Annotated in this window: 446 protein-coding genes, 4 tRNA genes, 3 rRNA genes and 4 pseudogenes (2 of these 457 only partly in view); 199 read left to right on the top strand and 258 right to left on the bottom strand. The window is 69.3% G+C overall.

The window, feature by feature from the left end; translation table 11 throughout:
• A protein-coding gene (locus ACR9Y5_RS16475; RefSeq protein ID WP_481298965.1) for a serine hydrolase domain-containing protein crosses the window boundary here: on the top strand, positions 1-797 show its 3' portion. Its footprint begins 274 nt before the window's first position; 797 of the gene's 1,071 nt are visible here — the last part of the coding sequence; its start codon lies off the left edge, out of view; it ends in the stop codon at positions 795-797.
• Positions 798-801: 4 nt separating this feature from the next.
• Here the strand turns inward: ACR9Y5_RS16475 and ACR9Y5_RS16480 are convergent, their stop codons facing one another.
• The 6 genes from ACR9Y5_RS16480 to ACR9Y5_RS16505 all read right to left on the bottom strand — a co-directional run bounded on the left by ACR9Y5_RS16480 (position 802) and on the right by ACR9Y5_RS16505 (position 8,657).
• Positions 802-1,587 (bottom strand): ABC transporter ATP-binding protein, encoded by a 786-nt coding sequence (locus tag ACR9Y5_RS16480; RefSeq protein ID WP_481298966.1) that lies wholly within the window; start codon positions 1,585-1,587, stop codon positions 802-804.
• Complete coding sequence (locus tag ACR9Y5_RS16485) at positions 1,588-3,534, bottom strand: dipeptide/oligopeptide/nickel ABC transporter permease/ATP-binding protein (protein WP_481298967.1); 1,947 nt, start codon at positions 3,532-3,534, stop codon at positions 1,588-1,590.
• A gap of 1 nt (position 3,535) precedes the next feature.
• Positions 3,536-4,495 carry an ABC transporter permease gene (locus ACR9Y5_RS16490; protein WP_481298968.1) on the bottom strand — a complete coding sequence of 320 codons (960 nt, stop codon included), beginning with the start codon at positions 4,493-4,495 and terminating at the stop codon, positions 3,536-3,538.
• Positions 4,496-4,624: 129 nt separating this feature from the next.
• A complete protein-coding gene (locus ACR9Y5_RS16495) occupies positions 4,625-6,196 on the bottom strand; it encodes an ABC transporter substrate-binding protein (protein ID WP_481298969.1) in 1,572 nt (523 codons plus the stop codon).
• A gap of 153 nt (positions 6,197-6,349) precedes the next feature.
• Positions 6,350-7,885 carry a serine hydrolase domain-containing protein gene (locus ACR9Y5_RS16500; RefSeq protein ID WP_481298970.1) on the bottom strand — a complete coding sequence of 512 codons (1,536 nt, stop codon included), beginning with the start codon at positions 7,883-7,885 and terminating at the stop codon, positions 6,350-6,352.
• A 211-nt stretch (positions 7,886-8,096) separates the two neighbouring features.
• Positions 8,097-8,657 carry a CGNR zinc finger domain-containing protein gene (locus ACR9Y5_RS16505; protein ID WP_481298971.1) on the bottom strand — a complete coding sequence of 187 codons (561 nt, stop codon included), beginning with the start codon at positions 8,655-8,657 and terminating at the stop codon, positions 8,097-8,099.
• A gap of 120 nt (positions 8,658-8,777) precedes the next feature.
• Here ACR9Y5_RS16505 and ACR9Y5_RS16510 point away from each other — a divergent pair, with 120 nt between their 5' ends.
• From ACR9Y5_RS16510 to merB, 4 genes are read left to right on the top strand one after another with little or no spacing between them, the layout of a single operon-like run.
• Positions 8,778-9,248 (top strand): hypothetical protein, encoded by a 471-nt coding sequence (locus ACR9Y5_RS16510; RefSeq protein WP_481298972.1) that lies wholly within the window; start codon positions 8,778-8,780, stop codon positions 9,246-9,248.
• Entirely contained in the window at positions 9,245-10,093 is an 849-nt protein-coding gene (locus ACR9Y5_RS16515; protein WP_481298973.1) for an MBL fold metallo-hydrolase, read from the top strand. Before ACR9Y5_RS16510 ends, ACR9Y5_RS16515 begins: the two co-directional genes overlap by 4 nt.
• Positions 10,094-10,103: 10 nt before the next feature.
• Positions 10,104-11,033 (top strand): ketopantoate reductase family protein, encoded by a 930-nt coding sequence (locus ACR9Y5_RS16520; protein ID WP_481298974.1) that lies wholly within the window; start codon positions 10,104-10,106, stop codon positions 11,031-11,033.
• A 25-nt stretch (positions 11,034-11,058) separates the two neighbouring features.
• Positions 11,059-11,721 (top strand): organomercurial lyase, encoded by a 663-nt coding sequence (merB, locus tag ACR9Y5_RS16525; RefSeq protein ID WP_481298975.1) that lies wholly within the window; start codon positions 11,059-11,061, stop codon positions 11,719-11,721.
• 371 nt (positions 11,722-12,092) lie between these two features.
• Here the strand turns inward: merB and ACR9Y5_RS16530 are convergent, their stop codons facing one another.
• From ACR9Y5_RS16530 to ACR9Y5_RS16555, 6 genes are all read right to left on the bottom strand, one after another.
• Positions 12,093-12,476, bottom strand: coding sequence for a nuclear transport factor 2 family protein (locus tag ACR9Y5_RS16530; RefSeq protein WP_481298976.1), 384 nt, complete (start codon positions 12,474-12,476; stop codon positions 12,093-12,095).
• Between the two features lie 77 nt (positions 12,477-12,553).
• Complete coding sequence (locus tag ACR9Y5_RS16535; protein ID WP_481298977.1) at positions 12,554-12,742, bottom strand: hypothetical protein; 189 nt, start codon at positions 12,740-12,742, stop codon at positions 12,554-12,556.
• Positions 12,727-13,368, bottom strand: coding sequence for an MBL fold metallo-hydrolase (locus tag ACR9Y5_RS16540; protein ID WP_481298978.1), 642 nt, complete (start codon positions 13,366-13,368; stop codon positions 12,727-12,729). The genes ACR9Y5_RS16535 and ACR9Y5_RS16540 overlap by 16 nt, the downstream gene beginning before the upstream one ends.
• 47 nt (positions 13,369-13,415) lie before the next feature.
• A complete protein-coding gene (locus ACR9Y5_RS16545) occupies positions 13,416-14,027 on the bottom strand; it encodes a hypothetical protein (protein ID WP_481298979.1) in 612 nt (203 codons plus the stop codon).
• Positions 14,024-14,329, bottom strand: a complete 306-nt coding sequence (locus tag ACR9Y5_RS16550) for a metallophosphoesterase (RefSeq protein WP_481298980.1) — start codon at positions 14,327-14,329, stop codon at positions 14,024-14,026. The genes ACR9Y5_RS16545 and ACR9Y5_RS16550 overlap by 4 nt, the downstream gene beginning before the upstream one ends.
• A 5-nt stretch (positions 14,330-14,334) precedes the next feature.
• Positions 14,335-14,808 carry a MarR family winged helix-turn-helix transcriptional regulator gene (locus tag ACR9Y5_RS16555; RefSeq protein ID WP_481298981.1) on the bottom strand — a complete coding sequence of 158 codons (474 nt, stop codon included), beginning with the start codon at positions 14,806-14,808 and terminating at the stop codon, positions 14,335-14,337.
• Positions 14,809-14,893: 85 nt separating this feature from the next.
• Between ACR9Y5_RS16555 and ACR9Y5_RS16560 the strand changes: the two genes are divergently transcribed.
• The gene (locus ACR9Y5_RS16560) at positions 14,894-15,451 is read left to right on the top strand and encodes an NADPH-dependent FMN reductase (RefSeq protein WP_481298982.1); all 558 of its coding nucleotides are present in this window, start codon (positions 14,894-14,896) and stop codon (positions 15,449-15,451) included.
• A 94-nt stretch (positions 15,452-15,545) separates the two neighbouring features.
• On the opposite strand, the gene ACR9Y5_RS16565 is transcribed toward ACR9Y5_RS16560, so the two are convergent.
• From ACR9Y5_RS16565 to ACR9Y5_RS16575, 3 genes are all read right to left on the bottom strand, one after another.
• Positions 15,546-16,448 carry an alpha/beta hydrolase gene (locus tag ACR9Y5_RS16565; protein ID WP_481298983.1) on the bottom strand — a complete coding sequence of 301 codons (903 nt, stop codon included), beginning with the start codon at positions 16,446-16,448 and terminating at the stop codon, positions 15,546-15,548.
• A 199-nt stretch (positions 16,449-16,647) separates the two neighbouring features.
• Positions 16,648-18,000 carry an APC family permease gene (locus tag ACR9Y5_RS16570; protein WP_481298984.1) on the bottom strand — a complete coding sequence of 451 codons (1,353 nt, stop codon included), beginning with the start codon at positions 17,998-18,000 and terminating at the stop codon, positions 16,648-16,650.
• Entirely contained in the window at positions 17,997-18,884 is an 888-nt protein-coding gene (locus ACR9Y5_RS16575) for a carbon-nitrogen hydrolase family protein (protein ID WP_481299597.1), read from the bottom strand. The genes ACR9Y5_RS16570 and ACR9Y5_RS16575 overlap by 4 nt, the downstream gene beginning before the upstream one ends.
• A 115-nt stretch (positions 18,885-18,999) precedes the next feature.
• Between ACR9Y5_RS16575 and ACR9Y5_RS16580 the strand changes: the two genes are divergently transcribed.
• Positions 19,000-19,593, top strand: a complete 594-nt coding sequence (locus tag ACR9Y5_RS16580) for a TetR/AcrR family transcriptional regulator (protein ID WP_481298985.1) — start codon at positions 19,000-19,002, stop codon at positions 19,591-19,593.
• A gap of 104 nt (positions 19,594-19,697) precedes the next feature.
• On the opposite strand, the gene ACR9Y5_RS16585 is transcribed toward ACR9Y5_RS16580, so the two are convergent.
• The 13 genes from ACR9Y5_RS16585 to ACR9Y5_RS16645 form a co-directional block, all read right to left on the bottom strand.
• Entirely contained in the window at positions 19,698-20,861 is a 1,164-nt protein-coding gene (locus ACR9Y5_RS16585; RefSeq protein ID WP_481298986.1) for a ScyD/ScyE family protein, read from the bottom strand.
• Between the two features lie 258 nt (positions 20,862-21,119).
• On the bottom strand, positions 21,120-22,058 hold the full coding sequence (cysK, locus tag ACR9Y5_RS16590) for a cysteine synthase A (RefSeq protein ID WP_481298987.1): 939 nt from the start codon (positions 22,056-22,058) through the stop codon (positions 21,120-21,122).
• 40 nt (positions 22,059-22,098) lie between these two features.
• Complete coding sequence (locus ACR9Y5_RS16595; protein WP_481298988.1) at positions 22,099-23,046, bottom strand: NAD(P)/FAD-dependent oxidoreductase; 948 nt, start codon at positions 23,044-23,046, stop codon at positions 22,099-22,101.
• Entirely contained in the window at positions 23,039-23,383 is a 345-nt protein-coding gene (gene fdxA, locus ACR9Y5_RS16600; protein ID WP_481298989.1) for a ferredoxin, read from the bottom strand. Before fdxA ends, ACR9Y5_RS16595 begins: the two co-directional genes overlap by 8 nt.
• Positions 23,380-24,768, bottom strand: a complete 1,389-nt coding sequence (locus ACR9Y5_RS16605) for an FAD-dependent oxidoreductase (protein ID WP_481298990.1) — start codon at positions 24,766-24,768, stop codon at positions 23,380-23,382. The genes fdxA and ACR9Y5_RS16605 overlap by 4 nt, the downstream gene beginning before the upstream one ends.
• Positions 24,765-25,643 (bottom strand): uroporphyrinogen-III C-methyltransferase, encoded by an 879-nt coding sequence (cobA, locus tag ACR9Y5_RS16610; RefSeq protein WP_481298991.1) that lies wholly within the window; start codon positions 25,641-25,643, stop codon positions 24,765-24,767. Before cobA ends, ACR9Y5_RS16605 begins: the two co-directional genes overlap by 4 nt.
• A 19-nt stretch (positions 25,644-25,662) precedes the next feature.
• Positions 25,663-26,604: an ABC transporter permease gene (locus ACR9Y5_RS16615; protein WP_481298992.1), complete on the bottom strand. Its 942-nt coding sequence runs from the start codon at positions 26,602-26,604 to the stop codon at positions 25,663-25,665.
• On the bottom strand, positions 26,594-27,346 hold the full coding sequence (locus tag ACR9Y5_RS16620) for an ABC transporter ATP-binding protein (RefSeq protein ID WP_481298993.1): 753 nt from the start codon (positions 27,344-27,346) through the stop codon (positions 26,594-26,596). Before ACR9Y5_RS16620 ends, ACR9Y5_RS16615 begins: the two co-directional genes overlap by 11 nt.
• A 4-nt stretch (positions 27,347-27,350) precedes the next feature.
• The gene (locus ACR9Y5_RS16625) at positions 27,351-28,412 is read right to left on the bottom strand and encodes an ABC transporter substrate-binding protein (protein ID WP_481298994.1); all 1,062 of its coding nucleotides are present in this window, start codon (positions 28,410-28,412) and stop codon (positions 27,351-27,353) included.
• Positions 28,413-28,423: 11 nt separating this feature from the next.
• Positions 28,424-29,770: a sulfate adenylyltransferase subunit 1 gene (locus tag ACR9Y5_RS16630; RefSeq protein ID WP_481298995.1), complete on the bottom strand. Its 1,347-nt coding sequence runs from the start codon at positions 29,768-29,770 to the stop codon at positions 28,424-28,426.
• Positions 29,770-30,717: a sulfate adenylyltransferase subunit CysD gene (gene cysD, locus ACR9Y5_RS16635; RefSeq protein ID WP_481298996.1), complete on the bottom strand. Its 948-nt coding sequence runs from the start codon at positions 30,715-30,717 to the stop codon at positions 29,770-29,772. Before cysD ends, ACR9Y5_RS16630 begins: the two co-directional genes overlap by 1 nt.
• Positions 30,714-31,454 carry a phosphoadenylyl-sulfate reductase gene (locus ACR9Y5_RS16640; protein WP_481298997.1) on the bottom strand — a complete coding sequence of 247 codons (741 nt, stop codon included), beginning with the start codon at positions 31,452-31,454 and terminating at the stop codon, positions 30,714-30,716. Before ACR9Y5_RS16640 ends, cysD begins: the two co-directional genes overlap by 4 nt.
• Complete coding sequence (locus ACR9Y5_RS16645) at positions 31,451-33,166, bottom strand: nitrite/sulfite reductase (RefSeq protein ID WP_481298998.1); 1,716 nt, start codon at positions 33,164-33,166, stop codon at positions 31,451-31,453. Before ACR9Y5_RS16645 ends, ACR9Y5_RS16640 begins: the two co-directional genes overlap by 4 nt.
• A gap of 179 nt (positions 33,167-33,345) precedes the next feature.
• Here ACR9Y5_RS16645 and ACR9Y5_RS16650 point away from each other — a divergent pair, with 179 nt between their 5' ends.
• Positions 33,346-34,119 carry a sirohydrochlorin chelatase gene (locus ACR9Y5_RS16650; RefSeq protein ID WP_481298999.1) on the top strand — a complete coding sequence of 258 codons (774 nt, stop codon included), beginning with the start codon at positions 33,346-33,348 and terminating at the stop codon, positions 34,117-34,119.
• Here the strand turns inward: ACR9Y5_RS16650 and ACR9Y5_RS16655 are convergent.
• Complete coding sequence (locus tag ACR9Y5_RS16655; protein WP_481299000.1) at positions 34,023-34,277, bottom strand: hypothetical protein; 255 nt, start codon at positions 34,275-34,277, stop codon at positions 34,023-34,025. The genes ACR9Y5_RS16650 and ACR9Y5_RS16655 overlap by 97 nt on opposite strands.
• A gap of 160 nt (positions 34,278-34,437) precedes the next feature.
• Here ACR9Y5_RS16655 and ACR9Y5_RS16660 point away from each other — a divergent pair, with 160 nt between their 5' ends.
• Complete coding sequence (locus ACR9Y5_RS16660) at positions 34,438-34,770, top strand: DUF7882 family protein (protein ID WP_481299001.1); 333 nt, start codon at positions 34,438-34,440, stop codon at positions 34,768-34,770.
• Between the two features lie 30 nt (positions 34,771-34,800).
• Here ACR9Y5_RS16660 and ACR9Y5_RS16665 read toward each other — a convergent pair whose 3' ends face one another.
• On the bottom strand, positions 34,801-36,984 hold the full coding sequence (locus ACR9Y5_RS16665; RefSeq protein WP_481299002.1) for a bifunctional polysaccharide deacetylase/glycosyltransferase family 2 protein: 2,184 nt from the start codon (positions 36,982-36,984) through the stop codon (positions 34,801-34,803).
• Positions 36,985-37,563: 579 nt separating this feature from the next.
• The gene (locus ACR9Y5_RS16670) at positions 37,564-37,857 is read right to left on the bottom strand and encodes a putative quinol monooxygenase (RefSeq protein WP_481299003.1); all 294 of its coding nucleotides are present in this window, start codon (positions 37,855-37,857) and stop codon (positions 37,564-37,566) included.
• Positions 37,858-38,061: 204 nt separating this feature from the next.
• Between ACR9Y5_RS16670 and ACR9Y5_RS16675 the strand changes: the two genes are divergently transcribed.
• The gene (locus ACR9Y5_RS16675; RefSeq protein ID WP_481299004.1) at positions 38,062-39,876 is read left to right on the top strand and encodes an alkaline phosphatase family protein; all 1,815 of its coding nucleotides are present in this window, start codon (positions 38,062-38,064) and stop codon (positions 39,874-39,876) included.
• A 32-nt stretch (positions 39,877-39,908) separates the two neighbouring features.
• On the opposite strand, the gene ACR9Y5_RS16680 is transcribed toward ACR9Y5_RS16675, so the two are convergent.
• Entirely contained in the window at positions 39,909-41,081 is a 1,173-nt protein-coding gene (locus ACR9Y5_RS16680; protein ID WP_481299005.1) for a N(5)-(carboxyethyl)ornithine synthase, read from the bottom strand.
• Between the two features lie 114 nt (positions 41,082-41,195).
• Entirely contained in the window at positions 41,196-42,113 is a 918-nt protein-coding gene (locus ACR9Y5_RS16685; protein WP_481299006.1) for a cyclase family protein, read from the bottom strand.
• A 175-nt stretch (positions 42,114-42,288) separates the two neighbouring features.
• Between ACR9Y5_RS16685 and ACR9Y5_RS16690 the strand changes: the two genes are divergently transcribed.
• Positions 42,289-42,963 (top strand): GntR family transcriptional regulator, encoded by a 675-nt coding sequence (locus ACR9Y5_RS16690; RefSeq protein ID WP_481299007.1) that lies wholly within the window; start codon positions 42,289-42,291, stop codon positions 42,961-42,963.
• 9 nt (positions 42,964-42,972) lie between these two features.
• On the opposite strand, the gene ACR9Y5_RS16695 is transcribed toward ACR9Y5_RS16690, so the two are convergent.
• On the bottom strand, positions 42,973-43,851 hold the full coding sequence (locus tag ACR9Y5_RS16695) for a TolB family protein (protein WP_481299008.1): 879 nt from the start codon (positions 43,849-43,851) through the stop codon (positions 42,973-42,975).
• A gap of 105 nt (positions 43,852-43,956) precedes the next feature.
• Here ACR9Y5_RS16695 and ACR9Y5_RS16700 point away from each other — a divergent pair, with 105 nt between their 5' ends.
• Positions 43,957-44,337 (top strand): tautomerase family protein, encoded by a 381-nt coding sequence (locus tag ACR9Y5_RS16700; RefSeq protein WP_481299009.1) that lies wholly within the window; start codon positions 43,957-43,959, stop codon positions 44,335-44,337.
• A gap of 16 nt (positions 44,338-44,353) precedes the next feature.
• On the opposite strand, the gene ACR9Y5_RS16705 is transcribed toward ACR9Y5_RS16700, so the two are convergent.
• The 3 genes from ACR9Y5_RS16705 to ACR9Y5_RS16715 are packed head-to-tail and all read right to left on the bottom strand — an operon-like array spanning position 44,354 to position 47,527.
• A complete protein-coding gene (locus ACR9Y5_RS16705; protein ID WP_481299010.1) occupies positions 44,354-45,169 on the bottom strand; it encodes an SDR family NAD(P)-dependent oxidoreductase in 816 nt (271 codons plus the stop codon).
• On the bottom strand, positions 45,153-46,511 hold the full coding sequence (locus ACR9Y5_RS16710) for a four-carbon acid sugar kinase family protein (RefSeq protein ID WP_481299011.1): 1,359 nt from the start codon (positions 46,509-46,511) through the stop codon (positions 45,153-45,155). Before ACR9Y5_RS16710 ends, ACR9Y5_RS16705 begins: the two co-directional genes overlap by 17 nt.
• A 14-nt stretch (positions 46,512-46,525) precedes the next feature.
• The gene (locus ACR9Y5_RS16715; RefSeq protein ID WP_481299012.1) at positions 46,526-47,527 is read right to left on the bottom strand and encodes an aldo/keto reductase; all 1,002 of its coding nucleotides are present in this window, start codon (positions 47,525-47,527) and stop codon (positions 46,526-46,528) included.
• A 347-nt stretch (positions 47,528-47,874) separates the two neighbouring features.
• Between ACR9Y5_RS16715 and ACR9Y5_RS16720 the strand changes: the two genes are divergently transcribed.
• Genes ACR9Y5_RS16720 through ACR9Y5_RS16730 form a run of 3 tightly spaced genes read left to right on the top strand, consistent with a single transcriptional unit; the run spans position 47,875 to position 50,728 of the window.
• On the top strand, positions 47,875-49,080 hold the full coding sequence (locus ACR9Y5_RS16720; RefSeq protein ID WP_481299013.1) for a Gfo/Idh/MocA family protein: 1,206 nt from the start codon (positions 47,875-47,877) through the stop codon (positions 49,078-49,080).
• A complete protein-coding gene (locus ACR9Y5_RS16725; RefSeq protein WP_481299014.1) occupies positions 49,077-49,802 on the top strand; it encodes a ThuA domain-containing protein in 726 nt (241 codons plus the stop codon). Before ACR9Y5_RS16720 ends, ACR9Y5_RS16725 begins: the two co-directional genes overlap by 4 nt.
• Positions 49,787-50,728 carry an aldo/keto reductase gene (locus ACR9Y5_RS16730; RefSeq protein ID WP_481299015.1) on the top strand — a complete coding sequence of 314 codons (942 nt, stop codon included), beginning with the start codon at positions 49,787-49,789 and terminating at the stop codon, positions 50,726-50,728. The genes ACR9Y5_RS16725 and ACR9Y5_RS16730 overlap by 16 nt, the downstream gene beginning before the upstream one ends.
• A gap of 36 nt (positions 50,729-50,764) precedes the next feature.
• On the opposite strand, the gene ACR9Y5_RS16735 is transcribed toward ACR9Y5_RS16730, so the two are convergent.
• Entirely contained in the window at positions 50,765-51,931 is a 1,167-nt protein-coding gene (locus ACR9Y5_RS16735) for a mandelate racemase/muconate lactonizing enzyme family protein (RefSeq protein ID WP_481299016.1), read from the bottom strand.
• 217 nt (positions 51,932-52,148) lie between these two features.
• Here ACR9Y5_RS16735 and pdxA point away from each other — a divergent pair, with 217 nt between their 5' ends.
• On the top strand, positions 52,149-53,153 hold the full coding sequence (gene pdxA / locus ACR9Y5_RS16740; RefSeq protein WP_481299017.1) for a 4-hydroxythreonine-4-phosphate dehydrogenase PdxA: 1,005 nt from the start codon (positions 52,149-52,151) through the stop codon (positions 53,151-53,153).
• A gap of 99 nt (positions 53,154-53,252) precedes the next feature.
• Positions 53,253-54,062, top strand: a complete 810-nt coding sequence (locus ACR9Y5_RS16745; protein ID WP_481299018.1) for a DeoR/GlpR family DNA-binding transcription regulator — start codon at positions 53,253-53,255, stop codon at positions 54,060-54,062.
• 64 nt (positions 54,063-54,126) lie between these two features.
• Here the strand turns inward: ACR9Y5_RS16745 and ACR9Y5_RS16750 are convergent, their stop codons facing one another.
• The 6 genes from ACR9Y5_RS16750 to ACR9Y5_RS16775 form a co-directional block, all read right to left on the bottom strand.
• Positions 54,127-54,948, bottom strand: a complete 822-nt coding sequence (locus ACR9Y5_RS16750; RefSeq protein WP_481299019.1) for a carbohydrate ABC transporter permease — start codon at positions 54,946-54,948, stop codon at positions 54,127-54,129.
• Entirely contained in the window at positions 54,945-55,748 is an 804-nt protein-coding gene (locus ACR9Y5_RS16755; RefSeq protein WP_481299020.1) for a carbohydrate ABC transporter permease, read from the bottom strand. Before ACR9Y5_RS16755 ends, ACR9Y5_RS16750 begins: the two co-directional genes overlap by 4 nt.
• A 294-nt stretch (positions 55,749-56,042) precedes the next feature.
• A complete protein-coding gene (locus ACR9Y5_RS16760; RefSeq protein ID WP_481299021.1) occupies positions 56,043-57,296 on the bottom strand; it encodes an ABC transporter substrate-binding protein in 1,254 nt (417 codons plus the stop codon).
• Between the two features lie 61 nt (positions 57,297-57,357).
• Entirely contained in the window at positions 57,358-57,759 is a 402-nt protein-coding gene (locus tag ACR9Y5_RS16765; RefSeq protein WP_481299022.1) for a tautomerase family protein, read from the bottom strand.
• A gap of 399 nt (positions 57,760-58,158) precedes the next feature.
• On the bottom strand, positions 58,159-59,388 hold the full coding sequence (locus ACR9Y5_RS16770) for an MFS transporter (protein WP_481299023.1): 1,230 nt from the start codon (positions 59,386-59,388) through the stop codon (positions 58,159-58,161).
• 44 nt (positions 59,389-59,432) lie between these two features.
• Positions 59,433-59,828, bottom strand: a complete 396-nt coding sequence (locus ACR9Y5_RS16775; RefSeq protein ID WP_481299024.1) for a hypothetical protein — start codon at positions 59,826-59,828, stop codon at positions 59,433-59,435.
• A 332-nt stretch (positions 59,829-60,160) separates the two neighbouring features.
• On the opposite strand from ACR9Y5_RS16775, the gene ACR9Y5_RS16780 reads away from it, so the two are divergent.
• Positions 60,161-61,174: a GlxA family transcriptional regulator gene (locus ACR9Y5_RS16780; protein ID WP_481299025.1), complete on the top strand. Its 1,014-nt coding sequence runs from the start codon at positions 60,161-60,163 to the stop codon at positions 61,172-61,174.
• On the opposite strand, the gene ACR9Y5_RS16785 is transcribed toward ACR9Y5_RS16780, so the two are convergent.
• From ACR9Y5_RS16785 to ACR9Y5_RS16835, 11 genes are all read right to left on the bottom strand, one after another.
• On the bottom strand, positions 61,161-62,081 hold the full coding sequence (locus tag ACR9Y5_RS16785; protein WP_481299026.1) for an NADP-dependent oxidoreductase: 921 nt from the start codon (positions 62,079-62,081) through the stop codon (positions 61,161-61,163). The two genes, ACR9Y5_RS16780 and ACR9Y5_RS16785, sit on opposite strands and share 14 nt — an antisense overlap.
• A gap of 47 nt (positions 62,082-62,128) precedes the next feature.
• On the bottom strand, positions 62,129-62,770 hold the full coding sequence (locus ACR9Y5_RS16790) for an HD domain-containing protein (RefSeq protein WP_481299027.1): 642 nt from the start codon (positions 62,768-62,770) through the stop codon (positions 62,129-62,131).
• Between the two features lie 214 nt (positions 62,771-62,984).
• Complete coding sequence (locus ACR9Y5_RS16795; RefSeq protein ID WP_481299028.1) at positions 62,985-63,815, bottom strand: triose-phosphate isomerase family protein; 831 nt, start codon at positions 63,813-63,815, stop codon at positions 62,985-62,987.
• Position 63,816: 1 nt separating this feature from the next.
• On the bottom strand, positions 63,817-64,275 hold the full coding sequence (locus ACR9Y5_RS16800) for a ribose-5-phosphate isomerase (RefSeq protein WP_481299029.1): 459 nt from the start codon (positions 64,273-64,275) through the stop codon (positions 63,817-63,819).
• Positions 64,276-64,332: 57 nt separating this feature from the next.
• Positions 64,333-66,108, bottom strand: a complete 1,776-nt coding sequence (locus ACR9Y5_RS16805) for a dihydroxyacetone kinase family protein (protein WP_481299030.1) — start codon at positions 66,106-66,108, stop codon at positions 64,333-64,335.
• Between the two features lie 29 nt (positions 66,109-66,137).
• Positions 66,138-66,908, bottom strand: coding sequence for an SDR family NAD(P)-dependent oxidoreductase (locus tag ACR9Y5_RS16810; protein WP_481299031.1), 771 nt, complete (start codon positions 66,906-66,908; stop codon positions 66,138-66,140).
• Between the two features lie 40 nt (positions 66,909-66,948).
• A complete protein-coding gene (locus tag ACR9Y5_RS16815; RefSeq protein WP_481299032.1) occupies positions 66,949-67,794 on the bottom strand; it encodes an aldo/keto reductase in 846 nt (281 codons plus the stop codon).
• Positions 67,791-69,548: a GH39 family glycosyl hydrolase gene (locus ACR9Y5_RS16820; protein ID WP_481299033.1), complete on the bottom strand. Its 1,758-nt coding sequence runs from the start codon at positions 69,546-69,548 to the stop codon at positions 67,791-67,793. The genes ACR9Y5_RS16815 and ACR9Y5_RS16820 overlap by 4 nt, the downstream gene beginning before the upstream one ends.
• A 32-nt stretch (positions 69,549-69,580) precedes the next feature.
• Positions 69,581-70,495 carry a carbohydrate ABC transporter permease gene (locus ACR9Y5_RS16825; RefSeq protein ID WP_481299034.1) on the bottom strand — a complete coding sequence of 305 codons (915 nt, stop codon included), beginning with the start codon at positions 70,493-70,495 and terminating at the stop codon, positions 69,581-69,583.
• Positions 70,495-71,442, bottom strand: a complete 948-nt coding sequence (locus tag ACR9Y5_RS16830; RefSeq protein ID WP_481299035.1) for a carbohydrate ABC transporter permease — start codon at positions 71,440-71,442, stop codon at positions 70,495-70,497. Before ACR9Y5_RS16830 ends, ACR9Y5_RS16825 begins: the two co-directional genes overlap by 1 nt.
• Positions 71,442-72,818: an ABC transporter substrate-binding protein gene (locus ACR9Y5_RS16835; protein WP_481299036.1), complete on the bottom strand. Its 1,377-nt coding sequence runs from the start codon at positions 72,816-72,818 to the stop codon at positions 71,442-71,444. The genes ACR9Y5_RS16830 and ACR9Y5_RS16835 overlap by 1 nt, the downstream gene beginning before the upstream one ends.
• Before the next feature lie 175 nt (positions 72,819-72,993).
• On the opposite strand from ACR9Y5_RS16835, the gene ACR9Y5_RS16840 reads away from it, so the two are divergent.
• The 3 genes from ACR9Y5_RS16840 to ACR9Y5_RS16850 all read left to right on the top strand — a co-directional run bounded on the left by ACR9Y5_RS16840 (position 72,994) and on the right by ACR9Y5_RS16850 (position 75,802).
• A complete protein-coding gene (locus ACR9Y5_RS16840) occupies positions 72,994-73,671 on the top strand; it encodes a GntR family transcriptional regulator (RefSeq protein ID WP_481299037.1) in 678 nt (225 codons plus the stop codon).
• 56 nt (positions 73,672-73,727) lie between these two features.
• Entirely contained in the window at positions 73,728-74,657 is a 930-nt protein-coding gene (locus tag ACR9Y5_RS16845; RefSeq protein ID WP_481299038.1) for a sugar phosphate isomerase/epimerase family protein, read from the top strand.
• Between the two features lie 161 nt (positions 74,658-74,818).
• Positions 74,819-75,802 (top strand): aldo/keto reductase, encoded by a 984-nt coding sequence (locus tag ACR9Y5_RS16850; RefSeq protein WP_481299039.1) that lies wholly within the window; start codon positions 74,819-74,821, stop codon positions 75,800-75,802.
• A gap of 60 nt (positions 75,803-75,862) precedes the next feature.
• Here ACR9Y5_RS16850 and ACR9Y5_RS16855 read toward each other — a convergent pair whose 3' ends face one another.
• Entirely contained in the window at positions 75,863-76,675 is an 813-nt protein-coding gene (locus ACR9Y5_RS16855; protein WP_481299040.1) for an NAD(P)H-binding protein, read from the bottom strand.
• 80 nt (positions 76,676-76,755) lie between these two features.
• On the opposite strand from ACR9Y5_RS16855, the gene ACR9Y5_RS16860 reads away from it, so the two are divergent.
• Both ACR9Y5_RS16860 and ACR9Y5_RS16865 read left to right on the top strand, forming a co-directional pair.
• On the top strand, positions 76,756-77,691 hold the full coding sequence (locus ACR9Y5_RS16860; protein ID WP_481299041.1) for an AraC family transcriptional regulator: 936 nt from the start codon (positions 76,756-76,758) through the stop codon (positions 77,689-77,691).
• A gap of 10 nt (positions 77,692-77,701) precedes the next feature.
• Positions 77,702-78,175 (top strand): annotated as a pseudogene (locus ACR9Y5_RS16865) (CoA-transferase); the annotation flags it as partial.
• Between the two features lie 50 nt (positions 78,176-78,225).
• On the opposite strand, the gene ACR9Y5_RS16870 reads toward ACR9Y5_RS16865, so the two are convergent.
• Complete coding sequence (locus tag ACR9Y5_RS16870; RefSeq protein WP_481299042.1) at positions 78,226-79,017, bottom strand: TIM barrel protein; 792 nt, start codon at positions 79,015-79,017, stop codon at positions 78,226-78,228.
• On the bottom strand, positions 79,014-81,821 hold the full coding sequence (locus ACR9Y5_RS16875; RefSeq protein WP_481299043.1) for an alpha-L-rhamnosidase: 2,808 nt from the start codon (positions 81,819-81,821) through the stop codon (positions 79,014-79,016). The genes ACR9Y5_RS16870 and ACR9Y5_RS16875 overlap by 4 nt, the downstream gene beginning before the upstream one ends.
• A gap of 154 nt (positions 81,822-81,975) precedes the next feature.
• Here ACR9Y5_RS16875 and ACR9Y5_RS16880 point away from each other — a divergent pair, with 154 nt between their 5' ends.
• Positions 81,976-82,521, top strand: coding sequence for a TetR/AcrR family transcriptional regulator (locus ACR9Y5_RS16880; protein WP_481299044.1), 546 nt, complete (start codon positions 81,976-81,978; stop codon positions 82,519-82,521).
• A 160-nt stretch (positions 82,522-82,681) separates the two neighbouring features.
• On the opposite strand, the gene ACR9Y5_RS16885 is transcribed toward ACR9Y5_RS16880, so the two are convergent.
• Positions 82,682-83,506 (bottom strand): alpha/beta fold hydrolase, encoded by an 825-nt coding sequence (locus tag ACR9Y5_RS16885; protein WP_481299045.1) that lies wholly within the window; start codon positions 83,504-83,506, stop codon positions 82,682-82,684.
• A gap of 76 nt (positions 83,507-83,582) precedes the next feature.
• Complete coding sequence (locus tag ACR9Y5_RS16890) at positions 83,583-84,380, bottom strand: alpha/beta hydrolase (protein ID WP_481299046.1); 798 nt, start codon at positions 84,378-84,380, stop codon at positions 83,583-83,585.
• Between the two features lie 131 nt (positions 84,381-84,511).
• On the opposite strand from ACR9Y5_RS16890, the gene ACR9Y5_RS16895 reads away from it, so the two are divergent.
• The 4 genes from ACR9Y5_RS16895 to ACR9Y5_RS16910 all read left to right on the top strand — a co-directional run bounded on the left by ACR9Y5_RS16895 (position 84,512) and on the right by ACR9Y5_RS16910 (position 87,666).
• A complete protein-coding gene (locus ACR9Y5_RS16895) occupies positions 84,512-85,099 on the top strand; it encodes a TetR/AcrR family transcriptional regulator (protein ID WP_481299047.1) in 588 nt (195 codons plus the stop codon).
• A 945-nt stretch (positions 85,100-86,044) separates the two neighbouring features.
• Positions 86,045-86,596, top strand: a complete 552-nt coding sequence (locus tag ACR9Y5_RS16900) for a hypothetical protein (protein WP_481299048.1) — start codon at positions 86,045-86,047, stop codon at positions 86,594-86,596.
• A gap of 407 nt (positions 86,597-87,003) precedes the next feature.
• Positions 87,004-87,297, top strand: coding sequence for a hypothetical protein (locus ACR9Y5_RS16905; protein WP_481299049.1), 294 nt, complete (start codon positions 87,004-87,006; stop codon positions 87,295-87,297).
• Between the two features lie 75 nt (positions 87,298-87,372).
• Positions 87,373-87,666 carry a hypothetical protein gene (locus ACR9Y5_RS16910; protein ID WP_481299050.1) on the top strand — a complete coding sequence of 98 codons (294 nt, stop codon included), beginning with the start codon at positions 87,373-87,375 and terminating at the stop codon, positions 87,664-87,666.
• A 136-nt stretch (positions 87,667-87,802) separates the two neighbouring features.
• On the opposite strand, the gene ACR9Y5_RS16915 is transcribed toward ACR9Y5_RS16910, so the two are convergent.
• From ACR9Y5_RS16915 to ACR9Y5_RS16940, 6 genes are all read right to left on the bottom strand, one after another.
• Positions 87,803-88,561, bottom strand: a complete 759-nt coding sequence (locus ACR9Y5_RS16915) for an SDR family NAD(P)-dependent oxidoreductase (RefSeq protein ID WP_481299051.1) — start codon at positions 88,559-88,561, stop codon at positions 87,803-87,805.
• 12 nt (positions 88,562-88,573) lie between these two features.
• A complete protein-coding gene (locus ACR9Y5_RS16920; RefSeq protein ID WP_481299052.1) occupies positions 88,574-89,608 on the bottom strand; it encodes a sugar phosphate isomerase/epimerase family protein in 1,035 nt (344 codons plus the stop codon).
• Positions 89,601-90,332: an SDR family NAD(P)-dependent oxidoreductase gene (locus ACR9Y5_RS16925; protein WP_481299053.1), complete on the bottom strand. Its 732-nt coding sequence runs from the start codon at positions 90,330-90,332 to the stop codon at positions 89,601-89,603. The genes ACR9Y5_RS16920 and ACR9Y5_RS16925 overlap by 8 nt, the downstream gene beginning before the upstream one ends.
• 105 nt (positions 90,333-90,437) lie before the next feature.
• The gene (locus ACR9Y5_RS16930) at positions 90,438-91,154 is read right to left on the bottom strand and encodes a GntR family transcriptional regulator (RefSeq protein ID WP_481299054.1); all 717 of its coding nucleotides are present in this window, start codon (positions 91,152-91,154) and stop codon (positions 90,438-90,440) included.
• A 62-nt stretch (positions 91,155-91,216) separates the two neighbouring features.
• Complete coding sequence (locus ACR9Y5_RS16935; protein ID WP_481299055.1) at positions 91,217-92,182, bottom strand: DUF4862 family protein; 966 nt, start codon at positions 92,180-92,182, stop codon at positions 91,217-91,219.
• On the bottom strand, positions 92,179-93,222 hold the full coding sequence (locus ACR9Y5_RS16940; RefSeq protein WP_481299056.1) for a 2-hydroxyacid dehydrogenase: 1,044 nt from the start codon (positions 93,220-93,222) through the stop codon (positions 92,179-92,181). Before ACR9Y5_RS16940 ends, ACR9Y5_RS16935 begins: the two co-directional genes overlap by 4 nt.
• A 97-nt stretch (positions 93,223-93,319) precedes the next feature.
• Between ACR9Y5_RS16940 and ACR9Y5_RS16945 the strand changes: the two genes are divergently transcribed.
• The 11 genes from ACR9Y5_RS16945 to ACR9Y5_RS16995 all read left to right on the top strand — a co-directional run bounded on the left by ACR9Y5_RS16945 (position 93,320) and on the right by ACR9Y5_RS16995 (position 104,983).
• Positions 93,320-94,234, top strand: coding sequence for a Gfo/Idh/MocA family protein (locus ACR9Y5_RS16945; protein ID WP_481299598.1), 915 nt, complete (start codon positions 93,320-93,322; stop codon positions 94,232-94,234).
• Between the two features lie 223 nt (positions 94,235-94,457).
• Positions 94,458-95,186, top strand: a complete 729-nt coding sequence (locus ACR9Y5_RS16950; protein WP_481299057.1) for an ABC transporter permease — start codon at positions 94,458-94,460, stop codon at positions 95,184-95,186.
• A 106-nt stretch (positions 95,187-95,292) separates the two neighbouring features.
• On the top strand, positions 95,293-96,357 hold the full coding sequence (locus ACR9Y5_RS16955; RefSeq protein ID WP_481299058.1) for an ABC transporter substrate-binding protein: 1,065 nt from the start codon (positions 95,293-95,295) through the stop codon (positions 96,355-96,357).
• A gap of 32 nt (positions 96,358-96,389) precedes the next feature.
• Positions 96,390-96,902 carry a MaoC/PaaZ C-terminal domain-containing protein gene (locus ACR9Y5_RS16960; RefSeq protein WP_481299059.1) on the top strand — a complete coding sequence of 171 codons (513 nt, stop codon included), beginning with the start codon at positions 96,390-96,392 and terminating at the stop codon, positions 96,900-96,902.
• Complete coding sequence (locus ACR9Y5_RS16965; protein ID WP_481299060.1) at positions 96,899-97,750, top strand: ABC transporter ATP-binding protein; 852 nt, start codon at positions 96,899-96,901, stop codon at positions 97,748-97,750. The genes ACR9Y5_RS16960 and ACR9Y5_RS16965 overlap by 4 nt, the downstream gene beginning before the upstream one ends.
• The gene (locus ACR9Y5_RS16970; protein ID WP_481299061.1) at positions 97,747-98,523 is read left to right on the top strand and encodes an SDR family NAD(P)-dependent oxidoreductase; all 777 of its coding nucleotides are present in this window, start codon (positions 97,747-97,749) and stop codon (positions 98,521-98,523) included. Before ACR9Y5_RS16965 ends, ACR9Y5_RS16970 begins: the two co-directional genes overlap by 4 nt.
• 109 nt (positions 98,524-98,632) lie before the next feature.
• Complete coding sequence (locus tag ACR9Y5_RS16975; protein ID WP_481299062.1) at positions 98,633-100,267, top strand: acyl CoA:acetate/3-ketoacid CoA transferase; 1,635 nt, start codon at positions 98,633-98,635, stop codon at positions 100,265-100,267.
• On the top strand, positions 100,264-101,514 hold the full coding sequence (locus tag ACR9Y5_RS16980; RefSeq protein ID WP_481299063.1) for a CaiB/BaiF CoA transferase family protein: 1,251 nt from the start codon (positions 100,264-100,266) through the stop codon (positions 101,512-101,514). Before ACR9Y5_RS16975 ends, ACR9Y5_RS16980 begins: the two co-directional genes overlap by 4 nt.
• 41 nt (positions 101,515-101,555) lie before the next feature.
• Positions 101,556-102,734: a DUF993 family protein gene (locus tag ACR9Y5_RS16985; protein WP_481299064.1), complete on the top strand. Its 1,179-nt coding sequence runs from the start codon at positions 101,556-101,558 to the stop codon at positions 102,732-102,734.
• 27 nt (positions 102,735-102,761) lie between these two features.
• On the top strand, positions 102,762-103,532 hold the full coding sequence (locus ACR9Y5_RS16990; protein ID WP_481299065.1) for an SDR family NAD(P)-dependent oxidoreductase: 771 nt from the start codon (positions 102,762-102,764) through the stop codon (positions 103,530-103,532).
• Positions 103,532-104,983 (top strand): four-carbon acid sugar kinase family protein, encoded by a 1,452-nt coding sequence (locus tag ACR9Y5_RS16995; protein WP_481299066.1) that lies wholly within the window; start codon positions 103,532-103,534, stop codon positions 104,981-104,983. The genes ACR9Y5_RS16990 and ACR9Y5_RS16995 overlap by 1 nt, the downstream gene beginning before the upstream one ends.
• A gap of 148 nt (positions 104,984-105,131) precedes the next feature.
• Here ACR9Y5_RS16995 and ACR9Y5_RS17000 read toward each other — a convergent pair whose 3' ends face one another.
• The 6 genes from ACR9Y5_RS17000 to ACR9Y5_RS17025 all read right to left on the bottom strand — a co-directional run bounded on the left by ACR9Y5_RS17000 (position 105,132) and on the right by ACR9Y5_RS17025 (position 113,268).
• A complete protein-coding gene (locus ACR9Y5_RS17000) occupies positions 105,132-106,391 on the bottom strand; it encodes an alpha-hydroxy acid oxidase (protein ID WP_481299067.1) in 1,260 nt (419 codons plus the stop codon).
• A gap of 11 nt (positions 106,392-106,402) precedes the next feature.
• Complete coding sequence (locus tag ACR9Y5_RS17005; protein WP_481299068.1) at positions 106,403-107,833, bottom strand: rhamnulokinase; 1,431 nt, start codon at positions 107,831-107,833, stop codon at positions 106,403-106,405.
• Complete coding sequence (locus tag ACR9Y5_RS17010; protein ID WP_481299599.1) at positions 107,830-109,866, bottom strand: bifunctional aldolase/short-chain dehydrogenase; 2,037 nt, start codon at positions 109,864-109,866, stop codon at positions 107,830-107,832. The genes ACR9Y5_RS17005 and ACR9Y5_RS17010 overlap by 4 nt, the downstream gene beginning before the upstream one ends.
• Positions 109,867-109,868: 2 nt before the next feature.
• Positions 109,869-111,032: an L-rhamnose isomerase gene (rhaI, locus tag ACR9Y5_RS17015; RefSeq protein WP_481299069.1), complete on the bottom strand. Its 1,164-nt coding sequence runs from the start codon at positions 111,030-111,032 to the stop codon at positions 109,869-109,871.
• Positions 111,033-111,118: 86 nt separating this feature from the next.
• Positions 111,119-112,156 (bottom strand): LacI family DNA-binding transcriptional regulator, encoded by a 1,038-nt coding sequence (locus ACR9Y5_RS17020; RefSeq protein ID WP_481299070.1) that lies wholly within the window; start codon positions 112,154-112,156, stop codon positions 111,119-111,121.
• Positions 112,157-112,290: 134 nt separating this feature from the next.
• Positions 112,291-113,268 (bottom strand): Gfo/Idh/MocA family protein, encoded by a 978-nt coding sequence (locus ACR9Y5_RS17025; RefSeq protein ID WP_481299071.1) that lies wholly within the window; start codon positions 113,266-113,268, stop codon positions 112,291-112,293.
• Between the two features lie 79 nt (positions 113,269-113,347).
• Between ACR9Y5_RS17025 and ACR9Y5_RS17030 the strand changes: the two genes are divergently transcribed.
• A complete protein-coding gene (locus ACR9Y5_RS17030; protein WP_481299072.1) occupies positions 113,348-114,412 on the top strand; it encodes a LacI family DNA-binding transcriptional regulator in 1,065 nt (354 codons plus the stop codon).
• Here ACR9Y5_RS17030 and ACR9Y5_RS17035 read toward each other — a convergent pair.
• The 8 genes from ACR9Y5_RS17035 to ACR9Y5_RS17070 all read right to left on the bottom strand — a co-directional run bounded on the left by ACR9Y5_RS17035 (position 114,391) and on the right by ACR9Y5_RS17070 (position 123,557).
• Entirely contained in the window at positions 114,391-115,239 is an 849-nt protein-coding gene (locus ACR9Y5_RS17035; RefSeq protein WP_481299073.1) for an aldo/keto reductase, read from the bottom strand. The genes ACR9Y5_RS17030 and ACR9Y5_RS17035 overlap by 22 nt on opposite strands.
• A complete protein-coding gene (locus ACR9Y5_RS17040) occupies positions 115,236-117,734 on the bottom strand; it encodes an alpha-L-rhamnosidase (RefSeq protein ID WP_481299074.1) in 2,499 nt (832 codons plus the stop codon). Before ACR9Y5_RS17040 ends, ACR9Y5_RS17035 begins: the two co-directional genes overlap by 4 nt.
• Positions 117,731-118,558: a carbohydrate ABC transporter permease gene (locus ACR9Y5_RS17045; RefSeq protein WP_481299075.1), complete on the bottom strand. Its 828-nt coding sequence runs from the start codon at positions 118,556-118,558 to the stop codon at positions 117,731-117,733. The genes ACR9Y5_RS17040 and ACR9Y5_RS17045 overlap by 4 nt, the downstream gene beginning before the upstream one ends.
• Entirely contained in the window at positions 118,555-119,361 is an 807-nt protein-coding gene (locus tag ACR9Y5_RS17050) for a carbohydrate ABC transporter permease (RefSeq protein ID WP_481299076.1), read from the bottom strand. The genes ACR9Y5_RS17045 and ACR9Y5_RS17050 overlap by 4 nt, the downstream gene beginning before the upstream one ends.
• 168 nt (positions 119,362-119,529) lie before the next feature.
• On the bottom strand, positions 119,530-120,801 hold the full coding sequence (locus ACR9Y5_RS17055) for an ABC transporter substrate-binding protein (RefSeq protein ID WP_481299077.1): 1,272 nt from the start codon (positions 120,799-120,801) through the stop codon (positions 119,530-119,532).
• A 348-nt stretch (positions 120,802-121,149) separates the two neighbouring features.
• Complete coding sequence (locus tag ACR9Y5_RS17060) at positions 121,150-121,353, bottom strand: hypothetical protein (protein WP_481299078.1); 204 nt, start codon at positions 121,351-121,353, stop codon at positions 121,150-121,152.
• Between the two features lie 84 nt (positions 121,354-121,437).
• Positions 121,438-122,412, bottom strand: a complete 975-nt coding sequence (locus ACR9Y5_RS17065) for a glycoside hydrolase family 6 protein (RefSeq protein ID WP_481299079.1) — start codon at positions 122,410-122,412, stop codon at positions 121,438-121,440.
• A 119-nt stretch (positions 122,413-122,531) separates the two neighbouring features.
• Positions 122,532-123,557, bottom strand: coding sequence for a LacI family DNA-binding transcriptional regulator (locus ACR9Y5_RS17070; protein ID WP_481299080.1), 1,026 nt, complete (start codon positions 123,555-123,557; stop codon positions 122,532-122,534).
• Between the two features lie 220 nt (positions 123,558-123,777).
• Here ACR9Y5_RS17070 and ACR9Y5_RS17075 point away from each other — a divergent pair, with 220 nt between their 5' ends.
• The 6 genes from ACR9Y5_RS17075 to ACR9Y5_RS17100 all read left to right on the top strand — a co-directional run bounded on the left by ACR9Y5_RS17075 (position 123,778) and on the right by ACR9Y5_RS17100 (position 129,500).
• A complete protein-coding gene (locus tag ACR9Y5_RS17075) occupies positions 123,778-125,157 on the top strand; it encodes an ABC transporter substrate-binding protein (RefSeq protein ID WP_481299081.1) in 1,380 nt (459 codons plus the stop codon).
• Positions 125,158-125,291: 134 nt separating this feature from the next.
• A complete protein-coding gene (locus ACR9Y5_RS17080) occupies positions 125,292-126,125 on the top strand; it encodes a carbohydrate ABC transporter permease (protein WP_481299082.1) in 834 nt (277 codons plus the stop codon).
• Positions 126,118-126,906, top strand: a complete 789-nt coding sequence (locus ACR9Y5_RS17085) for a carbohydrate ABC transporter permease (RefSeq protein WP_481299083.1) — start codon at positions 126,118-126,120, stop codon at positions 126,904-126,906. Before ACR9Y5_RS17080 ends, ACR9Y5_RS17085 begins: the two co-directional genes overlap by 8 nt.
• 38 nt (positions 126,907-126,944) lie before the next feature.
• Complete coding sequence (locus ACR9Y5_RS17090) at positions 126,945-127,925, top strand: NAD-dependent epimerase/dehydratase family protein (RefSeq protein WP_481299084.1); 981 nt, start codon at positions 126,945-126,947, stop codon at positions 127,923-127,925.
• Positions 127,926-128,084 carry a hypothetical protein gene (locus tag ACR9Y5_RS17095; protein WP_481299085.1) on the top strand — a complete coding sequence of 53 codons (159 nt, stop codon included), beginning with the start codon at positions 127,926-127,928 and terminating at the stop codon, positions 128,082-128,084.
• Between the two features lie 1,131 nt (positions 128,085-129,215).
• Complete coding sequence (locus tag ACR9Y5_RS17100; protein ID WP_481299086.1) at positions 129,216-129,500, top strand: DoxX family protein; 285 nt, start codon at positions 129,216-129,218, stop codon at positions 129,498-129,500.
• 74 nt (positions 129,501-129,574) lie between these two features.
• Here the strand turns inward: ACR9Y5_RS17100 and ACR9Y5_RS17105 are convergent, their stop codons facing one another.
• The 4 genes from ACR9Y5_RS17105 to ACR9Y5_RS17120 all read right to left on the bottom strand — a co-directional run bounded on the left by ACR9Y5_RS17105 (position 129,575) and on the right by ACR9Y5_RS17120 (position 134,918).
• Complete coding sequence (locus tag ACR9Y5_RS17105; RefSeq protein WP_481299087.1) at positions 129,575-131,701, bottom strand: alpha-amylase family protein; 2,127 nt, start codon at positions 131,699-131,701, stop codon at positions 129,575-129,577.
• 15 nt (positions 131,702-131,716) lie between these two features.
• Positions 131,717-132,565 carry a carbohydrate ABC transporter permease gene (locus ACR9Y5_RS17110; protein ID WP_481299088.1) on the bottom strand — a complete coding sequence of 283 codons (849 nt, stop codon included), beginning with the start codon at positions 132,563-132,565 and terminating at the stop codon, positions 131,717-131,719.
• Positions 132,558-133,397 (bottom strand): carbohydrate ABC transporter permease, encoded by an 840-nt coding sequence (locus tag ACR9Y5_RS17115; RefSeq protein WP_481299089.1) that lies wholly within the window; start codon positions 133,395-133,397, stop codon positions 132,558-132,560. The genes ACR9Y5_RS17110 and ACR9Y5_RS17115 overlap by 8 nt, the downstream gene beginning before the upstream one ends.
• A gap of 222 nt (positions 133,398-133,619) precedes the next feature.
• Complete coding sequence (locus tag ACR9Y5_RS17120) at positions 133,620-134,918, bottom strand: ABC transporter substrate-binding protein (RefSeq protein WP_481299090.1); 1,299 nt, start codon at positions 134,916-134,918, stop codon at positions 133,620-133,622.
• A gap of 276 nt (positions 134,919-135,194) precedes the next feature.
• Here ACR9Y5_RS17120 and ACR9Y5_RS17125 point away from each other — a divergent pair, with 276 nt between their 5' ends.
• Together ACR9Y5_RS17125 and ACR9Y5_RS17130 are read left to right on the top strand one after the other, a co-directional pair.
• Positions 135,195-136,418, top strand: a complete 1,224-nt coding sequence (locus tag ACR9Y5_RS17125) for a hypothetical protein (RefSeq protein ID WP_481299091.1) — start codon at positions 135,195-135,197, stop codon at positions 136,416-136,418.
• A gap of 116 nt (positions 136,419-136,534) precedes the next feature.
• Positions 136,535-137,539 carry a LacI family DNA-binding transcriptional regulator gene (locus tag ACR9Y5_RS17130; RefSeq protein WP_481299092.1) on the top strand — a complete coding sequence of 335 codons (1,005 nt, stop codon included), beginning with the start codon at positions 136,535-136,537 and terminating at the stop codon, positions 137,537-137,539.
• A gap of 27 nt (positions 137,540-137,566) precedes the next feature.
• On the opposite strand, the gene ACR9Y5_RS17135 is transcribed toward ACR9Y5_RS17130, so the two are convergent.
• The gene (locus ACR9Y5_RS17135; protein WP_481299093.1) at positions 137,567-137,809 is read right to left on the bottom strand and encodes a sensor histidine kinase; all 243 of its coding nucleotides are present in this window, start codon (positions 137,807-137,809) and stop codon (positions 137,567-137,569) included.
• On the opposite strand from ACR9Y5_RS17135, the gene ACR9Y5_RS17140 reads away from it, so the two are divergent.
• The 4 genes from ACR9Y5_RS17140 (at position 137,725) to ACR9Y5_RS17155 (ending at position 140,956) form a co-directional block, all read left to right on the top strand.
• On the top strand, positions 137,725-138,012 hold the full coding sequence (locus tag ACR9Y5_RS17140; RefSeq protein WP_481299612.1) for a hypothetical protein: 288 nt from the start codon (positions 137,725-137,727) through the stop codon (positions 138,010-138,012). The genes ACR9Y5_RS17135 and ACR9Y5_RS17140 overlap by 85 nt on opposite strands.
• 1 nt (position 138,013) lies before the next feature.
• Positions 138,014-138,874, top strand: a complete 861-nt coding sequence (locus ACR9Y5_RS17145; RefSeq protein ID WP_481299094.1) for an amidohydrolase family protein — start codon at positions 138,014-138,016, stop codon at positions 138,872-138,874.
• Positions 138,875-138,935: 61 nt separating this feature from the next.
• Complete coding sequence (locus ACR9Y5_RS17150; protein WP_481299095.1) at positions 138,936-139,712, top strand: FadR/GntR family transcriptional regulator; 777 nt, start codon at positions 138,936-138,938, stop codon at positions 139,710-139,712.
• Positions 139,706-140,956 (top strand): alpha-hydroxy acid oxidase, encoded by a 1,251-nt coding sequence (locus ACR9Y5_RS17155; RefSeq protein ID WP_481299096.1) that lies wholly within the window; start codon positions 139,706-139,708, stop codon positions 140,954-140,956. The genes ACR9Y5_RS17150 and ACR9Y5_RS17155 overlap by 7 nt, the downstream gene beginning before the upstream one ends.
• A gap of 4 nt (positions 140,957-140,960) precedes the next feature.
• Here the strand turns inward: ACR9Y5_RS17155 and ACR9Y5_RS17160 are convergent, their stop codons facing one another.
• From ACR9Y5_RS17160 to ACR9Y5_RS17205, 10 genes are all read right to left on the bottom strand, one after another.
• Positions 140,961-141,845, bottom strand: coding sequence for an ROK family protein (locus tag ACR9Y5_RS17160; protein WP_481299097.1), 885 nt, complete (start codon positions 141,843-141,845; stop codon positions 140,961-140,963).
• A gap of 11 nt (positions 141,846-141,856) precedes the next feature.
• Positions 141,857-143,635, bottom strand: coding sequence for a class I mannose-6-phosphate isomerase (locus tag ACR9Y5_RS17165; protein ID WP_481299098.1), 1,779 nt, complete (start codon positions 143,633-143,635; stop codon positions 141,857-141,859).
• Between the two features lie 22 nt (positions 143,636-143,657).
• Entirely contained in the window at positions 143,658-144,398 is a 741-nt protein-coding gene (locus tag ACR9Y5_RS17170) for an SDR family NAD(P)-dependent oxidoreductase (RefSeq protein ID WP_481299099.1), read from the bottom strand.
• 45 nt (positions 144,399-144,443) lie between these two features.
• Entirely contained in the window at positions 144,444-145,298 is an 855-nt protein-coding gene (locus ACR9Y5_RS17175; protein WP_481299100.1) for a fumarylacetoacetate hydrolase family protein, read from the bottom strand.
• On the bottom strand, positions 145,295-146,128 hold the full coding sequence (locus tag ACR9Y5_RS17180; RefSeq protein ID WP_481299101.1) for an amidohydrolase family protein: 834 nt from the start codon (positions 146,126-146,128) through the stop codon (positions 145,295-145,297). Before ACR9Y5_RS17180 ends, ACR9Y5_RS17175 begins: the two co-directional genes overlap by 4 nt.
• Positions 146,125-147,060, bottom strand: a complete 936-nt coding sequence (locus tag ACR9Y5_RS17185) for a carbohydrate ABC transporter permease (protein WP_481299102.1) — start codon at positions 147,058-147,060, stop codon at positions 146,125-146,127. The genes ACR9Y5_RS17180 and ACR9Y5_RS17185 overlap by 4 nt, the downstream gene beginning before the upstream one ends.
• A complete protein-coding gene (locus tag ACR9Y5_RS17190; protein ID WP_481299103.1) occupies positions 147,057-147,971 on the bottom strand; it encodes a carbohydrate ABC transporter permease in 915 nt (304 codons plus the stop codon). Before ACR9Y5_RS17190 ends, ACR9Y5_RS17185 begins: the two co-directional genes overlap by 4 nt.
• Positions 147,972-147,991: 20 nt before the next feature.
• Entirely contained in the window at positions 147,992-149,314 is a 1,323-nt protein-coding gene (locus ACR9Y5_RS17195) for an ABC transporter substrate-binding protein (protein ID WP_481299104.1), read from the bottom strand.
• A 100-nt stretch (positions 149,315-149,414) separates the two neighbouring features.
• On the bottom strand, positions 149,415-150,512 hold the full coding sequence (locus ACR9Y5_RS17200; RefSeq protein WP_481299105.1) for an enolase C-terminal domain-like protein: 1,098 nt from the start codon (positions 150,510-150,512) through the stop codon (positions 149,415-149,417).
• Between the two features lie 234 nt (positions 150,513-150,746).
• Positions 150,747-151,508 carry a FadR/GntR family transcriptional regulator gene (locus ACR9Y5_RS17205; protein ID WP_481299106.1) on the bottom strand — a complete coding sequence of 254 codons (762 nt, stop codon included), beginning with the start codon at positions 151,506-151,508 and terminating at the stop codon, positions 150,747-150,749.
• Between the two features lie 175 nt (positions 151,509-151,683).
• Between ACR9Y5_RS17205 and ACR9Y5_RS17210 the strand changes: the two genes are divergently transcribed.
• The 4 genes from ACR9Y5_RS17210 (at position 151,684) to ACR9Y5_RS17225 (ending at position 156,993) form a co-directional block, all read left to right on the top strand.
• Positions 151,684-152,037, top strand: a complete 354-nt coding sequence (locus ACR9Y5_RS17210) for an L-rhamnose mutarotase (RefSeq protein ID WP_481299107.1) — start codon at positions 151,684-151,686, stop codon at positions 152,035-152,037.
• Positions 152,022-153,029: an aldo/keto reductase gene (locus ACR9Y5_RS17215; protein ID WP_481299108.1), complete on the top strand. Its 1,008-nt coding sequence runs from the start codon at positions 152,022-152,024 to the stop codon at positions 153,027-153,029. Before ACR9Y5_RS17210 ends, ACR9Y5_RS17215 begins: the two co-directional genes overlap by 16 nt.
• Before the next feature lie 264 nt (positions 153,030-153,293).
• A complete protein-coding gene (locus ACR9Y5_RS17220; protein WP_481299109.1) occupies positions 153,294-154,034 on the top strand; it encodes a FadR/GntR family transcriptional regulator in 741 nt (246 codons plus the stop codon).
• A gap of 184 nt (positions 154,035-154,218) precedes the next feature.
• Positions 154,219-156,993 (top strand): discoidin domain-containing protein, encoded by a 2,775-nt coding sequence (locus ACR9Y5_RS17225; RefSeq protein ID WP_481299110.1) that lies wholly within the window; start codon positions 154,219-154,221, stop codon positions 156,991-156,993.
• 260 nt (positions 156,994-157,253) lie between these two features.
• Here ACR9Y5_RS17225 and ACR9Y5_RS17230 read toward each other — a convergent pair.
• From ACR9Y5_RS17230 to ACR9Y5_RS17245, 4 genes and pseudogenes are all read right to left on the bottom strand, one after another.
• Positions 157,254-158,215: pseudogene (locus ACR9Y5_RS17230) on the bottom strand (SDR family NAD(P)-dependent oxidoreductase).
• Positions 158,216-158,365: 150 nt separating this feature from the next.
• Positions 158,366-158,439 (bottom strand) — tRNA-Met (locus tag ACR9Y5_RS17235).
• A 43-nt stretch (positions 158,440-158,482) separates the two neighbouring features.
• Positions 158,483-158,554: transfer RNA gene (locus ACR9Y5_RS17240), tRNA-Thr, on the bottom strand.
• A 104-nt stretch (positions 158,555-158,658) separates the two neighbouring features.
• Complete coding sequence (locus ACR9Y5_RS17245) at positions 158,659-159,615, bottom strand: aldo/keto reductase (RefSeq protein WP_481299111.1); 957 nt, start codon at positions 159,613-159,615, stop codon at positions 158,659-158,661.
• A 113-nt stretch (positions 159,616-159,728) separates the two neighbouring features.
• Between ACR9Y5_RS17245 and ACR9Y5_RS17250 the strand changes: the two genes are divergently transcribed.
• The 3 genes from ACR9Y5_RS17250 (at position 159,729) to ACR9Y5_RS17260 (ending at position 163,488) form a co-directional block, all read left to right on the top strand.
• A complete protein-coding gene (locus ACR9Y5_RS17250; RefSeq protein ID WP_481299112.1) occupies positions 159,729-160,571 on the top strand; it encodes a pentapeptide repeat-containing protein in 843 nt (280 codons plus the stop codon).
• 143 nt (positions 160,572-160,714) lie between these two features.
• Positions 160,715-161,743, top strand: coding sequence for a LacI family DNA-binding transcriptional regulator (locus tag ACR9Y5_RS17255; RefSeq protein WP_481299600.1), 1,029 nt, complete (start codon positions 160,715-160,717; stop codon positions 161,741-161,743).
• Between the two features lie 23 nt (positions 161,744-161,766).
• Positions 161,767-163,488 (top strand): glycoside hydrolase family 13 protein, encoded by a 1,722-nt coding sequence (locus ACR9Y5_RS17260; protein ID WP_481299113.1) that lies wholly within the window; start codon positions 161,767-161,769, stop codon positions 163,486-163,488.
• A 10-nt stretch (positions 163,489-163,498) separates the two neighbouring features.
• Here ACR9Y5_RS17260 and ACR9Y5_RS17265 read toward each other — a convergent pair whose 3' ends face one another.
• The 3 genes from ACR9Y5_RS17265 to ACR9Y5_RS17275 form a co-directional block, all read right to left on the bottom strand.
• Positions 163,499-164,311, bottom strand: coding sequence for an inositol monophosphatase family protein (locus ACR9Y5_RS17265; protein ID WP_481299114.1), 813 nt, complete (start codon positions 164,309-164,311; stop codon positions 163,499-163,501).
• A 206-nt stretch (positions 164,312-164,517) separates the two neighbouring features.
• A tRNA-Tyr gene (locus ACR9Y5_RS17270) sits at positions 164,518-164,602 on the bottom strand.
• 110 nt (positions 164,603-164,712) lie between these two features.
• The gene (locus tag ACR9Y5_RS17275) at positions 164,713-165,060 is read right to left on the bottom strand and encodes a helix-turn-helix domain-containing protein (RefSeq protein ID WP_481299115.1); all 348 of its coding nucleotides are present in this window, start codon (positions 165,058-165,060) and stop codon (positions 164,713-164,715) included.
• Between the two features lie 167 nt (positions 165,061-165,227).
• Here ACR9Y5_RS17275 and ACR9Y5_RS17280 point away from each other — a divergent pair, with 167 nt between their 5' ends.
• The gene (locus ACR9Y5_RS17280) at positions 165,228-165,371 is read left to right on the top strand and encodes a hypothetical protein (RefSeq protein WP_481299116.1); all 144 of its coding nucleotides are present in this window, start codon (positions 165,228-165,230) and stop codon (positions 165,369-165,371) included.
• A 19-nt stretch (positions 165,372-165,390) separates the two neighbouring features.
• Entirely contained in the window at positions 165,391-166,107 is a 717-nt protein-coding gene (locus ACR9Y5_RS17285; protein WP_481299117.1) for a nucleotidyltransferase domain-containing protein, read from the top strand.
• A gap of 14 nt (positions 166,108-166,121) precedes the next feature.
• Here the strand turns inward: ACR9Y5_RS17285 and ACR9Y5_RS17290 are convergent, their stop codons facing one another.
• The gene (locus ACR9Y5_RS17290; protein ID WP_481299118.1) at positions 166,122-166,772 is read right to left on the bottom strand and encodes a biliverdin-producing heme oxygenase; all 651 of its coding nucleotides are present in this window, start codon (positions 166,770-166,772) and stop codon (positions 166,122-166,124) included.
• 135 nt (positions 166,773-166,907) lie between these two features.
• Between ACR9Y5_RS17290 and ACR9Y5_RS17295 the strand changes: the two genes are divergently transcribed.
• Positions 166,908-167,396, top strand: a complete 489-nt coding sequence (locus ACR9Y5_RS17295; RefSeq protein ID WP_481299119.1) for a YajQ family cyclic di-GMP-binding protein — start codon at positions 166,908-166,910, stop codon at positions 167,394-167,396.
• A gap of 51 nt (positions 167,397-167,447) precedes the next feature.
• Here the strand turns inward: ACR9Y5_RS17295 and cls are convergent, their stop codons facing one another.
• From cls to ACR9Y5_RS17325, 6 genes are all read right to left on the bottom strand, one after another.
• The gene (gene cls, locus ACR9Y5_RS17300; RefSeq protein ID WP_481299120.1) at positions 167,448-168,917 is read right to left on the bottom strand and encodes a cardiolipin synthase; all 1,470 of its coding nucleotides are present in this window, start codon (positions 168,915-168,917) and stop codon (positions 167,448-167,450) included.
• A gap of 117 nt (positions 168,918-169,034) precedes the next feature.
• On the bottom strand, positions 169,035-170,030 hold the full coding sequence (locus ACR9Y5_RS17305; protein WP_481299121.1) for an alpha/beta hydrolase: 996 nt from the start codon (positions 170,028-170,030) through the stop codon (positions 169,035-169,037).
• A 14-nt stretch (positions 170,031-170,044) separates the two neighbouring features.
• Positions 170,045-171,454: an FAD-dependent oxidoreductase gene (locus ACR9Y5_RS17310; protein ID WP_481299122.1), complete on the bottom strand. Its 1,410-nt coding sequence runs from the start codon at positions 171,452-171,454 to the stop codon at positions 170,045-170,047.
• Between the two features lie 30 nt (positions 171,455-171,484).
• A complete protein-coding gene (locus ACR9Y5_RS17315; protein ID WP_481299123.1) occupies positions 171,485-172,561 on the bottom strand; it encodes a polyprenyl synthetase family protein in 1,077 nt (358 codons plus the stop codon).
• Entirely contained in the window at positions 172,561-173,478 is a 918-nt protein-coding gene (locus ACR9Y5_RS17320; protein WP_481299124.1) for a demethylmenaquinone methyltransferase, read from the bottom strand. Before ACR9Y5_RS17320 ends, ACR9Y5_RS17315 begins: the two co-directional genes overlap by 1 nt.
• Positions 173,479-173,612: 134 nt before the next feature.
• Positions 173,613-173,999: a hypothetical protein gene (locus tag ACR9Y5_RS17325; protein WP_481299125.1), complete on the bottom strand. Its 387-nt coding sequence runs from the start codon at positions 173,997-173,999 to the stop codon at positions 173,613-173,615.
• A gap of 138 nt (positions 174,000-174,137) precedes the next feature.
• Here ACR9Y5_RS17325 and ACR9Y5_RS17330 point away from each other — a divergent pair, with 138 nt between their 5' ends.
• Positions 174,138-174,992, top strand: coding sequence for a PPK2 family polyphosphate kinase (locus ACR9Y5_RS17330; protein ID WP_481299126.1), 855 nt, complete (start codon positions 174,138-174,140; stop codon positions 174,990-174,992).
• A 40-nt stretch (positions 174,993-175,032) separates the two neighbouring features.
• Here the strand turns inward: ACR9Y5_RS17330 and ACR9Y5_RS17335 are convergent, their stop codons facing one another.
• Positions 175,033-176,295, bottom strand: coding sequence for an isochorismate synthase (locus ACR9Y5_RS17335; protein WP_481299127.1), 1,263 nt, complete (start codon positions 176,293-176,295; stop codon positions 175,033-175,035).
• A gap of 152 nt (positions 176,296-176,447) precedes the next feature.
• Here ACR9Y5_RS17335 and ACR9Y5_RS17340 point away from each other — a divergent pair, with 152 nt between their 5' ends.
• Entirely contained in the window at positions 176,448-177,119 is a 672-nt protein-coding gene (locus tag ACR9Y5_RS17340) for a GntR family transcriptional regulator (RefSeq protein ID WP_481299128.1), read from the top strand.
• On the top strand, positions 177,119-177,820 hold the full coding sequence (locus ACR9Y5_RS17345; protein WP_481299129.1) for a GntR family transcriptional regulator: 702 nt from the start codon (positions 177,119-177,121) through the stop codon (positions 177,818-177,820). The genes ACR9Y5_RS17340 and ACR9Y5_RS17345 overlap by 1 nt, the downstream gene beginning before the upstream one ends.
• A 30-nt stretch (positions 177,821-177,850) precedes the next feature.
• Here ACR9Y5_RS17345 and ACR9Y5_RS17350 read toward each other — a convergent pair whose 3' ends face one another.
• The 5 genes from ACR9Y5_RS17350 to ACR9Y5_RS17370 all read right to left on the bottom strand — a co-directional run bounded on the left by ACR9Y5_RS17350 (position 177,851) and on the right by ACR9Y5_RS17370 (position 179,328).
• Positions 177,851-178,045 (bottom strand): Dabb family protein, encoded by a 195-nt coding sequence (locus tag ACR9Y5_RS17350; RefSeq protein ID WP_481299130.1) that lies wholly within the window; start codon positions 178,043-178,045, stop codon positions 177,851-177,853.
• Between the two features lie 100 nt (positions 178,046-178,145).
• Positions 178,146-178,409, bottom strand: coding sequence for a glutaredoxin family protein (locus ACR9Y5_RS17355; RefSeq protein WP_481299131.1), 264 nt, complete (start codon positions 178,407-178,409; stop codon positions 178,146-178,148).
• Between the two features lie 72 nt (positions 178,410-178,481).
• A complete protein-coding gene (locus ACR9Y5_RS17360) occupies positions 178,482-178,580 on the bottom strand; it encodes a 30S ribosomal protein bS22 (protein ID WP_003792170.1) in 99 nt (32 codons plus the stop codon).
• Positions 178,581-178,650: 70 nt separating this feature from the next.
• Entirely contained in the window at positions 178,651-178,863 is a 213-nt protein-coding gene (locus tag ACR9Y5_RS17365; RefSeq protein ID WP_481299132.1) for a helix-turn-helix domain-containing protein, read from the bottom strand.
• A gap of 39 nt (positions 178,864-178,902) precedes the next feature.
• On the bottom strand, positions 178,903-179,328 hold the full coding sequence (locus ACR9Y5_RS17370; RefSeq protein ID WP_481299133.1) for an ArsR/SmtB family transcription factor: 426 nt from the start codon (positions 179,326-179,328) through the stop codon (positions 178,903-178,905).
• Between the two features lie 82 nt (positions 179,329-179,410).
• Here ACR9Y5_RS17370 and ACR9Y5_RS17375 point away from each other — a divergent pair, with 82 nt between their 5' ends.
• The 3 genes from ACR9Y5_RS17375 (at position 179,411) to ACR9Y5_RS17385 (ending at position 182,555) form a co-directional block, all read left to right on the top strand.
• Positions 179,411-180,847 carry a TrkH family potassium uptake protein gene (locus tag ACR9Y5_RS17375; RefSeq protein WP_481299134.1) on the top strand — a complete coding sequence of 479 codons (1,437 nt, stop codon included), beginning with the start codon at positions 179,411-179,413 and terminating at the stop codon, positions 180,845-180,847.
• A complete protein-coding gene (locus tag ACR9Y5_RS17380; protein ID WP_481299135.1) occupies positions 180,840-181,511 on the top strand; it encodes a potassium channel family protein in 672 nt (223 codons plus the stop codon). The genes ACR9Y5_RS17375 and ACR9Y5_RS17380 overlap by 8 nt, the downstream gene beginning before the upstream one ends.
• Before the next feature lie 156 nt (positions 181,512-181,667).
• Complete coding sequence (locus tag ACR9Y5_RS17385; RefSeq protein ID WP_481299136.1) at positions 181,668-182,555, top strand: hypothetical protein; 888 nt, start codon at positions 181,668-181,670, stop codon at positions 182,553-182,555.
• An 85-nt stretch (positions 182,556-182,640) separates the two neighbouring features.
• Here the strand turns inward: ACR9Y5_RS17385 and proC are convergent, their stop codons facing one another.
• On the bottom strand, positions 182,641-183,486 hold the full coding sequence (proC, locus tag ACR9Y5_RS17390; protein ID WP_481299137.1) for a pyrroline-5-carboxylate reductase: 846 nt from the start codon (positions 183,484-183,486) through the stop codon (positions 182,641-182,643).
• 23 nt (positions 183,487-183,509) lie between these two features.
• Between proC and ACR9Y5_RS17395 the strand changes: the two genes are divergently transcribed.
• Both ACR9Y5_RS17395 and ACR9Y5_RS17400 read left to right on the top strand, forming a co-directional pair.
• Positions 183,510-184,472, top strand: a complete 963-nt coding sequence (locus ACR9Y5_RS17395; protein WP_481299138.1) for a cation diffusion facilitator family transporter — start codon at positions 183,510-183,512, stop codon at positions 184,470-184,472.
• Entirely contained in the window at positions 184,469-185,170 is a 702-nt protein-coding gene (locus ACR9Y5_RS17400) for a glutamine amidotransferase (protein WP_481299139.1), read from the top strand. Before ACR9Y5_RS17395 ends, ACR9Y5_RS17400 begins: the two co-directional genes overlap by 4 nt.
• 31 nt (positions 185,171-185,201) lie before the next feature.
• Here ACR9Y5_RS17400 and tadA read toward each other — a convergent pair whose 3' ends face one another.
• Positions 185,202-185,669 (bottom strand): tRNA adenosine(34) deaminase TadA, encoded by a 468-nt coding sequence (tadA, locus tag ACR9Y5_RS17405; protein WP_481299140.1) that lies wholly within the window; start codon positions 185,667-185,669, stop codon positions 185,202-185,204.
• A gap of 52 nt (positions 185,670-185,721) precedes the next feature.
• On the opposite strand from tadA, the gene upp reads away from it, so the two are divergent.
• The 3 genes from upp (at position 185,722) to ACR9Y5_RS17420 (ending at position 188,642) form a co-directional block, all read left to right on the top strand.
• Positions 185,722-186,354 carry a uracil phosphoribosyltransferase gene (gene upp, locus ACR9Y5_RS17410; protein ID WP_481299141.1) on the top strand — a complete coding sequence of 211 codons (633 nt, stop codon included), beginning with the start codon at positions 185,722-185,724 and terminating at the stop codon, positions 186,352-186,354.
• Positions 186,355-186,735: 381 nt separating this feature from the next.
• Positions 186,736-187,497 carry a winged helix-turn-helix domain-containing protein gene (locus tag ACR9Y5_RS17415; protein WP_481299142.1) on the top strand — a complete coding sequence of 254 codons (762 nt, stop codon included), beginning with the start codon at positions 186,736-186,738 and terminating at the stop codon, positions 187,495-187,497.
• 122 nt (positions 187,498-187,619) lie between these two features.
• Positions 187,620-188,642, top strand: a complete 1,023-nt coding sequence (locus tag ACR9Y5_RS17420; protein WP_481299143.1) for an acyltransferase family protein — start codon at positions 187,620-187,622, stop codon at positions 188,640-188,642.
• Between the two features lie 22 nt (positions 188,643-188,664).
• Here ACR9Y5_RS17420 and ACR9Y5_RS17425 read toward each other — a convergent pair whose 3' ends face one another.
• The 5 genes from ACR9Y5_RS17425 to ACR9Y5_RS17445 all read right to left on the bottom strand — a co-directional run bounded on the left by ACR9Y5_RS17425 (position 188,665) and on the right by ACR9Y5_RS17445 (position 192,255).
• Entirely contained in the window at positions 188,665-189,489 is an 825-nt protein-coding gene (locus ACR9Y5_RS17425; protein ID WP_481299144.1) for an ABC transporter permease, read from the bottom strand.
• Positions 189,486-190,499: an ABC transporter ATP-binding protein gene (locus tag ACR9Y5_RS17430; protein WP_481299145.1), complete on the bottom strand. Its 1,014-nt coding sequence runs from the start codon at positions 190,497-190,499 to the stop codon at positions 189,486-189,488. The genes ACR9Y5_RS17425 and ACR9Y5_RS17430 overlap by 4 nt, the downstream gene beginning before the upstream one ends.
• Before the next feature lie 159 nt (positions 190,500-190,658).
• Positions 190,659-191,333 carry a PadR family transcriptional regulator gene (locus ACR9Y5_RS17435; protein ID WP_481299146.1) on the bottom strand — a complete coding sequence of 225 codons (675 nt, stop codon included), beginning with the start codon at positions 191,331-191,333 and terminating at the stop codon, positions 190,659-190,661.
• A 121-nt stretch (positions 191,334-191,454) separates the two neighbouring features.
• A complete protein-coding gene (locus ACR9Y5_RS17440) occupies positions 191,455-191,742 on the bottom strand; it encodes a hypothetical protein (protein WP_481299147.1) in 288 nt (95 codons plus the stop codon).
• 3 nt (positions 191,743-191,745) lie between these two features.
• Positions 191,746-192,255 (bottom strand): class I SAM-dependent methyltransferase, encoded by a 510-nt coding sequence (locus ACR9Y5_RS17445; RefSeq protein WP_481299148.1) that lies wholly within the window; start codon positions 192,253-192,255, stop codon positions 191,746-191,748.
• 328 nt (positions 192,256-192,583) lie between these two features.
• On the opposite strand from ACR9Y5_RS17445, the gene ACR9Y5_RS17450 reads away from it, so the two are divergent.
• The 3 genes from ACR9Y5_RS17450 (at position 192,584) to ACR9Y5_RS17460 (ending at position 196,155) form a co-directional block, all read left to right on the top strand.
• Positions 192,584-193,048 carry a MarR family winged helix-turn-helix transcriptional regulator gene (locus ACR9Y5_RS17450; protein WP_481299149.1) on the top strand — a complete coding sequence of 155 codons (465 nt, stop codon included), beginning with the start codon at positions 192,584-192,586 and terminating at the stop codon, positions 193,046-193,048.
• A 128-nt stretch (positions 193,049-193,176) separates the two neighbouring features.
• Entirely contained in the window at positions 193,177-195,459 is a 2,283-nt protein-coding gene (locus ACR9Y5_RS17455) for a transglycosylase domain-containing protein (protein WP_481299150.1), read from the top strand.
• A gap of 111 nt (positions 195,460-195,570) precedes the next feature.
• Entirely contained in the window at positions 195,571-196,155 is a 585-nt protein-coding gene (locus ACR9Y5_RS17460) for a TetR/AcrR family transcriptional regulator (RefSeq protein ID WP_481299151.1), read from the top strand.
• An 18-nt stretch (positions 196,156-196,173) separates the two neighbouring features.
• Here the strand turns inward: ACR9Y5_RS17460 and ACR9Y5_RS17465 are convergent, their stop codons facing one another.
• The 3 genes from ACR9Y5_RS17465 to ACR9Y5_RS17475 all read right to left on the bottom strand — a co-directional run bounded on the left by ACR9Y5_RS17465 (position 196,174) and on the right by ACR9Y5_RS17475 (position 199,003).
• On the bottom strand, positions 196,174-196,617 hold the full coding sequence (locus ACR9Y5_RS17465; protein WP_481299152.1) for an SRPBCC family protein: 444 nt from the start codon (positions 196,615-196,617) through the stop codon (positions 196,174-196,176).
• 92 nt (positions 196,618-196,709) lie between these two features.
• A complete protein-coding gene (locus tag ACR9Y5_RS17470; RefSeq protein ID WP_481299153.1) occupies positions 196,710-198,410 on the bottom strand; it encodes a glycoside hydrolase family 13 protein in 1,701 nt (566 codons plus the stop codon).
• Between the two features lie 26 nt (positions 198,411-198,436).
• Positions 198,437-199,003: a Gfo/Idh/MocA family protein gene (locus tag ACR9Y5_RS17475; RefSeq protein ID WP_481299154.1), complete on the bottom strand. Its 567-nt coding sequence runs from the start codon at positions 199,001-199,003 to the stop codon at positions 198,437-198,439.
• Positions 199,004-199,031: 28 nt separating this feature from the next.
• On the opposite strand from ACR9Y5_RS17475, the gene ACR9Y5_RS17480 reads away from it, so the two are divergent.
• The 5 genes from ACR9Y5_RS17480 to ACR9Y5_RS17500 are packed head-to-tail and all read left to right on the top strand — an operon-like array spanning position 199,032 to position 204,860.
• On the top strand, positions 199,032-200,735 hold the full coding sequence (locus tag ACR9Y5_RS17480; protein WP_481299155.1) for an FUSC family protein: 1,704 nt from the start codon (positions 199,032-199,034) through the stop codon (positions 200,733-200,735).
• A gap of 52 nt (positions 200,736-200,787) precedes the next feature.
• On the top strand, positions 200,788-201,240 hold the full coding sequence (locus tag ACR9Y5_RS17485) for a MarR family winged helix-turn-helix transcriptional regulator (RefSeq protein ID WP_481299156.1): 453 nt from the start codon (positions 200,788-200,790) through the stop codon (positions 201,238-201,240).
• 24 nt (positions 201,241-201,264) lie between these two features.
• On the top strand, positions 201,265-201,687 hold the full coding sequence (locus tag ACR9Y5_RS17490) for an organic hydroperoxide resistance protein (protein WP_481299157.1): 423 nt from the start codon (positions 201,265-201,267) through the stop codon (positions 201,685-201,687).
• Positions 201,688-201,690: 3 nt separating this feature from the next.
• A complete protein-coding gene (locus tag ACR9Y5_RS17495) occupies positions 201,691-202,668 on the top strand; it encodes a zinc-binding dehydrogenase (RefSeq protein WP_481299158.1) in 978 nt (325 codons plus the stop codon).
• Between the two features lie 53 nt (positions 202,669-202,721).
• The gene (locus ACR9Y5_RS17500) at positions 202,722-204,860 is read left to right on the top strand and encodes a S9 family peptidase (RefSeq protein WP_481299159.1); all 2,139 of its coding nucleotides are present in this window, start codon (positions 202,722-202,724) and stop codon (positions 204,858-204,860) included.
• A 112-nt stretch (positions 204,861-204,972) separates the two neighbouring features.
• Here the strand turns inward: ACR9Y5_RS17500 and ACR9Y5_RS17505 are convergent, their stop codons facing one another.
• Complete coding sequence (locus tag ACR9Y5_RS17505; RefSeq protein ID WP_481299160.1) at positions 204,973-206,658, bottom strand: cell wall-binding repeat-containing protein; 1,686 nt, start codon at positions 206,656-206,658, stop codon at positions 204,973-204,975.
• 113 nt (positions 206,659-206,771) lie between these two features.
• The gene (locus ACR9Y5_RS17510) at positions 206,772-207,596 is read right to left on the bottom strand and encodes an aldo/keto reductase (RefSeq protein ID WP_481299161.1); all 825 of its coding nucleotides are present in this window, start codon (positions 207,594-207,596) and stop codon (positions 206,772-206,774) included.
• A 57-nt stretch (positions 207,597-207,653) separates the two neighbouring features.
• Here ACR9Y5_RS17510 and ACR9Y5_RS17515 point away from each other — a divergent pair, with 57 nt between their 5' ends.
• Together ACR9Y5_RS17515 and ACR9Y5_RS17520 are read left to right on the top strand one after the other, a co-directional pair.
• Positions 207,654-208,196 (top strand): type 1 glutamine amidotransferase domain-containing protein, encoded by a 543-nt coding sequence (locus tag ACR9Y5_RS17515; RefSeq protein WP_481299162.1) that lies wholly within the window; start codon positions 207,654-207,656, stop codon positions 208,194-208,196.
• A gap of 104 nt (positions 208,197-208,300) precedes the next feature.
• A complete protein-coding gene (locus ACR9Y5_RS17520; RefSeq protein ID WP_481299163.1) occupies positions 208,301-208,582 on the top strand; it encodes a Fe-S cluster assembly protein HesB in 282 nt (93 codons plus the stop codon).
• Positions 208,583-208,651: 69 nt separating this feature from the next.
• Here the strand turns inward: ACR9Y5_RS17520 and ACR9Y5_RS17525 are convergent, their stop codons facing one another.
• A complete protein-coding gene (locus ACR9Y5_RS17525; RefSeq protein ID WP_481299164.1) occupies positions 208,652-209,086 on the bottom strand; it encodes a hypothetical protein in 435 nt (144 codons plus the stop codon).
• 145 nt (positions 209,087-209,231) lie between these two features.
• Here ACR9Y5_RS17525 and ACR9Y5_RS17530 point away from each other — a divergent pair, with 145 nt between their 5' ends.
• Together ACR9Y5_RS17530 and ACR9Y5_RS17535 are read left to right on the top strand one after the other, a co-directional pair.
• Positions 209,232-210,380, top strand: a complete 1,149-nt coding sequence (locus ACR9Y5_RS17530; RefSeq protein ID WP_481299165.1) for a zinc-dependent alcohol dehydrogenase — start codon at positions 209,232-209,234, stop codon at positions 210,378-210,380.
• Between the two features lie 27 nt (positions 210,381-210,407).
• Complete coding sequence (locus ACR9Y5_RS17535) at positions 210,408-210,980, top strand: hypothetical protein (RefSeq protein ID WP_481299166.1); 573 nt, start codon at positions 210,408-210,410, stop codon at positions 210,978-210,980.
• Positions 210,981-211,034: 54 nt separating this feature from the next.
• Here the strand turns inward: ACR9Y5_RS17535 and ACR9Y5_RS17540 are convergent, their stop codons facing one another.
• Positions 211,035-211,832, bottom strand: coding sequence for an SDR family NAD(P)-dependent oxidoreductase (locus tag ACR9Y5_RS17540; RefSeq protein WP_481299167.1), 798 nt, complete (start codon positions 211,830-211,832; stop codon positions 211,035-211,037).
• A gap of 101 nt (positions 211,833-211,933) precedes the next feature.
• Between ACR9Y5_RS17540 and ACR9Y5_RS17545 the strand changes: the two genes are divergently transcribed.
• Positions 211,934-212,431, top strand: a complete 498-nt coding sequence (locus ACR9Y5_RS17545) for a MarR family winged helix-turn-helix transcriptional regulator (RefSeq protein WP_481299168.1) — start codon at positions 211,934-211,936, stop codon at positions 212,429-212,431.
• A gap of 191 nt (positions 212,432-212,622) precedes the next feature.
• Here the strand turns inward: ACR9Y5_RS17545 and ACR9Y5_RS17550 are convergent, their stop codons facing one another.
• The 5 genes from ACR9Y5_RS17550 to ACR9Y5_RS17570 all read right to left on the bottom strand — a co-directional run bounded on the left by ACR9Y5_RS17550 (position 212,623) and on the right by ACR9Y5_RS17570 (position 220,039).
• Positions 212,623-214,716, bottom strand: a complete 2,094-nt coding sequence (locus ACR9Y5_RS17550; RefSeq protein WP_481299169.1) for an ABC transporter ATP-binding protein — start codon at positions 214,714-214,716, stop codon at positions 212,623-212,625.
• Between the two features lies 1 nt (position 214,717).
• Complete coding sequence (locus ACR9Y5_RS17555; protein ID WP_481299170.1) at positions 214,718-216,451, bottom strand: ABC transporter ATP-binding protein; 1,734 nt, start codon at positions 216,449-216,451, stop codon at positions 214,718-214,720.
• 106 nt (positions 216,452-216,557) lie between these two features.
• Positions 216,558-217,115: a dihydrofolate reductase family protein gene (locus ACR9Y5_RS17560; RefSeq protein ID WP_481299171.1), complete on the bottom strand. Its 558-nt coding sequence runs from the start codon at positions 217,113-217,115 to the stop codon at positions 216,558-216,560.
• 203 nt (positions 217,116-217,318) lie between these two features.
• The gene (locus ACR9Y5_RS17565; protein ID WP_481299172.1) at positions 217,319-218,950 is read right to left on the bottom strand and encodes a RecQ family ATP-dependent DNA helicase; all 1,632 of its coding nucleotides are present in this window, start codon (positions 218,948-218,950) and stop codon (positions 217,319-217,321) included.
• Positions 218,951-219,028: 78 nt separating this feature from the next.
• The gene (locus ACR9Y5_RS17570; protein ID WP_481299173.1) at positions 219,029-220,039 is read right to left on the bottom strand and encodes an SDR family NAD(P)-dependent oxidoreductase; all 1,011 of its coding nucleotides are present in this window, start codon (positions 220,037-220,039) and stop codon (positions 219,029-219,031) included.
• Positions 220,040-220,218: 179 nt separating this feature from the next.
• Here ACR9Y5_RS17570 and ACR9Y5_RS17575 point away from each other — a divergent pair, with 179 nt between their 5' ends.
• Positions 220,219-220,443 (top strand): hypothetical protein, encoded by a 225-nt coding sequence (locus tag ACR9Y5_RS17575; protein WP_440742865.1) that lies wholly within the window; start codon positions 220,219-220,221, stop codon positions 220,441-220,443.
• Between the two features lie 66 nt (positions 220,444-220,509).
• The gene (locus ACR9Y5_RS17580; RefSeq protein WP_481299174.1) at positions 220,510-220,875 is read left to right on the top strand and encodes a hypothetical protein; all 366 of its coding nucleotides are present in this window, start codon (positions 220,510-220,512) and stop codon (positions 220,873-220,875) included.
• 37 nt (positions 220,876-220,912) lie between these two features.
• Here the strand turns inward: ACR9Y5_RS17580 and ACR9Y5_RS17585 are convergent, their stop codons facing one another.
• Together ACR9Y5_RS17585 and ACR9Y5_RS17590 are read right to left on the bottom strand one after the other, a co-directional pair.
• On the bottom strand, positions 220,913-221,914 hold the full coding sequence (locus ACR9Y5_RS17585; RefSeq protein ID WP_481299175.1) for a zinc-binding dehydrogenase: 1,002 nt from the start codon (positions 221,912-221,914) through the stop codon (positions 220,913-220,915).
• Positions 221,915-221,921: 7 nt separating this feature from the next.
• Positions 221,922-222,215: a GNAT family N-acetyltransferase gene (locus tag ACR9Y5_RS17590; RefSeq protein WP_481299176.1), complete on the bottom strand. Its 294-nt coding sequence runs from the start codon at positions 222,213-222,215 to the stop codon at positions 221,922-221,924.
• A 227-nt stretch (positions 222,216-222,442) separates the two neighbouring features.
• Here ACR9Y5_RS17590 and ACR9Y5_RS17595 point away from each other — a divergent pair, with 227 nt between their 5' ends.
• From ACR9Y5_RS17595 to ACR9Y5_RS17605, 3 genes are all read left to right on the top strand, one after another.
• On the top strand, positions 222,443-223,165 hold the full coding sequence (locus tag ACR9Y5_RS17595) for a dienelactone hydrolase family protein (protein WP_481299177.1): 723 nt from the start codon (positions 222,443-222,445) through the stop codon (positions 223,163-223,165).
• A gap of 16 nt (positions 223,166-223,181) precedes the next feature.
• Positions 223,182-223,568, top strand: coding sequence for an MmcQ/YjbR family DNA-binding protein (locus ACR9Y5_RS17600; RefSeq protein ID WP_481299178.1), 387 nt, complete (start codon positions 223,182-223,184; stop codon positions 223,566-223,568).
• A 28-nt stretch (positions 223,569-223,596) separates the two neighbouring features.
• A tRNA-Arg gene (locus tag ACR9Y5_RS17605) sits at positions 223,597-223,669 on the top strand.
• Positions 223,670-223,863: 194 nt separating this feature from the next.
• On the opposite strand, the gene ACR9Y5_RS17610 is transcribed toward ACR9Y5_RS17605, so the two are convergent.
• Positions 223,864-224,628: a COG4705 family protein gene (locus ACR9Y5_RS17610; RefSeq protein WP_481299179.1), complete on the bottom strand. Its 765-nt coding sequence runs from the start codon at positions 224,626-224,628 to the stop codon at positions 223,864-223,866.
• A 141-nt stretch (positions 224,629-224,769) separates the two neighbouring features.
• Here ACR9Y5_RS17610 and ACR9Y5_RS17615 point away from each other — a divergent pair, with 141 nt between their 5' ends.
• Positions 224,770-226,155 (top strand): GH1 family beta-glucosidase, encoded by a 1,386-nt coding sequence (locus ACR9Y5_RS17615; RefSeq protein WP_481299180.1) that lies wholly within the window; start codon positions 224,770-224,772, stop codon positions 226,153-226,155.
• Between the two features lie 51 nt (positions 226,156-226,206).
• Here the strand turns inward: ACR9Y5_RS17615 and ACR9Y5_RS17620 are convergent, their stop codons facing one another.
• From ACR9Y5_RS17620 to ACR9Y5_RS17640, 5 genes are all read right to left on the bottom strand, one after another.
• Positions 226,207-226,458, bottom strand: coding sequence for a DUF3072 domain-containing protein (locus tag ACR9Y5_RS17620; protein WP_481299181.1), 252 nt, complete (start codon positions 226,456-226,458; stop codon positions 226,207-226,209).
• A gap of 54 nt (positions 226,459-226,512) precedes the next feature.
• A complete protein-coding gene (locus ACR9Y5_RS17625) occupies positions 226,513-227,043 on the bottom strand; it encodes a hypothetical protein (protein ID WP_481299182.1) in 531 nt (176 codons plus the stop codon).
• Positions 227,044-227,074: 31 nt separating this feature from the next.
• Positions 227,075-227,347 carry a hypothetical protein gene (locus ACR9Y5_RS17630; RefSeq protein WP_481299183.1) on the bottom strand — a complete coding sequence of 91 codons (273 nt, stop codon included), beginning with the start codon at positions 227,345-227,347 and terminating at the stop codon, positions 227,075-227,077.
• Positions 227,348-227,455: 108 nt separating this feature from the next.
• Positions 227,456-228,286: a class I SAM-dependent methyltransferase gene (locus ACR9Y5_RS17635; protein WP_481299184.1), complete on the bottom strand. Its 831-nt coding sequence runs from the start codon at positions 228,284-228,286 to the stop codon at positions 227,456-227,458.
• 38 nt (positions 228,287-228,324) lie between these two features.
• On the bottom strand, positions 228,325-229,326 hold the full coding sequence (locus ACR9Y5_RS17640; RefSeq protein ID WP_481299185.1) for an EamA family transporter: 1,002 nt from the start codon (positions 229,324-229,326) through the stop codon (positions 228,325-228,327).
• Between the two features lie 70 nt (positions 229,327-229,396).
• On the opposite strand from ACR9Y5_RS17640, the gene ACR9Y5_RS17645 reads away from it, so the two are divergent.
• The gene (locus ACR9Y5_RS17645; RefSeq protein WP_481299186.1) at positions 229,397-229,951 is read left to right on the top strand and encodes a CGNR zinc finger domain-containing protein; all 555 of its coding nucleotides are present in this window, start codon (positions 229,397-229,399) and stop codon (positions 229,949-229,951) included.
• A gap of 318 nt (positions 229,952-230,269) precedes the next feature.
• On the opposite strand, the gene ACR9Y5_RS17650 is transcribed toward ACR9Y5_RS17645, so the two are convergent.
• Together ACR9Y5_RS17650 and ACR9Y5_RS17655 are read right to left on the bottom strand one after the other, a co-directional pair.
• Positions 230,270-231,589 carry an NtaA/DmoA family FMN-dependent monooxygenase gene (locus ACR9Y5_RS17650; RefSeq protein ID WP_481299187.1) on the bottom strand — a complete coding sequence of 440 codons (1,320 nt, stop codon included), beginning with the start codon at positions 231,587-231,589 and terminating at the stop codon, positions 230,270-230,272.
• Positions 231,590-231,595: 6 nt separating this feature from the next.
• Entirely contained in the window at positions 231,596-233,017 is a 1,422-nt protein-coding gene (locus tag ACR9Y5_RS17655; protein ID WP_481299188.1) for an O-acetylhomoserine aminocarboxypropyltransferase/cysteine synthase family protein, read from the bottom strand.
• A 156-nt stretch (positions 233,018-233,173) separates the two neighbouring features.
• Here ACR9Y5_RS17655 and ACR9Y5_RS17660 point away from each other — a divergent pair, with 156 nt between their 5' ends.
• Positions 233,174-233,557: a DUF805 domain-containing protein gene (locus tag ACR9Y5_RS17660; protein ID WP_481299189.1), complete on the top strand. Its 384-nt coding sequence runs from the start codon at positions 233,174-233,176 to the stop codon at positions 233,555-233,557.
• 67 nt (positions 233,558-233,624) lie between these two features.
• Here the strand turns inward: ACR9Y5_RS17660 and ACR9Y5_RS17665 are convergent, their stop codons facing one another.
• Entirely contained in the window at positions 233,625-234,341 is a 717-nt protein-coding gene (locus ACR9Y5_RS17665; protein WP_481299190.1) for a DUF1345 domain-containing protein, read from the bottom strand.
• Positions 234,342-234,505: 164 nt separating this feature from the next.
• Between ACR9Y5_RS17665 and ACR9Y5_RS17670 the strand changes: the two genes are divergently transcribed.
• Positions 234,506-236,395, top strand: a complete 1,890-nt coding sequence (locus ACR9Y5_RS17670; protein WP_481299191.1) for an FAD-binding monooxygenase — start codon at positions 234,506-234,508, stop codon at positions 236,393-236,395.
• A 25-nt stretch (positions 236,396-236,420) separates the two neighbouring features.
• Complete coding sequence (locus ACR9Y5_RS17675) at positions 236,421-237,347, top strand: MBL fold metallo-hydrolase (protein ID WP_481299192.1); 927 nt, start codon at positions 236,421-236,423, stop codon at positions 237,345-237,347.
• Between the two features lie 93 nt (positions 237,348-237,440).
• On the opposite strand, the gene ACR9Y5_RS17680 is transcribed toward ACR9Y5_RS17675, so the two are convergent.
• Together ACR9Y5_RS17680 and ACR9Y5_RS17685 are read right to left on the bottom strand one after the other, a co-directional pair.
• Complete coding sequence (locus ACR9Y5_RS17680) at positions 237,441-238,109, bottom strand: IclR family transcriptional regulator (protein ID WP_481299601.1); 669 nt, start codon at positions 238,107-238,109, stop codon at positions 237,441-237,443.
• Between the two features lie 106 nt (positions 238,110-238,215).
• The gene (locus ACR9Y5_RS17685; protein ID WP_481299193.1) at positions 238,216-238,683 is read right to left on the bottom strand and encodes a hypothetical protein; all 468 of its coding nucleotides are present in this window, start codon (positions 238,681-238,683) and stop codon (positions 238,216-238,218) included.
• 226 nt (positions 238,684-238,909) lie between these two features.
• On the opposite strand from ACR9Y5_RS17685, the gene ACR9Y5_RS17690 reads away from it, so the two are divergent.
• Positions 238,910-239,935, top strand: a complete 1,026-nt coding sequence (locus ACR9Y5_RS17690; RefSeq protein ID WP_481299194.1) for a glycoside hydrolase family 6 protein — start codon at positions 238,910-238,912, stop codon at positions 239,933-239,935.
• 41 nt (positions 239,936-239,976) lie between these two features.
• Positions 239,977-240,378, top strand: a complete 402-nt coding sequence (locus ACR9Y5_RS17695) for a hypothetical protein (protein WP_481299195.1) — start codon at positions 239,977-239,979, stop codon at positions 240,376-240,378.
• 5 nt (positions 240,379-240,383) lie between these two features.
• On the opposite strand, the gene ACR9Y5_RS17700 is transcribed toward ACR9Y5_RS17695, so the two are convergent.
• The 3 genes from ACR9Y5_RS17700 to ACR9Y5_RS17710 all read right to left on the bottom strand — a co-directional run bounded on the left by ACR9Y5_RS17700 (position 240,384) and on the right by ACR9Y5_RS17710 (position 242,376).
• The gene (locus ACR9Y5_RS17700) at positions 240,384-241,262 is read right to left on the bottom strand and encodes an alpha/beta fold hydrolase (protein WP_481299196.1); all 879 of its coding nucleotides are present in this window, start codon (positions 241,260-241,262) and stop codon (positions 240,384-240,386) included.
• Between the two features lie 96 nt (positions 241,263-241,358).
• Positions 241,359-241,988, bottom strand: coding sequence for an HAD-IA family hydrolase (locus ACR9Y5_RS17705; protein ID WP_481299197.1), 630 nt, complete (start codon positions 241,986-241,988; stop codon positions 241,359-241,361).
• A gap of 172 nt (positions 241,989-242,160) precedes the next feature.
• Positions 242,161-242,376 carry a hypothetical protein gene (locus tag ACR9Y5_RS17710; RefSeq protein ID WP_310133155.1) on the bottom strand — a complete coding sequence of 72 codons (216 nt, stop codon included), beginning with the start codon at positions 242,374-242,376 and terminating at the stop codon, positions 242,161-242,163.
• A gap of 85 nt (positions 242,377-242,461) precedes the next feature.
• On the opposite strand from ACR9Y5_RS17710, the gene ACR9Y5_RS17715 reads away from it, so the two are divergent.
• Positions 242,462-243,412, top strand: a complete 951-nt coding sequence (locus tag ACR9Y5_RS17715) for a GlxA family transcriptional regulator (protein WP_481299198.1) — start codon at positions 242,462-242,464, stop codon at positions 243,410-243,412.
• Here the strand turns inward: ACR9Y5_RS17715 and ACR9Y5_RS17720 are convergent.
• The 5 genes from ACR9Y5_RS17720 to ACR9Y5_RS17740 form a co-directional block, all read right to left on the bottom strand.
• Complete coding sequence (locus ACR9Y5_RS17720) at positions 243,385-243,654, bottom strand: hypothetical protein (RefSeq protein ID WP_481299199.1); 270 nt, start codon at positions 243,652-243,654, stop codon at positions 243,385-243,387. The two genes, ACR9Y5_RS17715 and ACR9Y5_RS17720, sit on opposite strands and share 28 nt — an antisense overlap.
• A 151-nt stretch (positions 243,655-243,805) precedes the next feature.
• Positions 243,806-243,979: a CsbD family protein gene (locus tag ACR9Y5_RS17725; RefSeq protein WP_481299200.1), complete on the bottom strand. Its 174-nt coding sequence runs from the start codon at positions 243,977-243,979 to the stop codon at positions 243,806-243,808.
• A 90-nt stretch (positions 243,980-244,069) separates the two neighbouring features.
• Positions 244,070-244,195: a hypothetical protein gene (locus tag ACR9Y5_RS17730; RefSeq protein ID WP_481299201.1), complete on the bottom strand. Its 126-nt coding sequence runs from the start codon at positions 244,193-244,195 to the stop codon at positions 244,070-244,072.
• A 125-nt stretch (positions 244,196-244,320) separates the two neighbouring features.
• Entirely contained in the window at positions 244,321-244,878 is a 558-nt protein-coding gene (locus ACR9Y5_RS17735; RefSeq protein WP_481299202.1) for a MarR family winged helix-turn-helix transcriptional regulator, read from the bottom strand.
• A 34-nt stretch (positions 244,879-244,912) separates the two neighbouring features.
• Positions 244,913-245,260, bottom strand: a complete 348-nt coding sequence (locus ACR9Y5_RS17740; protein WP_481299203.1) for a DUF7882 family protein — start codon at positions 245,258-245,260, stop codon at positions 244,913-244,915.
• Between the two features lie 90 nt (positions 245,261-245,350).
• Between ACR9Y5_RS17740 and treY the strand changes: the two genes are divergently transcribed.
• Together treY and treZ are read left to right on the top strand one after the other, a co-directional pair.
• Positions 245,351-247,615: a malto-oligosyltrehalose synthase gene (treY, locus tag ACR9Y5_RS17745; protein WP_481299204.1), complete on the top strand. Its 2,265-nt coding sequence runs from the start codon at positions 245,351-245,353 to the stop codon at positions 247,613-247,615.
• Positions 247,612-249,321 carry a malto-oligosyltrehalose trehalohydrolase gene (treZ, locus tag ACR9Y5_RS17750; RefSeq protein WP_481299205.1) on the top strand — a complete coding sequence of 570 codons (1,710 nt, stop codon included), beginning with the start codon at positions 247,612-247,614 and terminating at the stop codon, positions 249,319-249,321. The genes treY and treZ overlap by 4 nt, the downstream gene beginning before the upstream one ends.
• Positions 249,322-249,330: 9 nt before the next feature.
• On the opposite strand, the gene ACR9Y5_RS17755 is transcribed toward treZ, so the two are convergent.
• Positions 249,331-249,507 carry a toxin-antitoxin system HicB family antitoxin gene (locus tag ACR9Y5_RS17755; protein WP_481299206.1) on the bottom strand — a complete coding sequence of 59 codons (177 nt, stop codon included), beginning with the start codon at positions 249,505-249,507 and terminating at the stop codon, positions 249,331-249,333.
• Positions 249,508-249,882: 375 nt separating this feature from the next.
• On the opposite strand from ACR9Y5_RS17755, the gene glgX reads away from it, so the two are divergent.
• Together glgX and ACR9Y5_RS17765 are read left to right on the top strand one after the other, a co-directional pair.
• Complete coding sequence (glgX, locus tag ACR9Y5_RS17760; RefSeq protein WP_481299207.1) at positions 249,883-251,916, top strand: glycogen debranching protein GlgX; 2,034 nt, start codon at positions 249,883-249,885, stop codon at positions 251,914-251,916.
• Positions 251,916-252,773 (top strand): serine/threonine-protein kinase, encoded by an 858-nt coding sequence (locus ACR9Y5_RS17765; RefSeq protein ID WP_481299208.1) that lies wholly within the window; start codon positions 251,916-251,918, stop codon positions 252,771-252,773. The genes glgX and ACR9Y5_RS17765 overlap by 1 nt, the downstream gene beginning before the upstream one ends.
• Positions 252,774-252,899: 126 nt before the next feature.
• On the opposite strand, the gene ACR9Y5_RS17770 is transcribed toward ACR9Y5_RS17765, so the two are convergent.
• Together ACR9Y5_RS17770 and ACR9Y5_RS17775 are read right to left on the bottom strand one after the other, a co-directional pair.
• Positions 252,900-255,260 (bottom strand): ATP-binding cassette domain-containing protein, encoded by a 2,361-nt coding sequence (locus tag ACR9Y5_RS17770; protein WP_481299209.1) that lies wholly within the window; start codon positions 255,258-255,260, stop codon positions 252,900-252,902.
• A 35-nt stretch (positions 255,261-255,295) separates the two neighbouring features.
• A complete protein-coding gene (locus ACR9Y5_RS17775; RefSeq protein ID WP_481299210.1) occupies positions 255,296-255,865 on the bottom strand; it encodes a dihydrofolate reductase family protein in 570 nt (189 codons plus the stop codon).
• 47 nt (positions 255,866-255,912) lie between these two features.
• On the opposite strand from ACR9Y5_RS17775, the gene ACR9Y5_RS17780 reads away from it, so the two are divergent.
• Complete coding sequence (locus tag ACR9Y5_RS17780) at positions 255,913-256,923, top strand: PHP domain-containing protein (RefSeq protein WP_481299211.1); 1,011 nt, start codon at positions 255,913-255,915, stop codon at positions 256,921-256,923.
• A 110-nt stretch (positions 256,924-257,033) separates the two neighbouring features.
• Here ACR9Y5_RS17780 and ACR9Y5_RS17785 read toward each other — a convergent pair whose 3' ends face one another.
• The 3 genes from ACR9Y5_RS17785 to ACR9Y5_RS17795 form a co-directional block, all read right to left on the bottom strand.
• Positions 257,034-257,807: a hypothetical protein gene (locus tag ACR9Y5_RS17785; RefSeq protein WP_481299212.1), complete on the bottom strand. Its 774-nt coding sequence runs from the start codon at positions 257,805-257,807 to the stop codon at positions 257,034-257,036.
• A gap of 70 nt (positions 257,808-257,877) precedes the next feature.
• Positions 257,878-258,372, bottom strand: coding sequence for a MarR family winged helix-turn-helix transcriptional regulator (locus ACR9Y5_RS17790; RefSeq protein WP_481299213.1), 495 nt, complete (start codon positions 258,370-258,372; stop codon positions 257,878-257,880).
• Between the two features lie 23 nt (positions 258,373-258,395).
• Positions 258,396-260,108 carry an MDR family MFS transporter gene (locus tag ACR9Y5_RS17795; protein ID WP_481299602.1) on the bottom strand — a complete coding sequence of 571 codons (1,713 nt, stop codon included), beginning with the start codon at positions 260,106-260,108 and terminating at the stop codon, positions 258,396-258,398.
• 234 nt (positions 260,109-260,342) lie between these two features.
• Here ACR9Y5_RS17795 and ACR9Y5_RS17800 point away from each other — a divergent pair, with 234 nt between their 5' ends.
• The 4 genes from ACR9Y5_RS17800 (at position 260,343) to ACR9Y5_RS17815 (ending at position 264,380) form a co-directional block, all read left to right on the top strand.
• Positions 260,343-261,041 (top strand): phosphatase PAP2 family protein, encoded by a 699-nt coding sequence (locus ACR9Y5_RS17800; protein ID WP_481299214.1) that lies wholly within the window; start codon positions 260,343-260,345, stop codon positions 261,039-261,041.
• Positions 261,042-261,126: 85 nt separating this feature from the next.
• Positions 261,127-261,828 (top strand): M23 family metallopeptidase, encoded by a 702-nt coding sequence (locus ACR9Y5_RS17805; RefSeq protein ID WP_481299215.1) that lies wholly within the window; start codon positions 261,127-261,129, stop codon positions 261,826-261,828.
• A gap of 150 nt (positions 261,829-261,978) precedes the next feature.
• Positions 261,979-263,877: a sigma-70 family RNA polymerase sigma factor gene (locus ACR9Y5_RS17810; protein WP_481299216.1), complete on the top strand. Its 1,899-nt coding sequence runs from the start codon at positions 261,979-261,981 to the stop codon at positions 263,875-263,877.
• A 215-nt stretch (positions 263,878-264,092) separates the two neighbouring features.
• Positions 264,093-264,380 (top strand): hypothetical protein, encoded by a 288-nt coding sequence (locus ACR9Y5_RS17815; RefSeq protein ID WP_481299217.1) that lies wholly within the window; start codon positions 264,093-264,095, stop codon positions 264,378-264,380.
• Here ACR9Y5_RS17815 and ACR9Y5_RS17820 read toward each other — a convergent pair.
• A complete protein-coding gene (locus ACR9Y5_RS17820; protein WP_481299218.1) occupies positions 264,377-265,495 on the bottom strand; it encodes a S1C family serine protease in 1,119 nt (372 codons plus the stop codon). The genes ACR9Y5_RS17815 and ACR9Y5_RS17820 overlap by 4 nt on opposite strands.
• A gap of 184 nt (positions 265,496-265,679) precedes the next feature.
• On the opposite strand from ACR9Y5_RS17820, the gene ACR9Y5_RS17825 reads away from it, so the two are divergent.
• From ACR9Y5_RS17825 to ACR9Y5_RS17835, 3 genes are all read left to right on the top strand, one after another.
• The gene (locus ACR9Y5_RS17825; RefSeq protein WP_481299219.1) at positions 265,680-265,841 is read left to right on the top strand and encodes a hypothetical protein; all 162 of its coding nucleotides are present in this window, start codon (positions 265,680-265,682) and stop codon (positions 265,839-265,841) included.
• Between the two features lie 105 nt (positions 265,842-265,946).
• On the top strand, positions 265,947-266,171 hold the full coding sequence (locus tag ACR9Y5_RS17830; RefSeq protein ID WP_481299220.1) for a hypothetical protein: 225 nt from the start codon (positions 265,947-265,949) through the stop codon (positions 266,169-266,171).
• Positions 266,172-266,209: 38 nt separating this feature from the next.
• A complete protein-coding gene (locus ACR9Y5_RS17835) occupies positions 266,210-268,489 on the top strand; it encodes a helix-turn-helix transcriptional regulator (RefSeq protein WP_481299221.1) in 2,280 nt (759 codons plus the stop codon).
• Positions 268,490-268,553: 64 nt separating this feature from the next.
• Here the strand turns inward: ACR9Y5_RS17835 and ACR9Y5_RS17840 are convergent, their stop codons facing one another.
• A complete protein-coding gene (locus ACR9Y5_RS17840) occupies positions 268,554-269,111 on the bottom strand; it encodes an RNA polymerase sigma factor (protein ID WP_481299222.1) in 558 nt (185 codons plus the stop codon).
• A 100-nt stretch (positions 269,112-269,211) separates the two neighbouring features.
• On the bottom strand, positions 269,212-270,384 hold the full coding sequence (gene wecB, locus ACR9Y5_RS17845) for a non-hydrolyzing UDP-N-acetylglucosamine 2-epimerase (protein ID WP_481299223.1): 1,173 nt from the start codon (positions 270,382-270,384) through the stop codon (positions 269,212-269,214).
• A gap of 115 nt (positions 270,385-270,499) precedes the next feature.
• Between wecB and ACR9Y5_RS17850 the strand changes: the two genes are divergently transcribed.
• Complete coding sequence (locus tag ACR9Y5_RS17850) at positions 270,500-270,784, top strand: GNAT family N-acetyltransferase (protein ID WP_481299224.1); 285 nt, start codon at positions 270,500-270,502, stop codon at positions 270,782-270,784.
• On the opposite strand, the gene ACR9Y5_RS17855 is transcribed toward ACR9Y5_RS17850, so the two are convergent.
• From ACR9Y5_RS17855 to ACR9Y5_RS17870, 4 genes are all read right to left on the bottom strand, one after another.
• Complete coding sequence (locus tag ACR9Y5_RS17855) at positions 270,744-271,115, bottom strand: hypothetical protein (protein WP_481299225.1); 372 nt, start codon at positions 271,113-271,115, stop codon at positions 270,744-270,746. The two genes, ACR9Y5_RS17850 and ACR9Y5_RS17855, sit on opposite strands and share 41 nt — an antisense overlap.
• 70 nt (positions 271,116-271,185) lie before the next feature.
• Positions 271,186-272,235, bottom strand: a complete 1,050-nt coding sequence (gene lplAB / locus ACR9Y5_RS17860) for a lipoate-protein ligase LplAB (protein ID WP_481299226.1) — start codon at positions 272,233-272,235, stop codon at positions 271,186-271,188.
• 33 nt (positions 272,236-272,268) lie between these two features.
• Positions 272,269-272,490, bottom strand: a complete 222-nt coding sequence (locus ACR9Y5_RS17865; RefSeq protein ID WP_481299227.1) for a hypothetical protein — start codon at positions 272,488-272,490, stop codon at positions 272,269-272,271.
• A gap of 79 nt (positions 272,491-272,569) precedes the next feature.
• On the bottom strand, positions 272,570-273,445 hold the full coding sequence (locus tag ACR9Y5_RS17870; RefSeq protein WP_481299228.1) for an alpha/beta fold hydrolase: 876 nt from the start codon (positions 273,443-273,445) through the stop codon (positions 272,570-272,572).
• 84 nt (positions 273,446-273,529) lie between these two features.
• Between ACR9Y5_RS17870 and ACR9Y5_RS17875 the strand changes: the two genes are divergently transcribed.
• The 7 genes from ACR9Y5_RS17875 (at position 273,530) to ACR9Y5_RS17905 (ending at position 279,094) form a co-directional block, all read left to right on the top strand.
• Positions 273,530-273,949, top strand: a complete 420-nt coding sequence (locus tag ACR9Y5_RS17875; protein ID WP_481299229.1) for a MarR family winged helix-turn-helix transcriptional regulator — start codon at positions 273,530-273,532, stop codon at positions 273,947-273,949.
• 5 nt (positions 273,950-273,954) lie between these two features.
• Positions 273,955-275,253, top strand: a complete 1,299-nt coding sequence (locus ACR9Y5_RS17880; RefSeq protein ID WP_481299230.1) for an MFS transporter — start codon at positions 273,955-273,957, stop codon at positions 275,251-275,253.
• 23 nt (positions 275,254-275,276) lie between these two features.
• The gene (gene pip / locus ACR9Y5_RS17885; protein ID WP_481299231.1) at positions 275,277-276,224 is read left to right on the top strand and encodes a prolyl aminopeptidase; all 948 of its coding nucleotides are present in this window, start codon (positions 275,277-275,279) and stop codon (positions 276,222-276,224) included.
• Positions 276,221-276,886, top strand: a complete 666-nt coding sequence (locus ACR9Y5_RS17890; protein ID WP_481299232.1) for a nucleoside/nucleotide kinase family protein — start codon at positions 276,221-276,223, stop codon at positions 276,884-276,886. The genes pip and ACR9Y5_RS17890 overlap by 4 nt, the downstream gene beginning before the upstream one ends.
• Positions 276,887-276,895: 9 nt before the next feature.
• The gene (locus ACR9Y5_RS17895) at positions 276,896-277,153 is read left to right on the top strand and encodes a glutaredoxin family protein (protein WP_481299233.1); all 258 of its coding nucleotides are present in this window, start codon (positions 276,896-276,898) and stop codon (positions 277,151-277,153) included.
• A 76-nt stretch (positions 277,154-277,229) separates the two neighbouring features.
• The gene (locus ACR9Y5_RS17900; RefSeq protein WP_481299234.1) at positions 277,230-278,201 is read left to right on the top strand and encodes an aldo/keto reductase; all 972 of its coding nucleotides are present in this window, start codon (positions 277,230-277,232) and stop codon (positions 278,199-278,201) included.
• Positions 278,202-278,233: 32 nt separating this feature from the next.
• On the top strand, positions 278,234-279,094 hold the full coding sequence (locus ACR9Y5_RS17905; RefSeq protein WP_481299235.1) for an aldo/keto reductase: 861 nt from the start codon (positions 278,234-278,236) through the stop codon (positions 279,092-279,094).
• Between the two features lie 13 nt (positions 279,095-279,107).
• Here ACR9Y5_RS17905 and ACR9Y5_RS17910 read toward each other — a convergent pair whose 3' ends face one another.
• The 5 genes from ACR9Y5_RS17910 to ACR9Y5_RS17930 all read right to left on the bottom strand — a co-directional run bounded on the left by ACR9Y5_RS17910 (position 279,108) and on the right by ACR9Y5_RS17930 (position 283,418).
• Positions 279,108-279,974: a LysR family transcriptional regulator gene (locus ACR9Y5_RS17910; protein WP_481299236.1), complete on the bottom strand. Its 867-nt coding sequence runs from the start codon at positions 279,972-279,974 to the stop codon at positions 279,108-279,110.
• 62 nt (positions 279,975-280,036) lie between these two features.
• Positions 280,037-280,747 carry a winged helix-turn-helix transcriptional regulator gene (locus ACR9Y5_RS17915; RefSeq protein WP_481299237.1) on the bottom strand — a complete coding sequence of 237 codons (711 nt, stop codon included), beginning with the start codon at positions 280,745-280,747 and terminating at the stop codon, positions 280,037-280,039.
• A 9-nt stretch (positions 280,748-280,756) separates the two neighbouring features.
• Complete coding sequence (locus tag ACR9Y5_RS17920) at positions 280,757-281,212, bottom strand: VOC family protein (protein WP_481299238.1); 456 nt, start codon at positions 281,210-281,212, stop codon at positions 280,757-280,759.
• 58 nt (positions 281,213-281,270) lie between these two features.
• Positions 281,271-281,921, bottom strand: a complete 651-nt coding sequence (locus ACR9Y5_RS17925; protein WP_481299239.1) for an MOSC domain-containing protein — start codon at positions 281,919-281,921, stop codon at positions 281,271-281,273.
• Positions 281,922-281,933: 12 nt separating this feature from the next.
• A complete protein-coding gene (locus ACR9Y5_RS17930; protein ID WP_481299240.1) occupies positions 281,934-283,418 on the bottom strand; it encodes a peptide MFS transporter in 1,485 nt (494 codons plus the stop codon).
• 114 nt (positions 283,419-283,532) lie between these two features.
• Between ACR9Y5_RS17930 and ACR9Y5_RS17935 the strand changes: the two genes are divergently transcribed.
• The 4 genes from ACR9Y5_RS17935 to ACR9Y5_RS17950 all read left to right on the top strand — a co-directional run bounded on the left by ACR9Y5_RS17935 (position 283,533) and on the right by ACR9Y5_RS17950 (position 286,694).
• Entirely contained in the window at positions 283,533-283,970 is a 438-nt protein-coding gene (locus ACR9Y5_RS17935; RefSeq protein ID WP_314148117.1) for an Lrp/AsnC family transcriptional regulator, read from the top strand.
• Between the two features lie 51 nt (positions 283,971-284,021).
• Positions 284,022-284,447, top strand: coding sequence for an SRPBCC family protein (locus ACR9Y5_RS17940; RefSeq protein WP_481299241.1), 426 nt, complete (start codon positions 284,022-284,024; stop codon positions 284,445-284,447).
• Between the two features lie 88 nt (positions 284,448-284,535).
• Positions 284,536-285,273 carry a response regulator transcription factor gene (locus ACR9Y5_RS17945; RefSeq protein ID WP_481299242.1) on the top strand — a complete coding sequence of 246 codons (738 nt, stop codon included), beginning with the start codon at positions 284,536-284,538 and terminating at the stop codon, positions 285,271-285,273.
• Complete coding sequence (locus ACR9Y5_RS17950) at positions 285,270-286,694, top strand: sensor histidine kinase (RefSeq protein ID WP_481299243.1); 1,425 nt, start codon at positions 285,270-285,272, stop codon at positions 286,692-286,694. Before ACR9Y5_RS17945 ends, ACR9Y5_RS17950 begins: the two co-directional genes overlap by 4 nt.
• Before the next feature lie 36 nt (positions 286,695-286,730).
• Here the strand turns inward: ACR9Y5_RS17950 and ACR9Y5_RS17955 are convergent, their stop codons facing one another.
• Entirely contained in the window at positions 286,731-287,564 is an 834-nt protein-coding gene (locus ACR9Y5_RS17955; protein ID WP_481299244.1) for an aldo/keto reductase, read from the bottom strand.
• 5 nt (positions 287,565-287,569) lie between these two features.
• Positions 287,570-291,205 carry a proline dehydrogenase family protein gene (locus tag ACR9Y5_RS17960; RefSeq protein WP_481299245.1) on the bottom strand — a complete coding sequence of 1,212 codons (3,636 nt, stop codon included), beginning with the start codon at positions 291,203-291,205 and terminating at the stop codon, positions 287,570-287,572.
• An 83-nt stretch (positions 291,206-291,288) separates the two neighbouring features.
• Between ACR9Y5_RS17960 and ACR9Y5_RS17965 the strand changes: the two genes are divergently transcribed.
• Positions 291,289-292,878 (top strand): phytoene desaturase family protein, encoded by a 1,590-nt coding sequence (locus ACR9Y5_RS17965; protein ID WP_481299246.1) that lies wholly within the window; start codon positions 291,289-291,291, stop codon positions 292,876-292,878.
• Positions 292,879-292,963: 85 nt separating this feature from the next.
• Positions 292,964-293,512, top strand: coding sequence for an SRPBCC domain-containing protein (locus ACR9Y5_RS17970; RefSeq protein ID WP_481299247.1), 549 nt, complete (start codon positions 292,964-292,966; stop codon positions 293,510-293,512).
• 99 nt (positions 293,513-293,611) lie between these two features.
• On the opposite strand, the gene ACR9Y5_RS17975 is transcribed toward ACR9Y5_RS17970, so the two are convergent.
• Positions 293,612-294,577: a DNA-3-methyladenine glycosylase family protein gene (locus ACR9Y5_RS17975; protein WP_481299248.1), complete on the bottom strand. Its 966-nt coding sequence runs from the start codon at positions 294,575-294,577 to the stop codon at positions 293,612-293,614.
• A gap of 97 nt (positions 294,578-294,674) precedes the next feature.
• On the opposite strand from ACR9Y5_RS17975, the gene ACR9Y5_RS17980 reads away from it, so the two are divergent.
• Positions 294,675-296,045, top strand: coding sequence for an FAD-binding oxidoreductase (locus ACR9Y5_RS17980; RefSeq protein WP_481299249.1), 1,371 nt, complete (start codon positions 294,675-294,677; stop codon positions 296,043-296,045).
• Between the two features lie 10 nt (positions 296,046-296,055).
• On the opposite strand, the gene ACR9Y5_RS17985 is transcribed toward ACR9Y5_RS17980, so the two are convergent.
• The 3 genes from ACR9Y5_RS17985 to ACR9Y5_RS17995 all read right to left on the bottom strand — a co-directional run bounded on the left by ACR9Y5_RS17985 (position 296,056) and on the right by ACR9Y5_RS17995 (position 298,870).
• Positions 296,056-296,616, bottom strand: a complete 561-nt coding sequence (locus tag ACR9Y5_RS17985) for an acyl-CoA thioesterase (protein ID WP_481299603.1) — start codon at positions 296,614-296,616, stop codon at positions 296,056-296,058.
• Positions 296,617-296,712: 96 nt separating this feature from the next.
• Positions 296,713-298,521: a 2-succinyl-5-enolpyruvyl-6-hydroxy-3-cyclohexene-1-carboxylic-acid synthase gene (gene menD, locus ACR9Y5_RS17990; RefSeq protein ID WP_481299250.1), complete on the bottom strand. Its 1,809-nt coding sequence runs from the start codon at positions 298,519-298,521 to the stop codon at positions 296,713-296,715.
• Positions 298,514-298,870 carry a PLD nuclease N-terminal domain-containing protein gene (locus tag ACR9Y5_RS17995; protein WP_481299251.1) on the bottom strand — a complete coding sequence of 119 codons (357 nt, stop codon included), beginning with the start codon at positions 298,868-298,870 and terminating at the stop codon, positions 298,514-298,516. Before ACR9Y5_RS17995 ends, menD begins: the two co-directional genes overlap by 8 nt.
• A 42-nt stretch (positions 298,871-298,912) precedes the next feature.
• On the opposite strand from ACR9Y5_RS17995, the gene ACR9Y5_RS18000 reads away from it, so the two are divergent.
• A complete protein-coding gene (locus ACR9Y5_RS18000) occupies positions 298,913-299,230 on the top strand; it encodes a DUF4229 domain-containing protein (RefSeq protein ID WP_481299252.1) in 318 nt (105 codons plus the stop codon).
• On the opposite strand, the gene ACR9Y5_RS18005 is transcribed toward ACR9Y5_RS18000, so the two are convergent.
• From ACR9Y5_RS18005 to ACR9Y5_RS18015, 3 genes are read right to left on the bottom strand one after another with little or no spacing between them, the layout of a single operon-like run.
• On the bottom strand, positions 299,218-300,201 hold the full coding sequence (locus ACR9Y5_RS18005; protein WP_481299253.1) for a 1,4-dihydroxy-2-naphthoate polyprenyltransferase: 984 nt from the start codon (positions 300,199-300,201) through the stop codon (positions 299,218-299,220). The genes ACR9Y5_RS18000 and ACR9Y5_RS18005 overlap by 13 nt on opposite strands.
• A 26-nt stretch (positions 300,202-300,227) precedes the next feature.
• Positions 300,228-301,427, bottom strand: a complete 1,200-nt coding sequence (locus ACR9Y5_RS18010) for an AMP-binding protein (RefSeq protein WP_481299254.1) — start codon at positions 301,425-301,427, stop codon at positions 300,228-300,230.
• 12 nt (positions 301,428-301,439) lie between these two features.
• Positions 301,440-302,351: a 1,4-dihydroxy-2-naphthoyl-CoA synthase gene (locus tag ACR9Y5_RS18015; RefSeq protein WP_481299255.1), complete on the bottom strand. Its 912-nt coding sequence runs from the start codon at positions 302,349-302,351 to the stop codon at positions 301,440-301,442.
• A gap of 55 nt (positions 302,352-302,406) precedes the next feature.
• Here ACR9Y5_RS18015 and ACR9Y5_RS18020 point away from each other — a divergent pair, with 55 nt between their 5' ends.
• A complete protein-coding gene (locus ACR9Y5_RS18020; RefSeq protein WP_481299256.1) occupies positions 302,407-303,399 on the top strand; it encodes an o-succinylbenzoate synthase in 993 nt (330 codons plus the stop codon).
• A 3-nt stretch (positions 303,400-303,402) separates the two neighbouring features.
• On the opposite strand, the gene ACR9Y5_RS18025 is transcribed toward ACR9Y5_RS18020, so the two are convergent.
• The 10 genes from ACR9Y5_RS18025 to ACR9Y5_RS18070 form a co-directional block, all read right to left on the bottom strand.
• Positions 303,403-304,422 (bottom strand): HAD-IIA family hydrolase, encoded by a 1,020-nt coding sequence (locus ACR9Y5_RS18025; protein ID WP_481299257.1) that lies wholly within the window; start codon positions 304,420-304,422, stop codon positions 303,403-303,405.
• Positions 304,397-305,083 (bottom strand): hypothetical protein, encoded by a 687-nt coding sequence (locus ACR9Y5_RS18030; protein ID WP_481299258.1) that lies wholly within the window; start codon positions 305,081-305,083, stop codon positions 304,397-304,399. Before ACR9Y5_RS18030 ends, ACR9Y5_RS18025 begins: the two co-directional genes overlap by 26 nt.
• A gap of 1,085 nt (positions 305,084-306,168) precedes the next feature.
• Positions 306,169-306,285 (bottom strand): 5S ribosomal RNA (gene rrf / locus ACR9Y5_RS18035).
• 133 nt (positions 306,286-306,418) lie between these two features.
• A 23S ribosomal RNA gene (locus ACR9Y5_RS18040) occupies positions 306,419-309,532 on the bottom strand.
• A 419-nt stretch (positions 309,533-309,951) separates the two neighbouring features.
• Positions 309,952-311,475 (bottom strand): 16S ribosomal RNA (locus ACR9Y5_RS18045).
• Together the 16S, 23S and 5S rRNA genes form the textbook arrangement of a ribosomal RNA operon.
• Before the next feature lie 698 nt (positions 311,476-312,173).
• Positions 312,174-313,244: a c-type cytochrome biogenesis protein CcsB gene (ccsB, locus tag ACR9Y5_RS18050; protein ID WP_481299259.1), complete on the bottom strand. Its 1,071-nt coding sequence runs from the start codon at positions 313,242-313,244 to the stop codon at positions 312,174-312,176.
• 9 nt (positions 313,245-313,253) lie between these two features.
• Complete coding sequence (gene resB, locus ACR9Y5_RS18055) at positions 313,254-314,882, bottom strand: cytochrome c biogenesis protein ResB (protein WP_481299260.1); 1,629 nt, start codon at positions 314,880-314,882, stop codon at positions 313,254-313,256.
• A complete protein-coding gene (locus ACR9Y5_RS18060) occupies positions 314,866-315,606 on the bottom strand; it encodes a cytochrome c biogenesis CcdA family protein (RefSeq protein WP_481299261.1) in 741 nt (246 codons plus the stop codon). Before ACR9Y5_RS18060 ends, resB begins: the two co-directional genes overlap by 17 nt.
• A gap of 1 nt (position 315,607) precedes the next feature.
• Positions 315,608-316,219 (bottom strand): TlpA disulfide reductase family protein, encoded by a 612-nt coding sequence (locus ACR9Y5_RS18065; RefSeq protein ID WP_481299604.1) that lies wholly within the window; start codon positions 316,217-316,219, stop codon positions 315,608-315,610.
• 2 nt (positions 316,220-316,221) lie between these two features.
• On the bottom strand, positions 316,222-316,941 hold the full coding sequence (locus tag ACR9Y5_RS18070; protein WP_481299262.1) for a histidine phosphatase family protein: 720 nt from the start codon (positions 316,939-316,941) through the stop codon (positions 316,222-316,224).
• 166 nt (positions 316,942-317,107) lie between these two features.
• Here ACR9Y5_RS18070 and ACR9Y5_RS18075 point away from each other — a divergent pair, with 166 nt between their 5' ends.
• A complete protein-coding gene (locus ACR9Y5_RS18075) occupies positions 317,108-317,869 on the top strand; it encodes a JAB domain-containing protein (protein ID WP_481299263.1) in 762 nt (253 codons plus the stop codon).
• Here the strand turns inward: ACR9Y5_RS18075 and aspS are convergent.
• A complete protein-coding gene (gene aspS / locus ACR9Y5_RS18080; RefSeq protein ID WP_481299264.1) occupies positions 317,799-319,127 on the bottom strand; it encodes an aspartate--tRNA(Asn) ligase in 1,329 nt (442 codons plus the stop codon). The two genes, ACR9Y5_RS18075 and aspS, sit on opposite strands and share 71 nt — an antisense overlap.
• Positions 319,128-319,191: 64 nt before the next feature.
• On the opposite strand from aspS, the gene ACR9Y5_RS18085 reads away from it, so the two are divergent.
• Positions 319,192-320,376, top strand: coding sequence for an acetyl-CoA C-acetyltransferase (locus ACR9Y5_RS18085; protein WP_481299265.1), 1,185 nt, complete (start codon positions 319,192-319,194; stop codon positions 320,374-320,376).
• A gap of 65 nt (positions 320,377-320,441) precedes the next feature.
• Here ACR9Y5_RS18085 and ACR9Y5_RS18090 read toward each other — a convergent pair whose 3' ends face one another.
• Genes ACR9Y5_RS18090 through ACR9Y5_RS18100 form a run of 3 tightly spaced genes read right to left on the bottom strand, consistent with a single transcriptional unit; the run spans position 320,442 to position 324,101 of the window.
• Entirely contained in the window at positions 320,442-321,569 is a 1,128-nt protein-coding gene (locus ACR9Y5_RS18090; protein WP_481299266.1) for a bifunctional 2-methylcitrate synthase/citrate synthase, read from the bottom strand.
• Positions 321,570-321,629: 60 nt separating this feature from the next.
• Complete coding sequence (gene prpB, locus ACR9Y5_RS18095) at positions 321,630-322,529, bottom strand: methylisocitrate lyase (protein ID WP_481299267.1); 900 nt, start codon at positions 322,527-322,529, stop codon at positions 321,630-321,632.
• Positions 322,530-324,101 carry an MmgE/PrpD family protein gene (locus tag ACR9Y5_RS18100; protein ID WP_481299268.1) on the bottom strand — a complete coding sequence of 524 codons (1,572 nt, stop codon included), beginning with the start codon at positions 324,099-324,101 and terminating at the stop codon, positions 322,530-322,532. It abuts the gene before it with no gap.
• Between the two features lie 31 nt (positions 324,102-324,132).
• Here ACR9Y5_RS18100 and ACR9Y5_RS18105 point away from each other — a divergent pair, with 31 nt between their 5' ends.
• Complete coding sequence (locus tag ACR9Y5_RS18105; RefSeq protein ID WP_481299269.1) at positions 324,133-324,771, top strand: LysE family translocator; 639 nt, start codon at positions 324,133-324,135, stop codon at positions 324,769-324,771.
• A gap of 60 nt (positions 324,772-324,831) precedes the next feature.
• Here ACR9Y5_RS18105 and ACR9Y5_RS18110 read toward each other — a convergent pair whose 3' ends face one another.
• Positions 324,832-325,362: a YbhB/YbcL family Raf kinase inhibitor-like protein gene (locus ACR9Y5_RS18110; protein ID WP_481299270.1), complete on the bottom strand. Its 531-nt coding sequence runs from the start codon at positions 325,360-325,362 to the stop codon at positions 324,832-324,834.
• A 9-nt stretch (positions 325,363-325,371) separates the two neighbouring features.
• Positions 325,372-326,145 carry a polyprenol monophosphomannose synthase gene (locus tag ACR9Y5_RS18115; RefSeq protein WP_481299271.1) on the bottom strand — a complete coding sequence of 258 codons (774 nt, stop codon included), beginning with the start codon at positions 326,143-326,145 and terminating at the stop codon, positions 325,372-325,374.
• A 149-nt stretch (positions 326,146-326,294) separates the two neighbouring features.
• Between ACR9Y5_RS18115 and trhO the strand changes: the two genes are divergently transcribed.
• Together trhO and ACR9Y5_RS18125 are read left to right on the top strand one after the other, a co-directional pair.
• The gene (trhO, locus tag ACR9Y5_RS18120; RefSeq protein ID WP_481299272.1) at positions 326,295-327,182 is read left to right on the top strand and encodes an oxygen-dependent tRNA uridine(34) hydroxylase TrhO; all 888 of its coding nucleotides are present in this window, start codon (positions 326,295-326,297) and stop codon (positions 327,180-327,182) included.
• A gap of 102 nt (positions 327,183-327,284) precedes the next feature.
• Positions 327,285-328,871, top strand: a complete 1,587-nt coding sequence (locus tag ACR9Y5_RS18125) for a Na+/H+ antiporter (RefSeq protein WP_481299273.1) — start codon at positions 327,285-327,287, stop codon at positions 328,869-328,871.
• A gap of 22 nt (positions 328,872-328,893) precedes the next feature.
• On the opposite strand, the gene ACR9Y5_RS18130 is transcribed toward ACR9Y5_RS18125, so the two are convergent.
• Positions 328,894-330,336 (bottom strand): LssY C-terminal domain-containing protein, encoded by a 1,443-nt coding sequence (locus ACR9Y5_RS18130; RefSeq protein WP_481299274.1) that lies wholly within the window; start codon positions 330,334-330,336, stop codon positions 328,894-328,896.
• A 45-nt stretch (positions 330,337-330,381) separates the two neighbouring features.
• On the opposite strand from ACR9Y5_RS18130, the gene ACR9Y5_RS18135 reads away from it, so the two are divergent.
• The 3 genes from ACR9Y5_RS18135 (at position 330,382) to ACR9Y5_RS18145 (ending at position 332,702) form a co-directional block, all read left to right on the top strand.
• Positions 330,382-331,158: an isocitrate lyase/PEP mutase family protein gene (locus ACR9Y5_RS18135; protein ID WP_481299275.1), complete on the top strand. Its 777-nt coding sequence runs from the start codon at positions 330,382-330,384 to the stop codon at positions 331,156-331,158.
• Positions 331,159-331,243: 85 nt separating this feature from the next.
• Positions 331,244-332,266, top strand: a complete 1,023-nt coding sequence (locus ACR9Y5_RS18140) for an MDR family oxidoreductase (RefSeq protein WP_481299276.1) — start codon at positions 331,244-331,246, stop codon at positions 332,264-332,266.
• Between the two features lie 37 nt (positions 332,267-332,303).
• Positions 332,304-332,702, top strand: coding sequence for a DUF1304 domain-containing protein (locus ACR9Y5_RS18145; protein ID WP_481299277.1), 399 nt, complete (start codon positions 332,304-332,306; stop codon positions 332,700-332,702).
• Between the two features lie 71 nt (positions 332,703-332,773).
• Here the strand turns inward: ACR9Y5_RS18145 and ACR9Y5_RS18150 are convergent, their stop codons facing one another.
• Positions 332,774-334,051 (bottom strand): FAD-dependent oxidoreductase, encoded by a 1,278-nt coding sequence (locus ACR9Y5_RS18150; protein ID WP_481299278.1) that lies wholly within the window; start codon positions 334,049-334,051, stop codon positions 332,774-332,776.
• Positions 334,052-334,074: 23 nt separating this feature from the next.
• Between ACR9Y5_RS18150 and ACR9Y5_RS18155 the strand changes: the two genes are divergently transcribed.
• Entirely contained in the window at positions 334,075-334,464 is a 390-nt protein-coding gene (locus ACR9Y5_RS18155) for a DUF1304 domain-containing protein (RefSeq protein WP_481299279.1), read from the top strand.
• Between the two features lie 27 nt (positions 334,465-334,491).
• Here ACR9Y5_RS18155 and ACR9Y5_RS18160 read toward each other — a convergent pair whose 3' ends face one another.
• Positions 334,492-334,878, bottom strand: a complete 387-nt coding sequence (locus tag ACR9Y5_RS18160; protein WP_310132954.1) for a hypothetical protein — start codon at positions 334,876-334,878, stop codon at positions 334,492-334,494.
• A gap of 105 nt (positions 334,879-334,983) precedes the next feature.
• Here ACR9Y5_RS18160 and ACR9Y5_RS18165 point away from each other — a divergent pair, with 105 nt between their 5' ends.
• The 6 genes from ACR9Y5_RS18165 to ACR9Y5_RS18190 all read left to right on the top strand — a co-directional run bounded on the left by ACR9Y5_RS18165 (position 334,984) and on the right by ACR9Y5_RS18190 (position 339,935).
• Entirely contained in the window at positions 334,984-336,165 is a 1,182-nt protein-coding gene (locus ACR9Y5_RS18165; RefSeq protein WP_481299280.1) for an ROK family transcriptional regulator, read from the top strand.
• Positions 336,166-336,304: 139 nt separating this feature from the next.
• Positions 336,305-337,093 carry a substrate-binding domain-containing protein gene (locus ACR9Y5_RS18170; RefSeq protein ID WP_481299281.1) on the top strand — a complete coding sequence of 263 codons (789 nt, stop codon included), beginning with the start codon at positions 336,305-336,307 and terminating at the stop codon, positions 337,091-337,093.
• Positions 337,090-337,419 carry a D-xylose-binding protein gene (locus ACR9Y5_RS18175; RefSeq protein ID WP_481299282.1) on the top strand — a complete coding sequence of 110 codons (330 nt, stop codon included), beginning with the start codon at positions 337,090-337,092 and terminating at the stop codon, positions 337,417-337,419. Before ACR9Y5_RS18170 ends, ACR9Y5_RS18175 begins: the two co-directional genes overlap by 4 nt.
• A gap of 128 nt (positions 337,420-337,547) precedes the next feature.
• Positions 337,548-338,378 carry an ATP-binding cassette domain-containing protein gene (locus tag ACR9Y5_RS18180; protein WP_310135038.1) on the top strand — a complete coding sequence of 277 codons (831 nt, stop codon included), beginning with the start codon at positions 337,548-337,550 and terminating at the stop codon, positions 338,376-338,378.
• A gap of 50 nt (positions 338,379-338,428) precedes the next feature.
• The gene (locus tag ACR9Y5_RS18185) at positions 338,429-339,652 is read left to right on the top strand and encodes a sugar ABC transporter permease (RefSeq protein WP_481299605.1); all 1,224 of its coding nucleotides are present in this window, start codon (positions 338,429-338,431) and stop codon (positions 339,650-339,652) included.
• A 46-nt stretch (positions 339,653-339,698) separates the two neighbouring features.
• Positions 339,699-339,935 (top strand): hypothetical protein, encoded by a 237-nt coding sequence (locus tag ACR9Y5_RS18190; protein WP_481299283.1) that lies wholly within the window; start codon positions 339,699-339,701, stop codon positions 339,933-339,935.
• Positions 339,936-340,076: 141 nt separating this feature from the next.
• Here ACR9Y5_RS18190 and hemL read toward each other — a convergent pair whose 3' ends face one another.
• The 12 genes from hemL to hemE all read right to left on the bottom strand — a co-directional run bounded on the left by hemL (position 340,077) and on the right by hemE (position 350,420).
• Positions 340,077-341,396 (bottom strand): glutamate-1-semialdehyde 2,1-aminomutase, encoded by a 1,320-nt coding sequence (gene hemL / locus ACR9Y5_RS18195; protein ID WP_481299284.1) that lies wholly within the window; start codon positions 341,394-341,396, stop codon positions 340,077-340,079.
• A complete protein-coding gene (gene hemB, locus ACR9Y5_RS18200; RefSeq protein WP_481299606.1) occupies positions 341,384-342,310 on the bottom strand; it encodes a porphobilinogen synthase in 927 nt (308 codons plus the stop codon). Before hemB ends, hemL begins: the two co-directional genes overlap by 13 nt.
• 100 nt (positions 342,311-342,410) lie before the next feature.
• On the bottom strand, positions 342,411-342,749 hold the full coding sequence (locus ACR9Y5_RS18205; protein WP_481299285.1) for a hypothetical protein: 339 nt from the start codon (positions 342,747-342,749) through the stop codon (positions 342,411-342,413).
• 153 nt (positions 342,750-342,902) lie between these two features.
• Positions 342,903-343,712, bottom strand: a complete 810-nt coding sequence (locus ACR9Y5_RS18210) for a uroporphyrinogen-III synthase (RefSeq protein ID WP_481299286.1) — start codon at positions 343,710-343,712, stop codon at positions 342,903-342,905.
• Positions 343,709-344,710, bottom strand: a complete 1,002-nt coding sequence (hemC, locus tag ACR9Y5_RS18215) for a hydroxymethylbilane synthase (RefSeq protein ID WP_481299287.1) — start codon at positions 344,708-344,710, stop codon at positions 343,709-343,711. The genes ACR9Y5_RS18210 and hemC overlap by 4 nt, the downstream gene beginning before the upstream one ends.
• Positions 344,707-345,894: a ferrochelatase gene (locus ACR9Y5_RS18220; RefSeq protein ID WP_481299607.1), complete on the bottom strand. Its 1,188-nt coding sequence runs from the start codon at positions 345,892-345,894 to the stop codon at positions 344,707-344,709. The genes hemC and ACR9Y5_RS18220 overlap by 4 nt, the downstream gene beginning before the upstream one ends.
• Before the next feature lie 5 nt (positions 345,895-345,899).
• Positions 345,900-346,631 carry a hydrogen peroxide-dependent heme synthase gene (gene hemQ / locus ACR9Y5_RS18225; RefSeq protein ID WP_481299288.1) on the bottom strand — a complete coding sequence of 244 codons (732 nt, stop codon included), beginning with the start codon at positions 346,629-346,631 and terminating at the stop codon, positions 345,900-345,902.
• Between the two features lie 49 nt (positions 346,632-346,680).
• Positions 346,681-346,896: a DUF3618 domain-containing protein gene (locus ACR9Y5_RS18230; RefSeq protein ID WP_481299289.1), complete on the bottom strand. Its 216-nt coding sequence runs from the start codon at positions 346,894-346,896 to the stop codon at positions 346,681-346,683.
• Complete coding sequence (locus ACR9Y5_RS18235; RefSeq protein WP_481299290.1) at positions 346,886-347,305, bottom strand: phage holin family protein; 420 nt, start codon at positions 347,303-347,305, stop codon at positions 346,886-346,888. Before ACR9Y5_RS18235 ends, ACR9Y5_RS18230 begins: the two co-directional genes overlap by 11 nt.
• 35 nt (positions 347,306-347,340) lie before the next feature.
• Positions 347,341-347,661, bottom strand: coding sequence for a hypothetical protein (locus ACR9Y5_RS18240; RefSeq protein WP_481299291.1), 321 nt, complete (start codon positions 347,659-347,661; stop codon positions 347,341-347,343).
• A gap of 9 nt (positions 347,662-347,670) precedes the next feature.
• A complete protein-coding gene (gene hemG / locus ACR9Y5_RS18245; protein WP_481299292.1) occupies positions 347,671-349,281 on the bottom strand; it encodes a protoporphyrinogen oxidase in 1,611 nt (536 codons plus the stop codon).
• The gene (gene hemE, locus ACR9Y5_RS18250; RefSeq protein WP_481299293.1) at positions 349,278-350,420 is read right to left on the bottom strand and encodes a uroporphyrinogen decarboxylase; all 1,143 of its coding nucleotides are present in this window, start codon (positions 350,418-350,420) and stop codon (positions 349,278-349,280) included. Before hemE ends, hemG begins: the two co-directional genes overlap by 4 nt.
• Before the next feature lie 99 nt (positions 350,421-350,519).
• Here hemE and ACR9Y5_RS18255 point away from each other — a divergent pair, with 99 nt between their 5' ends.
• The 4 genes and pseudogenes from ACR9Y5_RS18255 to ACR9Y5_RS18270 all read left to right on the top strand — a co-directional run bounded on the left by ACR9Y5_RS18255 (position 350,520) and on the right by ACR9Y5_RS18270 (position 356,577).
• On the top strand, positions 350,520-351,827 hold the full coding sequence (locus ACR9Y5_RS18255; protein WP_481299294.1) for a glutamyl-tRNA reductase: 1,308 nt from the start codon (positions 350,520-350,522) through the stop codon (positions 351,825-351,827).
• Between the two features lie 22 nt (positions 351,828-351,849).
• Positions 351,850-352,473: a GNAT family N-acetyltransferase gene (locus ACR9Y5_RS18260; protein WP_481299295.1), complete on the top strand. Its 624-nt coding sequence runs from the start codon at positions 351,850-351,852 to the stop codon at positions 352,471-352,473.
• 73 nt (positions 352,474-352,546) lie between these two features.
• A pseudogene (locus ACR9Y5_RS18265) lies at positions 352,547-353,936 on the top strand (glycine--tRNA ligase).
• A 76-nt stretch (positions 353,937-354,012) separates the two neighbouring features.
• Positions 354,013-356,577, top strand: coding sequence for a bifunctional lysylphosphatidylglycerol flippase/synthetase MprF (locus tag ACR9Y5_RS18270; protein WP_481299296.1), 2,565 nt, complete (start codon positions 354,013-354,015; stop codon positions 356,575-356,577).
• Between the two features lie 9 nt (positions 356,578-356,586).
• Here the strand turns inward: ACR9Y5_RS18270 and ACR9Y5_RS18275 are convergent, their stop codons facing one another.
• Entirely contained in the window at positions 356,587-357,654 is a 1,068-nt protein-coding gene (locus ACR9Y5_RS18275) for a PrsW family glutamic-type intramembrane protease (protein WP_481299297.1), read from the bottom strand.
• A gap of 121 nt (positions 357,655-357,775) precedes the next feature.
• On the opposite strand from ACR9Y5_RS18275, the gene ACR9Y5_RS18280 reads away from it, so the two are divergent.
• The 3 genes from ACR9Y5_RS18280 to ACR9Y5_RS18290 all read left to right on the top strand — a co-directional run bounded on the left by ACR9Y5_RS18280 (position 357,776) and on the right by ACR9Y5_RS18290 (position 361,237).
• A complete protein-coding gene (locus tag ACR9Y5_RS18280) occupies positions 357,776-358,177 on the top strand; it encodes a hypothetical protein (RefSeq protein ID WP_481299298.1) in 402 nt (133 codons plus the stop codon).
• A 16-nt stretch (positions 358,178-358,193) separates the two neighbouring features.
• A complete protein-coding gene (locus ACR9Y5_RS18285; RefSeq protein WP_481299299.1) occupies positions 358,194-360,170 on the top strand; it encodes a M13 family metallopeptidase in 1,977 nt (658 codons plus the stop codon).
• A 158-nt stretch (positions 360,171-360,328) separates the two neighbouring features.
• Positions 360,329-361,237 carry a serine hydrolase gene (locus ACR9Y5_RS18290; RefSeq protein WP_481299300.1) on the top strand — a complete coding sequence of 303 codons (909 nt, stop codon included), beginning with the start codon at positions 360,329-360,331 and terminating at the stop codon, positions 361,235-361,237.
• 37 nt (positions 361,238-361,274) lie between these two features.
• Here the strand turns inward: ACR9Y5_RS18290 and ACR9Y5_RS18295 are convergent, their stop codons facing one another.
• The 5 genes from ACR9Y5_RS18295 to ACR9Y5_RS18315 form a co-directional block, all read right to left on the bottom strand.
• Positions 361,275-361,775 (bottom strand): GbsR/MarR family transcriptional regulator, encoded by a 501-nt coding sequence (locus tag ACR9Y5_RS18295; RefSeq protein ID WP_481299301.1) that lies wholly within the window; start codon positions 361,773-361,775, stop codon positions 361,275-361,277.
• A 107-nt stretch (positions 361,776-361,882) separates the two neighbouring features.
• On the bottom strand, positions 361,883-363,577 hold the full coding sequence (locus tag ACR9Y5_RS18300) for an ABC transporter permease (RefSeq protein WP_481299302.1): 1,695 nt from the start codon (positions 363,575-363,577) through the stop codon (positions 361,883-361,885).
• Positions 363,574-364,527 carry an ABC transporter ATP-binding protein gene (locus tag ACR9Y5_RS18305; RefSeq protein ID WP_481299303.1) on the bottom strand — a complete coding sequence of 318 codons (954 nt, stop codon included), beginning with the start codon at positions 364,525-364,527 and terminating at the stop codon, positions 363,574-363,576. The genes ACR9Y5_RS18300 and ACR9Y5_RS18305 overlap by 4 nt, the downstream gene beginning before the upstream one ends.
• 57 nt (positions 364,528-364,584) lie before the next feature.
• The gene (locus tag ACR9Y5_RS18310) at positions 364,585-365,421 is read right to left on the bottom strand and encodes a hypothetical protein (RefSeq protein WP_481299304.1); all 837 of its coding nucleotides are present in this window, start codon (positions 365,419-365,421) and stop codon (positions 364,585-364,587) included.
• Between the two features lie 180 nt (positions 365,422-365,601).
• Positions 365,602-366,222 (bottom strand): hypothetical protein, encoded by a 621-nt coding sequence (locus tag ACR9Y5_RS18315; protein WP_481299305.1) that lies wholly within the window; start codon positions 366,220-366,222, stop codon positions 365,602-365,604.
• 124 nt (positions 366,223-366,346) lie between these two features.
• Between ACR9Y5_RS18315 and ACR9Y5_RS18320 the strand changes: the two genes are divergently transcribed.
• Positions 366,347-367,690: an MATE family efflux transporter gene (locus tag ACR9Y5_RS18320; RefSeq protein ID WP_481299608.1), complete on the top strand. Its 1,344-nt coding sequence runs from the start codon at positions 366,347-366,349 to the stop codon at positions 367,688-367,690.
• Positions 367,691-367,780: 90 nt separating this feature from the next.
• On the opposite strand, the gene ACR9Y5_RS18325 is transcribed toward ACR9Y5_RS18320, so the two are convergent.
• A complete protein-coding gene (locus ACR9Y5_RS18325; protein ID WP_481299306.1) occupies positions 367,781-368,989 on the bottom strand; it encodes an amidohydrolase in 1,209 nt (402 codons plus the stop codon).
• 807 nt (positions 368,990-369,796) lie between these two features.
• Entirely contained in the window at positions 369,797-370,870 is a 1,074-nt protein-coding gene (locus ACR9Y5_RS18330) for a LacI family DNA-binding transcriptional regulator (protein ID WP_481299307.1), read from the bottom strand.
• 68 nt (positions 370,871-370,938) lie between these two features.
• Between ACR9Y5_RS18330 and ACR9Y5_RS18335 the strand changes: the two genes are divergently transcribed.
• A complete protein-coding gene (locus tag ACR9Y5_RS18335; protein ID WP_481299308.1) occupies positions 370,939-372,204 on the top strand; it encodes an MFS transporter in 1,266 nt (421 codons plus the stop codon).
• 149 nt (positions 372,205-372,353) lie between these two features.
• Here ACR9Y5_RS18335 and ACR9Y5_RS18340 read toward each other — a convergent pair whose 3' ends face one another.
• Positions 372,354-373,400 carry a lactonase family protein gene (locus ACR9Y5_RS18340; RefSeq protein WP_481299309.1) on the bottom strand — a complete coding sequence of 349 codons (1,047 nt, stop codon included), beginning with the start codon at positions 373,398-373,400 and terminating at the stop codon, positions 372,354-372,356.
• A gap of 59 nt (positions 373,401-373,459) precedes the next feature.
• On the opposite strand from ACR9Y5_RS18340, the gene nucS reads away from it, so the two are divergent.
• The 4 genes from nucS (at position 373,460) to ACR9Y5_RS18360 (ending at position 375,849) form a co-directional block, all read left to right on the top strand.
• Complete coding sequence (gene nucS / locus ACR9Y5_RS18345; RefSeq protein WP_481299310.1) at positions 373,460-374,155, top strand: endonuclease NucS; 696 nt, start codon at positions 373,460-373,462, stop codon at positions 374,153-374,155.
• The gene (locus ACR9Y5_RS18350; RefSeq protein ID WP_481299311.1) at positions 374,155-374,580 is read left to right on the top strand and encodes an SseB family protein; all 426 of its coding nucleotides are present in this window, start codon (positions 374,155-374,157) and stop codon (positions 374,578-374,580) included. The genes nucS and ACR9Y5_RS18350 overlap by 1 nt, the downstream gene beginning before the upstream one ends.
• Positions 374,581-374,617: 37 nt before the next feature.
• Positions 374,618-375,295 (top strand): HAD hydrolase-like protein, encoded by a 678-nt coding sequence (locus ACR9Y5_RS18355; RefSeq protein ID WP_481299312.1) that lies wholly within the window; start codon positions 374,618-374,620, stop codon positions 375,293-375,295.
• A 107-nt stretch (positions 375,296-375,402) separates the two neighbouring features.
• Positions 375,403-375,849, top strand: coding sequence for a hypothetical protein (locus tag ACR9Y5_RS18360; RefSeq protein WP_481299313.1), 447 nt, complete (start codon positions 375,403-375,405; stop codon positions 375,847-375,849).
• A 73-nt stretch (positions 375,850-375,922) separates the two neighbouring features.
• On the opposite strand, the gene ACR9Y5_RS18365 is transcribed toward ACR9Y5_RS18360, so the two are convergent.
• Positions 375,923-377,800, bottom strand: a complete 1,878-nt coding sequence (locus tag ACR9Y5_RS18365) for a BglG family transcription antiterminator (protein ID WP_481299314.1) — start codon at positions 377,798-377,800, stop codon at positions 375,923-375,925.
• A 227-nt stretch (positions 377,801-378,027) separates the two neighbouring features.
• Between ACR9Y5_RS18365 and ACR9Y5_RS18370 the strand changes: the two genes are divergently transcribed.
• From ACR9Y5_RS18370 to ACR9Y5_RS18415, 10 genes are all read left to right on the top strand, one after another.
• A complete protein-coding gene (locus tag ACR9Y5_RS18370) occupies positions 378,028-378,336 on the top strand; it encodes a PTS sugar transporter subunit IIB (RefSeq protein WP_481299315.1) in 309 nt (102 codons plus the stop codon).
• A 48-nt stretch (positions 378,337-378,384) separates the two neighbouring features.
• On the top strand, positions 378,385-378,651 hold the full coding sequence (locus tag ACR9Y5_RS18375; protein ID WP_121263210.1) for an HPr family phosphocarrier protein: 267 nt from the start codon (positions 378,385-378,387) through the stop codon (positions 378,649-378,651).
• A 2-nt stretch (positions 378,652-378,653) separates the two neighbouring features.
• Complete coding sequence (ptsP, locus tag ACR9Y5_RS18380) at positions 378,654-380,384, top strand: phosphoenolpyruvate--protein phosphotransferase (RefSeq protein ID WP_481299316.1); 1,731 nt, start codon at positions 378,654-378,656, stop codon at positions 380,382-380,384.
• Positions 380,381-382,009, top strand: a complete 1,629-nt coding sequence (locus tag ACR9Y5_RS18385) for a PTS mannitol transporter subunit IIBC (RefSeq protein ID WP_481299317.1) — start codon at positions 380,381-380,383, stop codon at positions 382,007-382,009. Before ptsP ends, ACR9Y5_RS18385 begins: the two co-directional genes overlap by 4 nt.
• Positions 382,006-382,443 (top strand): PTS mannitol transporter subunit IIA, encoded by a 438-nt coding sequence (locus ACR9Y5_RS18390; RefSeq protein ID WP_481299318.1) that lies wholly within the window; start codon positions 382,006-382,008, stop codon positions 382,441-382,443. The genes ACR9Y5_RS18385 and ACR9Y5_RS18390 overlap by 4 nt, the downstream gene beginning before the upstream one ends.
• A gap of 10 nt (positions 382,444-382,453) precedes the next feature.
• The gene (locus ACR9Y5_RS18395; RefSeq protein ID WP_481299319.1) at positions 382,454-383,626 is read left to right on the top strand and encodes a mannitol-1-phosphate 5-dehydrogenase; all 1,173 of its coding nucleotides are present in this window, start codon (positions 382,454-382,456) and stop codon (positions 383,624-383,626) included.
• 110 nt (positions 383,627-383,736) lie between these two features.
• A complete protein-coding gene (locus ACR9Y5_RS18400) occupies positions 383,737-384,867 on the top strand; it encodes a type III polyketide synthase (protein WP_481299320.1) in 1,131 nt (376 codons plus the stop codon).
• Positions 384,864-385,391, top strand: a complete 528-nt coding sequence (locus tag ACR9Y5_RS18405; protein ID WP_481299321.1) for an isoprenylcysteine carboxyl methyltransferase family protein — start codon at positions 384,864-384,866, stop codon at positions 385,389-385,391. The genes ACR9Y5_RS18400 and ACR9Y5_RS18405 overlap by 4 nt, the downstream gene beginning before the upstream one ends.
• Positions 385,388-386,428: an NAD(P)/FAD-dependent oxidoreductase gene (locus tag ACR9Y5_RS18410; protein ID WP_481299322.1), complete on the top strand. Its 1,041-nt coding sequence runs from the start codon at positions 385,388-385,390 to the stop codon at positions 386,426-386,428. The genes ACR9Y5_RS18405 and ACR9Y5_RS18410 overlap by 4 nt, the downstream gene beginning before the upstream one ends.
• A gap of 148 nt (positions 386,429-386,576) precedes the next feature.
• On the top strand, positions 386,577-386,915 hold the full coding sequence (locus ACR9Y5_RS18415; RefSeq protein ID WP_481299323.1) for a hypothetical protein: 339 nt from the start codon (positions 386,577-386,579) through the stop codon (positions 386,913-386,915).
• A 112-nt stretch (positions 386,916-387,027) separates the two neighbouring features.
• On the opposite strand, the gene ACR9Y5_RS18420 is transcribed toward ACR9Y5_RS18415, so the two are convergent.
• From ACR9Y5_RS18420 to ACR9Y5_RS18430, 3 genes are all read right to left on the bottom strand, one after another.
• Positions 387,028-388,743, bottom strand: a complete 1,716-nt coding sequence (locus tag ACR9Y5_RS18420; protein ID WP_481299324.1) for a chaplin family protein — start codon at positions 388,741-388,743, stop codon at positions 387,028-387,030.
• A 90-nt stretch (positions 388,744-388,833) separates the two neighbouring features.
• Positions 388,834-389,766, bottom strand: coding sequence for a hypothetical protein (locus ACR9Y5_RS18425; protein WP_481299325.1), 933 nt, complete (start codon positions 389,764-389,766; stop codon positions 388,834-388,836).
• A gap of 48 nt (positions 389,767-389,814) precedes the next feature.
• Positions 389,815-391,020 (bottom strand): MFS transporter, encoded by a 1,206-nt coding sequence (locus tag ACR9Y5_RS18430; protein WP_481299326.1) that lies wholly within the window; start codon positions 391,018-391,020, stop codon positions 389,815-389,817.
• Positions 391,021-391,165: 145 nt separating this feature from the next.
• On the opposite strand from ACR9Y5_RS18430, the gene ACR9Y5_RS18435 reads away from it, so the two are divergent.
• Positions 391,166-391,618 carry a MarR family winged helix-turn-helix transcriptional regulator gene (locus ACR9Y5_RS18435; RefSeq protein WP_481299327.1) on the top strand — a complete coding sequence of 151 codons (453 nt, stop codon included), beginning with the start codon at positions 391,166-391,168 and terminating at the stop codon, positions 391,616-391,618.
• A 36-nt stretch (positions 391,619-391,654) separates the two neighbouring features.
• Here the strand turns inward: ACR9Y5_RS18435 and ACR9Y5_RS18440 are convergent, their stop codons facing one another.
• Entirely contained in the window at positions 391,655-392,158 is a 504-nt protein-coding gene (locus ACR9Y5_RS18440) for a hypothetical protein (RefSeq protein ID WP_481299328.1), read from the bottom strand.
• Positions 392,159-392,205: 47 nt separating this feature from the next.
• Between ACR9Y5_RS18440 and ACR9Y5_RS18445 the strand changes: the two genes are divergently transcribed.
• Positions 392,206-392,568, top strand: coding sequence for a nuclear transport factor 2 family protein (locus ACR9Y5_RS18445; RefSeq protein ID WP_481299329.1), 363 nt, complete (start codon positions 392,206-392,208; stop codon positions 392,566-392,568).
• A 12-nt stretch (positions 392,569-392,580) separates the two neighbouring features.
• Here the strand turns inward: ACR9Y5_RS18445 and crcB are convergent, their stop codons facing one another.
• From crcB to ACR9Y5_RS18460, 3 genes are read right to left on the bottom strand one after another with little or no spacing between them, the layout of a single operon-like run.
• Positions 392,581-392,955, bottom strand: a complete 375-nt coding sequence (crcB, locus tag ACR9Y5_RS18450) for a fluoride efflux transporter CrcB (protein WP_481299330.1) — start codon at positions 392,953-392,955, stop codon at positions 392,581-392,583.
• Positions 392,952-393,398: a fluoride efflux transporter FluC gene (locus ACR9Y5_RS18455; protein ID WP_481299331.1), complete on the bottom strand. Its 447-nt coding sequence runs from the start codon at positions 393,396-393,398 to the stop codon at positions 392,952-392,954. The genes crcB and ACR9Y5_RS18455 overlap by 4 nt, the downstream gene beginning before the upstream one ends.
• Positions 393,398-393,922: a universal stress protein gene (locus tag ACR9Y5_RS18460; protein ID WP_481299332.1), complete on the bottom strand. Its 525-nt coding sequence runs from the start codon at positions 393,920-393,922 to the stop codon at positions 393,398-393,400. The genes ACR9Y5_RS18455 and ACR9Y5_RS18460 overlap by 1 nt, the downstream gene beginning before the upstream one ends.
• 85 nt (positions 393,923-394,007) lie before the next feature.
• Here ACR9Y5_RS18460 and ACR9Y5_RS18465 point away from each other — a divergent pair, with 85 nt between their 5' ends.
• From ACR9Y5_RS18465 to ACR9Y5_RS18480, 4 genes are read left to right on the top strand one after another with little or no spacing between them, the layout of a single operon-like run.
• Positions 394,008-394,436 (top strand): phage holin family protein, encoded by a 429-nt coding sequence (locus tag ACR9Y5_RS18465; protein WP_481299333.1) that lies wholly within the window; start codon positions 394,008-394,010, stop codon positions 394,434-394,436.
• On the top strand, positions 394,433-394,711 hold the full coding sequence (locus tag ACR9Y5_RS18470) for a hypothetical protein (RefSeq protein WP_481299334.1): 279 nt from the start codon (positions 394,433-394,435) through the stop codon (positions 394,709-394,711). The genes ACR9Y5_RS18465 and ACR9Y5_RS18470 overlap by 4 nt, the downstream gene beginning before the upstream one ends.
• Entirely contained in the window at positions 394,701-395,741 is a 1,041-nt protein-coding gene (locus ACR9Y5_RS18475) for a YihY/virulence factor BrkB family protein (RefSeq protein ID WP_481299335.1), read from the top strand. Before ACR9Y5_RS18470 ends, ACR9Y5_RS18475 begins: the two co-directional genes overlap by 11 nt.
• 40 nt (positions 395,742-395,781) lie before the next feature.
• Positions 395,782-396,438 (top strand): NUDIX domain-containing protein, encoded by a 657-nt coding sequence (locus ACR9Y5_RS18480; RefSeq protein WP_481299336.1) that lies wholly within the window; start codon positions 395,782-395,784, stop codon positions 396,436-396,438.
• A 21-nt stretch (positions 396,439-396,459) separates the two neighbouring features.
• Here the strand turns inward: ACR9Y5_RS18480 and ACR9Y5_RS18485 are convergent, their stop codons facing one another.
• The 3 genes from ACR9Y5_RS18485 to ACR9Y5_RS18495 form a co-directional block, all read right to left on the bottom strand.
• Positions 396,460-397,482 (bottom strand): hypothetical protein, encoded by a 1,023-nt coding sequence (locus ACR9Y5_RS18485; protein ID WP_481299337.1) that lies wholly within the window; start codon positions 397,480-397,482, stop codon positions 396,460-396,462.
• A 301-nt stretch (positions 397,483-397,783) separates the two neighbouring features.
• The gene (locus ACR9Y5_RS18490) at positions 397,784-399,460 is read right to left on the bottom strand and encodes a sensor histidine kinase (protein WP_481299338.1); all 1,677 of its coding nucleotides are present in this window, start codon (positions 399,458-399,460) and stop codon (positions 397,784-397,786) included.
• A 5-nt stretch (positions 399,461-399,465) separates the two neighbouring features.
• Positions 399,466-400,125, bottom strand: coding sequence for a response regulator (locus ACR9Y5_RS18495; RefSeq protein ID WP_481299339.1), 660 nt, complete (start codon positions 400,123-400,125; stop codon positions 399,466-399,468).
• A gap of 127 nt (positions 400,126-400,252) precedes the next feature.
• Here ACR9Y5_RS18495 and ACR9Y5_RS18500 point away from each other — a divergent pair, with 127 nt between their 5' ends.
• The 4 genes from ACR9Y5_RS18500 to ACR9Y5_RS18515 all read left to right on the top strand — a co-directional run bounded on the left by ACR9Y5_RS18500 (position 400,253) and on the right by ACR9Y5_RS18515 (position 402,578).
• Positions 400,253-400,885: a hypothetical protein gene (locus ACR9Y5_RS18500; RefSeq protein WP_481299340.1), complete on the top strand. Its 633-nt coding sequence runs from the start codon at positions 400,253-400,255 to the stop codon at positions 400,883-400,885.
• 77 nt (positions 400,886-400,962) lie between these two features.
• A complete protein-coding gene (locus ACR9Y5_RS18505; protein ID WP_481299341.1) occupies positions 400,963-401,697 on the top strand; it encodes a YcnI family copper-binding membrane protein in 735 nt (244 codons plus the stop codon).
• A complete protein-coding gene (locus tag ACR9Y5_RS18510; RefSeq protein WP_481299342.1) occupies positions 401,694-402,383 on the top strand; it encodes a copper resistance CopC family protein in 690 nt (229 codons plus the stop codon). Before ACR9Y5_RS18505 ends, ACR9Y5_RS18510 begins: the two co-directional genes overlap by 4 nt.
• A 51-nt stretch (positions 402,384-402,434) precedes the next feature.
• Entirely contained in the window at positions 402,435-402,578 is a 144-nt protein-coding gene (locus ACR9Y5_RS18515; protein ID WP_310132808.1) for a hypothetical protein, read from the top strand.
• On the opposite strand, the gene ACR9Y5_RS18520 is transcribed toward ACR9Y5_RS18515, so the two are convergent.
• Complete coding sequence (locus ACR9Y5_RS18520) at positions 402,575-402,721, bottom strand: hypothetical protein (protein WP_481299343.1); 147 nt, start codon at positions 402,719-402,721, stop codon at positions 402,575-402,577. The two genes, ACR9Y5_RS18515 and ACR9Y5_RS18520, sit on opposite strands and share 4 nt — an antisense overlap.
• A gap of 137 nt (positions 402,722-402,858) precedes the next feature.
• On the opposite strand from ACR9Y5_RS18520, the gene ACR9Y5_RS18525 reads away from it, so the two are divergent.
• Both ACR9Y5_RS18525 and ACR9Y5_RS18530 read left to right on the top strand, forming a co-directional pair.
• Positions 402,859-404,046 carry a MarP family serine protease gene (locus tag ACR9Y5_RS18525; RefSeq protein ID WP_481299344.1) on the top strand — a complete coding sequence of 396 codons (1,188 nt, stop codon included), beginning with the start codon at positions 402,859-402,861 and terminating at the stop codon, positions 404,044-404,046.
• A gap of 41 nt (positions 404,047-404,087) precedes the next feature.
• Positions 404,088-405,107 carry an NADPH:quinone reductase gene (locus ACR9Y5_RS18530; protein ID WP_481299345.1) on the top strand — a complete coding sequence of 340 codons (1,020 nt, stop codon included), beginning with the start codon at positions 404,088-404,090 and terminating at the stop codon, positions 405,105-405,107.
• On the opposite strand, the gene ACR9Y5_RS18535 is transcribed toward ACR9Y5_RS18530, so the two are convergent.
• Entirely contained in the window at positions 405,091-406,347 is a 1,257-nt protein-coding gene (locus tag ACR9Y5_RS18535) for an MFS transporter (protein ID WP_481299346.1), read from the bottom strand. The genes ACR9Y5_RS18530 and ACR9Y5_RS18535 overlap by 17 nt on opposite strands.
• 90 nt (positions 406,348-406,437) lie before the next feature.
• On the opposite strand from ACR9Y5_RS18535, the gene ACR9Y5_RS18540 reads away from it, so the two are divergent.
• The 3 genes from ACR9Y5_RS18540 to ACR9Y5_RS18550 are packed head-to-tail and all read left to right on the top strand — an operon-like array spanning position 406,438 to position 408,057.
• On the top strand, positions 406,438-406,983 hold the full coding sequence (locus ACR9Y5_RS18540) for a TetR/AcrR family transcriptional regulator (protein WP_481299347.1): 546 nt from the start codon (positions 406,438-406,440) through the stop codon (positions 406,981-406,983).
• A gap of 31 nt (positions 406,984-407,014) precedes the next feature.
• Positions 407,015-407,755, top strand: a complete 741-nt coding sequence (locus ACR9Y5_RS18545; protein ID WP_481299348.1) for an AzlC family ABC transporter permease — start codon at positions 407,015-407,017, stop codon at positions 407,753-407,755.
• Positions 407,752-408,057, top strand: coding sequence for an AzlD domain-containing protein (locus ACR9Y5_RS18550; protein ID WP_481299349.1), 306 nt, complete (start codon positions 407,752-407,754; stop codon positions 408,055-408,057). The genes ACR9Y5_RS18545 and ACR9Y5_RS18550 overlap by 4 nt, the downstream gene beginning before the upstream one ends.
• Positions 408,058-408,099: 42 nt before the next feature.
• Here ACR9Y5_RS18550 and ACR9Y5_RS18555 read toward each other — a convergent pair whose 3' ends face one another.
• Positions 408,100-408,453 carry a winged helix-turn-helix transcriptional regulator gene (locus ACR9Y5_RS18555; protein WP_481299350.1) on the bottom strand — a complete coding sequence of 118 codons (354 nt, stop codon included), beginning with the start codon at positions 408,451-408,453 and terminating at the stop codon, positions 408,100-408,102.
• Positions 408,454-408,510: 57 nt separating this feature from the next.
• Between ACR9Y5_RS18555 and ACR9Y5_RS18560 the strand changes: the two genes are divergently transcribed.
• The gene (locus ACR9Y5_RS18560; protein WP_481299351.1) at positions 408,511-409,203 is read left to right on the top strand and encodes an SDR family oxidoreductase; all 693 of its coding nucleotides are present in this window, start codon (positions 408,511-408,513) and stop codon (positions 409,201-409,203) included.
• Between the two features lie 322 nt (positions 409,204-409,525).
• Here the strand turns inward: ACR9Y5_RS18560 and ACR9Y5_RS18565 are convergent, their stop codons facing one another.
• The 4 genes from ACR9Y5_RS18565 to ACR9Y5_RS18580 all read right to left on the bottom strand — a co-directional run bounded on the left by ACR9Y5_RS18565 (position 409,526) and on the right by ACR9Y5_RS18580 (position 414,885).
• Entirely contained in the window at positions 409,526-410,620 is a 1,095-nt protein-coding gene (locus ACR9Y5_RS18565) for a substrate-binding domain-containing protein (RefSeq protein WP_481299352.1), read from the bottom strand.
• 61 nt (positions 410,621-410,681) lie between these two features.
• A complete protein-coding gene (mmsB, locus tag ACR9Y5_RS18570) occupies positions 410,682-412,025 on the bottom strand; it encodes a multiple monosaccharide ABC transporter permease (RefSeq protein ID WP_481299353.1) in 1,344 nt (447 codons plus the stop codon).
• A gap of 2 nt (positions 412,026-412,027) precedes the next feature.
• On the bottom strand, positions 412,028-413,575 hold the full coding sequence (mmsA, locus tag ACR9Y5_RS18575; protein WP_481299354.1) for a multiple monosaccharide ABC transporter ATP-binding protein: 1,548 nt from the start codon (positions 413,573-413,575) through the stop codon (positions 412,028-412,030).
• Positions 413,576-413,694: 119 nt separating this feature from the next.
• On the bottom strand, positions 413,695-414,885 hold the full coding sequence (locus ACR9Y5_RS18580) for an ROK family transcriptional regulator (RefSeq protein ID WP_481299355.1): 1,191 nt from the start codon (positions 414,883-414,885) through the stop codon (positions 413,695-413,697).
• A 288-nt stretch (positions 414,886-415,173) separates the two neighbouring features.
• Between ACR9Y5_RS18580 and ACR9Y5_RS18585 the strand changes: the two genes are divergently transcribed.
• The 7 genes from ACR9Y5_RS18585 to ACR9Y5_RS18615 all read left to right on the top strand — a co-directional run bounded on the left by ACR9Y5_RS18585 (position 415,174) and on the right by ACR9Y5_RS18615 (position 420,213).
• On the top strand, positions 415,174-415,989 hold the full coding sequence (locus ACR9Y5_RS18585; RefSeq protein ID WP_481299356.1) for a shikimate 5-dehydrogenase: 816 nt from the start codon (positions 415,174-415,176) through the stop codon (positions 415,987-415,989).
• A gap of 58 nt (positions 415,990-416,047) precedes the next feature.
• Positions 416,048-416,290, top strand: a complete 243-nt coding sequence (locus tag ACR9Y5_RS18590) for a DUF6458 family protein (RefSeq protein ID WP_481299357.1) — start codon at positions 416,048-416,050, stop codon at positions 416,288-416,290.
• A gap of 22 nt (positions 416,291-416,312) precedes the next feature.
• Positions 416,313-416,750: a MarR family winged helix-turn-helix transcriptional regulator gene (locus ACR9Y5_RS18595; RefSeq protein WP_481299358.1), complete on the top strand. Its 438-nt coding sequence runs from the start codon at positions 416,313-416,315 to the stop codon at positions 416,748-416,750.
• A 52-nt stretch (positions 416,751-416,802) separates the two neighbouring features.
• Positions 416,803-417,201, top strand: coding sequence for a MerR family transcriptional regulator (locus tag ACR9Y5_RS18600; protein WP_481299359.1), 399 nt, complete (start codon positions 416,803-416,805; stop codon positions 417,199-417,201).
• Between the two features lie 133 nt (positions 417,202-417,334).
• Complete coding sequence (locus ACR9Y5_RS18605) at positions 417,335-417,592, top strand: hypothetical protein (protein WP_481299360.1); 258 nt, start codon at positions 417,335-417,337, stop codon at positions 417,590-417,592.
• A 41-nt stretch (positions 417,593-417,633) separates the two neighbouring features.
• Complete coding sequence (locus ACR9Y5_RS18610) at positions 417,634-418,191, top strand: dihydrofolate reductase family protein (RefSeq protein ID WP_481299361.1); 558 nt, start codon at positions 417,634-417,636, stop codon at positions 418,189-418,191.
• Positions 418,192-418,281: 90 nt separating this feature from the next.
• Positions 418,282-420,213 (top strand): PKD domain-containing protein, encoded by a 1,932-nt coding sequence (locus tag ACR9Y5_RS18615; protein ID WP_481299362.1) that lies wholly within the window; start codon positions 418,282-418,284, stop codon positions 420,211-420,213.
• Here ACR9Y5_RS18615 and ACR9Y5_RS18620 read toward each other — a convergent pair.
• Complete coding sequence (locus ACR9Y5_RS18620) at positions 420,203-421,141, bottom strand: hypothetical protein (protein WP_481299363.1); 939 nt, start codon at positions 421,139-421,141, stop codon at positions 420,203-420,205. The two genes, ACR9Y5_RS18615 and ACR9Y5_RS18620, sit on opposite strands and share 11 nt — an antisense overlap.
• Positions 421,142-421,315: 174 nt before the next feature.
• Here ACR9Y5_RS18620 and ACR9Y5_RS18625 point away from each other — a divergent pair, with 174 nt between their 5' ends.
• From ACR9Y5_RS18625 to ACR9Y5_RS18635, 3 genes are read left to right on the top strand one after another with little or no spacing between them, the layout of a single operon-like run.
• The gene (locus tag ACR9Y5_RS18625) at positions 421,316-422,179 is read left to right on the top strand and encodes a hypothetical protein (protein WP_481299364.1); all 864 of its coding nucleotides are present in this window, start codon (positions 421,316-421,318) and stop codon (positions 422,177-422,179) included.
• The gene (locus ACR9Y5_RS18630) at positions 422,176-422,592 is read left to right on the top strand and encodes a phage holin family protein (RefSeq protein WP_481299365.1); all 417 of its coding nucleotides are present in this window, start codon (positions 422,176-422,178) and stop codon (positions 422,590-422,592) included. Before ACR9Y5_RS18625 ends, ACR9Y5_RS18630 begins: the two co-directional genes overlap by 4 nt.
• Positions 422,589-423,167, top strand: a complete 579-nt coding sequence (locus ACR9Y5_RS18635) for a DUF3618 domain-containing protein (RefSeq protein WP_481299366.1) — start codon at positions 422,589-422,591, stop codon at positions 423,165-423,167. Before ACR9Y5_RS18630 ends, ACR9Y5_RS18635 begins: the two co-directional genes overlap by 4 nt.
• A 248-nt stretch (positions 423,168-423,415) precedes the next feature.
• Here ACR9Y5_RS18635 and ACR9Y5_RS18640 read toward each other — a convergent pair whose 3' ends face one another.
• The 3 genes from ACR9Y5_RS18640 to ACR9Y5_RS18650 all read right to left on the bottom strand — a co-directional run bounded on the left by ACR9Y5_RS18640 (position 423,416) and on the right by ACR9Y5_RS18650 (position 426,312).
• Positions 423,416-424,735, bottom strand: a complete 1,320-nt coding sequence (locus ACR9Y5_RS18640; RefSeq protein WP_481299367.1) for a sensor domain-containing protein — start codon at positions 424,733-424,735, stop codon at positions 423,416-423,418.
• Between the two features lie 53 nt (positions 424,736-424,788).
• Complete coding sequence (locus ACR9Y5_RS18645; RefSeq protein ID WP_481299368.1) at positions 424,789-425,550, bottom strand: EAL domain-containing protein; 762 nt, start codon at positions 425,548-425,550, stop codon at positions 424,789-424,791.
• A gap of 69 nt (positions 425,551-425,619) precedes the next feature.
• The gene (locus ACR9Y5_RS18650) at positions 425,620-426,312 is read right to left on the bottom strand and encodes a hypothetical protein (RefSeq protein WP_481299369.1); all 693 of its coding nucleotides are present in this window, start codon (positions 426,310-426,312) and stop codon (positions 425,620-425,622) included.
• 142 nt (positions 426,313-426,454) lie between these two features.
• On the opposite strand from ACR9Y5_RS18650, the gene ACR9Y5_RS18655 reads away from it, so the two are divergent.
• The 5 genes and pseudogenes from ACR9Y5_RS18655 (at position 426,455) to ACR9Y5_RS18675 (ending at position 431,057) form a co-directional block, all read left to right on the top strand.
• Complete coding sequence (locus ACR9Y5_RS18655; RefSeq protein WP_481299370.1) at positions 426,455-427,843, top strand: ferredoxin reductase family protein; 1,389 nt, start codon at positions 426,455-426,457, stop codon at positions 427,841-427,843.
• On the top strand, positions 427,840-428,388 hold the full coding sequence (locus ACR9Y5_RS18660) for an FMN-binding protein (protein ID WP_481299371.1): 549 nt from the start codon (positions 427,840-427,842) through the stop codon (positions 428,386-428,388). The genes ACR9Y5_RS18655 and ACR9Y5_RS18660 overlap by 4 nt, the downstream gene beginning before the upstream one ends.
• Positions 428,389-428,417: 29 nt before the next feature.
• Positions 428,418-429,130, top strand: a pseudogene (locus ACR9Y5_RS18665) (FAD:protein FMN transferase).
• Between the two features lie 50 nt (positions 429,131-429,180).
• Complete coding sequence (locus ACR9Y5_RS18670) at positions 429,181-429,846, top strand: response regulator transcription factor (protein ID WP_481299372.1); 666 nt, start codon at positions 429,181-429,183, stop codon at positions 429,844-429,846.
• A complete protein-coding gene (locus ACR9Y5_RS18675; RefSeq protein WP_481299373.1) occupies positions 429,843-431,057 on the top strand; it encodes a sensor histidine kinase in 1,215 nt (404 codons plus the stop codon). The genes ACR9Y5_RS18670 and ACR9Y5_RS18675 overlap by 4 nt, the downstream gene beginning before the upstream one ends.
• Positions 431,058-431,129: 72 nt before the next feature.
• On the opposite strand, the gene ACR9Y5_RS18680 is transcribed toward ACR9Y5_RS18675, so the two are convergent.
• The 14 genes from ACR9Y5_RS18680 to ACR9Y5_RS18745 form a co-directional block, all read right to left on the bottom strand.
• The gene (locus ACR9Y5_RS18680) at positions 431,130-433,427 is read right to left on the bottom strand and encodes an FUSC family protein (RefSeq protein WP_481299374.1); all 2,298 of its coding nucleotides are present in this window, start codon (positions 433,425-433,427) and stop codon (positions 431,130-431,132) included.
• Between the two features lie 80 nt (positions 433,428-433,507).
• A complete protein-coding gene (locus ACR9Y5_RS18685) occupies positions 433,508-434,407 on the bottom strand; it encodes a class C sortase (protein ID WP_481299375.1) in 900 nt (299 codons plus the stop codon).
• A gap of 142 nt (positions 434,408-434,549) precedes the next feature.
• On the bottom strand, positions 434,550-436,142 hold the full coding sequence (locus ACR9Y5_RS18690) for a SpaH/EbpB family LPXTG-anchored major pilin (RefSeq protein WP_481299376.1): 1,593 nt from the start codon (positions 436,140-436,142) through the stop codon (positions 434,550-434,552).
• A 150-nt stretch (positions 436,143-436,292) separates the two neighbouring features.
• Entirely contained in the window at positions 436,293-437,045 is a 753-nt protein-coding gene (locus tag ACR9Y5_RS18695) for an urease accessory protein UreD (protein WP_481299377.1), read from the bottom strand.
• Positions 437,023-437,775: an urease accessory protein UreG gene (gene ureG / locus ACR9Y5_RS18700; RefSeq protein ID WP_481299609.1), complete on the bottom strand. Its 753-nt coding sequence runs from the start codon at positions 437,773-437,775 to the stop codon at positions 437,023-437,025. The genes ACR9Y5_RS18695 and ureG overlap by 23 nt, the downstream gene beginning before the upstream one ends.
• Before the next feature lie 10 nt (positions 437,776-437,785).
• The gene (locus ACR9Y5_RS18705) at positions 437,786-438,532 is read right to left on the bottom strand and encodes an urease accessory protein UreF (protein WP_481299378.1); all 747 of its coding nucleotides are present in this window, start codon (positions 438,530-438,532) and stop codon (positions 437,786-437,788) included.
• A gap of 1 nt (position 438,533) precedes the next feature.
• Positions 438,534-440,243 carry an urease subunit alpha gene (locus tag ACR9Y5_RS18710; RefSeq protein ID WP_481299379.1) on the bottom strand — a complete coding sequence of 570 codons (1,710 nt, stop codon included), beginning with the start codon at positions 440,241-440,243 and terminating at the stop codon, positions 438,534-438,536.
• Positions 440,240-440,578, bottom strand: coding sequence for an urease subunit beta (locus ACR9Y5_RS18715; protein ID WP_481299380.1), 339 nt, complete (start codon positions 440,576-440,578; stop codon positions 440,240-440,242). The genes ACR9Y5_RS18710 and ACR9Y5_RS18715 overlap by 4 nt, the downstream gene beginning before the upstream one ends.
• Positions 440,575-440,877 (bottom strand): urease subunit gamma, encoded by a 303-nt coding sequence (locus ACR9Y5_RS18720; protein WP_481299381.1) that lies wholly within the window; start codon positions 440,875-440,877, stop codon positions 440,575-440,577. Before ACR9Y5_RS18720 ends, ACR9Y5_RS18715 begins: the two co-directional genes overlap by 4 nt.
• Positions 440,878-440,904: 27 nt before the next feature.
• Positions 440,905-441,930, bottom strand: coding sequence for a bile acid:sodium symporter family protein (locus tag ACR9Y5_RS18725; RefSeq protein WP_481299382.1), 1,026 nt, complete (start codon positions 441,928-441,930; stop codon positions 440,905-440,907).
• Positions 441,927-443,069 (bottom strand): ring-opening amidohydrolase, encoded by a 1,143-nt coding sequence (locus ACR9Y5_RS18730; protein WP_481299383.1) that lies wholly within the window; start codon positions 443,067-443,069, stop codon positions 441,927-441,929. Before ACR9Y5_RS18730 ends, ACR9Y5_RS18725 begins: the two co-directional genes overlap by 4 nt.
• Before the next feature lie 73 nt (positions 443,070-443,142).
• Positions 443,143-444,762, bottom strand: a complete 1,620-nt coding sequence (locus tag ACR9Y5_RS18735) for an ABC transporter permease (protein WP_481299384.1) — start codon at positions 444,760-444,762, stop codon at positions 443,143-443,145.
• The gene (locus tag ACR9Y5_RS18740; RefSeq protein ID WP_481299385.1) at positions 444,759-445,541 is read right to left on the bottom strand and encodes an ABC transporter ATP-binding protein; all 783 of its coding nucleotides are present in this window, start codon (positions 445,539-445,541) and stop codon (positions 444,759-444,761) included. Before ACR9Y5_RS18740 ends, ACR9Y5_RS18735 begins: the two co-directional genes overlap by 4 nt.
• Positions 445,538-446,578, bottom strand: coding sequence for an ABC transporter substrate-binding protein (locus ACR9Y5_RS18745; RefSeq protein WP_481299386.1), 1,041 nt, complete (start codon positions 446,576-446,578; stop codon positions 445,538-445,540). Before ACR9Y5_RS18745 ends, ACR9Y5_RS18740 begins: the two co-directional genes overlap by 4 nt.
• Positions 446,579-446,764: 186 nt before the next feature.
• Between ACR9Y5_RS18745 and ACR9Y5_RS18750 the strand changes: the two genes are divergently transcribed.
• Both ACR9Y5_RS18750 and ACR9Y5_RS18755 read left to right on the top strand, forming a co-directional pair.
• The gene (locus tag ACR9Y5_RS18750) at positions 446,765-447,418 is read left to right on the top strand and encodes a GntR family transcriptional regulator (RefSeq protein ID WP_481299387.1); all 654 of its coding nucleotides are present in this window, start codon (positions 446,765-446,767) and stop codon (positions 447,416-447,418) included.
• Positions 447,415-447,934 carry the beginning of an amidase gene (locus ACR9Y5_RS18755; protein ID WP_481299388.1) on the top strand. It continues 839 nt past the right edge of the window, so only the first 520 of its 1,359 coding nucleotides appear in the window; its start codon is at positions 447,415-447,417; its stop codon lies off the right edge, out of view. The genes ACR9Y5_RS18750 and ACR9Y5_RS18755 overlap by 4 nt, the downstream gene beginning before the upstream one ends.

Below are 447,934 nucleotides of genomic sequence, written 5' to 3' on the forward strand. Positions count from 1 at the left end.
TGGGATGGAGGCTGCCCGCCGACGGAGCCGATCGCCCCCGTGTGAGCCTCCGTCAGCTCGCGAGCCACACGGCCGGCCTCACGGTCTCCGGCTTCGACGGGTACGGAGTGGGCGCCGAGCTCCCCACCACGATCGAGATCCTCGCGGGAGAGCCGCCGGCGCACAACGGGCCGGTCCGGGCCGCCTTCGAGCCCGGCCTGCGGTTCCAGTACTCGGGCGGGGGCACGACGATCGTGCAGCTCCTCATCGAGTCGATCACCGGCCGGGCCGCCGCAGACTATCTCGACGACTACATCCTGCGCGCGTTCGGGATGATTCGCAGCGGATTCCTGCAGCCACTGCCCCCGGACCGCGCCGAGCTCGCCGCGCGCGGCCACGATCTCACCGGCACAGCCCTCGTCGGCGGCTGGCGGACGTATCCGGAGCTGTGCGCGGCCGGCCTGTGGTCGACCCCCGCCGACCTGAGCCGATTCATCCAGACCGTCCAGTCCCGCCTGCACCGGCCGGGCCCCGGACGCGAGGTCGTGCGGGCCATGCTGTCGCCGGTGGCCGCTCTCGGGTCCTCGGGAGGCCCGGCGGGGTTCGACGCCGTCGGCATGGGCTTCTTCCTCAAGACCGAGGGTGGCGCGACGACCTGGTTCGGCCATGACGGCTCGAACGCCGGCTACCGCTGTCACATGCTCGCGAGCGCGCGCGACGATCGGAGCCTCGTCGTCATGACCAACGGGGACGGCGGCGAACGCGTCGTCTCCCACGTGCTGCGGGCCCTCGAGCCGGTCCTCGCCGTGCGGGCGTGACGGCTCAGCGAGCGGCGCCGCCCACGGTCGGCGCCGCGTCGATGAGCCGGCGGGTGTACTCACTCCTCGGCCGTTCGATCACGTCGTCGGTGTCGCCCGATTCGACGACCTCGCCGTTGCGCATGACGCAGACGCGGTGGGCCAGATACCGCACGACCGCGAGATTGTGGGTGATGAAGAGCATCCCGACCTGGGTCTCCTCCTGCACATCCCGGAGCAGGTTCAGCGTGGCGGCCTGGACGGAGACGTCGAGCGCCGCGGTGATCTCGTCGGCGATCAGGATCTCCGGGCGCGCCGCCAGGGCGCGCGCGATCGCGACCCGTTGCCGCTGCCCTCCCGACAGGGCGGAGGGAAGGGCCTGCGCATGGGCAGGATCGAGGCGAACCAGCTCGAGCAGCGAGAGCACCTCCGCGCGCACGGCCGAGCTCCGGCGGATCCCGGCCGCGGCCAGCCCCTCGGCGATGGACGCGCCGACGCTCCTCCGCGGGTCGAGCGATGCGTACGGATCCTGGAAGACCATCTGCAGCTTCCTCCGGCGGCCCCGCATCGCGCGGGTCACCCGGCCCGAGGCCGGGTGGATCGGCTCACCGTCGAGGAGGATGGAACCGCCCGACACAGGCGCGAGCGACACGAGCGCGCGGGCGAGCGAGGACTTGCCCGAACCCGACTCGCCGACGAGCCCGAGCACGGAACCTCCCTCCACACGGAGACTGACCGAGTCCACGGCGTGCGTGGAACGGCTCGCGGCGCCGTACGTGACGCTGAGATCGATGACGTCGAGAGTGCTCATCTACCTCACCTCGAGAATGCTGGCCGACGAGTCGTCGTTCAGGGTTTCAGCCGGGGAACCGGAACCGGAATGGACGTCGTGCTGCGGATGCCAGCACGCCACGCGGCGATCGCGGTCGAATTCCACCAGCGGCGGACGTTCGGCCACGCATCTCGCATCCGCGAACGGGCACCGGGCTGCGAAGGCGCAGCCCGTCGCCGCGTCGCCGGGCTGCGGCGGTCGGCCGTTGATCGTGGCGAGCGGGAGGTTCCGGTCGGTCTTCATATCGGGCACGCTCGAGACGAGTGCGCGCGTGTAGGGATGCGCTTCACCGTGCGCGAGCTCGGAGAGCGGAAGGTCCTCGACGATCCGACCGGCGTACATCACCAGGACCCGGCTCGCGATCTCCGAAATGACGCCGATGTCGTGACTGATGAACAGGACGCCTGCGCCTGTCTCGGCGGCCGCCTTCCTGATCAAGGCGAGGATCTCGCGCTGGACCGTCACATCGAGCGCCGTCGTCGGCTCGTCGGCGACGATCAGCCTGGGCTGTCCCATGAGCCCCATCGCGATCATCGCCCGCTGCCGCATCCCACCGGAGAACTCGCTCGGGTACTGGCGCGCGCGGCGCTCAGGCGACGGGATCCTCACGGCGTTCAGCCTCGTGACCGCTTTGCTCCATGCCTCGCCCCGCCGCATGCCCTGATGGACGGTGGAGACCTCCGCCAGCTGCTTCCCGACACGCACGGCCGGGTTCAACGCCGACATCGGATCCTGGAACACCATCGCCAGCGACGTGCCGAGGAACCGCCGTTCAGCACGCGTCCGCGGATCGCGGATGTCCTCGCCCTCGAGCTCGAGCCGGTCGGCCGAGACGACGGCGTTGGACGGCAGCAGGGCGCTCACGGCGGACGCCATCAGGCTCTTTCCCGAGCCCGATTCGCCGACCACGCCGACGATCTCGCCAGGCGCGACCTCGAAGCTCACGTCGTGAACGGGCCGGTAGCCGGCTCCGAGACCCGGGAAGTCCACCGACAGGTTCTCCACGACCAGCACCGGGACCTCCCTTCGCTCCGGCGTGCTCACCGGAGCCGGGCGCGACTCGCCGGGAACGCCGGAGCTCCTGCGCCCGCGCACGGCAGTGGCGCTCCGGTTGAACGCGCCGGCCCCGAGCTCTCCGAAGAGGATGAAGGCCGTCCCCGTGAGCACGATCGCGAAGCAGGGGGCCAGCGCCGCCCACGGCTGGATGTAGATGTTGTTGAGCCCGTCGCTCAGCATCCGGCCCCAGTCGTAACTGGGACTCTGCACGCCGAAACCGAGGTATGAGAGCGCGGAGAAGGAGAGGAGCGCATAGCCGACGACCGTCGCGGAGTTCACGATCAAGGGCTCCGCGATGTTCGGCACGATGTGGCGGCCGACGAGGCGTGCGGAGTTGACACCGAGCAGCCGGGCCGCCGAGACGTAGTCGGCGCCGGCGACCGCGCTCGCGGTCGTGAAGGTGAGCCGGGCGATGTTCGGAGCCATCGCGATGGACAAGGCGATCACGGCGGGCCACGCGCCGATCCCGAAGATCAGGGAGAGGAACAGCGCCAGCAGCAGTCCGGGAAACGCGACGGCCAGGTTGATGAACCAGACCAGGCCGCGGGAGACCGGCCCCCTCACGACCACCGGGGTGGCGCCGAGGACGATTCCGATGACGGTCGCCAGCAGCGTCGTCACGACGGCGAGGAGCACGGAGATCCGGGCGGCGTAAAGGGTGCGCGAGAGCACGTCCCTGCCGAGCGCATCCGTTCCGAGCCAGTGCGCGCTCGACGGCCCTTGCAGCATGTTCAGGGAGTTGATCTGCGTCGCCGGCTTCTCCAGGAACATCGGCGCGAAGATCATCGTCGCGACGATGACGACCAGCAGCGACACGGCGACGATGCCGAGCGGTGCACGGAGGCCCTTGGCCCAACCGGAGATACGCATGTCAACTTTCTTTGATCGTCGACCGGGGGTCGATGATCGCGATGGTGATGTCTGTGACGAGGACGATGATCAGGACGGCCGCCCCGAAGATCAGGCCGAGTGCGGACACGACCGGGAAGTCCTTCTGGAGGGTCGAGGAGACGAGCTGCGCGCCGATCCCCGGCCACGCGAAGATCTGCTCCACCAGCACGGTGCCGGCGAGGAGGCTGCCGAGGATGAGTCCGCTGACGGTCAGCGTCGACGTCAGCATGTTGGGGAAGGCGTGCCGCAGATACGTCAGGCGCCACGGAAGCCGCTTCGCCCGCGCGGTCCTCATGTACTCCTGACCGAGCACGCGCTGGGTCTCGACACGGACGATGCGCGCGAGCAGGGCCGTCGGCCAGAGCGAGAGGGCGAGCACGGGTAGCACGTAGGAGGCCGGCCCGTCGTGTCCCGCGACAGGCAGAGCCTTGAGGCTGACGGCGAAGACGAATTGGAGGATCACGGCGAGCACGAAGTCCGGCAGCACCGACAGGACGCCCGTCGCCCCGGCGAAGCCGATGTGCAGCGCGCGGCGCTTCCCGTCCCGCGTCAGGATGCCCGTGATCATGCCGACCGGGATCGCCAGGACGACGGCCACGATGAACGCGCTGATAGCGAGGCTGAGGGTGATCGGAAGCTGCTGGGCGATCATGTCGCCGACCGGCAGGCCGGTGATGAGCGACGTACCGAACCGGCCGTGGATGAGATTGTCGAGGTACGAGACGTACTGCTGCCAGACCGGGCGGTCGAGGCCCAGCTGGTCCCTCACGTTGGCCACCGTCGCTGCCGGGACGTTGTTTCCGAGTGCGGTCCGGACGGGGTCGCCGGGGATCGCCTGGACCATCAGGAAGATCGCGGTCACCAGGATGAAGAGCGCAGCGACGAACTGCACGAGACGCCGGGTGAGGAAGCGGGCCCACGGGTGGGTGTGGGGGGCCACCCACCCGTGGTCGCTGCGAGCATCGCCCTGTGGTTCTGCCGTCTCAGCGTCTGCTGGGACGAGGGCTGCTTCCTTGGCCATCGAGGTCAACTCCGTTCATTGCTCGCAGCGGTCTGATTGCTCAGTGTTCTACTTCAGTGTGATCGTCTCGGGAAGCAGCTGGCCGAAGCGGGAGATCTCGAAGGTCGCGTTCTTGCCGAAGTAGGTGAACGGGACCTGACCGGTCGGCGCGACATCGGCGTCCTTGTAGAGCGCCTTCTCCGCCGAGTTCCAGTCGCCGCACCCGCTGGTCCCCGCCTTCGTGAGGGCCTGCTTCGTCAGCGTGTTGAAGGTGGAGTTGTCGATGCCGCCGATGTTGGTGCCCTTCGGCGGCGCGTCGCCCGAGAGGAAGGGGGTGATGGCGCTCGGGGTGGCGAATCCGAGATCGAACAGCAGCACGTCCCAGGAGAATGTCCCCTTGAGGACGTCCGACGACAGCTGGTTGCTCGGCTTGCCGAGCAACTGCACCGTCGCACCGAAGCTGTTCAGCTGCGACGAGACGGTCTCGGCCGCGCTGCTCGCCGTCGGCGTGTCGCTGGAATAGGCGAGCACCAGCGTGAGCGGCTTGCCGTCCTTGGACCACTTGCCGTCGGCGCCCTTGCTCCATCCGGCCGCCTTCAGCGCGGACTCGGCGGCACTCGCGTCATGCGACGGGAGATTCCCCGAGATGTTGTCACCGGAGCAGATCTTGGGATCCGCAAGCATGCCGGTCGCCGGCGCGCCCTGCCCCGCGGTGTCGGCTGCGATCACCTGCTTCATGTCGAGAGCGCTGACGAGCGCGCGCCTGACACCCACATCCCCGGTCGGCTTCGAAGCGGAGTGATCGAAGTAGATCTGATCCGTGAGGTTGTTGTAGCCCGTGGAGTAGAGCTTCGCGGCCTTCAACCGGGAGACATCGGTGCCGGTGACGATCGCACCGTTGAGCTGACCGCTGAGCAGCAGATTCGCCGTGGTGGTCTGATTCGTCACGGTCTTGACCACGACCTTCGCGGGCAGGCCGGCCTTCTTGCCGTCGCCGGTCGAGAGGCCGGGCGTGTAGTCGGAGCGCAGCGTGTAGGTGATGCTGTCGCCCGGCACGACGGACTGGACCTTGTACGGTCCGGTGCCGATGCTCTTGGTCGCGAGCGCAGCGCGGTCCTTGAGGCCGGCCTCGCACACCATCGGCAGGAGGGCCATGTTCTCGAGGAGGAAGGGCTGCGGCGACGTGAGGGTGACCGTGACGGTGTCCCCGCTCGCGGCCGCTGTGGCGCCGGTGGGAACCGTGAACCCGCCGAAACCGCTGCCGCCGTTCGGGTCGCCCACGTAGTTGATGTTGTCTGCGAGCGTGCTCGCATCGAAGGTCGTGCCGTCGGAACACGTGATGTCCTTGCGCACGGTCAGCTTCCAGGTGGTGGGGTCGGTGGCCTCCCACTTGGTGACGATTCCGGGCTTGACCTTGCCGTCGAGCCCGAGCGTGACGACAGGGTTGTAGGCGAGCGATGCGACCTCGTTGTTGGCCTGCTGCGCCGAGCGCTGCGGATCGAGGTTGCCAGGGTCGGTGGAGACTCCGAACGTGAACGTACCGTCGTTGCTCGATGATCCGTCGTTTCCTGAGCACCCGACGAGGCTCAAAGAGACGATGGTTACGACAATGATCGATGCGTCGCGGAATGGGCGTTTCATGCAAGTTCCCTTCATCGGTGAATGAGTGGGGCGAACGGGCCCGGATTGCGACACGCATGATGCGGTGGTGGATCCGAGTGTAGTTATCCGCCGATTGAAGGGCTTGTGCACCTGAACGGAATGGAGAGGTGCTGATTGTTGAGTCCCACAAGCTCACGAAGGCGACTGCACGCGCGCCTTGAGAGCGGGTGAGAAGACCATGCCGTGCGGCCGGCGCGATGAGAGCTGGATGAGCGCGGACGCCCACGTCTGGTTCGCGCGGATCGGCGTGACCGTGAACTCCTGGATCTGCGCGGGCTCCGTCGGGGTCAGGTGGATGCGGCAGAGGAGGCTCCCTCGCTCGCCCTGCATCAGCCACGAGACGTCGGCTGGGGACTCCGCCGCCACGATCGTCGGCCTGGACCCCACCGGCCCGACGTCGGCGAGGAAGGACTCGATCTGGGCTCGCCGCTCGGCGAGCGGACGATCGAAGTCGACGTTCGCAGCGAAGATCTCGTCCGCGACGGCGTCATCCCAGCTGCGGATCAGCTGGTCGGCACGGTCCAGCAGAACGACCGTCTCCGGCCACAGGGTGATCACCGTCGACGGTGCGTCTTCCCGGGCGAGCACGCGCGAGAGCAGGTCGGAGCACACGCGCACCGACTCGCCTCGACCGCTGTTGGTCAGCACCACGCTGCCGTAGCCGGATTCGGGACGCCATGCCATAGCGAGTGCGAAGCCGGGCAGGCCTCCGGTGTGCGAGACCACCATCCCGCCGCGGACGTCCATCCCGACCTTGAGTCCGAGCGCATATCCGTTGTGGACGCTCTCCAGCGATCCGCTCTCGGTGACGGCGAGAGTCGGCGGCACCAGAACCCGGATGCGCTGAAGGTCGCGGCGCGACTGCCGGCTGAGCACACCGTCCGAGTCGTCGAGCGGGCCGGAACGGAACGCGGCGCCGAGCCAGGTCATCCACGTGGCCAGGTCTCGCACCGAACTCGTCAGACCGCACGCGCCGAGCATGCTGTCCGCCGCGCGCCACTCGTACGGCGACCAGCCGCCGTCGGCGCTCCGCCGGAATCCCACGGCGCGATCGACGTCGCCCGGCACTTCGCCGTCCAGGAAGGTGGAGTGGAGCTCGAGCGGGTCGAGCACCCTGTCCCGCAGATAGGCGGCGATCGGCCGTCCGACGGCGCGGCTGACCGCCAGGGCCGAGACGGCATAGCCGAGGTTGGAGTACTCGTACGCCGTCCCGGGCGGGCTGCTGAGGCGCACGCCACGGCTCAGCTGCTCCAGCACTGCAGCCATGGGCACGTCGATCTGCGGGTCGATCCAGGCATTGTCCTCGGTGAGGCCGCCGTGCATGCCCAGCAGCATCTCGAGAGTCGGCACGTCGCCGCCCGAGCGCTGGGAGATGCGGAACTCCGGAACGTGATCGGTGATGGGGTCGGCGAGCGACAGCAGTCCCTCGTCCCGGGCGACGACCGCCGCGCACGCGAAGAAGCTCTTCGACAGCGAGGCGATCGGAAAGACCGTGTCGAGGGTCGGACGCTCGGACGAACCCGCCGTACCGAAGCCGCTGCCATGGCGGAGACCGAGCGCGTCGGTGACCCCGTAGACGATGCCGGGCGCGTACCCCGCCTCGGCGTACTGGCGGGCCAGAGCGTCGAGCTCGTGCTCGAGCGGCACGCTCATCGCTGAGTCAGACACGCTGCCCTCCCGGCGTCACGAAGCGGAGGTTCCGGCTTCACCAAGCAACTTAGCGATGAACGCGCCGCGGCGCTTCGTGCGATCGCACCGATCGGCTCAGCCGGGTCGTGCTCCTGCCACGAGTATCGCCGGTCGCCTTCACCCCCAGTGTCGCGAGAGCGAGACCACGTCGGTGGAGGCGCCGTGGGCGCGACCGCAGCGCACGCGGCCGTTACGGCTCCGTGGTGCGGCGCCGGGCCCGGGAGTTGCGCAGGTTGGCGAGATTGCCGCAGGTGCGCGAGTCGTGCCAGACGGCGCTGGAGTTGCGGGAGCTGTCCCAGAACGCCACCCGGCATTCCGGGTTGCGGCACACCTTCAGCCGCGACCACCGGCCAGTCAGCTGCGCCGCATAGACGGCCCGCAGGACTCGCTGAGCGGTGGGTTCGTTCTCACCATCGCCGCTGCTGACCGTGCCATCCCGGCCAAGGCGGAGTGGTATCGACGCCGTGATCTCGCCACCCGCCGGGTCTGTGGCCGCCGGTTCATGGTCGCGGCGGATCAACGCCGCTCGGAGCGCGTCTCGGAGCCGGCGCAACTCCCCCAGCCCGGGCTGATCGGTCGGAGCACCCAGAGAGGCCAGCCATGCGGCGGCCGTGTCCGGTGCGTCGAGCAGATCCGGTGAAGCCGGACCGTGCTTGGGCACGGCCGCAGTGTTCAGCAGATCCTGTACCGTCGCGAGCTCACCGGGGGCTTCGACGACGCTGAACCGAGTGCCCATCACTTCTCCCGACATGATCGATCAACCTACGCCCATCACTGAGTTTCCAGTTTCTCACAAATTCAGGCGAAAATCCGGAGTGTCTGACGTGACCAAACAATGTACGCTCATGTCAAACGATCGAAAGGCCGACTGATGACGACATACCTGGGCAGCGGTGACCCGAGCACGCACCGCACGGACTACACCCCGGAGTGGCTGGGGAGACTGGCGGACGATGTGACTCTGGAGGCGGCCGTGATGAACGGCGTCGCGACCGGCCCGGAGGCGGTGCGGGCCATCCTCGGCTTCGCCAGGACGCTGTACGACTACCAGGAGTTCAACGTCATCGGCCGGTACGGCGACGACGACTTCGTCGAGGACTACGTGGCGAGTGTGCGCGGGCGGGCGCCGATCGGCAGCGTCGTCGTCATCCGCTACAACGATGCGGGCCTGGTCTCGAACATTGTGATCAACCACCGGCCCCTGTCATCGGTGCTGCTGTGGTCGGGGATCATGGCCGACCACTTCGCCGGCACCGACTACGCGAAGTACTTCCTCCAGCCGGCCGACCTGGACACGGCCCGCACCGCGATCGAGGCGAGCACGACCGAGGCGAGCAGATGAGCGACCTCTCCTACGACCTCCACGTATCCGGCATGATTCCCGCCGCGGCAAAGCCGCTGGCCGACGGCGCGGCCTCCCGATGGTCCCCGCTGTCGCACACCCTGATCCACGGTCCGACCGAGGCGCTGCTGACCGACCCGCCCATCACGGCCGGGCAGGCCGACGAGCTGATCGCCTGGGTGAACGACCACCAGGTGCCGCTGAAGTACATCTACATCACTCACGGGCACGCCGACCACTGGCTGACCACCAACCACCTCCTCGCGGCATTCCCTGACGCACAGGTGCTCACCAGCCAGAAGATCCTCGACCGGATCGCCGGCGAGACCCCCGACGGCGCTGTTCCCGGGCTGTGGAGCGCTCTCTTCGGGGACGCGGTGCCTGCCGCCCCCGTCACCGTCCACGGCGTTGCATTCCCGTCCCAGGGGATCACCCTCGACGGTGTCGAGTTGTTCGCCCACGACGTCGGGCACTCCGACACCGACGACACGTCGATCCTGCACGTCCCCTCCCTGGATCTCGTGGTGGCCGGAGATGTCATCTACAACAACGTCCACCAATACGTCGCAGAGGGTCGCGACGGTGGACTGGAGGCCTGGCACCACGCGATCGACCAGGTCGACGCGCTTCACCCGGCGACCGTGGTCGCGGGCCACAAAGACGCGACCCGCCCGGATGCCGCGTCGAACATCGACGAGACCCGCCGCTACCTCCAAAAGTCGGCGGAGATCATCGCGCACAGCACCGACCGGGCGGGCTTCTACGCCGCGGTCCGGGAGGCATACCCGGATCGGGTGAACCCGTACACGGTCTGGCTCAGCGCGCTGCGCCTGTTCGGGAACTGAGGCCGGGGTCATGCGTGTTCTCGTTGTCGGAGCCGGCGCGGTCGGAGGCTACTTCGGCGCCCGGCTGATCGAATCGGGCGTCGACGTCACGTTCCTCGTGCGTCAAGGACGCCGCGCTCAGCTGGCCGTCGACGGTCTCCGTATCGCCGGGCCGGACGGCACTGTCACGGACGTTCCAGTGTCGACGGTCACCGCCGCCGAACTGCGCGCACCTTACGAGCTGATCCTCCTCGCGATCAAGGGCACGGCCCTCGACGACGCCATGGCCGACATCGCCCCGGCGGTGGGTGAGCAGACGGCGATCCTTCCCCTGCTCAACGGGATGCGGCACCTCGCGATCCTGGAAGACCGGTTCGGTGCCCGGCATGTGCTGGGTGGTGTCGGGCTGGTGGCGAGCGAGCTGGAGCCTTCCGGGCTGATCCGTCAGATCGCACCGGCGGCGAGCATAGCCTTCGGCGAGCTCGACGGCACGATCAGCCCGCGCGTCACAGCGATCGCGGACGTTCTCGCGCCGGCATCCTTCGACTCGCGAGCCTCGGATGTCATCCTGCAGGAGATGTGGGAGAAGTGGTTCTTCATGGCCGCCGGCGGCGCAGCGACCGTGCTCCTCGGCGGTCCCGCCGGCAGCATCCTCGCCGTCGACGCCGGGCCCGGGGTCATCGAGCAGGTCATCGAGGAGGTCGCTGCGGTGGTCGCTGCGGAGGGTCACCCGGTCCGCGAGGCGGCGGGGGCCCAGGTCGCCGGCGCCCTGATGACACCGGGCTCTCCCTTCGCGACATCCCTCTACCGAGACGTCCGCGCCGGGCGGCGCACTGAGGTGGAGCCCATCCTCGGCGACCTCTACCGCCGCGGACTCGACCACGGTCTTGCGACGCCGCTGCTGGGAGCCGCAACCGTCAGGCTGCGCGTCCACGAGGCTGCAGCGGTGGCGGCATTCTGATATGACGATGAGAGGAAGGAAGGTGATGATCGACGTCGAAGAGCTGCGCGTGCGCCTGTACCGGCAGCTCGCGACGGAGGGTCGGGCCGCTGCCAGCGATCAGATCGCAGCCGAGTACGGCATCACGCCCGAGGAGGCCGCCGCTGCCTTCGTGGCCCTGCACCACGACCGTCACCTCGTCCTCGACGAGGGCGGCCGTATCGAGCTGGCTCATCCCTTCGGCACCCGCGACTTCGGGTTCTCCGTCAAGAGCGACACCGTCCTGTGGTGGGGCGGTTGCGCCTGGGACTCCTTCGCCATCCCCCACCTCGTCCCCGGTGCGGCGCCGGCCCTGATCGCCACCACCTGTCCCGGCTGCGGGCGCGCACTCGCGTGGGTCGTCGACACCGACGCGCCTCCGGTCGGGGACGAGGTCGCGCACTTCCTGGTCCCGATGGCGCACGTGTGGGATGACGTGATCCACGCCTGCGAGAACCAGCGCATCTTCTGCAACGAGGACTGCGTCGGCCGGTGGCTGACCGAAACGGGCAACGCCGAGGGAGACGTGTTCTCCCTCAGCACCCTGTGGAACCTCGCCTCCGATTGGTACACCGGCCGGCTCGACCCGGGATACCGCCGCCGCGAACCCCGCGAGGCGGCCGCCTACTTCCGCAGCGCCGGCCTCACGGGCCCGTTCTGGGGCAGCTGACCGTCAGCGCGGGGTCGTCCCGAAAGTCTCGGAGTCTCGGAGTCTCGTGAATCGCACCGATCGTCTGTGCGCGCTGGTGGAGGAACTCCGCGCCGTCGCCCCCGGCCATCGTGACCTCTTCAACCGGCCGGTCATCAACCGACGGGCCGCGCCGTCACGCCGACGGCATCCGGTCGGTCAGCGCGATCCCGGGTTCGCCCAGCCCGCAGGCGGCTGCCGGTGACGTCCGCGGAGGCGTCCGAGGCCGGGCGCATCCGGGGCATTCCGATGTCGCACCGCCCCCGAGAGATGAGATCCGCTGCTCCGCGCGCGACCCGGACGCCCCGTGTTCTGGTACCCGAGCAGTTCTCGTACCCGAGCACCACGACGGCCTAGGCGCCGCTCGCCCCAGCCGCATCGGCGACGAGGTAGGTGCCATCCCCTCGCTCGACGAGGCCATCGTCGTTGAGCCGCAGCACCTCGTTGACGAGATTCCCGGCATGGTTCCGGTAATTGATCACGATCGTGGCGATGCCGGCATAGACGTCGACGACCTCGAAACGCAGGTCGGGGATCTTCTCCAGTCCCACAGCCCAGTACGCGCGGATCGCCTCCTTCCCGCGAAGCACTCCACGTGTCTCCGGCAGGAGTTGCGCGGCGAGCGGCGAGGAGAACTCCGCTTCGTCGGTGAAGTGCGAGAGGACAGCGTCGAGGTCGTGCGCGTTCCATGCGTCCACCCACTGCTGAGCGAACTGTCGAGCGGATGTGATGTCCATGGTCGCCAGGCTATCGGCGGGAGCCGACGAGCGGCGGACGTCGGGGGATGCCCCCTGAGACCACGCGCACCGGCGGGTCACTCGGCGTTCTCATCTCGAATCCAGCTGATGTATCGCTCGAAGGAACGCTGAACGATCGCGGATGCGTCCTCCCGCAGCACGCCGAATGCCCCGTAGAGGCGGTCGTAGGAGAGTGCGGCAGCCGTGTCCGCGATCCTGCAGATGGCGCGCTCTGAGAGGGGGATGTAGTTCACGTAGCTGCGCATCGCGTTGACGGACTCCCCGTCGGCGCCGACCGTGATGGTGTCGCCCGTGAGCAACGCTCCGCGGCCCTCGGCGCCTTCCCCCAGTGCACGATGCTGCTGCCGGCGAAATGGCCTCCGCATTCCACCATGGTGAGGCCTGGAAGGATCTCCACCCGGTCCGCCCAGAGGGTGATCACGTCGTCCGGCCGCCGGATCCACGCCCGATCCTTCTCCGAGACGTACACGGGAGCCCGGCCGAAGGCGTGGCTCCATTGGATCGAGGAGCCGGTCAGGTGGGGATGGCTGGATGCGATCGCCGCTATCCCGCCGAGCGCCCGTACCGCCTCGATGCCTCCTGCATCGATGAAGCCGGGCGGCTCGAACAGCAGATTGCCGCTGCTCGTGCGGACGAGCAGTCCGCGCTGGCCGATGCCGAGCCTCGGCACAGTCGTCACGCTGTAGAGGTCGGGCTCGAGGCGCGCGACGTCGATGCGCATGCCGTGCGCCTCGAGCTCGTCGCGCGTCGTCCAGCGCTGCCCTTCGACGGGGACGTACTGGCGCTCGTCGGAGCAGATCGCACATGCTGCCGGCGGGGACGCGGTGTCGGCGTGCTCGATCGCGCACGACATGCACGTCCAGACGGTCATCGTTTCCTTTCGTTCGCGCTCTGCGGGTCGAGGGACGCGGAGGCGGGCTACCCGAACGTCACGCGAGGCAGATACCCGATCGCGGTGACGATGCCGACGGCGACGGCGACCGCCGTGGCGGCCGCGCTCGTCCAGAGGAAGCGATGGCGCTTCTCCGGGGCGAGCCGCTGCAGGCAGAGGGCGGCCACGAGGAGGCCCTCGATCAGAAACCACGGTTCGTTGCCGAACAGGTCTTGGAGGTCGGCGGCGCGGTGGTCGACCGAGGCCCACAGGGCGACAGGGTAGGTGACCTGCTCGAGCCCGAGCAGGCTGAGGACTCGTTGGACGATGTCGATCACGGCGTGGGACACGCAGCCGACGGCGACGATCCAGCATCCAGCGACCCAGACCGGACGCAGTCGTGAGTGCCAGAGTCTCGTGATCACGAGCGGAGCGGTCGCCCCGACGAGGAGGACGAGGGTGGCGAACGCGTTGATGGAACGGAACGTCTGCCCGGCCCCGGGCGCGAGCACACCGGGAAGCGCCGCCGTCCCACCGAACGCGTAGTACCCGCGGTACAGGGCGTAGAGGAGCGACCAGCATGCGGCGACGGCGGCGACCACGACGCCGGTTCGTTCGGCCGTCGGCCGGCGCCACTGCTGGGTTCTGGCGGCGATCACTGCTGGAGCTCCCGGGCGATGGTCGCGTGGTCGTGGTAGTCGCGCGCAGCGACGATGAGCCCATCGCGCTCCTCCACGACACGGACGTCGCGGGTGACGAACTCGTGCCCGGACGCCGTCACACGCCGATGCGTCAGCACCTCGGCCACCGCCACGTGCGGGTCGGTCGACTCGTGGACGACGCCGGACAGATCGCCACCGAGGGCGACCACGAGATCGACGTCGTCCTGGACAATCGCGTCGAGCGCGGCGCGGAGCGCGAAGACGTTGCCGTGGATGTCGGACAGGGCTGCGATACGCATACCGCTCACCACCCCCGCCCGGGCACGGCGCCCGGGAGCCCGCTCAGCACGTCCCCGCTGATCCGCTCGATCGCCGCGAGATCGCCCGGTTCCAGGCGGTCGAGGAACGCTCGCCGCACTCCGGCAAGATGCGGGGCGGTCGCGGACCTGATGGCCGCCAGCCCGTCCTCCGTCACCACCACATCCACCCCTTTGCCGTGCTCGCACGGCTGCCGCCTGACGAGGCCGCGTTTCTCCATCCGGTCGAGATGGTGCGACATGCGCGAGTACGACCACTGCAAATGGTCGACCAGCTTCTTGGAGCACCAGCGCCGATCCGGCAAGGGCGCGACAGAGGACAGCACGTCGTAGTCCTGCATGGACAGCTCGCTGACCTCGGCGAGCTCCCGTGCGAGCTGCGCTTCCAGGTGTCGGGTCATCAGCCGCATCGCCTGCCATGCGCGCAACTCGTCGTCGCTCAGCCTCTGAGATCCACTCACGCCTCCAGCATACTTGACATGTCAAGTGATGGCGTCCAGACTCGACCCGCCGGGCGCGGACCCGCCACCCACCGAAGGAGCACCAATGACACGACTGGGAATCATCGTCGGAAGCACCCGACCAGGACGACGGGGTTCGGCGATCGCCGAGTGGACGCTGCGCTGCGCCGATGCAGCGGCACCCAGCGCCGACGTCGACCTCATCGACCTCCGCGACGTCGGCCTCCCCTTCCTCGACGAGCCCCACGACGCCTCCACCGGCATCTACACGCAAGCCCACACGGTCGCGTGGAGCGAGCGGATCCGTCGGCTGGATTGCCTGATCATCGTCACGCCGGAGTACAACAACTCCTTCCCCGCTCCCCTGAAGAACGCGCTCGACTACCTGGCGGACGAGTGGCGCGGCAAGCCGGTCGCGCTGATCGCGTACGGGGGACTCTCCGCCGGCAGCCGGGCGGTCCAGGGCCTGCTCCCCGTGATGACCGCCCTCGGCATGCCGGTCTCCGGAACGCTGTGCATCCCTTTCCGCCAGCGCCTCAAGGATGATGCGGTGGTGCTGACCGCACATGACGACCAGTCCGGAACCGAGCTGATTCGCCGGCTCGTCTCCATGGCCGGCGCACTCGCGAGCGTGCGCAGCTGACCTGCAGTCGAGCGCGACCGGCAGGCGGGAGGGACCCGTCGCGGCCGCCGCCGCACGATGCAGGCCCGATGGTCGCTGCGCTCACTGCGGCTGTCTACGCCACCCGCTGCCGCAGGAACCGACCCGCCCGGTCGACCGCTTCGACGGCCTCCGGCGTACCGCTGTTGAGCTGGTAGACGTGCGGGAGCCTGTCGCCCACCTGCAGCTCGACCTCGACACCCGCAGCGGATGCGGCCGCCGCCAGGCGCTGGGCGTCGCTCAGGAGCAGGTCGGCCGTGCCCACCTGGATCAGAAGCGGAGGCAGGCCGTCGAGCGCCGCGAACAACGGAGAGGCCAGGGGCGAACGCGGGTCCGCGCCGTCGAGGTAGTCCGCGGCGAGGCCGCGGAGCAGCGCGGGCGTGGAGATGGGGTCCTGCTCGACCCGTTCCGTCATCGAGTCGCCCGAACTCGTCAGGTCGACGGTGGGCGACATCAGTACGGCGGCTGCGGGCAGCGGCATTCCTGCGTCGCGCGAGGCGACCAGGAGCGACATCGCGAGGCCGCCGCCCGCGGAGTCGCCGGCGACGGCGATCGACGACGGGGCTGCTCGCTGCTCCGAGAGCAGCCAGGAGTACGCGGTTCGCACGTCGTCCAGCGCCGCCGGGAAGGGATGCTCGGGGGCGAGACGATACTCCAGGAAGAGCACGCGCATCCCGCTCGCCCGCCCGATCCGTGCGGCCAGCTCGCCGTCGCTGGCGAGCGACCCGAACTGGAAGCCGCCACCGTGGAGGAAGAGCAGGACGCGTCCCGCGTCCACGCCCGCGGCGTCCAGCCAGTACGCGGTCACTCCCCCCGCGCTGGCGTCGCCGACCCGCACGTCGTCCGGAATGGGATGACGCGCATCGGCCGGCGTGAACCCGGCACGCAGTTCGTCGAGCGTCGGCGGCGGAGCGTCCGCGGACGCGGCCCGCCGCCTCCTCAGCTCGGCGAGCACCGCATCCATCTGCCGGCTCGGCATGATCGCGCCCCTCAGCGCGACGGAGCGGAGGACGCGTCGTCGGTGATGCTCATGGCTGCAGCTCCTCCTCCGTGCCGGTCGTCGGGTGCCGACCGCGCAGGCCCGACACTACGGTCCTGCGCGGGACCCTGGCGTCGGGGGTTCCCGCCAACTGTGGCCGTCGGAACGCCACGACTGAGGGGTATTGCCCAGTGCGGACTCACGCTCGCACAGGAGCCTCGCGTGGGGTGTCGTCGTCGAGCTCCATCTCGGGCGGCTGACGGCGGAAGCCGCGGGTGAGAACCGTCAGGTAGACGACGCCGATGACGAGCCACCCGATCCCGAGGGTGAGCGCGATCGGCCCGAGCTGCGTGAGCAGGTAGATGTCGACGGCCGCGCCGATCAGGGGCAGCACGGCGAACTTCAGCACCGACAGGCGCTCGTTGCGACGCCACAGCCGCACGAAGTGCACGATGACGCAGACGTTCACCATCGTGAACGTGAGGAACGCGCCGAAGTTGATGAACGAGGTCGCGGTGTCGAGCGACAGTCCGAGGCCGAACATCGCGACGACCCCGATCAGGATGAGGTTCAGCAGCGGGGTGTTGAACCTCGCGTTCAGGCGGCCGAAGAAGCGGCGCGGCAGCACGCCGTCGCGCCCCATCACGAACATGAGCCGGCTCGTGCTCGCCTGGATCGCCATCGCCGAGGCGAAGCCGCCCACGATCACCACGATGTTGACGATGTCGGCGAACGCCTTCCCGCCGACCAGCACCGACATGGCGTAGGAGGCCGTCGACGAGTCCTCGAACGTCCCACCCGGGTGCACCAGCTGCATGATGTACGACACGACGACGAAGATGAGGCCGCCGATGATCACCGCGAGGAGGATGCCGCGCGGGATGTTGCGCTCCGGGTCACGGGTCTCCTCGCTCAGCGTGCTGATCGCGTCGAAGCCGAGGAACGAGTACGCCGCGATCGCCGCGCCGCCGGAGACGGCCGCGATCGTGCTGGAGTCGTTCCAGAGCGGGGCGGTCAGCGACGCCGGGTGGTCACCGGCAAGGTGGCCGATGCAGAGCACGACGAAGGCGGCGATGCCGAGTCCGGTGAGCGTCATCAGGGTCTTGTTCACGCGATCCGCCAGCACGATGCCGAGGCCGTTCACGATCGTCGTCACCACGACGTTGATCAGCAGCCAGACCCAGACCGGCACCGCCGGGAACTGCGCGTTGAGGTACACCGACTGGATCAGCCAGGCGACCATCGGGAGGAAGAAGTAGTCGAGCAGGATGGCCCAACCGACCAGGAAGCCGACGTGGGGGGTGATCGTGCGCCGCGCGTACGTGTATGCGGAGCCCGCGGCGGGGAAGATCCGCGCCATCTTGCCGTAGCTCAGCGCGGTCAGCGACATGGCCGCTGCCGCGATGATGTACGCGGTGGGGGTGGTGCCCTTGCTGGCGCCGGCGATCACGCCGAAGGTCAGCATGACGATCGCGGGCGACATGTAGGCGACGCCGAACAGCACGATCGACGAGAGCGAGAGCTTGGCTGTCAGCCTCGTGGGCGCGCTCATGCGTCGACCTCCGCAGCCGACGCCGGAGTCCAGCGACCGGACGAGATCCGACCGTCGTAGAGGGGAAGCTCCAGGGTCGTCTCCTCGCCCTCGTACTGCCGCCAGGGTCTGGTGACCGCTCCGCTTCCGTAGCGTCGCACGGCAGCGACCTCGTCGAGATCGATCACGTCGCTCAGCACCGCCGTCTCCGAGCTCTCCGACTCCACGCGCACGCGGCCCTGAGGGTCGGCGAGCAGGCTGCGGCCCAGACCGTTCGGCGCCGCGGCGTTGACGCTGGCGACGAAGACCTGGTTCACGATCGCATTCGCCTTCGCGATCGTGACCTCCTGAGCGCGGTCGGAGGTCGGGGTCTGAACCAGGTTCAGGATGAGCTCGGCACCCATCCACGCCAGGTGCCGGCTCGACTCGGGGAACCACGCGTCGTAGCAGATCGACAGCCCGACGCGGCCGAAACCGGCCATGTCGAACACGACGAACTCGGAGCCCGCGGCGACCGTCTCGTACGGCCGCCAGGGGAAGACCTTGCGATAGAAGGCGACCCGGCGACCCTGCGGGGAGTACACGGCCGCCGTGTTGTAGATGCGGCCGTCCTCGGCGCGCTCGTAGAAGCTGCCGGGGACGAGCCAGCGGCCCAGGTCGCCGGCGAGCTCGGCGAGGGCACGATCACGCGGTCCGTCGAGAGGCTGCGCCAGCGCCTCGATGCGCTCGGCCGTCTCGTCGGGGGTCACGTCGCCCAGGCCGGTGAGATGAAGCTCGGGATACACGAACAGCTGCGTGTCGCGGTGGATGTGCGTGAGCTGTGCGAGGTGGGCCGCGAAGCCCGTCACGTCGTCTGTGGGGGCCGTCGGCGCTTGCACCAGGGCCAGGGAGAGCGGGCGGGTCATCGTCAACCGGGTTCCGTCGTGGCCGGGAGGCCATTCGAATAAATTAAACGCAATTTATATAAAGAATCGACCGGATGTCAACCCGGGGAGAACGGAGGTGTGCGACGATCGGTGCATGGCACGCCCGAAGGAGCAGACGAGGCGCCGCGAGCAGTTGATCGCCGCAGCCTCCAGCGCCATGCTGGCCCACGGGTCCAGCGACCTGCGGCTGGCCGACATCGCGAACGAAGCCGGCCTGACGTCGGCGTCCGTGCTGTACTACTACCCCGACGTGCGCGAGCTGTACACAGCCGTGTTCGCGCAAGGAAGCGACGAGTACTGCGCCCACCGGGAAGCGCGAGTGGAGGCGGCACCGACCCCGGAGGCGAAGCTCGCCGAGTGCGTCGCGTCGGGAATTCCGTGGCCGGGACGCGCAGCCGAAACCAGCCGCATCCTGTACGAGCTGACGCCGATCGTCCTGCGGAACCGCGCCGCGGCGGCGGAGAACGAGATCCTCATTCAACGGCAGGCTGCGCTGTATGAGCGCGTCCTCCGGGAATGCGAGGCCTCGGGACGCTTCCGCCTCCTGCTGCCGGCCGACGTGCTCGCGCGGAGCTTCATCGCCCTCGAGGACGGCTACGGAGTCGACGTCCTCACCGGCAGCCTGGCCCCCGAGACGGAGCATGAATGGCTCATGGCCTACGCACGGGTCATGGTGTCGGAGCTCTGACCGCTACGTCGCGTCGCGCATGAAGGGCCGAGCATCCCGGACGCACACGTCGCCGTCCCGGTCGGCTGGACGGCCACCCGGGACGGCGACGTGCTACTCGATCCTCACTCCCCCACGTTGATGCGGACGACCTGCCCGCTGTGACCGTTCATTCCGGTGGCCGGCATGATCGACCAGTTCGACACGTAGGCGCTGCCGCCGCGGAAGGCGAAGCCCGACGGGAAGAACAGCTGCCCGACACCGTAGGTGGTGCGCTGGCCGCTCGGGCTGATCTTCACGAGCGCCCCGGTCGGGTCGCCGGTGGGGCTCGGGTTCAGGCCGTTGATCTGGAACTCGGTGACGTAGAAGTTACCGGAACCGTCGAAGCCGCAGCCCTGGATGGTGCTGAAGCCGGTCCACTTCACCCGCGCGGTGCCGTCCGGCCAGACCTGCCAGACGCGGGCGCCACCCGGCGCATACGTGCCGCCGAGCAGCTCCGTCACGTAGAAGGAACCGTCCGGAGCCTTCGCCACGCAGGTGCTCACGCCGTCCGTGATCGACCCGGCAGGAGTGCCCATGAACGCCAGGGTCGAGACGGACCCGTTCTTGTCCACCTTGGCGAGGATGTTCGCGCCGGCGTCCGCGACGTAGTGGGTGTTGCCGACGGTGATCACCGAGTTCGGGTTGGCGTCCGGGAACTGATCCGGAACCAGGTCCTTGTGCGCGGCGGTCCAGGCGTAGTCGGCATCCCCGGTCGAGGCGATCGGCGACCAGGTGCCCGCCGACGGGTCCAGCGCGACCGTGCGGCCGAGCTGCGCCCGCGCGGCATCCACGATCGGGTTGCCCGGCGGCACCGGCGGGATCGGCGCGGTGTTCAGCGCGATCTGCCCGGTCACCCACTTGCCCTGCGCGTCAACGGACACCAGGCCTTCTGCAGCGGAGCCGGACTGGTCGGCTGCCGAGAAGAACCCGGTGATGGGATGCGACAGCACGCCGTTCTTCCACACCCCGAGCTTGCCGGTGAGGCCCGCGAACTGATCCCCTTCCGGTCCGCCGCCCAGTGGCAGCGAGCCGCCGTGCCCCGCCTCGGCGATGAACAGCTGTCCGCCGGTCCCGAACGACAGGCCACGCGGGTTGTCCAACCCCGAGACGACCACCTGCACCGACCCGGCCGGTGGCTTCGGCGCGGTGACGGTGGTGGCCTCCGCGGAGGTGGCTCCGGCGGCGACGAGCGCCGCGACGAGCAGCGCGGGCATCCCCGCGCGTATGGCGATGTTCAGTGATTTCATCGACATGACTCCTTATCTCCATCGATACGGCCACGTCTCCCCCCACAAACAGTCCAGAAGGTAGCACCGGGAGTACGGGCGGTGCTAGCCCTGCCCGTGAAGCCGGAGCAGGCTCTGAGCCGGCGGGAGGCGCTCGCCGCATACCCCCGGGCGCCGTGCGAAACGGCGGGGCGCCCGGGGGCATGGTCCGGCCGGGCGCCGAGGCCGTCGTTCGTGGAGACGTCCTGGCGGTCGGCGGCGGCAGCCCGATGGGGCCGGTCAGTCCCCCAGCCCCTCCCAGAGGGCCGTCGAGATGTACCGCTCTCCGGTGTCGCAGACGACCGCGACGATCGTCTTGCCGGCGTTCTCGGGCCGCGCGGCGACCTGGAGCGCGGCCCAGACGATCGCGCCGGAGGAGATCCCGGCGAGGATGCCCTCCTCGGACGCGAGCTTCTTGGCGGTGGCGATCGAGTCGTCGAACGACACGTCGACGACCTCGTCGTAGACGCTGGTGTCGAGGATCTCCGGGACGAAGTTCGCTCCGATGCCCTGGATCTTGTGCGGCCCCGGCTTGCCGCCGTTGAGGATGGGCGAGTCGACGGGCTCGACGGCGATCACCTGCACGTCGGGCTTGCGCTCCTTGAGCACCTGGCCGACGCCCGTGATCGTGCCGCCGGTGCCGACACCGGCGACGAAGATGTCGACGCCGCCGTCGGTGTCCGCCCAGATCTCCTCCGCCGTGGTGGCGCGGTGGATGGCCGGGTTGGCCTCGTTCTCGAACTGCCGCGCCCAGATGGCGTTGTCGTTCTCGGCGACGATCCTCTGGGCGGCCTCCACGGCGCCGCGCATGCCTTCGGGGCCGGGGGTGAGGACGATCTCGGCGCCGAACGCGCGCAACAGCACGCGGCGCTCCTTGCTCATGGTCTCCGGCATCGTGAGGACGACCTTGTAGCCGCGCGCCGCTCCCACCATGGCCAGGGCGATGCCGGTGTTGCCGGAGGTGCCCTCGACGATGGTGCCGCCCGGGCGCAAGGCCCCCGCCTTCTCGGCCGCGTCGATGATGGCGACGCCGATGCGGTCCTTCACGCTTCCCGCCGGGTTGTAGAACTCCAGCTTCGTCAGAACGGTCGCGCCCACGTCGGCGGCGATCCTGTTGAGCTTGACGAGGGGAGTGCGTCCGACGGCTTCGGTGATGTTCTCGTAGACCTGTGCTGGCATGGTTCCCTTTCAGGTGGGTGGAGGAGCGGGTTTTCGGTGGTCAGGCGAGGATCTCGGCGAGCGGGCTGATCGCGGCTGCATCGTCGAGCTGCAGGTCCTCGACGATGGACGCGGCGGTGCGGGCGCCATTGCCGGCTGCGATGATCATCTGCTGCGGTCCGGGAACGGCGACGTCGCCGGCGGCGTACAGGCCCGGGATGGAGGTCCGGCCGCCGTCATCGATGATCAGAAGACCGTCGGCGGACTGTTGCGGAGCGATGTCGTCGATGAAGTTCAGAGCTGCGTTCCAGGTCGGGCGCACGAAGCCGCCCTCGATCGGGAACGCTCTGCCGTCCTCCAGCAGCACCGAACGGACCGCGCCGCGCTCGCCGTCGAGGTCGGCGATCGCGGTTCGCTCCACGCCGATGCCGAGCGCGCCCAGGACGGACTCCTCCTCGGCGGTGACGGCCTCGGAGGCGTTGGTGAAGACGGTGAGGTCGCTGGTCCAGCGGGCGAGATGGACGGCGCGGCGCGCGAGGTCGAAGGTCTCGCCGATGAGGGCGAGCGGCTTGTCCCGCAGGTCCCAGGCGTCGCACGCGACGCAGCTGAAGATGCTCATGCCGTAGTAGGAGCGGATGCTGGGCAACGCGGGCAACGTCTCGGTCAAGCCGGTGGTCAGGAGGACCACTTGGGCGCGGATCCTGCGATGCTCGCTCGGCGCGCGGCCGGTGATCTCGACCTCGAACTCGTCGCCGTCCTTCCGGAGGGAGGTCACCGTGCGCCGCTCCAGGTGCTCGACATTCTCGTAGGCCGCGAACTCCGCCTTGGCGAGCGAGCGCAGCTCGGTGGGGCGGATGCCGTCGCGGGTGAGGAAGCCGTGGGAGCGCAGTGTGGCCGAGTTGCGCGGCCTGCTGGCGTCCACCAGCACGAGGTCGACGAGCGCACGGGCGAGGTTCAGCGTCGCGGAGAGCCCGGCCGGCCCTCCCCCGATGACGACGACCTCAGGCATGCGCGACCTCCTGCTCCGGGTCACCCTGCGGCGGCAGCGCGGCGATCAGCGGGTGGTCGTAGCGCTGCGGACCCACCTTGGAGGCTCCGCCGGGGTTGCCGAGCTCGTCGAAGAACTCGACGTTGGCGGCGTGATAGTCCGCCCACTCCTCCGGGAGGTCGTCCTCGTAATAGATCGCCTCCACAGGGCAGACCGGCTCGCACGCGCCGCAGTCGACGCACTCCTCCGCGTTGATGTACAGCGAGCGCTCGCCCTCGTAGATGCAGTCGACCGGGCACTCGTCGATGCAGGCGCGGTCCTTCACGTCGACGCACGGCAGCGCGATCACGTAGGTCATCGGACGATCACCTCACGGTGGGAGATCGCGACCTGCTCGTCGCGCGGCACGACCTTCACCCGCTCGCGCACGACGTCGCCGGGGAAGCCGTCGCCGAGGGCGCGCTCGTGAGCGTCGAGCGCCAGCCAGCCCTCCCACGTCGTGTAGCGGACGCCGCGCGACTCCAGGAACTCGAGCACGGCCTCCTCGCCCGGCCGAACCACGTCGGCCAGAGCCCCGTGGTCCTCCAGCAGCTTCTCGATGGTCTCGCCGGCGTCGCCCTTGGTGTGACCGATGAGGCCGACCGGCCCGCGCTTGATCCACCCGGTCGTGTAGAGGCCGGGAACCGGTTCGCCGTCGTCGAGCACGCGGCCGCCGTCGTTCGGGATGACACCGGCGGCCTCGTCGAACGGAACGTCGCGCACCGGGGTGCCGCGGTAGCCGATCGCCCGGTAGACGGCCTGCACGTCGTACTCGAGGAACTCGCCGCTTCCGCGGATCCCGCCCTGCCCGTCGGGCTCGGTGCGCTCGAAGCGGATGCCGGTCACGGCCTCCTCGCCGAGCAGCGCGACCGGCCTGTGCCAGAAGTGCAGGTGGAGGCGGCGGGGCGCCCCGGTAGGCTCGCGGTCACGCCACGACTGCAGGATGCGAGCCAGCACCTTCGCCTGGTTGCCGGCCGCACGCCGCTCCCCCGTCTCCGTGTCGGCTGCGACGCGGTCGAAGTCGTCGTCGTACACCACGATGTCCACGCCGGTGACCTCGCCCAGCTCGCGGAGCTCGATCGGGGTGAACTTGATGTCGTCCGGTCCACGGCGGCCGAAGACGTGCACGTCCTCCACCGGCGACGTACGCAGCCCCTCGTACACGTTGGCGGGGATGTCGGTGGTCAGCAGGTCGGCGGGGTGCTTGGCGAGCACGCGGGCGACATCGAGGGCGACGTTGCCGTTGCCGAGCACGGCGATCCGTTTCGCGTCCAGCGGCCAGTGCCGAGGCACGTCGGGGTGGCCGTCGTACCAGGAGACGAAGTCGGCGGCGCCGAAGCTGCCGGGGAGATCGAGCCCGGGGAGGTGCACGACGGCGTCGCGCTGGGCGCCGGTCGAGAAGATCACCGCGTGGTAGAGGGATTGCAGCTCGTCCACGGTGATGTCGGCGCCGACTTCCACGTTGCCGATCAGGCGCACCGAGCCGTCGGCGAGCATCTCGTGCAGCGAGGTCACGATGCCCTTGATGCGCGGATGGTCGGGGGCGACGCCGTACCGGATCAGGCCGTAGGGCGCGGGCAACGACTCGAACAGGTCGATCCGGGCGTCGATGCCGGCCTCGGCGGCGCGGGTGCGCAGGATGTTGCCGGCGTAGATGCCGGCAGGCCCGGCGCCGACGACGGCCACACGGAACGGTCGGGTCATTGAGGTGCCTCTCTGTACGGTGCAGTGCTGTGGTCTGCTGCGGGCTGTGCTGTGGCGGTCTGCGCTGTGCTTGTCTGCGCTGTGCTTGTCTGCGCTGTGCTTGTCTGCGCTGTCCTTGTCTGCGCTGTGGCGATCTGGGCCTCGGGGATGGGGAGCAGCTCTGGATCGGCCAGCCGCACCACGTCGCCGACGATGATGACCGCGGGCGACTGCACGCCGCGGACCGCGGCCTCGGCGGCGATGGTGCCGAGCGTGCCGACGGTGACGCGCTGGCCGTCTCCATAGCCGTCCTCGACGATGGCGACCGGGCAGTCGGCGCCGCGACGGCCCGCGGCGAGGGTGGCCGCGGTGGAGGCCAGCCCGGAGACGCCCATGAGCAGGACGACCGTGTGCTCGGGTCCCCCGGGCACCTCGTCGATGTCGGTGTGCGCCGAGAGCACGGTGAACCCGGCGGCGATGCCGCGGTGGGTGACCGGTATGCCGGCGATCGACGGAACGGCGATCGCGCTGGTCACGCCGGGCACGACCTCCACCCGCACGCCGGCGGCGCGGCAGAACTCGGCCTCCTCGCCGCCGCGGCCGAACACGAACGGGTCGCCGCCCTTGAGGCGCACCACACGCTTGCCGGCGCGGGCGTGCTCGACCAGGAGCTCGTTGATCCGCGACTGCGGCACCGGGTGGTGATGCGGCCGCTTGCCGACGTCGATGACCTCCACGCCGGGCGCGAGGTCGTCGAGCAGGGCGCGCGGGCCGAGCCGGTCGGCGATCACGACGTCCGCAGCGCTCAGCAGCTGGCGGCCGCGCACGGTGATCAGGTCGGGGTGGCCGGGGCCGCCGCCGACCAGCGCGACGGAGCCTGGTGCTCTGCTGTTCATCGGGTCTCTCCCGTCGTGTTCATCGGGTGGCCCCGGTCAGTCCGCGGCGGCGCAGCAGCCTGCGCTCGACCGGTGCGAAGACGGCGAGCTCGATGACGATCCCGACAGCCAGGATGGTCAGGATCGTCGCCAGCACGCTCGGGAGGTCCGCGAGCTGCCGGCTCTGCTCGAGCAGGGTGCCGAGGCCGAAGCCGAGCGAGCCGGCGATGATCTCGGCGGCCATGAGCGATCGCCACGCGAACGCCCAGCCCTGGCGGAGCCCGGCGACGTAGCCGGGCAGCGCGGCCGGGAAGAGGATGCGGGTCTGCAGCCGGCGCCGGTTCGCTCCCAGCACGACTCCGACGCGGCGCAGCTGCGGTGGCACCTGGTCGATGCCGGCCAGGAGGCCGTTCACGATCGAGGGCACCGCACCGAGCAGCACGACGAAGTACACGGCTGCGTCGGTGAGCCCGAACCAGAGGATCGCGGCCGGCACCCACGCCACCGACGGCAGCACCTGGAGGCCTGAGAGGATCGGGCCGACCGCACGGCGCAGCCAGCGCACCTCAGCCAGCAGCAGCCCGAGCGGGGTGGCGATGAGGATCGCGAGCAGGAAGCCGAAGCCGCCGCGGCCCAGGCTGGTGGCGATCGCCGTGGCCAGGTGGCCGGAGGCCGCGGCGCTGCCGAGCGCGGCGAGCACGTCCGCCGGTCCGGGGTAGAGGTCGGGGCGCGGGTGCGCGATGACGGTGTAGAGCTGCCAGGCGATGACGGCGACGAGCACGAAGGCGGTCGGCGGGACCACCGCCCGGGCGATGCGGCGAGCGCGGCGGGGCGCGGCGTCGCTCGCGGTCTGGAGGGAGTCGAGCCCGGCCTCCAGCGCGTGCAGCTCGGAGGTCGCGGAGCCTGTGCGCGTTGGGCCGGCGGCCGTAGGGCCGGCGATCGCGGCGCCGATGGTCGAGGTGGCGGTGGCGTCAGGCGGCATTGCGGATCAGCTCCTCTCGCAGCCGGCGGGTGATGTCGTCGTCCAGCCGGGCGACCTCCACCGGGTCGGCGCCGGCGCGCACCGTCGCCGGGATCTCCCACTCGGCGGCGACGCGGCCGGGTCGAGAGCTGAGCAGCACGATCCGCTCGCCGAGACGCAGCGCCTCCCGGACGTTGTGGGTGACGAACACGATGGTGCGGCCGGTCTGCCGCCAGATCCGCTCCAGCTCGACATGCAGGAGGTCCCGGGTGATCGCGTCGACCGCGGCGAACGGCTCGTCCATCAGCAGCACGTGCCGGTCCTGCGCGAGGGCGCGCGCGAGGGCGACGCGCTGGCGCATCCCGCCGGAGAGCTCGTGCGGGCGCCGGTCGGCGGCGTGCGCGAGCGACACCAGCGCGAGCAGCTCGTCGACGCGGGCGCGACGCTGATCGCGGGGTACGCCGCCGAGGTCGAGGGCGAGCTCGACGTTGCGCCGGGCGGTCAGCCACGGCAGCAGCGCCGCCTCCTGGAACATCATGGCGACCGGCCCGCTCGGAACCGCGATCTCGCCGAGAGTCGGCTGCTCCAGCCCGGCGATCAGGTTCAGGATGGTCGACTTGCCGCACCCGGACGCCCCGAGCAGGCAGACGAACTCGCCGTCGCCGACGCGGAGGTCGATGCCGTCCAGCACGATGGGCGCGTGCGTGCCGAAGCGCTTGCTCACTCCCGTCAGAGAGACCGCGGGGCTGTCGAGGCCGCTCATGCCGCTACCCCAGACCGCCGGTGGACGCGGCCGGCTGGCCCGCCGCGGTGCGGACGGCGTTCAGCGCGGTCAGGTCGAACAGCCCCTTGAGCGACCCCTTCGTGCCGAGCCCGACCGCGGTGGCGTGCTGGACGAGCGTGGGGAAGGCGGCCGCATCCGGGTCGGTGTCGAAGGCGACGTGGTCGAGGGCGCGCACCAGCACTCCGGTCGCCAGCGTCTTGCCGGTGTCGGCCTCCAGCTGCGCGTTGATGTCGGCGGCGGCGGTCTCCGGGTCTTTCAGCGCGGCGACGGCCTCGGCGTTGCCGTGGACCAGCGCCTTCACCGTCTGCGGGTGCGCCTTCAGGAACGCCGAGGACACCGCGAGGACGGTGGTCGGGAACCGACCGCCGGGCCACAGCGACGCCTCGTCGACGAGGACCTTCGCCTTCCCGTCGATCACGAACCGGGACACCCACGGCTCGGGCACCCACGCGCCGTCGATCTTGCCGGCCTGGAAGGCCGTCAGCGCCTGCGCGTTGTCGGTCGGTGCGATCGTGAGGTCTCCCCCGCCGGCCGTCGAGGTGTGCAGGCCCTTCTTGCTGAGCCAGTAGCGGAGCGCGACATCCTGGGTGTTGCCGAGCTGCGGCGTCGCGATCGTCGTGCCCTTGAGCTGGTCGGCCGACGTGATGCCGTCCTTGACCACCAGTGCTGCGCCGCCGATGGCGACGCCCGAGACGATCGTCAGCGACTGGCCTGCGCTCTTGAGATAGGAGTTGATCGCCGGGCTCGGCCCGATGTAGGCGGCGTCGATCGCGCCGGCGCTGAGCGCCTCGATCTCGGCGGGGCCCGCGGTGAACTGGGTGGTCTTCAGCGTCGTCTTCCCGAGCGCCTTCTGCAGCAGGCCTCTGTGGATGCCGACGAGGGCGGGCGCGTGCGTGACGTTGTCGAAGTAGCCGACCCGGATGGCCGACGCGGCGGAACCGCCGGTCGCGGGCGCGTCGGCCGCGGTGGCGGCGGCGCACCCGGTCAGGGCGGCGGCCGCCGCGGCGAGGATCAGCACGGCTGCGGTGCGGAGCGAGGTGCGCAAGGGCAAGCCTTTCAGGAGACGATGCCGGCGGCGAGGGTCGCGCCGGACTGCGGGTCGATGAGCAGGAAGGCGCCGGTCTGCCGGTTGGCCGCGTACGGCTCGACCGGCAGTGCCTCTGCGAGCTGCAGGGCGACGTGGCCGATGTCGTTGACCTCCAGGGCGTCGGAGGGGATGACCTGCAGCGTCGTCAGGTCGCGCCGACCCGCGATCGCGGTCAGCCGCGCCTGCACGGTGGAGGTGCCCCACTTGAGCAGGAGCCGCGCGCCGGGGACGCCGCGGGAGGCGTCGAGCCAGAACACCTCGGCGTCCAGCGCCGAGCGCGGTTCGGGCAGTGTGCCGGCCGCACCGATGATCGCGCCGCGGGCGAGGTCGAGGTCGTCCGCCAGGCTGACGGCGACCGACTGCGGCGCGACCGCGGACTCCACGCTGCGGCCGGCGACGTCGATGCGGGTCACGACCGAGGTCGCGCCTCCGGGGAGGACGCTGACCCGGTCGCCGACCGCGACGCCGCCCGAGGCGATGCGGCCGGCGGCCGAGCGGTAGTCGCGGTACGCGGCCGCGTCGAGGCCGGGTGCGAGCGCGCCCTGCGGACGCAGCACCACCTGCACGGGGAGCCGGAGGGCGTCGGCCGCGGCCCCGGTCTGGTCGGCGCCGGGCAGCGCCTCCAGCAGTTCGAGGAGGGCGGGGCCGTCGTACCACGGCGTGCGGGCCGAGCGGTCGGCGATGTTGTCGCCGTCGACCGCGCACACCGGGATCACGTGGAGGTCCCGGATGCCGAGCTCCGTCGTCACCGCGACCAGGTCCTCCGTCACCTGCCGCACGCGGTCGGCATCGAACCCGATCAGGTCGATCTTGTTGATCGCCACGATCACATGCGGCACCCGCAGCAGCCTGATGACCGCGAGGTGGCGCCGGGTCTGCTCGAGGACGCCGTTGCGGGCGTCGACCAGCAGCACGACCGCGTCCGCCGTGGTGGCGCCGGTGACCATGTTGCGCGTGTACTGCACGTGGCCTGGGCAGTCCGCGAGGATGAACGAGCGGGCGTCGGTCGCGAAGTAACGGTAGGCCACGTCGATCGTGATGCCCTGTTCGCGCTCGGCGCGCAGTCCGTCGGTGAGCAGGGCGAGGTCCAGCCCGCCTGCGTCGCCGCCGAAGCCGCGTTCACGCGAGGTGCGCTCGACGGCAGCGAGGTGGTCGGCGAGGATCGCTTTGGAGTCGTGCAGCAGCCGGCCGACCAGGGTCGACTTGCCGTCGTCGACCGAGCCGGCGGTGGCGAACCGGAACAGGGTGCCGCGCGTGGCCGCCGGCGCGGCCGGCGCCGCGTGCGCCCGACGGGTGTCGTCGTCGATCAGAGTCATCAGAAGTATCCCTGTCGTTTCCGGTCTTCCATGGCGGCCTCGGAGATGCGGTCGTCGGCACGCGTCGCGCCGCGCTCGCTGAGTGTGGAGGCCGCGACCTCCCGCACCACGGCGGCGACGTCGCCCGCGTCGGACTCGACCGCGCCCGTGCAGCTCATGTCGCCGACGGTGCGGTAGCGCACCAGCCGGCGCTCGACCGTCTCCCCTCGGTCCGCGGGCGAGACCGGGCCGATCGCTCGCCACATCCCGTCGCGCGCGAAGACCTCGCGTTCGTGCGCGTAGTACAGCGGCGGCAGCTCGATGTCCTCGCGCTCGATGTAGCGCCAGACGTCGAGTTCGGTCCAGTTGCTGATCGGGAACGCCCGCACATGCTGGCCCGGTGTGTGCCGGCCGTTGTACAGGCTCCACAGCTCGGGCCGCTGGTTGCGCGGGTCCCACTGGCCGAAGCCGTCACGGAGGGAGAGGATGCGCTCCTTCGCCCTGGCCTTGTCTTCGTCGCGGCGAGCGCCGCCGAAGACGGCGTCGTGCCGTCCGGCCTCGATCGCGTCGAGCAGCGGCACGGTCTGCAACGGGTTGCGGGTGCCGTCGGCGCGCTCGGTGAGCCGGCCGTCGTCGATGTAGTCCTGCACACTGGCCACGGCCAGCGGGATGCCGAACCGCTCGGCGGTCGCGTCGCGGAAGTCGAGGACCTCCGGGAAGTTGTGGCCGGTGTCCACGTGCAGCAGCGAGAACGGGACGCGCGCCGGCCAGAACGCCTTCGCGGCCAGGTGGAGGACGACCACCGAGTCCTTGCCGCCGGAGAACAGCAGCACGGGCCGCTCGAACTCGGCGACGACCTCCCGGATGATGTGGATGGACTCGGCCTCCAGCTGGTCGATCAGGTCGAGCGCGGGAGCGGGCGCGGCGGTGGCGGTCGGCGCGGCGGTGGCGGTCGGTGTGCCGGTCATAGGTGCAGTCCGCATTCCGTCTTGGCGAGCCCGGCCCAGCGGCCGGAGCGCGGGTCCTCGCCCTCGGCCACCGGCTTGGTGCACGGTTCGCAGCCGATCGAGGGATACCCGTTCGAGAGGAGCAGGTTCAGCGGCACCGCGTGGGCCGTCGCGTAGTCGAGGAGCTCGTCGAACGTCCACGCCGCGAGCGGGTTCACCTTGACCAGGCCGTTCTTCTCATCCCAGCTGATGAAAGGCGTCGCGGTGCGCGTTGGCGCCTCCTCGCGGCGCACGCCCGTGAACCAGAGCTCGTAGCCGGTCAGCGCCCGCTGGAGCGGCTCGACCTTGCGGCGTGCGCAGCAGAGGTTCGGGTCGCGGGCGAACAGCTCCGCGCCGAACTCGGCGTCCTGCTCGGCGACGGTCTGCTTCGGCTTCACGTCGACCACGCGCACGTCGAGCGCGCGGGCGACCTCGTCGCGCGTCACGTGGGTCTCCACGAAGTGATAGCCGGTGTCGAGGAACAACACGTCCACGCCGGGCAGCGCGGAGGCGACCACGTGCGGGAGCACCGCGTCGGCCATCGAGCACGCGACGGCGGTGCGCTCGACCGCGAAGTTGTCGGCGACCCAGCGGACGATCTGCTCGGCCGTCGCATCCTCGAGTTCGCGGGCGCCGCGCTCGGCGAGGGCGCGCAGTTCGTCGAGGGGACGCAGTTCGGCCGGCCGCACGGGGAGGCTGCCCAGGTTCGTCGCGGTCACTGCAGCGCCTCCTCATCGGCCCGGTGCGCCCACTGGGCGAACGTCTCCGTCTCGTCGCGGTCGGCCAGGAACCGGGTGACGACGCGTTCGACGTAGTCGGCGATCCCGTCGGCGGTGACCTTGAGCCCGCGCACTGTGCGACCCAGTCCGGCCTCGTCCCGGTCGCGGGAGGCGAGCCCGCCGCCGAGGTGCACCTGGAATCCGGGCACCTGGCCACCGTTCCCGTCCGGGAGCAGCTGGCCCTTCAGTCCGATGTCGGCGGTCTGGATGCGCGCGCACGAGTTCGGGCAGCCGTTGACGTGCAGGCTGAGCGGCGTCGGCAGCTCCAGTCCGGCGAGCCGGTCCTCCAGCTGCTGGACGGCCGCGGCCGCGGTGGCCTTGGTCTCCACGATCGCGAGCTTGCAGTACTCGATGCCGGTGCAGGCGATCGTGCCGCGCCGGAAGACGCTCGGCTTGGCCGAGAGTCCCAGCTCCTCGAGTTCCGCGACGGCCTGCTCGACGCTCGCCTCGGGGATGTCGAGAGCGAGGATCTTCTGGTGCGGGGTCGTCCGCAGGCGGGTGGAGCCGTGCCGCTCCAGCAGGTCGGCGAGCCGCCCGAGAGTCGTGCCGGAGACCCGGCCGACGAACGGGGTGACGCCGATGAAGTAGCGGCCGTCCTTCTGGCGGTGGATGCCGACGTGATCCCCGGTGGTCGTCGGCGCGGCCGGTTCGGGCCCGTCCGCCAGCGGCTCGCCGAGGTATTCGTCCTCCAGCACCTTCCGGAACTTCTCCACGCCCCAGTCGGCGAGCAGGAACTTCAGCCGGGCCTTGTTGCGCAGGCGACGGTAGCCGTAGTCGCGGAAGATCTGCACGACCCCGTGCCAGACCTCCGGCACCCTCTCGGCCGGGACGAACGCGCCGAGACGCTCGGCCAGCCGCGGGGTGGTGGAGAGGCCGCCGCCGACCCACAGGTCGAAGCCGACGCCGAGCTCGGGGTGCTCGACCACGACGAACGAGACGTCGTTGATCTCGTGGACGACATCCTGGCTCGGGTGCCCGCTGATCGCCGTCTTGAACTTGCGCGGCAGATTCGCCAGCTCCGGGTCGCCGAGGAACCGGTCGGCGATCTCCTGGATCAGCGGGGTCGGGTCGATGAGCTCGTCCTCGGCGATGCCCGCGACCGGCGAACCGAGGAACACGCGCGGCACGTCGCCGCACGCCTCCGTCGTGCTCAGGCCCACGGCCTCCAGGCGCCGCCAGATCTCCGGCACATCCTCCACGCGCACCCAGTGCAGCTGGATGTTCTGCCGGTCGGTGAGGTCGGCGGAGTCGCGAGCGAACTCCGTGGAGATACCCGCGATCGTCCGCAGCTGCTCGGTCGTGAGCTGGCCGCCGTCGATGCGGACCCGCAGCATGAAGTACTCGTCCTCGAGCTCGTGCGGCTCCAGGGTCGCGGTCTTGCCGCCATCGATGCCGGGCTTCCGCTGCGTGTACAGGCCCCACCACCGGAACCGGCCGTGCAGGTCGGTCGGGTCGATGGAGGCGAAGCCGCCCTTGGCGTAGATGCTCTCGATGCGCTCACGGACGGCGAGGCCGCCGTCCTCCTGCTTCCACGCCTCGTTGCCGTTCAGCGGGGTCTTGCCGTCGACCGCCCATTGACCGTTCGGCCGGGCGTCCGACCGGCGCGGCCTCGCGGCCGCGGTCCGTGCGGTGTGCTGTTCCGAGATCGTCACCGGGTTTCCTTCCTCCGCTGCGGGGCGGATCGAGAGGGAACCTAGGCCGGATGGGAACCGCGAGGGAAGGGCGGAGGTAATAAATGGACTCAATCCATAAAGGATGAAGGGCTTCTCAGGCATGCTGGACGCGCCTTCGTCCCCGGCCACGGCCGTCTCACGCATCGACTGGAGAGCACATGATCGCCATCGTGACCGTCTCGCACGGGACCTCCGACCCGCTGGGCCAGCAGGCTGTCGCCGCGTTCGCCGAGGCCGTGCACGATGCGGTCGACGCGGACATCGCGGCCCACGCGTTCGTCGATGTGCAGCAACCGGACGTCGCCTCGGCGCTCGGCGACCTGCCTGCGGACGCCACGATCGTCGTGGTGCCGCTGCTGCTGTCCCGCGGCTATCATCTCGGCCACGACATCCCGCAGGCGACGCAGCCCTACGGCCGGCGCGCGATCGTCGCCGGCGCGCTCGGGCCGCACCCGCGCCTCGCCGAGCTCCTGCGGCGCCGGCTGCAGGAGGCCGGCGCGGTCACCGCCGACCGCGTCGTCCTCGCCGCGGCGGGGTCCAGCGATCGGGCCGGCGTGGACGACGGGCTCGAGGCCGGGCTCCTCCTCGGAGTCGCTGCCCACCGGCCCGTTACGGTCGGCTTCCTCAGCGCCGCCCAGCCGAGCCTCGAGCATGCCATCGCCCGCGTCTCAGCCGACGCACCTGCGGGCGCCCGCACGGTCGCAGCGAGCTACCTGCTCGCCCCCGGCTACTTCCACCGGCTCGTCGAGACGTCGACGGCCGACATCGTCACCACGCCGCTGCTCCGCCCCGGGCGGACCCCGGACTGGGAACTCGTGGCCATCGCCCGGGAACGCTATTTCGCCGCGCTGTCCGACTCGGGCGTTCCGGTCCCCTCCCTGTCCGCACCCGACCGTCGCGCCAGGAGCACGACGGAGGCGACGAGACCGTAGACCGCACCGGCCAGCAGAACGACGGCCGACACGGTGACCCCTGTCGTCGCCGACGCCGTCGACAGCGTGAGGCTCACGACAGCGACCACGAGGAGGGCCGAGCTGAGCACGGCGAGCACGACGAGGCCGTTCCTGCTCTCGGTTCCGCTGTCTGGCATGGGATGCCTCCTCTCGTGTTCGCAGGGCGGATGCGGTCGCGAGCCAGGGTAAGCGGTCCATGGGGCGACAGGACAGCGCTGGTTACGGACTGTGACCGACAGAAGGGGCACGCACCGGAACCGGCCCTGCCGCTACGGTGAGCACAGGAGGTGAGCCGGGATGGGTTACCTGGCGTATGACGGCTCGGCGCGAGTCTCGTTCGATGACTGCCTCCTGGCGCACCTGGAAGTGGTGATCATTCACAAACTGCAGCGCCATGAGTCTTTCGCGATGTCGTGGCGTGAGGCACAAGCCAACGGGAGCGGACGCACCACGATCTGGCTCGACTGCGGGGTCCCGCTGCGTTTCCGCTTCGACGGCCCCGAAAGACCCGCCCTCGACCAGGACTGGCTGCACCGGTTGGCGGGATGCGCCAACTCGAGCACGGGCCTCTTGGTGACCGATGAGAACGGCACGCTCTGCGTCGGCGTCACCCACGACCGGGGCATCTGACCCGGCCCGAGGAGCCATCCCGACCGAACGTCACACGTTGTTCACGGAGGGCGCGTAGCGGTCGGGCTCGACGTGCTGATCGGCCTGCGTCCCGGAACGCGCGGCGAGCGACCCGTAACGCTCCATCCGATGCCAGCGCAGGTGCGTCCCCGCGAACGAGGTGAACACCGACTGGATGACCACCAGGTACATCAGCTGACGGTAGACGATCTGCTGGAGTGGAAGAGTCCACAGGGGTGTGAGCTTCTCCTTGTCCAGCCGGAACGCGTACCAAGCCATTCCGAACTGGACGGCCAGGAACGCGAGCCAGAGCGCGGCGATCCTCACCGGATCGAGGAAGATCAGCCCGTAGATCGCGAAGAGGTCCACCACGGGGGCGAAAAGCGGTAGGAGCACCTGGAGCAGCAGGAGGTAGGTCAACCCGCGCCGGCCCAGCTTGCCCGCCTGCCCACGCTGGACCATCGCCCCCCGATGCTTCCACATCGCCTGCAGGGTGCCGTAGCACCAGCGATACCGCTGCCTCCACAGGGCGCCCAGCGACGCGGGAGCCTCGGTCCATGCGCGAGCATCGTCCTGGTAGACGACGCGCCATCCGTCCCGGCACAAGGCCATGGTGAGGTCGGTGTCCTCCGCGAGTGTGTCATCGCTGACCCCGCCGATGCGTTCGAGAGCCGAGCGCCGGAAAGCCCCGATGGCACCGGGGACGGTGGGCATGCACTCGGCGATATCGAAGAGGCGCCTGTCCAGGTTGAACCCGACGACGTATTCGATGTGCTGCCACGCTCCCAGCACGCCCTCACGGTTGATGATCTTCGTGTTGCCGGAGACGGCGCCGACGGACGGGTCGCTCAGCGGCTGAATGAGCGCGTGGACCGTCCCCGGCTCGAAAACCGTGTCCCCGTCGACCATGACGATGATGTCGTGGCGGGCGGCACGCAGACCAGTGTTCAACGCAGCCGGCTTTCCGGCGTTGCGCTGACGGATCAACCGGACCGGCAGGCCGAGCGCCTCCACGAGATCGGCCGTTCCGTCGGTGGAGCCGTCATCGACGACGATCACTTCGACAGGATGCGTCGAAGCGACCAGCGATCTCACGGCCGCTTCGATGCCGGCCGCCTCGTTGTACGCCGGAACGATCACCGAGACCGGGTCGAGGAGCTCGGGACGCGCGCTGACCTTCGGGCGGTGCCTCCCGCGGGACTGCCGACGGTGTCGCGCCGCGGTCCCCACGACCAGTACAGCCCGGATCAGCATGACGATTCCACTGACGACCAAGGCCGCCGTGATCGCGCCGACCAGGAGACCACTCAGGCGGATCCCCCACACGGTCATATCCGCTTCCGCCCGGTCGGCGAACGTCGCCGGTTGCATCGTGTGGTGAAGCCCGACGGATTGACCGACTGTTGTCACCGTGTAGCCCTCGGCGGCCAGACGCGTGAGAGCACCGTCCAGCGCTTTGACGGTCTGGCTTCTGTCACCGCCGCCGTCGTGCAGCAGAACGACCTGGCCCGAGCCGTCCGTCGGCACGATCGCGTTCTCGATCGCCGTGACACCCGGACGGCGCCAGTCCTCCCCGTCCTTCGTCGACAGCACGGTCAGATAGCCCTCCGCAGCGGCAGAACGCATCGCAGACCACATCTTGTCGGTCACCGCCGAATTCTCCGAGCTGTACGGCGGCCGGAGAAGTGACGACGTGCGGCCGGTGGCCTCGATAACCGCCTGCTGGCCGGCCTGGAGTTCGAGCTGCCTGCGCCAGTCGGGAACGAGACTGAGGTCCACGTGGGTCAGCGTGTGAATACCGACCTCGTCGCCCGCCGCGACCACGGCGCGGGCCAGCTCGGGATGTGCGATCACCGCAGTCCCCACCATGAAGAACGTCGCGTGCACGTGATGCTTCGCAAGCACGCGCAGTATCTCGGGGGTCCAGCGAGGATCGGGGCCGTCGTCGAAGGTCAACGCGATCGTGTGCGCGCGCGGCCTCGCCGTTACCGGGGCGGATTCCCGCGCATCCACCACCGGGCCGCCCGTGCTGACGGCACGCGGCACCTGCGCGGCCGAGCCGGAGGCTCCGACCGCGTCGTCTCCGATCCCGGCGAGGTGCTGGGTGTAGCCCTCGACCAGCAGCGCGACGGCGACGGCGAGCAGGACGCCGACGAGCACGATCCAGTGAGCCCGGACGGAGCGCCGCGAGCCTCCCGGGCCACTCCGTGTCACGGGTGCGGGGGCTTTCTCGATTGCCCCGGGGCAGTCGCGCTCTTTCCGGGCGCCGTGGCCATCGGAGACGGCGTGGCCGTCGGACCGGCAGCCGGCGGCGCAGTCGCGGCCGAGTGAACCGGCGCCGGAGTGCTCGGGGCCGCCGGCCGGCCGGGCGGAACCTGGCCGACTGGTCCCGACGGCGTGTGCGCGACTGGTGGCGGCAGCGGTACAGGGACAGGGCTCGGGACCACCGAGACTCTCTGTTGGTTCACCGCGGCCCCGGCCTCACCGTCGACGAACGGAAGCTGAGGCACCCCGATCCGAGGGCCACCGAAGAACGCGCTCACGACCAGCGCCACGTACAGCAGGATCGCGGAGAGGACCACGCCTCCGACGACCCGCGTTCGGCGAAGCTTGCGGCCGGAAGAGTCGACGAAGACAGGAGCGCCGCCATCCCTGGAGGACACGGGCTCGTCAGTCTGTTCGGCCGGAAGCACGCACAAGATTGTAAGTGCCCCGGCCTCGAATATGCCCCCCAATCGGGTGGGGCACGGCTGAGACATCACACACCCTGCCGGACTGCAGGCGCGCGAGGACTCAGAGCGAGACGACGTCCGTGAACCGTGTCAGTGCTGATGGCACGGCCAGATAGGCGCCCAGGCCGGACGCTCCCGGCCCCGCTCGCCAGGCGCGGTAGGCCTCGTCGTGCTCGAGCGACTGCCAGTGCTCGACCGCGACCACGTGGGCGGGGTCGGTGACGTCGGCGATGACGTGCACGCCGAGGCAGCCGTCGAACGCGCGGGTGTCCGCGAGGATGTCGAGCAGTGCGCGCGGCCCGTCCTCGAGGTGGTCGGGCGCGAAGCGCAGGTCGAGGAGCGAAGTGACGGTCATGCGGGCGACGTTAGCACCCGGACGATGCTCGGGACGCAGGTGCGCGGCGGGGGCGCGGACCTGTGCGGTCCCGAAGGTTTCATTCGCCTTGGGATCATCGATGGTTCCCGCGGAATTCACCTTCCGTGCCCACGCTGAGAACGCGCGAGCGGTCCGAGGTCTCATCGAGATGAGCCGCCGCCCGGCCGATGACGGAGGAATGCGATGGAATCCAGAACACGGGCACGTACGGCGGTCGCCGCCATGAGCCTTGCGGCCCTCGCCGCTGCGAGCTTCGCCGGGTCGGGCACGGTGACGAGCGCATCGGCGGCGGTTCCCCCCGGCGGGAATCATTCGCGGCACGTCCTGCTCATCTCCATCGACGGCATGCACCAGAGCGACCTCGACTGGTACATCTCGCAGCACCCGAGCTCGACGCTCGCCGAGCTCACGCACGGTGGGAGCGAATACACCGACGCGCGGACATCGAATCCGTCCGACTCCGACCCCGGCGGGACCGCGCTGATGACCGGCGGCAACCCCAGGACGACGGGCGTCTTCTACGACGTCGAGTACAGCCACACCGTCGATGAGGCCGGAGCCGCGTGCACGCCGGGTAAGCCGGCGACCGGCGGCGACGTCATCTATGACTCGCCCGACGACGCGTTGCCGGCGGTTCCCGACTTCGTCGATCCGGCGAACGGAACGTTCCCGTCCTTCGACGAGAACGGCTCCGTCTACCCGGCAGGCGTGGACAAGGACCCCGCCGCGATCATGAACCTCGAATTCGATCCGAAGTCCTCGCTGAACCCCGCGACCTTCCCCGTCGACCCGGCGACGTGCCAGCCGATCACGCCGTGGGACTACCTGGGCGACAACACGATCTTCCAGGTCATCCACAACGCCGGTATGCGCACGGCTTGGTCGGACAAACACGAGGTGTACGCATCCTTCAACGGTCCAGGATCCAACGGCCAGAGCATCGACGACCTGTTCTCTCCCGAGATCGACTCCCAGGCTGTGATGCCGAACGGCGTGCCGTACCCACAGGACGACGACTGGGCCCACATCGACGCTGCCACCAAACAGTACGACGGGTACAAGGTGCAGGCCGTCGTGAACGAGCTCGACGGTCTCGACCACTCAGGTAAGACCAAAACCGGCGTGCCTGCGATCCTGGGGATGAACTTCCAGACCGTCTCGGTCGCCCAGAAGATCACATCCACGCCGACCACGCTCATCCACAACGTCGACGGCTCCTACACCACCAGCGCACCGCAGGCCGGCGGCTACCAGTGGGCGAACGGCAAGCTCGTCCCCGGGCCGGTCCTCTCCAGCGCCCTGGACTACGTCGACGCACAACTGGGCCGGATGGTCACCACCATCCACAAGGAAGGCCTGACCGGCGACACGACGATCGTGCTCACCGCAAAGCACGGTCAGTCGCCCCAGGACCCGGCCAAGCTGGTGACGGTGAAGGACGGCCCCATCATCGACGCGATCAACGCCGCATGGGCGCAGACCCACGCGAACAACACGAAGCTGATCGTCGCCGGCACCGACGACGACCTCTGGCAGTCCTACCTGTCGGACAACTCCCAGACCGCCGACGACTTCGTCAAGGCGTACCTGTGGAACCACACGGCTCAGGGCATCAATGCCGTTGGTGGGACGGTCACCGTGCAGCACTCCGGGTTGAGCCGGGTATGGGCCGGGAAGGATGCCGCGAGCTTCTTCGGCGTCGCGGTCGATAACGGTCACTACCCCGACGTCTTCGGCGAGGTGCAGGAAGGTGTGATCTACTCGGGCCCGACCAAACTCGCTGAGCACGGCGGAATGAACACCGGCGACCTTCACGTGCTGATGGTCGTCGACGGACCAGGCGTTCCGGCACAGGTGACATCGGCGCCCGTAGAGACCACCCAGGTCGCTCCGACCATCCTGGCCGCCCTCGGCCTCAACCCGTCGTCACTGACCGCGGTTCAGAGGGAAGGCACCGCGGTGCTCCCCGGCCTCACCGGGTCGCGGCACGACCACTGACGCACTCGCATTCATGCGCCGGCGCGAGCGCGTCAGCGGCCGAGGGCATCCCGGTACGGCGGCAGCGGCTCGCGGTTCTGGAAGGTGAGGATCGCCGGGTTCACGATCATCCCGTCCTGGATCTCGATCGCGCGCCGGATGGTCGGGTCGGCCTGCCAGGCGTCGGGGCCGGCCATCACGACCTCCAGGAACGGCGTCAACGCCTCCCCGATCTCCCACGTCGCGGAGTCCCAGAGGTAGGACGGACTGTGGTCGACGGCGTAGTACTGCACATGGTCGCCGACCTCGATGATCGGCTCGGCGAAGCTGGTCGAGCGTGCCCAGCTGAATCCCATGCCCTCGTCGCACGAGACGTCGACGATCAGGCTTCCGGGGGCGAAGGCGGCCAGATCATGCTCCGTGAGGTAGGTGAGTGGCGCGTTCGGATCCTGCAAGGTGCAGTTCACGACGATATCCGCCTGCGCGAGAAAGGGGGCGAGCGGCACCCTCCCGGCGTCGGTGATGACGTGACTGAGGAACGGAGCGTCGTCATCGTGATCGAACTGCACGATGCGTACGGAGTGAATCGGTGAACCGACCGCGGCGACCTCCCGGTTGGTGAGCACCTGCACGTCGTGGATGCCGTGGGCGTTCAGCGCGGTCACCGCGCCGCGCGCAGTCGCTCCGAACCCGATGACGACAGCGTTGAGGCGCCGGCCGTAATCGCCGGTCCGGCCGACCAGCCCCAGCGCATGGACCACCGAGCAGTACCCGGCAAGCTCGTTGTTGACGTGGAAAACGTGCAAAGCGAAGTTGCCGCTGCTCGTCCAGTGGTTCATCGCCTCGAAGGCGATCAGGGTCAGGCGCTTGTCGATGGCTCGCTGGGTGATCGCCCTGTCTTGCACGCAATGCGGCCAGCCCCAGAGCACCTGGCCGTCGCGGAGCTCGTCCAGGTCGGATGGCTGCGGCTTGGGGAGCAGCACGACATCGCTCGACGCGATCACGTCGGCGCGGGAGGCGATGCGTCCGACCAGGGGACGCAATGTGTCGTCGGTCGCGCCGAACCGAGAGCCGTACCCGGTCTCGAGCACGATGCGCTCACGCAGCTCGGCCGGGATGCGGTCGAGGCGCGCCGGATGCAACGGCAACCGCCGCTCATCCGGCTTCGCGGAGGTGGCGAGGACGCCGAGCGTCAACGGAACGGAAAAACGCGAATCGGCCGACATCTTGGCTCCCTCATGGGCGCCACGGTGGCTCCGTGGTCCCAGCTTAAGCCCGCGACTATCGAGAGCGCACTCCCGCGACTGGCCGTTCGCAGCGGGGACAGCTCCGCCGACCTTTCAGAGCACCGCGATGGGGTTGACGGGCGATCCGGTGCCCCCGGAGACGATCAACGGCGCGATGACGAGGAGAAACTCGAACCGGTTCGCACGATCGCAGGCCTCGCTCAGTCTCTCGAGGTCGAGATTGTCTAGGAGGCACATTCCCGCCGCGGCCAGGGCGAGCGCGTGGACGGGCGCGTCCACTCCTGCCACGACAGAGGGCCGCATTTCGCTGTTGCCATCGCTGCCGAGCAGGGCGATCTGCTTGCGAGCCAGCCAGGCGAAGCCTTCAGGGTGGAGGCCGACGGAGGGAGCCCCGAGAGGCTGAGGTCCGACCTCCGCGCGACGCGCCGGTTGTCCCGTCCGAACGAGCACGATGTCGCCGCGCTTCACCTCTACCCCCAGTTCGTCGGCTAGGGTCGCGAGGTTTCCGGCGGAGAGGGCGAATGGCGGTTCGAGCCACGGCTGCGCGAAGACGCGAGGGGCATCCAGGAGGACGCCGCGCGCCGCCACCCCGTCCGCGAGGGTGGTGACCGACGCGAAGCGCGTCCCGCGGAAATCCACGACCGAATGCAGCGGCCTGCCGTTGAAGACGTGCCCTCGGTAGGCGATATGCGCCAGGGAGTCGAGATGGCTGAACCGTCCGTGGACGTCCATTCCGATGAAGTCCGTGTTCACCTCGAGCATCGCGTGCGCATTGCCGACGCCGGTCATGTGGTGCTCCGCCGGTCGCGGGTTGTCCGGGCCGGCGACTGTGTCGACGCGGCGACCGAGGCCGATGGTCTCGCCCGAGACGACGAGTCGTGACGACGCTTCGATGATCGACGCGTCGATGAAGTTGAGCGTTCCGCGTTCGTCGTCGCTCCCCCAACGCCCGCGGTTGTCGAGCAAATCGAACAAGGCGTCGAAATCGTCCGGGCTCATCGGCGCGACCATGTCCCCTCCCATTCGCCTCATATACAATCAATACGATTTCTATATCATTCGCAGCCGGTGAGACCCGTTCTCACGCACGTAGGATTGGGCTGTCGCACGGCTCACAGCACGAAAGGCTCACTTGTCCGACAACGCACGGCGGGAACGGCACGGACATGGAACCGCACCGGCAAAGGTGTATGCAACCCTGCGGTTCCAGATCGTGGAAGGCGAGATCCCGCCGAACACCCGCGTGAACATCGATGCGATGGCACGCGAGCTCGGCGTCTCGCAGACGCCCGTCCGGGAGGCCCTCCAGCGGCTCGAGGGCGACGGGCTCCTCGTCTACCGCGCTTCCAAGGGGTACTCGACCACTCCGATACTCGATCTCCCGGGTCTTCGATCGCTCTTCGAGTTCCGGATGCTCGTCGAGCCCTGGGCGGCCCGATGCGCAGCCGTCGACGCGCTGAGCAATCCCGCGCGCGTCCTCGCCGCCGAAGTGGAGTCGTATCAGCAGAAGGTGAACGTCCATCACGACATCCGGCAGGCGATGCTCGCCCACGACATGCGCTTCCACGGCGCGATCATCGCAGCTTCGGGCAACTCCGTCGTCGAGCAAGCCTACATCCAGACGCACTGCCATCTGCACCTGTTCCGTCTCTATCAGGTCGATGTCGAGGGGACGGCCACGGCGGATGAGCACCGCGAGATCTGGAAGGCGATCCAGGAGTGCCGGCCGGCCGATGCGGAACGCCTCATGGCGAAGCACATCACGACGTCGTTCGGGCGTTATTCGCAAGCGTTCGCGGACCAGGGGCCGGCTGCCCTCGTGGGTATCGAGCAGTACGACCGGCCGCCGATGGTGCCGTAGCCGGGCGTCCTAGCCGACGGGATACTCGACGAAAGCGATGCTGCGGCCGTCAGGAGACCAACTGGGGACGTTCATCGTCCCCTGGCCCCCGAAAACCCGGGCCAGATCCCTGACGTTGCCAGAGGAGTCGAGGAGGCGCACCAGCACGTCGACGTCGGCGGGGTGGCCGAGCGTGCCAGGGGGGAAGCTGACGTACGCGATCGTGTCGTTCGTGGGCGACTGGTGCGGGAACCAGTTGACGCGGTCGTCGTGGGTCAACTGCTCGACACCGGTGCCGTCCGTTGCCACGCGGAACAGCTGCGCGTGCCCCGGGGTGCTCGAGCCCCGCTCCGAGTTGAAGTAGATGCTCGCACCGTCTCTGCTGAACTCGGGTCCGTCATCCGGGAAGTCGTCGTCGGTGATCGCGAACTCCGTGCCGCCGGCCACGGGAATCGTATAGATGTTCAACCGCGGCGATCCGTCCGCGCGAAGCTCCATGCCGGTGTAGACGAGCGTCTTCTCGTCCGGCGACAGGCCGTGGAGGAAGTGCCGGTAGCCTGCTTCACGCTGGTTGGTGATGCGGCGTTGGACGCTCCCATCGACGGCGGCGGCGTAGATGTGGCTGTCGACGGAGGAGACGTAGACCGTGTTGCCGTCAGCGCTCATGACGTGATCGTTGTTGATGGGCGGAATCGCCCCCAGGCCGATCTGCTCGAGCTCCGTGCCTCCGTCCACGGCGATCCGGAAGAGAAGGCCGTCGCCGTTGACGACCAGCCACCTGCCGTCCCGTGTCCAGTTGGGGGCCTCGAAGAGCATCGTGGACGATGTGAAGACGTTCCTGGCCACCCCCGTCTCGACGTCCAGGATGATGAGGTTCGCACGCTGTTCGGCGCTCAGTACCCGTGCCATTTCTTTCCCGCTTTCTCGTGGACGACGTCGTCAGGGGAGGGAACCCTACATGTCTTTGGCAATTCCTATATTATGCCATCACGGACTCCCGACGAAGGACACGCCATGCCTCTTATCCAGATCGACCTCGACCGCGCACTCTTCGAGCAGAAAGGACCTGCCATCGGTGCGGCGATCCACCAGGCTCAGCTCGAGCTGACCGAAATGAACATCCCCGCTACCGACAAGTTCCAGGTCTTCCGCCCGCACGATGCAGGCGAGCTGATCGCGGATCCCACGCATGGAGGCGTCGATCGTCGTGACATCCTCGTCATCCAGATCACAGCAGTCCGCCGGTTCCCCGTGCGACTCAAGCAAGCGCTGTTCGAGAACATCATCAAACACGTCAGTGCGCTGGGCATCCGGTCCGACGACATCTTCGTCGCTCTCGTCGAGAACGGATTCGAAGACTGGAAGCCTGGGTCCCCGAGCACCCCGGCCGGCTGATGGGTCGGGCTGAGTCCTACGCTGCGGCGGTCCCCCCGTCGACGAACAGCAGGTTGCCAGTCACGTAGGCCGAAGCGTCCGACGCCAGGAAGACGGCGGGTCCCGCGAAGTCGTCCGGAGAGCCGAAGCGACCCATCGGAATCGACGCGAAGAGCCGCTCGCGCGTGCCGGGGTCGGCGAGCAGATCTGCCGTCATCGCCGTCTGGATGTATCCCGGAGCGATCGCGTTGACCCTGATCCCGTGCGAGGACCACTCCTTGCTGAGCCCGCGCACGACGCCCATGATGCCCGACTTCGCCGCGTTGTACGCGATCGCGTTGTCGAGTCCGATCACGCTCGCGAGCGACGCGACGAAGATATGACGACCCTGCGTTCCCGAGGCCAGCTGTCGCCGCCCGATCTCCTGGCTGATGAGGAATGGCGAGACCAGGTTCACCTGCAGCACGCGGTTCCAATCCACGATCGGAAAAGCCGCAGCCTTTTGGCGCCTCTGCACCCCGGCGGCATGCGCGACGATGTCGATCGGGCCACCGAGTGCTTCCTCCACCTCGTCCAGCAAGCCGGTGATCGTGTCGTCGGCGACGTCGGCCGCCACGACGTGAGCCGTGCCGCCACCCGCCACGATGATGCGCCGGGTCTCGTCCAGTTGTTCCACGCTCCGGGCCACCAGGGCCACCTCCGCGCCCGCTTGCCCGAACGCGATCGCGATCGCCCGTCCGATCCCTCTACCGGCGCCGGTCACGAGCGCCCGCTCCCCAGAGAGCTCGAACCTGTCCAGCACGCGCTCGTGCACAATCATGGGGCCGGATCGGCCCTCAGTGTTCGTAGCCATCCTTCGGTCCCTTCCGTGTCCCGTCCAGGAGATTGGGCTCTCGGTCATCGTGGGCGCTTCGCCCCAGGAGATCGCGCACCAGCTGTGTCACGGCACTGACGGAGCCGAACCCTCCGGCCTTCGTGACGACGGTGAGACCGGCGTGTGCGCCGCCGTCGACCGTTCCGACCGGGATGCCCTCGCGCAGTGCTCCGCGCAGGCGGACCGATCGGACGTCCAGGGCCGACAGGACGGCGCGGGCCCCGTCTCCGCCGATCAGCAGAACGGCGGAGACGGAGACAGCGTCGACGAGGACGGCGACTCCTCTGGCCAGTTCGCCGGCGACCAGAGCTGTCGACGGCGGATCGGTGCCTGCCTCGGCGACCGGCAGGCGATCACCGGGTGGCACGATCACGAGAACAGGGGGTGCCGGGAGGCCGTCGAGCGTATCGCTCACCCACTCGCCCACCGCGTGTCGGCGAAAGACCGACATCGGTGGATCCAGTCGGCGGACGACGCCGCCTCCGAGAGACCGGACGAGATCGTCGCACTGGACCCGCGCTTGCGGATGCGCGGAGGACAGGACCACCAGGACCCGTCCGTCGCCTTCCACCGTGCGCGCCGATGGCATTGGCCCACCGAGGGACCGCTGCGCCGCCCAAGCGCGGGCGAGAGCGGCCGCAAGCCCCGCCGAGCCCACCGGCACGGCCACGGGGCCGAGCCGTATGATCGCGCGCGCTATCGCATCCAGCTCGGACTCGGAGGCCGCGTCCACGACGACCAGTCGGGCTCCTGCCGAGACGGCCGAACGGATCTGGGGCACGATGTCCGCCGGACCGTTCGCGGTCAGGACCGTGGCACCGTGGAGCAGATCGGAGAGCCGGCTGTTCGTGACGGGCGTGACGGGGTCACGGGTCAGCACGGTGGTGTGCAACGGCTCACCGTAGACGAGCAGGCGCCCTCCGACCAGAGTCCGTCCCATCGCGGGATAGGCGGGACAGACGACGGCGAACGCCGGAGAGAGCCGCGTCGACCAGGCCGAGAGGGCTCCGTGCACCTGAGCCAGGATCGACCCCCGCAGGGTCGAGTCGATCTTCAGGAAAAGCCGCTCGACCCCGGCGCGACGCAGTAGACGCACTCGCGCCCCCGTCGCGCGGCTCGCGTCGGACGGGCCCATCGCCCTGGCGTCCGACACGGTGGCCGTCGCCGTGCCTGGGGCCGCACGTATCACCGAGTCGCCGAGGTCGATGTGCGCGCTCCAGCCGAGGTCCGCGAACATCACGGCGCAGTCGCTCGCGCCGGTCAGATCGTCCGCGACGATGCCGACAGCCGGATTGCCGGTCGGTGATGAGATCTCCTGCATGACGACGGCGGGCGTTACGCCGCGGTTCCGTCGACAGCGTAAGGCTCGATCGCAGCGAGCTCCGCCTCGGTGAGACGCGGCGCTCCGATCGCGGCGACGTTGTTCTCCAGTTGCTGCACACTGCTCGCGCCGATTAGAGCGGACGAGATCGCCGGCTGCCGCAGGATCCACGTCAGCGCGAGCTGGGCGAGGGACTGCCCTCGCTTTTTCGCGATCTCGTCGAGTGCCCGTGCGCGCTCCAGATAGGTCTCATCGACGTTGTCTGCCGTCATCCATCTGCCCTCCGCCGCACGCGAACCGGACGGGATGCCATTCATGTAGCGGTTGGTGAGCAAACCCTGGGCGAGCGGCGAGAAGACGATGCAGCCCACCCCGAGCGCCTCGAGGGTCGCCAGGAGGCCGTCCTCGATCTGTCGCTCGAACATGTTGTAGCGGGGTTGATGGATGAGGAGCGGCACCTTGTGCTCGGCGAGCGCCGCCGCCGCCGCGATCGTCTGCTCCGGCGTGTAGCTCGAGATGCCGACATACAGCGCTTTTCCGCTATGGACCATCTGGGCGAGGGCGCCCATCGTCTCCTCGATCGGCGTCTCGGGGTCGGGCGTGTGCGAGTAGAAGATGTCGACATAGTCGAGGCCGAGCCGGCGCAGACTCGCGTCGAGCGACGCCAGTACGTGCTTCCTCGACCCCTTGCCGCCGTAAGGGCCCTCCCACATCGGGTTCGCAGCTTTGGTCGAGACCACGATCTCGTCGCGGTATGGGCGGAGGAACGTCGCAGCCATGCGACCGAAGTTCTGTTCCGCACTGCCCAGTGGCGGTCCATACCGGTTCGCCAGATCGAAGTGGGTGATACCGAGGTCGAAGGCGCGCTGAACGATCGCCGACTGTGCGTCGAACGAGCGATCGAAGCCGAAGTTGTTCCAGAACCCGAGCGAGATCGCTGGGAGCTTGAGCCCGCTTCGCCCGCTCCGCCGGTACTCCATCGTCTCGTAGCGTTGGTCACTCGCTGTGTACTGCATGGTGGTCTCCTTCTTCTCTGTCGGCCGGCCGTCCATCGATGCGCTGAGGAACGTGCCACGGGTTGGAGTCTTGGAGCGGTGGCGGAAGCTGCGCCTCCGGAAAGCCGTGATACGCGGCGGGGCGCATGAAACGTCCGGTGGTGGCGGTACCGGCAGAGGTCGACCACGCTGGGGTCGTCGCCGGGTACGGGCCGCCGTGGTTTTGCGCGTAGGAAACGCTGATCCTCGCGGCGAAGATGACAGGCAATGTCGATCCCTTGGGCCGATAATCCTATTGTTCTTTGCGTAAGCATATAGGTTTCTTACCTCCAGCGAATAGTATGGAGGCCCGACGCGAGGGAGCGACGATGACGAGCACCGTCAGAAGCACCGTGAGGATCGCGACGATCGGCTACGGGTTCATGGGGGCTGCGCACTCCCAGGCGTGGCGGGTCGCGCCCCGATTCTTCGATCTGCCGTCCGATCCGGAGCAGACGGTCATCGTGGGCCGCAACGCGCAGCGAGTCGGGGAGGCGGCCGCACGGCTCGGCTGGGCGGAAGCGGAGACGGACTGGCGCCGCGTCATCGACCGGTCCGACATCGACATCGTCGACATCTGCTCGTCGGGCGAGACGCACGCAGAGATCGCGATCGCCTCACTTGCGGCCGGCAAGCACGTCCTGTGCGAGAAGCCGCTCGCGAACTCGGTGAGCCAGGCGCAGTCCATGACGGAGGCGGCGGACGCGGCGTGCCGGAACGGGGTGTTCGCGATGGTGGGTTTCAGCTACCGGCGGGTGCCGGCGATCCAGTTCGCGCACCGCCTCGTGGAGGACGGGCGGATCGGCGAGCTTCGGCAGGTTCGCGCGCGCTACCTGCAGGACTGGTTGTCCGATTCGCGCGCGCCCATGACCTGGCGGCTCGACAAGGCCCTGGCCGGTTCAGGATCTCTCGGCGACATCGGTGCGCACGCCGTCGACGCCGTCCAATTCATCAGCGGCCAGCAGCTCGAAGCGGTGGGCGGCGTCCTCCAGACGCTCGTCGCTGAGCGCCCCCTCCTGGCGGAGCCGGTGGGTCTGAGCGGGACCGCCTCCTCCGAGTACGGCACGGTCACCGTCGACGATGTCGCCCTCTTCACCGGTCGGCTCACCGACGGAACGCTCGCCAGCTTCGAGGCGTCGCGGTACGCGACCGGTCACAAGAACGGCCTGGAACTGGAGTTCAGCGGGTCGGAGGGAGCGATCCGGTTCGATCTCGAGCGGATGAACGAGCTCGAGTTCTACGACCGGCACGATGCAGACACACAGCAGGGCTTCCGCCGCATCCTGGTGACCGAGCCCGGCCACCCGTACATGGCCGCGTGGTGGCCGACAGGACACACCATCGGGTACGAACACCCGTTCTCCCATCAGGTGCGAGACCTCCTGGTAGACATCTCGGCGGGCAGGCAACCGCATCCGTCCTTCGCAGACGGTCTCCAGGTGCAGCGGATCCTGGAGGCGGTGCAGGTGAGCGCGAACAGCGGAAGCGCCTGGACGACGACACGACCGACGGAAGACGAGGAGCACTCCAGATGACACGACCGATTGACCCGTTCACCGGTGGCTCCCGCCGAACGGCGCTGGTCGTGCGCGGAGGCTGGGACGGACATCAGCCTGTCGAGACGACGGATCTGTTCATCCCGTTCCTGGAACGCCGCGGCTTCGCCGTCCGCGTCGAAGACTCCCCCGAGCCCTACGCCGATACCGACTACATGGCCGGCGTCGATCTGATCATGCAGACCAACACGATGAACGAGATCGAGCCGGAGGAGTTGGCGGGCTTGACCCGCGCGATCATCCACGGCAGCGGATTCGCCGGCTGGCACGGCGGCATCGCCGACTCCTACCGCAACTCCTCCGACTATCTTCACCTGGTCGGCGGACAGTTCGCAGCCCATCCCGGCAAGGTCGCGGGCGAGCGGATCGGCCAACGCTCGGACAATTTCGTGCCGTACACCGTGAACATGACTCCGGCGGCGGCCACCCACCCGATCACCGCCGGGATCGACGATTTCACGCTCGAGACCGAGCAGTACTGGGTCCTCCACGACGACTACAACGACGTGCTCGCAACCACCACGCAGGCGGTCAGGCACGGCGACCCGTGGAGCCGGCCCGTCACGTCACCTGCGATCTGGACCCGGCGCTGGGGTGCGGGGCGCATCTTCGTCTCGACCCCCGGACACCAGCTCGAGATCGTGGCCCATCCGACGGTGCGCACCATCATCGAGCGAGGACTCCTGTGGGCAGCCCGATGACGGTCTCGTACCGGCAGCTCGGTCACACCGGCCTGAGTGTGTCCGCGCTCTGCGTCGGGACCAGTCCGCTCGCCAGCATGCCCCAGATCTACGGTTACGAGGTCGGGGCCGACCGCGCCATCGAGACTCTTCTCGCCGCCATCGACAGTCCTCTCAACTTCCTCGACACCTCGAACGGCTATGGCGACGGCGAGGGCGAACTCCGTATCGGCGAAGCCTTCCGTCGCCTCGGAGGCAAGCCCGACGACCTCGTCCTCGCGACCAAGCTCGATCCCGACCCGACGACGGGAGACTTCTCCGGCGCCCGCGCGCGGACGTCGTTCGCCGAGAGCTTGGACCGGCTCACGCTCGATCGGATTCAGTTGCTCTACCTGCACGACCCGGAACGGATCGGACTGGAGGCCGCCTTCGAGCCGGGCGGCCCGGTCGAGACCCTCATCGCTCTCAAGCGCGAAGGCGTCGTGGACAATATCGGCGTCGCCGGTGGACCGATCCACCTGTTGCTGAATTTCGTCGCAACCGGGCTCTTCGACGTCGTCCTGACCCACAACCGGTTCACCCTCGTCGACCAGACGGCCGACCCGCTGCTCGACGCTGCATCAGGCCACGGGATGGGGGTCGTCAACGCCGCTCCGTTCGGGGGCGGGATGCTCGTGAAAGGCCCGGCCGCGCAACCGGTGTACGCCTACCGCCGCGACGACGAAGCGATCCGGGCGAAGGCTGCCGCGCTGAGCGAGCTGTGCGCGGAGTACGGCGTCCCCTTGGCGGCTGCGGCCCTGCAGTTCTCGGTGCGGGACAGCCGGGTGAGCTCGACCGCGATCGGGCTGTCGAGCCCCGAGCGCGTCACCCAGACACTCGACCTGCTCGCCATGGACATTCCGGACGAGCTCTGGGACCGGCTGATCGAGCTGGCCCGCGCTCGTTAGGTTCGGCCGACCTCCGCCCGGCGGGGCGACCGGAGGTCACGCGTGGAGGGCCACGAGGTGGTGATAGAACTCCGCTTTGTGTTCGAATCCGATACCCGGCGCTTCCGAGGGCGCCACCCGGCCGTGATCGATGACGGCCTCGTCGGTGAACCCGCCCGTGGGAGCGAACACACCGGGGTAGGACTCGTTCCCGCCCAGTTTGAGCGCTGCGGCGATGTGGAGAGAGAACTGGTGGCCCCCGTGCGGGATGCAGGAACGCGACGACCATCCGTTCTCCCGCAGCATCTCCTGGATGCGCAGATATTCGACCAGGCCGTAGCTCAGAACGGGATCGAACTGAAGAATGTCCAGTTCGGGGCGCAGGCCGCCGTACCGGACGAGGTTGCGCGCATCGGGGAGCGAGAACAGGTTCTCGCCCGTCGCCATCCGATGGGCGTAATGGGAGGCGAGCTCCTTCTGGAGCTCGAAGTCCAGCGGATCCCCCGCCTCCTCGTACCAGAACAGGTCGTACGGCTCCAGCGCCTCGGCGTAGTCGATCGCCGTCGCGAGATCGAACCGGCCGTTGGCGTCCACAGCGACATTGGAACCGGCTCCGGCAACCTCGACGGCGGTGTCCAGGCGTCTCAGATCCTCCGCGAGACTCGCTCCGCCGATCTTCATCTTGACGACGTCGTACCCGAGGTCGAGATACCCACGCAACTCGTCCTTCAGCTCCCGCACGCCTTTGTCGGGGGCGTAATAGCCGCCGGCGGCGTAGACGAAGACGGTGCGATCGGGCGAGCCGTCGCCGTAGTGGTCAGAGAGATAACGGTACAACGGGACATCGGCCACCTTGGCCGCCAGGTCGAAGATCGCCATGTCGAGCACTCCGACTGCGACGGAACGCTCGCCGTGACCTCCCGGCTTCTCGTTCCGCATGACGATCTCCCAGATCCGTTCCGGTGAGAAGTTCGAGCCGTCGTCGGTGAGCAGCGCGGCGGGTTCCGCATCCAGTAGCCGAGGGATGATCCGTCTCCGGAGGATTTCTCCGACGCTGTACCGTCCGTTCGAGTTGAATCCGTAGCCGACGAGCGGCTTGCCGTCCCGCATCACGTCGCTCACGACCGCGATGATCGACGAGTCCATGCCAGAGAAGTCGATGAAGGCGTTGCGCATCTCCGAGCGGATGGGGATGGTTCCCTCGTGTATCGAGACGATCTTCATCGGTTGCCTCTCATTCGAATCTGCCACGGAAACAAAGTTTGGCGAAACAGGCGCTATTATTGAATAGTTGCGCACATCACGCAAGTTCTACAGTGATCGCGGTACCCTGATCGTAGGAAAAGAGTGGTCTAATGCGCACAACGAGCAAAGCCGTTGCGATGATCCAACGGTCGGCGATCACCGTGTCACTCGGCGGTGGAAACGAAAGGACGCACGGATGGCCCACCCTGTCATCGCGGTCACCATGGGAGACGGCGCCGGAGTCGGGCCCGAAATCGTGGTCGCGGCACTCCTCGACCCCGAGATCGCACGATCGTCGCGCCCGGTCGTGATCGGGGACGCCAGACGGCTCCGCGAGGCGGCCGCGATCCTCGGACAACCTGCCGAGATCCACGCAGTGGACTCGATCGCCGAAGCTCGATTCGAGCCGTGGCGGATCAACGTCATCGACCTCGACCTGCTGCCGCCGTCGCTGGCCTGGGGAGAGATCTCCGCGGTCGCGGGGGACGCCGCCTTCCGTTACGTCCAGGTCGCGTGCGAACTGGCCAACGCCGGAGAGATCCAGGCCATCTGTACGGCGCCCCTCAACAAGGAGGCAATGCACCTGGCCGGGCACCTCTACCCCGGGCACACCGAGCTCCTCGCGGAACTCACGGGGGTCGACGAGGTATCGATGATGCTGTCCACTCCCAATCTGAAGGTCATCCACGTCACGACGCACATCGGACTCATCGACGCGGTGGCGCAGGTCGAGCCCGGGCTGGTGGAGCGAACCATCCGTCGCGGATGGCAGGCGCTCGTCTCGACGGGAAACCCCAGCCCCCGGATCGGCGTCTGCGCCATCAACCCGCATGCCGGGGAAGGGGGCTTGTTCGGCTACGGAGAGGAGGCGGCCAAGATCGAACCCGGCGTCGCAGCCGCACGGGTGGCCGGGATCGACGTGGACGGGCCGCTTCCCGCCGACAGCCTCTTCTTCCTCGCGGGCCGTGGAGACTACGACCTCGTGGTCGCGATGTATCACGACCAGGGCCACGGCCCCATCAAGGTCCTCGGCATCGAGGCGGGCGTCAACATCACCGTGGGACTGCCGGTGATCCGGACGTCCGTCGATCACGGCACCGCCTTCGACATCGCCGGCACGGGGATCGTCGACACCCGCAGCATGATCGAAGCCATGCGGCAGGCCATCGAACTGGCGTCCGCACCGCTCGTTCAGGCTTGAGCGGAGACCCCAGCCGGGCCCGCCGCGAACTGGCACGCCGGGGCCGGTGCCATTAGCATGGTCGGAGCCCGCCGGGGTGGCAGAAAACGAGGTAGTTGAGTGGCATCTCGAGAGTCGACCGCCCGTCGTGAGCACATCGTCTCTCTCGCGCAATCGACTGGTGCGGCCAATGTCGAAGAACTGGCGGCCCATTTCGGGGTGAGCCTGTCAACCATCCGACGGGACCTCGCGACGCTGACCGAAAGCGGTCAGCTGGCTCGGACCTACGGCGGTGCCATCGCGCTCACCGGTCAGCAGGAGCTCTCCCTGAACCAACGCATCGGCGAGGCCCATAAGGAGAAGCACGGAATCGCTCGCTGGGCCAGGCAACAGGTGCAATCCGGGGACGTGCTCCTCCTCGACGCCGGGTCGACGGTCGGCGCACTCGCTCACGCGCTCCGGCGATTTACCCAGCTGACCGTCGCGACGGCGAGCCTGAACGTGATCGAGGAGCTGGGGGGTGTGGAAGGCATCACCGTGAATTGTCTCGGCGGACGTCTCAGGACACTCAGTCAGAGCTTCGTCGGCCCATTGACCGAGGGGGCTCTCGAGCATCTCACGTTCGATCGTGCGTTCCTCGGCGCCGACGCGGTCGACCCGGTCCGAGGGATCTGCGAAGCAGACCTGGAGCAGACGAGACTGAAAGAGCTCATCGCACGCCAGGCTCAGCACACCTACGTTCTCGCCGACTCGAGCAAGTTCGGCGTCAGCCCATTCCATGCCTGGACGACGCTGCCCAAACCGTGGACGCTGGTGACGGACGCGAACGTGTCCGACGACCAGCTCGCCGCCTTCGCCGAGCAGAGAATCGACGTCGTCGCAGTGGATACCGACGGGAACACGGTCGCCTCCAGCACACACGCCAGCTGATCGACGATCACTTCTCGCATCCGGCGTTCGTCTCGGACGCCGACCTGGCGGTCCCGGGGCGAGCTCAGCCCTTCACTCCCACCGCGAACCCGGCGAGGATCTTCCGCTGAAGGATGAGATAGGCGACGAGCACGGGCAGCATCCCGATGATCAGCCCGGCGAAGACGACCGGCCAGTTGGAGACATACTCTCCGACGAAACCGTAGATCGCCACCGGCACCGTCTGATTCTGGCTTCCCGAGAGGTACAGCAGCGGAGTCATGAAGTCGTTCCACACCAGGATCACGCTCAGGATGGCGACTGTGCCCGTGACGGGCGCGAGCATCGGGAAGGTGACGTACCGGAACGTCTGGAACCGGCTGGAGCCGTCCAGGCTGGCCGCCTGCTCGTACTCGAGCGGGATCTCTCTGAGGAACGACGTGAACAGGAAGATCGCGAACGGCATCTGGTGCCCGATGTAGAGGATGATCAGCCCCCATGGCCCTCCGAGCAAGCCCAGCGCACTGAACGTCTGATACAGGGGGATAAAGACGAGCTGGAACGGGATGAGCAGGCCGATCATCAGAAAGAAATACAGTCCGCGGGACCAGCGAGAAGTCACCCGTGCGAGCGGAACGCTCGCCAGAGCGGCCAGCACGACGATGAAGATCACGCTGACGACCGTGATGAGGCCGCTGTTGAGCATCGCTCTTCCGAGACCTCCCACCGCCCAGGCCTGAACGAAGTTATCGAACGTCGCGCGCAGTGTCGGGGCGATCGGCGACGTGGCGTCGGATGCACCACGCAGCGAGAGGTTCACCAGGATGTAGACCGGGACGAGGAAAAAGAGCGCAGCAAGGATCATGGCCGCCTCGATGATGCCCGTCCTCCAGGTGTAGCGCTTCATCGGTCGCCTCCTCGTGCCACTGCCCGGTATTGGATGATCGAGATCGGTATCGCGATGATCGCGAGCAGGACCGCCAGCGCTACGCCATAGCCGAACTTTCCGAATACGAATGCGTTCTGGAATATGAGGGTCGACAGCGTCTGGGTGGAGGTTCCAGGGCCACCCTGGGTGAGCACCCAGACGACGTCGAACTGCTTCAGGCCCGCTATCAACGTCAGCAGGAAGTTGATCAGGAGTGCGGGTTTGAGCAGCGGGAGCCGGATGTCGAAGAACTGCCGGACAGGACCGGCACCGTCGATGGCCGCAGCCTCCATCACCTCGTCCGGGATCGCGCCGAGCCCGGCGATGAAGATGACCATCGAATACCCGGAGAACTGCCAGATGATGACGACGATGACGCTGACCAGAGCGATCTTGGAGTCACCGAGCCAGCTCTGCTGAAGGCCCCCCAGGCCGATCGACTGCAGCGTGTAGTTGATGACGCCGGCTGGCGAGTAGATGTATTGCCAGAGGAACGCGGTGATGACAGGGGTGATGACCGCCGGCGCGAAGAAGATGACGCTCAGGATCTTGCCGCTCTTGATGTTGCTCTTCACGCCGAGGGCGAGCAGGAGACCGATGAGATTCTGGAAGACGGTCACAGCGACGGCGAGAATCAGGGTGTGAAGTACCGCGTCGAGCGCGACCCGGTCCTTGAAGATCGTTTCGAAGTTGCTCAAGCCGACGAACGCCTGCGTCGACGAGAGGCCGTCCCAGTTCGTGAACGCCTCGAAGATCCCCCGCGCGGCGGGAATGATCATGACGAAGACATAGAAGACGAGGGCGGGCAACGCGAACCACCACACCGCAAGCCATTTGCGAGGCGACCAAGCAGCCTTCGCTCGTCGGGAGACCGTCGGGGTTCGCGCAGACACGACAGTCGATCTCTGCACCGCGGTCACAGTCGAATCTTGCAAGAGGATTCACCTTCCACATTGCATGAATCCCGGCCCGGGGGCGCCGAGCCGGGTCTGAAAGTGAGCCGGCGGTCCTACCTGTCCCAAGCGGCAGCGATGCGCCTGGGACAGGTAGGACCTCCGGCCTCGTTGCGAGCCTTACTTCCAGGCCGCATCCATGGCTTTCAGGACGTCCTTGGGCGTCACTTGACCACCGAGCATCTCCTGGATGGTGACGACCCACGCGTTGCGCACATCCGGGTTAGGGAAGAGCTGGTCAGGCGCACCGACCGTCTTGCCGGCCTTGATGAACTTCATCGCGAGCTTCGTGCCGTCATCGGGCTGATAGTACTTGTTCAGCAGCGCGGGGGGCTCGCTCGACGCCACTGCGTAGTCGGCGTTGTTCTGCGGGTCCATCAGGAACGCGATGAACTGCTTCGCTTCGGTCGGGTGCGGCGTCTTCGCGTTGATCGAGAACGTCGAGCCCAGCGCCACGTTCATGAGCGTGTCGGACGGGTTGTTGGTCGCGTCGAGCATGACCGCGACGATCTTCGACGGAGCAGCGGCGTTCTGGATGATGGGGTAGTAGTCGGACGGCCCGAACATCGCGATGGCCTTGCCCGTCGCGACCTGGTTCTCGGCGACGTCGACGGTCGTTCCCAGCGGCTGGTTGAAGCACTTGGCGTTGTTCATCTGCTGGACTTTCTCGAAGCTGCTGAGCCAGCCGGAGTCCTGTGCGAACGTCGTCTTGCCTGCGATGCGCTTCGACATGAAGTCGGTCGGGACGAGCGTGGGGGTCCACTGGAAAGACACCATCTGATCCTGCGACAGCGTCTGCGCACCGTACGCGAACGGGATCACGCCCTTCGCGGCTGCGGCCTGACAGAACGGAATCACCTGGCTCCAGGTCTGCGGGAACTTCAGGTTGTACTTCTGAAGGGTGGCCTGGTTGTACATGGTCAGATCGGGCCGCGAGACCAGGGGCGGGTAGTAGACCTTGCCCTTGTAGCCGACGTACGGGTCGAGATCCGAGGGCAGCTTCTTCGCCCACGCCTCATTGGTCAGGTCCAGCAGGAATCCCTGCTTGCCGAGCACCCCGGCAGCGTTCACGGCGCTGACCCCAGGCCACGTCTCTACGAGGTCCGCGGCGTTGCCGGCCGCGAGCTCCTGCGGAAGGGTCGTCGTGATCGCGGCGTCCGAGCTGTAGGTGATGTTGAAGGACACGTTCGGGTGTGCGGACGAGAACTTCTGGGTGGCGAGCGTCAGCGCGGTCCGCTCTTGGGCCGGCGCGAGCATCGACAGCGTGACCTTTCCGCCGGACGCGGCCGGTGCGGACGCGCTGGAACAACCGACCATGCCGAACAGCACGGCGGTAGCAGCGACGGCCACGACCGATTTCATGATGTGTTTCATTGCTTCTCCTCATTGATGCAGCAGGGTTTTCTCGGGTTCATCGCGGCGACGCCTCCGGCGCCTACGACTGTGACTGCGGGTCGTTCCTTGGTGGCTCGTAGTGGTGGGCGAGGTCGGCGAACCAGTCCTCGAATCCGTTGTCCACCAGCGCGATCAGCACATCCTCGCGGCGGATCCCATGCTTCTCGAGCCTCTCGATCACCGTCTTGTAGAACCGCCGCTTGACCGATCCGGAGTGTTTGTGGATCACTGTGACCCGGATCAGCATGAGGCTTCGACGGTCACGCCCACCGAACGACGGATGGAACTTCAGCTCGGCCGGCTCGTGCGGCCGGAAGACCTGATAAACGTCGTCGGGTGCGAGGTCGAGGGCTTCGATCTGGGCTCGATGTATCGCGTCGCTGATCTCCTGCCCCTTCTCCTCGTAAAGGGTCCGATCAAGATCCACTTCGATCAGTGCCACGTTTGCTCCTCGTCGTTGTTCGAGCCGGGCGGCGACGTGCTCGACAGCACGCACCGGGCGTCGAGGTCACGCCTGTCCGCACGCCTTCGACAGGTCGTGGACCGTCGCTCTCGGCAGGCCGGGCCCACCGTCATCGGGCCAGGGAGGGGATGGCTCCTCGCGGGCTCGTTGTCCCATGTGATTCACCTGCCTCGTCGCAGTGCACTCGTGCAGCCTGCGGAATCTCGACCGGTCGCGACAACCGCCTGCTGATCGACAACAGAATGACACGTTTGCGCGGAACACGCAACCGTTTACGCGCGATTAGAGCATGTTCGTCGGGTTAGGGCCGCCCTCCTGCACATAAAGTGCAGAAAACTGTCGATGGTGTCAGCCTCGGCCGTCGCCGGATATGAGCCGTCAGTCGTCGGCCGCAAGCGGTTGCGACCGACGCCGCCCGAGTTCCGATCCTCCCCAGACCGTGAGGCCGACGACCGCGAGGGCCACGCCGAGCCACGAGACACCGGTCCAGCCCGCCTGCCCGTAGAGCGCGCCCGAGAGCCCGGAGCCGATTGCTCCGCCGAAGAACACACTCGCGATGAAGACCGTGTTGATCCGGGAGCGGGCGTCGGGTCGCAGCGCATAGATCTCCTGCTGGCTGAGGATGAGGCTGCCCTGCACGGCGACGTCGAGGAGGAGCGCGGCCAGAGCCAGGACGACCAGGTTGTGTGCGCCGAACCCCGCGAGGGCCATCGCGATGGCCGCGAGGGTGAAGACGACCGCTGTCGCGGGGCGGCCGAGGCCCCTGTCCCCGATTCTGCCGGCGACGGGGGCTGAGGCCGCCCCGGCGGCACCGACGAGTGCGAAGATCGCGATCTGCCACTGCGTGAGGCGGTGGTCGGTGATGAGTTCTGAAGCGATCGATGTCCAGAACGCCGAGAAGGTGGCGAACATGAGGGCTTGGAGCAGCGTCCGGCGCCGCAGTGCCGGCTCGGTGCGGATCAGCTGCCCGATCGACCTGACGAGGCTGCCGTAGTCACCGGTGTGGTCCGGCTTCCGGTCGGGCATCGCGACGGCGAGCACGACCGCGATGATCAGCATGGCCACCGCCGAGAAACCGTACACGGAGCGCCAGCCCCAGGCGTCCGCCGAGAAGCTGGAGACGCTCCGAGCGAGCATGATCCCCAGGAGCAGGCCGCTCATCACCCGTCCCACGTACCGTCCACCGTGTCCGGGCGGCGCCAGGTGGGCGACGAATGGGACCACGATCTGCGCGACCACAGAGGTGAACCCGAGGATGAGCGACGCGACGAGGAACAGTGGCAGGTTGGGCGCCAGGACCGCCAGGGCCGCCGCGATCGCGGTCACGATCAGCACCCGGGAGGCGAGCTTCCGGTTGTTCAGAAGGTCGCCGAGCGGCATGAGCACGACGATCCCCGCGGCGTAGCCCAACTGCGTCACGGTCACGACGATCGACGCTGAGCTCTCGCTGATTCCGAAGCTCCGACCGATCAGGCCGAGCAGCGGCTGGGAATAGAAGATGTTGGCGATTGTCGCGCCCGAGGCGACCGCCAGTGTGAACGTCAGGATGCCGAGCCGGCCTGCGCTCGATCCGAGCGGCGTGCGGGCTGATTCGTCTGCTGTACTCACCTGTTTCCTTCGATCCCTCTCTCTCCTGCTGCGCCGGACGCGTCTCAGGCCGGCTCCCACGCCGACATGACACGATCGACCATGCTGCCGCGCCGGAACCCAGGCTCGAAGTGCTCCAGGATGTCGGCGTTGATGGTGCCGTACGTCGTGCCCGGCCGGTGCTTGAGCCCCTCGTGGAAGGTTGCGAGGAAACCGCGCTTGAAGTCGTCGCGCGGGTACGTCCGCAGGATCTCCTCGATCGCCTCCGGCGCGAGTTCGTCGACGCCGAGGCCGACCGCGTCGGTGAGCACGCCGAGGTTGGTCGCGGCGATTTCGGCGCCCATCCGGCCCGGGATCTCCGGCGTGGTGTGCAGCGCGATCGCCTGCCAGACGGTGTCCGCGGCCGAGGCGGAGTAGCCGCCGGCCAGGAGGAACTCGCGGGCGAGGTCGGCGCCATCCACCTCGAACCGCTGCGGCGTCGGGCAGGGGGCACGAGCAGTCCGCTGTCGTGGAACAGCGACGCGAGGAAGAGCAGTTCCGGGTCGGGTTCGAGCCCGCGCGCGCGGGCGCGCAGCGAGCCGAACAGGAACACGCGGAGCGAGTGGCCGAAGAGCGGAGTGCCGCTCCGGCCTTGCGTGAGCCGTTCCGCCGCCTGGGCGCCCGGGGTGCCCGGGATCTCTACGCCTGCGATAATTCTCGACATGTCCTGCTCCGTCTCGGGTGTGGATGTGGATCGTGCGTCCACCATCCACGGTGCCAGCGGGCGGCCTCCCGTCGCTGCGTGCGGTCGGCCATGAACCACCCGAAAGCGGACCCGGCCGGCCGCTCGGTCGTGATCCTCGTGTACGACGGCGCCAAGCTCCTCGACGTCGCCGGCCCGGCCGACGTCTTCGGCGAGGCGAACCGGCTCGGTGCCGATTACCGGATCGCGCTCGTCTCCCCCGACGGCGCGGATGTGGTCACGTCGGTCGGCATCCGGGTCGCCGTCGACGGCGACGCCGAGCTCGCGGCGAAGGCCGACACCGTCATCGTCGCCGGGGCGGACGCCTATCCGCGCACCCGCGTTCCCCCTCCCCTGGCCGATGCGGCCCGGACGCTGTCGAACGGGACGCGCCGGCTGGCCTCGATCTGCACGGGAGCGTTCATCCTGGCCGAGGCCGGCCTCCTCGACGGAAAGCGCGCGACCACGCACTGGAAGGTCGCGCAGGCGCTGGCCTCCCGCTACCCGCAGACCGCGGTGGATCTCGACGCCATCTACGTGCGCGACGGCGCGACCTACACGTCGGCGGGTGTGAGCGCGGGCATCGATCTCGCGCTGGCGCTGGTCGAGGAGGACTACGGTGCGAACCTCTCGCGCGACGTCGCGCGCGCCCTCGTCGTCTACCTGCAGCGGGCGGGAGGCCAGTCGCAGTTCTCGGCGCCCCTCCAGGGGGCACCACCGCGGACGCCCGCACTCCGGCGGATCGTGGATCTGGTCGTCGCCGACCCGAGGGCGCGCCACACCCAGGCCGAGCTCGCCGAGCACCTGAAGGTGAGCCCGCGGCATCTGAGCCGGCTGTTCCGCGACGAGCTGTCGACAACGCCGACGCGGTACGTGGAGTCGATCCGTTTCGACATCGCCCGATCGTTGCTCGACCAGGGCTACAACGCGACGGAAGCCGCCGAGCGGGCGGGCTTCCCGAGCTACGAGAGTCTGCGCAGAGTGTTCTCCCGCGAACTCGGGATCTCCCCCGCGGCGTACCAGCGCCGTTTCCGCACCTCCCAGCCGGACGGTTCCGCGGTTGGGCCGGCGGTCAGTCCTCGCTGACCCGCACGATCGTCTTGCCCGTGCCGGCGCTGCCGTTGAGGAACGCGACGGCGGCGTCTTCCAGCGAGACCACATCGCCGACGAAGGTACGGAGCCGACCGTCGCGCACGCGCTGAGCGAGCTCATTCAGCTGCCGCCGTTCGGGCTCCACCACGAAGAACACGGCGGTGACGCCGGAACGCTGAACGGACGGAGGCGCGACGATCGTGACGAACGTCCCGCCGTCGCGCACCAGTCCGCCGGAACGGGCGCCGATCTCGCCGCCGATCACATCGAACACGAGGTCGGCGTCCCCCACTGCCTGCGACCAGTCCCCCGTCGTCTCGACGAACCGGTGCACGCCCGCCTCGATCGCGCGCTGACGATGCGCAGGCCGGCCGATTCCGACCACGAAGGCGCCCGCGCCGGCGGCCAGCTGGGCCACCACCGATCCGACCCCACCGGCGACGCCGTTGACGACCACGGTCTGACCGGCCTGGACGCGTCCATGTTCGAACAGCCCTTGCCAGGCGGTGAGGCCCGAGATGGGAAGGCTGGCCGCGGTGACGAAGTCGATGTCGGCGGGGAGCGGTGCGAGGTTCCGCGCCTCCACCGCGACCTGCTCGGCGAGCGAACCGTCGCGCGCCCAGTCGGCGAACCCGAACACGCGCTGACCGACCGTGAGCCCGGTCGTCCCGTAGCCGAGCTGCGTGACGACTCCGGCGAGCTCGTGGCCGGGGATGCTGGGAGTACGGTCGCGGCCGGCGCGGTCGGCCCAGGTCGCCGGCCACTCCAGCTCACCGGGGGTGAAGCCGGCGGCCCGCACCTCGACGACGACGTCGTTCTCGGCTGCGTGCGGCTGGGGCCGCCGCGTCAGAGTCATGCCCGCGACGCCCCGGGCCTTGTCGATTACCGTGATCGCTTTCATGAGCGGCCTTCCTGTTCGTCTGTCTCCGGATGTGCGCGGCGCCACCATCACTCCGGCCACGCGGAGTTCTGGATCACCTCGACGAAGTCCGTCCGGCGGAAGCCGGGCACGAAGTGCTCGAGCACATCGGCGTTCACGGTGCCGAAGGTCGAATCGGGTCGCCCGGCGAAGCCCTCGGTGAATGCAGCCAGGATGCGCTCCTTGAACCGCGGTCGGGGATGCGCTGCCACGACGGCCGCGATCTCGTCCTCGGTGAGCGCATCCAGCCGGAGGCCGAGCACGTCGGTCTCGACTCCCGCGGTCGTGGCCGCGATGACAGGCGCCATGCGCCACGGTACCTCCGGCGTCGTGTGCAGGGCGATGGCCGTCCAGACCTGCTCGGCGTCGGCGGCGCTGAACCCGTGCGAGGCGAGGAAGGCCCGCGCCTGGTCCGCGCCGTCCACTTCGAAGCGCTGCCGGTCGCGGCGATGGGGCGGGACGAGCCCGAGATCGTGGAACAGCGCGGCGACGTAAAGGAGCTCCGGATCCGGCTGCAGCCCGGCACGCGCTGCCTGAAGCGACCCGAACAGGAACACCCGTCGGGAGTGGTCGAAGATGAGCTCCGGAGTGGTGGTGCGGACCAGCTCGGTCGCGTCGGCGACCAGGCTGCTGTCGGGGATCGGGACCCCGGCGATGACTTCGGTGGACATGACTGCTCCTCCTGCGGACGCTGATGGGAGCGCGCCCGCTCGCTATCCAGCGTGCCCGGCAGGCCGGCCGGCGGCTCCTCAGCATCGGCCACGAATGCCCCGAATCCAGACGCACCCCGCCACTCACGCCAGCGTGGCGCTTCCGGCGGCGCACCGGTCACGGATCCCGGCGATCCTGCCCGCGGTGGGGATGGGCAGCAGCCATCGCGTCCGTCTAGGAAGTCTCCCGCGACACGACGGTGCGGTCGCGGCTCGCAGCTGCAGCACGACCCGCTCCTCGTGGAGCGACCTCGTCGATTATCGATCGGAGGTTCTCCGGGTCGTGGGCGAACCTTCCGAGGAAAAGACCGTCGACGCTGTCTCCGATGCGTGTGAGGAGACCGGGACCGGCGCTTCCGCCGTAGATCACGCGCGATGAAGGGCCTCGAACGGTGCGCACGTGATCCCGGAGGACGCCGCACACGGAACGTATGTGCGCTGTCGGTGCCGCGTTGGCCGCTCCGATCGCCCAATAGGGCTCGTAGGCGACAACGATCGGACCATCGTGATCCCGCCTCGGCGCCTCGCCGAGCGCAGCGTCGATCTGGCGCACGCATTCCTGGGCAGCGCCCTCGGGCCCGATCTCGAGCGGTTCCCCGACGCACAGTACAGGCGTCAACCCGTTGCGGAATGCGGCCGCGGTCTTGGCCCGCACGACGGGCTCCGTCTCGCCGAAGAGCCGCCGCCGTTCGGCGTGGCCGACCTCGACCGCTACGGCGCCGATCTCCGCCAGTTCAGCACCGCTCACCTCTCCCGTGAACGCCCCCGAATCGTGTTCGCTGAGATCCTGGGCCCCCACGGCCGCCAGGCCGCCGAGGATGTCCAGCGCGGCGGGGATCGAGATGAACGTCGGCAGCACGAGAAGCTCGGCGTGGCCGCCGACGACGGCGGGGTGACCGGCCGCGAGGCCCGCCACCCTCCGGCACCATTCGACCGTCTGCAGGTGGCTGAAGTACATCTTCAGGCTCACGGCCACCAGCACCGGCGGCGCACTGCCGGTGGGCATCTCAAACCCCTTCGTACCGGCGGATCTCCTGCACTTTCTCGTTCGATGCGCTCGTCTCGTCGAACTCGTACCGGAGCCATTCGTGCACGTTGCGTCGCGCGAGTTCCAACCCGACCACACGCTGACCCATGCACAGGATCTGCGCATCGTTGGAGAGCACCGACCGTTCGACGGAGTAGCTGTCGTGGGCCGTCACCGCCCGGATGCCCTGCACCTTGTTCGCGGCGATCGCCACGCCCAGGCCCGTGCCGCAGATGAGGACCGCACGGTCGGCCTCGCCGCGCGCCACCATCTCCGCCGCGGTCGTCGCAATGGTGGGGTAGTTGGTGTGGCCGGCCGCGTCGACACCGACATCCGTCACGGATTCGACGAGCGGGTCAGCCTCCAAGTCCTTCTTGATCGCTTCCTTGTAGTCGATCCCGGCGTCGTCCGATCCGACGACTACGCGCCAAACAGGCATGCGCTTCTCCTTCTTCTTTGAACGGGCCGAAACCCGTGGGTTGTCCTCGATCTGCGATCAGCCCGCCACAGTTCGTTCCGTACCGCGCGGCTCAGGTGCCCGGACCCGTGCCTTGAGCACGTCGCGCACCCGGCAGACGATCAGTGCCATCGACACGGCACCGGGGTCGCGCACCCCGACGGCCTTGACGCCATGCGTGCGCGCCCGGCCGATCAGCGGCATCAGGTCCGCTGTCGCCTCCGCGGCGAGCGACGCCTGCGACGCAGCGGCGTCCCAGGCATCGACGAGTTCCTCGCCGGCGGCGACGTGCGAAGCCAGGGTCTCCGCGAAGGGGACGAGCACGTCGACGAGCGTCTTGTCGCCGACCTGCGCCTTGCCGTACTCCATGACCGCTCGCTGTGCTGCGCTCACACCCGCCGACACCGAAGACGCGCTCGGGGCGTCCTCGTCCGAGACGCTGCGGCCGAGCGCGCCCAGGATCATCCCCCACAGGGCGCCGGACGTGCCCCCCGCGCGGTCCGACCAGGAATCGGCGGCCGCCCTCAGGAGGGTGCCGCAGCCGGCTCCGGCCTCGGCCGCACGCGCCGCGGCACTGACAGCCGCGCGAGCGCCCCGCTGCATGCCGATGCCGTGGTCTCCGTCACCGGCGACCGCGTCGATCCGCCCGAGCTCATCGGCGTTCTCATCGATCACGTCGCGGACGGCCGAGAGGAGCGCCACGACCACGGGCGCGGCCTCCTTCGACCCCTCGCCCGCCTCCGGGACGCCCTCGTCCGCGTCGCCGCCACCGTCTTCCACCTCTACCGTCCTGCCGCCGGCGTCGATGGTCCCGGTGCGGAACGCCGGAGTGTCGGCCGGAGCGGCCCACAGCCGCTCGAGCTCCTCGTCGAGCCAGAAGAGGGTCAGCGAGACACCCGCCATGTCGAAACTCGTGCAGAATTCACCGACCTGCGGATCCACCACCTCGATGCCCGCCTCCTCGAGGCAGGCGGCGACGCGATCGAACACGACGAAGAGCTCTTCGTGCTTCACCGAGCCCAGGCCGTTCAGAATCGGCACCACCCGGGCACCCTCCACCTCCACACCGTCGGGGACCTCTGCAGGATCGAGCAACCGGTCGACGAACAGCCTCGCGAGGCCTTCGGCCGTGGGAATGTCGGTCTCGTCGATCCCCGGCTCGCCGTGGATCCCCAGCCCGATCGCCATGCGGCCCTCGGGCACGGTGAACAACGGCGCCTCCGCTCCCGGCAGCGTGCAACCGGAGAACGCCACCCCCATCGACCGGGTGCGTTCGTTCGCGCGGTGCGCTACGCGCTCGACCCCGTCGAGGTCGTAACCGGCCGCCGCCGCTCCCCCGACCGACTTGAAGACGGCGAGGTCACCCGCGATGCCACGACGCTTGTGCTTCTCGCCGGGCGGGGCACTGAAGATGTCGTCGGTCACGGTGACCGTACGGCAGTCGACGCCTTCGGTTCGCAGCGCGTCCTGAGCAGCGGTGAAATGCAGCACGTCGCCGGCGTAGTTGCCGTAGGTGAGAAGCACGCCGCGACCCTGCTCGCTCGCGCGGACCACACTCTCCACGTGATGCGCCGAGGGCGATGCGAACAGGTTGCCCATCGCCGCTCCGTGCGCGATCCCCGGCCCGACCAGGCCGCCGAACGCCGGATAGTGACCAGAGCCGCCGCCGATGACCACGGCCACCTCGGCGTCCGCCGACCGCGTCGACCTGGCCACCCCGCCGGGGACCCGGCGAACCCAGCGGGCGTTGGCCCGCACGAACCCGTCGACCATCTCGTCGGCGAAGTCGGCCGGGTCGTTCCACAATCTGGTCATCTGATCGTCTCCCTTCGAAGCCGAGGGCTTCAGTGCATGTAGAGGCCGCCATCGACGTTGAGGGTGTGACCGGTCACGAATCCGGCATCCTCGCTGATGAGGTAGGAGACCGCGGCCGCCACGTCGGTCGGCTCGCCGATCCTGGTCAGCACGCCATCCGACGCCATCCCCGCTTTGCGCTCCTCGGTGAGGGGGCCGCCCATGATGTCGGTGTTGATAGGGCCCGGGGCGATGGCGTTGACGGTGACGCCGAACGGTCCCAGCTCGCGGGCCGCAGCGCGGGTGAGCCCGATGACGCCCGCCTTCGCCGCCGAGTACGCGGCCTTGCTGTACGTGCCACCACCGCGCTGTGCGGAGACGGACGAGAGGCTCACGATCCGACCCAGTCCGTGTCGCACCATCGTCTGGGCTGCACGTCGGGTGACATGATGCACACCCGTCAGGTTGATACCGATGACCCGGTTCCACTCGTCGGAGCTGACCTCGAGGTACGGGTCGGGCGATGAGACCCCCGCGAGGTTGACGAGCGCCACCAGTTGCGGAAGCTCCGACTCGATCAGGTCGAAGGCGGCTCCGACAGCGGCATCGTCGGCGACGTCGGCGCCGACACCGACGGCCTGCACACCGAACGTCTCGGCGATGTTCCGCGCCACCGTCTGCGATTGGGAGTCATCGAGATCGATCACTCCGATGTTCCATCCGCGCTCGGCCAGGTAATTCGCGGTCGCCTGGCCGATTCCTCTCGGCGATGCAGCCCCGGTGAGGACGACGGTGCGCGCTTGCGGATATCGAGAAGTCATGGACGGAGGTTCCTTTCACACTGCTGATGGATGGTGCTCGTCATCGGATCTGGGTGATCTCGAAGGTGTTCGGGTCGCCGCCGATCCGCTCCCCGGTGTCCAGCGAGTCGATCCTCCGCATGTCCTCTTCGCTCAACTCGAAGTCGAGGACGTCCAGATTCGCGGCCATCCGGGAGCGCGTCGACGCCTTCGGTATGGCGATGTACCCGTGCTGGAGGTGCCAGCGCAGGATGACCTGGGCCGGCGCCCGGCCGACAGATGCCGCGACCTCTGCGATCACGGGGTCCGCCAGGTCCTTGCCCTGTCCGAGCGGGCTGTACGACTCGACGGCCACTCCGCGTTCCTGGAGGAGCCGGGTCAGGCCGGGCTGGGCGAAGTACGGGTGCAGCTCGATCTGGTCGACGGCCGGCGTCACACCGGTCTCGGCGATGACCCGGTCGAGATGATGCGGCAGGAAGTTGGACACGCCGATCGCACGGACCAGCCCTTCCTCTCGGGCTTCGATCATGGCCTGCCAGCTGTCCACATAGGCGTCCCGGGCCGGCGACGGCCAATGGATGAGATAGAGATCCACGTAGTCCAGGCCGAGCCGGTCCAGGCTGTCCCGGATCGCGACCCGGGCCGAGGCTCGCCCCTGTTCGCCGTTCCGCAGCTTGGTCGTGACGAACACGTCCTCCCTGGGCAGCCCGCTCGCGGTGAGAGCACGACCGACACCCTGCTCGTTGTTGTAGGCCGCGGCCGTGTCGATGTGCCGGTATCCCACCTCCAGCGCTTCTTCCACACGGGCCCGGACCTCGTCCGGCGGGATCTGAAAGACGCCGAAGCCGAGCTGCGGAATCTCCACGCCCTCTCCGAGGAGCACGGACGGCGCCGTGCCGACGGTCATGAGGCGTCCGCCCGGCGAAGCACGAGCAGGGACACCGAATGGAGGGGGAGGCTGAGGGAGAGCTCGCTGCGTCCCTCCGGCGCGTCCACCTCACGAGCCGGCTCGTACTCTTCGAGACCCATCCTGCTGTGCAGGAGGTCGACGTCCTCCTGCGTGGGGAGCTGCGGGCTGCCGAGCTGCGTCCACACGGTGTGGGCGTTGCTGTGCTGCCCGTCGATCCGGTAGTGCTCGAGTGTGTACCGGCCCGGCTGGAGTCCGCGCAGCGTCACCGCGACCGCCGCCTCCGTGTCGTCGGTGCTGTACTGGTCGTCCGTGCGGCGGTAGACGAGCATGGCGATGTCGCCGTCGTCGGTGCGGGTCGCGAGCGCGTCGACTTCTTCCGGCGGGAGGGCCGGAGCGATGGCGTCGAGCTCGGAGACGTTCCAGGTACTGTCCGAGACCGCGGGGAGCCGGGTGGTGCCGAGCCTGCCGAACATGCGATAGGCGTTCAGGAGCGGCTTCTCCACACCGTTGGCCGTGAGGAAGGAGCGGGTGCCTTCGAACATCCTCTCGCCTTCGAAGTAGAAGCTCCACGTCGTGGCTTCGCGCACCTGCGCCTGCTCCAGCAGGTTGATGTCGAGGATCTTCTTCATGAGGTTCGCCTGGAACACCGGGTAGTACTCGGTGTTCTGGAAGCGGAAGTTCGAGTTGTCGTACACGCCCCAGTGAGCCGGCACACCTGCGTCGCACTCGTCGACGATCGCCGGCAGCTTCGCGAACTGCGGGAACTCAGCCATCACGCGCAAGAGGGTCCGGATCTCGTAGAGCATCTTCGTGGTCTGCGGCGACTGCTTCTCGGGAGCCTCGGCGCCGGTGGGCCCGTAGGTGCGCCACGGGACGAACCGGGACCCCTTGGTGTGGAACGACACGAAGTCGAGCGGAAGCTCCCTCTCGGCGACGTAGCCGAGGAATTCCCGGAGGAACTCGGCGCCGTTGGGCCCGCCGGTGACCGTCGGGCCGCCGACGGAAGCGTCCGGCAGCACGCTGCGCACAGCGCGGGCGGTCGTCTCGTAGAGCTCGTTGAACTCCTGACGCGTTCCACGCCAGTAGTAGATGTCGGGTTCGTTCCACAACTCCCACAGCCATCCGGAGACCTCCTCCTCTCCGTAGCGCTCGACGCAGTGCTTCGCCAGTGCGGCGACGAGATCGCCCCACTTCTCGTAGTCGCTCGGAGGAAAGCTCCAGTGGCCGGCCTCATAGGCGCTGTAGACGGTCGGGCTGTCGATGAGCGGATACTCCTCGTACGCGCGGTCGGGAACGAGGTCGCGCGGGGTGAACCCGAGCTCGACGAGCACGTGATGCCCGGCGCCGACGATGGCGTCGTAGGCCTGGTCCACGATCGTGAAGTCGTAGAACGGCACGCCGTCGCGTTCGTGGTAGACGTTGCCGCTTCCCTGATGGGGAAGACCGAAGCCGCTGCCGCTCACGAAGACGTAGTGCGGGCGGACGTGGAACGGTGTCGGGGACGCCTGCCGGATGGTCTCCAGCAGTCGGCGGCCGGTGGCGGTGTAGGTCCAGTTGATCTCGTCGTACCCGAGGCTCGCCCAGATCGGCTCGATGCGCCGGCCGGGGCCGCCGGCGTCGACGTCGATCGCGGCGCTATGCACGTGGCGGGCCGCCGGGTCGTGCGGTGCGGCGTCCGGGAAGAGCGGCGTGGATTCCACGCCGGGGTTCTTGTCGGGCCGAGGGGTGGTGGTCGGTGTCGTGGTGGTCACGCCGATCCTTTCGTCGGGAGGTGGGGTGAAGGTCACTTGAGCGAGCCGACGGCGAGGCCGCCCTGCCAGTAGCGCTGCAAGCTGAGGAACGCGACGATCAGAGGGATGATCGACACGAGCGAGCCCAGGATGATGATGCTCCACAGCGATGTCGTCCCTGTGCCGCTCGCGGAGTTCGCCAATCCGTCCCAGAGGCCCAGCCCGACCGTCACCGGGAACAGGTTGTCGGAGGACAGCATGGCGAGCGGCAGGAAGTAGTTGTTCCAGGTGCCGACGACCGAGAGCAGCAGCACGGTGACCGCCGCAGGCTTCAGCAGGGGCATCGCGACGGTGAGGAATGTGCGGAGCTCGCCCGCACCATCCACCCGGGCGGCGTCCAGGAGCTCGTCCGGGATGGCGTCCGTGGCGTAGACCATCATGAGGTAGACGCCGAACGGGTTGAGCAGCGACGGCAGGATGACGGCCCAGATGGTGTTCACCATTCCCGCCTGGGAAAGCATGGCGAAGGTGGGGATCACCAGCGCGGTCAGCGGGACCATGACGGAGCCCAGAAGCAGCGCGAGGCTGAAACGCCGGCCGGGGAAGGCGAACTTCGCGAACCCGTAGCCCGCGAGGATCGCGAGGACGGTCGCACCGACGCCGCCGCTGAGCGCGTACAGGAGCGAGTTGCCGAGCCACCGCAGATAGATTCCGCCGTTGTAGGTGAACAGCAGACCGAGGTTGTCGAACAGCGCGAACGTCTTGTCGAACCACAGAGAGCCGCCGCTGCCGGAGAAGAGGCCGTGCGCGTCCTTCGTGCTCGCCACGATCAGCCACCAGAGCGGCAGGAGGAAATAGATCACCAGCGCGACGAGGAACACGTGCGTTCCGAGCCGCCGCTTCGGCTTTGCGCGGGTGCGCACGGACTGCGCGACGGACTCGGCCGTCTTGACTTCGAGGGCCGTCATCAGACGATCCGTCCCTTCTTGCGGGTGGCGAAGAGGAAGATGTAGACGCCCACGAACACGACGAGTCCGAGCGCGAACGAGATCGCCGACGCGTAATTGATCTGCGAGTTCGAGAACGCCAGGTTGTAGGCATACATATTCGGCGTGAAGGACGGCGTGATCACGCCGTTCGACGACGGTGCCAGCACTTGTGGCTCGGTGAAGAACTGCAGCGTGCCGATCAACGCGAACACCAGGATCAGGATGAGCGCGGAGGCGACCAGCGGCACCTTGATCCGCAACGCGATCTGCCACGGACTCGCGCCGTCGATCCTGGCGGCCTCGTAGAGCGAGCTGTCGATGCCCTGCAGAGCCGCGTAGATGATGATCATGTAGTAGCCGCTCCACTGCCAGGTGACCACGTTGAGCAGAGCGCCGAACACCTCACGGCTACCCAGGAGGTTGGGCGCCGTGGCATGGAAGACCGCGAACACCTGTGCAAGCGGGCCGAATCCCGGACTGTAGAGAAAGCCCCACATGAGCGCACCGATCACGGCCGGTATCGCGTAGGGCACGAAGATCATCAGCCGGGAGAACCGTGCGAGCTTGGTCGTGACGGTGTCGAGCACCAGAGCCGCCGCCAGCGAGACGAGCATCTGGATGGGGATCAGCACCAGCGAGAACACCACCACGAAGAGCAGGCCGCCGAGGAAGTCCGGATCGCTGAACGCCTTCACGTAGTTCCCGAGCCCACTGAACGTCGTGCCGGTGGCGAGGCCCTTGGAGAAGAGGCTCAGCCAGAAGGCGTACACCAGGGGGGCGACGAGGAAGGCGAGGAACACCACGCCGAAGGGTGCGACGAAGAGCCAGCCGATGCGCCTGCGCCGGGCCGAGGTGCCGCGCGCGGCCGCCCTCGCCCGGAGGGACGACGGCCGCGTCGCGGCGAACGTGCTTGTTCTGGTCGTCATCACTTGGACGTGACCGTGAAGCCCTGCGCCTTGGCGTACGACGCGATGGTGGACTGCAGCTTGGAGAGGGCCGCCCCGGAGCTTTCGGCGCCGCCGGTGGTCTTCGTGAGCATCGCCGTCACCTGCTGGTAGTAGTAGTCCTGGAAGGGGCTGTAGCTCTGCCCCTTGTAGGCGCCCGCCGTCGGGATCCACACCTCTTTGTTCGCCTTCTGCCCCCCGAAGAACGGGTCTTCGGCATTCACGAACCACGAGGCCTTCTGCGCCTCGACGTGCTGCGGGAAGTGCGCGCCCAAGGTCGTCTGGTCCTCATGGCCGAACAGCTCCAGCGCAACCTCGGCGGCAGCGTGCGGCACCGTCGACTGGGTCGTCACCGCGTAGGTGGAGCCGCCCCAGTTCACCTGGACGGGCGAACCCGAATCCCACTGCGGCAGCATCGCGAGACCCCACGGGCTGTCCGGTCCGCGGGTGAAACCGGCTCCCGTGAGGTGTCCCGGCTCCCAGGAGGGCGCGATGAAGGTGGCGACCTTGCCGGACGCGAGCTCGCTGACGAAGTCGGTCGACGACTGGCCCGTCGTGATCGCTTCACCCTTCTGGACGAGGCCGTCCCAGAAGTCGAGCACCTTCCGGCTCGCTGCGCTGTCGATGTCGACACCGAGGCTCGTCTTCTTGTCGATGTTGTAGTCGAACGGCTTCGCACCGGCCTGAGCGAACAGCGCCTGCGGGAAGGCCGGCGTGTCGTTCGGCCAGTCTCCGATCGCGGGGCCGCCCGCGCTCTTGAGCTTGGCTGCGTCGGCAGCGTATTGCGCCCACGTCTTGGGCACCGTCAGGCCGTACTTCTGGAAGATGTCCTTGCGGTACATCATCGCGACGGGACCACCGTCGTCCGGCACGGCGTAGATCCCACCGTTGCTCGAGATGTCTTTCAGCGTGCCGGCCGAGAAGTCGCTCCTCCACTTGTCGGCGCCGTAGTCGCTGAGGTTCACGAGAGCGTCCTTGATCAGGAAGCTGTTGAGGTGGTCCGTCTCCAGCATGATCACGTCCGGCGCCCCTTTGCCGGCCGCGATGGTCGTGGAGAACTTCTGGTACTCGGCGCTGCCCGCGCCGGCGTTCGTCCAGCAGATCTGCACATCCTTGTGTGCCTTGTCGAATGCGTCGACGGCCACAGGCAGCGTGGGCGACCAGCCCCAGAGCGACACCCGGGTGGCGGACGGATAAACGACCTTGTTGTCGCAGTTGGACGGCTTGTCCGCCTGCGACTGCGGCTTGTCGGTCGCAGCCGAAGTCGCGCCGGCGGACGCGCCGGTCGAGGAACAGCCTGCCAACGCCGACACTGCGGCGGCCAGACCGGCCAACGCGATGAGTGCCTTCTTCTTCACGCGAAAACTCCTTTGTTTTGGGACCGCGCCCGGACAACAGGCGCGACCTAGGCGGGGCCGGCAGCACCGACCGCCGCAAACGTGTGTGTGACGCAATCCTGGCGCGCGCCATGCTTACTGTCAACGGTAAATTGTTTACAATCTTCACAAGCACATTTTGTGAGAGGGTTTCGCCATGACGGTATCGGGGTTGCAGTTGGTTCCCGTGGTGCAGCCTGCGCTCTCGCACAACGTGGTGGATGCGCTGCGCCGGATGATCAGCACCGGCCAGCTCGAGCAGGGGGCCCATCTGAAGGAGACGGAGATCGCGCAAGCCCTCGGCGTCAGCCGAGGACCGGTTCGCGAAGCGTTCATCCAGCTCTCCAACGAGGGCTTCGTCGAGCTGCGGCGTCACCGCGGGGCGTTCGTGGTCGAGCTGACACGTTCGGACATCATCGAGGTGTACACGTTGCGCCTCGCCCTCGAGCGGCTCGCCGTGGAGCGCACGACCGAGCGCATGACGCCCGAGCTGTTGGCCCGGATGGACGCCGTGCTCGACGAGATGAAGCGCGTGGACGCGGGTTACGAGGCGCAGGCGGTGACGCGGCTCGACCTCGAGTTCCACGATCTGCTCTACAAGGCGGCCGATCATCGCCGGCTCGAGAACTCCTGGGAGCACATCCGAAGCCAGGTCGAGTTCTTCCTCAATGCCCGCAACGACTCGTTCCGCGATTTCCTCCAGGTCGGTTACGCGGAGCACGCGGAACTGCGCGACGTCCTGGTGCAGGGCGATCCGGACTCGGCCGCCAAGGCCATCCAGTCGCACCTCGAGGGCGCATACCACCGACTGCTCGCCACGCATCCCGAGCACTAGCCTGCGGCCGGCCGCCCCTCAGCCCGTCGAACGATCCCACCAGCGAACGGAACCACATGCCCACACCCCACACCCCGGAAGCGTGGCCGATCGCGGCCTGCCTGCACGGCTTCCCTCCCGTCGACCAGAACGGCGTCGCCCTTCACGACGCTCCCGCCGAGGTGTGGGATGCGATGTTCGACGAGATCGAGAACGTCGGCTTCTCTCTGATCGAACTCGCCGACAGCCACATCCGGCCCGCGGATCTCGAGCCGTCACGCCGCGACGAGTTCCTCGCGATCGCCGGGTCGCACGGCATCCGGATCCCCTCGGTGCATGTGCAGCGACGAAGCGTCATCATGCCCGGCCATGAGCAGAGCAACCTCGAGTATGCTCACCGCACCGTCGAAGCGGCAGCGGAATGGGGGATGGAGGTCTACTCGACCGGCCTTCATCAGCCCCTCAGCCGCGCCCAGCGGGAGGCCCTCTGGTTCTGGACGGCGCAGGGCCCGAAGGATCCGGAGGACCCCGACGTGTGGAGGCAGGCCGTCTCACGGATCAGGGAACTCGGCCGGCACGCCGCCGATCTCGGCCTCAAGGTGGCCCTGGAACTGTACGAGGACACGTACCTGGGGACGGCGGACAGCGCGGTGCGGTTCGTCGAAGAGGTGGGACTGGAGAACGTGGGCCTCAATCCCGACGTGGCGAATCTGATCCGCCTGCACCGCCCCGTCGAGGACTGGCGCGAGCTCTACGCCAAGACCCTCCCCTGGGCCAACTACTGGCATGTCAAGAACTACACCCGCGACGAAGCCGCCGACGGAAGCTGGGTGAGCTCGGTTCCGTCGACGATGGAGACGGGCCTCATCAACTATCGGCAGGTGTTCGCAGAGGCCCTGCGCGTCGGATTCGACGGGATCATCCTCTGCGAGCAATACGGGGGCGACAGCCTCGGCGTCTGCGCCACCAACCAGAGGTACATCCGGACGCTTCTTCCTGCGATCTGAGGCCGGGCTGTGGCTGTCTCGTCGCACTCGACGAGCTCGAGACCTCGCCACGGCCGCAACCGAGATCGCGCTGGTCCGAACTCACCATCGGCAGGGGGCCGATACGCGGGCCCGCACGCCAATAGAGTTGGACCACACTCCGATGAGCAGAGGAGCCTCGTATGCGAACGGTTCGCCTGGGTAGCAGCGGTCTCGAGATCAGCGGCGTCGTGCTGGGCATGATGTCGTACGGCGACCCCGAACGCGGCAGCCACCCGTGGAGCGTCGGCATCGACGCGGCCCGGCCCTTCGTGCGCCGGGCGTTCGAGGCCGGCGTCACCGCCTTCGACACGGCGAACGTGTACTCCCTCGGTTCCAGCGAGGAGATCACCGGGGCTCTGCTGGCCGAGCTCGGCTCGCGGGAGGACGTCCAGATCTTCACGAAGGTGAACGGCCGGATGCGGGCCGGCCGCAACGGCGCAGGACTCTCGCGCGCCGCCATCATGCACGAGATCGACGCCTCACTCACGCGCCTCGGAACCGACTACGTGGACTTGTACCAGATCCACCGATTCGATCCGGCCGTGCCCATGGAGGAGACCATGGAGGCCCTCCATGATGTCGTCAAAGCCGGCAAGGCCCGCTATATCGGCGCCTCGAGCATGTGGGCGTGGCAGTTCGCCGAGCTGCAACGGGTCGCCGAGGTGAACCACTGGACCCGATTCGTCTCGATGCAGGACCAGTACAACCTACTCGACCGCGAGGAGGAGCGCGAGATGCACCCGTACTGCCGCGCCACCGGCATCGGAGTGCTGCCGTGGAGCCCGCTCGCGCGCGGCCGGCTGACCCGCCCGTGGGACTCCTCCGGCTCCGGCACCCGCGCCGACACCGACGAGTTCGGCAAGACGTTGTATCGCGCGCACGAGGAGTCGAACCGCTCCATCGTCGAGGCCGTCGCCGCGATCGCCTCCGAACGGGATGTGCCGATGGCGCAGGTCGCGCTGGCCTGGGTCGCCGGCCGGGCCGCCGTGACGGCGCCGATCGTCGGCGCGACGAAACCGCACCACATCGACGACGCGGTGGCAGCCCTCCAGCTCGAGCTGACGGACGGCGAGGTGGCCCGGCTGGAGGCGGCGTACACGCCCAGGGAGCCCGAGGGTTTCTGACGACGCCGGGCGCCGGCGGTGCCGTTGATCTCGCTCTCGCTCATGCGGTCTCCTCGGTAGTCACACGAGGCGACCTGCTTCCCGGGCGGCCCACTCGGCGAACGATATCGGCGGACGTCCGAGCACCTGCTGCACGCCGTCGCTGAGGTACGCGTCGGCGCCGGACCGGATCCCGCCCAGCATGGCCATCCGCCACTCGATGTACCCCTCGGGCGTTCCCGCCGCCCGCAGACGCTCGACGTGTGCGTCATCGTCCTCGTCCACGAACGCGACGGGGGTGCCGGATGCGCGTGCCAGCTGCGCGACGGCCTCGTCGAAGGTGAGGGCCTCCGGTCCGGAGAGGTCGATCGTGCGACCCTCGTATCCATCGCTTTCGAACACCTCGGCCGCGACGGCCGCGATGTCCTCGACGTCGATGAAGGGTTCTGCGCCCGAGCCGACAGGGGCCACGATCCGTCCGTCGACGGGGACGAACATCGCCTCGGTGAAGTTCTGCGAGAAGTGGCTCGGGCGCAGGATCGTCCACGGCACTGGACTCTCGCGCAGTGCGCGTTCGGCGGCGGCGACGGCTCCGCCCGGCAGGAACTCGACACCGCGCGCCGAGAGCAGCACGGCGCGCCGGACGCCTGCCTGGTGCGCAACGGCGAGGAAGCGGGTGAGGTCGGGACTCCAGTCAGTGGCGGAACCGGGCCCGACGATGAAGACGCCGTTCACGCCGACCAGCGCGGGAGGCCATGTGCTCTCGTCGCGCCAGTCGAACCGGACAGTGGCGCGCCTGCTGGCGCGACGGACCTCGTGCCCGGCAACCTCGAGGACGTGGGCGAGGCGGCCGCCGACCTTGCCGGTGCCGCCGAGGATCAAGAACGTGTTCATGCCGCAACGATAGGGTTGCTCGCCGGGACGAACAATGCGTGAAAATCCTGTTCCCATTCGCATTCGTCTATTGTGGGCGCATGGACGTGTTGAGTGACCGGCTGGCGCAGGCGCGCGCGCGGGGCGCGGTGTTCTCCGTGCTCCGCCGGGTCGAGCCGTGGGGGCTGGCGTTCAGCGGCACCCGCGCACTGACCGTGCACATCATTGTGAAGGGTGCGGCCTGGTTGGAGCACGCGGGCGCGGATCCCCTGCGACTCGGGCCGCAGGACACCGTGCTTGTCACCGCCGGCGCCCCGTACGCGATCGTGAGCAGCCCGGGCGCGACGGCGGAGCCCATCCGCGAGGCGCGCATCGCCGGCTCGGACACGGGCGGCGGCGTCGGGGCGACGGTCCTGTGCGGCGCGTACATCCTCGAGGGGAGCGTGGGTCGCTCGCTCGTCGACGACCTCCCGCGGGTCGTGGTCGTTCCCAGCGAGCGGCAGGACGATGCACATCGCTCGGTGGTGTCGCTCCTCACGGCGGAGATCGCTCGGGATGGGACCGGCCAGCAGGCGCTCCTGGACCGCCTGCTCGACGTGACCCTGGTATACACGCTGCGCGCCTGGTGGGCGAACGACGCGTCGAGCCGTCCCGGTTGGTACGCGGCGCTCTCCGATCCGAAGCTGCGCGTCCTGCTGGAACGGCTGCACGGGCATCCCGAGGCCCCGTGGACCCTCGCGGAGATGGCCCGGGTGGCGCAGTCGTCGCGGTCGGCCCTGGCCAAGCGCTTCGCCGCGGAGGTGGGGACGCCCCCGGCCCGCTACCTCACCGATCTGCGGATGCAGCGCGCCGAGGACGCTTTGGTTCGGACGAACGAGACCCTCGCCGCCGTCGCGGCCGCGGTCGGCTACCAGAACCCCTTCGCGTTCGCGACCGCGTTCCGTCGCCGGCACGGCCTCTCTCCCGGTCAGTGGCGCCTCCGGGAGCGCCTCACCGAGGGAGACCACGACGCGGGCCCGGTCACGCTGGACGCGTGAGCGCTTGAAGCTCATCAACGCGGGAAAGGAGACGGTCACGGTCCTGCCCGGAGCCAGCTACTTCGACTCGGCCACAAGCTTCGGGATGATCCGCGGCGGCCGCATCGCCACCGCCGTCCTCGGCGCCATGCAGGTCTCGGCCTCCGGCGACATCGCCAACTGGGCGGTGCCCGGCAAGATGGTCAAGGGCATGGGCGGGGCCATGGACCTCGTCAACGGCGCCGAGCGGGTCATCGTGGTCATGGACCACATCGCCAAGGACGGCTCTCCGAAACTCGTCGAGCAGTGCACGCTCCCGCTCACCGGGCGGGGCTGCGTCGACCGCATCATCACCGACCTCGCCGTGATCGACGTCACCGCCGACGGTCTCGTACTCCGCGAACTCGCGCCCGGCGTCTCGGTGGACGAGGTCGCCGCCGCGACCGCTGCGCCGCTCACCATCCCCGCCGATCCGACTCTCGGGACACGCGCGGCTCATGCCTGAGCCACGCGACGGCGTGGAGGGCGGAACGAGTGGGGACTGGCGTCCCTCCCTCATCGTGCGTTAGCGGCCTCCACCAGTGAGCGGATGTACGCGATGGAGTCAGCGAAGTGCGTGGTCGGGACGAATTCGAGTTGAACCGATCCGGAATAGCCGTGCTGCACCAGCGCATCGAGGAAACCGGGCCAGTCGGTGGCGCCGGTGCCGGGCTCTCGGCGGCCAGGCGAATCCGCGAGGTGGACGTATTCCAGCAGGTCCGCTCCTGCTGCCAGTTCGGCCCTCCAGTCTTCGCGCTCAGTGAACGAGTGGTAGGCGTCGAACAACCATCGGAGCCCCGGGTCGTCGACCGCACGGATGATGGCTTGGCAGTCGCTGTTGCGGTCGAGCAGCAGGCCCGGGTGGTCGACACGCGTGTTCACGGACTCCAGAAGGATGGTGACTCCGGAACCTCGAGTCCGATCCACGACGGTCGAGTAGACCTCGGTCAAGGTTCCGAGCTGCTTCGTCCTCGAATGACCCGGAAATCCGAGGCCCGAGTCCACTATGACGAACGGAGCCCCGAGGAGGTTCGCGTTCTCTATGGTGCGGTCGAGGCCGTCCAAGAGTGCGCCGAGGTCCGCGTTGGGCCACGCGACGCCAGTTCGGGGCTCGGCTAAAATCGAGATGACCCGCGTCCCGGTCGCGTCCAGAGCCGATCGGATCGACGGCAGATCTTTGTCGAACGTCGTCCACAGGTCGACCTCGTGGAGGCCGGCCGATGCCGCGGCCTGGATTCGAGACGGCACGTCGTCGAGGTCGGGGAAGTTGAGTTCGAGGTTCGCGGTGAGTGTGAGCACGTCGGTCATCCCCGTTCGAATTCGCGCTGGTTGTACTGCTGGAGGTCGCGATCGATAGCGGTCTGCACCGATCGCGGGAGGATGAAGAACTCCACACTCAGCGAGATCCCCCGCTCCCACCGCGTGCGGGTCCTCAACGCTTCTGCGGCGTGTGGCGCGTGCTTTTCGAAGGCAGTGATGACGGCCCTGTAGGCGGGAGGATCGTCGATGATGTCGGCCAGGTCGCTCTCCCAGGAGAGCGCTCCGACGGTGGCTGCCGGAAGCACGTTGTCGCGCACGACCCATTCGTGAGTTCCCGCAGCGACGGTGAACGCCTCGCCGTTGTCGGGTAGCCGGACGACCGCGGAACTGTTCGCAGGAATCGTCGCCTGAATGCGGATGAACTCGCCTTCGCGGCCCCACTGGATCGCCGCGCGTCCATAGGGAGTCAGCCGCACGGCGGAGGCATGGTCGAAGCTCGCCAGCGGCACGGGTGCGATGCGGATGGTCCGGTATCCGGGTTCGGCGGCGCTCAGACCGGCGACCGAGCCGTAGAGCCAGTCCGCTATGGCCCCGAATGCATAGTGGTTGAACGAGGTGGCGGCCGGGCTGGGGGATCCGTCGGGCAGCAGCGCATCCCACGCCTCCCAGGTCGTCGTCGCGCCGGCCGTGATCGGGTACAGCCAGGAGGGACACTCGGTCTGGGTCAGGAGGCGGTCGGCCGCCTCACGCTGACCGGTTCTGGTGAGCGCATCCGCAATGACCGGGGTGCCCAGGAATCCGGTCCCGATCCGGTATCCGTTGCGGCGGACCAGCTGAGCCAGGCGGGCACCCATTGCCGACTCGAGTTCGCGCGTCCTCGCCAGTCCGAACGCGATCGCCAAGGCGTACGCGGTCTGAGCGTCCGAGCTGAGTCGTCCGTTCGCGGTCACGTACTCCCGGTCGAACGCGACCGCGATCCGGTGAGCCAGGCGCTGATAGCACTCGGCATCCTCCTGGTGCCCGAGCAGGGTCGCAACCTTCGCGACGATCGAGGCCGAACGGTGGAAGTACGCGGTGGCGACGAGCTCTTTGTCAGCCTTCGCCTGGGTCGGGTCATCCTTCGGCGCTGTCGGGTCGAGCCAGTCGCCGAACTGGAAGCCGCCCTTCCAGAGGTACGAGTCACCGGCCCGGGCGGCGACGACATCGACCCAGGCTTTCATGCTCGGGTATTGACGCTCGAGCACCTCGATGTCACCGAAGCGCTCGTACAGCGTCCAGGGGACGCCCACCGAAGAATCACCCCACCCGGCGGTGGGAGCGGTGAACGCCCCTGACGTGTTGGGGACGATGAACGGCACGATTCCGTTCAACGCAGCCTGCTCGCATCGCAGGTCTGCCAGCCAGCTGCTCAAGAAGCCATCGACGTCGAACATCGTCGCTGCGGTCGGCGCGAAGACTTCGATATCACCCGTCCAACCCAGGCGCTCATCCCGCTGTGGGCAGTCGGTCGGTAGCGATACGAAGTTGCCGCGCATGCTCCAGACGATCGACTCGTGAAGCGAGTTCACGAGCGGATCCGATGTCTCCAACCATCCCGTGCGCTTCAGATCACTCGAAACCACGACGGCGGTGATCGCATCAGTCGGCAGTTGTCCAGGCCAGCCCTCGATGCTGGCGTACCGGAATCCACGGAAGGTGAACCGCGGCTCCCACACGACGGGCCGCCCCGCAGAGATGAAAGAGTCGGTAGCCATCGCGCCACGCATGGAGTGGGCGTCGAGTTCACCGTCGACGAGGATCTCCGCGTGGCGCAGCACGATCTTTGTGCCTCTCGGCAGGTCGGCACGCACACGGAGCCTGCCCACGAGATTCTGACCGAAGTCCAGGATCGCCGCACCTGAGGCCGAGGTGATCGCCGCGACCTGAAGCGTGGCGACCTCGCGGACCGGCGGTGCGATCCTGGGCTCCGGTGTCGGTGCGTCGACGATCGCCACCGCAGACCAACCGGCGTCGTCGAAACCAGGGCGCGACCACTCGCCGGGATCGCGGCGAGCGTCGTCGTGTTGACCCGCGTAGAGGCCGGCATCGATCACCTGACCGTCGCCGAAAGCCCGCCATGATTCGTTCGTGGTGACAGTCGCGACCTCGCCGTCCTCATACTCGAGGACGAGCTGCACTGCTGCCGCCGGTTGCTCGCCGTAGAACGGGGCAGCATCGTCACCGAACCCGTATCGCTGCGCGAACCATCCGGCCGCCAGCTCGATGCCGACGGCGTTCGTGCCGACCTCGAGGAGGTGGGTGACTTCCTGCGTCTCGTGGATGAGTCGCCACTGATACGACGTCCATCCGGGCTTGAGCGTGTCGGCATCGACCGCACCTCCATTGATCTCAACCTGGTAGACGCCCTGAGCCGTGGAATAGAGAAGCGCTCGCGCCAGCGGCTTCGAGACGGTGAACTCGGTCCGCAGCAGCGCGGGCTGACCGAGACGGGTCGGCTCGGGGAGCGCCACCATGGACGCCGCCCACTCCCCCTCGGCGAGGAACCCGGCCCGAACGAACCGCTCATCGCTCCACTCGGACACAGAGCCGTCTTCGCCGCCGACCCGCACTCGAACGGTTCGAACTTCTCGAGGGAGCAGCGGCGAGAACGGCCATGCCACTCGCACCGACTCCGGCCCGTCGATGCGTACGAGCCTCCCTCCCGATTCGAGTTCGGCCCACGCCTGCCGCCACGCGGGCTCGCCGGTCTCCGTCACCCAGGAAAGCCGTGGTTCGGGCGTGGCCACGAAGCTCTCGTCGGCTCGGTACCCGATCCGGGAGATCGCGACCCATACGGCTTGCGTGCTTTCCACACGAACTCCCTCCACTGCCAACCAACCATTCGGTTGGGTAATAGTATCGTGATTGATCGCGAACGCAACACACGGAAAGACGGGTGCGATGTCAGGGCGGATCACAAGCAACGCAGCTGAATCGGAACGCGCAGCGAACACGCGCCAGCGCATCTTGGAGGCAGCTCGGACCGAGTTCGCCGCCTCCGGATTCGGCGGCGGCCGAGTCGACCGCATCGCCTCCCTCGCGGGCGTGAACAAGGAGCGGATCTACGCGTACTTCGGCGACAAGAGGGCGCTCTTCGTCGCCACCATCGTTTCGGCTGTGACCGAGGTGGGAACGACCGTCGGTCAGGATGCAGAAAATCTCGTCGCGTTCGCGGGCAGCGTCTTCGACTTCATCGCGGAGCACCCGCAGACGCTCCGGCTCCTGACCTGGGCGCGCCTGGAATCGGACCCGTGGGAGGAGGCGACTGCTCAGCTCGGTGACCTTCCGCTCCCCGAGACGATGATCGCGCGCTGGCAGGACGACGGAGTTGTGTCGGCCGAATGGAACCCGCGCGATCTCTATGTCATCATCTGGGGCCTGTGCGAGGTGTGGCACGTCGCGCCGTTCGACCGAGACGGCGGTGAGCATCGGCGCAAAGCACTCGTCCAATTCATCGTCCAGATCCTGGGAGAGGCGCGAGGTCTTCCAGCGACGAACTCGCCGCGCTCATGAAGCAGACTGGCGGTCAATCCAGGCCCAGGGGTCCGGGGTCGCGAGGTCTCCAACTAAGTGAGAAGGGAATGCGCAGGGTTAGGGTCGCCGGTCGAGTCGGCGAGTCCGGCCCGCAGCCCTTGTAACCGGCCGCTGCGCGCGCAGCGGCCGACCGGCCCCGCTACTTGCCTGCAGCTGCTTCGATCACCTCCGCGACCTGGTGGGCTTTGGAGATCAACGACATGTGCGAGCCGCGGACTAGCGTGACCGTCGAGCCCGCACGCTTGGCCTCCTGCTCCTGTGTCGCCTCGGGAAGCACGAGATCCTGGGTGCCGATCACCGAGTAACTCTTGATGGACTTCCACGCCGGCGTGCCGGAGAGCTCAGAGACGGCGCTGAGGGCGATCGGGCGCTGATTGGCGATGAGCGTCTGCTGTTCCGACGACGGGAGGTCCGCCGCGAGGTCCTTCTGGATGATGCCGGGCTTCAGGTAGGCGTCGGCGGACCCGTCGGGGTACCCGACGACGTCGTAGACGGAGGTGGGGTCAGTGACGTTGAGCGCGGAGGTGGAGCTTCCCACGATCGATCCGATGCTCTCGCCGGCATCCGGCATGAACGCGTCAACGTAGACGAGGGCTTTCACGTCCGGGTCGGAGAGGGCAGCGTTGGTGATGACGGCGCCGCCGTAGGAGTGACCGACGAGCACGACGGGGCCGGTGATGCGCTGGGCGAGGAACGCGGAGAGGGCGCCCGCGTCGCTCTTGAGTCCCCGGAGGGGGTTCGCGGGAACGAGCACGGTGTAGCCGTCGCGTTGCAGGTCCTGACGGACGCCATCCCAGCTCGAGCCGTCCGCCCACGCCCCGTGAACGAGAACGACGGTTGGCTTCGGCGCGTGCTGGGCGGCGCTGGGAGCGGAGCTAGCGAGGGCGGGCGATGCGATGGTGGCGGTGAGGGCGGCGAAGCCGATCCCGATGGCGGCGGCCCGGATTCCGTGGCGACGCTTCATGAGGGTGTCCTTTCGTTGGTGGTGCGTTGGCCTCGGGCTGGCTGGTTCTCCAGCGAGATCGGTGTGTGGTGGTGCGCTAGAGCGACTGGGATGCGAGCCACGTCAGGGATGCGTCCGCGACCGCGTGCCATCCGGAGTCCAGGACGAGGGAGTGCCCGCGGTCCGGGAACACTCGGAAGTCGGTGACCGCCTTCGATTCGGCATACAGCTTGTAGGCGGCGTTAGCGACCACTTCCGGGACGGTGTGGTCCTTGCCGCCGGCGATGATCAGGAGCGGGCCTCGATCGGACTTCTTGGTGTCGACGGCGGCGGGAGAGGTCTTGCTGAAGTTGGCCGCCGAGGCCTCGAAGAGCGGGCGTCCCGGGCCAGGGATGGTCCATTGCGAATACAGCGAATTCGACTCGCTCTCGCTGATCGCATTGCCGAAGCCGTAGCGGAACTGCTTGGCGGTGAGAGAGACGGCGCGTTTCTTGTTGGCCGGGTTCTTCAGCACCGGCAGCCCGGAGCGGATCTGGGCAAACGGCAGCGGCTTCACACCCTTGATCTGACCGGGATCGATCGCGATGGCGGCGCGAGCGTCGCCGGAGGCGAGGAGTTTCTGGGCGATGAGGCCTCCGAAGGAGTGGCCGATCACGATCGGCTTCACCGGGAGCGTCGCGATGATCTCGCGGTATGCGGCTGTGATCTCCTCGATCCCGACGCCTGCGAGCCGCGCAGCGTCGGCGCGGGTTTCAGCGACGGTCGCCTTGTCGCCCGGCCATCCGGGAGCGCTTGGCTCGTAGCCGGCCTCACGGAAGAGGTCCAGCCAGGGCTGCCAGGCGCTCGAGTGGATCCATAGACCGTGGATGAAGACGACGGGGGTGGGGGTGGGCATCGCAGATCTCCTTTTTGGATGTAGACTAACTAGTACCTCTACCGAAGCTTGCCGCACAGAACGTCGTGAGCGCAAGCATGGAGTGATGATTCGTTCCTGAGAGAAGCTGAAGGGCGATTAGGGTGAACGGGATGACAACCACGGCACGCGCCACCCGGGGCGGTCCCGCCACGCGGCAGCGGATCATCGACGCCGCAACCGAGCTGTTCTACGCGAACGGGCTCCGCGCTGTCAGCGCTGATCGGATCATCGAGAAGGCGGGCATCACCAAAGTCACCTTCTATCGGCACTTCCCGACCAAAGACGACCTGATCGTGGCCTACCTCGAGAAGCGCGCGGCATGGGAACGCGACGCGGTTCAGGGTGCTCGCGACGCCGCCGGCGATCCGTTGGGAGCCCTCCGGATGATCGCCAGCGGCATCGGCCAGGAGAGCTGTTCTCCCGGCTTCCGTGGCTGTCCCTTCATCAATGCCGCAGCGGAGTATGCCGACGCCGGACACCCCGTCCGGCTCGTCGTCGACATGCACCGACGATGGTTCAGGGATGCGGCCAAGGAACTCCTCGACGAACTCGGCGTGACAGACTCATCCCGCAAAGCCGACCAGCTCATCATGCTCCGCGACGGCGCAATGGTCGCGGGATACCTCGGTGATGCGACCACGGTCGCCGACGCCCTCTGCGCCGCCGGGTACGCCGTCATCCGCCAACAGAACTCGTGAGCACCGAGCCACGCAGCCGTGCGAGGTTCTCTTGACCTGGAGACGGCGTGAGAGCGAGGATCCGTCGAGAGCATCGGCACGCACGGCTTGTCCCGCCGCGGGATGCGAGGCATAGCCCAACCTGACTTCAATGGCAGCGCACTGAGCGCGGCTGGAGAGCGGCCTCGACGGGCGTCGTACCGCGGGTGCGGCCAGAGCGAGGTTCGAGACCGGCCCTCCATCGTTCACCCTGCTCTTCCGGTGTGATGATCGCGCCGTCCAGCGCGGTCGCCCGGGGCGAGGAAGTCTCGGCATGCCGAGTGCGAGCGCGCAGGCGTCGAGTGCCTGGCGCCGCGGCGCTCAACACGGTCGTCGGAGCGAGTTGAATGTGCGGGTTTTATGCGGGGTGGGTGCTGGTCAGGTTAACCAAAAATCCCCCCGGAACCTTGAGATTCCGGGGCTTGTAGCGAGGGCGGGACTCGAACCCCGACACCACGATGAGGTTCCGGTAGAACTCCTAGGTTCACGTAAGGCGTCATTCACTTGATTTTCATCGAGTTTCGGTTGCGCAGACTCGATTTCAGTCGCGTTGAAATCGTTTCGATGTGCGGGATAAGTGCGGGGAATGAGTCGAATGCATGCACACGGCAGCGCAGACCACTCCCTCACGGCTACTATTCCCCGACCGGCGAGACCCAAGCTCCCGCAGCGCTGAGGAGGTCGCCTTGGTAACGGATTGATTCGGACGATTACGCGAACGCCCTCGATCGGTACGCCTGCGAACCTAACCGAGAGGGAAAGGACACATCGTCGCCAGCACCCCTTCTTGGGCCGCCGAAGCGAAATGCACCCCTGAGAACGTTTTGATAGTTGACGTTTGCTCAGTACCGGTGTTGTCTGCTCCTTGGCGCCTCGACGAAGGAGGTGCCCCTGTGCCTGTGAACGGGGTGTGTGGTGCGAGAGTGGATGAACCGGCAACCGGTCTACATCGTCGGCATTCTGATGGGTCTGTTCTTCGGTGTTGGGACGTTCGTGGTGAACGTCAGCATCGGGATCCAGCGGCTCAGCTGGGCCAGCGTTGTCGCCGCCGTGATCGGCGGTGTTCTGTTCGGTGCTGTCATGGCGCTGCTGGTCGCCCGGCAGCGGCGGAAGTCCGGCGGTACCTCGATGGCGCAAACCGTAACGATAGCCGTCAAGACGGGTGAGGTTCCTCGAGGCGCTTCCCCGGATGAGTGGAAGCCGCTGCTGGAGAGGCGACGCCGGCAAGCGAGACTGCTGCGCTGGTTGGGCCCACTGGAGTTCGGTCTGTTCGCCGCCCTGGCCGTCTACCTCATCGTCACCGACAGCTCACGCGTCGTCTTCTGGGTCGCCGCGCTCGGGTTCTTCCTGGGACTGGCCGTCTGGTACCCGATCAACTCGCGCCGACAGTTGCGGACCATCGAGCGGCTGCAGCAACAGCTCTTCAGCGATCCCTCGGCGGCAGGATCCGCTCCCGCTGGCAGGAGTGGCCCGCTATGAACAAGCTCACGGGCGCCCGCCGCGCGGCCGCCGTTGTGGTCCTCGTTCTGGCCCTCGCCTTCTTCGCCGTCTTCCTCGCACTCACCCTGGTCCCAAGGTGATCCGGCCCGACCGCCGAAGCAGGCGAGGAGAAGTGTCGAAAGCGGTGCGTTTCGCTCGTCGTGCTCCTGGTTCTCGCGCTGGCGTTTCTGACCTACTTCGTGTTGTCGCATCCCTTGGGGCATCCATGAGCCTGTTCTGGGCACGACGGACGGTGTTTCCGGCTGCTGATCTGGGGTGCGACTTGTGACCGGTGCGCCGTCGACAAAGCCGTGGTCGATCACCACCCGCCGCGCAGCGTCCGCTGTCGGCAGCCGTCGGCGAAGGTGGTCTGCGCTGCGAGTCACTGAACGATGCGGACGGACACCATGACCGGACAAGGGGACTTCCCTCCGATGAAACCGGTGGGCGCCGATGACGTGCGGCAGCCGCGGAAACCCTGGTGGGTGGTTGCTAGAGGACGCAGCTACGCCCTGTTCCTGGGCATCCTCTACCCGCTGGTCGCAGTGGTCTTCTTCGTCGACTGGTCCGTCAACGGCAGGTGGTGGATTCTTCCGACCGCCGTGTTGTGGCTCCTTCTCGCCGTGGCGGCATGGGCGAGCTACTTCTGGTACCGGAAGGCCGGAACGCCCGGAACCGAGGAGGACCGCAACGAAGGCTGACCAGTCATCGGCTCGGGCCGAACCCGCCACCGCGGGTACCCGCTCCCGGCCGTCATTTCGGCGTAGCGTGGCGCTGTGACAGCACACGGCCCGGAGACCCCAAAGCAGTCACTGACGATGCAGCGAATCGCACTCAACCGGGCCCGCACTCTCGCGATCACCTTCATCGTTATCGGCGCCATGTGGACACTGCTCGCAACGGCACTCGTCTTTTCGGGCGAAAACTTCCAGTTGCATGTCGGTCAGCTCGCCATCGCCATCGCCTTCCTCGTGCTAGGGATTCTGCGGTTTCGGAGCGCGCGGCAGCAGCTGCGGAAGTTCGAGCAGGAGAACGGTCCCGGCGCAGGCGAGCAGAAACCGGTGCGCTGACTTCAGTGGCAGCGGCTAGTGCGCGTGTCGCCACCACGCGGCGGAAGGACGCGGGCCGCTCGACGTGCGGCCGTCTTGTCGGCATCCCACTTGTCCTAGCGCGATCGAGATCCACCGCGCTGCCCGCCGTGAACGGTCACCAGATGGAGAAGCCGCCGTCTATCACGATGTCCGCCCCGGTGACGAAGCTGCTTGCATCTGACGCGAGGTACACCACTGCCCCGGCGATCTCGTCCGGCTGTGCGATGCGATGGAGGGGTGTCTTCTCGAGCCACGAGTTGAGCCGGTCCGGCATCGACCTGCTCACGGCGGTGAGAGCCGTCTCCGTGTACCCGGGAGAAACCGAGTTCACGCGGATGTTGTCGGCACCCCACTCGCCGGCGAGGGAGCGGGTGTAGTGCACGATCGCCGCCTTCGAGGCGTTGTAGGCGGCCTGCCTCTGCGGGTGGTTGACGATGTGCGCTGACATCGACGCGATGTTGATGATCGAACCGGAGCCCTGCTCCAGCATGACGCGGCCCTCCGCGCGACAGCACCGGAAGGTGCCGCTGAAGTTGGTCTCGATCACCCGGGACCATTCTTCGTCGGTGGTCTCCGCCGTCGGCTTGTTCAGGCCTGTCCCCGCACCGTTGACGGCGATGTCAAGCCGCCCCTGAGCCTTCACGATGGTGGCGACGGCGTCGTCCACCGAGGTGGAGTCGGTGACGTCGACAGGGACGTAGGTGGCGCCCAGCTCCTGCGCTGAGCGCTCACCGACCTGCTCGGTGCGTCCGCCGATGTAGACGGTCGCCCCGTTGCGGATGAGACCGGCGCTGACGGCGTAACCGATGCCGGTGGCGCCGCCGATGACGAACGCGACGCGTCCGTCGAGGGAGAAATCGGGACTCGTGGTCACAGTGCCGCCTTGCTATTCGTTGGTCGTCGAGAGGATGTCGTCGAGAACGCGACGCAGGTAGCGGGCGTTGTCCGCCGAGACGGCCAGGCCGTCTCCGCCGTAATTCTCGGCGAGGAAAGGTCCGCGGTAGCCGCAGGCGATCGCGTAGCGCACCGCCATGCGGTAGTCGATGAGACCGGCCTGCAGGGACGTCGGAGTCGTCAGATAGACGTCCGCGTTCGGGTTCTCCGCCCGCGAGTAGTTCTTGACGTGCCAGTAGTTCGCCAGCGGCAGCGTCTTGACGGCCATAGCCTCCCACGGTTCGATCGGCGCCTGGGCGCGGATCAGATTGCCGAGGTCGGGGTTGAGTCCCACGTTGTCACGGTCGATGTCCGCGATGAACGCCACAGCGGAGTCGCAGTCGCCCAGGTACGTGCCCTCGTACAGCTCCAGCGAGATGAGGATGCCCACATCCCGGGCGTGGGAGGCGAGTTCGCGGTAGAGGCGCACCGCCGTGTCCCACTCGCTGCGGTCGTCCGGATTGGTCGGGCCGTCGACGGTCCAGAACCAGGGGATGGCGGTCTGAGCGGGCAGCAGAGCCTCGTGAAGGCCGAGGCAGATCAGCGGTGCGCCGATGGCGGCGGCAGCGTCGATGGCCCGATGGGTGATCGCGAGATTCTCGGTGGCATCCGCCGGATCGATGATGCTCTTCCTCACCACGGATGTGGCACACACGTCGAGTCCGACGTCCTTGAGGACCTCTACCAGGCTCGCGTTCTCGGCCGGGCTCATCTCGCCGATGGGAAGCCAATTGCTCGGGAGCTCGACGGCGGAGAAGCCCTCTCTCACGATCCGGCCCAGCTGTCGCTCCCAGTACGCGGGACCCGCCTCGCGGACCGAGACCCCGGATGGTGTCTCGGACGGGAACTGAAGCATGGCCGAGCCGATCATCCAGCCGTCTGCGGTGAGCCCGTGCCCGGGCGGCAGCGGCGTGGAGTTCATGATGCCGACCGCGGTCTGCCGGTCGATCGGATCGGTCTCGATTCCCAGGGCCAGCGAATCAGCCAATGCGGGCACCTCCGTTGATGTTGTACGTCGCACCGGTGATGTACCCGGCGTCCGGGCCGATCAGGTACTCGATGAGCGCCGCCACCTCGTCCGTGGTGCCGAGCCGGCCGACGGGGAGACCCGCGGTGAAGGCCGGCCTCCGATCGTCGGTGATCTGGCCGCCCATGATGTCGGTGTCGATGACGGCGGGGGAGACGACGTTGACGGTGACGCCTCTCGGAGCGAGTTCCAGCGCGGCGCCGTGGGTGAGACCCTCGATGGCGGCCTTCGAGGCGGCGTACGCAGTGGCGCTGTAGGTGCCGCCCCCGGTCTGCGCCGCGGTGGAGGAAAGGTTGACGACGCGTCCGAGGCCTCGTTCGACCATGCCGGGCACGAAGCGCTTCATCACAAGGAAGGTGCCGGTCGCGTTGACACGCATCACCCGGTTCCACCGTTCGAGGTCGGTGTCCATGAAACTCGTCGGGTCACTGATGCCGGCCACGTTCACGACCGCGACGACGGGTGCGAGTTCCTTCTCCGCGATGGCAGCGCCGGCGTCGATCTGCTGCTCGTCAGTGACGTCGACGACGGAGGTGGACACCTTCACCCCGAGCTCCCTGAGCTCAGAGGCCAACTCGTCGAGCAGGTGCTCCTGAAGGTCGAACAGGGCCAGGTCCCAGCCGTGCTTCGCCAGGCGCCGGGCGACGCTGCGCCCGATGCCGCGTTCGGAGCCTGCCCCCGTCACGACCGCGGTTCTCGCACTCGGAAAGTCCACGGTTGTCATCTGATGTGCTCCCTCTTCCATGGGTGTCGTCGGTCCGACCGCTGTCGGCGGCGGGGATCCCTGCGCCTACGCGGGATCCATGTCGGCTCGGGCGCGCAACCGCACCTGATGAATGTGTGCCCGCATCGCGTCCTGGACCTGAGCCGGGTCCAGCGTCCGTGCGGCCACCAGGATCGCGTCGTGCTCGTCCAGTGCTTCCAGATCGTCGGAGACGCCCTTCTCGGCGTACTGCCGAACGCGGTGGGACTGCCCGTTCAGGGCGCCGGCCATCAGCTCGATGTACGGGTTGGCGGTGTGATCGAAGATCACGCGATGGAAGTCCAGGTCGGCGTCGATGACCGCCCAGGCCGCGTCCTCGGTCTGCGGCGCGACATCCCGGTTCACATGGAACTTCAGCACCGCCTGCCGCTGTGCTGCCAGAGCACGCTCCAGATCGGCGACGAACGACTGGCCGCCCGCTGTCGTCGCCAGCCCCGCCGCACCGACCTCGAGCAGCTCCCGGGCGTCCATCAGATGCTCCAGCTGCTCGCCCGTCAGTGGCGGCGCGATCCGGAACCCTCGCCGCGGCAGGTGCACGACCAGGCCGGTGGCCTCCAGCCGCGCGAGACCCTCCCGCACTGGGGTGGGAGAGACGTTGAGGATTCGGGAGAGCTCCTCGATCCGCAGGGGCGCTCCTCGCTGCAGCTGCCCCCGGGTGACGAGCTGGAGGATCGAGCGATAGACCCGTTCGCTCAACATCTTGGTATCGCCGAGGTCACCGATTCCTGAGGGACTGATTGACATAGCAGTGGACTCTAACGAACTTTCCGAGTTGTCCCGGGGCACGGGAGTCGATGAGGTCGATGTCATTCCGGTTCCGCTCCTGCCAGCGCCCGGAGGGTGGCGAACCCGGGCGTCAGCCGTTCGAGAAGTGGTTGCTCCACTTTGCGCGCCGACACCTTCGCGCCGACATACGATGCTGCCGCCCCGGCCGCACGGAGCGTGTCGCCCACAGCCCGTGTACTCAGCAGCGAGAGGGGTTCGGATCCCTCACCCGAATCGGAGACCGGGAGGTGGGCGTCGGCCCAGGCGCCCCCGAAAGCGGTGGCGACGGGTGCGACGCCGCTGAACATGACGCCGACGAGCGTTCCAGACGTGGCGAGCGAAGCCACCTGCTCCGCGGGAGTGCGCACGTCCCTGCTCTCGATCGTCGAGCGCGCCCAGTTGACGGTGTGGCCGATCGTGCTTCCGCCCTGTTGCCGCGCCGTGTCGACCGCCCTCACCTCGTCCGGCAGCGGGAGAAAGCCCTTCTGCGGCGCCCGGCCGGGGGCGGGGGCGTCGCAGTGCTCGAGTGAGAGGGCGACTCCCTCCCAGTCCCAGCTCAGGATCTCGACCAGCGACCGGGTGAGGGCCTCGGCCGATTCACCCGTCGTTCCGCCTCGCGCGCCGGGCGCCGACTGGAGCTGGATGCCCACGATCGCGTCGGCACCGAGCGCCGCTCGAACGGTGGCTATTTCGGAGCGTGCCTTCGCGATGTCACTGATCGCCTGGCGGCGTGAGTCGTCGTCCGTCGAGGCCAAGCCGTAGGCGGGATCGGTGAGGAGACGGGACGAGATCCCGGACATCGCGGTGACGACCGACGACCATGAGGGGTCCAGCAGCGCAATCAGGCGGTCGATCCCGCCGGGGTGGAGGCCGTCGTCGAACGGCAGCTCCAGACCGCCGACCAGCGGCTCGGCCGCGAGGGCGTCGAACCACGACCGCTCGTCGTCCGGTGTGGATGCCAGATCTGCGGGAGCGGCCGCGTAGGCGCCGAGGATGTGGCTGCTCATGCGAGAACCTCCGGATTGACGACGTGCCGAGGGGTCCGGCCGTGGGCAACGTCGAGCAGCGCTGAGATCGCACTGCCGGCGACCGCGGAGGCGAACTCGTCCGTCCAGCTCAGCGAGTGCGGTGTCAGCACGACGTTCTCCATCGACACGAGCGGGCTGTGCGGGTCGATCGGCTCCTGCTGGAACACGTCGAGCGCTGCGCCGGCGATCCGTCCGCCTTCGAGCGCGGCGATGAGCGCCTCTTCATCGACTACAGAGCCCCGGGCGATGTTCACGAGCGATGCTGTCGGCTTCATGGCTGCGATCCTCGAAGCCGAGATGAGGCCGGCCGTCCCGGAGCCGCCCGCAACGGTGACGATCAGATAGTCGCTCTCGGCCACCACCTCATCGAGCGGCAGCATCGTGACACCAAGGGACGCCGCCAGTGCGCTCTTGTCGGAACGGTTGTAAGCGATCACGGTGACGCCCAGCGCACGGAAGAGCCGGGCGGTCTCGGCTCCGATGTTTCCGAGACCGACGATCCCGACTGTTCGCGAGCCGATGCCGTGGCCCTGCCAGTGCACGCGGTCGTTCCACCGTCCTGATCGCACCAGGAGGTCTTTGGGACGCAGGTTGTGGGCGAGCGCGAGCACCAACGTGAGCGCAGACTGGGCCATCGGCACCATCACGGCATCCGGCGTGTTGGTGAGGACGATCCCGGCCCGCGTGCACGCCGCCACGTCGATCGCGTCGTAGCCCGCTCCGAACCGGGCGACATGCCGCAACCGGACCGAGGCGTCGAAGCTCGACGACTCCAGCCGCTTCCCCCCCAGCATCAGGAGGGCGTCGTAGCCGGCAAGCTGCTCCGGTACGAGCACGTCGCCGTCGACAGGAATGACGTCCCAATCGAGGCCCGCCTCCGTCAGGCGGTCGAGTCCGATGTCGCCGAAGATCGTCGTGCCATCAGGGTCGGCCTGGTCGCCGGTGACGGCGATCCGGTACGCGGGGTGGTCATTCGATGGCCGACGCTCACTGGGTCGCGCTGAATCGCTGGCAGCCATTGAATCCTCCCCTCGTTGGTCGATCTGAATATATAATACACAGATGACATCCCTCTCACAGAGCGACTTCGATGACGAAGTCCGCGAGCCGGCTCCAATGCTGAGAGTGGGGCTCGTCGGTGCGGGTCAGTGGGCGCGTCGTACACACCTGCCGGCGCTCGCGGCGCACCCGCGGGTGGAGCTCGCGGGAATCTGGGGTCGGGACGGCGAGCGCACCCGACAGCTGGCGGACGAATCGCGCACCGAGGCGTTCGATTCGTTCGAGGCCCTGGTCGGTGCGGTGGACATCGTGGACCTCGCGCTGCCCCCCGCAGTGCAGCCGCGCTTCGCCTGCTACGCCGCATCGGCCGGCCGCCATCTGCTCCTGGAGAAGCCGGTGGGCATGAGCGCGAGCGAGGCCGACGACCTCTCGCGGCTGGTGGCCGATCAGCCGATCACGGCGAGGGTGTTCCTCAGCCGCTTGTTCGATCCGAGTCGCCGCGCGTGGCTCCTGGAGAGCGCCGCTCGGCAGTGGAGCACCGCCGAATTCTTCTGGTCTTCAGCCGGGATGCTCGCTTCGACCCCGGCGCCCGCAGCAATCGGCTGGCGAGAGGACGCCGGCGCCCTGTTCGATGTCGGACCGCACGTCATCTCTCAGCTGGAGCTGCTCCTGGGCGAGGTCACGCGAGTCACAAGCGCTGAGGTCGACGGCTCCGGGGCGGTCGGCTTCTCGTTTGTTCACGACGGCGGAGCGACCAGCGCGGCGCATATCGACCTGCGCGTCGACGTCCCATACACGCAGGAGCGGATCGCGCTCGGATCCCCTCGTGACTCCCTTACCTGGAGCAATGACAGCGCTGTGGACTTCCTCGGTTCGTTCTGTCTGCTCATCGACGACCTTCTCGCCGAGCTGGTCGGCGACCGACCTGCGGATGAGGGCATCACCCGCCTGAGCACCGCGGCCGAAGGCGCCAGGGTCGTTGCTGTGATGGAGGAAATCGGTGCTCGTCTGGGAACTGCCGGCCGGGGATGATCGCGGCCTCCTGAAAATTTTCTTGCATCCGACCGGATCGTGATATTATATACAAACAACGATCTCGAAGGGGCGATTGATGTCACAGTCGACTACGCAAATCCCGGCAACCGCCGAGAGGCGGCTCGCGGCGCCGCAGAGCCCGCGGAGACCCGCCGCGAAGAAACGAGCAGTCACGGCCAATGGCCGCCGGCTCCGCCGGCGCATCTGGTCGGCCGTTCCCGTGCTCACGTTCGTCGCCATCATCCTCATCTGGGCGCTCATCGTCTGGGCGTTCAGCATCCCCCAGTATCTGCTGCCCAGTCCGCTCGCCGTCTTCAACGAGCTGGTCAACTCGTGGGGGCTGATCTGGAGCAACGCTCAGACCACGCTGCTGGAGATCGCGCTCGGCTTCGTCATCGCCATCGTGATCGCGATCCCGCTCGGCCTGCTCATCGCGCTCTCCCGCCCGGCGAAACAAATCCTCTACCCGCCTGTCGTGGTGCTCCAGCTGGTGCCGAAGATCGCGATCGCGCCCCTGTTCATCATCTGGCTCGGTCTCGGCATCGAGTCGAAGGTGTTCCTGACCGTGCTGATGTCCTTCTTCCCCCTCCTCATCTCCAGCATCAGCGGGTTCCAGATTCTCGACTCCCGCCTGCTGTACCTCACGAGGTCGATGGGCGCCAGCCAGTGGGAGACCTTCCGGTACCTCCGGTTCCCCGCGGCGCTGCCCGTCATCTTCGCCGGTCTCAAGACCTCGGCGACCATCGCCGTCACGGCGGCGCTCGTGGCGGAGTTCGTCGGATCGACCAAGGGACTCGGTTACCTGCTGCTGCAGGCCACGAACACGTTGAACGTGCCCCAGGTCTTCGCCGTCCTGGTGGTTCTGACGGTGATCGGCATCGTCCTGAACTACATCGTCGAGTTCGCCGAATGGCTGCTGACCCCCTGGCAGCGCGTCAAATACAACTGAGAACTGATCAGCAAGCCCACGGCTGATCGCAGGCCGTCAAGCGCATCACATCCTGCCCATTTCACCGGTCGGCGTGGGCCGACCATCCGAACAAAGGACCTTCCACATGCGTACATCACGCAAACTGGGCATCGGGGCCGGCATCGTCGCCATCGCCCTCCTGCTCGCCGGCTGCTCGGCCGGAACTCCGGCCTCGAAGTCGGAATCAACGGACTCCGGGGCGCCGAAAAGCCTCACCAAGGTGAGCTTCCAGCTCAACAATCCGCCGAACGGGTCGAATTCGGGCTTCGCGGTGGCGGTTGTCGAGGGCTACTACAAGAAGCTCGGACTGGATGTCACGATCGTCCCGGGAACCGGATCGTCGCTGACCGCGCAGCTCGTGTCGTCGGGACAGGCGACCATCGGATACGCGGATTCGACCGCGACCACGCAGCTCATCGCGCAGAACGCGCCGATGACCGTGCTCTCGACCATCTACCAGTCGAATCCGAATGAGGTCATCGCGCTGAAGGACAGCGGCATCACCTCGATCGCCGACCTGAAAGGCAAGACGGTCGGAACTCCGGTGCCCTCGTCGCAGGCGAGCATGCTCCCGCTCTTCCTCAAGGCGAACAAGCTCACCACCGACAGCGTGAATCTGGTGAACCTTCCCCCGACATCGCTGGTGCAGTCGCTGCTGTCGAAGAAGGTGGATGCGATCCTGGGCTCGCTCGACACCTACCAGGTGCAAGCGAACCAGCAGGGCGCGAAGGATCTCTTCACGGCGACCTTCGCTGCGCACGGTGTGCCGACGGTCAGCACGTCGATCTTCGCGTCCAACGACTTCATCACCAAGAACCCTGAGGTCGTCAAGAAGTTCATCGCCGGGTCGCTGCAAGGCTGGAAGGTCGCATCGACCAACCAGTCGAAGGCGATCACCGACCTGAAGAAGCTGTGGGGTGCGACGGCGAGTCCGACCGCGGACCAGGAGCTGAAGGCGATCATCGGCGGCAACCTGCTGTGCGCCGCCGGCGCGAAGTACGTGGGCCAGGCGACCCCGGCCTCGTGGAAGAAGACCCAGGACCTGCTCTCCCAGGCCGGGCTGCTTCCCAAGGGGGTCGACCCCACGAAGTACTACACCAACAAGTACCTGCCGGCGGATTCCGCCTTGCAGGCCTGCCCCATCAAGTAACGCGAGCACGGAAACTGCGGAAGGACGACGACATGAATCACCTGGGTTACACCTACGACGACCTCCATGTCGGTCTGTCCTTCCGCAGTCCCGGCCGCACCATCACCGATGCCGATCTCGTGGGCTTCGCGGGGCTCACGGGCGACTTCTCCGAGCTTCACACGAGCGATGTCTACGCGGAGGCGAGCCAGTTCGGGCGCCGCGTGGCGCACGGGATGCTCGGCCTCGCGTACGCCCACGGTCTGATGTGGGCGCGCACGGGCGAACTTCGGCAGACCGTCATCGCCTTCCTCGGAATCGGCGACTGGCGGTTCATCGCGCCGATCTTCATCGGCGACACGATCTTCGTGAACTACGTGATCGCGTCGATGAGGGACAGCGCCTCCAAACCGACGCAGGCCATCGTCACGTTCGATGTCGAACTGGTCGACCAGGACTCGCGTCTTCTTCAAAAGGGCCAGAAGTCGATTCTGGTCAGCAAGGTTCCTCTGGCCGCCCTCTCGGCCAGCACGGCGGACGTCACCCCCGAAAGGCACAACTCATGAGCACATCGAACCCCGCTCCGACAATCGAGGCGGGCCAGACCGCGGGATCGTCGATCCGCATCGAAGGTGTCACCAAGACGTTCGGTGAGGACACGACCACCCCGTTCGAGGCACTCCGCGCGGTGGACATCGACATCAAACCGGGCGAGTTCGTGTCGGTCCTCGGCCCGTCGGGCTGCGGCAAGAGCACCCTGATGCTGATGATCGCCGGACTGCTGGAACGCACGAGCGGCGAAATCCGCGTGGGCGAGGACTACGTCGACGCCCCCCTCACCGACGTGGGGATCGCGTTCCAGGACCACCTGCTGCTCGACTTCCGCACGGCGGAAGAGAACGTCATGCTCCAGGCGGTCATCCGCAAGCTCCCGAAGGCGGACGTCAAGTCGCGCTCGGACGAGCTGTTCGAACAGCTCCGGCTCACGCACGCCAAGGGGCGCTATCCGAAGCAGCTCTCAGGCGGCATGCGCCAGCGGGTCTCCCTCATCCGGACCTTGGTGCACGATCCGTCGGTCATCCTGCTCGACGAGCCGTTCGGAGCGCTGGACGCGTTGACCCGGCTCCAGGTGCGCACCGACCTCGAGCGACTCTGGCTCCGCCGGCGCCCCACGGTCGTGTTCATCACGCACTCCGTCGAGGAGGCGGTCGGGCTCTCGGACCGCATCTTCGTCATGAGCCCCAGCCCTGGCGAGGTCGTCGAGGAGATCGTCGTCGACCTGCCCCGGCCCCGTCCGATCGTTCTCGGCGAATCCCCCGAATTCGGGCACTACGTCGATCGCATCTACGCACATTTCCAGCGGATGGGCGTGCTCTCGGGAATCGATGTGCCCACCCAGGGCGCCCAGTCGTGACCGCCCGTTTCGACAACCGCGTCGCCGTCGTCACCGGCGCGGCGCAGGGGATCGGGGCGGGGATCGCCGAGCGACTGGCCGCCGACGGCGCGCGCGTCGTCATCGCCGACCTCAACCTCCCTGAAGCCAGGCAGACTGCCGACCGGATCAACGCCGGCGGCGGTTCGGCGGCAGCCGTGGAGTTCGACGTGGCGGACCCCGAGCACTTCGCCACCCTGAACCAATCCGTGATCGACGAATTCGGAGACCCGTTCGAGTACTTCGTCTGCAACGCAGGCGTGCAGACGTTCGCGCGAGCGGTCGACGTGACGGTCGACGAATGGGATCGAGTGCTCGACATCAACGCCCGCGGGACGCTCCTCTCGATGCAGGCTGCAGCATCCATGCCCGCCGGATCGTCGATGGTAGCCATCGCGTCGATCCAGGGCCGCCTCGGCGGCCCCTACTACCCGCATTACTCCGCTTCGAAGGCCGCGGTCCTGAGCCTCGTGAAGTCGTTCGCGCTCGCCCTGGCGGGTTCCGGCATCCGGGTCAACTCCGTCGCACCCGGCATCGTAGACACCCCCCTCTGGGATGAAGCGGACCGCAAGCTGTCCGCGCTGAAGGGCGAGAAGCCCGGCGTCGCCCGCGTCGAGCGGATCGCCTCCGTGCCGCTCGGCAGGGCCGGGACGCCCGCCGATGTCGCCGCGGCCGTCTCGTTCCTGCTTTCCGACGACGCGTCGTACATCACGGGAGAGTGCATCCACGTCTGCGGTGGGGACGTGATGCTATGAGCCGCGCTGCTGCTGATCTTGACGGCCCAGCCTGCAGCGTCGGGATCGGGCTGGGCCCCCGCCGACCGAGCTCCCTGGCGGGCGCCCAGTCCGTGTCGGAGGCCCCGGCATGAGCACGACTCTCTCGGCCGGACACCCTGCAGGCGGCCGTCGGCGGGAGCTCCTGATGGACGCCCGGACAGCAGCTCAGCTGGTGCCTCTGGGCTCCGTCGTCGCCGTCGGCGGGAGCGGATCGCTGCTTCAGGTTCCGGAAACCGTGCTGGCCGCCATCGGCGAGTGCTTCCGGGAGACGGCGGCGCCCTCGGGTCTCACCGTGGTGCACACCATGGGACTCGGCGACCACACCGGACGAGGCGTCGACCATCTCGCCCAGCGCGGGCTGGTCAGCCGGTTCATCGGATCCCATTTCGTGCTCAGCCCGGCCGAGCAGGCGCTCATCGCGGCGAACGAGGTCGAGGCCATCGGCCTCCCCGCCGGCACGATCTCCCTTCTCTACCGCGAGATCGCGGCTCACCGCCCGGGGCTGTTCACGGACATCGGACTAGGGACGTACGTCGACCCCCGCCAGGACTGGGCGCGCATGAACGAGGTCACGCGTGAGGGCATCAGCGAGCTCGTCACGATCGGCGGTCGCGAATGGCTCTTCTACCCGCGGTTCGGGATCGATGTCGCTCTCATCCGCGCCACGGCCGCCGACGCCGACGGCAATCTGACGATGGACGACGAGGCCGCCTGGAGCGACAACCTCGCCATCGCACAAGCGGCCCACAACTCCGGCGGCATCGTCATCGCCGAAGTCAAGGAATTCGTGCCGGCGGGAACGTTCCCCGCCGGCCGGGTCCGGGTCCCGGGCGTCCTGATCGACGGCGTCGTCGTGACCGACTTCCCCAACCAGACTCCGATCACGGTTTCCGACCCGACCCGCACCGGGCTGTATTCGAACGAGCCGATCGAGATCGACGTCCTCCCTCTCGACCACCGCAAGGTGGTCGCGCGCCGGGCGGCGATGGAGATCGCCGAAGGCCAGCTCGTGAATCTCGGGGTCGGCATGGCGAACGGCATCTCCTACGTCGCGCTCGAGGAAGGGTTCCTCGACGACATCACCCTCACCGTCGAGCAGGGGATCTACGGCGGCCTCCCGGGCCTCGGACTGGACAGCGGCACCGCGATCAACCCGTCGGCCATCATCGACATGCCGAGCCAGTTCGACCTCTACGACGGCGGGGCGCTCGACTTCGCCGGACTGGCCTTCGCCCAGGTGGACCGGTGGGGCAACGTCAACGTCGCACGGGTGGGCAGCGTTCCGATCGGGCCGGGCGGATTCATCGATATCAGCCAGAAGGCGTCCGTCGTGGCGTTCTGCGGGACCTTCCGGGGCGGGGACCTCCGCATCGGGGTGTCGCCCGCCGGGATCTCCATCGACCGTGAGGGCCGCTACGGCAAGTTCGTCGAGCGCGTGGATTACGTCACCTTCAACGCGGAACGCGCCCTCGCCGACGGACGGCGGGCGATCTACGTCACAGAGCGGGCCGTGTTCGTGCTGGGCGAGGACGGCATCGAACTCACCGAGGTGGCGCCCGGCATCGACCTGGAGCGGGACATCCTCTCGCTCCTTCCCTTCGAACCGGTGATCCGGAAGGACCCTGTGCTCATGGACCGAAGACTCTTCGACACCGCCCGGATGGGCGTCACGATCGCGCGCACCGAGCGTGCCGCCGGCGGTCGTCGCGAGGTGCGAGCATGACCGCGGCATTCGAGGGGGTACGAATCCTCGACTTCACCCAGCTCGAGCAGGGACCGTCCGGCACGCAGGTGCTGGCCGACTTCGGCGCCGAGGTGATCAAGATCGAGCGGATCGACGTGGGCGAGATCGGGCGCGGGCAGTTCCCGACCATCGGCGGCTACAGCCCGCATTGGTCCGCGACCAACCGCAACAAGAAGAGCCTGAGCGTCGACCTGAAATCCCCCGAGGGCATGGCCCTCGTGCTCGAACTGGCGCGCGACGCCGATATCGTCGCGAGCAACTTCCGGCCGGGAGTGATGGACCGGCTGGGACTGGGATGGGATGTCCTGTCGCGAATCAACCCGAGGCTGATCGTGGCGTACGCCTCCGGGTACGGACAGACCGGCCCGTACGCGCTCCTGCGCGGACAGGATCTCGCCGCCCAGGCCATCAGCGGTCTGATGGCACTCACCGGAAGCGACGAAAGCGGGCCCACGCCGGTGGGCACCTTCATGATCGACTATGTCGCATCCATGCAGTTCGCCCAGGGCATGATGATCGCGCTCGCCGCCCGCGAGAAGACGGGCCGCGGCCAGGTCGTCGACTCCAGCCTCCTGAACGCGGCGCTCGCGACCCATCTGCAGGAGGGCACGACCTACCTCAACACGGGCCAGCAATACCCGCGGCCGCCAGAGGGTGTCGCCCACGCGCACAACACGGCGCTGTACGGGCGATACCGCACGGCGGACGACCGATGGATCGCGCTGATCGGCGAGTTCTACATCACCGAACCCTGGAAGCGCACCGCCCGTGCGCTCGGGATGCCCGAGGAGGTCGTGAACGACCCCCGGTTCCAGGACACGGCCGGGCTGCGCGAGCACATCATCGAGACCCGCGATCTGGTGGCCGCCGGGATAGCGCGCTTCACGCTGGACGAAGTGACGGCGCGCTTCGAGGTGGAGGACGTGCTCGTGGCGACGATCAAGGAGTACGACGACGTGTTCCTCGACCCGCAGATCCTGCACAACGAGATGGTGCTCACGGCCGAGGTGCCGGGTGTCGGCAGCATGAAGTTCGTCGGGATGCCCGTCAAGCTGTCCGACACCCCCGGCGTGTTCCGCGCGCCCCCGCCCAAAGTGGGGCAGCACAACGACGAACTGCTCGCGGCCCTCGGCCGTAGCGCAGACGAGATCGCCGCGCTGAAGGCTGCCGGCGTGATCGGCTCGGAGTCCGACCGAGAACGCAACGGACAGGGCTCCTCCTGGTGACCCGTACCCCCGTCAACCGACCTCATACCGAAAGCGTTGCCATGACCACTGCGACCACGAGCACACTCCTTCTTCCCACCGCGGCGGGCAGCCTGGAATCCCACGCCATGCACGAGGGCGTCGAGTTCGCCCGCCATCCCGCCCAGTTCACCTCCCGTGCGGTCTATGCGGCCGCCCACGTCGTGGTCGACGCGCGCGCCGAGTACACGCCCGGCATCCGGCCCCCCGTCGACTGGGAGGCGACCATCGCGTTCCGCGAGCACCTGTTCAGCTACGGCATCGGGATCGCGGAGGGCATGGACACGTCCGAGCGCGGACCGGGTGGTCTGGACTGGGGCCAGGCCCAGGAACTCATCCGCCTGGGTGTTGCGGCGGCCAAGAAGGCGGATGCCGCCGTGGTCGCCGGTGCGGGCACCGACCAGCTCGACCCCGCACGCATCCACTCCCTCTCGGCGATCGTCGACGCGTACACTGAGCAGCTCGAATTCGTCGAGGCCCAGGGCAGCGCCGCCGTCATCCGCGCCAGTCATGCCCTCGCGCAGAGCGCGAGGTCGTCCGACGACTACCTCTCGGTGTACCGGGACGTGCTGGGCAAGGCGACGAAGCCCGTCATCGTGCACTGGCTCGGAACCGGCTTCGACCCGAGCCTTCGCGGCTACTGGGGTCGCACCGAGCCGCTGGACGCAATGGAGGTCGTCGTGCAGATGGCGCAGGAGAACGCCGTGCACCTGCAGGGCATCAAGTTCAGCCTGCTCGACGACGAGATGGAGCGGGAATTCCGCCGCCGGGTGCCGGCAGGCGTGAAGGTCTTCACCGGCGACGACTACGGATACACCGACCTGCTGCTCGGAGACGGCGAGCACGTGAGCCACGGGCTTCTCGGAGTGCTCGACCCGATCGCGCCCATCGCTTCGACCGGGTTCGCCGCACTCGACCGGGGCGACGAGGACGAGTTCGCGCGCATCATGAACGCCTCCATCCCGCTGGCCGTGAAGATGTTCGAGGCGCCGGCCGACCGCTACAAGATCGGTGTGGTGTTCGTCGCCTGGCTGTCCGGGCACCAGGACCATTTCCGCATGGTGACCGGTCGCGAGGGCATGAGATCGCTGCAGCACCTCACCGACCTCTTCGTGCTCACCGACGCCCTGGGGCTCTTTCCCGACCCCGATCTTGCGGCGTCCCGCATGCGCACGTTCCTCGCCGCCAACGGCATCGACTAGCACCCCGACCACGACGATTGGCAACTCATGAGTGACACGACAACCGCCACTTCCACCGCTCTGCTCACCGGCGCCGCATCGGCCCGCGGAATCGGGCGGGCGACCGCCGCCAGACTCGCGCAGGCCGGATGGGCCATCGCGATCCTCGACATCGACGAGGCCGCCGCCCGGTCGGCGGCTGACGAGATCGCAGCGACGTACGGTGTGCAGGCCATCGGCGTGGGCGCGGACGTTTCCGACGCCGACTCGGTGAACGAGGCGATCGGTCGTGTGGAGGAGGCGATGCCCCCGATCTCCGGCCTGGTCAACCTCGCCGGCATCAGCTCGCCCACAGAATTCATGTCCGAGACGGTCGAGGCCTGGGATCGGGTGTTCGCCATCAACATGCGCGGAACCTTCATCGTCACGCAGCGGGTGCTCCGCGGCATGATCGAGCGCCGGTACGGGCGCGTGGTGAGCATCTCCTCGATCTCCGCCCAGCGCGGTGGGGGCACCTACTCGAAGGTGGCGTACAGCGCCTCGAAGGCCGCCATCATCGGGTTCACCCGCGCGGTGGCCCGCGAGATGGGCGAGCACAACATCACGGTCAACGCCGTCGCGCCCGGGCCCATCGACACCGACATCATGGGCGGCACTCTCACCGACGAGCGAAAGGCCGAGATGTCGAAGGACATCCTGGTCGGCCGGGTGGGAACGCGCGACGATGTGGCCGCATTGATCGCTTTCCTGCTGGGTGAGGACGCCGGGTTCATCACCGCCGCGACCTATGACATCAACGGCGGCCTGCAGATCTCGTGATGGACGTCCGCACAGAAGAGGTGACCGCGGAGCGTGAGCGCGAACTGCTCCGTGGGTTCCCCGAGGATGTCGAAGTGACAGCAGAGTCCGTCGCTGCGGCCAACGCGCGCGCTCCCCGCACTCTGATCGTGCTCGACGACGATCCGACGGGAACGCAGTCCGTCGCCGACGTGCCCGTGCTCACACGGTGGGAGCCGGACGACATCCGGTGGGCGCTCGCCCTCGGCAGCGGAGCGGTGTACGTGCTGACAAACACCCGCAGCCTCGATCCCGTCGCCGCCGTCGCGCGCAATCGGGAGGTCGTCGCCAACGCGCTCCTCGCGGCGGAGGGGCAGCCGCTCGGGTTCGTGAGCCGGAGCGACTCGACGCTCCGCGGGCACTACCCGCTCGAGCCCGACACTATCGCCGACGTGCTCGAGGAGAAGACCGGCGAACGCATCGACGGCATCGTCATCGTCCCGGCGTTCCCCGATGCCGGCCGCGTGACGATCGGCGGTGTGCATTTCGTTCGCGCCGGGGACGGCGAGCTGGTCCCCATCGCGGAGACGGAGTTCGCGCGGGACGCGACCTTCGGCTTCACGAGTTCGCGCCTCGACGAGTATGTCGAGGAGAAGTCCAACGGCAACTCTCCCGCCGACGAAGTCGTGGTGCTCGACCTCGGGGTAGTCCGCTCCGGAGCGGCAGTGATCGCAGACCTCTTGGAGGGCGTCACCGACCGCACGCCGATCGTCGTCGACATCGTCACCGAGAACGACCTGCGGGCTCTTGCCCTCGGGTTGGCCGAGTCGGAGAGCCGCGGGAAGCGATTCGTCTACCGGGTCGGGCCGCCCTTCGTCCGGGCCCGCATCGGTCAGGCGGAACGCGCTCCGCTCGATCCCGACGAGATCTTTCGGGATGGGCCGCCCCTCGACGGCGGCGGCCTCGTCGTCGTCGGCTCCCACGTCGGGCTGACCAGCCGCCAGCTCACTAGGCTGTTGCAGCAGGAGGACACGGCAACGGTCGTGCAGCTGAACGTGCGCGCGCTTCTCGACGAGGCGACGCGCGGCAGCACCATCGACATCGCGATCCGGCGCGCGAGCGCCGGCCTCGACACCGGCGACGTGGTCCTGCACACGAGCCGGGAAGTCATCAGGTCGGACAACGCGGCAGAGAGCCTGGAAATCGCCCGCGTGATCTCGGCGGCGCTCGTGCGCGTCGTGCGCGGCGTGCTTAAGAATCATCCGCTGCGCTTCGTCATAGCGAAGGGCGGAATCACGTCGTCCGACGTCGCGTCCGAAGGGCTCTCGATTCGGCGAGCGATCGTCCGCGGCCCGCTCCTGCCCGGAATCGTGTCGCTGTGGGAGCCGGCCGAGGGGCCCGCTCAGGGCGTTCCTTACGTGGTCTTCGCCGGGAACGTAGGCGACGACTCCTCTCTCGCGGAGGTGGTCGCTCTGTTGTCCGCTGCAACGTAGCAAGTCACTTCGTCACCGGAAATCCGCGGAAGTCGAGCTCGATCGTCAGGCTGACCCTGGAGGCGATCGCCGACGGCAAGTTCGTGGGCCCGGCGTACGCGAGGGGTGCCGTGAATCGCTCCGGCCGCCCGGCGGCGGAGCGTACTCGTCAGGCCGCGACGCCGGGGCGTTCCTCGCGACGTAGCGGCTGCAGTCGGGCCAGTTGGGTGACGTGCTGGGGTCCGAGCTCGGCGAGCGAGTTGACCTGGAGGAGTTTCATGGTGCGGATGAGCTGGTCGGTGAGGATCTGGATGGTGCGGTCGACTCCTTCGCGGCCGCCGGCCATGAGGCCGTAGAGGTAGGCCCGCCCGATGAGGGTGAACTTCGCGCCGAGGGCGTAGGCGGCGATGATGTCGGCGCCGTTCATGATGCCGGTGTCGATCGCGACCTCGGTGTGGTGGCCGACCTCCCGCACGACCGAGGGCAGGAGGTGGAACGGGATCGGGGCGCGGTCCAGCTGGCGTCCGCCGTGGTTGGAGAGCACGATCCCGTCCACCCCGTGATCCACCAGGGTGCGCGCGTCGTCGAGGTTCTGCACGCCCTTGATCACCAGCTTCCCCGGCCACATCTCCCGGATGATCTTCAGGTCCTCGTAGTCGATCGAAGGGTCCATCGCCGCGTTCAGCAGGTCACCGACGGTGCCGCCGGTGGAGGACAGGGAGGCGAACTCGAGTTTCGGGGTGGTCAGGAAGTCGTACCACCACCACGGCCGCGGGATCGCGTCGATGATCGTGCCCAGGGTCAGCTGCGGAGGAATGGAGAACCCGTTGCGTTTATCCCGCAGCCGGGCGCCCGCGATCGGGGTGTCCACAGTGAAGAACAACGTGTCGAACCCCGCCGCCGCCGCACGCTCCACCAGCCCGTAACTGATCTCACGCTGCCGCATCACGTACAGCTGGAACCAGTTGCGCCCGTCCGGGTTCGCCGCCTTCACCCCCTCGATCGACGTGGTGCCCAGCGTGGAGAGGGTGAACGGGATGCCCGCCGCCCCCGCAGCCCCGGCCCCCGCGGTCTCGCCCTCGGTCTGCATCAACCGGGTGAACCCGGTCGGCGCGATCCCGAACGGCAACGCCGACGGACCACCCCAGATCTCACACGAGGTATCCACACTCGACACATCCCGCAGGATCGAGGGGTGGAACTCCACATCCTGAAACGCCTGCCTAGCCCGCGCGAGCGACAGCTCTCCCTCGGCGGCACCCTCCGTATAGTCGAACGCCGCCTTCGGCGTCCTGCGGCGGGCGATCCGCGCCAAGTCCTCGATCGTCAACGCCGACTCCAGCCGCCGCTTCCTCAGATTCAGCTCGGGCTTCTTGAACTGCATCAACTCCAGCAACTCGGCCGGACGGGGAAACTGGCGGTCAACCATGGGAAGAGCTCCTAGCGAGGGTAGTAACGGACAATCCGGGACGTGCGGGCGACCAGGGCGCGGAGCGTCTCCAGGTCGCCCGAGAGAAGGCCCGCGGCACGCGCCTGGACCAGGACGTTGCCGATGGCGGTCGCTTCAACCGGGCCGGCGAGCACGGGCAGGCCGCTGCGGTCGGCGGTGGCTTGGCAGAGCAGTTCGTTGCGCGCTCCCCCGCCCACCATGTGGACGGCCTCGACCGGCACGCTCGACAGGGATGCCGCCATACGGACGGTCTGGGCGAAGGCGGCCGCCAGGCTCTCGACGATCACGCGGACCATGCCCGCGGGCGAGGCGGGGGCGCGCATCCCGTGCTCGGAGAACCATTCGGCAATGAGCGACGGCATGTCTCCGGGGGCGAGGAAGCGCGGGTCGTCCGCGTCGAAGACCTCGGCCGGGCGCGGCAGCTGGGCCGCCTCCGCCAGCAGCCCGGCGAGGTCGACGTGCAGACCGCGGCGCTGCCACTCGCGGATGGACTCGCTGAGCAGCCACAAGCCCATGACGTTGTGGAGGTAGCGGATGCGGCCGTCGACGCCGCCCTCGTTGGTGAAGTTCGCGGCGCGTCCCTCGTCGGAGATGACGCGCTGCTCGAGCTCCACACCGACGAGGCCCCACGTTCCGCACGAGATGTACGCCGCGCGGGATGCATCCATCGGCACCGCGACCACGGCGGACGCGGTGTCATGCGAGCCGACGGCCGTGACGGTGGGGCCGCCCCCCGCGAAGGGCAGATCCCGCGCCAGTGCCGGGAGCACCCTTCCGACGGACGTCCCGGCATCCACCAGCGGCGCGAAGGCGGTGCGCGGCAGGCCGAGGCGGTCGAGCAGGCCGTCGTTCCAGGCGCCCTCGGCCGTCAGCAGGCCGGTGGTGGAGGCGTTGGTCCGCTCGGCATGCTCGGTCCCCGTGAGCCAGTACGTGATCAGGTCGGGGATGAGGAGAAAGCGGTCGGCGGACGCGAACGACCCGTCGGCCGCATCCACCGCCAGCTGGTACAGCGAGTTGAACGGCAGGAACTGGAGGCCGCCCTCCCGGTACAACTCGGCCGGGTCGACCGCAGCGTGCACCAGCGAGACGCCCCGCTCGGCCCGCTCGTCCCGGTAGTGGTACGGCTCGCCCAGCAGCCGACCGCCGCTGAGAAGGCCGTAGTCGACCGCCCAGGAGTCCACGCCGATAGAGGCGAGTCCTGGATCCGACCGGGCGACGGACCCCAGCCCCTCCAGCACCTGCGCGTACACCCCAGTCACATCCCAGTGCAGGGCCGCTCGGCCCCCCTCCCACACTCGGACGGGTGTGTTGAGAAATCGGGCGGCCTCCGTCAGCTCCAGCGTGTCGGCGCCGACCCGCGCGTGCATGACCCGGCCGCTGGTCGCTCCGAGGTCGACCGCGGCGACGGTACCGGCACTCATCGCAGGAACGCGGCAGCGACTCCGGCGTCGACCGGGATGTGCAGCCCTGTGGTGTGGTCGAGGTCCGCCGAGGTGAGCACCGCGACCGCGTTGGCCACGTTCTCCGGCAGCACCTCCCTCTTGAGCAGAGTTCGCTGGGCGTAGTACTTGCCCAGATCCTCCTCGGGTACGCCGTACACGGCGGCGCGCTTGGCGCCCCAGCCGCCGGCGAAGATGCCCGACCCGCGGACGACCCCGTCGGGGTTGATGCCGTTGACCTTGACCCCGTAGTCGCCGAGCTCGGCCGCGAGCAGCCGCACCTGATGCGCCTGGTCGGCCTTCGTCGCCGAGTAGGCGATGTTGTTCGGGCCGGCGAAGACGGAATTCTTGGACGAGATGTAGACGATGTCGCCGCCGAGGCCCTGCTCGATGAGGACCTTCGCCCCCGCCTTGGACACCAGGAACGAGCCCTTGGCCATGACGTCGTGCTGCAGATCCCAGTCCGCCTCGGTGGTCTCGAGGAGCGGCTTCGAGATGGACAGGCCCGCGTTGTTGACGATCAGGTCGAGGCCGCCGAACTGCAGCAGCGCCTCCTGGATGGCCGCGCGGATGTCGGACTCGCTGGTCACGTTCGCCGCCACACCGATCGCCACATCCGTGCCGCCGAGTTCCGCAGCAGCGGCCTGGGCCTTCTCGAGGTCGAGGTCGGCGATGACGACGCACGCGCCCTCGGCCGCGAGGCGGGTCGCGATGGCCTTGCCGATGCCGGACGCGGCGCCGGTCACGAGCGCGATTCGGCCCCCGTGGGACTTCGGTTTCGGCATGCGCTGGAGCTTGGCCTCCTCCAGCGCCCAGTACTCGATCCGGAACTTCTCCGCCTCGTCGATCGGCGCGTACGACGAGATCGCCTCCGCGCCGCGCATGACATTGATCGCGTTGATGTAGAACTCACCGGCTACGCGCGCGGTCTGCTTGTCCTTGCCGTACGCGAACATGCCGACGCCCGGGATGAGCACGATCGCCGGGTCGGCACCGCGCATCGCTGGGGATTCCGGGGTCGCGTACTTCTCGTAGTAAGCCGTGTACTCGGTCCGGTACTGCTCGTGGAGCTCCTTCAGCCGGGCGATCGACTCCTCGATGGACGCGTCGGCCGGCAGGTCGAGGATGAGCGGCTTCACCTTGGTGCGGAGGAAATGGTCCGGGCAGGATGTGCCCAGAGCGCCCAGCCGGACGTGCTCCTCCGAGGCGAGGAAGTCGAGCACGACGTCCGCGTCGGTGAACGAGCCGACCTGCGGCTTATCCGTCGACGCCAGTCCACGGAGAGTGGGCGCGAGCACTGCGGCCTTCGCCCGGCGCTCCGCCGGCTCCAGCGGCTCGTTCGCCGGGATCCGCGCCCCGAACGGCTCGGGGCGACCGTGCTCGGCGATGTAGTCGGCCGCCGTCTGGATGATCCACAGCGAGTTGGCCTCCGCCTCCTCGCTCGAGTCGCCCCAGGCGGTGATGCCGTGGCCGCCAAGAATGGTGCCGATCGCGTCCGGGTTCGCGGCCTTGATCGCCGCGATGTCCAGGCCGAGCTGGAACCCGGGACGGCGCCACGGCACCCACACAACGCGGCCGCCGAAGACCGTCTTCGTCAGCTCCTCGCCGTCCACCGCGGTCGCGATCGCGATGCCGGAGTCGGGATGCAGGTGGTCGACGTGCGCCGCATCCACCAGGCCGTGCATCGCGGTATCGATCGACGGGGCGGCACCGCCCTTGCCATGCAGCGTGTAGTCGAATGCGGCGACCATCTCGTCTTCGCGCTCGACGCCCGGGTAGACGTTCTTCAGCGCGCGGAGGCGATCGAGACGGAGGACCGCGAGGCCGGACTCCGTCAGCGTGCCAAGGTCTCCCCCGGAGCCCTTGACCCACAGCAGTTCGACCGGCTCACCGGTCACCGGGTCGGTCTCCATGCCCTTGGCAGAGGTGTTCCCGCCGGCATAGTTCGTGTTCTTCGGGTCCGACCCGAGGCGGTTGGATCGGGCGATGAGGGACGGGACGGTCTCGTTGGTCATGGTCACGCGCCCCATCCGGCCTGGGTGCCGCCCACGCGGTCGGCCTCGATCTTCTGCTGGTATCCGCTCGCCTTGTACGCGGCCATCGGGTCCGCCGGGAGTCCGCGCGACTCGCGCCAGGCGGCCAGGTCGGCGCGCACGTCCGTGTTGAACGCATCCATGAACACCGTGTTGGCCGCCAGTACGTCGTTCGCGCGCTGCGCAGCTTCGAGCGCCTCCATGTCCACCAGCAGCGCCTTCGCGGTCGCCTCCTGCACGTTCAGTACCGAGCGGATCTGGCCCGGGATCTTCGCCTCGAGGTTGTGGCACTGGTCGAGCATGAACGCGACCTCCGGGCTGCCGTAGCCGCCTCCCTGGATGACCTCGAAGATGATACGGAACAGCTGGAACGGGTCCGCCGCGCCCACGATCAGGTCGTCGTCGGCGTAGAAGCGGCTGTTGAAGTCGAAGCTCCCCAGCTTTCCGAGGCGGAGCAGCTGCATCACGATGAACTCGATGTTCGTCCCCGGGGCGTGGTGGCCGGTGTCCAGGCAGACGAAGGCGCGGTCGCCGAGCGCGGCGGTCTGCACGTAGCTGGTTCCCCAGTCCGGAACATCGGTGTGATAGAACGCCGGCTCGAAGAACTTGTACTCCAGCACGAGCCGCTGGCCCTCGCCGATGCGCTCGTAGATCTTCTGCAGCGAGTCCGCGAGCCGGTCCTGCCGGGCACGCATGGAGTCCTGCCCCGGGTAGTTGGTGCCGTCGGCGAGCCAGATCTTCAGGTCGCGCGAGCCGGTCTCGTTCATCACGTCGATGCACTCGAAGTGATGGTCGATCGCCTTCTGGCGGATGCGGTCGTCGTGGTGGGTGACCGAGCCGAACTTGTAGTCCTCGTCCTGGAAGGTGTTCGAGTTGATCGTCCCCAGTTCGACGCCGTTGTCCTCGGCATGCTTCTTGAGGTCGGCGTAGTTCTCGACCCGGTCCCATGGGATGTGCAGCGCGACGCTCGGCGCGAGCCCGGTGTGCTTGTGCACCTGCGCGGCGTCCGAGATCTTCTCGAACGGGTCGCGTGCAGTGCCCCGCGTGCCGAACACCTTGAAGCGGGTGCCCGAGTTGCCGAACGCCCAGCTCGGCAGCTCGATCGCCTGCAGCGCCAGCTGGGAGCGGATCTCATCAGTGAGGGTCATCTTGTCGCTTTCTCTCCGGCGTCATCGCCGCATGAATCGTTTCAACCTACCGCGGCCGGGTACGGATGCGCAACCGACCTGGAGCGTCAGGCCAGCGCAGGGGCGCTGAGCGAGGTGGAGCGCCGCACCACGAGTTCGGGGATGAACCGCACCTGCTGGTGCACGTGGGTGACACCCGAGTCGAGGTCCTCGATCTCCCGAAAGAGCAACTCGCCCGCCGCATACCCGATCTCACGTCGCGGCTGGCGGACGGCGGAGAGCGGCACCGCGGCGGTCGACGCGAAGTCGATGTCGTCATACCCGATCAGCGCGATGTCGTCCGGAACGCGCAGGCCTGCGGCGACGCAGCCCTGCAGGAGCCCCAGTGCGAGAAGATCGTTCGCCGCGAAGACCGCCGTCGGGCGCCGCGCCGAGGCCAGGATGCGCTCGGCTGCGTCGCGCCCGCCCCGCGCGTCCATCCGCTCCGCCGCTACCACGACCAGCTCGACCGGCTCCACCTCCTCGGCCACCGCCGTCCGCGCTCCCGCGAGGCGATCGCGGATCTGCTGGAGGTCGGAAGGGCCGCTGACGAAGGCGATTCGCCGATGACCCTCGGCGATGAGATGCGCCATCCCCAGCCTGCCGCCTTCCACGTCGTCGACGGCGACCGAGCACGCCTCGACGTCCGATGCGACGCGGTCGACGAGAACGGCGGGGATTCCCTGTTCGCGCAGCCGGTCCAGCTCTGCACGGGTCTCGCCGATCGGCGCAAGCAGCACACCGCGGACGCGCTGCTGCTCGAAGGCGCTCAGCTGCTCCCGCTCGCGCTCCGGTCGATTCCCACTGTTGCCCAACTGGATGGAGTAGCCACGCTCGATAGCGAACGCCTCCGCACCAACGTAAAGGTCCGTGAAGAAGGGGTTTGCCACATCCATCACGACCATCGCGATGGCCCGGCTGGCTCCGGCACGCAGCTGGCGGGCCGTCTCGTTGCGGGTGAAACCCAGTGTCGCGATGGCGGCCTCGACAGCCTGCCGGGTCGGTTCCGCGACGATTTCGGGTCGATTCAGGACGTTGGAGACCGTGCCCACCGCGACCCCGGCGAGCGCCGCCACGTCTTTGACGCTGGGTCGCTTCGGCGCCATGGCCATCCCTCCTCGATCCGATCGAATGTACCTCATCAGGGCGACGGTTCATCGGACAGACCCCGCGCTGCTGGACGCGAACAGCGTGTCCAGAACGAGTCGCGGTCGCTTCGCCCGTGTCGTCCACGAGTCGTTCATCCCCCCGAATCACTGATCGCCACTGGTACGCCGGAGCGGGCCGCGCGCAGCGCGGCGAAGAGTGCCCGGTGCGTCGAGGCGGCGGCCGGTAGCCCGGTTGGAAAGGAGGAGCTCTCCGCGCCAGTCGAGACCGCGACAGCCACGGCGCGCCAGAACTCGACCTGAGCCGCGTGCCCGTCCTGTGGCCAGCTGGTCGGGAAGCGGGTGAACTCCGTCGGTGTCGCAATCCATCCGCCGCGGGTCAAGGAGACGTGAGCAGCGCCGTCATCCCCGATGATGTCGAGCTGCTGCCGTCGGTGGAGCTGGGGCACGTCCGGCGAGAAGGGTGAGAAATCACCGGAGGAAACGGTCGCCACCGAATCGCCGAACCTGTAGCGCGCGACGACATCAGCGAACGAGACCGTGCGTCCGTAGGCGGACTTCCCCGATCCTGCAGCAAGCACCGTGTCGACCGAAGGCCACCCCGCCGCCCGGGCGACGGCGAACGTGAGGTCGAGCAGGTGAGGGCCCTGGTCTCTCAGATCGACGCACGAGCTGGCGTCGATCGATCGGATGACGCCCAGTCGTCCGTCGCGCACCTCCTCCATCACGCGTCGCCAATGCGGCATCCATCGGTAGTGCGTGTTGACCGCGACGAAGAGCCCGTGGGCGAGGTCGAGGAGGGGCTGCGTGTCGTCCTCCGTGAGTCCGATCGGCTTCTCGATCACGAAGGCTCGCGCTCCGGCGGAGACAGCACGCTCGAGTGGCTCGAGTCGGAACACCGGGGCAGTCGCGATGGCGACGAGATCGGTCCGGTCCGCCGCGACCAAGTCTTCGATCGTCAGGGCGGCGCGCGCCCCCCATCGATCCGCGAGCACCTTCGCCCTCGCGTGTTGGCGATCCCAAACCCCCACCACCCGGCCCACACCCGAGCGCATCAGATCGTCCCCGATCGACGCGGCCCGATCGCCTGCGCCGACGAGGGTGACGCGCATGCCATCCATCGCATGCCTCCTAATCCATTAGTTGTAGGGTGGTAAGGGGCAGGGACGACCCAGACCAACAGACGCCTGGATGGTCATGATCAGCCCGGAGGGATCCATGGTGGCGGACAACATCCGGCCGAGCCGGCCCACCATCCTGGACGTGGCGCGACACGCTCAGGTGTCCCGCGCATCGGTCTCCAAGGTGCTGAGGAACGCCTATGGCGTCAGTGATTCCATGAAGGTTCGGGTCGAGACCGCCATCGACGCGCTCGGCTACCGTCCGTCGATCGTGGCGCGCGGCATGCGCTCGTCGACCAACACATTCGGGGTCATGCTGCCGGACCTCGAGAATCCGTTCTTCTCCCGGATTGTCGCCGGCGCCCTCACAGAACTCACGGGAAGCGGGTTCCAGCTGATCCTGGCGCCCGTCGATCCCGAACACCCCGATGGTAAACAGGCCCTCCAGGCCCTCGACGACCGCCGGGTCGACGGCTTTCTGGCGATCTCTCCGCTCGCATCCACCGACTGGATCGAGAGCCTGGCGCAACGAGTGCCGCTTGTGCAGCTTGGTCAACACAGGGTGTCGCCGTATTTCGACACCATCTCCGGTGACGACGAAACCGGTGCGAGGCTGGTCATGGAGCACCTTATCGGGCGAGGGCACGCCGACATCGTGCATGTCACTAACGTCGACGATTCCGGCAAGCAGATAGACGACAGCGCGCACCTTATCCGTCGTCAGACCTATGAAGCCATCATGACGGAGCACGGGCTCTCCGGTCAGATCCGGATCGTGAACGCAAAATTCACCGAGAGCGCCGCCCATGATGGAATGCTCCGTTTGTTGCAGCAGGAGAACACCCCGACCGCAGTCTTCGCTGGGAACGACGCCGCGGCCATGGGCGTTCTGCGAGCGATCGACGACGTGGGGGCTCGCGGTATGATCGCCGTCGCGGGGTACGATGACACCGTCCTGGGCGGGCATCCGCTCGTCGGCCTGACGAGTGTCGACCAGAGCGGTCAAGAGATGGGTGCTCTAGCGATGCGGATGTTGCGTGAGCGTCTCGCGGGCCGGACGGTGTCGCGGAACGAAGTCCTCGAACCGCGTCTGATCGTCCGCCGCAGTACGGATCAGCCGGGGCCGAACGCATAGCCGATCTCGCGATCTAAGACCTCCAGGTCGCCGGGGTCGATGTCGATCGCCAGCACCGCCGCCGCCTCACCGATGGTCGCCGCGCGGCTCGCACCCACGATAGGGACCAGGGTCGACGATCGTCCGAGGTGCCAGAGCAGGATCAGCTGGCGCAGAGAGATGCCGAGGCTGCGAGCATGCGCCTCGGACTGAGGGAGACGCTCGGCCATCTGCGACTGCAGCCGCACTCCGCCAAGCGACGAGTAAGCCATGTAGAGCAACCCGGCACGCTCGCAGTGCGCGACCATCGCGGCGTCCGACAGGTCGAACGGCGAGAACCGGTTCTGGACCGCGGCGATCTCGGCAATCGAACGTGCCGCCTCCAGCTGTTCGATGGAGACGTTCGATAGGCCGATCGCAGCGATCTCACCCCGTGCTCGCGCCTCGTCGAGCACCGCGAGGCTCTCGGCGACCGGAACCATCGGGTCGGGATGGTGCAAGAAGTAGAGGTCGATGCTGTCCACGCCGAGAGCGATCCGTGCGTCGCGGAGGTGCTCGCGCAGGCGCTCGGGCGAATTGTCGATCGGGAATCCTGAGTCGGCACGGAAGTGCCCCCCCTTGCTCGAGAGAAAGACCGGCACATTCGATCCCGCGACAGCCTGTCCCACGACCCGCTCCGCGTAGTCGGGCTCGTCAGGCGTCGTGTACGCGCGCGCCGTGTCGATGAACGAGATGCCCGACTCCACGGCGAACCGGATCGCGTCGATGCTAGCCGCGTCGTCGGTCGGATCCCGGAAGGCGAACTGCGCTGTGCCGAGGGCGATCCGCGAGAAGCCGTCCGAGATCATCGCGACCCCGATGCCACGGGCGCGGCTAGGCCGGCGTTGCGTCGGACGAGTGCACCGGCGACGGCGTCGGCGACTCGCTGGTCGGCATAGACGAAGAGGTCCGAGAGGGGTCGGTGCGGCAGCCATTCGGTTGAGTTGAGGATCCGAACGGCGAGCTCTGGGTCGAGGGGCGCCACCGCGTCGACAACGCTACGGATGGCGTCGCCGTCGTCGGACAAGTCGGCGAGCGGACTCTGAAGATGGAGAGGACGACCCATAGGCCGCCCCCGCCGAGACGGCACGTCCCAGCTGTGCCGGCCTTCTCCCACCTGGTCGACGACACCCGGCAGCTCGACAACGGCGGTCCCACCCACCGGGACCTCGATGGACACGGTCACCGTCTTATCGTCTCGGCGTCGCCATTCGACCGACCACCGCAGACCGTCCCGTTCATATCGGACGCTCGCCCAGTCCAGGCTCCCGAGGAAAACAGGCGAGACGGTGGCCGTCCGGAATCCGGGGTCGGCGAGTCGCAGACCGCCCACCCTCTGGTGCAGCCACGACGCCGCTGCGCCGAGCGCGTAGTGGTTGAACGACGTCATCTCGCCAGGATTCACCCGGCCATCGGGCAGCATGGCGTCCCACCGTTCCCAGATCGTCGTCGCGCCCATGGTGACCGGGTAGAGCCAGGAGGGGCACTCCCGCTGCATCAACAGCTTCTCCGCGACATCGAAACGTCCACCGATGGCAAGCGCCTCGAGCACTAGGGGGGTGCCGACGAACCCGGTGATGACCCGGTAGGCCGCCCGCCGCAGCACCTCCGCGAGCCGACCGCTCGCGACCCGAACCTCATGCGGCTCGAGCAATCCGAATACGATCGCGAGCGAATAGGCCGTCGCGGATTCGGAGAGCACGCCGACCGACTGCGTGATATAGGCAGCGCGGAATGCATCCCTCACACTGGTGGCCATACGCGCGTATCCCGCCGCCTCGTCGTCACGCCCCAGAATCGATGCAGCCTTCGATATCGTCAGCATCGAGCGATAGAGGTACGCGTTCGCGACCAGGTCCGCGTCGGTCTTCGCCTGCCCCGGTTGCTCCGGAGGCGCGGTCGGGTCGAGCCAGTCGCCGAACTGGAACCAGCCGCGCCACAAGCCGTCGGCATCTCGCAGCGCCGCAACACACTCGACCCAGGCCTTCATGCTGGGCCACTGACGCTCCAGCACGGCCCGGTCACCGAACCGCTCCCACAATGCCCAGGGCACCCCGACGGCAGCATCACCCCAGATGGCGGAAGGCATCCGCGAGGGCGGGAGCACGAACGGGATCACCAGAGGCACAGCGCCACTGGGGAGTTGCTCCAGACTCAGATCCGTCAGCCAGGACTGCAGGAAGGAGGAGCAGTCGAACAGGAAGGTCGCTGTGTCGGCGAACACGTTTATATCACCCGTCCACCCGAGGCGCTCGTCGCGCTGCGGGCAGTCGGTCGGCACCGACAGGAAGTTGCCACGCATGCTCCATACGACGTTCTCATGGAAACGCGACAGCTCCGGGTCGGAGCATTCGAACCAACCTGTCCGCGCCATGGTCGAATGGACGACGATTGCGCGGATGGAATCGGCCGAGACGGAACCGGGCCATCCACGGAGCCCGACGTAACGGAACCCGTGGAAGGTGAATCGAGGCGCCCACTCCTGCTCGCCGCCGCCGGAGATGTACGTGTCCGTGGCGGCGGCGAATCGCAACGGCCGCACGCACAATTCACCGTCCTCCAGGACCTCGGCGTGCCGGAGCACGATCTCGCGCCCCTGCGGAGCGTCGACGCGAATCCGCACATGGCCGACAAGATTCTGGCCGAAGTCGACGATCACCTCCCCGCTCGGCGCCGTCCAGATCCGCTCGGGCGCGAGTTCCTGCTGCGCCCTGATCGGCGGAGCCTCGTCCAGCGACGGGCCCTGCAACGGAGGATGGATGGCAGCGGGCGTCCACCGCCGCAAGTCCGCCCCCGGACGGGACCAGTCCGGAACCGCCCGGCGCGCGTCGTAGACCTCGCCTCGGTAGATGCTCGAGCGAACGATTGGCGAGGCGTGGGAGAGCCATCCGGGTCCGCTCGCCACGACCTCCTCGCGTCCGTCGCGGTAGCGGATGTGCAACTCGAGAGCGACGGTGGGCTGATCACCGTAGACCCGCCGGGCCATCCCAAGGAATCCGTACTCCTCGGTGAACCACCCACCCGCGAGCGTCACCCCGATCGCGTTCTCGCCTTCCTCGAGCAGCGAGGTCACATCGGTCATGGCCACGTTGACGCGTTGCTGGTAGGCAGTCCACCCCGGTTTCAGGAGGTGATCGTCGACCTGCGCGCCGTTGATCTCCACCTGATAGACGCCGTGCGCAGCAGCGCGCAGACTCGCTGACTCCAGCTCGCCGTCCACGACGAAGGCTCGACGGAGCAGTGTCGGCTCCGCCGCTTCCGCGGGGGCGGCTGCCCCGATCGCCGGTGGGTCGAAGTCGTTCATCCCTTGAGGCCTCCCCCGAATCCCTTGATGACCTGGCGCTGGAGTATGAAGTACGCGATGAGGATGGGGAGCATGCTTGCCACGAGGCTCGCGAACACCAGGTTCCACTCCGCGGTGTAGGTGCCGACGAAGGAGTTCAGGGCCAGCGGCAAGGTGAGATTCGGGCTGCCGGTGAGGTAGAGGAGCGGGATGAAGAAGTCGTTCCACACGTGGATGGCGGTGAGGATGACGACCGTTCCAGTGACTGGCTGAACGAGCGGGAACACCACCGACCGCAGGAGCCGGAGCCGGCTCGCACCGTCGAGGATCGCCGCTTCCTCGTAATCGATTGGGAGCTCGCGGAGGAACGTGACATAAAGGAACGTCGCGAACGGCACCTGCGCTCCGGTGTAGAAGACGATCAGCGCAGCCGGTGTCCCCAGCAGACCGAGGTCGTGCATCGTCTGGTAGAGCGGCAGGACGCCGAGCTGCAGCGGGATCAGCAACCCGAGCATGATTGCCAGAAAGACGAACCGCGAGAGCCCCGACGTCACGCGAGCGAGTGGATACGCCGCCAAGAACGCGAGTGCGCAAACGAGCAGGCAACTGGCCGCCGTCACGATCACACTGTTGATCAGGGCCTGCCCGAGCGCCCCCTGTGTCCAGGCCTGAGTGAAGTTCTCGATCGTCGGATGTAGGACGGGCGCGATCGCGGGCGAGGGGTCCGATGGCGCCTTGAGCGCGATGTTTACGAGCAGGTACAGCGGGATAAGGAATATCACCGTGACCAGTATCATGAGTACCTCGACGACACCGGTCGAGAAGCGGTAACGGGACAATCTCACGCCCTTCTCTGCCGCGACAGCAGGGAGTACTGACCCGCCGAGATGGCGGCGACGAATACCGCGAGGACGAGGGCCATGGCGATGCTGTAGCCGAACTCCCCGTACTGGAAGGCGTTCTGGTAGATGAGTGTCGACATAGTCTGCGAGGCTGTGCCCGGTCCGCCGCCAGTCATGATGTAGACCTGGTCGAAGATCTTCAGACCGCCGATGACACTCAAGATCGCGTTCACGGTGATAGCGGGAGCCAGCAGCGGCAACCGCACCGAGATGAGGGTGCGAAACGCGCCCGCGCCGTCGATCGCGGCGGCTTCGAGCACCTCGCCTGGGATCGCCGCCATGCCCGCGAGGAAGATCACCATCGAATACCCTGCGAACTGCCACACAACGACGCAGATGATGGAGAACAGGACGATCGACGGATCGCCGAGCCAGTTCGCGGCGAGGCCCCCGAGCCCCATCGAACGCAACGTGGAGTTGATGGGTCCGGCGGGAGTAAAGATGTACTGCCAGAGAAACGCCGTCGCGATGGGTGCGACGACGGCAGGCGCGAACAGCAGGACCTTCAGCACTCCGCCGCTCTTGATGCCGCTGCTCACGCCGAGCGCCAGCAGCAGGCCCAAGAGGTTCTGGAAGACGGTTATCGCCAACGCGATGACAAGGGTATGCAGAACCGCTCCGCTCGCGGCGGAGTTGCTGAAAATCCGCTCGAAGTTTGCGAGCCCAGTGAACTTCGCGACCGTGGAGAGACCATCCCAATTGGTGAATGCATAGCCCACCCCCCGGGCGCTGGGGATCAGGATCACGAACCCGTAGGCGACAAGGGCGGGGATTGCGAGGACGAGGAGCGATCTCCGGAAGACCGGGTTCCGAGGCCGCATGCGACGTCGATCAGCGAGTGTCATGGGTGTTCTCCCGACGAGGTGGTCGCGGCGCGCCGGACGGAGTGCGCGCCGCGACCGCATGATTCGGATCTATTGCTGGCTGAACGCGGAGTCCATCTGCTGCGCGATCTGCTTCGGCGTCTGCTTGCCGACAAGCAGGTCCTGCATACCGGTCTGCAGAGCGACCTGGATCTGCGGGTTCGGCCAAAGCTGGTCCATGAAGAGCACGGTGTGCCCCGACTTCTGCATATCGAGTACGACTTTGCCCGGCCCGCTGGCATCCGTGTAGTTCGATGCCGGGAACGCCGGGACACCGCGACCGTTCGCGTACAGCGCCGCCCCGTTCGAGCTGGCCATGAAGTTCACCCACGCCTGCGCGGCAGGGAGATTCTTCGACTTCGCGTTGATCGCGAAAGCGAACGAGGCCGTGGCCGGTAGGTAAGTCTTCGATGCGTTGTTTGTCGCCGGAAGCGCGGCGAAGCCCATAGTCGCGGCGGGGTTCATCGCCGAGATGAGCTGACCCACTCGGCCGAGGTAGACGGTGCCGATGGCCTTCCCTTCTGCCACGAGCGACAGGGAATTCTGATACGAGACGCCCGAAGCGTCGTTCTCAAAACACCCGGCGTTCTGCATGTCCTGCGTCATCGAGATCGCCTGGACCCACTTCGAGTCCGCGAACGTCTTCTTGCCGTCGTTCATCTCAGTCACGAAGTTCTTGTCAGCTCCGTAGACCAGCGTGGCCGCCAACGCATACGGGATCATCTGCCCGTTCGGCGGCGTTTGCCCGCCGAGCGCGAAAGCGACGAGGCCCTTAGCCTTGGCGTCCCGGCAGTAGGTCAGGACGTCGCTCCACGTCGTCGGCACGGTGAGCCCGGCCTGCTTCACGAGGTCCGTACGGTACGCGTACCCGACGCCCTGGCGATAAACGGGTGCGGCATAGGTCTTGCCCTTGACGTTGAGGACCTGCTTGTCGGTGGCAGTGAGCCGAGCCACCCAGGGGCCAGTCTGCGCCGCGATGAGACCGCGCTTGCCGATGATCTGGGCTGATGTCGGCGTGCCCGTTCCCGGAGCGACAGGGAAGACATCCGGCGCGTTGTCGGAGGCGAGCTGCGTCGTCAGTGCCGCGTACTGATTGTTGATGGACGCATAGGTGACGTTGATCGTCACCCCCGGATTCTTTTGGGTGAACTGGCTGATCAGAGTCGTGAGGGGAACCCGATCGTCGGGATTAGCGAACATGGACACCGTTCCGCTGACCGGCCCGCTCGAAGCGGGCGTGGTTGCGGGTGCGGACGGGCTCGTGGAGCAAGCTGCGAGCGTCAGGCTGGCCGCAGCCACCCCAGCTACGAGGATGAACCTCATCTTTCTCATGTGATCCTCCTTGATCATGCATGGGCCGGCTTCGCCGGAGGTAGCCTCACTGTAGCGGTTTGGAGATCGATCTACAAGATGAAACGATATACCGGGTATTCGCGCACCGCCGGCCGACATCGACGAGGATGCGCGTGCCGCGATGGGTCGAATGGTGAAGGCCCTAGTAAGCGCGGCGATCCCGGCGAATCGCCCCCTCAACGAGAAAACGGCGGCTGAAGATCAGCCGCCGTTCCCAGTGTTTTCAAGCTATGTAGCGAGGGCGGGACTCGAACCCGCGACACCACGATCATGAGCCGTGTGCTCTAGTCGGCCATGCGGAGTAGACGCAATCCCGTCCTACTTCGCCGGATTCTCGCGGAATTTCTCCCCTCCCACATCACAATGATTCCGCGTCATGGGATTCAGTTGTGGGCAGAACGTGGGCACGCCCGGCCCATCACAGCAGCAGCTAGCGATCGCGCTAGGCGCTTCCATCGCCGAGCGGCGTTCGCGGTCGGTCACGAAGCCGTCGGCGGAGACGGTCATGGAGAAGATCGGCACGATGGCTCCTTCGCGACGGCGGCGGACCCGACCACGATAACCCCTGCCCGGCGCGCGTGAATGGCGATATCCGCCCCGTCAGGATCAGCCTGCGGCCATCCGTCCGAGCACCAGCGCCTCCGCTCCGCTCTCGAACCAGGCGCCGGCAGCGGGTCCGCCGTTGCAGGGACCGTCGCTGGTGCCTGGATGCTTCACCCAGAGGAGGGCGTCGAGCTTGCTCGTCGCCGACTGCGTGATCTGGGGGTTCTGCCCGAGTGCCGCCCCGGGGGGATTGCACCAGGTGCCGGTCCAGCCGTCGCCGTTGCGGGAGACGTCGATCACGAAGTGCTTCCAGCCCACCCGCGACGAGAGCTTGCCGGCGTAGTCGCGCTCGGTCTGGGTGGCGTCGAAGTTGGACACGTTCGTGAAGAAGCCGCGCGCATCCGCGACGCCCGCGGCCTTCAAGTAGGCGGCCTGGGCGTCCGGTGTCAGCCAGCGGGCGTTGCCACCGTCCAGATAGGTGACCAGTCCCGCGCCGGCGAGGATATCGACGGCGGATTTGAGCAGAGGGAGCCGGGTCGCCGCAACGCCCGCGCAGGCGCTGCTCGAAAGCATGGCGAGGGAGTCCGGCTCGATCAGGACGACCGCTCTGCTGCCGGCGAGTGCGGAGGCCACCAACCTGGTCCAGTCGAGGTACTGGTCGTCCGTGAATCCGCCGGCGGAGTACCCGCCGCAGTCGCGATCCGGGATCGCGTACGTGACGAACACCGGTGTGGCGTCCTGGGCCGCGGCCGCACTCAGATGTCGCTGGATCACGCTGAGCAGCAGCGTCGGGCTGTACCAGTCGCCCAGCCACACCGCGGTCGGCTGGCTCGCGATCTGCCCGATCAGGGCCGCGGTCGCGATGTCGCCCTGGGCCATCAGCCGGGTGTACACCTGCTGGGCATCGCTGGACGGGTCGACGTACAGCCGACTTCCGAACGCGGGGTCGTCGGCGTGCGCGGCCGGTGGCGCGGGCGCCCACAGGAGCGCAGCCGCGAGAAGGGCTGCGCCGATCAGGGAACTGATGATTCTGCGCATACTGTGACTATCGGCTCGAATGCGGGGACGGTCAGCCCTCTCCGCAGACGAGTGGCTGCGATGCCAGCGCAGCCGCAGGTGCGACCTCAGAAGCCCGGGTAGCGGCGACGGATCCCGAGTCAGCCCATCCGCGGTGCTGTCGATTCGCGCTCGATGATGGTGAAGTCGACAGAGATCTCGCGCGGCGGGTCGTGCCGCTTGGGCTCGGCGATCCGCTCGGTGAGGAGTTCGACCGAGCGCCGGGCGATGTCCTGCCTTCCCGCGTCGACCGTCGAGAGCGTCGGCAGCGAGAAGGCCGACTCGTCGATGTTGTCGAACCCGATGACCGCGACATCGTCGGGCACCGATCTGCCGCGCTCCTGCAATGCCCGGAGGGCACCCAGTGCGAGCGTGTCGCTGAACGCAACGACGGCGTCGAAGTCCCGGCCCTCGTCGAGGAGAGAACGGATGGCGTCGGCGCCCTCGCCGCGATGCCAGCCTCCCGGGACCGGGACCAGCGAGGGATCGACGGGGAGGCCGGCCTCGTTCAGGGCGGCGCGGTAGCCCTCGAAGCGGAGCGCTCCCGTTCCCGGTTTGCCGTCCGGCGAGACCCCCAGTGCGACGATCCGGCGGCGCCCCTGCCGGAGCATGAGTTCGGTGGATGCCTTCGTCGCCTCGACGTTCTTCATGGTGACGTGGTCGACAGGGCCGTGGAAGATCTGCTCGCCGAGAAGCACCACCGGGGTGCGGGTGTTGAGCAGATGCGCGTCGGACTCCTCGAGGGTCATCGCGCTGTACAGGATTCCGTCGACCAGACGCGACCGCGGCCCGCGCAGTGATTCGAGCTCCCGTTCGCGGTTGTACCCGACCTGCTCGATCGTGACGAACAGCCCCTTGACCGCCGCTTCCTCCATCACGGAGTTCGCCAGTTCGGCGAAATAAGCGTTGCGGAGGTCGGGGATGATGAGCGTGATGACACCCGTGTTGCCGGATTTCAGCCCCCGGGCGGCGATGTTGGGGCGGTAGTCGAGCTGGTCGATCGCGGCCAGGACGCGCTCCTGCGTCGCCGCGCCGACGCCGGGGAGTCCTCGCACCACATTGGAGACCGTCTTGCCGGACACGCCGGCCAGCCTGGCCACGTCGAGGATGGTCACGGAGTTGTTCATGGATTCTCCAAGCGCGTTCTGGTCCGCTCCACGATACAACGTTGAATCTCGACGACACAGTTGACAGCTGCGGACCGCGATCACTAGGTTGTTCAACGTTGTACTTCAACGCTGAATCTCAACGTTGAAAGTAACGCTGGGATAAGGGGATTCATCCCCCGGCCGGCGCCCGCCCGACGGGCACGGTTCAGCAGCGCACACCATTCAACGAGGAGTAGTCGTGTTCAGAGGAAAGAAGCCACGCACGCGGGCCCAGATCATCGCATCGGCGCTCGCCACGGGTTCGCTCGTGCTCGCCGCCCTGGCGGGCTGCAGTTCCGCAGGTGCGTCACAGGCCGGCTCATCGACATCCGGCGCGGTGACGTGGTGGGGCTGGACGCCGCAGCCCACTGCAGCGGCGCAGTACATCGCCGCATTCAACAAGGTCTACCCGCACATCAAGGTCACCTACAAGGAGCTGCCGATCTCCGCGTGGCAGGCCGCCCTGGCTCCCGCGCTGGCGTCCAGCCACGGACCGGATATCTACGACATCCAGCCGGGCGGCTGGCTCAGCCAGTTCGGCCCCGACGCCGTCGACCCGACCCCGCAGATCGAGAAGGTATTGGGGAAGGACTGGAAGTCGAAGCTGTATCCGATCGACTACCAGGGGCTGACCATGAAGAACGGCAAGCTCGCTGCGACGCCGCTCGGATCGACGTTCGGCGGTCCGCTCTGGATCAACGCGGCCCTGTTCAAGAAATACGGGTTGACCCCGCCGACCACGCTCGACGAGTGGGTGAAGGTGTGCCAGGCCTTCGCATCGCACCATGTCGGCTGCTTCGCCGAAGGCGAGCAGGACGCAGGCTTTAACAAGGACATCCTGCAGGCGATCGCCGGCAGCGTGAAGCCCGGCGCCTGGAACGAGGCCTCTACGGGGAAGATCAAGTGGACGGACCCCGCGATCGTGAAGACGCTCTCGATCTGGAAAGAGCTGAACACCGATGGCATCATCCAGACCGGCGCGCTCGGGCAGAGCCAGTATCCGGACATCAACAACGCTTTCATGGCGCAGAAGTACGCGATGGTGATGATGGGCACCTGGTACATGCAGTACAGCACCCCGATCGAGATGAAGCCGGCGATCTCCGCGGCCGGTGTGGCGGACACGACCCCGTTCCCGATGCTCTCCGCCCGGTTCCCGGACGTGGCCGGCTCGGGAAACGACGGCGACCAGCTCTACGGCGACCCCGACTACGGCCTCGCCGTCAACGCCAAGTCGCCGAACAAGGCCGCGGCGCTCACCTTCTCGGTGTGGCTGGGGACCGCGAAGTCGGGGCAGCAGGTCGTGGCGAACGCCCTCAACGACCTCCCGTCGCTGAAGGGCGTCGAGCCCGACTTCTCGAAGATCACTCTCGTCGACCCGACGACCCAGCAGCCGTCGCTGCAGAAACTTGTCGACGAGTCGTTCGCGGCCACACAGCCGCGGCAGCGCTACATCAGCAACGACATGACGACCGCGATCTCGCTCGCCGCGACGACCGTCGCGGCGGGCCAGGCGACACCGCAGCAGGCGGCCGCGACTCTCGAGCAGAGCCAGCAGAGCAGTCCGGGCCTCCAGTGAGCGCGCTGACCAGCTCGGCCGTCGACCGCGATCGGGCCCCCAGGGGCCCGGTCGCGGGACCGCCGCCGGGTCGGACCGGCGGACGGCGACGGAAGCACTCGCTGCCGCTCGGCATCGGTTGGATCCTGCCGGCTATGGTGCTCTCCATCGGCCTGATCTACTACTGCATCGGCTACACGGGCTACATCTCCACCCTCAACTGGAACGGCACCGCACCCGACCCCGCGAGCGTCGGCCTCGGCAACTATGCGCTGGCGCTGCGTGACCCGGTGTTCTGGAAGGCGCTGGGCAACACCGTGGTCTTCTTCATCGGCACCTTCGTGATCCAGACGGCGCTCGGACTCCTGTTCGCGGTCCTGCTGCACTCCAGGATCCGTTTGCGCGCGCTCTACAAGGTGATCATCTTCGTCCCGGTGGTCATCGCCCCCGCCGTCATGGCGCCGGTCTTCCGTGAGATCTACGCACCTGACGGCCAGTTCAACTGGCTGCTGCGCCACATCGGCCTCGGGTCGCTCGCGCAGCCGTGGATAGCGCAGTCGAGCACCGCCCTTCCGGTGATCATGTCGATCACGATCTGGGAGTGGACGGGGCTCACGTTCATCCTCTACTTCGCCGCCATGAGCCAGATCGACGGCGACGTGATCGAAGCGGCCCGGCTGGACGGTGCGGGCAACGCGCGCGTACTCAGTGCCATCATCTGGCCAGGGGTGCGCGGCACGACGCTGGCGCTGGCGATCCTCAGCGCGATCGGCGCCCTGAAGACCTTCGACGTGCCCTATCTGGTCACCGTCGGCGGCCCGAACTACGCCACCGAGTTCCTGGGCACGTTCATCTACCGGGTGAGCATTCCGCAGGGGCAGGTCGGCTACGGTGCCGCGCTGTCGATACTGCTACTGGTCCTCGCGCTCGGCGTGGCGATCGTGCTTCAGGTGACGGGCCGGGAACGGAAGGCGCGTCCCGATGTTTGAGGCTCGGACCGGACGCGGACGGCTGCTGCTGCAGTCGCTGACCACGCTGCTCGTCCTCCCGTTCCTGTTCCCGCTGGTCGCGATGGTGCAGGGGTCGCTCGCCGGTCAGGGATGGGTGAACTTCGAACGGGTCATCCAGGTGCCCGGTTTCTTCCTGTTCTTCCGGAACAGCATCGTGATCGCGGCTGCCGCCATCGCGATCGTGTGGGTGTGCACGATGACCGCCGCCTACGGGTTCTCCAAGCTGCGACTGCCCGGCAGGGAGGTCTACTTCTGGTGCATCCTCGCCTGCCTCACGATGCCCGAGATCGTGCTGCTGACGCCGCTGTTCGCGACCGCCTCGGCCGTGGGCCTGTACAACACGTTGCTTTCGGTGATCCTGCCATTGGCGGCGCTGCAGATCCCGTTCGCGATCCTGCTCGCACGCACCTACCTCACCGGCGTGCCGGACGAGCTGTTCGAGGCGGCCCGGGTCGACGGAGCAGGCTCGTGGCGCGGGTTCGTCTACCTCGTCGTACCTCTGACGCGGCCGATCGCTGCTGCGATCATCATCTTCACCCTCATCGGAGCGTGGAACGACTATCTGTTCCCGCTGGTCTTCCTGCAGGACCCGAGCACCCAGACGATCACGCTCATACCGCAGTTCTTCGTCGGGCAGTTCACCGACGATCAGACCAAGGTCATCGCCGCGGCGGTGCTCACCGCGATTCCCGAGGTCGTGGCGTACCTCTGTCTGCAGCGGCTCTTCGAGCGCGGCCTGGCAGCGGGCGCGGTGAAGTGACCCCGCACCTCCCATCCACCTACGAAGAAGGAAACTACATGCTCGAAGCACTCTTCATCGGCGGGAACGGCATCATCAGTTCCGCCTGCAGCCGGCTCGCGCTGGATCGCGGCATCCGGCTGACCCACCTCAACCGGGCGCGCCAGACGGCGCGGCCGGCGATCCCCGGGGTGGAGACGCTGATGGGCGACTCGACGGATCCGGAGAGCATGAAGCGGGCGGTCGGGAACAGGGAGTTCGACGTCGTCGTGAACTTCCGCGCGTTCACGCCGGACCAGGCGCAGTCCGATGTCGAGATCTTCCGAGGGCGGACCGCGCACTACGTCTTCATCAGCTCGGCCTCCGCCTACCGGAAGCCGGTCACCTCGTTCCCGATCGTGGAGTCGACCCCGCTGCTGAACCCGTTCTGGCAGTACTCGCGCGACAAGATCGCCTGCGAGCGCGTGTACATGGACGCCTACGAGTCGCAGGGGTTCCCGGTGACGATCGTGCGACCGTCGCACACCTACGACCGGACCCTCATCCCGTTGGACGGCGGATGGACGACCGTCGAGCGGATGCGGCGCGGTAAGCCGGTGCTCGTCCACGGCGACGGCACATCCCTGTGGACGCTGACCCACCATAGCGACGTCGCGACGGGCATCATCGGCCTCGCCGGCAATCACCGTTCGGTCGGGGACGCCTTCCATGTCACTGGCGACGAGGTGCTCACCTGGGACATGGTCGCCGACGAACTCGCCGTCGCGGCGGGCAGCAGGGCCGAGATCGTCCATGCGTCGTCGACGCAGATCGGCCGCGCGTTCCCGGAGTGGGCGGACGGCATCCTGGGGGACAAGGCGTATTCGCTGACCTTCGACAACGCCAAGATCAAGGCGATGGTGCCCGACTTCCGGGCCGTCGTCCCGTGGGCCGCCGGAGCGCGCGAGATCGTCGGCTGGTACGACGAGCTCCCCGAGCGACGGAACTTCGACGAGGAACTCGACGCGAGGCTCGACCGCTTCATCGAGGCCGTGCGGTAGGTGCACAACTCGAAGGACCGGGTCGAAGCGTACGTCTGCTCGGCGATCCGCTCCGGAGAGGCTACGCTGGTTGCGGCGCAGCGGGCGATGGCGTCCAACTGGACGACGGCCGTCGCGACGCTTCACCTGCCGCCGATCCCAGCCGGCTACGACGGCTGACCCACCTCAGGATCGACAGAACCCCCGCGTACTCTTCGGAGCCGCGGGGGTTGTTCTTTTCGTCGTCCGCTCCGGCTCGATCATCGGGAGGAGACCTTGCCGCTTACATCCAGCTGAAGGTGAGGCGCCGAGCTGCCTTGAGGAAGGCATCCGCACGGCATCGAGATGCACGGGTTCTGCTTCATCCTGACCGTCCGGGACGAGCGCTGGAGGACCTGCGTCCCGCGAGATAGGACGACCTTCACGACCCCGAGCTCGGTGCCGTCGCGTGGTGATCACTTCTTCAGAAGCGGGTAGCAATGTCCCCTCAACGCCAGGTCCCGTTATCGGCCCCTGTGGGATGGGTGCCGGCTCGAAGGCGGAAAGAAGAAGCTTGACAGCGGGCAATAGGAGTCCGCCCAGAACTCCAGCAAGCACTCCGATCCAGAAGAGCGAGCGTGACACCAGTTGCTCACCGCGAGCTTCGGTGACCATTCCCGACGGTCTGACCGACGACTGGACACCACTTGACCATTCGAGTGGCTCGCGCGAATCGGGCGCTGGCGACACTGGATCTAATTGGTCGCCCTCCCCCAACGAGACATATTGAATATCGACTCTCGCATCCGGCGCAGTGAACGACTCGAAGCCTCCTACTTGGAGCGGCACATCCAGTAACGCCACCGGCGAAGGGCGTGTACCGAAACGAGGAAGATTGAAAACAGCGTGACTACCTGCTCGCGTGGCGAAGCGGCCTCGTGCGATGACCTCCACATTGCCCGTCGCAGTGCGGTCGGTTCCGCTGACCCGCGGCACAAGCACTCCCTCGACGACCAAGAGATCTTCTCCGTAACCCGGAGCTATGGAAATCGCCCAAGGGTCCCCTTTCGCGAGAGTGCAAGACATGTCACCCGGCATGTCGATGTCCCCCGTCACGGCACCTACTGGGCATCCGCCTCGGACCTGGCGTTCGACGCCTGCAGGCGTACATTGTCGTTGGTCTCGCTGAGCCAGAGAGCACCACGGCGTATCGAACAGGTTCGTCGTCGACTAATCCGGAGGCTCTAATTCCTATGGTGTAGCTGTCGCCGCTCGCACCCTCCGTCTCGGTACTCCGCCAGATACTCTCAAGTCTGGTCGAAAAAGTAGGTTGTGCCGAAACAGAAGTCGGCGACATCAGGAATGGGCTGGGTGGAAGATTTCAGCACGCCGAGCGTAAAGATCATCGGCTGGCTCGAGATCCTTGGCGCTTGGGGACTTGTTCTACCGAGGGTTCTCGGAGTCGCTCACTGGCTAAGCGTTGTCTCCGCGCTCGGTCTCGTAGTTCTCATGCTGGGGGCTGTCGTGGTCCACGTTCGGCGGCGTGAGTCGCCGGTCCTTCAGATTGTCCTCGTGTTGCTGGCGGCTGCCACTGCCGCACTTGGTCTTCTCATGTGATGGCGCCAAGCATGCGGCGTCTCGGCACCACTGAATGATCGACCCCGTCCGCCTGAAAGGCCCGCGAGGAGCCTTCAGAACGGTTGAGCCGCGAATTCGACGATCGCATACACACCGATCTTTGGGATCGTCACGATTGTGGCCTCGCCCTCGCTCTGTGTCAGCACCTGAATGGGATCGGACCCTGGAGCGTGGATCGATGCAGAAGCGGGCGGGAAGGTCAGACGAACCCTGAGGGTGACGTCGACAGCCGGGCGCGTCATCCCAACCTCGTTGTCGTAGTCGTAGTTGATGATGTGAACGGCAGCTAAGCCTTCTGGCGCTTGGATGTTGGCGGCACCTCGCGCCAAGCCGTCAAGTCGGAGCTGCGGCTCACCGGGCACGAGCTGGTCCGCGTCGTAGCCGTCGGCCATGATTGTGTTCTCGTGCGACCTTATGGCGTCAAGGTCCGAGCTGCCGTCGCGTCCGCCGAGTTCGCCGACAACTGTCACGTGCCCGCCGCTAGCGAGGTAGCTCTCGATCGCCTCAATCTGTCGGCGCGTGAGCGAGCTACATCCGGGGAGCACGACTCGTTCGTACTGCTGGAGCATGCCGACGTCGGCATCGTCGGCCCGGTGGACGCCGTCGTGGAATACGGCGACGTCGAATGGCCGGCAACTGATAGCGATGGAGTGAGCGGCCTTCTCGAATGGCAGGGCTTGGCTGCCGGTCTCACCCACGTCCGGGTATTTCGGTTTGCGGTCGCCGCCGCCCAGCATCTGCCAGACATTCTCGATGAAGTTGCTGTCGACGGAGTAGACGACGAGAGTGCTGTTGTGCGTGCGTCTGGCGAAGAGGCGCTCGTTGTCGGCGAGGAAGTTCTGCATTTCGACCGTCTCCTCGTGCGGAGCCCAGACGGCATCTTGGATCACGCTGCCCATCCAGGCGCCGTATTGCACGGACATGTTCACCCCCATCGCGGCGGCTTCGTAATGCATGACGCGAAAGCGGTCGATGTCGCGTCCCCGGTTCAGGCGCGGGAGCAGCTCGGGGAGGACGCCGCCGTACGGATTGGTACTGATGCATACAGGCTTGTCACCGCCGAAAGCGGCGATATAGCGCATCCATGCCGGCTGTTCGTAGAGGGTGTGCTCCTGTTCCGGCACAAGAACGTCGACCTCGTGAGCGAGCGGGTCGTGCCATGTCGCGCCGTTGTACAGATTGGATGAGATGAGCACTTCTCGGCCCTGCGACGCTGCATATTCTCGGGCGTACGCAGCCAGTTCGGTGAAGTTCGCTGCCTGGCGCCCCTGGAGGTAGCGGACATAGAGCCGTGCCAGGACGCCCTCATCGCCTTCGGCCTTCAGGTTGACCCGTTCCACTCCGCGCGCGAGCAGCCATTCGCCGTAGTGGAACGTCAGGAGGTCGCCCACACTTTCAGGAACGCGTTGCGCAGGAAGGTCCTCGAGATAGCGGCGGAATCCCTCCACATTGTCGTAGCTGAACGACCCGCCGTAGTTCAGGGCACCGAGCGGGCTGTCGGGCTCATCGAACTGGATGCCGTCCACACCGGCGTCGACGTGGATGCGGACGATGGCCTTGAGGTACTCCCGCCACACCGGATTGTTGATGTCCATGAAGTGACAAACGTGCTCGCGCAACGGCACCTCGAGCCAATCCGCGTGGTGCGGGCGTCCGTGGATGTCACGGGACACGCACTCTTCGAAGAGGTCGGTGACCGGTTCGCCTCGCGAGTTGATGAGGCCGTCGGGGAAGTACTTCTCGAACGGCGCCCAGATCTTCGGGTAGCGATTCTGCGTGAACTCACGCAGGCCCAGCCAGCCGCGCTTGCCGACTCCCCTGAGCTCGTTCATGGCGAGGATCTCGTCCTCCGCGTCGTTCAACTCGACCGGGAACTCCCACCCCTGTGTGGAGAAGATCACACTGAACGCTTTGACTCCTCGCTTGCGGCACTCGTCGAGGAACTCACTGTCCTTGAGGAAACCGTATTGGCGGTAGCGGGCCGGCAACGGCGCGAACGCTTCGTCTTCGAGGTACGCCAGAGAAATCGGTCCACCGCCGAGCGAGGGCCACGTGATGAGAGTCGCTCGGTACTCCTCGAAGTCCTCTGCCATCTTCAGCCGTCGGGGAGGCAGGCTCGGGTGATAGTTGTGGCTGCGAGGAAACCAGCCTTGAGCGTAGACGCCACGTTCGAACGGCACGTTCGTTACTCCTATTCAGCCGCGGGTGGATCCGTCCAGCAGCGACAACCTGAAGTAGCGCATGAACGGTGCGACAAGGATCAATGGGATGAGGAGGGTGATCGTCGCCGCGGCGAGCACCGGCCCCCAGCTCGGAAGCTGGATCGTGCCTTGGAGGGACGACAGCGCGAGTTGGAGGACCCAATTGCTCGGGGTTCGCAGCACGACGAGCGGAAGGAAGAGCGCCTGCCACTGCGTGATGAAGAGCACGATCGCGGAGGTGACCATCAGCGGCCTGGAAAGCGGGATGTAGATGCGCCAGATGATGGTCCAGAGGTTCGCACCATCGATCATCGCCGCCTCTCGGAGGTCCTTGGGTATGCCCCGGTAGAACTGGCGGAACATGAACACGAGGAAGCCGTTGGCGATGGTGGGCAGGATGACCGCGGCGAGGGTGTCGACGAGGTTGAAGTTCTGCATGATCGAGAGGATCGGGATGACGATCGCCTCGAACGGCACCATGAAAGTGATGAGAAGCAGGGCGAAGAGCACCCGGGAGCCAGGGAATTGGAAATAGGCGAACGTGAACCCCGCTAGCAGGTTGACCGCCGTGCCGACGACGAGAGTGATTGCGCACACGATCAAGGTGTTGAGCAGGGCCTGCGGGAACTGTGATCCGGCGGCGAAGAGCTGTCGGTAGCCGTCGATATCGGGAGAGTAAGGGATGAACGCTTTGAAGCTGAACGGGCTCCAGTCCCGGAAGACACCCCCGCCTGACGGGCTCCGCAATGAGGTGACGATCATGAGAACAATCGGGATCACGTAGATCAGGACGACGAGGATGAGCCAGCCGTGAGCAACAGCCTGTGAGGGGCGCCTACGCATCTTCCTGCCTCATCAATCGGAACTGGATCGCCGCGACGATGCCAATGAGAACGAGTAGTACGACCACGATCGCGTTGGCGTTGCCCGGCTGACCGAACCGGAGGACATCCTGCGCGGCCTGATACATCATGAAATTGGTCGCGTTTCCCGGGCCACCGTCCGTGAGGAGTTGCGCCGGGATGAATACGACGAGGCCCGCCGTGGAGAGCACAACGCTGGCCAGAAGCAGTGTCCGGCGAAGAAGCGGCAGGGTGATCGACAGGAATGTGCGGATGGGGCCCGACCCGTCGACTTCTGCCGCCTCGAAGATCTCAGTGCTGAATGTGCGGAGGTTGGAGAGGAATACCAGGGTCCAGAATCCGGAGTTGGACCACACCGCCATCGCCGCCACCACCAGGAGGGCTTGCCCTGTACTTTCGTAGAAGCCCTGTCGCGGTATGCCGAGCGGAACAAGAACGCCGTCCACCGCGCCGGTCGACGGATCGAAGAGCGCCTGCCAGAGGATGACCACCACCGGCGGCGCCAGGGTGAGCGGGATGATCAGCACGAGCTGATAGAGGCTCGAGCCCCGACGAACCGTCTTCAGCGCGAGGGCGGTCGCCACGCTCGCGGCGATGATGGCGATCGTTGTGATGGCCGCATACAGGATGGTCACCAGGAGCGAGTTCAGCGTATCCGGGTCGGTGAAAATCTCGCGGAAGTTCGCAATCGATAGCGTCGTGATCGACCCCGACGATGCCTGAAGCGGTGGCTGCACACTGATCAGCACCGCCCAGAGGAACGGCAGGAGCGTGAAGACGGCCAGAAAAAGCCCCACAGGCAGGATCAGCAAATAGGGAGTCGCTGGGAAGCGAAGTCGCGGCCCGTTGTCCGAAAGACGCGGCGCCCATCGGCGGTCCGCCTTCAGGCGTCGGCCTGACGCCCGCTGAGAAGTGTGAGGAGGTCCCAGAACCTGGCTTGCCATCGAATACAACTCCTGTGTCGTTGGACTGAGCGCACGCGGTCGTGAATCGTCGGGGTGCAGCCCGGAGACCGGCGGGCTACACCCCGACCATCACTGGAACTGCTGGAGCGCGCGGTCCGTGGTCTCCGTCATCTTCTGCACAGCTTGCTCCGGAGTCGCGGCACCGACCCTAACGTCCTTCAGTGCGTCGGAGATCGCAGTGAATTCAGTTGCGTTTGCCGGGCTCACCATCATCTTCTCCGGCCAGTGCTGCTCCTGCCACGAACCGAGCACCTTCACCGACATCGGGAAGTCCTTGTACTTCGGGTCCGTGCTCATAGCGGCGATCTGCGTCTTCAAGATCGGAATGGCGGCGAAGTAGTCGCCGTTGATCAGCGCCGACTGCGCCGCAGGGTTCGTCAGAGCGAAGTTGAGGAACTCGCCGGCTTCCTTGGGGTGTTGCGACTTCGAATTGAGGGCCCAGGCGATCCCTGTCGATTGCACGATCTTCTTCCCGCCTTGGAATGAAGGCTCCGCGGCAGCGTCGCAGGTGAACTTCGCCTGCGCACACACGTTGTATGCACCGATGTGCGTCAGAGCGAACGCGGACTTGCCTGCCTCGAACTGGTCATTGGTCCAAGTGGGATTGGTGATCTGAGAAACGTCGTTGGCGAAGAACGCCTTCCACTTCTCCATCAGCTCGACCCACGGCTTCTGGTCGAGGTAACCCTTCACCTTTAGCCCGTCGGGACTGCTCGCCTCGCCGCCCAGTTGCTGAGCCATCGGAACGTCCGGCCAGGTCTCGTCGGCAGGGAACAGAATGCCCGTCTGTCCCGTGGCAGCGTGTACCTTCGTGGCCGCCGCGAGCACTTGCTCCCAGGTCCACACACCGCTCGTCGTCGCGTTGAGGCCGTCCTTCTTCAGGGTCGGCGGCCCGGTCACACCCGCCTGCTTGAGCAAGTCCTGATTGACGGCCAGGTACATCGTCGAGTTGTCCATCGGGATGGCCAGCAGCTGACCGTCGAAGGTCTCGTTCTTGATGAGATGCGGATCGACCTTCGCCTGCGCAGCACTGTTGATGTAAGGGGTAAGCGACTGTATCCAACCCTGCTTGTACCACTGATACTCATAGCCGACTTCAGTGGTCGCGACGTCGAGAGTCTTGTCGCCCTGGCCCAGCCGGACGATGGACCCTTGTTCCGCGTTCGCCCCGGTGGCCGGCTCGAATTTGACGGTGATGTTCGGATGCGCTTTTTCGAACAGCGCGATGATGTTCTTCTGGGTGGTGACGTTGGCCGGGGCCGAGTCGCCGACCATCGTGATCGTCACCTTGCCCCCACTGTCGGCGCTTCCACTGCCGGACGGGGAGCAGCCGCTCAGCGCGATCAGTGGAGCTGTGGCCGCGATCACGATCGCAATCCTTCTCGTGCGACGTTGCATGAGCGAACTCCTTCTTTGGATGAATGCCAGATTCAGAGCGCTCTGCCGGGCCTCTGACTCCTACATTGGCAGGACGCTAGCACCGCAATCGTTACGTATCAAGAGAATTGAGTAAATACGTATCAAAATGGTCTCAAGTTCGGTAGTCTTCATGGCACTCGAAGGGTTTAGTGACCCTCGCAGGGTCGCGAACTCCCCGGAACGGTACGCGCCGCCACCTTCGCCGCGTTCGACAAGGAGAAACACATGAACGACGATGTTCACGCACTACTGGTGCATCTCATCGAGAAGACCGACGGCATCCTCCCGCTGGATGCTGCTCTCGTAGCCCGCGACTGGATCGCGGGTGGAAAGCGCATGGGCCTTCCGGATGAAGAGTACGACGCGGGCGAACGCGGCATGATCTCCGAGCGCTGGCTTGCATCCACGACCCGGGCCGACAATGTGACGGGTCCAGCTGACGAAGGGATCAGCTCGATCCGTGTCGCTCCCGACAAGACCATCCTTCTGAGCGACGCGATCGCGGCCGCCCCCCAGCTCATCATGGGGGACGCCTATGCAGCCGACCACAACGGTCTCGGGCGCCTCGCCAAGATCTACGATTTTCAGTCGCGAATCCCTTTCCACATCCATCCCCCGAAAGCCATCGCCGAGCGGGTCGGGCGCAACTCCAAGGATGAGGCGTGCTACTTCCCCCCGGGGGTGCCATACGGTCCGCACCCGGAGAGTTTCATGGGGCTGCACCCCGGCCTCACCGTCGATGTCGCCGCCGAACTGCTCGTCGAAGAGTGGGGGCGCTGGAATTCCGATCACGTATTGAGCTACTCACGCGCCTATCTCAACGTCGCGGAAGGGGGATTCTTCGTCCCCTCCGGGACGCTGCATGCTCCAGGCACAGCGCTCACCATCGAACTCCAAGAGGACTCGGACACGCTCGCCATGCTGCAAGGGGTGAACGATGGCAGACCCGTCCGGAAAGACCTGCTGTACAAGGACGTCGCCGACGACGACAAGGCGAACAAGGGGGAAAGGGCGCTTTTGGAGTGGATCGACTGGGCGACCAATCTCGACCCGTTCTTCTACGAGAACCACCACATCACACCCCGGACGATCGCCTCCGGCGATGGGTTCGAGGAAGCCTGGATCCTGTACGGCTCGACGAAGTTTTCCGGCAAGCGACTCACCCTCGCGCCGGGGGCTCGCTACACCTCCACTGAACGCGGTGTATTCAGTCTCCTGGCGTGGAGCGGACGTGGCACCGTCGGTGGTGTCGCGGTCGAGGGTGGCTGTCCGGGTAAGGATGAACTGCTGATCATCCATGATCGGGCGGTCACGGCCCTCGAGTACGTGAACACGGGCCCCGACGACCTAGTCATCATCAAGTTCTTCGGACCGGACATCAACCCGGACTCGCCCTCGATACCACGGTGGGTATCCTCCTTAGGAAGAGCCGACTTCGGACGAGCATGAGTACGTACCAGGAGAGATTCACCAGTGATTAGGAATCAACGGGCAGGGGGGAGCCGGTGAGCTCCAGCAGCGATCACGCAGGGGATGCGAACTGGGATGCTCCTGAACCTGTGAGGGTGACGTCACGTGACATCGCCGCCGCCGCCGGCGTCTCGCAAGCGACGGTCTCGAACGTACTCAACAACCCCGAGCTCGTCGCCCCGGCGACTCGACAGCGCATTGAACGCGTCATCCACGAACGAGGCTTCGTCGTGAACTCTTTCGCTCGGGGTCTTCGAAAGGGCAGCTCCCGTGCTCTCGGCGTTGTCGTCCTCGACCTCGGCAATCCGTTCTGGGCTGAAGTCACGCGCGGCATTGAGGCTGCCGCCAGCGATCTGCACTATTCACTACTGCTGGGTTCTTCCGATGAGCGCGAAGACAAGGAACGCAGACTTCTCGGGCTCTTCGAGGAGCATCGAGTGGAAGGCGTCCTCGTATCGTCCGTCCATGCGGACTCCCCCACCATCCGCAACCTCGCCCGCCGCGGAACCAAGATCGTTCTGCTCGACCAGGCCAGCGCCGACGGCAGCTACAACTCGGTCAAAGAGAACCACTTCCACGGGGCCCAGCTGGTCGCCTCACACTTGATCGAGAATGGTCACCGCCGAATCGCATTCGTGAACGGACCGCACAGCATACCGTGGTGCGCCGAACGCCTCGCGGGCCTTCGCGCCGGCGTCGCCGGATCCGGGTCGGATCCGGACGAGGTCATCATTGAGATCCCGATCGAAGCGATGACTGCTCACAGCGCGGAGCCGGCCACGGACGAACTTCTCAATCTCGCCCAGAAACCCACGGCGATCTTCTGCGTCAACGACCTCGTCGCTCTGGGAATGCTCAAGCAGTTCTCGCAGCGCGGCATTCACGTACCACGCGACTTCTCCCTGGTCGGCTTCGACGACAGCTACTTCGCGTCCCTGTTGTCACCCTCGCTAACCACGATCCGGCAACAGCCCTATGCGCTTGGAAAGCGAGCCGCCGAACTGATGGCTGCGACATCGACAAGCGATCAGGTCACGACAGTGCTCTTCGAGCCCGAACTCGTCGAAAGAGACTCCGTACTTCGCATAAGTGGCGGGTAGGAGCTCATGAACGCTCCCAGGCGCCTACTAGCCTGCCGCCATGACCTGCTGGAACCGTGGCAGCTTCACCTCAAAGCAGCAGCCTGCCCCAGAGTTCTGCACAGTGACATCGCCGTTGTGCGCGCTCACGATGCCCTGCACGATCGCCAGCCCGAGACCGGCACCACCCGAAACGACACCGGAGCGTGGCGACCTTGCAGCTGTGCCGCGCCATCCGGCTTCAAAGACTTTGTCCCGGTGTTCCTCGGGAATTCCACCACCCTCGTCCACGCACAGGAGACACAGCTAACGCGTTCATCGATGCCATCGGGGCGGTTCGGATCCCCGCGTCGAGCCTGCTCGATGCAGCGAGCGCGCGCCTCGCAGACGGCCGCGGCATCGCGGTGACCCGCGACGGCGAGGAAATGACGCTCGAATTGCCGATGCCCGGGGTGGCGGGTCCGACGCTGGTCCGTTTCGACCTGGCAGGCTGAGATGACGGTCGACGCTCACCTGCACCTCTGGGATGTCGAGCGCGTCGCCTACCCGTGGTTGAGCGATGCGCCGGCGCAGCTTAACCGCACTTTCGGCTTCGCCGAGATACGCCCCAACCTGGAGTCGGCTGGCATCGACCGCGTCATCCTCGTCCAGGCAGCGAACTCACTGGAGGACTCCGCCGCGATGTTCGCGGTGGCCGAAGCCACGGCTTCCGCCGCCAGCTCTCCGTCGGTCGCGGGTGTTGTCGCATGGGTCGACCTTATGAACCCTACTGCCGCCGCGCGGCAGCTCGACGAGTGGTCGTTGCGGCCGGAGTTTGTCGGCATCCGCCACCTCATCCACGACGAGCCGGATCCCGACTGGCTGGGCCGGCCGCCCGTCCGTGAGTCGCTCGGTCTGCTCGCCAGGCGGGAATGGTCATTCGACGTTATCGGCGTCCTTCCTCGGCATCTGCGGCGCGCGATCGAACTGGCGGATGCGCTGCCGTCGCTGCAGCTGGTGATCGACCACCTCGGGACACCGCCGGTGGGCTCGCCCGACGGAAAGGTCTGGGCCGGGCTGCTCACCGAGTTGAGCCGCCGCCCGAACGTCTATGTCAAGCTTTCCGGCCTAACGACGCTCGGCGGCGGCTCCGCCTCGGCACGGCTGCGCCCGTTCGCGGAGCATGCGCTCGACACATTCGGTCCGGCACGCACCCTCTACGGTGGCGACTGGCCAGTCTCGACTTTGGCGGGCGATTACGCTGCAACGTGGCGCACGACGACTGCGCTGCTCGCCGGCCTCTCGCTCGACGAGCGCGAAGCCGTGCTGATGGGCTCTGCCGAGAGTGCATACCGACTGCGTAGCGGCTCCCGCTGAGAATCGTCGCCGTCGAAACCCGGATCCAGGCACCGACCCACAGTGGGACGGGCGTGATACTGTGGTCAGACCATATGGTCCGACCACAGGAGGCGCGCTTTTGACCGCGGAGCCGAAAGCATGGGAAACCGTACTGCGGCATATTGAAGCTCAGCTTGTGACCGGCGACCTCCGCCCCGGTGACCACCTGATGCCAGAGCGCTCGCTCGCCGCTGAGCTCGGTGTCGCCCGATCGAGCGTCCGCGAGGCGATCCGCGTGCTCGAAGCGATGGGTCTCGTCCGAACGCACGTGGGCTCGGGCCCGACCTCCGGAGCCATCATCGTCGCGCGCCCCTTCGGCGGGATGCAGGCCCTCATGCGCCTGCAAGTCGCAGCCCACGGGTTCCCGGTCGCCGACGTGCTCAGCACCCGTCTGCTCCTGGAGACCGCGGTCGCCACCGAGCTCGCGGAGCGCTCCGGCCACGTCGACCTCTCCGCAGCCGATCAGCTCCTCGGTGCGATGGACGAGACGACCCTCACCCGAGCGGAGTTCCTCGCGCTCGATGCGCAGTTCCACCTCCAGCTCGCGGAGGAGTCGGGCAACACCGTCGTGGCCGCAATGATGGCCGGGCTGCGCACGTCGATCGAGGATTACGTCCTCGCCGCCGGTTCCGGGCTCTCCGACTGGGACGGCATGGCCGCCCGCCTCCGCGCCGAGCACCGCTCCGTCGTCGCCGCCATCCTCGACGGCGACGCCCCGGCCGCACGCCGCTCCATCCACGACCACATCAGCGGCTACTACCGCGATGCCGCGCTCAGCGCACCTATCCGCGAATCCCGTGAGGAGTCTCCATGGTGACCCGTCAATTCCCCAAGCTCGCCGAACTGCTGGAGCTGATGCAGTTCAAGAAGCCCGAGCTGAATCCGAAGAAGCGGCGGCTGGAGTCGGCGCTGACGATCGAGGATCTGGCGCGGATCGCCAAGCGGCGGACGCCGAAGGCGGCGTTCGACTACACCGAAGGTGCGGCCGAGGGCGAGCTGTCGTTGGTGCGGGCACGGCAAGCGTTCCAGGATGTGGAGTTCCACCCCTCGATCCTGCATGACGTGTCGACCGTGGACACGTCATGCGAGATCTGGGGTGGCCCGTCGGCTCTGCCGTTCGGGATCGCGCCGACCGGTTTCACCCGATTGATGCAGACCGAGGGTGAGACGGCCGGGGCGGGGGCGGCCGGAGCTGCGGGCATCCCCTTCACCCTCTCCACCCTCGGCACCACCTCCATCGAGGGGGTGAAGGCGGCGAACCCGCACGGCAGAAACTGGTTCCAGCTGTACGTGATGCGGCAGAAGGAGATCAGCTACGGGCTGGTGGAGCGGGCCGCCGCTGGCGGGTTCGACACCCTCTTCTTCACGGTCGACACCCCGGTCGCCGGTGCGCGGTTGCGGGACAAGCGCAACGGGTTCTCCATCCCGCCGCAGCTCACCCTCGGCACGATCGTGAATGCCATCCCGCGTCCGTGGTGGTGGTACGACTTCCTGACCACCCCGAAGCTGGAGTTCGCGTCGCTGTCGGCGACCGGCGGAACCGTGGGCGACCTGCTCAACGCGGCGATGGATCCGTCGATCGACTACGACGACCTCGCCGAGATCCGGGCGCTGTGGCCAGGCAAGCTCGTCATCAAGGGCGTCCAGAACCTCGACGACGCCCGCACGCTGGTCGACCACGGGGTGGACGGCATCGTGCTCTCCAACCATGGCGGACGCCAGCTGGACCGCGCCCCGATCCCCTTCCACCTGCTCCCGGATGTGGCCCGGGAGGTGGGACACCACACTGAGGTCGCGATCGACACCGGCATCATGAACGGCGCCGACATCATCGCCGCGTACGCGCTCGGCGCCAAGTTCACGTTGATCGGCCGCGCCTACCTCTACGGGCTTATGGCCGGCGGCCGCGAAGGCGTCGACCGCACCATCCAAATCCTCACCGACCAGATCGTGCGCACCATGAAACTGCTCCAGGTGCAGTCGCTCGCAGAACTCACCCCCGCCCACGTCACCCAGCTCACCCGCCTTCAGCCGTTGCGACGGGAGGAGACACACGTCTGAGGCGTCAGCGTTGCCGAGCGGCGGCACCCCTGGCCCGGGAGGCAGCGCCTAGAAGGGCACCAGCGTCTCCAAGGCTCGACTGCACCACTTCCACGCCCAGGGGTGCCATGAAGCTCGATAGCAGTCCGCCGGTCAACGGCCAGGACTTTGCGATCGATCCGCCGACGATCACCGCATCGGCCGCGAACCGATCGGCGATCGGTGTCAAGACATCGGCTAGCGCCCGCATCGCTTCGACGAAGACGCGGGTTGCGTCAACATCGCCGTACCTCGCCGCGATCGCAATCTCGTGCACGGCCTCGTCTTGGCCGGTCGCCCGGCGGAAGGCTCCTCTGATCCCACGGGTCGAGACTACGTCGTCGATGATTCCGTCTCCATGGGGGAGCGTGTAGATCCATCCCCCTTCAGGCACGCCTTCACCGTCCGTGACGACGATCCGGTCAGAGACGAATGCGGAACCGATGCCTGTCCCGAGCGTGAGGCCGATCACTCGCTTGAAGCGCTGACCGGCGCCGTAGACGCACTCCCCCAGCGCGAACGCCGCCGCGTCGTTTATGAACACGATGCTGGCGACCTCGGGGCGCAATCGAGCGTGCAAAGCGGCGGCCAGATCGAATCCATTGAGCGACTCGAATTTGGCCACACCTCGAAAACGGCCGATCCCTCGTTCATAGTCGAACGGCCCGGGGATGGCCACCGCCCAGTCGCAGGAGGCATCGACCTCCAGCCATTCGGCCGCGTGAGCGAATTGGCTGACGAGCTGCTCCGCCGACGCCGAAGCTGTCACAGACTCTCGCTGCTGCGACAGCACACGCCCACGCCCACGGTCAGATTCGAGCTGGACGAGGGCGGAAGTGACATGGCTGCCGCCGATCTCGAGGACCGGCACAGTGGTCGATATCATTTGGCAGCGACTTCTGTGCCTCGCACCCACGCTTTGATCGTCCCGAGCCGTGAACCCTTTGATCGCTCCGTCGGCTTCAGGATGTAGCGGCCGACCTGCGCCGGGACGATGAAGGTTTCAGCATAGTGAACGATGAACGGGGCGAAGGCGTCGGTTGGACTCTCCACCCAGGCCTCAGCGCCCTCCACCAAGTTGAGCACGTTCACCGTGCCATTCGTGTCGTGCTCGACCGGTCCCGTGAACCAGTGACGTCGAGTTTCGATGAACTCCAATTCGTGCAGTCCCGTGCGCTCTTCAACCCAGCCGTCGCCGGCCGCGATTTCGGTCACCTGGTCGACGAGGTTGGCTTGCGTCCACTCTGTCGTGCGGTCCCATTGGATGTTGCTCAGCGCGTGGTCGAGATGGATCGGACGGGGCTTCCCGTCGAGCCCGAGGCGGTCCCAGTCCCACATCTTGAACGTGAAGATGAACGGCGTCGCCGATATCTCCAGAACCATGGAATCCGCTCCGCTGCAGTGGACGGTCCCCGCAGGAATGAGGAAATGGTCATGCTTGCGCGCCGGGAACTCATTGACGTATTCCGTCGCCGGGAACGAGAGCTCGCCGGCCGCGGCACGTCGAAGATCCTTCTCCATTTCCGCCGCGCTGATTCCCGACTTCAAACCCAGGTAGACCTTAGCGTCGGGTGCGGCGTCGAGCATGTAATAGCTCTCGTCCTGGGTGTAGTGCATGCCGAACATGTTCTGGATGTAGTCCGTCAGCGGGTGCACCTGAAGCGACAGGTTGCCACCCTGCATCGTGTCCAGGAAGTCGAAGCGGATCGGGAACTCTGCACCGAATCGCGCGAACGTGAGCTGGCCGAGCAGCTCGCGCGGATGGGCGAAGACCACGTCTAACGCTGGGATTTCGACAGTTTCGCCGTCGATATCAAGGAGGAGGCTGTTCTCCTCGGGCACGCAATCGAAACACCACGCGTAGTTCGCCGCTTCGCTATCCAGTCCGCACATTCGTTTCATCCATTGACCGCCCCAGACGCCGGGATCGAAGAATGGAACGACGCGGAATGGTTGCTGGGCGGTGGAGCGAAGCCCTTCTCGGAACGTCTCGCCGGTGATCAATTTCGCACCTGCTTCCGACGTGTTTGTGTCGAGCAGGAAATCGATGCGGTCGAGAAGGGTTCGCTTGTGTTGGTCGGCGACACGCCATTCGACGAAGAATCCGCGCTTGTATTTGCGCAAGTTGTCCTCGTCACCGTTGTTTGACCGCCAGTTGGTGGCACCTTTTCTCTGGCGCTGTTGGATCTCCCATCGCGTCAAGTCCGCCAGCACGAGCACCTCGGGGTCCTGCCAGATGAGGGAGGCGCCCCAGCCCACGAGGACGATCGGCCCCACTCTTAGTCCAACCTCGTCTTGCAACGCGTGCACCTTGCCGGCGTCATAGAAAGCGCTAAGCGGGAGATGGTTCATGATCCCGAAAACGCGGTCGTCCGTGAGTGAGCCGCGGATCAGTTCGTCGATCTCTTGACCCGGTCTCGCAGCGGCCCGCTCGATGTCGATCACCCGCGCGGCGGGGTATGCGAGTGCGATCTCCCGCACGACCGCGTCGACGTGCACACCCGGATAAGTATCTATGACGACAACGGGGTTTTCAGCGGTGCCTTCCGCTGCCCTGCCGATGTGGGCCCATGCTTGAGTTTCGACCCAGATGTCGTGTCCTGGTAGCCGGGTGGCGGGGGCCTTGTCGTAAGTGCTTGGTGTGGCGGTTGCGTCGCTCATTGGTTCTTTTGGTTCTGCCGTTTCAGACTGTGCGAGCAGGGAGCCGGAGTCCAAACATTCCGCCGTCGACAGCGAGAGCTGTTCCGGTTGTGAAGGAGGACGACGGCGATGCCAAATAGAGAATCGATGCGGCGACTTCAGCAGCCGTGGCAAGGCGGCCCATCGGCTGGCGCGCCTCGAGCCGCGCACGTTCCTGCGCGGAATCGCTCGAGGCTCCAAGGAGCCTGCCAACCCAGGGCGTGTCGACGGTGCCCGGGCAGACGCAGTTCACACGGATTCGTCCCGCGAAGTCGGCTGCCGTGGCCAGCGTGAGCGCCTGAACCGCTCCCTTGGAGGCGCTGTAAAGGGCGCGCTGCGGCAACCCGGACCAGGCTGCGATGGAACTGACGTTCACGATAGCCGCGTTCGTGGAGTGCTCGAGATACGGCAAGGCCGCGGCAGTGACCCTCGCGATTCCGACGACGTTTACGTCCAGCACCCGGTGCCATTCGGCGTCGTCATTGTCGGCGATAGTGCCGGTGGCGCCGATCCCGGCGCAGTTGACGAGGATGTCGAGTGTTCGGCCTTCGAAGCGGCCCTGTAGCGCCGAAGTGACAGCTGCCCGGTCGGTGACGTCCGCGGTGAGGAAGTCGGTGGCGTCCTCTGGCGCGGCTCTGTCCAGCCCGACGACCGTCGCGCCCACGGCGCGCATCTGTTCGACGACCTCAGCGCCAATTCCACTAGCCGCCCCGGTCACCAGGGCAGTCAATCCGGTCAGATCCATCGATGTCTCCTATTCAGCGGGAAATGGTGTTCTGTCGGGAAGGGCTCACGGCGCTGGGATAAAACGCTGCCGCTGTTCGCCGAGTCCGGTGATCCGCAAGGCCACCTCGTCGCCATCCGCGAGGTAGCGCGGGGGCTGCTGACCGAGGCCGACACCGGCGGGTGTTCCCGTGTTGATCAGGTCGCCGGGCTCGAGCACAGTGAACTGACTGATGTAACGGACGATGTCTGCCACCCCGAAGACCATGTCGCCGGTGGTGCCGTCCTGCGTGCGGACTCCGTTGATGTCGAGTTCAAGCCGGAGGTCGTCGAGCGGTCCCGTCTCATCGAGGGTTACCAGCCACGGGCCTGTCGGGTTGAAGCGTTCGAACGACTTCCCCTTAATCCATTGGCCGACATGCTCGAGCTGCCACTCGCGCTCGGAGATGTCGTGAGAGATGGTGACGCCCGCCACGTAGTCGAGCGGATTTTCATCCATGCCTAGGTATCGGGCGGTCCGCCCGATGACGACGCCGAGTTCGACCTCCCAATCGGTCTTCGTACTGCCGCGAGGGATGAAGACATCGTCGTCGGGTCCGATGACGCTGTGGGCGGCCTTACCGAAGATCAGCGGCTCGGCCGGCACTTCAAGGCCGGACTCCTTCGCATGGTCGCTGTAGTTGACGCCGACACACCACACCTGACCCGGTCGGGCAATGGGCGAACCAAGGCGGGCCTCGTCGGGCAGCACGGGTAGACGGTCGGTCCCTTCCTCGATGCGCGCGCGGACGAGGTCCAGGCCACCGTTGGCGAAGAAGTCGCGATCTAGGTCGTGGGTTATCCCGCTGAGGTCGTAACGGTGCCCGTTGACGAGCACGGCCGGTGCCTCATGGCCGGGTTCCCCGACGCGGAGAAGTTTCACGAGAATGTCCTTTCTAGTGACGGAAGGAGTCCGTAGGTTCGGGAGGCCGTTCGCCAGCGGAGGACCGATCGGTTTTCGGCGGTGGGCACGAGGATGTCCGCCACCTCGTCCCACCGCCGCTCCCCGGGATCGGTAACCGGGAAGTCACTGCCGAGCATCGACCGCTCGACGCCGAATGTGTCGAGCGCCGCCTCGAAAAATGGTCGGCTCTGGTCGTTCCAAGGAACGCCCGAAAGTTTCACAGTTGCCGTCGGTTGGGCCGCGATCTCGCGGATGCCCTCGAGCCACGAGCGCGAGAAGCGGGAGGCGAAACCGGACGCTACCGGGGGGTTTCCCAGGTGGTCGAGCACCACGGAGACCTCCGGGGTGCGGGCGTGCATGGCCGCCAGCTCGTCCAGCTGATCAGCACGGACCGTCGCATCGAACACCAGACCTGCCGCGCCCACCCGGGCCAGTCCAGCGGAGTTAGCGGCAGTGTCGATGCGACCGGGACCAAGGTCCTGGAGGATGTGACGGACGCCGATCACTTTCGGCACCACGCTGTATGCCCCTAGGAGCGTGGATAGATCGGGTGCGCCCAACCGAACGTCGGCGACGATACCGACGAGCTCCGGCCAGTGCTGGCTGAGCACCCATTCGACCTCGGCGAGTGCCTGAGACGGGGCGGCGGCCGCCTGGACGAATATCATCCCTGTCGGGTGGGCCGAGCGGTTGATCTCGTGCGGGTGCACCGGCCGGTTCAGGCTGCGTTCACCCGCCAGCCAGGGGTAGCCGAGGACCCGCGGATCCCAGACGTGGACGTGAGTATCCACCAGCGGCGCGGAGCTCATTCCTTCGTCGCGCCCGCCAGCATCCCGGACACGAGGGCCCTCTGTGAGAACAGGAAAAGGACAAGCACCGGCAGGATCGCGATGATGATCGCCAAGGCAAGCTCGGGGCTCGTGATGTTCAGACCCTTGCCGGCGACCGGGTTGAACGACGGGGTCGAAGAGAGCAGCTGGTTGAGCCCGACCTGGATCGGGAACTGGTCGCTGCTCGGAAGCACGAGGTACGGCAGGAAGAAGTTGTTCCAGTTGTTGACGAAGCTGAAGAACGCGATCAGGCCCACCACCGGCTTCGCCAGCGGCATCGCGATCCGCCAAAACACCTGCCACTCGTTGCAACCGTCGATCCGCGCCGCGGACAGAAGGTCCCGCGGAAGGCTGGTGGCGAAGTAGATGTAGACGAGATAGACGCCGAAGGGGAAGAACGAGAAGGGGAGGATGATCGACCAGATCGTCCCGATCAGTCCGAACAGGTTCAGCTCGAGGAAGGTCGGCAGCACGAGCGCGGCGGACGGCATGATCATCACCACGAGCGTGATGGTCAGCAGCGTCTTGCGGCCCTTGAACTCGGTGAGGGCAAGCGCGTAGCCGGCCGGGACACTGGTGACCAGCGTCAGGATCAGCGACCCGATGGAGTAGATCGCGGAGTTACCGAGCCACTGGAAGATCGCGCCGTTCTGGAAGCTAGTGAGGTGTTGCCAGGCCGCGCCCAACTGCCCGAACGATCCGAAGGAGAGCGGGAAGTCGTGGACGAGTTGGCCCGCGGTCTTGGTCGGCGCGAGGATCAGCCAGATCGCCGGGAGCACGAAGAAGATCAGCAGCAGCGCCAAGATCAGTATGACGATGCCAATTGAGAGGAACCGGGAGACGCGACGGGTCGGTGCTTGAGAGGCAGGCTTCCGAGACGCCGGGGTGCGGTTGCCGAGGGTGGTGGTCATTCGTTGTCCAGTTTGAACAGGCCGGACCGGGTCACCAAGATGGCGGCGACTATCAGGCCGAGGGCGAGCAGGAAGATCGAGATGGCGGCGGCACCATTGAAGTCGCCGTGCTGGAACGCGTACACATACGCGAGCTGGTTGGGAGACCAGGTCGGGCTGACGCGTCCGAGGCTCGCCGTTTGAAGCAGCTGTGGCTCCACGAAGAGCTGGGTGCCAGCGGCGAACGCGAGGATGGACTGGTAGACGATCCACTTGCGGATCATCGGGATCTGGATGTGCCACGCCGACTGCCAGGGGCCCGCGCCGTCGACGCGTGCGGCCTCCAGCACTTCGTCCGGAATGTTGTTGAGCGCGCCGTACATGACGACGATCCAGCCGCCGGCGCCGGTCCAGAATGCGATCAGCACCAGGATGACGGGCAGGTTCTCCGGTTGGAGGACCTGCGCGAAGTTCTGCAGCCCGAGCGCGTGCAGGAGCCCCGAGGCGGGGCTCACTGCAGGATCCAGCATGAACAGCCAGACCAGAACGCTGGCGACTCCGGCGAGCGCGCCCGGGATGTAATACAGGAACCGGAAGATCCCGGCGAGTCCCGGTCGCATCCGGCTGCGCAGAATCACGGCGACGAGTGTCGTCAGGACGATGACGAGGATCAGCCACATCACCAGGTAGGTCAGAATATTCTCGAATGCCGGGATGAACCGGTAGTCGTTGACGACCTTGATGAACTGACCAAGCCCGGTGAACTGGCCCCGGTCATTGGTAAAGGCGAGGTAGATCGCGTACCCGGTCGGGACGATCCCGAAGGCGATCAGCAGGATCGTGTAGCCGGAGACGAAGAGGTAGCCGGCCAGGCCGGCCCGGCGCCGCGATGCGCGACGACGGACCGGCTTGGCGTTTTCGAGCGCTGCCACACGCTCGTTTTCGAGGACTGTCATTTCGTGGTGACCTTGTAACCCACCGACTTGGCTTCGTTGACGATCGCGGTCTGCCAGGCGGGCAGCGTTTCGGTGAGGGTCTTACCGGCCGTCAGCGCTGGCAGAACGACACTGGACCAGCTGGTCGCGTCGCTGAACTTGGTGTTCGACCATCCGGTCCACACCTCATCGGCGGCCTTCTTGAACGGGCCGCTAATGTCGTCGGCGAAGTAGGACGCATTGTCCGGGTTCGCCAGCCACGCCTCAGCACCGGGCACGTAGGCCGGGTAGGTGGGCGCAGACTTCAGGTTGGCGTCCGAGGTGGTCAGCCACTCGGCCAGGTCGGTCGACGCCTTCAGGTTCTTGCTGTGCGAGGAGACCATCCACACACCGCCGCCGACGTTGCCGGTGTAGGCGGTCGACTCACCCTGCCAGGTCATCGGGTTCGCGGCGGCGATCTGCCCCTTAGGGGTCTTGAACGCCGAGTTGAACAGGTACTGGCCATACCAGGACGGACCGTTGGCCATGAGGACCTTGCTACCATCGAAGCCCTGGCTGAAGAAGCCCTGCGTACTGACCGCCTTGACCTTGATCAGGTTGTCCAGCAGCGTCGCCATGCGCGTGCACTCCTTGGCCTGCAGGTCGACACGGAGGGTGCCGTCACTCTGCAACTGCTGCGCTGGGCACTGGCTCGACCAGAAGTAGCTCTCCTGCGAGTTGGTATCACCGACGGCGCCGACGATGTAGCCGGGGTGCTCCTGGGCTACCTTCTCACCGAGGGCCTCGTACTGCTCCCAGGTGGTCGGGACCTGGTAGCCCCACTGGTCCATGAGCGTCTTGTTGTACCAGAGCACCACCTGCGCGATGTCGTTGCGCAGGCAGTAAGTGTGCCCATTGAACTCACACGGCGCCAGGGAGCCCTTGGCGAAGTTGTCGAGGGTGGACTTCTTCACCAGGCCTTCGTCCAGCGGGGCCGCGTAGGGCTTCGCGGACGGGCTGGTCGGCTCGGACGCCCAGGTCACGTCGGTCGGCGAGCCGAAGACGACATCCGGCCAGCCCTTGCCGGTGCGGTCGAACAGCTGCACCTTGGTCTGCAGATACGTGGAGCCGTCAGCGCTGCCGTCGTAGGTCACGATCTTCAGCTTCGCGTCGGGGTGGGACTTCTGGTAGGCCTGCACGGCGGGGAGCCGGGTGGAGTCGGCCCATACCGTGATGGTGGAGCTATTGTCCTGCGCCTCCGGCTTGAAGCTGGAGGAGCCGCCGGATGCGGATTGATCGGCGCTCGCGCAGCCGGTGAGGGCGGCGAGGACGCCTGCGGTTGCGAGGGCGAGGGTTGCCACTGCAGCGTGGCGGGTCCGGCGATAAAGTCGGGGCGACTTCATTGTCTTGCCTTTCTTGGTGCTTTCGGGGAAGGGGTGATTGGGTGGTGTGAGCGCGGACTCAAGCGGCCTCCCCGATGTACGGGTGGAGGGCCGCCGGGTAGTCGAGCCCGATCGGCAAAGCGATGCCGGGCTCGGTAGGCGCATGGACAAGTCCGCCCTCGTCCACATAGCGTTCGCGCACCACATGGGCTGAGGTGACGAGCGACTCGTAGTACGTGGTGTTCGGAATTGCCATGCACAGGTGGTGGTTCGGGATATCGGAGCCGTGTACCTCCGCGCGGAGACGGTAGGCGTCGGCCAGATGAGCGGTGCGCATAGCACCCGTGATGCCCCCACGCAGCGTGGTGCTGGCACGTACACCGAACGTGGCTGCGCCTGCTGCGATGAAGTCTGCAGAGTTCATGTGGGCGCCGTCGGAGGTTTCAGCGACGAGGAGGGGGACGTCCACCGCCTGAGCTAGCCGTGCGTAAGCCGTCACGCTGAATTCCCGCATCGGCTCCTCATACCAGAGGTAGCCAGCGTCCGAGAGAGCCCGCCCAAGATAAATCGAGTCGGGCAGGTCGAAACCTGCCGACCCGTCGTACATCAGTGGAATGTTGTCGCCGACATGCTCGCGAAGTGCGATCGAAAGCTCAGCGTCACGGCGGGCGTCGCCCCACGCGTGCAGCTTGATGCCGCGGTAGCCCAAAGCAAGGCTCTGGTCCGCGACGTCGAGGAACTCCTCGATGCTGGAGAACGTGGAGGTGGACGCGTAGGCGGGGATACTGGTGCGGTACCCGCCGAGCACCTGCCAGGTGGGGCGCCCGGCCATGCGGCCGGCCAGGTCCCAGAGCGCAATGTCAACGAGGCCCAGAGTCGGCAGGGGAAGCTCGTGGATACGGTCGAGCTCCCAGATCCGATGCCAGAGCCACTCGCGCTGCAGCGGATCCTGGCCAATCAGTTCCGGCCGAAACACCCGCTCGACGAGATCATCGAGCATTACAGCTGCGCCAGGACGGGAAAAGAACGCAACGCCTTCCGCTCCCTCGTCTGTCCCGATACGCAGCACAGCTCCATCGCCGGCTGGTGCACTGCCGGCAAGGCCATTACGCCATTTGAACGGCGGATTGGCGGCGGGAACATGAACCCGGATGGATTCGACGTGCGTGATCTTCATGGTGTCTTTCTCATCGTTGGTGGTCGCGCTGCTCAGAAGCTGCAGTAGATCGGGACATAGGGAACCGTCGGCGCCTGCGGCGCTGTGGCACCACCGGCCCGAGTGAGCGCAGAAACGGCCTGGTGCGCCACTGCATCGGTAGCGGCAGCGGCGCCTGGTGCGCGACGGCCAAGACTGCTTCCGGCATGGCTGGATCGCGGAAACTTCAGCATCGAATTTCCTTGTCTCGAGGATTTATGCGCGACTGAGTGTGAAGATCCTGTCGCGGATCTTGCGCTCGAATTGCTCCTGTGTTGTGTCGATGTGCTGGGACATCAGATGGACAGCTCGATCGGCGTCCCCCAACGCGATCGCTTCGGCAATCGCGACGTGTTGACGGCCGGCGACCTCCAGCGACCCTGGCGCGTTTCCGTGAAACAGGAGGATGTCAATTTGTGATGCGTAACGCCGCCAGTCGGCGACGCTCGCCTGAAGGAACACGTTCTGGGCGGCGATAGCTACCGCAGTGTGGAAGGCTTCGTCTGCGCGAGCGAACACCTCCGCCACGTCAGCCGCCCGTTCGGACTCCGCCGCCGCTTCGCGCAGCGCTCGAACGTGTACGGGGGTTGCAAGCGTTGCTGCTCGGCGGGTGGTCTCATTCTCAATGAGCCGTCGGAAATCGAGCAGCATCAGGACTTGGTCCAAGTCAGTCGGCTGGAAGTGGATGAACTCCTCCGCGCCGAAGCTGTTCGGCGGCGCTGCCACGAATATGCCGGCGCCCTTGCGAACACTTAAACGGCCGATCGCGGCGAGAACCTTGACCGCTTCTCGAGTCACATTGCGAGTGGCATCAAAAATCTCGGCCAGACCCTGCTCGGTTGGCAGACGGTCGCCGGGTCGAAGGTTCTGCTCCGCAATGTGATGGAGCAGCCGCTCCGCGAGGAGTTCGTATCCGGGGCGGTAGCGATCGCCCTCACCATCTGCGGCGATTTCGGCCACCTTTGCTTCGCTCGCCACAGCGCCTCCTTTGGTCGGGTGAAGAGCAACCTGCATAAGTATGACACACCACGCGGTAAATGCAATCTATTCGGACTTTTGGGCCGGATTGACGCCGATTTGCACGATTTCGCCCGGATAAGTCCGAGTCTTGGTACACTGAGCGCGCGCCTTGGCCAGAAAAGAGGGAATAGACGTGACACATCAGGCAACCGAGGCTGATGAGCCGTTCGTCTTTCGCACCCGGCTCCGACCCAATCCGGGAGTTAGCGCGGCATACGTGGAGTTTCACCGCGCGATTCCAAAAGAGCTCGATTCCGTGATGCGCGCCGCCGGAGTCCTCAAATGGAGCATCTATCATCGGAGAGACGTTCTGACTCATGTGGTCCAGGCGCAGGATAGATCTCGACTAAACGTCGAACTCGACCAGAACCCAGTCAATGTTGCCTGGCAGCGACAAGTCGCGCCGTACCTCGCGGACGGGGAAGAGCCCGACGCGAACGAGGAACGCGGAACACTGATCTGGGACTTTTCGTGGCCGACTCGATAGCCTCTCGCCTTGCCTTGGGCCCGTTCGGCCTGGGGTGCGCTCCGCTAGGGAACCTCTACAAGGCAATCAGTGACGAAGCGGCGGAACAACTCCTCCATGACGCCTGGGAGGCAGGGGTGCGGTGGTTTGACACTGCGCCTCATTACGGATTGGGTCTTTCGGAGCGACGACTGGGACGATTCCTGGCAACCAAGCCCCGGGATTCATTCGTCATCAGCACCAAGGTGGGTCGTCGCCTGCTACCCAACGAAGAAGTCCCATATGGGCGTGACGATGAGGGATTCGACGTGCCGGCCGCGTACACCCGCGCGTGGGACTTCACCGCGGATGGCGTCAAGCGAACCCTGGAGGCGAGCCTCGAGCGCCTGCAGCTCGACCGCGTCGACGTCCTTCTCCTCCATGACCCCACCGATCGCCTGGACCAGGCGATCGGCGAAGCCGGAACGGCTCTTGTCCGAATGCGTGAGCAGGGCCTGGTGGGAGCAATCGGCGCAGGAACCCGGGACCTCGACGCGCTTGCCCGGATAGTACGCGAGCTCCACGTTGACGTGGTCATGGCCGCGGGGCGATATACGCTCCTGAATCAGGACGCTGATGACGTGCTCCTACCACTGTGTCAAGTTCGAGGCGTCTCGGTCCTGAATGCGGGAGTTTTCAATAGCGGCATCCTCGCCTCGCCCGAACCGACAGAGGCCGGGAGCTACGAATACAGCGCAGCAGCACCCGAACTGTTGGAGCGAACTCGAAAGCTTGCTCAGTTGGCTCGTGCCCACAGGTCGACTCTTCCGGCTGCAGCACTGGCATATAGCGCCTCTCATCCGGCTATCGCCGCCATCACGGTTGGAGCCGCTACTTCGGCGGAGTTATTTGAGGACCTAACTCTTGCCAGTTCCCCTCCGCCGCATGAGTTCTGGTGCGCCGTGGGTGCCGCCGGCCTGCTCCCTTGGGAAAAGCTCACTCCAATCCTGGAATCAACGCACATCCGCGTTTAGCTTCGCCTTCGCTCGGCATGGCTCGCCTTGCCCCGGCTCGGCCCGGCCCGGCTCGGGCTCATAAGAATATGATCTATAGGTCTTCTGGACCCGAGAATTTGTGGCCATACTCCCCATGAACTAATTTCATTCGATATTTGGGCACTTTTTGTTGGATTGAGTTGCATTAATGTCCCGCTGTGGGATACTCGTCACACGGCAGTCAGCCTTACCCAATGGAGGGATCCAACAGTGACAGCGAGAGCGGCAGCGCGGGACGAACCCATGTCGGGGTCGGACGCCGAGCGCTACCGACCCGGATACGAGTTGGCTGCTGAGCAGCTGTTGCAATACATCGCCGCTGAGAATCTTCATCCCGGCGATCGGCTTCCTACCGAGCAGGGCCTCGCCGAGATTCTCGGCACCACGCGGAATGTGGCACGTGAGGCTGTCAAGGTTCTAGCTGCCATCGGCAGGCTGTCGGTCCGGCGCGGGGCGGGCATATTCGTTGCTGCGGGACCTGCGACCTCCGCAGATGACTCGCTCGCTCACTACCAGCCGACGGACATGGAAAACGTCCTTATGCTGTTGGACTACCGGCTCGTCATCGAGACCGAGACCGCACGTCGAGCCGCTTCGACCGCAAACCCCATCGAAGTCAAGGCCATTCGTGAGGCGGCCGCCCACTCAGCGGAAGTCGGCCGAACCGGGGACGCTGAGGCGTTCGGCCACGCAGACGAGGCCTTCCACACTGCTGTGGCCACAGCAGCCCACAACCTGTTCCTTCAGTCGTCGGTCGCTACTGCCCGCCGGTACGCCGCGCAGAGCGACCTTTTGCTGTTCCAGGGTGGCGCTCCCGGATCCCTCGAGAATGCCGGACGGCAGCATGTGGAGATCGCCGCGGCAATCGCCGCAGGCGACCCCGACCAGGCAACACAACTCATGGCCGAGCACGTGGACACCACCCGACACCAATTTGAGCGGCGCATCCGCGACCGGCTCTTCAACCTCCAAAAGCGCACTTAGGCGGGCGCCCCAACGCACCCTGCGGGTGACCCCTAGGGACACCCGCACGGCGAAGCTATGCCCAAACCCTGCCTAGACGCTGCCAAACCCCAAAATATCGGGCTAGACCCGTCTATCGAATCCCGCGACCGCCCGGGCCCGGCGGCCACCATCCCGTCCGACCAACGTTGTATCGGAGTGAATAATGAATACATCATCGCCCCGGCGCCTGCTTGCGGGCGCCGGCGCGGCGGTCGCCCTCGTAGTGGGCGCATTCGCCGGAATCGGCGCGGCAGCCGCGCCGCCCTCCCTACCAGCACTCGTCATCTCCGTGGCCCCCGGAGGGCATGGCCAGGACTGCAGCGACGCCGACCCCTGCTCACTGACCGACGGTCAGGCTCACGCTCGGGCGCTCGCGCGCAGCACCAATCGCGACATCAAAGTGGTCCTCGCCGGCGGAACCTACCGCCTCAACAAGACACTCGCCTTCGACGCCGCCGCCGGCGACAGCGCACCGGCTGGCCACACCGTCAGCTATGTGGCCGCCCCAGGACAGCACCCGGTGCTCTCCGGCGGCAAGCAGATCAGCGGCTGGACGCAGGGCGCCAACGGCATTTGGCAGGCCAACGTCCCCGCCGGAACCGTAACGCGGCAACTGTACGTCAACGGTGTACGCGCGAACGTCGCGTCCGAGGCAGCCCCGGGTGGACTCACCCAGACGGCGACGGGCTACACCACCACCGATTCCACGATCGAGAACTTCGGCAATGTCTCCGACGTGGAATTCGTGTGGAACATCGGTTGGGTTCAGGGCCGCTGCCGCGTCGCCTCAGCGAGTGGCACCACGATCACCATGGACGAGCCCTGCTTCCAGAACATGGTCAATCGGCAGTACCCCGCCAGCACCGGCGACCTGGCCCAGATCCAGAACGCCAAGGAATTGCTGAACGACCCGGGAGAGTGGTACCTCAACGAGGCCACTCACACCGTCTACTACATGCCTCGTGAGGGCGAGAACATGCGGACCGCGGACGTTGAGATCCCGCGCCTCCAGACGCTTGTGTCCGGCACCGGCACGGTCGCCAAGCCGCTGACCAACTTCGCGCTGCAGGGACTGTCCTTCGAATACGGAGGTTGGACTGCCCCCAACGGAACCGACGGGTTCGCCGAAACTCAGGCGAACATGCGCTACACCGGGGTCAACGCGTGGAAGTACCAGGGCACTTGTGAGAAGTTCTCGACCACCGACCCTGGCACCTGCCCCTACGGCGACTGGACCATGACGCCCGGAAACGTGGTGTTCGACCACACCGACGGACTGACTATCAGTGGCGACACCTTCCAGCACCTCGGCGCTGCTGGTCTGCAGCTAGGTCAGGTCGTAAACAACTCCACCATCGTCGGTAACAACTTCACCGACATCTCCTCGAATGGCCTGGAAATCGGCAACGGCGCAGACGCGGCGAACGCCTCCCTGCTCCCCTCCCTCAACCTGATCGCCAACAACTGGGTGCACAACATCGCCGTCGAATACACCGGCGGGATCGGCATCTGGCAGGGCTACACCCGTTACGACACCATCGATCACAACCAGATCGACAGCGTGCCCTACAGCGGGATCAGCTCGAATTGGGGTTGGGGCCGCGTGCCGGACGTGCAGGCCGCGGGCAACAAGATCACCAACAACCTCGTTGAGGACGCCATGCAGCAGCGCGGCGACGGCGGCGGGATCTACGTGCTGGGCCAGGAAGGCAACTCGCTCGCCAACGGACTGCTCATCAGCGGCAACGTAGTCCGCTACGACGCCGGCTATGGCAACGGCATCTACACCGACGGTGGGAGCCAGTACATCACCGAGACGAACAACGCGGTCTACGGCAACGACACTGCGTCCTTCGGCGGTTGCGAGGAGCCCACGGCACCGTACGGCGACTTCAACTTCACCGGCAACTACTACGAGACCCTCACCGACGGGTTCAGCTGCGGCGAACCCACCAACGCCACCATCACCGACAACACCCAGATCGGTTCTGACGGCAGCGGCGTCCCGGCCTCGCTGCTCGCCAACGCCGGCCTCCAGCCGGCCTACGCGCAGCTCGCGGCCCCGCCGACGGGTAAGGCCCCGGTGAATCTGGCGCTGCACATGCCCGCCCAGGCGCAGTACCTGGACGGCAGCACCGCGACGCTTCAGCCTGGCTCTCAGGCGTCCTACGCCACCGACGGAGACGCCACCACCACAACCCAGGCGACGAACCAGTACCTGTGGCAGCTCGTGGTAGACCTTCAGAAGGCCCAGTCGCTCGGTTACGTGACCGTGACAATGCCGCAGTCGAACTTCGCGACAGCCTTCCACGTCGATGTGTCCACCGACGGGACGTCATGGACCACGGCTGGAACCCTGACCGATACCGGCTGGGGCACCATTCCGGTCACCTTCACCTCTCCCGTCACCGCCCGTTACCTACGCATCGTCGCCGACGCGCCTAACCAGGGCGGTCAGCGAGGAAGCCAGATGGCGATCGCCGAGGTCGGCGCCTACGCCACATCCGGCACCAACCTCGCGCTGACCAAGCCCACTCAGGCGCTGTACATCGACGGCACCAAGGCTCTGCTCCAGCCAGGATCCCAGCCGACCTACGCCAACGACGGAGATCCCAGCACCTGGACACAGGCCACCGCCCAGTACCGCTGGATGCAGCAAGTCGACCTGGGCCAGCCGACATCGCTCAGCGAGATCGCAGTGTTGATGCGCGACAGCAACTTCGCATCTCACTGGCACGTCGACGTGTCGCTCGACAACTCCACCTTCTGGACTGTCGGCCGGCACAACGACACCGGCGGCGGCCTCGCTGGCATCCAACTCGACAACCCGGTTCTCGCCAGGTACATCCGCATCATCGCCGACCGGCCCAACGACGGCGGCCAGGTCGGGTCGCAGATGTCCATCAACGAAATCCAGGTCCTCGGGCAACCGCAGTAGCCGACAGCGCTGTCCCTAGGTGGGGCGGAAGATGGTTCCCGAGTGAGCCACCTTCCGCCCCACTGACGCATCCGCGACAGTGGACTCCGCAGCATAAGACCCGCGAGGGGCGCGCCTTCGGCCTTCGGCCCGGCAATCTGCAGACGACACGAGGAATAGGTAAGAGGGACCGGCTCGGGCAAGGTCCCTCCCACCTGTCGGGCCGCGGCGCGACCACTGGGTCCCCGCGCAGCGCCGCTGCATCCGTCGCGGGCCCCGCGCTAGTGCGGGTCGGTGACGTCCCAGATTTGCCCGGACTCCACACGCCCCAAATGGGCGACCAACGCTTCAGCCGAGGCGTCAGGGGTAAGGAGTCTCCCGGCGGCGTGGTTCTGCACGAACCGACCGTGCAGACCATGACCGATACGGTCGGGGTCCTGGGCACGGATCCACTCCTGCATCGCGGTGTCCACGCCGCCCGGCCGGTAGATGTTGATCGTCACCCCGGTGTCGGCGTATTCGGCGGCCATACTCACCGACTGCGCCTCCAACGCCGCCTTGGTCGCTGCGTAGGTACTCCCGCCGATCATCCCCGCGGGATGAGCCACGATCCCGCTGGAGACGTTGACGACGCGCCCCCACCCGCGTTCCACCATGCCCGGCAGCAACGCGCCGGCGGAGGTCTCACCCCAAGTCACGTGCGAGGCGATCGCGAGCCGGGAGTGGTCGTCGATGAGCTGGAAGATCACGCACTTGCGCCCGCCGGTGAGGACGTACTCGGTCGCGTCCAGCTGCCAGCACGCATTCGGCGCCGGATAGACGAACCGGCGAAACGACGCTCTCGGCTTCTTCTTCGGCTCAGCCTTCGCGACACCCTGGTCGCGGAAGATCCGCGACAGGGACGCCGTCGAGGGCACGGGGTCCATCCCCAACGAGCGCATCTTCTCGTGAACACTGATCGACCCATGGTCCAACCCGGAGGCCTCCAACGCGGCGCGGACTCCGACCGCTCGTTGGACCACGTCATCGGTGATCTCGATGGGCTACTGCGCGGCCGCCTCGACCGCGGCTCCAACGCCGCCGCCGGCCCATCCTCCGCAGCCCGTTTCCGGATCGCGTAGAACGTCTCCCGGGAGATCCCGTGCTCGGAACAGAACGTCGTGATCGACCCACGCGGCGCATCCGGCGGCCACTGAACGATCGCGAGACGGACACGAGGATCAACAGGGTCAACACGGCTCATCCCTCAAACATTGGGGGGCAAGTGTCAGGACCAAACCCGGTTGGAACGTCAGAGCTCTATTGATGCAGCTTCATCAGAGATGTCCTGATGGATCACACGAGAAAACGGCGGCTGATCATCAGCCCCCGTTCCCCGTGTTTTCAACCTATGTAGCGAGGGCGGGACTCGAACCCGCGACACCACGATTATGAGCCGTGTGCTCTAACCACCTGAGCTACCCCGCCGTGGCATCTCCTGTCCGGCGACATGTCGCGAGACGGGAGACGGAGCCCCCTGTGGGAATCGGACCCACTACCTCTTCCTTACCAAGGAAGTGCTCTACCAATGAGCTAAGGGGGCGGAGCCGGTGCCGGCACGAGGTCCGGCCGCTTTCGGCAACCGTACGAGGATACCATCTGCGGCGACCTGCTCCGAACCATGACGGACCCGGCCCCGCCCCGTGCTCACGCCGCCTTGGCGGCCTCCGAGGCGCCGTCGAGGGAGTCGAGCTCGTCGTCCGTCAGCCGGAGCTCGACGGAGGCCAGCAGGTCGGGCAGCTGCTCGGTGGTGCGCGCGCTCGCGATCGGGGCGGTGATGGTGGGCTGGGCGGCCAGCCAGGCGAGCGCGACGGATGCCACGGACGCGTCGTGCGCTGCGGCCACGTCGTCGAGCTCAGCCAGCACCGAGCGGCCCGTCTCGTCCAGGTACTTGGCGGCGCCGCCCGCGCGCGGGCTGTCGACGGTCACGCCGTCGCGGTACTTGCCGGTCAGGAAGCCGGCCGCCAGCGCGAAGTACGGCATGACGCCCAGGCCCTCGCGCTCCGCGATCGGGCGGTACGAGGTCTCGTATGCCCGCTCCACGAGGTTGTAGTGCGGCTGCAGCGCGACCGCGCGGTGCAGCCCCTCGCGCTCGGTGATGCGGAACCACTCCTCGATGCGCTCGGGCGAGTAGTTCGAGATGCCGATGTAGCGCACCTTTCCGGCGTCGACGAGGCCGGACAGCGCGGCGACCGTCTCCTCCAGCGGCACGGACTCGTCGTCGAAGTGCGCGTAGTAGAGGTCGATGTACTCGGACTTGAGGCGCTCGAGCGAGGCATCCGCTGCGCGGCGGATGTTGTCGGGTGCGAGGCCCTTGAAGTCGGGGTGCTGGCTGACCTTGGTGGCCAGCACGACCTCGTCGCGGTTGCCGCGGACGTCGAACCACTCGCCCAGGATGCGCTCCGAGTCGCCACCGGTGTTGCCCGGCACCCACGCCGAGTATCCGTCCGCCGTGTCGACGAAGTTGCCCCCGGCGGCCGTGTACGCATCCAGGATGTCGAACGAGGCCTGGCGGTCGGCCGTCCAGCCGAAGACATTGCCTCCCAGCGACAGCGGGAAGACCTCGAGGTCGGACGAGCCGACCGTGCGGCGGGATGCAGTCATATGCGAGTCTCCTTCGTTGAGTCGGTCCTCTCACGCTAACGCCGTCGTCCGAGGGCTATTCCGCCTGAGCCTGAAGATGTGGAAAGGTGACGCGCGGCCCGTACTGTGGACGGGTGACCATCGTCCACGATTCACGCGTCGGACTCCGGGCGGACTGCTCGCAGTGCGTCGGACTGTGCTGCGTTGCGCTGGCCTTCGCGCGGTCCGCAGACTTCGCCATCGACAAACCGGCCGGCGACCCATGCGTCAACCTGGCCGATGACGACCGCTGCCGCATCCACCCCGAGCTGCGCGAGCGAGGCTTCCGCGGGTGCACCGTCTTCGACTGCTTCGGCGCCGGACAGCAGGTGACGCAGCACACGGTGGGCGGCGCGAACTGGCGCGACGACGCGGGCACGAGGGGCGCCATGTTCGGCGTCTTCCCGGTCATGCGGCAACTGCACGAACTGCTCTGGTACCTCGAGGACGCGCTCGCGCTCCCCGCCGCCGCACGGTTGCACCCGGCGCTCCGGCGAGCGCGCGGCGATGTGCGCACCCTCGCGGACGCCGGGCCGGAGGACATCCTGAATGCCGACATCGAGGAACTCCGCGCCCCCGCCGCCCAGCTGCTCCGCGACGCGGCCCGGCTCGCCCGCGAGTCCGGACCGATCGGCGCGGGCCCGCGCCGAGTCGCCCGCACGCGCATCCGCCCCGGCGCCGACCTCGTCGGAGCCGACCTGCGCGGCGCCGACCTCCGCGGCGCCGAGTTGCGCGGCGCACTGCTGATCGCCGCCGACCTCCGCGACGCGGACCTGGCCCGCGCGGAGCTGATCGGCGCCGACTTCCGCGATGCGCGCCTCGACGGAGCGGACCTGCGCGAGGCGATCTACCTCACCCAGGTGCAGGTGAACGCGGCGACCGGCGACGCGCGCACCCGGCTGCCGGAGGCGGTCACGCGGCCGTCGCACTGGCGCTGAGCCCGCGCGGCTCCGTCACAGACTGCAACCGCTTCCACCCCACTCGCTATACTCCCCCTGTGCCCGCGCGTGTCGCGGGCATCGGCGGTCGCAAGCGCTTCCACCGCGGACGGCGCGCAACGTCGAAGGACTCAGGAGGTGGGATGGCCGGCATCGACGACGTCGCCCGTCTCGCCGGCGTCTCCACCGCCACCGTCTCCCGCGCGCTCAGCGGCAACGGACCCGTCTCGCAGACCACCCGTGCGCGCGTGGTGCGTGCGGCCTCCGACCTCGGCTACGTCGTGTCGTCGGACGCGTCGAGCCTCGCATCCGGCCGCACGCGCAACATCGGCGCTGTCGTGCCGCACCTCAACCGCTGGTTCTTCACCTCGGTGATCGAGGGCGCCGAGCGGGTGCTGCTCCGCGAGGGCTACGACCTCACCCTCTACAACCTGGGCGGTGACGGCGGCGAGCGCCGCCGCGTGTTCGACCACCACCTTCTCCGCAACCGCGTGGATGCCGCCTTCACCGTCTCCCTGGAGCTCTCCGACGAGGAGGCGGGCCGCCTGCTCGCGCTCGGCAAGCCTCTGGTCGGTGTCGGCGGACCGCTCGCCGGTGTGAGCACCGTCACGATCGACGACGTGGCCGTCGCCCACCTCGCGACCGATCACCTGGTGTCGCTGGGGCACCGCCGCATCGCCCACATCGGCGCCTCGCACGAGTTCGACCTCGACTTCCATATCCCCACCAGCCGCCGCCTCGGCTACGAGCAGGCGCTGCGCGAAGCGGGCCTGCCCGTCGACGAACAACTGCACCGCGCCGCGGACTTCACCCTCCCCGGCGGCTACGAGGCCGCGAAGCAGCTGCTCGGCACGCCGCATGAGCGTCCGACCGCGATCTTCGCGGCGTCCGATGAGATGGCGATCGGCGCCATCCTGGCCGCCCGCGATCTCGGCCTGTCGGTGCCGCGCGACGTCTCCGTGATCGGGATCGACGACCATCCGTTGTCCGAGTTCTTCGGACTGAGCACCGTGGCGCAGCATCCGGTCCGGCAGGGCGAGCACGCGGCCGAACTGCTCCTCGCGGCCCTGGAGGGCGCCCGCCGGCCCGGGGGCGCACCGGCGCCCGATCCTGTCAGCCACACCGCGCCCGCCGACCTGATCGTCCGTTCCAGCACCGCCGTCCACCCCTGACAACCCACCGATACGAACACGAGGTGACCACCATCGCCGCATCCGCCCCGACCACCGCTTCCGCGCTCAGCCCCTCGGCCCCCGGCCGCGAGTGGTGGCGCTCCGCCGTGATCTACCAGGTGTACCCGCGCTCCTTCGCCGACTCCGACGGCGACGGCATGGGCGACCTCCCCGGCATCACCCGCCGCCTCCCCGCGCTCCGCGATCTCGGAATCGACGCCGTCTGGCTGTCGCCGTTCCAGCGGTCACCGCAGCGCGACGCCGGGTACGACGTCTCCGACTACCGGGATGTGGACCCCCGGTTCGGCACCCTCGACGACTTCGACCGGATGCTGGCGGAGGCGCACGGCCTGGGGTTGCGGGTCATCATCGACATCGTCCCGAACCACTCCTCGAGCGACCACGTCTGGTTCCAGGAAGCCCTGAAGGCCGCGCCCGGGAGCCCGGAGCGCGCCCGCTACATCTTCCGCGACGGCAAAGGCGAGAACGGCGACCTACCGCCGAACAACTGGGAGTCGATCTTCGGCGGCGGCGCCTGGACGCGCGTCACCGAGCCGGACGGCACCCCCGGCCAGTGGTACCTGCACCTCTTCGACAAGTCGCAGCCCGACTTCGACTGGGAGAATCCGTGGGTCTGGGAGCAGTTCCGCGGCATCCTGCGCTTCTGGCTGGACCGCGGCGTCGACGGCTTCCGGGTGGATGTGGCGCACGGCATGGTGAAGGAGGCCGGCCTCCCCGACTACACGCCGCCCGCCAACATGGGCAGCATGGGCGGCATCGCCCTGGAGCCGGAGATCGCGGCGCACGCTCAGAGCGAGCCGCCGACACCCCCGTACTTCGCGCAGGACGGCGTCCACGCGATCTACCGCGACTGGCACACAGTGCTCGAGGAGTACGAGGGCGACCGCGTACTCTGCGGCGAGGCCTGGGTGGAGCCGCTCGACAAGCTGGCCCGTTGGGTGCGCCCCGATGAGATGCAGCAGACGTTCAACTTCGCCTACCTCGAGACCCCGTGGGATGCGGCGGCCCTGCGGAGCGTGATCGACCGTTCGATCGCGGCCTTCAGCAGTGTCGGCGCTCCGAGCACCTGGGTGCTCTCGAACCACGACGTGGTCCGCCATGCCACCCGCCTGGCGCTGGAGGGCGAGAACCTGCAGGGCCACGGCATCGGCCCGAAGACCCGGGGCCTCCCGGACCCGGCGTTCGCGTTGCACCGTGCCCGCGCGGCCACCGCGCTGATGCTCGCACTGCCGGGATCCGCCTACCTCTACCAGGGCGAGGAGCTGGGACTCCCCGAGGCGATCGACCTGCCGGACGACGCCCGGCAGGACCCCACCTGGTTCCGCACCAACGGCGAGCGCTACGGTCGCGACGGCTGCCGCGTCCCCATCCCGTGGGAGGGCGACGAGGCGTCGTACGGCTTCGGGCCGGGTTCGGCCAGCTGGCTGCCGCAGCCCTCCGTGTGGGCCGGGTACACCCGGTCGTCGCAGGAGGGGGTCCCCGGGTCCACGCTCACGATGTACCAGCAGGCGCTGGCGCTCCGCGGTCGCCACGACCTCGCCTTCGGCGCCCCCGAGTGGATCGACCTGGGCGGCGACACTCTCGCCTTCCGGTCGGGTGATGTGAGGGTCGTCGTCAACTTCGGCACGGAGCCCGTCGAGCTGCCCGAGGGAGAGGTCGTCCTGGCGAGCGGCGGGCTGGACGGGCGGATGCTGCCGCGCGACACCACCGTCTGGATCGTCTGACCAGACGGATTCACTCCCACCCGGAGTAGAAGGGCTCGACCCGCGGGTGGAGCTGATCGAACAGGCCCGGCGCGGCCGCCACCAGCAGGCGGCGGTCCGCCGGGCCGCCGCCGATCCCGGCGACGCGTGCCCCGGCCTCCTCCGCGATCAGGGCTCCCGCCGCGTGGTCCCACGGGTTCAGGCCACGCTCGAAGTAGCCGTCGAGGCGCCCCGCCGCGACGGCGCACAGGTCGAGCGACGCGGCGCCGATGCGGCGGATGTCGCGCACCTCGCCGATCAGGTCGGCGACCAGCGACGCCTGGCGGCGGCGCACCTCCCCGTCGTACCCGAAGCCGGTCCCGACGAGCGCGAGCGGCAGGTCCACCCCCTCGGTGACGTGGATGCGCTCCCCGTTGAGGCGCGCGCCTCCCCCGGCCGACGCGGCGAAGACCTCACCTGTGACGGGATTGACGACCGCGCCGGCGAGCGCACGCCACGTCGCAGGGTCGGGGTCGCCCTCGACCACAGCGATGCTGACCGCCCAGGCGGGGATGCCGTAGAAGTAGTTGACCGTGCCGTCGATCGGGTCGACCACCCAGGTGAGTCCGCTCGTGCTGCTGCTGTCGCCCGACTCCTCGCCGAGGAAGCCGTCGCGAGGCCGTGAGGCGGCCAGCGCATCCCGGATCAGCTTCTCGGTCTCCCGGTCCGCCCGCGTCACGATGTCGCTGAGCGACGACTTCGACGCTGCGATCTCGACCCCGTCACGGCGCCGCTGCAGCGCGAAGGCGGCCGCCCGGCGGGCGACGGTGGCGGCGATCTCGAGCAGCTCGGCGTTGGAGGTCATGCCTCCAGCCTGTCAGACCTGCGCAGCCCCGACGAGGCCGCGGGCCGATCGTCGGAGATTTCGCGCCGTCCGTCGGAGATTCCACGCCGATCACGCCGAAACTCCCTCCGCAGAGCGTTGCGTCGGAGATTTCGGCACTCATCTCCGACGATCCGTCGAGCGCACCCCGAGACGAGAAAACCCCCGGCCTGAGCCGGGGGTTTCGATGGTGGCGAGTGAGGGATTCGAACCCCCGAAGTCGTAGACAGCTGATTTACAGTCAGATCCCTTTGGCCGCTTGGGTAACTCGCCGAGGCGCTCCCGACCACCAGTGTTCTCGTGACCGAAGGCGCCAGACAAGAATAGCCGCCGCGCGCCCGCACACGAAATCAGCGGCCGCCCAGGCGGCGCGGGGCCCGCACTCACGCGGCCAGCGCCACCACCGAGGGCTGGTTCGCCGCCGCTGCCGCCGCGGGCGCCAGCTCGGTCGTCGTGACGAGCGGTCGTTCATCGGCGTGCTCGGGAACCAGGCTGAGCACCTGTCCGACGCCGAACTCCGCTGCCACCCGGGTCAGGAGCTCGCCCTCACTGACGCCGAGCACGCGGCAGAGCGCGGCGAGGATCTCCGACGACGCCTCCTTGCGGCCGCGCTCGATCTCCGAGAGGTAGGGGACGGAGACGCGCGAACTGGCGGAGAGCTCGCGCAGCGTCGTCCCCTGCTCCGTCCTGATCCGGCGGAGCACCGAGCCGATCGCGTGCCGCAGAAGCATGCGGACAGCCTATGTCGGATGCGGCCGGACCGCACCGGAATGTTTCGTCCGTTCTGCTCTGGGCATAACACTGCGTCGCGGCGTCGGGCGGGTCCGATCCCCGTACCCGATCGCGACACCCCGGCGTGGCGACGACCGATGTCGGTGGTCCAGCGCACAATCGAGGCATGAGAACGTTGGAGATTTGCGAACGGTGCGACGGCACGGGCGCCGACCCGGCGCAGCACGCCGAGGAGATCACTCTCTGCGTCGAGTGCGGCGGCGACGGCTGCCACGTCTCCTACTACGCCGAGCTCGCCCAGACCGCGTGAGCCCGGCCGGCCGTCGCCGGTGAACTCGGGACAGGCGGAAGCGGCAGAGGTCGCCCTCCGCTTCTGCGACGAGGAGTTCCCCGGCGCGACCACGATCGTGCTGGGCGGCAGCTCGTCCACGGGCCGCCGCACGCCGACGAGCGACGTGGACGTCCTGGTGATCGGTCCACCCGTTCTGTTCGAGAGCGCGAGCGGTGACGACGAGTCCATCGCTCGGGTCGCACACCGTCACGGCGAGCGGATCGATGTCTTCGCGTACACGGTGGATGCGTTCCGCCGCTGGTCCGAGCGCGATTTCGCCTCCCTGCGGCCAGTGCTTCCCTTCCTGCTCACCGAAGGCACGCCGTTGCGCACGGGCGCGGAGTTCGAGCCCTTGCGCACCTGGTGCTCCACCCGGCTCGCCGACGGACCGCGGCAGAGCGCCCACACCCTCGCGCTCCGCCGCTACGCGCTCACCGACCTGGTCGACGACCTGACGGATGCGGTGGATCCCCTGATCATCGCTGCCATCCGCGCCGACCTGGTGCGCGGGCTGGCGGAGCTCGCACTCCTCACCGCCGGCGCGTGGCTCGGCTCCGGGAAATGGCTCGCGCGGCGGCTCCGTGCCGCGGACCCGCGGGCGGCCGCGACCATCGAAGCGTTCGCCGCCGAGTCGTCACCCGCATCCGCCGCGAGCATCGCATCCACTCTGCTCGACCGCCTCGGCGGCCGCATCGACACCGACTTCGTGCGCTGAACCGAACCCCCCGCTCAGGCCGCCGCGCCCTTCGCGGTCGCCAGGTCGTCGAACAGGTCCGTGTTGAAGCGGAAGGCCAGCGCCACCTCGCCGATCACCCGGTCGCGCTCCTCGTCCGTCCACTCGACCGCGTCCAGCTCCTCGCGGTAGGTGTCCTTGAACAGCTTCGGCTTGGCGATGTCTGCGAAGAGGTAGAACCCGACACCGTTCGTCTCGAACCCGTACTGCCGCTGCAGCAGCGTGCGGATGATCTGCCCGCCCGACAGGTCGCCGAGGTAGCGCGTGTAGTGGTGGGCGATGAAGCCACCGGGCCAGGTGCGGCCGACCTCCCGGATGCGCGCGGTGTAGCGCTGCGTCGAGGGCAGCGGTGCGATCCGCTCCCGCCACTCGTCTCCGAGCAGGAACTCGAGGTCGGTCTCGATGGCCGGCAGGCGCGTGAGCTTCGGGCTGATGAACCGGGTCGCGACGGGATCCTGCGCCATCCACTGGGCCGCCTCCTCCAGCGCCGCGTAGATGAAGTAGTGCTGGGACAGCAGCATCACGTAGTCGTCGCGCGACCCGCGGCCGCTCATCAGGTCCTGCATGAAGACGGCGCCCTCGCTCCCCTGGTGGACGCCGCGCGTGCCCTCGCGCAGCGCCTGAGAGAAGGGGATGGGCTGAGCCATTCGGTCTCCAAACTGAGGTGAGCCTCACCTCAGCCTGTCCCACGTCTCCAGGGGACGTCAAGGCACCGGGCGACCCGCTGCGGCAGCCGCTCCCTCGTAGACTGGGGGCAGCTCAACACGGGAAGGACGGACATCATGGCAGACTCCTCGTTCGACGTCGTCAGCAAAGTCGACAAGATGGAGGCGGACAACGCCGTCAACCAGGCCCGCAAGGAGGTGGACCAGCGCTACGACTTCAAGAACGTCGGAGCGTCGGTCGAGTGGAGCGGTGAGAAAGTCCTCCTCAAAGCCAACACCGAGGAGCGCGTGAAGGCCGTGCTCGAGGTACTGGAGTCGAAGTTCATCAAGCGCGGCATCACCCTCAAGTCGCTCGACACCGGGGCGCCGTACGCATCCGGCAAGGAGTTCCGCATCGAAGTCGGACTCAAGAACGGCATCGAGCAGGATGCGGCCAAGAAGATCAACAAGCTGATCCGCGACGAGGCGCCCAAGAGCGTGAAGTCGCAGATCCAGGGCGACGAGCTGCGCGTGAGCTCGAAGAGCCGAGACGATCTGCAGGCCACGATGGCCCTGCTGAAGAGCGCCGACCTCGACGTGGCCGTCCAGTTCGTCAACTTCCGCTGAGGCGGCGGGCGGCGGCCGGCGCCGCCCCCACCGGCCTCCTCGCCCTGGCGCTCAGTTGAGCGCCGAGGTGAGCCGTGCCAGACCGTCGAGGAACGTGGCCTTGCCCGGCTGGTGACGCCATTCCTCCAAAGTGAGCTCACGGCCGGCGTCCCGGTACCCCTGCTCGACCTCGCGCATCCCGGCGACGAACGACCGGCCCCGCACCAGCAACGAGGACTCGGCGTTGAGGCTGAACGAGCGGATGTCCATGTTGCTCGACCCGATGAACGCGATGTCGTCGTCGATGGAGAGGTGCTTGGCGTGCAGGATGTACGGCGCCGGGTACAGGAAGATGCGCACGCCCGCTTCGAGCAGGTCGCTGTAGTACGAGCGCTGCGCGTGATACACCAGGCCCTGGTCGCCGATCTCCGAGACGAAGAGTTGTACATCCAGTCCCCGCTCGCACGCGGTCGTGATCGCGTAGACCATCGCCTCGTCGGGGACGAAGTACGGGCTGGTGATGATGACGCGTTCGGTGGCGCCGTAGATCAGCGACAGGAACATGCGCAGGTTGTTCTCCGTCGGGTAGGCCGGCCCGCTCGGGACGACCTGGCAGACCAGCTCGTCCATGGACGCTGCCCTGGGCAGCGCCGCGGCCGGGACGTGCTCCTGCTCCACGAACTCGCCGGTCTCGATCATCCAGTCCGAGAGGAAGACGGCGTTGACGGATGCCACGACCGGGCCGGTCAGGCGGGTCATCAGCTCCTGCCACTGCAGGCCCCGCTTGATGTTCTTGGGCAGGTCGTAGCTGCGGTCGATGAGGTTCTGCGACCCCATGAAGCCGACCCGGCCGTCCACCACGACCAGTTTGCGGTGATTGCGCAGATCGGGGCGCTGGTATTTGCCCTTGAACGGCATCACCGGCAGCATCCACGCCCACTTCACGCCGATGCGATCCAGTTCGGCGAAGGTCTCCTTGCTCCGCGGGATCTTCTGGGACGGGAGGTGATCGGCGAGGAGGCGGACGGAGACTCCGCGGGCCACGGCGCGCTCCATCGCCGAGAAGAAGCCCCGGGTGGTGTCATCCCACGCCACGATGAAGAACTCCACGTGCACGAAGGAGGTCGCCGTGTCGATCTCCGCCGCCATCGCGTCGATCGACCCCCGGTAGTCGCGCAGCAGCTCGGCGGAGTTCCCGCCGACGGCGGGAAGCGCGGTGAGCGACAGGTTCTGCTCGACGACCCGCTGGAACCACCGCGGCCAGCCCGCGGCCTCCTCCGGCTCCGTCCGGCCGCCGACCCGCTCGGCGATGATGGCGTTGATCCTCCGCTGCTCGTCGCGCCGCTTCCTCGGCAGGCGGAAACTCCCGATCAGCAGGAACAGCAGGATGCCGATGTACGGGATGAGGAAGATCGCCAGCAACCACGCCATCGCGGCGGTCGGCTTGCGCCGCCGCGGGATGATGATGAGCGCTGCGATCTTGATCCCGAAATCGACGAGCGCCGCGATGATCCAGACGAGGTTGGTTCCTGTGGTGTCCATGGCAACGGGCGCCTCCATTCAGGGGCGGACGCGACCTGCGACACGGGGCCTGCCGTCCGACGTGGCCACACCATAGCGGGAGGGCAATTCGTCTGGCGATGCAGGAGATCCCGTTCGTCAGCGCTCGTCGAGGTAGCCCTGCATCCATCGCTCCACCGAGGCGTACGCCGCCTGGCGCACCTCCGGGCGCGAGAGGAACACGTCGTGGAGCGCATCCTGCACCCACGACACGGTGATCGTCGGCCCCAGCCACAGCGCGCGCTCGGCGATGTCCCGGACGACCAGCACCACATCCGACCGCAGCATGTCGGGCGACCAGAACGGCAGCAGCGTGGACCGCGCGGAGAGCAGCGTGAGCACCGGCTCCTGGATGCTGAGGCCGGCGGCGACGCGGGCGTGGCCGGCGAGGATGGCGGTCAGCCAGGCGGGTTGCACGGGGAAGCCGCGCACCGGACGCCAGGCCAGGTCGTAGTCCCATTCGCCGTCCATCGTCCGCGACACCGTCCGGGTGTAGAACCCGAGGTCGACGTTCGGCATGGGCGCGTTCGGCACCAGCTTCGCCCGCAGGTCCACCAGCGGGGTCAGCGCAGCACGCCCGGCGGAGTGCGCCTGGAACTCGAGCCACGGGCTGTTCAGGATGAGGGCGTCGGCGCGCCCCGGATGCCGGTCGGCCCACAGGCTCAACGTCAAGCCGCCGGTGGAGTGCCCGAGCAGGATCAGCCGGCGGCGTCCCGGCGCGTCCTCGCCGTGGCCCATCGCATCCAGCGCGGCCTCGATGTCCTCGTCGTACAGGGCGAGGTCGTCTACGAAGCCGGGAGTCTGCCCCTTACGGAGGCTCCGGCCGTACTTGCGCAGGTCGAGGGCGTGGAAGCGGGCGCCCTGGTCGTGCCAGAAGCGGGCGAGCTCTGTCTGGAAGAAATAGTCCGACCAGCCGTGCACGTACAGCACGTCGGCATCGGCGGCGGGGCCGCGGTGGAGATGCAGTCGTGGGCGCGGCGAGTACCGCACGAGCGTTGCGACGACATCGCCCTCCGAGTCCGTCCCGAGCGGCAGGGTCAGCTGCTCGAACGGCTCACCGAGGATGTCGGATCGCCACTCGCGCGCGTCGCTCATGCCCGGGCGGTCGGCTACTCGGCCTGCCCGGGCGTCTGGCCGGACGAGGGGGAGCCGCTTCCGACCGGTTCGCCGTTGGAGACCTGGACCATCTCGTCCCGGGGCACGACCTTGATGCGCACCCGGCCGCGCTCGGCGCCGAGCGCCTGCTCGTGCGCGTCGAGGTTGTGCCAGCCGTCGAGCGTCGTGTACTCCACACCCCGCTCGCGCAGCAGATTCTCCACAGATTCCTCGGAGGGGTCGGCGGGAGACCACCAGTTTCCCTGATCGTTGATCACATGCTTGATCGTCTCCATCGCATCCGACTTCGTGTGACCGATGAGTCCGACCGGACCCCGCTTGATCCACCCCGTCGCATACACGCCGTACATGCGCTCGTTGTCGCCCTTGCGCAGCACCTGGCCCTCATGATTCGGGATCACGCCGTGCTTGCGGTCGAAGGGGATGCCCGGGAGCGGGGAGCCGAAGTAGCCCACCGCCCGGTAGATGGCGTCGATCTCGAGCTCGCGGATCTCGCCCGTCCCGCGCACGCCGCCCTCGCCGTCCGGGGCGGTGCGCTCGTAGCGGAGGGCGCGGACGTTGCCGTGCTCGTCGCCGACGACCTCGAGGGGCTTGGCGTAGAAGTGCAGGTGGAGACGACGCGACGCGCTGCCCACCTCGCGCGTGCGCCATTGCTGCAGCACGCGGTCGATCACCATCACCTGCTTGTTGCTCTGGACCGCGGCCTTCGACTGCTCGTCGTAGTCGAAGTCCTCGTCGTAGAGGATCATGTCCACGTCGCGCAGCTCGCCGAGCTCGCGCAGCTCCAGCGGAGTGAACTTCACCTGCGCCGGTCCGCGCCGGCCGAACACGTGCACGTCGGTCACGGGCGAGTTCTTGAGGCCCTCGTAGACGTTGTCGGGGATCTCGGTGGGAAGGAGGTCGTCCGCGTGCTTCGCAAGCATGCGCGAGATGTCGAGGGCGACGTTGCCGTTGCCGATCACGGCGACCGACTTCGCCTCGAGCGGCCAGGTGCGCGGCACGTCCGGGTGTCCGTCGAACCAGCTGACGAAGTCCGCGGCACCGTACGAGCCGTGGAGCTCCATCCCCGGGACATCGAGGTCCGCATCCCGGACGGCGCCGGTCGCGAAGATGACGGCGTTGTAGTGGCGCTTCAGGTCGTCGAGGGTGATGTCCCTCCCGAACTGCACGTTGCCGAAGATGCGGATGTCACCGCGGTCGAGCACCTCGCGCAGTGCGCTGATGATGCCCTTGATGCGCGGGTGGTCGGGGGCGACGCCGTAGCGGACGAGTCCGTACGGGGCGGGGAGCTGCTCGAACAGGTCGATGGACACGTCGAAGCCGCGCTCCGCCTTCAAGAGGATGTCGGCAGCATAGATGCCCGCCGGTCCGGCGCCGACGATGGCCAGTCGCAGTTTGGTCATGCGTTGATTCCTTCTGGTGTCGCGTCCGGCTCAGCTCGAACGCTCGACGATGGTGTCCGCGAACCGGACGAGTGCCTTCTTCACCGGTCCGTCCGGCAGGGGCTCCAGGGCCTCCACCGCTTCGCGCGCCCAGCGGTGCGCCTCCTCCAGCGTCTGGCGCGTCACGTCGTGCTCGCGCAGCGCCGCGATCGCGTCCATGGCCTCGGGAGTGACCTCGCCGTCCTCCGCGGAGCCCATGACGTCCCGTTCGAGGCGCTCGAGCAGCGCTGCGGCCTCCGGGTCGGAGGCGGCGCGCTCCCGCAGCCGCAGCACCGGGAGGGTGGCGACGCCTGCGCGCAGGTCGTTGCCGGGGGTCTTGCCCGTCTCCGCGACCCCTTCGCCGGACAGGTCGATGACGTCGTCGATCAGCTGGAACGCGACGCCGATCTTCTCGCCGAACACCACGACGGGCTCTTCGTACGATGTCGGAGCGTTCGAGAAGACGACGCCCATCTGGGCGGCGACGGCGATCAGCGATCCGGTCTTGTCCTGGAGAACGCGGATGTAGTGCTCGACCGGGTCGTCGCCCTCCTGCGGGCCGATGGTCTCGTGGAGCTGCCCGAGACACAGCCGCTCGAAGGTGTCCGCCTGCAGCTGGATGGCACGCTCGCCCAGCGCCGAGACCAGCTTGCTGGCGCGCGCGAAGAGCAGATCACCGGTCAGGACGGCGACCGAGTTGCCCCACACGAACTGAGCGCTGGGGACCCCGCGGCGCATCTGCGAGTCGTCCATGACGTCGTCGTGGTAGAGCGAGGCCAGGTGGGTGATCTCCACCGCCTCCGCGGCCTGCAGCACATCCGCGTTCGTGCCGTCACCCAGCTGTGCGGCGAGCAGCGTGAGCATCGGGCGGACGCGCTTGCCCCCCGCCTCGAGCAGGTAGCGGGCCGTGACGTCGGCGAGGCCGTCGGCGAAACGCATCTCGCGCAGCAGCCCGTCCTCGACGTGGGCGAGGCCGGCATCGACGGCGTTGGCCAGCTCGCGGTCCTCACCGCGGATGAAGATCCGCTCGGTGAATCCGAGCTGACCGGTCAGCGACGCGCGCCGCACGGCCGGGACACTTCGTGGCACTACTCCCCCTCGGACGGGACGGTGGACGCTGATGGTTCGGAACCGGCCGTACCAGTGGATGCCGGCTTCGCGGGCGCAGCCTTCGGCTTCGCGGGCGCAGTCTTCGGCTTCGCGGGCGCTGCCTTCGGCTTCGCGGGCGCTGCCTTCGGCTTCGCGGGCGCAGCCTTCGGCTTCGCGGTGGGCGCCTTCTTCTCCGCCACCGCCGCCGCCGGACGCTCGGGCTTGAAGCCGCGGTGCAGCGCTACGATCCCCGCGGTCAGATTGCGGAACGCCACGCGCTCGAAACCGGCCTCGCGCAGCCACCCGGCGAGAGTGCGCTGGTCGGGCCAGGCCTCGATCGACTCCATCAGGTACTCGTAGGCGGCCGGGTTGGAGCTGGCGACCCGGGCGAGCACGGGCATGCCGTACTTGAGGTAGGCGGAGTAGCCGGCACGGATCGGAGCGAGGGGCGGCTGGGAGAACTCGCACACCACCACGCGGCCGCCCGGCTTCACGACCCGGTAGAACTCGGCGAGCGCCTTCCTGGGGTCCACGATGTTGCGCAGGCCGAACGAGATGGTCACCGCGTCGAACGAGTCGTCGTCGAACGGGAGCGCCGTGGCGTCGGCCTGGACGAACCGGACGAACGGGTTCCCGGCCTGGCGCCGGCGCCCGACCTCGATCATCCCCTCGGAGAAGTCGGCCGCGACGACGGAGGCGCCGTTGCGTGCGAGCGAGGCGCTCGACGTGCCCGTTCCCGCGGCCACGTCGAGGATCGTCTCCCCCGGGTGCGGGTCCACGGCTCGCGTCGTCGCCACGCGCCACAGCGCCGCATTGCCGACCGACAGGACGGCGTTGGTCCGGTCGTAGCGCGTCGACACCTGGTCGAACATGGCGGCGACCTGGGCGGGCTGCTTGCTGAGGTCGGCCTTACTCACTCCACCAGCTTAGGCTGCGGCGTCCGCGGGGTGCATTCCGGGCCCCGAATGCACGCCGAATGATCAGCGTGCGCCGTCGGCGAGCGCCGGGCCGGTGGCATCCCGCGGTTCATCGAGCCGTCCAGCAGCATCGCTCAGTAACGCTGCCCCAGAGCCTTGGCCTTCAGCGCGTCGAACTCCCCCGCACTGATCACGCCCTGGTCGAGCAGGGTCTGCGCCTGCTGGATGTCAGCGGCCGGCGTCGCGGACGCCGTCGGATGCTGGCCCCAGCTGTCGTCCTCCGGGACCGTCGCCCGGCGCGCCATGTTGCGCTCGGCCATCCCGCGCCCACGCGCGATCAGGTACACCAGCAGCGTGATGCCGGGGACGAAGATCAAGAAGATGACCCACAGCGCCTTCCACCAGCCGTTCAGGTTCGGGTCGCGGAACAGGTCCACCAGAACGGTGAACAGGATCATCAAGAAGGCGACGAACGCGAAGATATAGAAGACGTACAGAAACGCATTCCAGAACGAACCCATCTCAGGCCCCTCTCATCGGCCACACGGTAATGCCGTGCCGGTGATCGTGGCTAGCAGGCATTTGCGGAGAGCCGCGGGGCTACCATGCGTGCCAGGAGTCACGGGCCCGGCGAGCGCGCCCGTGGGAGGAGGCCGGACGTGGGCGACGACAGCAACTGGACCGAGGATCCCTACGAGGTGCTGCGGGTACAGCCCGGCTTCCGCCTCTCCGAGCAGGAGACCGATGCATTGCCGGGCTTCGACGGAGGCAAGAAGCAGGGCGAGAAGGACCTCGCCGCGGGCGCGGAGCGCCTGGCCGACCTCCAGGAGAGACTGTTCGCCTGCGGCCGGGAGGGCGAGCCGCGGTCCGTGCTGCTGGTGCTCCAGGCGATGGACACCGCCGGCAAGGGAGGCATCGTCTCCCACGTCATCGGGTCCATGAACCCCGGGGGCGTGCACTACGCCGGATTCGGCAAGCCGACGCCCGAGGAGCTGGCGCACGACTTCCTCTGGCGGGTCTGGCGCGAGGTCCCGGCCGCCGGGCAGGTCGGTGTCTTCGACCGCTCGCACTACGAGGACGTGCTCATCGGCCGGGTCCGCTCCCTCGCGCCGCCGGAGGAGCTGGAACGGCGTTACGGCGCCATCAACGCGTTCGAGAAGGAGCTCGCGCAGTCCGGGACCACCATCGTCAAGGTGATGCTCCACCTGGGCAAGGATGAGCAGAAGAAGCGGCTCGCCTCACGCCTCGACCGGCCCGACAAGCTATGGAAGTTCAACCCCGCCGACGTGGACGAGCGACTGCTCTGGGACTCCTACCAGGAGGCCTACCAGATCGTGCTCGACCGGACGACGAGCGCCTATGCGCCCTGGTTCGTCGTCCCCGCGGATCACAAGTGGTACGCCCGCGCGGCGGTGCAGCGCATCCTCATCCGGGCACTGGACGGGCTGGGCCTCGAGTGGCCCCTGCCGGACTACGACGTCGAAGAGCAGAAGCGCCGCCTCGACGCGTCCTGACCCGACCGCCCGTGCCTGCCGTGCCCGGCGTTCCGGAGGATCAGCCGAAGGCCTCCACGATCGGGCGGAACTTCATCGACGTCTCGGCGAGCTCGCGATCCGGATCCGAGTCGGCGACGATGCCCGCGCCGGCGTAAGCCGTGAGGTCCCCCGTCGGGGTGAGCTGTGCGCACCGGAGTGCGATCGCCCACTCGCCGTCCCCGTCCCCTCCGACCCAGCCGACCGGTCCGGCGTAGCGCCCGCGGTCGAACGGTTCCAGCTCGCGGATGAGCGCGAGCGCCTCGCGGCGCGGCGTCCCGGCGACCGCGGCCGTGGGGTGGAGCGCGGCCGCGAGGTCGAGCGAGCTCGATCCGTCGGTGAGCATGCCCGCGATGTCGGTGGCCAGGTGCCAGAGGTTCGGGAGCTTCAGGGTGAACGGCTCGTCGCTGGCGGCGAGGTCGGCACTGTGCGGGCGAAGGGCGTCCATCACGCTGGTGACCGCGAACCGGTGCTCGCCCTGGTCCTTGGCGCTCGCGACGAGGTCGGCTGCGGCCGCGGCATCCGCTGCGGCATCCGGCCCGCGCGAGATGGTCCCGGCGAGCACGCGCGCGGTCACCGTTCCGTGGTGGACGCGGACCAGCGTCTCCGGCGACGAGCCCACCAGGCCGTCGACGGCGAAGGTCCAGCAGTCGGGATACCCGAGCGCGAGCTCCACGAGGGCACGGCGGAGGTCGGACTCCAGCGGGAGGTGGCCGCGAAGGTCGCGAGCGAGCACGACCTTCGAGAGGTCCTGCTCGCGGATGCGTTCGACCGCGTCCGCGACCGCGGACCGGTAGCCGTCGGATCCGAGCCGACCCGGCAGCAGACTCAGCCGGTATTCGTCGCCGAACGCCGTGGGCCGCGGGAGCCGGTCGTTCTCCGGGCCGCCCGCACGGCGGATGCGCGTGATCCAGCTGCGGCTCCCCCGGCGCCCGATGACGATCTCCGGGACGATCAGGGTGCTGACCGCGGCGCTCTCGTCATCGAACGCGAAGGTCCCGAAAGCGACGAGACCCGTGCCGGGTGTGCGGACGTCGTCCGCGACCGTCGCGGCCGCAGCGGTCGCCCGCCAGGCGGCGGACGCCTGCGCGATCCGGTCCGGCCCCGTGAAGTCGAGCCTGAGCACCTCGCCGATGCCGGCCATCCCCTCACCCTTTCGCAGCCAGAGCAGGGGCGTGCGGGAATCGAGGAAGGGGATGAGCTGGCGGACGTCGTCGAGCGGTGTGGTCTCGGCCTCGAGGACCGTCGCGCCAGTCTCCCACCGAGTCGTCGGTGCGGATGTCACGCGCTCAGCCTACGCCCGGCAGACTGAGCGCCCGTTGGACGCCTCATGGAGACTCGATGTGGATCCTGACGCCGATATCGCCTGAATTGCGGGCTTTCGACACTCTGCACATCAGCACCGCGACCCGAGTACCCGGGATGTAACATTCATCCATGCCCGTGCCCGTGACCGGAGCCGCCAGCCCCCGCCGGCTCATCCGTGACGAAGTCTTCCTCCGCCTCCTCGATGCGATCGTCGGAGGCGACCTCCTCCCTGGCGAACAGCTCTTCGACGCCGAGATCGAGCGCTGGGTCGGTGTGTCCCGCACCCCGGTCCGGGAGGCACTCAACCAGCTGGCCACGATGGGTCTCGTCGAGATCCTCCCCCAGCGGCGCACGCGGGTCACGCCCATCGAGCCGGAACGCGTCCGCCAGCTCGTCTCCACGGTCGGAGTCCTGGTCGCCGGCGTCGTCCGCGACGCCACACCCCTCCTCACCGACGGCGACCGTGCCGCGCTCCGCGAGGCGGCGGAGGAGACCGACCCGGCAACGCTCATCCGCACCGGCCTCAGCACCGAGGGTTTCCTCGGCGTCTTCGTTCGCCGGCTCGACAACGGCACCATCGCGCGCCTCCTGAAACGACACCTCCCGGAGGTCCAGCGGGCGCTGAACGCGACGCCGGGTACGGCCGCCTTCCGCAAGGCCCGCCCGTCGGCCACGGCGCTGATCGACGCGGCCGTCGCCGGCAAGGCCGAGAAGGCCGGCCGCGCCGCGGCGCAGCTGTTCGACTCCGCGCTCGTCGGCGTCGCGGACGAGTTCGCCCCGACCACGAAGGAGCTCCGCTGATGCCGCTGCCCGTGAACGACACCGCGCCCGTCGAGCGGCGCCTGCTGCGCGACGTGGTGTACACGCGGCTCTACGACGGGATCCTCGACGGGACACTGGAGCCCGGCGAGACCCTCCTCGATGAGAAGCTCACGGCGTGGCTCGGCGTCTCGCGCACACCGATCCGCGAAGCGCTGATGAAGCTTGCCGACATCGGGCTCGTCGAGATGGCGCCCAACCGGTACACCCGCGTCGCGCCCATCGACCTGAAGGCCATCGACGAGGCGATCTACACGACCGGACTGCTGCACGAGCACGCCGCACGCACCACCGTGCCGACGCTCTCCAATGTCGCCGTCACGCAGATCGAGAAGGCCTACAAAGACGTCAAGAAGGCGGCGAAGGCGCGGGAGCTCCCCGCACTGGGCCACGCCTTCAACGACTTCTTCCTCGCGCTCGAGCGTGCCGGCAGCAACGAGGTGCTCGTCTCGGTGAGCGAGGGGCTCAGCCCCCAGTTGCTCCGCTACATCTCGGTGTGGGACAGGCCGTTCGGCGTCGACGACCTCCCCGCGGCGCTCGGCGAGGTGCTCGCCGCGATCAAGGAACGCGACGGCGACGCCGCGGGCGACCGGGTGAAGTCCCTCTATGCCCGGACGCTCGCCCAGTTCCTGTCCGACTACCGCCGAAACGACGCCGACATCGAGCGCAAGCCCGTCCTCTGAGACAGGCTCATCGCTCGCGGCGAGCGGCGATCAGACCTCGAAGTCGACCGCCGCACGCCCGGCGACGACGGAGCGGATGAAGCCCGCCACCTCGAGGTGAGCCGGGTGCTCCTGATACGCCGCGATGTCGTCGAAGGAGTCGAAATCGCTGATCAGCACGACATCGAAGTCGTCGCCGGGCGCGGCGGAGACGCCGACCTCCAGCGAGCGCAGCTGCGGTATCACCGGGGGAGCGACTCCAGCCCTCGCTTGATGGTGGCCGCGTGCTCCGCCCGCTCGGCGGGGTCGGCGGTAGCGAGCTTCCACGAGACGACATGGCGGATGGTCATCGGGCCTCCAGGAGAGCGGTGCGCAGGCGAGCGGGGTCGACCCGCCAGTAGGTGTGGACGCGTCCCTCGATCAGCACCACCGGGATCTCCTCCACGTATTTCTCGTGGAGTGCGGCGTCCTGGAGGATGTCCTCCTCAGTCACAGCGACCTCCGGCGCGTCCGCAGGCAGGTCGCCGACGACCGTGCGGATCACCTCCCTGGCGTCATCGCACAGGTGGCAGCCGGGCTTGCCGATGAGGGTGAGGGAGACGGTGGGCACGCCTCCACTCTAGACGGGACAGCAAAAAGCGCCGGGCCGAACGGACCGACGCTTGAGCCGCAGACCGGAGGTCTACTTCTTGTTGCGACGCTGGTGGCGCGTCTTGCGAAGAAGCTTGCGGTGCTTCTTCTTCGCCATACGCTTGCGACGCTTCTTGATAACGGAACCCACGTAGACCTCACAAAGAATCAGGGGTAAGCCGCGGGGCGCGCGGCGACACGAAGTGACAGTCTACCCGACGTCACGCCGAGTCCGCGACGCCGCCTTCTCGGGAGGTGGCCGTCTGCAGCATCTGCTCGACCGCGGACTCGGGCACGCGGAAGGACCGCCCGAAACGGATCGCCGGCAGCTCACCGGCATGGACGAGACGGTAGACGGTCATGCGCGAGACGCGCATCATGTCGGCCACTTCGGCGACCGTCAGGAAGCGCACATCCTTCAGATCGTGTGCCATGGTCCGTCCCTCTCCTGCCCGTCATGGTACTCGGGACGGTCAGTCCTTGCGCCACTTCTTCGGAGTCACGCGCTCGGTGGCCGACGAGACCCGGTGCCGGGTGTCGGCGAGCACCTTGCCGACCGTGCTCGCGAACTCGCGCGTCTCCTCGGCCAGACGGACACTCAGCGCCACATCCTCATCGGATGCCGTGAACGGAATGACCCAGTCCTCGACGGCCTCGAGCGGCCCGGCGTCGAGCCGGTAGTAGCGGTGCTGTCCGAGCTCGCGCACGGAGACGAGACCGGCCTCGCGGAGCACTTTCAGGTGCTTCGACACGGTCGGCTGGGACAGTTCCAGCGTGGCCACGATCTCCGACACGGATATATCGCCTGCGGAATGCGTCGCATCCCCATTGCGGTCGAGCAGCACGCGCAGGATCTCGCGCCGCGTCGGATCGGCGATCACGTCGAAGATGTCGGCCATGTCCCCAGGCTAGCCATTCCCCCGGCGCAGTACCATGTCCGAAGCCCGCCCCTGCACAGGAAGACGACGGGAAGGACCAGACATGAGCACCACCCGGACGGTCCGCGGACGCCCCGCCACCCCCGCAGAACGCGTGCGGGACGTGGTGAACGGCTTCGCGGCGCGGAGCCCGTCGCGGTTCGCCATCCTGGTGTTCGCGCTGCTCGTCCTCGTCTTCACGCTGCTGTTCTCGCTGCCGATCTCGTCTTCCAACGGCCGGTGGACAGGACTCGCCGACTCACTCTTCACCGCCATGTCGGTGATCTGCGTGACCGGCCTCTCGACGGTCGACATGGCCACCCATTGGTCGTACTTCGGTCACCTGCTCGTCTATGTCGGCGTGCAGGTCGGCGCGGTCGGCGTGCTGACGATGGCGTCCATCCTCGGCCTGGTGGTGTCGCGCAAGCTCGGCCTGCGCGCCAAGCTGATGGCCGCCGGCGACAGCAACCCGCTGCGCGTGCACGGGGGCCCGATCGACGAGGGGCAGGCCGTGCGGCTCGGGGATGTCGGCAAGCTGCTGACCACGGTCGCCCTCAGCATGGTGGTCATCGAGGGAGTGGTCGCGCTGCTGCTCTTCCCGCGGATGCTGATCGCGGGGATCGACGTGGGCACGGCCGTCTGGGAGTCGCTGTACTACTCGGCCATGGCCTTCACGAACACGGGCTTCACGCCGAACACCGAGGGCATCCAGGCGTTCGCGACCGACTACTGGTTCCTGGGCGCGCTGATGATCGGCGTGTTCCTCGGGGCGATCGGGTTCCCGGTGATCCTCGCCATCGCCTCCAACCTCCGGCAGCGGCGGCGCCGGTGGTCCATCCATGTGAAGCTGACCCTGCTGACCTCGGTGATCCTGCTGGTGGCCGGCGCCGTCCTCTACATCGTCCTGGAGTACGACAACCCCAAGACCTTCGGGCGCCTGGACGTGGGTCACACCATCTTCCAGTCCCTGTTCCTGTCGACGATGGCCCGCTCCGGGGGCTTCTCGACCATCTCGATCGACGACCTCCACGGTTCGAGCCTGCTGGTCACCGACATGCTGATGTTCATCGGCGGCGGGTCCGCATCCACGGCCGGCGGCATCAAGGTGACGACGCTTGCCGTCCTGTTCCTGGCCGCATTCGCCGAGGCGCGCGGGGTGGAGCCGATGGATGCGTTCCGCCGGCGCATCCCGACCGACGTGCTGCGCGTCTCCGTCGCCATCGCCCTGTGGGGAGCGACGATCGTCGCCGTGTCGACCATCCTGATCACGCAGATCACCAAAGCGCCGCTCGACCACGTGCTCTTCGACGTGATCTCCGGCTTCGCCACCTGCGGTCTGTCGACGGGCCTCACGGAGCGGCTGCCGGACGCGGGGATCTACATCATGGCCGCCACGATGTTCTGCGGGCGCGTTGGTACAGTGACACTCGCTGCGGCCCTCGCCCAGAGGCAGCGGCGGCAGCTGTACCAGAACCCGGAGGAGAGGCCGCTCGTTGGTTGACCGGATCAAGCACAACGCGCCCGTGCTCGTGATCGGCCTCGGCCGGTTCGGCGCGGCGACCGCCGGGCAGCTCGACCGGCTCGGCCGCGAGGTCCTGGCCATCGACACGGACGCCGGGCTCGTGCAGAAATGGGCGGACCGGGTGACGCACGCGGTGCAGGCGGATGCCCGGTCGATGGACACCTTGCGGCAGATCGGTGCGGAGGACTTCTCGATCGGTGTCGTCGCGGTCGGTTCGTCGATCGAGGCCAGCGTGCTCATCACGGCCAACCTGGTCGACCTGAAGGTGCCGCAGATCTGGGCGAAGGCGATCTCGAAGTCGCACGGCAAGATCCTGGAGCGCATCGGCGCCAACCACGTCATCTACCCGGAGGCGGAGGCCGGCGAGCGCACCGCGCACCTGGTGTCCGGGCGGATGCTCGACTTCATCGAGTTCGACGACGACTTCGCCCTGGTCAAGCTGTACCCGCCGAAATCCATCCGCGGGATGCGCCTCGGCGACTCGGGCGTGCGCTCCAAGTTCAACATCACGGTCGTGGGCGTCAAAAGCCCCGGCCGCCCCTTCACCTACGCCACCTCCGACACCGTGGTCTCCGACCACGACCTCGTCATCGTCTCCGGCGCCTCCGGCGACATCGAGCGCTTCGCCTCCCTCGACCCCTGACCTGCTCGTCTCGCGTCTCCCCCTCGCCTCTCCGCCCACCCTCGAGTACACGAAAAGTGCACGCGACTCGCCGTATTCGCGTGCACTTTTCGTGTACTCGACGGTGGGGGCTGTGGATAAGCCGCGGGCGGGGCGCGCGGACGGTTGGGTGGAGGCATGGATGAGATCGGCACGCGCACCCGGGACCTGATGGCGCATGGGACGTCCCGACGTCAGGTCTACGGGACGCGGATGCATCGGCCGTTCCATGGGATGCGGACGGAGACTCCTCCCGAGGACCATCTCGCGCAGTGCCGGGCCGCCAGCGTGGTGCTGCCGCCGTACTCGCTGTTCAGCCACCGATCGGCGGCGATGATCCACGGGCTCCCCCTGCCGATCTGGGCACTGCCCGAGAAAGTCGAAGTCGCCGTCTTCGAGCCGAACCGTCCGCCTCGGCTCCGCGGCGTGCGCGCCCATCAGCTCACCGCGGACGAGCACCGCTGGTCGGTGGTGGAGGGGCTCCGAGTCGTCAGCGCCCACGACACCTGGGCTCAACTGAGCAGCCTGCTGCCCGTCCCCGACCTCGTCGCGATCGGCGACTACCTCATCACCGGCGACGAGCCGTACTCCGGGCTCACACCGCCGGCGACGCGGGCGGACCTGGACGCGGCGGTCCACCGTCACGGCCGTCGCCGGGGCGTCGCCGCCCTCCGTCAGGCGCTCGAACGGGTGCGGTACGGATCACTCTCGCCCCAGGAGTCGCGGCTCCGGGTGGCTCTCGAGGACGCAGGCCTTCCGTCGCCCGAACTGAACCATGTCGTCCACTCACCGGTGGATGGGCGACGCGAGGCCATGATCGACCTGGCGTATCCGGACGCTCACGTCGCGATCGAGTACCTCGGCGATCACCACCGCTCCGACCCGGACGCCTATCGCCATGACATCCGCCGCCGCGAACGCCTTATCGAGCTCGGCTGGGACGTCATCTTCGTCACCGCCGCCGATCCGTTCGACGCGGTCGCCCTCCGCATGCGTCGGGCGCTCCGCCGATCGAGTACACGATAAGTGCACGCGACACGCCGCCGGGGCGTGCACTTTTCGTGTACTCGACGGAGGGCGAAGAGGGAGAGAGAGAGAGAGAGAGCGGGGGTCAGCCGGCGGCTAGTTCTCGGGCTCGGGTCAGGGCGGCGTCCGTGGCTCGGGCGAAGAGGGCCGGGAGGTCGGCGGACTGGAGGACGGCGATCGCGCGCTCGGTGGTGCCGTTCGGGCTGGTGACGCGGCGGCGGAGCTCGGCCGGGTCTTCGCCGGACGAGACGAGCAGGTCGGCGGCGCCGAGGAACGTGCCGTTCACCAGGGTTGCCGCCTGCTCGGGGGTGAAGCCCTTCTGCACGGCGGCCTCCGTCAGGGCCTCGATGAGGAGGAAGACGTACGCGGGACCGGAGCCGGAGATCGTGCTCAGCGCATCCAGCTGCGCCTCCGGCACCTCCACGACCTCGCCGACGGTCTCGAACAGGGCGCGGACGACCGTGAGGTCGTCGGCGTCCGTACGCGTGCCGGCGCTGACGCCGGTCACGGCCTTGCCGACGACGGCCGGCGTGTTCGGCATCGCCCGGACAACGGACACCGAGTCCGGGAGCACGGACTCCATGGTCGAAGCGGTCACACCCGCGGCGACGCTGACGACGACCGTGCCCGGGGCCAGCGAGTCGCGGATCTCCGCCAGCAGGTCGCGCACCATCGCCGGCTTCACAGCGACCACGACGACCCCCGCGCCGTCCACCGCGAGACGGTTGGCGTCGGCGCGGGTCTCCGTCGCATAGGCGGTCACACCCGGGGTTCCGGCAAGCTCGGCAGCGCGCGCCTCCGACCGGTTCGTCACGCGGATGCCGGCGACCTGCACGCCGGGCGCCAGCAGTCCGCTGAGGATCGCGCGGCCCATCGAGCCCGCCCCCAGCATCGCGATGGTCGGGAGGGTCACGTTCTGCGCGTCGTCCATGGCTCCATCCTAGGATTGGGGGCATGAGCGCATCAGGTGGGACCAGGGCCATCGTCGCCGCCTTCGCGGCGAACCTCGGAATCGCGCTGACGAAGTTCATCGCGTGGGCGTTCTCCGGCTCGTCGTCGATGCTGGCGGAGGGCGTGCACTCCCTCGCCGACTCCGGCAACCAGCTGCTGCTCCTGCTGGGCGGCCGCCGCTCACGCCGCAGCGCGGATCGTGAGCACCCCTTCGGCTACGGCCGCGAGCGGTACGTCTACGCCTTCGTCGTGTCGATCATCCTGTTCTCCGTCGGCGGCGTCTTCTCCATCTACGAGGGCATCGAGAAGCTGACCCATCCGCACCCGCTCGAGAACGCGTGGCTGCCCATCCTGGTGCTCGTCATCGCCATCTGCCTGGAGTCGTTCTCACTGCGCACCGCCGTGCACGAGTCGCGCCCGCATAAGAAGGGGATGTCGTGGCCGCAGTTCATCCGGCGCGCCAAGGCCCCCGAACTCCCCGTCGTGCTCCTCGAGGACGTCGCAGCGCTGACCGGCCTCGTCTTCGCGCTGATCGGCGTCGGCATGACGATCATCACCGGCGACAGCGTCTGGGACGGCATCGGGACGCTGCTGATCGGCTCCCTGCTGGTGGCGGTCGCGGTCGTCCTGGGCATCGAGACGAAGAGCCTCCTGGTCGGCGAGGGGGCGAGCGACGCCGACGCCGCGGCGATCGAGCGGGCCATCACGGCGGGCGACGAGGTCGAGCGCATCATCCACATGAAGACGCTGTACCTCGGTCCGGAGGAGCTGATGGTCGCGGCGAAGCTCGCGTTCTCGGGCGAGCACCGGCTCGCCGACGTCGCAGCCGCGATCGACACCGTCGAGCGCCGCATCCGCGAAGCCGTGCCGGCCGCCCGCGTCATCTACATCGAACCCGACGTCTGGATCGACCCGGACGACCGGGCGCCCGCCACCGACACCATCGTCATCAAAGGACTCGAGTGACCCGCACCGCCGTCATCCTGCAGCACGACCCGAGCATCCACCTCGGCAACATCGGTCCGGTGCTCACCGAGCACGGGTACGACCTGCGCGTCGTGGATGCGACGTCCGAGGACGTGTCGTCGATCGACCCGTCAGAGGCGGACCTCGTGGTCGTGCTCGGCGGGGAGATGGGCGCATATCAGACCGACGAGTTCCCCTTCCTGCGGGCCGAGCAGGAGCTGCTGCGCGCGAGGCTCGACGCCGAGCGGCCGACGCTCGGTGTCTGCCTGGGCGCGCAGCTGATGGCGGGCGCGCTGGGCCGGCGGGTCTACCGGGGCGACACCACCCAGATCGGTTACCGCCGCGTCGAACCGACCGAGGCGGGCGCCGCCTCGCCCATCCGGCACTTCGACGGCGTCCCGGTGGTGGAGTGGCACGGCGACACCTTCGAGCTGCCGGAGGAGGCGACACTGCTCGCCTCGTCGAGCGACTACTCCAACGAGGCGTTCGCGATCGGCGGGTACGCGCTCGCGGTGCAGTTCCATCCCGAGGTCACGGACGAGATGCACGAGGCCTGGGTGGCGGACGGGTACAACGAATTGGATGAACTGGCGATCGACCCGGATGCGCTCCGGCGCGACCGCGAGGCGTACAACGCGCGCATGCAGGAGGCGTCGCGTGCGGCGTTCTCCGAGTGGCTGGAGAGCCTTCCCGCCTGAGCGGCGAGCCCGTGCCGGCCGCGCGGCCGCGTCAGCGCTTGGCGCGGAAGAAGTCGAGCAGCAGCTCCCCGCAGTCCTCCGCGAGCACGCCGGCGAACACCTCGACACGATGGGTCAGCCGGCGATCGCGCAGGACGTCGTAGACGGAGCCCCCGGCTCCCGCCTTCTCGTCCCACGCGCCGAACACCACGGTCGGTACGCGAGCGGCGAGCACGGCGCCGGCGCACATCACGCACGGCTCGAGCGTGACGACGAGCGTGCATCCCTCGAGGTGCCAGTCGTCGCGCGAGGCCGCGGCCTCCCTCAGCGCCAGCACCTCCGCGTGGGCGGTCGGATCGTGCCGCAGCTCGCGCTCGTTGCGGCCGGTGCCGATCACCCGGCCCTCCTCGTCGAGCACGAGGGCGGCGACCGGCACGTCCCCGGTGCCGAACGCCAGCCTGGCGTCGGCGATGGCGCGCCGCATCCACTCCTCGTAACGGGTGGGGACGGTGAGGCTCACGGCTGGATGCTCCCGAGGCTGCGGGCGGACGAGTTCGGCTAGCCTTGAGCCTATGCGAGTGCACGTTGCGGACCACCCACTCATCACCCACAAGCTGACCGTGCTCCGCGACAAGCGCACCCCGTCGCCGGTGTTCCGCCAGCTCACGGAGGAGCTCGTCACACTGCTCGCGTACGAGGCGACGCGCGGTGTCCGCGTGGAGCCGGTCGAGATCGAGACCCCCGTGACGTCGACCACCGGCGTCGCGCTGAGCGAGCCGCGTCCGCTCGTCGTCCCCATCCTGCGCGCCGGGCTCGGGATGCTGGAGGGGATGGTGCGCCTGATGCCGACCGCCGAGGTCGGCTTCCTCGGCATGGTCCGCAACGAGGAGACGCTGGAGCCGACCACCTACGCCGAGCGGCTGCCGATGGACCTCTCCGACCGCCAGTGCTTCGTGCTCGACCCGATGCTCGCGACCGGCGGGTCGCTCGGCGCCGCGATCGACTTCCTGTTCCAGCGGAACGCCGTGGATGTGACCGCGATCTGCCTGCTCGCCGCCCCGGAGGGTCTCGCGGCCCTCGAGAAGGCGACCGAGGGCCGCAACGTCACGATCGTGCTGGGTTCGCTCGACGAGCGCCTGAACGAGAACGGCTACATCGTGCCCGGTCTCGGCGACGCCGGGGACCGTCTCTACGGCACGGTCTGACGTCCGCAATATTCCGTAACCATTTGACACCGAGCGTCACGATCGGTTTTACTGTCCAGCATGACTGACAACGCGCGTACCCTGACCTCCTTCGAGGCCCTTGGGAATGCCGGCATGATGATGGCCGGCCGCGACTCGGTCATGTGTTGCCGAATGTGTCGCTAATCTGACGACCCTTCGCCGAGCAGCCGCCCTCCGACGTCACCCCGTCGTGATCGGGCGCACGCTCCCCGGGAGCGCCACACTCACGCTCCTGCGCATCGGCCCCTCTCTGTAGGGCCACAACACGACACTCCCCGCAGAAACCCCGGCACCTCCGCGTACCCGCGGAGTACTCGTCGCACCGGGATGCGGAACATCATCACTAAGGACGCGATCCCCATGTCTCTGGCCACCATCGACACCGCCTACCCCCGCACCTCCTCCGTCTCGCCGGTCAGCCCGGTCCGGGCCGCCGCTCCGGCTCCCGCCGCCCCTGCTTCTGCCGCCGCCGCTCCCGCCGAGTCGGCTCCCCGCATCCGTGCCGTCCCCGAGGGGACCGAGGCCCGCGGATTCGTGCTCTACGTCGGCATCGACGAGGCCAAGGCGATCGCCGACGGCACCGACCTCGGCCGCATCGTCGAGGCGCTGAAGCGCCTGACCGCCGAGATCGCCCCCTCCGCCGAGACCTACGCCGCGGTGGCGCTCGCCCCGGCCGGCGCCGGCGGCCGCGACGTGGATGTCGTCCGCCTCGCCCTGCAGGACCCGTCCGCAGTCGCCAAGCACCGCCAGGCCGTCACGATCGACGAGGACGAGGACCGCGCTGCCTCCGGCGTCGTCGTCGACATCTCGCGCAAGCGCCTCGTGCTCGACAACCAGACGGTCGCGCTCACGTACAAGGAGTTCGAGCTGCTGCAGTACCTCGTCCTGCGCGAGGGCCGCACCATCGAGCGCTCCGAGCTCATCAGCTCGCTGTGGAGCGACGCGGACGAGGACGAGGTGCCGAACGAGCGCACCATCGACGTGCACGTGCGCCGCCTCCGGGCGAAGCTGGCCCGCTACGAGGACATCGTGCGGACCGTCCGCGGCGTCGGCTACCGCTTCGACCGTCACGCCGACGTGTCCATCCGCTACGCGAGCGCCCCCTCCCCCGACCTGTTCTGACCCACCGCCGCCCCGGCGAGCGCATTCGTCGGTTGCCGATCGACGATGCAGTAGGCTCGCCGGCGGGGAGCGCGGAAGCGTCGGGGGGAAAACCCGCACGCGCATCCCGCAGGGGGACCAGCGTGGATCCGAGACGGAACAACTTCGACGTCCTGAGGCTGCTGTTCGCGACGCTGGTGATCTTCTCCCATTCGTTCGCGCTCGTCGGTCAGGCGGAGCCGGTGCTGTGGGGCCGGACGCTCGGCAACCTCGGCGTGCACGGGTTCTTCGTGATCAGCGGTTACCTGATCGTGCAGAGCTTCCTGCGCAGCCGGTCCCTGCTTCAGTACGGCATGAACCGAGTCCTCCGCATCGTTCCCGGGCTGGTGGTGGCGCTCGTCCTGTCCGGCCTCATCGCCATGAGGCTGCACGGCTTCGCCGACAACCCCGTCCCGTACATCTCGAACGGGCCGGTGTGGACGCTGACCTGGGAGGTCGTCTGCTACGCGGCCGTAGCCGTGCTCGGCGTCGTGGGAGCCCTCAACCGGACCGCCTTCCCGGCGGTCTTCGCGGCGGGCTGGGTGCTCTACCTCGCGGGGGTCGGTGACACGTCGGACTTCATGCTGGCGATCGTGCCGATGTTCCTGATGTTCGCGGCGGGTGCGCTCTTCGCCCTGTATCTCACCAAGTTCAGGATCGAGGTGCTGGTCCTCGCGCTGGTCGGTCTCGCTCTGACAGCGGACTTCGGCGTCTTCTCCGCCGTCGTCCGCTTCGTGACGGCGGGGGTGCCGTTCCTCTACGGACCGGACGTGACCCTCGGCGAGATCCACCGCGTCGTCTACCTCATGTCGTTCCCGGTGGTCGTGATCTGGGTGGGGAAACTGGCGCGGCCGTCGCTCCCGGTGCGGAACGACCTGTCGTACGGCACCTACATCTACGGCTGGCCGGTGGCTCAGGTGCTGGTGTTCGTCGCGCTCACGTGGGCGCTCCCGCTGAATCCGTGGCTCCTTTTCGTGGCCACCATGCTGATCACCGTACCTATCGCCTACCTGTCGTGGAGGCTCATCGAGAAGCCGGCGCTCGGACTCAAACGGCGGTTCCGCAGGCGCGCCGCTGCTCCCGAGCCGGATGCCGCCGAGGAGCGGCCGGAGCCGGTCGGCGTCTGACCGGCCGGCTCCGGGGGCGGGGTCAGCGTGTGCGCTGGTACACCCGGAAGGCGCTCGTCGCCCAGGCGGCCATGACGACCGCGAGGGCCAGGAGCAGCGCGGCGTGCAACCAGAGGGTGGCCCAGTCGGGATGCGCGCTCAGGGCCTGGCGCCCGACGATCACGGCCCACTCGAACGGGTTGTAGGCGGCCACGTTCTGCACCCACTCCGGCGACAGCTTCGTGTTCATGATCGCGGAGCTGAGGAACATGAGCGGCAGCGTGATCAGCTGCGAGATCCCGATCAGGGCGGTCTGCTCGCGCGCCAGCAGGGCGACGGCGTTCGACAGGGAGCAGAACACCGCGGTCAGCAGCACGACTCCCAGCAGCAGGAGCAGGATGCCGACCGGTCCGCCGTCGAACCGGGCCCCCGCCCAGAACGCGATCGCCAGCACCACCAGTGACTGCGCGACAGCGAGAACGGATTGGTACACGAGGGTCGAGACGATCATGGCACCACGGTTGGTCGGCGAGGTGAGGAAGCGGTCCATCACCCCGCGATCCATGTCCTGGATGTAGACCGTGCCCGACCACGCGCTGCCGAACAGGGCCAGCATCATGACGACGCCCGGCGTGAGGTACTCGAGGTAGCTCTGACCGACGCCGAAACCGGGGATGTCGATCACCGACTTGAACAGCTGCCCGAACAGCAGCAGCCAGATCACCGGTTGCACCAGGTTCATGACGAGGAAGGCCGGCATCCGCCACGCCGCGCGCAGCTGACGGCCGGTCAGCAGCAGCGTGTGGCGGAAGAAGGTCGGGCCGCCGCGGCGCAGGGTCCGGGACGGGGTGGCGGCGATGGTGGTCATGATGCGTTCTCCAGGACGGACTCGGCGGACTCCTGCGCCCGCGTGAAGGTGCGGCCGGTGTGCCGCAGGTAGACGTCGTCCAGGCTGGGCCGGGCGACCGTTGCGGAGGCGACGGCGACGCCGGCGGCCTCCAGAGCGGCGAGGGCGAGCGGCAGCGTGGCGGCTCCGCTGTCGGCGCGGGCGCGCAGCGTCCGTCCGTCTCCCGCGATCTCGCGCAGGGCATCCACCCGCTCCAGGGCGGCGAGCCCGGCGATCGGTTCGGCGTCGCCGCGGAGTTCGACGATGACCGCGTCGCCGCGGAGGCCGTTCTTCAGCTCCTCGGGTGTACCGCCTGCCACGACGCGGCCGTGGTCGACGATCGCGAGCCGGTCTGCGAGCCGGTCGGCCTCGTCCAGGTAGTGGGTGGTCAGCAGCACGGTCAGCTGCTCGTGGGCCGTCATCCGCTCCAGTTCCAGCCAGAGCTCGGCCCGGGCCTCAGGGTCGAGCCCGGTGGTCGGCTCGTCGAGGAACAGCACCTCGGGCCGGTGCATCAGGCCGATCGCGACGTCCAGTTTGCGGGCCATGCCGCCGGAGTACGTCTTCACCTGCCGTCGGGCGTGCTCCGCGAGACCGAACCGCTCGAGGAGCTCTCGGGCGCGCGCGGTGGCCTCCCGTCCGGTGAGGCCCTGCAGCCGCCCGGCGAGCACCAGGTTCTCGGCGCCCGTGTCGGACGGGTCGGACACCGGCTTCTGCGCGACGAACCCGATGACCCGACGCACGCGCGACGGGTGCCGGGCCACGTCGATTCCGGCGACGTAGGCCGCTCCCGAGTCCGGGCTCGCCAGGGTGGACAGGATCTTCATGGTCGTCGACTTGCCGGCTCCGTTGGGGCCGAGCAGGCCGAAGACGGTCCCTGCCTCGACCTCGAAGCCGAGGTCGTCGAGGGCGCGGACGGGGGGCTTCCCCCTCCCGCCGCTGTAGGTCTTCACGAGGTGGCCGGCGGCGAGCGCCGGCCCGGTTGCGGGTGCCATGGTGGCTTTCCTCTCTTTTTCGATGGCAGCCACCGGCACGGGGATATCCTTGAAGACAGCCCTCGGTGACTGTTGACGCAGGTTCCTCACGGAACGACTGAAGGTCTGGATGGCCGGAGAGTTGCCGCTCTCCGGCCATCGTTCATGCTCGGCCGTGTTTCATGATCGGTACAGGTCGGCCGCCTCCTCCCCCAAGGCACCGGCGGCGATGCGCGCGGACAGTTCCTCCATGCCGAGGCCGTCGGCGAGGAGCCGGTGCAGCTGCTCCCAGCCGTCGTACCCGCCGATCGAGCCGTCACGGATGCGAGCGGCGAGGTCGGCGACGAAGGCGCGCTCCGCCTGCAGGACGGCGACCCGGTAGTGGAACTCGACCATGAACAGCTCGGGCAGGTCTTTCGTCTGCTCCTGCAGCGCTCGGCGCGCGGCGAGGTCGTCGTCGAGGCGGTCGCGGCGCCTCTCCAGCAGGTCGGCAGCCACCTGAGGCGGCAGCATCGGCAGCAGCGACAGCCCGGTCTCGATCGCCGGGTACTCCTTGACCGGCAGCTCGATCAGCTCGCGCAGCCACTCCTCGGCCTCGCGCCGGCCAGACTCGGTGATCTCGTACACGACGCGTTCGGGCCGGTTGCCCTCCCGTTCGGTCTGCGCGACCTCGATGAAGCCGTGCTTCTGCAGCGACTTGATGACCGAGTAGAGCGAGCCGAAGTTCAGCCGGATGCTGTCCTCCTTGCCCCGTTCGCGCATGGTGGTGGTCATCTCGTACGGATACATCGGGCGCTCCCAGAGGCATGCCAGCACGGCGAGTGCCAGCGGATTCGCCACAGCGCGCTTCGTCACGCTCCACCTCCGATCGATTACTCGAAACAGAGTATTCGATCTCGGATAGGCCCGTCCAGTCCTTGTCGCGCTTTTCTGCCACGACGCCCGGCGCACGCGCCGGAAAAGCGAGCCCTCCTGGTCAGCGGGCGGTCGCTCGGTAGAAGATCGCCTGAAGCGGGATCGTCGTCGGGGCCGCGCCGTACTCGGCGGCCAGCCGCCGGGCCACCTCCGCGACCACCGCGTCGAGGTCGGCGGATCGGCGCCGCAGCTGGTCCGCCACGGGGTTCCCCCGGATGAGACCGTCGGCGAATCCCTCCCAGGAGGCGACGGGCGCATCGTAGGGCAGCACGTCGATACGGACGGCCCCGAATCCGGTGGACTGCGCCAGGGCCCGCAGGGCCTGCACGTCGCTCAGGCGGAACGGCACGCTCTAGAACGGCGGCGGATCGTCCGGGAAGGTCTCCACCAGGAGACCGTCGACGATCGCGGCGAACCGGTTCTCGGCATGGCTGTCCCACACCGAGAAGTGGAAGACACCGCCGACCGCCAGGACGCGGCGCGCCTCGCGGAACGCCGTCGGCAGGTGGGGCACGAACATGATCCCGAACTGGCAGGCGACCGCGTCGAACGCCGCGTCGGGGAACGGAAGCGCCTGCGCGTCGGCCACCTCCAGGCGGGTGGATGCGGGGAGCACGCGTCGCGCGAGCTCCAGCATCCCGGCGTTCAGGTCGGTGACCACGAGCTGGGCGTCCGGGTTCTCCGCCGCGATCGCGGCCGATGAGATACCGGTGCCGGCCGCGGCCTCGAGGATGCGTCGCGGCCGCGGCTCGGCCACGGCCGCACCCAGCACGTCGGCATAGTGGCGGAACAGCACCGGTCCGAGACCGGAGTCGTAGTGTGCGGGGATCGAGCCCTGGAAGGCTGTGGCGTCGTCGTCCACGAGGCCGACCTTAGCGCCCAGCGTCCCGCTCGGGAATGCATAGACAACTCGCAGAAAAAATAACGACTTGATAACTAGATGCCGTTACCTCTTCGTTATATAGTTCAAGAGCAATGGTTGTTTGCTGTGGCAGCCATCGCGGAATGTGATTGCAGGACACTCTTGGTGCAAGGGAGAGGGCCGGCCGCTAGCCTCTGCGGCCGGCCCTCAATCTTTGCCCCGGCGTCCTCTCACACCGTCCCCTCCCTCCGGCCCGTGGTGGCACGGATGCTGACCAACGCTCATGATGAGAAGATGCGAATGCATTGAGCAGGTGCGGGAGGGTGCCATGGCCGAGACGGCGATACCGGAATCGACGAGTCGCGCGAGGATCAGCGCGGTGGCCGCCTGGGAGTCGTTGTTCCGCGCGCAGGTCGCCGTGATGCAGACGCTCGCGGCGGAGTTCCCGACGCGCGATATCTCCTTCAACGAGTACGACGTCCTCTTCAACCTGTCGCGCCAGCCGAATCGCGAACTCCGGCTGCGCGACCTGAACAAGCACGTCCTGCTCACGCAGCCGAGCGTCAGCCGGCTCGTCGACCGTCTCGTCGCCCGCGGGCTGGTCGCCAAGGAGCCGGAGCCGTCGGACGCGCGCGGCACCCTCATCCGCTTGACCGACACCGGGTTCGACATGTTCCGGCGTGTCGCCGTCGACCACATGAAGACCATCACAGATCGCGTCGGGGGCCGTCTGACACCCCAGGAGCTCGAGACCCTCGCCGATCTGTGCGACAAGCTGCGCGATCCGTCCTGACCCGATCCCTCCACAGGCCCGAACCACCTTCGCTCTTCCCCCAACCTGAGCGCGGGCCTGCCGGAGCCGAGATCCGCGACGCGTAAGATTGCCGCCACGGACGCATGGTTCTAACGAGGAGAAGACGCATGAGATGGGGATGGGCGCCTGCCCTTGTCGGCTTCGTCGCCTTGAGCGGCCTGGCGGGTGTGCTCGCCGCCGCGGCGGTGACGCCGGCGGTGGCGCTGACGGGTTCGGCGGCCGATTCGACCATCAGCGTCTTCGACGGTCTGCCCGAGTACATCAAGGTCGAGCCGCTGGCTCAGGCGTCCACGATGTACGCGCTCAGCAACGGCCAGCAGGTCCCGATCGCCACGTTCTACTCGCAGAACCGCATCGAGGTCGGCTGGGACGGCATCTCGCAGAACCTCAAAGACGCGGCCATCGCCACGGAGGACCCGCGCTTCTACGAGCACGGCGGGGTCGACGTCACCGGCACCCTCCGCGGTGCGGTTCTGACGGCGCTGCACAAGTCGGTGCAGGGCGGATCGTCCATCACCCAGCAGTACGTGAAGAACATCCTCGTGCAGCGGTGCGAGAACAAGCAGCCGGATCCGACGGCGACCGACGCGGTGCAGAAGAAGCAACTGGGCGCCTACGAGACCTGCTACGACGACGCGACCAAGGTCGACCCCACGCGCAAGCTGAAGGAGATGCGCTACGCGATCGGGCTCGAGAAGGAGTACTCGAAGAACGACATCCTGCAGAGCTACCTGAACATCGCGCTCTTCGGCGGCCGCGTCTACGGCGTGCAGTCGGCGGCGGAGTACTACTTCGGGGTCTCGGCGAAGGACGTCAACATCCAGCAGGCGGCGACGCTCATCGCCATCCTGAACAATCCGGACAACCTGCGCATCGACCGGCCGGACGACAAGGAGAACGGCGCGGCCAACGGCTACAAAGAGACCCTCGACCGGCGCAATTACGTGCTCGACCGGATGCTCGCGAACGGCAAGATCACCAAGGAGGAGCACGACGCGGCGCGTGCCACCAAGGTGGAGCCCAAGATCACCCCCACCCAGAACGGCTGCATGACGGCGCAGCAGTACAACGCCGCGTTCTTCTGCGACTACGTCGAGCGCGTGATCGAGCAGGACCCGATCTTCGGCAAGACGGAGGACGACCGCTCCAACTTCCTGACCCGCGGCGGTCTCAAGATCTACACCACCCTCAACCTCGACCTGCAGAACCAGGCGCAGGCGGCGGTCAGCGCGTACATCCCGCCGACCAGCCCCCGGCTCGACCTCGGCTCGTCCAACGTCGCGGTCGAGGTGGGCACCGGACGCGTCGTGACCATGGTGCAGAACCGGCCGTACGACAACACGGCGGAGCCGGCTCCCGGCACCACGGCGGTGAACTACAACACCGACTACGACTACGGCGGTTCCGAGGGCTTCCAGACCGGGTCCGCCTACAAGGTGTTCGACCTCCTCGAGTGGCTGCAGGAGGGGCACTCGCTCTACCAGACGGTGAGCGGCACGCAGCACCTGTTCCCGCAGAGCCAGTTCCACTCCAGTGACCCGTGCAACGACATCGGTGGGGCGCCCTGGCCTGTGTCCAACGACGAAGGCGAGAGCGTCACCGCCACCACGGTGATGAACGCGACGGCGCAGTCCATCAACACCGTCTTCGCGAAGATGGCGACGCAGCTCGACCTCTGCGGCATCAAGGAGCGCGCACAAGACCTCCTGGTACACGGCGCGGACGAGCAGGCCAACAGGTTCATGGCCAACCCGTCGTCGGTGCTCGGCACCAACTACATCGCCCCGCTCACGATGGCGACGGCGTACGCGGGTCTCGCCAACAACGGCGTCGCCTGCAGCCCGGTCGCCATCGACAAGATCGTGAACGCCGACGGCACCGAGCACGCGGTCCCCAAGTCGCAGTGCTCGACCCACCCGATCGACCCGCAGGTGGCGGCGGCCGCGATCTACGCCCTCCAGGGCGTGCTGCGCGGCGGCGGCACGGCGGCGTCGGCCAACCCGGGCGACGGCATCCCGATCTTCGGCAAGACGGGTACGACCGACAACTCGGTCGAGAACTGGCTGGTCACGTCCTCCACCAAGGTCGCGCAGGCGACCTGGGTGGGCAACGTGCAGGGCGGTGTCGCGCTCCGCAGCCAGAGCTTCCAGGGGGTCGGCGGCGGCAACGTCAAGTTCTCGATCGCCAAGCGCGTCATCACGGCACTCAACGCCGCGTACGGCGGAGCCGCGTTCCCGTCCCCCATCGGCAAGTACACCACGGCGCCCGCGGTGCCCAAGCCGGCTCCGACGGCGCCGAGCGCACCCGGGGCTCCGGCTCCTGCACCGGGCGGCGGAGCCGGACCGGGCGGCGGCAACGGCGGAAACCCGCCTCCGGGCAAGAAGCCCTGAATCCGCGCCCCATCAGCCTGCCCTGCGGTGCAGTCGAGGGCACGTGCGCTAGAGGTCATTGCGGCCGAGATGACTATCCATGGGGTGTGATATTCGGACTAGTGTTATCGCGTGGGACGCACACCAGATCCGAACCGCAAGCCGGAGCTCCTCGGCCGCATCATGGACCATGTCGCGACCGAACCGCTCTCGCGGATGACTTTCCGCAGCCTGGCGACCGCCCTCGGCGTCAGCACCTACTCGTTCGTCTACCACTTCGGATCGCGGCAGGAGATGATCGACGCGATCCTCGAGGAGGGCGTGCGCCAGCAGTCCGAGTCGCTCAGGGGCGTCGATGTGACCGCGTTCGACCGCGACCAGTTCCGCGACTGGTACAAGGACGCGTTCCGCCACTCCCTGCGCGAGAACAACCGCACCGCGCTGCGTCTGCAGTTCGAGGCCGGTGCGCTCGAACCGATCGACCCGGATATCGGCAAGCGCGTCACCACGTCGTTCGTCCACTGGCGTGACACCGTCAAGACGTGGCTCAAGAAGCAGGGCATCGAGAGCCGCCGCGCCGGCGTGCTCGCGCACTGGCTCGTCGACTCGGCGGCCGGCCTGCACTTCGGCTTCCTCATCACCGGCGACCGTACGGGCACCGTCCAGGCGTTCGACCTCTTCCTCACGGCGTTCCTGCGCGAAGCCTTCGGCGACTGAGCCGGGCCGGCGGCGGACTCACACCGACGGCCGCTCCGCGACGGCCTTCACGCCCTCGAGCATCTTCACCCAGTTCTCGCGCGAGTGCTCGGCGGCCTCACGGGTCGGGTTGTTGTCCTGGTCCAGCGTGATCCGTGTGCCGCCGGGGATCTCATCCAGCTCGAAGCGGAGCGTGTGGTAGTTCTCCGGTACGTCCGGCAGGCCGCTGAGCGGGCTGAAGTGCGTCAGTACGATGCGCCACGGCTCCTGCAGGTCCTCGAGCTCGATCACCCGGCCGTGGTCCTCGAACGTCGTGCCCTGCCACTCGCCGCGCCACACGATCGGCGACCCCAGCCGCCAGTCGGAAACCACCTCCGCGCCGAACATGATCTCCGGCCGTGCTCCGTTCGAGGTCAGCACCCGCCACACCGTGCGTCGCGGCGCCTCCACGTCGATCTCCACCCTCGCCACGTACTCGCCCATGCGCGCCTCCCCGTCCGGTGGTGCCGCCCATCCCACACCACGGGACGCCCGTGCGCAAGGCACGGCTGAGCGGTCACCGAACCGAAGCGGGTTCAGCGACGGGCGAGCACGACCGCCTCCCACGGGCGCAGGCGCCCGGACGCGGCCGGGCCGGTCCCGAGGTTGGCGAGCACGACGTCCGCGTCCGCCCATCCCGGAAGCTCCTGGGGATCGAAGTGCGCATCGTCGCCCGTGAGGTTCGCGAGCACCAGCAGCGACTCGTCGCCGAGCGATCGCGTGTACGCGAAGATCTGCGGATGCTCGGGGAGCACCAGCTCGTAGTCGCCGGTCGCCACGACCCGCGACCGATGGCGCAGCGCGATGAGGGCACGGTAGTGCGCGAACACCGAGCCGGGGTCGCCGACCTCCGCCTCCGCGTTGATCTCCACGGCGTTCGGGTTGACCGTGATCCAGGGCGTTCCGGTGGTGAAGCCGGCGTTCGCACCGCCGGTCCACTGCATCGGCGTGCGCGCGTTGTCGCGGCTGGTCCGGCGCAGGGCGACCAGCACCGCCCCGGCGGGCTCGCCCTGGATGTCGACGGCCTCGGCGTAGTGGTTGAGCGTCTCGATGTCGCGGAAGTCGTCGATCGAGACGAACGGCACGTTCGTCATCCCGAGCTCCTCGCCCTGGTAGATGTAGGGCGTCCCACGCATCAGGTGCAGCACGGCGCCCAGCGCCTTGGCGGAGGCGACCCGGTGCGCGCCGTCGTCGCCGAAGCGGCTGACGACACGCGGCTGGTCGTGGTTGTTCCAGTAGAGGCTGTTCCAGCCGACGTCGGCGAGCCCCTCCTGCCACTTCGACAGGTTGCGTTTGAGGTCGAGCACCGACGCGGGACGATAGTCCCACTTGCCGCCCGGGCCGTGGTCGAGGTCGACGTGCTCGAACTGGAACACCATGTCGAGCTCTGCGTTCTGCGGGTCGGTGAACCGGCGCGCCTGTTCGATGTCGACGCCGGGCATCTCGCCGACCGTGAGGTAGCGGTCGCCGCGACCGGTGAACACGCGCTGGTGCATCTCGTGCAGGAACTCGTGGATGCGCGGCCCCTGGCCGAAGTACGGGTAGGCGTCGCCGTAGAGAGCGCCGGCCGGGACGTCGCCGTCGGGCAGCGCGGTGACTTTGGAGATGAAGTTGATGACGTCCATCCGGAAGCCGTCGACCCCGCGGTCGAGCCACCAGTTCATCATGTCGTAGACGGCCTCCCGCACCTCCGGGTTCTCCCAGTTGAGGTCGGGCTGCTTGCGCGAGAACAGGTGCAGGTAGTACTCGCCGGTCTGCGGGTCGAGCTGCCACGCCGGGCCGGAGAAGAAGGAGCCCCAGTTGTTCGGCTCTGCGCCGTGCTCCCCCGGCTGCTTGCCGTCGCGGGGCGGTCGCCACCAGTACCAGTCTCGCTTGGGGTTGTCGGTGGACGACGCCGACTCGATGAACCACGGGTGCTCGTCGGAGGTGTGGTTGACGACGAGGTCCATCACGAGTTTCATCCCGCGGGCGTGCAGACCGTCGAGCAGCTCGTCGAAGTCGGCGAAGGTGCCGAACAGCGGGTCGATCGCGCGGTAGTCGCTGATGTCGTACCCGTTGTCGTCGTGGGGGGACGCGTAGATGGGCGACAGCCAGACCACGTCCACGCCGAGGGTCTTCAGGTAGTCGAGGTGCTGGATGATGCCGCGCAGGTCTCCGATGCCGTCGCCGTCGCTGTCCGCGAAGCTGCGCGGGTAGACCTGGTAGACGACGGCCGACTGCCACCACTTGTCGTTCACGGAGCCACCCTACCGGGCGGGACGGATCAGTCCTGCAGTGCGACGCGGCGGCCGGTGCGCGCGGATTCGCGCGCGGCGAGGGCGACGCGCAGTGCCTCCACCGCGGCCGGCACCGGGGCGCGCGTCGGCGGGTCACCGGTGTCGACGCAGTGCACGAAGTAGCGCGCCTGCTCGGCGAACGCGTCCCCGGCGTCCGGCTCCGCCACATCCGCTCCCGCGTCGCCGATCACCTCGAAACCGGTGCGGAACGGCGCACCGGGAGGAAGATCCGAGACGCTGACCAGCTGAGCGGCTCCCCCGCCGGCATACTCGATCGTGGTCACGACGGGCGCGCCGAAACCAGCGCCCGGCAGCGGCAGGCTCGTCACGGCGACCGCCCGCCCGAGGTGCAGCCCCGCCTGGTCGATATCGTGGATGGCGAAGTCGACGAGCATCCCGCCCGACCGGGTCTCGTCCTCGAGCCACTCGTAGCCGACGGGCCGGTCGGAGATGCGGGAGGCCCGGACGACGCGCGGGCGTCCCACCGAGCCGGCCGCCACGCGCTCCGCGAGGGCCGCGTAGCCCGGGAAGAAGCGGACCACGTGGGCGACCATCAGCAGTCCGCGGTGAGAGGATGTGCCGGTGAGCGGACGGGGAGTGGCGGCGCATGCCGCCGATGCGGCGGCGGCGCTCGTCGTCACCGGCGCGGCGGCGGCCGCCTGCGCGACCGTGTGGTGGGTCGGGATCGCCGTGACCGGCGGCACGGGCTCCGGCCGCGCCGCACAGGTGACGAGCGCGGCGGTGCTCGCGACGGTGGTCGCGCTGAGCCTGGGGCGGCGCACCTTCGCCTCGCGGACGGAGTTCGCCCGGTCGGCCGCGCTGCTGCCGGTGGTCGGGCTCGTCGCGGGCGCGGTCGGTTGGCTGCTCGTCGCGATGCCGCCAGTGGGCGCCGCCCTGTTCGTGGCGGGGATGAGCGTCCCGATCTGGCTGCGCCGCTTCGGGGAGCGGGCCGCGCGGCTCGGCGGGCTGATCGCTCTGCCGCTCACCGCCATGCTGGTCGCTCCCGTGCACCCGGCGCCCGGCGCAGAGCCATGGCGCACCACCGTTCTCGTGCTCCTCGCCGGAGTCGTGGCGACGCTGTGGGTGGGCCTCGCGCGGGAGGTGCTGCTGCTCCTGCCCGGGCGACGGCGCTCCGCACGGGACACGTCGGCCGCCGCATCGGCGTCCCGACCGGCGCCGTCCCGACCGTCGCCGTCCCGACCGTCATCGTCCCGACCCGGCTCCTCCCCACCGGCGCCGTCCCGACCGGCCTCGCGGACGACCCCACCGCCGCTCGACGCTTCCCAACCACCCCCTTCTCAACCACCCCCTTCCCAACCGCCCCCGTCCCGACCGCCCCGGTCCCGCCGCGCCCCGGACGCACCGCGCCGCCGCCTGCCCGCCAGCACGCGCATGGCCCTGCAGATGGCGGTCGCCCTCAGCGCGGCCTTCGTCGTCGGCTGGGTCGCGTTCCCGGACCACGCGATGTGGGTGGTGCTGACGGCGTTCCTCGTCTGTTCGGGCAACCGCGGCCGCGGCGACGTGCTCCACAAGAGTGCTCTGCGCATCCTGGGCGCGCTCGGCGGCACGATCGCGGCCGTCGCCCTCACCACCGTCGCCGCCGCCCATGCGGCCCCGGAGGCGTCGGGATTCGCGGGTGTCGTCGTGATCTTCGTGGCGCTGTTCGTCGGAACCTGGCTGCGGGGTTACAGCTACGCCTTCTGGGCGCTGACCATCACTCTCGTGCTCTCGCTTCTTCAGCAGCTGACGGGCACGGCCACCCTCACCGCGGAGTCAGGCGTGCTCGCCGAGCGAATGCTGGCGATCGTGGTGGGCGCAGCGCTCGGCATCGCGGCGAGCTGGTTCGTGCTGCCCGTGCGCAGCATCGACGTGCTCCGCCGGCGCCTCTCGGAGCTGCTCGCCACCCTCGCCGACGTGGTCGTGGTCGATCCCGGTGATGCGTCGGCGCGCACGGCCGCGCACGAGCAGATCGATACCGCGGTCGACCGCGTCCGGCAGCTCGCACCGGCCCATCGCGCCACCCGACTGGTGCACGCTGCCCGTCCGCGGAGGAGCGAACGGCCGGTGCTGCCGATCGATTGCATCGAGGCGGTGGACCCGCTCCCCTCGGCGCTGGACCGCTACTTCGCGCGACGCGCGGGCCCGGACGCGGATCACGATGCTGATGCGAGCCGCCGAGTCCGGGCCGCCGTCTCCCGCGCCCGCGGGGCCCTCGCGGAACCGGTCGACCCGGCGCGCCTCCACGCCGGGTTGTCCGGTGTGGCCCGCGCGCTGGGAGGCGACTGAAGGTCTGGCCATTTAAGTTGTGCACAATTTAGTTGTGTGAAACGATAACGCCATGCCGGTGACCGATGAAATGGTGTGCTTCTCGCTCTACGCCGCCACGCGTGCCACAACGCAGGCGTACCGAACCCTCCTCGAGCCGTGGGGGCTGACCTACCCGCAGTACCTGGTGCTCATCACCCTCTGGGTGGAGGGCGACCAGACGGTCGGGTCGCTCGGCGATCACCTCCAGCTCGACTCCGGGACCCTGTCCCCACTGCTCCGCCGCATGGAGCAGTCGGGCCTCGTGCGCCGCGAACGCCGCGGCGACGACGAGCGGGTCGTCACGGTGACGATCGGCGAGCGCGGACAGGAGCTGCGCCCGCAGCTCGCCCACATCCCCGCCCGGATCGCCGCCGGGACCGGCCTGCCGGACGCGCAGGCCGCCGAAGCACTGGTCGACACCCTTCACCGGCTCACGGAGACCATGCACGCCGCGGCGCAGCATCCGGCCCCCGCGGCGAACTGAACCGAACCACCCCGAAAGGCACACATGAACGCCCTCTACACCGCAGAAGCCCTCTCCACCGGCGCCGGCCGCGACGGCCGGGTCGCCACCAGCGACGGCTCCTTCGCCCTCGACCTCGCCGTGCCCAAGGAGATGGGCGGCTCGGGGGCGGGGACCAACCCCGAGCAGCTCTTCGCCGCCGGATTCGCCGCATGCTTCCACTCCGCGCTGCAGGCGGTCGCGCGCAGCCGGAAGGTGAAGCTCGACGGCTCCTCGGTCGGCGGCCGCGTCGAGATCGGTCCGAACGGTGAGGGCGGCTATCAGCTGTCCGTGCTGCTGGAGGTCGTCCTCCCGGGCATCGAGGCGGAGCAGGCCCAGGCCCTCGCCGACGCCGCCCACACCGTGTGCCCCTACTCGAATGCGACCCGTGGCAACATCGACGTCACGATCACGGTCTCGGAGGACTGAGCGATGAAGGCACTGACCCACCACGAGTTCGGCGACCCGGCGGAGGTCCTCGCCGTCGAGGAGCGCCCGCTCCCCGAGCCCGGCCCGGGCGAGGTCCGCGTGCGGATGCTGCTCTCGCCTATCCACAACCACGACCTGTGGACGGTCCGCGGCACGTACGGCTTCAAGCCGGAGCTTCCGGCCCAGGCCGGCACCGAGGCGCTCGGCGTAGTGGATGCGCTGGGCGAGGGTGTCGACCAGCTCGCGGTCGGCCAGCGCGTCGTCACCGGCGGCACCTTCGGCGTGTGGGCGGAGTTCTTCGTCACGCGTGCCGCGGGCCTCATCCCCGTCCCTGATGCGCTCCCGGACGAGGCCGCCGCGCAGCTCGTGTCCATGCCGTTCAGCGCGATCAGCCTGCTCGAGTCGCTCGACGTGGCGGAGGGCGACTGGCTGATCCAGAACGCCGCGAACGGAGCCGTCGGCCGCATGGTCGCCCAGCTCGGCGCGGCGCGCGGGATCAACGTGGTCGGGCTGGTCCGCCGGGACGCCGGCGTCGAAGAGCTGCGGGCACAGGGCATCGAGCGCGTGATCGCCACCGATGACGCCGACTGGCGGGAGCAGCTCGCCGCCCTGACCGACGGCGCACCGCTCCGCGTCGGCGTCGACTCTGTCGGCGGCTCCGCGGCCGGCCACGTGCTGTCGACGCTCGCCGTGAACGGCACGCTCGTCGTGTTCGGCGCGATGGCCTCCCCGATCCTGGAGCTCGCCTCGGGGGACATCATCTTCAAGCAGGCCACCGTGAAGGGCTTCTGGGGCAGCGTGGTCAGCCGCGAGATGCCCGCCGACCAGCGTAACCGCCTCTTCCAGGAGCTGTTCGCCCGCATCGAGGACGGCACGCTGACCCTCCCGGTCGCCGGCATCCACGCCCTCGCGGACATCCATGCCGCCGTCGAGGCGAGCGGCCGGCCCGGCCGCGTGGGCAAGGTCCTGCTGCGCCCGTGACCCGGGCCGGGGTGGGCACGGCCGGGGTGGGCACGGGCCGATAGCCTGGGCTCATGCTCACCCCGCCGGTCACGCCGAAGAAGCCCGTCGAACGCACCCACCACGGCGACGTCTACGTCGACGACTACGAGTGGCTCCGGGCGAAAGAGGACCCGGCCGTGATCGCCCACCTCCACGAGGAGAACGCGTACACCAACGCCCGCACCGAGCACCTGGCGCTGCTGCGGGAGCAGATCTTCGACGAGATCAAGGCGCGCACCCGCGAGACCGACCTCAGCGTCCCGGTGCGCGAAGGCGACTGGTGGTACTACACCCGCACGGTCGAGGGGAAGCAGTACGGCATCCACTGCCGCGCGCCGATCGCCTCCCCCGACGACTGGGCGCCGCCGACCCTCGACGACGACGCCCAGCGCAACGGCCTGCCCGGCGAGCAGATCCTGCTCGACGACAACGCCGAGGCGGAGGGCCACAACTTCTACGCACTCGGCAGCTTCGACATCAGCGCGGACGGCACGCGGCTGCTGTGGGCCGTCGACACCGAGGGCGACGAGCGGTACACCCTCCGCGTCCGGTCCTTGGTCGACGACGGCGCGACCTTCCCCGACGAGATCACCGGCACCGCGGGCGGCGCCCTCTTCGATCAGACCGGCGCGTACATCTTCTACACGACGGTCGACGACTCCTGGCGGCCGGACACCGTCTGGCGGCACCGCGTCGGCGACGGCCCCGAGGTGGACGACGCGCAGGTCCTCCACGAGCCGGACGAGCGGTACTGGATCGGCGTCGGCCTGACGCGCAGCCGGCGGTTCCTGGTGATCGAGGCCGGCTCGAACATCACCAGCGAGGCCTGGCTGCTCCGCTCCGACGACCCGACCGGCGAGTTCGCGGTGGTGTGGCCGCGCGCCGAGGGTGTCGAGTACGACGTGGAGCACGCGGTGGTCGGCGGTCACGACCGCCTGCTGATCGTGCACAACCACGAGGCCGTCAACTTCGAACTGGTGAGCGTCTCGGCCGACGACCCGCAGGGGCCGCGGCGTGTCCTGCTCCCCCACGACCCCGCCGTGCGGCTGGAGGGTGTGGATGCGTTCCGCGACTTCGTCAGCGTCGAGTACCGCCGCGAGGGGATGACCCGGGTGGCCGTCGCGCGCGTGCCGGACCCGAGCGGGGAGCATCCCGGCGACGACACCCCCCACGAGCTGCACTTCGACGAGGAGCTCTTCACCGTCGGAGTGAGCGGCAACCCCGAGTGGACGCAGCCGTTCCTGCGCCTCGGCTACGGCAGCTTCGTCACGCCGTCGACGGTCTACGACTACGACGTGCGGACCGGCGAGCTCGCCCTGCGCAAGCAGCAGCCGGTGCTCGGCGCTTTCGACCCGTCCCTGTTCGAGCAGCGGCGGGAGTGGGCGGTCGCTGCCGACGGTGCCCGCGTGCCCATCTCCCTCGTCTATCGCCGCGACCTCGTCACCCCGGGCGAGGCCGCACCCCTGGTGCTGTACGGCTACGGCTCGTACGAGGCCAGCATGGATCCGTCGTTCAGCATCCCGCGCCTCAGCCTCCTCGACCGCGGGGTCGTCTTCGCCATCGCCCACGTGCGCGGAGGCGGAGAGCTCGGCCGGCTCTGGTACGAGAACGGCAAGAAGCTGCACAAGAAGAACACCTTCACCGACTTCGTCGCCGCAGCCCGCCACCTCGTGGACCGCGGGTGGACGGAGCCGTCGCGTCTAGCCGCGCAGGGCGGCAGCGCAGGTGGCCTGCTGATGGGCGCCGTCGCGAACCTGGCGCCGCGGGACTTCGCGGGCATCCTCGCCGAGGTGCCCTTCGTGGATCCGCTGACCAGCATCCTGGACCCGTCGCTGCCGCTCACGGTCATCGAGTGGGACGAGTGGGGCGACCCGCTGCACGACCCGGAGGTGTACGACTACATGAAGTCGTACGCGCCGCTGGAGAACGTGCACGACACGCACTATCCGCGCATCCTCGCCATCACCAGCCTCAACGACACCCGCGTGCTGTACGTCGAACCGGCCAAGTGGGTGGCGAAGCTGCGCGAGGTGGATGCGGACCCGCTGCTGAAGGTCGAGATGGCCGCCGGTCACGGCGGGGTCTCCGGGCGCTACGCCGCCTGGCGGGAGCGGGCGTTCGCGCTCGCGTGGCTGCTCGACGTCGTGGGGGCGCGCCCGTCGGGTGAGTGACCGCGCCGCCGGTCACGCGGGTGTGACTGCGCCGGTTCGGCACGTCCGCGCCGGGTCGACGCGGCGCAGTCGTTACGGAACGCCGCAGTCGGCAGCCGAGAGCGCCCGGCGGTCAGCAGGCGTTGTACCAGGAGCTGGTGTCCAGCACCGCGTCGCCGCCGACGGCGACCAGGCGCGTGACGCCCGTGTCCCGCATGGCGGACAGGGCGCTGACCGGGGCGCACCACCCGGTGGCGAGCAGCAGGGGTCCCGGATGCGCGGCCGCGAGCACCGCCGCCGTCAGAGCGTCGGGGAAGTTGAGACCGCTCGCCAGGTAGGTGACCCCGCTGTGCGGGAGGGTGCGCGCGAGCTCGGCGGCCGTCGCGAAGCGGTCCGAGCCGGCGACGCGGTCAGCCGGGACGCCCAGGCTGGAGGCGATGCCGTCGGTGACGACGTCGGAACCGCCGACCACGGTGGCATGCGTCGTCCCCCACCGATGGAGCGCATCCGTCGTCGCGGCATCGGCGGCACCCAGCCAGCCGTTCACGAGCAGCACCGGGCGACCGGTCTGAGCCGCGGCGGCGGCGGCCGCCAGCGCGTCGGGGAAGGCGTTGCCCGTCACCACGTAGACGTCCGGCGCGCTCGTGCCGAAAGCGTCGTCGATGATCGCGCGGGACACCTCGAAGCGGTCGGCGCCGCCGATCCGGCGGACATCCGGTGAGAACGGCAGCGCACGGATGGCCGCCACGACGTCGTCCGTGATCGCTTGGACGCCGCCCACCACGATCACCTGCTGCGGGTGCAGGCGCACCAGCTCGGCCGCCACGCCCGGGTCGAGCGCGCCCGGGCGCGTGAGGAGGAGCGTGCCGTGCTTCTTGGCCGCCGCCGCGCCGGCGGACAGCGCATCCGGGAAGGCAACGCCGGAGGCGACGTAGGCGACGGGGACGCCGGCTGCGGAATCGGGGAACGCACTCTGGGACACCGCCACCGAGGTGGCGAACCGGTCCGAGGAGGCGACCCGCGTCCATCCGCCGGCGAACGGGAAGTCGATGCCGATCTGGTCCGTCTGCTGCTCGATCGTCACGCTCGGGAGCCGCGTGGTCACGACAGCACGGAGGTCGCGGCCGACGTCGCCCAGCGTCGACGTGTACGTCGCCGAGGTCGCGCCGGGGATCGGCACCGGGTAGCCTCCGGGGTTGCCTCCGCCGAGCCCGTTCCAGCTGGTCCAGCGGTACGTGTCGGCGCCGCCGGTCGGAGCGGCGAGCGACACGGTCAGCGCCGACCCGGCGGTGGCGAAACCACTGGTCACGGGGCCGGTGATCGTCGCCAGCGGCGGACGGGTGGCGGGCACCGCGACGTTGAAGCAGGTGAAGACGGCGGTGTAGGGCGACGCGTTGATGTTGTAGAGGCGGGCGCACACGTTGACGAGGCCCGTGCCGGGAAGGTAGCCGGAGTGGAAGTCGAAGCCCTGATTCGGCCCGGTGCTCGGGTAGACGCGCGGGACGTCCGGCCGCGGATACGCGAAATCGCGGTTCTCGGCGTACCCGATGCTCACCCGGGCGCCACCGGGAGCAGCCGCTGTGAACTCGATGCCGGCCGTCGTGAGGCCGTTCGCCGCGCCGTCGTTGAGGTCCGCGGCCCACCCGGTGAGATGCAGCGTCGGTCTGGTCTCGGTGCCGACGTACGACACCGTCACCGTGTCGATGGACCCGGCCGGCGCGAGCGGAAACACCTGCCAGGCGGCGGCGGGCGCCGCGGGCAGCAGCGCTGCGGCGAGGACGGCGAGCACGGCGGCGGCGGCAGCGAGACGGACCTTCATCGAGAGACTCCCCCAGCGACGTGTCCCCCCGGCTGCCCGGCGTGCACCGTGCACGCCCCGACCCGTCGCTGGAGTGAGCATAGCGGTACGCGGGCTCCGTTCGCACGAACTGCTCAGCCGAGGTCGTCGGGGTCCTTCCCGGTGCGCTCGCCCGTCTCCAGAGCGGCGATCGCCGCCAGGTCGTCGGCGTCGAGCACGAAGCCGAACACGTCGAGGTTCGAGCGGATGCGCTCCGGCGAGGTCGACTTGGGGATGACGACGTTGCCGAGCTGGAGCTGCCAGCGGATGACGACCTGCGCGGGTGTCACGCCGTGCTTGCCGGCGAGCCGGTCGAGCGTCGGGTCGCCCAGGATCCGGCCGCGCGCGAGCGGTGACCACGCCTCGGTCACGATGCCGTGGGCGGCGTCGTAGGCCCGCACCTCCGCCTGCGTGAGCCACGGGTGCAACTCGACCTGGTTCACCGCCGGGATGGTGGCCGTCTCCCGGGCCAGCCGGTCGAGGTGGTGCGTGTGGAAGTTGGCCACGCCGATGGACCGTGCGCGCCCCTCGTCGCGCACACGCTCGAGCGCGCGCCAGGTCTCGACGTACCGGTCGCTCTTCGGCGCCGGCCAGTGGATGAGGAACAGGTCGATCGTGTCGAAGCCCAGGAGCCCGAGGCTCCGGTCGAACGAGCGCAACGTCGAATCGTAGCCGTTCTCCGTCCACCACACCTTGCTCGTGACGAAGACCTCCGACCGGTCGAGACCACTGCGACGGACGCCCTCGCCCACGCCCCGCTCGTTCTCGTAGAAGGCCGCGGTGTCGATGTGGCGGTAGCCCGCATCCAGCGCCGCGACCACCGCATCCGCCGTCTCGGTCTCCGGGATCTTGTACACGCCGAAGCCCAGCTGAGGGATCGCGTTGCCGTCGTTGAGAGTCAGCTGCGGGATGGTCGGCATGGGTTCATTCTGCCGTGCGCCGCGCGTACAGGTGAGGGGACGAAAGGAGAACCATCCATGGCACTGAACGACAAGACCATCGCGTTCCTGGTGGGCCCGGAGGGCATCGAGCAGGCGGAGCTGGTGGAGCCCTGGACGGCGGTCGGCGACGCCGGCGGCACGCCGAAGCTGATCTCGAAGGAGCAGGGCACGGTGCAGGCCTTCAACCACCTGACGCCGGCCGACACGTTCCCGGTGGATGTCACCCTCGACCGCGCGAGCGCCGACGACTTCGACGCCCTGGTGCTCCCGGGCGGCGTCGCGAACGGCGACCAGGTCCGCACCTTCCCGGAGGCGGTCTCGCTGGTCAAGGCGTTCGCCGACGCGGGCAAGCCGATCGCGGTGATCTGCCACGGCGGCTGGGTGCTCATCGAGGCCGGAGTGGTCGATGGCCGCACACTGACCAGCTGGCCGAGCCTCCAGACCGACTACCGCAACGCGGGCGCGACCTGGGTGGACCAGGAGGTCGTGGTCGACGACGGGCCGTTCACGCTGGTCTCGTCGCGCAAGCCCGACGACCTCGAGGCGTTCGACCGCGAACTCCTGAAGGCGTTCGAATAGGAAGCGATGAATGTTCCCTGGCAATGGCCTCCATGCCGGTTGCCTCCCTGCGCGGGATGCGGGAACGTAGTGCACTCCTGGACCATCGAACGGAAGGAGAGCTCATGCTCACCCTCACGGAGAACGCCAGCACGATCGTCAAGACCCTCACCGACCAGTCCCCGGAGGAGACGGCCGGGCTGCGGATCAGCAGCAGCAACCCCGACAGCACCGCCTTCGCGGCGGCCGTCACCCCGGAGCCGGAGGCTTCGGACCAGGTGGTCGAATCGGGCGGCGCCCGCATCTTCCTCGAGACGCAGGCCGCCGAGGTGCTCGATGACAAGGTGCTCGACGCGCAGGTCGACGACCAGGGAGCCGTCAGCTTCGCGATCGGCGCGACCGCCTAGTCCGCCGCTCATGCGAAGGCCCGGAGCCGTGCGGCTCCGGGCCTTCGTGATTCGCGGGGCGGACCGGCGTCAGGCGACGTCCGTCCGCTCCGCCGGCGCCTGGTCGGCGGCGCCGGTCTCGGTAGCGCTCTGGTCTTGGGTCGGTGCCTGCTCTGCCGGAGGCACCAGCTCGTCGGCCACGATGGGATGCGGTGCGGTGCGGTCGTCCGGGAGCCCCCAGAGCGGCTCGCCCTCGCCGGCGTCCAGCAGGAACTCGGCCGCGGACGTCCAGAACGGCACGATCTTCATCGGCGGGATCTCTTCCTCGCCGGGGAAGTGCGCGGCGAAGTGCACCTCCGGGTCGCCGTTGATCGGGTCCGAGGCGGCGATCAGCCCGTAGTAGTTGTCGTCGTCGACCACGCGCCAGCGTCCGGTCCGGCCGTGCTCGGGCTCCAGCCGGACGGTGTAGCCGCCGTACTTGAAGTCCGGGCCCGGGGGCAGGGAGGCGCGTTCGTCCTTCGTCATGGCTCCGTTCTACGGCGGGAACCCCGCGGCGGCAACTCGTTCACTTGCCTAGGAAATCGGTGTAAGGCCACGGCATCGCCGGCCTGTCAACTCCTCGACTCGCTGTTCTCCCCGGGATCGACTGGGCGCGACGAGAGGAGAGCACATGTTGGCGATGACGTACCGCGGCCCGTACAAGATCCGGGTCGAGGAGAAGGACCGGCCGAAGATCGAGCACCCCGGCGACGCGATCGTGCGGGTGACCCTGGCCGCGATCTGCGGCTCCGACCTGCACCTCTACCACGGCATGATGCCGGACACCCGGGTCGGGCACACCTTCGGCCACGAGTTCATCGGCGTCGTCGACGAAGTCGGACCGGACGTGCAGAACCTGAAGGTGGGCGACCGCGTGATGGTGCCGTTCAACATCTTCTGCGGCAGCTGCTACTTCTGCGTGCGCGGGCTGTACTCGAACTGCCACAACGTGAATCCGAACGCGACGGCGATCGGCGGCATCTACGGGTACTCGCACACGACGGGCGGCTACGACGGCGGCCAGGCCGAGTACGTCCGGGTGCCGCTCGCCGACGTCGGGCCGGCCATCATCCCCGACTGGATGTCGGATGAGGACGCGGTGCTCCTCACCGACGCGCTGCCCACCGGCTACTTCGGCGCCCAGCTGGGCGAGATCGAGGAGGGCGACACCGTGGTCGTGTTCGGGGCCGGCCCGGTCGGCCTGTTCGCCGCCAAGTCCTCCTGGCTGATGGGCGCCGGGCGCGTCATCGTGGTGGACCACCTCGAGTACCGGTTGGAGAAGGCGCGCGCCTTCGCGCGGGCCGAGACGTACAACTTCGTCGAGGAGGGCGACATCGTCCGGATGCTCAAGCACACGACCGACGGCCTCGGCGCGGACGTCGTCATCGACGCGGTCGGGGCCGAGGCCGACGGGGCGGTGCTGCAGCACGTCACGTCGTCCAAGCTGAAGCTGCAGGGCGGGTCTCCGGTGGCGCTGAACTGGGCGATCGACTCGGTGCGCAAGGGCGGCACCATCTCGGTGATGGGCGCTTACGGACCACTGTTCAGCGCCGTCAAGTTCGGCGACGCGATGAACAAGGGGCTGCGCATCAACACCAACCAGTGCCCGGTGAAGCGGCAGTGGCCGCGCCTGTTCGAGCACGTGCGCAACGGCTACCTGACGCCGAGCGACATCGTGACCCACCGCATCCCGCTCGAGCACATCCAGGACGGGTACCACCTGTTCTCGTCGAAGCTCGACGGCATCATCAAGCCGCTCGTGGTGCCGGGAGCCGCGTAGGACCACCGCCGAGGTAAGGAGACCGATATGCCGTACGTGGCGAGTGACCACACCAAGAAGTACGACCCGGAGGCGCTGCGACAGAGGATCCCCGGCTGGGGCGTCGACAGCGACCCCGCCGACCGCCCCTCGCACCCGCGTGAGCGCCTCGACCCGCCGGAGACCACGGGCGCGCACTGGACGATGCCCGTCCAGCAGGAGCCGAAAGGCAACCGTGAGCGCTCGGTGGAGCACGAGCGGCTCACCCCGGTGTTCGGCACGGCGCAGCCGCTGCACGGGCTGTCCGGCGCCATCCGCCGGTTCGCCTACGACCGCTACAGCGAGGGCCAGACCGCGCACTGGCTGGTACTGGTCGTCGGCGACCGGGTGGATGCGATCACCGAGCACCTGAAGTCGTTCGCCTCACGCCGCCCGGACGACCCGATCACGGAGTCGGGCGTGCTCGGCGAAAGGGGCCACCATCCGCTCTCGTCCCGTTTCGGAGTGCAACGCGCCGATCTGAGGCACACCTGGCTCGACCCGATCATCGTGGTGGGTCCGTGGGTGCTCGCCGGGGTGGTCGCGGTGCGAACGGTCGCGAAGCTCGCAGGGCGCCGCTGAGCCGACCGGCTCGTGGCAGGGGGGCCGGGCTCTGACCGGGACGAAAGCGCCCGGTCAGAGCATTCCGGTGAGCACTCCGCCGTCCGCCCGCACCGCGGCGCCGTTCGTCGCCGACGCGAGGGGACTCGCCAGGTAGACGACCAGCGAGGCGATCTCGTCGGGTTCGATGAAGCGCTCCAGCAGGGTGGTGCGGTTCTGGCCGATGATCGCCGCCTTCACCGAGTCGACGGGGGCCGATTGCGCCGCGGCGATCGCCTCGACGGTGTCGGCGACGCCGTCCGAATAGGTCGGACCGCCGAGCACCGTGTTGACGGTGACGGCGGTGCCCCGCGTCCGCTTGGCGAGGCCGTTGCCGAGCGCGATCATCGCGGCCTTCGTGACGCCGTAGTGGATCATGTCGGCCGGGACGTCGACGCCGGACTCGCTGGCGATGAACAGCACGCGACCCCATCCGCGCTCGAGCATGCCGGGGAGGGCATGGCGCGACAGGCGTACGCCGCTCATCAGATTCACCTCGAGGTACCGCGCCCACTCGGCGTCGTCGATGGACTCGAACTCGGCGAGCCCGAACATCCCGACATTGTTGACGAGGATGTCCACCTCCGCGAGTCCGCCCGACGACAGGAGCGCGTCCAGACCGGCCGGGTCGGCGAAGTCGACGACGACGCCCGCGTGGTCCGCCCCGGGATGCGCGCTCCGCAGTCGGGCAACGGCCGCCTCGAGGGTCTCCGGATGCCTTCCGCTCAGGATGACGCGCGCTCCCTCCGCCGCCAGCCGACCGGCCACGGCGAATCCGATGCCCCGTGTCGATCCGCTGACGAATGCGGTTCTTCCTGTGAGCTGGAGGTCCATGCTCGTTCCTTTCCGTGGCGCTTCTTGCCGGTTCCTGACTTGCCTAGGCAAGTGACATTACCGATCCGGACTTGCTTGAGCAAGTCCGCTAGACTCCCGTCATGACCGCAGCCATCCCCCCGTCCGGTCTCGATCCCGATCAGCTCGAAGCCTGGGCGGCGATCGCCACGCTCCTCGAGCGGCTGCCGGCCGCGCTCGACGCGCAATTGCAGCGGGACAGCGGCCTCACTCACTACGAGCACGGGTTGCTCTTCGCACTCGACACCGCGCCCGGGCGCACCGTGAGGATGAGCACCCTCGCCGGATACGCCAGCAGCACCCTGTCGCGCCTGTCGCGTGCGATCTCACGGTTCGAGAAGAACGGCTGGGCGCGCCGGCAGACCGACCCGACGGACGGCCGTTTCACGCTGGCGATCCTCACCGACGCCGGCCACGAACTCGTCGCCCGCTCCACCCCGGCGCACCACGCGCTCGTTCAGGAGCTGGTCTTCGATCGGCTCACCCGGGCGCAGGTCACCCAGCTCCGGCAGATCAGTTCACGGATCAACGCGGGGATCGGCCCGGCGCCGGCATGGGCGCCTCCCCACGCCGGACGCTGACCGGCCGGGCTGCGCGCTGATCCGAGCAGAGGTCGCGGGGATGAACCGCGCGTTCTAGGCGCACATCGGTGCGCAACCGTCAATCGACTGCCACCCGCAGATCGGGCGTCATTGGATGGTCTGCAGTGCACGGGCGGCCTCAACCCCGACTCGGCCGCCCGTGCACCACCCCGCTGTCGTCGCGGCTCCCGTTACGGCGCCGCCAGCTCCTCGGCCACGTCGGACCGGTTCTGCTGCTGCTCCTCGCGGTCCTGCTCCGCTTCGGCGTCGCCGCCGCGGAACTGCGTCATGTACAGGTCGTAGTAGGCGCCGCGCCGGGCCAGCAGTGTGGCGTGGTCGCCCTGCTCGACGATGCGGCCGCTCTCCATGACCAGGATGGTGTGCGCATCCCGGATGGTCGAGAGCCGGTGCGCGATGACGAACGAGGTCCGGTCCGTGCGCAGAGCCGCCATCGCGTGCTGCACCAGGAGCTCGGTGCGGGTGTCGACGGACGACGTGGCCTCGTCGAGGATGAGCAGCGACGGGTTCGCGATGAACGCGCGGGCGATGGTGATCAGCTGTCGCTCGCCCGCCGAGACGTTGCCGCCCTCGGCGTCGATCACGGTGTCGTACCCGTCGGGCAGCTGGCGCACGAAGCGGTCGACCATGGTGGCCTTGGCCGCCGCGATCACCTCGTCGTCGGTGGCGTCGAGACGTCCGTACCGGATGTTCTCGCGGATGGTCCCCGAGAACAGCCAGGCGTCCTGCAGCACCATCCCGACCTGCCCGCGCAGTTCGGCCCGCGACAGGTGCGTGGTCTCGATGCCGTCGAGGCGGATGGCTCCGCCGTTCAGCTCGTAGAACCGCATGATCAGGTTGACCAGCGTCGTCTTGCCCGCACCGGTCGGGCCGACGATCGCGACCGTGCTGCCCGGCTGGACGCTGAGCGACAGGTCGGTGATCAGCGGCGTCTCCGGGTCGTACGAGAAGTCCACGTGGTCGAGCTCGACGCGGCCGTCGGCCCGCTCCGGCAGGTGCTCGGTGGCCGTGTCCGGCGTCTGCTCCTCGGAGTCGAGGAACTCGAACGTCCGCTCCGCCGAGGCGACACCGGACTGCAGCATGTTCGCCATGCCGGCGATCTGGCCGATCGGTTGCGAGAACTCCCGCGAGTACTGGATGAACGCCGTCGCGTCGCCGATGGTCAGCTGACCGGCCGCCACCTTCAGTCCGCCGACCACCGCGATCAGAACGTAGGAGAGGTACGACACGAAGTTCATGGCCGGCATGATGCTGCCCGAGACGAACTGCGCGCCCACCTGCGCCTTGTGCAGGGTCGCGTTGCGGGAGTCGAACTCGGCGAGCATCACCTCGTCGCGACCGAAGGCGCGCACCAGGTCGAGGCCCGAGTACGACTCCTCGATGTGCCCGTTCAGGGCGCCGGTCGAGGCCCACTGCGTGGTGAACAGCTTCTGCGAGCGCGAGCCGATGACGCCGGCGATGACACCGGAGAGCGGGATGGAGATCAGCGCGATCAGCGCGAGCTGCCACGAAACGATGAACATCATGATCCCGATGCCGATCACCATCAGCACGGACTGGATGAGCTGCGAGAACGCCTGCTGCAGGGCCGTCTGGATGTTGTCGACGTCGTTCGTGACGCGCGACATCAGGTCGCCGCGCTGCCGGGTGTCGAAGTAGCTGAGCGGCAGCCGGTTGAGCTTCGCCTCGACGTCCTTGCGGAGCCCGTAGACGACCCGCATCACCAGGGCGTTGAGCAGGTAGCCCTGCCACCACTGCAGCAGCGATGCGACGAGGTACATCGTCAGCACGATCAGCAGCAGACGCCCGAGCTCGGTGAAGTCGATCCCCTCACCGGTGGTGACGCCGGAGGCGGCCACGACGTCGGCGAGCTGGTTCTGGCCCGAAGCGCGCAACTGCTCGATGACCTGGTCGACAGGCACCCCGGGCGGGAGCTGCGAGGAGATCACGCCCCGGAAGATCACGTTGGTGGCGTCGCCCAGGATCTTGGGGGCGATGACGACCAGCACGACCGACACGACTGTGAGGAGGGTGACCCACGCCATTCCGAGCCACTCGGGCTTCAGCAGACCCATCAGCCGCTTGAAGGACGGCCAGAAGTTCTTCGCCTTCTTGGCCGGAGCCCCGCCGAACATGTCGCCGTCGGCCTCGGTGGGCGTGAAGTCGTACTCCTCCTCCAGCTCGTCGAGGACGATGTCCTTCGCGGTCGGCTCCTGCCCGTCCTCCGGGCGGCCGCCGCGCTTCTTTCGTTCCGTGGTCCGCGCCATCTCAGGCCACCTCCAGGCTCAGCTGCGACTCGACGATCTCGCGGTACGTCTCGTTCGTCTCGACCAGTTCGTCGTGGGTGCCCTGGCCGACGACATGCCCGTCGTCCATGACGATGATCGTGTCGGCTTCGCGGATGGTGGACACCCGCTGCGCGACGACGATCACCGCGGCGTCGCCGGTGGAGTCGGCGAGCGCCCGTCTCAACCGGGCGTCCGTCGCGACGTCGAGCGCCGAGAACGAGTCGTCGAAGAGGAACACCTGCGGCCGTGCCACCAGCGCACGCGCGATGCACAACCGCTGGCGCTGGCCGCCGGAGACGTTGGTGCCGCCCTGCGCGATGCGCTCGTCGAGGCCGTGCTCCTTGGCGCGGACGAAGTCCTCGGCCTGGGCGATCCGCAGCGCCTCCCACAGCTCGTCGTCCGTCGCGTCGGGTCGCCCGAAGCGGAGGTTTGTCGCGATCGTCCCGGAGAAGAGGTAGGGACGCTGCGGCACGAGCCCGAGCACGCCGGCGATCTGGGTGCGGCTCAGTCCGTCCACCTCGACGCCGCCGATGCGGACGTGGCCCTTCTGCGGCGTGAAGAGGTTGGCGATGACCGACACGAGCGTGGTCTTGCCGGAGCCTGTCGATCCGACGATGGCGGTCACGCGGCCGGCTTCGGCTGTGAACGACACGTCGTTGAGCACCGGCTTCTCGGCTCCCGGGTACCCGAAGGTCACCCTGTCGACCTCGATCCGGCCGTCGCGCGGCGCCCCGGCCGCCGCCCCGCCCTCGGCGGAGCTGCTCGGCACCGCGCCCAGCACCTCCTCGATGCGCTCCGCGCAGACCATGGCGCGCGGGATCATCATCGCCATGAAGACGCCCATCATGACCGCGACGAGGATCTGCAGCAGATACTGCAGGAACGCCGTCAGCGCGCCGATCTGGATGTCGCCCGCATCCACCCGGTGACCCCCGAACCACAGCACGGCGACCGTCGCCGCGTTGAGGATGAGCATGATGACCGGGAACATCAGCACGAACACGTTGCCGACCTTCACCGAGATGCGGGTGAGTGCGGCGTTGGCGTCGTCATAGCGGTCGGTCTCGAACTTCTCGCGCACGAACGCGCGGATGACGCGGATGCCGACGATCTGCTCGCGGATGACGCCGTTCACGCCGTCGATGCGCTCCTGCATGATGCGGAACATCGGCAGCAGCACCGCCACGAGGATGCCGACGACGACGAACAGCACAGCGACCGACACCCAGATCAGCCACGACAGACCCGCGTCGACGCGTACGGCGAAGATGATGCCCGCGATGCACATGATCGGCGTGGACACCATGAAGTTGAAGGTCATGAGGAGCAGCATCTGCACCTGCTGCACGTCGTTCGTGTTGCGCGTGATCAGCGTCGGGGTGCCCCAGCGCGCGAGGTCGAGCGACGGCAGCGCATCCACTTTGCGGTAGAACGAGCGGCGGATGTCCTTGCCTGTGGACATGGAGGCGCGCGCGCCGAAGTAGGTGGCGGCGACGGCGGCGATCACCTGGACGAAGCAGACGACCAGCATCATCCCGCCGGTGCGCCAGATGAAGTCGGTGTCGCCCTTGACCACGCCTTTGTCGATGATGTCGGCGTTGAGGGTCGGCAGGTAGAGGGCGGCCATGGTCGCGATCAGCTGGAGGATCACGACCGCGGTCACCGCACGCCAGTAGGGGCGCACGAAACGAAGCGATAGGCGAAGCAGAGTCACAGTTCTTCCCGGGTGTGCTGTGGTGATGGATGTGACCGCCGGTGGTGCGGCATCCCTGACGCTAGCGGGGATTGAGGACGCGGAGTGACCTCAATCCGAATAGCGGTCAGACGGCGGTGTAGTGGAGATGGAGGACGCCGTTGTCGTAGGCGTCGTGGTGGCGCAGTCGCAACTGCGCGGGCGTACTGCCCTCCGGGAACAGGCGTGCGCCCGTGCCCCGGACCAGCGGGTAGACGAACAGGTGGAGCGAGCCGAGCAGCCCGTCGGCGAGCAGCGAGCGGACGAGCGACCCCGAACCGCTCACGTAGACGCCGCCGCTGAAGGAGTCGGCGAACTCACGGATGCGCGCGGGATCGTAGGCCCCGAGCGACCGCGAGTTGCCCCAGATGCGTTCGGCCGTCTCGTCGTCGAGCGACGAGCTGACCACGCCCTTCGGGCTGTCGTTGAAGAACGGCGCCCCCGCGTCGTCGGCCGCGGTGCGCTGCGACCACGCCGGTGCGAACATCTCGAAGGTGCGCCGGCCGAGGAGGATGGCGTCGGAGGCGCGGGTGAGACGCCCGATGTCGTCGCCCATCTCCGGATCGAACCCGAACTCGGCTGTCCAGCTCGGATCCTCGAACACACCGTCCAGCGAGACGAACTCGTGCACAGCGATGCCACCCATGAGATTCCCCCTTGTCGCGGACCAGCATAGAGGCTGGCGTGGCGTCGCGGAACGGCGGGGCCGGATCCGTGGCACAGCGAGCCCTGCCTCGACGGCGTCGAGGCCGCTGTGGCGCGCGCCCAGGCGATCGGCCGCAGCTGACGCGCGGTCGGGGCACCGTCAGGCCGTCGGTCGGGCCGTCGGGCCTCCGGTCAGGCCTCCGGTCAGGCCGCCGGTCCGAGAACCTCCAGCAGGCCGCCCTCGCGGACCGCGGCGAGCGAGAGCACCTTGTAGCCCGCGGCGTCGAAGAACACGGTCAGCCTGTCGCGCTCGGTGTGCATCACGACGCCGACGCCCCATGTCTCGTGGGAGACGCGCGCCGCGAGTGGGAACGGGTCCTCGCCGGCCGCGTCGTGCTCCTCCGCCCAGCGGTAGGCGCTGCCGGACGCGCATGTGTCGCAGTTCCCGCACGGATCGGGCAGCTCCTCCCCGAAGTAGCCGAGGAGGAACTGGCGCCGGCACATTCCCGTCTCGGCATACTCCTGCATCAGCTGCGACCGGGAGTGCTCGATCCGCTGCCGCGCCTCCGCCTCCCCGACGGCGCGGGCCGCCGCCTCCCCAGGTCTCAGGTCCTCCGCCGTCAACTCGCCGTCGTTTCCGCTCAGCACCCGCGCATCCCGCAGCAGCCCGAGCAGACGGCCGAGCGAGCGGACGCTGATCCCGGTCCGCTCCGCCAGGCCGGAGCGCGAGAGACCCGACTCCTTCTCCACCGCGGCGAACACCCGCGCGAGTTCGTTCGCATCCGGGCCGCCACCGGAGAAGAACTTCGTCAGGGCGAAGTCCTCCGGCCGATAGTGCAGGGTCACGAGGGCCGGCTCGCCGTCGCGCCCGGCGCGTCCGGCCTCCTGGTAGTAGCTGTCCAGCGAATCCGTCACCGAGGCGTGGACGACGAAACGGACGTCGTGCTTGTCGATGCCCATCCCGAAGGCGCTGGTCGCAGTGACCACCCGGGCCCGGTCGTCCATGAACCGCTCGTAGACGTCGTCACGCTCCGCCCGCTTGAGCCCCGCGTGGTAGGCGGCGGCGGCGACCCCCTCGGCCTCCAGTTGCTCGGCATACAGCTCCGCGTCCTTCCGCGTGGCGGTGTACACCAGTCCGGACCCGTCGCGCCCGCGGACCTGCTCCACGACCGCAGCGCGCTTCTCCGAGTCCTCCTCGTAGCGGTGGACCTCGAGCCGGAGGTTGGGGCGGTCGAAGCCGGTCGCGAACAGCCGGGGACGCCGCATCCCGAGCCGCTCCGCGATCTCGGCGCGCACCGGCGGGGCACCCGTCGCCGTCATCGCGACGACCGGCGGATGGCCGAGCTCGTCGATGACGCCACCGAGCAGCAGGTAGTCGGGGCGGAAGTCGTGACCCCAGGACGACACGCAGTGCGCCTCGTCCACGGCGAAGAGCGAGACCGGCAGCGCGGCGAGCCGCTCGCGCACCTCCGGGTTCGCCAGCTGCTCGGGGGCGAGGAAGGCGAACCCGGGCTCGCCCGACTCGAGCGCCTCCCAGTCCTGCTCCCGCTCGCGCTGACCGGCGGACGAGTTGATGGCGAACGCGCGCGGCACGTCCGTCGCCTCGCCCAGCGACCGCACCTGGTCCTCCTGCAACGAGATCAGCGGCGAGACGACGATCGTGACGCCGCCGAGGATCGTGCCGGTCACCTGGTACAGCGACGACTTGCCGTAGCCGGTCGGCATCACGGCGAGCACGTCGCCGCCGCCGAGCAGCACCTCCATCGCCTCGGCGAGGCGGGGCCGGAGCGGGTCCCAGCCGAACGAATCGCGGGCGACGTCCTGGATGCGCGACATGAGGTCACCGTAGCCGGTCGAGCCGGGCGTGCCTTGACGAGTCCCCCACCATCCGTCGTGGCGAGACAGCTCTGCGGACTACTGGACGGACCAGCCTCCGTCGCTCGGCAGCACGGCGCCGTTGATGTTCACGCCGTCGTCGCTCAGCAAGAAGGTGATGGACGCGGCGAGTTGCTCCGCCGTCGCGATCGTCGGGATCTGCTGCTGGAACGGGGTCAGGCGCGCCGTGCCCGCCTCGGAGGGATGCGCCGGCATGGGGATGCCCGTCGCGACCCCACCCGGGGCCACCGCGTTGACCCGGATGCCCTGCGGTCCGTACATGAAGGCCGTGCTGCGGGTGAGCCCGACGACCCCGTGCTTGGAGACGGTGTAGGCGGTTCCCGAGGCGTTGCCGCGGAGGCCCGCCTCCGAGGCGACATTGACGATCGACCCGGCGCCCGCGGACAGCATCGCCGGCAGCACGGCGCGAGTCAGCATGAACCCGCCGGTCAGGTTGATGCCGATCGTGCGGTCCCAGACCGCATCCGAAGTCTCGTGGGCCGGGGAGAAGTCGTCGTTCACGCCGGCGATGTTCGCGAGTGCGTCGATCCGGGAGCCTGCGGCGGCCACGATCGCATCGATATCGTCCTGGCGGGTGATGTCGCCCACCACCGTCTCGACCGAGCCCTCGGGAAGGGACGCGGCGAGGTCGGCCAACCGCTCCGCGGTGATGTCCACCGCGATCACGCGACCGCCTTCGCGGGCGATGCGGGAGGCGGTGGCCCGGCCGATGCCGGAGGCCGCGCCGGTCACGATCACCGTGCGGCCGTCGAAGCGACCGGGGGTGATCTTCTCGACCCACCCGGTCTCGACGTCCTCCGGGATGACGCCGTCATTGGCCTGCAGCACCAGTCCGTCGACGACGGACTGCGGGAGCCGGCCCTGGCTCATGGCGACGAGCTGCTGGAGTGGGAGGCCGCGCACCGGTGCGAGCATCTCCTCGTTGACGCCGGACTGGGCGAGCAGTCCCTGGATCAGTGGTGCTCCCTTCGGGTGGGCCAGCCACTCGCCGATGGTGCTGTGCGCGGTCAGCGGTTTCGGATCGGTCATCGTCGTCCTCCTCGTTCGGGATGCTCGGGTGTTCGAGTGTCGGAATGATTATGGCACTGAGTGCCAGATAGGGGGCTGGGAGAACACCGTGACGGATCGGCGGCGGGCGGGGGGTTGTCCGACGGCCCAGGAGGCGTATCGGTGGTCCTGCATCGATCCGTAGCGCGGAGGAGGCGACCATGGAGACCGTTCTCGCGGTGCTCGAGCGCGAAGACACGGCGTTCGAGATCGAATTCGAACGCACCAGCGAGCCGCCCTTCGAGCTGCGCCTTCCGTCGCACATCGGCGGGGCGGCGGTGATGGACGTGTTCGACCTGTGCGACTCCACCCTCTGGCCGGAGCTGATCCGTTACCGCTTCACGGAGTGCGTGCCCGTCGTGATCGGGTCGCCCGACGACTTCTGAGCCTGCACGAGCGGGCGCCGATCACTGCATACCGCCGCTCGCGGGCCGCTGGCTATGCTGTGCGCCATGAGCACCAAGAGCAGGCAGGCACCGCATCAGGAGGAGACGCTCCAGCTCGGCGGGAAGCGCGGGCTGTGGGGCGCGTTCGCCGGCCTGATCACCGCGGTGCTCATCGCCTATCCGTTATCCGCGTGCATCGCCTTCGCGACGCATCCCGCCTCCCAGAAGCTGTTCGGCGGACGGCTGGAGTCGGCGTCGGCCGGCGGGTTCGCCGCGTTCTGGTGGGTGCTCGCGCTCGGCTGCCTCGCCCTGCCGTTCATCGTCGGTTTCGGGATCGCCCGGCTGTCACCGCGCGCCGTGATCGTCATCGCCACGATCGTGGTGCTCTTCCTGATCGCGGTCATCGTGCTCGGCCAGCTGTTCGCGTTCTAGACGCGCCGTCCGCTCCACCCGCCACGCCGTCCATCGGTCAGGCGGTCGCGAGCACGACCTTCACGCCGGCGGGAGCAGCCTCGGCGGCGCGGTGCGCCTCCCAGACGTCCGCGAGCGGCTGGACCAGCGGCTCGGCGACGCGCAGCGACCCGTCGGCCGCGTCGGCCAGCAGGCGCGCGAGCGTGCGTCGATAGGCGTTGCGCCGTGTCGCCACGTAGAGGGGCGCGCTGCACACGCGCTCCCGCCGGTCACGTGCGGCGACCGCGGCGCCGCGCAGGGCGTCTGCCCGCTCATGCCCGGCGCGTCCGGCGAAGCCGGTGCGCACCAGCACGCCGCCGGGCGCCAGCACATCCCGGACCCGGTCGGTCCCGGTGTGGTCGATGACCGCCTCCACCGCTCCCCCCGCCGCCTGCCGAACGAGCGCGGGCCAGTCGCGGTCGGAGTGGTCGACGACGTGCGCGCCGAGCGCACGAACCCGCTCCGCCGTGCGGGCGGACGCCGTACCGACCACGGTCGAGCCGGTGCGGAGCGCCAGCTGCGCGGCGAGCGCCCCCACCGCTCCGGATGCGCCCTGCACCAGGATGCTCCGCGCCGGGCCCGCGAGCTCCAGGGCGTGCGCCGCGGTGATCGCGTCGAGGGGCAGCACGGCCGCCGTCGCCGGGTCCAGCCCGCGCGGCACGGCGACCAGCAGGGTCGGCGCGACCGTGAGGAACGACGCGTGCGCCCCCATCCGCGGCAGGACGCCCGCGACCACAGCACCCGATCGGAGGCCGAGGGCGAGCGACACGGCCGACTCCGTGACGAGCTCGCCGACGAAGTCGTAGCCGGTCACGAAACCCGGGAGGGGCTGCAGGATGTAGCCGCCCCGACGGGCGAGCAGGTCCGTCGCCCCCAGGGACGCGTGCGTCACCCGCACGACGACCTCGTTGCCACGGGGCGGCCGGATCGGCGCGTGGGCCAGCACCATCGCGGAGGCGTCGCCGAACCTCGAGACGCGGGCCACGAGGCGCGACGGCCCCGTGTCCCCCGCGCGGCTCATCGGGCGGTCAGCCGGCGCGGCGCTGCAGCAGCGCCGCGCGTTCGGGGTGCTTGTCGAACCAGTCGCCGACGTACGAGCACATCGGCACGATGCGCAGCGTCCCGTTCTTCTCGATGTCGTCGACCGCCCACTCCACCAGCTGACCGGCGTACCCCTTGCCGCGCTGGTTGGGCATCGTGAACGCCCGCGTCAACGAGATGGCGTCGCCCAGGATGCGGTAGTCGAGCACCGCAGCCAGCTCGCCGTCGACGTGCATCGCGTAGCGGCTCTCATCCGCCTGGTCGCTGAACTCCGTGGTCATGGGCCCATCGTACGTCCGCCGCCGCGCGGGGGAAGCGGGGTACGCTGAAACCGTGGGATCCCGACCCGCACCCGAGGGTTCCCGCGCGTTCCGCGACCGAGGTCACAGCAGCCCAGGCCGCCGGCGGCACCCGCCGTCCGTGCGACTCGAGAACCCTGGAGTCCACCCGTGACGTTCGACACCCCGTCGCCCTTCTCGCGCCCGCATACCAGGCCCTGCTCGAGCAGGTGCCGATCGGAGAGCACTCCGTCATCGAGGCCGAGAGCGTCGCCTACGAGCACGAGGGTCTGGCGCTGGAGGGCTACCTGGCCCGGGATGCGCAAGCCGACGAGCGCAGGCCGGCCGTGCTGGTGCTGCACGACTGGTTCGGCGTCGCCGACAACGTCCGCATGCGCGCGCAGATGCTGGCCCGGCGCGGATACGTGGCCTTCGCCGCGGACCTCTTCGGCGCGGATGTCCGACCGGCGACCGGCGGCGACGCCTCCGCCGAGGCCGGGAAGTACTACCGCGACCTCCCGCTGCTGCGCTCGCGCGTGGCGGCCGGCTTCAGCTGGCTTCGTCAGCATCCGGCCGTCGACCCCGCCCGCCTCGCGGTCGTCGGCTACTGCTTCGGCGGTACCGCAGCACTGGAGTTCGCCCGCACGGGCGCACCGGCGCGCGGCGTCGTCTCGTTCCACGGCGGCCTGATCGCCCACGACCCGTCGGACGCGGGCCAGATCGCCGCATCGCTCCTCGTGCTGACCGGCGGCTCGGACCCGGTCGTGCCGGACGAGGCCGTCGTCGCCTTCGAGGAGGAGCTGCGGGGCGCACCGCACGTGGACTGGCAGGTGACCACGTACTCGGGTGCACCGCACGCGTTCACCATCCCGGGCCGGGACAGCTACCGCCCGGTCGCCGACGCACGAAGCTGGCGCGCCCTGGTCTGCTTCCTGGACGAGGTGTTCCAGTGACCGAGCCGATGGGCTGATGGAGCATCCGCTGCTGTTCGAGCCGGGCGACCCGTTGGTGGAGCGGGTGCGTGCACTGTGCCTCCGGCTCCCGGAGGCCGTGGAGACCATGAACCACGGGCGCCCCTCGTGGAAGGCGGGCTCATCCGGGCGCGCGTTCGCCGTGCTCGGGGCGACGATGGACCGCACCGACACGCTGGTCTTCAAGCCCGACCCGGCGGAGGCGCCGGCGTGGCGACAGGACCCGCGCGTGTTCGTCCCGAAGTATTGGGGCCCGAGCGGCTGGCTGGCGATCGAGCTGGACCGCGCGGCCGGCGACTGGTCGGAGACCTCAGAACTGATCGAGACGTCGTACCGCCAGGTCGCCCTCCGTCGCCAATTGGCGGTCTTGGATAGGGTCATGTAAGCTCTAACCCGGTCCGCGTGCGGATCATGCGCCACTAGCTCAACGGATAGAGCATCTGACTACGGATCAGAAGGTTGGGGGTTCGAATCCCTCGTGGCGCACACTGGTTGAGACAGTGAACGCCCCGCTCCCCGTCGAGCGGGGCTTTTTCGTGCGGCAGAGACCTGTTCGATCGTCGGAAAATGGGTCCCGAATCTCCGACGCAGCGCTCTGCGGATGGAGATCCGGGCCGATCGGGCGCGGATCTCCGTCGGACGTGCGCAAATCTCCGACAATGGGGCGCGGATCGGACGCGCTACAACCCCGCCGCCGCCGGAGCGTCGACGGCCGGCTCGGCCGCGGAGCGCCCGCGCACGGTCAGCACCGCGACGCACACCACGATCGCGGCGAGCAGCACCAGGCTGACCGGTCCCGTGCCGAGCGCCAGGCCGCCGCGCGCGTGCGTGACGGCGAGGCCGTCGGAGAGCGACGCGCCGAACGGCCGGGTCAGCACGTAGGCGGTCCAGAAGGCGGCCGTCGCGCCGAGCCCCCACCACCGGTACGCGATGCCCGGGATCGCGAAGAGGATGCCGAACAGCAGCGCCGAGGCGAAGTAGCCGAGGCCGAGTGTGGTCGCCGTCAGGTCGCCGGCCGCCGTTCCGAGGGCGAAGGTCGCCAGCACCGCGCACCAGTAGAACACCTGGCGCGCCGGGGTGTCGATGCGGTGCACCGACAGCGTCCGCTGCGTCAGGTACCAGAGCACGAACACCGCGGCGAGGACGACCGCGAAGACGATCGTGGACACCACGTACGGCACCCCGAGTTCGACGTGCAGAACGTCGGCGACCATCGTGCCGAAGACGGCCACCATCAGTACCGCCGACCAGTACACCCAGGGGATGTACCGCCGCACCACGAACTGCAGTCCCAGTGCCGCGGCGAAGAGGACGAAGGCGCCGCCGACCGCGACGACCGGGTCGATGGTCTTGACCAGGAAGTCGGACGCGGTCTCGCCCATCGCCGTCGTCAGCAGCTTGGTCACCCAGAACAGGGCGGTGACGGCGGGGACGGTGTTGCGCATCCCCCCAGCATCCCGAATGCCGGCCCCCCGACCCTGAGCGGCAGGGACGAACATCTGAGAGGGCTCAGAGACAGCGGGCCGTTTCGAACGGGTACGCTCCGAGAGGACCCGGGGCACTCGCCCCGCGAAGGAGCAGAGACCATGCGCAGAAGCGACCTCCCCGAGGACTTCGTCGTCGGGACGGCGACGGCCTCGTACCAGATCGAGGGAGCCACCCGCGAGGACGGGCGCGGCGTGAGCATCTGGGACACGTTCGCGCGGGTGCCGGGCGCCATCGCCGACGGCAGCACCGGCGACGTGGCGGACGACCACTACCATCGCTGGGCGGAGGATGTCCGGCTGATGTCCGACCTCGGCGTCGACGCGTACCGGTTCTCGATCGCGTGGCCGCGCATCCAGCCCGACGGCACCGGCGCGCCGTCGAAGGCCGGCATCGACTTCTACCGCCGCCTGGCCGAAGGGCTCCGCGAGCGGGGCATCACGCCGTGGGCGACGCTGTATCACTGGGATCTGCCGCAAGCGCTGGAGGACCGCGGCGGCTGGCTGCACCGCGACACCGCGATGCGCTTCGCGGACTACACCGCACAGGTGGCCGACCGCCTGGGTGACGTGGTCACAGACTGGATCACGCTGAACGAGCCGTGGTGCTCTGCGTTCCTCGGATATGCGAGCGGGTACCACGCCCCCGGTCGCACCCTCGGTTCGCGGGCGGCGCACGCGGCCCACCACCTCCTCCTCGGCCACGGGCACGCCCTCGAGGCGCTGCGCGCGAGCAGCTCCACCGCGCGGGTGGGCACGACGCTCAACCTCTATTCGGTGCTGCCCGCGGGCGACTCCGAGGGCGATGCGGACGCCGTCCGCCGCATCGACGGCCTCAGCAACCGGCTCTTCCTCGAGCCCGTGCTGCGCGGCTCCTACCCCGCCGACGTGCTCGACGACCTGGGCGAGACCGCCTGGTTCGCCGAGAACGCCACCGACGACGACCTGCGCCGCATCTCCGCACCGATCGACTTCCTCGGCATCAACTACTACAGCCGGCACACGGTCGCCTCCGGCTCCACGCCCGCAGCGGGCGCCCCGGCGAGCGCGTACCCGGGCAGCGAGCACGTCCGCTTCGTCCGCACCGGCGCACCGGCCACCGAGATGGGCTGGGAGGTCCACCCCGACGGGATGGCCGACGTGCTCCGTCAGGCGCACGAGCTCGCCCCGGAATTGCCGCTGTACATCACCGAGAACGGCGCCGCCTTCCACGACCGCGTGGACGAGAACGGCGTGATCGACGACGGCGCCCGCACCGACTACCTCGAGGCCCACGTCGAGGCGGCACGGGATGCGGTCGCCGAGGGCCTGCCGCTGCGCGGCTACTTCATCTGGTCGCTGATGGACAACTGGGAGTGGGCCTGGGGCTACTCGCGCCGTTTCGGCCTGGTGCACGTCGACTACCGGACGCAGAAGCGCACCCCGAAGCGGAGCGCGCGCTGGGTGGCGGACTTCCTCCGCGACGCGGTCCCGGCTTCCCGGGGCTGAGCCCCGGGCGCCCGCAGAGCGCACGGCGGAGGCGCCGTCCGGCCGCGCCCGCTAGCTCTGGCCGCGTCCCGTCTTCTGCTGCAGCCGGTCGATCTCGGTCGACGCCTGCGCCTCGGTCAGGTCGGCGGCGATCTCCTCGCCGGCCTCACGGGCCAGCGTGTCCAGGTAGCTGCGCTGCGAGGCGGTCATCGGCTCGTCGCCGGTGACCCAATCCGACGGGTCCTTGCTCGCCGGGTTGGCGTCGCCGTCGCGCGCGCCCAGAACGTCGTCGGGTCCGTTGGTGGTGTCGCTGGTGTCGGTCATGAGGCAGAGAGTACGCCGCGGGTCCGACAGCCCCCACCCCGCCGCGAGGGGATGTCAGCGGCGCAGGATGCTGGGGCGCGGCAGGCCCAGCTCCTCCAGCAGGTCCCCGAGCATCCGGTCGAGTTCGAAGCCCGCCTGCGTGATCTTGTTGTTGCCGAATCCGCTCAGGACGCTGCTCGGCTGGTCGACGCTGAGCACGGTGCCGCCGGTGCGCGAGGCGTGCAGTTCGACCCTGAGCGGCGTGTACAGCAGGGTCGCCGGGTCGTGCCGGAACATCCGCGCGGCGGTCGCGTAGTCCCCGATCAGGTAGACGGCGCTCGGGATGTCGGCCCCGCCCACGCGCATCACCGGCGTCGGGTGGTCCGTCCAGAACCGGACGAAGCGGTGGATGCCCGGTCCGGCGGTCCCGGCCGTCAGCCGGCGCCACTCGGCGCCCTCTGCGACGAGCTCCCGCACGCGGGCGACGTCGAGCGGCGGCACCTCCGCCTCGAAGGCCCGGCGCAGCGTTCCGAAAGCGACCGCGGCCTCCAGCTCGATCCGGTTCGCCGTCACGGGGATGATGCGTTCGGTCGCAGGGAAGGCCATCCCGCCATTCTCCCCCGGCTCTCGAGGGGAATCAGCCGAGGCCGGTCACACCGTGCGGCCGGGGCACCTCCGGCAGGTCGGCCGCGGAGCCGTCCTCGCCGAGCCGCGCGAAGTACGCCCGCTCCCGTTCCAACGTGTCGGTCTCGGGGGAGCCGTAGCGGGAGGGGTCCGGCCGATGCGCGTCGTCCTCCACCGTGAGCAACCCGTCCGGGTCGCGGGGGTCGCGCACGCCGGTCAGGCGCTCATCCATCGTCGACCCGTCGCCGCGCCGGCGCTGGCTCTCGTCGCTGCTGCGTGCTTCCATACCGCCACCATCCCCGCGGGGACCGGCCGCGGCAAGGGGTCGGGCTGGTCCTCCCCCTGTGTCGGGTGCCCCGGTCTCAGGGGGCCCAGGTCTCAGGCGGCCCAGGTCTCAGGCCTGCCTGCTCGCTCGCAGCGTATAGCTGAGGGGCGCCACGCCGCTGAGGGCGCCGAGCGCGAACTCGCCGTCCCCGCGATGCACCATCTGTCCGGGGAGCGCCTCCCACGGGACGCTGTCGTGCTCCTCCAGCAGGTCGATACGGAGCCCTGCGTGGAGCAGCGCCGTGACGATCTCGCCCAGGCCGTGGTTCCACTCGTACGTCCGCGTCGCCGTGAGCGGGCGCGTGGTCTCCACGTACGTGGAGTCGCCGTCCCACTCGAGCGGCTGCTCGTGCTCGAAGTACGGGAACCGGAGGTGCAGGTCGTCGTCGAGCCGTTCATCCATCGTCCAGAGGATGGGATGCCCCTCCCGCAGGAACAGGGACCCGCCCGGTGCGAGCAGGCCGGCCACCACTCGCGCCCATCGGTCCACGCTCGGCAGCCAGCACAGGGCGCCGACGCCGGTGTAGACGAGGTCGAAGGTCCCGGGCTCCAGCACCGAGGCCGCGTCGTAGACGTCCGCGACGACGAAGTCGACGTCGTCTCCGGTGTCGGCGACCAGCCGGCGCGCCTCGTCGATGGCGTTCGCCGAGAAGTCGAGGCCGGTGACTCGTGCGCCGAGCCGGGCGAGCGAGAGCGTGTCCGTGCCGATGTGGCACTGCAGGTGCGCGGTCCGCAGCCCCGCGACCGGACCGAGGCGCGGGAGGTCGAACCGCACCACCCCGGAGATCGCCTCGCGGTCCTCGATGTACTGGGACACCCGGTAACCGTGCGGCCCACGCTCGGCGTGCAGCACCGCTCGCTCGTCCCAGTTGGCCCGGTTCGCCTCGGTGAATTCGGACATGACCGTCCCGTCCCTCCGCCCGGGGGGCGCCGAGCCTGTCAGCCTAGCGGAGCGGTCCGCTCCTGCGAAGGGGCGGCCGACGTCAGTACCCGGCCGCGCGCCCGGCGGCGCACCCGGCGCGGCGCGGCCTCCGCGCCGCGGTCGGCCCGGACCAGGGCGATGCCGCCGAGGATGAGCAGGCCGCCGAAAAGCTGGGTCAGGCTGAGCCGCTCGCCGAGCAGCAGCCAGGCGTAGAGGGTGGCGGCGACCACCTCGAGCAATCCGGTGAAGGACGCGAGCCGTGACCCGAGGATCTCCGTCGCCGTGATGCTGGCCGCGTACGCGACGGCGGTGGCCGCCACGCCGACGATCAGCAGCGGCACCCACCAGGCGGTCGGGTTCCCGAACAGCGGGACGTCCGCGAAGCTCACCGTCACCGGCAGCAGCCCGGTGGCGCCCACCCCCGCGAGCGCCACCGCACCGATCAGCAGCCCTCCGGACGCCAGCGCGACCGGCGGAAGACCGTCGCTCGGGCGCGCGGCGATCACGTAGAAGGCCGCACATCCGACCATCGCCGCGACGGCCAGCAGCAGGCCGGCCGGATCGATCGCCCCCGCTCCTCCCGGGGACACGACCAGCACCAGCCCGGTGACGGCCACGACCGAGCCTGCGAGCACCACCATCCGCGGCGCCTTCCTGGTGCGCGCCCAGACCACCGCGACCAGCAGCACGGGCGCCAGGTACTCGACCAGGATCCCGGTGCTGACGGGGATGCGCTGGATGGCCGCGAAGTAGAGCACCTGGGTCCCGGCGACGCCGACCAGTGCCATCCCGAGCAGCCGCCAGCGTCCGCGCCACACCGCCGCCCAGCGCCCGCGCACCGCGACGAGCGCGAACGGGAGCAGCACGACGCCGCCGATCAGGGCGCGCATCGTCACCGCGGCGACCGGCGACCATCCGCTCTCCAGCAGCGGCTTGATGAACGCTCCCGACATCCCGAACGTCGCGGCCGAGATCACAGCGACGACGAGGCCGAAGGATGTGGAGCGTCCGTGCTGCATGCGACTCACCTGTCAGGATCGTAAGGGATGATGGTCCTGACGCTAGTCCCGTCGTGAGTAAGGAGTCAACTTGCATTTTGCCCCTGACACGGTGGATGCGCTGGAGTTCGCCGTGCTGCTCTGCAACACTGCCCCGGACGCCTCGCGCAGCGGTGACGACGAGCTCGCGACCCCCGCCGATCTGGTGACACTGCTCACCGAGAGCCGGTACTCCGGACGCATCGACGGCGACGAGGCGGAACTCAGCGACGTGCACGAGACGCGCGAGCGGCTGCGGCGCACCTGGTCGCTCGACCGCGACGCGGCGGCCCTCGAGGTGAACGCCATGCTCGCCGAGGCGCGTGCCCTCCCCTACCTGATGCGGCACGACGGCTTCGACTGGCACCTGCACGCGACCGCTCAGGATGCGCCGCTCGCCGAGCGCATCCGGGTCGAGATCGCCCTCGCCCTGGTCGACGTCATCCGTTCCGGCGAGACCGGGCGCCTGCGTGTCTGCGCGGCCGACGACTGCGCGGGCCTGCTGCTCGACCTCTCCCGCAACGGCTCGAAGCGCTTCTGCAGCGTGCGCTGCGGCAACCGTATGAACATGATCGCGTTCCGCGCACGCCAGGACCGCGAGGCGTAGCCGCCGCCGGGCCCGGCACCGGCGCCCGGCACCCGGCACCCGGCACCCGGCCTTACGTCGGAGATCTGGCGTCGTCCGTCGGAGATCCGGCCCGAATCCGCACGAAACTCCTCCCCAGAGCGCTGCGTCGGAGATTCGGGACCGGTTCTCCGACGATAGGTCGATGCGCTGCCCCGCGACGCCGCCGGCGACCGCCACCCGTCCGTCGGAGATCCGCGGCGGTACCTCGGAGATCCGGCCCGAATCCGCGCAAAACTCCATCCCCAGAGCGCTGCGTTGGAGATTCGGGACCGGTTCTCCGACGATAGGTGGCCCGCCTCAGAAGTCGCGCAGGTTCGCCCGGATCCCCCCGTCGCCGTATTCGGCGCGCAGGATGCCGCGGCGGCGCAGCACCGGGACGAGCTCGTCCAGGTAGCGGTGCAGCGTCACCGGGTGCAGGTCGCCCGAGAAGATGAAGCCGTCGTTGTCGGCCTCCTCGCCGATCTCCTCGATGAAGTCGGCGATCTGCTCGGCCGTCCCCACGAATCCCTCCCGGTCGGCGATGCGCCCCTTGACCACCTTCGGCGCGATCAGCTCGCGCAGGGTGACACCCTCGCGGATGCCCTGCTTGCCGAACAGCCCCTTGATGCTGCCCTGCGAGACGTGGTCTCCGAAGACCGAGACGTCGAACGGCTCGTCGAGCGAGAGCACGGTGAGGTCGGTCTCCAGGTCGCTGGACTGGCCGGCCAGGGCACGGTACAGCTCCTCGTCCGTCGGATGCTTCGACGCCTCGACGACACGCCGCGCCTCCTCGTCGCTCGCCACCACCTCGGGCTTGAACACGAACAGCACCTTGATGGAGTCCGGGTCGCGTCCCGCGGCCACGGCGGCCTCGCGCACCTTCGTGCGGTAGTCGCGGATGCTCTGCGCGTCGAGCGGCGCGAGCGCCAGCTGCACGTCCGAGTGCGTTCCGGCGAACGCGATGCCGCGCGGCGATCCGCCCGGGGAGACGATCGCCGGGTCGCCCTGCGAGAAGGGCACCGCGTTCAGCGGTCCGGCGAGACGGAAGTACTCCCCCTCGTGCTCGAACCCGCGGATCTTCGAGCCGTCCGCGAAGTGGCGCGTCGCCGCATCCTGTACCAGGGCGCCGTCGTCCCAGCTGTGCCACAGCCGGCGGATGACGGTGAGCCACTCCTCGGCGCGGTCGTAGGCGGCGTCGTGCGACAGCGGAGGCAGGCCGAGGTGGCGCGCGCTGCCGACATCCGTTACGACGTTGACTCCCAGGCGGTGATCGCTCAGGTGGTGGAGGGACGCGAACTGACGGGCCGCGACATAGGGCGGATAGGCGCCCGCGTTGATCGTCGGCGCGACGCCGAGGTGCCGGGTGGCGTCGAGGAGGTACGGCGAGAGGATGAGCGGGTCGTGCTTGGGCCCGCCGTACGCCTCGCGGACGCGCAGATCGATCGTCTCCGGGAAGCCGAGGGACAGCGCGTCCTCGATGATGACGAGGTCGAGACCCGCCTGCTCCAGCTCGCGCGCCGACTGCTGGTAGAGGTCGGGACGGGTCCAGTCGTACCCCCACTCCCAGTAGGGGTGACCCCAGCCCTGCGGGCCGAAGCCGCGGCTGAAGAACCAGCCGAAGTGCTGCAGGCGTGCCATGTGCTCCTACCGTCCTGCGGCGGGGACCGCCGCGTCCGTCGCGAATGCGTGGGCGGGCAGCGTGTCCGCCGCTGGCGCGCCCGCGTCCGGGTCGGGCGCCGCAGCATCCCGTACCGCGCCCGCCGGATTCCGTACCGTGCCCGCCGCATCGCCGGCCGCGACCGCCGCCAGCCCGCGCGCCAGATCCTCGATCAGGTCGTCCGCATCCTCCAGCCCGATGGACAGGCGCAGCAGGCCGCCGCCGATCCCGAGTTCCTCGCGCACGTCCGCGGTGAGGTGACCGTGGGTGGTGGATGCGGGGTGCAGGATGAGCGACCGCACGTCGCCGATGTGGGTCATCCGGCTGAACAGCTCGACCGCGTCGTAGAACCGCTCGGCCGCTGCCGCGCCGCCGGCCAGCGCGAAGCCGAGCACCGCGCCCTGCCCACGCGGCAGGTAGCGCTGCGCGAGGCCGTGCGCCCGGTGCGAGGCGAGCCCCGCGTAGTCGACACGGACGACCTCGGGCTGCGCCTCCAGCCAGCGGGCGACGGCGAGTGCCGTGTCCGACTGCCGCTGGACGCGCAGCGAGAGGGTCTCGATGCCCTGCTGGATGAGGAACGCGTTCATCGGCGACAGCACAGGCCCGAAGAGGGAGGCGACGACCGAGCGCGCGAACGCGGCGTACGCGCCGGTGCCGTGCACGTCGACGTAGCTGCGTCCATCCAGCCACTCGTCCGGTCCGGTCAGGTGGCGGAACGGCGACGAAGCCCAGTCGTAGCCGCCCTGGTCGACGACGATGCCGCCGAGCGTCGAACCGTGGCCGCCGAGGTACTTGCTGGCCGAGTGCACGACGATGTCTGCGCCGAAGTCGCCCGGGCGCAGCAGGTACGGCGTGGCGAGCGTGTTGTCGACGACGAGCGGGAGGCCGTTCTCGTGCGCGACCGCCGCGACGCCCGCGATGTCGAGGATCTCGGTGCCGGGGTTGGCGATCGACTCGCCGAACAGCACGCGGGTGTTCGGCCGGATGCGCCGGCGCCACTCGTCGAGGTCCGTCGGATCGTCGACGAACTCGATCTCGATGCCCAGCCGCTTGAGGCCGTTCTCGAACAGGCCGCGGGTGCCGGAGTAGATGCTCTGCGCCGAGAGGATGTGGTCGCCCGCCTGCACAAGGCCGAGCAGTGCGACGGTCAGCGCCGCCTGGCCGCTGCCGACCGCGATCGCCTCGCGCCCGCGCTCCAGGCCGGCGACCCGGCGCTCGAGGGCGGCGGTCGTCGGGTTGCCCGAGCGGCTGTAGGTGTAGCCGGCCTCGTCGCCGCCGAAGCGCCCCTCGGCCTGGGCGAAGCTGTCGAACTCGAACCCGGCGGTCAGGTAGATCGGCGTCACGCGGGCGCCATGAGCGGCGTCGCGGGACTCTCCCGCGTGGACCTGTTGGGTGGTGAACTCCGGCATCTCCCTATGGTGCGGCACCGCCCGGCCGCACGGTCGTTCTGTTGCGGAAAGCTACGGACGAGGACGCGGGCGCAGGCCCGGTCCCGCTGTCGCGTCACGAACGCCTGGGTGCGACGTCTGTTACGGGTAGTACCGACATTTAGGAGAACTACACGTATGACTATCCTCGACGAGACCGCCACCACTCCGCTCCGCGGCGCCACGTTCGGGCAGGCCTTCATCCGGTTCTGGTCGAAGTACGCGACCTTCTCGGGCCGCGCGAGCGCCTCGGAGTTCTGGTGGGCTTTCCTGTTCGTCAACATCCCGTCCATGGCGCTGGGGGTCGGGTCGGTCACCCTCCAGTTCCTGCCGTGGGTCGCCACGCTGTGGAGCGTGGCGACGATCATCCCGTCGCTCGCGATCACCTGGCGCCGGCTCCACGACACCAACCGATCGGGCGGCAACTGGTTCTGGGGCCTCATCCCGGTCGTCGGGTGGATCATCCTGCTCGTGCAGTTGACCGGCCCGGCGCATCCGGCCGGCGAGCGGTTCGACGCGTAGGCACGGAGACCGCACCCCGGAACCCGGCCATGCGCGCCGGGTTCCGAAGCGATGCGGCAACCGCAGGTCAGTGCGCCGTCAACGTGTTGAGCGCCAGGACGATGATCGCGCCGTTGTAGAAGAAGCTCAGCACCGAGTGCTTGACGACGGTCCAGCGGAGACGCGGGGAGAGCACCTCCACGTCGGAAGCCGCGAACGACGTGCCGACGGTGAAAGCGAAGTAGACGAAGTCGCTGATCCGCGGTTCGGCCCCGAGCGGGAAGGCGAGGACCGGCTCAGCGGACCGCGCGTAGCGCGCGTGATACGCCTGCGCGTACCCCCACTGGAGCAGGAGCCAGGACAGCACCATCGAGAGCGTCCCGACGACGTTCGCCAGCAGCCCGACACCGGGATGCGCGTGCTGCACGCACACTTGGACGGCCGCCACGATACCGACCGCGCTCACGAGGACGGTGGAGGCCGAGTAGACGACGCGCGCCGGCCACGCGGTGAAGAACCGGGGCGGTCGCACCGCCTCCGCCCCCGGTGGGCGCCCGGCCGCTCGGGCGACCACGATCGCGACGACGCTGCCGTAGGCGATGCCGACGAGGCACCAGTCGAGGAGCAGGTCGACCGTCTCGATCTCGCCGGGCGTGAAGAACAGGACCACCCCGAGGGCGATCATCCCGAGCTGGACGAGCAGGTTGAGCACCAGCCCCACGGTCACGCCGATGCGCGCCAGGAGACCCGGTCGTCGTCCGCTCCGGCGCAGGGCGGTCTGGGCCTGCGTATCGATGATTGTCATGCTCTCCTCCGGGCCGGCGAACGATGGGTACCCGCTGGGACAGACGCACTCCGCGCCGGTTCATGACGTTCGCTTCCGTCGGGAGCACCACACCGGTACAGTGGATTGCGATATGCGAACACAGCGTTCGCATAAAGAACGACTTACGACGAAGTGAGGCACCCGTGCAGTTCCACCACCACGGCTACGTTTCCGGCGACCCGCGCATCCATGAGCCCGCCGGCGCGGGGACAGACCGCCCCGCCGAGCTTCCCGACGAGGTGGACGTGCTCATCGTCGGTTCGGGCCCCGCCGGGATGATCGCAGCGGCTCAGCTGGCGCAGTTCCCGAATGTGGTGACGCGCCTCGTCGAACGACGCCCGGGGCGTCTCGCCATCGGGCAGGCGGACGGCATCCAGGCGCGCAGCGTCGAGACCTTCCAGGCCTTCGGCTTCGCCGAGCGGATCATCGCCGAGGCGTACCGCATCACCGAGATGGCCTTCTGGAAGCCCGACCCCGCCGACCCCTCCCGCATCGTCCGCACCGCCCGGCCCGTCGACGACCCCACCGGCGTCAGCGAGTTCCCCCACCTCATCGTCAACCAGGCCCGTGTGCTCGACTACTTCGCCGAGGTCGCGGCGAACTCGCCGTCGCGGCTGACGCCCGACTACGGCTTCGATTTCGTCGGCCTGACGGTCGGGGAGGGCGAGCATCCCGTCGCGGTCACGCTGCGCCGCACGGCCGGTCCCGACCAGGGGTCCGAACGGGTCGTGCACGCGAAGTACGTGATCGGCGCCGACGGCGCGCGCAGCCGCGTGCGAGAGGCGATCGGGTGCCACCTCGCCGGCGACCAGGCGAACCACGCCTGGGGCGTGATGGACGTTCTGGCCGTCACCGACTTCCCGGACATCCGCACCAAGTGCTCGATCCAGTCCGAGGCGGGCAACATCCTGCTGATCCCGCGGGAGGGCGGCTACCTGTTCCGGATGTACGTCGACCTCGGCGAGGTGCAGCCGGGCGACAACGGCGCCGTGCGCTCCACCAGCATCGAGCAGATCATCGCGAAGGCGAACGCCATCCTGCACCCGTACACTCTGGACGTCCGGAACGTCGCGTGGCACAGCGTCTACGAGGTGGGCCACCGGCTCACCGACCGGTTCGACGATGTGGAACCGCACGAGCTCGGCACGCGCACCCCGCGCGTCTTCATCACCGGCGACGCGTGCCACACCCACAGCGCCAAGGCCGGCCAGGGGATGAACGTCTCGATGCAGGACGGTTTCAACATCGGCTGGAAGCTCGGTCACGTACTCGACGGACGTGCGCCGGAGTCGCTGCTCGCGACCTACTCCGCCGAACGCCAGGTGGTCGCGAAGGACCTCATCGACTTCGACAAGCAGTGGTCGACGCTGATGGCGAAGAAGCCCGAGGAGTTCGCGAGCCCGTCCGAGCTGGAGGACTTCTACGTGCGCACGGCGGAGTTCCCCGCCGGGTTCATGACGCAGTACGCCCCGTCGCTGATCGTCGGGGAGGCCGCACATCAGGAGCTGGCGACCGGCTTCCCGATCGGCAAGCGGTTCAAGTCGGCGCCGGTCGAGAGGGTGTGCGACGGCAACCCGGTTCACCTGGGCCACCACGCCCGCGCCGACGGCCGCTGGCGCATCTACGTCTTCGCCGGCCGGGCGGCCGCCGGACAGCCCTCCGCCGTCGCCGACCTCGCCGAGTGGCTGGCGAACGCCCCGGACTCCCCGCTCGCTGCGACGCCCGACGGCGCCGATCCGGACGCCTGGTTCGACGTGAAGGTCGTCTACCAGCAGGACCACACGGCCGTCGACCTCGGCGTCGTGCCGCCGCTGTTCCTGCCGCGGGTCGGACCGTTCGGCCTGATCGACTACGAGAAGGTCTACGCGGCGGACCCCGCCCACGACATCTTCGCCGAGCGCGGCATCGACCGCCGCGGGACGATCGTGGTGGTGCGTCCCGACCAGTACGTGGCGCACGTGCTCCCGCTGACCGCGACGGCGGAGCTCGCGTCGTTCTTCGCGCCGATCCTGCACACGACAGTCAGCGCGTGAGTGCACGGCGGTCTACCCTGACGTGGTGACCGCCTTCGCGACCCTCGCCGACGGGGTGCACGCCGTGCGCATCCCGATGCCGCCGGGAGGACTGCCGTACAGCCTCGCGTACCTGATCGAGGACGCCCGCGGAGGCGTGCTCGTCGTGGACCCCGGATCGCCGACCGCCGCGGCGGAGGCCGCGCTGCTGGGGGCGGTGGATGCGCTCGGCCGCCGGCCGGAGGACATCGCCGCGATCGCGGTGACCCACCTGCACGCCGACCATGCGGGCGCCGCCGAGGACCTGCGCCGGCGCACCGGAGCGCCCGTGCTCCTGCACCGTCGGGAGCAGGAGGCGCTCGATGCGCTCGCCCGCGGGCTGCCCGCACCCGACCTCGACGCCTGGGCCGTCCCCGCTGAGCGGAGGCCGGAGCTGATGGCGGCCGTCACGGCGCCGGTCGTGCCGTCGCTGCGCCGGGCGGACGGACTGCTCGACGACGGCGACCTGCTCGACGTGCCCGGCCGGCGCCTGCGTGTGCTGCACACTCCGGGCCACACGCCCGGCTCCGTCTGCCTGTACGACGAGGATGCGCGGCTGGTCCTCAGCGGCGACCACGTGCTCCCGACGGTGAACACCGGCCTGGGCCTCGGCGGTCCGAGCGCGTCGAACCCGATCGCCGACTACCTCGCGTCGCTGCGGCGGGTCGCGGCGCTCGACGGCCCGGGCGTCCACGTGCTCCCCGGGCACGAGCAGCCCTTCACCGGCCTGACGGACCGCTGTGCCGAGCTGACCGAGCACCACCTGCGCCGCGCGCGTGAGGTCGCCGCGCATCCCGGCTGCACGGTCTGGGAGGTGGCTTCCGCGCTCACCTGGACCGGCGGCTGGGACGCTCTCCGCGGCTTCACCCTGCTGTCCGCCCTCTCGCAGACCGCTCTGCACCGCGACTTCGTCGCCCGCGCGCCCCTCCCCTGACGCCTGCGCCCAGCGCCCCACCGTCGAGTACACGATTTCTACACGCTTTCAGCGCGTTCGGCGTGCATAAATCGTGTACTCGACGGAGGGGCGCTAGCGGAGGTCGGATTCGATCGCGGCAGCGGCGGCGCGCAGCCGGGCGCCGATCGCGGGCGCGTCCACATCGTTCGCGACATACACGACCGCCAGCGCAGCCACCGGCTGCCCGGGCGCACGGACGGGGACCGCGATGGATGCGAGGCCCGCGATCACCTCGTCGTGGCTGGTGGCGTAGCCGCGCTCGTTGGCGAGCGCCGCCTCGTCCCGCGGGTGCTCCCCCGGCAGCTCGCGCCACTGCGCCTCGGTGAGCGCCGACTGGATGGCGATGCCGGGCGCGCCGGAGGCCAGCGGGTGCCGTGTCCCCGGCCGCTGCGCCACGGTGGCGTGCGCGTGCGACGGCTCCACGGTGACCAGCGTGACGACCTCGTGCCGGTCGAGCACCGCCAGGAACGCGGTCATCGACAGCTCGTTCGCCACGGCGGTGAGCTGCGGCAGCGCCGCGGACTGCAGGTCGCGGGACACCGACCGGGCCAGGCTCGCCATCCGCGGGCCGAGTTCGACCGCCCCGGACGCATCCCGAACCACCAGGCCGTGGTCTTCGAGTGTGCGCAGGATGCGGTACGCGATCGAGCGGTGCAGCCCGAGCCCTGCGGCGATCGCCGGAATGGTCATCGGCTGCCCGGCGTCGGCCAGGAGCTCGAGCATCCGGATGCCGCGCGACAGCGTCTGGAGCGGGGGCGTCGCGGCCGGGGCGGAACCGGCATCGTCGAGGGAGGGCACGTGTTCGATTATAGAAATGGCCGCCCGGCGACGCGGTGCAGAGCTGCGGTCAGGCGGAGACCGGCTGGCGGGTGTTCACCACATCCACCCGGGCGTCGATGAACGAGTGCACGCTCTCGTGGATGTGATACTGCGTGTGCGACAGCCGCGCGTCGCGGGCGCGCAGCAGCGCGCGGGCCGCGGCACGACGGGCGCGCAGCCGGCCGAACGAGATGACGGCGCCGACGAGCACCGCGCAGGCGAGCACCGCCGCGGCCGCGTCCACGAGGGCCATCCACGACGGCGCGGCGGCGAGTGCGAGCCCCCAGGCGCCGGCCACCAGGGCGAGGAGCACCCCGCTCGTCCACAGCGTGGCGCGGGCCAGGCGCAGCGGATGCGCGGCCAGAAGCGCACGCGCCTCGGCGGTCTCGCGCTCGTGTTGACGGCGGCGCTCCTTCGCCCAGTGCAGGTCGCGCTCGTGGCGACGGGCGAGGAGTTGCGCGCGGTCGTGGGCAGGGTTGTAGGAGGTGGTGTGCACGATACGTCCTTTGCAGCGTTCGGGTTCTCCCGAGGGGCCGGGTTCGGGTCGGCGTCCGCGGGGCTACAGGCAGTAACTCGGGTGTGACATCCGCGAGCATAGCCAGAAAGACCGTTCTGTGGGTCATTTGGAGGACACGATTCCGTCCCCCAATTCGGGCGACACATGCCTGCAATGCGACGCTGTTAGGGTGTGGCCTTTCCGAAGCAGTCCGAAAGGGGAGCGGATGCGCAAACCGGTGCTCATCGTGGCGCTCGTCGTCGCGGCCCTGATCATCGCGGGGGGTGTGAGCCTCGGGCTCGCGCGGCCGGCCGCGGCGCCGACGGCGGCGTCGACGTCCACTCCATCGCCGACCCCGACCACCGACGCTCCGCCCGCGTTCGCCTCCCCCCGGCTGTACCTCGACCCGAACACGGAGGCGGCCGCGGCGCGCACGCGGCTGGACCAGCAGGGCGACACAGCGTCCGCGCTGATCGCCGGCCGGATCGCCGAGGTCCCGACCGCCGTGTGGCTCGGCGAGTGGTTCCAGGGCGACCGGTTGGTGACCGAACTGCGGAACGATGTGGCGGACGCTCGCGCCCAGCAGGCGACCGCCGTCTTCGTGGCGTACGCCATCCCCAACCGCGACTGCGGCGGCTACTCGAAGGGCGGCCTCGCCCCGGGCCAGTACCTGCCGTGGATCCGCACCATCGCCGCGACGCTCGCGGGGAGCCACGCCGTCGTCCTGCTCGAGCCGGACTCGCTCGCGATGCTCGCGGACCCGAAATGCGGCGACTCCGCGTCGGTGCGGCTCCCCCTGCTGAGGTCGTCGGTCGGCATCCTGGAGGGCGCGGGGGTCGCCACCTACCTCGACGGTGGAAACGCCCGCTGGCTCTCCCCCAGCGCGCAGGCCGCGTGGCTGGAGAAGGGCGGCGTCGCGCGCGCTCATGGCTTCTTCACCAACGTCTCGAACTTCGACACCACCCAGCGGGAGCGCGACTACGCAGGCAAGCTGTCGTCCAAGATCGGCTGGAAGCACTACGTCATCGACGTCTCGCGCAACGGCAACGGCTGGACCGGCACCTGGTGCAACCCGCCCGGCGCCAAGCTCGGCCAGGACCCGAAGGTGACCGAGGGCGACGGCGGCAAGCTCGACGCGCTGCTGTGGGTGAAGCACCCGGGTGTGAGCGACGGCAGCTGCAACGGCGGACCGGCCGCGGGCGTCTGGTGGCAGGAGGGCGCCGAGGCGCTCGTCCGCGGCTGGAGAGGTTGACGATGGACGGATGCGCGCAGCTCGCCGAAGCCTGCGCCCGCGTGGCCGCGCGCACCTCGGACCCGGCACAGTTCCTCCGCGAGCTGGGTCACGAGGCGGCCGGGGTGCGGCGCGGTCCGCGCTGGCCCGTGGACGCCGGACGCGGCGGCTCGAACCGCATCCGCGGGCGCGGCTTCCGCCGCCACGTCGACGACGGAACCGACGGGCAGGCCCGCCACTTCGCGGGCATCGTGGCCGTCGCCGCACGGTTGGGCACGCGGCTGACCCGCTGGCTGTCCATCCACATCGGGCGGGATGCGCCCGAGTCCGCCGATGGCAGGCTCACCGATCACGCCCTCGACTTCGTGCGGCTGCTGCGCTCAGGCGAATTGGAGCCCGCCGGCGCCGGCGACTGGGTGCGGTCGACGATCTGCGGTCAGGGCAGCGGCCTCACCAGTCGCTGACCCGGCTACCCGCTGGGCGGCAGGTGCTTCCCCCGGTGGATCTCCCACACGCTCGCGTGACCCGGCGAGTCCGGGTCGTCGACGATCGGCTGGTCCGCCATGAACAACCGGATGACATGCGCCAGCTCGCCGGGGTGGCTGAAGTTGATCGCGTGCGCCGCGCCCTCGATGCGGACGACGAGCACATGGTTGTCGGTCGCCGCCGCGATCTCCTGCACGCGGTCCGGGTGCGGCAGCAGCGGGTCGCGGTCGCCGATGACCACGAGGGTCGGGATGTGCAGCTCCAGCAGGCGGTCGAGCGACGGGTACGAGGTGAGGGCGCTGAACATCTTGAAGGTGCTGGGCACGCCGAACCGGAGATAGTCGGGGGTGGCGACCCGCACCATCCGCGGCGGCTCGCGTCCGCCGTCGCGGGTCAGCTGGCCGACGGCGCGCCGCAGCGGCCGGTTGTAGGCGCCGCCCGCGGGTGACACCAGGATGGCCCGGTCGATGCGCTCCGGGAAGTGGTGCGCGAACTCGAGGATGACCGGGCACCCCATCGAGTTGCCGACGAGGGTGACCTTGTCGATGCCGCGGTCGTCGAGGAAGCGGGCGGCGTCGCGCGCCAGGTCCGGGATGTCGAGCCCGTTCGGCACCTTGCCGCTGCGACCGAACCCGGGGAGGTCCGGGACAAGCGTGTGGAAGTCCTCGGCGAGCCGTTCCGCGGTCGGCAGCAGGTAGCGGCCGGACAGCCCGAACCCGTGCACGTGCATCATCGCGGGTGCGTCGGGCGGATTCGGCGACTCACGGTAGAACACGTCGACGCCGTCGACGACCGTCCAGCGCTCGGCGAGGCTGGACGCCGGACGCCGGGGCAGGCGCCTCGGCGCGCTTCTGGTGCTCATGGCGCGATCCTGCTCGGCCGACCCGGGGTCGCGCAATGCAGTACCGGGTCGCGGTCGGGGGTGGCTTCGCGCCGGATGCGTCAGTCGGCGGCGGCGTCAGTCCGCGGCGGCCCGGAGCCCCGTGTAGTCGATCAGCCGATCGAGGCCTGCAGTGACCGGCGACTCGTGCCGGCCGACCACCACGGCCCGGGCGCCCGAGGCGACCGCAGCCTGCAGACCGGCTTCCGCATCTTCGAACACCACGCACTCGACGATCGGCACGCGGATGCGCTCGGCGGCGAGCAGGTACCCCTGCGGATCGGGCTTGCCGCGCGCGACGTCCTCCGCCGCGACGAGGACGGATGGGATGGGGACACCGGCCGCGCGCATCCTGCCGATCGCGAGTTCGCGCGGCGCGCTGGTGACGACCGCGACGGGGAGGTCGTCGGAGAGCAGCCGATCGAGCAGCGCGCCCGCACCGGGCACCTCGACGATGCCGTCGGTGCGCGTGATCTCCTCCGCGACCAGTCCGCGGACCAGCTCGTCGCGGGTCTCGACGCTCAGCTCGGGAAGGAAGTGCGCAACGGTGTCGACGGCCTGCCGCCCGTGCGCATAGGCCAGCAGGGCCGCCGGATCGATGCCGTGCCGCCGGCCGAACGCGGTCCAGACGGACTCGACGACCGCCGTCGAATCGACGAGCGTCCCGTCCATGTCGAACAGGTAGCCGGCCGCCTCGATCTGATCCACGCTCCGAGCATAGGAGAGGTGCGACGCCGGAACGCAGCCATGACGTCCTTGGCCCACGAGACCTTGCTGACGTCGGGATGGTCATGGCTGACGGAAACGAGGGGTCGCAACACGCCGTAAAGCGCCACCGATAACGGCGTGTTGCGACCCCTCGATCGCGCTGGGCCGCCGATCAGCGGCCGGTCTCCCGGGCGGCCTGCGCCGCGCGCAGGTCGGCGAGCCCCCGCTCGGTCTCGCGCGTGACCGTGCCGCCGCGCGCGAGGATCGCCGCGGGCAGCCAGTCGCTGAGCACGAACCGCTTGCGGACGACCGGCTCCCCGCCGTTGGTCCGGGCCGGATGCCTGACCCAGCCGTGCTCCATCCCCTGTGTCCATGTCGTGTTCGCCATGACTCTCACGTTACGGACGCAAAGATCCGGACACGAGATGGCTTCAGGTCTATCTTCGCAAAGATACGGCCATTAGACTGCGGGCATGATCAGATCGGTCGCGGTGCCCCTCATCGACGAGTTCGCCATGTTCGAATTCGGCGTCGTCTGCGAGGTCTTCGGGCTCGATCGCAGCTATGCGGGGCTCGAGCCGTTCGACTTCCGGGTGTGCACCATCCACCCCGACGCGCCGGTGACGAGCCCGGTCGGCGTTCGCGTGACCGCGCCCTACGGTCTGGACGCGATGGACGACGCGGACCTCATCGCAGTGCCCGCCGCCACCGTGCGCGATGAGTACCCGCAGGAGTTCCTGGATGCGCTGCGCCGCGCATACGACCGCGGCGCCATCCTGCTCAGCGTCTGCTCCGGCGCCTTCGCCCTCGGCGCCGCCGGCCTCCTCGACGGCCGCGACTGCACCACGCACTGGCGGTTCTCCGACGAGCTGCAACGGCGCTTCCCCGCCGCCCGGGTCGACCCCGACGTCCTCTTCGTCGACGACGGCCGCATCATCACCTCCGCCGGCACCTCGGCCGGCATCGACGCCAGCCTGCACCTCGTGCGCCGCGAGCTCGGGAGCGCGGTGGCCAACACCATCGCCCGCAACATGGTGGTGCCGCCGCAGCGCGACGGCGGCCAGCGGCAATACATCGACAAGCCGGTGAGCGACTGCGAGGACGACACCTTCAGCGAGCTGATCGACTACCTGACCGAGCGCCTCGACGAGTCGCACACGGTGGGCAGCCTCGCCGAGCGCACCCATATGTCCACGCGCAGCTTCTCACGCCGTTTCGTCGCCGAGACCGGCGTGCCGCCCATGCAGTGGCTCACCACCCAGCGGATCTTCCGTGCGCGGCTGCTGCTCGAGACCACGGACCTGCCGATCGACGAGGTGGCACGCCAGTGCGGCTTCGGGAGCGCCACGCTCCTGCGGCACCACTTCGACGCCGAGGTGGGTGTTCCGCCCACCCGCTACCGGGCGGCTTTCGCCCGGGCGTGATGCCGCGGCGCCAGGTCGTCGCCGCGGTAGTGCCGCAGCAGCCGCCAGTTGTGCAGCGCGAAGTCCCCGCAGATCGCCACGGTCGCCAGACCGCAGACGATGACACCCCAGGCGCGGGGATTCTCCCCCTGCGTCGGGATGGCCACGGCGAGCGCGACCGTGGAGATGAGCGCCAGCACGGCGAGCAGGCCTCCGATGGCCGCCCTCCGTCCCGCTCGGGTGCGGTCCGTCCGGTCTCCCATGCTCCGGAAATTACTCCGCGGGCCGGGTGAACGAAAGTCGGATCACAGGGAAACAGGGGATGGATCGCCGCGCCCCGGCCGAGATCGTTCCGGACGGCACGAAGCCCCCGCCCACGTGGACCCGTGCGGGGGCTTCGTACGGTTGTCGGCCTCAGTGCTTGAAGGCGTCTTTGATCTTCTCGCCGGCCTGCTTGACGTCGGCCTTGGCCTGGTCCCCCTTGCCTTCGGCTTCGAGGCGCTCGTCGCCGGTGGCCTTACCGGTGGCCTCCTTGGCGCTGCCGCCCAGCTTCTCTCCGGCGTTCTCGATCTTGTCGTCGAGTCCCATGACGTCCCCTTTCAGTGGTCCGTTTCGCCTTCGACGCTCCCACCGATGGCGAGGCGGGTCTACCCCGTTGACCGAGCTCCCACGGGACGCTCAGGGGATGGTGCCGCGCTGGTACAGCGACTCGACGGACGCGGCCATGCGCTTGAGGAACTCGCGCGCCACCTCGGCCTCGCGCGGGTCGAGCGCGCCGGCCGCGGCGAGCATGCGACGGTGCATCGCCGCCAGCGTGTGCCGCACCTCCTCGTCGGCGCCCGGGGTCGCGACGACGACCAGCGACCGCCGGTCGGGTCGGCACGGTCGTGCCGGTGGCCTCCGCCGGTCTGTGCATCGACAGCCCGATTTTACGCTGTGGTGCGGGAACCTGCAGCCCGGGGGTGCGGGCGGACCGGGTCGCTCGCCGCGTCCATGTGGTCGACCGCTTCGCGCATCCTGCGGAGGAAACCGATCACGATCTCGGCATCTTCGGGGCTCAGCGAAGCGGCGACGTCCACCAGTTCCTCGCGCATGCCGCCGAGGATCGCGCGCCGCAGTTCATCCTGAGGCACGGCCGGGACGACGATGAGCGCGCGACGATCGAACGGGCTGGCTTCGCGGCGGATGTGACCCGCGCGTTCGAGACGGTCGAGCAGCGCCGTGACGGACGAGCTCTGGATGCCGAGGTACTCGGCGAGTTCCTTCGGCCCGACCGAGCCGCCCTGCTCCTGCGCACGAAGCAGGTAGCGCATCGCGGAGACGTCGCTCTCGCTCATCCGGAGCACTCCCTCGGAGCGCCGGCGCATCGCGGATTCGGCGGCTCCGTAGGCCCGCATCGCCTCCAGCACCTCGTGGGCGAGCGACTGGTCGTCGGCCTCCTCGCGATACCAGTAGTAGCGCGCCGATTCGTGCGTACCGGACGTCACGCCTTGACGAGAGAGCACCTGCAATCCAGATTCTCTAGCGTTTCGCCGCGTGCGCGACCGGCTCCGGCATCACGAGCAGCCCGTTCGGCCGGTGCGTCCCGTCCATCAGCGCATCCAGCCAGTCCCGGTTGAGCGGAGCGATGGTCGACTCGTCGTAACGGAACCGGATGTGGAGCCCGTTGTCCACCCAGATCGCCTCCCGGCCGCCGTCGCCGTCGGGCACCCAGCTGAGAGTGAAGCTCTCGCGGCGGCGGAGCTTGGTCGTGATGACGACTTGGAGGTGCGCCAGCAGCCGATCCCCGAACGGATAGTCCGTCGCACCGTAGCTGAGCACGCCCATTCCTTCGCTCCCCTCGAGTTCGACCGTCCGTCCGGACGGCATCTAGCTAGTCTATCCATATAGCTTGCTTGTCTAGCAATATGCCTCTCTGCGGAATTCAAGGCCTTCGCGCGTGCGCGTGATCCCCCGAGAATGAACCCTGTGAGCACCTACCGTCTTCAGATCTCCCCCGACTTCACCCTGCGCGATGCGACGCAAGTGCTCGACTACATTCAGCGCCTCGGCGCGGACTGGGTCTACCTCTCACCGCTCCTCGAAGCCGAGCCCGGGTCGATGCACGGCTACGATGTCGTCGACCACAGCCGGGTGGACTCCGCGCGCGGCGGCCCGGAGGCGCTCACGGAATTCTCCGCCGCGGCCCACACTCGCGGGCTGAAGGTGCTCGTCGACATCGTCCCCAACCACATGGGCGTGGCCACGCCCGCCCTGAACGCCTGGTGGTGGGACCTGCTGACCTTCGGCCGGGAGTCGCGCTACGCCTCCTCCTTCGACATCGACTGGGAGTTCGGGCACGGCCGCCTGCGTCTCCCCATCCTCGGCGACGGCCCGGACGAGGAGGATGCCCTGCGCATCGAGGACGGCGAGCTGCGCTACTACGACCACCGTTTCCCCATCGCCCCCGGGACCGGGGACGGGTCGCCGCGGGAGGTGCACGCGCGCCAGAACTACGAGCTCATGTCGTGGCGCCGGGCCGACGCCGAGTTGAACTACCGCCGCTTCTTCGCCGTCACGACGCTCGCCGGGCTGCGCGTCGAGGACCAGCAGGTGTTCGACGACACCCACCGCGAGATCGGCCGCTGGTTGCACGAGGGTCTTGTGGACGGCCTCCGCGTCGACCATCCGGACGGCCTCCGCGACCCGGGCCAGTACCTCGAGCGCTTGCGCGCCCTGGCCGGCGACAAGCCGATCTGGGTCGAGAAGATCATCGAGGGCGACGAACGGATGCCCGACTGGCCCGTGCAGGGCACGACCGGCTACGACGCCCTCGCCGTGATCGACCGCGTCTTCGTCGACCCGGCGGCCGAGGGCCCGCTGACCGCGCTGGCCGGCGAGTCCGACGACCGCGAGGAGAATCAGGACTGGACCGAGCTGATCCACCGACGGAAACGCGCGGTCGCCGACGGCATCCTCCGCTCCGAGGTGCTGCGTGTCGTGCGCGAGCTGGGCGAGGGTTTCGACGAGGAGGTCGCGGATGCGGTCGCCGAACTGGCCGCGTGGTTCCCGGTGTACCGCAGCTACCTTCCGTTCGGCGCCGAGTACCTGGAGGAGGCGCGTCTCGCGGCCGCCGAGTCCCGGCCGGACCTCGCACCGGTCATCGCCCGGATCACCGACCGTCTCGGCGACCGCTTCGAGCAGACCACCGGCGCGATCATGGCGAAGGGCGTCGAGGACAACGCCTTCTACCGGTTCACCCGGCTGGTCTCGCTCACGGAGGTCGGCGGGGATCCCTCCGAGTTCGCGCTCTCGCCGGAGGAGTTCCACCGGCGCCAGGCCGACCGGCAGCGGCGCCTGCCCGACTCGATGACCGTGCTGTCGACCCACGACACCAAGCGCGGCGAGGACACCCGCGCCCGCATCTCCGCGCTGGCGGAGCTGCCCGGCCGCTTCGAGCGCTTCCTGCGGACGGTGCGCGCGCACGTCGGGATCGGCGACGGGTCGCTGGAGAGCCTGCTGTGGCAGTCGGTGATCGGCGCGTGGCCCGCGTCGCGGGAGCGCCTTCAGGCGTACGCCCTGAAAGCCGCGCGCGAGGCGGGCGCATCCACCGCCTGGACCGACCCGGACGAAGCCTTCGAGGCGCGCATGGCCGCGGCCATCGACGCGGCCTTCGACGACGAACGGGTCCGCGCGGAAGTGGAGGCACTGTCCGCCGTGATCGACGGACCGGGCGCGAGCAACGGCCTGGGCGCGAAGCTGCTGCAGCTGACCGCACCCGGCCGGCCCGACGTGTATCAGGGCTCGGAACGCTGGGAGCGGTCGCTGGTCGACCCGGACAACCGCCGCCCGGTGGAGTTCGACGCCGCCGCGGCACTGCTGGCCCACATCGACGAGGGATGGATCCCCGAGATCGACTCGTCGGGCGCAGCCAAGGTGCTGGTCACCTCCCGCGTGCTCCGGTTGCGGCGCGACCGGCCGGAGCTCTTCACGGACTACCGGCCGGTCTACGCGGAGGGTTCGCGCGCCGGCCACCTGATCGGCTTCGACCGCGGCGGCGCCGTCGCCCTCGCGACCCGCCTCCCGGTCGGCCTGTCCGCCACCGGCGGCTGGGCCGACACCACCATCGACCTCGGGCAGGCGCCCATGCGCGACGAGCTCACCGGCGCGGAGCACACGGGACGCGTCCCGCTCGCCAGCGTGTTCGAGCGCTACCCGGTCGCCCTCCTGGCGGTGACGCGATGACCGCGGCGACCCGGGGCATCCGGCGCTTCCCCGTGTGGGCGCCGAGCGCGCGCAGCGTGGATGTGGTGATCGGCGGCCTCGGGACGTTCCCGCTCACTCCCGTGCCGCCGGCCGCAGACACGCCGGCCGGCGGCTGGTGGGAACTCGCCGAGTCGCCTGCGCTGCCCGACGAGCCGGTCGATTACGGGTTCCTCGTCGACGGCGAGGGCCCGTTCCCGGACCCGCGGTCGCTGCGGCAACCGCGTGGCGTGCACGAGCTGAGCCGCGAGTTCGACCCGCGCGTGCACGAGTGGGCGGACGGGGCGTGGGAGGGCCGCGACCTCGTCGGCGCGTTGATCTATGAGCTCCACATCGGCACCTTCACTCCCGAGGGGACGCTCGACGCCGCCGCCGGACGCCTCGACCACGTCGTGGACCTCGGCGTCGACGCGGTCGAAGTGCTCCCGGTGAACGCCTTCAACGGCACGCACAACTGGGGCTACGACGGGGTGCTCTGGTATGCCGTGCAGGAGCAGTACGGCGGGCCGGAGGCATACCAGCGGTTCGTCGAGGCCTGCCATCGGCGGGGACTCGCCGTCGTCCAGGATGTCGTCTACAACCACCTCGGGCCGAGCGGCAACTACCTGCCGAAGTTCGGCCCCTACCTCGGCCAGGGCTCGAGCACGTGGGGCGTCAACATCAACTTCGACGGCCCGCTGTCGGACGAGGTGCGCCGCTACATCCTCGACAACGCCGAGTACTGGCTGCGCGAGATGCACGTCGACGGGCTGCGACTGGATGCGGTGCACGCCCTCCAGGACCACCGGGCCACGCATCTGCTGGAGGAGTTGGCAGTGCTCGCTGACGAGCTCGGCGGCGAGACCGGGCGCCCGCGGACCCTGATCGCGGAGAGCGACCTCAACGACCCGAAGCTGATCCGCACCCGCTCGCACCACGGCTACGGGCTGCACGCCCAGTGGGACGACGACGTGCACCACAGCATCCACGCCAACCTGACCGGCGAGGCGACGGGCTACTACGCCGACTTCGCCGAGCCTGAGGCGCTGGTGAAGGTGTTCGGCCACGGCTTCTTCCACGACGGCACCTGGTCCAGCTTCCGGGAGCGCCGCCACGGCCGCCCGCTCGACCAGGACATCCCCTTCACCCGCCTGGTCGCGTTCAGCCAGGACCACGACCAGATCGGCAACCGCGCCGCCGGCGACCGCCTCACCGCCACGCTCGACGAGGGGCGCCTCGCGGTCGCCGCCGCGCTCACGCTGCTCGGCCCGTTCACGCCCATGCTCTTCATGGGCGAGGAGTGGGCGGCGACGACCCCCTGGCAGTTCTTCACCTCCCACCCGGAGCCGGAGCTGGGCAAGGCGACGGCGGAGGGCCGCATCCAGGAGTTCGCGAAGATGGGCTGGGACCCGGCCATCGTTCCCGACCCGCAGGACCCGCAGACCTTCCAGCGCTCGAAGCTCGACTGGTCCGAGCTCGACCGTCCCGGTAACGCCCGGATGCTCGATTGGTACCGCACGCTCGCCGCGCTGCGCCGCACCATCCCGGCCGACGCCCGCGCGACCGACGTCGCCTACCGCGACGGCGTCTTCCGCTTCGCGCGCGCCGGCCTGCTCGTCGAGGTGAGCCTCTCCGGCACCGGCCTCGGCGAGCCTCCGGCGGACGCCGTGGCCACCTTCGGCGAGGCGGTGCGGGTCACGCGCGCCTGACGACGTCGCTTACGAAGCAAGGCGACTGCTGACGAGCCGATTGAGGCTTACGTGCTCCTCGGCCGCCTGGATGGCGAGATGCCGGTGCAGCTCGGGCGGGATGCGCACCTTGAACTCGCCGCTGTAGCGTCGCTCGGCGAACGGCTCGGGTATCGGTTCGCCCGAGTCCTGGAGATCCTCGATCACGTCTTCGACGAGCGCGACGATGCCCCGCAGAGCTTCGTCCTGCGTCGGTGCCAGCCACGACAGTGAGGCATCTCGGCCGCCTGGCCCACGAACTCTCCATCGTCGGCCGACCAGAGGACCCGGTAGGTGTAGTGCCTGAAGTCGGTCACCGTTGCTCACTCTCCGATCGCTCGATCGTCACTAATGACACCATCCGTCACCGCCGGCCCGCCGCTTATAGACCCGGCCGCCCTCTGTCAATGCCTGGCTGGACGCTCCGATCCGCAGGTATCGTGGCGGTCTACCGCCGATCGGAGGCACCGTGCCCCACCCTTGCCCCCTGCTCCGCCGCTTCTCCCGCAGCACCACCGCGCCGCTGACCAGCGGAGCGGCCGAGTGACCGCGTCGACGCCGTACCCGCTGGGCATCACGCTGCGCGAGGGCGGCGCCAACGTCGCGGTGTACAGCGAGCACGCCGTCACGGTGATCGTCTCCCTCTTCGACGCGCGCGGCCGGGAGACGCAGACCGTCCTCCCCGAGCGCAGCGGCCACGTCTTCCACGGCTTCGTCCCGGGTCTCGTGCCCGGCGCGCGCTACGCGTACCGGGTCGACGGCCCCTGGGACCCGGCCAACGGCCTCCGCTTCTCCCCCGCCAAAGTCCTCCTCCCGCCCCAGGCGCGCGCGGTCACCGGATCCTGGGACAACACGCAGGCCGTCTTCGGCCACCAGCTGGGCCGGCCCAAGCGTCGCAGCGACACGAACGGCGCGCGCCACGTCGCGCTGGGCGTCGTCATCGACCGGCAGGAGTTCGACTGGGGCGACCACGAGCGCCCGCACACCCCGCTCAGCGAGACCATCATCTACGAGATGCACGTGAAGGGCTTCACCAAGCTGATGGAGTGGGTTCCCGAGGAGTTCCGCGGCACCTACGCCGGCCTCGCGCACCCAGCCGCCGTCGAATACCTCAAGAACCTCGGCGTCACCGCGGTCGAGCTGCTGCCCGTCCACCAGTTCGTCCAGGATGCGCACCTGCAGGAGAAGGGCCTCCGCAACTACTGGGGCTACAACTCCATCGGGTTCTTCGCGCCGCACAACGAGTACGCCGCGACCGGCGACACCGGCCACCAGGTGGACGAGTTCAAGGGCATGGTCAAGGCGCTGCACGCGGCCGGTATCGAGGTCATCCTCGACGTGGTCTACAACCACACCGCCGAGGGCAACGACCTCGGCCCGACGTACAGCTTCAAGGGCATCGACAACCCGTCGTACTACCGGCTGGTCGACGGGGACGCCGCGCACTACTTCGACACCACCGGGACCGGCAACAGCTTCAACGTGAGCCATCCGGCCGCTCTGCAGGTGATCATGGACTCGCTCCGCTACTGGGTCGAGGACATGCACATCGACGGCTTCCGGTTCGACCTGGCGACCACACTCACCCGCCAGGGCGGCGACGCGAGCCTCCACAGCGCGTTCCTCACGCTCATCCAGCAGGACCCGACGCTCGCCCAGGTGAAGCTGATCGCCGAGCCGTGGGATGTCGCGGGCTACCAGCTGGGCGGCTTCCCGGCCGACTGGTCGGAGTGGAACGGCAAGTTCCGCGACGACGTGCGCGACTTCTGGCGCGGCACGCCCGGCGTGCTCTCCACGCTCTCGCAGCGCGTGCTCGGCAGCCCGGACATCTACGAGGACTCCCGGCGCGCGCCGCTGTCGAGCGTCAACTTCGTCACCGCGCACGACGGCTTCACCCTCGCCGACCTCACCAGCTACAACGAGAAGCACAACGAGGCCAACGGCGAGGACAACCGCGACGGCGAATCCGACAACCGTTCGAGCAACTACGGCATCGAGGGCCCGACCGACGACCCCGGCATCAACGCCTTCCGCACCCGCCAGCGCAAGAACTTCCTCGCCACCCTCCTGCTCTCGGCGGGCGTGCCGATGATCCTCGGCGGCGACGAGATCGGCCGCACCCAGCGGGGCAACAACAACGCCTACTGCCAGGACAACGAGATCTCCTGGTTCGACTGGGAGCACGCCGACTGGGAGCTGCACGAGTTCACCTCGAAGCTCATCCAGCTGCGCCGCAGCGAGCCCGCGCTGCGTCCAGTCTGGTACCGGCACGCGCCCGACGTGGGCGGCCCGGACGTCGTGTGCATCCTCCGCGCCGACGGCGAGCCGTTCTCCGACGAGGACTGGTCCGACCCGGAGGCCCGCTCGATCGCGTTCGAGCTGCGTCACGAGGGCTCCGACTCGTTCCTGCTCATGCTCAACGGCGCGGGCAACGGCGTCGAGTTCGTGCTCCCCGAGGCGACCGGTGCGCACTGGGAGCTCGAATTGTCGAGCGACCCGGAGCTCCAGCTCCACGACGGCGACAGCGTCATCCTCGGCGAGTCGTCCTTCGCCCTCCTGAGGTCCCGGAACAGCTGATGCCCGAATCCAGCATCCCTGCACTGCTCGGCCGCTACCGCCCGCAGCACGTCATCGGTCGCGGCGGCGAGGCGAGCATCTTCCGCGCCGTCGACGAACTGCTCGGCCGCGAGGTCGCCATCAAGCTCTACCGCTCCGGCGGCGAGGAGGAGATGGCGCAGTACCGCACCGAGCAGGCGGCCCTGGCGCGGCTCAGCCACCACGGCATCGTGTCCCTCATCGACGCGGGGATCGACTACTCCTCGCCCAAGGATCCACGGCCGTTCCTCATCATGGAGCTGGTGTCCGGCACGGATCTGGCGGAGATGCTGGCCCAGCGGGAGCTGACGCTGGAGGAGATCGCCGAGGTCGCGTACGACATCTCCGAGGCGCTGGAGTACGTGCACGCGAACGGCGTGGTGCACCGCGACATCAAGCCGTCGAACATCATGCTCGTCTCCTACGGCACCACGACCTTCCGCGCCCGCGCACGGCTCACCGACTTCGGCATCGCCAGCGGCATCCGCGGCGCTCCGTCGCAGCCCGACGAGGGCAAGACGACCGGCACCGCCGCCTACCTGAGCCCCGAGCAGGCGATGCGCCGGCCCGCCACCCCGGCGAGCGACATCTACTCGCTCGGCCTGGTACTGCTCGAGTGCTTCACCCGCTCGGTCACCTACCCCGGCGCCGCGGTGGAGTCGGCGCTCGCCCGGCTGGAGCACGAGCCGCCGGTGCCCGACGATCTGCCCGACGACTGGACGCGCATCCTGCTCGCCATGACCTCGAGCGACCCGGCCGCGCGCCCGACCGCGGAGCAGCTGACCCCGATGTTCCGGGGAGCGGTCATCTCCGCCGCCGGCCTGCAGCAGAAAGTGTGACCACGCAGGCCCGGGATGCGACAGCCGACGACGCGACGACCGTTGCGATCGAGGATCGCGCCGCCATGGGCGACAACCGGACGACGTCGGCCTCCATGCCGCCCCCGTCGCTGGCGGATCGCGTCGCTAGCGGATCGCGTCGCTGGGCGCCCCGACGTACTCCGCCAGGTGCCGCCCGGTGAGCGTCGACCGGTCGGCGATCAGCTCGGCGGGCGTCCCCTCGAACACGATCCGCCCTCCATCGTGGCCCGCGCCGGGACCGAGGTCGATGATCCAGTCGGCATGCGCCATCACCGCCTGGTGGTGCTCGATGACGATGACCGACTTTCCCGCATCCACCAGCCGGTCGAGCAGCCCGAGCAGCTGCTCGACGTCGGCCAGGTGCAGGCCGGTCGTCGGCTCGTCGAGAACGTAGACGCCGCCCTTCTCGGCCATGTGCGTGGCGAGCTTCAGCCGCTGCCGCTCCCCGCCCGACAGCGTCGTGAGCGGCTGGCCGATCGTCAGGTAGCCGAGGCCGACATCCGCCAGGCGTTTCAGGATGGCATGCGCCGCCGGCAGCTTGGCCTCGCCCTCCGCGAAGAACGCCTCGGCCTCGCTGACCGGCATCGCGAGCACCTGGCTGATGTCGCGGCCGCCGAGCCTGTACTCCAGCACCGAGTCGTCGAAGCGACGCCCCTCGCAGACTTCGCAGACCGTCGAGACGCCCGCCATCACACCGAGGTCGGTGTAGATGACGCCGGCGCCGTTGCAGTTCGGGCAGGCGCCCTCGGAGTTGGCGCTGAAGAGCGCCGGCTTCACGCCGTTCGCCTTCGCGAACGCCTTGCGGATCGGCTCCAACATGCCGGTGTAGGTCGCCGGGTTGCTGCGCCGCGACCCGCGGATCGCGCCCTGGTCGACCGACACGACGCCTTCACGCGGTGCGACCGAGCCGTGGATGAGCGAGCTCTTACCCGACCCGGCCACCCCGGTCACGACCACCAGCACGCCCAGCGGGATGTCGACATCCACCCCCTGCAGGTTGTGCGCGGAGGCGCCGCGCACCTCGAGCGCGCCCTTCGACGTGCGGACCGCCACCTTGACGCGGGCGCGGTCGTCCAGGTGGCGTCCGGTCAGCGTGCCGCTGCTGCGCAGTCCTTCGACCGTGCCCTGGAAGACGACCTCGCCTCCCTGCGCCCCCGCCAGTGGACCGAGGTCGACCACGTGGTCGGCGATCTGGATCGCCTCCGGCTTGTGCTCGACCACCAGCACCGTGTTGCCCTTGTCGCGCAACTGGAGCAGCAGCTCGTTCATCCGCTGGATGTCGTGCGGGTGCAGGCCGACGGTCGGCTCGTCGAAGACGTACGTGATGTCGGTGAGCGACGACCCGAGGTGGCGGATCATCTTCGTGCGCTGCGCCTCGCCGCCGGAGAGCGTGCCCGACGGCCGGTCGAGCGAGAGGTAGCCGAGCCCGATCTCCACGAAGGAGTCGAGCAGGTGCTGGAGGTTCCTGAGCAGCGGCGCCACCGACGGCTCATCGAGCGACCGGACCCAGGCCGAGAGGTCGGTGATCTGCATCGCGCAGGCGTCGGCGATGCTGATCCCTGCGATCTTGGACGACCGCGCGCTCTCGCTGAGGCGCGTCCCGCCGCATTCCGGGCACGCGGTGAAGGTGACCGCCCGCTCCACGAAGGCCCGGATGTGCGGCTGCATGGCATCCACATCCTTCGACAGCATCGACTTCTGCAGCTTCGGCACCAGACCCTCGAAGGTCAGGTTGATGCCGTTGATCTTCACCTTGGTGGGCTCGTGGTAGAGGAAGTCGTTCCGCTCGCTCTCGGTGAAGTCGCGGATCGGCTTCGTCGGGTCGAAGAACCCGGACTCGCTGAAGATGCGCACGCCCCAGCCGTCGGCCGTGTAGCCCGGGACGGTGATCGCGCCTTCGGAGAGCGACTTGCTGTCGTCGAACAGCTGCGTCAGGTCGATGTCGCTGACGGAGCCCATGCCCTCGCACCGCGGGCACATCCCGCCGAGCTGGCTGAACTCGCGCTTCTCCGTCTTGCCGCCGACGGTCAGCGCGCCGCTCCCTGTCACCGAGGGGATGTTGAACGAGAAGGCCTGCGGCGACCCGATGTGCGGCTGACCGAGCCTGCTGAACAGGATGCGGAGCATCGCATTGGCGTCCGTCACCGTCCCTACCGTGGAGCGCGCGTTCGCGCCCATCCGCTCCTGGTCGACGATGATGGCCGTGGTCAGCCCCTCGAGCACGTCGACGTCCGGCCGCGACAGCGTCGGCATGAAACCCTGGACGAACGCGCTGTAGGTCTCGTTGATCATCCGCTGCGACTCGGCCGCGATGGTGCTGAAGACCAGCGAGCTCTTGCCCGATCCGGAAACCCCGGTGAAGACGGTGAGCCGGCGCTTGGGCAGCTCCACATCCACGTTCTTCAGATTGTTCTCGCGTGCCCCCTGCACGCGGATCACGTCATGGCTGTCGGCCGTCGCGGTCATGTCGAGTCCCTCCATCGAGCCTGACCCACGGTATATCAGGCGGCGCCGTCTGCGGCCACGATGCGGTAACGGAGCCGGGCGAACTGCCCCACGGCCTCCGCCGACTCCAGCCGCAGCCGGTCCGACTCCACGCGACGCGGGAACAGCGGTGCGCCGCCGGTGAGCGCGACCGGCGCGATCGACACGGCCAGCTCGTCCAGTGCCCCCGCGTCGAAGAACTGGCCGGCCAGGTCGCCGCCGCCGACGACCCAGATGGCTCCGTCTCCCGCCGCTGCACGGATCGCCGGCAGCGCGTCGGTCACGGAGCCGGAGACGAAGCGGATGTCCGCACCCTCGGGCGCCGGGAGCTCGCGGTGCGTGAAGACGAACGTGGGCCGCGTGCCGTGGAACTCCTGCCACTTCTCCGGATGCTCCAGCACGCCCGTCTCGCGCAGCACCCACTCGTACGTGGTGCGCCCCTCGACCATCACCGTCGCGTCGCTCGGGATCAGGCCTTCCGCGGGCTCGTCACCACCGGGCACCGCGAACAGCCACGCGAGCGAGTCGTTCTCGTCCGCGATCCACCCGTTGATGGTCGCGGCGGTGTCGAAGACGATTCTCCCCATGCGGCCGACGGTACCGGGCGCCACCGACACGGTGGGAGCATGGGCGCATGGATGCCGTCGACGCCCTGAACGAGATCGCCTTCTGGCTGGAGCGCGAGCTCGCCCCCAGCTTCAAGGTGCAGGCCTTCCGCCGGGCCGCCGCGACCATCGACGGCGTCGGTGACGAGGAGCTCGCCGCGCGCGTGGCGGACGGACGGCTCAAGCGCACGAAGGGCATCGGCGACCGCACGTTCCAGGTCATCGCGCAGGCGGTCGAGGGCGAGGTGCCCGCCTACCTGGCGGACCTGCGCGAGCGCAACGCCGCGCCGCTCGACAGCGGCGGCCTCGAGCTGCTCGCCCAGCTGCGCGGCGACCTGCACAGCCACACCGAGTGGTCCGACGGCACCGTCCCGATCGCCGTCATGGCCGCCGCGGCCGCGACCCTCGGCCGCGAGTACCAGGCGATCACCGACCACTCCCCCACATTGACGGTCGCGAGCGGCCTCTCCCCCGAGCGGCTGGAGGAACAGCTGGGGGTGATCGCCGACCTCGACACCGGGTCCGTCACTCTGCTCACCGGCATCGAGGTCGACATCCTCGAGGACGGCACCCTCGATCAGACCCCCGAGCTGCTGGACCGGCTGGATGTGGTGGTCGGCAGCGTCCACTCCAAGCTCCGCTCCGACAAGCGGACCATGACGAAGAGGATGCTCGGGGGCATCCGGGACCCGCACACGAACGTCCTGGGCCACTGCACCGGTCGTCTCGTGCAGGGGTCGCGCGGCACCCGTCCGCCGTCGGAGTTCGACGCCGACGCGGTGTTCGCGGCGTGCGTCGAGAACCAGGTGGCCGTCGAGATCAATTCGCGCCCTGAACGGCAGGATCCGCCGGACGACCTCATCCAGCGCGCCCTCGACGCGGGCTGCCTGTTCTCGATCGACACCGACGCGCACGCGCCCGGACAGCTCGACTTCCTCGCCTACGGCGCGGCGCGCGCGGCCGCCAACGGCGTCCCCGCCGACCGCATCATCACCACCTGGCCCCTCGCCCGCCTCCGCGCCCACCTCGCCAAGCAGTAGCCCCAGATCGTCGAGGTGCACGTCGTTGCGCTCGACACGCCGCAGGAGTGCACAACAACGTGCACCTCGACGAAGGGGGACGAGGCGGAGGGATGCGGGAGAGCGGCGGCTCAGAGGCCCCAGGCGGAGGACGGGGCCTGCACGATCTCGACCGGCCGCGTGCTCCAGTGGGTGCCGTTACCGTAGTGGCTGGTCGCCCACGGCGACGCCCAGATCGCGGCCGCGGTCGTGTCGGCCGACGTGCCCGCCTCGAGTCCGGCGACGATCCCCGGGTAGCCGCGCTGCAGGTTCTTCGCGCAGTACTCGGCCGCCGTGATCAGGTCCGGGTAGCTCCCCAGACCCGCGCCGCCGCCCGAGCCGTAGCCGTTGTTGAGCGGGTTGTTGCGGTTCCACCAGTCCGGCGGCCCGTTCTCCTGCCGCATCCAGCGCAGCATCACGGTGACGTTCGCGTCGGTCTGCGGCCAGCCGCCGAACATGAGCACGAGCTTCGCCCAGGCCTCGTTGGTGCCGACCCGCGCCAGGGTCTGCAGCCCGTCCGTTGCGCTGAGGTTCTCGCGGTCCACGACGGGAGCCGCGATCGTCGCATCCACCAACAGGTGCTGCGGGGGCGCAGCGACCGGCCCCTCACCGGGAGCGGCCGGGGCCAGCGTCGTGTCGGGAGCGATCTGCAGGCTCGAGGCGAGCGCATCGTCGGTGGGAACGATCGAGAACCCGCAGACCAGACCGATCACGGCCAGCGTCACTCCCACCCGATGGCGGAGCGGCAGCACGGGCCGGCGCTTGCCCTTCGGCAGCCGGATGCGCACCCGCTGCGACGGCACGGCCGCGCGGCGGCCCGCCGAACGGCGGCCGCGGGGGCGGAGGGGGGCGGATGCAGGCTGCATACCGGATGAAGGGTACCAGCGTCCCCTTGGAACGCCAGCGGGAGTATCCGCAGGAAGGCCGTCGCGAGCCCTACCGCGTGACCTCGTTCAGCCGGCCCAGCAGCTCGGCCAGACGGCGCACATCCTCCTCACCCCACCGGCGCAGACCCTGGTACAACGTCGCCTGATCGGCTGCGCGCACCTCGTTGACCTTCTCGATCGCCTCCGGGGTGGCCGCGATGAAGCTGGCCCGCCGGTCGGTGGGGTCGGTGCGGCGCTCGACGAACCCCATGTCTTCGAGAAGTCTCAGCTGCCGGCTGATGACGCTCTTGTCCGTGTACAGGAGGGCCGCGAGCGCACCCGCGTGGATGGGGCCGCTGCGCACGATGGTGGTGAGCAGCTTGTAACCGCCCGGCTGCAGGTCGGGGTGGATGCGCTCCGCGCGGTCGCGCATCGCCGTGCCCACCTGGTTGAACAGCCGGGTGAATTGCTCCTCGACCTCCGAGATCGCCGCGTCGGTCGCCTGCTCCGGCGCAGCGGGGAGGGTGGCGGAGGAGCCCGCCGCCACCCGCTCCGTGTTGTCCATGGCCGCGATCATAACGCGCTGCTCTAGCGGCCGTTCCCAGCGGTGGTCTCGGCCGGAGCTGTGCTCGGCACGGTGACCGGCGCCTCGCGGCGGACCGCGGTGACCGATCCGGTCGCCGGTGCACCGATCAGCGCCTCCGCCACCTCGAGCGCGTTCTCCTCCGCTGTCTCGAGCGTCGTCTCGCCGCCCTCGCCGTTCTCCTCGCGCATCCGCTCGATGGCGGTCTTGCTGCCGAGGCGGATGTTCGGCAGGAACAGGATCGCGATGACGCTGATCACCGCGAGCGGAACCGCGACCAGGAAGATGTCCGCGACGGACTGGCCGTACACCGATTCCACGATCGTGCGGATCGGCAGGGGCAGGGTGTCGACCTCCGGCAGCGTGCCGCTCTGCAGCGACTTCGCCGCCTCGACGCCCTTCGCGCCGAGCGTGGCGACGGCGGCCATCAGGTCGTCCTTGCGCTCGGTCATCAGGTTCGTCACCGTGGTGCCGAGGATGGAGCCCATGACCGAGACGCCGATCGTCCCGCCGAGGCTGCGGAAGAAGGCGACGTTCGAGCTCGCCGCTCCGAGCTGGTCGGCGCGCACGGTGTTCTGCACGATGAGCACCAGGTTCTGCATCACCATGCCGACGCCCGCACCGAGGATGAGCATGTAGACGGAGACGAGCCAGTAGTTCGTGTCGTACTCGATCGTGCTCATCAGGTAGAGCCCGACGGTCAGCAGCACGGAGCCGGCGATCATGAAGCCCTTCCAGCGGCCGAACCGGCTGATCAGGTTACCCACGATCATGGAGGAGAGCAGCAGTCCGAGGATCATCGGCAGCGTCAACAGACCCGACTCGGTCGGCGTCGCGCCACGCGCCAGCTGCATGTACTGGCCGAGGAACACCGACGTGCCCAACATGGCGACGCCCACCGAGACCGACGCGACGACCGCGAGCGTGAACGTGCGGTTCTTGAACATCCCCAGCGGGATGATCGGCTCCTTCACCAGGAGCTCCGTCACGATCGTGGCGAGGATCAGCGCGATCGCACCTCCGACCATCCACATGGTCTCGGCGCTCCACCAGTCGAAGTTCTTGCCGGCGAGCGACACCCAGATCAGCAGCAGCGAGACGCCTCCCGCGAGGAAGATCGCACCGAGGTAGTCGATGCGCACCTTCCGCGCCGGCCGCTTGGGCAGGCGCAGGGTGAGCTGCAGCAGGATGATCGCGACGACCGCGACAGGCACGCCCACGAAGAAGTTCCAGCGCCAGCCGACCGAGTCGGTGAGCAGCCCGCCGATCAGCGGGCCTCCGACCGTGCCGACCGCCATGATGCCGCCGAACAGGCCCATGTACCGGCCGCGCTCCCGCGGGCTGATGATGTCGGCCATGATGATCTGGCTGAGCGCGGTCAGACCACCGGCGCCGAGGCCCTGCACGACGCGGAACCCGATGAGCATGTTGGTGTCCTGCGAGAAGCCGGCCATCGCCGAACCGGCGACGAAGATCACGAGGGCGAGCTGGATGAGCAGCTTGCGGTTGAGCAGGTCGGCGAGCTTGCCCCAGATCGGCGTGGACACGGTGGTCGCGAGCAGCGTGCTCGTCACGACCCACGTGTATGCGGTCTGGTCGCCGTGGAGTTCGGAGATGATCCGCGGCATCGAGGTCGAGACGACCGTGCCTGCGAGGATCGAGACGAACATTCCGAGGAGGAGTCCGGAGAGGGATTCGAGCACCTGCCGGTGCGACATCACGACCGGTGACCCGTCCCTGGAGAGCGTTGTTGACATGTGGATCCTTCGCACAATTGGTTGACGACGATCAACCATATACAATTAGGTGACCGAAGTCAACTAACATCGTGCAGCACTGCATTATTTCCAAGGGTGCAAAAATGCTTTGCGTTCCGCGTCGACTGAGGGTCCTCGAAGCGACCGCGGGCGCTTCTCCAGGCTTCGGCGGCCGTCGCTCCCTACTCTCGGAGGATGGCCTCCCGTCACGCACGCTCCTGGTCGCTGCTCACCCCCGTCCACTGGATCGTGTGGAGCGTCGCGCTCTTCGTCGTCACCATCGCCCTCGGGCTGGCCGCCAAGGCCATCCCCGCGCTGCGCATCGAGGGCCTCGACGCGGCCGTCAACCGCGTCTACTCCCCCCTGCTCGACGATGCCGCCCTGGTGCTCGACCGGCTCGACAGTCCTTCCGTCGTCGCCGCCATCCTGGTCGTCGTCTTCGTCCTCCTGCTGTTCGCGGTGGGATGGCGGCGAGCGCTCGGCGCGTGCGTCGCGACCGGCGCAGGCTGGCTCACCACGCTCGTCGTGAAGACAGTGGTCGCCCAGCCTCGGCCGACGACGGGCGGGCTGACGCACATCCTGCACATCTCTCCCGCCACGCTCAGTTACCCGAGCGGCCACGTGGTCTTCGCCGCGGCGCTCGTCACCGCGCTCGTCATGGTGAGCCGCGGCGCGCTCGCCCGCACGGTCGTGCTCGTCGTCGGCGTGCTCTTCGTCCTCGCCGTCGGCTGGTCACGGCTGTACGTCGGCGTGCACTACGGGACCGATGTCGTCGGAGGGATCCTCAACGGAGTCGCGGGCGCGGTTCTCGTCGCCGGGCTGTGGAACATCGCAACCCGCGGCCGCGCCGCGCGACGCGAGGATGCGCGAAGCGAGTACGCCGTCGCGGACTAGGTAGTCGTTCGGTAGTCCGACGGTCCCGCCGGGACCGTCGCGCGGGGGATCGTCGGAGAACCGATCCCCGAACCGAAGGACCGCGATGCTCCGCAGACTCTCCGCCGCCGCCCTCAGCGCGCTCCTGTTCATCGGGGTGACGGATGCGGCGGGGGCGAGCGCCGCGACGGCTCGCGCGACGGCGGAGCCGGAGGCGCTCGTCCTCACACCGCCGGCACCGCGCGTCGTGCCGGACACCCGGTCCGAACTGCGCGACCTGCCGCCCGCGCCGCCGGTCGACCCTGCCGCACCCCAGGCCGCCGCCGTCGCGCCCCCGGTCGAGGAGCTTCCGCCCGCTCCCGCACCCGCGGCGCCGCTCGCCACCTGGCCGGTGAACCCGGGCCTGCCCGTCACCGACGGGTTCGGTCCGCGCGAGGCGCCCACTGCCGGAGCCTCGGCGAACCACCGCGGGGTCGATTTCGGCGCGCCCGCCGGGACCCCGGTCGTCGCGGCAGCGGCCGGCACCGTCACCCGGGTGGTCGCCGTGGACGCGGGCGGCTGCGGCATCGAGGTCGTGATCCAGCACGACGCCTCGGTCGGCTCGGCGAGCACCCGCTACTGCCACCTGCTCGACGGGTCGCCCCTGGTCGAGGTCGGAAGCGCGGTGAGCGCGGGCCAGCGGATCGCCGCCGTCGGGAGCACGGGCGTCTCCACCGGCACGCACCTCCACTTCGAGGTGCTGCTGCCGGGCGGCGCGGCGATCGACCCGCTGCCCTGGCTCGGGCAGCACACGATCCCCGCGAGCTGACGCCTCGCGTCAGCCTCGTCCGCCGCTGCCGGTCGCTACGGACGAGCGCCCGAACGCTTGCGAAAAAAGTATTCGCTCGACGCGTCACGATCCCATTCCGCGCCCGTCTTAGTAGATAAACCATCACTCTGCCCGTGAGGACCCGACCTTATGACTACTGCCCTCGACGACGCGTCCGACGCCGAGCTGCTCGCGCACGCCCGCGCGGGAGATCTCGTGGCATACGGCGTGCTCTGGAAGCGCCATTGGCAGGCCGCTCGCGGCATGGCCGCCTCCGTCACCACCCGGTTCGAGGCCGACGATCTGGCCTCCGAGGCGTTCGCGCGAATCCTCAAAGCCGTCGAGCGCGGCAAGGGGCCCAAGAGCGGATTCCGCTCGTACCTGGCCACGACGGTCCGCAATGTGGCGATCGACTGGTCCCGCCGCAAATCGTCTCCCAACCTCGAAGACCCTGACGCGCTCGAAGACTGGTCGTACAGCGAACTGACCGCCCTGGACAAGATCGAGCGCGAGACGATCGCCCGCGCGTTCTACGCGCTGCCGGACAGCTGGCAGGAGGTCCTCTGGTACATGCAGGTCGAGGACATGTCGCCGCGCGACGTCGCTCCGATTCTCGGCCTCACCCCGAACGCCGTCTCGGCTCTGGCCGTGCGTGCGCGCGAAGGTCTCCGGCAGTCGTGGATCAACGCCCATCTCGCCGAGCTCGGTCCGGGTGACCCCGCGCACGCCTGGACGATCAAGCGCCTGGGCAGCCATGTCCGCGGCCGACTGTCGAAGGCCGACCGCAAGCGCATCGAAGACCACCTGAGCGAATGCGGTTCCTGCAGCGATGCCGCCGGCGAGGCCGACCGAGTCGGGTCCAAGCTGGCGCTGGGAATTCTTCCACTCATCCTCGGGGCGACCGGCGCGGCCGCCTACACGGAGTGGCTGAAGTCCCCTTCCGCGGCGGTCGCCTCGTCGGTCACCGCGGGCGGGCCACCAAGTTCGGCGGCCGATCGCCTCAAGCGCCTTCTCAACGAGTCGGGTTCGCACACCGGCCTCGCCGCCGTCGCCACCAGTGTGATGGTGGCGGCGGCGCTCACGGTGGGGGGTGTCCTGGCGACGCAGGCCGGCAACGCCGACAGCGTTCCATCCAGCGACGCCCTACGGGCACCTCAGGAAACGGATGCCCGTCCCGGAGACTCCTCACCCAGCACCCCACCCAGCCGCACGGCTCCGTCGCCCAGTGACCAGAACGCGGACGAACCGCCCCGTGAGACGGCGGCGCCGTACCCCGCACCCCTCCTTCCCGCGTACACATCCGACGCAGAGCCGGCCGTTGACCAGCACCCTCCCCTGCTCCCCGCCGACAACCCTGCTCCGCCGACCGACGGCACCGGAATCTCCACCGATCCGGGCGGGGTGGATCCAGCCGAGCGCCGGGAGAGGGCTGTGCGGGTGGTTCCCGCGGCGGACACACTGCTCGCCTTCCGCTTGGACGATGGCGACGCTCCGACCGCAGTCGACTTCGTCCACCAGCTGACAGGGCGATACGACCGCTCCACGGACGGTTCATCCTGGGCGCTCCGGGATGAGACGCTCCGCGAGCCCGTCGACGTGTTCACCGTGCAGATCTGGTTCAAGACGGCGGTCGGCGGCGGCCGGTTGATCGGATTCAGCTCGGCCGACCAGGGCCCCTCGACGCGATACGACCGCCACCTCTTCCTCACCGACGACGGCAAAGTCGTCTTCGGCGTCTATCCGGGCACCGTGCGCACGATCTCCTCCGCGAAGAGCTACGCAGACGATGAGTGGCACCTTGCCACCGCATCGCTGTCCGAGGCGGGAATGGCGCTGTATGTGGACGGCGACCGAGTCGCCGAAGACCGCTCCGTGACCCACGCCCAGGACTTCCAGGGGTACTGGCGCGTGGGCGATGACCGTCTCGACAACTGGGGACCGGAAACCCCGGCGCGTACAGCCTTCGACGGAACGCTCGAGTACGCGGCGGTCTACACGACCGCATTGACGCCCGAGCAAGTTCGCGCTCAATGGGATCTCGGAAAATGACGCCGCGAGCGTCAGGATCTTCGATCTCATCCGTCTCTATTCCTGGGAGCGCGAATCGGGCGTCGCGCTCTCGCCGGTGATGTGACCGCTAGGTCCCTTCACCGGGGAACGGCTCCGGTTCTTCCGACGGGTACGGGAGAGCCGGGCCGTTTCCGCCCCTCACCGTTGACGACCGGGCGTCCGTCGCCCCTGTGCCCCGAGAGGACGAGATGAGAATGACGTCGTACAGCCCACGCGAGCGCGCCGCGCGGCTCATCCAGGTCATCACCGACGGCTGGCGCGGAGAAGTCGTCACACCGCTCATCCCCCGCGACCCGACCTCCCCCTTGCGGTCCGCGCTGCTCAACGAGCGGTCCGACCGACTCACCGAGCTGCGGGTCCTCGACTTCCGCGTCTACGACACGGTGCGCGTGGAAGAGACCGGGTCGGCGGACACGTACCGGATCATCGACCGGTTCAAATGCTCCGCTGCGTCGCCGACTCCCCCGGCCTGGGCGTCCTAGCCGCTCCCCAGCGTCACCTCGGTCGTCGCGCTCGTGCCGTCGCGCTCGTAGGTCACCTTCACCTGGTCGCCCGGCTTGTGGGTCAACTGGATCGCCGTCAGGTCGTCGATGCTCCCGACCGGCTTGCCGTCCACTCGGGTGATGATGTCACCGGGCTGGATCCCCGCCTGGTCGGCAGGACCCCCGGGCGTGACCGACTGCACGTAGAGCCCGCTCTGTTCGCTCCCCTGCTCACCGGCCTGGATGGGAGCGACACCGATGCCGAAGGTCGGGTACACGACCTTCCCGGTGTCGATGATCTGCTGCGCGATGGGGATGGCCACGGCCTCGGGGATCGCGAACCCGATCCCGACGCTGCCGCCGCCGGCGACGCCGTTCGCGCCGGGAACCGTCGCGATGGCGGAGTTCACGCCGACGAGTCTCCCGTCGCAATCGACCAGCGCACCCCCCGAGTTCCCCGGATTGATGGATGCGTCGGTCTGGATGGCATCGGCCAGCACAGCGTTCCGGTCGGTGTCGCTCTGCACGGGCACGGTCCGCCCCAGGGCGCTCACCACGCCGGTCGTCACGGTGCTCGACAGTCCGAGAGGCGCTCCGAGAGCGACCAGGGGCTGGCCGACCTGCAGTGTCGTGGAGTTCCCCTGCTGGATGACGGGAAGACCCGTCGCGTCGACCTTCACCACCGCGACGTCGGCGCGGGGCGAACGGCCGACCAGCTTCGCGGGATGAGTGCTCCCGTCGCTGTAGAGCACCGTGATCTCCGCTCCCTCGGCCGCGGGCGCGATCACGTGGTTGTTGGTCAGGATGTACCCGTCCGAGGTGATGACCTCCCCGCTTCCGGTGCCGCCCGAGCCGTCTGCGGCCGACACGCCGATGGTGACGATCGTCGGCAGCACGTCACGCGCGACCTGCTCGGCATCACAGACGGACTGCGTCGAGACCGCGGGAGTGCGGGAGGCGGTCAGCGCGCCGAGGCTGGTCGCACCGCGGAGGGCGAGACCACCGAGCGTGCCGGCGCCGAGCAGGATGACGGCGGCCAGGATCGCCAGCAGCACGATGGCCCACACCGGGAAGTGGCCGGGCCGATGCTCTTTTCCGTCGTTCGCTGAGGTCATGGGTTCTCCCCGTCTTGCTCCACACCGGTATGGTTGGCCGCCCGGCCTCTCCCTGGATAGACACTTGCGGTCTCCCCGCGGGCCGAACCGGTGATGACGCATTGCTTCGCCTGGCTAGCCAAAGCACCCCCGTACGGGGGAAGCTGGCTTCGTGCCCGCCGCGGCGGGCTGGACGGGGGGTCATGTGGACGACGACGAGATTCCCGCGCAGGCGCTGGGCGCCTGGCGTCACGCCTTCGACGATCCGCAGGTGGAACGGGTCGTGATCGCAGGCGAGATGGTGCGCGTCTGCTTACGCTCCGGTGTCGAATTGGAATGGCGAATCGACGAAACCGAGTCGTTATGAAAAATCACATCGAATTTGTAGTGCGCATCCCCCACTTCGCGGTGCACCATGTTGTCACCGAGATCGGCGGCCCCGACAGCCGCCGAGGCGGAAGGAGGCAGGCAGATGCTTGACGACAAGGACTACATCCACCCGCCCCACCCGCCGCGGCTCCGGGAGCATGTCGGCTTGATCCGTTGGCGGCGCAACGCCCAGGGCGACTGGGTGACGGAGACCATCACCGGGCAGTATGCCGGCGGCGACTCGCATCGGTGGGTCGTCCGGCTCTACTCCGGCGTCGAACTCGAGTACGACCTGGAGACCTGGGCGCCCTATCAGCCGCATCTCTGACATCCGGCGGGCCGGCCTGAACCGTCGATGGGAGTGGGATGCTCGCCTCCAACGCCACGCACGTCCTGCCTGCGCGCTTCGAGCCGCTGACGGGCCGCCGCGAGGAGATCTCGCAGGTGCGTCGCCTGCTCCAGACGTCCGCACGGGTGGTGACGTTTACCGGCGCACCGGGTGTCGGCAAGAGCACCATCGCGATCGCCGCGGCCGAGAGCATGGAGCGGTCGGTGGAGGGCGTCTGGTATGTGGACCTCCGTGATCGGACCGCGGACGTCGCGACGGCGATCGCCCACGAGCTGAGGGCCGATCCGGGAACGGACGCGCAGGATGCCATCACGGCTGCGATGAGTGACCGCCACCTGCTCCTGCTGCTGGACAACGTGGATGGGGTGGTCGCCGAGACGTCAGCACTCGTGACGGCGCTGCTCACGTCGTGCCGCTCCGTCCGTTTCGTCTGCACCAGCCGGGAGCCGCTGGCGACGCGCGCCCAGGCTCTGGTCGCCGTCCCCCCGTTCCCGATCGAGCGCCTGAGTGCGACGAGCGATGCCGTCCGCCTGTTCGTGGAGTGCGCTGCCGCCGGCGACGCCCTCTTCGCGCTCGACGACCGGGCCCTCCCGGACGTGGTGCGGATCTGCGAGAGGACCCGCGGCGTCCCGCTGGCCATCGAACTCGCGGCCGCTCAGCTCCAGTTCATGGACGTGCGGACCCTGGCCGACCGCATGGACGACCAGCTGGATGCGCTCGAGCCGCTGGACGGCACGGCGCGCTCTCTCCGTGGGGCGGTTCAGGACAGCTGGGACCGCTGCGATCCGGCCGAGCAGCGGGTGTGGGCCGAATTGAGCATCCTCGCTCCGGGCTGGGACCTGCCGCTCGGAGAAGCGATGGCCTCGCGCAGCGCGGAGGGGACATCGGAGGCCGCGCGGGTGGTCAAGCAACTGCTGCGGCGCTCGGTGGTCCATCGCCGCCGGACGGACGACGGGGTCCGCTACGAGCTGCTTCCCGCCATCCGCGAATTCGGTGCGGAGCGGCTGGGCGACGGCGACGCTGCGAAGGAGCACTTCGTCGCCTGCATGCTCGACCGGCTCCAGGATGCCGAGGAGAACTGGTTCTCCGCGCGGCAGCCGGAAATCCTGCGACGGGTCAGAGGTGATGTCCACAACATCCGTCAAGCGGTCTCGACGGCCGCGGCCCTGGGCCGCACGGATGACGCCATCCGGGTGGCGGGCACCGGGTGGCGTCAGGTCTGGCTCATCAACGGCACGACCGACGAGCTCTCGACCTGGCTGGGCGTGGCCCTGGCGTCGGGCATTCCATCGCCGTACTGGGAGTGTCTCGGCCGCGCGCTGCGGTCATGGGTCCTCGCGCTGTCGGGAAAGCCGGCGTTGGCCGCATCGGAGAAGCAGCTGGCTGACGCGGCTCTCCGGGTGGTCGCGGCCTCCGGCGACGGTGACGCAGAACGGGACTGCCTCATCGGCGTGCAGAGCGCGGCGGAGTTCGTCGAAACCGACCACGACCGCGGCATCGCGGCGGTCCGGGCGATCATCCGGGAGCAGGGCGAATCCGCCTACCGGTTCGGTCGGTACAACATGCCCCAACGATTGGCCGCCCGCCTGTTGGCCGCGGCGCGATGGGAGGAGGGGCGTCAGGTCGACGACGAGATCATCGAGCGCTCACGGAGCGTTGGTGACCGTTTCGAGCACTCGTTCTGCCTCACCACACGGGCGACAGCCGCGACAGCGGTCGATGACTTCGACACGGTCGAGAAGGACGCGCGTGAAGCGCTCCTGCTGAATCGCGGCCTGGGGAACGGGCTGGGCGTCGCACAGGCCCTCGAACTGCTGGCCGATGTGGCACGCGAGAAGGCCGACCCTGCGCGCGGTGCGACCCTGCTCGGGTGTGCTGGGGCGCGCTGGCGGGACGCGGGAGCGGTCCAGGCGAACTATCCTCCGTACTTCTTCGACCGGGAAGGTGTGGAGCGCGCCCTGCGGCTCCGCCTCGGCGACCCGGCGTTCGACCGGGCGTTCGCCTACGGACTAGAGCTGAGCGAGGACGAGAGCATCGACTTCGCCCTCCGCAATGTCGTGGAGGCCCGGCTTCGCTCGGACAACGCTCCGAGCCCGGCCGCTCCGGGGCTGACCCCGCGGGAAGCCCAGGTGGCGTCGCTGGTCGCGGAGGGGGACACCAACAAGACGATCGCGCGCAAGCTGTTCGTGTCCATCCGCACCGTGGAGTCGCACGTTCAGAACGCCCTCGTGAAGCTCGGTCTGCGCTCCCGGACGGAGCTGGCGGTCTGGTACCGGGAGCGGGCCGGCGCGCGGTGACCCGACGAGCGACCGCTCACCCGGAGGGCACGGCTCAGCGCGCATACCCTCCGGGGCGGACATCTCAGGCGGCGACGGCGTAGTCGTCGCGGGTGGCGGCGAGGGACTCGCGCAGGCCCCGGCGGGCGCGGGCGGCGAGGGCGGTGGCCGCCCCGACCGTCATCCCCATCGCCTCGGCCACGGTCGCCATCGGCAGGCCCTGCAGGCAGGAGAGGTGCAGCACCTGCTGCCACCGCTCGGGGAGCTGCCGGAACGGCTGCTCCAGGTCGCCCAGGTCGGTGACCTCGAACTCGTAGCTGCCCACGGCGGTGTCCGGGGTGAAGGGCACCATCGTGGCCCGGGAGTCGCGCCCGCCCCAGGTGGCGGCGACGTTGCGGATCGCGGTGCGGAGGTAGTGGGCGAATCCTTCGCGCGGTCCGTTCCCGTTGCGGAGAGCGGTGAGGACCTTGGCGAAGGCCTCCTGCACGACGTCCTCGGCGTCGTACCGGGCGGTCGTGGAGCGGGCCACGTGGTGGGCCCAGCCCTGGTAGCGGCTCCACAGCTCACCGAAGTGCGAATGCTCACCCTCGCGGACCATGCTCAGCAGCTCCAGGTCGGTCGGACGGTTCGTGGTCGCGGTCATCGTGGCTCCTCGGTCGGGGTCCGGATCGGGGGCTTCCCGATCCATGACCCCAGACTCGATTCCGTGCCCCACCGGCCAGAACGGCGGAACTACGGAGCCACTACCGAGATGCGGAGACCGCGGATGCCTCCCCCGCTTCGAAGTCGGGGAGGCGCTCGGCGCCGCCCAGGAGAGCGCCGAGCGCTGCCACGGTGCGGGCGGCCGCGTGCCCGTCGCCGAAGGGGCTGGCCGCGCGGGCCATGGCCGCGTGGCGGGCGGGCTCGGTCAGCAGTACGGCCGCCTCGTCGACGATCGTCTCGACGTGGGTGCCGACCAGGCGTGACGTGCCGGCCAGCACCGCCTCCGGCCGCTCGGTGGTCTCGCGGAGGACGAGCACCGGGGAGCCCAGCGCGGGCGCCTCCTCCTGCACCCCGCCGGAGTCGGTGAGGATGAGCGTCGCGCGGTCCATCAGGTGGACCATCTCCGGGAAGGCGACGGGAGCGGTGACGAGGATGTTCGGAGCCGTGCCCAGCGCCGCAAGCAGGTGCTCGCGCACCGCGGGGTTCGGGTGCGCCGGGAGCACGAACACGTGGCCCGGGAAGCGGGCCGCGAGCACCCGCACCGCCGTGCCGATGCGGCGCATCGGCTCTCCGTGGTTCTCGCGGCGGTGGGCGGTGACGAGCACGAGCGGGGCGTCGCCCGCCAGGGCGTGAGCGAGAGCCGGGTCGCCGAACTCGGGCGCTCGGTCGAGCATGAGGTGGAGCGCGTCGATGACGGTGTTGCCGGTGACCGCGATGCGCGCCTCCGGAACGCCCGAGGCCAGCAGGTTGCGCTTGGCGTGCGCCGTCGGCGCGAGATTCAGGCTGGCGATCTGCCCGATGATGCGACGGTTCGCCTCCTCGGGGAATGGGTCGAACAGGTCGCCGCTGCGCAGCCCGGCCTCGATGTGCACGACCGGGATCTTGCGCTCGAAGGCGGCGAGAGCCGCCGCCATCGCCGACGTCGTGTCGCCCTGCACGAGCACCGCATCCGGTGCGTGCCGGTCGAGCAGAGGCTGCAGGCCGGTCATGGTGCGCACGGTGATGTCGTGCAGCGTCTGCCGCGGCGTCATGATGCCGAGGTCCGCATCCGCCGTCACTCCGAACGTGGTGTTGACCTGGTCGAGGATGTCGCGGTGCTGCCCGGTGAGCACCACCGTGGGGCGGAAGAGCGGCGACTGCTGCAGCGCGCGGACGACGGGCGCCATCTTGATGGCTTCGGGCCGGGTGCCGTAGACCGGCATGACGGTGTGCACGGGTGGAGTCCTCTCGTCGGGGCGACGGCGACGATGCGCCTGTGCCTTGAAGAGACGAGCGGTGGCCGCCGACCCTGACGCGGGCCCGGCGGTTCTTCCGCGATAGCGTTGCGGCATGAGCTTGACCGTCGAGAACCAGCCCGATCAGTCCCGCTACGCGCTGCTGCAGGACGGCGATGTGATCGGTGTTGCCGAGTACGACCTCCGCGACGGCGCCATCGTGTTCACACACACCGAGGTGGATGAGGCCAAGCGCGAGAAGGGGATGGCATCGACGCTGGTGCGCACGGCCCTCGACGACGTCCGCGACAGCTCGGACCGCCGGGTGATCGCGACGTGCCCCTATGTGCGCCGCTGGCTCAGCGAGAACCCCGGCTACGCGGAGCTGCAGAAGCGGTAGCGCGGCCGTCCTCGCTCGGTGCGCGGCCCTCCGCCCGCTGACCATTGCCCGCCGTGCCGAGGTCGAGCGTGATCTTGCCGCCCTCCCAGCCGGTGTCGCCGCGGTCGCCGGGAAGCGGCGCCGGTGCGGGGAGGAGGGACTGCCGGTCGAGCTCCTGCTGGGCCTCGTGGCGTGCGGGCGCGAAGATCTCGTCGAAGGAGCCGCCGATGGCGCCGCTCATCGTCCCCGAGCCGCGGTGGGCCTTGTTGGAGAGGTCGATCCAGCCGAGCTTCGCGGCCACCACGATCACGGCGATGAACGCCACGACGATCCCCACGACCCACCAGTTCACGCATCAAGGGTACCGGAGCACCTGTGCGCTTCCTGGGTGCTGCCCGCGGCCGCAGAGGAGCGCGGGCGGCTCAGGGCACCCGGTACAGCCACTCCTCGGTGGCGAACTTGTCGGCCACCAGCTGCTCCGCCGCCGCGTACTCGGCATCGGTGAGGTCGCCGTCGGTCGCGCCGTACAGGTTGCGGAAGGTCAGCTTCATCTGCTCGATGATCTCGGCGCGGCTGAGGCCCGTCTGGCTCCGGAGCGGGTCGACACGCTTGGCGGCGCTGGTGATGCCCTTGTCGCTGATCTTCTCGCGGCCGATGCGCAGCACCTCGGTCATCTTCTGGCCGTCCATGTCGTAGCTCATGGTGACGTGGTGCAGCACGGCGCCGGAGCCGAGCCGCTTCTGCGCGGCCCCGCCGATCTTGCCGGAGGGGCTCGTGATGTCGTTGAGCGGTTGGTACACGGCGTCGATGCCCAGGGATTTGAGCGCGATGATCGCCCACTCGTCGAGGAACGCGTAGCTGTCGGCGAAGCTCATCCCCTGTACGAGGTCGGCGGGGGCGTAGATCGAGTAGGTGACGACGGACCCCGCCTCCATGAACATGGCGCCGCCGCCGGAGATGCGGCGCACCACCTGGATGCCGTACTTCTCCGCGTTGTCGGGGTCGACCTCGTTCTTCACCGACTGGAAGCTGCCGATGACGACGGCCGGCTCGTCCCACTCCCAGATGCGGAGCGTCGGACCGCGCCGCCCTTCGCCGACCTCGGTGGCGAGCACCTCGTCGAGCGCCAGGTGCATCTGCGGCGAGACGGCCTTGGCGTGCACGATCTGCCAGTCGTAGTCGCGCCAGCTCGTCGCCTTGGCGAGAGCGCGGCGGACGGTCACCGCGACGGCCTCCGGGGAGAAGCCGAGCAGCGTCGCTCCCTCGGGCAGTGCCTCTTTGACGGCGACGGCGATCGTCTTGGCATCGGCCTCGGCGGGCAGCCCGTTCACCGCGGCGTCGATGGCTTCGAGCGCGGAGTCCGGCTCGAGGAAGAAGTCTCCGGCGAGCTGGAAGTCCGAGATCCTCCCGTCGACCACCTCCAGGTCGACGACGACGAGCTTGCCACCAGGGACCTTGTACTCACCATGCATGGCATCAGCCTACGTCCGCCGGGCGGACGCTCGTCAGCGCGGCGGAGCGCCCGCTCCCCCGGGAGGATTCCCCCACTCGTCGAGCTGCTTGCCAGGCCGCCGGGCGAGCGTGACGCCGAGGCCGGCGATCAGGAGCACGAGCAGCAGCGCGAGGATGATGAAGATCGCGGTCAGGACCTCCGCGTGGTTGTTGACGGTGGCCGGATTGTCGATCGGCGCGAACCGCGCAAGGCCGAGTGCGGCGTACGAGAGCATGGTGGGCCTCCTCGCCTCCAGTGTCCGGGCGGGGCGCGCCGCGCGAAAGACAGTGGTGGGTCGGGGAGGCGTTCGCTGCTCAGGTGCGGCTCGGGAAGCGCTCCACCAGCCACTCGGTCAGATCGGCGAAGACCTCGGCCCGGTTCGTCTCGTTGAAGATCTCGTGGCGCGCGCCCTCGTAGACGATGGTGGTCACGTCGCTGAGGCCGGACCGGTCGCGGTACGCCCGTTCGAGCTTCCTGGCGCTCACCGGTCCGCCCAGAGGATCGTCGGAGCCCACCTGGATCAGCACGGGGACGTCGTGCGCGAGATGGCGGGACGGCCGTCCCAGCAGTCGCGCGGCGTCGGCCATCCCGAACAGCTTCTGCAGGGGCGTCAGGGTGGTGAGCGGGTCGTCGACGAAAGCCTGGGCGACGGCGGGGTCGCGGCTCAGCCATTCCGCCCCGGTGGTGCCGAGATGGGCGTGGCGCTTGTTCAGGTCGCCGCCGTTCATCGATCCCAGCATGCGGTAGGCGGTGCCGGAGAGCACCACCGCGTCGTACTCGTCGCTGTGCCGGTTGAGCAGCAGCTGGCCGATGAGCGACCCCCAGCTGTGTCCGACGTAGGCCAGCGGGAGTCCGGGGTTCTCGTCGCGGATGAGATCGCTGAAGGCGTGCACGTCCTTCACGGCGGCACGCAGCCCGCCGGGGCCGAGGCGCCCGAGACGGCTCGCGTCCCCCTTCCACTGCTCCATTCCGGTGCGCCCGTGGCCGAGATGGTCGTCCGCGTAGACGAGGAAGCCGGCGGCCGCGAGGTGCGCGCCCAGGTCGCGGTAGCGGCCCGCGTGCTCGCCGACGCCGTGGGCGAGCTGGACGACCGCCGCGGGCCGTGACCCCTGGGGAGGCGGCGCGTACACATCGAAGTGGATGCGGACGCCGTCTTCACCCTCGAAGGTCCGGTCCTGTTGACTCTGCACGCGCTCATTCTGTCGCACGTGGTGCGGCGCGGGGGTTTAGTTAGCGCGTCTAATTTGTTAGGCTAACTATGTATGAATGGACGAGTGTCGACCCACGACCTGAGCAGCGTCCTGCGAATCGCCGTCGCGCGCCTCTCCCGCCGCCTCCGTGCGGAGAAGGAGGACGACGAACTGAGCGACTCCCAGACCGCCACACTGGGCTACCTCGTGCGCGAGGGGTCCGGTACGATCGGCCGACTCAGCGCGTACGAGCGCGTCAAGCCGCCGTCGATGAACCGTACGGTGAACCGCCTCGAAGAGGCCGGATACGTCGAGCGCACCGCCGACGCCGCCGATGGGCGGAAGGTGATCGTGGTCCCGACCGAGCGGGGCGTGCGGCTGGTCGCCGAGACACGCCGGCGCCGCGACGCGTGGCTGCACCAGCGGCTCGAGAGCCTCAGCCCGGAGCAGCGTGAGACCCTGGCCGCCGCCTCCGAGATCATCCGGGAGCTCGCCGACTCGTGAGTGCCATGTTCCGCTCCCTCGCCGGGGTCAACTACCGGATCTGGGCGGCCGGCGCCATCGTGTCCAACGTCGGCACGTGGATGCAGCGCACCGCCCAGGACTGGATCGTCCTGACCCAGCTCACCCACAACAACGCGTCGGCCGTGGGCTTCGTGATGGCGCTGCAGTTCGGCCCGCAACTGCTCCTGCTCCCGGTGACCGGATGGGCGGCAGACCACCTCGACCGGCGCAAGCTCCTGATGGCCACGCAGGGCGCGATGGGCGCACTCGGTCTGGGGCTCGGCATCCTGACCGTGACGGGCATGGTGCAGCTATGGCAGGTCTACCTCTTCGCACTGCTGCTCGGCGTCGTGGCCGCGTTCGACGCCCCGGCCCGCCAGACGTTCGTCTCCGAGCTGGTCGCGGGACCGAACCTTTCCAACGCCGTGGCCCTCAACTCCGCGTCGTTCAACGCCGCCCGGCTCATCGGACCGGCGGTCGCGGGCCTCCTGACCGCTGCGGTCGGCGCCGGCTGGGTCTTCCTGATCAATGCGGCGACCTTCGGGGCTGTGCTGCTGTCCCTCGCCCTGCTGCACCGCGAACAGCTGTACCGAGCCGAGCGTGCGAAGCGGACACGCGGCGGATTGGTCGACGGGTTCCGCTACGTGCGCCGGCGCCCCGACATCCTGGTCATCCTGGTCATGGTCTTCCTGATCGGCACGTTCGGGCTCAACTTCCCGATCTTCATCTCGACCATGTCGGTGAGCGTCTTCCACCAGGGCGCCGGCGAGTACGGCCTCCTCTCGTCGATCATGGCCGTCGGGTCGGTGGTCGGCGCCCTGCTGTCCGCACGCCGGGACCGCCCGCGCGTCTCCCTGCTGTTCGCGGGCGCCGCCTTCTTCGGTTTCGGCTGCGCCCTGGCCGCCGTGATGCCGACCTACTGGCTGTTCGCCCTCGCCCTGATCGTGATCGGCGTCTCCTCGCAGACGCTTATGACCACGGCCAACGGAACGGTGCAGATGACGACCGACCCGCTCCTGCGCGGCCGGGTGATGGCGATCTACATGGCGATCTTCATGGGCGGGACCCCCATTGGTGCGCCGATCGTCGGCTGGGTCGCCGACACCTTCGGACCGCGCTGGGCGATGGGCGTCGGCGCCGCGAGCGGGTTCGCAGCCGCCCTCGTCGGGGTCTTCTACCTCATCCGGTACCGCGGCCTCCGGCTCCGCTTCGCAGGTCTGCGTCCGCGCTTCGTCCTCGCCCCGCGCGAGGTCGTCCGCGAGGAGCTGGAGGAGGCCGAGGCGACGGCCACGCGCACCTCCTGACGGCGGTGCGATACGGTGCCGGAATGTTCCCTGTCATCGAGCCCTTCGCACACGGGTGGGTGGAGAACCCCGACGGCGACAGCATCTACTGGGAGACGAGCGGCAACCCGGACGGCATCCCGGCGCTCTGGCTGCACGGCGGTCCCGGCTCCGGCTTGGGCACGGGCAGCTACCGCAGACGATACGACCCGGAGCGGTTCCTGCTGGTGGGGATCGACCAGCGCGGGTGCGGGCGGAGCACCCCGTCCGTCGCGGACAAGCCGGAGCGGCTCGCACGCAACACGACCGACGGCCTCATCGCGGACATCGAGCTCGTGCGCGAACGGATCGGAATCGACCGCTGGATCGTCACGGGCGGCTCGTGGGGGTCGACCCTCGCACTCGCCTACGCGCTCGAGCATCCCCGCCGGGTGCGCGGAATCGTGCTCGGCGCCGTGACGACGACCGGCCGCGACGAGGTCGACTGGCTCACGGAGACCATGGGCCGCGTCTTCCCGGAGGCGTGGGAGGCGCTCGAGGCCGCATCCGGACGGCATCCCGGCGAGCGAGTGATCGAGGCGTACGCGCGGATCCTGGCCCACGGAACGACCGAGGAGCGGATGGGCGCAGCGGACGCCTGGGACGCGTGGGAGTCGACGCACGTGTCGCTCGACCCGAACGCCACCCCTGGCCCGCTGCACGACGACCCTGTCCAGCGGCTCGTGTTCGCGACGCTGGTGACGCACTACTGGGCGAACGACGCCTTCCTCCCGGGCGAGCGCGCCATCCTGAACCGCGTCCCCGAGCTGACGCACATCCCCGCGGTACTGATCCACGGCCGCCATGACGTGAGCGGACCGGTGATCACGCCGTGGCTGCTCCACCGGGCGTGGCCGGCGAGCCGGTTGATCGTCGTCGAGAGCGAGGGCCACGGCGGGCCGGAGTCGTCCGAGCTGATGGCCCGGGCGATCAGCGGGATGGTCGACGCGTGACCGCGCGCGACCCGCTGGAGGAGCTCATCCGGCGCGCCACCGCGCTGGCGGCCGCCGACGGGCGGGCAGTCTTGGGGATCGCAGGCAGCCCCGGCTCCGGCAAGACCACCCTCGCCCGTGCGGTCGCGGCCGGCGTGAACCGGCTGGCCGGTCCCGGGACCGCGGTCCACCTGCCGATGGACGGCTTCCACCTGGCGAACGCGACGCTGGATGCGCTCGACCGTCACGACCGGAAGGGCGCGATCGACACGTTCGACGGCTGGGGGTTCGTCGCGCTCCTGGCGCGCGCGCGGGCCGAGCGAGCGAACCCGGTCTATGCGCCCTCCTTCGAGCGAACCGTCGACGAGCCGGTCGCCGGCGCCATCCCGATCCCGCCCGGAACGCGGCTGGTCGTCGCCGAAGGCAACTATCTGCTCGTCGACGAGGACCCGTGGTCGCGGATCCCCGCACTCCTGTCCGAGAGCTGGTTCGTCGCGACGCCCGACGACGAGCGGATGCGGCGCCTGGTCGACCGGCACACACGCCACGGGCGCACTCCGGAGGCCGCCGCCGCGTGGGCGCGCGACGTCGACGGGGCGAACGCCGTGCTGATCGAGGCGTCACGGCCGCGCGCGACGCTCGTGGTGGACGGCACCACCGGACTCCCAGGCGATCCCGCATAGCCTGGTGCTATGACTGCTCCGACCGAGAACTTCGACCGCCTGACCGTCTTCGGCGCCGACTGGTGCCGCGATTGCATCCGCTCCAAGTCCCTGCTGGACCGCCTCGGCGCCGACTACGAGTACATCGACCTGGTCGCCCGCCCGGAGGAGGCCGACCGCGCCCAGCGGATCAGCGGCCGCACGAACATCCCCGTCGTGGTCTTCCCCGACGGCCGCCACCTGGTCGAGCCGACCGACCCCGAGCTGGAGGCCGCGCTCCGCGGCTGATTGATCGCCGGGACCGCGCAATCCCATCCACGCCACCTGTTGGACAACTGACTCGGACCAGCGCAGAGTGGCGGTCATGGAGTACACACACCTGGGCCGCTCCGGCCTGAAGGTCTCGCGCCTCGTTCTCGGCACGATGAACTTCGGACCGCAGACGACCGAAGAGGATTCCCACCGGATCATGGATGCCGCGCACGACGCCGGCATCAACTACTTCGACACCGCCAACGTCTACGGCCAGCACAAGGGCCGCGGCGCCACCGAGACGATCGTCGGCAACTGGTTCGCGCAGGGCGGCGGCCGGCGCGAGAAGACCGTCATCGCCACCAAGCTGTACGGCGACATGGGCGACTGGCCGAACGAGAACCGACTGTCGGCTCTCAACATCCGCCGCGCCCTCGACGCCAGCCTGAAGCGGCTGCAGACCGACTACATCGACATCTACCAGTTCCACCACGTCGACCGGGACACCCCCTGGGACGAGATCTGGCAGGGGATCGAGACCGCGATCGCGCAAGGCAAGATCCTGTACGCCGGCTCCAGCAACTTCGCGGGCTGGCACATCGCGACCGCCCAGGCAGAGGCGCGTAAGCGCAACCTGCTCGGCCTGGTCAGCGAGCAGTCGATCTACAACCTGCTCACCCGCCAGGTCGAGCTGGAGGTGCTGCCCGCCGCCCAGGCCAACGGCGTCGGCGTCATCGCCTGGTCGCCGCTGCACGGCGGACTGCTCGGCGGCGTGGTCCGCAAGCAGAACGAGGGGAAGCGCCGCCTGGAGGGCCGCTCCGCGGAGACGCTCGAGAAGCATCGCGACGCCATCGAGGCGTACGAGGACTTCGCCGCCGAACTCGGCCACGAACCCGGCGACCTCGCGCTCGCGTGGCTCCTCACCCGCCCCGGCGTCACCGGCCCGATCATCGGGCCGCGCACGCAGGAGCAGCTCGACGGAGGTCTCCGCGCCCTCGAGATCACACTCGACGACGCCGCGCTCGCACGGCTCGACGAGATCTTCCCGGGCCACCGGACGGCCCCCGAGGACTACGCCTGGTGACCCCGGGCATCCACCACACGGAAGGACAGCAGTTGAAGACTCGTACCATCGGCGACGTCGAGGTCTCGGCGATCGGCCTGGGCGGCATGCCCATGTCGATCGAGGGACGACCCGACCGGGAGCGTTCCATCACGACCATCCATGCCGCGCTCGATGAGGGCATCACCTTCATCGACACCGCGGACGCGTACCACCTGGAGGCCGGCGAGGTCGGTCACAACGAGGAGCTGATCGCGGAGGCGCTGCGCAGCTGGAGTGGTGACGCGTCGGCTGTGCTCGTCGCCACGAAGGGCGGCCACCTCCGGCCCGGCGACGGCTCGTGGACGTTGAACGGGCACCCGGACTACATCAAGGAGGCCGCCAAGGAGTCACTGCGGCGGCTCGGCGGCGACGCGATCGGGCTTTACCAGTTCCACCGTCCCGACCCCGGCGTCCCCTACGCCGACTCGGTCGGCGCCATCCGCGACCTGCTCGACGAGGGCATCATCCGCATGGCGGGCATCTCGAACGCGAACCCGGACCAGATCCGCGAGGCCCAGGAAATCCTGAGCGGACGGCTGGTGTCGGTGCAGAACCAGTTCTCGCCGGCCTTCCGGTCGAGCGAGCCGGAGCTTCGGCTCGCCGACGAGCTCGGCATCGCCTTCCTGCCGTGGAGCCCGCTCGGCGGCATCTCCTCCGCGGGCGAGCTCGGCAGCCGGTTCGAGCCGTTCAAGGACGTGGCGGACGCCCGCGGGATCAGCCCGCAGGTCGTCGCCCTGGCGTGGCACCTGGCGCAGAGCCCGCACGTCATCCCGATCCCCGGTTCGTCGCGCCCCGAGACCATCCGCGACTCCGTGACCGCGGTGGATGTGGAGCTCACGCCCGAGGAGCTCGAGGCGCTGAACGCGGCCTGAGCCGCAGCGCCGGTCAGTCCGGTTCGAGCTGCGTCAGGAAAGCGGACGCGGCCGGACTGGGCTGATCGGCGACCGCCACGGCGACGCTCCAGGCCGGAGCGTCCTGCAGGCGGACGGCACGGAGGGCGTCCGGCCGCTTGAGGGCGAAGCTCGCAGGGACCACGGCCACCCCGAGGTTGTAGCCGACGAGGTCGAGCAGCGGATGCACATCGTTGACCTCCATCGCCGCCCGGTAGTCGAACCCGGCGGCGGCGAAAGCGCGCCGGGTGAGCGACTGAGCGGCCCAGCCCTCCTGGAACCCGACCAGCGGCTCGCCCCGCAGCCGGTCGAGGGGGATCGACCCCTCCGCGGCGAACGGGTGCTGCGGGTGGCAGAGCACGAGCATCTCCTGCGTGCTCAGCGGGCGCAGCACCACCCCGGCCGGCGTGTGACCGGTGTCGACGACGAGGGCGACGTCGGCGCGGCCGCCGGCCACATCCTCCATCAGCTCCTCTGAGCCGGAGTAGCGCAGTCGAACCTCTACGCCGGGGTTCACGGTCCGGAACGCGGCCAGCTCGGCGGGCAGATCGACGGAGCCCAGGCAGGGCTCCGCGCCGATCGTCAGCCGTCCGCTGAGCAGACCGCGGACGGCGGCGACGGCGTTCCGCGCCGCGGCGGCGCTCGCCAGCGTGCGGACCGAGTCCGCCAGCAGCGCCTGGCCGGCGGCCGTCAGCTCCACGCGCCGCGTGCTGCGGACGAACAGGGAGGTGCCCAGCTCCTGCTCGAGCGAGCGGATGGACGCGGACAGGCCCGACTGCGAGATACGCAGGAGTTCGGCGGCACGGGTGAAGTGGCGCTCCTCGGCGACGGCGACGAAGTGCTGAAGTTGGCGGAGTTCCATTCAGCGATCGTACTGCTCAATCGCCTCCGCTCCATATCCGGCAGCGATACGCGCGGATGCGCCTAGGCGGCGGACGCCGCCGGGGAGGCCTCCACGCCGGGAAGCGTGTCGAAACGGAAGGTGCGGCGGAACCGGTCCACGAGCTCCGGGCCGCCCGTCAGCACGTCCAGCCGGGGCATGCCGTCGCCGAGGAGCGCGCCGAGCTCGTCCCGCTCCAGCTGGAACTCCACGACGTCCGCGGGCGGCGGGAGGTCGACCCGTCGCTGCGGCTGCGGGAGCGCCTCCGGCCCCACATCCAGAACATCGAGCACGCGCCCCGCGACGACGACGCTGACGGAGGCGTCCCCGACGTGGATGAGGTACTCGGTGGCGGGCAGGGCCGCCGCTGCCTCGGCGCGGAACGCGGCGCGCAGCGTCACCCCCAGCGCGTCGGTCGTGAGCACATCGCCGTCTGCGCCCTCCTCAGGCACCGCCCAGCCCCAGCGCTCGAGAGCCAGCACGACCGGTTCGAGCTCGCGACCGAGAGCGGTCAGCTCGTAGCCGCCGCGGACCGTCGGCACGCGGCGGATCACCCCGGACTGCTGCAGCTCCTTGAGCCGGTCGCTCAGGATGTTCGTCGGGATGCGCGGGAGCCCCGCCTTCAGATCGCTGTAGCGTCGCGCGCCGGCCAGCAGGTCGCGCACGATGAGCAGTGCCCACCGCTCGCCGACCCGCTCGACCGCGCGCGCCACTCCCCCGGACTGGCCGAAGCCCCGTGGTGACCGTGCCGCCATGCGCGGCCGTCAGGCCTGGGCGGGAGCGTCGGCGCCCTGCCCGGCCATGTACGCCTCCGGCCCCTTCTCTGCGGCTTCCGGCGCCATCCAGAGGAAGGACAGGTTGTTGCCGTCCGGGTCCTCGAGGTCCCGGGCGTACATGAAGCCGTAGTCCTGCGCCGGGCGCGGCTCGTTGCCGCCCGCCTCGATGCCCTTGGCGACGATCGCGTCCACACCTTCGCGCGAGTCCGCACTCAGGGCGATCGATGCTCCCGCCTGGCTGTGCGGATCGATGATCTGCTTGTCGGTGAAGGTGGCGTAGAACTCGCGGGTCTGCAGCATGAAGTAGATGGTGTCGCTGAGCACGACGCAGGCCGCGTTCTCGTCGGTGAAGAGCGGGTTGATCGTGTAGCCGAGCGCCTCGTAGAACGCTTTGGACCGGTCGAGGTCGGCCGTCGGGATGTTGACGAAAATGTTGGTGGCCATGATGTCCTCCTGATGAATGATCCGGTGTCGGAATACGCCTAGCTTGCTCTTTGCAAGTTCACTTGTCAAGAACAAGTAAACCGCGTTTGCGCAGCGCAGCGATCGCCTCCTGCATCTCCCGCGCCAGCCGCAACCGGCCGTCCGCCTCGGCGGCCTCCAGGGCGACCGCCTGACCCGCATCCGCCCCCCAGGACGCGACCGTCACGCCGTGGCCGGGCCGCGACACGACCCGGACGGCGTCGCCCGCTCCGACGCTGCCCGGCTTCACCACCGACAGGTAGGCGCCGGGCCGGCCCTCCTCGGTGAAACGCTTCACCCACTGCGGCTCCCGCATCCTGCGCTGGAACGTCGCGCACGGCTCCCGCGGGCACGTGACCTCCACGACCAGCTCGTCGCCGATCGCCCAGCGCTCACCGATCTCGGCGCCGTTCACGTCCAGACCGGAGGTGCGGAGGTTCTCGCCGAACAGTCCCGGAGGGATCAGGCGGTCCAGCTTCCCGGCCCAGACGGCCGCATCCTCATCGGCGTAGGCGTACAGCGCCTTCGAGACGCCGCCGTGGTGCTTCCGGTCCGCCTGCACGTCGCCGTGGAGCCCGAGCGGCCGCACCCGCAGCCGCCGGTTCGCGGGTCGCTTGTCGATGGCGGTGACGCCGATACCGGAATCCGGAAGCAGCTGCTCCACCCGGCACACCGCGAGAATCTCTGCCATCGGCCCAGTATGTCAGCGCACCCCGCGCATCATCCGGAGAACCCAGGGGCTGATCACGGCGAGCAGGATGCCGATGACCACGGCGACACCGCCGATGATGCTGAAGTAGACGCCCTCCGTCGCCGGGGAGTACAGCTTGGCGAGCTGTCCCGCCATCGCCGTACCGAGAGCGACCGACAGGAAGTAGAGCGCCACCATCTGCGCCTGGAAGGAGCGTGGGGCGAGCTTCGTGGATGCCGACAGCCCGACCGGCGAGATCAAGAGCTCCGCGATGGTGAAGACGAGGAGGATGCCGACGATGGCCAGCAGCGGCGTGCTGTTCCTGCCGCCGCCGGCCCAGAACAGGAACAGGAAGAACGCCAGGCCCATCACCACGGTGCCCGCGGCGAACTTGATCGGGGTCGACGGCTGCTTCTCACCCCACTTCGTCCAGATCGCGGCGAAGACGCCGGAGAGCACGATGACGAAGATCGGGTTGATGGACTGCACCCACGAGACCGGGAACTCCCACCCGAAGAGGTCGCGGTTCAGCCGCTCGTCGGAGTAGATCGTCACGACGGTGAACTGCTGCTGGTACAGCGACCAGAACGCCGCGTTCGTGATGAACAGCGGGATGAAGGCGAGGATGCGGCTGCGCTCGTCGCTGTTCAGCAGCCGCGACGACAGGATCACGACGAAGTACGCGATGGCCGCGACGATCGTGACGCCGATCACCCAGAGCGCGAGGTTGAAGGCGTTGATCACGTGCGTCAGCACCAGGACCACGACGACGATGATCCCGGCCACGCCGATCCCGACGACCAGGGGGTAGCGCCGCCGCTCCAGCGGGTTCGGGACGTGCCGGGATGCGTCCGGCAGGCGCTTCCGGCCCAGCGAGTACTGGATGAGACCGATCGCCATGCCGACCGCGGCGAGCGCGAACCCCCAGTGGAAGCCGAGCGTCGTCTGCAGCAGGCCGGTGAGGAGCGGCCCGAAGAACGCGCCCAGGTTGATGCCGAGGTAGAAGAGCGAGAAACCCGCGTCACGCCGCGGGTCCTTCTGCTCGTACAGCGTCCCGACGATGCGGGTGGCGTTGGCCTTGAGACCGCCGCTGCCCAGGGCGACGAACAGCAGACCGACGAGCACGCCGGCGGCACCGGGGATGAGGGCGAGCGAGATGTGCCCGGCCATGATCACGACGGCGCTCCAGAACAGCACCCGCTCGGAGCCGAACAGGCGGTCGGCGAGCCACGCACCGAGGATCGTGGCGAGGTAGACCGAGCCACCGTACGCGCCCACCACGCCCGCGGCCGTGGGCTGGTCGATCCCGAGACCGCCGCGCTCGACCGAGTAGTAGAGGTAGATGAGCAGGATGCCCTGCATCCCGTAGAAGGAGAACCGCTCCCACATCTCCACGCCGAAGATGTTGGCGAGGGCTCTCGGCTGCCCGAAGAAGCCGTGGCTCGCGTCGTCGTCGCGGCGAGTCGACGCGGTGTCGGTTTCGCTCATGGCGCCCATGCTCCCACCGCGGGCGCGCGGCCGAAACGCGTCAGATGGCGAGAGATTGCGCCGATGCGCACAATTCGGTCACATCGTTGACGCCGACGCAACGATCCACCATAAACTCACCCCGTGGACAACCTCGATCGCAGCATCCTCGACCTCCTGCGGCAGAACGCGCGGGCCGGCTACGGCGACATCGGCTCGGTGGTGGGTCTCTCCGCCTCCGCCGTGAAGCGCCGCGTCGACCGCCTGGTCGCCGACGGGGTGATCCGCGGGTTCACGATCCAGGTCGACCCGGCGATCGACGGCATGAGCACTGAGGCCTACGTGGAGCTGTTCTGCCGTGGCACGGTGTCGCCCGAGGAACTGCTGCGCATCCTCTCCGCCGTGCCCGAGGTGGTGGACGCCGGCACAGTGACCGGCAGCGCGGACGCGATCGTCCACATCCGCTCCCGCGACATCCCGAGCCTCGAAGCCGCGCTCGAGAAGGTGCGCCTGGCCCCGAACGTCGACCACACACGCAGCGCGATCGTCCTCTCGCGGCTCATCAACCGCGGCAACGGCTGACTGTCGCGAAAGTTCAAGACTCCCGGGCCGCGGCAGGACGAGAGTGGCGGCATGAGTACGACAGCACGAGCGGACATCCGTGTCGATGCCTCCCGCGAGCGCCTCTGGCAGGCACTGACCGACCCGGAGACCATCTCACGGTTCCTCTTCGGCAGCCGCGTCGAGACCGACTGGCGGCCCGGCAGCCCGATCGTCTACCACGGGGAATGGGATGGCAAGCCGTACGAGGACAAGGGCGTGATCCTCGAGTTCGAGCCCCGCGACCGCCTCGTCACCAGCTACTACAGCCCGCTCAGCGGAAAACCGGATGCGCCCGAGAGCTACCAGACGGTGTCCTACCTGCTCGCCGACGATGGCGCGGGGACGCGCGTGACGATCACGCAGGACGGGTGCGCGGACGAGGCGGACGCCGAGCGCATGGCCGCCAACTGGACCGGCGTGCTCGAGAGTCTTAAGAGCGTGGTCGAAGGCGGCTGAGCGCGGCCTGCGAGAACCTTCAGAGCCGCCGAGCCCCGCGGCGCCGCCATCCGAGCGCCGACACGGCCAACAGTGGCACGATGGGCGCATGAAGCTGCTCGTTGTCGAAGACGATCCGGACATGGGCGGCCTCGTCCAGCGCGGCCTCGCCGCCGAAGGCTACGAGGTCACCCTGGTCAATAACGGCGTGGACGCTCTGATCGCCCTGCGCGGCGACACGTTCTCCGCCGCCGCGATCGACGTGATGCTGCCCGGGATGAGCGGCTTCGAGCTGTGCCGCCACATCCGGGAGGCGTCCAACCCGATGCCGATCCTCCTGCTGACCGCTCGCGACGCGATCGAGGACCGCGTCCACGGGCTCGACTCGGGAGCCGACGACTACCTGACCAAGCCGTTCGCCTTCGCCGAGCTTGCGGCGCGCGTCCGCGCCCTGCTGCGCCGCGAGCCGAGCGGGATGCGCCCCCAGGTGACGGTCGGACGCCTCACCATCGACTCGCATGAGCACCAGGCGCTCGTGGCCGGGCACGAGATGCCGTTGAGCCGGCGCGAGTTCACCCTCCTGCGCCTGTTCGCGACGAACCCCGACAAGACGCTCTCGCGCGCGGACATCCTGGAGTCGGTCTGGGGCACGACCGAGAACATCGGCACCAACGTGATCGACCAGTACGTGTCGTACCTGCGGAAGAAGCTGGATGCCGCGGGTGCGGGACTCTCCATCGTGACCGAGCGTGGGCGCGGCTACCGCCTCGACGCCCGCAACGCGGCCGACTCGAAGAAGACTGCGGGCGCCGAGCCGGCCGCCCACGACACCGCATCGACCCCGTGAACCGCCTGCGGCGCCTGTCGATCTCGGCACGGATCACGATCGGCAGTCTGATCGTCGCCGCCCTGTTCGCCCTGCTCGCCGTCGTCATCATCCGGATCGGCGTGTCGTCGATCCTCCACAACGCGACGCTCACCCTGCTCAACAACGACGTCACGGCTCCCGTCGAAGGGCTTCCGACGCACCCCGACGGACCGTTCGATCTCCCGGGAGGCGGCCAGGAGCTGGCCGTCGTGTCCTCGGACGGCACCGTGCTCGCATCCACCATGCCCGAGGGGCTCGAAGACAGCATCAGCCGGCTGATCCGCCAAGGGGACGGAGCACGCGACGTGCAGGCGGACGGCGAGCACTACCTGGTGCTCACGCGGAGCGTCCCCACGTCCGACGGTGTGCGGTACGTGCTTGCTGCCCGGAACAGCGAGACGACGGACCTGCTGCTCGACCGCCTCACCGCTGCCCTGCTCCTCGGCGCCGGCGTGCTCATCTTCGCGTTCGCCGGCGCCTCCTGGCTGCTGGCGCGCACCGCCCTGCGGCCGGTGAGCAGGATGCGCGAGCAGGCCGACCGGATCGCCGCGTCGACGCCCGACGAAGCGGGCCTGCTGCCGGTCGGCCCCGCCCAGGACGAGCTCTCCGAACTGGCGACGACGCTCAACGACCTCATCCTGCGACTGCGCGCCTCGGCGGACCGGGAGCGGCAGATGGTGTCGGACGCGAGCCATGAGCTCCGGACGCCGTTGGCCGTGCTGCGCGGACAACTGGAACTGGCCGAGCTGGACGCAGGTGACGCCGACGCGCTGCTGCACGACATCCGCTCCTCCCACGCCACGGCCATCCGACTCGCCCAGCTGGCCAACAACCTGCTGGAGCTGTCGCGCATCGAAGCGGGACCGTCGAGCGGCCGCATCGACTGGCGGACGCTCGTGGACGAGCTGACCGACGCGATCGACCGGGCCCGGCTGCTCGTGAGCAGCGACGACGACGCCACGGGGATCTCGGTCGACTTCGAGTACGACCCGCGCCGCCGTCCGGATGCGGGCGCGCGCGTCGCGCTGTCGCCCACGGACTTCGGCCGCATCCTGGACAACCTGCTCGGCAACGCGATCACGGCGATCCGTTCGTCGGAAGGCGGTCACGCGGAGGCGACGGTCACCGCGTCGCTCGCCCTGTCGTCGGACGCACCGGAAGCCGAAGCGGTGGTGCTCACCGTCCGGGACTCCGGTCCCGGCATGCCGGAGGAGTTCATCCCCGTCGCGCTCGACCGCTTCACCCGCGCCGATGGTGCGCGCACCGGTCAGTCGGGCGGCGGACTGGGCCTCGCGATCGTCGGCGCGCTGGCGGGCGCGGCGGGCGGCCGCGTGGTGCTGCGGAACGCGGAGCCCTCCGGTCTGACCGTGACGGTCACACTTCCGCTGTTGCGGGACTGACGCCGGTCTCCGGGTCTCCCGGTCTCGGTCTCCCGGTCAGTGCCCGGTGTGGTCGGAGTCGACGCCCGCGTCGGGCCCCTCGTCGAGACGGTCGAGTTCGGTGATGTCGTCGGCGTCGAGTTCGAAGTCGAAGACGGCGAGGTTCTCGGCCATGCGCTGGGGGTTGCGCGACTTCGGGATCGCGACCAGCCCGTTCTGCACGTGCCAGCGCAGGACGATCTGGCTGGGCGTGCGGCCGTGCTTCGCGGCGAGCTCGGCGAGGACCGGCTCGGCCAGCAGGTCGCCGCTTCCGCCGATCGGGCTCCACGACTCGGTCACGATCTCGTGCTCGCTGTCGTAGGCACGCTGCTCCCGCCGCGGGATCGCCGGGCTGAGCTGGATCTGGTTGACCGCCGGGGCGACCCCGGTCTCGGCGAGGAGACGGTCGATGTGCGCAGGCTTGAAGTTGGAGACGCCGATGGCGCGCGCCTTCCCCGCCTCCCGGAGCCGGATGAACGTCTCCCAGGTCGCCACGAACTCGTCGCGCTGCGGCAGCGGCCAGTGGATGAGCAGCAGGTCCACGTAGTCGAGCCCCAGCCGCTGCAGGCTCGCGTCGAGACCGGTCGCGGCGCGGTCGTCGCCCTGGTAGTTGCCGTCGAGCTTCGTCGTCACGAACCACTCGTCGCGCGGGACACCGCTCGCGGCGACGCCACGGCCGACGCCCACCTCGTTGCCGTACTTGACTGCCGTGTCGACGTGGCGGTAGCCGATGCCGGCAGCGGCGACCACCGCCTGTTCCACCTCGGCGTCGTCGAGCGGCCACGTGCCGAGGCCGAGTTGCGGGATGCTGCCGCCACCGGTCAGCGGGAGGAAGGGGATCGAACTCGTCATGCCTGTCACCCTACGCGCGACTCGACGACGCCGTCCGACAGTGTCGTCGGGTTGCCGAACCGGTGGTTGGTGATCGAGATCGCCTGCTCCCGGAGGAACGTCAGCACCTCGATCCGCCCTGACGGCGTCACCGGACCGTCGTAGACGGCGACGTCCGGCGTTCCGCCCAGCGCCGCGGCGAGCGCGGCGCGGTCGCCGCCGATGAGGCGGATGCGGTGGGCGGTGATTCGGCGCCCGCGCACCCGGGAGAGCCAGTGCGCATCGGACTCGACGGTCACCTCGACCTCCCGTTCGCGAAGCAGGGCGAGCATCCGCTTGGGCAGCGCTGCCGGGGTGCTGACCGTGAACGGCGAGCGCGCGACCGTCGCGGCCGCCATGACGCGCAGCAGCTCGGGCAGCGAGCTCCCCTCCGACAACCGGATGGCCACGGCAACGGGCCGGTAGCGGAAGAGGTTCCGCTCGACCCCGAGCCCTGAGACGTCCTTCATCCGGTGGTATTCGGTGGCCACAGCGATCGCATCGCTCAGGGCGGAGCGCCGGACGAGGTCGAACGACGGGTAGTCCATCGACGACTGTCCCGATTCGATCAGGTCGGAGACGCGTGGTTCGAGCCCGCGCAGGTGGAGGCTCGAACTGGAGCTTCCCGCCTCCGGCACCCACGAGCCGAGCCCGATCAGGTAGTTCGGGCCTCCGGCTTTGGCGCCGGCGCCGACCGACGAGCGCTTCCAGCCTCCGAACGGCTGACGCCGCACGATCGCACCGGTGATGCCGCGGTTCACGTAGAGGTTGCCCGCCTCGACGGTGTCGAGCCAATGGGCCAGCTCCTCGGCGTCGAGCGAGTGCAGTCCTGCCGTCAGCCCGTATTCGATGGCGTTCTGGTACTGGATCGCCTCGTCGAGGTTGCGCGCGGTCATGATGCCGAGGACGGGTCCGAAGAACTCGGTGAGGTGGAAGTACGATCCCGGCGCGACGCCGGTCCGGATTCCCGGGGACCACAACCGCCCCGAACCGTCCAGCGGCTTCGGCTGAACCAGCCACTCCTCGCCCGCGCCCAACGTCGTGAGCGCATGCAGCAGCTTGCCCGACGCCGGTTCGATGAGCGGCCCCATCTGGCTGGCCGGATCGTACGGGTAGCCCACACGGAGGCTGGTCGTCGCGTCGACGAGCTGGTTGCGGAACCGCTCCGACGTGCCCGCCGAACCGACGAGGATGACCAGGCTGGCGGCGGAGCACTTCTGCCCCGCGTGGCCGAACGCGCTCTTGACGATATCGGCGACGGCCAGGTCGTAGTCGGCGCTCGGGGTGACGATGATCGCGTTCTTGCCGCTGGTCTCCGCCAGCAAGGGGAGGTCCGGCCTCCACGACCGGAAGAGCCGCGCGGTGTCGTACGACCCGGTGAGGATCACACGGTCGACGCGCGGGTCGGAGATCAGCTGCCTGCCGAGGTCGTTCTCGGCGACATCGACCAGCGCCAGCACCTCCCGCGGGATGCCCGCCTCCCACAACGCCTCCACCATCACGGCGGCCACCCGCCGCGCCTGGGGCGCCGGCTTGATGATCACCCCGCTGCCCGCGGCGAGCGCCGCGAGAACGGACCCGGCGGGGATCGCGACCGGGAAGTTCCAGGGCGGCGCCACGACGGTGAGGCGGGACGGCACGAACCGGGCGCCCTGGACGGCGTCCAGTTCGCGTGCCCGCGTCGCGTAGTAGTGCGCGAAGTCGACCGCCTCGCTCACCTCCGGATCGGCTTCCGCGATGGTCTTGCCCGTCTCGGCGGCCATGACCTCGATGAGCCGGTCACGATTGGCTTCGAGGGCGTGGCCAGCACGGTCGAGCAGCACCGCGCGCTCCTGCCCGGATCGTGCGCCCCATGCAGCGCCGGCCTCGGACACAGACTGCAGCATCCCGTCCAGTCGCGACGCGTCCGTGACGACCGCCGCCTCGATGGTGCCGACGCCGATGCTGGTCGACTCCGCGCGGACGAGGATGCGCCGGCCCCAGCCACGGTTGGCGGCCCGGGACGGGTCGGTGTCCGGTGCGTTCCGGAAGGTGTCCGGCGCCCGCAGCTCGACTCCCCCGGACCCGCGCGTCAGGCCGAGCACCACGCTCGTCAGGCCCTCGTCGCCGCCGGGCGCCGCATCGGCCGCCGGGGGATGCGTGAACGACAGCGCCGAGGCGTCCTCCCACTCGCGTGTCCGGTCCTGCTGCCGGTTCGGCACAGGCGTTGCCCCGCGAGGCCCGGCGTCCGCCTCGAACTCGGCGACCGACGCGAGGAACCGCTGCTTCTCGCGCTCGAACAGCGTCGTGTCGGATCCGAGCTGGAAGACCGCGGACATGAAGTTCTCGGGGCTGGCGTTCTCCTCCAGTCGACGGATCAGGTAGGAGATCGCGACATCGAACTCGCGCGGATCGACCACAGGCGTGTACAGCACAAGAGGCCCGACCGTCCGCATCACCACCTCCGCTTGCGCCGTCGCCATGCCCAGCAGCATCTCGAAGTCGATCCGGTCGGTCACCCCGCGGCGCGAGGCGAGCAGCCAGGCGTAGGCGATGTCGAACAGGTTGTGTCCGGCCACTCCGATCTTGACCGCATCCACGTGCTCCGGGGTGAGCGCCCAGTCCAGCACGCGCTTGTAGTTGGCGTCGGTGGACTGCTTGCTCGAGTAGGTCGCCAGGGGCCAGTCGTGGATGGTGGCGTCGACCCGCTCCATCGCCAGGTTGGCGCCCTTCACCACGCGCACTTTGATCGCGGCACCGCCCTGGATGCGACGCTGGGTCGCCCACTCGGTGAGCGTCTGCAGCGCGTCCACCGCGTCCGGCAGGTAGGCCTGCAGCACGATCCCCGCCTCGAGCCCCAAGAACTCGGGCCGGCTGAGGATGCGCATGAACACGGCCATCGTCAGGTCGAGATCGCGGTACTCCTCCATGTCGAGGTTGATGAACTTCGGCGTCGGCGACGCCGCCGCCAGTTCGTAGAGCGGCGTCAGTCGCTCGACCACCCGGTCGACGGTCTCGTCGAACGCCCACATCGACAGCTGCGAAGCGATCGACGAGACCTTGATCGAGACGTAGTCGACGTCGTCGCGCGCGAGCAGCGTGCGTGTGCCCTCGAACCGCCGCAGCGCCTCCTTCTCGCCGAGCACCGCCTCGCCGAGCAGGTTGAGATTCAGTCGCGAGCCGTGACCCTCCGGGTCGCCCGGCTCGCGGAGGCGCGCGAGTGCGGGGCCGAGCTTCTCGGGCGTCGCGTCGACCACCAGGTGGCCGACCATCCGCCGGAGGACGAGCCGCGCCAGCGGGATGACCACCCACGGCAGCACCGGGCCGAACACTCCGCCGAGCCAGATCGCGGCGCGCTGCCACCACGGAAGGAATCGCGGGATGCGCTTGGCGACCCGCTGCAGGTTGTACCCGGCGACGAAGAGGTCTTGCGGACGCGCGACGCCGTCGACGAAGCCGACCGCGAACCCGAGACCGTGGGGATCGCTCAGCACCCCCGCCAACCGCTCGGCAGCGGGGTCCCGCCGCGCCGTGGAGCCGTCGGCTCCCCGCCCGCTCTCGGCGAGCCACCGTCGCACCAGCTCGACCGCCTCGTGAGCGATCGCCGCCGGGCGCGTGTCAGCGCCATCTGTTGCATCGACCATGGTGACGACACTATTACCCGGCCCCGAACCGTCGCGGAAGCGACCTGAAGATGTGGATAACTCGTCGCCGCTAGAGTCGATCCATGACCGACCGCTCCACCTCGCCCTCCGCCGCGACGCACGACATCGTCATCGTCGGCGGCGGTCACAACGGCCTCACGGCGGCCGCCTACCTGGCCCGCGCGGGCAAGTCCGTCATCCTGCTCGAGCGCCTCGACGACGTCGGCGGCGCCGCGGTGAGCGCGCAGGCGTTCTCCGGTGTCGAGGCCCGCCTCTCGCGGTACTCCTATCTCGTGAGTCTTCTTCCGCGGCGCGTCATCGAAGACCTCGGGCTCGACATCCGCCTGGCCCGCCGGCGCTACTCCTCCTATACCCCGGTCCCGGGCGACCCCGACGGCGCGGGCCTGCTGATCGACAACACCGACCACGCCGCCACCGCCGCATCCTTCGCCCGCATCGGCGCGGCCGACGACGCGGCCGGCTTCGACTCGGTCTACCGCAGCACCGGCAAGGTCGCTGGGGCGCTCTGGCCGACGGTCACCGAGCCGCTGCTCACGCGGTCGGAGGCGCGCGCCCTCGTGGGCGACGACGCACTGTGGGACGCGCTCATCGAGCGGCCGATCGGCGAGTTCATCGAGTCGCGGGTGGAGAGCGATCTGGTGCGCGGCGTCGTCGCGACCGACGCTCTGATCGGGACGTTCGCCAGCGTCTCAGACCCGGACCTGGCGCAGAACCGCTGCTTCCTCTACCACGTGATCGGGCAGGGGACGGGCGAGTGGGACGTGCCGGTCGGCGGCATGGGCGCGGTCACCGGCGAGCTCGCCCGCGTCGCCCGGGAGGCCGGAGCGCGCATCGTGACGGGCGCCGAGGTGACGCGCATCGACCCGGACGGCACGGTCGAGTACGTCCGCAACGGCCACGAACGGCGGGTCGAGGGCGCGACGGTGCTCGTCAACGTCGCCCCCGACGTGCTCGACGGCCTGCTCGGCGAGACGCCCGAGCCGCCGCGCGACCGGGCGGAAGGCGCCCAGGTCAAGGTGAACCTCCTGCTCGAACGCCTCCCCCGGCTGCGCGACGACGCCATCGACCCGGCCGCCGCCTTCGGCGGCACGTTCCACATCAACGAGACGTACAGCCAGCTGGAGGAGGCGTACGCCGGGATGACGCGCGGCGTCATGCCGGAGCTCCTCCCCTGCGAGATCTACTGCCACACTCTCGCCGATCCCAGCATCCTCGACCCCGAGCTGGCGGCGACCGGCGCGCAGACCCTCACGGTGTTCGGGCTGCACACCCCCGACCGCTGGCTCACCGACAAGAACAACGACGCCACCCGTCAGCGGCTGCAGGATGCGGTGCTCGCGTCGCTCGACTCGGTGCTGGCCGAGCCCATCGAGAGCCTGCTGCTGACCGACGCGGACGGCAAGCCGTGCATCGAGACCAAGACGACGCGCGACCTGGAGCAGGCGCTGAACATGCCGGGTGGCAACATCTTCCACGGGCCGCTCTCCTGGCCGTTCGCGGAGGACGACGAGCCGCTCGCCACCCCCGCCGAGCGGTGGGGCGTCGCCACGCGGCACCCGCGCATCCTGCTCTGCGGCTCCGGAGCCCGTCGCGGCGGCGCGGTCAGCGGCCTCGGCGGCCACAACGCCGCCATGGCCGTGCTCGAAGGCTGAGAGGTCTCGAAACCAGCCCTCTGCCGCTTCCGGGTCGGCGTGACTAGTGTGTGCATCACCAGAGGCTGAGCCGACGGAGGTCACCATGATGCCGCAGCCGACAGGACGACTCGTCCGTAAGGACGACGGGGTCTACCTCGTTCTCGATCGCATGTTCCGTGCGCCCATCGAGGAGGTGTGGACGTACTTCAGCCGGTCCCCCCGGCTGGCCGAGTGGTTGGGCGAATACACCGGCGCGGGCTCGACCGGAGCGGTGAAGCTCCGCATGACCGCCGACGGCGACGACGCGGAGTGGCAGGACGTCACCGTCATGGAATGCGCGGCGCCCCGCAGGCTGCACGCGGACGTCGGAGCGGCCGGCTCCTCCCATCGCATGTTCGTGCATCTCACCGAGGCGACGGGCCGCACCACCGTCACCGTCGGGCGGCGGTTGCGGTCGCTGACCGAGGAGGCCGACGCCGGACCGCGGTGGGACTACTACCTGGACCGGCTGGTCGCCGCGCACGACCACAAGCCGGCTCCCGAATGGAGCAGCTACGGCCCCGTGATGGCCGACCACTACCACGCCCTCTGCCGGGAACTGGACCGCGACCTCCGTTCGGACGCTGCTGCGGCGCGCGCAGGTCGCGCCTGACCCCGGTCGCGTCTCCCGGTCGCGCGTCTGCCGGTCGCACGTCTGCCGGTCGCACGTCTTCCGATCGCGGGCCCGGCGCACTCCCGGCGCCGATGCCGCTCAGTGCCAGCGGTGATCCTGCAGCGCCATGCGCGGGCCGCGACGCTGGAAGCGGAACCCGCTCGCGAGGATGAGCCGCACGACCCGCTGCCGGTGCCCGCGCCACGGCTCCAGCAGTTCCAGCATCCCGTCGTCGTCGACCCGGCGCCCGATCAGCGCCTCGCCGACCTGGTGCGCGAGGTGGTAGTCGCCGACGCTGACCAGGTCGGGATGCGCGTGGGAGCGCTGCAGCGTCTCAGCGGCCGTCCAGACCCCGACTCCCGGGATGGTCTTCAGCGCGGTGTTCGCCGCGGCGAGGGTGTCCGCGCCCTCCACGGCCCGCTCCAGCGACCGCGCGACCGCGAGCACGGCCTGAACGGTGCGTGCGCGCCCCGGGTCGACGCCGGCGCGATGCCATTCCCACGACGGGATCCCCCGCCACTGCTCCAGCGTGGGGACGACGCGCATGCCCTCGGGCGCGGGACCGGGAGCCGGCTCCCCGTACCAGCGCAACAGCCGCGCCCACGAGCGGTACGCCTCCAAGCTCGTCACGCGCTGCTCGATGATCGCCGGGATCAGCGCCTCCAGCATCCGGCCCGTGCGAGCCAGCCGCAGCCCGGGATTGCGGTGCCGGCTGTCGCGGAGGAGGCGATGACCGCTGACGTCGAGGCCCGACCAGTCGTCGTCCCGTCCCAGCAGCCCGGGAACCGCGGCGATGGCCCAGTCGGAGCCCGGCCCCCAGGCCGCTGCCGCAACGGAGCCGTCCACGGACGGACGATGGATGCGCAGCGTCGCCGCGCCGTGCGGGGTGCGCCACGTGCGCCACATCCCGCGAAGGTCCCACACCGTGGTGGGATCGTACGGGCCCCGGCCCAGCAACGCGAGTGTGCCCGGCATGTCGAGAGGCCCGGACGGGCGGTACACGGTCTCCGCGTCGGGCGCCGCGCCCGCGCCGGCCGGGCGGGGCGCAGGCAGGACGGCGGACATGCTGGAATGCTACGTCACGCGGCTGACCTTCCGGCGTGCGCATCCCGCCTCGTCGAGACCCTTCCCGCATGTCGGGGGTCTCCCCTAGATTTCCGCCATGGGAATCGAACTCGACACGTCCGCTGTCGCGCGCCTGCGCGACGCCGTCACCGGCGCCGTCTACGTCCGCGGCGATGAGGGGCTCGCCGCCGAAGTCGTCTGCTTCAATCTCGCCATCCGGCATGATCCCGACATCGTCGTCGCCGTCTCCGACGAACAGGACGTTGTGGAGGCCGTGCTCTTCGCCCGGGCCGCCGGCATGCCGGTGCACGTGCAGGCCACCGGCCACGGCGCCGAGGCGCCGATCGTGGGCGGCATGATCATCTCGACCCGGGGCCTCGACGGCCTCACGATCGACGCGGATGCGCGGCTCGCCCACATCGACGCGGGGCTTCGCTGGGCGCCGGTCATCGTCGCCGCCGCGGAGCACGGTCTCGCGCCGGTGAGCGGGTCGTCCACCAGCGTCGGCGCGGTCGGCTACAGCCTGGGGGGCGGCCTGGGTCCGCTCGCCCGCCGTTTCGGCTTCACCTCCGACTGGATCCGCGGCTTCCGCGTCGTCACCGCGGACGGCCGCGTCGTCGTGGCCGACCGGGAGACGAACGCCGATCTCTTCTGGGCTCTCCGCGGTGGGAAGGGCGGCTTGGCGATCGTCACACGCATGACCCTGGAACTCGTTCCGCTGCGTTCCCTGTACGGAGGAAGCGTCTTCTTCGAAGGCACCGCGATCGAGCCCGCACTGCGAGCCTGGGTCGACTGGTCCGCCGAGCTGCCTGACGAGGCGACCACCTCCGTCGCTCTGCTCACCGTGCCGGACGTCGACGGACCGCCGCCGCCCCTGCGCGGCCGAACGGTCCTGAGCGTCCGGTTCGCCTTCCCCGGGGACACCGCCGACGGCGAGCGCCTCTTCGCCCCGATCCGCGATGCGGCGCCGGTCTACCTGGATTTCGTGGCGGAGATGCCGGTCACCGCTGTCGCCGGCATCCACAACGATCCGGAGGAGGGCGGCCCGACCTGGCTACGCGGCTACATGCTCGACACCTTCGATCAGGATGCGGCCGACGTCATCCTCGAACTCGCCGGCCCGGGCTCCGGGTCGCCGTTCCTCGCGGTCGAGCTCCGTCAGCTCGGCGGCGCCACCGCGCGCGACACCGATGACGGCTCGGCGGTGGGCGGTCGCGACAGCGGCTACACGCTCTCGCTGCTCGCCGCCGATCCGTCCACCTTCGCCGAGGCGGCTCCGGCCCGGGCGCAGGCGATCGTGGAGGCGCTGAGCGACCGCATCTCCGCCGTCACCAATGTCAACTTCGCCGGCGATCTCGCCGACCGCACGGCCTTCCAGAAGGTGTGGCCCGCGGACGTCGGCGAACGACTGACCGCAACGCGTGCGCAGTGGGACCCGGAGAAGGTGTTCGCGTTCGGCCCCGCATGAGCCGGGGGCGTCACTCACCCCAGACGCTGGGCGCCTCGACACGGGTCGAGGGCAGCCCGGCGTCCGCGCCCCACTGCCGCAGCCACTCCGGGACGGTGACGTCGGTGGGCGACGGCCCCACGGCGTCCAGCAGTTCGGCGATCGACACCACCCCGCCTGAGCGCTTGAGGAACCGTCCCCGGATGAACGCCTGCGTGTAGATCTCGCCGTCGACGGTGAAGCGCTGTTCCACGTAGACCGCCTTGTCGTCGAAGCCGAGGATGCGCGACTCGACCACGAACGGCTGCCACAGCTCCAGAGACTTCCGGAAGGAGATCGTCTCGGAGGCGACCACCGGATACCAGCCGCGGCGTTTGAAGATCGCCCAGACGCCGTTGCGCTGCAGCAGGTCGAAGCGCCCGATATCGGCGATGGACAGGTACACCCCGTTGTTCATGTGCCTGAGGATGTCCAGGTCCGTCGGCAGCACCCGGAAGCGGGTGCGTGCAACGTCCCAGTGGCCGAGGCGTGGGCCGAAGCGCGAGAAGATCGCGTGAAGCATCGTCCGGAAGATCATGTGCACGCGGGCAATCGTAGTGATCAGCTCACGGATCGGCGCATTCGTTGTACGGCGTCTCCAATCGATGCGGTGCCGAGCGGATGCGGCGTTGTGCGCACCGCATGACAGTCAGCGCGGGAGCGGGACCTCCAGGATGCTGACGCCGGCGGGCGGCGCGGACAGCGCTTGATCCAGCTCGCCCTTGGTGCGCGCGACACTGTGACGCCAGCCGTACGCAGCGGCGAGGGCGGCGATGTCGACGGAGTGCGGTGTGTACAGCACGCGATCGAAAGCGGTGTCCGGCGCGGTGGCCGCGACCTCCAGGCCGTCGAAGATGGTCCCGCCGCCGTCGTTGCCGACGATGACCTGGAGATGCGGACGCGCCTCGCCGACGCCGAGGAGCAGCGATCCCGCATCGTGCAACAGCGCGAGATCGCCGAGCAGCACGCGTGTGACACCGGAGGGAGCGCCCGCCTGTTCGGCCACCGCTGCCGCTGCGCGGGCGACGCCCGTAGCAGTGGCAATGGTCCCGTCGATCCCCGCGAGACCGCGGTTGGCGTGCACCGCGATCCTCTTGCCCGGCACGATCCGGTCGACATCCCGGATCAGGCGCGACGCGCCGAGAACCAGGCGGTCGTGCGGCCAGGTGTAGCGCCAGACCGCCTCCGCCAGGATCGTCCGCGTGATCGGCGCGCGCACGGCCGCAAGCTCCGCTTGGGCGAACGCCAGCGCATCCGCCGGATCGAACGACCGCGCCTTCTCGACATCCGGGGCGACGGCCGCAGGATTCGCCTCCTGCTCGGCACGTTCCGCGATTCGACGGCTCGCGAAGACCCAGCGGCCGACCCAGCCGCGCACCTCCGGCGACCGCAGGTCGGTGGATGCGCCGGCCCGCACCCCGCCCACGACTCGCGCCCGGCGGGCCGGGTTGTACGCCTGAGCCCCGGTCGGCGCCACGACGACGACCTCGACGCCATCACGGGTCAGCAGGGCCGGGACCTCTCGACTCAGGGTCGGATGGCCGAACACGATCGCGCGCTGGACGGCGCCGCCGAAGTCCTCGTCGCGGAGCAGCTCCCGGTACGAGACCACGAGGTTGGGCCCGAAGTGGGCGCCGCTGGAGACCTCCGCGATCAGGGGAAGGCCGGCTTCCCGGGCGAATTCCTCGGCACGTGGACCGGCGTCGGCGCCGGCGACCACGACGGACCGCGGGCCCGGCTCGATGACCACGATGGAGCGTCCCAGAGCCTCGGCGCCGGCCGTGGAGGGCAGTGCCCCCGCGATGGGCTCCGGAAGCTCGGGAACAGCCGCCGAGAGCGGCTCGCGGAAGGCCACGTTCAGGTGCACCGGACCGGGGTCGGCGCTGTCCGCGCCCACGGCCGAGCGCACGGCCGCCTCCGCGAGCGCGGCGGCGCGCTCGTCCTCGGCGGCGTCGCCGGTCGGCGCCTCCACATCCTGCGACCAGCGCACGGCGGCCGCGTACAGCCCGTCCTGCTGCGTGGTCTGATTCGAGCGGATCCCGCGCAGTTCCTGCGGGCGGTCACCGGTCAGGACGATCAGAGGGATGCCCGCCTCGTGCGCTTCGAGCACCGCCGGGTGCAGGTTGGCGGTGGCGGTGCCGCTGGTGGTGATGACGACGGCCGGGGCCCCGGTCTCCCGGGCGAGCCCCAGCGCGAGGAACCCACCGGACCGCTCGTCGATCCGCACGTGGAGACGCGTGGAGCGGGAGCGTTCGAGTTCGGCCGCGACGAGCGCGAGCGCTTGCGACCGCGATCCCGGGCTGACGACGACGTCGCGCACGCCGTTCCGTACCAAGCCGCTGAGGAGGGCCAGGGAGAAGTCGGTCGCCGGGTTGCCCGTGGCCCTGCCGGCGAGCGCCGTCGTGCCCGCTTCGGTGGATGCGCCCGTGGCGTCGCCCGCCTGCGGGCGGTCACCCATCCCGGCGGCCGGTCTGGTCGTTGTCGGGACCGTTGTCGTCCAGCTCGGCCAGCTCCTTCTCGAGCTGGCGGATGCGCTCCTCCTGGTCGTGGTCCAGTCGCAGCTTGCCGAGGAACTCCGGGTCGTCGTCGGGTGCGGTCACGCGCCGCCCGACGTCGGATCTGCGACGCCCTCGTCCGATGAGGAACCAGAGGATCCCGCCGACGACCGGGAACAGGATGATGATGAGCAGCCACACGGGCTTGGGAAGGCCACGCACTCGCGAACGGTCGAACAGGGCGCAGTCTGCCACCGAATAGATGTAGAACACCACGGCTGCGACGCCGAGGGCTATCCAGAGGCGAACCATGGGTCAATCGTAACTCTCAGAGACGGTCTCTAAGCTGGGAGGGTGAAGCGGATTCCCTCTTGGATCACCTACACCGTGCTGCGCCTTCTGGTGTTCGCGGTGCCGCTCGCGATCCTTCTCGCGTTGGGCGTCGTCTGGTGGCTCGCGGTGATCGCGGCCGCCCTCATCGGTCTCTGCCTCTCGTACATCTTCCTGGGCCGCCCGCGCAATGCAGTGTCCTCCGATCTGTACGCCGTCCGCCACCGCGAGACGCCTGCGCGCTCGGAGGACGACGACGTCGAGGACGCCGCCGTGGACGGCGCGGGGGACGGCACCGCGGATGACACGGGAACCGGTCGGCGCGACGGTCAGAAGGCGTAGGCGGCGCCGAGCGCGATCCCGACGAGCAGGCCGGTGATGCTGGTCAGCTGCAGCGCGGTGATCAGTTCGCGCGGGGTGCGCCCGAACAGCGTGATGACGCAGGCCGGCAACGCCGCCAGCAGCGCGAACATCCCGAACCAGGCGAAGGGGTAGAAGACCGCGAGCACCGCCAGGATGCCGAACGGCACGAGCAGCAGCACGCAGAAGACGATCCGCGACGCGATGCTTCCGAGCAGCACGGCGAGCGTGCGCTTCCGGGCCCGGCGGTCGGGCTCGATGTCGCGGATGTTGTTCACCATCAGTACCGCGCAGGCGATGAGCCCGGCGATCACGCCTCCATACCAGGCTTCCTGGTTGACTGTTCCGGCCAGCATGAAGGTGGTGCCGACCGTGGCGACGAGCCCGAAGAACGCGAAGACGAAGACCTCGCCCAGCCCGTAATAGCCGTAGGGTCGCTTCCCGCCGGTGTAGAACCAGGCGGCCGCGATGGCGGCGGCGCCGATCAGCAGGATCCACCAGTGCTGCGTGAGGATCACCAGGATGAGACCGGCGACCGCGGCGAGCGCGAAGAACGTGAGGGCCACCGACAGCACCGCGCGCGGCGCCGCCTTGCCGGAGCCCGTGAGGCGTCCGGGTCCGACCCGGAACTCGTCGGTGCCGCGGACGCCGTCCGAGTAGTCGTTCGCGTAGTTGACCCCGATCTGCAGCAGCACCGCCACGGCGAGGCAGAGCAGGGAGCGGACCGGGTGCCAGACCCCCGGGCCCTCGGCGACCTTCGCCGCGCCGATGCCGATCAGTACGGGCGCGATCGCCAGCGGAAGCGTGCGCAGGCGCGCCCCGGCGACCCAGTCCGCGGTCGTGGCGGGCTTGACGGCCGCGGCAGCGGCACCCGGCCGGCCGCTCCGGCCGCCGCGCGGCCCGCGCGCCGTCGGCGGGATGGTCCGCTGCATGCGTGGCTTGTTCTGACTCATCACAGAGCGAATCGTAACAACATCGGCTATGCCTCTCGTTCCGCGGCGAGCGCCGTTACCGCGATGCGGTCGGGCTTGCCGCTCGACAGCCGTGGTACCCGCTCCACCTCGAGGATGCGAGCGGGTGCGGCAGCGCGCCCCAGCCGCTCGGCGACGATCCGGCGGAGCTCGGGAACCCCCAGCGGCGCCTGCCCCTCCACGACGACGACCGGCACCTGTCCCCATTCGGGATGCGACTCGCCGACGACCACCGCGTGGCCGAATCCGGCGACCTCCTGGACAGCTCGTTCCACCGCGTCCAACAGCACTTTCTCGCCGCCCGAGATGATCACATTGTCCGAGCGCCCGAACACCGTGACCGTCCCATCGGGTGCCACGTCGCCCAGATCGCCCGTCCGGTACCAGCGAGTGCCGTCCGCCTCATGGAAGGCCGCGGCGGTCCGCTGCGGGTCGCCGAGGTAGCATTCAGCGAGGACCGGCCCGGAGATCTCCAGAAGTCCATCAACGGCTCGGACGGTCGTCGTCCCGATCGGCATTCCGTCGTAGACGCATCCGCCGGCCGTCTCGCTCGACCCGTACGTCGTGACGATGCGTGCCCCCAGCTGTTCCGCGCGATCGCGCAGGGCCGGCGCCAGCGCCTGGCCGCCGACCAGGACGCCGTCGAAACCGCGGAGGGTCGCGGCCACCGCGATGGACCCGGCTTCCGCGCTCTCGACGAGCCGCGCGAGCTGGACGGGCACGAGCGAGGTGTATCGGAGGTCGCCGGTGAGCCGCCGGGCCGACTCGGCGAACCGTTCCGCATCGAAACGGCCCTCGCCGTAGAGCACCGGCTCGCTCCCCGCCGCGAGCGACCGGACCAGCACCTGCGCGCCCGCCACGTAGTGCACCGGGAGGGCCAGCAACCATTGGCCCTGCCCTCCGAGTGCGCCGGCCGAGGCCGCAGCACTCGCCAGCAGAGCGTCCGACGACAGCGCCACGCGCTTGGGGACGCCGGTCGACCCGGACGTCTCGATGATCAGCGCGACATTCTGCGCGACCGTCTCGCCCGGGCTCGGCCACGCCGCGCCATCAGCCCCGGCGTCACCAGCTCCGGCACCACCGACTCCGCTCTCCTCGTGCCGCGCCCGCGGAACGACAGCATCGCCGCTCCCCGTCAACGCCTCCCGGAGCGCGACGAACACCTCCTCCGGGCGTGAGGCGTCCACGACCCGTACCGCTCGCGACATGGTGGCCCGCCCTCAGTACTGCCAGGGGAAGGGCGACCAGTCCGGTTCGCGCTTCTGCAGGAACGCGTCCCGGCCCTCCACGGCCTCGTCCGTTCCGTACGCCAGCCGCGTGGCCTCACCCGCAAACACCTGCTGGCCCACCAGCCCGTCGTCAACGGCATTGAAAGCGAACTTCAGCATGCGGATCGCGGTCGGCGACTTCGTGAGGATCTCGTTCGCCCACTCCAGGGCGACCGTTTCGAGTTCGGCATGCGGCACGACGGCGTTGACCGCCCCCATCTCGTACGCCCGCTGGGCCGAATACTCCCGCGCAAGGAAGAACACCTCGCGGCCGACCTTCTGGCCCACCTGGCGAGCGAAGTACGCCGACCCGTAGCCGGCGTCGAACGAACCCACGTCGGCGTCCGTCTGCTTGAACCGTCCGTGCTCCTCGCTGGCGATCGTCAAGTCGCACACGACATGCAGCGAGTGACCGCCTCCCGCCGCCCATCCCGGTACGACCGCGATGACGACCTTCGGCATGAACCGGATGAGGCGCTGCACCTCGAGGATGTGCAGACGACCGCTGCGCGCGGCGTCGATGCTCGATGCGGTCTCGCCCTCCGCATACTTGTACCCGTCGCGGCCGCGGATGCGCTGGTCACCTCCCGAGCAGAACGCCCAGCCGCCGTCCTTCGGGCTCGGCCCGTTGCCTGTCAGCAGCACGACACCGATCCGCGGGTTCGTGCGTACGTCCTCCAGGGCGGCGTAGAGCTCGTCGACCGTGCGGGGCCGGAAGGCGTTCCGCACTTCCGGACGATCGAACGCGATGCGAGCGATGCGACCGGTGACATCGTGGTGGTAGGTGATGTCGCTGAGATCGCCGAAGCCGGGGACCTCGCGCCACGCGCCGGGATCGAAGAGTTCTGAGACGTCCGCTTGCATGTGTCCAGCCTACGGTTCAGGCACCCGCGCGGTCCGGCCGTGCAACACTTGGTGGATGCTTCCGGAACTCGCCGACCTGTTAGCAAATGCTCGGGTCGTGTCGCTCCCGATGACCACCCGCTTCCGTGGCATCACGGTGAGGGAAGCGGTGCTCTTCGAGGGACCGCTGGGGTGGACGGAGTTCTCCCCGTTCGTCGAGTACGAGGATCGGGAGGCGTCGACCTGGTTGCACGCCGCGATCGACTTCGGGTGGCGCGCCACACCGAGGGCCCTGCGGGAGCGCATCCCGGTCAACGCCACGGTCCCGGCGGTCGACGCCGAGGATGTCCCCGGCGTGCTCGCCCGCTACGGCGGGGCACGCACGGCGAAAGTGAAGGTGGCGGAACCGGGTCAGACCCTCGCGGACGATGTCGCCCGGGTCCGCGCAGTCCGGGAGGCGTTGGGGCCCGAGGGGCGCGTGCGCATCGACGCGAACACCCTGTGGAACCTGGACGAGGCGGAGCACGCCATCCACGCCCTCGCTCCGTTCGATCTCGAATATGTCGAGCAACCGTGCGCGACGGTCGACGAGCTCGCCGAGCTCCGCCGCAGGATCACATACATGGGTATCCCTGTCGCGGCGGACGAGAGCGTGCGCAAGGCGAGCGATCCGCTCGCGGTGGCGCGGGCGGGAGCCGCCGACCTCCTGATCGTGAAGGCGCAGCCGCTCGGTGGGATCCACTCTGCGCTGCGGATCGTCCAGCAGGCGGGCCTCCCGGCGGTCGTCTCCAGTGCGATCGAGACGTCGGTCGGCATCGCCATGGGCGCGCACCTCGCCGCTGCTCTCCCCGAGCTCGAGTTCGACTGTGGTCTGGGCACCGTGGCGATGTTCGTCGACGACGTCTCGGACGACCCGCTGACTCCGCGCGACGGCGTCATCCCCGTGATGCGCCCCTCCGTGTCGTCGCGCCGGCTGGACGCGCTGCGCGCCGATGACGATCGGACGGCCTGGTGGCTCGATCGCGTCCGCCGGTGCCACCGCATCCTGGAGCGGAACGCCGCGCTCTAGCGGTCAGCCGTAGAGACGCTCGGGCACGTTCAGCCCGTATATCGCGCGGCCCGAGTCCCAGATCGCGGCGCAGGCAGCTCGCAGCAGGTTCAGCGGGTCGGATCCTTCCGCCACGATCCGCACGTCGTTCCCGTCGATCGTCACGGTCGCGTCGCCCACCGTCACCGAGCCGTTCCGCGCCGTCTTCACCGCGGGATACGGTTCGCGGAGTCCGCGGAGATCTCCCAGGATGTACGTGGGTCGCGATTCCGCATCCGCCGACAGCAGTTGCTTGCCGCCGTCGATGCCGGTGAGCACCAGGACCGAGGGGATGCCGGCCCGGTTCGCTCCCAGGATGTCGGTGTCCAGGCGGTCGCCGATGAACAGCGGCTTCTGCGCTCCGAAGCGCGCGACCGCTTCGTCGAAGATGGCCCGCTCCGGCTTGCCTGCTACGAGCGGCAGCCGGCCCACGGCCGTGTGCACCGCGGAGACGAGCGTCCCGTTGCCGGGCGCGATGCCGCGCGCGACCGGAATGGTCCAGTCGGTGTTGGTCGCGATCCAGGGGCGCTCCGCTTCAGACCGGCCCTGCAGCGCGAACGATGCTTCGGCGAGCTGCGGCCAGCCGACTTCCGGAGAGAATCCCTGGATGACCGCCGCGGGATCGTCGTCCGCTGATCGGGTGACCTCGAAGCCGGCTTTCTGCACTTCGTCGACCAGCCCGTCTCCGCCGACGACGAGGATGTTGGCGCCGGCCGGCACATGCTCCGTGAGGAGGCGCACCGCGGCCTGTGGGGACGTGACCACCTCCGACGGTTTCACGCTCAGTCCGAGCTCGCTGAGGTGCTGCGCGACGGAGGCGTCCGTGCGGGACGCGTTGTTCGTGATGTAACCGACTCGCAGGGTTTCGGCCGCCTCGTTCAGGCTCTCGACGGCATGCGGGATGGCGTCGGGCCCTTTATAGACGACGCCATCCAGGTCGGCGAGCACCAGGTCGACGCCGTCCAGCGGCGTCCCACCGTCAGTGTTCCGTCGGAACAGCGCCATCCTGCGCGTCCTCTCCGTCTTCGTCGGTATCCGCCTCGGTGTCGTCGGAGCGGTCGCCGTCCTCGGCGTCGTCGATTGCGACCTCTTCCTCGATGACATCGATCGTCTCGTGTTCGTCGAGGTCGTTCGCTTGGTCGAATGCTGCTTCCGCTCGTGCAGCGCGCTCGCGCCACCCCGCAGCCTGATCGTCCCGGCCCAGCTCCTCCAGCACCTCGGCGTAGGCGTGGAACAGATCCGCGCTGAAGCTGAAGGCGCGATCCGGGTCGAGCTGCGGGATCTCGAGCTCGGCAAGCGCCGCCTCAGGCTGACCAAGATCGAGCCGCGCGCCGGACATCGCGATGGCGAGGGACACCTGGACATCCGACGGCAGGGTCGAGCGGTCGACAGACCGTCCCAGCTCGAGGGCGCGATCGGGCCGGCCGACCCCTCGCTCGCTGTCCACCATCAACGGCAGTTGATCGTTCGAGCCGGAGATGCGTCGGTACGTGCGCAGCTCGCGCAGGGCCAACGCGAAGTCGCCGATGGCGTACGCCGTGATGGCCAGTGTTTCGCGGACCACGGCGACGCGGCCGGCCCGCCGGGATGCCGAAACCGCGTGGCGGTGAGCGGCCTCCGGGTCGCTCTCGATCAACCGCCCTGCCATGACGAGGTGCTTCGCCACCCAGTCGGCGTTGTCCTTGCTCAGGGTCTTGAGTTCGACGCGAGCCTCGCCGGGGAGGTCGCGCGCCTGGACGTCCTCGGGGATATCCGGGTCGTCGTGACGCGGACGGATCGACTGCAGCTCGCGGGCGCGCTGCGCCTCCGCGTCGAGCTGCCGGTCGCTGTCGCGTGCGTCGCGGTCGCCGCGCGCAGGACGACCGTCACGTGTCCACAGCTTCTCCTCGCGACCGGGCCGGTCACGACGCCCGTCGCCGCCCTGGTAGCGGGTTGCGCCACCGCGGGAGTCGGCTCCGTCACGACGACCGTACCCACCGCGCTGTCCCGTTCCGCGTGGCTCGTCGCGCCCACGATAGCCGTCTCGCGGAGCGCTCGACCTGCGCTCACCGTCCCCAGCGGGTCGGTAGCCTCCGGAACGCTCCGGTCGACCTACGCCGCCGCGGCCGTTTTGGCCGTCGGACCGGTAGCCGCTCTCGCGTGCGCGGTCTCCGCCCGGGCGGCCCTTCCAAGGCGCTCCGCTGCCCGAACGATCCCGCGAGGCGCCGCCCGGCCGCGGGCGGTCCTGCGCTTCGTCGCGACGCGGCCGGTCGCGCCAATTGCCGTCCGCGCGCGGCCGGTCCTGCCGATCGCCGTCCGCGCGAGGACGTCCATACCGATCGCCGTCCGCGCGAGGACGTCCATACCGATCGCCGTCCGTGCGAGGACGTCCGTACCGATCGCCGTCCGCGCGAGGACGTCCATACCGATCGCCGTCCGCGCGAGGACGATCCTGCCGGCCTCCGGCCGATCGCGCACGACCTGGTGCATCGCCGTCCCGACGTGGTCGTCCCTGGTAGGCGCCGTCGCGGTTCGACCCCGCCGACCCCCCACCGCCGCCTGTGCGGCGCTGGTCGTCGCCGGATCGCGAGGGTCGCCCAGGCTGCTGCCTGCGGGCGGGACGCTCGCTGCGCGCGTTGTCGTCTGCCGGTGTGTCGCTCACGGCTTCTCCTGTCGGTTCGGCGGGGTCGTGGCCAGCCTATGCGTGGTGCGGCGTTCGACCCCGTTAACGCGAAATGGCCACCCATCACTGGGTGGCCATCTCACAAAGAAGTCCGGCGGTGTCCTACTCTCCCACAGGGTCCCCCCTGCAGTACCATCGGCGCAGAGAGTCTTAGCTTCCGGGTTCGGAATGTAACCGGGCGTTTCCCTCTCGCTATGGCCGCCGAAACACTATTGATGTATCAAAGTGAACGTCGAGCGTTAGCTCGAATCAGTTCTCGACCGTACATCGAGAACCACATAGTGGACGCGAACAATCTTGGCCCCTCATAGCTGCCTTACAACGTTTATGAGAGTGGTGATTATCAAGTTATCGGCTTATTAGTACCGGTCAGCTCCATGGGTCTTTAGTCCCCACTTCCACATCCGGCCTATCAACCCAGTAGTCTAGCTGGGAGCCTCTCGCCCGAAGGCGTGGAAATCTCATCTCGAGGCCGGCTTCCCGCTTAGATGCTTTCAGCGGTTATCCATCCCGAACGTAGCTAACCAGCGGTGCTCTTGGCAGAACAACTGGCACACCAGAGGTTCGTCCAACCCGGTCCTCTCGTACTAGGGTCAGATCCTCTCAAATTTCCTACGCGCGCAGCGGATAGGGACCGAACTGTCTCACGACGTTCTAAACCCAGCTCGCGTACCGCTTTAATGGGCGAACAGCCCAACCCTTGGGACCTACTCCAGCCCCAGGATGCGACGAGCCGACATCGAGGTGCCAAACCATGCCGTCGATATGGACTCTTGGGCAAGATCAGCCTGTTATCCCCGAGGTACCTTTTATCCGTTGAGCGACAGCGCTTCCACAAGCCACTGCCGGATCACTAGTCCCGACTTTCGTCCCTGCTCGACTTGTCAGTCTCACAGTCAAGCTCCCTTGTGCACTTACACTCGACACCTGATTGCCAACCAGGTTGAGGGAACCTTTGGGCGCCTCCGTTACTTTTTGGGAGGCAACCGCCCCAGTTAAACTACCCACCAGGCACTGTCCCTGAACCGGATTACGGTTCTAAGTTAGATATCCAGAGTGACCAGAGTGGTATTTCAACAATGACTCCACCGACACTGGCGTGCCGGCTTCAAAGTCTCCCACCTATCCTACACAAGCCACACCGAACACCAATACCAAGCTGTAGTAAAGGTCACGGGGTCTTTCCGTCCTGCTGCGCGTAACGAGCATCTTTACTCGTAGTGCAATTTCGCCGAGTTCGCGGTTGAGACAGCTGGGAAGTCGTTACGCCATTCGTGCAGGTCGGAACTTACCCGACAAGGAATTTCGCTACCTTAGGATGGTTATAGTTACCACCGCCGTTTACTGGGGCTTAAATTCTGAGCTTCGCCGAAGCTAACCCTTCCTCTTAACCTTCCAGCACCGGGCAGGCGTCAGTCCGTATACATCGTCTTGCGACTTGGCACGGACCTGTGTTTTTAGTAAACAGTCGCTTCCCACTGGTCTCTGCGGCCTTCAAACGCTCCCGGAGCAAGTCCGTTCACGCCTCAGGCCCCCCTTCTCCCGAAGTTACGGGGGCATTTTGCCGAGTTCCTTAACCACGATTCTCTCGATCTCCTTGGTATTCTCTACCTGACCACCTGAGTCGGTTTGGGGTACGGGCGGCTGGAACCTCGCGTCGATGCTTTTCTCGGCAGCATAGGATCACCCATTTCGTCAATGAAGACTACGCATCGTGCCTGGGCCTATGTGAGAGACGGATTTGCCTATCTCTCGGCTTACACACTTACACCGGGACAACCATCGCCCGGCTGGGCTACCTTCCTGCGTCACACCTGTTAATACGCTAGCCGCACCAGCATGGGGTCGAGCGTTAGGCCCGGACCTTCACCCCGAAGGGATCCGTGTCCAGGATTAGGACTCTTAGCACCACTGGATTAGCTTGGGCGGTTCTTCGCCGGTACGGGAATATCAACCCGTTGTCCATCGACTACGCCTGTCGGCCTCGCCTTAGGTCCCGACTTACCCAGGGCGGATTAGCCTGGCCCTGGAACCCTTGGTCTTTCGGAGGACGGGTTTCTCACCCGTCTTTCGCTACTCATGCCTGCATTCTCACTCGTGTGGCGTCCACGGCTGGTTTACACCGCCGCTTCACTCGCCACACGACGCTCTCCTACCCATCAACACGGCTGGACCACGAAGGCCTACCAATAATGTCAATGCCACAACTTCGGTGGCGTGCTTGAGCCCCGTTACATTGTCGGCGCGGAATCACTTGACCAGTGAGCTATTACGCACTCTTTCAAGGGTGGCTGCTTCTAAGCCAACCTCCTGGTTGTCTGTGCAACTCCACATCCTTTCCCACTTAGCACGCGCTTAGGGACCTTAGTTGGTGGTCTGGGTTGTTTCCCTCTCGACGATGAAGCTTATCCCCCACCGTCTCACTGCTGCGCTCTCACTTACCGGCATTCGGAGTTTGGCTGACGTCAGTAACCTTTTGGGGCCCATCGGCCATCCAGTAGCTCTACCTCCGGCAAGAAACACGCAACGCTGCACCTAAATGCATTTCGGAGAGAACCAGCTATCACGAAGTTTGATTGGCCTTTCACCCCTATCCACAGCTCATCCCCTCAGTTTTCAACCTAAGTGGGTTCGGTCCTCCACGACGTCTTACCGTCGCTTCAACCTGGCCATGGATAGATCACTTCGCTTCGGGTCTAGGACATGCGACTGAATCGCCCTATTCAGACTCGCTTTCGCTACGGCTACCCCTCACGGGTTAACCTCGCCACATATCGCTAACTCGCAGGCTCATTCTTCAAAAGGCACGCTGTCACCCCTACAAGGAGGCTCCAACGGTTTGTAAGCAAACGGTTTCAGGTACTATTTCACTCCCCTCCCGGGGTACTTTTCACCTTTCCCTCACGGTACTTGTCCGCTATCGGTCATCTGGGAGTATTTAGGCTTATCAGGTGGTCCTGACAGATTCACACGGGATTTCTCGGGCCCCGTGCTACTTGGGATACTCTTCGCGCCATTGGACCATTTCGGTTACGGGGCTGGCACCCTCTGTGGCTGGCCTTTCAATGCCATTCACCTATGATCCTTTGTAACGCTTGCTGTTCGGCAGAAGCAGCAGAAAAGTCCCACAACCCCGACCATGCAACGCCTGCCGGCTATCACACATGATCGGTTTAGCCTCTTCCGGTTTCGCTCGCCACTACTAACGGAATCGCTTTTGCTTTCTCTTCCTGTGGGTACTGAGATGTTTCACTTCCCCACGTTCCCTCTACCCGCCCTATATATTCAGGCGGGAGTCACTGGGTCACCCAAAGGGCCCAGCGGGGTTTCCCCATTCGGAAATCCTCGGATCAAAGTTCGTTTATCAACTCCCCGAGGCTTATCGCAGATTACTACGTCCTTCTTCGGCTCCAGATGCCAAGGCATCCACCGTTTGCTCTTAGAAACTTGAAATCACATGAGTTTGAATCGATCGGCCCACCCGAAGGTGAGCAGATTGACCAATGATCTATCAGCACTCGAAAGTGCTGTGATCTTTGTGATCCGAACCCGAAGGTTCGAATCTAAGATGCTCGCGTCCACTGTGTAGTTCTCAAAGTACGGGCGGTACCTCTTCTGCCGGCTAGTCATGCCGACGAGAAAAGGTCCAGAGGTTCGGTTCTCATCCGAGTGGATGAGGTCCGGTCCCTCAGGACCCAACAGCGTGCATGTGCGGGGCTTCCGAGTCCGAACCGTTCCTACCTGCAAGAGGTGTACTGAGTTCGAGCTGTTCAGCTCCGCACCAATGTCAATGTTCCACCCATGAGCTAACCGGCTGAGACGTTCGCTCAGATCCGGCGCCTGGACACCCGAGGGTGCCAGATGCTCCTTAGAAAGGAGGTGATCCAGCCGCACCTTCCGGTACGGCTACCTTGTTACGACTTAGTCCTAATCACCGATCCCACCTTCGACGGCTCCCTCCACAAGGGTTGGGCCACCGGCTTCGGGTGTTACCGACTTTCATGACTTGACGGGCGGTGTGTACAAGGCCCGGGAACGTATTCACCGCAGCGTTGCTGATCTGCGATTACTAGCGACTCCGACTTCATGAGGTCGAGTTGCAGACCTCAATCCGAACTGAGACCGGCTTTTTGGGATTCGCTCCACCTTACGGTATTGCAGCCCTTTGTACCGGCCATTGTAGCATGCGTGAAGCCCAAGACATAAGGGGCATGATGATTTGACGTCATCCCCACCTTCCTCCGAGTTGACCCCGGCAGTCTCCTATGAGTTCCCGCCATTACGCGCTGGCAACATAGAACGAGGGTTGCGCTCGTTGCGGGACTTAACCCAACATCTCACGACACGAGCTGACGACAACCATGCACCACCTGTTCACGAGTGTCCAAAGAGTTCCCTATTTCTAGGGCGTTCTCGTGTATGTCAAGCCTTGGTAAGGTTCTTCGCGTTGCATCGAATTAATCCGCATGCTCCGCCGCTTGTGCGGGCCCCCGTCAATTCCTTTGAGTTTTAGCCTTGCGGCCGTACTCCCCAGGCGGGGCGCTTAATGCGTTAGCTGCGACACGGAAACCGTGGAATGGTCCCCACATCTAGCGCCCAACGTTTACGGCGTGGACTACCAGGGTATCTAATCCTGTTCGCTCCCCACGCTTTCGCTCCTCAGCGTCAGTTACGGCCCAGAGAACTGCCTTCGCCATCGGTGTTCCTCCTGATATCTGCGCATTCCACCGCTACACCAGGAATTCCATTCTCCCCTACCGCACTCTAGTCTGCCCGTACCCACTGCAGGCCCGAGGTTGAGCCTCGGGTTTTCACAGCAGACGCGACAGACCGCCTACGAGCTCTTTACGCCCAATAATTCCGGACAACGCTCGCACCCTACGTATTACCGCGGCTGCTGGCACGTAGTTAGCCGGTGCTTTTTCTGCAGGTACCGTCACTTTCGCTTCTTCCCTACTAAAAGAGGTTTACAACCCGAAGGCCGTCATCCCTCACGCGGCGTTGCTGCATCAGGCTTGCGCCCATTGTGCAATATTCCCCACTGCTGCCTCCCGTAGGAGTCTGGGCCGTGTCTCAGTCCCAGTGTGGCCGGTCACCCTCTCAGGCCGGCTACCCGTCGTAGGCTTGGTGAGCCGTTACCTCACCAACTACCTGATAGGCCGCGAGTCCATCCTTGACCGAAGTTCTTTCCACGTACAGGAGATGCCTCCGTACGTCGTATCCGGTATTAGCTTCCGTTTCCGGAGGTTATCCCAGAGTCAAGGGCAGGTTACTCACGTGTTACTCACCCGTTCGCCACTAATCCCCTAGAGCAAGCTCCAGGTTCATCGTTCGACTTGCATGTGTTAAGCACGCCGCCAGCGTTCGTCCTGAGCCAGGATCAAACTCTCCATAAATGTTTAGCTCCACGATCGCAAGCGACCGGGAAACATAGTGCAGGCTTGGACAGGAAATATGTCCGCGCACTGCGAGTTTGTCTTGACTAGTTTCGAATATCTACTGACATTCTGTTTCTAATCCAAAGGAATCTCGCATCGACCGCTAGACTAGGTCTAGATGGTCAATGCCGAGGTTGTTTGGCATTTGACATTGTGCACGCTGTTGAGTTCTCAAGGATCGGACGCTCTCGCCTTTCAACCTTCCGGCTGTCTCTGCGAGGCAACTTCTCTACCTTACCACTCTCGGTCAGTTTGTCAAGTCGGCGTTCCGTGCTCTTCGTTGGCCCGATATGTGGTGGGCGCAACCGATTCACACGATCCGGTCCGGTCAGACCTGCTCAGTGAGTGGGTGTTAATCCTAAGCGCAGCAAGCGAACTTATTCAAGTTCAGCTTTGCCGCTAGGCTTTGGATTCGGTCCCGCTTGAGGCCGGGGAGCTCTTCCGCTCTCCCGCACCTTTGGGGTGACAAGTAAGTACTTTACGCAGGGCTCCAAGACGGTGCAAATTCGGCCCGCAGCCCGGGCGTGTCGCGCTTGACTTCCCCGAAATCACGCGGAATTTGTGGGCATGCGAGCCTGCAGAACTCCCCCGCAACGCGAAGAACCCCTCGCTAGCCGGCGGCTCTCGAGGGGTTCTCGTGGTGGTGTTCTACCAGGTCATCCCAGACCCGAGTACGCGTGCAGTCCGTGGAAGAAGACGTTCACGATGCCGAAGTTGAAGAGCACTGCTGCGAAACCGATGATCGCCAGCCACGCCGACCGGGATCCGCGCCATCCGCGCGTCGCCCGCGCGTGGATGTATCCGGCGTAGATCACCCAGATGATGAACGTCCACACCTCCTTGGTGTCCCATCCCCAGTACCTGCCCCAAGCCTTCTCGGCCCAGATCGCTCCGGCGATCAGCGTGAAGGTCCATGCGATGAACCCGACGATGTTGATCCGGTACGCCAGGTTCTCCAGCACGACCGAACTCGGAAGGGTCGACAGGAACCGGAACTGCTGAGGTCGGGATTCCTCGACCTGGCGCTCGCGCCGATACTGCAGCAGCTGCAATCCGGACAGCGCGAAGCCGAGTGCGAAGAACGCCGTGCCCAGCACGGCCACGATGATGTGGATCACCAGCCAATACGACTGCAGCGCCGGCTGGAGCGGCACGACTGGGACGTAGTACCGCAGCAACGCGATGCCCTGCAGCACCAGAACCAGCCCGAGGACGAAGGTTCCGACGTACTTGATCGGCCACCGCAGGTTGGCCACCAGGAACACCCCGATGATGACGAGCGTGCCCGTCATCGAGAACTCCCACATGTTGGCCCATGGGACGCGCGCCGCGGCGATGCCTCGCAGCACGACCGCGACCAGGTGGAACGCGAAGCCGATGATCGTCAGGGCGAACGCCCACTTCAGCGACGCGCCGCCGTCCGAACCGTTCATGACATCGTCCTCGACGCGCGTGCTGATGCGCGACGACAGGCGCCCGAATGCGGAGGACGGTGGCGGCGGGGTCTGGGCCTGCGGCCCGCCGATGATGGTGTGCGCCGGTGCGCCGACCGGGGCGGCCACTTCGGCGCGACGCGCTACGGCGCTCGGCACGACGGCCGCCTCGACTGCGGTCGCCCGGGCGCCTCGCCGGGCGAGATCGAGCGCGAAGGCGATGAACGCCGCCGCATAGAGACCCATCGCCGCGTACAGGAACACGGTCGACAGTTGAGCCAGGGTTTCGGTCACGATGCCAGCCTAAGTCGTCGGAGGCCCGGTGAGGACCCGGGAATGCTGATCGGCGACGGCGGTCACCGCCGCGAGGAGGTTGGGGTCGTCGCCCCGGGCGAGTCCCGCGTACTCGAGCGTGAGCGAGCCGTCCGCGTTCTCGATCGCTTTCACCCACAGCCGGCGGCGCGGGACGAACAGCGACGTCAGCAGCCCCAAGAGGATGAGCACGGCGAACAGCAGCACCCAGATCTGGGCGGGATCGTGGTGCACTTCCAAAGTCGCGAAGCGCTTCACGCCGTCGAGCGAGATCGTTCCGAGCCCGTTCGGCAGTTCAACGGTCTGACCGGGCTTCAGCTCCAGGGCCTTGGTCTTGGTCGGCGGGCCGGCCAGCTGCTCCAGGGTGTCGGTGTTGAGACTGTAGACCGACTGGGGCACCCCGTCGTCGACGCCGAGATCGCCGGCATACACGTTCAGGCTGAGCACCGGATCCCGGAGCCCGGGGAACTTCGAGGCGAGTGCGCCCTGCGCCGTCTGGCTCGCGGTCACGGTCGGATAGAAGAAGCCGATCATCCCGACCTGCTCTTTCAGCCCGTCCGGGATCTTCACGAAGCCGAGCGAGGTGAGATTCGGATCCGCCTGCGGGATGAAGGGCACCGAGTCGCTGAAGACGACCTTGCCCGCGGTGTCCTTGACCGTGATCGTCGGTGCGTAGCCGTTGCCGAGCAGGTAGACGTTGGTGCCGCCGATGGCGAGCGGATCGTTGACCTTGATGACCGTATCGGCCCGCGCATTGCCGGGTCCGGTCGTCGTGACATGGGCTGTGTAGTCGAGCGGCGTGCCGATCGCATCCTGATTCTTGGTCTCGTAGGCCACGTCGAGCTTGTTGACGGCGATCGAGAACGGCACCAGCGAGGAGTCGCTGAAGAAGCGCCCGGGATTGAACGAGTTGTACGACGGCAGGCTGTTCACGAAGCTCTGACCTTCGACGACGATCTTCTGGCCTGTGTACCCGAACCCACCCCCTACACCGATCGCGAGCAGCACACCGAGCAACGCGATGTGGAACACGAGGTTGCCGCTCTCGCGCAGGTACCCGCGCTCGGCCGAGACCGACGTCGATCGCGCATCCTGATAGAGGGCGACCCGGTAGTGGTTGGCCTTCAGCACGTCCCGCGCGCTCACGACCGGGTCGACGCCGCGGCCGCGCAGCTCGACGGGGAGGATTCTCGACTGGAAGCCGGCCATGCGGGACAGCCGGACCGGCGTCTTCGGGGGCTTCGCCCGCATCGCGTCGAAGTGGTGCTTGGTGCGCGGGATGATGCATCCGATCAGGGATGCGAACAGCAGCAGGTAGATGGCCGAGAACCACACCGACGTGTAGACGTCGAAGAGCTGGAACTTGTCGAGCACCGGCGCGAGCGACGGGTTGTCAGTGAAGTACTTGGTGACTCCGTTCGGGTCGGAGCTGCGCTGCGGCACCAGCGATCCCGGGACGGCGGCGATCGCGAGCAGCAGGAGCAGGAACAGTGCGGTGCGCATGCTCGTGAGCTGGCGCCAGAACCAGCGGAGCCAGCCGAGCGTGCCCAGCTTGGGCTGGACGACGTCGGGGTCCTCGCGCGGGGGCGCCGAATCGATGTGGTCAGAGGGCCGGCTCAAAACCTTGGATCACCGCCAAGAACTGGGACATGAGCTCGCTCCACAGGCCGGTGACCATCAGGATGCCGATGAGCACCAACAGCACGCCGCCGATGATGTTGATCGCCCGGATGTGCCTCTTCAGGAAGGCCACGGAGCCCGCGACCCAGTCGAAACCGAGCGCGACGAGGAGGAAGGGGATGCCGAGGCCGATGCAGTAGAACAGCCCGAGAAGCGCTCCTCGCCAAGGCGAGCCGCTTCCGACGCTCAGCGCGCTGATGGCTGCGAGAGTCGGGCCGATGCAGGGCGTCCAGCCGAGACCGAAGACGATGCCGAGCAGCGGCGCTCCGATCAGCCCGGTCGCCGGGCGCCAGGACGGCTTGATCGTCCGCTGGAGGAACGAGAACTGGCCGATGAAGACGAGGCCCATCACGATGACGAGAGCACCGAGGATGCGGACCACGACATCCTGCCAGCGGACGAGCCAGTAACCCAGCGCACCGAACGCGGCACCGTAGGCCACGAACACGATGGCGAAGCCCAGGATGAACAAGGCCACCCCGGTGAGCAGGCGGGAGCGGTCGCGCTTCGCGCCCGGGTCGCTGATGCCGCCGACGTAGGCGAGATAGCCCGGGACCAGGGGCAGGACGCACGGGGATGCGAACGAGACCAGTCCCGCCAGGAGTGCGATCGGCAGCGCGAGCAGGAGCTGGCCGCTGAAGACGATCTGACCGACGCCGCCCACGTCAGTGCTCGGCCACGGCGTCGGAGATGAGAGAGTCGAGGATGCTCTTGTCCGGGAGGGCGCCGAGGATGCGCGCGGCGACGCGGCCCTCCTTGTCCACGACCAAGGTCGTCGGCGTGGCCTTCGGCGGCACCGTCTTGCTGAACGCCAGAAGCACCGACCCGGTGTCGCGGTCGAGCACCGACGGGTAGGTCACTCCCTTGTCCTTCTCGAAGCTTGCGGCCGTCTGGGCGGAGTCGTAGAGGTTCACGCCCAGGAAGTCGACGCCCTCGCCGGCGTACTTCTGGCTGAGCTCCTGCAGCGCGGGCGCCTCCACCCGGCAGGGCGGGCATCCGGCGTACCAGAAGTTGACCACCAGCACCTTGCCCGCGTATTGCCGTGAGCTGACCGGGGTGCCGTCCTGCAGCGTCCCCGTGAAGGCGACGGGCGCTCCACGGTTGCCGGCGGCGAACTCGCTGACCGTGCCGTCGCCGGCGATGTAGTTCTGCCCGTTGCCGGACCGGTACTGCGTCGCGAGACTGTCGTTCGCCGTGCATCCGGTCAGGGCGAGCGTTGTCGCTGCTGCAATGGCGACGATGGATGCGACGAGGCGCGAACGAACGCGGGGACGGATGTTCACACCGCCCCCACATCGGTCGCGGCGACCAGGAGGCTCGCAGCGGGCTCGACGTACGCGACCTCGGTGAGGCGCTGGGACTCGGGGGTGTTGCCGAGACGCCTGGTCGACGCCGCCGCGGACGGCTGTTCGGCCTCGCTCGCAGCCCCGGGTTCGACTTCTGGGGCGATCTCGAAGGTCGTGATGCTCGACAGCGCGCAGCGGCGTTTGCGCGGGTCGTGCGGGTAACGCTCCCCTGCGACGGACAGGTGCGTGACCCAGATCGGGAGCTGGTGGCTGACCAGGACGACATCGCCCGAGTCGACCGACTGGAAGGCATCGTGGACGGCGAGAAGCATGCGCCGCTCGATGCTCACGTAGGGCTCGCCCCAGCTCGGCCGGAGCGGATTGACGAGGTAGGGCCAGTACACGGGCTTCCGCACGGCGAGCCTCATCTTCGTGCCCTCGAAGCGATTCGTCGGCTCCATGATGCGCTCGTCGACGATCGGATCGAGCCCGAAGGCGGCGGCGATCGGAGCGGCCGATTCGCGGGTGCGCTGGAGCGGAGAGACGCGCAGTCCGGTCATCGGCCTGCCGCGGTCTGCGAGGTCGTCCGCTACAGCCTGTGCCATGCGGTGCCCGAGTTTGGAGAGGCCGAAGCCCGACAGCCTGCCGTACAGGATGCCGTCGGGGTTGAACACCTCGCCATGACGGACGAGGTGGACCTGGCTCGCTACCACCGGTCCAGTCTACGGAGGGGTTCCCCTTGAATTCACTGAGCGCGGGACCGGGATGGGAGCCGTATCGGAGACGCGGATGTTCTCCACCGACGGCGGTCATCGGAAGTTGTCCACAGATCGTCGCCTTCACGACCTCTCAGGGTGCATCCCTTCCTAACGTCGAGCCATGGCCGACGAGGAAGAAGAGGGTGAGGCACTTGCGAACATCCCGCATCACGACCGCCCGCGAGAACGCATGCGACGACTGGGCGTCGGATCGCTCACCGATGACGAGGTACTGGCACTGGTGCTGGGATCGGGGCACACGGGACGCAGCGTGCTGGCGCTGGCTCGCTCCGTGCTTCGGCGCACCGGCGGCTTCCCTGGACTGGCGACGATGGACTTCGCTCGCCTGGAGAACCTTCCGGGCGTGGGGCCGGCCACGGCGGGACGGCTGGTCGCCATCACCGAGATCTGGCGACGGGCGGGTGCGTCATCGGCGTGGACCAGGCTGGTCGACCAGAAAGCCGTCGCGGACGTCGTGCGGCCGGAGCTTCTTCACCGCGACAGCGAGCGCTTCGTGGTCGTGGTGGCCGATCGGGCCTCCCGTCCGATCGAACTCGTCCTGCTGCGGGACGGCGGAGTCGATGAGTCCGCGATCCAGCCGGCAGACGTGCTGCAGGCGGTGCTCACGCGCGGCGGACGGTCCTTCGCCGTCGCGCACAACCACCCGTCGGGCGTGCTCGACGCGTCCGTCGCCGACCTCATGCTCACCCGGCGCCTCGATCAGTCCGCTGCGACGCTCGGACTCCGCTTCCTCGGCCACGTTCTGGTGGCGGGCGACGCCTGGACGGCGCTGCCCGCTCCGGGTTCCGGCGCTACGGCGTCAGGCGCGTCGGTCCGCGGAAGAGGTAGGTCGTCTCGCGCAGGTTCGAAAGGTGCAGCATGAGCATCAGCACGCGGGCGAGGCCCATTCCGAAGCCGCCGTGCGGCGGGATCCCGTACCGGAAGAACGCGAGGACGTCCTCGAGCTCCTCAACCGACAGACCCTTTTCGGCGGCCTGCTTCTCGAGGATGTCGACACGGTGCTCACGCTGGGCGCCCGTGGAGATCTCGACGCCGTTGAAGATCAGGTCGTAGCTGCGCGTGATCGACGGGTCCTCGGGATAACGCATGTGGTAGTACGGGCGGATGCTCGCGGCATAGTCCGTGAGGAACACGAACTCGTGGTCGTAGGTCTCCTTGACGTACGCCGAGATCTGGCGCTCGCCCTCCGGGTCCATGTCGTCGTCCTCGCGCTGGACCTCGTATCCACGCTCGGCCACGATGCGCTTCGCCTCAGCGAGAGGGATGCGCGGGAACGGGGTGGACGGCACCGTGATCTCGACGCCGAACAGGCGCTCGATCTCTTCGCCGTGCTTCTCCTTGACAGCGGTGAAGCCGGCGACGAGGAGCTCCTCGTGCACCTTCATCACGTCCTCGTGGCTGTCGATCCAGCTGATCTCGGTGTCGACGCTTGTGAACTCCGTGGCGTGACGGCTCGTGAAACTCGGGTCGGCGCGGAACGCCGGACCGATCTCGAACACTCGGCCGAAGCCGGCCGCCTGGGCCATCTGCTTGAAGATCTGCGGGCTCTGCGCCAGATACGCCGTCGTCTCGAAGTAGGGCAGCTCGAACAGCTCGGCGCGCGACTCGGAGGCGGAGGCCATGAGCTTGGGGGTGTGGATCTCGACGAAGCCGTTGTCGACCCAGTACTGGCGGAGCGCGTGCTCGAAGGTCGTCTGCACACGGAAGATCAGGTTGTGACGCGGCTCGCGGAGGTCGAGGAAGCGCCAGTCCATGCGCTTGTCGATGCCGCTGTCCGCGGCGATCGGCGTCTCCGGGATGGCAGCCGTCTCGACCTCGAGCGTGGAGAGCCGGATCTCGATGCCGCCGAGCTTCACGCGCTCGTCGTGCTTCAGCTCGCCCGTCGCACGGACGAACGTGCCCTGGGACAGAGCCGAGATGGTGAGGGCGGGCTCGTCGGCGATGACCACGCCGTCGTCGCCGACCGTCCGCGGGTTCACCAGCTGGACGGCTCCCGACTCGTCCCGCAGCACGACGAACTGCACCTTCTTCTGGTCGCGGACGGTCTCGACCCATCCGGCGACGCTCACGGGGCCGTCGGGCAGGGCGGCGAGGTCTTTGATCAGAACGCGTGCGGTCACGAGCCCCAAGCCTACCGGTGCGGTCGGTGTGAGAATGGAGGGACCAGGCACGAAGGAGTAGCCCATGAGTTCCGACGACGTCGTCATCCTGTCCGCCGCCCGCACCCCGCTGGGGAAGATCAAGGGGACGCTCGCCTCGCTGACCGCCGTCCAGCTGGGCACGATCGCAGTCCAGCGCGCACTGGAGCGGTCGGGAGTCGGAGCGGACGCGGTCGACACGGTGCTGTTCGGCCAGGTCCTCCAGGCGGGAGCGGGTCAGAACCCGGCACGCCAGACCGCGATCGGCGCGGGGATCGGCTGGGATGTCCCCGCCACGACCATCAACAAGGTGTGCCTGTCGGGCCTTGCCGCGGTGATCGACGCGGCCCGGCTCATCCGGACGGGCGAGGCGACGGTCGTCGTCGCCGGCGGCCAGGAGTCGATGACGAATGCGCCGCACATCCTGCCGGGGTCTCGGATGGGCTGGAACTACGGCTCCATCCAGGCGCTGGACTCGGCTGCGCACGACGGATTGACCGACGCGTTCGACGGGGAGTCGATGGGCGCGTCCACCGAGAAGTACACGGAGAAGCTCGGTCTGCGGCGCGAGGCTCAGGACGAGTTCGCGGCGCGGTCCCACCAGCGAGCCGGGGCGGCGGCGCAGAACGGCGTGTTCGCCGAGGAGATCGCACCGGTGACGATCCCGCAGCGGAAAGGCGACCCGGTCGTCATCAGCACCGACGAGGGCGTTCGACCGGAGTCGACGCCCGAGACGCTCGCGGGACTCCGCCCCAGCTTCGCGGCGAACGGCACACTGACGGCAGGCAATTCCTCGCCGTTGAGCGACGGTGCGGCCGCCTTGGTGCTGACCAGCCGCGAGAACGCGGAGCGGCTCGGTCTGGAGTGGCTCGCGCTGGTGGGGGCGAGCGGCCAGGTCGCCGGGCCCGACAACTCGCTGCACTCGCAGCCCTCCCGCGCGATCGACGCAGCTCTGCGGCGCGCCGGGTGGAGCGTCTCGGAACTCGACCTGATCGAGATCAACGAGGCGTTCGCCGCGGTGGCGCTGCAGTCCATGTCGGACCTCGGTCTGGACCCGGCCAAGGTGAACATCCACGGCGGGGCGATCGCGCTCGGACACCCCATCGGCGCCTCCGGCGCTCGGCTGGCAGGTCATGCGGCCCACGAGCTGGCACGCCGCGGCTCAGGGCGTGCGGCAGTCGCGCTCTGCGGCGGCGGCGGTCAGGGAGACGCCCTTCTGCTGTACCGCTGAACCCCGTTGCGTTCGCGTGGCGGGTGCCGGGCAGAATCCGACCCCGTCCCGCGACCGCATACGTGTCAGCGGTCGAGGTGGCGCTCGGTGGGTCCCGTGTACTGCGACAGCGGGCGGATCAGCGAGTTGGCGGCGTACTGCTCGAAGATGTGCGCGGTCCATCCCGTCACGCGTGCGGCGGCGAACAGCGGTGTGAACGTCTCCGTATCGAAGCCCATCAGGTTGTAAGCCGGCCCGGAGGGGTAGTCGAGGTTCGGCTTGATGTTCTTCCGCTCGGCCATGGCCGACTCGAGGGCGTCGTAGAGGTCGAGCAGATCCTGGCGGTCGTAGTGGTCCACGAGGGTCGCGAGAGCCTCGCGCATCGTCGGAACGCGCGAGTCGCCGTTCTTGTAGACCCGGTGGCCGAAGCCCATGATCTTCCGTTTCTGGGCAAGCACCGTGTCCAGCCACTCAGCCGCACGATCGGCGGTGCCGATCTCGTCGAACGCGTGCATCACGGCCTCGTTGGCGCCGCCGTGCAACGGCCCCTTCAGCGCGCCGATGGCCCCGGTGACGGCGGAATACACGTCCGACAGCGTGGACGCGATCACACGGGCGGTGAAGGTGGAGGCGTTGAAGGAGTGCTCCGCGTACAGGATGAGGGAGACGCGGAAGGCGTCGACGACGACGTCGTCGGGCACCTCACCGAAGGTCAGCCACAGGAAGTTGCGCGAATAGTCCAGGTCGTCACGCGGCTCGACCGGGTCCAGCCCGCGCTTGCGCCGCTGGATGTACGCGACGATCGCCGGCAGCTGCGCCAGCAGGTACAGCGCGCGGCCCTCATTGAGATCCCGGTCGAGGATGCCGTCGGGCTGCTGGAGCGTCGCATCCAGACCCCCGAGCTGGCTCACCGCCGTGCGGAGCGCATCCATCGGGTGGGCCGACGCCGGGATGTCGTCCAGAGCACGACGGGTGCGGTCGTCGAGGCGGCGCATCGATCGCTCGAGCGACTCGAAGGCCACCAGTTCGTCATCCGTCGGCAACTCGCCGTGCCACAGGAGGTAGGCGACCTCCTCGAAAGAGCAGTGACGTGCGAGCTCCTGCACCGGATAGCCGCGATACAGCAGCGAGTTCGTCTGCGGGTTCACCGACGAGATCGTCGTCGTGTCGACGACGACGCCGGCGAGGCCCTTGTGGATCTCGGGGTCGGTCATGTGAACTCCTTTGCTGATCGCGGGGCCGCCGGCCCGGCGGCGGATCGCCGCAGACGATGCCTAGCGGCGCACCTCGAAGTTGTACACCGAGGTGTCGAACGCGTTGTACCCCTCGTAGTCAATCAGGTCGTACAAGTCCGCGCGATGCTGCATGCTGCCCAGCATCGGCTCCAGCGTCCCCGCGCTCAGCAGCTGGTCCAGCCCGCGTTCCGCCGCGCCCATCGCAAGGCGCAGAAGCGACACCGGCCAGATGACGATGTTCACACCGACGTCGCGCAGCTGGTCGACGGTGAAGAGCTCGCTCTTCCCGAACTCGGTCATGTTCGCCAGCACCGGGACGTCCACCGCTTTCCGCACCGCCTCGAACTCCGAGAGGTCCGCCATGGCCTCGGGGAAGAGCGCATCCGCGCCGGCGTCCACGAGGGCCTTCGCGCGGTCTATGGCGGCCGTGAGTCCCTCGACCGCCCGGATGTCCGTGCGGGCCATGATGAGCAGGTTCGCGTCCCGACGCGCATCGACGGCGGCGCGGATGCGCTTGAGCGCGGTGTCCTCGTCGACGACCTGCTTCCCGTCCAGGTGGCCGCACCGCTTCGGATTCACCTGGTCCTCGATGTGGAGTCCGGCGACGCCGGCGTCCTCGAGAGCCTGCACGGTCCTGGCGACGTTCATCGGCTCACCGAATCCGGTGTCCGCATCCACGAGGGCAGGCAGGTCGGTCATGCGGGCGATCTGCGCGGAACGTGCGGCCACCTCCGTCTGGGTGGTGAGGCCGATGTCGGGCAGGCCCAGCTCGGCGGAGAGCACTGCGCCCGAGATGTACACGCCCTCGAAGCCCTTGCGTTCGATCAGCCGGGCGCTCAGCGGGTTGAAGGCGCCCGGCATGCGGATCAGTTCGCCGGCGGCGAGGCGGGCACGGAAGGCGGCGCGCTTCTCGTGCGGGGGAACAGAGGAGTAGAGCATCTAGAACAGTCCCTTCGGCGCGGACACCGAGGCGAGCACGCCCGTCCGCGCGGTGATGGTCAGGCCGCCCAGCTCGGCGGCGCTCAGCTCGGGAAGCCGCTGGGCGAGCGTCAAGAAGCGCTCCACCTCGGCGTCCTCGAGAACACCCGTGGAGAGCGTGCGGAACTTGGCGATGTAGTCGTCGCGTGCGAACGGCCGGGCACCAAGCGGGTGCGCGTCGGCGACGGCGATCTGCTCCTCGATCACGCGGCCGTCCGCCATGGTGATGACCACGCGACCGCCGAACGCCTTCTCGGCGGGATCGGTGGAGTGGTACCGGCGCGTCCACTCCGCGTCCTCCGTGGTGGTGACCTTGCCCCACAGCTCGACGGTGTCGGGACGAGCGGCGCGCGAAGGCAGGTACGAATCGACGTGGTGCCACCCGCCGTCCTGCAGAGCGACGGTGAAGATATAGGGGATGCTGTGGTCCAGCGTCTCACGCGAGGCCGTCGGGTCGTACTTCTGCGGATCGTTCGCACCGGAGCCGATCACATAGTGCGTGTGATGCGAAGTGTGGATGACGATGCTCTCCACGCGAGAAGGATCGGCCGCCTCCGGATGCTCCTGGTGCAGCTTGCGCGCGAGATCGATCCATGCCTGCGCCTGGTACTCGGCGGAGTGCTCCTTGGTGTAGGAGTCGAGGATCGCCCGCTTGGGCTCGCCGCGCTCGGGCAGCGGGACTTCGTACGACGCGTCCGGTCCGTCGAGCATCCACGCGATCACACCGTCCTCGCCTTCGTAGATCGGGGTGGGGCTGGTCTCGCCGCGGAGCGCGCGGTCGATGGCCTCCACAGCCATCTTCCCGGCGAACGCGGGCGCGTGAGCCTTCCAGCTCGAGATCTCCCCCTTGCGGGACTGGCGGGTGGCCGTCGTCGTGTGCAGCGCTTGACCGATCGCCTGGAAGATCGTCTCGGCCGGAAGGTGCAGGAGCGTCCCGATCCCCGCTGCGGCGGACGGCCCGAGATGGGCCACGTGGTCGATCTTGTGGCGGTGCAGGCTGATGGCCCGCGCGAGGTCGATCTGGATCTCGTAGCCGGTCGCGATCCCCCGGACCAGGTCGCGACCGGTGAGGCCGTACGCCCGTGCGGCGTGCTGGGCGACCGCCACGATCGGCGGGATGTTGTCTCCGGGATGCGAGTACTCGGCGGCCAGGAAGGTGTCGTGGAAGTCGAGCTCCCGTACAGCGACGCCGTTCGCCCACGCCGCCCACTCGGGCGAGACCCGGGTCGTCGGCCACTCGCCGAACACCGTGGAGCCGTCCTGCGGGTGCTCCGCCGCATCGGTCAGCTCCTCCAGCTGACGCGACGGGATCGGGTGGGCCAGCGCCTGCGCCCGCGCGGATACGACCGGCCGGCGCGTGAGCGACGCGGCAGCGACCGCAGCATTGTCGATGAGGCGGTTGATCACCATGTCGGTGACGTCCGCGTCCACCTCCACCGGGTCGGTCGCGACCTCGGCGATCTTCCACGCCAGCTGATCCTGGCGGGCGAGGGACTCCTCGCTGCTGTGCACACGAACGTTGTGGAGCTTCACGTATCGAACCTACCTCCCCTACGCTCGCCTCATGGTTCCTGGCCCCGCTCTGCTGGCGTTCGCGCTCGCGTCCCTCGCACTGATCGTCATCCCGGGGCCAAGCGTGCTGTTCGTGATCGGGCGGGCGCTGGCTCTGGGCAGGCTCGGCGGCCTGCTGAGCGTGCTGGGGAATGCGCTCGGGATGCTGCCGCTGATCGTCGCCGTGGCGCTCGGCATCGGTGCAGTCGTGGCGCAGTCGGTCGTGCTGTTCGACGTGATCAAGTTCGCCGGCGCCGGCTATCTGATCTACCTCGGCATCCAGGCCATCCGCCATCGTCGCCACACCGCCGTCACGCACGAGGCGACGCCGGTTCCGCGATCACGCTGGCGCATCCTCGGCGAAGGCTTCCTGGTCGGTGTGACGAACCCGAAGTCGCTCGTCTTCTTCGTGGCCGTATTGCCGCAGTTCGTCGACCAGCAAGCGGGCGCGGTCCCCCTCCAGCTGTTCGAGCTGGGAGTGGTGTTCCTCGTGCTGGCGCTCGCGTCGGACAGCGTCTGGGCGCTCGTCGCCGGGACCGCGCGCGAGTGGTTCGGCCGTTCGCCCAAGCGCGTCGAGCGTCTCGGGGCGACGGGAGGCGTTCTGATGATCGGGTTGGGCGGCGTCCTCGCCGTCACCGGGGTCAAGCACTGACCGTCGGTCACGGCGAGGACGGCGCGGGCGGCGCGGACGGCGAGGCCGTCGCGGTCGGGATCAGATGTCGCCGGCGGTGGCGACCGGGGTGAGAACGGCGCGGGCCAGCGTGTGGAAGTGCACGTTGAAACCCAGCACCGCCGGCGTCGACGCGGGGTCGAGGTCGAGTCGCTCGACGTCGAGGGCGTGGACCACGATGTTGTAATGGTGGGTTCCCGTCCCGGGAGGCGGGCCCGCACCGGTGAAGCTCTTCGAGCCCAGTTCGTTCGACAACATCGCGGCGCCCTGCGGCAGGCCGCTGCCGCCCTCGGCTCCGGCGCCCGACGGAAGCTCGGTCACGTCGGCCGGGATGTTGTACACGGCCCAGTGCCAGAAGCCGGAACCGGTCGGAGCGTCCGGGTCGTGGATGGTCACCGCGAAGCTCTTGGTCTCGGGGGGGAAACCGGTCCACGACAGGTGGGGCGAGATGTCGCCACCGCCGCCACCGGCGCCCCACTGCTCACGGGAGAGGGGGCGGCCGGCCGCGACGTCGACGCTGGACACGGAGAAGGACGGAACGGCGCCGAAGCGCTCGAGGGGATCGTCAGCCATGGCGTCAGGCTACGCCCGAGCCACGGGCTCCGCCGTCCGCGCCGGGGTGCGCTTGCGGAACCGGCGCGGGAGGCCGGTGACGCCCCACAGGGTCACCCGCAGCATCGCCTCCACGACGATGCCGCCGCCCATCTTCGATGCGCCGCGCTCACGCTCCACGAACATGATCGGAACCTCCACGATCGACAGGCCCGCGTCGTACGCACGCCGCGTCATGTCGATCTGGAAGCAGTAGCCCTGACTCTCGGTCCGGTCGTACTGCAGCGCACGCAGCGCCTCGGCGGTGAACACGCGAAACCCGCCGGTGACATCCTTCACCGGGAGCCCGAGAGCGATCCTCGAGTACGCACTGCCGCCGCGGGAGATCGCGCGGCGACGCGCCGGCCAGTTCACCACCCCGCCGCCGTCGACCCAGCGGGAGCCCAGCACCACATCCGCACCCGGGCGGTCGACGCCACGCAGTGCAGCCAGCAGGCTCGGCAGCTGCTCCGGCTGGTGGGACCCGTCCGCATCCATCTCGACGACCGCATCGAAGCCGGCATCCAGCGCCCAGGTCATCCCGGCGCGATAGGCCGCCCCGAGGCCCTCCTTGCCGGACCGGTGCATCACATGCACGTTCGCGTCGGTCGCCGCGAGCGCATCCGCCAGCTCTCCCGTGCCATCCGGGGAGCCGTCATCGACCACCAGCACTTCGGCCTCCGGCACCGACGCCCGCACACGTCCCACGATCGAGCCGATGTTCTCGCTCTCGTTATAGGTGGGGATGATGACCAGGGTTCGCACGACCCGCCTTTCTGTCAGGGGCGCGCCCCACGGACCTCATCCACACTGTCCTAGGAGTCTGAACAGCAGGCGAACGACTCTTCCGGCGCTCACAGGCTCCACGATCCTACGATCCGGGCGCGACGGAAAGGCTCGCCTACGATGAACCGGTGGCCGTGCCGAAAGTGATCCTCTTCTACGTCTTCGCGCCGCTGCCCGACCCGGAGGCCGTCCGGCTGTGGCAGCGCACCCTGTGCGAAGCCCTCAACCTGCGCGGCCGGATCCTGCTCTCCGCGCACGGGATCAACGGAACGCTGGGCGGCGAGCTCGACGCGCTGAAGCGCTACCTGCGGGTCACCAAGGAGTACGCGGCCTTTCGCGCACTCGACGTCAAGTGGAGCGAGGGATCCGGCCTCGATGCGGACAATATGAGCCTCGACTTCCCGCGGCTGTCGGTGAAGGTCCGGGAGGAGATCGTCTCGTTCGGCGCCCCGGAGGAACTCCGGGTGGACGGGAACGGGGTCGTCGGAGGCGGCACCCGCCTCGCTCCGGAGGAGCTGCACGAACTGGTGGAGCGACGCGACGACGTTGTGTTCTTCGACGGCAGGAACCGCTTCGAAGCGAGCGTCGGCCGCTTCCGCGACGCGATCGTGCCCGAGGTCGACAACACACGCGAGTTCGTCCAGGCGCTCGACAGCGGGACATACGACCACCTCAAGGAGCGGCCCGTCGTCACCTACTGCACCGGCGGGATCCGCTGCGAGGTCCTGTCGTCGCTGATGCGATCGCGCGGGTTCCGTGAGGTGTACCAGCTCGACGGCGGAATCGCCCGCTACGGCGAGGCGTACGGCGACGACGGGCTCTGGGAGGGATCGCTCTACGTCTTCGACGGCCGCGGCTCGCTCACCTTCAGCGATCACGCTGCGATCATCGGTGTCTGCGCGACCTGCGGAGCGGCCACGAGCCGCTTGCGCAACTGCCCCGACCCTGCGTGCCGCGAGCAGCTCGTCGTGTGCGAGAGCTGCGACACCGCGGCCTGCGCGCGCCACACGGCCTGACGACCCGGCGGTGGATCGTCCACATCGCCGACGGCGAACGCGTTCTCCACCGGCTCCGGGAAATCTTGGCGCGCATCTTGCGTTGCGGCCATCATGAACAGCATGGATCCGGTCACCACCATCGTCTGGATCGTGTCGTTCGTCCTCGTCACGGTCACCGTCACGGGCCTGTCCCGGCGGGTGGGATGGTCGGCGCCGGTCGTGCTGGTGTTCGTCGGTGCAGCGGCGTCGTTCGTTCCGGGCGTGCCGACGGTGGCCCTGGAGCCCGAGGTGGTGCTGTTCGGTCTGCTCCCTCCGCTCCTGTTCGCCGCCGCGATCCAGACCTCCATCGTCGACGTCCGCGCAAGGCGCGACGGCATCCTCCTGCTCTCGGTCGGCCTCGTCGCCTTCACCGTCGTCGTGGTGGGCTTCACGACCTTCCTGGTGGTCCCGGCCATCACCCTGGCGGCGGCGTTCGCGTTCGGGGCGGTGGTCGCGCCCACCGACACGGTCGCGGTTCAGGCGGTCGCCGGGCGCGCGCGGCTTCCCCGACGGCTCGTCACCGTGCTCGAAGGCGAGAGCCTGCTCAACGACGCCACGGCGCTGGTCGCCCTGAACGCGAGCATCGCGGCGATCGTCAGCATCGTGAACCCGTGGGCCGTGGGCGGCGACTTCGTGCTCGCCGTGGTGGTGGGCGTCGGCGTCGGTCTCGGAGTGGGTCTGCTGCTCGCGATCATCCGCAAACAGCTGCGGTCGCCGGTGCTCGACACGTCGCTCGCGCTGGTGACCCCGTACCTGGCGTTCATCCCGTCGCAGTTCCTGCACGGGTCGGGCATCCTCTCGGTGGTCGTCGCCGGGCTCTACCTGGGGTACCGCTCTCCGACGATCCAGACGGCCGAGGCGCGGATCGCGGAGACGATCAACTGGCGCACGGTCAGCTTCCTGCTCGAGAACGCGGTCTTCCTCTTCATCGGGCTGGAGCTGCGGTCGATCCTGTCCGCGGCGTTCACGTCGGGCATCACGGTGCCGCAGACGATCGTCATCAGCATCGTCGTGCTGATCGCGCTCTTCCTCGCGCGGTTCCTCTGGATGATCGGGACCACGACGCTCTACCGGTACGGTCCGCGGCGACTCCGCGAGCGCGGCTGGTCGTGGCCCACGGGGATCGCCGTGTCGTTCGCCGGCATCCGCGGCGTCGTCACCCTCGCGGCCGTGTTCCTGCTGCCGGAGCAGACACCGCACCGCGAGTTCCTGCAATTCCTGGCATTCGTCGTCGTGGTCGCGACGCTGCTCGAGGGGCTGGCTCTGCCGTGGGTGATCCGGCGGCTCAAGCTGCCGCCACCCGACTTCGCGCAGGAGGCGAGCGAGATGCAGCGGCTGCTGGCGGAAGCGCAGTCCGCCGGTCTCGAGCACCTGGAGTCGCAGGTCACCGGCGATGAGGACGAACGCGTCATCGAACGGCTGCGCATCAACGCCCTCTTCCTCTCGGACGCACTCGAGAATCCGGCGAGCGATGAGGCCGCCGACCTGCCGCTCGAGTACCGGAGGCTCCGGCGCACCATGATCGTGGCCGAACGCGAGGCTGTGCTCGAAGCGCGAGCGGAGGGGCGCTACCAGGAGCCGGCGGTGCGGTCGGTGCTGGCGTTCCTGGATGCGGAGGAGACGGCGCTCAAGGCGGGAGGGACGGATGGAAAGAAGTCGCTGAACTGAGCAGCGCAGCGACGCATCCCGCTCAGCGCACCACGGTGTCGTCGCCGGGCGCGTCCATCGCGGCGAGCGCGCCGGGGGTCGGGACGGCGCCCGCGCCGGGGACGACGCGGCCCGGACGCTGCCGGAGGTCGCGCGGGCGGCGGGCCCACAGCCGTGACCGCTTCGACGAGAGGGCGAGCACCACGAGGATGTCGAGCGCCAAGCCGAGGAGGTTGTTCCGCAACGACACCTGCGGGCCGCCGTTGAAGAAGTCGATCGCGGACAGCACGATGATCAGGGTGCTGTACGACATCGCCGCGATCCGCGCCCAGTTGCTGCCGAAGTAGATCAACAGTGCGAGGACGAAGTAGAGCACGAGTCCGGCAGCGAAGACCCCCATGGCGATGCCGAGCACGAGGCTCGCGGACGCCTGCTCGGCCGGGCTCACCGCCCCGGCGGCCAGCTCCGACCGGACGAACCGCTGCCAGTCGAGGACGTTCAGCACGATGTACCCGACGCCCGCGAGGATGCGCAGCAACATCAGCAGCACACCCAGCGTCGTCGGCACCGGCCGGCGCTGCACCAGCGCGAGCCGGCGCGCATCGGCGTCGGCGGCGACGGAGACCCCTTCCGCGTCCACGACGACCCGGGTCAGGTCCACCACGGGCAGGTCGCCGTCCGTCTCGATCGTGTCCCCGCCGCCGTTGCGCGCGTGGTAGCCGGTCGAGAAGTCCCGGATGACGCTCACCTCCACGCCGATGCCCGCATCCATCAGGGTCGCCACGATGTGATCGCGTTCGATGTCCGTGTTCGCGTCGATCTTGTGGGTGATCTGAAGCGTGAACAGCGAGAAGCCGACCGAGCGATCGAAGGTCCCGGCGGCCAGCCAGTCAACCCGACGGCCGCCCGGAAGCAGCCAGCCCTCGGGGCACCGCCAGAACCGCACGTGATGTCGTTTGGCCGGGTTGCCCTTCACCTCCTGCTGGTAGGCCACATCCTGCTGGCGCCCGAACAGGAACAACGGGCTCACCGGCGCCTCGTCGTAGCTGCGGCGCAGCAGCGTCCCGACGATGATGCGCCAGCTCGAGCGGGCGGTGACGTCGTCCGCGCGCGTCCAGCCGGCCTGACGCATCGCATCCTCCAGCTGTGCCTCCGAGCCGAGCAGCGCCAGGTTGATCGGGTCGCCCAGCAGCCCGTCGCTGGTCCGCGCCCGCCCGATGAAGTAGTCGGGCACGTAGATCTCGGTGAGGATGCGGTGCAGTCGCGGCAGAACCAGGTAGGCGAGCACGACCCAGAACAGCACGAAGAACAGGATCAGGAACCAGCCCCACTCGAAGCTCTCCGTCAGCACCAGCCACGCGAGCCAGACCGCCGAGAGGCCCCCGACCACGAAGAAGAGGTAGTCCAGCGTGGAGCTCCGCGAGGCGCGGCGGCGGGGTGCCGAACGGCTCTTCGGCACCTCCTGCAGCTCCCCCGTGCGGGCCATGGCGCCATCCTAGAGCCCGCGATCTCCGCGACGTAGGGTGAGCCTATGACCAGCATCCAGGCGCGCGGCGCCGAACTCCGCCGGCTGCACGAAGCACCCGAACTCCTCCAGGTCGTCAACGTCTGGGACGCGATCACCGCCCGCGTCATCGCCGACCTCCCCGACACCCGGGCGCTGGCGACGGCGAGCCACTCCATCGCAGCGACCCTGGGCTACGAGGACGGCGAGAACATCCCGCTCGACCTGATGCTCGACATGGTCGGCCGGATCGTCCAGGCCACCGACCTCCCGGTGAGCGCCGACCTCGAAGGCGGCTACGGCGACGCCGGCGAGACCATCCGGCGCGCCATCGGCGTGGGCGTCGTGGGCGCCAACCTCGAGGACCGGATGCGCCCCTTCGACGACGCCGTCGCCGAGGTCCGCGCCGCCATCCGTGCAGCGGAAGCCGAAGGCGTCCCCTTCGCGCTCAACGCCCGCACCGACGTGTTCGTCCGCAACGCCTTCCCCACCGACGACGAGAAGATCGCGGAGGCGGTGCGGCGCGGCCGCGCGTTCCTCGACGAGGGTGCGACGTGCGTGTTCGTCCCCGGCAAGCTCGACGAGCGGACGGTCGAGCGCCTCGTCGGCGGCCTGGGGGCCCGGAAGCTGAGCGTCATCGCGGTTCCCGGATCGCTCGCGCCCGCGCGGCTGCACGAACTCGGGGTGGCGCGCGTCTCGTACGGTCCGTGGTCGCAGCGGGTCGCCCTCACCGCGCTGAGGAACACGGCGCTCGAGCTCTACGCGGGCGGGGCGCTGCCCATCGGCACGCAGCCGCTCAACTGAGGCCTCCGGTGGTTGGGAGACGCGCCCCGCAACCCTCCTCACGCGCGCCCGCGGACGCCCCGAACGTCCGGCGTAGGCTGACGTCATGAGCGATTTCCGCGCCATCGTGATCGAGCAGCAGGTCGACGGCGGGCGGATCACCGCCCACAGCGCGGAGGTGCGGCGGGTCGACGACGCGTTCCTCATGCCGGGCGATGTGACGATCGCGGTGGAGTTCTCCGACCTCAACTTCAAGGACGGTCTCGCCATCGCCGGCCGCCCCGGGGTGGCGCGCACGTCGCCGCTGATCCCGGGCGTCGACGTGGTCGGGACCGTGCAGCAGTCGCGCGATCCCCGGTGGCAGCCGGGCGACCGCGTGGTGCTGAACGGCGCCGGGCTGGGCGAGTCCCACCACGGTGGACTCGCGGAGCGGGCGCGCCTGGACGGAGCCGCGCTGGTGCGCATCCCGGACACGCTGACCTCCGAGCAGGCGGCGGCGATCGGGACGGCCGGTTTCACGGCGATGCTCGCCGTCCTGGCGCTGGAGCGGAACGGGATCGACCCCCAGGAGATCGCCGACAGCGGGAGCAGCATCCTGGTCACCGGGGCGGCCGGCGGGGTCGGTTCGGTCGCGGTGGCCCTTCTCGCGAAACTGGGTTACCCCGTCACCGCCTCCACTGGTCGCGCCGACGAGGTGCGCGACTACCTGACGGACCTCGGCGCGACCACGATCATCGACCGCTCCGAGCTCGACGCGGCCGGCAAGCCGCTGCAGTCGCAGCGCTGGGCGGGCGCGGTCGACTCGGTGGGCAGCCAGACGCTGGCGACCGTGCTCGCGCAGACCCGCTACGGCGGAGTGGTCGCGGCCTGCGGCCTCGCGCAGGGACCGGACCTGCCGGCGACGGTGCTGCCGTTCATCCTGCGGGCGGTGACCCTCGTCGGGATCAACTCGGTGGAGGCTCCTGCCGCGCTCCGCGAGACCGCGTGGCGCCGCCTAGCCACCGACCTCGACGAGGAGTCCCTCGCCGCGATGACACGGTTCGTGGCGCTCGCGGACGCGATCCCGGCGGCGGCGGACATCCTCGCCGGGCGACTGCGCGGACGCACGGTCGTCGACGTCCGCGGCTGATCCCGAAGGCGGGTGGACCCGTCGGTATGCTGACGCCATGATCGTCCTCGCCACCGTCGTGGTCACCCTCGCCGCCGCGCTGCACATCGCCATCTTCTTCATGGAGAGCGTCGCCTGGACCCGGCCGTCCGTGTGGCGCCGCTTCAGGCTGGCGAGCCAGGCGGCGGCGGACACGGTGCGTCCGATGGCGTACAACCAGGGGTTCTACAACCTGTTCCTGGCGATCGGCGCAGTGGTCGGGCTCATCCTCTACGGCGTCGGGCAGCATGCGGCGGGCCTCGCGCTCATCATCTTCACCACGGCCAGCATGGTCGCGGCCGCAGTCGTGCTCGTGACCACCGGTCGCGGCTACGTGCGCCCGGCGCTCATCCAGGGCATCCTGCCGCTGCTCGGCCTGGTGCTGCTGCTCGTCGGGCCGGCGACCGGGCAGAGCTGACCGGGCAGAGCTGACCGGGCAGAGCTGACCGGGCAGAGCCGATCGGGCAGAGCCGACGGGGCCGAGCCCGCTCAGCGCAGTTCGGGTGCGACCGACTCCGGCCGCAGTCCCCGCCCGATGAGCCGTGAGCTCACCCTCTGCACCACCGGGGTCGCCGCGGCGAGCGCCAGGCGCAGCGGGGCTGGCAGCGGATGCGGGAGCAGCCGCACGCCCTCCGGCCGCGAGATGAAGCGGTGCGCGGCGAGCTGGATGCGCTGCATGGCGGCGACCGGGGGCGTCCGCCGTCGCTGGATGCCCTCCAGCAGCCGCAGGTCCACCTCGCCCGCCGCATCCGCCGCGGCCTCATCCGCCCCCGCGGTCGCATCCGGCACCGGGCCCAGCTCGCGCAGCGTCGCCGTCAGCGCGTTGGCCGTCGCCACCGCATCCTGGATCGCGTAGTTCACGCCGACGCCGAAAGCGGGTGACATCGCGTGCGCCGCATCCCCGATGGCCAGGAAGCCGCGCCGGAACCATCGCGGCAGGCGGTCGATCTGCACGCTCAGCAGCTTCACCTGATCCCACTCGGTGATCGTCTCGAGCGCCCCACGCAGGTGCGGCGCCGCGCCGGCCACAGCCTCCCGGAACGCGCCCAGCCCGGACTGCCGCAGCCCGTCGAACCCGCCCTTCGGGATGATGAGGCCCGCCTGCACGTAGTCCTGGCGCTCGATCGTGACCACCATGCCGCCGTCGCCGACGTACGCCAGCGTGTGCGGCGACGCGTCGTCGGGCTTCGGGAGGCGGAACCACAGGACATCGATGGGGACGCCCGACCGCCGCGGACGCAGCCCCGCCGCTGCGCGCAGCACGGAGTCCCGGCCGTCGGCCGCGACCACGAGCCGCGCCCGGATCTCGAAGGGGCCGTCCGGTCCCTGCGCGAGCACGCCGCGGACCGCGTCACCGTGGCGGATGAGGTCCGTCGCCTGGGTCTCCATCAGCAACCGGAAGTTCGGGTGCCGTGCGGCATCCTGGGCGAGGAAGGTCAGGAAGTCCCACTGCGGCGCCAGCACGAGGAAGTCGTCGGGCGCTCCCAGCCGGCCGAAGTCGATGGGATGGAGGCGGTTCCCGTTCACCACCACGTCGAGCGTCCGGATGCCCGTGTGCGGCAGGCCGAGGAACGCCTCGCGCAGGCCCAGCTCCCCCAGCACCCCGATGGTGGACGGATGGATGGTGTCGCCGCGGAAGTCTCGGAAGAAGTCGGCGTGCTTCTCCAGCACCACCACGTCCACGCCGTTGCGGGCGAGGAGCAACCCCAGCATCATCCCGGCCGGTCCGCCGCCGGCGATCACGCACGTCGTTCGCACGGTCTCCATGATCGGCAGCGTATCCTCCCGCCATGGCCATCATCGCCAGCATTCTGATCGCAGCGGCGGCGATCGTCCATCTCGCGTTCTTCGCCATGGAGAGCGTGCTGTGGTCGTCGCCCGGCGTCTGGCGGCGATTCGGCGTCCGCTCCCAGCGCGATGCGGACGCCGCGCGGCCGATGGCGTACAACCAGGGCTTCTACAACCTGTTCCTCGCCGGGGGCTCGGTCGTCGGGCTCGTGCTCTACTGGACGACGCTGCGCCAGGTCGGCTTCGGGCTGATCTTCTTCTGCGGCGTCTGCATGGTGCTGGCGTCGCTCGTCCTGCTCACGACGGACCGCCGGTTCTGGCGCGCCGCTCTGCTGCAGGGTGCGCTCCCGCTGGTGGGCCTCATCCTGTTCGTGATCGCCGAGAACACCTGACCACGCCGGGATCGGGGATGCGCCGGGTCAGTCGATGACGCCGCCGTCGGTGGCCAGCTCGCTGCCGTCCACCCGCAGCGCCTCGACCAGCCGTGCCGCGTGGGGGGTCGACACGATGATGCGCGAGTACTCCTCGCCGTCGAGGTCGATGACGACCGCGGCCCGCTGCTTGCCCTTGATCAGCAGGAAGTCCTTGCCGCCGTGGAACTTCCACGTGCCGAGCGACAGGGTGAGCGGGACGGCCGCTCCGGGGGCGCGGATGCCGCGGATCCAGATCCACGGGTCCTCGGTGATGGCGACCGAGCGGATGCTGTCGCGCGGGACGACGACATCCTCGCGCTTCACGGCCAGCACCTTCTCGGCCCGCGTGAGATGGATCTCCAGGCGGTCGGGGTGCACGTGCAGGTCGGCCATAGCTCTATCCTGCCAAGGCGCGGGCGCCGGCGCGTCATAGGAATCTCACAAAGCCATCACATTCGTCGGAGATCGACCCGTCCGCAGCCATGTATCCTTCTCGTCGTGGCAGCGCAGCGACGAACTCCGGGTTCGCAGACTTCACTTCGTGAAGCCAACCGAGCCCGCATCGTCGACGCCATCAAGAAGCACGGAGGCCTGACGCAGGTCGAACTGGCCGGTGCGACGGGGCTCTCCCCGGCCACCGTGTCCAACATCGTCAAGGAGCTCTCGACCTCCGGGGTGCTGCACACCGCGCAGAGCATCCGCTCGGGCCGCCGCGCCCAGCACGTGACCCTCGCGCACGCTCTCGGGCTCGTGGTCGGCGTGCACTTCTCGACCCGTCACCTGCGGGTCGCGCTCGCCGATGTGGCCCACACCGTCGTGGCCGAGAACCACATGCCGCTGGCGCGGGACCACCGGGCCGACAACGAGCTCGACAAGGTGTCGCTGCTGCTGAACGACATGCTCGAGTCGGTGGATGCGTCCCGCAGCGACCTGCTGGCGATCGGCATCGCCGTGCCCGCCCCGATCGACCGGGCGACCGGGACCATCGCCCGCAGCGGGATCATGCGCGGCTGGGACGGGGTCGCGATCGCCGAGTCGATGGAGCGGCGCATCAAGCGCCCGGTCTTCATCGACAACTCCGCCAACCTGGGGGCGCTGGGCAAGTCCCGGTTCGGCGCGGGCCGCGGCAAGAGCAACACGATCACGCTGGACATCGGCGACGGGATCGGCGCAGGCCTCATGCTGAACGGCCAGGTGTACCGCGGCAACCACGGCGTCGCCGGCGAGTTCGGGCACACCACGATCCGCGAGAACGGACCGCTCTGCCGCTGCGGCAACCGCGGGTGCCTGGAGGCGCTGGCGGGCGGGCCGGCCATCCTGGAGGAGCTGCGCGATCACCTCGGCAGCCTGAAGCTCGGCGACGTGGTGCTGCAGGCGATGGCCGGGGATGCCCGGTGCATCCGGGCGATCGCCGACGCGGGCCGGCACATCGGCGTGGCGACCGCGAACCTGTGCAACCTCCTCGACCCCGAACGCGTGATCGTCGGCGGCGAGCTGGCGCGCGCCGGCGAGCTCCTCCTCGGCCCCCTGCGCCATGCCGTCGAGCGCTCGATCATCGTCAATCCCGACCTCATGCCGGACATCGTCCAGGGGCAGCTCGGGACCCGCGCGGCCGCCCTCGGCGCCGTCGCCTACGCGGTCGACTGCGTGGCCATCTCGTCCGACGGCATCTCGTACTGAGGACGCTCCGGCAGTGTCCCCCGAACCGGGCGCGAACCGTTACGCAATCGGTTGGCTTCAAGTCTTGACGCCAAAAGGCCGCACCTGGGACACTCGACCCAGCCGCCAACGAAGGCGGTCCCGAATCGGAGGTTTTTCAATGAAGATCGCCACCAAGAGAGCGGTCATCGCGTCGGCCGCGATCCTGCTCACAGCCGTCACCCTCACAGCGTGTTCCAACGGTTCCGGAAACAGTTCGGGTGGAAGCACCAAGGACGCCGCCAACGCACAGATCGGCCTCCTCCTCCCCGACTCCGTCACGGCCCGGTACGAGGCCGCGGACAAGCCGTTCTTCGAGGCCAAGGTCAAGGAGCTCTGCTCCGGCTGCAAGGTGCTCTACGCGAACGCCGACGGCGACGCCAGCAAGCAGCAGCAGCAGGCGGAGTCCATGCTGACCCAGGGCGTCAAGGTGCTCGTGCTCGACCCGTTCGACGGCGAGGCGGCCGCCTCCATCGTCGGCGAGGCCAAGGCGAAGAACGTTCCGGTCATCTCCTACGACCGCCTCATCAACAGCCCCGACAGCGACTACTACATCTCGTTCGACAACGAGAAGGTCGGGCAGCTGCAGGGTCAGGCGCTCGTCGACAAGCTGAAGAAGGACGGCGTGCCGTCCGGTGCCGGCATCCTGATGGTGAACGGTTCGCCGACCGACAACAACGCGACGCTGTTCAAGAAGGGCGCGCACAGCGTCATCGACTCCAGCGGCTACAAGGTGCTCGCCGAGTTCGACACACCCGGATGGGACCCGGCCAAGGCCCAGGACTGGGTGTCCGGCCAGGTGTCGCAGTTCAAGGACCAGATCAAGGGCGTCTACGCGGCGAACGACGGCACCGGTGGTGGCGCGATCGCGGCCATGAAGGCTGCCAACGTCAACCCTCTCCCCCGGTGACCGGTCAGGACGCGGAACTCGCGGGCATCCAGCGGATCCTCGCCGGTGACCAGTACATGACGGTGTACAAGGCCCTCAAGCCGGAGGCCGAGAAGGCGGCCGAGCTCGCCGTCGACCTGACCAAGGGCGACAAGCCGAAGGGTGACACCACCGTGAACACGGCGGGCGGCGCGGCGATCCAGTCGTTCCTGCTCACCCCGGTCGCGGTCACGACGGACAACATCGAGAGCACGGTGGTCAAGGACGAGTTCTACGGTCCCGACTCCGCCTCGAAGATCTGCACCGCCGACTACAAGGCCGACTGCGAGAAGTACGGCATCAAGTAACCCCGCAGGACGATCCCGGCCCGGGATGCCCCTTTCGTTCGGAAGGGTGCATCCCGGGCCGGGTGGTTCCGATCTAGCCTGAGAACAGGAAGCATGCTGCGCACAGCTCGAAGGAGAACGCCGTGACCATGGAATCCGCCATCGTGGACGAGGAGCGGTCGACCCGCCGGCCCGTCCTCTCCCTCCGCGGGGTCTCGAAAGGGTTCGGCGCCGTCCAAGCGCTCACCGACATCCACCTCGACGTCTACGCCGGAGAGGTCGTCGCCCTCGTCGGCGACAACGGCGCCGGAAAGTCGACGCTCGTCAAGATCCTCGCCGGGGTGCACCCGCAGGATGCGGGGACGATCGAGTTCGACGGCCAGGAGGTCTCGATCCCGTCGCCTGCCGCATCCCGCGAGCTCGGCATCGCGACCGTCTTCCAGGACCTCGCCCTGTGCGACAACCTCGATGTGGTCTCCAACCTCTTCCTCGGTCGTGAGATCACGAAGGGCACGCTCGACGAGGAGGAGATGGAGAAGCGCTCGTGGAGCCTGCTCCGTCAGCTCTCCGCGCGCATCCCCTCGGTGCGCATCGCGGTCGCGTCCCTTTCGGGCGGCCAGCGGCAGACCGTCGCGATCGCGCGGTCGCTGATCGGCGACCCGCGCGTCGTCATCCTCGACGAGCCGACCGCAGCGCTCGGCGTCGCCCAGACCGCCGAGGTGCTCAACCTCATCGAGCGGCTGCGCGAGCGGGGCCTCGGCGTCATCCTGATCAGCCACAACATGGCCGACGTGCAGGCCGTCGCGGACCGCGTCGCGGTGCTGCGGCTCGGCCGCAACAACGGCGACTTCCGCGTGCCGGAGGTCAGCTACGAGGACATCATCTCCGCCATCACCGGCGCGACGGACAACGTGGTCGTCCGCCGTGCCGAGCGCCTCATGGAGGCCGAAGAATCCGCAGAACGGAGCCCCGAAGCATGACGAAGGCAGGACAGACGACGGCGTCCTCCGCCGCCGAGACACCGGCCGAGATGGCGGCCGACCTCCAGGACGAGCGACTCATCCGCGAGGAAGGCCTCGCCGGCGCCGTACGCGCGTTCGGCCGCCGGGTGCGCGGTGGCGACCTCGGATCGCTCCCGGTGGTCATCGGGCTGGCCGTGATCTGGGTCGTGTTCCAGATCCTCAACCCGAACTTCCTGAGCGCCAACAACCTGGTCAACCTGACGCTGCAGTGCGCGGCGATCGGCACGATCTCGATCGGGATCGTGCTCGTGCTGCTGCTCGGCCAGATCGACCTGTCGGTCGGCTCGGTGAGCGGTGTGGCCGCGGCCATCCTGGGCGTGGGCTTCACGCAGCTGCACTGGCCGCTGTGGCTCACGGTGATCGTCGCCATCCTGGCCGGCTCGGCGATCGGCCTGCTCTACGGGTTCCTGTTCACGCGGTTCGGCGTGCCGAGCTTCGTGATCACCCTGGCGGGTCTCCTCGGCTTCCTCGGCCTGCAGCTGTGGATCCTCGGCGCGAACAGCTCGATCAACATCCCGTACGACTCGTGGATCGTGAAGTTCGCGCAGCAGTGGTTCCTCCCTCCGTGGGCGGCCTACGCGCTGGCGGTCATCGCCGCGGGCGGGATGTTCTTCTCCGACTTCCGTCGCAACGTGCGCCGCCGCAACGCCGGGCTCTCCGAGGGCTCGATGACGGTGGTCGCGGTGAAGGCCGTCCTGCTGCTCGTCGGCCTCTGCATCAGCGTCTGGTACCTCTCGACGGACCGCGGGACCGGGGCGATGTTCCTGTTCTTCGTGATCCTCGTGATCGTGATGAACTTCCTGCTCACCCGCACCCGCTGGGGCCGCTCGGTCTTCGCGGTCGGCGGCTCGGTGGAGGCGGCCCGGCGCGCCGGCATCCACGTCAACCGGGTGTTCATCAGCGTGTTCATCCTCTGCTCGACGTTTGCGGCGGTCGGCGGCCTGCTCGCGGCGGCGCGACTGGCGTCGGTCGGCGCGGGCTCGGGCGGCACCGACACCAACCTCAACGCGATCGCGGCGGCCGTCATCGGCGGCACGAGCCTCTTCGGCGGACGCGGCTCGGCGTGGTCGGCGCTGCTCGGCATCCTGGTCATCCAGTCGATCTCGAACGGCCTGACGCTGCTCAACCTCGACTCGTCGTACCGGTTCATGATCACCGGCGCGGTGCTGCTGCTCGCGGTCATCATCGACTCGCTGTCGCGGCGCTCGCGGGAGTCGCACGGCCAAGCCTAGGGACCTTCCGGTCCCGCACCCGAGGCGGGCGTGGGAAAGTGGTGGGATGACCCGGACCACCACCTTCCGCGCCCGCCTTCTGCGTTCCGGCGCGGAGCCGCAGACGGTGACCGTGCGGTCGTCGTCGGACGCGCCGCCGCGCACCCTCCGGCGCGCTGCGGGAGGTGGCGGGACGCTCAACTTCGACGTCTACGCCCTGCTCGACGCGGACGGGTGGCCCGCCTCCGCCACGTACACCTTCGTCGAGTCGCTCTCGCGCGAGCCCGCCGCCCCCGACGCCTAGCCCCGCCCCCTCCCTCTCCTCCCCTCCCTCCCCTCCCCGGATACGTCTCCGTCGAGGTGCACGTTGTTGTGGTCGACACGCCGCGGGAGTGCGCAACAAGGTGCACCTCGGCGAAAAGGGGATCGCGGGAGGTGGGGCGGGTCAGGCGGCGGGGGGTGTGGCGGCGGACGCGGCCCGGGCGGCCTCGGGGAGGGCGTCGAGGATGCGGGCGACGGCCGCGTCGTCGTGCGCGGCCGTGACGAACCAGGCCTCGAAGACGCTCGGCGGGAGCGAGACGCCCTGGTCGAGCATCGCGTGGAAGAACGCGCGGTAGCGGTACGCCTCCTGGCGCCGGACCTCCGCGTACGTCCGCGGCGCCTGCGGGTAGTCGCCGAAGACGAAGCTGAACAGGTTGCCCGCCCGCTGCACGCGGTGGGCGACGCCCGCGGCGCCGAGCGCGTCCGAGACGCCGCTGGAGAGTGTGGCGGCCACCTCGTCCAGCCGCTCGTAGACCGCCGCGTCGGCATGGGCCAGCGTGGCAAGGCCCGCAGCGACCGCGACGGGGTTACCGGACAGCGTGCCCGCCTGGTAGACCGGGCCGGCGGGCGCCAAGAAGTCCATGAGCTCCGCGCGTCCGCCGAGCGCCGCCAGTGGCATCCCGCCGCCGATGACCTTGCCGAACGTGACGAGGTCCGGCGTGTAGCCGCGGTCGAGGCCCCAGTAGCCGGCCGGGCTCACCCGGAAGCCGGTGAGCACCTCGTCGAGGATGAGGAGGGCGCCGAACTCGTGGGCGAGCTCGGCGAGGGCCGCATTGAACCCGTCCTCCGGAGGCACCACACCCATATTCGCCGCCGCCGCCTCGGTGATCACCGCGGCGATGTCGGGGCCCTGCGCCTCGAAGACCGCGCGGACCGCATCCAGGTCGTTGTAGGGCAGCACGATGGTCTGCGCGGCCGTCGCCTCCGTCACCCCGGCCGAGCCGGGGAGGGCGAGGGTCGCGAGGCCCGAGCCGGCCTCGGCGAGCAGGCTGTCCGAGTGGCCGTGGTAGTGGCCGGCGAACTTGATCAGCAGCGGGCGCCCGGTGAACCCGCGGGCCAGGCGGATCGCGCTCATCGTGGCCTCGGTGCCGGTCGACACCAGCCGCAGCTTCTCGACGAAGGGGACGCGCCCGATGACGGCCTCGGCCAGCTCGGTCTCCGCCGGGGTGGATGCGCCGAACGACAGGCCGCGCGCAGCAGCCTTCTGCACCGCCTCCACGACGGCGGGATGCGCGTGACCCAGGATGGCCGGACCCCACGACGCGACGAGGTCGACGTACTCGCGCCCTTCGGCGTCCGTGACATACGGGCCGCGCGCCGACACCAGGAACCGCGGCGTCCCGCCGACCGACCCGTAGGCGCGGACCGGCGAGTTCACGCCGCCCGGGATGACGCGCTGCGCCCGCTCGAACTGCTGGAGGTTCACATCGGTCATCGCAGCCATCCCGCCACTTCGGTCGCCCAATAGGTCATGATCGCGTCGGCGCCCGCACGCTTGGCGCCGACCAGGGTCTCGTGGATGATACGGTCGCGGTCGATCCAGCCGTTGGCCGCCGCGGCCTCCACCATCGCGTACTCGCCGGACACCTGGTACGCCCACACGGGGACGTCGCTGATGGCGGCGACGTCGCTCAGCACGTCGAGGTAGCTCAGCGCCGGCTTCACCATGAGGATGTCGGCACCCTCCTCGAGGTCCAGCCGCGCCTCGCGCAGGCCCTCGCGACGGTTCGCCGGGTCCTGCTGGTACGCGCGGCGGTCGCCGGAGAGCTGGGAGTCGACGGCCTCGCGGAACGGCCCGTAGAAGCCGGACGCGTACTTGGCCGCGTAGGCCAGGATCACGACATCGGCGTGCCCGGCGTCGTCGAGGGCGTCGCGCACCGCGGCGACCTGGCCATCCATCATCCCGCTCAGCCCGAGCAGCTGCGAACCGGCCTCCGCCTGGGCGACGGCCATGTCGCGGTAGCGGAGCAGGGTGGCGTCGTTGTCGACGTGCCCGCGGTCGTCCAGCACGCCGCAGTGGCCGTGGTCGGTGAACTCGTCGAGGCACAGATCGGTCTGCACCACGAGGGCGTCGCCGACCTCATCGGAGAGCACCCGGGTGGCGACGTTGAGGATGCCGTCCGGGTCGGTCGCGGCGGAGCCGACGGCGTCGCGCGTCTCCGGCACGCCGAAGAGCATCAGCCCGCCGACGCCGGCCTCCGCGGCCTCGTTCGCGACGCGCTTCAGCGAGTCGAGGCTGTGCTGCGAGACGCCGGGCATCGATCCGATGGGGACGGGCTCCGTGGCACCCTCGCGCACGAAGAGCGGGAGGATCAGCTCGGCGGGGTGGAGGCGGGTCTCCGCGGTCAGCCGGCGCATCGCCTGAGACTGCCGCAGCCGTCGGGGACGGATGACGGGATGCAGTTCACTCACTCACATGAGCCTACGCCCGCGTGGCTGAGGGTGTTCCGAGCGCTCGTCAGCCGTTCTGGTCCGGCTGAGCGAGATAGCGTTCGCGCACCTCGGACTGATCGCGGAGCGTGGCGTCGTACTCCTCCTCCAGCTCACCGACCCTGCGGCCCGCGGCCACCACCTTCCCGTGGGCGGTGTCCGATGTGCTCTGCAGCGCTTCGCGGAAGCCGGAGTCGTCTGCCACATCGTAGTGCGCGGCGAAGCTGTAGAACACCTCTCGCACCTGTTCGACCCGGTCCCGGTAGTAGCGGATGTACTCCTCGGCGCGCTCGATCCGCCGTCGCGCACTGGCGCGCTCGCCATCCTGCGCATCCTCCAGCTCGTGCAGGGATCGGTACGTCACCATGCGATTCCGCCAGGACGATCGCGGACTCGCTGAGCTTCACGGCAGCGTTCTTGGCGTGGACGAGGGGCGGCACCACACGGACGGCTCGAAGGGCCGTCCCTCAGACAGACGTGGCGTCCGGCCCGCCATGACGCTTCGGCACGATTTTCGGGGTCAGTAGTCGTCGTCGTCCGACGTGTCGACCGCGCGCGAGAGAGCGACCTGCACGACGGCGTCGATGAGGGATGCGGCGGTGCGCTCCGCCGCGATGACGTCGACCCGCAGGCCGAAGGCGCGGGCGTCGCGGGCCGTCTGCGGACCGATCGCGGCGATCAGCGTCGATTCGGGCACCGGACCGAGCTGCTGCTCCACCTGCTCGGCCACCGAACCGCTGGTCACCAGGATCGCCTGGAACAGTCCGTCGCGAACCTCCGCGACCACGTTCTCGGGCACCGGGACGCCGACCGTGCGGTACGCGACGACCGACTCCACGTCGTGGCCGATCCGGCGGAGGCCTTCGGTGAGCAGCGGCTTGGCGATCTCGGACCGGAGCGTGAGCACGCGCAGCGGGAAGGCGCCCTGGGTCGCCGCCTCCCACTCGGCGAGCAGCCCGCGCGCGGAGTTGTCCTCGGAGGGCACCAGGTCGACGTGGTAGCCGGCGGCCGCGAGCGCGGCCGCGGTCGTCTCGCCGACGGCGGCGACGCGGGTGCTCGGCGGCACAACCGCACGCTGCGAGCTGAGCACGTCGACCGTGGTGGCGCTGGTGACGGTGATCCAGTCGAACTCACCGTTCGCGAGGCGCGCGAGGGCGGCCTCGAGGGCCGGCGCGTCCGCTGTCGGGGCGAAGTTGATCATGGCGGCGACCACCGGGGATGCGCCCTTCGACCGCAGGTCGGCGGCGACGGAGTCGCCCCACGGACCGCCGCGCGGCACGAGCACGCGCCACCCGGCGAGCGGTTTCGGGGTCGGAGCCGTGTTCGTCATCGCGAGCTCCCCAGGGGCGCCAGGTCGGCGGCGCCGGCATCGAGCAGTTCGGCGACGACGCGAGCGCCGACGTCGCGGGCGGCCTCGTCGAGGTGGGCGGCGCTGAGCGAGTCGGGCGTCGCGGCGTGGGAGGCCGTCAGGTGCTCCGAGCCGTCGGGCCGGTACACGGTGGCGGTCAGGAAGAGCAGGCCGTCGTCGACGAGCGCGGTCGCGCCGATCGGGGCTGCGCATCCCGCTTCGAGTCCGGCGAGCACGATGCGCTCGGCGACGACCGACGCATGGCTCGTGACGTGGTCGACGGCCGAGAGCGCCCGGGCGATCGGGCCGCGGCCCTTCTCGTCGCCGGCGCGGACTTCGAGGGCGAGGGCACCCTGGCCGGGTGCGGTCGGCATGAGCGAGAGCGGGAAGTAGTCGGTCACCGCGTCGAGGCGGCCCAGCCGGCCGAGGCCGGCGGCCGCGAGCACCACCGCGTCCAGCTCGCCGGAGGCGACCATCCCGAGGCGGGTGTCGACGTTACCGCGGAGGTCGACGATGTCGAGGTCCGGGCGCTGCGCCTTCAGCTGGGCGACGCGGCGCGGGGATCCGGTGCCGACACGGGCGCCCTCCGGGAGCGTCTCCAGGGTGAAGCCGTCCCGGGCGCACAGGCAGTCGCGGGCGTCCGCGCGCTTCGGGATCGCGCCGACCACGAGCCCGGGCGCTGCGGCGGTCGGCAGGTCTTTGAGCGAGTGCACGACGAGATCCACGTGCGAGGCGACGAGGGCATCCCGCAACGCCGTCGCGAACACGCCGGTGCCGCCCAGCTGCGCGAGCGATTCGCGAGAGGTGTCGCCCTGGGTCGTCACCGTGACGAGCTCGACGTCCGCGCCCGTGGCGCGGGCGATCGACTGGGCGACCGCGGTCGTCTGCGCGACCGCCAGGGCGCTGCCGCGCGTGCCGATGCGCAGCACGCCGTCGCGGCGCTCGGCCGCGCCGTCGACCCTCGTCACGGTCCCGGTCACGGCGCCAGTCCCGCAGCGGCCGGCTTGAAGCCGAGCCGGACGTTCTCGCAGCATCCCGGTCGGCACACGTCGTACCACGGGCCGAGCGCCGTGACGGCCGGGCGCTGGTCGGCCGGGACGGCGTCGCGCCGCTCGAGCACCAGGTCGACGAGGCCCTTCACGTAGGCGTGGTGGGTGCCGGGGGTCGGCACCCGGACGGCGACCAGGCCGTTCTCGTCGCTGGTCTCCATGGCCTCGTTGTCGAGGTCCCAGAGCACCTCCATGTGGTCGCTGACGAAGCCGAGCGGAACGATGACGACCGCTTTGACACCCAGAGCGGGAAGCTCGGCGATCCGGTCGTTGATGTCCGGCTCCAGCCACGGCATCGACGGCGGCCCGGAGCGGGACTGGTAGACCAGGTCCCACCCGACGGTGCCGCCGGTCGCAGCCTGCGTGACGACCTCGGCGACGGCGAGGTGCTGCGCGGCGTAGGCCCCGCCCTCCCCGAAGCCGCGCGATGCGGGCCCGGATTTGGCCGCGTCGGTGGACGGGATGGAGTGCGTCGAGTACAGGATGCGCACCTCGGTCGCCGGGTCGAGGCCCGGGAGCTTCTGCTGCAGCTCGTCGATGGCGGTGCGGACGCCCTCGATGAACGGCTCCACGAAGCCCGGGTGGTCGAAGAACTGGCGCACCTTGTCGATCTGGATCCGTCCCGTCAGTCCGGTCGACTCCAGCGCGGCCGCGAAGTCCTCGCGGTACTGGCGGCAGCTCGAGTAGGACGAGTACGCGCTGGTCGCGATGGCGATGAGCTTGGTGAACCCGCGCTCGTCGGCCTCGCGCAGCGCGTCGGCCAGGTACGGGTCCCAGTTGCGGTTGCCCCAGAGCACCGGCAGGTCGATGCCGCGCTCGGCGAGCTCCGCCTCCAGGGCCGCCTTCAGCTCGCGGTTCTGGTCGTTGATCGGGCTCACCCCGCCGAAGTGGCGGTAGTGGTGCGCGACCTCCTCGAGGCGCTCCTCCGGGATTCCGCGCCCGCGGGTGACATTGCGGAGGAACGGGATGACGTCGTCCTGGCCCTCCGGGCCGCCGAAACCGGCCAGCAGGATGGCGTCGTACGCCGTCGGCTCGGTGACGTGCTCCGGGCCGGACGCTGCGGCCGGGGTGGCGTCCAGCACCCGCTGGGTGGTCTGCGCGTCGGTCGCCCGCACGTCGGTCACTGGAGTACCTCCACGACCTCGGCCGCCTCGATGCGGCGGCCGGTGAAGAACGGGACCTCTTCGCGCACGTGCCGGCGGGCCTCGGTGTAACGGAGCTCGCGCATCATGTCGACCAGGTCGGTCAGCTCGTCGGCCTCCATCGGCAGGATCCACTCGTAGTCGCCGAGGGCGAACGAGGCGACCGTGTTGGCGAGCACGGAGCGGAACGCGGCGCCCTTCCTGCCGTGCTCGGCGAGCATCTTGCCGCGCTCCTCGTCGGGCAGCAGGTACCACTCGTAGCTGCGCACGAACGGATACACGCACAGCCAGTTGCGCGCCTCCTTGCCCCGGAGGAAGCCGGGGACGTGGGACTTGTTGAACTCGGCGTCGCGGTGGACGCCCATGGCGTTCCACGTCGGGAGCAGGCTCTTCAGGAGGCGCGTGCGGCGCAGCTGACGGAGGCCCCACTGCAGGGTCTCGGCCTCGGGACCGTGCAGCCAGATCATCAGATCGGCGTCGGCGCGGAGGCCGGAGACGTCGTAGAGCCCGCGGGTGGTCACCCCCTGCAGCTCGATGTCGGCGATGACGCCTTCGAGCTCGTCGACGAAGGTCGGCACGTCCGTGCCGTCGAGGTCGTCGGGACGCGCCGGGTCGCGGCGCAGCACGGCCCAGAGGGTGAAGCCGGTCGGGTTCTCGTCGGGGGTGTCGGGGGCGGACGACTCTGCCGGAACGGCAGCCGGGGTACTCATACCCACAGTCTCCCTCCGAAACCTGGGAAGGCCAAAAACGGGCCGGCGCTCACCGCCGGACGAGGAGCACGATGCCCCAGACGGCGCCGGCCACCGCGGCGACGGCCCCGACCGCGAGACCCGCGAGGGCGGCCGGGTTGTCCTTCTGGAGGCGCTGGATGCGCTCCCTCGCTCGCTTGGGCACGTTCAGCTTGTACTCGATGGCGTCCACGGTCGCGGCCAGCTCGGCGCGCGCCCGGTCGACGTCGCTGCGGTCAGTTGTCATACTTGCCCAGCCCCTTCAGCGCGTCCGCGTCCTCTTTGATGCTGTCGATCGTCTGCGACGGCGCGATGCCGTCCATCTTCTTGAACGAGCGCATGCCGACGAGGGCGAGCACGACGGCGATCACGACCAGCGCGCCGAACACGATCAGCGCGGCCGCCCAGGCGGGAAGCGCGACCGCGATGCCGAGGATCGCCGCCGCGATCAGCGTGCCGAGGGCGTGGAACGCCAGCAGCGCAGCACCGATGAGCAGCCCCATGCCGACTCCGGCATATTTGGCCTTCTCGGCGAACTCCGCCTTGAGATGGGCGAGCTCCGCCTTCAGCAGCCCGACGAGCTGTTGCGGCAGGTCGGAGACCAGCTGCCCCAGGGACTTCGCCCGTGCGCTCTCGGGCCGTACCGGGTCGGTCATCGCGTCTCCCCTCGTCGCTTCCGTACAGTACTCCGTCAGGAGGCCGACGGGCCTGGGCCGTCTGCGGCCCGGATGGCCGTCTCGGCGGCCGGCGACCGGTAGGGGGCCCGTGCCTCGCGGCGGCGCTCGTTGGCGCGCACCACGAACTTCTTGATCGTCACGTAGACGGTCTCGGGGAACTCGCCGACCTTGTCGGCCACGAAGTCCTCGACGGAGTGCACCTGCTTCTGCACCCCGGGCGACTCCCAGACCTTGGCGGCCGCCGCCTTCAGCTGCTCGTAGCGTTGGCGACCGGCCCGCGCGCCGAGCACGTAGCCCACCGCCGCTCCGGTGACGAAGAGGATCTTGCCGCGCATTCCGTCTCCCTATTCCGTGTCCGTCGGTCCGTGTTCCGTCCCGCCGTCGGCCTGCAAGGCGTCCGTCAGGGCTTTCCACCGTAGACCTCGTGCCCGCTCGGCCGTGCGGCGAGCATCCGGGATGACGGAGGCGAGGCCTGTTCCGGTCAGCCAGGACCCGGTGACCTCGAGACCCTCGACGCCGTCGACCTCGGAGCGGACCCGCTCGATGCGTTCCCGCTGCCCCACTGTCGCATACGGGAGGGCGTTCGTCCAGGGGGTCCGGGCGAATGCGGTCACGGCGGATTCCGCGAAGGGAATATTGAGCAGTCGCGCCGCGTCGGCGATGGCGATCGCCCGGAGTTCCGCGTCGTCCAGCCCTGCTGTCCCGTCCGTGCCGCCCGCGCGGCCGTAGGACAGGCGCACCACATGACGGCCGGTGCCGGCAGCCTCCGCGACCCAGGCCCACTTCGCGCTGGAGTGCGTCATCGCCTTGGCGCGGACGTCGGTGCCGGGCACGTCCGCCACGAGCACTCCCGTGCCGACCGGACTGGTCGTCAGCCGGTCGTCCTCGATCACCAGGGTCACGAGCTCGACGCTCGACGCGGGTGGCCAGTCGAGGTCGCTCAGCGCGGCGAGTTCACCCCCCAGGCCGGCGAGCAGCGCCAGGGAAGCGTCCGCCGGGGAGGCGAGCACCACGGCGTCGGCGGCGAGCTCCCCGCCGTCGCGCAGGGCGACCAGCCAGCGCGCGGGGCGCGCGTCGGCATCCTCGGTCGCCCCCGCGTCAACGGCCTCCGGCGCGGCGCGATCGCCCCACGGCCGGATGGACGCGACCGGCGAGTCCGTCATCACGGCTCCGCCGCGGGCCTCGATGTCGGCGGCGAGCGCCTCCGGCAGCCGCCACATCCCGCCGAGGATGCCGCCGACGGCGCTCCCGGCCCTGGAGGCGGACCGCAGCTCGCCGACCGCACCGGAGAGCGAGCCGAGCCGCGTCAGCGCCGCGTTCAGTCCGGGGGCGACGACGTCGATGTCGAGGTCGTCCGGCGATGCCGAGTACACGCCCGTCGCGACCGGGGCGACCAGCAGGTCGAGGACCTTCCGCCCCATCCGCTTGCGCACCAGAGTGCCCAGGCGCCGCTCCCGACCGATCTTCAGCACGGGCATCAACCGGTCGAGGTACGCGCGGAACGCGCCGCCCCACCCGATCGCCGCCGCCACGTCCGTCGCGAGCGGAGAGCTCGGGATGCCGAGCAGCCCGGCCTTCGGCAGCGGGACGGATCGCGAGCCGTGACGCACCCAGGCGCCCGACGGGTTCGGCTGCACGACGTCATCGTCGAGGCCGAGGTCGTGCAGCAGCTCGGCGACATGGCCACCGCGCGTGGCGAAGCTCTCCGCACCCGCGTCCACGACCATCCCGCCGACGGGAAGGGGTGCGACGCTGCCGCCGACCCGGCCGGATGCCTCCAGCAGGGCGACCTCGAACCCCGGACGCGCGCACTCCCAGGCGACCACCAGACCCGCCACTCCCCCGCCGACCACGACGATGCGCGTCGGCGGCGCCTCCACTACGTGGCGGAGCTCCTCGCCGACCTCGTCCTCGGTCACCGGGCCGTCGCCCGGGAGATCGGGCACGTCGCTCATTCCGGGCGCCACCCGTGGACCAGCTCGACGACCCGGGTCAGCACGGCCGGGTCGGTCTCCGGCGGCACGCCGTGGCCGAGGTTGAGCACATGCGACGGGGCCTCGCGTCCGCGGTCGAGCACGTCGCGGACGTGGGCCTCGAGCACCGGCCAGGGGGCGTCGAGCATCGCCGGGTCGACGTTGCCCTGCACCGGAACGACATGACCCAGCCGCCGGCTGGCCTCGTCGAGCGGGATGCGGTAGTCGACACCGACCGTGTCGGCCCCGGCCTCGTGCATCGCCTTCAGCAGCTCGCCGGTCCCGACGCCGAAGTGGACCAGCGGCACGTTCCGCACCTCGGCCTCGGCGACGCCGCCCTCCTCCGCAGCGGCGCCGGCCACCTCGTAGGTGAGGTCGCGCACGTGCGACAGCGCACGCGCGGAGGCGGGCGCGACATGCGTCACGTAGTCGTGCAGCGAGAGCGACCCGGCCCACGAGTCGAAGAGCTGCGCGGCGCTGGCGCCGGCCAGCACCTGGGCGCGCAGGAAGGCGCCGGAGATGTCGGCCGTCCAGGCCATCAGCCGCGCCCACGCCTCCGGGTCGGCGTGCATCAGGGTGCGAGCCCGGATGTGGTCCTTCGACGGACCGCCCTCGACCAGGTACGCGGCCAGGGTGAATGGTGCGCCCGCGAAGCCGATGAGCGGGGTCTCGCCCAGCTCCGCGATGGTCAGCCGCACGGCCTCCTGGATGGGCGCGAACACGTCGGCGCCGAGGGCTGCGGGGTCGACGGCGGCCAGCCGGTCGACGTCCTCCGCCGAGCGCACGGCCTGCGCGAAGACCGGGCCCCTGCCCGGCTGGATCTCCACGTCCACACCGGCGAGCTTCAGCGGCACGACGATGTCGCTGAAGAAGATGCCCGCATCCACCCCGTGCCTGCGCACCGGCTGCAGCGTGATCTCGCTCGCCATCGCCGGGTCGAGGCAGGCGTCGAGCATGCGGGTGCCGACCCGCAGCTCCCGGTACTCCGGCAGCGAACGCCCCGCCTGCCGCATGAACCAGACCGGGGTCACCTCCGGCCGGTCGCCCTGGAAGGCGCGGACGAGCGGGCTGTTCGGGGTGCGCCCGGAGGCGAGGGGATGCTCGGGTGGGAGGGAGGTCACCCCCCGATTCTGCCAGGGCGGTGTCTGGGCGCGCGCTGGGGCTGATCGCCTGCTGGGCGCCGATTCGAGGTTGGCCGCACGCGAGCGTAGTCTTTCGTCGTGCTTCTGTGCTTCTCGTCGAGTCACCGGACGGCGGACTTCGACCTCCTGGAACGGCTCGAGCGTCACGCTCCGGCCATCACCGCCGCACTCTCGGAGCACAGCGACATCGTCTCGGGCTCGGTCGTCCTCGCGACCTGCAACCGCTTCGAGGCCTACCTCGACATCGACGAGCCGCTGCCCGCTGCCCGCGCCGTCTCGGCCGAAGCCGTGCTCGACGCGGTGAGCAGCGCCGCGGGCATCGACCCCGACACCCTGCGCGGAGCGAGCGCCGTCTACAGCGACCACGCGGTGGCCGAGCACCTGTTCGCCGTGACGAGCGGACTGGAGTCCGTGGTGGTGGGCGAGGGCGAGATCGCCGGTCAGGTCCGTCGCGCCCTCGAGTCGGCTCGCACCGCCGGATCGGTGACCAGCGAGCTCGAACGGCTGTTCCAGGTCGCCTCGCGCACGTCTCGCGGCGTGAAGAACCGTACAGGGATCATGTCCGCCGGGCGCTCGATGGTCCGGCTCGCCCTCGACCTCGCCGAGAGCCGGGTCAGCGACTGGTCGCAGACCAGGGTGCTCCTCGTCGGGACCGGCAAGTACGCGGGCGCCAGCCTGGCCGCCCTCCGCGATCGCGGAGCGACCGACGTGCGGGTGTACTCCCCCTCCGGCCGTGCGCCGAAGTTCGCCCGGTCGCACGACATCCTCGCCGTCGCCGCCGACGGCCTGGTGGAGGCGCTGGCCGAGAGCGACCTCGTCGTCACCTGCTCGGCGGTCACCGACTACGTGCTGACGCGTGCCGTCCTGGCCGAAGCGCTCGCCCGTCCGCGAGCGCTGGAGCGCCGCCTGGTCGTCGACCTGGGCCTCCCCCGCAACGTCGATCCGGCCGTCGCCGAACTGCTCGGGGTCGAACTGCTCGACCTCGAGACCATCACGCTGCACGCCCCGCTGAAGGAGCTGCAGGCCGCCGACGACGCACGCAGCATCGTTGACGCAGCCGCCGCCGAATACCGCGCGCAGTCGGCGGAGCAGGCGATCACCCCCGCACTCGTCGCGCTCCGCAAGCACGTCTTCGACGTGCTTGACGCCGAGATCGCGCGGGCGCGCGGGCGTGGCGACGGAAGCGAGCAGACCGAGGCGGCCCTGCGCCACCTCGCCGGCGTGCTGCTGCACACCCCGTCCGTGCGGGCCAGGGAGCTCGCCCGCAACGGCGACGCGTCGCTGTTCGTGGACGGCGTGGCCGCCCTCTTCGGCGTCGACGTGGACGCGGAGGCCGCCTCCCGCCCCCGGCTCTCCGCCGTGGACGACGAATCCGCAGCATCCTGACCCCACCGCGTAAGGAGCGACCGTGAGCGACGAAGCCTCCACGACCGCCGTCGCGCCGCATGGCGCCACCGGCCTCCCCTATGCCGCCGAGCAGCTGCGCACCGAGCGGCTGCTGCTCCGGCCGCTCAACACGGGCGACTTGGAGGATGTGCACGCCTATCAGAAGCTCAAGGACGTCGTCCGCTACCTCTACTGGGAGGTGCACGACCACGACGAGTCGGCCGAGCACCTGCGCAAGCGCATCGCGATGAACCGCCTGGCCGAGAACGGCGACGGCATCGTGTTCGCGGTGGAGCTGGCCGACCCGGACGGCGGCGTCGGCCGCGTGATCGGCGACATCAGCCTGTTCCTGAAGAACGCGACCTGGGGCAAGTTCGAGATGGGCTGGGTCTTCCACCCCGCAGTGCACGGGCGCGGCTACGCGACCGAGGCCGCGCACCGCGTGCTCGAGCTGTGCTTCGACACCCTCGGCGCCCACCGCGTCTTCGCGCAGCTGGACGCCCGCAACGACGCCTCCGCGCGTCTCTGCGAGCGCCTCGGGATGCGTCAGGAGGCACTGCTGCGCGAGACGGAGATCTTCAAGGGCGAATGGTCGGACACCGCGGTGTACGCGATCCTGGAGCAGGAGTTCCGCGCGGGCTCGTGACCCGGCGGCGGCCCGGGCCGCATCCTCAGTAGGATGGACGGGTCCCACCACCCGCATCGCACAGGGGAGCACCATGGCCGCACCGTCGAGACTGGATTCCGTCATCACGCTGGCGCAGCACCGCGGATTCGTGTTCCCCTCCGGCGAGATCTACGGCGGCACCCGCTCGGCGTGGGACTACGGCCCCCTCGGCGTGGAGCTGAAGGAGAACATCAAGCGCGAGTGGTGGAACGCCTTCGTGCGCGGTCGCGGCGACATGGTGGGCCTCGACTCGGCCATCATCCTGCCGACCGCCGTCTGGGAGGCGTCCGGCCACGTCCAGGTGTTCAGCGACCCGCTGACCGAGTCGCTGATCACGCACAAGCGCTACCGCGCCGACCACCTGTTCGAGGCGTACGAGGCCGAGCACGGCCACCCGCCGGCGAACGGCCTCGACGACATCCCCGACCCCGACCACCCGGACAAGGTGGGCCAGTGGACGCCGATCCGGCAGTTCTCGGGCCTGATGAAGACGTACCTCGGCGTCGTCGACGACGAGTCCGGCCTGCACTACATGCGGCCCGAGACGGCGCAGGGCATCTTCACCGACTTCGCGTCCGTGCTGCAGACCTCGCGCAAGAAGCCGCCGTTCGGCATCGGCCAGATCGGCAAGGCGTTCCGCAACGAGATCACGCCGGGCAACTTCATCTTCCGCACCCGCGAGTTCGAGCAGATGGAGATCGAGTACTTCGTCGAGCCGGGCACGGACGAACACTGGTTCGACACCTGGATCGACCTCGCCTGGGAGTGGTTCACCGACCTCGGGATCAAGCCGGAGAACATCCGCCGGTTCGAGCACCCGAAGGACGCGCTGGCCCACTACTCGAAGCGCACCATCGACATCGAGTACCGGTTCGACTTCGTCGGCAGTGAGTGGGGCGAGCTGATGGGCGTCGCGAACCGCACCGACTTCGACCTGAAGACCCACATCGAGCACTCCGGCAAAGACCTGAGCTACTTCGACCAGAACAAGAACGAGCGGTACGTGCCGTTCGTGATCGAAGCCGTCCTTCGGCCTGACCCGAGCGCTGATGGCGTTCCTGGTCGACGCCTACGACGAGGAGCAGGTGCCGAACGCCAAGGGCGGCACCGACAAGCGCACCGTCCTGCGCCTCGACCCGCGCCTCGCGCCGGTGAAGGTCGCGGTGCTGCCGCTCTCGCGCAACGAGGCGCTGTCGCCGCTCGCCCGCGGCCTCGCCGACCGGCTGCGCAAGCGCCGCAACGTCGACTTCGACGACTCGGGCGCGATCGGCCGCCGCTACCGCCGCCAGGACGAGATCGGCACGCCGCTCGCGGTGACCGTCGACTTCGACTCGCTCGAGGACGATGCCGTGACCGTGCGCGACCGCGACTCGATGCAGCAGGAGCGCATCCCGCTCGAAGGCCTCGACCGCTACCTCGGCGAGCGGCTGCGCGAGTTCTGACCGGCCCGTCCCCCGCCTGTGCGCGACGCATGCTCTAGCCTGACCTCGGACTGAGCCCACCGCGACGGAGGCCCGAATGAGCACCGCAGAGACCGCCGACCGACCCGGCGTCGGGAGCGCGCTCGCCCGCTACGCGCGGGTGGCTCCCGCGAGCATCGCGCTCGCCCTCGTCGTGCTCGCCACGTCGATCGCCACCGCCACGCTGTGGAGCGTCGCGTCCGCCGGCGGCCCGACGGCGATCTGGGCGGCCGGGGTGACCACCACCCTGAAGGCCGGCTCCTGGTGGACACCCGTCACCGCGCTGTTCGTGCCGGAGGACCCGTTGCAGCTCGTCGCCACGGTGCTCCTGTCCCTGACCGTGCTGGCCGCGGCCGAACGGCTGCTCGGCACGGCCCGCACCGTGCTCGCCTTCCTGGTGACCGGGATCCTGGCCGTCGTGCTCGGCGTGCTGCTGCAGGCGGCCGCGTCGAGCATCGGGGAGCTCTGGGCGAAGGCCACCGAGTTCGACGTCACCCTGGACCCGACCATCGGGATCGTCGGCGCGCTCATCACGGCGAGCGCGTTCGCCGCATCGCTGTGGCGCCGGCGGATCCGGCTGCTCACCTTCTCCGTCGTGCTGGTGTTCGTGCTCTACAACGGCGACCAGAACAACGTCTACCGGCTCATCGCGGCGTTGCTCGGGCTGGCGCTCGGCGTCCTGCTCCGGCGCGGGAGCATCCGGCGCCTCCACCGCAGCTCCCACCAGGAGACGCGCACGCTCGTCGCCGGCATCGTCGCGATCACGGCGTTCGGACCGCTGCTCGCCCTGCTGCCGCCCGGCGGTTTCGGCCCGCTGTCATTCGTGGCGGCCCTGTTCCAGCAGCCCGCGGTGGATGTGGCACAGGTGCTCTCCCGCTGCGACGCCTCCTACTCGAGCAACTGCCGCAGCGAGCTGCTGCTCGTCTCGGCCCAGGGCCCCGGCGCGCTCCTCCTCTCGGTGCTCCCCCTCGCGCTCCTGCTGCTCACGGCGATCGGTCTGCGACGGGGACGCCGCTTCGCCCTCGTGCTCGGCATCGTCGTCAACGCCGCGATGCTGGTGCTGCCGTTCACGGCGCTGGGCGACATCACGGTGGAGGCGGCCGACGTCAGCGCTGTGGGCCCCGCCCTCGAGGTGCTGCTCTGGCTGCTCGCTGCGATCCTGGTGCCGGCGGTCTCGATCGCCCTGCTGATCGCCACCCGACGGCAGTTCCAGCTCCGCTCCCCGCGCGACGCGTTCGTCCGTTTCGGCATCGTCGTGGTCTGCACCTTCGGCCTGCTCGCCCTCGCCTACCTGGTCGCCGCGCTGTCGTCGCTGACCGAGTTCGTGCCGGACGCGACGGTCGCCGACGTGTTCGCCTCGACGCTGCGCCGTTTCGTCCCCGCCGGGTTCCTGTCGGCGCTCGGCACCCCGATCATCCCCACGACGCCGGTCGTCTGGCTGCTCCACCAGTGGGTGGGGCCGGCCTTCTGGACCGTGTTCGTCTTCGCGACACTGCGGCTCTACCGCGCATCCTTCACCGGGCGGACGGTCGCCGACGAGGAGCACTTCCGTGCGCTCCTGCGCGAGGGCGGCGGCGGGACCCTCGGCTTCATGGGCACCTGGCCGGGCAACGTGTACTGGTTCAGCGCGGACGGGGACGCCGCGGTCGCCTACCGGGTGATCAATGGCATCGCGATCACCCTCTCGGACCCGGTCTGCCGGCCGGGACGAGCTCAGCGGACCATCTCGGAGTTCGTGCAGTTCTGCGACGTGAACAGCTGGGTCCCGGTCTTCTACAGCATCCACGGCGAGTACCTGCCAGTGTTCGAGGCCCTGGGCTGGCCGACGATGTCGGTCGGCGAGGAGACGCTGCTGCACCCGCAGGCGTTCGACCTGGTGGGCAAGCCGTGGCAGAAGGTGCGGCAGGCGCACAATCGCGGCATCAAAGCGCGCATCTCGACCCTCTGGACCCGATGGGACGACCTGTCGCCGCTCATCCAGACCCAGATCACGGCGGTCAGCGAGCAGTGGGTCTCCGAGAAGGAACTGCCGGAGATGGGCTTCACACTGGGCGGCATCGCGGAGCTCAAGGACCCGGACGTTCGGCTGTACCTGGCATTCGACCCGGACGGCGGACTGCAGGCGGTGACCAGCTGGCTGCCGAGCTGGCGCGACGGACGGATCGTCGGCTGGACGATCGACTTCATGCGGCGGGCCGACGGGTCGATGTCCGGGATCATGGAGTTCGTGATCGCCTCGGCCGCGCAGCGGATGCGCGACGAGGGTGTCGAAGTGCTCAGCCTGTCCGCTGCACCCCTCGCGACGAAGCCGGACGCGGACCTGACCGCGGCCGGTGAAGGCGGTGGCGAAGGCGGTGGCGAAGGCGGTGGCGAAGGCGGTGGCGAAGGCGACGGCGCCATGGATCGCGAGCTCGCGTTCCTGGCGCGCACGCTGGAGCCCGCCTACGGCTTCTCGTCACTGTTCTCGTTCAAGAGCACGTTCAACCCGACCTACGAGACGCTCTACCTTGCGTATCCGGACCCGCTGGCGCTCCCGGCGATCGGGAACGCGATCAGCCGGGCATACCTGCCCGACGCGAACGCGCGCGAGTACGTCGCGCTGGCGCGCACGCTGGTGCGCTGACGCCGGGTCCTAGAGCGCCGCGCGCTCCTCGTGCCGTCGGCGGATGCGCCGTGCGATGAGCAGCCACGCCAGACCGCTGCCGAGCACGAACAGCAGCTCGAACAGCAGGAGCAGCCCGCCACGCGCGGCCGCTGGCCACGGCAGCACCTGCGCGAGCCAGGTCGCCCCGTCGAACAGCCCGTGCGCCGCGGCCACCGCCAGGTAGGCCAGCACGACACCCCACGTCAACCGGAAGCGGCCGCCGCGCGCCGCGGCGAACACCGCAGCGCCGAGCAGGGCCGAGAACACCGGGTGCAGGAACGGTCCGGTCAGCTCCCGGCCGATGACGGTGGCCAGGAACATCCCGAAACCGGAGCCGTGCTCCTGCCCGCGTGCGAACGCCTCCTGCAGGTAGACGAGGTTCTCGATCACGCTGAAGCCCAGGCCGACGGCGCCGCCGACGAAGAGGCCGATCCGCGCATCCTTCACCGGCAGCTTCAGCGCGAGGACGACCACGGCGGCGATCTTGACCAGCTCTTCGACCACCCCGGCGAGCACCAGGGCGAGCCCGCTCGGGTGCGAGGCGGTGCCGCCGCTGAGCACGTCGATCAGGCTGTTGATCGGAGCCGCCACCAGCGTGGCGGCCAGGCCGCCGACACCGGCGATGATCACCAGGCGGGATGCGGTCAACCCGTCCTCGCGCCGCAGCCGGTAGGCCATCGTGTACAGGATGGCGGCCGCCGCGGTCGCCGCACCGGTCATCAGGAGGTAGGGCGAGAGCACGGCCGGTCCGTCGTCCGCCGCGTGCGGGGCGATCGCCGAGATCAGCAGGCTGAAGCCGAGGAGCCAGGCCCAGATGAACGTGCTCGCGCCGACGATGATCCACCCGCCGAAACGGCCGATCCACTTCCGCGGCTGACGCGGGCGCTGCCGGACCGGCGCGGCCTGCAGCGGAGCGGTGTACGCGGTCCATCCCGCGCCGCTCCACCACCGCAGGAAGCGCGCGTCGTACGGGTCGCCGTACCAGCCGGCCGGCGGCAGCGCGGCGTTCTGCGGTTCGTGCCCGGTGGGCTGGTTCTGCGAGGGAGCGACGGTCACCGAGCCAGCATACGAACGGAAGCCCTGCGGCGCCTGACCCCGTCCGGGTCGCACGGCGAGCCTGCGCGCCCCACGCGGCAGGTGCCTGACATCCTGGACGTCAGGCACCAGAAGGATCACCATGCGCTTCACGACACCCGGCCGCAAAGCGGCCGTCATCGCGGTGCTCGTCGCGATCAGCCTCCTGCTGACCCTGCTCTTCGACGCACTGCACTCGGAGGCGGGCTCGATCATCCTGACGGTGCTCCAGGTGATCGCCTGGTACCTGGTGACGCGGCTCTTCCGCGGGCCCGGCGAACCGGTGCGCGCTGCCCGGCCGTGGTGGCGAATGACCAGCCGTCCGCTTCTGAGCGGCGTTCTGGCGGCGATCTACGGCCTGGTCGCCGTCGTGAACATCGGTTTCTCGTTCGCCGGCTTCGGCAGCCTCTCGGGCACGGTGTCCATCCTCGCCGAGCTCGTCCTCGCCGCGCTCTTCACCGTCTCCTTCCGGCGGCTGTCGTCGCTGGCCCACGCAACGGCCTGACCCGTAGGCTGGGCGCATGACGCTCGACTCCGGCATCCGCACCGACGAACTCGATGAGACGATCCGCCCGCAGGACGACCTGTTCCGGCACGTGAACGGCAAGTGGCTCGACCGCACGGAGATCCCCGCCGACAAGGCGCGATGGGGGTCGTTCATGATCCTGGCCGAGGAGTCGGAGAAGGCCGTCCACGAGATCGTCGAGCGGGCGCAGACCGCCGACGAGGGAACCGAGGAGCGGAAGTTCGGCGACCTCTATACGAGCTTCATGGACGAGGAGCGGATCGACGCCCTCGGAGTCGAGGCCATCCGCGACGAGCTGACCTTCGCCGACGGTGTGGACAGCATCCCGAGCCTCCTCGAGACGGTCGGAAAGCTGGAGCGCCGCGGCCTCGGCGGTTTCTACCAGCTGTTCGTGGACAACGACCCGGGCGACCCGGAGCGCTACCTCGTCTTCCTGGAGCAGTCCGGGATCTCGCTGCCCGACGAGTCGTACTTCCGCGAGGAGCGGTTCGCCCCCGTGCGCGAAGCGTTCGTCGCGCACATCCAGCGGATGTTCGAGCTGGCCGGGTTCGACGACGCGCCGGCCCGCGCGCAGCGCGTGTTCGACCTGGAGACGGCGATCGCGGCCCAGCACTGGGACAACGTGGCCTCCCGGGACTCGGAGAAGACCTACAACCTCTACAGCTGGGCCGACGCCGCCACGGTCTTCGACGGCGGGGCACCCGCCGGCCACGACGCCGACCTGAACGTCTGGGCGCAGGCTCTCGGAGCCCCCGAGGGCGCGCTGGCCGAGGTCGTCCTGCGGCAGCCGTCGTTCACCTCCGGCCTCGCCGGGCTCCTCACCGAGGACCGCCTGGACGCGTGGCGCGACTGGCTCAGCTGGCAGGTCGTCCACGGTGCGGCACCGTACCTCTCCGGCGACTTCGTCGAGGCCAACTTCGACTTCTACGGCCGCACGCTGACCGGAACCCCGCAGATGCGCGCCCGCTGGAAGCGGGGCGTCTCCCTCGTGGAGGGCGCCATGGGCGAAGCCGTCGGCCGCAGCTACGTGCAGGAGCACTTCCCGCCCGCCGCCAAGGAGCAGATGGATGCGCTCGTCGGCAACCTCATCGAGGCCTACCGGCAGAGCATCGGCACCCTCGACTGGATGGGCGAGGAGACCCGAGAGCGCGCGCTCGACAAGCTCGAGAAGTTCACCCCGAAGATCGGCTACCCGGTGAAGTGGCGCGACTACTCCCGCCTGGAGATCGACCCCGCGAACCTGGTCGCCAACGTGCGCGCCGCGGCGCTCTTCGAGTTCAACCGCGAGCTGGGCAAGATCGGCAAGCCGCTGGACCGCGACGAATGGTTCATGACCCCGCAGACGATCAACGCCTACTACAACCCGGGCTTCAACGAGATCGTGTTCCCTGCCGCGATCCTGCAGTTCCCGTTCTTCGACGCCGACCGCGACGCCGCCGCCAACTACGGCGCCATCGGCGCGGTCATCGGTCACGAGATCGGCCACGGCTTCGACGACCAGGGCTCCAAGTTCGACGGCGACGGCCGCCTCGAAGACTGGTGGACCGAGGCCGACCGCGCCGCGTTCGAGAAGCGCACCGCCAGCCTGATCGAGCAGTACAACGCGCTCGCTCCGGCTCAGGTGCCCGAGCACCACGTCAACGGCGCGCTGACCATCGGCGAGAACATCGGCGACCTCGGCGGTCTCGGCATCGCCTGGAAGGCCTACCTGCTGTCGCTCGGCGGTGAGGAGCCGCCGGTGATCGACGGGCTCAGCGGTGCGGAGCGCTTCTTCCTGTCGTGGGCGCAGGCGTGGCAGCAGAAGGGACGCGACGAGGAGGTCATCCGGCTCCTCGCCATCGACCCGCACGCGCCCAACGAGTTCCGGTGCAACCAGATCGTCCGCAACATCGAGGCGTTCTACGACACCTTCGGCGTGACCGACGGCGACCGGCTCTGGCTGGCGCCCGAGGAGCGGGTCACCATCTGGTGAGCCTCGCCCCCGTCCCGGATCCGGCCGCCCATGGCCCTCGATCACGGGGTAACATCGTCCCTGTCGTCTCCGCGGACACCCTCGCGGAACGGCGGCGGAGCCGGGTGGGGCGCCGCGATTCCGGGAGAACCGATTCGGAAGAAAGACCCAGCGACACCGTGACGATCCAGGCACAAGAGTCCGCACGCCGAGCACGACAGGCGACTGCCGGGCGTGCCAGGCACCGGGCGCCGGGATCGACCGAGACGTTCAGCCGCGGCTTCGAGGCGCTCGGGCGGCTCGCCGTCTCCGGGGTCCAGGTGTCGGCGCGGGCGACCGATCTCGCGACAGGCGCCGTGCTGTTCTCCGTCGACGACCACATCGTCATGCCGACCGCCAGCATCGGCAAAGTGCTGCTGCTCGTCGAAGTGGCGGCGCGACTGCAGTCGGGCGAACTGAGCCCGCTCGCCCACCTCGACCGCGACCCGCGCGACGTCGCCGGCGACTCGGGCATCTGGCACCACCTCCACGTCCCCTCGCTGCCGGTCGCGGACCTCGCGGCGCTGGTCGGCGCGACCAGCGACAACCTCGCGACGAACGTCCTGCTCCGCCGGGTCGGGCTGGAGGCGGTGAGTGCACGCACCGAGTCGCTCGGCCTGACGCGTACCGCGCTGCTCGACCTGGTGCGCGACCATCGCGGGCCGGACGACGCACCCCAGCTGTCGGTCGGCAGCGCCAACGAGCTGACGTGGCTGTTCTCGGCGCTGGCGCGCGGCGAGATCGTCAACCCGGCGACCAGCCAGCGCGTGATCGCCTGGCTGTCGCTGAACAGCGACTTCTCGCTGGTGTCGAGTTCCTTCGGTCTCGACCCGCACTCGCACCGGCATCCCGAGCACGGCATCCTGCTGGTCAACAAGACCGGGACCGACGACGGCGTGCGCAGCGAGGTCGGTGTGCTCCGCGGTCCGCGCGCGGGCGTGACGTACGCGGTGTCGACCTACTTCGACGACACCAGCCTCCCCGAGCGTCTGGGGGTCATCGACGGGATGCGCGCGGTCGGGCTGGACCTGCTCGAGTACGTGTTCTGACGCCCGCTCTCGACCCGGCGTTTTTGGGCGGGGCGCGTCAGGCGTGCGGCGGGTCGTTCCGGCCGCCGCTGTTCCGGGCGGCGCGGACCTGCTCCCACTCGGCGATCATCTCCGGAAGTTTCTCCTGCACGAACCGGTAGAACCCGGCCATGTCGCGCAGCCGCTCCGTCGCGGGCGAGTCCGGGTCGTCCACGGCGGTGAGCCCCGCATCCGCCTGATCGGCGAGGGTCCCGTAGATCGGGCTGTTGCGCACCATGAGGGCGTACCAGTCGCTGGGGATCTCGTAGCGGTCGCGGCGACTCCCGGTCTGCGAGAGCCGCCGGATGATGCCGATCGTCTGCAGATACCGCACGGCGCCGGAGATCGCGGCAGGGCTCACGTCGAGCCGTTCGGCGAGCTCGGCCGCCGTCAGGCCCGCTGTCTCGGTGACGGTCAGGGCCATCAGCACCCGCGCGGGCATCCTCGGCATCCCCGCTGCGGTCAGCACGGCCGCGGAATGCTCCATCACCTCGGCGAGCGCCGCCTCGTCTCTGGCCATGGAACCGTCCCGTCTGTCCTAACTCGATGAGTGGGCTTACTCGATGCGTGGCCTCACTCGATCAGTGGCTTCACTCGATGAGCGGCCGAATCGCACGATCGCGGTGACTATCCCATCGCGAAGTCCCGTCGGCGGATCAGCGCCGCGGAGCCTGCGAGGGCCGCGACGGTGATGCCGAGCATCCAGTATCCCCCGGTCCAGTCCACGTTGCCGACGACGACCGGGGCGTCGGCGAAAGGCGAGACGTGCCGAAGCCATTCCGGGAGCCCGACCAGGCCGCCGAAGATGCCGACGAACGCGCCGAGGCCCAGGGCCGCCCAGCCTATGGGGATCGTCCAGGTCGGCACGACGACGAACACCAGCGTCAGCACGCCCAGGTAGACCAGGGCGACCGGCAGCTGCGCCGTGGCCGCCGAGAACGAGTCGCCGATGGTGGAGGCCGGCTCGCCCGCGGACACGGCGGACAGTCCCGACGCGATCGCCGCGGCCAGCAGCACGAGCACGACGGCGACCAGCCCGACGGCCACGATCGAGAACAGCCAGCGCACGCGCGACAGCGGGGTCGAGAGCAGCACCTCCGCCGTGCCGGACGCCTCCTCCTGCCGCAGCCGGATGACGCACTGCACGGCGGCCGCCGCCGCGAGCACTCCGACGATGGCGAAGATCGCCGAGATGAAGAGCTGTGTGAGCGGACCCGAGCCGCCGGCGCCGATCCGGGTCATCGCCTCCCGGATGCCCGCGAGGTCCGGGTTCTGTGCGAGCGAGCTGTTGATGGCGCTGCCCAGAGCGCCCGCGAGCAGTCCGCCGAGCGCGCCGCCGACCGTCCAGCCGACGACGGTCGGCCACTGCAGGCGCCAGGCCAGTCCGAACATCCCGCCGAGCGCCGGGGAGGCATGCGCTCGCCCCGGCCGCGCGGCGATGAGGCCGGCCCCCGAGTCCCTGACCGCCTGCAGGCCGAAGACGCCCGCGACGAGGACCGCCGCGAAGGCGATCTGGAGGAGCAGCGGCCGCAGATCGTCGGCGGTGAACGCGGCCGACTGCTCCCCCCAGCCGATCGGGCTCAGCCAGCTGGGCCACGCCGCGCGCAGGTGCGTGCCGTCGCCGAACGGCGTGCCCATTGCATCCCCGATGCCACGAAGCACGTAGGCCAGGAGGACCACCGCCGCGGAGAAGCCGTTGGCGGCGCGGGATGTGCTGAACACCTGGGCGAGCAGGAGACCTGCCCCGAAGAACGCGAGCCCGGCGCCGCCGGTGACCGCCCCCGCCACGAACGATCCCGCGAGCGGGAGACCCGTCGAGATGAACCCCAGAGCGACGAGCACGGCGAGCAGGATGTTCGCCAGCGTCGCGTGGATCACGGTCGCGGTCGTCGGCAGCAGCCGGCCGGCTGGGCTGGACGCGATCAGCTCGGCGCGGCCCGACTCCTCCTCGGCGCGGGAGTGCCTCACGGCGAGGAACGTGTTCATGAGGCCGGCCAGCAGCGCGAGGAAGGTGAAGATCTCGAAGAACGTGAGCGCCGCCAGCGTGGACCCCTGCGGCAGCCCGCGGAGGACGAGGATGGTCGGGTCGGCGATCGCCAGCCGGATCACCTGCACACGCGACGCCGCACTGCCGTACGTCTGCTGCAGGCTGACGGCGGAGAACGCTCCGAGGGCAGAGATCGAGAGCAGCCAGATCACGAGCTGCCAGCGGTCGCGACGGAGTCGCTGGCGGACCAGCGCGGCGAGGGTCGCCGGGGCACTCGACCGGGGCGCCGTCGCGCGTGTCGCAGCGGGCGCCGCGGGCGTCGTCACCGTGGTCATCGTGCCGCTCCGGCCGGGGCGGCGGGCCGCGCTGCGGTGTCCGCGCCGGAGTCGTCGCCGTAGTGGCGGAGGAAGAGCTCCTCGAGCGATGGCGGCGCGACGGTGAGGCCGCGGATGTCGAGCCGCGCGAGGGCCGCCAGCACCGGTCCGAGCGCATCGCTGTCGGCGGTGAAACGCACACGGCCGTCTCGGACGGTGGCGTCGTGGGCGCCGGGCACCTGCGCCAGAGCCTCCGGTGCGACGGCCCTGGCCTCGAACGAGATCTCTGTGCGGGTCAGATGGCGCAGCTCGTCCAGGGTGCCCGTCTCCACCGTGCGCCCCGCCCGGATGATGCTGACCCGGTCGCAGAGCTGCTCCACCTCCGACAGGATGTGGCTCGAGAGCAGCACGGTGGCCCCCTCGGCGGCCACCCGGCGGATCTCGGAATCGAACACCGCCTCCATCAGGGGGTCGAGACCGCTGGTCGGCTCGTCCAGGATGTACAGGTCGGCGGGGGTGGCGAAAGCGGCGACCAGAGCGACCTTCTGCCGGTTGCCCTTCGAGTACGCGCGGCCCTTCTTGGTCGGGTCGAGCTGGAAGGCCTCCACGAGACGCTTCTTGCGTGCCGCGTATGCCGCCCGGTCCGCCGTGCCGCCGCGCAGACGGCCGAGCAGGTCGATAGCCTCGCCGCCGGACAGGTTCGGCCACAGGCTGACGTCGCCGGGAACGTAGGCGATCCGGCGGTGCAGCTCCACCGCATCCTTCCACGGGTCGCGGCCGAAGAGAGCGGCCCGGCCGCCGTCCGCGCGCGCAAGGCCGAGCAGCACCCGGATCGTGGTGGACTTGCCCGCGCCGTTCGGCCCGAGGAAGCCGTGGACGTCTCCCGGAGACACCGCCAGGTCGAGGCCGTCGAGGGCGCGCACGCGCCCGAATCGCTTTTCGAGTCCCGAGACGTCGATCACCGCATCCATGGACGGCATGCTACGCCGTTTTCAGTAATTCGTGAAAATTATGTTTTCGGCGAAGGGTCAGGCCTGTCCGCAATCGACCGCGTCGATGCCGGCGTAGTCGTGGACCGACGCCGAGTCCGGGATGGTGAACGTGTACGGGACGCCCTCCTGGAGGTCGACGGTCGTGCTCCACTGGTCCACCTCGTCGCCGTCCGGCGTGTCCGAGAACCCCGCAGTGATCGTGGCGCCCGCACAGGTCTGGCCCGGGGTCAGCTCGAACGTCCAGCCGTCGACGTAGTGCACGTGGACACCATCGACGTCGTAGTCGTCGACGGTAGCCGGATCGTCGGGGGTGGCGTCCGTCGGTCCGTCCGTCGGTCCGTCCGGCGGGGTGTCCGAGGGTTCGGCGAATGGCGCGGCGGACGACGAACCGCCCGACTGCGCCAGGCGGCCGGAGTCGCGGGCGATCGCGGCGATGGTGAACAGCGCGACCAGCAGGATGACGAGCCCGGCAGCCACACTGCCGAGCGTGATGCCCACGATCGCGCCCGTCGAGAGTCCGCGGCGTGCGGGAGGGGCGGGGTACCACGGGGCGGGCGCGGCGGCGGGGTACGGGGGCTGCTGCGGCGGGTAACCGGGAGGCGGTGGGGCGACGGGCTGAGCGACGGGCGGTTGGGGCGCGGGAGGCTGCGGCGCGGGAGGCTGCGGGGCCGGAGGCTGGGGCGCCGGAGGCTGGGCAGCCGGCGCCTGCCATGCGGTTGCGGCGAGCAGCGCATCCCGGGCCGCCGTCACCGCGTCGCGGCGTTGCAGGTCGGTGCCCGCCTCGAGAATCCGCTGCTCGTACGCCCGCTGAACCGCGTCCGTCCCGGCCGAGGCCGGGATCCCGAGCAGTTCGGCCGCTTCGTTCGGACTCACCGCGCCCCCAATATCCCACCGACGCGTCTCACGGCGACATCGCTGCGCCGGGCACGCGGTGGTCGGATCAGCGCGTCCGAGACGATCGTAGCGGCCGGGCGGACACGAGCCCGCCACGGTGGCCTATGCCGACGCGCCTCGATGATCGGCGGCACGCGGTGACGAGCTGCGCCGGGAGGCTCAGGCGCTCAGCGTCGTGAGACCGCGCGTCAGGCCGCGGTCGCGCCGCCCCGGACGCTCCGCCGTCGCGATCTCGCCCAACTCGCGCATCGTCCGCGCGTAGTAGCCGCCGGCGACACCCGAGCGGTAGGCGGCCGGCTGCAGGTCGGCCTCGTTGCGCAGGCGGATCTCCGCTCGCGCGGCCTCGATCGGCGTGATGATCTTGACGCCGGCGCGGTACCGGATCAGCCGGTGCACCCATTGGTCCAGCTGCTCCGGCAGACCGGACGGGACCCGGTCGTGCTCGCTCGCGAGGGAGCTGCGCGAGCGTCCGCCCGTTCGGCTCTCGACGGGCGCGCCCCGGTCCGCCGCCTCACGCTCGGCCCGCCGGCGATCCGCCGCCATGACCGACAGCAGGTCATCGTGGCGGTTGGCCTGCCGCGAGAGGACGTCGAGCTCATCCAGGGCCGCCGCGTACTCATCCTCGTATCCGGCGTACTCGTCCGGATGCGCGGCACGGTCGTGGGCGAGGTCGGCGCGAGCCGTGGCCGCCTGCGCGCGCGTGAGCACCGTCCGCCCGTTGCGCACGCGCTCCAGGCGCCAGGTCCAGGTGGCGAGAGGCTCCGGCATCAGGTGGCTCATGCGTCCACCGTAGGGGCGCCCACCGACATCGGCCGGAGGAGGACCGCGCGTCGGTGGGGCGGGCTGAGTGGACCGGCGACATCGGCGGAGGAGGACCGCGCGTCGGTGGGGCGGGCTAGCGTGGATCGTTGTGAGCACCATCCTGCGCCGCCGGCCCGTCGACCGGGAGATCCTGCGGCTCGCCGTTCCGGCACTGGGCGCGCTCGTGGCGGAGCCGGTCTTCCTGCTCGCCGACTCGGCGATGGTGGGGCACCTCGGAGTCGACCCGCTGGCGGGGCTCGGGATCGCCAGTGCGGTGCTGCAGACGGTTGTCGGCCTGATGGTGTTCCTGGCGTACAGCACCACCCCCGCGGTGGCCCGCCTGATCGGGGCGGGGGATCTGCGCGGCGCCGTCGCCGCGGGCGTCGACGGCTGCTGGTTCGCGCTGGCGCTCGGCGTCGTCCTTGCGGCCGCGGGGTTCGCGGCCGCGCCGTTCCTGGTCGGCCTGTTCGGGGCATCCCCGAGCGTGACGGGGCAGGCGACGCAGTACCTCGCGCTGTCGATGCTGGGCCTGCCGGCCATGCTGATCGTGTACGCCGCGACCGGACTGCTGCGCGGACTTCAGGACACCCGCACGCCCCTCGCTGTCGCCGTGGCCGGGTTCGCCGTGAACATCCTGCTCAACTACCTGTTCATCTACGTGGCGGGTCTCGGGATCGCCGGCTCGGCGCTCGGGACCGTCGCCGCCCAGTGGGGAATGGTGGCGGTCTACGTCGTCATCGTGGCGCGGCACGCCCGCCGCGCCGGCGCATCCCTCCTCCCCCACCACTCCGGGCTCGGACGCACTGCGCGTTCGGGCGGGTGGCTGTTCCTGCGCACGGCCAGCCTCCGCGCCGCCATGCTGCTGGCCGTCTTCTGCGCGACGCAGCTGGGCCCGGACGAGCTGGCGGCGTTCCAGGTCACGATGACGGTCTTCGCGACTCTCGCCTTCGCGCTCGACGCGCTCGCGATCGCCGCGCAGGCGCTGGTCGGCAAGGGCCTGGGCGAGGGAGACCTGGAGAGTGTCCGCGCCGTCCTGCGCCGCTGCCTGCAATGGGGCGTCGGCGCGGGCGTCGTGCTCGGGCTGGTCACGGTCGCACTCAGCCCGCTGGCGGGGGCTCTCTTCACCTCCGATCCGTCCGTGGCGTCGCTGCTTCCGCTGTCGCTCGCGATCGTCGGAGTCGGCGCCCCGCTCGGCGGGTACGTTTTCGTGCTCGACGGCGTCCTGATCGGCGCGGGAGACGCGCAGTACCTGGCGCTGACCGGACTCGTCAACGTCGCGGTGTTCGTCCCGCTCGCCGTGGCGGCCGCGACGTGGGGCGGCCACGACGACAGCGGCCTCGCGGCCCTGACGGCAGCGTTCGCGTTCGGCTACCTCGGCGCCCGCGCGGTGACGCTGGGAGTGCGGGCACGGGGGCGCACGTGGATGCGCGCAGGGGCGACCGTCTAGGGTCGCGACGGCTCTGCGAGGCGCGTCGGGGCGACGGTCTGAGGGTCGGTGCGGCGACCCGGATGCGCGACGGGCAGCCGCCGGTGAGCGTCAGCCCAGCCACTCCCGCGCGGCGACCACCAGAGCGCGGACGCCGGTGTCGATGGTCGGCTGCGGCAGCGGTGCGAAGAACGGCGAGTGGTTCGTGGGGATGTCGGTCTCCACGGTCCCGCCCGCCATCGCTCGGAGCACCGTCTCCGGGTCGGCGCCGCCGAGCATCCAGTACACGAGCGGTGCGCCCGCCGCGGTGGCCAGGTTCCCGACGTCCTCGCTGCCCGACAGCGCGCCGGGGCTGAGGACGCTGCCCTCGCCGAACTCCCGCGCGAACGCCGCGTTCACGCGCCCGGTCGACTCCGGATCGTTCACCGTGACGGGGTAGCGCTCGCCCCACTCGATGCCAGGCTCCCGCGGAGCGCCGGACGCCTGCGACTCGGCGGCGATGACGCGGTGGACTCCGTCCAGCACCTTCTGCCGCACCTCCTCGTTGAAGCTGCGGACGCTGATCCCGAGCGTCGCCTCGGCCGCGATGATGTTGTTCTTGGTCCCGGCGTGGAGGCTGCCCACGGTGACGACCGCCGTGTCCTGCGGCGCGATCTCGCGCGAGACGACGGTCTGCAGCCGCATCACCGTCGCGGCGGCCATCACGACCGGGTCGATCGTGGTCTCGGGACGCGAGCCGTGGCCGCCGCGACCGTGGAGGGTGACCTCCATCGTGTCGACCGCCGCCATCGCAGCGCCGGGGTGCGCGCCGACCATGCCCGCCGGGTAAGGCAGGACGTGCTGGCCGAGCACGACATCCGGGACGGGGACCTTCTCGAACAGTCCGTCGTCGACCATCACCTGCGCGCCGCCGCCATGCTCCTCGGCCGGCTGGAACAGCGCGACCAGGGTGCCGGACCACTCCGCCCGCGAGGCGTCCAGCGCCTCCACGGCGCCGAGGAGGCAGGTGATGTGGATGTCGTGGCCGCACGCGTGCATCAGCGGAACCGCGTTGCCCGCCTCGTCGGTGACCGTCTGCGTGGACGCCCAGGCGAGCCCGGTCTGCTCCCGGACCGGTAGCGCATCCATGTCGGCTCGCAGCAGCACCGTCGGGCCTTCGCCGTTGCGCAGCACGCCGACGACGCCGGTCGTCGCTATGCCGGCGTGCACCTCGAGGCCGAGCTCGGTGAGGCGCTCGGCCACGATGCCGGCGGTGCGGTGCTCGGTGAACGCGAGCTCCGGGTGGGCGTGCAGGTCGCGGTACAGGGCTTCGAGATCCATACGGCCACCCTACGACCGCGGGCGCTGGGCCGCTGGGGGCGGTGGGAGCGGGAGGTGGCGGCGCGGCGGCGGCAGCAGCACGATCGTCGGAGAATGGGCCCCGAATCTCCGACACAACGCTCTGCGGATGGAGATGCGGGCCGGATCGGCGCGAATCTCCGACGGACGACGCCGGATCTCCGACACAACGCGCCAACGCGGGCGGCGCCAACGCGGGCGGCGGCAGCCGCGGCGGCAGAAGCGTCAGCCGCAGCAACAGCACGATCGTCGGAGAATGGGCCCCGAATCTCCGACACAACGCTCTGCGGATGGAGATGCGGGGCGGATCGGCGCGAATCTCCGACGGACGACGCCGGATCTCCGACACAACGCGCCAACGCGGGCCGCGCCAACGCGGGCGGCGGCAGCCGCGGCGGCAGAAGCGTCAGCCGCAGCAACAGCACGATCGTCGGAGAAAGGGCCCCGAATCTCCGACACAACGCTCTGCGCATGGAGATGCGGGCCGGATCGGCGCGAATCTCCGACGGACGACGCCGGATCTCCGACACAACGCGCCAACGCGGGCGGCGCCAACGCGGGCGGCGGCAGCCGCGGCGGCAGAAGCGTCAGCCGCAGTAAAAGCACGATCGTCGGAGAATGGGCCCCGAATCTCCGACACAACGCTCTGCGGATAGAGATGCGGGGCGGATCGGCGCGAATCTCCGACGGACGACGCCGGATCTCCGACGCAGGGATGGGGGCGATGCGGCGCGGCGGCGCGCCGCTGCGGCGGCGCTAGCGCCCGGGCGGGGTGCAACTGCGGCGGCGCTACGCGCCCGGGCGGGGTGCAGCGGTCGTGTTGCCGCGGTGGAAGACGCTGGTGAAGGTGGAGGGGCGCGGCACGCCGCCCTCGAGCATTTCGACGACCGCGCGGCCCGCGGCGCGGCCCTTGTCGACGGCGGGCTGGACGAGGGTGGTGAGGTCGTAGGGCCAGAGGCCGTCGACGCGGACACCGTCGAAGCCGACGACGCTCACCTCGCCGGGGACCTCGAGTCCCAGCTCCTCCGCCGCGCGGATCACCCCGGCGGCGAGCAGGTCGCTCTGCGCGATGATCGCGGTGGGCCGGGCGGAGGCGTCCCCGAGCAGGGCGCGGCCGGCCAGGCGGCCCTCCTCCACGAACGAGCCGCGGGTCACCCATCCGCCGGCGTCCGGGAAGACGTCGCGGGCTCCGGCCAGACGATCGATCGCGGTCGTCGAGCTCGCCGCCGCGACGCGGTCGGGTGTCAGTGCGCCGCGCGCACGATCGCGGGTCAGCGAGAGGGTGACGACGGCCACGTCGCGGTGGCCCAGGTCGTGAAGGTGCTGGGCTGCGACACGCGTCGCCTCCCGGTTGTCCTGCCCGATCGTGGGCACGCCGTCGGCCGGGTCGCCTTCGATGGCGACCAGCGGGATGCCGCGTCGGCGCAGCATGGCGACCGACTCGTCCAGCCGGGGGCTGCAGCCGATGAGGACCACCGCATCCATCGGGGCGTCCTCGATGCGCTGGGCCGTCTCCCCTGCGTCGGTGAGGATGAGCAGGCCCGCGTCGATGGCGCCGATCTCCTCGGTGATGCCGTCGAGAAGGGCGATCTTGATCGGGTCGCGGAACGCATCCCGCACCCGCTCCTCCATGACCACGCCGACGATTCCCGAGCGTCCGCGCCGCAACGAACGCGCGCGCGGGTCCGGCCCGGCGTAGTTGAGCTGCTTCGCCGCCTCCAGCACGCGCTCCCGCGTCGCCTCGGACACCGGGCCGGTGCCGGAGAACGCGAGAGACGCGGTCGAGTTGGACACGCCGGCCAGGCGGGCGACGGCGGCCAGGGTGGGCCGCGCGGTCGCCGGGGCTGTGCTGGGTTCGTTCACGTGTGATAGCTTAGTCGAATCGTTTCGATCGAAACGATTCGAGCCGCCAGACACTCAGGAACCGCACGATGTCACAGCCGACCTCCGCCCCGACGCGCACCCGCCGTGAGCTGACCGCGTGGCGCAACGCCGTGTTCGTGATCTTCATCCTCAGCGGGCTGGCGATGGCCACCTGGGTTGCCCGGATCCCGGGCGTCCGCGACGATCTCGGACTGGGCAAGGACCCCTCCGCGGTCGGTCTCCTCATCCTCGGGATGTCGGTCGGCGCGATCGCCGGACTCTCGGTGTCTTCGCCCCTCCTGGTCCGCTTCGGGCCCCACAAGGGGATGGTCGGCGGCCTCATCATCGTGGCGATCGGGACCTTGGGCATCGGTTTCGGGTCGACCACGTTCCACAGCGTCCCGCAGGTGGCGATCGGTCTCATCCTGCTCGGCTTCGGCAACGGCATGGTCGACGTGATGATGAACGTCGAGGCGACGGCCGTCGAGCGCGAGATCGGCAAGACCCTGCTGCCCCTCATGCACGCCTGCTTCAGCCTCGGGACGGTCTTCGGCGCCGGCATCGGCGCGCTGGCCGCCTGGCTGCTGGTGCCGGTCGCCTGGCACCTGCTGGGCGTCGCGGTGGTCATCGTGGCGGTGGCGGTCGTGGCGATCCGCTTCATCCCGCGCGAGGCCGAGCTCGGGGACGATGCGGAGCAGACCGAGCGCATCCCCTTCGGCGAGCGCTTCCGCACCTCGCTCGCCGTGTGGGCCGACTGGCGCCTCATCCTGATCGGCGTGGTCATGCTCGGAATGGCGTTCGGCGAGGGGTCGGCGAACGACTGGATCTCGCTGGCCGTCGTCGACGGACACGGCCAGACGAACTCGGTCGGCGCGGTCGTCTTCGGCTTCTTCGTCGCCGCGATGACGGTCGGCCGGGTGGTCGGCGGACCGATCGTGGACCGCATCGGACGCGTCGCCGCCATCCGCATCACGGCGGGGATGGGCGCGATCGGGCTCGTGCTGTTCATCGTCGGCGGACCGATGTGGCTGGTCGTCATCGGCACGGTGCTGTGGGGCTTCGGCGTGTCGCTCGGCTTCCCGCTCGGCATGTCGGCCGCCGCGGACGGCGCGGCGAACCCGGCCGCCCGCGTGTCGGCCGTGGCGATCATCGGCTACTGCGCGTTCCTCGTCGGTCCCCCGCTGATCGGCTTCCTCGGGCAGCACTTCGGGCTGCTCAACGCCCTGTTCCTGGTGCTGGCGCTCCTGGTCGCGGCGTTCCTCGCGGCACCGGCCGTGCGCCCGGTCTCGGCGCCGCCCGCCGACCGCCGGCAGCAGGCCGCCGAGCCCGCCTGACCCGCTCCGCGTAGCGGCGCGGCGCGGCGCTACGCGAGTGGCGACATGTTCTCACCGCTCGCGCAAGATTCGCGCATCCACTCACGACTCGATCGCGAGACGCGGGGCGGCGCAGGCGGGCGTGGGCGGGCGCGCGGCGCGCCCGGTCCTCACACGAACGCGAGCCGCACCGGCGTCGGCACCGGGGATGCACCCAGCGGCGTGAGCGCCCGCGCCGCCTCGTCGAAGGCGAACACCGTCACGTCGTCGCTGTCCTGGCAGGCCGCCAGCACCCGGTCGCCCTCGGGCGCGATGACGAGGTCGCGCGGCGACCGGCCCCCGACCGGCACCGAGGCGACGAGGGTGAGCCGGGATACATCCGGGTCGAAGGCGAACACCGCGATCGTGTCGTCCCCGCGGTTGCTCGCCAGCACCGTCGTCCCGGACGCCGTGACGCACACCGCCGCCGGCCCGTTATCACCGGTGGCTCCGTCCGCTCGCGTCGTCGTGCTCTGCACGCGCACGAATTGGTCGCCCTCCCGGCGGAGCACGTCGATGCTGGAGTCGAGCTCGTTCACGAGAAGCGCGTGCGCGCCGTCGGGATGGAACGCCAGGTGCCGGGGGCCCGCCGAGCCGAGGACGACCGTCGCCTCCGGGCGCAGCGTCAGCTCCCCGGCGTCCGACAGCCGGTACCAGCGCACCTCCCCCAGCCCGAGGTCGACCACGACGACGTCTCCCGTCACGGGGTCGATGCTCAGCTGGTGCACGTGCGGGCCCTCCTGGCGGTCCAGGTCCGGCCCCCGGCCCTCGTGCTGGACGAACGCGGTCCGCTCCGCGAGCGCGCCGTCCAGGCCCAGGGCGTACACCGACACCGTGCCGCTGCCGTAGGTTCCCGTCACGAGCAGCGGGCGGTCCGGGTGCACGACCAGGTGCGCCGGCGACGCCCCGCCGCTCGAGACGGAGCCGAGCTCGGTCAGTGCGCCGTCGGCGGCGCGCGCGAAGGCGACCACACGTCCATCCGGCTCGGTCTCGCTCACCGCGTAGACGGTGGCGCCGCCGGGCGCGATCGAGACCCAGGAGGGATTGGGGACTCGGGCCGCAACCGTGACGTCGGCCACGCAGGTCCCGTCGAAGCGCGCCGACATCACGCCCTCCGCGTGGCCGTCGACGTGCGGAAGGGTCTCGGTGTACGTGCCGATGAGGAGTTCGCGGGCCATGCGCCCATCCAACCACCGCGCCCGGGTGCGCCCCGGCGCCCTGCACGTAGGATGTTCCGGTGCGTCTCGTCATTGCCACCTGCTCCGTCGACTATGCCGGGCGGCTCAGCGCGCACCTGCCGCTGGCCACGCGGCTGCTGATGCTGAAGGCCGACGGCAGCCTCCTGGTCCACTCCGACGGCGGGTCGTACAAGCCGCTCAACTGGATGAGCCCGCCCTGCACCCTCACCGTCGACGAGCCGGACGAGCTCCAGGCCGCGGCAGGCATCCGCGAGGTGTGGCGGGTCACCCAGGCGAAGACGGCGGACATGCTCGTTGTGTCCATCCACGAGATCCTCAGCGACACCGCGCACGACCTGGGCATCGACCCGGGCCTGCAGAAGGACGGCGTCGAGGCGCACCTGCAGAAGCTCCTGGCGGAGCAGATCCACCTGCTCGGCGACGGGCACGTGCTGGTGCGGCGGGAGTACATGACCGCGATCGGACCGGTCGACATCCTGGCCCGGGATGCGGCGGGCGCGGCGGTCGCCGTCGAGCTGAAGCGGCGTGGCGACATCGACGGCGTGGAGCAGCTCACCCGTTACCTCGAGCTGATGAACCGCGACCCCCACCTGGCGCCGGTGACCGGCGTCTTCGCCGCGCAGGAGATCAAGCCACAGGCCCGCACGCTCGCCGAGGACCGCGGCATCCGCTGCCTGGTGCTCGACTACGACGCTATGCGCGGCCTCGACGACAGCGACAGCAGGTTGTTCTGATGGCCAAGCCCCGACCCCGGTTCCCGCAGACCTACGAGAACGCGCCCGTCCGGAAGGCGCTCGCGGCCATCGCCGCGGAGCCGACGCTGGAGAACCTGGATGCGCTGCTCGCCGCAGCCACGAAAGGCGGACTCGTCGTCGACGTGACGGGCTCGACGCCGGAGGACACCCGTCTGCGCACCATCAGCTCCACCACGGGCGAGCCCGTGCTGCCGCTGTTCACGTCGACGGGCGCGCTCCGCGCCGCCGTCGCGCAGACCGCCGAGGGCGAGGGCGCCCCGGTCCAGGCCGTGATCGTGCCGGCCGTCGAGGCGCTGGGCTTCGTCCGGACCGCCGACTTCGTCGCGGTGCAGTTCGACCCCGGCGCGGAGCACACCATGGTCGTCGCGCGTTCGCACATCGAGTCCGCCCTCGGCGAGCACTGAACCGGCGCTCAGAAACGTCACATACCATAGGACCGCTATGACCAACCCGACCACCACCGTCACCCGGACGTGGACCTGCATCCTGTTCGACCTCGACGGAACCCTCACCGACTCCGCCCCCGGCATCACCTCCTCGCTCGCGCGCATGTTCGCGACGCTCGGCCAGCCGGTGCCCTCCCCCGCCCAGCTGCTCGAGTACGTCGGCCCGCCGCTGCTCGACTCCCTGCAGGAGTTCGGCGGGATGACGGAGCCCGCCGCCCGCGACGCTCTCGCCGTCTACCGCGCCGACTACGCCCAGCACGGCGCCTTCGACTCGGCCGTGTTCCCCGGCATCCGCGGACTGCTGGAGCGCCTTCACGCCGCCGGCATCCCGCTCGCTCTCGCGACGAGCAAGCCCGAGCTCCAGGCCACCCGCATCCTGGAGCACTTCGGCCTCGCCCAGTACTTCGAGGTGATCACCGGCGCGACCGAGGACGAGAGCCGCAGCGCGAAAGCCGATGTGGTGGCCGAGGCGCTGCGCCGGCTCGAGGAGCGCGGCGTCGACCTCGATCACACCGTGATGGTCGGCGACCGCCAGTACGACGTCGAGGGCGCCGCCGCACACGGTCTGCCCACGATCCTCGTGGAGTGGGGCTACGGCTCCCCCGCCGAGGCCGCCGGCGCGATCGCCGTCGTGCACTCGGCCGACCAGCTCCGGTCGCTCCTCCTCGGCTGAGGCGCGACCGTCCCGCGCCGCAGCGGACAGGACTAGGCCGCACCGGGGCCGCCCGGGTAGGCTGATGTGTTGCGAAACCGCACCTCTATACAGCACTAGGAATCATCATGCGCACACGTAATCCGTTCGTTCCGGCCGTCATCGTCGCGGCCCTGACCATCGGTTCCCTGGCAGCGTGCTCCAGCGCCGGGAACAGCAACTACGTCACCCCGCAGACCGGGGGCTCGTCCTCGTCGGCGCCGGCGACCTCCGGGTCCTCGGACTCCGGCGCGGCCTCCGAGCAGCTCCCGTCCGACTTCCCGAAGGACGACGTGCCCCTCGTGGACGGCACCGTGGTCGTCGCCCGCGGTGACAAGGACAACGGCTGGTCGGTGACCGTCCAGCCGTCCGGCAAGAACGCCTTCGCCGACGCCCAGTCGGCGCTGAAGGACAAGGGCTACACCGAGCAGCCGGGCGCCACGGACAGCGCCGCCGTCTACACCAGCGACGCGTACACCGTCGCGGTGAAGACCCCCGGCGTCTCCGTCACGTACGCCGTCACCGCCAACCAGTGACCCGCGCCGCCTAGCGCACCAGCCGCCCACCGTCCACGCGACGGTGGGCGGTCCGGTTTTGCGGGAGCGATCGTCAGGCGTCGATGATGCGGACGAGCTCGTCGATGAAGGCCGTGAACGTGTCGGCGCGGCGGATGAGGCCGAGCACGGCCTCCCGGTCGGAGAAGACCTCGACGAACTGGTCGAAGACCGTCTGGAACGACGCCCGCCCGCCGGCGGAGAACGCGATGAACGCGATGACGTTGACGCGCGCATCCCCCCAGTCGATGGCGGTGTCGTTGATGACGATCGCGATGGCCGTGCGTCTGGCGCTCATCGTCATCGCGTGCGGCACGGCCAGCGAGTCGGTGAACGCCGTTGACGACATCTGCTCGCGCTCGATGGTCTGGTCGACGTACTCCTGGTCGATCGCCCCGGCGGCGATCATCCGGTCGCCGAGCGCACGGATCATGGTGATCGGGTCGCGGGCGTAGAAGTTGCGGAGGAACAGGCTCTCGTCGAAGTATTCGAGCAGCTCGCTCTTGATGCGCGCCCGGTGGCGCTGCCTGCGGATGCGCGACGCGGCCTGGCGGATGTGCTCCACGTCCGTCTCGGTGAGGAACGGCTGCACGATCACCGTGTTCTCGCGCCTCCCCCGCGGGTCGATCGTGGTCAGCACCAGGTCGGCGTCGAGCTCCTCCCAGTCCACGTCCGTCGAGGTGATGACGCTGGTGATGTCGAGTTCGTCGCCGAGGGTGCTCTCGAGCCGGTCGCGGAGCAGGATGTGCATGTCGTAGTAGTTGGGGCACACGACCGCGCAGGTGACCGCGTCCCGCCGCCGCGACTGCTGCTCCAAGTAGGCGCCGACGTGCATCGCGATGTAGGCGATCTCGTCGTCGTTGACCGCGATCCCCTCCGCGGCCTGAAGGCGGCTGGCGATGTAGACCGCGAGCTCGTAGATCATCGGGTACGAGCTCTTGATCGACCGGGTCAGCGGATTGCGCGAGTACGTGTTCTCGTGCGCCCGGGCGACGAGGTTCTGCACGTGGAGGGTCAGGCGGACGATGAAGTCGTCGTCGTGCAGGTCGACGAGGTACTCGGTGGAGGCGCGGTCGATGATCCCGCGGACGACGTCGAGGTCGGCCGGGCTGACGAACTCCTCGACCGGGTCGCGGCCGGCGCCGGGCGCGATCACCCGGGTGCGCATCAGGATGGCGAGGTAGCGCAGCTCGGTCGTGTCGAGTGCCGTGCCGAACCGGCGCTCGATGAGCTCGCCGAGGTCGTGGGCGAGCGAGCGGATGGTCTCACTCGTCTCCGGCTCCTCCACCGTCGGCAGCACGCGGTCCTTCGCGACCCGGTCGAGCGCCACGGCCATGTGCAGCAGCACGTCGTTGATCCCGTACTCGTTGACGAAGAACCCGCGCGCATCCAGCATCGCGACGAGGTCCGACTTGAACTCGGCCAGCCCCTCCGCGCCGAACGCCTCCTGGATGCGCGCGACGTCGATCACGCTCTGCCGCATCTCGTCGCGGAACAGGCGGCTGAGCAGCTTCCGCCGTGCGATCTCCGGCCCGAGCAGCTGCACGGCCGCGCCGTGCCTCTCCAGGGTGAGCTCGGTGCCGGAGAGCAGCCCGCGCATCCGGGTCAGGTCGGACTCGATGGTGGAATCGGAGACGAACAGGCTCTCGGCGGTCTCATAGACGTCGATGCCGCCCGGCTCGTCGAGCAGCCTCCGCGCCAGGAACACCAGCCGCTCCTGCGGCGACCCGGCCGTGCCGGTGTCGGAGCTGCCGTCGCCCGCCAGGTACGCGGCGTACGCGTCGGGCTTGACCCGGTATCCGCTGGGGCCGGACTCGACGACGTCCCCGAGCGCGGCCGCGTACGAGCGGATGCTGCGGGTCGTCACCCCGATGTCGTGGGCGAGCTCGCCGGCCGTCACCCAGGCAGCACGACGAGCGAGGATGTCGAGCATCCTCGTCTGCTTCGCCGAGAGCGCCACCGCGATCACCTTCCCATCACGAGTCAACCACCCCGCGCGCCCGCGGCCGGGAGTTCCGGCGATGTTTCCGCACCCCCGGAAGAAACGCTGCTGGAAGCGCATCGCGCACGGAGGGACCATGACTGTCGTCCCATGAGCTCCACCCAGCACCTCACCGCATCGAAGGATGCGGCCCTGCGTCACCCGGAAAGGCAAGATCGATGAGGATCGTGGTCGTCTGCGGCGCCGGTGCGTCCAGCACCTTCGTCGCGGTGAAGCTGCGCAGCGCGGCACGCAGCCGCGGAGCCGACGTGGAAGTCGAGCCGGGGAGCGCCAGCCAGCTGGAGTCCCTCGCCGGTGTGGATGTCGTCCTCGTCGGCGCGCACCTCGAGTACGCCGTGCCGGCCCTCCGCGAGCGCGCCGCCGCCACGGGCACCGCCGTCGCGGTGCTCCCTCCCGTCTCCCCGGCCGCCCTCGACGGCGACAGCGCGCTGGACCTGGCCCTCAGCGCCCAGGCGGCGACACTATGAGAGACGGCGGCCGCCTCCGGCCGACCCCGAGCGAAGGAGATCAGAACCATGGCTGAACGGATCATCACCGTCGGATCGACGCACGGGCTGCACGCCCGCCCGGCGAAGCTCTTCGTCGAGGCGGTCAACGGCTCGGGCGCGAAGGTGAAGCTGACCAAAGAGGGCGGCAAGACCGTCGACGCGGGCAGCATCCTCGGCGTGATCTCGCTGGGCATCGACCACGGCGACAAGATCGTGCTCACCACGGACGCCGCCGACGGCGAGGCCGTGCTCGACGACCTGGCCGAGATCCTCGCCACGGACCACGACGCCTGATCATGGACACCCACGCGAACGAAACTGCGGCCGACGAGCCCGCCACGCTGCTCAGCGGCGCCGGCATCGGGCAGGGCGTCGCCATCGGCCGGGTGCTGCGGATGTCCCCTCCCCTCCCCGAGCCTTCCGACCAGCCCAGCACCCGCACCCCCGACGAGGAGAAGGCGCGCGTGCAGGAGGCGGTGGCCGCGGTCGCTGCGGACCTGCGCCGCCGCGCATCCACCGTCGAGGGCACCGCCGCCGATGTGCTCGAGGCGCAGTCGATGATGGCCGAGGACTCCACCCTCGCCGACGACGTGACGTCGCGGATCGACAGCGGCCGCACCGCCGAGCGGGCCGTCTTCGAAGGATTCGCGGTGTTCCGCGACATGCTCAAGGATCTCGGCGGCTACATGGGCGAGCGCGCCGGCGACCTGGACGATGTCTCGCAGCGCGTCGTCGCCGCCCTGGAGGGCAAGCCGGCCCCCGGCGTTCCGGACTCGGACACCCCGTACGTCTTGGTCGCCCACGACCTCGCGCCCGCCGACACCGCCCTGCTCGACCTGACGAAAGTGCTCGGGCTGGTGACGAAGGAGGGCGGCCCGACCTCGCACACGGCCATCCTGGCGCGCGAGAAGTCGATCGTCGCGATCGTCGGGGCCGACGGCGCCGACCGGCTCACCGACGGCGACGAGGTGATCGTGGATGCGGCCTCCGGCACCGTCACCGTCTCGCCCACGGAGGAGCAGCGCGCCGACGCGCAGCGCCGCATCGACGAGCGCGCCGCCGCGCTCGCCGGCGGTGTGGAGCCGGGCGCCCTGGCCGACGGCACAGCGATCCCGCTGCTCGCGAACCTCGGCTCGGCCGAGGGTGCGGAGGGGGCCCTCGCTGCGGGCGCCGAAGGCGTCGGGCTGTTCCGCACGGAGTTCCTCTTCCTCGACCAGCGGATGGCGCCCACCGTCGAGCAGCAGCGGGAGCAGTACCTCGCCCTGCTGCGCGCGTTCGGCGGCGGACGGAAGGTCGTCGTCCGCGTGCTGGACGCCGGTGCGGACAAGCCCCTGGAGTTCCTCAACGACGCGCACGAGGACAACCCGGCGCTCGGGCTCCGCGGGCTGCGCTCGCTGCGCGCCAACGAAGACATCCTCCGCGAGCAGCTCACCGCGCTCGCCGAGGCCGACGCCCAGACGGATGCCGACCTGTGGGTCATGGCGCCCATGGTGTCGACCGTCGAGGAGGCGCGCTACTTCACCGAGCTCGGCCGCGAGTACGGGCTGAAGACCGTCGGCGTGATGGTCGAGGTGCCGTCGGCCGCGCTGCTCGCCGACCGCATCCTCCCGCTGACCGACTTCGCGTCGATCGGCACCAACGACCTCACGCAGTACACCCTCGCGGCCGACCGCCTGCTCGGCTCGGTCGCCGGCTTCCAGGACCCGTGGCATCCCGCCGTCCTCCGCCTCATCGGCGAGGTCGGCGCGGCCGGCGCGGCGACCGCCAAGCCGGTGGGCATCTGCGGCGAGGCGGCGGCGGACCCCCTGCTCGCCGTCGTGCTGGTGGGCCTCGGCGCCACCACCCTCTCCATGTCGCCGGCGGCGCTCGCCGACGTGCGGCTCTCCCTGAAGCGCTACACCCTCGGCCAGGCCCGCTCCCTGGCCGAGACCGCCCTGGCCGCCGACAGCGCGGCCGAAGCCCGGGAGGCGGTCCGAGCGGCCGCCGACCGATTCACGTCCCAGGACAGAAACGAGGCACCAGAATGACATCGGCGACACAGACGTCGACGACGGCGTCGACCCCGAAGAAGCCCAGCAGCGCGCGCGTCCACGTGCAGCGGTTCGGCACCTTCCTCTCCAACATGGTGATGCCGAACATCCCGGCGTTCATCGCCTGGGGGTTCATCACCGCTCTCTTCATCGCGACCGGCTGGCTGCAGAACACCGGCTGGGCGATCAGCCCCATCCTCGGCGGCTTCGGCGACTCGGCGAAGGTCGGCTGGCAGGGCGCGGCGACCGTGCTCGCGCAGGACCCGAGCGGTCACACCTTCCAGCAGTACGTCGGACTCGTCAGCCCGATGATCACCTACCTGCTGCCCTTGCTCATCGCGAACACCGGCGGCCGCATGGTCTACGGCGTCCGCGGCGGCGTGGTCGGCAGCATCGCCACCATGGGCGTGATCGTCGGCTCGACCATCCCGATGTTCATCGGCGCCATGATCCTCGGCCCGCTGGGCGCCTGGATCATGAAGCGCATCGACATGCTGTGGGAGGGCAAGATCAAGGCCGGCTTCGAGATGCTGGTCAACAACTTCTCCGCAGGTATCGTGGGCATGCTGCTCTCCATCGGCGCGTTCTTCGGCATCGCACCGCTCGTGGAATGGCTGAGCTCGGTGCTCGGCGGAGCGGTCAACTGGCTCGTCTCGGCGCACCTGCTGCCGTTCGCGAGCATCCTCATCGAGCCGGGCAAGGTGCTGTTCCTGAACAACGCCATCAACCACGGCGTGCTGACCCCGCTCGGTGTCGAGCAGGCGCAGCAGACGGGCAAGTCGATCCTGTTCCTGCTGGAGGCCAACCCCGGTCCTGGCTTCGGCATCCTGATCGCCTACTCGATCTTCGGTCTCGGCATCGCCCGCGCCAGCGCGCCGGGCGCCGCACTCATCCAGTTCGTCGGCGGCATCCACGAGATCTACTTCCCGTACGTGCTGATGAAGCCGATGATCATCATCGCGGCCATCCTCGGCGGCATGACCGGCATCGCCGTGAACGTGACCTTCGGCTCGGGCCTCCGCGCCCCGGCCTCCCCGGGTTCGATCATCGCCGTGCTGCTGCAGACCCCCGCCGACAGCTTCGTGGGTGTGACGCTCTCCGTGGTGCTCGCGGCGGCCGTCTCCTTCATCGTCGCGTCGATCATCCTGCGGGCCAGCCGCAAGCGCGACCTCGCAGCGGGCAACGCCGGCGACCTGTCCGCCGCGGTCGCACAGACCGAGGCGAACAAGGGCAAGCAGTCCTCGGTGCTCGAGGGCCTGGTCCAGGAGGGCGAGCACGACACCGGAGACGCCCAGGGCGACGCCACCAAGCGACTGGTGCAGAACATCGTGTTCGCGTGCGACGCTGGGATGGGCTCGAGCGCGATGGGCGCATCCGTGCTGCGGAACAAGATCAAGAAGGCGGGCATCGAGGGCGTGACGGTCACCAACCAGGCGATCAGCAATCTCGACGGGACGGCCGACCTGGTCATCACGCAGCGCGAGCTGACCGACCGCGCGAAGGGCCAGTCGCCGAACTCGGTGCACGTGTCCGTCGACAACTTCATGAACAGCCCCAAGTACGACGAGGTCGTCGACCTCGTCGCCAGCCAGCAGAAGACCCCGGAGGACGCCACCAAATGACCGACACCATTCTCGACCGGGCGAACGTCGTGGCCGCGGGCACCGCGACCACGCGGGAGGACGCGATCCGGGAGGCGGGTGGACTGCTCGTCGCAGCCGGCGCCGTCGAACCGGGTTACGTCGACTCGATGCAGGACCGTGAGGACACCGTCTCCACCTTCATGGGGAACGGCCTCGCCATCCCGCACGGCACCAACGAGTCCAAGGACGAGATCAAGCGGTCGGCGCTCTCCTTCATCCGCTACTCCTCGCCGCTCGACTGGGGCGGCGAGGAGGTGCGGTTCGTGGTCGGCATCGCCGGGCAGAACAACGAGCACCTCGAGATCCTGTCGAAGATCGCGATCCTCTTCTCGGAGGAGGACGACGTGCAGAAGCTGATCGACGCCCCGGACGCGGACGCGCTGTTCGCCCTGCTCGGCGACGTCAACGAGTGAGGAGCGCATCGTGAAGGCCGTCCACTTCGGCGCGGGCAACATCGGGCGCGGCTTCGTGGGGCTCCTGCTCCACGAAGCCGGGTACGAGGTGGTGTTCGCGGACGTCAACGCCGAGCTGATCGACGCTCTGGCGGCCGCGGACTCGTACGACGTGCACCTGGTCGGCGAGGAGTCGGAGACGAAGACGGTGACCGGGTTCCGAGCGGTCAACAGCGCGACGGACGAGGACGCCCTGGTCGCCGAGATCGCCACGGCGGATGTCGTGACGACGGCGGTCGGCCCGCGCATCCTGCGCTTCGTCGCCCCCGTGATCGCCCGCGGGCTGGCGGCGCGTGCCGACGACGCGGCCCGGCTCGCCGTGATGGCGTGCGAGAACGCGATCGGCGCGACCGACCTGCTCGCCGCCGAGCTGATGGACGGCCTCCCCGACGACGACACCCGCGAGGAGCTGGCGGCACGCGCCGTCTTCGCCAACACCGCCGTCGACCGGATCGTCCCGGCGCAGGCGGCCGATGCGGGCGTCGACGTCACGGTGGAGACGTTCTACGAGTGGGTGGTCGACCGCACGCCGTTCGGCGGGCACGAGCCGCGCATCCCCGGCGCGCACTTCGTCGACTCGCTGGGCCCCTACATCGAGCGCAAGCTGTTCACGGTGAACACCGGCCACGCGACGGTCGCCTACACCGGGTTCCTCGAAGGGGCGACGACGATCAGCGAGGCGATCGCCATCCCGGCGGTCCGCACGGCCGCCGAGGCCGCGCTGCGGGAGACGTCGGCGGCCCTGTCGGCGAAGCACGGCCTGGCCGAGGCGGACCTCGCGGCGTACCGCGAGAAGATCCTCGGACGGTTCGCGAACCCGTACCTGGTGGACGAGGTGGCGCGCGTCGGCCGCGAGCCGATCCGCAAGCTCGGCCGCAACGACCGCTTCATCGGCCCGGCGTCCGACTTTGCGGAGCACGTCGGCGGCATCCCGGCGGCGCTGCTCTCCGCGGTCGGCGCGGCCCTGCGGTTCGACGTCGCGGAGGACACGCAGAGCGTCGAGCTGCAGCGCCTCCTCGACGAGGCGGACCCGGCGGCGATCGTCGAAGAGGTGATGGGCGTCGAGCCCGGATCCGCCCTCCACGACCCGCTGGTCGGCGTGGTCTCGGAGGCGCAGCAGGAGCGCATCCACCGGGCGCGCTGAGCCCTTCCCTCTCGGGCGGTCGGGCGGCTCCTCAGGGGGCTGCACGGCCGCCCGCTGGGTATCCGCCGACCGCCGGTGCCGGGGGCGGGGCCCGGTGGTACGTTTCGCATGTGAGCCGAATCGTGTCGGTGGCCCCGGTGCTCCCCGCCCGGAGCTACAGCCAAGGGGAGATCACCGCTGCGCTGCTCGCGATGATCACGTCCGACCCGGCGCGGCAGCAGGTGATGCGTCGGATCCACGCCTCCTCGGGGGTGCAGACCCGCAGCTTGGTGATGCCGCTGGAGCGGTACAGCTCGCTGGCGTCGTTCCAGGAGTCGAACGACTACTTCATCGCGGAGGGGACCTCGCTCGCCGAGCGCGCGCTCACCGCCGCGCTCGACTCCGCCGGGCTCGCGCCGGCCGACGTCGACTTCCTGCTCTTCACCTCCGTGACGGGCATAGCCGCGCCCTCCATCGACGCGCAGCTCGTCTCGCGCCTGGGCCTGCGGTCCGACGTGAAGCGCCTCCCGAGCTTCGGCCTGGGCTGTGTCGCCGGAGCCGCGGGCATCGCCCGCGTCAACGACTACCTGGCGGGGCACCCCGACGAGGTCGCGGTGCTGCTGTCGGTGGAGCTGTGCTCGCTCACCGTCCAGGCCAGCGACGACTCGATGGCCAACATCGTCGCCAGCGGCCTGTTCGGCGACGGAGCGGCCGCCGTCGTGATGGTCGGCGAGCGCCGCGCCGAGCAGCTGGGCCTCGCAGGCCCCGAGGTCGTCGACACCCGCAGCCACATCTACCCGGACACCGCCGACGTGATCGGCTGGGACATCGGCGGCACCGGTTTCCGCATCGTGCTGAGCGCCGGCGTGCCCGAGGTGATCGAGCGCAACTTCGCGGGGGACGCCCGCGGCATCCTCGCCGCCCACGGCCTGGAGGTGGCCGATGTCGGCGCGTGGGCCGCGCATCCCGGCGGCCCCAAGGTGCTGGAGGCGTTCTCGCAGGCCCTCGACCTGCCCGAGGGGGCGCTGGATGCGAGCTGGCGCTCACTGGCCAACGTCGGCAACCTGTCGTCGGCGGCCGTGCTGCACGTGCTGGCCGAGCAGCTGGACGCCCACCCCGCCGGGACGATCGGGCTGCTGTTCGCGCTCGGGCCCGGTGTGACGAGCGAACTGGTGCTGCTGCGCTGGGTGGAGGGCGCCGAGCGGGCGATCCTCGCGCCGCTGGAGGTCGCGGAAGTCTCGGCCCCGGACGCCGCTGCATGATCTGGTACACCGTCCTGGTGCTGGCCACCGGCGCCGAGCGCACCGCCGAACTGGTGGTGTCCACCCGCAACGCGAAGTGGTCGTTCGCGCGCGGCGGCGTGGAATTCGGGCGCGGCCATTTCCCCCCGATGGTGGCGCTGCACACCGGCCTGCTGCTCGCGTGCCTCGCCGAAGTGTGGTTCGCCGGGCGGCCCTTCCTGCCCTGGCTCGGCTGGCCGATGCTCGTCCTCGTCCTCGCCAGCCAGGCGCTGCGCTGGTGGTGCATCGCGACCCTCGGCCCGCGCTGGAACACGCGGGTGATCGTCGTGCGCGACCTGCCCCTGGTGACCGGCGGGCCGTACCGCTGGTTCACCCACCCCAACTACGTCGCCGTGGTCGTCGAGGGATTCGCGCTCCCGCTCGTCCACACCGCCTGGATCACCGCGCTCACGTTCACCGTGCTGAACGCCTGGCTGCTGGTCGTCCGCATCCGCTGCGAGAACCGGGCGCTCGCGACCGTGGTCGGCTCACCGGCGCACACATGAGACCGCACGTCGTCGTCGTGGGCGGCGGCCCGATCGGACTGGCCTGCGCGATCGAGGCGCGCATCGACGGGATGGACGTGGTGCTCGTCGAGCCGCGCGTCGGACCCATCGACAAGGCGTGCGGCGAGGGGCTGATGCCGGGCGCGCTGGCCGCCCTGCACCGGATCGGTGTCGACCCGCACGGCCGCCGGCTCGACGGGATCGCCTACCTGGACGGCGCCGCGCGGGTCGAGCACCGGTTCGCGGAGCGCCCGGGCCGCGGGGTGCGGCGCACCGTCCTGCATGAGGCGCTGGCGGAGCGGGCCGCCGAGCTCGGCGCCGACCGCATCCACGCCAAGGTGACCGCTCTGGCCCAGACGGCGGACGGGGTGGCGCTGACCCTGAGCACCGGCGAGATCGTCGAGGCGCCATGGGTGATCGCGGCCGACGGGCTGCACTCACCGGTGCGCCGGATGGCCGGTCTCGACGGACGGGCGCAGGCCGCCCAGCGGCGGCGCTTCGGCCTGCGGAAGCACTTCGGCGTCGAGCCGTGGACGTCCCTGATCGAGGTGCACTGGTCGCACGGCGCCGAGGCGTACGTGACGCCGGTGGACGACCGGACGGTCGGGGTGGCCGTGCTCGGCCCCCGTCCGCTCGACATCGACCGGGTGATCGCCGGCATCCCCGAGCTCGCGGGACGGCTCGACGGCATGCCGTCGGTCTCGGACCCGCGCGGGGCCGGGCCTCTGCTCCAGCGGGCCCGGTCGCGGTCGGCGGGGCGCGTGCTGCTCGCCGGGGACGCCTCGGGCTATGTCGATGCGCTCACCGGCGAGGGGATGCGCGTGGGCTTCGCGCAGGCGCGGGCGTCGGTCGCCGCGGTGCGGGCAGGCAGCACGGAGCAGTACGAGCGGGCGTGGCGGGCGACGACCCGCGACTTCCGGATGCTCACGTCGGCTCTCGTGGTGGCCGCGCGCTCCGGCTTCCGTCCCAGGATCGTGCCGACCGCGGCGCGCCGGCCCGAGCTCTTCGGGTCGATCGTCGAGCGCCTGTCGCACTGACGCTCCGGGCGTCCGTCCCGCTCCGAATGCCTGCATTCTCAGGCATATAACGCATGCGTAAGGTCTGTGGACACTGGCCTGCTGAGCAGTAGAACGATTAGTATGTATGTGAGATCGAAGATGGGCATGCGAGATACGGAGGCGAGCCATGGACGACCACGCAGACACCGCCGACGACACCGATCGGGTGCGCGCGACGAGCGCCGACCCCCGCACCGCATCCGCGAACGCGGGCGGCGGACCGGCCACTCAGAAGGCGACGCCGAAGCGCACGACGGTCACGTTCTACCTCAGCGATGCGATGCGCAACCGCGCGCGAGCCGCTTACCGCCAGACGTCCTTCGATGAACGCGACAGCAGCTGGTCGGAGATGCTCAACAAAGCCCTTCTCGCCGAGGTGCAGCGGCGCGAGCGCGCCTACAACGGCGGCCGGGCCTTCGTGGGCAACGACAAGCCGCTGACCCCGGGACGACCGATCGGCTTCTGAGCCGACCGCGAGTCCCGGGTGCGAGTCAGCGGGTGCGCGAGTCCCGGCACGCCGGCGGCTGGGTTGCCGGCGTGCCGGGAAGGCATCACCCGCGATCAGCGGGTGCGCGCACTCATCGCAGGTGGTGGTGCCGACGGCCACGGCCCGCCGTGGTGAAGGCGAGCATCACACCGAGGAGCGCCAGCAGCGCGCCCAGCGACCCGAGTCCAAGGTCATCCGACCCCGTCGAGGCCAGGGCCGTGGTTCCGGACATCGCGCCGGCCGCGGTTCCCGCCATCGCGTCGGCCGTGAGCGCCGTGGCGCCGCCGGTCGAGGCGATCGTGGCGGTTGCCGCCAGCTCCCCCGCCGACGGCAGCGACGGGTCGGCCGGGGTGACCGGGCTCGTCGGAGTCGTCGGAGTGGTCGGGGTCGTCGGAGCGATCGGGGTCGACGGGATGGTCACCGAGCCGGTGGTGGCCGCGTCGCCGAATAGGGAGAGCCCGCCACCGCCCACGGTCACAGGCACGTCCGCCCCGATGGGGAGGCCGACGCCGCCGAGCAGATCGCCGCCGGTGGACACGGTGCCGCCGGTCGTCCCGCCCGTCGATCCACCGACGGCGGTGGCGCCGCCGGTCGCAGGAGCGGTGGTGGTGGACCCGGCCGAGCCGGCGTCACCGACCACGGAGACCGTCGACCCGCCGACCGTCACGGGGACGGCCGCGCCGACGGGCGCCTGGATGCCGGACAGGAGGCCGCCGTCGGTCGAGCCACCGGTCGCGCTCGTGCCGCTGCCGGAACCGGCCGCCGGAGCGGTCGTCGTCGAACCGGAGGTCGTCGCGTCACCGAGCACGGCCACCGCGTCACCGCCGGCGGTCACCGGAAGCGCAGCGTTCACCGGGGCCTGGGCACCCGACAGGATGCCACCGGAACCTCCGGTCGCGGTCGAGCCGGAACCCGTCGCGGGCGCCGTCGTGGTCGACCCGGACGTGGTCGCGTCGCCCAGCACGGACACCGCGTCACCGCCCGCGGTCACCGGTGCCACCGCACCGATGGGCGCCTGGATCCCGGAGAGGATCCCGTCGTCGGAGCCCGAGCCGCCGGTCGCGGTCGCGCCCCCGCCCGAGCCGCTCGCGGCCGGGGCGGACGTGGTCGATCCGGAACTGCTCGCGTCTCCGAGCACCGAGACAGCGTTGCCACCCGCCGTCACCGGGGCCGCCGCGCCGATCGGCGCCTGGACGCCCGAGAGCAGACCGTCCGTGCCGGAGCCCGTCGCGGTCGCCGAGGAGCCGGTGCCGCCCGACGGGGCGGCGGAGGAGGAGTCGGACGACGTCGCGTCGCCCAGCACCGAGATCGCGTTGCCGCCCGCCGTCACGGGCGCGGCGGCCGAGACCGGGGCCTGGATGCCCGACGCGACACCGTCCGAGCCGGACGACGTCGCGCTGCTCCCCGACCCTGAGGTCGCCGGAGCGGACGCGTCGGAGCCACTGCTGGCGGCGTCGCCGACCACGCTCACGGCGTTGCCGGAGACGTCGACCGGGACGCTGACGTCGGCCACCGCCTGGTCGCCGCTCAGCACTCCCCCGACCGAGTCGGGAGAGATCGAGGCGGACGGGGCGGCGGGAGCCGCCGGAGCGGCCGCGGTGGATCCGCCGCTCGTCGCATCCCCGAGGACGGAGATGCCGGTGCCCGAGATCGAGACGGGGACGGTGACGCCGACGACCGCCTGGTCGCCGGTGGCGATGCCGTCGCCGCCGGAGGTTTCGGCCGCGTTCGCCGCGGCCGTTCCGGCGAGCCACAGCCCGCCGACGCAGAGGGTGAACCACATCCCTCTGGAGACGTACTTGTTCATGGGTGATGCCTTTCGACTGAGAGTTGTCGCCCGGGCACACGAGTGCCAGGCGGGGGGTCGCGTGCTGCCTGCGCGGCAGCCGTGACCCGCTCAGTCGGGGCTGATGTCGTGATCGGCGACGTGGCCGCCGGGGACGCGGTCGTCCACGGCCGCGCCGGTGAGCCGGACCCACGAGGATCCGGAGAGGAAGAAGCCGTCGGTGGTCGCAGCGAATCCGGGCGCAGCTCCGCCCGCGCCGCCTGCGCCGCCCGCCGAGCTCGCCGATCCTCCGGGCAGGCCGCCGGGCATACCGCCCCCGGGAGCCCAGGGGTCTCCCGGGGGAGCGCCTTCCGGCGCCGAACCGCTCGCACCGGCCCCTGAGCCGGCCGGCGGGACTCCACCGGGGAGCAGGGTGCCGGCGGCTGCGAGCAGGGCGGGCGCGGACGCCGCCAGCACCGCCGAGGAGAGCGCAGCGGGGAGGTCGCCGGCGAGATCCCGAGCGGCGGATCCCGGCTCCGGTCCAGCCTGAGCGCCGCCCGCCGCGATGATGGGGGCGACGGCCGTCTCGACCGCCCCGGCCACATCCGACACCGTCTGGTCCACGGTCCCGCCGACGGGTGCCGTGACCGTCGCGGTGGGCGCGGGCGGCAGGAGGTCGCGCACCGCGGGGACAGCGGCGATCACCTGGTCGACGCTGTCGGCCACCGGCTGCACCGCACTGCTGACGGGCGCCTGGTCGGTGACCTGGTCCACCGCGGCGGTGACCGGGGTCACGACCGTGGACGCCGCGTTCCGGACGGGCTCGGGAAGGGCGGGCGACACCGCGTGGGTGGCCGCGCCCACCGCATCCCCCACTCCGGCGGTCATGCTCGAGACGAGCGCACCGACCGGTGCGGGCGGAGGCGCGGGTTCGGCCGCTGAGGCGGCGGACCCTCCGGCGAGGAAGCCGAGAACGGTGAGGCCGGCGCCGGCGATCAGAGAGCCGAGCAGCACGCGCGCAGGGGTGAGGATGCTGCGGTGCGCCTTCTCAGCGACCTCCGGCATACGATCACCCCCTGACCGTTCGAGACGAGGGCGACTATACGCTCGTGTCTAGGGGACCGGAAGTGCGGATGTCCGCTCATCGGTCGCGTCCGCTTCGCTGGGCCAGCGGCGACGGCGCGCGGATGCCGCCGCGACGGCGATCACGACGAGTGCTCCGACGGTCATCGCGGCGCCCACCCAGAGCGGCGAGGTGTATCCGAGCCCGGCCGCGATCGCGAGGCCGCCGAGCCACGCACCGAGGGCGTTCCCGAGGTTGAAGGCGGCGATGTTGGCGCCGGAGGCGAGCGTCGGAGCGTGCGCGGCGGAGGACAGCACCCGCAGCTGCAGAGCCGGCACAGTGGCGAACCCGAAGGCGCCCATGAGCACGAGGCCGATGACGGCTCCGGCCGGGAAGCCTGCCACGAGGGCGAAGGCGGCGAGGACCACGGCGAGCGCGGCGAGCAACCAGAGGAGCGTGCGGTCGATCGACCGGTCCGCGAGCCGCCCGCCCGCCCAGTTGCCCGCGAACAGGCCCAGACCGAAGAGGATCAGAAGCCACGGCACGGCGCTCGATGCGAAGCCGGCGACCCCGGTCAGCGTGTAGGCGATGTAGGTGAAGCCGCCGAACATCCCGCCGAAGCCGAGCACGGTGGCGGTCAGCGACAGCCAGACCTGACCGGACCGGAAGGCCGACAGCTCGCCACGCAGTCCCGTCGCGGACCGCTCCCCGGCGCTCGCGGGCACCAGCAGCGCGATCCCGATGAGAGCGATCACGCCGATGCCCGTGATGGCCCAGAAGGTGGAGCGCCACCCGAACGCCTGACCGAGCAACGTGCCGAACGGGACGCCCAGCACGTTCGCGGCGGTGAGCCCGGTGAACATGACTGCGATGGCGCGGGCCCGCTTCTCGGGGGCGACGAGTCCGGACGCGACCACCGAGCCGATGCCGAAGAAGGCGCCATGGCAGAGCGCCGCGACGACCCGGCCGGCGAGCATGGTGCCGTAGTCCGGGGCGACGGCGGAGAGCAGGTTGCCGAGGATGAAGAGCACCATCAGCCCGAGTAGTGCAGCTTTTCGCGGGAGGCGCGTCGCCGCGGCGGTCAGCCCGAGGGCGCCGACGACCACGGCCAGGGCATAGCCGGAGATCAGCCACCCGGCCGCCGCCTCGTCGACGTGGAAGTCTGCCGCCACCTCCGGTAGCAGCCCGGCGATGACGAACTCGGTGAGGCCGATCCCGAATCCTCCGAGAGCGAGGGCGATCAGGCCAGCGGGCATGGATGTCTCCTTCTGGATGCGACGGGGGTGCGTTAGTCTGTTAGTTGCAGACGCGCTATAAATAGTTGCACGTGCAACTACATTGCGCAACCCGTCCGCCCTGGCCGCATGCCGAGAGCGCGGCCGGACACCGAAAGGAGCGCCCATGGGCATCGCGGACGACGCGGTGGAGGTGCGCGCGCACGGCTGGCGCACACTGGCCGCCCTGCACGGCTACATCGAAGCCGAGCTGGAGCGGGAGCTCAGCCGCACCGTGCAGCTGTCGGTGGTCGAGTACACCGTGCTCGACGCCCTCGCCCGCCAGGACGGCTGGCACATGCGGATGCAGCAGCTCGCCCGGGCGAGCGCGCTCAGCCCCAGCGCGACGACCCGTCTCGTGAACCGCCTGGAGGACCGCGGGCTGCTCACGCGCATCCTGTGCGACGACGACCGGCGCGGCATCTACACCGAGCTGACCGGTCCAGGCCACGAACTGCTCGGCACCGCGCGGCCCGTGCACGACGACGCGCTCTCGCGTGCGCTCGACGGCGCCCGGCACGTGCCCGAGCTGGCGCCGCTCGTCGACGCCCTGCCGGAGCTCACGGCGCAGCCGGCCTGACCCGGCAACACGCCTGGCCGCGCTCCACCTGCTGGCTCAGCGCAGCACTTCGACGAGCGCGACCCACGAGAAGGCGACGGTCGCCACCACGGCGACGATGGTGCCCACAGCGACCAGCACCAGCCCGGACGCCCACGCCGTGGATGCGACGAGCAGGACTCCGGCGACGGCGTAGATCAGCGTCGGCACCGCGAAGAAGGCGATCCGCTCGACCGTGTAGCGCTGAAAGCCGGTCCGCGCCGAATCCCGCGCGACCGTGATCCCGCAGCGCACGTCGATCACCGCGCACAGCACGGCGCCGACCAGCACCTGGACGCCGTAGCCCACGGTCTGCTGACCGGGGATCAGCGCAGCACACGACAGCGCGACCCCCAGGATGAGTGCGGCGATGGACGCGCCGGCGCGCGCCGCCAGGCCGGGCGACTTCGCGATCGTCGCGATGTTGACCGACAGCGCCACGATGAGAAGACCGCCCAGCGCCGCCCCGGCGCCCGCGACGGCCACGTTGAACTCGGACCACGACGCGAACGGCTCCTGCATGCGGCCCAGCGTAGCGGCGGCTCACCGGCAGGGCGTATAACGGGGGCATGGCGGACGCGATCACCCACTGGATCGAGCTCTACCGACGCGCGTGGGAGAGCAACGACCCCGACGACATCCGGGCGCTGTTCACCGAGGATGCGAGCTACCGCACCGAACCGTTCGCCGAGCCATGGGACGGGCACCTCGAGATCGTGGAGGGCTGGCTCGACGCCCAGGACGACCCCGGCGCCGCGACGTTCGAATGGCGGCTGCTCGGCCAGGACGGACCGGTGTACTTCGTCGAGGGAGTGACCGACTACCGAGACGGGCCGATCTACAGCAACCTGTGGATCGTGCGGCTCGCCGGCGACGGCCGCGCCGAGGAGTTCACCGAGTGGTGGATGGAGCAGGAGCCGGACCAGGACTGACGTCCGGGCCGCTCACAGTTGGGCCAGCCACAGCCCGAGCCCGGCTGCGGCGAGCGCCAGCACGAGCATCCCGGCCCCGTTGAACAGCGCGGCCCGGTACCGCCGCTGCTGGGCGAGACGGACCGTCTCGTAGCTCGCCGTGCTGAACGTGGTGTACCCGCCGAGGAAGCCGGTCCCGAGCACGGCCCGCCACTCCGGCGGCAGGCCGTGGGCGAGGGCCAGCCCGGTCACCAGCCCCAGCAGGAACGACCCGGTCACGTTGATGATCGTCGTCCCGATCGGGAAGCCGGTCCGCAGCCAGGAGCGGAGCGCGCCGTCGAAGAGGAGGCGCACCACCGCGCCGGCACCGCCCGCCACGGCGACCCCCAGAACCAGTAGCGCGTTCATCCGCGCCCCCGTCCGGCCTGACGCCGCGCGACCGCCGACGCCACGGCGATTCCCGCCACCGAGGCCAGCGCGCCCACGGCGATGGTGGCCACGGCGTACAGGATGCTCAGTCCGACGCTCTGGGAGGCGATCAGTCCGTCCGTATCGACCGCCAGCGAGCTGTACGTGGTGTACCCGCCCAGGATGCCGGTGCCGGCGAACAGCCGCAGGTCGCGGCGGCGGCCCTCGTCCGGCCCGCGCAGCGCGAGCGACTGCAGCAGCCAGCCGAGAACGAACGCCCCGGTGACGTTGATCAGGAAGGTGATGAGGGGCACGCCCGCCACGGACGGGACGGACAGCGTCAGCAGGTAGCGCACGGCCGTGCCCAGCGCGCCTCCCGCGAACACGAACAGGATCGAGCGCGGCCGCAGGTGCAGGGGCGCTCGACGGCGATCCGTCGGCACTAGACCGGTGGGTCTTCCCACGGGAACGACTGGGCGCCCGGGATCGGGTTCAGCGGGACGACGATCACGGGACGGTGCTGGCGGTGCGCGAGATGCACCGCCACGGAGCCGTTGAAGAACTCGCGCACGCTGCCTCGCAGGCCCGCCTCGCGCGTCCCGACCACGATGTACCGGGCGTCCATGTCATCCGCGAGCCGCGCCAGGCACCACGCAGGGTCGCCGGCCAGCTGCTGCAGCCAGTACGGGATGCCGCGGCCGTCCAGCACGCGCCGGATCTGCGCCTCCAGCTCGGGGTCGAAGCGCTTCTCCTCGGTCTCCGGCAGATCCGGGTCGTAGGGAAGGGCCACCACGGTTCCGTCCACATAGCTCGAGACGACGTACCGGTCGGGGTCGACGTTGGCGCAGACCAGCGGGACATCGAGGTCGTCCGCCAGTCGCGCCGCCTCCTCCAGCACGGCGACCGGCTGCCCGGGGACGACGGCCGCGAGGATGCCTCCCCGTCCGGCGAACTCGTTGCCGCTCATGCCCCTAGTGTGCACCATCACGGGTTCACTCGCGTGTGGGCGTGGGGTACGGTCGCCCTACCAGTGTCCGAGAGGAGCCCGACCGATGGCCGACAAGCCACCGCTGCCGCGGGAGCGACGCCGTACCACCCGTGGACTCCGTCCGCTCCCCGAGCTCACCAAGGACCTCGTCGCCCAGCTGCGCCGGCTGGTCGCGACCGAGCTCGCCCTGTTCAAGGCCGAGATGGCCGCCAAGGCGAAGGCGGCCGGGATCGGCGCAGGGCTCCTGGCGGGCGCCCTGCTCTTCCTGTTCTTCGCGTTCGCGGTGCTCATCACCGCCGCCGTGCTCGGCTTCGCGCTCATCCTCCCGGCCTGGCTGGCGGCGATCATCGTCGGCGTCATCCTCATCGTCATCGCCGTCGTGGTCGGCCTGATCGGGCTGCGCAGCCTCAAGAAGGGCGTGCCCCCGGTGCCCGACGACCTGGGCAGCGAGCTGAGTGCCGACGTGAAGGCCCTGAAGGGAGAGCAGCCGTGACCTCCGACACCACCCCGTCGATCGGTCGTCAGGGGGAGCGCCCCGCCGGCCGTCCGCCGCTCCCCCCGGGGGCCGGGATCAACCAGCTGAAGCTCGACCTGGAGGTCACGCGCGACGAGCTCGCGAGGACGCTGGACGACCTGTTCGCGACGTTCAACATCCGGGTGCAGATCCGGTCGCACCCCGTGGTGTTCGTCGGCGTGTTCCTGACCATGGTGGGCGCCGCCGCAGGCATCGCGACCCTGGTCCTGCGGAGGCGCGGGCGTGCCCGTTGACGTCGGAGGCGTCGGCAGCGCCCGCGCCAAGGCGGTCCGTCGCATCGAGGACCGTCGCAGCGAGCCCTGGTACCGCCTGCCGTGGGGGTTCATCCTCAAGCGCACCATGCGCAGCTTCTCCACCGACCAGTGCACGGACCTCGCCGCAGGCCTGACCTACTTCGCGGTCCTGTCGCTCTTCCCCGCCCTGCTCGCGCTGGTCAGCCTCCTCGGCATCGTGGGCCAGAGCAAGGCCGGCATCGACGCCCTCTTCGGGATGGTGAACGACCTCGCCCCGGGCATGACCGATGTGCTGGAGGGCCCCATCGCGACCCTCGCCGCCTCCCCCGCCACGGGATGGGCGCTCGCGATCGGCATCATCGGCGCGGTCTGGTCGGCGTCGGGCTATGTCGGTGCGTTCGGGCGGTCGCTGAACCGCGTATACGGAGTGCAGGAGGGTCGCACCTTCTTCACCCTCCGCCCGGTGCAGCTCGGCGTGACCCTGCTCGCGCTGGTGCTCATGGCGCTCCTCGCGCTGCTGCTCGTCGTCTCCGGTCCGGTCCTCGAGTTCCTGGGCGGGTTCCTCGGGTTGAGCGAGGCCTTCCAGGCGATCTGGTCCGTCGTCCGGTGGCCCATCGTCGTGGTCGTCATCGTGCTGCTCGTCGCGGTGCTGTACGCCGCGACGCCGAACATCAAGCACCCGCGCATCCGCTGGCTGACGCCGGGGTCGATCGTCGCGATCGTCGTGCTCGGCGCCGCCTCCGCCCTCTTCGCGTTCTACGTGGGCAACTTCGGGAACTACGACCGGACGTACGGGGCACTGGCCGGCATCATCGTCTTCCTGCTGTGGATCTGGATCGCGAACAACGCGCTGCTGCTCGGCGCCGAGCTCGACTCCGAGGTGGAGCGGGCGCGGGAGCTGGTCGCCGGCATCGAGGCGGACGAGGTGCTCCGTCTGCCGCTGAAGTCGGACAAGGCGCTCGCGAAGATGCGCGAGGCGCACGCGGGCGATGTGCTCGCCGCGCGCGAGATCCGCCGCCGGTACCGCTGACCTCCACCGCCGGCGTTCCGGCGATCGTTAGGCTCGGAGCATGAGCGACCCGCGCCCCGGCCACGACGCCCCCGACGGCCGCGGCCGCACGGGCCTGCACCGCACCGGCAGGGAGCTTTCCGGCAACCCGGACGTGCGCGTGCGCGAGGTCGAGGTCACCTCCGACGGCTGGCACGTGCTGCGTCGCACGACCTTCGAGTACCGCGGCCGATCCGGCGAGTGGACCACCCAGTCGCGCGAGACCTACGACCGGGGCAACGGAGCGACGGTGCTGCTGTACGACCCGGACGGGCGCACACTGCTGCTGTCGCGTCAGTTCCGCTTCCCCGCCTACGTGAACGGTCACCCCGACGGCATGCTCGTCGAGTCGGCGGCCGGACTCCTCGACGGCGACGGCCCGGAGGAGGCGATCCGCCGCGAGGCTGCGGAGGAGCTGGGCGTGACGATCGGCGAGCTCACCCACCTCTTCGACCTGTACATGAGTCCCGGCTCCGTCACCGAGCGCGTCCACTTCTACGCGGCGCCCTACACCCCTGCGCAGATCGCGGGCGGTGGTGGCCTGGAGGACGAGGGCGAGGAGATCGAGCCGGTCGTCGTCCCCTACGACGAGGCGCTGGCGATGGTCGCCGACGGCCGCATCGCGGATGGCAAGACCGTCATCCTCGTGCAGTGGGCGGCCCTCAACCTCTTCGGGTGACGACCACCGTCCGGCGCCGGATCAGCCGTAGCGGAGGGTGGGGCCGTCCGAATTGAGGAAGTCGATGTGGAGGTGGTTGCACGTGTCGTCGAACGGCTTGAAGTTGCTGAGGTCCATCGAGGAGCGGCACTCCACCTGGCCGAGGCCGGTGCCGTCCGGGACCAGCGGGTCGAGGATGCGGATCAGCTGCATCGATTTCGCGTCTCCACCGGTCAGCGGGGAGCCGTTGAGGAGGTAGAAGTCGACCGCGTGGCCGCCGCCGTCCGCATAGTGCGCGGAGTCGGTGCCCGCGCCCTCGATCTGGCCGGTGCAGCGACGGTTGATGTCGCTGACGCCGACCTGGTTGAAGTTGTCGAGCGCGACCGAGATGGCCTGCAGCACGCGGTAGTCGATGCCGCAGCCGGGAATCGCGTGGCCCTCGGCCAGGTCGGCGATCTCCGGGATGTGGTTGGGCGTGGAGCCGACGAGCCGGCCGGCTGCGACGGCGCCCATGAGCTGGACGGCGAGCGCCTGGACGGTGGGCGACACGGTCGTGTTCATCGTCGAGTCGAGCGCCTGCGGGCTCTCCTGGATGTCGAGGCCGTCGCGCGCGACCACCTGGGTGACGCCGCCGCCGGTGAGGGTCTGTACGGCGAGCGCGGTGCGCGCTGCTCCCACGGTCGATCCCTCGCCCGTGGTCGCGTAGGCGGGAAGAGCGGCGGTACCGAAGAAGGCGGCGAGGGCCACCATCACGACGGCGTGGACGCCCCAGCGACGGCGCTCCGGATGCGCGGTGCGCGCGCGCGGCGCGCGGACGACGGCAGCGGTGCGCGCGGGCCGCTCCGCCTTCGGGCGGCGCTCGGCGCGGGCGGGCTTCACGACGACGCGCTCGCGCGTGCGCGGCCGGCTCCGCTCCGCCTCCAGCCGTGCACGACGGCTCGGGAACGTCTGGGTCGCGGTCAGCTCTTCGGCGGTGGTGAACGCCCTCACCGGGTCGTCGGAGAGGTGCGACTGCTGGTCCACATCCACCACGACGGGTGCCTTGACACTGCGGCGGGGCCGCACGGAAGGAGTGGACTGGGGCAAGCTGCTGGTACTTCCTGGACGAGTCGGGCTGGGGCGACGCACCGGGGAGGCGCGAAAGGCGTACTCCTTTCTATCGGATTTCTGCTGGATGTTCCATCAATGCAGACGAATAGATCCCGGCGGGGGGCGCATCCTGCGCGTTCGGGTCATGCAGGGGCCCCCGACCCGGGAACGGACGGCAGCGTCGCCGTCGCCCACGAAACTACGGCCCCTCGCTGAGCCCGGGATTCCGCGGTACGGCTGATACGACGGGGCTTCCCGCGGATGCCGGACGAACTCCTCAGGGGATGGCGACGGCCAGCTCCACCCGGCCCGACGCTTCGCGCAGCGCGACCGTCCCGCGTTCTGCGAGCTGTCTCAGACCGATGCCCGAATCCGCGGCCCCGAGGGTGCCGCCCGACTCGATGACGACGTCCACACCATGGCCCTCCGCGGCCAGCAGGGCGATCGCGACCGACGATCCGTCCCCATGCCGCACGGCGTTGGCGAGCCCCTCCGAGACCGCGTCGACCACGGCGGAGGCGCGTGCCGCGTCCATGAGGCGCCCCCAGACACCGTCGTCGACGGCCACCCGCAGCTCGATCGCCGACGACCAGCTGTCGAGCAACGCGCGGACCTCGTCCGCCGCACGCCGTTCGTCGTTGGCGCCGCGCAGCGCGTCACGCGCCCGCCCGAGCACGTCGATGACACGACGGGCGGCCGCCGCGCAGTCGGCGGGAGGAGCTGCTGTGAGCGCGAGCGCGCCGGCGATCAGCTCGGACTGCACCCCCGCGTGGAGCAGCCTGGCGAGGGTGGCGCGCTCGCGGTCGTACTCGGCGCGGACCCGCGCGGCCGCGGCGACGTTCGCCTGCAGCGCCGCCTCCAGCTGTGCCTGGTCCTGCCGCACCCGAAGCGACAGCGAGGCGACGAGCGCGACCGTCACGGCGATGAACGGGTAGGTCGCCGTCTCGAACCAGGCGGGCGCGGGGTCGCTGCCGGCGAGTGCGAGCCCGACGGCGCTGATGATCGACACGAGGACTCCGACGCCGATGTAGAGGAGGAAAAGCACCGTCAGCCTGGCGGCCGGGCGTGCCGGCAGCGTCACCGCGGCCACGACGGAGCCGGCGATCAGCAGCACGACCAGGCCGGCCGTCACCGGCACGACGATCACCGGCCCGGAGAGGATCGATGCGAACGGCAGCACCAGCGCGGTGAACAACAGGGCGGTGGCCGGCGGAGGCGCCGCGCGCATCCCGCCGACGACCGACGTGAGCCATTCGCGTGGCGTCACCTGCTCGCCGTCGGGCCCCGGGGCGGCTCCGTCGTCGTCGTAGACGCGATGGCTGGCGGGACGGACGACGTCTTCGGCGAGCCGCCGGAGCAGCCGCGCCGCCTCGGCCGGTTCCGGCAGGTCCGCCGCCGCTGTGGCCGCCGTCCGCTCGAGGGCGTCCACGACGTCGTCCAGCGCCTCGCTCCTCAGCCGCGCGAGTCGCTCCGTGGCGCAGTCGACATCGTCCCCGGATGCGCGCTGGGCCGCTCGCAGGCGACGGAACACGCCCAGGTGCTCCCTGATGAGGTCGACGGCCGCGGCGATGAGCGCGAAGACCGCGACGACCACCACGATATTGACCGCGACGCGTCCGGCCAGGTCGCCCGGCCGGACCGGGACTCCGAGCAGACCCCCCGCCTCGAGGAACAGGGCGGGACGGGCCGCGCCGATCGCCACGTAGATCACGATGACCGCGACCGGCCGTGCGACTCTCGGCACGACCCGGAGGACCGCCGCGCCGAGCATGAGCAACCCGCCCAGGATGCCGTGCTGCAGAGCGGCGACGGCGAGGACGGCTCCCGGTCCCCCGGAGACGTACTGGAGGCCGGACATCACGGTGAGCGCGAACGGCAGCGTGAGCAGCCAGGTCCAGACCGTGATCGCCGCCGGCCCGTGGACGCGCGCGAAGGAGCGGCGGAGCGCGATCATCCGGCTCAGAGTCCTGAAGCCGGGTCGCCGAACGTCGACGTGTACAGGGTGGCCGCCGCGACGCGGGGCGCGGTGCGCTCCCCGCCCGCGAACCCGAGCGCCTGGAAGACCCGCTCGACACTCTTCTCCACGGCCCGCACTGTGACGTTGCGGCGGCGGGCGATCTCCGCGTTGGACAGGCCTGCCGCGAGCAGCCGCGTCGTCTCGAGCTGGGCCGCGGTCAGGCGCAGGAGGCGCGAGCGCGCGTCCGTCCCCGGCTGCTCACGCCGGACGGGACGGTCGGCGAGGACCGCCTCGGCCGCATCCACCAGCTCCTCCACCGACTCGACCGCGGCCTTGTTGACGAAGGAGGCGTCCGCCACCGTGCTGCGTTCCTGGGCGGCGGCGGCCTCGCGCGACAGGTTGCTGAGAAACATCACAGCGACGTGCGGAGACCCTGCCCGCAGGATGGTGGCGAGCTCCACGCCGTTCGGCCGGCTGCCGAGGTCGATGTCGGTCACCAGCAGGTCCGGGTCGAGCGTCCCGGCGAGCGCCAGCGCCTCAGGGGCGGTCGCCGCACCGGCTGCGTCGAAGCCGCGCTGACCGAAGGCGTCGACGACGAGGGAGCGCATCAGGGCATGGTCCTCCACCACGAGCACCCTCCGCCGCCATGTGTCCACCGCCACCCGCACAGGATAACGCGGGCGAGGCGCCCGTCCGGACCGCGTGCCGACCCCCGTTGTGGTCGCCCGGGAGCCGCGGGAATCCGTTCCGTAGACTGGCTCCGAAGACCCGACGACACGGAGGATGCGCATGGGATCGAGGTGGGCACGCGTCGCGCGCGGGATGCTCGCCTCCGGTGCCGCCATCTTCGTCGCCGCACTGTTCCACGTCGCAGGCGGTGGAGCGGCCCCGGGGCCGGTGCCCGTCGCGCTCAGCCTGGCGTTCGCGACGCTCGGCTCCGTGGCGCTCACCGCACGGCGCCTCTCGCTGTGGCGGCTGACCGTCGCTGTCGGGCTCAGCCAGTTCCTCTTCCACGCGCTCTTCTCGCTCGGGGGCGGAGGGGTGCGGTTCACCGCGCCGGACGGTATGGCGCACCTCCACGCGGGCACGCACCTCACGATGACCGCCGGAACCATGGCCGCGGGAGCCATGCCCGCGGCGCACGGGTCGGAGCTGAGCCCGTCGATGTGGCTCACCCACGCGAGCGCTGTGCTGGTCACGGTGGTCGCCCTCCGCTTCGGCGAGCAGGCGTTCTGGGGGCTCTTCCAGACCGCGCGTGTGCGCATCGCCCGGACGGCCGAGCGGCTCGTCGTGGCGCCGGTCCCCCTCACCGCGTCCGTCGTCGCCCCGACCGTGCCCGCTCCCGTCCGGCTGCGCGACCTGGGCCTCCCGCTCGCGCGGCTGCGTCACCGCGGCCCTCCCGCGATCGCCGGCGCGTTCTGACGGCAGCCCGGGGTCCCCGGGCTCGCCGCTCGACGCGCGCACGCGTTCATCGACGATCCGATCGCAAGGAAGACCCCATGAAGAAGACCACGTTCGCCGCGACCGTCGCGGCGGCATCCACCGCCCTCGTGCTGCTGGGCGCGCCGCTCGCCGCGAGCGCCCACGTCCACGTCGACCCCGACCAGGCGTCGCCGGGCAGCTACACGGACCTGACCTTCAAGGTGCCGACCGAGTCGGCGACCGCGGGGACGGTCAAGCTCGTCGTCGACCTGCCGACGAAGACGCCGTTCACGTCGGTCAGCTATCTGCCCCTCGCGGGCTGGACCACCACCGTCGACACCGAGAAGCTGGCGGAGCCCGTGAAGACCGACGACGGCACGATCACGGAGGCGCCCATCCGCATCACCTGGACGGCCGGGAGCGGCGTGCAGATCGCGCCAGGGCAGTTCCAGGAGTTCACCGTGTCGGCGGGCGCCGTCCCGAAGACCGGCTCGATCGAGCTGCCGACCCACCAGTACTACTCCGACGGGACGGTCGTGGACTGGGACCAGCCGACGCCCGCGTCGGGGGCCGAGCCCGAGCATCCCGCCCCCACCCTCTACATCGAGGACGCTGCGCCGGCCGAGGACGGGTCACCCACGCTGGTCGCGACCCCGGCGCCGGTCCCCGCCGCGGCGACGAGCACCACCGCGACGGTCGTGTCCATCGCCGTGGGCGTCGGCGGTCTGGCGCTGGGCGCGATCGCCCTGGTCGTCGCCGTGTTCGCACTGACCCGGGTCGGTCGCCGGGCCGAGCGTAAGGTGCAGGGATGACGAACAGGCTGCTCGCCGCGGCGGCCGGCCTCGCCGCCGCCGTCGCCCTGGCCCTCGCCCCGGTGGCCGCAGCCGACGCGCACGACTACCTCGTGAGCAGCGACCCCGCGGCGGATGCGACGGTCACGGCTCCGCCCTCCGCCGTGACGCTCACGTTCAACGACCGCGTGCTCGACCTCTCGGGCAACGGGTCGACGAACCTGCTCACCGTGACGGGACCGGACTCCGCATCCCGGCATTTCGAGACGGGATGCGCGACCGTGGCCGACACCGTGCTGTCCGCGCCCGTGACCCTCGGCGGCGCCGGGCGGTACACGGTCACGTACCAGATCGTCTCTGCGGATGGTCACACGGTCTCGTCGTCGTACGCCTTCACGTATCAGCCGCCCGCGGGCGCCACTGCGGCGAAGGGATCGGAAGGCAGCCCGTGCGGCGCGTCCGGGTCGTCGGAGGCGCCGGCGGCCCCGGCCGCGGGCGGCGGCAGCGCGGGGGCCACCGCGCCCGCCACGGCGACCGCATCCACGCCCCAGCCGACGACCCCGGCCTCCGACGGAACCGACCTGGGGCTCGTCATCGGGATCGCGATCGCCATCGTCGTGCTCGCGGTGATCGGCGTGGTGATCGTGCTTCTGACCGCGCGGCGCAGGACGCCGGGGTCGCCGGACGATCCGGCCGGTTCCGGCTGAGCCGGCATGGAGGGGCTTTCCGGTCCGGGATCGCAGGCGTAACGTTCGCGCATGGCCAGACAGACCAGCGATCAGCAGACGGACGACTTCCCGGACATCGTGCCGGAGGAGCAGATGGATCCGGACATCGTCCCCTCCCCGCAGCCGACGCCCGATTCGGTGGACGACGGCGACGAGGAGGACGGCCGCCTCTAAGCGGTCGGGTCCTCCCCCTCGCCGGGTTCCGAGATCTGGCCCTCTTCGGCGTCATGCGCCGTGAGGTCGGCGCTCGTGTACTGGCGCTCGCCCGGCGCGAGGTCCTCGCGCTCGTCGTCTCCGTTCGCCCGGGGGTCCGACATGGTGACTCCTTCCGTCGGGGATGCTGTGCGGCTTCGGACGGTAGTCCCGACTCTCGCAGCGCGATAGGGGCGGACGGAGAGCCGATGCCCATCGCGGGTTGAGGTCTCATCCAGTCTTCTGGGGCAGGGTGGGGGCCGTGGAGATCGTGGTGGACGTCGTGCTGGTGGTGCTCGCCGTTCTCGCGATCGCGGCGGGCTGGAGCAAGGGAGCCATCCGCGCCGCGGGAACACTCGTGGGCCTGGGCCTCGGCCTCTGGCTCGGGCTGACGGTCGCGCCGATCGTGGTCGCCTGGTTCGCGTCGGCCGGTTTCGGCGGCGTGACGCAGCGCTCGGTGGTCGCCGCCGTGGTCATCCTCGTCTGCGCGGGCCTCGTCTACGCCATCGCGGGCGCTCTGGCCTCTCTGATCGGCAAGCTGCTTCGTCACGGACCCATCCGCTGGCTCGACTCGCTGGTCGGGGCGGTTCTCGGGCTCCTGACCTGGGCCGTCGTGGTCTGGCTGCTCGCCGGTTTCGCCATGGCCACGAGCCTCGCCACGGTGGTGCAGGCGGCCCACTCCTCGACGGTGGTGGCGACGCTCAACCGGATGGCGCCGCTCCCCTCGTCCACCGTGCTGGGCGCCGTCGACGATGCCCTCGCCGGCGCCGGACTCCCGAAGGTCTTCGAGGGCGCGGAGACGATCCGCGCGGTGCCCGAGCCGGACGGATCCGTCCCGGCCGCCGTGTCCGACGCGGAGCAGTCGGTCGTGACGGTGCTCGCCTCCAAGCCCGCGTGCGGCCTCGACTCCGAGGGCAGCGGCTGGGTGGTGCAGCGCGGCCGCGTGGTCACGAACGCCCATGTGGTCGCCGGTGCGTCCTCCGTGGTGGTCCGGCAGTCGGGCAGCGGCGAGGTGGAGCGGGCGACGCTGGTCGCCTTCGACCCGTCCCGCGACCTGGCCGTGCTCGACGTCACCGACCTGCGCGCACCCGCGCTCGACATCGGCCCCGACCTCACCGCCGGAGCGCCCGCGTACGCCCTGGGCTATCCGGGCGACGGGCCGTTCACGGTGTCGCCGCAGCGCGTGCGCGACCGCGTCACCGCCCGCGGCACGGACATCTACCAGAGCGGAAGCGTCGACCGCGACATCTACTCGCTCCGCGGTTCGGTGCGGCCGGGGAACTCGGGCGGCCCGCTGCTCGACGCGAGCGGCGACGTGGCCGGCGTCGTCTTCGCCCGCAGCGCGACCGACCCCGACACGGGGTACGCACTCACCCTCACCGAGCTGCGGCCCGTGCTGTCGTCGGTCGGCAGCGCGCCGATCAGCTCCGGCGCCTGCTCCGCCGGCTGAGCACCTCGCGGGACGCCCCCGGGCATGGTTTGCTGGAGGCCATGAAGGCAGTGACCTACTCCGCCACCGGCGACTCCGACGTCCTCAGCCTGGTCGACCGCGAGGCGCCGCATCCCGGTCCGGGCGAGGTGCGCGTGCGCATCCACGTCTCGGGGGTGAACCCCACCGACTGGAAGGCCCGGCGCGGCAGCGGCCCGGCGAAGCTCCCCCGGCCCCAGGTGCCGGATCAGGACGGCGCAGGCATCGTCGACGAGGTCGGTGATGGCGTGACCCGGTTCTCGCCCGGCGACCGCGTCTGGGTGTGGGATGCGGCGTACCAGCGTCCCGAGGGTACGGCGCAGGAGCTCACGGTCGTGCCGGAGCGGCTCGCCGTCCCGCTACCCGACGATGTCAGCTTCGACGAGGGCGCGTCCTTCGGCATCCCCGCGCTCACGGCGCACCGGGCGCTCGCCTCGTATGAGCACGCGCCGACGGAGCTGGCCCCCGGGTCGCTGGACGGCCGCACGGTCCTGGTCGCGGGCGGCGCGGGCGCCGTCGGGCACGCCGCCATCCAGCTCGCCGTCTGGGCGGGCGCGACCGTGATCGCGACGGTCAGCAGTCACGAGAAGGCGGAGCTCGCGCGAGCCGCGGGAGCCCACCACGTCGTCGACTACACCGACCCTGACACCGCGAAGGCGATCGGAGCGCTGGCGCCGCGCGGGGTCGACATCATCGTCGACGTGAACGTGATCGCGAACGCCGAGCTCGACGTGAAGGTCGCCGGCGCGAACGCCACGATCGCGAGCTACGCGGACGCGCCCGGAGCCGACTCCGTCACGATCCCGGTGCGCCCGAGCATGTCGAAGAACCTGCGCTGGCAGTTCGTCCTCACCTACACCGTCGCGCCGGAGGCCAAGGAGGCCGCGGTGCGCGCGGTGGCGGCGGCCGCCGCCGACGGCGCCCTGCGGGTCGGTGCCGAGCACGGCCTCCCGATCACCCGCTTTCCCCTCGCCGAGACGGCGGCCGCCCACGACGCGGTCGAGAACGGCGTCGTGGGGAAAGTGCTCATCGACGTGCTCTGAGCGCCTGCACCACCAGTGCGACCACCGCGGCGAGTGCGATCGCCGCGGAGTAGCCGAGCGCGGTCGGAAGCAGCCCCACCACGGCGATCAGCTCGCCTGCGACGAGCGCGGGAACACCGTAGGCCAGGTAGCTCACCAGGAAGATCCCGGCGAACAGTTCGGCGCGCTGGTTGTTCGGGGCGAGCGGCGCGAGCAGGCGCAGCATCGCCGAGAAGCCGGCGCCGAAGCCGCCCCCGGCCACCACCGCACCGGCGAACAGCAGCGGGAGCACGCCGCCCGCGATCCCGACGGCGGCGATCACCACGCCCACGACGATCGCAGCCATCGCCCACACCACGGTGCGTCGTGCGGGCGCACGGGTCAGCAGCAGGCCGGCCGTGGCACCGACCGCGGGCGGCACGGCGACGATCGCGCCGTTGAGCAGACCGCTGTCGAGGTGGAACACGCCGTGCAGGATGGACGGCGACAGGCCGATGAACAGGCCCGCGAGCATCCACGTCGCCAGGAACAGCGGGATCGCGCCGGCGAACTCCCAACGGGCTGCGCGCGGGATCAGCAGGCGCGGGATCAGCGACCGGACGGCGCCCGGACGCCGCTGCACGGTCTCGGGCGACGCAACGATCACGAGGATGCCGGCGGCGAACAGCAGCGCGAGCACCACGAAGACGAGGGTGGTCGGCTGCGGCACGAACTGCACCGCGAGCCCCGTGAGAAAGGCGCCGATCGCGATCCCGCCGACGGGCGCGGTGCTGCCGATCGTCGCCCCCAGCTTCTTCTGTCGCTCGGGCGCGAGCTCGACCAGTGCGGCCGTGAAAGTGCTCATCGCCGCACCCGTCGCGACCCCCTGCACCGCGCGGGCTCCGATGATCCAGCCGATGTCGGGGGCGAAGAGGAAGACCAGCATCGCGACGACCTGTAGCGCGAGCGCGCCGATCAGGACCGGACGACGGCCGATGTGGTCGGAGAGGGACCCGGCGATCAGCAGGGTGATGAGAAGGGTGACCGCGTAGATGGCGAAAGCGACCGTCAGGAGCCACGGCTGGAACCCCCACTCCTGCTGGTAGAGCACGAACAGCGGGCTGGGCGCCCCGACCGCGAGGGCAACGGCCACGAAGGCGAGGGCCGCTCCGGCGAAGGCGGCCGCCGGGCGGAGCCGCAGCGGCGAGAGGCGGCGGACCGGACGCAGGGGACGCGCCGCCAGGATCCCTCCGGTCGGGCAAGGCTCTTCGGCTGTTGTCATGGTCGACTCCTTAAAGCAAAAGTGATTGCTTTTAGCGACTATAGGGAGGGTAGTGAAATAAAGCAACAAGATTTGCTTTAAGCTATTCCCATGGAAAACACGACCACACCGTCGAAGCGGACGGGCGGACGCAGTGCCGCGGTCATCCACAACGTGCGGACCGCTGTCGAAGAGCTCGTCGAAGAGAAGGGCCAGGACAGGGTCACCGTCCCGATGATCGCCGAGCGCGCCGGCGTCAATCCGACCAGCATCTACCGCCGCTGGGGCGACCTCCCCACCCTCATCAACGACATCGCCACCTACCAGCTCGACCCCGAGCGGCCCCTGCCCGACCGCGGGGACCTGCGCGCCGACCTCACTGAGTGGTCCCGGGAGCTGGTGGAGCACTACCGCAACCCGGTCAACGCCGCCTTGCTGCGCGGCGGCGCCTCGGCGGCCGGGGAGCGCCAGTCCAACTGCCTGCGCAACCGTCGCATCGAGGCCAACCTCCTCCTCGAGCGGTACCCGGATGCGCCGGTCACCGACGAGGACATCCTCGACACCGTCGTCGCCCCGATCGTCTACCGGGTGATCTTCCTGCCCTGGACGCTCGAGGACACCACCGCCGAACACTTGGTCGCCCGCCTGTTCCGCTGACCCGACCGGCAGCCGGTAAGGTCGGGAGGCGATGCGCCAGGAACGGACCAGCGAGGAACGCGCCGCGGCCCGCTCGGGCTGGGCCGTCGGGATCGCGACCGCACTCTACGGGATCTCGTTCGGCGCCCTCGCGACGGCGTCGGGTCTCGACGTCTGGCAGGCCTGCGTGCTCAGCCTGGTCATGTTCAGCGGCGGCTCGCAGTTCGCGATGATCGGCATCCTCGCCTCGGGCGGCGCTGCGGCCGGCGGCACCGCCATCGCGAGCGCCGCACTGCTGGGCGTGCGCAACTCCTTCTATGCGCTGCGGCTCTCCCGGATCATCGGTCCCGGATTCTGGCGCCGGACGGCCGCCACGCAGCTGACGATCGACGAGTCGACGGCCGTCGCCACGGCACAGAGGAAGCCCCGAGCGCAGCGCATCGGCTTCTGGGTCACCGGTCTGGTGGTCTACATCGGCTGGAACATCATGACCCTTGCCGGCGCGCTGCTCGGCGACCTGATCGGCGACGTCAAGGCCTACGGGCTGGATGCGGCGGCCGCCGCCGCGTTCCTCGGCCTGCTGTGGCCGCGCCTGAAAGCGCGCCAGACGCAAGCGGTCGCCGTGGCCGGCGGTTTCGTCGCCACCCTCCTGACCCCGTTCCTCACGCCCGGGCTCCCGGTGCTCGCGGCCGCCGTGGTGGCGATCGTGCTGGGCGTGCTGAACCTGTTCGGCACACGTGACGACCGGCCGCACCCCGAGGCCATCCCGATGGAGCGGGAGGTGGAGCCATGACCACGTGGCACATCATCCTTCTCGGATCGATCGCCGTGCTGTCCCTCAAAGCGGTCGGCTGGCTGGTCCCGCCGAGAGCGCTGGACCACCCCACCGTCGCGCGCGTCAGCGACCTGCTCACCGCCGCCCTTCTCGCCGCCCTGATCTGCGTGCAGACGCTCGGCGCGGGCCAGTCCCTGCAGCTGGATGCGCGGCTCCCCGCCGTCGCGATCGCCGCCGGCCTCTACGCCCTCCGCGTGCCGTTCATCGTGGTCGTGCCCGCCGCCGCCGTCGTCGCGGCGCTCATCCGGCTGTTCACGTGAGCCGCGCGCCGAGCTGAGTGTCGCCGCCGAGCAGGGATGCTCTCAGCGCGGCTCGCTGCCTGCGCGCGCAGCCAGGACGTCGGGCACGTGTTCTTCCGCCCACCGTCTCACAGCGCGAAGCGGCACGAGCAGCGAGCGGCCCAGTCCGGTGAGCTCGTACTCGACGTGCGGCGGGTTCTCCTGGAACACAATGCGTGCGACCAGGCCGTCCTCCTCCAGAGAGCGGAGGGTCTCGGTGAGGACCTTCGGCGTGATGCCCTGCACCCGCTTCGCCAGCGCGGTGAACCTGAGCGGCTCGTGTTCGAGCGCGTTGATGATGAACACGGTCCACCGGGCCCCGATGCGGTGGAGGACGACCCGTGACGGGCAGGTGGCCGACATGATGTTGTACGCCATGTGAGGATTCTCCGGTTACGTTGAAGTCACTGGTTACTTTTCCATAGCGTGTGCGCCATGACCAATCTTCTGGAGAAGCAACAGACGACAAGCCTTGCCGATAAGACCGTTCTCGTCGTCGGAGGGACACACCGCCTGGGGGCGGCGATCGCCGCCGCCGCAGCAGCGGAGGGTGCGAAGGTGATCGTCTCGGCCCACAGCCCGATCGACGAGCGGACGCTGCGGCTCGACCTGCGGGACGAGGAGTCTGTGGCTGCAGCCGCCGACCGGGTGGGCCCCGTCGACCATGTGATCTCTACGGCGGGGATGAGCTACACCGCGCCCCTCCGCGAGATGGAGCTGGGGCGAGTGCAGGACGCGATCGCAGCCAAGCTCACGGGCCCGCTTCTGCTCGCCAAGCACTTCCGAATCCTCGAGTCGCTCACGCTGTTCTCGGGCCAGGTCGCCTGGCGTCCCGCCGCTGGAAGTTACACCACCGGAATCACCAACGGGGCGCTTGCTTTCGCAGCCCGGCATCTCGCGACCGAGCTTGCGCCCGTGCGGGTGAACGCCATCTCGCCGGGAATCGTCGACTCGGGACTCTGGGACGGCCGCGGAGCCGACAAGGCGGCGTTTCTGGCAACCGCGGCTTCCCGGACGCTCGTCGGCACGACGGGAACTCCTGCCGACATCGTCGATGCGGTGCTGTGGGTGCTGTCGGCGCGGTTCTTCACGGGTGAGACGCTGCGCGTGGACGGAGGACGACGCTGACACGGTCACCTGGGCGCCGGCCTCCGAGGGCCGGGAGCCGATCGGCTGGTGCCGCACGCTGGAGGCCGCGGCCGCGGCGGCCTGGGTCCATCGCTGCGCGGCAGAGTCGTGGCGGCACCACCGGGCGTCGCTGTGGCAGAAGAGAGGAGCGCGCACGGATCGCGAATCCGTGCTGGCCCGGATGCCGCCCCCCGGCGGCCGCCCCTAGCCTGGTGCTGTCTCGGCCAGGGGGAACCGATCCTGTCGGGGGACGGATCGGGAAAGGGCCCGGAGCGCTCAGCGCTCCGGGCCCTTTCATTGTGCACAGGATGTGCGGACCGGCTTACTTGGTCAGCGGCTCCAGGGTCGGGTCGTTGGCGTACGCCTCGGCCGCGTTCTCCTTGGTGACGATGACCGGCTTCAGCAGGAAGGCCGGGACGACCTTCTTGCCGTTGTCGTACGACTTGTCGTCGTTGATCTCCGGCTTCTTGCCCTGCTGCAGGTCCTTCACCATGGTGATGGCCTGCTTGACCAGGTTGCGGGTGTCCTTGTTGATGGTCGAGTACTGCTCGCCCGCCATGATGGACTTGACCGACTCGGCCTCCGAGTCCTGACCGGTGACGATCGGGACCGGCTTGCCGGCGCCCTTCACCGAGGTGATGATGGCGCGAGCCAGGGTGTCGTTCGGCGACAGGACGCCGTCGAGCTCGGTCGAGCCGTAGTTCGCGGCCAGCAGGGTGTCCATGCGGGTCTGCGCGTTGGCCGGCAGCCAGCCCTGGGTCGAGGTCTGCTTGATCTCGGTCTGACCCGAGACGACCTTCAGCGTGCCGTCCTTGATCTTCGGCTCGAGCACCTTCATGGCGCCGTTGAAGAAGACCGCGGAGTTGGCGTCGTCGGGCGACCCGGAGAAGAGCTCGATGTTGAAGTTCTTCTTGCCCGGGTACTTCTTCGCCATACCGTCGAGCAGGGCCTGGCCCTGCAGCTCGCCGACCTTCTCGTTGTCGTACGCGACGTAGTAGTCGACATCGTTCGTGTTCAGGATGAGGCGGTCGTACGCGATGACGGTCGCGCCGGCGTCGTGCGCGGCCTTGGCCTGCGCGGCGAGCTGGCCGCCGTCGACGGCGCCGATGATGACGACCTTCGCACCGTTGGTGATCATCGACTGGATCTGCGACTGCTGGTCGGAGACGCCCGAGCCGCCGGCGTACTGGACGTCGCCCTTGAAGCCGGCCTCCTTCAGGCCGTCCTCGAACAGGCCACCGGCGAGAACCCAGTTCTCCGACGTCTTGGTCGGGAGGGCGACGCCGATGGTGGCGCCCTTGTCGAAGCCGGACGCCGCTCCGCTGCTGTCCGAACCGGCTCGGCTGCCCGAGCAACCGGTCAGGGCGAGCGCGGCGGCAGCTGCGACAGCCACTGTCGCGAGTGCGATTTTGCGCATTGCTATCTACTTTCTCTGTGTGTTGGGGATGGTGCAGGTACGTGGTGACGCGTGGAAGGTATTAGGAGGTGAGGGACCGCGACGTGTCCTCGGCCCCGTCGCCGGTCGGCAGGACGGCCGGCTGCTCCTGGGCGGCGGCGTCGATGCGCTGGGTGCGGTCGCGGTTGAACATCCTGCCGATCAGCGACGGGCCGCCGCGGCGCTTCGAGTAGACGTCGATGCCGACCGCGATCAGCAGAACCAGGCCCTTGATGATCTGCACCTTGTCGCTGGTGACGCCGAGCAGCTGCAGGCCGTTGTTGAGGACGGCGATGACCAGACCACCGATGATGGAGCCGGCGACGGTGCCGATACCGCCGGAGACCGCGGCGCCACCGATGAAGACTGCGGCGATGGCGTCGAGCTCCCAGCCGAGACCGTCCTGCGGACCGGAGGACACGGACCGGGCGACGGCGATCATTCCGGCCAGCGCGGCGAGCACCGACATGTTCATCATCACGAAGAAGTTGATGCGGCGGATCTTCACACCGGAGAGCTCGGCGGCGTGCCAGTTGCCGCCGACCGCGTAGATGTGACGACCGAAGATCGTGTTGCGGGTGATGAACGAGTACAGGATGATCAGCACGCCGAGGATGACGCCGGCGACCGGGAACGAGGTGCCGACACGGCCGCTGCCGAACAGCACCGCCGCGTAGACGACGACCGCGTCGAGGATGACCACCTTGAAGACGCTCACCCAGAGCGGCGCCTTCTCGGAGCCCATCTTGGTCTGCTTGCGGCGCGTGCGGACCTCGGCCAGCGCGATGACGACCGCGATGATCAGGCCGAGCAGCAGGGTGGAGTTGTTGAAGCCGGTGTTCGGGCCCCACTCGGGGAGGAAGCCGCCGCCGATGAAGGTGAAGCCGTCCGGCACCGGGATGGTGTTCGCGTTTCCGATCAGCTGGTTGAGTCCGCGGAAGATGAGCATGCCGGCCAGCGTCACGATGAAGGCGGGGACGCCGACGTAGGCGACCCACCAGCCCTGCCAGGCGCCGATGACGACGCCGACGAGCAGACCGAGCACGATGGCGAGCGGCCACGGGACGTTCCAGTCGGTCATCGACTTGGCGACGATGATGCCGACCAGGGCTGCGACCGAGCCGACCGACAGGTCGATGTGGCCCGCGATGATCACCATGACCATGCCGATGGCCAGGATCAGGACGTAGACGTTCTGATTGACCAGGTTGATCAGGTTCACCGGCTCGAGGGTCTTGCCTCCGGTGAGGATCTCGAACAGCAGGATGATGACGACGAGCGCGCCCAGGATGCCGAACTGACGGCCGGTCGACTGCCCCCCACCGAACATCATGCCGAGGTCGCGGATCCCTCCGGACTTCTTCTTCTCAGCGGTCTGTGTGGTCATGGTTATCGGGTCACCCTCTTCTTGGCGGACGTCATGCTTTTCAGGAGAGTCTCGGGGGTCGCTTCCGCGATGGGCAGCTCGTTGGTGATCTGACCCTCGAAGATCGTGTAGATGCGGTCGGAGATCCCGAGCAGCTCGGGCAGCTCGGAGGAGATGACGATGACGCCCTTGCCCTGCGCAGCCAGCTGCTGGATGATCCCGTAGATCTCGAACTTGGCGCCGACGTCGATGCCGCGGGTCGGCTCGTCCAGGATCAGGATGTCCGGGTCTGTGAACATCCACTTGGCCAGGACGACCTTCTGCTGGTTGCCGCCCGAGAGCGTGGAGACGCCGCGGTCGACGTCTGGCGTCCGGATGCGCAGGAGCTTGCGGTACTCGTCGGCGACCGCGTACTCCTGCAGGTCGTCGACGACACCCCGCTTGGCGATCTTCTTCAGCTTCGCGGCGACGACGGACTGCTTGATGTCGTCGAGGAGGTTGAGGCCGAGCACCTTGCGGTCCTCGCTCACGTAGGCCATGCCGTTGTCGATGGCCTCGGAGACGTTGCGGACCTGGATCTCCTTGCCGTCCTTGTAGATCTCGCCCGAGACCCAGGTGCCGTAGGAGTGGCCGAAGACGCTCATCGCGAGCTCGGTGCGACCCGCACCCATGAGGCCGGCGAAGCCGACGATCTCACCGCGGCGCACGTAGAAGCTGGAGTTCTTGACGACGAGCCGCTCCGGGACCTGCGGGTGCTGCACGATCCAGTCCTTCACCTCGAAGAACTTCTCGCCGATGTTCGGCGTGCGCTCCGGGAAGCGGCTCTCGAGCGTGCGGCCGACCATCCCGCGGATGATGCGGTCCTCGTCGACGCCGTCCGCCTTCACGTCGAGCGTCTCGATGGCGCGGCCGTCGCGGATGATCGTGATCTGGTCGGCCACCTGCTCGATCTCGTTGAGCTTGTGGCTGATGATGATGGAGCTGATCCCGCGACCCTTCAGCCCGAGGATCAGGTCGAGGAGGTGCTGCGACTCCGCTTCGTTGAGCGCCGCGGTCGGCTCGTCGAGGATGAGGAGCTTGACGTTCTTGTTGAGCGCCTTGGCGATCTCGACCAGCTGCTGCTTGCCGACGCCGATGTTCTTGATCTGCGTGTCCGGGTCGTCCGTCAGACCGACGCGGGCGAGCAGCTCGACGGCGCGGGTCTTCGCCTCGCCCCAGTTGATGACGCCGCCACGGCCCGGCTCGTTGCCGAGGAAGATGTTCTCGGTGATCGAGAGCTCGGGGATGAGCGCGAGCTCCTGGTGGATGATCACGATCCCCTGCTGCTCGCTGGACTTGATGTCCTTGAAGCGCATGACATCGCCCTGGTAGACGATGTCGCCGGAGTAGGTGCCGTACGGGTGGACGCCCGACAGCACCTTCATGAGGGTGGACTTGCCCGCGCCGTTCTCACCGCAGATCGCGTGGATCTCGTCGGCGTGGACGGTCAGGGAGACATCCTCCAGAGCTTTCACACCAGGGAATTCCTTGGTGATCGAGCGCATCTCGAGGATGACTGCGTTCGACGGCATCGTCGCTCCTTGGCTCTGCGTGGAAATCATGTGCCTAAGTAGTAAACGCTATGTTCAGGGTTGTCGTCAAATAGTGAAGACAACGATGCGATAACGGCTCACCCCTTGCCGATAGCGGCTCACTCGTTGCCGGCGAGCGCTCCCTGGATCACGATCGCGGCCGCGCCGAGCGACTCCGCGCGGTCGCCCAGCGACGAGACGCGGACGCTGGTCGTCCCGGCGATGATGGGCAGCGCGTTGTGCTGGATGCCGTGCCGGATCGGGTCGAGCAGCGCATCCCCCAGCCCGACGAGCGGGCCGCCGATGAGCACGAGCTCCGGGTTGATGACGTTGGCGATGTTGCCGATGGCCTGCCCGATCGCCGTGCCGGCGTCGCTCACCACGCGCAGCACGGCAGGGTCCTTGGCCAGCCCACGGCGCAGGATGTCCGCCGTGGTGACGACGGTGCCCGTCCCGCGACCCAGCGAATCCAGCATCACGCTGGTGGATGCGATGGTCTCCAGGCAGCCGCGATTGCCGCACCGGCAGATCACGCCGTGCTCGGCGACCGGCGTGTGACCGAGCTCGCCGGTGATCCCGAGGAAGCCGTAGTAGGGCTGGCCGTTCAGGATGAGCCCGGCGCCGATCCCCGTGCCGATCTTGACGAAGATGATGTTGCGCTCTCCGCGGTTCGCGCCCCAGGTCACCTCGGCGAGCGCGCCGAGGTTCGCGTCGTTGTCGACGACGACCGGGAAGCCGAACACATCCTCCAGTTCGCGCCGCGTGATCCCCACCCACTCGGGCAGGATGGCGCCCTGCAGCACGGTGCCGGTGCGCCGGTCGATCGGCCCAGGGATGCCGACGCCGACCGCCAGTACCGACTCGCGGTCGTGGCCGCCCTCGACGAGCATCCGGTCGAGCAGCCCGGAGGCCTCTTTCACGGCGCCGAGCACGTCGTACCCGGGCTCGAGCGCCACCTGCTCCTCGGCGATCACGTCGTAGCCGAGGGTGGCGAGCACGATCCGCACGTGCCGCCGGCCGAAGTCCACCCCGACGGCGACGTCGCCGGTGTCCGTCAGCTGCACGAGCAGCGCCCTGCGGCCGCTCGAGGTCACCGGGCTGGTCGCGACGACGCCCTTCGACGCCATGTCCCGGACGATGTTGGACACGGTGGCGGTGGACAGGCCGGTCCCGCGCGCCAGCTCAGCCTGGGTGGACGGTCCGTTGGCCAGGAGGAACTCGACGAGCCGTTCCTGGTTGAGATGCCTCAGTGCGCCCTGCGACCCGGGATTGCGTGCGCCACGTGGGATCAGCCCCTGAGTGGCGGTCATGACGATAAGCGTGAATGATCGAGCGGTTGGAGTCAAGCTGTGAACACAACAGTCCAGCCCACACTCGGGTGACACGAGGGTTCGGAAAGCCCGTCTGGCCGCAATGCCCCGGAATCCGTTCGCTCGCACAGGCACTGATCCCGACGCACGATCACGCGGGTCCGCTGTTTCACCGCGCTTGTCCGTCCGGCATGGGGGACCGACCCCCGCGCGCCGATCCGGCAGCAGATGCGGTCAACCGCCCCCCTCGATCTCAGACACCCACGATTCTGCTGGGATGATGGAGCCATGCCCATCCTGAACAAGGACATGCAGGTCTGCATCTCGCTGGCCGGCCGCCCCAGCAATATCGGCACGCGCTTCCACAACTTCCTGTACGACGAGCTCGGGCTGAACTTCGTCTACAAGGCGTTCACGACCGCCGACCTGGAGGGCGCCGTGCGCGGCATCCGGGCGCTCGACATCCGCGGCTGCTCGGTCTCCATGCCGTTCAAGGAGGCGATCATCCCGCTGGTCGACAACCTGGAGCCGTCCGCCGTCGCCATCGAGTCCGTGAACACCGTGGTCAACGAGGACGGGCTGCTCACGGCATCCAACACCGACTACGAGGCCGTCGCACAACTTCTCGCCGAGCATCGCGTCGACCCCGCACAGCGGGTCCTGGTCCGCGGCTCCGGCGGGATGGCGAAGGCCGTGGTCGCCGCCTTCCGCGGCGCCGGCTTCGACGACCTCACCGTGCTCGCTCGCAACACCGAGGCCGGCCCGGCTCTGGCGGAGCGCTACGGGTACACCTGGGTGGAAGAGGACCCGGAGCCCGACTTCGATGTGATCGTCAACGTCACACCGCTCGGGATGCGCGGTGACTCGGAGTCCGTCCTCGCCTTCGAGCGGCCGTTCATCGAGCGTGCCTCCGCCGTCTTCGACGTCGTCGCGTTCCCGTCCGAGACGCCGCTGGTCACGGCGGCGCGCGCGGCGGGTACGGCGGTCATCACAGGGGCCGAGGTGATCGCGCTGCAGGCGGCGCGGCAGTTCGAGCGCTACACCGGCGTCGCTCTGACACCGGAGCAGGTCGCCCGCGCGTCGGTGTTCTCGCGAGCGGAGTGATGCGGAACGCTGCGTCCGGGGAGTAGCTTGAGCCCACTGACGTGAAGGAGCGTGACGCATGGGCATCGGAAGCGGCATCTTCATCTTCGTCGTCGGGCTCATCCTCGCCTTCGCCCTGCAGGTCGAGGTCAGCTGGATCGACCTGAAGACGACCGGATACATCCTGATGGGCGCGGGGCTGGTGGTCTTCGTCATCTCCCTCGCGTTCGCGCTGCGGCGCCGACCGCGGACCACGATCCGGCGCGAGAGCATCGACCCCGCCACGGGCGAGAGGGTCGAGCGACGCACCGATGAGTACTGAGTCGCCCCCCTACACTGGTCGGATGCCAGACGACGTCCTCGCCCTCGAGAACCAGGTGTGCTTCGGCCTGGCGGTTGCGGCCCGGAGCGTCATCGCCCTCTACCGGCCGGTGCTCGAACCGCTGTCGCTCACGCATCCGCAGTACCTCGTGATGCTCGCGCTGTGGGAGCAGGAACCGCGGTCCGTCAAGAACCTGAGCGACACGCTCGCACTGGAGCCGGCGACACTCTCGCCGCTGCTCAAGCGCCTGGAGGCGACGGGCTACATCGAGCGGCGCCGCAGCACGGCGGACGAGCGCGCGCTCGAAGTGCGCCTCACCGGGCGCGGGCGGGCACTGCGTGCGGAGGCGGAGCAGATCCCGCCGCGGATCGTCGAGCGGCTCGGACTTCCGATCGCAGAGCTGGAGAACCTGCGCGAGAGCCTCCAGGCGATCATCGCGGCGGCAGCGCGCACCCCGTAGCAGCTGTACCCTGCCCCTCGGGTCAGGGTCTACGCTGACCCCGGAGGACGACATGCGCATCAGCGAACTGGCCGAACGGGCCGGGGTGACGGTGAAGGCCGTCCGCTACTACGAGCGACTCGGCCTGGTGGCCCCCACGCGGCTGAGCAACGGCTACCGCGAGTACGGCGACGAGCACCTGCGCGCCGTGCGTGAGATCCGGGAACTCGCGGCGACGGGCATCCCGCCCGGAAGGGCGCGCCCGTTCATCGAGTGCCTCGGGTCCGGTCACGCGCACAGCGACGAGTGCCCGGCATCCCGCGACGCCTACCGCGACGGTCTCGCCGAACTCGACAGCGCGATCGCCCAGCTGGAGCGGCGCCGCGAACTGCTGGCCCGGCGGCTCGCCGGGGCCGAGCACCGCATCCCCGAGCCGGAGCACGGCTGCGGCTGCACCGTCCCCATGCCCTGACCGGCCTCACGGATCATCCCCAGGGATGACCCATCCCCCACCTGCGGTCGATGCCCGCCCGCGGCGCCCGCGGTTGACTCGGAACGTCGGCTCGGAGCGGGGGCTCCCGAGCCGGACGCGAAGGGGGAGACCGATGACGACGCTGGGCCACGGACTGCGAACCGCACCGACGCTCGGAACGCCGTCGGAACCGGTGCGGCGGCGGGCGCGGGGGCTGCTCGCCGCCGTCACCGGCAACGCGTATCTGCAGTTCACGCTCACGCTGCTGCTGGTGGCCGTCGGCGTGGCACTCCTCGCCGTCGGCATCGGGCTCGTCCTCGACGTCGCCGTGCCGTGGGTCTTCGGTGACGAGCTGCGTGCGCTGAAGGTCCTGTTCCCGCAGCTCGGCTGAACCCTGGCCGAGCACCCGGCCCGCCCTTTAGAGTCCCGGGCATGGGACGCCTCCTCTACTCCGCCATCGCCTCCGTCGACGGCTACACCGCCGACGCTGCCGGCTCGTTCGCGTGGGCCGCGCCGGACCGGGAGGTGCACGCCTTCGCGAACACTCTGGAACGGGGGGTCGGCACCGTCCTCTACGGGCGCCGGATGTACGAGACGATGCGCGTGTGGCAGGACATGCCGGGGGCGGAGGGCGATCCCGTGACGGCCGAGTTCGCTGCGGCGTGGCGGGACTCGGACAAGATCGTCTATTCGGCGAGCCTTCCCGAGGCGGTCACTCCGCGCACCCGGCTGGAGCGGAGCTTCGACCCGGATGCCGTGCGCGCGCTGATCCGGGCGACCGGAGGGGACGTCTCGATCGGCGGTCCGACGCTCGCCGCCCGGGCCTTCGCCGCCGGCCTCGTCGATGAGGTGTGGCTCATGCTCGTGCCCGTGGCCGTGGGCGGCGGCACGCCCGCGCTTCCGCTGGGCCAGCGGCTCGCGCTGGAGCTCCGCGACGAGCGCCGGTTCGGCAACGGCACGGTGGCCCTGCACTACGCCGTACGAAACTGAGGAGACCTCGACTTCTACTCCCACCACGCGGGCGCGGAGCGCTACCCTGTGCGCGAAGGCCCGTGACGAAGCGGGCCGGGGAGTGCCCGCATGACCAAGCACAGGATCCTCGCAGCGGCTGCACTGACGGCAGCAATCGCCGCTCTCGCATTAGCCTCGCCGCAGGCCGTCCAGGGCATCGCGCCCGGCGCGACCAGCGTGCACTTCACGGCCGCCGGCGACTACACGTCGTCCGCCGCCGCGGCGAGCGTCCTGCAGGGCGTCAAGAACATCGCCCCCGACCTCAACCTCGCCCTCGGCGACCTCTCCTACGCGGCAGCCGGCCAGGAGCAGGCGTGGTGCGACTTCGTCACCCAGAACGTCGGGGCGGGCTTCCCGTTCGAGCTGGTGTCCGGCAATCACGAGAGCAGCGGCCAGAACGGCAACATCAACGACTTCTCCGCCTGCCTGCCGAATCAGCTGCCGGGCGTCGTGGGAACATACGGACGCCAGTACTACGTCGACGTGCCGCAGGGTGCGCCGCTGGTGCGCTTCATCATGATCTCGCCCGGCCTCCCGTTCTCGGACGGCACATGGACGTACGCGGCCGGAACGTCGCATTACACGTGGACCCAGAACGCGATCGACGGAGCGCGTACGGCGGGCGTGCCCTGGGTCGTCGTGGGGATGCACAAGCCGTGCCTCTCGCTGGGCCAGTACACGTGCGAGCCGGGCGCGGACATCCTGAACCTGCTCGTGTCGAAGAAGGTGGACCTGGTGCTCACCGGGCACGAGCACCTGTATCAGCGCACCAAGCAACTGGCGACCGGACCGAACTGCCCGTCCATCACACCGGGCACCTACTCCGCCGGCTGCGTCGCCGACCCGGACAACACGCTCGTCAAGGGCTCGGGGACGGTCTTCGCCACCGTGGGAACGGGAGGCAACAACAACTACAACGTGCAGCCGGGTGACAGCGAGGCCGGTTACTTCGCCTCGTCCTACGGCAACTCGGCGGCTCCCGTCTACGGATCCCTCGACGTCACGGCGACCGCGACCCAGCTGAACGCCTCCTTCGCGCGCGCCGCCGGGGCGAACTACACGGACAGCTTCGTCATCGGGCCGCCCGTCGCCGGCAACCAGCCGCCGAACGCCGCCTTCGTCTCGTCCTGCACGGACCTCACCTGCTCGTTCGACGGGACCGGGTCCTCGGATCCGGACGGGACGATCGCCACGTACGCCTGGGACTACGGCGACGGCGCCTCCGGGACCGGGGGGACCGCGACGCACGCGTACGCCGCAGCGGGCACCTACACGCCCCGGCTCACCGTGACGGACGACGGCGGCTCCGCGACGTCGACCACACGGACCATCACGGTGACCGCTCCTCCGCCGCCGCCGGACACCCTGGCCGCCGATCCGTTCGAGCGCTCGGTGACGAACGGGTGGGGGACCGCCCCGACGGGCGGCGCCTGGACGGTGCCCAGCCCGACCTCGGTGTACTCGGTGGCCAACGGCACCGGCCGCATCCAGTTGCCGGCGGCCGGCGGCGGCACGGCTCGGCTCCAGGGCGTGAGCGCGACCGGGATCGACCTCCGGATGGCCGTCACGCTCGACAAGCTTCCCTCGACGGGCAACGTCTATGTGACCATTCAGGGGCGCCGGATCGCCACCGCCGGGGCGTACGCGTCCAAGGTGATCGTGTCCTCCGTGGGCAAGGTGACCATCCAGATCGTGCGCGTCGACCAGAACAGCGGGAACGACGTCGTGATCCAGTCGTCCGTGGCCGCACCGTTCACCTACGCGGCCGGCACGCGGCTCGACATCCGCGTGCGGACGACCGGAACGTCACCGACTCTGGTGGAGACGAAGACCTGGCCGGACGGGACACCGGAGCCGAGCGCCTGGCAGCGGTCCGCGAGCGACAGCACCGCCGCCCTCCAGGGTGCGGGCGGGATCGCCGTCACGGGCTATCTGTCCGGCGCCGTCGCGAACGCGCCGGTGACCATGAGCGTCGACGACCTCCTCGCGGTCAAGCCCTGACGTCATCCCACCAGCGCAGCACCCGGAGCGCACGCAGGGTGAGCCACCGGCTGGGGAAGCCCTCCATCTCGAACTCGACGATGACCGACCCCTCGTGGTGGTTCTCGAGCACCCAGCGACCCTCGGCGTCCGGCTTCGACCGGACGAGCTCCGCCGCCTCGGCCAGGCGCGGATCGCGCCGGTCCTGGAGCCGGAAGTGCTCCAGCCCCCGTAATACGTCGTGATACCAGCGGACCGGGTACGAGAGCATCGTCATCCGGGGATCCGGGACACTCCCGTCGGAGCGGCGGCGGAACAGCCCGCGCTCCAGCAGGTACTCCTCGCCGGCGGTGGCGGCCTCCTCCACACGCGGGTCGGAGCCGCCCGCGCGCTGCCAGGCGCGCAGTCCCTCGACGGTGCAGATGGTGGAGTGGAAGGACGAGACCCGCGCGCCGTACTCCGCCCAGCAGTTCCAGCCGCCGTCGTCCAGCCGGGAACCGACCAGGGTCCCGGCGATCCGGTCGCCGCTCTCACCGAAGTACGTGGCGATGGTGAGCGCGACACCGTTGATGCACGGTTCGGTCTCGCCGTCGAAGTACGGCTCGCCGGCGTGCTCCCAGCGAACATTCTCGCGGACCCGGGCGACGGCACGCCGGGCCTCGGGACTCGTCGGGTCGACGCCGAGGTCCACCAGCTGCTGGAGAGTGAAGTGCGTCGCGCTCCACGCATCGAACCCGTCCCGTTCCGGAGGGATCCAGCCGGGCCGGTAGGTCCCGCCGTCCCACAGTCCGTCGTCCGCCTGCTCGGCCAGCAGCGCCGCGCCCCAGCCCTCCGTCGCCACGCGGGCGCGTTCGGCCGAGACCTGTGCGGCGGGCGCGTCCGTGAGGGCATCCAGCACCTGCCAGCGGATGGCCGGATCCGAATCGAGAAGCCAGTCGACGACATCCATGCGGCACACCGTAGCCCCGCGACGCGCCCGCGCGCACCCGCCCGCGCGGGTACCCCCCGAGAGAGGGCCGTGTCAATCGCTGGACCCGCCTCCACCAGGTGTCTTCAGTGGGCGGCACACACCCATCCGGGACACCACCCATCCGGGCACATCCACCGAAAGGAAACGGCAGTCATGACCATGTCAGACGACCAGTCCGCGGACACCCCGATCTTCGACAGCAGGCGCGAGACACTGGAGCCCGAGGCCGGACTCCCCGAGTCGGTACTGCCCGGCGGCGCAGCCGGCGCAGGCGGCACGACGATCAGCGGCACGTCCACAAGCGGAACCACAGGCGGCAGCACCGCGACCGGAGGCGGCCAGAGCGGCGTCCGCGAAGAAGCGGGGCGCGTCGCAGGCTCCGCGGCGCAGGCCGGCAAGGACGTCGCCGGCACCGCCAAGGAGCAGGCGAAGAACGTCGCCGACGAGGCGAAGTCGCAGGCGAAGGACCTGTACCGCCAGACCCAGCGCGAGCTGCGCGACCAGGCAGCCCAGCAGCAGGAGCGCGTGGCGAGCGGCCTGCGCTCCGTCGGCGACGAGCTGGACCAGATGGCCTCGTCCTCCCAGCAGGGCGGCGTCGCCAGCGACCTGGTCCGGCAGGCCGCGCAGCGGACCCACTCCATCGCCGGCTGGCTCGAGCAGCGCGACCCCGGTTCGCTTCTCAACGAGGTGAAGTCGTACGCGCGACGCAACCCAGGCACCTTCATCGCCGCGGCGGCCATCGCGGGAGCCCTGGTAGGACGCCTGACCCGCGCCCTGGCGAGCGGTGGGGACGACTCCGCCGACGACCGGAGCAGCTCCGGCTCGACCACGGCAGGCTACACCGGCACGACCGGATACACTGGCACGACCGGTTACACCGACGCGACCGCGTACACCGGCGCGAGCACGACCGGCATGAGCGGCACCGGGACCATGGCCGGCGGCGACCTGTACGACGACGGCGTCACCGACCAGCCCGAGCTTCCGGGCGCCGGCCACACCGGGGGCCGGGCATGACCGACCCGACCAGCCCCGCGGAGGAGCGCGCAGCGAACAGTTCGCTGGGCGAGCTCCTCGGAGAGGTCAGTCGCGACCTCTCCACGCTGATCCGCCAGGAGATGGAGCTCGCCAAGGCCGAGATCCGGCAGACCGCCACACGCGCCGGGAAGGGCGCCGGGCTGCTGGGCGGCGCCGGCTATGCCGGACTGATGGCGGTGTTCTTCCTGTCGATCGCCCTCTGGTGGGCGCTCGGCTACCTGGTCGGCAACGCCTGGTCCGCGGTGATCGTCGCCGTGATCTGGGCGATCGTCGCGCTCGTCCTGTACCTGGTCGGGCGCAAGCAGCTGGAGACCGTGAAAGGGGCACCGCAGACCGTCGAGACGGTCAAGGAGATCCCCCCGACCCTGAAACCGAACGGAGAGAACCGATGAGTGACGACCCCGACGCCATCCGCGCCGACATCGAGGCCACGCGCCGCAACCTGAGCGGAGACGTGGACGCACTGGCCGACAAGGTCACCCCCAGCAAGATCGCCCAGCGGCAGACGCGCAAGGTGAAGGGCGCCTGGCACTCCATCAGCGAGCGTGTGATGGGTTCCGCCGACGACCTCACCAGCAGCGCCCGCGACGGCGTCTCGGACGCCGGCAGCGCCGTCGCCGACGCCGGCCGGACGGTCGTCGACAAGGCGCAGGGCAACCCGCTCGCCGTCGGCCTCATCGCCTTCGGCGTCGGCGCCCTCGTCGCCTCCCTCATCCCGGCGAGCAGCAAGGAGAAGGAACTCGCATCGTCGGCGAAGGATGCGGCCCAGCCCCTGTTGCAGGAGGCGGCCGACGTCGGCAAGCAGGTCGCGAACGACCTCAAGGAGCCGGCCCAGCAGGCCGTCCAGTCGGTGAAGGAGACCGCGCAGGAGGGAGTGTCCACCGTCAAGGAGGAGGCCACCGACCGCGCGAGCGACGTCGCCGACGACGCCAAGCAGTCGCAGCAGCGGCTGCAGTCCGACCAGTAGGAACTCCTTCCCGCGCGGCGGGCGGCCTCCGGGCCGGCCGCCGCGCCTCTTAACCCGCGGTGCACCGAGAGGATCCGCCCTCGTCTCGCTCCTCGGCGTCGTGGGGCAGGGACGCTCCGCCGCGAACGCTTTGATGGCGATCATCCGGCTGCCGCCGCGGGACACGCGTCTCAGCGAGAAGTCGGCGCAGAAGGAGGGGCGCTCATCGACGAGGCCCGGGAGGTCCGGGAGGACGCCGACTGACCGCGTCAGTCGGTCGAGCTGCCGACCACGCGGTTGCCGCCCGCGTTCTTCGCCGAGTACATGGCGTGGTCGGCCTCACGGATGAGCCGGTCCGGGTTCCAGCCCGGGTCGGTCGTCCGGGCGATCGACAGCCCGATGCTCGCGCTGATCGGGAAGCCCTCCGGCAGGTCGGCGAAAGGCAGGCCGATGGCGAGCCGGATGCGGTCGGCGACGTCCTCCGCCGAAGCGACCTCCGGCACCTCGCAGACGACGACGAACTCGTCCCCGCCGTAGCGGGCCACCAGGTCCTCCTGGCGCACCACCTCCTGCAGGCGTCGTCCGACCTCCCGCAGCAGGAGGTCGCCGACGTGATGGCCGAGGCTGTCGTTCACGCGCTTGAAGCCGTCGAGGTCGATGAAGAGCGTCGCGACGAGGGCGGCCGTGGCCGGGCCGTACTCGAGCAGCTGCGTCTCCAGCCGGCGGCGGTTCGGCAGCCCGGTCGTCTCGTCGTGCATCGCCGCGTGCTCCAGCTGTCGTTGCAGGCGAAGGGTGGTGATGGCCTGCGCGGCCTGGCCGGCGAGCGCGTCCGCCAGCGGAGCGGCCTCCGAGTCGAAATGCCGCGGGTGCAGGAAGAAGGCCACGAAGACGCCGAACAGCAGATCGTCGTGCTGGATGGGCGCCACGAGCACCGCGTGCACGCCGGCGCTCCGCATCGCGGCGCCGAGCACCGGCGTCACCTCGTCGGCGGCCGCCGCGCCGCTCACCGCGAGAACCTTCCGCAGGCCGGAGGCCTGGGTGACCAGCGTCTCGGCCTGGGGCATCCCGTGGAGCGGGTTGCTGCCGGACGCCTGCACGAACCCGCCCCGCTCATCCCGGAGGAAGACCGCGGACTGCTCCGCCTGGTAGGCCTTCGCAACGGTCGAGGCCAGGATGTCGACCAGTTCCTGCTCGGTGGTCGCCGCGGAGAACGCGATCGAGGAGTCGATGATGAGTTCCAGCCGGTTGCGCGTGCGCTCCTGGAGCGCCTGCGACCGCATCAGCTCGCGCTCGCGCTCGGCACGGTCGGTTGCGTCCACCAGCACGAGGACGGCACCCTCGCCGGAGTCCTGCCGGCCGACGATCACCGGGCGGTACGAGCCGTCGCGATGGGAGAGGCGCACCATGCCCTCGGACCGTCCGCCGACCCCCGCGAAACGCTGCCGGACGGACTCGAAAGGCCGGCCCGCGAGTTCGGTGAGGGGAATGCCGGTCCACTCGGCGAACACGTCGTTCGCCTCGACGATCCGGCCCTCCGCATCCAGCCGCACGATGGCGCAGGGCAGGTCGTCCGCAGAAATGGGGCGCACCGCTCGTCTCCTTCGATTGGCTGAGCCGCCGTCCGGCGGATCACTGAACAAATTTAGCCTACGAATGATTGCAGCCAGTCGGCGAAACGATCCGGATCGGACGGACGCGCGATGAAGTAGCCCTGCCCGCGGTCGCACCCCGCGGAGCGCACGGCGGCCAGCTGCTCGGCGGTCTCGATGCCCTCCGCGACCACGCGCATGCCGCCCGTCTTCGCCAGGGCGACCGCGTCGGCGACCGCCGCCCAGTCGGCGCCCGCGATGAGGCTGCGGTCGAGCTTGAGCTCCTGGGCGTGCACGGCGAGCGCACGCTCGATCGAGGAGTGGCCGGAGCCGAAGTCGTCGATCGAGACCGTGACACCCCACTTCTGGATGATGTCCAGCCGACCGGTCACCGCGCTGTAATCGGCGATCCGCTCGGCCTCCGTGACCTCGACGATGAGGTCCGCCGGAGCGAGTCCGGAATCCGCGAGCTGACGCTCGAGCTCGTCGAAGAAGCGGTCGGTCTCGAGCTGCAGCGGCGAGACGTTCACGGCGACCGCGAGGTCGTAGCCGCGCTCACGCCACTCCCGGCCGATGCGGCAGCACTCCCGCAGGGCGAACAGCCCGAGGTCGTGGATGACGCCGCTCGCCTCGGCGAGCGCGACGAACTCCGCCGGCGGCACCGGTCCGCGCGTGGGGTGCGTCCACCGGCACAACCCCTCGACCGCCACGACGTCGCCGGAGTCGAGGTCGATCTGCGGCTGAACGTGCACCTGGAGCTGATGGGCGGCGATCGCGCGGGCGAGCTCCCGCGCATCCAGCTCAGTCGTCGCCACCCGCACCTCCTCTTCGGCCGTCCTCGCCACAGTGCCCGCACCGGGGCCGCCTGTCAACGGGAGCGGCGGTCACGCCTCGTGACCGCCGGGCCCGAACCCGGATTGCGGGAAGTCCGCGTCCACGTCGCCGGTCGGGTCCTCCTGCCGCAGGGTCGCGGCGATACTGGGCCCGGCGCCGACCGGCGAGAACGCCACGAGACCGCCGCGGACGCTCGACTGGTACGTCGTCATCACGCCGTCGACGGGAAGGTCGATCTCGGCCGGCGGGCGCCCGTCGGCGAAGGGCACGGCGCGCTGCGTCGTCGAGCCGTCCCCCTCCACGAACTCGGCGAGGCCGAAGGTGAGGCCGCCGCGGTCGAACGTCACGCGGACCAGCAGGAACGTGCGCAGCGCGTCGTCGTCGAGCTGATCCAGTTCGTCGACCAGGGCCCGCAGCTCGGCCGTCGTGCCGAGCCGCGGTCCCGCATCCCGCACATCGCCGGCCCACGCGCGCACGTGAGCCGCCAGCGCGTCGAGGGCCGCGTCGTACGATTCCGGGGACGAGCCCTGGATGCCGAACTCGCCCCACTCGGCGACGTACCGGTCGTTCTCGTCGTCGTGCTCCACGGGCACCGTGATGCGCGGATCCGACGTCTTGTACGCCTCCCACGCTTCCAGCTCCTCCGGCGTGAACAGCTCGCGCAGCTGCCGCACCGCGTCCTCGTCGTCCGGCTCGGCCGCCGACGCGAGGATGGCCCGCTCGAAGAACGCGTTGTCGTCCACGGGCGTCTCCTTCCGACGCCCCCAGCATCCCAGCTGCGTCGCGCGGGGTGAAGGGCCCGTCAGGGCAAGCCCATAAGGAGCCCCCAGCGTCCGCACAGCGCGCGTAAGAATCCCGAAAGAATGGGCCGCCATTCTGGAAGACATGGATCACCCGTCGACCGCCGCGGCACCGTTCCCGCAGGCGACCTTGCGGCCCCGGCCCCGCTCGCACGGCGGGTCGCGGGCCGGCGCGCGCACGGTCCGCGCGGCGCTCGCCCTCGGCGTCGTCATCGTGCTCGGGATGTGGTGGGTCACCGTCCCCGCCGGTTTCTCGGCCACTCCCGCCAACGCCCTCACGTCGTTCGGCGAGCTGGCGGGGATGGTCGGAGGCTTCCTGGTCTGCGCGCAGGTGCTGCTGATCGCCCGGGTTCCGTGGTTCGAGAGGGCGGTCGGTCTGGACAAGCTCGTCTCCTGGCACCGCTCGCTCGGCGCATCCGTGCTCTTCCTCATCGTCGTGCACGTGCTGTTCCTGGTCTTCGGCGGCGAGCTCACCGACCAGAACCCGCCGTGGACGGAGTTCGTCAGCATCCTGCAGGACTACCCGGACATGCTGACGGCCCTGATCGGCACGATCGCGTTCCTGGTCGTCGGCCTGAGCAGCGCGCGGCTGATCCGGACGAAGCTGTCGTACGAGGTCTGGTACTGGCTGCACGTCACCACCTACGTCTCGATATTCCTCACGTTCTTGCACCAGTTGAGCGGCGGCGCCCACTTCGTTGCGCAGCCCGTCAACCGCATCCTGTGGATCGCGCTCTACCTCGGCACCGCCGCCGCCGTGCTGACGTGGCGGTTCATCCTGCCGACCGTGGATGCGTGGAACGGGCGGATGCGGGTGGCCGCGGTCGTCCCCGAGAGCGAGGGCGTGAACAGCGTCTGGCTGACCGGACCGCGCGTGGAGCAGCTGGGCGTCCGCGCCGGCAACTTCCTGCTCTTCCGCTTCCTCAGCCGCGGCCACCTCGGGTCCGCGCACCCGTACTCCGTGTCGGCCGTCCCGGCCGGCGGCTACCTGCGGATCACGGTCGGGGCGATCGGCGACCACACCACGCGCCTGCCGGCGCTCAGGCCAGGTTCGCTGGTCTTCGCCGAGGGACCGTTCGGCCGGTTCACGGCCGACCGGGCGAGCCGTGGACGCGTCCTCCTCATCGCCGGCGGCGCCGGGATCGGGCCGATCCGCGCACTCGCGGAGGAGCTGGTGCGCCGGGGCGCGCAGCCGGTCGTCCTCTACCGGGCCCGGACGGCGCGGCACCTGGCACTGCTCGGCGAACTGCAGGCGATGCCCGGCGTCACCGTCATCCCGCTGGTCGGCCGGCGCTCCGAGCTCGGCTACGACCCGCTCGACGTCGAGCCGCTCCGCCACCTCATCCCGGACCTCCACGACTGGGAGGCCTTCATCTGCGGCCCCGAGGGGATGGGCGAACGGGCCGAATCGTCCCTCCGCGCGCTCCGGATGCCGAAGCGCTTCATCCACCGAGAAGAACTGAGCATGTCATGAGCAGCACCTCCTGGCGGGGGACCATCCTCTTCACCACCATCCTCGTCGTCATGGGCGCGACCGTCGGTCTGAAGCTCTACGGGATCGGCGAGGACGTGACCACCTCCGCCGCCGCGTCCACCGCCACATCGAGCACCGCCGGCTCGAGCGGGAGCACGAGTGGCGGCGCCACCGGGAGCCCCGGCGGCACGTCCGGGTCGTCCGGGTCGCCCGGGTCGTCCGGCACCGCCTCCAGCGCCCCGTCGCCGACACCGAGCCCCACGCAGCCCTCCTCGACCACGGTCGTCACGGGTGCAGCGGTGGACACTCCCTACGGTGCTGTGCAGGTGAAGGTCACCTTCTCCGGCAGCACGATCACGGCCGTCGACACCATCCAGTCACCCGACCGCGACGGCCGGGACGTCGAGATCAACGAGCAGGCGCTGCCGATCCTCCAGCAGGAGGTGCTGTCATCGCAGTCCGCGAAGGTCGACACCGTCTCGGGAGCGACCTACACCTCCGAGGGCTACATCCAGTCGGTCCAGTCGGCGATCGATCGGCGGTGAGGTTCCGGGAGACGGTGATGGGCATCCCGATGTCCATCGATGTCCGCGACGACCGGGATGCGGCCCCGTCGGCCGAGCGGGCGTTCGCGGTGCTGCGGGCGGCCGACCGCCGGTTCAGCCCCTACCTCCCGGACAGCGAGCTGAGTCGCCTCAACGCGGGCGAGCCCGTCGTGCCGAGCGACGACTTCCGCGAGGTCGTCGCGATCGGCGAGGCGGCCGCGCACGCTTCGGGCGGCGCCTTCCGCATCCGCCGGCCCGACGGCTCGTGGGACCTCGACGGCGTCGTGAAGGGCTGGGCTGCGGCGCGGGCCGCGCGGGAACTCGCGGCGGCCGGCCTCCACCACTACTGCCTGAACGCGGGCGGCGACGTCGTGGTCTCCGGCAGCCCGGGCGACGGTGCACCGTGGAACGTCGGCGTCCGCTCCCCCACGACCCCGCGGCCATGCTCGCGGTTCTCGCCCTCACCGACGCGGCTGTTGCGACCTCCGGCGCCTACGAGCGCGGGCCCCACATCGTCGACGGCCGCGACGACACCCCCGCCGCGGGGCTGCTGAGCGCGACCGTGATCGCCGGCGACCTGACCACGGCGGATGTGCTCGCGACCGCCGTCTTCGCCCTCGGCGCCGACGGCCTCCGCTGGGGGCTCGGGCAGGGCGCGCGCGGTGTGCTGGCGATGGATGCGGCGGGCCGCCTCCTGGGCGTCGGAGAGCTGCCGTTCGCCCGCCCCGCGGACGCCGGATGAGCGCCGCCGTACCCCCGGCGGTGCCCGGTCGCGGCTCCTATACTGCGGACATGACGGACACGGCCCGCGTGCTCATCGCCGAGGACGACAGCCGGCTGGCCGGGATGCTGGACACGCTGCTCCGGTCGGAGGGGTTCGGGGTCGAGGTCGCTCGCGACGGGCAGCGCGCCCTCCACCTCGGACTGACCGGCGAGTTCGCCGTGATCGTCCTCGACCGCGGGCTGCCCGCCATCGAGGGCCTGGATGTGCTGCGGCGGCTGCGTGAGAACGGCGTCACCACGCCCATCCTCGTGCTCTCCGCCCTCGGCACGGCTCCGGACCGGGTCGACGGCCTCAACGCCGGAGCGGAGGACTACCTGGCGAAACCCTTCGACATCGACGAGCTCGTCGCCCGTGTCCGTGCGCTCAACCGGCGCGCGTCCTCGGTCGTCCCCACGGTCCGCTTCCCCGGTGGACGGCTCGACACCGACAGCAGGACGGTCACGGTGGACGACGGAGAACGCACCGTCCTGTCGGAGCGCGAGTCCGCCCTCTTGGAGCGGCTCGCCCGCCGGCCGGGGCAGGTCTTCTCGCGCGCAGTCCTGCTCGACGAGGTCTTCGCGGACGCCGACGATCCCGGGGTCGTCGACACGTACGTCCACCACCTCCGCCGCAAGTTCGGCCGGACGCTCATCGAGACCGTGCGCGGCGTCGGCTACCGGATGGGTTCGCTGTGAGGACCGCCGACGAGCAGGAGCTGCGCTCCGCCTCCCTCCGGCTCGCCGCCCAGTTCGCGCTCATCATCCTCGGCCTCTTCATCGCGCTCGGCGCCGTCGTGTACACGGTGGTGTCGGCCGGACAGGCGGAGTCGGCGCAGAAGACGCTTTCGGACGCCTCGATGGTGGACTCGGTGCACGACGCCCCGCGCAACCTGCTCGTCACCGTGGTGATGCCGGGCGGACGCGACAGCTCGCCCGACATGCCGGACGGGCTGCCCGACGAGAAGGCCATCCGGAAGGTCATCGCCGACGGCGGTTCGCAGTCCGGCGTGGTGGAGGCGGGCGGCCAGCGCTACCTCACCGAGACGGATGTGCGGAACGGCAAGGTCGTGCAGATCGCGTACAGCCTCGCCGAGCAGGAGGAGGAGCTCAACCGGCTGGTGCTGGCGCTCGTCGCGTCCGGTCTCATCGCCACGGTCGCGGCCGCCGCGATCGGACTGGTGATCGCGCGCCGATCGATGCGGCCGCTGGCGGAGGCGCTCGCGCTGCAGCGGCGGTTCGTCGCGGACGCCGGCCACGAACTGCGCACACCGCTCACCCTGCTGAGCACCCGGGCCCAGTTGCTGCGACGGCACGTCGCCTCGGGAACCGCTGACGCCGGCGACGACGAGGTACGGGCCGGGCTGGACGAGATCGTCGACGACAGCCGGGCGCTCACCGAGATCGTGCAGGACCTGCTCACCGCCGCCGACCCGCGGCAGACCGCGGAGAGCGAAGGCGTCGACCTCGGTGAGCTCGCCGCCGCGGTCGCACGCTCGGCCGAGGGCAGAGCGGAGGAGCGCGGACTGTCGGTCTCCGTCGATGCCACGCCGGACGTGCTGGTGACCGGTGCCCCGGTCTCGCTGCGGCGGATGATCGTGGCGCTCGTCGACAACGCACTGGACCACGCGAGGTCCGAGGTCCGCCTCTCGGTGGCCGTCGCGCGCGATCGCGTCGTGCTGACGGTCGAGGACGACGGACCGGGCTTCTCGGCGGGCGTCGAGGACCGCGCGTTCGAACGCTTCGCGAGCGCCCGGGATGCGCAGCCCGGCGACGACCGCGCCCGGCACTACGGTCTGGGTCTCGCGCTGGTCGCCGAGGTGGTCAACCGTCATCACGGCACGGTGGATGCCTCCAACCGGGAGGGCGGGGGTGCGGCCGTCACCGTGCGGCTGCCGCGCCGGGAGTGAGGGGCGGGGCAGCGCGCGCTCGGTGCGCGACGCTCGGTGCGCGGGCTCAGCGCGCGGGCTCAGCGCGCGGGCTCAGCGCGCGACGGCGTCGCGCAGCGTCTGCACCGGGGCGACGATCACCGTCTCGAGACGGCTCACCACCTCCAGGTAGTCCGCCGTCCAGATGAGGCGGACGGCCGTGGCGCTGTCGTGTATGTCCGTCGAGTGCGCCTGGCTCTCGAGAACGGCTCCCGCGAGGCGCGCCACCATGGCGGGGTCGCTCGGGACGGGTTCCGGCAGCGCTCCGCGTGCCAGGAGCCGCGCGGCCAGCTCGTGGTACCAGCTCTCCAGCCGGTCGAGGGCCTCGTCGAGCGCTTCGCGCGCCTCCGCCGTGTGCGGATCGACGGGCGGCTGTCCGCGCCACAGTTCCAGGATGGCGTCGCCGGCCAGCCGGACGCCGGCCACTCCGGTGACCGAGGCCGACACCTCCGCCAGCGGCAGGCGCTTGGTGCCTCGCTCGGCGAGGTAGGTGCGGAACGCGTCGTCCAGCCTCCGTGACGCCGCCGCCGCGCGGAGCGACTGAGCGTGCGCGTCGACGGGGGCCGTTGCAGCATCGCGCGGCCCGGCTCCTGCTGCGACGGCGGCGCTCAGGTAGCGGATGCTCTCCGAGTACGCGTCCGACAGCGCACGCCGTAAGGAGGCGGCGGCGCCCCGCGGCCAGAACAGCACGCCCACCACGAGGCTGACGGCACAACCGAGGGCGATGTCCTCGATGCGGATGAGGCCGACCGTCCACCCGGTCGGCGCGATGATGTTGAAGAGCAGCACGAGCACGACCGTGAAGGCCGCCTGACCCGCGGCGAACGAGATCGCTGCGGGCGCGACGCCGGCGACGAGGATCCCGAGCGGCAGCACGATCCAGAGCGCCACCGGGTTGCCGCCGATCAGGAACAGCGCCGCCGCGCCGAGCACGACGCCGAGCACCGTGCCCAGCACTCCGCGGAGCACGGTCTGGCCGGTGCTCAGCGCGTTCGACCGCAGGACCGACAGGGTGCCGAGCACGACCCAGAACGAGTGCTCGACCCCGGTCAGCTTCGCGAGCAGCACGGCCAGCCCCAGTGCGATGGCCCCACGGATGCTGTTCCGCAACCAGACGGAGTTCCAGCCGATGTATCCGCTCGCGCGTTCGGCGGCCGCGGCGACGGGGCCGCTCAGGTCGCCGGGCTGTCGTCCCAGCAGCCGCTGCCACCAGGTGCGGCGTTCGGCGCGCGCGGTCAGGGCGATGTTCCCGCCGGCTGTCGCGACCGCGTAGGCGAGTTCCTGGGCCCGGAAGCCGGGGTCGAGCGTCGTGACCACCTCCTGCGCGGCGCCGCCCGGTCTGCGTGCCGGGGCCGGCTGGGCGAGCATCGCCGCCTCCACCGCCCGCCGGGTGTCCGAGAGCCGATCGAGAGCGTCCTCCAGCGCGGAGGGGTCGGCGCCGTGCTGCGCGAGCACGAACGCGCCCTCGTCGAGGACGTCCGCGGCGGCGGCCTTCAACGCGATGGCCGCATCATGCGTCGGGTCGGAGGCGGCCAGCGGGCGCGCATACCGGTCGTACTGCGCCATGACGGCGTCCAGCCAGTTCAGTTCGTCGACGAGCCGGACGATCGTCCGCGCCGGTGTGCTGAGGCTGGTCGGTCGGTACGGCGTGGCGAGGAACGACTCGTGCAGCGCTCCGACGGCGGCGTCGGCCGCGACGACCGCGCGATCGCGCTCGGCGACGAGGGAACCCTCCCCCGTGCCGGGCCGCCCGGCGAACTCGTCGCGCACCCCGAGCATGTAGGCGGACTCCGCGCGCAACCGTGCGCCCAGGGCGCGGATCGCCTCCACCGCGGGGCCCCGCAACGGTTCGCGCGCCGGGGCAGGCCAGAGCACGGTGACGGCGACGATGCACACGACGGCCGCCATCCCCCACCCGAGCAGGCGCGGCGCAAGGGACTCGACCGTTCCCGGTAGGGTCACGGGCAGCACGAACGCCAGAAGCAGCGCCGTGCTGGCGGACGCCGTCACCGAGCTCACCGCCCCGGAGAAGAGCACGGCCAGCGCGACGACCGTCATCGCGACCGCCGACAGCCACGCGGGCTGGGATGCCAGCGTTCCGAGGCACACGAGCACCGCACCGGCTACGGCGAGCGCCGCGAGAGCTTGGGCCCGCTCGCGGAGGGGTCCGCCGAAGTCGACGAACAGCAGCATCGCGAACGATCCGAACGCCGAGAAGATGGCGACGTCAGGGTTGCGGATCACCCCGCTCGCGAAGGCGAACAGCAGCGGCATGACGATCGCGGCGCGTCCGGCGCGCCGCAGCGCGCTGTACCCCGGATCGTGCCGAGCCAGCCACCGCCAGACCCGCATTCGGCCTCCCGCATCCTGTGCGGCGCCCACCGATGGGGGTGCCGTCCAGGCACAGGATAGTGGCCTGTCGGCGGTTGCGGTCAGGGCTCGGCGCCCGGCCTCTCGCGCCCCGAGCGCGGTCGCTTGGGCGTGCGCGGAGCGGCATGGTGGGCGACGAGAGGATCGCTGCGCCCCGCCCACCAGATGTAGACCCCGAGGAGGAGCAGCGCACCGCCGTAGAAGACCGCCCACCACGGGAATCCGAGCGATGCTTTCGTCTTCTTCGCGGCTTTCAGGTCTTTGGCGGGTGTGGGCAGGATGCGGTGGGCGGTGACCAGGATCCGGTGGGTGTTGATACCGAGCGGCGTGCAGGTCACGAGCGTGACCAGGTCTTCGCCGGCCTCCTGCCGAAGGGTGGTCGTGTCCTCCGGCTCCACAACCCGCGTGTTGATCACCTGGTAGGTCAGGACCTCCCCGAAGGTGGTGATGACGAAGGTGTCGCCGACGGTGACCTTGTCGAGGTCCGTGAACATCGCGGCGTCCGCGAGTCCGCGGTGGGCGGTGATCACGGCGTGCGTGCTCTTGCCACCGACCGGGAGCGACGTGCCCTGCAGGTGGCCCGCGCCCTTGAGGAGAGCCTCGTCACTGGTGCCGTGGTAGATGGGGAGATCGACGCCGATCTTGGGAATCTGGATGCGGGACATGGTTCCGCTGGGCGTGTTGAGGAGCTTCCAGTAGTCGTACACCTTCTGACCACCGGTGCCATTGCCCGTCGGCACGCGCGAGTTCGCTTCGAGGATGGCACCGGCCGAGAGGTCGGCGTTGTACCGGCGTGCTTCTTTGAGCTGCTGGGAGGCGCTCGGCTTCACCTTCTTCACCGAGTCGCTGTATGTGCTGATCACGAGCGACTGGTTGTACGCCGAGAGCCAGCTCGCGGCCGGGGAGTACGCGAGGGTCGTCGAGCCGGCGAATGCGATGACCGCGGTGAGGATCAGCAGCACGCCCGGCCGCCAACGGGGTCGTCGGACGGCGTAGCGTGGCGCGGCTCGCTGCATGTGGATTCCGGTCTCTCGTTTCAGCGGAACAGGGGCGGGTCCGGTCGTGCCGTCCCGCCCCTGCTCGGTTCTCGCTGGATGGTGCCGATCAGGCGTTCTCGCGGCGACCGTTTCGACGACGGATGACGAGCACGCCGCCGAGAGCGATGATGAGCAGCGCGATGCCGCCGATGGTCATGGCCACCTGAACGTTGGATCCGGTGAACGGCAGCTGCGGGACACCCTGCTGCGTGTTCTCGATCTTCACGAGCGGGACGGCGCCGTTGGCGCCGACCTTGACCAGGACGGCCGTCAGAGCGGCACTGCCCGTGGGGAGCACGAAGCCGTTCGGGGCCGCGATCTCCTCGAGCACGTAGCAGCGCTGCTGGAAGTCGTGACCGGCGACGGTCGTGTTCGACACGGTGCCATCGGCAGCGACCGTCATCTCGGTGTCACCGATCCAGAGACCCGGGACGGTGATGATGCCGGTGTCGTCGGAGGTGACGATGTAGGGGTTGCCGGTGCCGGCGGTCGTGACCTTCTGGAGGCCCGTCACGTCGGGCGTGCACTCCGACTGCTGGTCGGTGGTGCCCATGTAGACCTGGAACTTCGCCCCGACGAGGCCGTCGGTGCTCTTCGCGGCGTTCACCTTCTGGATGGTGAGGTCGCCCCACCGCGTGCTGGTCGTGGTCGACGGCGAGCCGTCAGGGCCGTTCGGGGTCCCGGGCGTGAGCGCGAAGTCGTTGAGGTTCACGAACGCCTGGTTGTCGATCTGTCCGGGAGTGTTGGCGGTCGCCTGGAAGTCGAAGACGACATTCTGCCCGGCCTGCAGCTTGGCCAGGCCCGCCGCGGTGAACGTGACCGTGAGCTTCTGTCCCGCCCAGGCGGCGGTGTAGTCCGTGCCGGAGACGAAGGTCGTCGTGCCCGCTGTGACGGTCACCGGAACGGTGGTGAGCGGAGTGAGCTTGGCGTCCAGCGTGTCCGTGAGCACGAACTTCGTGTAGGCCTCGCCGGTGGCCAGCGCCGGAATCAACTGCGTGACCTGGTACTCGACCGGGGAACCCAGCACCGCACCGTTGGTGGGCTGGTCGACGACGTTCTTCACCGGACCCGCGGCGATCGTGTTCTTCGGGTAGACGTTGACGTCGTACACCCAGTCGCCGTTCAGGTTCTTGCTGTCGGCCGGCGTCGGAAGCGTGACGATGAACGGCGCGGCGGGGGCGACGACGTTGGACGGCGCGGAGACCTCACGCACGAAGTAGGCGCCGAGAGGGAGCTTGGCCGAGGTCGAGGCTCCGGTCGCGTCGGTGGCGGGCATCGACGTGCAGTTGCCGAGCGTGTACGACGCGAGCTGGGTGACGCCCTGCGCGGCGGCCGCCTGCTTGGCCGTCGCCGTGATGGCGTTCAGCGCATCCCAACCGGTGTTGGTGCCGTCGAGCAGGTTGATCCCGTCGATGCTGCAGTACTCGAAGACGACCCCCGCCACCGGCGCCGTGGTCGGATCGGTCCCGGTGCCTGCGGCGTTCTGGTCGCCGTTGCCCGGGTTGGTGAACTTGTGGACCATGATCTGGCCCTGCTGAGCCGTATCGATCGAGGCGGCTTGGGCTGCCGCGCTGGTCGCCAGTACGCCCAGCGCCCCCAGGGACAACGCTGTGCCGACCGCGAGCGCTGTCCGCCCGCGTTGCCGTGTGATTGCGCTCATCTGCTGTGTGCTTCCTTTCGTTCACCGCTCGGTGCGGCGTGGAGTCTCACTTATGTAGACGCCATCGGGCGCACATCACGACGGACGGCCAGGCCCTATACACGCATTCAGCGCGCCGACCGGCAGCACCCGGCAGACCCCCGGCGGCACTCAGCGGGCGAGCGCGGAAGCGCGCCACGCCGTGTACGCGAGCCCCGCCGCCGGGGAGAGTCGCTCCCCCTGCCGGGCGAGGACCCGGACGATGGCGCCGGGCTCGTCGAGACGCAGGGTCGCATCGGCGGGCGCCTCGTCCAGGTCGGGCGCATCCCACCCGGCCGCGAACGTGCTGTCGACCGTGCGCACCCGGGGGAGGATGCCGGGCAGATCGGCGTGGGCGGTGCCGAGCTCGAGGTCCTCGGCGAGCACGTCACCGGCCGCGTCCCGGACGCGCACCCGGGACAGGATGCGGCCGCCGGTCTCGCCGGTGCGGCCGCGCACCGACGTCTCACGGACGAGCACGCGGGCGTCGCGGCCGAGGTCGACCGTGAGGGAGCGGGTCACGTCGGCGCCGGTGGCGGCGACGAGCGGGGCGCCGTCGTACAGGAAGGTGCCGCCGCCGCCGACGTGGACGACCATCGACAGCGAGGAGGCGACGCCGCCGGCATCGTGCGCGACGATTCCGGACGGCTCGACGAGCTCCAGCGCGACGCCGTCGCCGACCTCCACGTGCAGCTCGACCCGGTCGCCGCCGAGCAGCATCATGCGGATCCCGACCAGCGCGCAGCGCAGCAGCGGGCCGCGGCTCCACACCGGCCGCGGCGCGATGGCGTCGCCGGAGTCGAGCAGCGTCCAGGCGGGGCCCGCGACGGTGGCCGCCACCGCGATGCGCGTCGGGCGCGGGTCAGCCCCCGCGGACCGCGTCATCGTCGTGCGAGTGGATGTAGCCGCCCTCCTCGTCCGCATGGAAATGCGGCGCCATCGGGCCCGGGTCCTGTGGGGTGTGCGCGCCCGACCGGTGCTGATCGAGCATCCACAGCAGCCAGGCCCGCAGCTCCGCCACCGTCTCGGGGAGGTGCCGCGACAGCGCCAGAACGGGCCGGCCCTCGCGGGCGGCGAGTGCGTCCTCCGCCATCCGTCCGGCGTCCACCCCGACGTATGGCGCGAGGTCGATCTTGTTGACGATGAGCAAGTCGGCGCGGGCGATGCCCGGACCGCCCTTGCGGGCGACGTCGCCGCCGCCGGCCACGTCGAGCACGAAGAGCTGGGCGTCCACCAGGGCCGGAGAGAAGGTCGCGGTCAGGTTGTCCCCTCCGCTCTCGACGAGCACCAGATCGAGCGGCGCGAAGTCGTGCTCGAGGTCCTCCACCGCGAGGAGGTTGGTGGTCACGTCGTCGCGGATCGCGGTGTGCGGGCACGCACCGGTCTCCACCGCGCGGATGCGTTCCTCCGGGAGGATGCCCTCCGACTTGAGGAAACGCGCGTCCTCGTCGGTGTAGATGTCGTTGGTGATGACGCCGATGCGGAGTTCACCGGCGAGCGCGCGGCAGATGGTCGCGATGAGCGAGCTCTTGCCCACGCCGACCGGGCCGGCGATGCCGAGGCGGAGCGTGGTCCGCCTCTCGTCGGTCGTGTGGTGGTGGTGGTGGTGCTCGATGGTCTGCAGGTCACGAGACAAAGAGCCTTCTCCTTTCGGTTGCGTGGAGCTGGGTCCACATCTCGATCCGGGGTGCGCCGAGCGCGGGGAGGTCCGCCGGCCCGGTCACGGCCAGCGCGCGGGCGACGACGGCGTCGATCTCCGGGGCCAGGTCGACGATCCACGCCGCGGAGGCGAAGGGGTCCGTCGGCAGCAGCTTCAGCGCGGAGGAGGCGACGCTCTGGGCCTCCTCGTAGCAGACGACGGTGGCGGCGTCGGCCGGATCGCCGCCGAGTGCGCTCACCAGGGCGCCGAGCACGATCGGGCGGAACGGCTCCCGGGTCTGCGCGAGCACGCCGAGGGCGGCGGAGTGGGGCGCCAGCCGGAGCCCCAGCCGCAGCAGCCCGCGGCCGAGCAGCCGCGACGCGGCCCGCATCGGCGCCGAGGGGGTGCGGGCGGCGAGGGCGCGGGAGAGCCCGGCGAAGGCGGTGGCGGCGTCCACATCGGCGGCTTCCGCATCGGCGGCGTCCGCGCCCACGTCCTCGGCCTCCCCTGCCACTCGCGCCGCGATCCGCGCCGCGAGCACCGCCGCCGCCGCATCCGTCGACGCCACCGTCGCCAGGCGCGCACGCAGGTACCCCGGCACGTCCGCCAGGGTCGCCCCCGCCTGCACCGCCGCCTCGAACCCGGCCGAGTGCGCGTACGCGCCCGAGGGCAGCCGGGAGTCGGCGAGGAGGAGGCTGAGGGCGGAGACGGGCCGCGCCGGAGCGACGCTCATGTCAGAACAGGCTGTACCGCTGCGCGAGCGGCACCTCGGTCGCCGGGGCGGGCTGGATCTCCTCGCCGTCGATGGTCACCAGGAACGTCTCGGGGTTCACCGAGATGCTGGGGAGGGCGTCGTTGTTGGGCATGTCGCTCTTGCCGACGCCGCGGGTGCTGGAGATCGCCGACAGCCGCCGGGTCAGCCCGAGCCGGCCCGCGAGCCCGCCGTCGATGGCGGCCTCGGTGACGAAGGTGGTCGACAGGGCAGGCGCGACGCTGGCGGAGGCGGCCAGGCCCTGGCGCATCCACACCGGCTGGGGGGTGGGCAGCGTGGCGTTGGGGTCGCCCATCTGGCCGAGCACGAGCGCGCCGCCCTTCACCACGACGTCGGGACGGATGCCGAAGAACGCGGGGCTCCACAGCACCAGGTCGGCGAGCTTGCCGGCTTCGATGGAGCCGACCTCGTGCGCGATGCCGTGCGCGATCGCCGGGCAGATCGTGTACTTCGCGACATAGCGGCGCGCGCGTGCGTTGTCGGCCGGCTCGCCGCCGCCGGAGCCGCCGAGGTGCGCCTTCATCGCGTGCGCCACCTGCCAGGTGCGCGTGATCGTCTCGCCGATGCGTCCCATCGCCTGGGCGTCCGAGGAGGTGACGGACAGCGCGCCGAGGTCGTGCAGCACGTCCTCCGCCATCATCGTGGTGGCGCGGATGCGCGACTCCGCGAAGGCCAGGTCCTCGGGCACCCGCGGGTTGAGGTGATGGCAGACCATGAGCATGTCGAGGTGCTCCGCCACGGTGTTGACCGTGAACGGCAGGGTGGGGTTCGTGGAGGCGGGGATGACGTTCTCGTGCGAGGCCACCGTGATGATGTCGGGCGCATGGCCGCCCCCTGCGCCCTCCGCGTGGAAGATGTGGATGCCGCGCCCGCCGATGGCCGCGAGCGTGTCCTGCACGTACCCGGCCTCGTTGAGGGAGTCCGCGTGCAGCGCCACCTGGATGCCCCACCGGTCGGCGGCCCGCAGTGCGGCGTCGATGGCGCCGGGGGTGGAGCCCCAGTCCTCGTGCACCTTCACCGCGGCGGCGCCTGCGAGCACCTGCTCGTCGATGGCGGCATCCCGCACCGTGTTGCCCTTGCCGTAGAGCAGGAAGTTCATCGGCAGCGCGTCCAGGGCGCGGTGGATCGTCGCCAGGTTCCAGGGCCCCGGCGTCACCGTGGTCGCCTTGGAGCCCTCGGCCGGTCCGGTGCCGCCGCCGCCCACCGTGGTGATCCCGGAGGCCAGGGCCTCGGCGAGCGCCTCCAGCCCGAGCAGGTGCACGTGGGTGTCGATGCCGCCCGCGGTGAGGATCTTGCCCTCGCCGGAGAGGATCTCGGTGCTCGCGCCGATCTCCAGCCCGGGGGTGACACCCGGCATCACGTCGGGGTTGCCCGCCTTGCCGACGGCGACGATCCGGCCGTCCTTGACGCCGACGTCCGCCTTCACCACGCCCCAGTGGTCGAGCACGATCGCGTTGGTGATCACCAGGTCGGGCGCCCCCTCCGCGCTGGTGAGCATCGACTGCAGCATCGACTCGCGGATGTTCTTGCCGCCGCCGAAGACCGCCTCGTCGCCTCCCGCGGTGTAGTCGAGCGAGGGGGTGATCCACAGGTCGGTGTCTCCGAGACGCACCTGGTCGCCCACGGTCGGGCCGTACAGGTGGCGGTAGGCGTGCCGGTCGATGGCGGTCATCGGTCCTCCTCGTCTCCGGTCCGGATGCGCAGCCCCGGGATGCGCCGCGCGCCCGCGAGCGCGACCAGCGGCACCTCGCGCTCCACGCCGGGCTCGAACCGCACCGCGGTCCCGGCGGCGATGTCGAGGCGGAAGCCCACGGCCTGCGCGCGGTCGAACGCCAGCGCCTCGTTGACGTCGGCGAAGTGGAAGTGCGAGCCGACCTGGACGGGCCGGTCGCCGGTGTTCACGACGAGCAGCGTGCGCGACTCCCGGCCGGCGTTGATGGTGACCGGCTCGTCGAGCAGGCGCACCTCCCCCGGGACGACGGGACGCGGAACGGCGAAGGAGGTCATGCGATGGGCTCCGTGATCGTCACGAGCTTGCGCCCGTCCGGGAAGGTGGCTTCGATCTGCAGGTCGGGGATGAGCTCGGGGATGCCCGGCTGCACGTCGGCGCGGCTGAGCACCGCGCGGCCGTCGCGCATGAGGTCGGGCACGTTGGCCCCCTCGCGGGCGCGCTCCAGCACCCAGCACGAGAGGTAGGCGACGGTCTCCGGATAGTTGAGCAGGACGCCGCGCTCGCGGCGGTCCCTCGCGACCATGCCGGCGACGGCCAGCAGCAGCTTGTCGCGGTCGGACGGACTGAACAGCATCGGGTCTCCTCTCGTTCCGAGGTCGGGTCAGGCGCTGGCCGGCGCGTTCTCGGTCGGCGCGGTGTCCGCGGCGGTCGTCTGCGCGAAGCGCCGGGCGAGCACGGCGCACACGAAGATCTGGATCTGGTGGAACAGCATCAGCGGGAAGATGGTGAGCCCGAGCGCCGGGCCGGGGAACTGCACGGCGGCGATGGGGACACCCGTGGTGAGGCTCTTCTTCGACCCGCAGAACATGATCGCGATCCGGTCGGCGCGGTCGAAGCGGAGCAGGCCGGAGCCGAACCAGGTGAGGCACAGCACGATGGCCAGCAGCAGCGCGTCCGCCACGATCACCGCCAGCACCGAGAGCACGGACAGCTCCCGCCAGATCCCACTGACGACGCTCTCGCTGAACGCGCTGTAGACCACGAGCAGAATGGAGCCCCGGTCGACGATCCGCATGCTCGCCGGGTGACGGCCCACCCAGCCGGCCAGCCAGCGCCGCATCAGCTGGCCGGCCACGAACGGCAGGATGATCTGCGCGCAGAGGGTGAGGATGTTCTCCGGCGACACCACGGCGTGCTTGCTGAGCAGCAGGGCGACGAGGAACGGCGAGACGAACACGCCGAGCACGTTGGAGAGCGAGGCGGCGCACACCGCGGCCGACACGTTGCCGCCGGCCAGCGAAGTGAACGCGATCGAGGACTGCACGGTCGAGGGCAGCGTGGTGAGGAACAGCACGCCGACGTACAGCGCCGGCGACAGCAGCCACGGCACGAACACCTGGAAGGCGAGCCCGAGCAGCGGGAACACCAGGAACGACACCACCACCACGGTCGTGTGCAGCCGCCAGTGCCGGAGCCCGCGCAGCGCCTCCGCAGTGGACAGCCGCACCCCGTTGAGGAAGAACAGCAGCGCGATCGCCACCGTGCTCGCGCCCTTGGCGATCGGGACGGCCGCCCCAGTCGCGGGCAGCAGGGTCGCGAGCACCACCGTGGCGATCATGCCCACGAGGAAGAGGTCCGCCTTGGCCAGCAGCCGCCTGGCGGCCGAGCGCGGCTCGGCAGCGGTCATCGGCGCACCACGGCGGCGACGGGGTTGGCTCCGGGAGGGCCCATGTGCGAGTTGCGCTCGCCGCCCGAGACGAAGACCTTCGGCTGGCCGGTGACGCTGACCACGAGCGCGCCGCCCACGGTCTTGGCCACGTGGTGCGCCTCGTGGTCGTCGAGCAGGGTGATGTGCTCGCCGCGCAGCCGGTCGCTGCCGGGCAGGGCGAACTTCGCGAAGACGTGCACGATGCGCTCGCGGGCCGCCTCGTCGGGCAGCTCCCCGAACGCGAGCCCGGCGGAGCGGAGGGCGCCGAGCACCCCGCCGAGGTCGGCGAAGTCGGCGGTGAGCGCGTGGCCGACGCGGATGGCCGACGCCGAGTCGGCGCGGTTGCCGGCGACCAGCACCTCGCCGCGCCGCTTCTCCCCACCCGCCGAGGTGAGCGCCACCGAGCTGTAGAGCGACCAGTCCCGGCGGATGACGTCGTCGGTGACCGCGCCCTCCGGCACCTCGCCGAGCGCGACGGCCACGCCGAGCGCCGCGGCGTCGTTCGACCAGCACATCGAGCCCATCGGGCCGATCCCCGGGTCTTCGGTGACGAGCGGGATGCCCGCGGCGCGCGCCTCGTCGATGACGCGCTGGGTGAGTGCGGGGCCCTTGACCATGACCAGGTGCACGTCGGCCGGGTCGGTGATCCCGGCCGCCGCGATCGCCTCGGCGACGGCGGCTGAGACCTTTGCCACCTGGCCGGTGCGGCCGACCTCCTCGGGGAGGATGTCCTCGGTGTGCGCGCGCCCGACCACCAGACCGCCGCCGGCCGGCAGTCCGTCGGCCTCGGCCGCGGGAACCCACTCCTGCGAGACGATCGCGGCATTGGGGCTGATGACGCCGGGGCTTCCGCCCGAGACGATCAGGCTGACGGTGTCGGCGACCTCCCCCGGCTCGACCCCCCTGGCGGCGGCGAGGGCGTCGCGCAGGCTCAGCTCGCAGAACAGCCTCCCGTAGTCGTTGTAGAGGCCGTGGCCCTCCGACTTGGCGATGATCGCGACGACGGACTGCGGGTCGACCGTGCCGTCGGTGAGCACGCGGGTCACCGCGCTCGTGTCGTTCGGGGTGAGCATCGGGACGACGGTGATCGTCGTCCGCGGGACCAGCTGAGTGTTCATGCACGCGTCTTTCGTGGCGGATCGGTGGACCGGGGGTGAAGCGGGTGGGACTGAGTGGATCGTCGAGTGGAGGTCAGGCGCTCAGCCGCCGCAGCGCGACGGACTCGAGCGCGGTGAGCACCGCGTACAGCAGGATCGACAGCGCGGTGGTGACGGTGACCGTCGCCCAGAGCGCCGAGAAGTCGGAGTTGATCGACGACAGCGCGATCAGGTGGCCGAGGCCGGTCGCGGTCGCGAGGTACTCCGCGAGCACCGCGCCGAGGATCGCGCCGGGGATCGCGACGCGGGCACTGGAGGCCAGGGCCGGCAGCGCGTAGAACGACCGGATCAGGACGGTGCGCAGCCACCCGACGTCGTAGGCGTGCATGAGGTCCTCGCTGGAGCGCGGCACCTGGCGCATCCCGGTGACCACGTTGACGAAGGTCGGCACGAAGGTGATGGTCGCCGTCAGCACGGTGACCCCGAGGAACCCCCGGCCGAACACGAGCCCCACCAGAGGTGTCAGCGCGACCAGCGGGATGGAGCGCAGCGCCATCGCGATCGGGGTGAACATCGCATCCACGGTGCGTGAGAGCAGCACCACGACGGCGGCGGCGAGCGCGAGCGCTGTGCCGAGCACATAGCCGCCGGCGGCGTCGCCCAGCGTGGAGCCGAGGGCTGCGAGCACCGTGCCGCGGTTCGCCGCAGCGTGCGGGCCGGAGAAGAAGTAGGCCAGCACGTCCCCCGGGGTCTTCGCCAGGTACGGGTCGAGGCCGAGAGCCCAGACCAGGCCGTACCAGACGACGACGACCGCGGCGATGCCGATCACGGTGCGCAGCAGGGTCCACGCCCAGCCGCGCCGGCCGGACCGCGTGGCGGTCGCGGCGCCCGCGGCCTCGTTGTTCACGGCGGTGAACCGGAGCCGGCGGGCGGCGAGCGAGACCAGGCCGTAGCCGACCGTCGAGATGATCGTGGCCAGCAGCGCGATGGCCCAGGTCCGAGGCACTTCGAACGCCTGCTGCGCCTGCACCATGGCCACGCCCAGCCCGCTGTCCCCGCCCAGGTACTCGGCGACGATGGCGCCGAGCAGGGCGCCGGGGATGGAGAGCGCGACGCCGGCCGCGGCGGCGGGGACCGCGAAGCGTACGCGAACGCGGAACAGGACGAATAGCCGCGACGCGCCCAGAGTGTGCCCCAGGTCGAGCGCGCTCGACGAGGTCTGCGACAGCCCGAGGAGCACAGCCGAGGCCGACACGAAGTAGACGGAGAGCGCCGAGATGACGACCTTGGTGACATCCGAGCTCACGAACACCACGAGCAGCGGCCCGATGGCGACGGCCGGGATGCAGTAGCTCGCGGCGGCGACCTGCATCACCGTGCCGCGCGCCCGCGGCCACAGCACGCAGGCGGCGCCGGCGACCAGCGCCGCCGCGTTGCCGATGAGGAAGCCGCGGAAGGCCTCACCCAGCGTCACCTCGAGGTTGGGCAGGTAGAAGCCGTCGTGGAACAGCTGGCCGACGACGGTCCACGGCTCGGGGATGATCTTCAGGCGGCCGCCGAACAGCGTGGCGATGGCCGCCCAGAGCACGAGGATGAGCCCCACACCGGTCAGCGAGAGCCCGGCGCGGCGGGCGGCGGCGGGAAGCGGGGCGGAGCCGCGCACCCCGGAGGCGGGAGCGCGGCCGGTCACGGCGGCGGCGCGGAGCGTGCTCATGCGGCACGCTCCTGCTCGTCGCCGAACAGCAACCGCGTGAGGAGTGCCGTGTACTCCAGGAACTCGGGAGTCGAGAGCAGCTCGCGGGTGCGCGGACGAGGCAGCTCGATGGGCACGACCTGGGTGATCCGGCCCGGACGCGGGGACATGACGACCACGGTGTCCGAGAGCAGCGTGGCCTCGATCACCGAGTGCGTGACCATGAGCGTCGTGGTGCGCAGCTCGCCCCACACCCGCAGCAGCTCGAAGTTCAGCCGCTGCTTCGTCATCTCGTCCAGTGCACCGAACGGCTCGTCGAGCAGCAGCACCTCCGGGCGGTGCGCCAGCGAGCGGGCGATCGCCACCCGCTGGCGCATCCCGCCGGAGAGCTGGTAGGGCTTCGACTTCGCGAAGTCGCCGAGCCCGACCAGCGAGATCAGGTCATCGACCGTGCCGTCGTCGCTCAGGCCGGCCGCCTCGAGCGGGAGCCGCACGTTGTCGCGCACCGACTTCCACGGCAGCAGCGCGGAGTCCTGGAACGCGATGCCGAGCCGGTGCGCCCGCCGCACCTCCGCCGGCGGGGCGCCGTGCACACGCACGTCGCCCCGGGTGACGCTCTCCAGATCGGCGAGCATGCGGAGGATGGTGGACTTGCCGCAGCCGGAGGGGCCGATCAACGACACGAAGCTTCCGCGCGGGGTGCTCAGGTCGACGTCGTCCAGCGCGAGGACCGCGCCGGCCCTGGTCGTGAACTCCTTGGAGACCGACCGCAGCTCGATTCCGTCCGAGAAGTCGCTCACTTGCCCGACGTCCCGCCGTACACGTCCTTCAGGATCTCGTCGCTGAACATCGAGGCCTTGGCGTTGGACCCGCCGAGCTTGAGCGAGCTGATGGTCTTCTGGATGTCGGCGTCCGACATCCAGAACAGCCCGTGCTGCTGCGTGGTGGGCGAGACGACGAGGTCGTTCTGCTTGGTCGCCTGGGAGACCTGCTGCGTCATGCTCAGTTTGAGGTCCTTGCCGTACTTGTTGACGGCGAGGTCGGCGGAGAGGTTCGGGTCTTTGACCGCCTGCTCCCACCCCTGCGCCTCGCCCTTCATGAGGTCGACGATCTGCGCGCGCTTGGCCGGGTTCTTCAGATCGGCGGTGCGGGCGACGTACACGTCCTCGAGCAGCGGGTAGCCGAAGTCGTTGAGCAGCATGGTCGAGACCTTGACGCCCTTCTCCTCCAGGATGGTCGGCTCGTTGGTGTAGAACGCGACGAAGCCGTCGACCTCGCCGGTGGCCAGCGGAGTGGGGTCGAAGTCGATGGTGACGACCGTGACCTGCGATGGCGCGATGTCGTTCGCCTTGAGGAAGGCGTTCCAGACGGGCAGGTTGGTGGCCGAGACGCCGATCTTCTTGCCGATGAGGTCGCTCGGCTTGGTGATGGGCTTGCCGGCCAGCGAGACGATGCAGAACGGGTTCTTCTGGTAGCCGGCGCCGATGATGGTGAGGCCTGCGCCGTTGTTGATCGCGTTGACCGCGGTGGCGGTGTGCGTGATGCCGACCAGCGCCTTGCCGCCGGCGACCACCGGCTCGACGGAGAGGTTGGGGCCGCCCGCGATGAGGGAGACCTTGACGCCGTTCTTGCTGTAGTAGCCCTTGTCCTCGGCAACCAGGCTCCCCGCGAACTGCACGTTCTCGAGGTAGTTGAGCTGGAGCGAGGCGGAGGGGGTGCCGCTGCTGGCGGAGGCTCCGCCGCTGCAGGCGGTGAGGGCGAGGGCCGCGGAGGCGGCGAGGACGACGCCGAGCACAGCGCGCGGTCGGGCCGGGCGGAGGGAGGTGCGGTTCTTCATGTCGGGATTCCTCTTGGCTGGGGGTGCGTGTGGGGACCTTCGTCGGGGGGATCGAAGGAGGAGGCGCTTATGTCTACAAAAGACAGACTCCAGCCGCGTGGTTGCCCTCGGATTTCCGCATTGTAAAATCCGTGTAACGCCAGAAGCGTGCTCGCGATGCGGTTTTGTAGACAGTAGTCTTTGCCCATGATCGAACAGAAGAGCCTTGTCGAGCTCGCCGGGGACGAGATCAAGAAGCTCATCTCGAGCGGTGCCCTGAGCACCGGCGACCGCATCCTCGAACAGCAGCTCTCCCTGCAGCTCGGCATCAGCCGGCCGCCGCTGCGGGAGGCGCTGCGCATCCTCGCCGCCCAGCACATCCTGGAGCAGTCCCCCCGGCGCGGCTACCACGTGGCGGGACTCGGTGACGACGACGCCGCTGAGATCTACAGCCTGCGCGCGGTGCTGGAGTCCTTCGCCCTCGACCTGCTCTTCGAGCGGCTCGACCGCGTCGACTTCACCGAGCTGGAGGTCGCCGTCGACGCCATGTGGGCCGCGGCGCGGGCCGGCGACCAGGCGGCCATCATCGAGGCCAACAAGGACTTCCACCTCATCCTGGTCGGCCTCTCCGGCCACAAGCGGCTGACGCAGACCTACCAGACGCTGATGGAGCAGATGCAGCTGCACATGGCGCGCAACCTCACCACGGAGGCCGCGTCCAGCGGCAGCCTGCGGGAGGGCTGCCGCCGCCACGAGGAGCTGCTGGAAGCGCTGCAGACCCGTGAGCCCGAGCTCATCCGCCGGGCCATGCGCGCCCACGGCGAGCGCCGCTTCCTCGACGGCGTGAGGGAGGTGCCGTGACGCCTTTCCGCGTTGCGGGCTCTCCCGCACTCCCCTCGGCGGTCGAGCTGGCCGCCGACGTGCGCGCAGGCCGCCGTACGGCCGCGGACGTACTGGCCGAGCACCGCGACCGCGCGACAGCGCACGCCGGGCTGAACGCGTTCGTCGACGCCGACTGGCCGGCAGCGCTGGCCCGGGCCGCCGAGCTCGACCGCCGCCGCGCCGCGGGCGACGCGCTCGGCCCGCTCGCCGGGGTGCCGCTCAGCGTCAAGGACGTCATCGCGGTCGCCGGCCTCCCGCTCACCCTCGGCTCCCAGGCCTTCGCGGGCAACCGCGCGCAGGCGACGGCGACCGCCGTGCAGCGGCTGCTCGACGCCGGCGCGGTGGTCGTGGGCAAGACCAACCTCCCCGAGTTCGCCTTCGGCACCACCTGCGACAACGAGCTGTCCGGGGCCACGCTCAACCCGCTCGACCCGTCCCGCTCTCCCGGCGGCTCCAGCGGCGGCGAGGCCGCGGCGGTCGCTGCGGGTCTCAGCT

It is taken from the genome of Leifsonia sp. KNZ13-11D (genome assembly GCF_056754895.1).

Coding starts and splice junctions, on each gene's coding strand:
- ACR9Y5_RS16480 (WP_481298966.1), bottom strand. CDS start 1,587: ATGAGCACTCTCGACGTCATCGATCTCAGCGTCACGTACGGCGCCGCG.
- ACR9Y5_RS16485 (WP_481298967.1), bottom strand. CDS start 3,534: ATGCGTATCTCCGGTTGGGCCAAGGGCCTCCGTGCACCGCTCGGCATC.
- ACR9Y5_RS16495 (WP_481298969.1), bottom strand. CDS start 6,196: ATGAAACGCCCATTCCGCGACGCATCGATCATTGTCGTAACCATCGTC.
- ACR9Y5_RS16505 (WP_481298971.1), bottom strand. CDS start 8,657: ATGTCGGGAGAAGTGATGGGCACTCGGTTCAGCGTCGTCGAAGCCCCC.
- ACR9Y5_RS16510 (WP_481298972.1), top strand. CDS start 8,778: ATGACGACATACCTGGGCAGCGGTGACCCGAGCACGCACCGCACGGAC.
- ACR9Y5_RS16515 (WP_481298973.1), top strand. CDS start 9,245: ATGAGCGACCTCTCCTACGACCTCCACGTATCCGGCATGATTCCCGCC.
- ACR9Y5_RS16520 (WP_481298974.1), top strand. CDS start 10,104: ATGCGTGTTCTCGTTGTCGGAGCCGGCGCGGTCGGAGGCTACTTCGGC.
- merB (WP_481298975.1), top strand. CDS start 11,059: ATGATCGACGTCGAAGAGCTGCGCGTGCGCCTGTACCGGCAGCTCGCG.
- ACR9Y5_RS16530 (WP_481298976.1), bottom strand. CDS start 12,476: ATGGACATCACATCCGCTCGACAGTTCGCTCAGCAGTGGGTGGACGCA.
- ACR9Y5_RS16535 (WP_481298977.1), bottom strand. CDS start 12,742: ATGCGCAGCTACGTGAACTACATCCCCCTCTCAGAGCGCGCCATCTGC.
- ACR9Y5_RS16540 (WP_481298978.1), bottom strand. CDS start 13,368: ATGACCGTCTGGACGTGCATGTCGTGCGCGATCGAGCACGCCGACACC.
- ACR9Y5_RS16550 (WP_481298980.1), bottom strand. CDS start 14,329: ATGCGTATCGCAGCCCTGTCCGACATCCACGGCAACGTCTTCGCGCTC.
- ACR9Y5_RS16560 (WP_481298982.1), top strand. CDS start 14,894: ATGACACGACTGGGAATCATCGTCGGAAGCACCCGACCAGGACGACGG.
- ACR9Y5_RS16565 (WP_481298983.1), bottom strand. CDS start 16,448: ATGCCGAGCCGGCAGATGGATGCGGTGCTCGCCGAGCTGAGGAGGCGG.
- ACR9Y5_RS16570 (WP_481298984.1), bottom strand. CDS start 18,000: ATGAGCGCGCCCACGAGGCTGACAGCCAAGCTCTCGCTCTCGTCGATC.
- ACR9Y5_RS16575 (WP_481299597.1), bottom strand. CDS start 18,884: ATGACCCGCCCGCTCTCCCTGGCCCTGGTGCAAGCGCCGACGGCCCCC.
- ACR9Y5_RS16580 (WP_481298985.1), top strand. CDS start 19,000: ATGGCACGCCCGAAGGAGCAGACGAGGCGCCGCGAGCAGTTGATCGCC.
- ACR9Y5_RS16585 (WP_481298986.1), bottom strand. CDS start 20,861: ATGAAATCACTGAACATCGCCATACGCGCGGGGATGCCCGCGCTGCTC.
- cysK (WP_481298987.1), bottom strand. CDS start 22,058: ATGCCAGCACAGGTCTACGAGAACATCACCGAAGCCGTCGGACGCACT.
- ACR9Y5_RS16595 (WP_481298988.1), bottom strand. CDS start 23,046: ATGCCTGAGGTCGTCGTCATCGGGGGAGGGCCGGCCGGGCTCTCCGCG.
- fdxA (WP_481298989.1), bottom strand. CDS start 23,383: ATGACCTACGTGATCGCGCTGCCGTGCGTCGACGTGAAGGACCGCGCC.
- ACR9Y5_RS16605 (WP_481298990.1), bottom strand. CDS start 24,768: ATGACCCGACCGTTCCGTGTGGCCGTCGTCGGCGCCGGGCCTGCCGGC.
- cobA (WP_481298991.1), bottom strand. CDS start 25,643: ATGAACAGCAGAGCACCAGGCTCCGTCGCGCTGGTCGGCGGCGGCCCC.
- ACR9Y5_RS16615 (WP_481298992.1), bottom strand. CDS start 26,604: ATGCCGCCTGACGCCACCGCCACCTCGACCATCGGCGCCGCGATCGCC.
- ACR9Y5_RS16620 (WP_481298993.1), bottom strand. CDS start 27,346: ATGAGCGGCCTCGACAGCCCCGCGGTCTCTCTGACGGGAGTGAGCAAG.
- ACR9Y5_RS16630 (WP_481298995.1), bottom strand. CDS start 29,770: ATGACTCTGATCGACGACGACACCCGTCGGGCGCACGCGGCGCCGGCC.
- cysD (WP_481298996.1), bottom strand. CDS start 30,717: ATGACCGGCACACCGACCGCCACCGCCGCGCCGACCGCCACCGCCGCG.
- ACR9Y5_RS16650 (WP_481298999.1), top strand. CDS start 33,346: ATGATCGCCATCGTGACCGTCTCGCACGGGACCTCCGACCCGCTGGGC.
- ACR9Y5_RS16655 (WP_481299000.1), bottom strand. CDS start 34,277: ATGCCAGACAGCGGAACCGAGAGCAGGAACGGCCTCGTCGTGCTCGCC.
- ACR9Y5_RS16660 (WP_481299001.1), top strand. CDS start 34,438: ATGGGTTACCTGGCGTATGACGGCTCGGCGCGAGTCTCGTTCGATGAC.
- ACR9Y5_RS16670 (WP_481299003.1), bottom strand. CDS start 37,857: ATGACCGTCACTTCGCTCCTCGACCTGCGCTTCGCGCCCGACCACCTC.
- ACR9Y5_RS16675 (WP_481299004.1), top strand. CDS start 38,062: ATGGAATCCAGAACACGGGCACGTACGGCGGTCGCCGCCATGAGCCTT.
- ACR9Y5_RS16680 (WP_481299005.1), bottom strand. CDS start 41,081: ATGTCGGCCGATTCGCGTTTTTCCGTTCCGTTGACGCTCGGCGTCCTC.
- ACR9Y5_RS16685 (WP_481299006.1), bottom strand. CDS start 42,113: ATGGTCGCGCCGATGAGCCCGGACGATTTCGACGCCTTGTTCGATTTG.
- ACR9Y5_RS16695 (WP_481299008.1), bottom strand. CDS start 43,851: ATGGCACGGGTACTGAGCGCCGAACAGCGTGCGAACCTCATCATCCTG.
- ACR9Y5_RS16700 (WP_481299009.1), top strand. CDS start 43,957: ATGCCTCTTATCCAGATCGACCTCGACCGCGCACTCTTCGAGCAGAAA.
- ACR9Y5_RS16705 (WP_481299010.1), bottom strand. CDS start 45,169: ATGGCTACGAACACTGAGGGCCGATCCGGCCCCATGATTGTGCACGAG.
- ACR9Y5_RS16710 (WP_481299011.1), bottom strand. CDS start 46,511: ATGCAGGAGATCTCATCACCGACCGGCAATCCGGCTGTCGGCATCGTC.
- ACR9Y5_RS16715 (WP_481299012.1), bottom strand. CDS start 47,527: ATGCAGTACACAGCGAGTGACCAACGCTACGAGACGATGGAGTACCGG.
- ACR9Y5_RS16720 (WP_481299013.1), top strand. CDS start 47,875: ATGACGAGCACCGTCAGAAGCACCGTGAGGATCGCGACGATCGGCTAC.
- ACR9Y5_RS16725 (WP_481299014.1), top strand. CDS start 49,077: ATGACACGACCGATTGACCCGTTCACCGGTGGCTCCCGCCGAACGGCG.
- ACR9Y5_RS16735 (WP_481299016.1), bottom strand. CDS start 51,931: ATGAAGATCGTCTCGATACACGAGGGAACCATCCCCATCCGCTCGGAG.
- pdxA (WP_481299017.1), top strand. CDS start 52,149: ATGGCCCACCCTGTCATCGCGGTCACCATGGGAGACGGCGCCGGAGTC.
- ACR9Y5_RS16750 (WP_481299019.1), bottom strand. CDS start 54,948: ATGAAGCGCTACACCTGGAGGACGGGCATCATCGAGGCGGCCATGATC.
- ACR9Y5_RS16755 (WP_481299020.1), bottom strand. CDS start 55,748: ATGATCATTCCCGCCGCGCGGGGGATCTTCGAGGCGTTCACGAACTGG.
- ACR9Y5_RS16760 (WP_481299021.1), bottom strand. CDS start 57,296: ATGAAACACATCATGAAATCGGTCGTGGCCGTCGCTGCTACCGCCGTG.
- ACR9Y5_RS16780 (WP_481299025.1), top strand. CDS start 60,161: ATGAACCACCCGAAAGCGGACCCGGCCGGCCGCTCGGTCGTGATCCTC.
- ACR9Y5_RS16785 (WP_481299026.1), bottom strand. CDS start 62,081: ATGAAAGCGATCACGGTAATCGACAAGGCCCGGGGCGTCGCGGGCATG.
- ACR9Y5_RS16790 (WP_481299027.1), bottom strand. CDS start 62,770: ATGTCCACCGAAGTCATCGCCGGGGTCCCGATCCCCGACAGCAGCCTG.
- ACR9Y5_RS16795 (WP_481299028.1), bottom strand. CDS start 63,815: ATGCCCACCGGCAGTGCGCCGCCGGTGCTGGTGGCCGTGAGCCTGAAG.
- ACR9Y5_RS16800 (WP_481299029.1), bottom strand. CDS start 64,275: ATGCCTGTTTGGCGCGTAGTCGTCGGATCGGACGACGCCGGGATCGAC.
- ACR9Y5_RS16805 (WP_481299030.1), bottom strand. CDS start 66,108: ATGACCAGATTGTGGAACGACCCGGCCGACTTCGCCGACGAGATGGTC.
- ACR9Y5_RS16810 (WP_481299031.1), bottom strand. CDS start 66,908: ATGACTTCTCGATATCCGCAAGCGCGCACCGTCGTCCTCACCGGGGCT.
- ACR9Y5_RS16815 (WP_481299032.1), bottom strand. CDS start 67,794: ATGACCGTCGGCACGGCGCCGTCCGTGCTCCTCGGAGAGGGCGTGGAG.
- ACR9Y5_RS16825 (WP_481299034.1), bottom strand. CDS start 70,495: ATGACGGCCCTCGAAGTCAAGACGGCCGAGTCCGTCGCGCAGTCCGTG.
- ACR9Y5_RS16830 (WP_481299035.1), bottom strand. CDS start 71,442: ATGACGACCAGAACAAGCACGTTCGCCGCGACGCGGCCGTCGTCCCTC.
- ACR9Y5_RS16840 (WP_481299037.1), top strand. CDS start 72,994: ATGACGGTATCGGGGTTGCAGTTGGTTCCCGTGGTGCAGCCTGCGCTC.
- ACR9Y5_RS16845 (WP_481299038.1), top strand. CDS start 73,728: ATGCCCACACCCCACACCCCGGAAGCGTGGCCGATCGCGGCCTGCCTG.
- ACR9Y5_RS16850 (WP_481299039.1), top strand. CDS start 74,819: ATGCGAACGGTTCGCCTGGGTAGCAGCGGTCTCGAGATCAGCGGCGTC.
- ACR9Y5_RS16855 (WP_481299040.1), bottom strand. CDS start 76,675: ATGAACACGTTCTTGATCCTCGGCGGCACCGGCAAGGTCGGCGGCCGC.
- ACR9Y5_RS16860 (WP_481299041.1), top strand. CDS start 76,756: ATGGACGTGTTGAGTGACCGGCTGGCGCAGGCGCGCGCGCGGGGCGCG.
- ACR9Y5_RS16870 (WP_481299042.1), bottom strand. CDS start 79,017: ATGACCGACGTGCTCACACTCACCGCGAACCTCGAACTCAACTTCCCC.
- ACR9Y5_RS16885 (WP_481299045.1), bottom strand. CDS start 83,506: ATGAAGCGTCGCCACGGAATCCGGGCCGCCGCCATCGGGATCGGCTTC.
- ACR9Y5_RS16890 (WP_481299046.1), bottom strand. CDS start 84,380: ATGCCCACCCCCACCCCCGTCGTCTTCATCCACGGTCTATGGATCCAC.
- ACR9Y5_RS16895 (WP_481299047.1), top strand. CDS start 84,512: ATGACAACCACGGCACGCGCCACCCGGGGCGGTCCCGCCACGCGGCAG.
- ACR9Y5_RS16900 (WP_481299048.1), top strand. CDS start 86,045: ATGAACCGGCAACCGGTCTACATCGTCGGCATTCTGATGGGTCTGTTC.
- ACR9Y5_RS16905 (WP_481299049.1), top strand. CDS start 87,004: ATGACCGGACAAGGGGACTTCCCTCCGATGAAACCGGTGGGCGCCGAT.
- ACR9Y5_RS16930 (WP_481299054.1), bottom strand. CDS start 91,154: ATGTCAATCAGTCCCTCAGGAATCGGTGACCTCGGCGATACCAAGATG.
- ACR9Y5_RS16935 (WP_481299055.1), bottom strand. CDS start 92,182: ATGAGCAGCCACATCCTCGGCGCCTACGCGGCCGCTCCCGCAGATCTG.
- ACR9Y5_RS16940 (WP_481299056.1), bottom strand. CDS start 93,222: ATGGCTGCCAGCGATTCAGCGCGACCCAGTGAGCGTCGGCCATCGAAT.
- ACR9Y5_RS16945 (WP_481299598.1), top strand. CDS start 93,320: ATGCTGAGAGTGGGGCTCGTCGGTGCGGGTCAGTGGGCGCGTCGTACA.
- ACR9Y5_RS16955 (WP_481299058.1), top strand. CDS start 95,293: ATGCGTACATCACGCAAACTGGGCATCGGGGCCGGCATCGTCGCCATC.
- ACR9Y5_RS16960 (WP_481299059.1), top strand. CDS start 96,390: ATGAATCACCTGGGTTACACCTACGACGACCTCCATGTCGGTCTGTCC.
- ACR9Y5_RS16965 (WP_481299060.1), top strand. CDS start 96,899: ATGAGCACATCGAACCCCGCTCCGACAATCGAGGCGGGCCAGACCGCG.
- ACR9Y5_RS16975 (WP_481299062.1), top strand. CDS start 98,633: ATGAGCACGACTCTCTCGGCCGGACACCCTGCAGGCGGCCGTCGGCGG.
- ACR9Y5_RS16980 (WP_481299063.1), top strand. CDS start 100,264: ATGACCGCGGCATTCGAGGGGGTACGAATCCTCGACTTCACCCAGCTC.
- ACR9Y5_RS16985 (WP_481299064.1), top strand. CDS start 101,556: ATGACCACTGCGACCACGAGCACACTCCTTCTTCCCACCGCGGCGGGC.
- ACR9Y5_RS16990 (WP_481299065.1), top strand. CDS start 102,762: ATGAGTGACACGACAACCGCCACTTCCACCGCTCTGCTCACCGGCGCC.
- ACR9Y5_RS16995 (WP_481299066.1), top strand. CDS start 103,532: ATGGACGTCCGCACAGAAGAGGTGACCGCGGAGCGTGAGCGCGAACTG.
- ACR9Y5_RS17000 (WP_481299067.1), bottom strand. CDS start 106,391: ATGGTTGACCGCCAGTTTCCCCGTCCGGCCGAGTTGCTGGAGTTGATG.
- ACR9Y5_RS17005 (WP_481299068.1), bottom strand. CDS start 107,833: ATGAGTGCCGGTACCGTCGCCGCGGTCGACCTCGGAGCGACCAGCGGC.
- ACR9Y5_RS17010 (WP_481299599.1), bottom strand. CDS start 109,866: ATGACCAACGAGACCGTCCCGTCCCTCATCGCCCGATCCAACCGCCTC.
- rhaI (WP_481299069.1), bottom strand. CDS start 111,032: ATGACCCTCACTGATGAGATCCGCTCCCAGCTGGCGCTGCAGGCGATC.
- ACR9Y5_RS17020 (WP_481299070.1), bottom strand. CDS start 112,156: ATGGCGCCGAAGCGACCCAGCGTCAAAGACGTGGCGGCGCTCGCCGGG.
- ACR9Y5_RS17025 (WP_481299071.1), bottom strand. CDS start 113,268: ATGCGCGTCACCCTCGTCGGCGCAGGCGATCGGGCCGCGTCGATCGGG.
- ACR9Y5_RS17030 (WP_481299072.1), top strand. CDS start 113,348: ATGGTCATGATCAGCCCGGAGGGATCCATGGTGGCGGACAACATCCGG.
- ACR9Y5_RS17035 (WP_481299073.1), bottom strand. CDS start 115,239: ATGATCTCGGACGGCTTCTCGCGGATCGCCCTCGGCACAGCGCAGTTC.
- ACR9Y5_RS17040 (WP_481299074.1), bottom strand. CDS start 117,734: ATGAACGACTTCGACCCACCGGCGATCGGGGCAGCCGCCCCCGCGGAA.
- ACR9Y5_RS17055 (WP_481299077.1), bottom strand. CDS start 120,801: ATGAGGTTCATCCTCGTAGCTGGGGTGGCTGCGGCCAGCCTGACGCTC.
- ACR9Y5_RS17065 (WP_481299079.1), bottom strand. CDS start 122,412: ATGCGCAGAATCATCAGTTCCCTGATCGGCGCAGCCCTTCTCGCGGCT.
- ACR9Y5_RS17070 (WP_481299080.1), bottom strand. CDS start 123,557: ATGAACAACTCCGTGACCATCCTCGACGTGGCCAGGCTGGCCGGCGTG.
- ACR9Y5_RS17080 (WP_481299082.1), top strand. CDS start 125,292: ATGGTGCTCTCCATCGGCCTGATCTACTACTGCATCGGCTACACGGGC.
- ACR9Y5_RS17085 (WP_481299083.1), top strand. CDS start 126,118: ATGTTTGAGGCTCGGACCGGACGCGGACGGCTGCTGCTGCAGTCGCTG.
- ACR9Y5_RS17090 (WP_481299084.1), top strand. CDS start 126,945: ATGCTCGAAGCACTCTTCATCGGCGGGAACGGCATCATCAGTTCCGCC.
- ACR9Y5_RS17110 (WP_481299088.1), bottom strand. CDS start 132,565: ATGCGTAGGCGCCCCTCACAGGCTGTTGCTCACGGCTGGCTCATCCTC.
- ACR9Y5_RS17125 (WP_481299091.1), top strand. CDS start 135,195: ATGAACGACGATGTTCACGCACTACTGGTGCATCTCATCGAGAAGACC.
- ACR9Y5_RS17145 (WP_481299094.1), top strand. CDS start 138,014: ATGACGGTCGACGCTCACCTGCACCTCTGGGATGTCGAGCGCGTCGCC.
- ACR9Y5_RS17155 (WP_481299096.1), top strand. CDS start 139,706: ATGGTGACCCGTCAATTCCCCAAGCTCGCCGAACTGCTGGAGCTGATG.
- ACR9Y5_RS17165 (WP_481299098.1), bottom strand. CDS start 143,635: ATGAGCGACGCAACCGCCACACCAAGCACTTACGACAAGGCCCCCGCC.
- ACR9Y5_RS17170 (WP_481299099.1), bottom strand. CDS start 144,398: ATGGATCTGACCGGATTGACTGCCCTGGTGACCGGGGCGGCTAGTGGA.
- ACR9Y5_RS17180 (WP_481299101.1), bottom strand. CDS start 146,128: ATGAGCTCCGCGCCGCTGGTGGATACTCACGTCCACGTCTGGGATCCG.
- ACR9Y5_RS17185 (WP_481299102.1), bottom strand. CDS start 147,060: ATGACCACCACCCTCGGCAACCGCACCCCGGCGTCTCGGAAGCCTGCC.
- ACR9Y5_RS17200 (WP_481299105.1), bottom strand. CDS start 150,512: ATGAAGATCACGCACGTCGAATCCATCCGGGTTCATGTTCCCGCCGCC.
- ACR9Y5_RS17220 (WP_481299109.1), top strand. CDS start 153,294: ATGTCGGGGTCGGACGCCGAGCGCTACCGACCCGGATACGAGTTGGCT.
- ACR9Y5_RS17225 (WP_481299110.1), top strand. CDS start 154,219: ATGAATACATCATCGCCCCGGCGCCTGCTTGCGGGCGCCGGCGCGGCG.
- ACR9Y5_RS17245 (WP_481299111.1), bottom strand. CDS start 159,615: ATGACTGCATCCCGCCGCACGGTCGGCTCGTCCGACCTCGAGGTCTTC.
- ACR9Y5_RS17255 (WP_481299600.1), top strand. CDS start 160,715: ATGGCCGGCATCGACGACGTCGCCCGTCTCGCCGGCGTCTCCACCGCC.
- ACR9Y5_RS17265 (WP_481299114.1), bottom strand. CDS start 164,311: ATGACCTCCAACGCCGAGCTGCTCGAGATCGCCGCCACCGTCGCCCGC.
- ACR9Y5_RS17275 (WP_481299115.1), bottom strand. CDS start 165,060: ATGCTTCTGCGGCACGCGATCGGCTCGGTGCTCCGCCGGATCAGGACG.
- ACR9Y5_RS17280 (WP_481299116.1), top strand. CDS start 165,228: ATGAGAACGTTGGAGATTTGCGAACGGTGCGACGGCACGGGCGCCGAC.
- ACR9Y5_RS17290 (WP_481299118.1), bottom strand. CDS start 166,772: ATGGCTCAGCCCATCCCCTTCTCTCAGGCGCTGCGCGAGGGCACGCGC.
- ACR9Y5_RS17295 (WP_481299119.1), top strand. CDS start 166,908: ATGGCAGACTCCTCGTTCGACGTCGTCAGCAAAGTCGACAAGATGGAG.
- cls (WP_481299120.1), bottom strand. CDS start 168,917: ATGGACACCACAGGAACCAACCTCGTCTGGATCATCGCGGCGCTCGTC.
- ACR9Y5_RS17305 (WP_481299121.1), bottom strand. CDS start 170,030: ATGAGCGACGCGCGCGAGTGGCGATCCGACATCCTCGGTGAGCCGTTC.
- ACR9Y5_RS17310 (WP_481299122.1), bottom strand. CDS start 171,454: ATGACCAAACTGCGACTGGCCATCGTCGGCGCCGGACCGGCGGGCATC.
- ACR9Y5_RS17325 (WP_481299125.1), bottom strand. CDS start 173,999: ATGGGTTCGTTCTGGAATGCGTTTCTGTACGTCTTCTATATCTTCGCG.
- ACR9Y5_RS17340 (WP_481299128.1), top strand. CDS start 176,448: ATGCCCGTGCCCGTGACCGGAGCCGCCAGCCCCCGCCGGCTCATCCGT.
- ACR9Y5_RS17345 (WP_481299129.1), top strand. CDS start 177,119: ATGCCGCTGCCCGTGAACGACACCGCGCCCGTCGAGCGGCGCCTGCTG.
- ACR9Y5_RS17365 (WP_481299132.1), bottom strand. CDS start 178,863: ATGGCACACGATCTGAAGGATGTGCGCTTCCTGACGGTCGCCGAAGTG.
- ACR9Y5_RS17370 (WP_481299133.1), bottom strand. CDS start 179,328: ATGGCCGACATCTTCGACGTGATCGCCGATCCGACGCGGCGCGAGATC.
- ACR9Y5_RS17375 (WP_481299134.1), top strand. CDS start 179,411: ATGAGCACCACCCGGACGGTCCGCGGACGCCCCGCCACCCCCGCAGAA.
- ACR9Y5_RS17385 (WP_481299136.1), top strand. CDS start 181,668: ATGGATGAGATCGGCACGCGCACCCGGGACCTGATGGCGCATGGGACG.
- proC (WP_481299137.1), bottom strand. CDS start 183,486: ATGGACGACGCGCAGAACGTGACCCTCCCGACCATCGCGATGCTGGGG.
- ACR9Y5_RS17395 (WP_481299138.1), top strand. CDS start 183,510: ATGAGCGCATCAGGTGGGACCAGGGCCATCGTCGCCGCCTTCGCGGCG.
- upp (WP_481299141.1), top strand. CDS start 185,722: ATGCGAGTGCACGTTGCGGACCACCCACTCATCACCCACAAGCTGACC.
- ACR9Y5_RS17415 (WP_481299142.1), top strand. CDS start 186,736: ATGTCTCTGGCCACCATCGACACCGCCTACCCCCGCACCTCCTCCGTC.
- ACR9Y5_RS17425 (WP_481299144.1), bottom strand. CDS start 189,489: ATGACCACCATCGCCGCCACCCCGTCCCGGACCCTGCGCCGCGGCGGC.
- ACR9Y5_RS17430 (WP_481299145.1), bottom strand. CDS start 190,499: ATGGCACCCGCAACCGGGCCGGCGCTCGCCGCCGGCCACCTCGTGAAG.
- ACR9Y5_RS17450 (WP_481299149.1), top strand. CDS start 192,584: ATGGCCGAGACGGCGATACCGGAATCGACGAGTCGCGCGAGGATCAGC.
- ACR9Y5_RS17455 (WP_481299150.1), top strand. CDS start 193,177: ATGAGATGGGGATGGGCGCCTGCCCTTGTCGGCTTCGTCGCCTTGAGC.
- ACR9Y5_RS17465 (WP_481299152.1), bottom strand. CDS start 196,617: ATGGGCGAGTACGTGGCGAGGGTGGAGATCGACGTGGAGGCGCCGCGA.
- ACR9Y5_RS17475 (WP_481299154.1), bottom strand. CDS start 199,003: ATGGTCGCCCACGTGGTCCGCTTCTTCCCGGGCTACGCGGCCCTCGCG.
- ACR9Y5_RS17485 (WP_481299156.1), top strand. CDS start 200,788: ATGCCGGTGACCGATGAAATGGTGTGCTTCTCGCTCTACGCCGCCACG.
- ACR9Y5_RS17490 (WP_481299157.1), top strand. CDS start 201,265: ATGAACGCCCTCTACACCGCAGAAGCCCTCTCCACCGGCGCCGGCCGC.
- ACR9Y5_RS17495 (WP_481299158.1), top strand. CDS start 201,691: ATGAAGGCACTGACCCACCACGAGTTCGGCGACCCGGCGGAGGTCCTC.
- ACR9Y5_RS17500 (WP_481299159.1), top strand. CDS start 202,722: ATGCTCACCCCGCCGGTCACGCCGAAGAAGCCCGTCGAACGCACCCAC.
- ACR9Y5_RS17505 (WP_481299160.1), bottom strand. CDS start 206,658: ATGAAGGTCCGTCTCGCTGCCGCCGCCGCCGTGCTCGCCGTCCTCGCC.
- ACR9Y5_RS17510 (WP_481299161.1), bottom strand. CDS start 207,596: ATGCCGACCATCCCGCAGCTGACTCTCAACGACGGCAACGCGATCCCT.
- ACR9Y5_RS17515 (WP_481299162.1), top strand. CDS start 207,654: ATGGCACTGAACGACAAGACCATCGCGTTCCTGGTGGGCCCGGAGGGC.
- ACR9Y5_RS17520 (WP_481299163.1), top strand. CDS start 208,301: ATGCTCACCCTCACGGAGAACGCCAGCACGATCGTCAAGACCCTCACC.
- ACR9Y5_RS17525 (WP_481299164.1), bottom strand. CDS start 209,086: ATGACGAAGGACGAACGCGCCTCCCTGCCCCCGGGCCCGGACTTCAAG.
- ACR9Y5_RS17530 (WP_481299165.1), top strand. CDS start 209,232: ATGTTGGCGATGACGTACCGCGGCCCGTACAAGATCCGGGTCGAGGAG.
- ACR9Y5_RS17535 (WP_481299166.1), top strand. CDS start 210,408: ATGCCGTACGTGGCGAGTGACCACACCAAGAAGTACGACCCGGAGGCG.
- ACR9Y5_RS17540 (WP_481299167.1), bottom strand. CDS start 211,832: ATGGACCTCCAGCTCACAGGAAGAACCGCATTCGTCAGCGGATCGACA.
- ACR9Y5_RS17545 (WP_481299168.1), top strand. CDS start 211,934: ATGACCGCAGCCATCCCCCCGTCCGGTCTCGATCCCGATCAGCTCGAA.
- ACR9Y5_RS17550 (WP_481299169.1), bottom strand. CDS start 214,716: ATGGCGCGGACCACGGAACGAAAGAAGCGCGGCGGCCGCCCGGAGGAC.
- ACR9Y5_RS17560 (WP_481299171.1), bottom strand. CDS start 217,115: ATGGGTGGCATCGCTGTGCACGAGTTCGTCTCGCTGGACGGTGTGTTC.
- ACR9Y5_RS17565 (WP_481299172.1), bottom strand. CDS start 218,950: ATGTCGCGCATCCAGGACGTCGCCCGCGATTCGTTCGGCTGGGACCCG.
- ACR9Y5_RS17570 (WP_481299173.1), bottom strand. CDS start 220,039: ATGACCGATCCGAAACCGCTGACCGCGCACAGCACCATCGGCGAGTGG.
- ACR9Y5_RS17575 (WP_440742865.1), top strand. CDS start 220,219: ATGGAGACCGTTCTCGCGGTGCTCGAGCGCGAAGACACGGCGTTCGAG.
- ACR9Y5_RS17580 (WP_481299174.1), top strand. CDS start 220,510: ATGAGCACCAAGAGCAGGCAGGCACCGCATCAGGAGGAGACGCTCCAG.
- ACR9Y5_RS17585 (WP_481299175.1), bottom strand. CDS start 221,914: ATGAGCCGCGCGGGGGACACGGGGCCGTCGCGCCTCGTGGCCCGCGTC.
- ACR9Y5_RS17590 (WP_481299176.1), bottom strand. CDS start 222,215: ATGACCACGGAGTTCAGCGACCAGGCGGATGAGAGCCGCTACGCGATG.
- ACR9Y5_RS17600 (WP_481299178.1), top strand. CDS start 223,182: ATGGAGCATCCGCTGCTGTTCGAGCCGGGCGACCCGTTGGTGGAGCGG.
- ACR9Y5_RS17610 (WP_481299179.1), bottom strand. CDS start 224,628: ATGCGCAACACCGTCCCCGCCGTCACCGCCCTGTTCTGGGTGACCAAG.
- ACR9Y5_RS17615 (WP_481299180.1), top strand. CDS start 224,770: ATGCGCAGAAGCGACCTCCCCGAGGACTTCGTCGTCGGGACGGCGACG.
- ACR9Y5_RS17620 (WP_481299181.1), bottom strand. CDS start 226,458: ATGACCGACACCAGCGACACCACCAACGGACCCGACGACGTTCTGGGC.
- ACR9Y5_RS17625 (WP_481299182.1), bottom strand. CDS start 227,043: ATGGCCTTCCCTGCGACCGAACGCATCATCCCCGTGACGGCGAACCGG.
- ACR9Y5_RS17630 (WP_481299183.1), bottom strand. CDS start 227,347: ATGGAAGCACGCAGCAGCGACGAGAGCCAGCGCCGGCGCGGCGACGGG.
- ACR9Y5_RS17635 (WP_481299184.1), bottom strand. CDS start 228,286: ATGTCCGAATTCACCGAGGCGAACCGGGCCAACTGGGACGAGCGAGCG.
- ACR9Y5_RS17640 (WP_481299185.1), bottom strand. CDS start 229,326: ATGCAGCACGGACGCTCCACATCCTTCGGCCTCGTCGTCGCTGTGATC.
- ACR9Y5_RS17650 (WP_481299187.1), bottom strand. CDS start 231,589: ATGGCACGCCTGCAGCACTTCGGCTGGTTCTTCAGCCGCGGCTTCGGC.
- ACR9Y5_RS17655 (WP_481299188.1), bottom strand. CDS start 233,017: ATGCCGGAGTTCACCACCCAACAGGTCCACGCGGGAGAGTCCCGCGAC.
- ACR9Y5_RS17660 (WP_481299189.1), top strand. CDS start 233,174: ATGACTATCCTCGACGAGACCGCCACCACTCCGCTCCGCGGCGCCACG.
- ACR9Y5_RS17665 (WP_481299190.1), bottom strand. CDS start 234,341: ATGACAATCATCGATACGCAGGCCCAGACCGCCCTGCGCCGGAGCGGA.
- ACR9Y5_RS17690 (WP_481299194.1), top strand. CDS start 238,910: ATGCGCAAACCGGTGCTCATCGTGGCGCTCGTCGTCGCGGCCCTGATC.
- ACR9Y5_RS17700 (WP_481299196.1), bottom strand. CDS start 241,262: ATGAGCACCAGAAGCGCGCCGAGGCGCCTGCCCCGGCGTCCGGCGTCC.
- ACR9Y5_RS17710 (WP_310133155.1), bottom strand. CDS start 242,376: ATGGCGAACACGACATGGACACAGGGGATGGAGCACGGCTGGGTCAGG.
- ACR9Y5_RS17715 (WP_481299198.1), top strand. CDS start 242,462: ATGATCAGATCGGTCGCGGTGCCCCTCATCGACGAGTTCGCCATGTTC.
- ACR9Y5_RS17720 (WP_481299199.1), bottom strand. CDS start 243,654: ATGGGAGACCGGACGGACCGCACCCGAGCGGGACGGAGGGCGGCCATC.
- ACR9Y5_RS17725 (WP_481299200.1), bottom strand. CDS start 243,979: ATGGGACTCGACGACAAGATCGAGAACGCCGGAGAGAAGCTGGGCGGC.
- ACR9Y5_RS17730 (WP_481299201.1), bottom strand. CDS start 244,195: ATGCACCGTCGCATGCTCGCCGCGGCCGGCGCGCTCGACCCGCGCGAG.
- ACR9Y5_RS17740 (WP_481299203.1), bottom strand. CDS start 245,260: ATGCCGTCCGGACGGACGGTCGAACTCGAGGGGAGCGAAGGAATGGGC.
- treY (WP_481299204.1), top strand. CDS start 245,351: ATGAACCCTGTGAGCACCTACCGTCTTCAGATCTCCCCCGACTTCACC.
- treZ (WP_481299205.1), top strand. CDS start 247,612: ATGACCGCGGCGACCCGGGGCATCCGGCGCTTCCCCGTGTGGGCGCCG.
- ACR9Y5_RS17765 (WP_481299208.1), top strand. CDS start 251,916: ATGCCCGAATCCAGCATCCCTGCACTGCTCGGCCGCTACCGCCCGCAG.
- ACR9Y5_RS17770 (WP_481299209.1), bottom strand. CDS start 255,260: ATGACCGCGACGGCCGACAGCCATGACGTGATCCGCGTGCAGGGGGCA.
- ACR9Y5_RS17775 (WP_481299210.1), bottom strand. CDS start 255,865: ATGGGGAGAATCGTCTTCGACACCGCCGCGACCATCAACGGGTGGATC.
- ACR9Y5_RS17780 (WP_481299211.1), top strand. CDS start 255,913: ATGGATGCCGTCGACGCCCTGAACGAGATCGCCTTCTGGCTGGAGCGC.
- ACR9Y5_RS17785 (WP_481299212.1), bottom strand. CDS start 257,807: ATGCAGCCTGCATCCGCCCCCCTCCGCCCCCGCGGCCGCCGTTCGGCG.
- ACR9Y5_RS17790 (WP_481299213.1), bottom strand. CDS start 258,372: ATGGACAACACGGAGCGGGTGGCGGCGGGCTCCTCCGCCACCCTCCCC.
- ACR9Y5_RS17795 (WP_481299602.1), bottom strand. CDS start 260,108: ATGTCGCACCGGCAGGTGCTCGAATCCCTCTCCGGACTCCTCCTCGGA.
- ACR9Y5_RS17800 (WP_481299214.1), top strand. CDS start 260,343: ATGGCCTCCCGTCACGCACGCTCCTGGTCGCTGCTCACCCCCGTCCAC.
- ACR9Y5_RS17805 (WP_481299215.1), top strand. CDS start 261,127: ATGCTCCGCAGACTCTCCGCCGCCGCCCTCAGCGCGCTCCTGTTCATC.
- ACR9Y5_RS17810 (WP_481299216.1), top strand. CDS start 261,979: ATGACTACTGCCCTCGACGACGCGTCCGACGCCGAGCTGCTCGCGCAC.
- ACR9Y5_RS17815 (WP_481299217.1), top strand. CDS start 264,093: ATGACGTCGTACAGCCCACGCGAGCGCGCCGCGCGGCTCATCCAGGTC.
- ACR9Y5_RS17820 (WP_481299218.1), bottom strand. CDS start 265,495: ATGACCTCAGCGAACGACGGAAAAGAGCATCGGCCCGGCCACTTCCCG.
- ACR9Y5_RS17830 (WP_481299220.1), top strand. CDS start 265,947: ATGCTTGACGACAAGGACTACATCCACCCGCCCCACCCGCCGCGGCTC.
- ACR9Y5_RS17835 (WP_481299221.1), top strand. CDS start 266,210: ATGCTCGCCTCCAACGCCACGCACGTCCTGCCTGCGCGCTTCGAGCCG.
- ACR9Y5_RS17840 (WP_481299222.1), bottom strand. CDS start 269,111: ATGACCGCGACCACGAACCGTCCGACCGACCTGGAGCTGCTGAGCATG.
- ACR9Y5_RS17850 (WP_481299224.1), top strand. CDS start 270,500: ATGAGCTTGACCGTCGAGAACCAGCCCGATCAGTCCCGCTACGCGCTG.
- lplAB (WP_481299226.1), bottom strand. CDS start 272,235: ATGCATGGTGAGTACAAGGTCCCTGGTGGCAAGCTCGTCGTCGTCGAC.
- ACR9Y5_RS17865 (WP_481299227.1), bottom strand. CDS start 272,490: ATGCTCTCGTACGCCGCACTCGGCCTTGCGCGGTTCGCGCCGATCGAC.
- ACR9Y5_RS17880 (WP_481299230.1), top strand. CDS start 273,955: ATGTTCCGCTCCCTCGCCGGGGTCAACTACCGGATCTGGGCGGCCGGC.
- pip (WP_481299231.1), top strand. CDS start 275,277: ATGTTCCCTGTCATCGAGCCCTTCGCACACGGGTGGGTGGAGAACCCC.
- ACR9Y5_RS17895 (WP_481299233.1), top strand. CDS start 276,896: ATGACTGCTCCGACCGAGAACTTCGACCGCCTGACCGTCTTCGGCGCC.
- ACR9Y5_RS17900 (WP_481299234.1), top strand. CDS start 277,230: ATGGAGTACACACACCTGGGCCGCTCCGGCCTGAAGGTCTCGCGCCTC.
- ACR9Y5_RS17910 (WP_481299236.1), bottom strand. CDS start 279,974: ATGGAACTCCGCCAACTTCAGCACTTCGTCGCCGTCGCCGAGGAGCGC.
- ACR9Y5_RS17915 (WP_481299237.1), bottom strand. CDS start 280,747: ATGGCGGCACGGTCACCACGGGGCTTCGGCCAGTCCGGGGGAGTGGCG.
- ACR9Y5_RS17920 (WP_481299238.1), bottom strand. CDS start 281,212: ATGGCCACCAACATTTTCGTCAACATCCCGACGGCCGACCTCGACCGG.
- ACR9Y5_RS17925 (WP_481299239.1), bottom strand. CDS start 281,921: ATGGCAGAGATTCTCGCGGTGTGCCGGGTGGAGCAGCTGCTTCCGGAT.
- ACR9Y5_RS17930 (WP_481299240.1), bottom strand. CDS start 283,418: ATGGGCGCCATGAGCGAAACCGACACCGCGTCGACTCGCCGCGACGAC.
- ACR9Y5_RS17940 (WP_481299241.1), top strand. CDS start 284,022: ATGAGTACGACAGCACGAGCGGACATCCGTGTCGATGCCTCCCGCGAG.
- ACR9Y5_RS17945 (WP_481299242.1), top strand. CDS start 284,536: ATGAAGCTGCTCGTTGTCGAAGACGATCCGGACATGGGCGGCCTCGTC.
- ACR9Y5_RS17955 (WP_481299244.1), bottom strand. CDS start 287,564: ATGACGAGTTCGATCCCCTTCCTCCCGCTGACCGGTGGCGGCAGCATC.
- ACR9Y5_RS17960 (WP_481299245.1), bottom strand. CDS start 291,205: ATGGTCGATGCAACAGATGGCGCTGACACGCGCCCGGCGGCGATCGCT.
- ACR9Y5_RS17965 (WP_481299246.1), top strand. CDS start 291,289: ATGACCGACCGCTCCACCTCGCCCTCCGCCGCGACGCACGACATCGTC.
- ACR9Y5_RS17970 (WP_481299247.1), top strand. CDS start 292,964: ATGATGCCGCAGCCGACAGGACGACTCGTCCGTAAGGACGACGGGGTC.
- ACR9Y5_RS17975 (WP_481299248.1), bottom strand. CDS start 294,577: ATGTCCGCCGTCCTGCCTGCGCCCCGCCCGGCCGGCGCGGGCGCGGCG.
- ACR9Y5_RS17980 (WP_481299249.1), top strand. CDS start 294,675: ATGGGAATCGAACTCGACACGTCCGCTGTCGCGCGCCTGCGCGACGCC.
- menD (WP_481299250.1), bottom strand. CDS start 298,521: ATGGGTGACCGCCCGCAGGCGGGCGACGCCACGGGCGCATCCACCGAA.
- ACR9Y5_RS17995 (WP_481299251.1), bottom strand. CDS start 298,870: ATGGTTCGCCTCTGGATAGCCCTCGGCGTCGCAGCCGTGGTGTTCTAC.
- ACR9Y5_RS18005 (WP_481299253.1), bottom strand. CDS start 300,201: ATGAGTCAGAACAAGCCACGCATGCAGCGGACCATCCCGCCGACGGCG.
- ACR9Y5_RS18010 (WP_481299254.1), bottom strand. CDS start 301,427: ATGTCGCGAGCGGTACGGGTCGTGGACGCCTCACGCCCGGAGGAGGTG.
- ACR9Y5_RS18015 (WP_481299255.1), bottom strand. CDS start 302,351: ATGCAAGCGGACGTCTCAGAACTCTTCGATCCCGGCGCGTGGCGCGAG.
- ACR9Y5_RS18020 (WP_481299256.1), top strand. CDS start 302,407: ATGCTTCCGGAACTCGCCGACCTGTTAGCAAATGCTCGGGTCGTGTCG.
- ACR9Y5_RS18025 (WP_481299257.1), bottom strand. CDS start 304,422: ATGGCGCTGTTCCGACGGAACACTGACGGTGGGACGCCGCTGGACGGC.
- ACR9Y5_RS18075 (WP_481299263.1), top strand. CDS start 317,108: ATGGCCGACGAGGAAGAAGAGGGTGAGGCACTTGCGAACATCCCGCAT.
- ACR9Y5_RS18085 (WP_481299265.1), top strand. CDS start 319,192: ATGAGTTCCGACGACGTCGTCATCCTGTCCGCCGCCCGCACCCCGCTG.
- ACR9Y5_RS18090 (WP_481299266.1), bottom strand. CDS start 321,569: ATGACCGACCCCGAGATCCACAAGGGCCTCGCCGGCGTCGTCGTCGAC.
- prpB (WP_481299267.1), bottom strand. CDS start 322,529: ATGCTCTACTCCTCTGTTCCCCCGCACGAGAAGCGCGCCGCCTTCCGT.
- ACR9Y5_RS18105 (WP_481299269.1), top strand. CDS start 324,133: ATGGTTCCTGGCCCCGCTCTGCTGGCGTTCGCGCTCGCGTCCCTCGCA.
- ACR9Y5_RS18110 (WP_481299270.1), bottom strand. CDS start 325,362: ATGGCTGACGATCCCCTCGAGCGCTTCGGCGCCGTTCCGTCCTTCTCC.
- ACR9Y5_RS18125 (WP_481299273.1), top strand. CDS start 327,285: ATGGATCCGGTCACCACCATCGTCTGGATCGTGTCGTTCGTCCTCGTC.
- ACR9Y5_RS18130 (WP_481299274.1), bottom strand. CDS start 330,336: ATGGCCCGCACGGGGGAGCTGCAGGAGGTGCCGAAGAGCCGTTCGGCA.
- ACR9Y5_RS18135 (WP_481299275.1), top strand. CDS start 330,382: ATGACCAGCATCCAGGCGCGCGGCGCCGAACTCCGCCGGCTGCACGAA.
- ACR9Y5_RS18140 (WP_481299276.1), top strand. CDS start 331,244: ATGAGCGATTTCCGCGCCATCGTGATCGAGCAGCAGGTCGACGGCGGG.
- ACR9Y5_RS18145 (WP_481299277.1), top strand. CDS start 332,304: ATGATCGTCCTCGCCACCGTCGTGGTCACCCTCGCCGCCGCGCTGCAC.
- ACR9Y5_RS18150 (WP_481299278.1), bottom strand. CDS start 334,051: ATGGAGACCGTGCGAACGACGTGCGTGATCGCCGGCGGCGGACCGGCC.
- ACR9Y5_RS18155 (WP_481299279.1), top strand. CDS start 334,075: ATGGCCATCATCGCCAGCATTCTGATCGCAGCGGCGGCGATCGTCCAT.
- ACR9Y5_RS18160 (WP_310132954.1), bottom strand. CDS start 334,878: ATGGCCGACCTGCACGTGCACCCCGACCGCCTGGAGATCCATCTCACG.
- ACR9Y5_RS18170 (WP_481299281.1), top strand. CDS start 336,305: ATGAAGATCGCCACCAAGAGAGCGGTCATCGCGTCGGCCGCGATCCTG.
- ACR9Y5_RS18180 (WP_310135038.1), top strand. CDS start 337,548: ATGGAATCCGCCATCGTGGACGAGGAGCGGTCGACCCGCCGGCCCGTC.
- ACR9Y5_RS18185 (WP_481299605.1), top strand. CDS start 338,429: ATGGCGGCCGACCTCCAGGACGAGCGACTCATCCGCGAGGAAGGCCTC.
- ACR9Y5_RS18190 (WP_481299283.1), top strand. CDS start 339,699: ATGACCCGGACCACCACCTTCCGCGCCCGCCTTCTGCGTTCCGGCGCG.
- hemL (WP_481299284.1), bottom strand. CDS start 341,396: ATGGCTGCGATGACCGATGTGAACCTCCAGCAGTTCGAGCGGGCGCAG.
- hemB (WP_481299606.1), bottom strand. CDS start 342,310: ATGCGCCGGCTGACCGCGGAGACCCGCCTCCACCCCGCCGAGCTGATC.
- ACR9Y5_RS18205 (WP_481299285.1), bottom strand. CDS start 342,749: ATGGTGACGTACCGATCCCTGCACGAGCTGGAGGATGCGCAGGATGGC.
- ACR9Y5_RS18210 (WP_481299286.1), bottom strand. CDS start 343,712: ATGACGAACACGGCTCCGACCCCGAAACCGCTCGCCGGGTGGCGCGTG.
- hemQ (WP_481299288.1), bottom strand. CDS start 346,631: ATGAGTACCCCGGCTGCCGTTCCGGCAGAGTCGTCCGCCCCCGACACC.
- ACR9Y5_RS18230 (WP_481299289.1), bottom strand. CDS start 346,896: ATGACAACTGACCGCAGCGACGTCGACCGGGCGCGCGCCGAGCTGGCC.
- ACR9Y5_RS18235 (WP_481299290.1), bottom strand. CDS start 347,305: ATGACCGACCCGGTACGGCCCGAGAGCGCACGGGCGAAGTCCCTGGGG.
- ACR9Y5_RS18240 (WP_481299291.1), bottom strand. CDS start 347,661: ATGCGCGGCAAGATCCTCTTCGTCACCGGAGCGGCGGTGGGCTACGTG.
- hemG (WP_481299292.1), bottom strand. CDS start 349,281: ATGAGCGACGTGCCCGATCTCCCGGGCGACGGCCCGGTGACCGAGGAC.
- ACR9Y5_RS18270 (WP_481299296.1), top strand. CDS start 354,013: ATGAGCACCGCAGAGACCGCCGACCGACCCGGCGTCGGGAGCGCGCTC.
- ACR9Y5_RS18280 (WP_481299298.1), top strand. CDS start 357,776: ATGCGCTTCACGACACCCGGCCGCAAAGCGGCCGTCATCGCGGTGCTC.
- ACR9Y5_RS18285 (WP_481299299.1), top strand. CDS start 358,194: ATGACGCTCGACTCCGGCATCCGCACCGACGAACTCGATGAGACGATC.
- ACR9Y5_RS18295 (WP_481299301.1), bottom strand. CDS start 361,775: ATGGCCAGAGACGAGGCGGCGCTCGCCGAGGTGATGGAGCATTCCGCG.
- ACR9Y5_RS18300 (WP_481299302.1), bottom strand. CDS start 363,577: ATGACCACGGTGACGACGCCCGCGGCGCCCGCTGCGACACGCGCGACG.
- ACR9Y5_RS18305 (WP_481299303.1), bottom strand. CDS start 364,527: ATGGATGCGGTGATCGACGTCTCGGGACTCGAAAAGCGATTCGGGCGC.
- ACR9Y5_RS18315 (WP_481299305.1), bottom strand. CDS start 366,222: ATGAGCCACCTGATGCCGGAGCCTCTCGCCACCTGGACCTGGCGCCTG.
- ACR9Y5_RS18325 (WP_481299306.1), bottom strand. CDS start 368,989: ATGGATCTCGAAGCCCTGTACCGCGACCTGCACGCCCACCCGGAGCTC.
- ACR9Y5_RS18335 (WP_481299308.1), top strand. CDS start 370,939: ATGTCACAGCCGACCTCCGCCCCGACGCGCACCCGCCGTGAGCTGACC.
- ACR9Y5_RS18340 (WP_481299309.1), bottom strand. CDS start 373,400: ATGGCCCGCGAACTCCTCATCGGCACGTACACCGAGACCCTTCCGCAC.
- ACR9Y5_RS18350 (WP_481299311.1), top strand. CDS start 374,155: ATGGCCAAGCCCCGACCCCGGTTCCCGCAGACCTACGAGAACGCGCCC.
- ACR9Y5_RS18355 (WP_481299312.1), top strand. CDS start 374,618: ATGACCAACCCGACCACCACCGTCACCCGGACGTGGACCTGCATCCTG.
- ACR9Y5_RS18360 (WP_481299313.1), top strand. CDS start 375,403: ATGCGCACACGTAATCCGTTCGTTCCGGCCGTCATCGTCGCGGCCCTG.
- ACR9Y5_RS18365 (WP_481299314.1), bottom strand. CDS start 377,800: ATGCTCGACATCCTCGCTCGTCGTGCTGCCTGGGTGACGGCCGGCGAG.
- ACR9Y5_RS18370 (WP_481299315.1), top strand. CDS start 378,028: ATGAGGATCGTGGTCGTCTGCGGCGCCGGTGCGTCCAGCACCTTCGTC.
- ACR9Y5_RS18375 (WP_121263210.1), top strand. CDS start 378,385: ATGGCTGAACGGATCATCACCGTCGGATCGACGCACGGGCTGCACGCC.
- ptsP (WP_481299316.1), top strand. CDS start 378,654: ATGGACACCCACGCGAACGAAACTGCGGCCGACGAGCCCGCCACGCTG.
- ACR9Y5_RS18385 (WP_481299317.1), top strand. CDS start 380,381: ATGACATCGGCGACACAGACGTCGACGACGGCGTCGACCCCGAAGAAG.
- ACR9Y5_RS18390 (WP_481299318.1), top strand. CDS start 382,006: ATGACCGACACCATTCTCGACCGGGCGAACGTCGTGGCCGCGGGCACC.
- ACR9Y5_RS18405 (WP_481299321.1), top strand. CDS start 384,864: ATGATCTGGTACACCGTCCTGGTGCTGGCCACCGGCGCCGAGCGCACC.
- ACR9Y5_RS18410 (WP_481299322.1), top strand. CDS start 385,388: ATGAGACCGCACGTCGTCGTCGTGGGCGGCGGCCCGATCGGACTGGCC.
- ACR9Y5_RS18415 (WP_481299323.1), top strand. CDS start 386,577: ATGGACGACCACGCAGACACCGCCGACGACACCGATCGGGTGCGCGCG.
- ACR9Y5_RS18420 (WP_481299324.1), bottom strand. CDS start 388,743: ATGAACAAGTACGTCTCCAGAGGGATGTGGTTCACCCTCTGCGTCGGC.
- ACR9Y5_RS18425 (WP_481299325.1), bottom strand. CDS start 389,766: ATGCCGGAGGTCGCTGAGAAGGCGCACCGCAGCATCCTCACCCCTGCG.
- ACR9Y5_RS18430 (WP_481299326.1), bottom strand. CDS start 391,020: ATGCCCGCTGGCCTGATCGCCCTCGCTCTCGGAGGATTCGGGATCGGC.
- ACR9Y5_RS18435 (WP_481299327.1), top strand. CDS start 391,166: ATGGGCATCGCGGACGACGCGGTGGAGGTGCGCGCGCACGGCTGGCGC.
- ACR9Y5_RS18440 (WP_481299328.1), bottom strand. CDS start 392,158: ATGCAGGAGCCGTTCGCGTCGTGGTCCGAGTTCAACGTGGCCGTCGCG.
- ACR9Y5_RS18445 (WP_481299329.1), top strand. CDS start 392,206: ATGGCGGACGCGATCACCCACTGGATCGAGCTCTACCGACGCGCGTGG.
- crcB (WP_481299330.1), bottom strand. CDS start 392,955: ATGAACGCGCTACTGGTTCTGGGGGTCGCCGTGGCGGGCGGTGCCGGC.
- ACR9Y5_RS18460 (WP_481299332.1), bottom strand. CDS start 393,922: ATGAGCGGCAACGAGTTCGCCGGACGGGGAGGCATCCTCGCGGCCGTC.
- ACR9Y5_RS18465 (WP_481299333.1), top strand. CDS start 394,008: ATGGCCGACAAGCCACCGCTGCCGCGGGAGCGACGCCGTACCACCCGT.
- ACR9Y5_RS18480 (WP_481299336.1), top strand. CDS start 395,782: ATGAGCGACCCGCGCCCCGGCCACGACGCCCCCGACGGCCGCGGCCGC.
- ACR9Y5_RS18490 (WP_481299338.1), bottom strand. CDS start 399,460: ATGATCGCGCTCCGCCGCTCCTTCGCGCGCGTCCACGGGCCGGCGGCG.
- ACR9Y5_RS18500 (WP_481299340.1), top strand. CDS start 400,253: ATGGGATCGAGGTGGGCACGCGTCGCGCGCGGGATGCTCGCCTCCGGT.
- ACR9Y5_RS18505 (WP_481299341.1), top strand. CDS start 400,963: ATGAAGAAGACCACGTTCGCCGCGACCGTCGCGGCGGCATCCACCGCC.
- ACR9Y5_RS18510 (WP_481299342.1), top strand. CDS start 401,694: ATGACGAACAGGCTGCTCGCCGCGGCGGCCGGCCTCGCCGCCGCCGTC.
- ACR9Y5_RS18515 (WP_310132808.1), top strand. CDS start 402,435: ATGGCCAGACAGACCAGCGATCAGCAGACGGACGACTTCCCGGACATC.
- ACR9Y5_RS18520 (WP_481299343.1), bottom strand. CDS start 402,721: ATGTCGGACCCCCGGGCGAACGGAGACGACGAGCGCGAGGACCTCGCG.
- ACR9Y5_RS18530 (WP_481299345.1), top strand. CDS start 404,088: ATGAAGGCAGTGACCTACTCCGCCACCGGCGACTCCGACGTCCTCAGC.
- ACR9Y5_RS18535 (WP_481299346.1), bottom strand. CDS start 406,347: ATGACAACAGCCGAAGAGCCTTGCCCGACCGGAGGGATCCTGGCGGCG.
- ACR9Y5_RS18540 (WP_481299347.1), top strand. CDS start 406,438: ATGGAAAACACGACCACACCGTCGAAGCGGACGGGCGGACGCAGTGCC.
- ACR9Y5_RS18545 (WP_481299348.1), top strand. CDS start 407,015: ATGCGCCAGGAACGGACCAGCGAGGAACGCGCCGCGGCCCGCTCGGGC.
- ACR9Y5_RS18550 (WP_481299349.1), top strand. CDS start 407,752: ATGACCACGTGGCACATCATCCTTCTCGGATCGATCGCCGTGCTGTCC.
- ACR9Y5_RS18555 (WP_481299350.1), bottom strand. CDS start 408,453: ATGGCGTACAACATCATGTCGGCCACCTGCCCGTCACGGGTCGTCCTC.
- ACR9Y5_RS18560 (WP_481299351.1), top strand. CDS start 408,511: ATGACCAATCTTCTGGAGAAGCAACAGACGACAAGCCTTGCCGATAAG.
- ACR9Y5_RS18565 (WP_481299352.1), bottom strand. CDS start 410,620: ATGCGCAAAATCGCACTCGCGACAGTGGCTGTCGCAGCTGCCGCCGCG.
- mmsB (WP_481299353.1), bottom strand. CDS start 412,025: ATGACCACACAGACCGCTGAGAAGAAGAAGTCCGGAGGGATCCGCGAC.
- mmsA (WP_481299354.1), bottom strand. CDS start 413,575: ATGCCGTCGAACGCAGTCATCCTCGAGATGCGCTCGATCACCAAGGAA.
- ACR9Y5_RS18580 (WP_481299355.1), bottom strand. CDS start 414,885: ATGACCGCCACTCAGGGGCTGATCCCACGTGGCGCACGCAATCCCGGG.
- ACR9Y5_RS18585 (WP_481299356.1), top strand. CDS start 415,174: ATGCCCATCCTGAACAAGGACATGCAGGTCTGCATCTCGCTGGCCGGC.
- ACR9Y5_RS18590 (WP_481299357.1), top strand. CDS start 416,048: ATGGGCATCGGAAGCGGCATCTTCATCTTCGTCGTCGGGCTCATCCTC.
- ACR9Y5_RS18595 (WP_481299358.1), top strand. CDS start 416,313: ATGCCAGACGACGTCCTCGCCCTCGAGAACCAGGTGTGCTTCGGCCTG.
- ACR9Y5_RS18600 (WP_481299359.1), top strand. CDS start 416,803: ATGCGCATCAGCGAACTGGCCGAACGGGCCGGGGTGACGGTGAAGGCC.
- ACR9Y5_RS18605 (WP_481299360.1), top strand. CDS start 417,335: ATGACGACGCTGGGCCACGGACTGCGAACCGCACCGACGCTCGGAACG.
- ACR9Y5_RS18610 (WP_481299361.1), top strand. CDS start 417,634: ATGGGACGCCTCCTCTACTCCGCCATCGCCTCCGTCGACGGCTACACC.
- ACR9Y5_RS18615 (WP_481299362.1), top strand. CDS start 418,282: ATGACCAAGCACAGGATCCTCGCAGCGGCTGCACTGACGGCAGCAATC.
- ACR9Y5_RS18620 (WP_481299363.1), bottom strand. CDS start 421,141: ATGGATGTCGTCGACTGGCTTCTCGATTCGGATCCGGCCATCCGCTGG.
- ACR9Y5_RS18625 (WP_481299364.1), top strand. CDS start 421,316: ATGACCATGTCAGACGACCAGTCCGCGGACACCCCGATCTTCGACAGC.
- ACR9Y5_RS18630 (WP_481299365.1), top strand. CDS start 422,176: ATGACCGACCCGACCAGCCCCGCGGAGGAGCGCGCAGCGAACAGTTCG.
- ACR9Y5_RS18635 (WP_481299366.1), top strand. CDS start 422,589: ATGAGTGACGACCCCGACGCCATCCGCGCCGACATCGAGGCCACGCGC.
- ACR9Y5_RS18655 (WP_481299370.1), top strand. CDS start 426,455: ATGGATCACCCGTCGACCGCCGCGGCACCGTTCCCGCAGGCGACCTTG.
- ACR9Y5_RS18660 (WP_481299371.1), top strand. CDS start 427,840: ATGAGCAGCACCTCCTGGCGGGGGACCATCCTCTTCACCACCATCCTC.
- ACR9Y5_RS18670 (WP_481299372.1), top strand. CDS start 429,181: ATGACGGACACGGCCCGCGTGCTCATCGCCGAGGACGACAGCCGGCTG.
- ACR9Y5_RS18680 (WP_481299374.1), bottom strand. CDS start 433,427: ATGCGGGTCTGGCGGTGGCTGGCTCGGCACGATCCGGGGTACAGCGCG.
- ACR9Y5_RS18690 (WP_481299376.1), bottom strand. CDS start 436,142: ATGAGCGCAATCACACGGCAACGCGGGCGGACAGCGCTCGCGGTCGGC.
- ACR9Y5_RS18695 (WP_481299377.1), bottom strand. CDS start 437,045: ATGACGCGGTCCGCGGGGGCTGACCCGCGCCCGACGCGCATCGCGGTG.
- ACR9Y5_RS18705 (WP_481299378.1), bottom strand. CDS start 438,532: ATGAGCGTCGCTCCGGCGCGGCCCGTCTCCGCCCTCAGCCTCCTCCTC.
- ACR9Y5_RS18710 (WP_481299379.1), bottom strand. CDS start 440,243: ATGACCGCCATCGACCGGCACGCCTACCGCCACCTGTACGGCCCGACC.
- ACR9Y5_RS18715 (WP_481299380.1), bottom strand. CDS start 440,578: ATGACCTCCTTCGCCGTTCCGCGTCCCGTCGTCCCGGGGGAGGTGCGC.
- ACR9Y5_RS18720 (WP_481299381.1), bottom strand. CDS start 440,877: ATGCTGTTCAGTCCGTCCGACCGCGACAAGCTGCTGCTGGCCGTCGCC.
- ACR9Y5_RS18725 (WP_481299382.1), bottom strand. CDS start 441,930: ATGACCGCTGCCGAGCCGCGCTCGGCCGCCAGGCGGCTGCTGGCCAAG.
- ACR9Y5_RS18730 (WP_481299383.1), bottom strand. CDS start 443,069: ATGAACACTCAGCTGGTCCCGCGGACGACGATCACCGTCGTCCCGATG.
- ACR9Y5_RS18735 (WP_481299384.1), bottom strand. CDS start 444,762: ATGAGCACGCTCCGCGCCGCCGCCGTGACCGGCCGCGCTCCCGCCTCC.
- ACR9Y5_RS18745 (WP_481299386.1), bottom strand. CDS start 446,578: ATGAAGAACCGCACCTCCCTCCGCCCGGCCCGACCGCGCGCTGTGCTC.
- ACR9Y5_RS18750 (WP_481299387.1), top strand. CDS start 446,765: ATGATCGAACAGAAGAGCCTTGTCGAGCTCGCCGGGGACGAGATCAAG.